The following is a 461373-nucleotide window of genomic DNA, read 5'->3' on the forward strand; positions in this document are numbered from 1 at the left end:
TGCTGATTCTGGTCGGCGTGCTGATTGCTAAAGGGACAATGAATTTCGCGCTGACCGTTTGTGTACTGACCACCGCCGCCAGCCTTGGCTGCTGGGTCAGCTACATCCAGGGACGATGGCTGGGTAATACGGTCACCGTGCAGAAATGGCTGTCGCATTTGCCCGCGCAGTATCACCAGCGCGCCCACCAGATGTTTCACCGCCACGGACTTTCCGCGCTGTTGGTTGGTCGCTTTATTGCCTTTGTCCGCACGCTACTGCCCACTATTGCGGGGCTTTCCGGCCTGAGCAATGCCCGTTTCCAGTTTTTTAACTGGATGAGCGCACTGCTTTGGGTGCTGATTCTGACCGTCATCGGTTACGCACTGGGTAAAACCCCTATTTTCCTCAAATACGAAGATCAGATGATGTTTTGTCTGATGCTACTACCCCTGGTATTACTGGTATTCGGCCTGTTTGGCTCGCTGTATGTTCTGTGGCGAAAAAAACAGTCGACGAATGAGAAAGGAAACTCATGATGCCTGGATTTATGAAGTTATCCACGCGCACGTTGCGGCTTATTCCTCTGGTCGCACTGGCCACCCTTGCGCTGCTGGCGCTGGCATTTATGCCCGCTTTGTTCCGCAGTGAAAGTGCCTTACAAATCCGCGCTTCTCGCCAGGGGATCAGCCTGCCCGATGGGTTTTACGTCTACCAGACGCTGAGCGCTCAGGGCATACATATTAAAAGTATTACGCCGGAGCAAAATTCTCTGGTGATAAAATTTGACTCATTAGAGCAAAGTGATGCGGCCGAAAAAGTGCTGCGCAAGCTGCTGCCTCATGGCTTTGATATTGCGCGCCAGGAAAACCACGGCGCATCAAACTGGATAAACCGCATCAGCCTTAGCCCTCAGTCTGTTGGCTAACAGTGATTTGCCAGCCCTTCCTTAAGGCGGGGCTATCTCTAAGAATATTCTCTCTTTTTGAGCTTTCTCTGTTTTCTGTCTATGCTTCATAAGCAGTAAAAAGCTTCACACCCGTTCCAGGATTACGATATCTCTAACCTGATATCCACGCAAAGGAAGGTCACGATCACCATGAAACATCAGATTATTTTCGGCATCAGTCTGCTTACCCTGGCTACTTTCGCTCAGGCAGACACGCTCTGTCAGCAGAAAGAACGCGCTATTCAGCACGAAATCGATATTGCACAGAAGCACGACAATCAACGTCGGGTGAACGGCCTGGAGCGGGCGTTAACCGAAACACGTGCTAACTGCAGCGATGCAGGACTGAAAGAAGCGCATCAGGAAAAGATTAAAGAGCACGAGAAAAAAGTGACCGAGCGGGAACAAGAACTCAAGCAGGAAAAAGCGGAAGGTAACGACCGCGACAAAATTGCCAAACGCGAAAAGAAACTGGCTGAAGCCCAACAAGAGCTGAAGGAAGTGCAGGCTGCGCCGTATTAAGGCTAAAAGCTGCCAACGTCATTAAAACTAAATTTAAGGAGTTTTCAATGTCTAAAGACACCACATCAGAACATCTGCGCGCCGAGCTGAAAAACCTGGCTGATACCCTGGAAGAAGTGTTAACCACTTCCGGTGAGAAATCGAAAACCGAGCTGGATAAACTGCGCAGCAAAGCGCAAAGCGCGCTGAAAGATACCCGCGCGCGCCTGGGTGACTCCGGTGACCGCATTGCCCAGACCACCCGTGAAGCGGCCGATCGTGCCGACGTCTATGTACGCGACAATCCGTGGACCAGCGTCGGTATTGGCGCCGCCGTTGGCGTGGTACTGGGCGTTCTGCTGACCCGTCGTTAATATGGCAGAGCATCAGCAAAGCCACGGCCCCGGCAAAGGGGTCATTAATATCGGGCAACGCATTGTCACTACCCTGGTCGGGATGGTGGAAACGCGTGTCCGGCTGGCAGTGGTGGAGCTGGAAGCTGAAAAAGCCAACCTGATTCAAATGCTGTTGATGGTTGGCCTGACGATGCTGTTCACTGCCTTCGGACTGATGAGCCTGATGGTGCTGATTATCTGGGCAGTCGATGCTCAGTATCGTTTGATGGCGATTGCGATTACCACCGGTGTATTGTTCGCGCTGGCGCTGATTTTTGGCCTGTGGACACTGGCGAAATCGCGCCGTTCTACGCTACTGAGCGCCACCCGCAAGGAGCTGTCGGAAGACCGCAAGCTGCTGGAGGATGAGTAAATGAGCCGTAAGCTCGATTTACGCAAAGCGGAACTGTTACGCGAAATCCAGCAACAACGGCTGGATCTCAGTGCCGGGCGTAAAGCCTGGCTGGACACAACCGCACGCTACGATCACGGTTTTCTGGCGCTTCTCAGCGCCAAACGCTGGCTGACCGTTGGCAGCGGTGTGATGGCTATCTGGTCCGTGCGTAATCCGCGCTTTATGGGCCGCTGGGCCAGACGCGGATTGGGCGCCTGGAGCACCTGGCGCATGGTGCGTAATTATCTGCCTCGCCGTTAATCTTCTGCATGATAAAGCCGCATTGACTTGCGGCTTAAACAACCCCCAGATTTCTTGAACATCTTCGACAGATTATCTCGCTTACAATGTTTTCCTTACCCGACTATTATCTCCAGCAACGAACGGCACTGAGCGCTTAAGACGCGTCAGGCCTGAGTAAAATACGGTCGGGCCAGCTTGCACGACCACAAATTCTTGTTTGGGGTTAATCATGAAAAAATTAGAAGATACCGGTGTTGTTATTGCTCGCATCCTGATGGCCGCGCTGTTCGTTGTCGCAGGCTGGGGTAAACTGACCAACTACGAAGGTACGCAGCAGTTTATGGCGTCAATGGGTATTCCGGCCCTCTTCGTGCCACTGACCGTACTGCTCGAATTCGGCGGCGGTCTGGCAATTATGTTCGGTTTCTTCACCCGTACCACCGCGCTGATTACCGCCATCTTTACCGTGCTGACCGCTATCCTGGCGCACAGTAACTTTGCTGTAGATGGTTCAACCATGTTCTTGAAAAATATCAGCATTGCAGGTGGTTTCCTGCTGCTGGCTATCACCGGCCCGGGTGCTCTGAGCATTGACCGTCTGCTGGGTAAAAAGTGGTAAGTTAGCTATACTGATTTATCGGGGGGTGAGGATCATATCCTCGCCCCTTTTCATTTTAAGGACAGGAGAACAGAACATGGGACAACTGATTGAGGGAGTCTGGCACGATCAGTGGTATGACACTAAAGCCACAGGAGGCCGTTTTAAACGCTCCGAATCGGCTTTTCGCAACTGGGTCACCGCCGACGGTGAAGCCGGTCCGAGTGGCAAAGCGGGTTTTCGCGCTGAGGCGGGCCGCTATCATCTGTATGTTTCTCTTGCCTGTCCCTGGGCACACCGCACGCTCATTATGCGCCAGCTGAAAGGGCTTGAGGAGATGATTACCGTCTCTGTTGTGCATCCCCTGATGCTGGAAAACGGCTGGACCTTTGATGAAGATTTCCCTGCTGCTACCGGCGACAGCCTGTATCAGAACGAATATCTTTATCAACTCTACCTGCATGCCGATCCGCAGTACAGCGGCCGTGTGACCGTTCCGGTGCTGTGGGATAAGCATCAGCACACGATTGTCAGTAACGAATCTGCCGATATTATCCGTATGCTGAACAGTGCGTTTGACGGTGTGGGCGCGCGCGCCGGGGATTATTATCCGCAGGATCTGCATGAAGAGATTAATGCGTTGAACGGCTGGATCTATGACACGGTGAACAACGGCGTCTATAAGTCAGGGTTTGCCACCAGTCAGGCAGCCTATGATGAAGCGGTCACCGCGCTGTTCTCCTCACTTGACCGTCTTGAGTCACTGCTGGGCAAGCATCGCTACCTGAGTGGTGAACGACTCACCGAAGCTGATATCCGCCTGTGGACCACGCTGGTGCGTTTTGATCCGGTGTATGTCACCCACTTCAAGTGCGATCGCCATCGCATCAGTGATTACCTGAACCTGAACGGTTTTCTGCGCGACCTCTGGCAGACACCCGGTCTGGCTGAGACAGTCAACCTCGAGCATATTCGCCATCATTACTACTGCAGCCACAAGACCATCAATCCCAGCGGCGTGATCTCGCTGGGTCCTGCATTCGACTGGGATCAGCCTCATGGCCGTGACCGACATTTCGGCTGATCTTTAGCATCCAGGGCGGATTTTCACTCGCCCTGGAAGTTCCGCACCCTTTATTGATCTGGCACAAATTCCCGCGTTGAGGGCTTACGTATCTTTACTGACGTAAACACCTAAAACGAAATCAATACGGGGATGGAGCCATGATCAAATCTGTCGCAATCTGCCTTGCCGTTGTTATGCTCTGCTACGTGGCCTTTGTCGGTCATTTTTATTATCAGACTTTCTCAACTTTCAGCAGCATTGAGCATTCTCAGGAAATGAATGCCGCCCAGTAGTCTGCTATCGGTTCTGCGGGTGGTTTATCCCAGGCGTTTCGCCAGAAGTTTTGGGATCTCCCGCAGGCACCAGGCCTTTGCTTCGCCCATGCTGTCGCGCCGCCAGGCCATAATGATATCCACTTCACGAGTATATTCCGGGCTGACCACGCGCAGCCGTCCTTCCGCGATGTCTTTTTCCACCATCGGATACGGCATGGTGCCGATACCTAAGCCCGCCAGCAACGCGCGGTGCTTATCTTCAATGGTGCTGACCGTCAGGCGCTGCTGTTTGTCGAGCAGGGTCACCGTTAATACCGGACGCTCACGGGCGGTATCCGCCACCGCAATGCCGCGATATTTTACGCGCGTGGTTTCCGAAAGCGGTTCGGGTTCCAGATGGATCGGGTGTTCCGGGCTGGCCACATAGACGCTCATCAGCGTGTAGAGTTTGCGGGTGTTGATCTCGGACGAGGCGCGGAAATGCATATCCGGGGCAATCACAATATCGGCTCGCCCCTGTTCCAGACGCTCCCATGCACCGGCAAGCACTTCGGTCATCAGCGACACCTGAGTGTTGGCTTTATCGGCCAGCTTCCCGACCAGCGGAAACAACAACTCAGTGGAGACCAGCGCTTCGGTGGCAATCGTCAGGTGGGTTTCCCAGCCACGCGCCAACGCTTCCGCATCCGTCGTCAGCTTGTCGGCTGCCTCGAGTAGCACACGACCCCGCTCCAGCAGCATTCGTCCGACATTGGTAAATTTGGTGCGGTGGCCAGAACGGTCAAACAGCACAACATCCAGTTCTTCTTCCAGCTTCTGCATGGTGTAGCTCAGAGCGGAGGGCACACGGCCCAACTCATCCGCTGCAGCAGCAAAGCTACCACGACGATCGATAGCATCCATTACCCGCAGTGCTTCCAGCGTCAGAGCGCGATCTTTAGCCATAGTGATTCTCTGTCAGGAAATTTGAATATTGCCAGCAGATTAACTGGCTAACAATCCGGCGTCCAGAAACTTACCATAACAGGATAATAAACGGCCGGGATCTCTCCGGCCGATAAGGAGAACGCTATGATAACCAGTCGAACCGCTCAACAGTGTGGCAAAGCCGATTACGGCTGGCTGCAGGCGCGCTATACCTTCTCCTTTGGTCACTATTTTGATCCCAAACTGCTTGGCTACGCATCATTGCGCGTACTCAATCAGGAAGTGCTGGCACCAGGGGCTTCCTTCCAACCCAGAACCTATCCGAAGGTCGATGTGCTGAACCTGATTTTGCACGGTGCAGCAGAGTATCGTGACAGCGAGGGAAATCACGTGCAGGCGCAGGCCGGGGAAGCCTTATTGCTGGCCACGCAGCCCGGTGTGAGCTATTCAGAACATAATCTCAGTAAAGAGCACAGCCTGACGCGTATGCAACTGTGGCTGGATGCCTGCCCACAGCGGGAAAACGCGTCAGTGCAACGGATGCCGGTGTCTGAACATCAGCGTTATACGCTGCTGGCCTCACCGGATGGCAGCGCAGGCAGCCTGCAGCTGCGCCAGCAGGTGTGGATCCATCAGGTGGTGCTGGAACCCGGGGAGAGCTACAGCCTGCCGCTGAACGGCACGCGCGCCTACCTGCAATCGATTCACGGATCGCTGGAGGCTATGGCGCATTCACAGCAGCAGGAGGCACTGACCTGCGGTGACGGTGCGTTCCTGCACGAAGAACAGAGCGTGACGCTGACGGCAAAAACGCCATTGCGGGCGCTGGTTATCGATCTACCGGTATAATCTCGTCCCGATCGCTGCACTCTGCTGGTTCGGCGCCCTCCTGGTGCTCTGACAACGTGACCACTGCCCGTCGGCAGTCAGGGTCGAGCAGCAAACGTGTCGCATCGGGTCTGGAGTAGTGACCTGCCGGGTCATAAAGGAATTTACACATCGTTATGGATGAGAGATCAACGCGGGCAAACAGCAAACCTTCCTCATCTTTTGCCAGCGGTGACGTCAGCAGCCGGCCGTCTGGCCCGTAAATTCTGGCATAGCCGCCTCCCGGTAGCAGTACCTTGCGCATATCGTTATTGACGCAGTAGTGTTCCACTTCTTGCACAGATACCACCGCACAGGCGAATAACAGGTAGCATTGCCCTTCCGCAGCATAACCCTGGGAGACAGCCGTATTCACTTCCCCACTTAGCGAATAGAACCCGTTAATCGAGAAAGCAGGCCAGGCCGCGATATGAATTTGTTCATTTTGTGCATGAAGAGCATAACAGCTAAGTGGCTGAAGATGTTCTCCGCAGCAAAGCTCACCGATATTGCCAAGTGCAGTGCGGTGAACTTTCAGGTCGCTACCATCGCCTTCACCAAATAGTAAGCGCTCAACCGAAGTCGGTTTAAGTTTTCGTCTGACCTCAATGGTATTACCCTGATCATCAATTAACGCCTGAGAAATATAGAGCGTTGCACTCTCTTTCTCACTAAAACTAAAGGAAAGGTAGATATTATGTTCTCGTGCCGCCTGCTGTAAGCGTTGAAACTGGGGAGAGTCTGTCGATATTGACTGCCGATGATAAGCCGTAATAAACGGCGCCATGTAGGGAATATCACCTATCCAGAGGAACCAGGGATAACCGGGAAAATAAAGTTCCGGGAATGCAATCAGCCTTGCCTCCTGACGCGCTGCATCAGCTATCAGGCCTAATGCTTTATCGACCGATGCATCTACATTCATATATACCGGAGATGCCTGCACCACTGCTACACTGTAGCTATCTTCATTCGTTTTCATTGCCATCATTCCTTTATATAAAAATAACATCAGGATTAATCAACCCTGAGTACTCCCTATAAAACCTTGTGACGATAAATCAAAATAATGAATATGGAGATACATTAGATGCGGGTTGATTTTTTAATTTCGCGCAAAAGTAAAACCTGGAAACGTAATAAAAAATCATTCTTAATGCAGATTATTATTATCTGAAACGTGACAAAAACCTTGCCACATCTGAGGTTCGTCCCTGTACCTCAGATGTACTGTGAGAGCGTGTCAGCAATCAAAGAACCAGTAGCCCTGATTCACCAGCGCGGTGAGCTCAGCGACAAAAGCCGGATTGTGCAGCGCTTCACCCAGCTCGTTTTTACCAAGCACGGTGTGGCGGCACAGAACATCAGCGGCTTGCGCATCGGCCGTCTCCAGCCGTTCGCTATTAATAAAGAAATGCTCACCCACTTGCAGCACCCTTAACCCACTCAGGCGGGTCAGCACGTCACCGCTTAGCAGAGCCTCAGCAATTTCATCCGGTTCATAAGCGGGCTCGGCGGACGCGATATCCAGCTCGTGACGCGGCGTGGTGGCGAAACGGCCAAACCACTGCTTAAAGTCTGCGGGCTGATTGATCACCTCGATCATCATCGCGCGCAAACGATCCAGCTCATACTCTTCTACCCGCCCAGGATGTTCGCGGCAGGTTAAATCAGCATCGCTGTAATGCTCACCACCGAGATCGTTTTCCAGCGCATAGTCCGCAAAGCTGCTGATGAGATCGCGGCCATTAGGCCCGCGGAAACCGACAGAATAATTCAGTGCGGTTTCGAAGGTGAAACCGTCGTGTGGGAAGCCCGGTGGGATATACAGAATGTCACCTGGTGCCAGCTCGTGATCGATGATTGGCGTGAAAGGCTCCACATGTAACAGCGCAGGGTGTGGGCAGAACTGCTTCAGCGGCAGTTTATCCCCAACACGCCAGCGGCGGCGGCCCATTCCCTGGATGATAAAGACATCGTACTGATCGATATGTGGCCCGACACCGCCCCCCGGTACGGAATAAGAGATCATCAGATCGTCTAAACGCCAGTCCGGCAATACGCGGAACGGACGCACCAGCTCGGCTGCCGGTGCGTGCCAGTGGTTAACCGCCTGCGCCAGCAGCGACCAACCGGTTTCACCCAGACCATCAAAGTGTTCAAAAGGCCCGTTGCTGGCCTGCCACTGCCCATCGCTATAACTAACGAGGCGGCTGTCGACTTCCGCCTCCATCGCCAGGCCGGCCAGTTCATCTGGCGTAATCGGATCGACAAAGTTTGGAAACGCATTTTTTAAAACAACAGGGTGTTTTTGCCAGTATTTTTCTAAAAATTCGGGCCAGTTTAGATTGAGCTGATAAGCCATAGGTCGCACCAGTGAGAGACAAAACGGCACTGATTATAAAGAGGCAGACAGTCAGGCTGCCTTGTCATGCGTCAAGGGCCGGCAGAGTAATGGGCTCCGGGCGTGATATCACAGGGGGCGTAAAAGCAAAAACCCCGCCGAAGCGGGGTTTTCCCTGAAGGGTTCGAAGCTGACCGGTAAGTCAGGAACGTATCCCAATACATCAGGCATCTGCGGCGCTGTTGTTTGTCATGTATCACACACTGTATCTCATTTTGTATCCCTGATAAATCCCTCCCCGCATTAGCCAATCACACCTGGATTGACGTGCCGATCACCATTGCGGAACATGACGACAATTATATTTATGCCACGCTGGCACCATCGAGTAACCTACTTGATTGACAGGCCTGGGGGAGGAAGTTCCTCCAACTCCCCCCCCCTCCGGCGCGAAGACTTTAGAGATACTCCCACCCTGTACACAGCCAGCGGCGCAAATATCACAGTCGCATTCTCAGCAAGGCCTAACGGATTTCCTCCGCTCGCAAGAGCTACGCTGAATCTTTCATAAATATCTGTAGGGTGCCGTTGATGGGAGATGCTTATAGGTATGGATGGATGCAGATAATGTGGATGAAAATGACGCGATAAATGTAGGATTGAGCATTTATAACGCAGTTCGCTACAGCTACGCTCTGTCATTTTCAGTTCCAAGCGGCTATCTCTTCACTGTCGGATTGACGATGGCCTTACGTACAGGCCGACGAACGTCAAGGATATGCGTTGCGGACATTTCGGCGGTTCCGACATACAACTCCATATGCAATGATTATGAATTTTTTAACATATCGATATATTCATAAACCTCACGTTGGTACATCATTTTTCTAAACGCTGGAACCCAACAATGAAGGCCATCATATCCCACATCATGATTCTGGTATAACAAAGGGAAGCATTCATAATCCCCACTCTGGACAGGTTCAGCAGCAGCATCAATTAGCCACCACTTACGCGCTGGTAAGCTGGGAAGAAGATTGGCTGTTACCGAATTAACGAAGAGGAGCAGATCGTAGCAATCCCAGCCATCCATCACTTTTTGAAGACTGGATACATAGTTTGGCTGAGTTCGTTCCTGATGCGACAAATCAACCAATATCCACCGATTAGTGGCGGTGGGATCATATCTGTTTACAACCAGATAGAAGGTGATCTTTCCGACAGTAGATGTTGACAGGGTGGTACAGTGGGCCAAGATTCTTGACGCTTCCATCTTATAGTTCCTTCTTTATATGAAATGACACAAACCCAGCGAGGAGGGTGTTTAATTTATCTGTCCAGATATATTGGGATTCTACGCCTGAAATAAAAGGCTTGCCGTACAATCATCTCCAATCTGCCCTCTATTGTAAGAGTTAAGTCTCCTCGTTAAAACGATGCTACGGCATTGGTATCACCAATCGTTCGTTTTGTGATACCAGGAAACACCGTGTAAAACTGGGATCAATAAAATAGCATATTGACATAATGATACCAATCATGAATTATGATACCGTTTTTGATACCAGATGAGGGGAAGTTATGAGCCGTACTTTTGCATATTGCCGCGTTTCGACCAGTGAGCAGACAACCGAAAACCAGATTGTAGCAATTCGCCAGGCAGGCTATGACATCCTTGATAGTCGCGTGATATCGGAAACGATATCTGGTGGCGTTCAGGCAATGAAGCGTAAAGGCTTTGCCGATATGGTCACCCATAAACTGGAGGAAGGCGATCAGCTGGTAGTGTTGAAGCTGGACAGGTTGGGGCGCGATAACATCGATGTGCAGCAAACTATAGCGATGCTGTTAGCCAAGGGTATTGGTGTAGTGTCATTGGATCTGCCAGTACGTAATCTTACCAGTGCGGAAGGTAAGTTGATGCTGCACATGTTTTCTGCTTTCGCTGAGTTCGAAAAGTCTCGCATCGTTGAGCGTACTAAGGAAGGTTTGGCTCGGGCTAAGACAGAGGGTAAGAAGTTGGGCCGTCCTGCTGCAGTAGATACCTTCAAGCGCGTGCAGGAAGTTAAAGCAAAGGGGCTGAGCCAGTCTAAAGCAGCGCTTGAATTGGGATTGAGCCTGCCAACAATCAAGCGTAACTGGAACATCAAAGAAGCCATAACAACGGCATTAGCCCAGAGTTGAACTGACAGTGTTCGCGGATGAGGTGTAGCCAGATTGGACATCCGTATTCCGACCAAGAAGCAGAAGTAACATGTACTCAGGATTACAATGCATGAAATGCAAGCATGATGTACATTATATGACATAACTTACACAGCACATCTGTTTAAAGGAGTTGTCTAATGTCGCATGTCAGTATTAATGATTTCAAACTTCTAAACTTAAAATGTCAGAAATACTTTGATCTTTTCAGCAAAACAAATGCAATGAATCAGTCAGTGCAAGAGGGGAAATTGCAACAAAGATTCGGGTTTTATCTTTTTATGCTTGAGTCTCTTTGTAACGAAAAAGACATCGACAGAATCAGCGATTATATAACTGATACGGAATACAATTCTTATTTACACGGTGAACGTTACGACGATCATGGCATTGATGCTATTTTCATTGATGATGAACATAAAGAAATAAAATTATTTAACTTCAAGTTTAGGGAGAAGTTCAAGCCTGAGCAGAAGCAAAGTTTCAATGATGCGTTTATCTCGACAAAACTTGTCAATTGTATAATGAACGACAGCACACACGGATTGGAAGGAAAACTTAGGGAGTATGTTCAAGCAATAAACGAATTACTGAACGGTAATGATGTTTGGAAGCTTTCGTTATATATGATCAGCAATGAAGCCTTCGCAATAGAACATGATGAAAGTACCATTCAGCAGTTGAAAAGTTTTTATGATATGGAAGTTTTATCCGTCTGTTTACCTCATATTACAAGCATGATGTCCATACGCCCGGAACCTATTAACGCTGAGTTAATCATCGACAATGATGCGCTAATGTCTTACTCAGAAAGTACAATATCAACATCGAAATCGTATGTAGTGAGATTGAACACTGCTGATGTAATAAGAATGACATGCCGTAATGTAGACCTTCGACTTGATCATAATTGTGAAAACATAGATGCATTATCTGAGCAAAAAATCGACTTCGGCGTTCTATTTGATAACGTCCGAGGGTTAGTCCAACGCTCACGATATAATAGTGCTATAGCTAAAACCCTACGTGAAGAACCGGGTAAGTTTTTCATGTATAACAATGGATTAACTATTGTTGCTGATGATATCAAAGCGCTTCCAGTAAACGGAAACAGAAAAGTAAGAATTAGTCTAACAGGCATTCAGGTTCTAAATGGAGGTCAGACACTTAGAACCCTGCATAACTTTAACGCAGCGGATAAAAATAACATAAGTGAATACATATCAAAAAGTGAAGTTCTTGTGCGTATATTTAATGCTTCAAGCAGCGAAACCGCCAATAAAATTGCTGAATATACTAACAGCCAGAATTCCATTTCAAATGTAGATTTAAAATCGTTAAGCACACTGCAAATTCAAATTGAGCAATTGTTAGATGAGCATGGCATTGTCTATTCCAGAAAAAATGGAGATACAGGAATAGATGATAGGAAAGATTATCGATTTAAGATTAGCATGGAACAGTTTGGTCAGATACTTTTTGCTCTCCAAGGCTCACCTGAAAAATCATCAAATCAAAAGCAGCATATTTTTGGAAAGTATTACGATGAGATTTTTGATGATAAAAACTTCAACTTCTCACAATCTCCAGAGATAGTTGAAATATACTTCAACATCAAAAAAGCTTATGCATCATCTACTGAAAGCATCCAGAAAATAGAACAAAAAATATTTTACATACTCTACATCAATAAATTCAAGACTGAATGGACATATGAACAGTGCATCAATGTACTTGAAGAGACATTACAGACTTTCGATTCTGCTGGTGCGAATCTAACTGATGCAAGGAAAATGATTCAAGTTCGTTTCAGAGATTATTTAAATTCTATATTGAACTCAGAATTCGAACCGTAAACGCCATGTTTTGATGGGTTCTTAAAGAGCCCATAAAACTTCCAAGGAAAATTTAATACTCTTTTATTCTTACACGACCCAATTTCAAAAATATCGCCTATCAGTCAGGGAAACTCTCAACACAGTAACTTTTCCACATTGAGTTTGAATTAATATTCGCAAGCCATTTCTGCAAACCCCCTCTAAGATCCTATCGTCTCGCCAGTCTACGAATTTTTAAAATTACATACTGTTATCCATGATTTATTTTGAGAATAAGTCGCGTCTTTTTGATCGCTGTGGGCCTTGCTATGGCTGCGGTCGTTAAATCTGTACTGAGAATATGCCCCTGAAATATTTCTGTGAGGGTAAGACTGATCCGTTGGAGCCGAACCTTGCTTAGCGATATGGCATTTGCATCTTATGGCGTCCCATACTTACACCATCACATCATGCACATCATGGTGACTTCGTTGCTAAGTAACCCTCCACCAGCAAGCGTCTGTACCTCCGCCAAGAAGAGTATTGCTCTTTAGGGCCTGCACACGGCTCAACGCTTGGCCCACGGCTGTCTCTGTTGCTTACTGACGTGCGCCACGGTAACTGACCTGCCCCTGTAAGTATCCCGGCAAAACGGCCCATTCACTTTTAGAGATCTTCCGACATACTGATTATGTCACCTGTGGAGATAGCTATGCGTAAGATCCGATTCACTGAACACCAGATTATCGCCGTTCTGAAGTCCGTCGAAGCCGGACGAACCGTCAAAGATGTCTGCCGTGAGGCCGCGATATCTGAAGCCAGCTATTACAACTGGAAGGCCAAGTATGGCGGGATGGAAGCGGCCGATATTAAAAAGATCAAAGATCTGGAAGACGAGAACCGGCGGCTCAAACAGATGTTTGCCGATCTCAGTCTGGAATGCCGGGCGTTGAAAGATGTTATCGAAAAAAAGCTTTAAAACCAGCGATAAAGCGTGAACTCGTCCGCTATCTGACGGCGCATTTTGCCATGAGTTTACGCCAGGCCTGCAGGACGTTATCGCTGAGCAGGACGGTATATTTTTATCAGCCTGATACCCGGCGTGATGAACCGGTGATCCAGGCGCTGACTGAACTGGCAGAACGCTATCCGCGCTACGGTTTTAAGAAGCTTTTTCAGGTGCTTCGCAGGCACGGTAATGCCTGGAACCATAAACGCGTTCACCGGATTTACTGCCTGCTGAAACTGAATTTTCGTCGTAAGGGTAAACAACGTCTGCCGGTGCGCAACCCGACCCCGCTGGCAACACCGCAAGCGTTAAACCAGAGCTGGTCGATTGATTTTATGCACGATGCACTCGTCTGCGGCAGACGCTTTCGAACCTTCAACGTGGTGGATGATTTTAACCGTGAGGTGCTGGCGATAGAAATCGACCTGAATATTCCAGCTCAGCGTGTCGTCCGGGTACTGGACAGGGTAGTAGCAAACCGCGGATATCCTCTGAAGATGCGGATGGATAACGGGCCAGAACTGGTCTCACTGGCACTGGCGCAGTGGGCGGAAGAACACGGGGTGATGCTGGACTTTATCAAACCGGGTAAGCCGACCCAGAATGCCTTTATCGAACGGTTTAACCGGACGTACCGGACAGAAATACTGGATTTTTACCTGTTCAGAACCCTGAATGAAGCACGGGAAATTACAGAGCGCTGGCTGGCTGAATATAACAGTGAGCGACCTCATGAATCCCTGAATAACCTGACGCCGGAAGAATACAGATTGATGGCCGAAAACACGGAAATCTCAAAAAGTGCGTGGAACTAAAACGGGTGTGCTTACACCCCCAGGATTAGATACAACGCTCACTTAGTAATGTCGGAACCTTCATTTTCAGAATTACCCTTTCTCCAGCCCGCCGCAAATTCAGACGGCGTCTGATAATTCAGCGTGGAGTGCGGGCGGCACTCGTTATAATCCTGACGCCATTCACTGATGGTTTTCCTGGCATGGCTGACGTCGCTGAACCAGTGTTCATTCAGGCATTCATCGCGAAAGCGCCCGTTAAAACTCTCAATAAATCCGTTCTGTGTCGGCTTGCCGGGCTGGATAAGCCGCAGCTCCACGCCATGCTCAAAGGCCCATTGATCGAGCGCGCGGCAGGTAAACTCCGGACCCTGATCGGTTCTTATCGCAGCCGGATAGCCGCGAAGCAGCGCAATGCTGTCCAGAATACGCGTGACCTGAACGCCTGAAATCCCGAATGCAACGGTGACCGTCAGGCACTCCTTCGTGAAGTCATCCACGCAGGTCAGGCACTTGATCCTGCGACCGGTGGCCAGCGCATCCATGACAAAATCCATCGACCAGGTCAGATTCGGCGCCGCCGGGCGGAGCAGCGGCAGACGTTCTGTCGCCAGCCCTTTGCGACGTCGTCTGCGTTTTACCCCCAGGCCACTGAGATGATAAAGCCGGTACACGCGCTTGTGATTAACATGAAGCCCTTCCCGGCGCAGCAGCTGCCAGATGCGGCGGTAGCCAAAACGCCTGCGCTCCAGTGCCAGTTCGGTGATGCGTCCGGTTAAATGCGCATCCGACGCGGGACGCTGCGCTTCGTAGCGGCAGGTCGACAGGGACAACCCTGTGAGCCTGCAGGCACGACGTTGCGACAGACCGGTCGCATCACATATCAACACCACGGCTTCCCGCTTCTGGTCTGTCGTCAGAACTTTCGGCCCAGGGCCACCTGAAGCGCCTCCTTATCCAGCATGGCTTCGGCCAGCAGCTTCTTGAGTCGGGCGTTCTCTTCCTCAAGCGACTTCAGGCGCTTAACCTCAGGCACCTCCATACCACCATACTTTTTACGCCAGGTGTAAAAGGTGGCGTCGGAAATGGCATGCTTACGGCAGAGTTCGCGGGCAGAAATCCCGGCTTCAGCCTCGCGGAGAATACTGATGATCTGTTGGTCGGAAAAACGCTTCTTCATGGGGATGTCCTCATGTGGCTTATGAAGACATTACTAACATCGGGGTGTACTAATCAACGGGGAGCAGGTCACGGCATCCGTTTTGCTGTCCTCAATCATGATATAATGCCGCTGGCTGTCGTCATCGAAGCGAATATCCGATACCGTCAGTTTCGATATCTCAGCACGTCTGGCACCTGTGTATGACAGTAATAAGAACACCCATTTCTTCCAGTCTTCAAGTGTCGTGAAATGCTCAACCAGCTTTCGCATCTCTGTACGGCTATAATTGCCGTAGCTCTTGCTTTGAGCTTCGTATCTGACATTGAGTGTTGGAGACGATTCCAATATTCCCATTTCCATTGTTAAATAACTGGAAAAGAGTCCTTGGCAAAGTTTCAGATAATCGCTAACTGTTTTGTTCGATATGAGATCGTCATCAGGAATTTCGTCCAGATCGAGACATTGCTGGATCGTCATTTTGTTGTATGGCTTCTTATTCTGACGTGGCAGTCCTTCAACTACTTCGAGCAAATTTTTAATATCGCGTCGGTTAATATCTGTAACTAATGTATCAGCTCCCAACACCGCTTTAATCACCTCGAAATATTTTTCATTACCCTGTCGGATCTGCGGCTTCCAGTCGGATTTAAACCTGACAAACCCCTCCCACGCCTGAGAGAGCGAAATGGCGGGTAACAATGGTTCATGGGGTTTCTCTGCTGGAATGGAGGCATATTCTCGGTCTGGCCGCATAGAACTCACGATCTGACGATAATCAGAATTGCGGCTCTCCATAAAGGCTAAGTGTGCATCGCAATAATGTCTCCAGAGAAGATCATACTCTGAGGCCAAATAATCTATTTCATCCTCCATACCCGTAAGATCAAACTGGCTGCCAAGTTGTTCAATAACTGAATCTATCGATATCGGTTCAACATTTTGTTTGAAGGTTCCATCGAGCAGTTGACCGAAATCAAATGCATTACGTTTTTCATGGGCTAATGAACCTGATTGTCGCAGGGTGCTACGTACTGTTAAGGGGATTTTTTGGGCTGCGCTATAAAATCCTGTCTGAATGCTAAGCAAATAGTCATCAATGTCTTTTTGTTCTAACCGCTTCATTTTCTGCACGATATCCAATAGTTGGGCTGGCTCCATCCTCGCCGATTTAACGAGAGAAATGAATATTGAAAGTCGAGAAGAAATGAATTTTGCTCTGCTGGCGGAATCGCAGCTCAGAGAAACACGAAAGAAACGCCCTGCTGGTAATCTGAAATGAAGGCTGTAGCGGTTGCCACGCTTGAGGATATTGGGGATGGAACAACCGTTGGTGTGCCTCTTCTGTATCACAGTCTGTGTCACATTTTAACCTTTAAAGGCCTGAGACACACCAACGTATTGTTTTTGAATGAGTTGAAGCTGACCGGTAAGCCGCTTTCCTGTCATAGAGAGTGTCGTGGACAGTCATTCATCTCGCCGTTGAGCGCTCTAAAAGCAAAAACCCCGCCTAAGCGGGGTTTTTCCTGAATGGTTCGAAGCTGACCGGTAAGCCGGGTTCTGTCGTGGACAGTCATTCATCTAGGCCAGCAATCGCTCACTGGCTCAAGCAGCCTACCCGGGTTCAGTACGGGCCGTACCTGGTGAACCCCTATTTGGCCTTGCTCCGGGTGGAGTTTACCGTGCCACGAACTGTTGCCAGCCGCGCGGTGCGCTCTTACCGCACCCTTTCACCCTTACCTGATCCCACTTGCGTGGGCCATCGGCGGTTTGCTCTCTGTTGCACTGGTCGTGGGCTTGCGCCCCCCAGGCGTTACCTGGCACCCTGCCCTATGGAGCCCGGACTTTCCTCCCCTCTGTCTGTCTCCCCCGAAGGAGGACGGCAACAAAGCGGCGACTGTCTGGTCAGCTTCGGCGCGCAGTGTATAGGGTTTTCTACGGCTTGTCACTCACCCTGCTGCTCCAGCGCATGCTTATAAAGTGCATTTTTCTTCACACCGTGGATTTCGGCGGTAAGTGCAGCGGCTTTCTTCAGCGGTAATTCGGCCTGGAGCAGCGCCAGGGTACGCAGCGCTTCCACTGGCAATGCCTCTTCAACCGCGTGATAACCTTCAACAATCAGCACCATCTCCCCTTTACGGCGGTTTTCGTCTTCCAGCACCCACGCCAGCAGTTCACCCACTGGCGCGCCAAAGATCGACTCCCAGGTTTTGGTAATTTCGCGGGCCAGCACGACATAGCGATCCGGGCCCAGCACGGTGACCATATCTTGCAGGCTGTCCAACAGGCGATGCGTGGACTCGTAGAAAATAATGGTCCGCGGTTCCTGCTCGAGCGCACGTAACGTGTCACAGCGCCCTTTACTTTTCGCTGGCAGAAACCCTTCGTAGCAAAAACGGTCAGACGGTAATCCCGCAGCGCTTAACGCGGTGATCGCTGCACAGGCACCGGGTAACGGCACCACGCGGATGCCCGACTCACGGCACAAACGCACCAGGTGATAGCCGGGATCATTAATTAACGGCGTGCCAGCATCGGAAACTAACGCTATGCTTTGACCTTCGCGCAGCTTCTCCAGCAACACCTCGGCCTTCTGCTGTTCATTATGATCATGCAATGCGAAGAGCCGCGCATTGATGGCGAAATGTTGTAGCAACAGCCCGGTATGACGTGTATCTTCCGCAGCGATCAGATCGACGCTCGCAAGCACCTTTAGTGCCCGCTGGGTGATATCGCCCAGGTTACCGATGGGTGTTGGAACGATATAGAGCGTGCTGGCAGAAATATCTGCCCGATCGTGTTGTTTCATTGTTTGATCCGAATTGCCGATTTAATATTGAGCATCTTGAAAAAAACATCACTGGATACAGTATGCTTCCTTCGAAAGTAGTTCACTGCAAAGCAGTACGCACCATGCCGCTGCTGCTGGCCGCCCTGATTTTTGCCGGTTGTACCGGCCAGGCTCCGCAAACGCCTCAGGCGAATGTACAGGGGGCCGCCACGGGCACCTCTGACTATTATCTGCAGCAGGTGCAGCAAAGCTCAGATGATAACAAGGTTGACTGGCAATTACTTGCAATCAGAGCGTTGTTGAACGAAGGGAAGGTTCCTCAGGCCAACGATCAGCTGACGCAAATCCCTCAGAATCTGAACGCGATCCGGCGTCAGGAGCTGTTGCTGCTTCAGGCACAGCTGAGTGTGGCACAGCAAAACCTGCCTGATGCGACTGAGAAACTGAAGCAGATTGATACCAGCGCCCTGTCGCAGGATCAGCAGGTGCGTTACTTCCAGTTGCAGATTGCCGCCAGCCAGGGTCGCCCTTCGCTGGATGTGCTGCGCGCCTGGATTGCTCAGGAACCGCTACTGACAAATCCGGCCGACAAACAGAAGAATATCGATGCCACCTGGCAAACACTGACGCAAATGACGCCAGATCAGATGAACAATCTGGCCATCAACGCCAATGAAAATGTGTTGCAAGGCTGGTTAGATCTGCTCGGCGTGTACCGTGCGAACGCCAGCGACCCGGATATGCTGAAAGCAGGTATCAGTGACTGGCAAACGCGTTATCCTTATAATCCTGCGGCCAAAATGCTGCCAACGGCGCTGATGCAGGTACAGAACTTCCAGCCAGCGTCCACCGGTAAAATCGCCCTGCTGCTGCCACTCAGTGGCCAGGCACAAGTGTTTGCTAACGCCATTCAGAAAGGGTTTAACGACGCGAAAAATGGCGTGCTGGCTCAGGGCAGTGCCCCAGCGGTTGCCGCTCCGGTGCAGGCTCCTGAAGCAGTGCAGGCCACACCGGATGCGGTGGTCAGCCCGTCTGCCGACGCAACCGCGGCCCAGCCTGCTGACGTTCAACCGCAATCGGCCCCGGCCAACAGCGTAGAAACAGCCGCACCGTCAAGCAGCACTCAGATTCAGGTGTATGACACCAGCACCCAGCCCATCGAACAGATCCTCACCCAGGCGAAGAATGATGGCGCAACGCTGGTAGTCGGTCCGCTGCTGAAAAATCACGTTGAACAGCTGGCTAACAGCCAGACATCACTGAACGTTTTGGCCCTGAATGAGCCAGAGTCCGTCCAGAACCGTCCGAATCTTTGCTATTTTGCGCTTTCTCCTGAAGACGAAGCCCGTGATGCCGCGCATCATATGTGGGACCAGGGCAAACGTACCCCGCTGCTGCTGGTACCACGCAGCTCGTTAGGGGACCGCGTGAACAAATCCTTTGCTGCCGAGTGGCAGAAACTGGGCGGTGGCACGGTATTGCAGCAGCAGTTTGGTTCAAAAACAGAACTGAAACAGGGTATTAACAGTGGCGCAGGTATCCGCTTGAGCGGCACGCCGATCACCGTACAGCCTGCGGCAGCAACGGGTATAACCATTGGTGGCCTGAACATCCCGGCACCGATGACCGATGCCCAGGTCAGCAACAGCAACGGCAGTGTGGATTCAGTGTATATTGTCGCCACTCAGGATGAGCTGACGCTGATTAAGCCGATGATCTCCATGCGTGTGAGCAGCCGTGATAATGTGGGTCTGTATGCCAGTTCGCGCAGCTATCAGGCAGGTGCAGGCCCGGACTATCGTCTGGAGCTGGACGGCTTACAGTTTAGTGATATCCCGCTTCTGTCTGGTGCGAATCCAGCACTGATGCAGCAGGCGGCGAAGTCGTTTAACAATGATTATTCACTGGTTCGTCTGTATGCGATGGGCATTGATGCCTGGACGTTGGCGAATCATTTCAACGAGATGCGCTCACTGCCAGGTTTCCAGATCAAAGGTGATACTGGCAATCTGAGTGCAAATCAGGACTGCGTCATTAACAGGAAGTTAGTGTGGAGCCAGTATCGTCAGGGTCAAATCGTCCCGGCCAACTGAGTCGACAACAGCAGGGGGCGGCCAGTGAACGTCAGGCCCGCCACCTGCTGCAAACATCAGGTTTGCGTTTTGTCGCTGCGAATGTGCGTTACCGTGCAGGCGAAATCGACCTGATTATGCGCGATAAGCAGGTGTGGGTTTTTGTTGAAGTGCGCTATCGTCGCAACGACCGTTTTGGCGGCGCAGCAGCCAGTATTACGCGCAGTAAACAGCAAAAGCTGTTGCGCGCCGCCGCGCTGTGGCTCAACAGTCGTGGACAGAGCTTCGACACGACGGACTGTCGTTTTGATGTGGTCGCGATCACCGGCGAACAGGTAGAATGGTTACCTGATGCATTTACAGCAGAATAAGAGCCTGTTTTAAAAGGCTAAACTAACCAGGTGAATGACGTGCTGGAAAGAATTAAAGTCTGTTTTACCGAAAGTATTCAAACGCAAATCGCAGCGGCAGAAGCGCTGCCGGATGCCATAGCACGCGCGGCGATGACCATGGTGCAGTCGCTGCTGAATGGCAACAAAATCCTGAGCTGTGGCAACGGAACCTCCAGCGCCAATGCCCAGCATTTTGCTGCCAGCATGATCAACCGTTTTGAAACTGAGCGTCCGAGCCTGCCTGCCATCGCCCTTAGCGCTGATAATGTGCTGCTGACAGCGATTGGTAATGATCGCCTGCACGAAGAGATTTATGCGAAGCAGGTGCGCGCGTTGGGCCACGCTGGTGATATTTTGTTGGCCATATCAACCCGCGGCAACAGCCGTGATATTGTCAAAGCCGTAGAGGCAGCGGTCACGCGTGATATGACGATTATTGCGCTGACCGGCTACGACGGCGGTGAACTCGCCGGTCTGCTGGGACCACAGGATGTGGAGATTCGTATCCCCTCGCATCGCAGCGCGAGAATTCAGGAAATGCATATGTTAACCGTGAATTGTCTGTGCGATTTAATAGATAACACTTTGTTTCCCCACCAGGATGTTTAAAGGAGCTTAAATGAAGGCATTATCTGCATGTGCAGTTATCCTTACCGCGTTGATGTTACAGGGCTGTGTGGCTGCGGTTGTCGGCACTGCGGCGGTCGCCACGAAAGGTGCAACCGATCCCCGTTCCGTAGGAACTCAGGTGGATGATGGCACCTTAGAACTTCGTGTGACCAACGCGTTATCCAAAGACGAACAGATTAAACAAAACACCCACATCGTTGCCACCGCCTATCAGGGCAAAGTGCTGCTGACGGGTCAGGCACCGAGCAGCGACCTGGCATCACGCGCGAAACAGATCGCCGTCGGTGTTGATGGTGCAACCGAGGTGTATAACGAGATCCGCACCGGTAGCAAGGTGAGCTTTGGCACGGCATCTTCAGATACCTGGATCACCACCAAAGTGCGCTCCCAGTTGCTGGGTAGCGATCAGGTGAAATCCTCAAACGTGAAAGTGACTACCGAGAACGGCGAAGTGTTCCTGCTGGGTCTGGTGACCGATTCGGAAGCAAAAGCGGCAGCAGATATCGCCAGCCGGGTGAGCGGCGTGACCCACGTCACCACCGCGTTTACAATTCTGAAATAAGCATGCTGGAAAGGGTCAGGCATGCCTGACCCCTACTAAACAGTAATCCGCGTTGGTATTCTTAATGGTCGCCACAAAACCAGCACCATCCGCGTTGATATTCGTAGGGGGCGCCACAAAACCAGCACCATCCGCGTTGGTATTCGTAGAGGTCGCCACAAAACCAGTACCATCAGCGTTGGTATTCGTAGAGGTCGCCACAAGGCCTGCGCCATCCACGTTGATATTCGTAGGGGGCGGGCATGCCCGACCCGCTCCCACCGCATTACAACCTGCTTAAGCAGTCCATCGCTACCGCTTTAAAACTGGCAAAGTCTTTGCTATCCCGAAGTCGTGTCATCGCCCGCTCGCGCATAAAAGTCACAAACAGGTCGTAAATGGCCATCGCCTCTTCATACTCTGTTTTGCTGATCGCCAGCAGGAAAATCACGTAGGCGGTTTCATCGCCCCAGGCAATGCCCTCAGGTGCAAGCACCGTGTAGACGCAGGTTTTCTTCGCCAGCAATCCAAGCGAGTGCGGCAACGCAATCCCCTCACCCAGCATGGTGCTGACAATCGCCTCACGTTCCTCCACCGAAGGGTAAAACGCTTCATCCACCCTCCCTTCTTCTTCCAGCCGATCGCATAGCTGGCGGAACAACGCAGAACGATCCATCGGGCGATCGAGAATCAGGAAGTGGCTGGCATCAAAGAAACGCTCCAGCATATAAGGCCGGGTGCGATCGAGCAGCACCAGCTTGCCGATCTGCTCAAGCTGATAATCGGTAGGAAACGGTGACATCACCACCACCGGCTTATCTTTATCACTAAGACGTACTGTGGAGATCACAAAGTCTTCCTCCACGTTCTCTTTCAGTTCGTATTCACGCAGAGAGAGGATGTTACTCACAACAATTTGTGGATATTTCCGCAGCAGCATGGCTTCGATCATGCGCACGGTGGAGTTGCCAGTATCGCACACCAGCAAGATCTGCGGATGGCGCTGATAGCCCACGTTGTAGTGGCGCTCCAGCCCGACACCAATATGCAGCACCAGGAAACCGATCTCATTTTCACTGATGGTGTAAGGCGAGTATTTACCCCAGCTGGAGACCGCCGCCAGCGTCACATCCCAGGCCATCGGATAGTGCTGTTTGATATTTGATAGCAACGGGTTAGGGATCTGGATCTGGTAACGCACGCGGGTGATCATCGTTTTAATGTGCGTCAGCAGGTCGGCATGGAGCTGCGGATCGTTTTGCAGGTTAAAATTGTAATGCGTGTTGATGTAGCTGAGGATGTAGTCCACCAGCGAGTCGCCGTCATCCGGGCTGATCACGCTGGCCACGCTGTCCTCTACCCGGCGGGCAGCGATATTTACCCGCAGGTAAGCCTCTTCCGCCGGAGAGATGGCTTTACCCGTCATCGGCCTCATCAGGTTCACGATATGGCGCGCCGCGTCACGTACGTCATCATCAACATCCTCCGCCGTGAAATCGGTCAGCGGATAGCCTTCGCCAATGCGACGCACCGCCACGGCACAGTAAAGGCGCAGATAAAACTCCCCCTCATCGGTCAGACGGATCGTAAAGCGCGACAGGCACTGTTGCAGCAGCGGTTGCAGTGTATCAAGCATACCGCGGTTCAACGCCTCCAGCCTTAACAGCGGGCTGTCGATGTCTTCCTGTGCAATCTGATACAGCAGGTCCGTGAGGCAGGTGCGCATCGCTACCTCTGTCCCGAACAGCTTCATGCCGTAGCGTGGCTTGGTTTCAATCGCCAACTGATAGCGCGCCAGCCACTCCCTGACTTCAGCCATATCACTTTGCAACGTGGTGCGGCTGACAAACCACTCGTCTGCCAGGTCTTCCAGTTTCAGGGAAAACGCCGACGTGAGAAAGCGGGTAAGCAGGTAGTGCACGCGTTCCGACGACGTGCGCGGGACGCGCAGATGGGAAGGTGACTGCTGTAGCAACGCAGTATAACGCGGCAGATCCTCAATTTTCAGCCGATAACCCGCACCACGATTCAGCACCAGGCTGGCACCGTGATCGGCCAGCAGTTCATTGAGGACATGAATATCGGTACGCACCGTGCGTGTCGAGACAGCGAAACGTCGCGCCAGCTCATCCTGCGGCAGCGTTTCGTTTTGCAGCAAATCAAACAACTGAGCCAGTCGTTGGTTAGGGAATCTCACGGGGGCACCACTTTTAAGCTGATCACCAAAAGGAAAATTAACTTATTTTTCGACGAAAAAATAGCACACCCCGGAACAGGCCGGGGTGTCAGGACGAGATTAATCCACTAACTTTTTGGTTAATGCCAGCAGTGTTGCCACATCTTCCGGGCGGGTCAGCCCGGAGGGGCTATCAATAATGGAGCTGTAGATATGCGGAATAATTTTGCTGACGCCTGCATCCAGCGCGACGCGCAAAATCGTCTCATAGTTGTCCAGATCAATACCGCCTGTCGGTTCCAGCCAGAAATCCTGGTCTGCACAGGCTTCTGCCACTGCTTTAAACTCGTCGATAGCTTTCAGTCCGCCCATCGGGAAAAACTTCACTGAGCTTCCGCCCATATCCTTCAGCATAGCAATCGCGGAGGCGACCGGGATGATTCCGTCTACCCTCTGTGAACTCAGTGGCCCGGTAGAGATTTTCACTTTTCCGGGTTGGCCGGTTGGCGACACTACGGCGTTCACCACGGTCTGCGACTGTCCCAGCAGCGCGCGGGTAGTGCCAACGCCGGTAAAGACTTGATTAACATGCTGTGGCTGCACCTCAGCGGAGATGGCGCTCACCATCAGCGACTGATTCGGATCGCCCGCGCCCAGCCCAACGGACAGCGCATTATCGATCAGTGCGGCATACTCACGCATGTCCGCCACGGCGGTCGCGACATCAAGATAGTTTTTCGACAACACGCCTACCAGTACATAGCCTTCGGCCGCCAGCCAGATATCACGGGCGTTCTGTTTTGATCCGGCCAGTACATTCAGGCATACCCGGTCACGGTAAAATTTTGGTGTTAGCGTCATGCGCGTTTCTCCCTGGTTAACAGCGTCTGAATACAGACAAAAATGGTGTGCAGCTGATCCGCAGACACGCTGCGCACGTCTACTTCAACAATCCCTTCGTTGGCTTTGTAGCCACGGAAATAGATGGCGATATCGCCGGTTTTAAGTGCCTGGACCACTTCGCCCGTAGTACGCCCGATAGTCGCTTCGTCAAAATGAATCTCAGCACGGGCAATATCACGCCCGGCCGCATCCCACACCACGCGAGCCTGAATTCCGGACAGCTGATTCAGGTTGTCGATAAATGGCGTCATTTTTTCTACCATCTGCGCCCCTGTTACTTTCTCCAGACGCTGGAAATTTTCAATCGCCTGAGTCAGTCCCAGGATGCCCTCTTTGCCGACTTTCATCGCGCGACCAATGCCCTGCGACTGACGTTTTACCCATTCGACGTACTGCGTTTTTCCTGTTACCAGCCCGCTGGTAGGCCCTTCAATCGCTTTGGCGCCGCTGTAGATCACCAGGTCTGCCCCCAGTGCGTAATATGCCTGCAAGTCTTCTTCGGCAGCAGCATCCACGATCAGTGGAACGCCGTGTTTCCGGGCCACTACCGCCGCCTGTTCGACGCTGAGATGGCTTTTCTGCACGCTGTGGTGCGATTTGATGTAGAGAATGGCGGCTGTTTGCGGCGTGATGGCCGCCGAGAGCTGTTCAGGCGAACATTCGTTGGCGTAGCCTGCTTCCACAAGGCGGCCACCTCCCAGTGTGACCATCGTGCCCACGGGCGCGCCGAAGTTCACGTTATGGCCCTTTGGCAGCACGATGTCATGCGGCACGGTCAGCGGCGCGGCATGGAGGTTTTCCAACAGCCAGTCGTTATCTTTCACGATCACCGCCGCCACAGATTGCGCAATACCCGCTGACGCGCAGGAGACCACAACTGCCGCTTCACAACCCAACAGGCCGGCAATGTAAGCACCGGTTTTGTTGACCAGATCTTTCATTTCGAAGTAGTGCTTCAGACCATAATTTACCGTCTCCACCACATCCGCGCTCGGGGTCGACACACCGAGAATGGTCATGCGGCCAGAGGCGTTAATCACCTGCTTTAAGCCATATTTTTCATACACTGAAATCATCACGTTTTTTCCCTTCGTTAGTCACGAATGCCTGCCCGCTCACCACAGCAGCCAGCGGCACCAGGTGTGTTTCGCCAGACAGGGTTTGTCCGTCAGAATCACTGAACAGGCAGGTTTCCTGTTTCACGTCAAAAATGGTCAGATCGGCATCCAGTCCCGGCACCAGAAGTCCTTTTCCATTGAGCCGCAGCCCATCGGCGGCATGGCAGGTGACACAATCAATTACCTGTGTCAGCGTCATACCGATGTTTAAGAATTTGGACATCACATGCGCGAGGGAATACACCGGACCGTTAAGGCGGTTGCGGCAGTAGATATCCGAGCTGATGGTGTGCGGTAAAATGCCCTGGCCGATGGCGACCTGTGCCACCTCAAAACTGAAGCTGGCAGAGCCATGCCCAACATCCAGCCGCACACCGCGCTGCAACGCACGGGTAATCGACGCGCGAAGCTGCCCTTCCGCCGTAAGAATACGATTCGGTTTGCCGTTATAGCAGTGGGTAATCATGTCGCCGGAGGTCAACAAATCGGCGATATCATCGAGGTTCGGCGGGTTGTTACCGATATGGACCATGAGCGGCAGTTGGCCGTTCTCCTGCTGCATCGCTTTGGCACGTTCCAGCGGCTTGATACCATTTTGTTCCACCACACTGCTGCTGATACGGGCTTTCAAACCCAGGATAAAACCCGGCAGACGCTGTACCGCTGCGCGTACCGCAGGCCCGTCAATACGCGCCATATCCGCCAGTTCATTCTGCGTCAGAATGCCACTACGGGCGATGTTGAGCAGCGCATAAACACGGGTGCTGGCGCTGCGGGTGAGTTGATAGAAATCATCGATATCATCTGCGCCGGTACTGCCCGCATCCACCACCGTCGTGACGCCCGTGTCCACACCAATGCGATCGGCTTCATCATGGTAAATCGGCGATTTTGGGTAGCAGTGAACGTGCGAGTCAATCCAGCCCGCACTCAGCCAGTAACGCCCGGCAAAATCCCACTCACGTTTCGCCGGACCTGCGACCAGGCCAACGGCTGCAATTTTGCCGTCGTGAATGGCGACATCACTGAGGGTGCCATCGCTGAGACGGCCCCGCCGAATAATCAGATCAAACATGCAGACTCCTCAGCGTGGCGACATCCCGCCGCCACGCGGGTTAGTTACAGCGCGACCGGGAAGATCGCTCCCAGCGCCATCGCCCCCAGGATTGCGCCACCGGTAATCGGCTTGTTCCACAGGTAGAACAGCAACGATCCCACCAGCGCACCCAGCCCAATGGGAATCGATGCCGCCATCGCAGACAAGATAATTAACGGACCGAGGAAGCGGCCAGAGGTGTTGCCCGCGCCCATCATCACGTCAGCGCCGTAGGTCGAGTCGCTGTTGTTGATGGTAAATTTACGCGCGAGAATAATCAGGTATCCCACTGCCAGGCCCAGCGCCAGGCCGGTTACCAGCGAGGCGGCAAAGTTTGCTACCGGGAAGATAAACCCGGCCCCCAGCAGCAGCGCAGGCACGCCCAGGCCGATCCCGGTCTGGATCGCGCCACCAATATCGAGGATCCCCACCAGCGATCCTTCAATAATGCGTGCAAACAGGAAGCTGGCACCGAAGGCCGCTACCGCACCGTAAACGCCAGTTTCCATTCCCGCACGCAGCATGGAGACGAAGGCCACTTCGTTGAAAGCACCCAGCCCGTAGACGTAATACATATGCGTACCGGCGAACACACCAGAAGAGAGCAGCCCGACAAAGATCGGAAACGACCAGTCGGCATACCAGAAACCACTTTTTGTATTTTCCATTACCATCGTCCTCTTATTTACCGCTCAGGGAGTTGTGGATCATATCCAGCCAGCCAGGCACACCCAGATGGAAGGACTCCAGCAGCTTCATATCAAAGCCGCGGAAGAACCCGCTTAGCACGAACAGCAGGACGATGGCCATCATCATCACCTTGGTCACACGGTTCCAGCCCGCTTCTTCAACCCCTTTGCCAATCAGGATGCCCAGTACCAGGCCCGGTACCGCATTCCCCATGATTAGCTGCGCCAGTCCACCAAAAATGGTGGCCCAGAAACCGGACTTTTTACCGGCATCAATGGCCGCCAGCCAGAAGATCACGGGCATGACCGTATTGACCAGCAGGTTAGCCGCAGGTACCAGCACCTTCACTGCCGTCACCTGCAAGGCTGCCGGTACTGCTGACGCCGTTGAGTTCAGGAACGCCACCACGATCATGCCGATGATGCCGCAGGCGATCGCCATTTTCTTCGGGTTGTGCAGGGTGTCTGCCACGTTGCGGTTCTTGACCATCAGTGCCGCGGCCCCCCAGTTAGGGATAATGCGGTGGTCAACGTCCTGAGTAAAAGAACCCGCCGCCACAGACGATGCCCAGGCATTAAAGAAGAAGCCGAGGCCGAAAGAGAAGTGGGAGGCAGGATCGCCCTCACAGGAGTTCAGTTCGCCCAATGTACGAAAAGCGCCCATGCCCTGTGTGGTCGGGGCATGAAACATGCGTGCTGCGCCTGCGCCCACACCAACACCGACAAGTCCGCCGATAATCAATGACTTAAATAAGATAATGAGGAACATCGGTCTTTCCTTTTGTTATAACCCCTTCGCCTCAGGCGGTAGACGGACTACCGCATCTGAATGCGTGGAGGTGTATGCGCCCTGATGTTTTTTTAGTGGGAAACGATGAAATCCACGTTGTCTGTATCCACCACCACCACGTTGACGGTGATCTCCAGATCGACGCTGTAGAGCCGCCGTTCACGCGCCAGAAAGAAGAACAGAAACTTTTCCGTTTTGGTGCGAACACTGGCCTGCAGCACCTTCACATCCACCGGCTCAATACGCAGAAGAATTTTGCTGGTGGATTTCAGTACTGTGTTTTGTACCCGGCTAAGGGCATCGGCAAAGGCTTTTCCTTTGCTGTCGCCCTTACCGCTAACGCTCACCGTGGTGGTGAATTGCTCTTTCATCAGCCGTGCTTCTTCTGCCACGCCAGCACCAGACGCTCACCCAACTCTTCTTTATCCATAAAGCCGAAGCCGAGTACCGTGGCACCTTCGTTGATGGCGGTCACACCTTCATCAATGGAGCGCATTCCATGCTTAGCTTTGTAGCCATATTTATTCTGAGCAGTGATGGCACCCGCGCCGCCGCTGCCACAGAAGGAGATGCCGAAAGTGGCGTTTTCCGCCTTCATGACATCACCCAACTTCATGTCTGCCGCAACACCCGGTACTACAATCGCTTTGCCGCCGGCTTTTTCGATTCCGGCAGCGACTTTCTGGCCTTTACCTAAACGGTCGCCAATCACGACGATAATTTGAGACATGTTGTATTCCTTATTGGTTGCAACGGGCGGGGCATGCCCCGCCCCTACGGATTGTCGTAGGGGTCGGCATGTCCGACCCCAGGTTTATTCGTTTTCTTTGGCTACTTCGAAATGAACGGAGAGTAGCCAGGCCTCTTCTTTCGGCAGGTTACCGAACAAATCAACAACCTGCTGTGCCAGCGTCATTGACTCTGGCGAGATATCCTCAAACAGTTCTTCTTCCACTTCTGGCAGCGCTTCTCCGGTGAGAGAACGCAGTGCCATCGCACGCACATGGGAGGTGAGCATCTGCTGCTGAACAGGATTAGGTTGAATATTTCGGGCGGCAAAAAGTTCGGTAATTTGTGTCATCACCCGCGCAGCCAGCGACTGAATTTCATTATCCTGTTCTGTTACCGCGTTCACTGGCGCTATTCCATTACTCACGTTCGTCCCCTCTTAATTAACGATGGGAATAAATTACCTCTACGTTACCTTTCTGTGTAGAACGACTTTTTCCACATTGAAACGGAAATAAACAGATGACGCCGGATTGATGTCGCAAAAACGTTGAAACGTGCACGAACACCGTTAAATTGAGATGTGAATCACAAAAAACAGCGTTACCTGCTTAATAAACGCAGGCAAAGGGATATATACGGGGAAAAACATATCAATAATCACAGAAATAAAAGTAAAACTTATGACGAAATACCAGGCGGAGAATAAAAAAGATAACACCCGCGCCTCCCTACCACATAAATTTTTATGTTCCCGGGATTTGCGGGTTTACCAGTTTTTCGCAACTCAATTATCAGGGTATTAATAATCGAAAATATTATAGATCACTTTTCATGGTGAAAACTCTCGCGTTTATCTGCCTGACAAGGGAAGTCAGAGAAAGATTCTGAACAAGAAAAAATCGCGAGATATTCTCATTATCTACAGTGTTTTCACTCAGCTATTTTACGAAAAAAGGCGATGGGTTTATTCATCGCCTCTCAGGTTCAAGCTAAACGTTTTTGATCAGGGTTGTGTGATCAACGAAACTTCTTATGACCGGCATCTCGGGTAGCGGAGAATGTCTTCGCTTCTTCCTTTGCGCCTGCCAGATCACCGCCGTTTGCCAGTTTCAGACTGGTATCAATCTGGCCAATCAGTGTGTCCAGTTCTGCACGATAATCTTTCATTCCAGCACTGTCGGCCGCCTGGCCTTTTAACTTATCCGGCGTCTGAGTTTTCGCATTCTCAGCGGCAGCACGCATATCGGTTAATGCTCTGACCATTTCCGCCTTATCATCGGTCTTTTGTACCGTGCGATAAGCGCCTTTCAGGATATCCATATCGCCTTCCAGGTCCTGTGCCATCACCGAGGCACTTAACATCAGGGTCGTACTCAACATTGCAATCAATAACTTACGCATCTCAGATCCTATTTTTTATAAATGGGTATCATTCAGGCATTAAAAAAGGCGGCTGTTTTCACAGCCGCCTTTTCAGCATACGCGTAAATCTGTAAATTACTGCCCTGCGATCTTCATTTCTGGTAACAGAACGGATCCACACTGGATATTGCTACGCGTTTCAATGTCGCTACCGATGCTGACCATATTGCGCCACATGTCTTTCAGGTTACCGGCAATGGTAATTTCACTGACCGGATACTGGATCACGCCATTTTCCACCCAGAAACCCGATGCTCCGCGAGAGTAATCCCCCGTGATACCACTCACGCCCTGCCCCATCAGCTCGGTCACCAACAGCCCGGTGCCGAGCTGTTTTAGCATTGCGTCGAAGCTGTGGCCCTGTCCGGCGATGCGCCAGTTATGAATACCACCAGCATGTCCGGTACTTTGCAGCCCCAGTTTGCGGGCGGAGTAGCTGGTCAGCAGCCAGTTCTGCAACACACCCTCTTTGATAATGTCGCGGCGCTGGGTACGGATACCTTCGCTATCAAACGGCGTAGAGGCCAGGCCTTTCAGCAGATGTGGATGTTCTTCAATGGTCAGCCACTCCGGCAGGATTTGCTCACCCAGGGAATCAAGCAGGAACGTCGATTTACGATAAACACTGCCACCGCTGATCGCGCCTACCAGATGACCGAATAAGCCTGTTGCGACTTCGGCAGCAAACATCACCGGCGCTTTCATTGTCGACAGCTTGCGTGGAGAAAGACGTGACAGGGTGCGACGGGCACACTCTTCGCCCACGGCTTCCGGTGACTTCAGGTCTTCAATGGCACGACCAATGGTGTAAGCGTAATCGCGCTCCATATCCCCGTTTTCTTCCGCGATCACACAGCTGGAAAGCGAATGGCGGCTGGAGCAATAGCCCTGCAGCATCCCGTGGCTGTTACCGAACACTTTAATCCCGACGTGGCTGTTAAAGCTGCCGCCTTCGGTGTTGGTAATACGCTTATCTGCTTTCAGTGAGGCCTGCTCGGCGCGAGCCGCCAGTTCGATAGCGCGATCGGCATCGATCTCAGCAGGGTGAAACAGATCGAGATCCGGCGCATCAAAGGCCAGTAGCTCACGGTCGGCCACACCCGCGTAAGGATCGGGAGAGGTGTAGCGGGCAATGTCCAGCGCGGCCTGCACGGTGCGCTTTATCGCGTCCGGGCTGAGGTCAGTTGAAGAGGCGCTGCCTTTACGATTCTGATGATAAACAGTGATGCCCAGGGCACCATCGCTGTTGAATTCAACATTTTCCACTTCGCCATAGCGCGTACTCACGCTGATGCCGGTGGTTTTGGTTACCGCGACTTCTGCTCCGTCGCTGCTGGCCTTTGCCAGTTCGAGTGCTGTCGCTATCGCCTGTTCCAGGGTTTTACGCTGTTCTGCAACTTGGGAGAGTAATTTCATCGACCTGCCATATAATTAATAGTGCGATTTTTCGGTGGCTTACCGCGCTGGCATAACCACACCAGGGTGATAAGGCTTCATTTGAGTCTAACAGACTCAGAGAACAATTTCGCAGTAGCCTCGTAACCTGATAGCATTAGCCTCTTTTTCAGGAGCCGTACCAATGACCAAGCAGCCCGACGACTGGCTCGATGATGTACCAGATAACGAAGAAGAAGAAGATGATGAGATTATCTGGGTCAGTAAAAGTGAGATTAAACGTGATGCCGAGGAGCTAAAACGCCTTGGCGCTGAACTGGTGGAACTGGGGAAAAACTCCCTGGACAAAATCCCACTGGATGAAGATCTGCGTGCCGCCATTGAACTGGCACAGAAGATTAAGAAAGAAGGCCGCCGCCGCCAGATGCAGCTGATCGGTAAAATGCTGCGTTCACGTGATGAAGAGCCGATCCGTACGGCACTGGATAAGCTGAAGAACCGCCACAACCAGCAGGTCGCACTGTTCCATAAACTGGAAGTGCTGCGTGACCGTCTGGTGGAGCAAGGTGATGATGCGGTGCCAGAGGTGCTGAACCTCTATCCTCATGCCGACCGCCAGCAGCTGCGTGCGATGATCCGTAACGCGCAGAAAGAGAAAGCGACCAACAAACCGCCGAAAGCTTATCGCCAGATCTTCCAGTATCTGCGTGAGCTGGCCGAAGCGTCGTAACGTATTGCTGTGAGTATCAGGTCGGGCGTGCCCGACCCCTACGCAAAGGCATAGGCATGCCCACCACAGGCGCGTAGGGCGAGGCATGCCTCGCCCAATGCATATTACGCCAATCGATCTAACAATTTCTGATGAATCCCACCAAAACCGCCATTACTCATGACCAGGATGGTATCGCCCGGCTGGGCCTTTTTGGCGATCATTTCTATCAGTGTATCGAGATCCGCACTCCACTGCGCCGGCTGAATGCAGGCCTCGGCCACTTCGGCAACCTGCCACGGAATGTGGTGCGGCTGATAAAGGAACACTTCATCAGCACGCCCCAGCGCCGGGGCTAAATCGTCCTTGCTGATGCCCATTTTCATGGTATTCGAACGGGGTTCCAGCACCGCCAGAATGCGCGCAGTGCCGCCGACTTTGCCGCGCAGCGCCGCCAGCGTAGCGAGGATAGCCGTTGGGTGATGGGCAAAGTCATCGTAGACCTTAATGCCGTTACTCTCTCCACGCAGCTCCAGACGACGGCGGGCATTGATAAAGTCATTCAGCGCACGCCCCGCATCTTCGGGCTTCACGCCAACATGACGTGCAGCGGCAATGGCCATCATGCCGTTATGCATGTTGTGCTCCCCCACCAGCGACCAGTTCACTTCTGCCACGCGCTCGCCGTCCAGCAGCACTTCCCAGTGTGAGGCATCCGTAGAGAGTTTCTTCGCCTGCCAGTGGCCGGTGTCGCCCACGGTTTCCTGTTCACTCCAGCAGCCCATCGCGATCACCTGTTTCAGGTTAGCATCATGCTCTGGCAGGATAATTTTTCCCTGGCCTGGCACGATGCGGACCAGATGATGAAACTGTTTCTGAATAGCACGCAGATCGTCAAAAATATCGGCATGATCGAACTCGAGGTTGTTCAGAATCAGGGTACGCGGGCAGTAATGAACAAACTTCGAGCGCTTATCGAAGAACGCGCAGTCGTACTCATCCGCCTCAATCACAAAGAATGGGCTTTTTCCTAAATTCGCGGAAACATCAAAATTTCCAGGCACCCCACCGATGACAAAACCGGGTTCATAGCCGCAGGCCTGTAAAATCCACGCTGCCATGCCCGCTGTGGTGGTTTTTCCGTGGGTTCCGGCGACCGCAATCACCCAGCGGTCGCGCAGGACGAAGTCATGCAGCCACTGTGGGCCAGAGAGATAAGGAATATTGCGCTCCAGCACCGCTTCCACACAGGGATTACCGCGGGTCATCGCGTTACCGATGATCACCAGGTCCGGTGCAGGATCGAGCTGAGAAGCATCATAACCCTGAATTAAATCAATACCCTGCTTCTCCAACAACGTGCTCATTGGCGGGTAAACGTTAGCATCAGAGCCGGTCACTTCATGGCCGAGCGCGCGGGCCAGCATCGCCAGTCCACCCATAAAGGTGCCGCAGATACCGAGGATATGAATACGCATAAAAGGTCCGTTTCGTAAAATGTTCGGCCTTAGTGTAACGCCCCCATCGTGCGGAAGAAACGGATTTGCCCTATGTTCTTTAGCGTTCAATCGGCTAAACTGCGTACGCATACGTTGGCAGTTTGTGAATCAAGCTGCTACTCAACCGCAGATTCAGGGATTGTGTTATGAAAACGTTAGGCGAATTTATCGTCGAGAAGCAACACGACTTTCCGCACGCAACAGGTGAACTGACCGCTTTGATCTCCGCGATCAAACTGGGCGCTAAGATTATCCACCGCGATATTAACAAAGCAGGCCTGGTCGATATTCTGGGTGCCAGCGGCGCTGAAAATATTCAGGGCGAAGAACAGATGAAGCTCGATCTGTTTGCCAATGAAAAACTCAAAGCCGCACTGAAGGCCCGTGGCATTGTTGCAGGTATCGCGTCAGAAGAAGAAGATGAGTTCGTGATCTTCGAAGGCGCGGAAAACGGCAAGTACGTGGTACTGATGGATCCTCTCGACGGCTCCTCAAATATTGATGTCAACGTTTCTGTCGGCACCATTTTCTCAATTTACCGCCGTCTCACCCCTCCGGGTACGCCGGTGACCGAAGAAGACTTCCTGCAGCCTGGCAGCCAGCAGGTTGCCGCGGGTTACGTCGTTTATGGCTCCTCTACCATGCTGGTTTATACCACCGGCTGTGGCGTACATGCCTTTACCTACGACCCGTCACTGGGCGTGTTCTGCCTGAGCGCGGAACGTATGACCTTCCCGGAAAAGGGCTACACCTATTCCATCAACGAAGGTAACTACATCCGCTTCCCGCAGGGTGTGAAGAAATACCTGAAATTCTGTCAGGAAGAGGATGTCGCGACCCAACGTCCTTATACCTCACGCTACATCGGCTCGCTGGTGGCAGATTTCCACCGTAACCTGCTGAAAGGCGGTATCTACCTCTACCCAAGCACCGCCAGCCACCCGAAAGGCAAGCTGCGCCTGCTGTATGAGTGCAATCCAATGGCGTTTCTGGCGGAACAGGCTGGCGGTAAAGCCTCTGACGGCAAAAACCGTATTCTGGACCTGGTGCCAGAAAGCCTGCATGAACGTTCGCCGTTCTTCGTCGGCAATGACCATATGGTCGATGATACCGAACGTTTCCTGCGCGAGTTCCCGGATAACTAATCGGTAAAGTTTAACGATTCCGACTGACCAAAGCGTAGGGGCGGACCTTCTTTTTCGGGTCCGCCCTTTCTTTTGGGGAAACGACCAGAAAAACGGCCACCCCCAACGATTTATGCCGCCTGAGTGACCTTAAATACCGCCATGGTTTGCACCAGCTGCTGGGACTGCTCTTCCAGCGACTGCGTTGCGGCGGCCGCTTCTTCCACCAGCGCGGCATTCTGCTGCGCGACTTCATCCATCTGCGTCACCGCCTGGTTCACCTGTTCAATACCGCGACTCTGTTCCTGCGAAGCGCTGGAGATCTCTTTCATCAACGTGGTGACTCGCATCACTTCCGTCGAGATTTCATCCATGGTTTCACCCGCTTTGGTCGCCATATCAGAACCTTCGTTGACGCGAATCTGCGACTCACTAATCAGCGTACGGATTTCCTTCGCCGCCGTTGCACTGCGCTGGGCCAGGTTACGTACCTCGGTGGCGACAACGGCAAAACCGCGTCCCTGCTCACCCGCGCGTGCCGCTTCAACAGAAGCGTTCAGCGCCAGGATATTCGTCTGGAAGGCGATGCCATCAATCACACCGAGAATGTCGCCAATACGCTGCGAGCTGTTAGAGATTTCCCCCATTTTCTCCATCACGTAACACACTACTTCTGCCCCGCGATCGGCGGTATCAGAAACAGCACGCGCCAGCAGATGTGCCTGTTGGGCGTTATCTGCATTCTGCTTCACCGTGGCGGTTAACTGCTCCATGCTCGCCGCCGTCTGTTCCAGCGATGCCGCAGACTCTTCAGTTCGCTGGGAGAGATTGAGGTTGCCCGAGGCGAGTTCGCGGCTGCCGATATCGATTTGCAGACTGGCATCGCGCACCAGACCAACCGAATGCTGTAGCGACTGCTGCATCGTTCCCAGTGCGGCATTTAATCGGCCCAACTCGTTGTCACCGCTTTCCGGCACGGGCTGCGTCAGATCGCCACCCGCCACATGCTCAAGATGCCTGATAGCCTGATCCAGCGGCTTCAGGAGCAGTATGCGCAAAATCATCCATGCCAGCGCCACCAGCAGCAGTGTCAGCGCGCCGCTCACCAGAATCAGAACGGTCATCATGGTTTGGTTACGCGCGGCCTGCGCCATCTGTGTTGCGCTGACGTCGTCGGCATAAGCACCAAAAGCCGATACTGCGCCAGAGAATTTGCCTGCAAGGTCGGAGAGGTTTCCTTCCAGAACGCTGTAGTAATCATCCACGCTCTGTTTTTGCAGCGCCGCCATCATTGGCGTGATGCCATTAACCAGGTAATCTTCATGGGTTGCCACTACGGCTTCCGCCAGAATTCTGCCGTGTTCAGTGACGGTTCCGGCATCAATGAATCGTTTCAGCTCCTGCTGCGATAAAACCACGTAACTGGCGGAACGTGTGGCTATTTTTTCCGCTTCGTCCGGCAGGCCGATTTCCATTTTACGTATGGCCAGCGCCGCGGTGGCGCGGGTGCGCAATAGGTTGCCGTTACTCATATACAGTGCGTTCAACTCTATGCCCTGAATGCGGTTGATCACATCCAGTGAGCGATTGCCCTTTTGAATCGCGATAATGCCCATGACACTCACCACTAAAAGCAGCAGCGTCATCATGGCAAGCAGCGCCAATAAACCCGTACGTATTGAGATTCTCTTAAGCATGATCATTTCCCGATAGTGTTAAGCCTGGTCATTCCTGGTCCCTAAATCGACCATGTTATCGGCAATAACATTACCCAGCTTTAACCATAATAAAGATTAAATTGATCCAGCACAGGGAACCCGTAAGCGTGAATTAAGGGCGCTTCAACGCTTTTATTGTGGACAAACGTCAGAAGGGAAATGACCCTGAAGGAAAATACAGACGATGATGGATTAGATCCATGTAAAACCAGAGAAATGATTTAACAATGATGAATAAACCAAATTAATCCCCTGACAGCCCTCATCTTGTTCAGTGGCGAAAAGAGACTCCAGGCAAGTGTCATGTCATCGCACTAAGAAAATCACAGATTGTAGAATTTTTAGCAAAACAGACATTTGCTATGCTGCACGGGAAATAACCACATACACACCAAGGGATTTGTATGTTTGATAATGATACTAAGGGCGGCAGTCTGCGCCTGATGACATTGGGCGAGATTAATATGGCGAAGGAAATTTTTCGCGACACGATCATCTACCCGAAAGTGTGGATCCATAAAGGCAGTTACTTGCCTTTTGGTCTGCAACTCAAGCGAGTCTCTATGTCACCCAATGGAGAAATGTACTTTCGAGATGAATACAGCCCTGATTTTTCTAAAGCCGATATAAGAAGGCAGCATACTTTTATCCATGAACTGTCACACGTATGGCAGTACCAGCACGGCATGAAGGTCAAATTACGGGGCCTGGTCAGCTGGATGGCAAAGTATGAATATGCTTTAGACAGCTGGCCACTTAGCACTTACGGTATGGAGCAGCAGGCACAGATTATTGCAGATTATTATCTACTTACGCAGTTCAATGGCCGTGCTTACTGGAAAACAAACAGGGGTTGTACTAACAGTGATGATTTATCCGATGATGAGTTACTAAAACAGTATAAATAGACGCTGCGAGCCTTTCCGTGGAGCCTGTGATGACAATAAAAAAAGTGCTGTTTCCCGCCCTGATTGCCTCGCTTCTTACCGGCTGCGGGTGGATGGGCCATTACAGCCCCCCCAATGAGCTCGGACAGGTGTCCCTGACAAATGCCGGAGTGTGTTTCCAGATTAAAAATGCCAGCGACTATTATGCTCATTATCTGGTTATCAGAGAGAGTCGTGCACCGGAGATGTCTGGCTTCAACAGAGAATTCCCCGCTTTAAAAATTGCTAATGATCAGCTCTGCATTCCTGAAACGTATTACAAGTTCCCGAACTCAGGTGCCAGGCGGGTTGATATCGCTTTACGCTCACCCACTAAGAAGATGAGACGCCGTTATATTGTCTCTGAATTCAACATGGTCAACGGTGAGCCACACCCCTTTGCACCGAGTGAATACTCCATACCCCAGCCCGACGTGGAGGATTAGCCATCATCGTGAACCGGGCATCGCATAGCGCAGCATTTCACTGTCATTGATGCCCCGGCACGGAGCAATCTGAAAGGCGGAAAAAGGAAGGTACTTTGAAGATGACCTGGCTATAATACCCGGCACTCAACCTAAGATGATTGAAGGAATTCATAATGAGCTTGAACCTGGTACCAGCGGGTAAAGACCTGCCAGATGATATCTATGTCGTAATCGAGATCCCGGCAAATGCCTCTCCAATCAAATACGAAGTCGACAAAGAGACTGGCGCACTGTTCGTTGACCGTTTCATGGCGACAGCGATGTTCTATCCGTGCAACTACGGTTATATCAACCACACCCTGTCCCTGGATGGCGACCCGGTTGACGTCCTGGTGCCAACACCGTACCCGTTACAGCCTGGCTCTGTGATCCGCTGCCGTCCGGTTGGCGTGCTGAAAATGACCGACGAATCTGGCGAAGATGCCAAAGTTGTTGCGGTTCCACACAGCAAACTGAGCAAAGAGTACGAGCACATTCAGGATGTGAACGACCTGCCAGAGCTGCTGCGCGGCCAGATCACCCACTTCTTCGAGCAGTATAAAGCGCTGGAAAAAGGCAAATGGGTTAAGGTTGACGGCTGGGAAGGCGTTGAAGCGGCTAAAGCAGAAATCGTCTCTTCCTTCGAGCGTGCTGCGAAGAAATAATCTTCGGTACGACCCGCGCCAGTGAATGCTCTCCACCACTGACGCCGAAAAACACCGCCACGGCGGTGTTTTTTTATCCCGCTTCTCCGCTATTCGATAATCGATACCGTAATGTCGTTACCCGGTCGGTAATCATCCTGAAGTGCAAAGAGCTGGTCCGTGAAGACAGGATGCACCGTCACCACAAAGTTTAAATGACGGCCCGCGTCCACAATCTCAATCTCGCTCCCTGGCAGCAATGCGCCTGCCTGTCGGCTAACGTCACTCTTTTGCCCCGCGACTGAAGAGATGTCACGGTAAGCGGTCGCACGATCGTCCAGCATCAGCGCAGAAATTCCTGCCTCAAGTACGCCGTCACGACCAAAAGCGAACTGCCGCTGACTGCCGCTGCTGTCACTGAAAGCCAGACGAATTTTCCGGGGTTCATCGCACTCCACCCTGAATATGGCTGCACGCGACGTCAGTTGGTGCTTCCCATCCGGGCCTCGTGTGACCTGGGTATTTATCTGGCCATAATCCAGCATCCCCGCGCCCGTACTGATGCGGCATTCAGCCTGTACCCACCCTGAACACAACAGCAGACTGGCGGCGAGCAGGCACACCCTTTGACGGCGGTGAGGTTGCGAATGTTTCCTACAGTCCATTTTCCGTTCCTTCATGTGTTTCCCGTTGAAAGCTGGCGATGCAGCAGAGAAATTAACCTTGATGCTCCAGCGGTTGTATAAACAAACCCGCGACATAGCCATATTTTGACAGGCTCTGGATTTGGATCTGCTTGCTGTTTTTCAGAGCAGCAGCATCCTGGCCCTTAACGGTCAGCGTTTCGCCGGGAAGAATATAGCTTTTACTCAGTATGATATTTTTCATCGTGGGCAGCAGCACGACGGTCTGCGACAGTCGCACCACGTAACGGCTGGGGTTAACGATAGTCAACACGCCGCTTGTTTCCGAAAATTTTAATGCTTCCCAGGGGTCGGACTTCATTGGCAGACCGGCAGGATGAATAACGATCGGGAGGTCCTGCCGGAGGCTTAAGCCCACCGTATTTTTGCCGGTCAGCGCTTGTACCGGGATCCCTTCCAGGATCACCCGCTTCATATGCTCTGTCTTGAGCGGCCCCAGGCTATGCAGTAAGAAGCGTAGCCGCTGAGTCTGACCCGCCGCCAGCCGGGTCACCGGCTGGGTCACCAGCAGCTGAGGCTGAGGATCGTCTGGCAGGCTGTAGACCTTCACATACAGCAACGCCTCGTGATTTGCGGTATTGGTGACGTTCAGGCTCCCGCCCTCTGCCTCTTCGTTGATCATTAACATGGAGGTTTCCGGCTTCATCACCGCTGCGGCGGGCAGTGCAATAAAAAGTATCAGCAGGCCAAACGCAGCGCAGTGACGGGCGCATAAAACCCCAAATCGTCTAAAAATAACCATCATAGATACACAATATCGAAGGTTGCGCTGCCTGCCATCGTCACTTCCCTTCCCAGTTTGAGGGTATCAAGAGGGACGATCCAGGGGGTGACATTCATGTCAAAAACTACATTTTTTGCCGGGATCGGCACGCGCAGCATATCAGAGGTAAAGGACACCAGCTCTTCTCCCTGATACGTCCACAGCACGCTTGCCTTTACCTCTGTCCAGCTTTTGCCTTCATCGGCCGAGATGGTAAGTTTCTGCATGGGATGTCCATCCACCATGGACCTGTCCGCCGGGGTATGGATGCGGTAAGCGCCAATGCTTATTCCCGCGTCGGTAGCCCCCAGGCTGAAATTGGTCTCCGCAGCCTTTCCGTCAATCTTCGCTTCCCCGGTTTTTTCAGCGATATCTTTGGCCCGCACGGCAAACAGCGTGGGCGTTTCACAACTGATATTCAGCTTGATATTTTTCGTCGTCAGCGCGGTGGATTTGGAGGGTGAGAGGCTGGCAGCGCTGATCTGCTGCCAGTCGAGTATGCCCCCGCCATCAAAGCGAATATCGCAGGAGGCAGGCTGAATAGTGCCACGTATCTGCAACGTGGCCTGGGTACTGGCGGGCACCGCAGTGCTGAGCACCATGCCCGTCAGCAGCGTGATACCGGAAAGGATCCTTTTCAGTTCCATTGCGCAATTCCTTTATAAGACGCGTGTTATGCAGCGCTAGCGGCGCAGGCTAAATGCACACACCGCTAATTTTCTGATAGGGACCGCCATCCTCTGGCTGGTCTTCCAACCGATAGGTGAAGCTGCAACGCTTATCGCTCCCGGCCACATCAATCAGCAGCGTCGCTTCCTCCGCTGAGTTATTCAGATAGACCAGCCCATTATCGATAGCTATCGTGAGTAGCGTGCCCTGCTCATCCATCACTTTACTGCCACGCGGTAACGCCGTGCCATCGCTCAGGGTAAGGTCCAGCAGTACCCGCCGACTGGTCAACACGGTGTAGCTAATGCGCTTCACGCTTCCCCGCGCGAGTGTGAAGGAGTGGTGGCCATTATTAACATCCGATTTTTTCGGCAGTGTTTCCGTATCCAGGTCAAGGCTTGCAGGCCGCCACGCGGGAAGCTGCGGAGCCAGTGCCAGACCTCGCCAGTCCGTCCAGACTGTCCCCCCCGGCGTGCTGATCGCCACGTTTGCCAGCCTTTCGTTCATGGCGATCATGCCAAAGGTCTGCCCAACGGGGATCGGAGAGAACAGCACATTTTTACCGACCATGGCGACGCTACCGCTACCGCTTACGGAGTAGTTGTCGGAATGACTGCCGCTGCGTCCTGCTGAAGCAGAAAGAGTGGTGTAATGCAGGTTGGCGTTGAGGCCCCCCTGCACGGACTGGCTATGCTGCTTTAAATCCCGTTCTGTAGACAGGTTGTAACCCACGTCACGGTTAACAGGACCGCTGATCTCACTGCCCAGCTGACTGCGGTTGTCCGAGCTACGGTAATAGGTGTTGCTGTAGTGCCGGCCCAAAGGAAAATTGGCGTTAACCGATAACAGCTTGTCCGACCTGCGCGTTCCCTTACTGTGTGAAAAATTCACCGACAGCATCACTTTTTTAATTTTCGCGCCCCAGCCCAGCGTATTGTAACGGGTTGACGCCATCCCCTGATTAAAGCGGCTCTCAGCATGACTTATAGAGAAAATTCCCATCCCTGGGGTCACCCAGTTGGCTGACAAGCTGTACTGGGTGTTATCTTTTTGGAAATAATCCGTTCCTGACTGACTGGCCTGATTGATAGAGGCAAACGCGGGTGTATTTTTACTGACGCTGGCGCTGACCGAAAATGCTTCGAAAATGCGATAATCTGCCGAGAACGTGAACCTTGCACTGCGTGCGCCGTGATAACGGTCGTTCGCTGCCGTGATCTGCGCGGCAAGCTGTAACCCCTGCGAGACACTGTGCCCAAGTGACAAGGCTACGGACTGGTATTTATCCGACAGCAGCAGGCCCGTTTGCGCCAGTAAGCGGCTAAAAGGCTTCCAGTTACGGTTCATGGTTAAAATAGCTGGCGTACCTTCACCCTGCCCGTGAATAGAGCGCAGCTTACCCGCGGCCAGAGAAATACCCTGCCTCCCGGAGGGGCTAACGTTCATCATTCGGTTCGCTGGTACGGTAAAATGCTGCTGCTGGCCGTTAGTTTCTAACACACTAACGTCCAGATCGCTGTTGAGGTTATTCAACGGGATACGATCTAAACGAAAAGGCCCCGCGGGTACCAGCGTGTTGTAGATCAACATGCCGTACTGGCGAACTTCCACCCGCGCCTGAGGCGTGCTGGCAATACCCTCAACGATCCCCTGAACTTCATCATCCTGCTGGAACCCCTCATCCGGGATAATCTGCATACCTGTGATCTCGCCGAGCTCAAACAGCGTATTACTGACGCCAATTTGTCCGACCAGGAGGCGTTTCTGCCAGCGTTCAAAGGATCGTTCAGCATACATTGAACTGATATCGGCACTGAGGGCTCCTTCCTGAAGATTAAACTGCTGCCAGCTGCGCACCATCCAGTTGGAAACATTAAAACCATCTTCCAGCGTCAGATAGCTATAACGGCTTTCATTTCCACGAAAACGGTTCAGGGAAGTGAAATAATTATAATTGAGCAACGCTCCCACGCCTCCCTTTTCACCACTTATCACCGCCTGTGAGGACAGCAATGCCTTGTCCGGCACCACTAGACTGGCGGCAAGATTTTGTGGTTCAAATCGGATGCTGATAGCAGGGTCACGTTGCGCCCAGTCAAAGCAGCCGGTACTCGCCAGAGCCTCGTCCCCGGGCAGTGTTAAGCCCAGTTGGTGAAATAATTCAGGCGTAAAGCACAGCCCGCCATCCTGATTAAATACCACGTTAAAGGCACCCCGGAACTCCCCGTTAACGCTGATATCAACCAGCGCAGGCCCGGCTGGAAAACGCGCCTGGTTATCAAGCAGGTTCAGTAACGTGGGGTCAATTCCTCTGGCCCTAAGGATTTGTTCAGTGACGGACTCGCCGGAAGCGTGCGCTTCGGTGAATTTGGCGGTGTGTTGCGCTTTTTGTAACAGCTGAGGACGTTCGGTTTCTTCCTGCGCACAGAGATAAGTCGGTGCCAGGGCGCCAGCCGCTGCAAGGAGAGCACAATGGCAGTAGGCGTTTAAGGTAAAGCGCTCAGAACCAGACACGGGTTAAATCTCGTGGCTAAGGGGCAGTTCAGCGTGACCAACTTTATATCCATACGAAGAAACAGCATCAATACGAATTTTATTGGTTCTCGCCAACGCCAATACATCAGAAAATGCCACAGGTACGGTTTCCCCCGGCAGGATATAACTCTTATTCAGGTTCACTTTTTGATTGCCTGGCAATAAGGTGAAGGACGGTGCCATCCTGACAACCCAGGCCCCGGGGTTGCGGACCGTCAACTTTCCCTCCTTAACCGTCCATTGCAACTCTTTCCAGGCGTCATTATTTGCCGCCAGCCTGGTAGGATGGATAATCACCGGAAGATTCTGCCGCAGACTGATTGAAACGCCCTTATTTTCGACGTTGCTAATCGGAATACCTTCGAACGTCACACGCTTCATATGTTCAGTGGTTAACGGACGGTCACTGGTTAACACAAAACGTACCCGTTGAGTCTGGCCCGCCGCCACGCGCATTACCGGTTGGGTGACGATCAGTTGAGGAAATTTATCATCGGGCAGGTCAATGACCTTCACGTAGAGTAAGGCGTCCTTATCATCGGTATTGGTGACGTTAATACTGCCCCCGCCCGCATCCTCCTGGATGAGCACCATCGAGGTACTTGGCTGCATGATCGCGCTGGCAGGAAAGATTATCACCAGAGGCATGATCGATAGGAATAAGCGAAAAAATTGAATCAGCATAGTATTCATCCGTGAATCTACGTTACAAGAAAACCACCGACATCATGCCCTGACTGATAAAAAGGAGAGCACAACGCCGGTGGAAACTTCAATTACATATAAATAACTTCAAACGTGGTGCTGCCCTGCAGGTCAATGCCACCCGCCAGGTTCTGCCCGGTAAGAGGACCCACTGATGGTTCAATTTCCAAAGCAAATACTTTACTTTTCGCTTTTGTACGCGGGTAGTCTGTCATGCCTGAAGTGGTGCTCATGTCCAGCGCGGCAGTAATATCGCCACTCTGTTTAGCATTAATAAAGTATGCGGATTGTTTATTAGGATTTTCCCAATCCCAACCACCGTCTTTATAGGTGATAAACGCTGTCGCTTTATCTTTACCAGCAGTACTTCCATTAACCAACGCTTTAATGGTATAGACGGCAGCTGCTACGCGATCATCACTACCTGATGAGAAATTAAAGTAGTTTTTTGCCAGTGATGGTTTAGTGCCCGTTGGCAGCTGACCTGCGCGATTATCCATTGCCCGAACAGCGAACGACATTTCGGCCAGACAGTTCACACTCAGGGTCACTTGTTTCGCGGGTAAATCAGTAAAGGCGGTGGAACTCAGAGATGAGGTGTTTATATTCTTCCACTCCAGATTAGTGGTAGGCAGTGAAATGTCACAACCGTTCGGCAGGATATTTCCTGCCATCTCCAGCGTTGCACTTCCAGCCGCCAGCGCCTGCCCTGAAGCAATGCCGCCAGCGATCAATACGGCAAGAGTTGTAATCTTTTTCATTTAATAATCCTTTATATAATAATCATTTAGGTCAATGCTCAGCCCGATACTGGCAGACATGACCGTCTTTACAAACAATGGCAAAAAAATTTTTGCCACGTTCATTCTTTGAATGTTCCGTTTCCTGAAAATGAAAATGGAAAGACATTAAAAATGGTTTATTAACTCATTATTATCACTTAAATACGTCGATTAGCGCTCATAATAACGCAACCCACTAACACTTAAAAAAACAATAAAACAATAAAACAATAAAACAATAAAACAAAAATTAAGGGAGCGGATGGTAAACAAAAAAAACCGAAATGACAATAATATAACTACGAAAACCAACTAAACAAACGATTAATCCACACCAGGGGCTGAGTGCAGGAATAAAAACTACAAAGACACCGTCCCCCCTTAAAAAGAAAAAAGAATCAATCCTAAATAAATAAGATATTACTTAGGATATGCACACCGATTACTTCTTATAAGTGAACACGTAATGACCGACGAGAAGGGTTAACCGCTGGGATTTAAACAGCCTGTTTTTCGTCATAAAAAATCAAAGCCGCCTTCTAAATAAGAAGGCGGCTTGTATAGTGTGAACCACAGAAAAATCGATAACTACTCCGCGTCTCTCAGCAGCCAGTCGCCGCTGGTGATACGCTTTTTGCCAGTGACGGCACGCTGATAAACGTACAGCCAGGCACTACCGTAAGGGGTTTTTAACAGCTCACGCTTGTATTCACCGCCTTTGGTTCTGAGCGCATCCAGTTCGCCCAGTGTTGATGCATCAATCCGGTAAACCTCACAATAGACCTGCCCTTCACCCGCCACGACTCCCGGGTAATGACCAAGATTGTAAAGTGCGTAGCCGTCGATCTGATGATCGCCCAGCCACTGCCCGTTCGTCATCCAGTGACTGTTACCTTGCTTACGCCGCAGGCTACCATAGACAATTATTCGCATTGCTAGAACTCAAACTGATAGAGCACATCCAGTGCCTGATCAATACCAGACACCGCTTCCAAATAGAGTTTGGGCATCAGGCGGTAACGCAGCGTTAACGTCGCCAGTGAATCAAATATGCCAACACCGTATTTTACCTGTAGACCCGGCAGCACATAGCCGCTGACCTGCACTTGCTGGCTGTCGCCAACCCCTGCAGTATCCAGCGCCAGATTACTGACACCAAAAGTCTCACCGATTTTACCCACAACCTGACCACTTTGTGCAACCCCCAATCCTACCAGAGCTGAAGTTAATGCATCACTGTCGCTGCCGGTGGCCCCTAATCCCTGCCCACGCAGCAGATAAGAGAGGGCTTCCTGCTGTGATTTCGCCGGGTCGGAGAAGATTTCTACCTTAGGCTCATCTGCCAGTCCGGTCACTCGCACCCCGGCCGTTACGTCGTCTTCGGTGGCTTCCGGGTTACGAATCGCCTCAATGTTCACATACGGCTGGTCCGGTGGGCCGGAGAATTGCAGCTCACCTTTACGGACGATCAGGTCCTGACCGTAGGCATGGAAGCGACCAGAAGGGATATTGATCTGGCCATTCAGTCCCAGGCCCCGTTTATCCTGCGCCAGTTTCAGATCGCCGTTCAGTTTCGCTTTCAGACCAAAGGCACTCAGACGCACATCGTTGCCAACGTGGATAACAAGATTACTGTTGATCGGAATGCCGCTGGTTTTCGGTGCAACAGGTTTCAGATCTTTATCCAGCAACACCTCATCAGAGGAGACGCCCACGGCACTTTCTGGCACTTCCTGCACGGTGATGCGCGCCCAGGGGATATCCACGCGGCCATCCAGATTAAACAGGTCCGGCGTGGCTTCAAATACCAGATCCGGTGACACGTCCATCCGCACCATCGGCGGCACAGTCACACGCACTTTATCGCCCTTCGCCGCAATGCGCGCACGCCAGGCATCGAGCTGATTCCAGTCGGCATCGCCGTTAAGCGCAATTTGCCCCTGAGAAGTCTGAATCACGCCTTCGAGCGTCGAACTCATGCCATTAAACGCCATTGTCAGGTTAGCGGTGGTGAGGTCAACCGGCATAAAGCTGCCATCCACGTCAACGCCTCGCAGCCCAAGCTGGCCAAAGACCTGCGGTTTTTGCAGATTACCGCCCAGGCGCAGGTTACTGTTCAGCACCCCGGTGATTTTCTCCCCCTTCATCAGTGCCGGGTTGAGCATCGCCAGTGACAGGCTGGTGATATTGACGTTACCGGACAGGGTGCGCCGCCCCTCGGGATCGGCAATCTGTACATTGCCATCCAACTGACCATTATTGGCAATGCGGATCAGCCAGTCGAGCTGAGCGCGACCGTTTGTCAGGGCCGCATTCAGGTTCAGCGTGCTGAAGGCGACAGGCAGCGTATTACCCTGTACATCCTGTTCCACTTTCACGCCATTCCCTTTCAGGGACACGCGTCCCGTCGGTAGCGCGCCATCGGCAGTCCAGGCAACATCGGCATCGCCGCTGAACACCCCGGTAAGCTGCGTGGCTTCTGGCATAAAGGGTTTGATCATCGCCAGGTTAAAACGATTAAGCACCACGCGCGCATGGCCTGATGGCCCGGCTTCAATCGTCGTGGGTACGCACAACTCGGCATTAGGATTCTGCCAGCAGTGTGCGCCGATACTGACGGTCTGTTTCGCATTGAGGTAATCCAGCGCGATGGCGCGCGTTAAGCGCCATTCCCCCACCGGGGTGTCAAAGCGGGTGTTATTCAGGTTCCCCTTCCAGCGTTGTTCAGCTCGGTCGAAGCTACCGCTGAGCGCTAACTGGCCGGAAACCGGTTCGCCCTGCACGTTCAGCTTAAGCTGATGCTGTTTTTCCGTGCCGCTGGCATCCAGCGTCAGCAGATTCACCGCCAGCGCGTCCTGCTTCAGTTGTTCAACACGCAGTTTCAGTTTGCCCTGAATCTGTTCACCTGAACTGACGTCCCCTTCCAGTTTGATACGGCCAATGCGCATCGCCTGCCAGCGCAGCCCGGTGGCGGTCAGGTCGGCCAGCAGCTGTGGCGTTGTCAGGTCTCCACGGGCACGGATTGTCCCTTTGGCAACCCCGCCAAGGCCCGGCAGGGCATTATCCAGATGCTGCGCATCAATATCGGCATCCAGGTTCAGCTTATCGCCCAGCGATCCTTTCAGATTGACGTTGTTACGCCCCAGCACCAGCTTAATACCGGGAATATCCCACTGATTGTAGCTGTTGCCGTACAGTGTTCCGTCAGCACTGACCGCGTTATTACGTACGTTACCCTTGAGCTTCAGCTCCGGCACACGCATCTGCCAGCTACCGCCGTACAGGCTGCCCCGCGTGGTGATTTTACCGTCCAGCTTCGCCGGCCAGTCCGGATACTGTTTTGCCGTATTAATCCCGGATAGCGTCAACTCACTGCGCCAGCTGATGGCTTTACTCCAGTCCACCAGTGCTGTCAGGTCGGTATTCCCCTGCAAGGCAGCCAGTCGCAGCTTGTCCAGCGAGAACTGCTCGACGTTCCCTTTGCCATTCAGCGTCAGTGTGGCAGGTGGAATGCCCTGCCCCTGGAGTGCCGCTTTCAGGGACATCACGTAGTCAGTGGCTTTGCCTTTAAAGCTGAAGTTGAAATTATCGGCCTGATACTGCGCCTGTCCATCCAGCGGCCAGCGCAGTTGCGGACTGTGCAGCGTCATATTGAGCGGTAAACCCGCTTCGGCAAGTTGTGTATCGGCATCCAGTTGCGCGCGAACCGGCCCGGAGAGATTCAGCCCCAGAGTCAGCGTATCGCGCAGGCCCCCACCCAGCGTCATTTTGATCTTCTCACCTTTGATCGGATCGACGTTAAGCTGGCTGTAGAGGGTGAAGTTGACCGGCCAGTTACCGCTCAGTGTCGCCTGGCCCTGGGCATTCAGCTGGCCCTGCGGCGAGTCGACATCCAGCGCCAGCAGCTGTAGCTGGTTATTTTCGGTTTTCGCTTTCAGTAGCAGTCGCTCTACCGCAATATCGGTATCGCCCGTGATGCGCAGCTGCTCACCGAGCACTTCCTGCACGTCCACATCCAGCGGCAACGTAAACGCGGGCAGGTCAGGCAGCAAAGGTTTATCAAACATCGCTTTCAGCGTTTCACCCAGCGGCGCTTCATTGACGGCAGGCTGCTGAACTTTCGGTTGTACAACCTGTTCATTGGCGACGTTCACAGCTTTCGGCAGCGCAATCAACAGTCCCTGAATATGGGTCGGAGTCAGCGTCATTGCACGGCCCTGCCAGTGCAGCCCGCTGGTGAAATCTGCCAGCGAAATGGCGGTGTCGTCGATTTTAAGGTTGATGTTATGCAGGGCCAGCCTGCTGAGTGTGAGCGGGTACGGCGTGCTGATATCCCCCGCGCTGCTCTCTTCTTCTACTGGCGGATTCGCCGGAGGGGGCATCTTTTTGCTGTCCACCACCACGCTAACGTCCTTCAGAGAGAGATCGTTAACGCAGAGCGCGCTCTGTTTCAGGCAGCCCAGGCGCAGAGCCAGATGAAACTCACCGGCATTGACCGTTACGCCCGGCATCTCATACTTCACGCCGCTCAGGGTCAAATCACGCCAGCCGCCTTTCACCTGCTGGATATCCAGCCCCGGCACCCAGCGCGCGGCACCGTTCAGCACCAGATGCAGGCCAGTGGTGGTGCCGAGTAAGAAGGCAACGCCGCCAAACAGCAGCACAATAAAAATCAGAATGCCAATCAGGCCCTTTTTCCACCACTTCATAGTTCAGGCCCCAACCCAATGTAAAACTGAATATCCCGATCGTTTTGATCACCAATCGGGCGGGCAATGTCCACTTTGATCGGCCCGACCGGCGACTGCCAGCGCACGCCAAAACCCGCACCGGTTTTGAAATTACTCTGCTTGATGTCGTTAACCGCTTCACCCGAATCAACAAACACCGCCCCCCACCATTTACCCGTGACGTTGTACTGGTACTCCAGCGAACCGGTGGCAAGTTTTGATGCCCCGGTCAGCTTGCCTTCATCATCACGTGGGGAGATGCCTTTGTATTTGTAGCCACGAATACTGCGGTCACCCCCGGCGAAGAAGCGCAGGTCCGGCGGGACTTTTTCGAAATCATTGGTTTCAATCCAGCCAAGATTGCCACGCACGACAAAGCGGTGTTTATCCTGCAATGTGCGGATCCAGACGTTCTGAGCCTGAATCACGGCGAAGTCGATATCCGATCCCCAGGTGGTATCAGAGACATCCAGCGAGTAACGCTGTGAATCACCCCAGGTCGGCATCAGACCACCCCGTGATCGGGTACGGTTAACGCTGACGCCCGGGTAAATCAGCATCGTGGTGTTGGTCACGCTGCCCTGGGTAAAGTGGTCGAGACTCCAGCGCAGGTTGACGGCACGCTGCCAGCCGCTGGAACTGTCCCAGTAGCGTGAGGCTGCGAGCGTAGTGGAGTCTGCTTTGGTATCGTTAAGATCGGTGCGTTTCAGCCCCCCCTGCAACAGGTAATACTGCTCCAGCGGGCTTTTACGCAATGGCATTTTATAGCTGAAATCTAACTGCTGCTCCGGCGCAGAGATGTTCGCGCTGGTGCTGAAACTGTGCCCCCGATCATTTACCCAGGGCTTTTTCCATGTTGCTTTGACGCGCGGGCCGACGTCCGTCGAGTAACCAACGCCGGTTTCAATGGTGTTCTCGGTGCGCGGCGAAACGACGCCATGCAGCGGCAGCATCTTGCTCTCGCGTCCTTTGTCAAATTCAGGAGCAACGACAACCGAGTTAAACCATCCGGTTGCGGACAAACGTCGGTTAAGTTCGGCTAAATCACGCGAATTGTAGTAATCGCCCTTTTTAAATGGCACGAGGTTTTGCAGGTAGTCGTCGCGGATCTGCGAACCTTCGAAGCTGACCTCGCCAAAGCGGTAACGCTGGCCACTGTCATAATCGAGATCCCAGAATGCCTCACGCCGTTCAACGGAGACGCCCAGCTGGCTTTTGCGGTAATCACCGTCAAAGTAGCCTTTACGCAGCGCCATGTTGCTCAGGGAGCTTTTAAACTTATCGTAGTCACTGTGATTAAGCACGGTGCCCAGTTTGGGTTTACCGTCCCGCACCAGCTTTTGGTAGTCTTCATCCGTTCGGGCACCGCCACGCAGGATCACCGTTTCTCCGGCAATCTTCACCGGTTCACCTGGCGTAACTTTCGCCAGTAACACCTGCCGTTTTCCGCCAGCAGGCGGTGGCTGCAGTTCGAAATCGATCTGCGGTTCGTAGTACCCCAGCGCCTTCAGCCCCTCTTTCACCGCATCGCTGACGCGTGCACGAAAGCGACCGTCAGAGGTGACTTCGTCATTGGTAATGGTGGACAAACGCGCCCTGACGTTCTTCTGTAATTCCCCGGATAACCCTGTGACCTGCAAACGAACATTCGCAGCCTGAGTAACAGGCGCGACGATCAGCAGACAAGACATGCAATACACATGAATTCGTGGCACGCTTACTCCCGTTTTTATTGCCAGCCCGCAATCCACTGGGCTTACTCTGGTAAAAATAGTTCGCGAATGGTTCAGTTCAAAGGTAATGCATGCGCATCACCTTACTTATTATTTACGCGCGATCAACCCGAACCTAAGGCAAATTTTGTGCAACGTCACGCTACGTTACAACACAGATCGCGATTAGCCGTAAAAGGAGTGTAACGTGGTATCAGTATCAGACAAGTCTCAACCCATTTCCTGCTCCGGGATACCTGCTCACTCAGAACATCGTTGCCGCAATTGTAAGCGCTCGATGCCACAGCTATAATCTCCCCACAGACTGCTCCGCGGCCTGATTACCCTTCTGCTCCGGCACCAGCCGAACCGCAGACATTTTTGGCACGGATAGCCCTGAATCGCTGCACTCCCTGATGTGATGATCGCAGGATAAACTGACTGCGCGCTGCCCAGGCCAAAAATGACAAGTGATTAACCCGGCCTTCTTTGTCTGCGCGATTGTGTTCCAGATTGCCCACAGAGACGAGCCAACTAATGGATGTTTTATGTTAGACAGCTTTCTTGTCATCATGCTGCTGATTGCGATCAGCTCGTTTTTCTCTCTTTCAGAAATCTCGCTGGCGGCTGCCCGCAAAATTAAACTGAAGCTACTGGCCGACGAAGGCAATATCAACGCACAACGCGTACTGAAGATGCAGGAAACGCCTGGCATGTTCTTTACTGTGGTGCAGATTGGCCTGAATGCCGTGGCGATCCTCGGGGGTATTGTCGGTGATTCCGCGTTTTCCCCGGCCTTCCGAACGCTGTTCGAACGTGTGACAACGCCGGAAATGGCTGAGAGCATCAGCTTTGTCTGTTCTTTCACGCTGGTCACCAGCCTGTTTATCCTGTTTGCCGATCTGTTCCCCAAGCGTCTGGGCATGATCGCGCCGGAAACCATGGCGCTCAAAATCATCAACCCGATGCGCTTCTGTCTGTTCCTGTTCCGCCCGCTGGTGTGGTTCTTTAACGGTGGGGCTAACATCCTTTTCCGCCTGTTCAAAATCCCGCTGGTGCGTAAGGACGACATCACCTCTGACGATATCTATGCGGTAGTCGAAGCCGGTGCGCTGGCCGGGGTGCTGCGTAAGCAAGAGCATGAGTTGATTGAAAACGTCTTTGAGCTGGAATCGCGTACCGTGCCCTCTTCAATGACATCACGTGAGAACGTGGTGTGGTTCGACCTGCACGAAGATGAAAGCAGCCTGAAAGAAAAGATTGCCCGCCATCCGCACTCGAAGTTCCTGGTCTGTAATGAAGATATTGACCATATCGTCGGCTATGTTGACTCGAAAGAGCTGTTGCTGCGCGTACTGGGTAATCAGAGCATGACGTTGAACAGCGGCCTGCAAATCCGTTCGGCACTGATCGTGCCGGATACGCTGACGCTGTCAGAAGCGCTGGAGAGCTTTAAAGCCGCCGGGGAAGACTTCGCAGTGATCATGAACGAGTATGCGCTGGTGGTGGGCATTATCACCCTTAACGACGTGATGACGACGTTGATGGGCGATCTGGTCGGTCAGGGAATGGAAGAGCAGATTGTCGCGCGTGATGAGAACTCATGGCTGGTTGAGGGCGGTACGCCTATTGATGACGTTATGCGCGTGTTGCATATCGACGAATTCCCGCAGTCAGGTAATTACGAGACTATCGGTGGCTTTATGATGTTTATGCTGCGTAAGATCCCAAAACGCACCGACTTCGTGAAGTTCCATGGCTTTAAGTTTGAAGTGGTGGATATCGACAGTTACCGCATTGACCAGCTGCTGGTGACGCGTATTGATGCGCGACCGACAGCACCCGTACTGCCGAAAGATCCGGAAGAACTCGTTTCGTAAGCGGTGGCAAGACACAAAAAAGGCGCTTTCAGCGCCTTTTTTGTCAGTTAAATTCGGTCTGTAATCTGAGGACCTGTCGGTTAACTTCCGACATCACGCTGTAATGCTGCTTATCTTTGACGCGCGGGATAAGGATCTTGCCTTTATCAAACTCAAACGCGCCGACATCTTTGATATACAGCCGCCCACGGAACAGCGTTTTTACGTATTTAGCGACCTGTAGTGGGTTATATCGCTGGAAGATCTTCATTCTTGTTCAACTCCTGAAGAGTAACTACGCCTCGTCGTTACCAATCTCGGCAGGAACCTGTGAAACGCAAAGTGCCTGTACTATAGAACATCGTTTGCTTCCAATGTTCCTAAAATTGAATTTTTTTACTGTGTTTACACATCATGACAGAACTCTCTGTTACCTGACCGTACACACACAGTATAAACCTTCAATTCGCAGGGATTTGTGCGGTGTGTTGCAAAGATGTTATCCCGATGCGACAGCAGCATCATCCACGCATATTATTTCAGTAGGATGACTTACTGATCAGACCACTACATTCACAGGAGCGACTATGACAGGAATCCGTATTTTCACTGCGCTGCTTTGCCTGCTACTGCCTTTCACCACGGCGGCGCACAACCTTCATGTCGGCGAGCGCGTAGCTGCAGTGGGCGTTGCAGATAAAGGCGAGTTGCTGTTCAAAGAAGAGAAGTTTAGCTACAAAAACTGGAACAGCGCACAACTGGCCGGAAAAGTGCGGGTGATCCAACATATTGCCGGGCGATCTTCAGCAAAAGAACAAAATGCCGCGCTGATAGAAGCGATTAAGGCCGCCAAATTCCCGCATGACCACTACCAGACCACCACCATTGTGAATACTGACGATGCGATCCCCGGCACCGGGATGTTTGTGCGCAGCAGCATTGAAAGCAATAAACAGCAGTTCCCCTGGTCACAGTTTATCGTCGACAGCAATGGCGCAGTGCATCAGGCCTGGCAACTGGCGGGCGGCGGGTCAGCCATTGTCGTGCTGGATAAAGATGCGCGGGTACGCTTTGTTAAAGAAGGTGCGCTGACCCAGGATGAAGTAAAAACGGTGACAGGGCTGTTAAGAGAGTTGTTACATTAGCGCCGTGACATTCGAAAGCCTCTAAAGGGGCCGACCTTTTTTCCGATCGGCCTTTCTTTCAGCATCCCGTGAATCAATAGATCGATACCCGGAAGCCCGGATTTAAGAAGGATTCACGCGGGGTGTAATCCAGCGTTTTACCCTGCCAGTCCGTCACATGAGCACCTGCTGCCAGCGCGACGGCGTGTCCTGCGCCGGTGTCCCAGATATTGGTCGGTCCAAAGCGTGGATAGAGTTGCGCCTGCCCTTCCGCCACCAGGCAGAATTTTAACGATGACCCAATTGCCGTGGTCTGGTGCTCACCCATTTGTGCCAGATACTCTTTCAACTCGTCATCAGATTTAGCATGAGAGCGGCTGATGACCACCAGCGGCGGACGCGCATCCTGCACATGAATCTGCACCCTTTTAGCCCCCTCTTCTTTCCAGGCTTTGCCGCCCTCAGCAGAATACATCACCTTCAGCACCGGCGCGTACACCACGCCCAGCACCGGTTTACCCTGCTGGATCAGGGCGATATTGACCGTGAACTCACCGTTACGTTTGATAAATTCTTTGGTGCCATCCAGCGGATCAACCAGCCAGTATTGCTGCCAGTGCTGACGCACATCCCAACCTGCCGGATCTTCTTCTGACAGTACGGGGATATCCGGCGTCAGCGCCGCCAGTCCGGCGACAATCACTTTGTGTGCGGCAATATCCGCCGCGGTGACTGGTGAGTCATCCGATTTATGCGCCACATCCAGCGGGGCCTCGCCATCATAGACCCGCATAATGGCATCGCCTGCTTCACGCGCCATCTGGCAAATTTTTTCTAACACTGTCCACCTCCTGATTGCCTGACGTTATCACGGCCACCGCTGTGTAAACCTAAACGCTTCTCTATTGAGAATAGCAGTTCACTCTGTGAGTCGTTATACCGTGGGTTACGCACTGGGTTAGCCATTTGTTTTCAACAGCATAACGTACCTGCTGTGAGGTAACACGCTTTCCTGCCATTTTCGACCAGATTGCCCCGCGTCAGGGGCTGTACTGCACCACATGCCCTCCGGAGGGCTAAATACGCGATCGTCATCACAATTTCCTGTCATGACACGACACAATTTCACACTATTCTGAGAGGGTTACGAAAGTTTAATCCAGAACATAAAGGGAAAAGACATGTTCAAGACTTGCCTCACGCTGACGGCTCTACTGGTCAGCCATGCGCTGACGGCCGCCACGGTTGATTTTCGCCTTATGGAAACAACCGACCTGCACAGTAATATGATGGATTTCGATTATTACAAAGACCAGCCGACTGAAAAATACGGTCTGGTCCGTACCGCCTCACTGATTTCCAGCGCACGCCAGCAGGTGACCAATAGCGTACTGGTCGATAACGGCGATGTGATTCAGGGCAGTCCGCTGGGGGACTATATCGCAGCCAAAGGTCTGAAGGACGGCGATGTCCATCCGGTGTATAAAGCGATGAATACCCTCGATTACAGCGTCGGAAATCTGGGGAATCATGAGTTTAACTACGGCCTCGACTACCTGAAAAAGGCCATTCACGGCGCGCGCTTCCCTTATATCAATGCCAATGTCATCGACGTCAAAAGCGGGAAGCCGCTGTTTACCCCTTATCTGATTAAATCCGTTGATGTCCGCGACCGTGACGGCAAAACGCATACCCTGAAGGTCGGCTATATCGGCTTTGTGCCACCGCAGATTATGACCTGGGATAAAACTAATCTGACGGGCAAAGTGACCGTTGACGATATCACAGCAACGGCGAAGAAATGGGTGCCGCAAATGCGCAAGGAGGGAGCGGATATTGTTGTTGCGATCCCTCACTCCGGGCTCTCCAGCGAACCTTATCACGCACTGGCTGAAAACTCGGTTTACTACTTAAGCCAGGTGCCGGGCATTGATGCCATTATGTTTGGTCACGCGCACGCCGTGTTCCCCAGTGCAGACTTTGCCAATATCAAAGGTGCAGACATCTCCCGGGGAACGCTGAACGGCATTCCAGCCGTGATGCCTGGCATGTGGGGCGATCACCTGGGCGTGGTCGATCTGGTACTGAACAATGACGCTGGCCGCTGGCAGGTGAGCAGCGCACGTGCTGAAGCGCGTCCGGTTTATGACAAAGTCGCGAAGCAGTCTCTGGCCCCCGAAGATCCAGCGCTGGTCAGCGTGCTGGCGGCCGATCATGCTGCCACACGGGAATTTGTCAGCCAGCCCATCGGCAAATCAGCGGATGTAATGGCCAGCTATTTGTCGCTGGTACAAGACGATCCGACCGTCCAGATCGTCAATAACGCGCAGCGCGCCTATACCGAACACTTTATTCAGGGCGATCCTGACCTGGCGCATCTGCCGGTACTGGCCGCCGCTGCGCCGTTTAAAGCCGGAGGCCGTAAAAACGATCCGGCCAGCTATGTCGAAGTGGATAAAGGACAACTCACGTTCCGTAATGCCGCCGATCTCTATCTTTATCCGAATACGCTGGTGGTGGTGAAAGCGACCGGGGAACAGGTGAAACAGTGGCTGGAGTGCTCTGCCGGGCAGTTCAATCAGATTGATGTTCATAGCAGCAAACCGCAGTCACTGATCAACTGGGATTTCCGCACCTATAACTTTGATGTGATTGATGGGGTGGACTACCAGATTGACGTTACGCAGCCTGCACGCTATGACGCTGAGTGCGGCTTGATCAATAACCAGGCCTCACGCATTCGCCATCTGACGTTTAACGGTAAACCGATCGACCCGAAGGCAACCTTCCTGATCGCCACCAATAACTATCGTGCTTATGGCGGGAAATTTGCCGGAACCGGGGATAAACAGATTGCTTTCGCTTCGCCGGATGAGAACCGGGCGGTGCTGGCGGCCTATATTGGTGCGCAAACAAAGGAACAGGGAGAAGTGAAACCCCAGGCTGATAATAACTGGCGACTGGCACCGATTCACAGCAGCACGCCGCTGGATATTCGGTTTGAAACGGCACCGGGAGAAAAAGCCGCTGCGTTTATTCGCAGCCATGGGCAATATCCGATGAAGCAGGTGGGAACGGATGAGATTGGTTTTGCGGTGTATCAGTTAAAACCGTAACAACGAGGCACGCCCGACGCATGTCAGTGACGGGCGTGCCGCAGGACTTACAGAATTTCCAGCAGTTCCACTTCAAACACCAGGGTGCTGAATGGTGGGATGGATGCACCCGCTCCGCGCTCGCCGTAAGCGAGGTTGTGAGGGATCACCAGTTCCCATTTGGAACCCACTGGCATCAGAGTCAGTGCTTCGATCCAGCCAGGGATCACGCCACTTACCGGGAACTCAGCCGGTTCGCCACGCTGTACGGAGCTGTCGAACACGCTGCCGTCGATCAGTTTACCGGTGTAGTGTACGCGTACACGGTCCTGACGGGATGGGATTGCGCCCTCGCCCTGAGTCAGAACGCTGAACTGTAAACCGGTCTCGGTGCTGCTGACGCCTTCACGCTGCGCGTTATCTTCCAGGAACTTCTGACCTTCAACTGCCATGGCCTTCTGACGCTCCTGACGGACCGCTTCAGCGCGCTCGTGAACTTCACGCAGGGCACGGTGAACCACATCAACAGGAACGGACGGGGCATTCCCTTCCAGCGCATCGCGCAGACCTGCCAGCAGTGCTTCCGGCAGCAGACCCTGCAAACCAGATTCCTGCAACTGTTGACCGACCTGTAAACCGATACCGTAACTTGCTTGCGCTTCAACGCTGTCAAAAGAAGGGGTTGTCATGGATTTTCCTTTCATCATTGATAAAACCGAAGACGAAGCATAACAGCGCAGACAACAGGCGTAAAATCCCATCTTCCACTGGTGACTTTTCCCCGGGAAACAGAAACAATACCGCTATCACAATTCAGCACCACTGTGGCTCTTAAGCCTATACTTTACGCTTACCCAGGATTGATATCCTGAGCATGAAGGGTTTCGGTTCAGCACATGTATTCAGAGGTTTAAATGGGCCAGATTGCCCGCAGGCGAAGGAAAAAGCCGCTTTTTGTTGCCAGAGTTAAGCAATGGCTGATGAAAAGCTTACCGATAGCGCGAGGTTCGCGTCAGGAGGAAGAGGCCATGCCTAATGCATCGCTCACATCACGCTTACCATTATGGTTCAACCGTCTCTGGCACCTGCCAGACCAGATTCGCTGGATGGACCCGCTGCCACCGCATCATCGGCGCGGGATTATTGCCGCTGTACTGGTGATCCTGCTGGCCTTCCTGTGGCCCGCACCGTCGCCACACCGAGCCGTGACGCCGATGCAGAGTGGCTCGTCCGCCACCGAGGTGCCTTTACAGGCTGAAATCACGGATGCGCCACCTCCCACGCCTGCTACGCCGCAGCAGGATGATCAGGGAACCTGGGGTGAATACACTATTGCTCCCGGTCAGACGCTGGCGCAGTTGTTCCGCGACAATAATCTGCCCGTCAATGATGTGTTTGCGATGGCGCAGGTAGAAGGCAATGACAAACCCCTCAGCACCTTACATGCGGGGCAGACGGTGAAAATCCGCCAGAATGCGCAGGCGATAGTGACGGGATTAACGCTGGAAGGGGCGAATGGCGAGATACTGTTTACCCGACAACCCGACGGGACGTTCTTAAAAGCAAACTAATTAAGTTAAGGCTGCCTGTGGATTTGGCGTTATTGTTGCAGCCCGTTTTGGCACGGACAGCGTGCAACAACCGGAGCGTACACGCAGTACGTGAGGATTGTGAGCACTGCCCGGGCCAAAAATGGCAAATAAAATAGCCAAATTTCAGGCCATACAAACAAAAACGCCGCCCCGAGGGGCGGCGTTCTTTCATGCGATACTAAGGCCGATTAAGCTTCAGCAACGATGTTTACAGTCAGTTTAGCGAAGACTTCGCTGTGAACCTGGAAGTCCACTTCGTGCTCACCGGTAGTACGCAGAACGCCGTTCGGCAGACGAACTTCGCTCTTAGCCACTTCAACGCCAGCCGCAGTTACTGCGTCAGCGATGTCACGGGTACCGATGGAACCGAACAGTTTACCTTCGTCGCCTGCTTTAGACGCGATGGTAACGGTGCCCAGTGCATTGATTTTCTCAGCACGTGCATTAGCTGCAGACAGAACGTCAGCCAGTTTGGCTTCCAGTTCTGCACGGCGTACTTCGAAGAATTCAACGTTTTTCTTAGTAGCAGGAACAGCTTTGCCCTGTGGTACCAGGAAGTTACGAGCGTAGCCCGCTTTAACGTTAACCTGATCACCCAGGCTGCCCAGGTTTGCTACTTTATCAAGCAGAATAACTTGCATTACCTTATCCTCTTAAAGTCGTTAATGGACAGTTGCCGTTACTGATGACGATCAGTGTACGGCAGCAGGGACAGGTAACGCGCGCGCTTGATAGCACGAGCCAGCTGACGCTGGTATTTTGCGCGAGTACCGGTGATACGGCTCGGTACGATCTTACCGCTTTCAGTGACATAATTTTTCAGCGTTGCGATATCTTTATAATCGATCTCTTGAACGCCTTCCGCTGTGAAACGGCAGAACTTGCGACGACGGAAATAACGTGCCATTTGGCTAGTCTCCAGAATCTATCAATTCAATCTGCTCGGCATGCAGTACGAGTTTGTTCAGGCCGTTGCGCCCTTGATGGCTGCAAATAAAACCCTGAACAGTTAGCTGCGTGCCGACCGTTATACTTTGAGTAATCGCCTGATGGGCTTTGCCGCTGATAATCACCGGCATACGGCACCAGGCTTGCCGGTTAAAACCGGCTTCCACCTGCTCTGAACGATGCTCAAGCACGAACTGGCAGTGTGGAATTCCTGACGGGCTGACTTTTCGCATTGGCGTCTTGCACACAGTGCCAGACAGCGTCAGTCGGTTAGCCGTCACGGAAATTACTCTTCAGAATCCCCAGCATCTGCATCATCAGAGGTTTCATTAGCAAAATCTTCGCGACGATCACGACGCTCATCTTTCGCTTTAACCATCGGAGATGCTTCAGTTACCGCGTGCTTAACGCGCATAACCATGCTGCGGATAACGGCGTCGTTGAAGCGGAAGTTAGTTTCCAGCTCATCGATCGCTTCCTGCGGAGCTTCAACGTTCAGCAGAACGTAGTGGGCTTTGTGCAGTTTGTTGATCGGGTAAGCCAGCTGACGACGGCCCCAGTCTTCCAGGCGGTGGATCGTACCTTCTGCACCAGTGATGGTTGCAGAGTAACGCTCGATCATGCCAGGAACCTGTTCGCTTTGGTCAGGGTGAACCATAAATACGATTTCGTAATGACGCATCGAATTTGCTCCTTACGGATTATTCAGCCTCCTGTCGGGGTCAACCGCGGCCCATGGAAGCAAGGAACGTTATAAGCCGTGACCAAATAGTGCCGGGTCACAACCTGAGAATGCGGCTGAAAAATTGACGCGTAATCATACTTGCGGGGAGGGGATAACACAAGGTAAAGATTGGTGTTCAGCAGGGTATTTCGGGGGAACCAGAAAAGAAGGCCCCGCCCTACGGTTGGGGGCGGTCTTTTTCTTCGCGCATCCCCAAAAATTACAAATGATGTTTAAAAAATGCCGTCATGGCGGTCAACGCAGGCGGTGTGATGCGGTGTCCAATGCCTTTTTCCGTCAGGAAGGTCAGATTCGCGTTCTGCCCGCTTTCACGGAGTGCTTTCTCCAGCCTGACGCTTTCAGCGGCGGGAACTACATCATCCGCCTCGCCGTGCCACACCAGCAGAGGCCGGTTAGCCAGTTTATCGAGCTGATGGCTGACCTCATATTCCGCCAGCGGCGCCAGTCGTTCAGCCAGTGTTTTGCGCTCATCCGGGCTACGCGCAACAAACGGCGGAAACAGTGTCTGTGCCAGTTGGCTGAAATAGCCTGATCCCATCATACAGGCCGCGCTGCGCAGCTGTGGGTAGCGAGCCAGTGCGCCCAGCACGGTCATCCCGCCCATCGACGCTCCGGCGACCGCCAGCCGTGCGCCATCCACGAGTTTCTGTTCACGCAGCGCTCGTTCAATATCCGGTAATTCGTCAATATTGCTGCGCAGGATCTCCCAGAAGTGAGTCACTCGTCGCTCATCGTCACCGTTGTAACGCGCCCCGTGCATATCCGCATCGGGCAGAATGGCACGGAAACCCGCCTGCGCCAGCGCTACAGCAAAGTAGGAATAGACCTCTTTTGACGAGGTGTAGCCATGATAGAACAGCACCGTGGGGAGCGGTTCGTGCATTTTTCCTGCCGGACAGGCATGTAAACATTCGATATTGGCGAAAATTTCTGTGTTGACTTCAATCATTACATCTCCTTGTCAAATTCATCACGGCACGCTCTTTTTTCAGGAACATAGCGCCGCTTTAGGGATTAACAGTAAAAGAGCACTAATGTGATATATCTCACAATAAACTACGCCGAATTCCCACTGAGTTTATAGGGTAAATTTTACCCATCCCCTGCCGTTAACTCGTGTAAGACCCTAACGATTTAAGGCATAACGATGAAACGTCTCTCTCTCAAGACATGGAGTCTGGGCGTAAAACTTTCGGTACTGACCTCGCTGACCGTGGCAGTGCTGTTTATTATTTTAACCCTGACCCTGAGCCACAATGCAGCAAAACAAGTCCATACCCTGACACTGGCCGATATGGATAACCAGGTGGATGGCATCGGCGATATGGCCAGCATGTTTAACACCACCCTGGCTGAAGAAGTCAGCAACTACACCGGATTATTCCAGAGCTTCCTGCCGAAGCGCTTTTCGCTGGATGAATCACAGCACATCGCAGTCGGTGAACAGCAGACACCCACTCTGCGTGCCGGGCTGCGCACCCTGAACCTTGATCAGGTACTGGTAGATGATTTCCAGGAACGTACTGGTGCCATCGCCACCATTTTCGTCCGTACCCAGGACGACGAATTTATCCGCATCTCCACCTCCTTGCGTAAAGAGGATGGTGAACGTGCTATCGGCACCCGGCTTGACCATAGCAGCCCCGCCTGGCAACCGATACAGAAAGGCGAGATTTTTCGCGGTGTCGCCCTGCTGTTTGGCAAGCGCTACATCACCCAGTACCAGCCGGTACGTGATGACGCTGGCCGGGTGATTGCCATCCTGTTTGTCGGTGTAGATATCACGAAACAGTATGCAGTCATCCGCCAAAAAGTGCTGGCGAAGCATCTCGGCGACAGTGGATTTTTTTACGTGCTAAACCGTGCACCGGGGAAACTGAATGGCCACTATCTGTTCCACTCTTCCCTTGAAGGTAAAATGCCGGATCTGCCGCAGGAGGCCCGGCAGCAGCTGTTAAGCCAGCCTCGAGGAACACTGGAAACCACTGACGATAACGGGAAGGAGCGAATCCTCGCCTGGCAATATTTACCGGAGTGGAATTGGGTCGTGGTAGGTGACGTTGACAAGGCCAGCCTGCTGGCACCTGTTCAACAGACACGGAATCTGTTTCTGCTGATCGGTGCCGCATTGGTGGGGCTGTTTGCCGTGCTGTTCGTCTGGATCACTCGCCGCTGGCTGAGCCAGCCACTCCAACAGGTGATCACACTGGCGCGAGAGTATGCGGCCGGTAATTTACTGGCGACATTGAGCACCCGCCGCCAGGACGAAGTGGGACAGTTGATCGTGGCGATTAACGGCATCGGCGACGGGCTGGAGCGCGTTGTCGCTCAGGTACGTCACGCTGCCGATGAGATCGCCAGCGGAACCGAAGCTATTGTGACCAGCAGCAGTAACATCAGCGAGCAGATTACCCGCCAGGCCAGCAGCGTTGAGGAAACGTCCGCGAGTATGGAGCAGCTTGGCGCCACGGTGGAACAGAACGCCGGGAATGTCACTCAGGCACTGCGCCTGGTTGGTGAAGCAGCCGAGGCAGTTAGCAAAGGCTCAGCCACCGTTGGCCAGTCGGTAGTCACCATGTCCGATATCAAGACGGCATCACAGGGCATTGCAGATATCACCCAGGTGATCGAGTCGATTGCTTTCCAGACCAATATTCTCGCCCTGAATGCAGCGGTAGAAGCGGCGCGTGCCGGAGAAAACGGGAAAGGCTTCGCGGTGGTCGCTGCCGAAGTACGGGCATTGGCACAACGCAGTGCACATGCGGCCAAAGAGATTGACCATCTGATTGCCGACTCATTGCGTAAAGTGGTGCAGGGGCACGACCTGTCTGAACAAACCCGCCAGGCGATGGATAACATTACCGGGCGCATTGATCAGGTGAAGGCATTAATGAGTGAGATTAACGTGGCCTCACACGAGCAATCGACTGGCATCGGTCATGTTAATATTGCGATGGCACAGATTGGTCAGGCCACGCATCAGAACAGCGAACTGGTGATACATTCTGAGCAGACCGCGCAGGAGCTTAGCCGTAAGGGACATCACCTTAACGAACTGGTACAGGTGTTTAACGTCAAGTCATAAACTGGCGTACACTGATTGTCGGTATCTTGTTGAGATGATGACGATGCGTCTGATAACCGCTTTGCTGTTTGCCCTGTTGTTAAGCGGCTGTAGCGTGCTGAAAAGTACGCCGCAGCCTCCCCCGCCGCCTGGCGCACAGGCGGTAGAGATCAACCGTGCGCAAAGTGCCGCTTTGCCACGCCTCGGTAGTGCCAGCGTGACCGTGCGGGGATCGCCGGATGATGCCGTGCGGGCACTGGCAGCGAAAGCCAATGCCGCCGGCGCACGTTACTATCAAGTGCTGCTGGTCAATGAGACGGTGGCACCGGGTCTGTGGTACGCCAGTGCGATTTTCTATGGGGCAGGTATAACTGACAGTGGCGTGAAGTAATCGGGGAATATCAGAGAATATCGGGGCGCGAACACGCCCCGGACAGTTATTTCGCGCTGCGCTGACGCACCGCTTCAAACAGGCAAACACCTGTGGCAACCGAGACGTTGAGCGAAGAGACGCTGCCCGCCATCGGAATGCTAATCAACTCATCACAGTGCTCACGCGTCAGACGACGCATGCCTTCCCCTTCTGCACCCATCACCAGCGCCATTGGGCCAGTCATTTTGCTCTGGTACAGCGTATGGTCAGCTTCACCTGCGGTGCCCACAATCCACACATTTGCTTCCTGCAACACACGCATGGTGCGCGCCAGGTTGGTGACTCGGATCAGCGGGATATGTTCTGCCGCGCCGCTGGCGACTTTTTTCGCCGTGGCATTCAGCTGGGCTGAACGGTCTTTTGGCAGAATGATCGCATGCACACCTGCTGCATCCGCGCTGCGCATGCAGGCGCCGAGGTTATGCGGGTCGGTCACGCCATCAAGGATCAGCAGGAACGGACTGTCCAGACTGGCCAGCAGATCCGGCAGATCGCCTTCCTGATATTGACGCCCTGGTTTCACACGGGCAATGATCCCTTGGTGAACAGCGCCTTCTGATTTGCTATCCAGTACCTGCTTGCTCGCGACCTGAATAACGATGCCCTGCGCTTCCAGCGCTTTAACCAGCGTCTGCAACCGGCGATCGTCACGCCCTTTCAGGATAAACACTTCCTGGAAACGCTGTGGATCGCTGTCGAGCAGCGCCTGTACGGCGTGGATACCAAAAACAATTTCACTCATTTCATTGACTCAGTAGTTCGTTATTTGCGCGTGTGCGGGTCAGGCATGCCTGACCCCTACGCTGTAGGGGCGACGCACGCGTCGCCCGGATGCGGTTATGCGCCGTCGGTTTTCTTCGCCCGCTTCGCACGAGTGGCAGCACCGATTTTACGGGTTTTATCCGATGGCTTACGCGGTTTTTTCTCTTTCGCGGCGGCGGGAGCAGCACCGTCAGCGGCTTTGGCCGGACGGAAAGCGCTGTCCGGCTCAAAGTTGGCCCCTTTGCGCGGTGCACGACGGCGGTTGCCGCTGTTCTTCGGTGCCGCACGTTTTTCGCGTTCGCGTTCGGTTTTCCCTTCGCCACGCGGTTTACGGCTGCTTGAGATCAGGGCGAAGTCGATCTTACGTTCGTCCATATGCACCGCATCAACACGCACTTCTACCGTGTCGCCGAGGCGATAGGTACGGCCGCCGGATTCACCGATCAGACGCTGACCTATCGCATCAAAGCGATAGTAGTCATTATCCAGGGTAGACACATGAACCAGACCGTCGATAAACAGGTCAGTCAGACGTACAAAGAAGCCAAACCCGGTCACGCTGGAGATCACGCCAGTAAAGGTTTCCCCGACCTGATCCTGCATAAAGTCACACTTCAGCCAGTCCGCAACATCACGGGTCGCTTCATCCGCGCGGCGCTCTGTCAGCGAACAGTGCTGGCCCAGTTGCAGCATCTGCGGCATCTCGTAGTGGAATCCGCCCGTTGGGGTGGTATTGCCCTGCAAGGTGCCTGCTTCTTTCGCCAGCAGATACTTGATGGCACGGTGTAACAGCAGATCAGGGTAACGACGAATAGGCGACGTAAAGTGCGCATAGGACGCCAGCGCCAGGCCAAAGTGGCCACGGTTTTCCGGGTCATAAACCGCCTGCTTCATCGAACGCAGCAGCATGGTTTGCAGCATCTCGTGATCCTGACGACCTGCGATCTGGCTCAGCAGCGCTGAGTAATCGACCGGCTGCGGCTTATCGCCACCCGGCAGCGTCAGGCCCAGTTCATTCAGCACGGAACGGAAGCTCTTGATGCTTTCATCGCCTGGACGGTCGTGATCGCGGAACAGCGCTGGCTCGTTGTTTTTCTCAACGTAACGCGCCGAGGCAATGTTCGCTAAGATCATGCACTCTTCAATCAGCTTGTGCGCATCGTTACGAGAAACCTGCTCCACGCGTTCAATACGACGATCGGCATTGAAGATAAATTTCGCTTCATCGGTTTCAAACGAGATACCGCCACGCTGTTCACGCGACTTTTCCAGCGCCAGGTACATGCGGTGCAGCTCTTCAAGGTCTTTTACCAGCGGCTCATACTGCTGGCGCAGTTCCTGATGCCCCTGGAGGATGTTCCACACTTTGTTGTACGTCAGACGCGCGAAGGAGTTCATCACCGCTTCGTAGTGCTTATAGCCGGTCAGCTTACCGGTGGAGGAGATGGTCATCTCGCACACCATACACAGACGGTCCACTTCCGGGTTCAGGGAACACAGGCCGTTGGACAGCACTTCCGGCAGCATTGGCACCACCTGAGACGGGAAGTACACCGAAGTACCACGGTTAACCGCTTCATCGTCCAGCGGGGTGCCAGGACGCACGTAGTAGCTCACGTCGGCGATCGCTACCCACAGACGCCAGCCGCCGCCGCGTTTACGTTCACAGAAAACGGCGTCATCAAAGTCACGTGCGTCTTCGCCATCGATGGTCACCAGCGGCAGATCGCGCAGATCAACGCGGCCCTGTTTGGCATCTTCCGGCACTTCTTCGCTCAGATGAGCAATCTGTTTTTCCAGCGCTTCCGGCCATTCATGCGGAATATCATGGGTGCGCAGCGCCATATCGACGGCCATGCTGGTGCCCATATTGTCGCCGAGCACTTCAACGACTTTACCCACGGCTTTGCTACGACGGGTGGGACGCTGAGTCAGCTCCACCACCACCACAAAGCCCATGCGAGCACCCATCAGCTCTTCAGCCGGGATCAGGATGTCGAAGCTCAGACGGCTGTCATCCGGCACCACAAAACCTACACCGGAGTCAGTGAAGTAGCGGCCAACAATTTGGGCGTTACGCGGTTCAACCACGCGAACCACGCGTGCTTCGCGGCGACCTTTACGGTCAGCGCCCATGGCCTGCGCGAGGATCATGTCCCCGTGCATGCACATTTTCATCTGTTCGGCAGAGAGATAAAGGTCATCTTTGCTGCCTTCAATGCGTAAGAAGCCGAAGCCATCGCGGTGACCGATGACTTTACCTTTTAACAGGTCCAGGCGTTCCGGCAGCGCGTAGCACTGGCGGCGGGTAAACACTAACTGCCCGTCACGCTCCATGGCGCGCAGGCGGCGACGCAGCGCTTCAGTCTGCTCTTCTCCGCTTATCGCTAATTCTTCTGCCAGCTCTTCACGGCTGGCCGGTTTTTCACGTTTGTCCAGGTGGGCAAGAATGAACTCGCGGCTTGGAATAGGGTTTTCGTACTTTTCAGCTTCTCGTTCCTGAAAGGGATCGTGTGACATCGAGGTTCCTCCGTTGTCAGCTGCTCAGTGAAGGTCTTTCACTCAGCAAAATTTGGTAGAGCGGATTGTTGTTTTCAACCAGGTCGGCCAGGGTGTATTGATCAAGCTCGTGCAGAAAACTCTGTACGGCATCATGCAGCGCTTTTTTCAGGCGGCAGGCTGAGGTGATGTGACAAAAGTCACTGTGACAGTTCACCAACTGCAGGGGTTCCAGCGCGCGTACCACCTGACCAATCACAATATCTTCGGCGGGTTTACCCAAACGGATACCGCCATTTTTGCCACGCACTGCTGCAATGTACCCGGCACGACTAAGGTGATTGATAATTTTGACCATATGATTACGTGACACACCGTAGGTGTCAGTCACCTCACTGATACTGGTCATCTGGCCTGCGGGTAGCGAAGCGAGATAGATCAGCGCACGTAAACCGTAATCGGTGAAACTGGTTAGCTGCACGGTAACCTCAGAGATACAACCGCATATGAAGTTGTGATCCGCTCAAGAATTTGTATGGTTAACAATGATAATAAACCAGCCACGGCTAGCCGGGCCATTTTATTTAAGGTGAGAACGGCAGAAGGGAACGGCAGGAAACCGGTACTAAATAAAAGCTGGCCGGGCAATGCCCGGCCTGAAACGGAATTATGCGTCAAACGGGTCGCGCAGAATCATGGTTTCGCTACGATCCGGGCCGGTAGAAATAATATCAATCGGCACTCCGGTTACGTCTTCAACGCGCTTGATGTAGTCAAGCGCTGCCTGCGGCAGACCTTCCAGCGTTTTCACACCAAACGTCGTCTCCGACCAGCCTGGCATGGTTTCATAGATGGGCTCAATGCCTTCCCAACCCTCTGCTGCCAGCGGGGTGGTAGTGACTTCGCGGCCATCTGGCATACGGTAAGCAACACAGATTTTCACTTCTTTCAGGCCATCCAGCACGTCCAGTTTGGTCATGCAGAAGCCAGAAAGGGAGTTGATCTGAACCGCACGGCGCACGGCAACCGCATCCAGCCAGCCAGTACGACGACGACGCCCCGTTGTGGCACCGAACTCGTTCCCCTGCTTGCACAGGAACTCGCCGGTTTCGTCAAACAGTTCAGTCGGGAACGGGCCAGCACCCACACGAGTGGAGTACGCTTTCACGATACCCAGCACATAGTCAACGTAACGTGGACCAATGCCTGAACCCGTTGCTACGCCACCTGCGGTGGTGTTAGACGAGGTTACATACGGATAAGTACCGTGGTCAATATCCAGCAATGTGCCCTGCGCGCCTTCGAACATGATCAGATCGCCACGCTTACGCGCACCGTCCAGCAGTTCGGAAACGTCAACCACCATGCCAGTCAGGATATCGGCAATCGCCAGGGTATCCGCCAGCACTTTGTCGTAGTCTACCGCTTCAACTTTGTAGTAGTTCACCAGCTGGAAGTTATGGAATTCCATGACTTCTTTCAGCTTTGCAGCGAAGGTTTCTTTGTTGAAGAGGTCGCCAACACGCAGACCACGGCGAGCCACTTTATCTTCATAAGCCGGGCCGATACCACGACCGGTGGTGCCGATGGCTTTCGCGCCGCGCGCTTTTTCGCGAGCAACGTCCAGCGCCACATGATACTCAAGGATCAGTGGGCAGGCTTCAGAAATGAACAGACGCTCGCGTACCGGGAAGCCGCGATCTTCCAGACCTTTCATCTCTTTCATCAGCGCAGCAGGAGACAGCACAACACCGTTGCCGATGATGCTGGTGACGTTCTCACGCAGGATGCCAGATGGAATTAAGTGGAGGACGGTTTTCTCACCGTTGATGACTAGCGTATGGCCAGCGTTATGGCCTCCCTGGTAGCGCACAACGTATTTTGCACGTTCTGTCAGGAGGTCAACTATCTTACCTTTACCTTCGTCACCCCATTGGGTGCCCAGTACGACGACGTTCTTACCCATTTTTCAAAATCACCGATTGCTTAAAAAAGGATTCTACCATCGTCATTTCCCTCTTTCAGCAGTTTTAGCATACGATTGCGTACTTTTTTACCAGTTAGCACTTTGTGCGGCGGGATTACAGTACGCGACACACTTAACCACCATTACCCCGGCTCACCATGTAGTAGATCACCGCACCGGCAACCACCAGACCACCCCCGACTCGCCGCAGCAGGCCATCCGGCATCCGCGCCATGGTGATGATCATCCGCCGCCAGAGGCGCGGATACAGCATCGGGCCTAATCCCTCAAATACCAGCACTAACCCCAGCGCCATCCACACTGTTGCGTTCATGTTATTCACTCACTGTCTTTGCCATTAAAAGAAACATAAAAAAAGGGCCGGAATTTCCGGCCCTTAGAGTGCACTATCAGCGGATTAGCGCGTCGTGGTAGACGGGCTCTTCATAAAGCGGAAGAAGTCGCTATCCGGGCTGAGCACCATGACGTCCTGATTGCTCTTGAAGCTATTTTCGTAAGCACGCAGGCTGCGGATAAACGCATAGAAGTCTGGGTCCTGGCTGAATGCATTCGCAAACAGTTTCGCCACTTCCGCATCGCCTTCACCCTGAGTAATCAGAGCCTGACGGCGCGCTTCAGCCAGTGTACGTTCAACTTCATAATCTGCCTGAGCTCTGACCTTCGCGGCTTCTTCTGCACCCTGAGCACGCTGGCTACGGGCAACAGATTCACGCTCGGCACGCATACGTGCATAGATAGCGTCAGACACTTCCGTTGGCAGGTTAATCTGCTTGATGCGCACATCAACCACCTGGATACCCAACGCCGCCATACTGTTCGGGTTGATAGCCGGTTCGTTGCTGTTCGTCTCGCTTTCAACGCGTTTCGCTACAGATGCAATCGCATCATCGGCGGCTGGCGTTGCCACTTCATCATCCTGGCCTGCACTACCGGTGTTCAGCGCATCACGTACATCAGTCGTCAGACGGCCACGAGAGTCAGTCACGATGTCTTTGACATCCAGACGACCAATCTCAGAACGCAGACGGTCACTGAACTTACGTTTCAGCAGCACTTCGGCCTGAGAGACATCACCACCGCCGGTGGCGAGGTAGTAACGGCTAAAGTCGCTGACACGCCATTTGATGTAGGAATCAACGATCAGGTCTTTCTTCTCTTTAGTGACGAAGCGATCGGCCTGGTTGTCCATCGTCTGAATACGCGCATCAAGTGACTTCACAGATTCCAGGAACGGGATCTTGAAGTGCAGGCCTGGCGCGTAGACCAGAGGTTTATTTTCAGAATCGCGCAGTACTTTACCGAAGCGCATCACAATGCCACGCTGGCCTTCCTGCACAACAAACAGTGACGCGTACAGCACCACCAGCACAACAATCAATAGTACGATTAATGGCTTACGCATCGCTTACTCTCTCCCTTCGCGCTGGGTATCGTTACGCTGAGCATTCACCCGGCGCTGATCCATAATGTCGTCCGGACTGAACGACGAACTGCCGCTGGCGCGCTCGTTACTGCCTGATGCCGGTGGCAGACGCAGCAGACCGCCGCTTCCATCCTGACCACTGGCAGATGCACCGCCCTGGCCACGCATCAGCTGATCCAGTGGCAATACCATCAGATTGCTGCCTTTATCGTTAACCAGCACCTTGCGGGTATGGCCCAGCACGCGCTCCATGGTTTCGATATACAGACGTTCACGGGTAATCTGCGGTGCCGCTTTGTACTCCGGCAGAATACGCGCGAAGCTGTCGACTTCACCCTGCGCTTCCAGTGTGACACGAGATTTGTAGGCACGAGCCTGTTCCAGAATCCCCTGTGCATCACCACGTGCACGTGGCAGTTTGTCATTAGCGTAAGCTTCCGCTTCACGAACAGCCTGCTCACGGTTTTCACGTGCAGCAATCGCATCATCGAAGGAGGCTTTCACATCTTCCGGCGGACGCGCTGTCTGGAAGTTGACGTCCAGAAGGGTAATACCCATATCGTACGGACGCACAGTTTCTTCCAGCTCACGCTGGGTTTCGCTACGCACCACGGTACGGCCTTCGGTCAGAATACGGTCCATGGTTGAACGACCGATAACGCCACGCAGGGCGCTGTCGGTTGCCTGACGCAGGCTGTCATCAGCGCTGGTCACAGCAAACAGATAACGTTCCGGGTTGGTCACGCGGTACTGCACGTTCATCTCAACGCGCACAACGTTTTCATCAGAGGTCAGCATGGTGCCGGAAGCCGACAGCTCACGCACCGCCTCCACGTTCACCGCACGCACCTGATCAACGAAGGTCGGTTTCCAGTTCAGACCCGGCTCGACCAGATGACTGAACTTCCCGAAGCGTGTTACCACGCCGCGCTCGGCCTCTTTGATGGTATAGAAGCCGCTGGCAGCCCAGATAACCACTGCTGCTACCGCCACGATACCGACCAGACGTCCGGCATTGCCGGGTTTGCGCTGGCCACTGCCGTTGCCGTCACCGCCTTTTTTACCACCGCCCAGGCCACCGAGCTTATTGCTCAGCTTACGGAAGATATCATCTAAATCAGGAGGCCCCTTATCGCGCCCTCCTTTATTTCCCCCAGAGTTGCCGCCTTGGTTATTGCTGCTTCCCCACGGGTCGCGGTCCTGTCCGTTATTCCCGGGCTGATTCCACGCCATGTTTATACTCCATTAATTGTGTGTGCGGTGGTATCCCAGGCCGGGATACACGTGTCAGGCAACATCAGTTAAACAATATAATCGACCAGCGAGGGTTCCTGTTTACACAGGCGACGCCAGTCAACGATTGGCATGCGCACATGTAACCCTACGCTACCATCGTCTTCATTCCACTCTTTCTCTATCGCCTGCAACTGGTAAAAGCGGCTACGTAACCGCCCAGCTGCTGGCGGCAGGCGTAAATCATACTGCGCGATTTCACCGGCCAGGCGCTCAGTCAGCGCCTGGAATAACAGTGGAATTCCTTCCCCCGTCTGGGCTGAAAGCCAGACACGGATGGGCAGGTTTTCTTCATCACGGTCGATACGCGGAACAAAATCATCCAGCATATCGATTTTATTCATCACCAGCAGGCTGGGGATTTCATCGGATTCAATTTCTTCCAACACCACGTTGACCGCTTCGATGTTGTCATCAAGCCGGGCATCCGCTGCATCAATCACGTGCAGCAACAGCGTCGCCTCACGGGTTTCCTGCAACGTGGCTTTAAAAGCCGCCACCAGATCATGGGGCAGATGGCGAATAAAACCCACGGTATCGGCCAGTACCACTTCGCCCACATCAACCACATCAACACGACGTAACGTCGGGTCGAGGGTGGCAAACAGTTGGTCAGCCACATACACCTCGGAGGTGGTCAGGCGGTTGAATAATGTGGACTTACCGGCGTTGGTGTATCCCACCAGCGAAACGGTTGGGACATCGGCCTTGTTACGGGCCTGCCTGCCCTGCTCGCGCTGCTTAGAGACGCGTTCAAGACGGGAAAGAATCAGCGTAATACGGTTACGCAGTAAACGACGGTCGGTTTCTAACTGGGTTTCACCCGGGCCGCGTAGACCAATACCGCCTTTCTGGCGTTCAAGGTGCGTCCAACCGCGAACCAGTCGCGTGGCAAGGTGACGCAGCTGCGCCAGCTCAACCTGCAATTTACCTTCATGGGTTCGGGCGCGTTGGGCGAAGATATCCAGGATCAGTCCGGTGCGGTCAATGACGCGGCACTCACACAGGGCTTCCAGGTTTCGCTCCTGTGCCGGACTCAAGGCGTGATCGAACAGCACCACGGAGGCACCGCTCTCTTTTACCGCATCGGCAATTTCTACAGCCTTTCCTTCACCGACAAAATATTTGGGGTGTGGCGCCTTGCGGCTGCCTGTAACGACACGCAGCGCTTCTACGCCAGCAGAAGACACCAGAGTTTCAAACTCCTGTAAATCTTCTGTATCTCTGTCTTGCGAGAAATAGATGTGCACCAGTACGGCCTGCTCACCGGCATCATAACGGTCAAACAAACTGAAAACCTCTCGATACTTTGTTAAACCTGCTGCGCGTTGGCCATACTGCGTCAAAACCAGATTCAAAATGCGCGTTCAGCTCACTAAACGGCGTTTTTTGCATGGATTCACTTAATGTCTTAAGCGCAATAAGGAAGCCAGGCGATAGATTCGTTGCCATAAAAATATTGCCAGGACGGGGAACCGGGATTATAAGACTCCCCGTCTTGGAGGGACAGCCACGCTACTTATTCAGCGTCATCACTGTCTTGCTGAGGCTGAGAAGCTGCCCCCTGGTTACTTCCGCTATGATGATAGTTGCTGCTTCCGCCACCTGCATTGTTGCTATGGTGGGAGACCGGACGGGACGGAACAACGGTAGAGATCGCGTGCTTGTACACCATCTGGCTAACCGTGTTTTTCAAAAGAATAACAAATTGATCAAACGACTCGATCTGGCCCTGAAGTTTGATGCCATTTACCAAATAAATCGAAACCGGAACACGTTCGCGACGCAGTGCGTTCAAGAACGGATCTTGCAATGATTGCCCCTTAGCCATTCTATCTTTTCCTTATATGCTTGTTGTTTGTAACTTAAGAACCATAAGGTTCGAAATACGACGTAAAAAATTTGCGCAAGATAATGCACCAATTGTACACAATCACCCAGGCTTCGCACTAAGAACCTGTAACACTCGGTGGTAAGCAGCATCAGGCTGTTCGCTGTCAAGCCAGTGAACTTCCTTCCAGCCGCGTAACCAGGTCATCTGTCGTTTCGCCAACTGCCGGGTTGCGCAAATTCCCCGATAAACCATGTCATCGTAATCAATTTCACCGGATAAAAATGACCACATCTGGCGATAACCAACACAACGAATGGAAGGCATGTCCGTATGCAAATCACCTCGGGCAAAAAGCGCCCGAGCTTCCGCTTCAAATCCTGACGCCAGCATCTGATGATACCGCTGCTCAATACGCTGATGAATCAGTTCACGGCTCGCCGGTGCGATAGCAAACTGTGAGACATCATATGGCAGGGGATCGCCCGACGTTTTTGTCAGTTCCGTTAAAGTTTTACCCGAAATAAAAAAAACTTCCAGTGCTCGCGAGAGTCTCTGGGGATCATTCGGATGAATACGACTTCCAGCAACGGGATCTACATCACATAACTGGCGATGAAGGGCTTCCCAGCCTTCTTCGTTCGCCATCTGCTCAATACGCTGACGTACCTCTGGATCGGCCGAGGGCAACGGCGATAATCCTTCCAGTAACGCCTTGTAATAGAGCATGGTGCCTCCAACAAGCAACGGAATATTTCCCCGCCGGGTAATTTCCGCCATTTCGGCCAGTGCATCGCGCCGAAATTCTGCGGCCGAATAGGCCTCAGACGGATCGCGTATGTCCAGCAAATGATGGGGCGCGAGCGCAAGTTCTTCTGCGGATGGCTTGGCGGTACCAATATCCATCCCGCGGTAGATCAGCGCTGAATCAACACTAATCAGCTCTACCGGTAACGCCTGACGCAATGCAATTGCCAGAGAGGTTTTACCGGAGGCCGTAGGCCCCATCAAAAATATTGCCTTAGGCAGGCCAGCCATGGATTGTTCACTCATGCTTCAGGGCGTTCATCGCCGATTCAATATCGATGTATTGCAATAATCCAGAAGGTGGCGACTTCACTAACTGCGGGCAAAGTCGTTCGACTTCAGCCAGCAAGGTAATCGCCTGCGAGTGATTCCAGTGCTGATGTTCAGAAACCGACTGGCGCGCTAACCACTGCGCCGTCTGGCTCGCTGAAGCATCTTGCTGCCGGGCCAGATACCCTAACATTTCTGGAATCAAGTTTTGTAAATTTTGTTGGCGTAATGGTAAAGGCACGGCGCGTAACATCACATGATGAGCGTCAAACAGCAGGTCAATGCCCATCTCGCTCAATAAGGCAGCATTTCGGTTACCTGCCTCGCGCTCTGCCTTCTCCAGCTTCAATCGGACCGGAATCAATAGCGGCTGAGGTTTCAACCCCTCGCTACCGGGCTCCAGCTGTGTCTGTTTCAACCAGCGCTCTGCCACTGCCAGCGCGATTAATGCCACACCCGATGTTCCGTCAACCAGCGCATACTGTTCACGTACTACCGTCAGCACTCGCCCAAAGCTGTGCACATGCCCGCTCAACGGTGCCGGTTTGTCTTCTTTTGCGGCGACCGCCACGGGGCGCGGCTCTTCACTGCGTGCCGGGGTGTTCAATAGTTGCTGATAGACGGCACCTTCACGTTTCTGATACTGCGGCTCCTGCCGCTGCCAGCTATTGCCGCCGCTCCCGGTATTTCCCGCCGGGGCAGCACGCGGTAGCGTCGCCGGCGCAGGTTCAGCAAAATGATTCCCCCCTGCCGCCTGGCGGTTTTCCGGCTGCCAACGTTCGGCAGAGGCAGAGGACATTTCAGGCAGTGTTTCAGCACCGGTTTCCTGTAATACACTCACCACGCCTTGATAAATAAAGTCATGCACCAGGCGCGACTGATGAAAACGCACCTCATGCTTCGCCGGATGTACGTTGACATCCACCTGATGCGGGTCAATTTCCAGATACAGGACATAAGCAGGCTGATGCTGCTCCCCCAGTTTGTCCTGATAGGCCTGACGGATAGCGTGATTGATCAAACGGTCACGCATCATGCGGCCGTTAACATAGCAATATTGTAATTCCGTCAGCGCTTTTGACCCCACCGGGTCAGCCACCCAACCGCGTAAACTCAGATCGCCGTGCTGCCATTCAATGGCAAGGGCGTGAGTCATAAAAGCGGTGCCGCAGATGGCCGCCACACGGCGCTCACGCTGCGTACTATCACTGACGCCGCGATACTGACGCACCAGCTTTCCGTTGTGGGTGAGGGAGATCGCCACATCAAAGCGTGCCAGCGCGATACGCCGGATCACTTCATCAATGTGGGTAAATTCGGTTTTTTCGGTGCGCATGAATTTGCGGCGCGCCGGGGTGTTATAGAACAAATCCAGCACTTCCAGCGTGGTGCCTACCGGGTGCGCCGCCGGTTTGACGGTCACCGCCTGATCGCGCCCTTCGGCATAGGCTTGCCAGGCTTCGCTCTGCGCTTCCGTTCGCGATGTCAGGATCAGACGCGACACCGAGCTGATACTGGCCAGCGCCTCGCCACGAAATCCGAGGCTGATAATCGCCTCAAGATCGTCCAGCGTCGTGATCTTACTGGTGGCGTGGCGCGCCAGTGCCATCGCCAGCTCATCTTTAGTAATGCCGCAACCGTTATCACGAATGCGGATCAGCTTTGCGCCGCCTTTTTCGATATCGATATCAATGCGCGTTGCGCCCGCATCCAGACTATTTTCCACCAGCTCTTTCACCACCGATGCCGGGCGTTCAACGACTTCACCAGCGGCAATCTGATTAGCAAGTTGTGGCGGTAATACCTGAATGGGCATGATTTATCCTTAGAAAAGGGCCAGGCATGCCTGCCCCCTGGGGAGGGGCGAGGTATGCCCCGCACGAGATTATGACGCCGGAATTTTTAATGTCTGGCCAAGCATCACATTCTGAGACTTCATCTTATTCGCCTGCTGGATAGCCTGCGGGCTAACGCCATATTTCGCCGCAATCGCCGTCAGCGAATCGCCACGGACCACTTTATGCAGGGCCGGCTTTTTGCTTTTTGCCACACTGGCGATGGCGGCCGTTTTACTGCCTGCTGGCACTTTCAGACGCTGTCCCACCCACACCACATCTTTTTTCAGGGTGTTCATGGAGCGCAGTGTCGACATGCTGACACCGTAGCTGGCGGCGATACCGGATAACGTTTCACCGCGTTTCACCACATGGCGCTGCGTTGCGCCAGTGTATTCGGTCGCTGTTGGTGCCGGGTTAGCCTCGACTTCAACCGCCGTTGCGGCTTGCAACGGTCGGTTTTCCTCCTTTGGGATCGATTGTAGCGGGTGCGCCAGGAAGTAGTTGCGCAGGCCTTTATAAATCGACTCGGCAATCTTCTGCTGGTAAGCGCTACTGCCAAGCAGTCGCTCCTCCGAAGGGTTACTGATAAAGCCGGTTTCCACCAGCAGAGAAGGAATATCCGGCGAGCGCAATACGCCCAGGCTGGCATGTTCCGGCCGGCGTTTGTGCAGTGCGCCTACGCGTTGCAACTGCGCAATCACTTTCACTGCCACATCGTAGCCGACACGCTGCGAATGGCCGAACTGTAAGTCCAGCACTGCCTGGCTCAGGTAGGGATCGGCCTGGCTGTTGGCTAACAGGTCACCTGCCCCCCCCAACAGTTCTGATTGCTTCTCATGCTGCTCCAGCCAGCCTGCCATTTCACTATTGGCACGACGGTTCGACAGCACCCAGACCGATGCCCCGGATGCTGAGCGGTTAGGTGCGGCGTCAGCATGAATAGAAACCAGCATATTCGCATTCTGTTTACGCGCCACATCCGAACGCCCCATCACGGAGATGAAGTAGTCGCCGTCGCGGGTCATCACCCCTTTAAACATCGGGTCGGCATTGAGCAGCTCTTTCAGCTTACGCGCAATCGCAATGGTGACGTTTTTCTCTTTCAAGCCACCGCCGCCAATGGCACCGGGGTCCTGACCACCGTGACCGGCATCGATCGCCACAATCACCGTATCGTTGCTACTGGCCGCGCTGCGCGGGCGTGCGACCTGATTGCCGCTGCTGACCGACGTCACCGGATTAGCATCAAACGGGCTTTTCCCAGGCTGACTGGCTGGACGTGAACGGGAGACACTGCTGACTGGCGCATTGGGGCTGGCGGTTTGTGCGGCAGGCTGCGTACCTGTAATGGTAAACACCACGTTGTAATTATTGCCGTTACGCTGGGTGACCGCACGCGTTTTCCCACGCTGGGTGAGCTCAAAGACAAGCCGGATACTCTGGCTGTCTTTCGCCGTACTGGAACGAATGCGTTTGACAATATTTTCACCGCTGAAATTCAGCGGCAGCCCTTGAACAATCCCGCTCTGGCGAATATCCAGCACCACCCGGTCCGGGTTATGCAGCGGGAAAAAGGCATAGACGGGCTGACCGGCAAAGCTCAGGGTCACTTCCGCCTGGTTACTGCCGTTCGAGACTTTAATATCCGATAAATTTGCCGCCAGTGAGCTAAATGAACAGCAGAACAGCGCCAGCAGACACCAGGCTTTCAATCGCAACATCATGCGCCACCCTGCTCAGCGGTCATCCGCGCCAGCATCACTTCACCCGCAGGCGAGCAGGCACGCAATAAGGCTTCGCGCGCATGCCCCTGATAACTGAGGTGCAGTTCCAGATCCGGCTCGGGCAGAACACCCGCGCCCTGCTGCGGCCATTCGACCAGACACAAGCTGTCAGGGCCAAAGTAATCACGAATTCCCATAAACTCCAGTTCTTCCGGGTCAGACAAGCGGTACAGATCGAAATGATAAACCCGGCGATCCGGCAGGACATAGGGCTCAACCAGTGTGTAGGTAGGGCTTTTCACATTGCCCTGATGGCCGAGTGCCTGCAAGAATCCGCGGCTGAAAGTGGTTTTACCCGCCCCCAGATCGCCATAGAGATAGAGGGTCGCCGCGCCATCACAGGCGCGGGCCAGGCGGGCACCCAATGCGAGGGTTGCTGCCTCATCGGGCAACGCAATTACACAGGTCATCATTCTTTAGTATTCGAGATCTCAGGATTGACAAACAGATACAGCTCGGAGAACAAATCGGTGGCTAACATTCCGCGTGTACCGCGACGTTGCGCCACTGCGTCTGCCGCCGCTCCGTGCACTACGCATCCTGCGCAGGCGGCATCGTACAGTGAGAGCTTTTGCCCTGCCAGGCTGCCGATGATACCAGATAACACATCTCCCATTCCCCCGCTGGCCATACCGGCGTTGCCGACATCAGCAATCGCCAGTTCGCCCTGCTCGCTGGCGATGAGCGTCCCGGCACCTTTCAGTACCACAACGCCACCATAACGCTTTTGCAGACGCCGTACAGCCAGTAAGCGGTCACTCTCAATATCGCTAACTTTAGTGTTCAAGAGCCTTGCGGCTTCGCCGGGATGCGGCGTAATAACCCGATTTTGACGTTTATCGGGGCTGATTGCCAGCAGGTTAAGCGCATCGGCGTCCCAAAGCATCGTTTTCTGAGTATTTTCTACCTTTTTCAAGGCTTTCTTACCCCATTCACCCTGGCCAAGACCGGGGCCAATCACAATGACATCAGCCCATTCCAGGTCTGCATCCAGCGTCTCTGCCGTCATCTCCTGCACCATCAGCTCGGGCCGTGCAGTCAACAGCGGGCCAACATTCTCAATGTGAGTAAGCACTCGCACCAGCCCTGACCCCGAACGTAATGCGGCCTCAGCCGTCATTCGAATGGCCCCGGCAGTGCCATGATCGCCCCCGATAACCAGCAGTCGCCCGTGATCCCCTTTGTGCGAGGTGGGACGACGAGGCGGCAGCCAGGCGGCCAGATGATGAGCATCGTAACGCGCGATGGGCGCAGACCGGGTCTGCAACCACGCATCAAGATTCAGACTGTGGCAATGTAGCTGACCGACATGGTCACGCGCCTTACCCGTTAGCAAACCTGGTTTTAGCCCCACAAATGTCAGCGTGTGTTGGGCATCTATTACCACTCCGGGCACTGTCCCGTTAGCAGCCACTAACCCGGAAGGAATATCCAGAGAGAAAACCGGCGCAGTATGGTGGTTTGCCTGCTCAATAAGACGGTCACAGGGAAAAGCAGGAGGGCGATTGAGACCGGTACCCAGCAGGGCATCAACAATGACATCTGTCTTTTCTGGCCATGCAAACGAGACATCGTGGATCACGCCTCCGGCCGCAAGCCAGTTTTCACGTGCCTGACGAGCTTCCTCCGGCAGCGCGCTGTCACTCTCCACCGCAATCAGCGTCACCTCCACACCGGCCGCCTGCGCCAGGCGCGCCACCACAAAACCGTCACCACCGTTGTTACCCGGTCCACACAGAATCACCCAGCGTTGCGCATGCGGCCACTGCTGGCGTAGCAGACTGAAGGCAGCCTCCCCCGCTCGCTGCATCAATTCAAACAGGGTGATACCCAGACTGTCCGCCCCCTCGCGCTCCAGCCCGGCTATCGCCTCCACAGGCCAGACAGAATAGGGTAAACTAACCGGGTCATTTTGCTGGTTCAGGTTATTCATGTCGCATCCTCTCGATTTCCATCAACTCGCTCTGGATATTAAACAGTGGGGGCTTGACCTCGGCTTTCAGCAGGTGGGTATCTGTGATACCGACTTAACGCTGGAAGAGCCGCGTCTTCAGGCCTGGCTGGATAAACAATATCACGGAGAAATGGACTGGATGGCGCGTCATGGCATGATGCGCGCCCGTCCCCATGAACTGCTTCCCGGCACGTTACGGGTGATCAGCGTGCGGATGAATTATCTGCCCGCAAAAGCCGCTTTTGCCAGTACGCTAAAAAATCCCCGCCTCGGTTATGTCAGCCGTTATGCCCTTGGCCGCGATTACCACAAAGTATTACGTAATCGACTGAAAAAGCTTGGCGATATGATCCGCGAACACTGCAGCGAGGCTCAGTTCCGGCCCTTTGTCGATTCAGCCCCGCTGCTGGAACGCCCCCTGGCCGCCAAAGCGGGCCTGGGTTGGACAGGCAAACATTCGCTGATCCTCAATCGTGAAGCGGGTTCGTGGTTTTTCCTTGGTGAATTACTGATCGACCTGCCGTTACCGGTAGATGAACCGGTAGAAGAAAACTGCGGGCGCTGTGTTGCGTGCATCACCACCTGCCCAACGGGCGCGATTGTCGAACCCTATACCGTTGATGCCCGCCGCTGTATCTCCTACCTCACGATTGAGTTAGAAGGCGCGATCCCGGAAGAGTTTCGTCCATTAATCGGAAATCGTATTTATGGTTGTGATGACTGCCAGCTGATCTGTCCGTGGAACCGTTACGGCCAGCTCACCGATGAAGATGATTTCAGCCCGCGCGCGGTGTTACACGCCCCACCGTTGATCGAACTTTTTGCCTGGGATGAAACGAAATTTCTGCGTATCACGGAGGGATCGGCTATCCGACGCATTGGTCATCTGCGCTGGTTGCGTAATATTGCGGTAGCACTGGGCAATGCTCCCTGGGATGAAAAGCATCTGGCGGCGTTGGAAACACGACGTGGCGAAAACAGCATGCTGGATGAGCATATCGACTGGGCTATTGGCTGCCAGTTAGCACGACGTGAAGAAAACAGGGTTGACGTTCAGAGCAACCAGCAAAAACGTCTGGTGCGCGTCATTGAAAAGGGTTTACCGCGTGATGCTTAATTGCACAACATGCTGAATATTACCCACGCGAAATCTTTTCCACATGCTGTGAATAAAAATAAAAAGTCGTTGTCATTCAACCGTCACAGAAACCACAAGTGATCCAGATAACAATTTGAAATATTCACAATAATAGATAAAACAGCAAGTTACGCATTACAGCTAATTAGCGGCTGTTTTTTCGCGTGCGAAGATCAACAACATAGGCTGTGGATAAGTCTGTTTAAAACATTTTTGGCCCATGTAAAAACGGGCTACCGCACTGCGCTTAGCGCTGTGGATAATTTGGAAGGCAATTGAGAAAGATTTTTATTTGGAGCGGGAAACGAGACTCGAACTCGCGACCCCGACCTTGGCAAGGTCGTGCTCTACCAACTGAGCTATTCCCGCTTAGGAGTACTGCTGAATTTCTGCGCTAAACATCTTATAACTACTTGATTGTTTTAGCTTTTAACTCTTCCTTCCGGAGGAGAGGTCGCTATTATGGACCCGTTTGCTGATGCTGGCAAGACTTGCGTGAAAAAAATTTAATGCCGATCGTGGCCTGTACAATTTTCGCACATAAGTACCCTGCACGGCGGCATTCGCTGACCACTGCAGGAAAGGCATGGCTTATCTTCAGGCATAAAAAAAGAGCCTTTCGGCTCTTTTTCTACAGGTTGTAGACGATACATCTTGTCTACAATCAAAATTTTGGAGCGGGAAACGAGACTCGAACTCGCGACCCCGACCTTGGCAAGGTCGTGCTCTACCAACTGAGCTATTCCCGCTTGGGTGGTGCTTTACTGCTTTAAAAATTGGAGCGGGAAACGAGACTCGAACTCGCGACCCCGACCTTGGCAAGGTCGTGCTCTACCAACTGAGCTATTCCCGCTCTGGGTAACGATGAAAATTCTTCACCGGTACGGGGTGCGCATTATACGAGAATTCTCTCTCCTCGCAACCCTGCCACTAACATTTTTTGTTTTTTTTCTTCCGACTGCCGATTAAAACGTCATTGCGCTGATTTAATCGGCATTTTTGAGCCATTTATCGGGGTTTCCCCCTTTTTCATCCAGATCGTTAAAACATCACAGCTGAATGAAATGCTCGCGGTAATAGGCCAGTTCTGCCACGGACTCGCGGATATCGTCCATTGCCTGGTGGGTGCCCTGCTTTTTGAACCCTGGCAGGATCTCCGGTTTCCAGCGACGCGCCAGCTCTTTCAGCGTGCTGACATCCAGGTAACGATAGTGGAAGTAGGCTTCCAGTTCCGGCATATATTTGAACAGGAAGCGGCGATCCTGGCCAATGCTGTTGCCACAGATCGGAGAACTGTTGATGGGCACCCACTCTTTCAGGAACGCAATCGTGGCCTGCACGGCGGCTTCTTCATCGTACTGACTGGCTTTAACACGCTCGACCAGGCCGCTGTTGGTGTGCGTGCGCACATTCCACTCGTCCATTAACGCCAGTTGGGCATCGGACTGGTGGACAGCAAGTACCGGCCCTTCCGCCAGGATATTCAGATCGGCATCGGTCACCAGTGTGGCGATCTCAATAATACGGTCCTGCTCCGGGTCCAGCCCGGTCATTTCAAGGTCAATCCAAATCAGGTTGTTGGCATTGGCAGTCATAGTACGTCTCACAATGTATACTCGAATGATGCAGAGTATAGGGCTGCAGGGTTAAGTAGCGTGTATGATAGTCCTTTTGCCCTGTCAGGGCGAAATATGCAAAACCGGTGTGAGGAACAGTGACTAAAAACAAACTATCCAAGGGTCAGCAACGTCGCGTAAGTGCCAACCACGATCGTCGCCTGAAGCAGCGTGCCGATAAACCTGAGCCAGATGACAATCTGTTCGGTGAAGTTCGCGATGGCGTGGTGATCAGCCGTTTTGGTATGCATGCTGATGTGGAAGATGCGGATGGTTCCGTTCACCGTTGTAACATCCGCCGCACCATTCGTTCGCTGGTGACCGGTGACCGTGTGCGCTGGCGTCCAGGCGTTGAAGGCGGTGCCACCGTTAAAGGTATTGTTGAAGCCGTTCATGAACGTACCTCGGTACTGACCCGTCCTGATTTCTATGACGGCGTGAAGCCCATTGCGGCCAACATCAATCAGATTGTGGTGGTCTCGGCTATTTTGCCGGAACTGTCGCTGAACATCATTGACCGCTATCTGGTGGCCTGTGAGACGCTGGGCGTTGAGCCATTGCTGGTACTGAATAAAACCGATTTGCTGGATGATGAAGGCCGTGCCTTTGTTGATGAGCAAATGGATATCTATCGTCATATTGGCTACAACGTGCTGATGGTATCCAGCCATCGTAAAGAGGGGCTGGTTGAACTGGAGCAGGCACTGACCGATCGTATCAGCATCTTCGCCGGGCAGTCTGGCGTGGGGAAATCCAGCCTGCTGAACGCTCTGCTGGGGCTGGAACTGAGCCATGCTGAGATCCTCACCAATGACGTCTCAGATAACTCAGGCCTGGGTCAGCACACCACCACCGCCTCCCGTCTCTATCACTTCCCGCAAGGCGGTGATGTGATTGACTCCCCAGGCGTACGTGAATTTGGTTTGTGGCATCTGGAGCCGGAACAAATCACGCAAGGATTTGTCGAATTCCGTGACTATCTGGGTGGATGCAAATTCCGTGACTGTAAACATGACAACGATCCCGGCTGCGCGATTCGCGAAGCGGTGGATAAAGGTGAGATCAACGAATCGCGTTTCGTTAACTATCACCTGATTCTGGAAACCATGTCTGAAGTGCAGGGTAAAACCCGTCGCTTCACCACGGACAAAAACTGATTGCACCTGCCCGCGTGGCGTGAACCACCTGCAGCCGCCCTGAGAGTCAGGCAATAGCCTAAACCTCCGGGCGCTGCTACAATCCGCCCCCTTTTATTTTAAAGCGCTATACCCGTCTGATTTGAGCCAGGAGGCTAACGTGTTAGATCGTATTAAACTCGGCCTGAATAACTTACTGCCTAAAAAAGCCCTGACTGAACTGGCCGGCTGGGGTGCCAGCAAGCGCGGTGGATGGCTGACCAAAGCAGTGATTGATGCTTTTGTCTGGTACTACAAAGTGGATATGAAAGAGGCGCAGAAGCCTGATACCGCCAGCTATCGCACCTTTAACGACTTTTTCGTCCGCCCGCTGCGTGACGATGCGCGTCCGATTGAAACGGACCCGAACCTGCTGATCCTGCCTGCAGATGGTGCTATCAGCCAGCTCGGCCATATTGAAGGTGAGCAGATTTTCCAGGCCAAAGGCCATACCTATTCGCTGGAAGCACTGCTGGCAGGCAACGCCGCGATGACCGATATGTTCCGTGATGGCGAGTTTGTCACCACGTACCTCGCACCGCGTGACTACCACCGTGTCCATATGCCGTGTAATGGTATCCTGCGTGAAATGATCTACGTTCCGGGCGATCTCTACTCCGTGAACCCACTGACCGCGCAGAACATTCCCAACCTGTTTGCGCGTAATGAACGCGTCATCTGTCTGTTTGATACTGAATTTGGACCAATGGCGCAGATTCTGGTGGGTGCAACCATCGTGGGCAGTATTGAAACCGTATGGTCCGGCACCGTTACGCCACCCCGTGAAGGAGTGATCAAACGCTGGAGCTGGCCAGGTGCCGATGCCGAAGGTTCTGTCGTGCTGTTGAAAGGCCAGGAAATGGGCCGTTTCAAACTGGGATCTACCGTCATCAACCTGTTCGCACCAGGCAAAGTGAAGCTGGCTGAAAGCCTGGCGGCAGAAAGTAAAACCCGTCTTGGCGCCACGCTGGCCATCGCACTGCAGAAAGAAAGTGCGGAAGACGTCCTCCACCATCCATAGCGAATTGCCATGTCACGTCTGATTCTCACTTTTTTATTAGGCTGGAGCTTACTCCAGCCGGTTTATGCCGCCAGCGCACCGGATGCATCGCTGATCAAACAGCAGCTGGAAGAGGCGAAGTCAGACAAGACGTCGGCGAATCAGACGGCTATCGTCGATGCCCTGCAATCCACGCTAACCTGGCTGGACGAGCGTCAAAACTCGCTCAACCTCACGCAGGATTACCAGCAGGTCATTGACGATTTTCCTAAACTTTCCCGCGAGTTACGTCAGCAGGTCGTCACGCTGACGGACAGCAGTAAGCCCCTGCGCAGCAACATGAGTGCCGCTGACCTTGATCAGGAGATCTTACAGGTCAGCAGCCAGCTGCTGGAAGAGGGCCGCCAGGTGCAGCAGGAGCAGGATCGCGCGCGCGAAATCAGCGATTCACTTTCCCAGTTACCGCAGCAACAAACAGAAGCCCGCCGGGCGTTGAATGAGATCGAACGGCGTTTACAGGGGCAACCCGCCCCGACCACACCGCTGGGCCAGGCACAGCTGGCACAGCGTCAGGCTGAGTCTGCGGCACAAAAAGCCCGGGTCGATGAACTCGAACTGGCACAGTTATCGGCTAACAATCGCCAGGAACTGGCGCGTATGCGCGCCGAAGTCCATCAGCGTAAAGCCGCCAGCCTGGATGCTTACCTACAGGATTTACGTAATCAGCTGAACAGCCTGCGCCAGCGTGAAGCTGAAATGGCGCTGGCCCGCACCGAACAGCTGGCAGAAAACAGCGGTGATATGCCCAAAGGCATCACCGAACAGTTCCGCGTTAACCGTGAACTGTCCAGCGCACTGAATCAGCAGGCGCAGCGTATGGATCTGGTGGCGTCGCAGCAGCGCACCGCCGCCAATCAGACCATCCAGGTTCGTCAGGCACTGAGCACCATCCGTGAACAGTCGCAATGGCTGGGCGTATCCAATGTGCTGGGCGAAGCGCTGCGTGCGCAGGTGGCTCGTCTGCCAGATATGCCAAAACCTCAGCAGCTGGATAACGAAATGGCCCAGCTGCGCGTCCAGCGTCTCTATTATGAAGACCTGCTGGAACGTCAGAAATCGCTGCTTCAGCTGCGCCAGGATGACAACAGCAATCTGACCGCAGAACAGCGACGCATTCTGGATGCGCAGCTGAAAACCCAACGCGAACTGCTCACCTCCCTGCTCTCCGGCTGCGATAACCTGATCCTTGGCGTGACCAAGCTAAAAGTCGGTAACAGCCAGCTGGTGGATGCGCTAAATGAAGTGAAAGAAGCCACGCACCGCTATCTGTTCTGGACGGCCGATGTCAGCCCGGTGGACTTCAGCTACCCGCTTGATCTGGCGCGCGACCTGCACCGTCTGCTGTCGCTGGATACCCTGGGCCAGCTGGGTGGCGCAATGGTGATGATGGTCACCAGCCGCGAAACCGTGCTGCCTCTGCTGGGCGCGATGCTGCTGGTCGGCTTCAGTATCAGCTCGCGCCGCCATTTCCGTAAATTCCTTGAACGCGCCTCCAGCAAGGTCGGCAAAGTCACCCAGGATCATTTCAGCCTGACACTGCGTACCGTGTTCTGGTCGATTCTGGTGGCGTTACCGCTGCCGGTGCTGTGGGCGGCACTGGGTTACGGTTTACAGCATGCCTGGCCCTATCCTATCGCCATCGCCATCGGTGACGGCGTGACCGCCAGCGTACCGCTGCTGTGGGCCTTTATGGTCAGTAATACGTTTGCCCGCCCGCAGGGTCTGTTTATCCTCCATTTCCGCTGGCCACAAACCCGCGTGGCACGCGCTATGCGTTTCTACACGCTGTGCATCGGCCTGGTCGTGCCGCTGATGATGATGCTGATCGCCTTCGATAATCTCGAAGATCGTCAATTCTCAGCCACCCTCGGGCGCCTGTGTTTTATCCTGATCTGTGGCGCGTTAAGCCTGGTGACCGTCAGCCTGAAGCGTGCCGGTATCCCGCTTCACCTCGACAAAGAGGGCAACGGTGAGAACTTTATTAATAACGTGCTGTGGAACGCGATGATCGCCATTCCGATGATGGCGGCACTGGCCTCATGCATCGGTTATCTGGCCACCGCGCAGGCCCTGCTGGCACGTCTGGAAACCTCGGTGGCCATCTGGTTACTGCTGCTGGTGATTTACCATATTATTCGCCGCTGGATGCTGATCCAGCGGCGACGCATCGCTTTTGATCGCGCCCGTCAGCGCCGTGCTGAAATCCTTGCTCAGCGTGCACGCGGCGAAGAAGAAGTGGCGGCACAACAGACCGCCGTCGATAGCGTGGATGTGGAAGAGCCGGTCATTGACCTTGATGCCATCAGCGCACAGTCATTACGCCTGGTACGCTCAATCCTGACGCTGATTGCGCTGGTCTCCGTCATTGTGCTCTGGTCAGAGATTCACTCCGCCTTTGGTTTCCTGGAAAATATCCGCTTGTGGGATGTCAGCACCACCGTTCAGGGCGTCGAAAGCCTGCAACCGATCACGCTCGGATCGGTGATGATCGCAGTCCTGGTGCTGATCATTACCACCCAGTTGGTGCGCAATATGCCTGCCCTGCTGGAGCTGGCGCTGCTGCAACACCTTAGCCTGACGCCAGGGACCGGTTATGCGATCACCACCCTGACGAAATATCTGCTGATTCTGATTGGCGGCCTGGCGGGGTTCTCGCTGATTGGTATCGACTGGTCGAAATTACAGTGGCTGGTCGCCGGTTTAACCGTGGGGCTGGGCTTTGGGCTGCAGGAGATCTTCGCCAATTTTATCTCTGGTCTGATCATCCTGTTTGAGAAACCGATCCGCATCGGGGATACCGTCACGATCCGCGAACTCACCGGCAGCATCACGCGGATTAACACCCGTGCCACGACGATTACGGACTGGGATCGCAAAGAAATTATCGTGCCGAATAAGGCCTTTATCACTGAACAGTTTATCAACTGGTCGCTGTCGGACTCCGTCACCCGCGTAGTGCTGACGATCCCGGCACCGGCTGAAGCCAACAGCGAAGAAGTGACCAACGTCCTGCTGACGGCTGCACAGCGTTGCAGCTACGTGCTGGATACACCGCAGCCGGAAGCGTTCCTGGTGGATTTACAGCAGGGTATTCAGCTGTTTGAGCTGCGCATTCACGCGGCAGAAATGGGGCACCGTATGCCGCTGCGCCATGAGCTGCATCAGTTGATCCTGCGTGGCTATCAGGAACACGGGCTGGAAATGCCGTTCCCACCGTTCCAGGTTCGTATGGAAACTATTGGGCGTAAAACCCCGGCCAGCAACGGCGCACCAGCGGCAAGAAACTACAAATCGGGCGGGTTATAAGAATCTGAACCACGGGGCGATCGGAAAAAATAATCGCCCCCGACACCCAAGGGCTGACCTTGTTTTTCGGTCAGCCCGTTTCACCCCGCCGAGGAATTAACAACGGTCGACGGTGAACGCGATCACATCACTGAGCTGCTCTGCTTTCAGTGCCAGCATCACAATACGATCAACCCCTAATGCCACACCGGAACACTCCGGCATACCGTGCGCCAGCGCATCCAACAGGTGGGTATCAATCGGCTGCACGGGCAGACCCGCAGCCGCACGCTTACGGTTATCCTGCTCAAAACGCAGACGCTGTTCACGGCTGTCGGTCAGTTCACGGAAACCATTCGCCAGCTCAATACCTTTGAAATAGACCTCGAAACGCTCGGCCACGCGATGATCTTCCGTACTGATCTCTGCCAGCGCCGCCTGACTGGCCGGAAAGTGATAGACGAACGCCGGTTTCTCTTTACCGATTTCAGGTTCCACACCCAGCATAAACAACAGTTGAAGCAGCGTATCGCGATCTTCTTCACGATGGGCGAGATCGCCAGCGCCCAGTTTTTCAGCCGCTTCGCGCAACTGCGCTTTGTCAGCAGACAGCGGGTCAATCTCCAGATGACGAATAAACGCCTGCTGGTAGGAAAGCGTCTCGGCCGGAGCACACTCCAGCACCTGTTGCAGCAGATCGTCCACCTCGTTCATCAGGCGGTACATATCGTAGTGCGGGCGATACCATTCCAGCATAGTAAATTCGGGATTATGGTGGCGCCCCATCTCTTCATTACGGAAACTGCGACACAGCTGGAAAATCGGCCCGCTGCCTGCGGCCAGCAGACGCTTCATATGGTATTCAGGGCTGGTCATCAGATAAAGATCGATACCGGCAGCGGCACCTGGGCCAACAAACCGGGTCTGGAATGGGAACAGATGCACATCGGTCACCGTCGCCTGGCTCATGGCCGGGGTCTCCACTTCCAGTACGCCACGATCGGCAAAGAAACGCCGGATTTCAGCCATGATCGCCGCACGCTTTAATAAATTGGCGATAGATGCACTTGGCTGCCAGCTAGCCGAATCGCTCATCTTTTTTACTCCAAAGTCAGTAGGGGCAAGAAGTCTACCTGTCCGGGCCGCAACACACAATTCTACGTCGAAAAAACCAGCAACACGCTTTCCACAAAAAGTGAAGGGTTTTTATCACTTACCCGCCGAAATGCCCGAACACATCAAATTGGCGCCATTTTAACCCCCTTATACTGGGCCGCGACTGTCGGGTAGAGCCACCCGCTTTGCCTCTGGAAAAATCTCAAACACAAAATACCCACCATGGTTCGCGTGGCAGAAAAACAGGCAACACACATGTTGCGCGACGTATGCAGGGTATAAGGGAGAAAATTGTGCAAACCCTGAATGCCGATTTAGTCATTGTTGGTGCTGGTGGAGCCGGGCTGCGTGCTGCGATTGCCGCCGCAGAAGCCAACCCGCGATTGAAGATTGCTCTGATCTCCAAAGTCTATCCGATGCGCAGCCACACTGTGGCCGCCGAAGGCGGTGCCGCCGCCGTCACTCAAGAGCAGGACAGTTTCGATTCTCATTTTCACGATACCGTTGCCGGGGGCGACTGGCTGTGCGAACAACCCGTGGTGGACTACTTTGTTCAGCACTGCCCGCAGGAAATGGCGCAAATGGAGCAGTGGGGCTGCCCGTGGAGCCGCAAAGAAGATGGCTCCATCAACGTCCGTCGTTTTGGCGGAATGAAGATTGAACGCACCTGGTTTGCCGCCGATAAAACCGGCTTCCATATGCTGCACACCCTGTTTCAAACCTCGCTGAAATACCCGCAAATCCAACGGCTTGATGAGCATTTCGTCCTCGACCTGCTGGTGGACGATGGCGTGGCGCACGGTCTGGTCGCGATCAACATGATGGAAGGCACGCTGCTGGAAGTACGCGCACAGTCAGTGATCCTCGCGACCGGCGGCGCGGGCCGCGTCTATCGCTACAACACCAATGGCGGCATTGTCACCGGCGATGGTATGGGCATGGCGTTTCGCCACGGCGTCCCACTGCGCGATATGGAGTTTGTTCAGTACCATCCCACCGGCCTGCCGGGTTCCGGCATTCTGATGACGGAAGGCTGCCGTGGTGAGGGCGGTATTCTGGTCAATAAAGACGGTTACCGTTACCTGCAGGATTACGGCATGGGGCCGGAAACTCCACTCGGGGAGCCAAAAAACAAATATATGGAGCTAGGCCCGCGCGACAAGGTTTCCCAGGCTTTCTGGCACGAATGGCGTGCAGGGCGCACCATCGCCACACCACGCGGGGATGTCGTCTATCTCGATCTGCGCCACCTCGGTGAGAAAAAACTGCGCGAACGTCTGCCGTTTATCTGCGAACTGAGCAAAGCCTATGTCGGCGTGGACCCGATTACGGCTCCGATCCCGGTGCGTCCGACCGCGCACTACACCATGGGCGGCATTGAAACCAACGCCGAGTGTGAAACGCGTATCCAGGGTCTGTTTGCCGTGGGTGAATGTTCCTCCGTTGGACTGCACGGGGCGAACCGCCTCGGCTCTAACTCGCTAGCAGAACTGGTGGTGTTTGGGCGCCTGGCGGGCGAGCAAGCCGCACAGCGCGCTTCCCAGCCACATCCGGTGCGGGATGCCGCACTCAGCGCTCAGCGCAACGACATTGAAAAACGACTGCACGGGTTGGTGAATCAGCAGGGCAGCGAAAATGCGGCCACGCTGCGTGATGAAATGGGCATGGCGATGGAAGAAGGCTGCGGCATCTACCGCACCACGGAGCTGATGCAAAAAACCATCGATAAGCTGGCGGAGCTGAAGCAGCGTTTTTCTAACCTGCGTGTGACCGACACCTCCAGCGTGTTCAATACCGAACTGCTGTACGCCGTTGAACTGGCCCACGGGCTGGATGTGGCGGAGTGTATGGCGCATTCAGCCATTCAACGTAAAGAGTCTCGCGGCGCACACCAGCGGCTGGATGAAGGCTGCACCACACGCGACGACGAACACTTCCTGGCGCATACCCTGACCTTCTTCAACCCGCAGGGAGCGCCTTCGGTCGCTTACGATCCGGTGACCATTACCCATCTGCCGCCTGCTGCGCGCGTGTATGGCGCGGCCTCTGAGGGCAGCACCCACAAGGAGCCTGGTCATGAGTGAGAGCAAAAGCCGTCAAATCAACATTATGCGCTACAACCCAGAGACAGACCGCGTCCCGCGTAACGAGATTTTTGACGTTCCCTGGGATGAAACCACCTCGCTGCTTGATGCCCTCGGCTATATCAAAGACAACCTGGCTTTTGATCTGTCGTATCGCTGGTCATGTCGTATGGCGATTTGTGGTTCTTGCGGGATGATGGTGAATGGTGTCCCCAAACTGGCGTGCAAAACCTTCCTGCGCGATTACCCGGCCGGCGTCAAAGTAGAACCACTGGCAAACTTCCCGATCGAACGCGATCTGGTGGTGGATATGACTCACTTTATGGAAAGTCTGGAGGCGATTAAGCCCTGGGTGATTGGTAACCCGCGGGAGGCCAGCGAAGGCCCGGGCCTGCAAACCCCGGCGCAGATGGCGAAATATCATCAGTTTTCCGGCTGTATTAACTGCGGTCTGTGCTATGCCGCCTGCCCACAGTTTGGCCTGAACCCTGAATTTATTGGCCCTGCGGCGATCACCCTCGCCCACCGCTATAACCTCGACAGCCGTGACCGGGGTAAAGCACAGCGTATGCCGCAGCTTAACGGCATTAATGGCGTCTGGAGCTGTACCTTTGTCGGCTTCTGCTCCGAAGTGTGCCCAAAACACGTCGACCCGGCGGCGGCTATCCAGCAGGGCAAAGTGGAGAGCAGTAAAGACTTCCTGATCGCCACCCTGAAACCCCATTAAGGAGGCTGTAAATGACCTCGAAACGTAATGCGTATATCCGTCCTATGTCAGGAAGCTGGTGGCAGTCGCTGCCGTTCTACCGTCTGTATATGCTGCGCGAAGGCACCGCCATTCCCGCGCTGTGGTTCAGTATTGAGCTGATTATCGGCCTGTTTGCTTTGAAGATGGGGCAGGAAAGCTGGGAAGGTTTTGTCACCTTCCTGCAGAACCCCATCGTCCTGCTACTGAATCTGGTGGCACTCGTCGCCGCCTTGCATCACAGCAAAACCTGGTTTGACCTGGCCCCAAAAGCACAAATTATTATCGTTAAAGGGGAGAAGCTACCGCCGGAACCGATCATTAAAGGGCTATGGATCGTGATGATTATTTTAAGCGGCGTTGTACTGGCCGTGTCGCTGCTGGCTTAAGGAGTGATAATGAACACACAACCGCAACGTTCTGATGAGCCCATCTTCTGGGGCCTGTTTGGTGCCGGGGGCATGTGGGCTGCATTGGTCAGCCCGGTGATCGTTCTGCTGATCGGCTTGTTGCTGCCGCTAGGCTGGGCACCGGCAGAGACGTTCAGCTATGAGCGGGTTCTGGGATTTGCTCAGTCACTGCCTGGCCGAGTCATCCTGCTGCTGGTGATTGTGATGCCGCTGTGGTGCGCACTGCACCGCCTGCACCATAGCCTGCATGACCTGAAACTGCATATCCCTGCCAGCAAGTTGCTGTGCTACGGGATTGCCTCGCTGTTAAGCGTAGTAGCATTAATTGGCGTGATCGCCGTGTAAATCTATACTCAAGCCATTCGATCATTAAGGAATGGCTTATTTATATGTCGCTATGGAAAATGTTCACCGCAGGTGCCGGGGCGCTGCTCTCGGTTGCCTGCTCTACCACCCCGCCGCAAGGCGTTACCCCCATTTCTGGATTCAATGCCGAACGCTATCTTGGAAGCTGGTATGAGATTGCGCGCCTGGACCACCGTTTTGAACGCGGCCTGGAGCAGGTGACGGCAACCTACAGCAAACGCGACGATGGCGGGCTGAAAGTGGTTAACCGTGGCTTTAATACGCGCAAACAGCGCTGGCAGGAGAGTGTAGGTAAAGCGTATTTTACCGGCCCTTCTGATCTGGCCGCACTCAAAGTGTCATTCTTCGGACCGTTTTATGGCGGCTATAACGTGATTGCGCTGGATAACGATTACCAGCACGCGCTGGTGTGCGGGCCGAATCGGGACTATCTGTGGATTTTATCGCGGACGCCGCAGCTGGAAGACGGGGTAAAAACAGAGTTACTGGCTAAAGCACGCGGAGCAGGCTTTGCCGTGGATAAACTGATTTGGGTTAATCAGCGCTAACAAAGCTATCGCCGGTGCACCGCACCGGCCTTTCACACAGATTAATTCGTGCTTTTCTGAATTGCCTTACCACCCGCCTCAACATCTTCACCCACGCCGCGCGTGGTATTACAGGCAGAGAGTACGGAAGAGAGCACCAGAACAGAAAGAAGGGCAACAATACTTTTCTTCATAGCAATTTCCTTTTAATTAGAGATAAAGCACAGCGATGTAAGCATAGCTGTAATTTATGCGCTTGCCTGTATGGCAAAGCAAAAAGGGAATTTTTCAGACCAGAAGACGTTATTTATTGGCTGCATCGGTAATGGCACCGCCGAGATGCTGCACATCTTCGCCAAAGCCGTGGAAGGTATTACAGGCGCTGAGCGCGCAGGTCATCAACAATGCAACAGCTATGAATTTCAACATATACTTAAACTCACATCGTCAAGGATAAGGGCCTGACGGGCAGGCCCTCACTGGTTCGGGCTTATTTTACGCGTGAAACGTATTCGCCAGAACGGGTATCAACTTTGATCACTTCGCCAATCTGCACGAACAGTGGCACTTTCACTACCGCACCGGTAGACAGTGTCGCTGGCTTGCCGCCAGTCCCTGCGGTATCACCTTTCAGGCCCGGATCAGTATCCGTGATTTCCAGCTCAACGAAATTCGGTGGTAACACCTGGATCGGTTTGCCGTTCCACAGGGTCACGATACACTCAGCGTTGTCGAGCAGCCATTTTGCTGCATCGCCCACGGTTTTCTCTTCAACAGGATGCTGCTCGAAGCTTTCCGGGTGCATGAAGTGGTAGAACTCGCCGTCGTTGTACAGGTAGTTCAGGTTAGTATCTACTACATCAGCGCCTTCAGCGGAGTCGGTAGATTTAAAAGTTTTCTCAACACGCGTTCCGGTCAACAGACGACGCATTTTTACGCGTGCGAATGCCTGGCCTTTACCCGGCTTAACAAACTCGCTTGATTCGATGGCATAAGGCTCGCCTTCGAACATGATTTTAAGACCGGGACGGAAATCGTTGCTAGAATAAGTCGCCATAAAGGCCCTCTACAATTTATTACTGGTACTTAGCCAAAAAAATGGCACACATTGTAACCCTAAATACCCCTGTGCGAGAAGAATGGTTGCATCAACTTGCCGATGTAATCACTGATCCGAATGAATTACTGCAACTTTTAGCGTTGCAGCATCACCCTGATCTGGTTTCAGGCCATGACGCACGGCGTCTTTTCGCCCTGCGCGTCCCCCGGGCCTTTGCTGCACGCATGCGCAAAGGCGATCCGCAGGATCCTCTGCTGCTACAGGTTATTACCTCGCAGCAGGAGTTCGTTGATGCACCGGGTTACAGTACCGATCCGCTGGATGAGCAGAGCAGTGTGGTGCCGGGTCTGTTACATAAATATCGTAATCGTGCGTTATTGCTGGTCAAAGGCGGCTGTGCCGTCAATTGCCGTTACTGTTTTCGCCGCCATTTTCCGTACTCTGATAACCAGGGCAATAAACGCAACTGGCAGCAAGCCCTGGAGTATATCCGACAACAGCCAGAACTGGATGAGATTATTTTCTCCGGCGGCGATCCGCTGATGGCAAAGGATCACGAGCTGGACTGGCTGATCGCAGAACTGGAACAAATTCCACATATTAAGCGCCTGCGCATCCACAGCCGTCTGCCGGTGGTGATCCCTAAACGCATCACCGAAGCGCTGTGCCAACGGCTTGCACAGTCACGCCTGCAAACGCTGATGGTCACCCATATCAACCACGCGCAAGAGATCGACGACGACCTGCGCCATGGTATGCGTATGCTAAAACGTGCGGGTGTGACGCTGCTGAATCAGAGCGTGCTGCTACGGGGCATTAACGATGATGCCACCACGCTGGCCGCACTGAGCAATGCGCTGTTTGATGCCGGGATACTTCCTTATTACCTGCATGTGCTGGATAAGGTGCAAGGCGCAGCGCATTTCTACGTTGATGACCAGCGCGCACGCGCCATTGTGCGTGAACTGTTAGGTAAGGTTTCGGGTTATATGGTACCGAAACTGGCGCGGGAGATTGGGGGTGAGCCGAGCAAAACACCGCTCGATTTACAGTTACGTCAGGAATAGATGCGGCGGCATTGCAGCAATAAAAAAGGGTGCGCTTAAAGCCACCCTTTTTTATTCATCGTCAGAATGCCCATCAGGCCATAACGATCACGAGCACTTATACACCTGACCACTCATTTTGCTGTCGAGCGGTGCAAAGTTAGACCAGATGTTCTGGGTTGGGCTGGTGGCACCATAAATGACGTTACCGCCCATCTCTGCCGCACGATTACGCAGATCGTTGGCTGCGCCGCGCAGTGAACTGCCTTCGCCACCAGAACCTGAGAACCAGTTACTTTGCGCGCCGGTCACGTTGCCCAGCAACTGGCAGCTACTGGCCGGTTGTTGATCGGTAAAGGTGACACGTTCGCCCGCAGAACTCAGCGTGTTAGAAGAACTACAGCCTGCCAGCAGCAGGGCCGCCACAGAGAGCCCCAGCAAGTTAATCCGCATTATAATCCCCATTTATTATCATCAGAATCAGGCCCGGGCGTAACGGAAATCAATACGATCTCCCATCCATCCTTGCCCCATAACCCTATAACCAGGTTAGCTTTGCGCCATTACTTATACTATTTTCCCCCAAAAAAGAAAAACCCCCTGTCAAAGACAGAGGGTTTTTACTCACGCGAGGCGGGGGATTACATCATTCCGCCCATGCCGCCCATACCACCCATGCCGCCTGCGCCTAAATCAGGCGCATCGCCTTTAGGCAGATCAGTCACCATACATTCGGTAGTGATCATCAGGCCAGCAACAGAAGCCGCGTACTGCAGAGCAGAACGGGTCACTTTGGTTGGGTCCAGGATGCCGAAGTCGATCATGTCGCCGTATTCTTCGGTCTGCGCGTTGTAACCGTAGTTACCTTCGCCTGCTTTCACGTTGTTAGTCACAACAGATGGCTCTTCACCGGCGTTAGCAACGATCTGACGCAGTGGGGATTCCATTGCGCGCAGCGCAACTTTGATACCCACGTTCTGGTCTTCGTTCTGGCCACGCAGTTCAGACAGTTTAGACGCCACGCGTACCAGTGCAACACCACCACCAGCAACCACGCCTTCTTCTACTGCTGCACGGGTAGCGTGCAGAGCATCTTCAACGCGTGCTTTCTTCTCTTTCATTTCAACTTCAGTCGCTGCGCCCACTTTCAGAACGGCAACGCCGCCTGCCAGTTTCGCGACACGTTCCTGCAGTTTTTCACGATCGTAATCAGAAGTTGCTTCTTCGATCTGCTGACGGATCTGAGTCACACGGCCGTTGATCGCCACTTCTTCACCGGTACCATCAATGATGATAGTGGTGTCTTTGTTGATCACAACGCGTTTCGCCTGGCCCATATCTTCCAGACCTGCTTTTTCCAGTTCCATACCGATCTCTTCTGAGATTACGGTACCACCGGTCAGAACAGCGATGTCCTGCAGCATGGCTTTACGACGGTCGCCGAAACCAGGAGCTTTAACCGCAGCCACTTTCACGATGCCGCGCATGGTGTTCACCACCAGCGTTGCCAGCGCTTCGCCTTCAACATCTTCAGCGATGATCAGCAGTGGTTTACCGGCTTTCGCAACGGCTTCCAGCACTGGCAGCATTTCACGGATGTTGGAGATTTTTTTGTCAGCCAGCAGGATGAATGGAGATTCCAGCTCAACTGCGCCAGTTTCTGGCTTGTTGATGAAGTAAGGGGACAGGTAGCCACGGTCAAACTGCATACCTTCAACCACGTCCAGCTCGTCTTGCAGACCGGTGCCTTCTTCAACAGTGATCACGCCTTCTTTGCCCACTTTTTCCATCGCCTGAGCAATTAACTGGCCCACGGTTTCATCGGAGTTAGCAGAGATGGTACCGACCTGAGCAATCGCTTTAGAGTCAGAGCAAGGCACAGACAGTTTTTTCAGCTCTTCAACCGCGGCGATAACCGCCTGGTCGATGCCGCGCTTCAGATCCATCGGGTTCATACCCGCAGCGACGGCTTTCAGGCCTTCGGTGATGATGGACTGTGCCAGTACGGTAGCAGTGGTGGTACCGTCACCCGCAGCGTCGTTAGCTTTGGAAGCGACTTCTTTCACCATCTGAGCGCCCATGTTTTCGAACTTGTCTTCCAGCTCGATTTCACGCGCAACAGAAACACCATCTTTTGTGATGGTCGGTGCACCAAAAGATTTATCCAGAACCACGTTACGGCCTTTCGGGCCCAGGGTAACTTTTACTGCATCTGCCAGTACGTTCACACCGCGCAGCATTTTTACGCGCGCGTCATTACCGAATTTTACGTCTTTAGCTGCCATTTTATCTTTTTCCTTAAATTCGTTACGTTCAGTGAATTACGCGTTAATTACGCTTCAACAATCGCCAGAATGTCGTTTTCTGAGATGATCAGAACTTCTTCGTTGTCGATTTTTTCAGTTTTCGCGCCGTAGCCTTCGCTGAAGATGACCACATCACCTACTTTCACGTCCAATGGCTTCACTTCGCCATTTTCCAGGATGCGACCGTTGCCAACAGCCAGGATTTCGCCACGAGTAGATTTACCCGCCGCAGAACCGGTCAGCACGATGCCACCTGCAGATTTGGATTCAACTTCTTTACGCTTGACGATAACACGATCGTGCAATGGACGAATTTTCATTGTTAGCTCTCCTTTGAGAAGTCCAATCAGTTTTGGGATGAAAGCCGGGCTGCATTGGCTACCGGCCTCGTGACGGAAGAGATGCGGCCGCCGAGGAGGCCTTTCAAGGGCCAGAAGTAATTTTTTTTGTTAACTGCCTCTTTAGGTGTTTTTTTGTACATCCTGTTCGGCAGGCAAAAAAAACGGCGCCCCGTCAGGAAAGCGCCGTGATTGACGGGCAAAACATTAACGCCTGTCGTCGTTGCGGTCATGCTCAATCAGATTCGATTCTTTACGCTCGTATTCACCATCAACGGTAAACCCGCTATCAGGCGCAGCGCCCCCACCGCCCCAGACTTTCAGATGCGGCATCAGCTTCAGCGTCAGATGCTTTTGTACCGGAGGCAACAGCAGCAGCAGACCAATGAAGTCAGTAAAGAAGCCTGGCAGTAACAGCAGGAAACCCGCCAGCACCAGCGAGACACTCTTGATCATCTCTGCCGCCGGGCTTTCGCCCGCATTCAGCTTCTGCTGCATCAGCATAAAGTTTTTCATCCCCTGGTTTTTCACCAGAGAAATGCCAATGCAGGAAGTGAAGATCACCAGTAGCATGGTCATCAACACGCCCATCACATGGGCAACCTGAATGAAGAGAGAAATCTCGATCCATACCAGGGCAAATATTACTAAGAACGGTAACCAGCGCACCGTATTCTCCTGTATCAATGGCCCCCCTGCAGAGTGCACGGCGGCATAAAATGGCGATCGTAGTGACCGATAGTATAGAAGGTGGGAGCGAGGACCCCCTTTTTCAACGGGAAATGTTGAAATAGATGCGACACCTTTCATTGTGAGTACGATCACATATCATTGAAACTGTTTGATATGGCAGGCAGTTTAAGTGATCTGGCTTCAGGCTTTTGCATCACGACAGAATATGATCGTGCTCGGTGTGACGCAAACAGATAAAATCTTGCGGCAGCCGTTCTCCGGCCCGATATTCTCTGGATGTCGACCGCAGAAACAGGCACTTAAATTGTGATGATTTTACCGGTATTCCTTTAAAGAAGGTTCTCATGACTAATAACATTCGTATCGAAGAAGACCTGTTAGGTATGCGTGAAGTCCCCGCGGATGCTTACTACGGTGTTCATACTCTGCGTGCGATTGAAAACTTCTATATCAGCAACAACAAAATCAGTGACATCCCTGAATTTGTACGCGGTATGGTCATGGTTAAAAAAGCGGCGGCGCTGGCGAATAAAGAGCTACAAACTATCCCGCGCAACGTGGCAAACACCATTATCAGTGCCTGTGATGAAGTGCTGAACAACGGCCGGTGTATGGATCAGTTCCCGATCGACGTTTACCAGGGGGGGGCGGGCACCTCGGTAAACATGAACACCAACGAAGTGCTTGCCAATATTGGCCTCGAGCTGATGGGGCATCAGAAAGGGGAGTATCAGTACCTCAATCCGAATGACCACGTAAACAAATGCCAGTCCACCAACGATGCCTACCCAACCGGGTTCCGCATCGCGGTTTACAGCTCCATTTTGAAACTGCTGGACGCTATCGGCCAGCTGAGTGAAGGCTTCCAGCGGAAAGCGGTGGAATTTAACACCATCCTGAAAATGGGCCGTACCCAGCTTCAGGATGCCGTGCCGATGACACTTGGCCAGGAATTCCATGCCTTTAACGTGCTGCTGAATGAAGAGATCCGCAGCATTCTGCGCACCGCCGAACTGCTGCTGGAAGTCAACCTGGGCGCGACCGCCATTGGTACTCGTCTGAATACACCGGACGGCTATCAACAGCTGGCCGTACAGAAGCTGGCAGAAGTCAGCGGCCTGGCCTGCGTGCCGGCAGAAGACCTGATCGAAGCCACCTCCGACTGCGGTGCCTACGTGATGGTGCACAGTTCGCTGAAACGCCTGGCGGTTAAGCTGTCGAAAATCTGTAATGACCTGCGTCTGCTCTCCTCCGGCCCACGCGCTGGCCTGAACGAAATTAACCTGCCGGAATTGCAGGCGGGCTCTTCAATTATGCCTGCCAAGGTTAACCCGGTCGTCCCTGAGGTCGTCAATCAGGTGTGCTTCAAGGTCATCGGCAACGATATTACGGTGACGATGGCTTCTGAAGCGGGCCAGCTCCAGCTGAACGTGATGGAACCGGTCATCGGCCAGGCGATGTTTGAGTCCATTCATATTTTGACCAACGCCTGCTACAACCTGCTGGAAAAATGCGTCGATGGCATTACCGCCAACAAAGCGGTGTGCGAAGCCTACGTGTTTAATTCCATCGGTATTGTCACCTACCTCAACCCGTATATCGGCCACCATAATGGCGATATCGTCGGCAAGATCTGCGCCGAAACCGGTAAGAGCGTGCGGGAAGTGGTACTGGAGCGAGGTTTACTGACCGAAAGCGAGCTGGATGATATTTTCTCTACGCAGAACCTGATGTTCCCGGTGTACAAAGCAAAACGCTATACCGATGAAAACGAACAATAACAGACCGGATATCTAACTTTTTAAGGCACGTTGTTCACCCGAACACCGTGCCTTTTTACTTTTCACAGCACACAAAATTTTAACGGTTTATTAGCAAAAAAATTAAGGAACACCCTATGTTATTACCTGAGCTTATCGTCGTCTTTGCCGCGATCTATCTGGGAAGCCGGCTGGGAGGGATCGGCATCGGCTTTGCCGGAGGTCTCGGGGTGCTGATTCTCACCCTGGGATTTCAAATCAAACCGGGTGCCATCCCGTTCGACGTTATCGAAATCATTATGGGCGTTATTGCCGCTATCGCCGCGATGCAGGTTGCCGGCGGGATGGATTATCTGGTCAATCTGGCCGAGCGGCTGTTGCGTAAACATCCGCGCTATATCACCCTGCTGGCACCGCTGGTGACTTATGTGATGACCCTGCTGGCGGGGACCGGGCACACCGCGTTCTCCACGCTGCCGGTGATTGCCGAGGTGGCCAAAGAACAGGGCATACGCCCTTCCCGTCCGCTGTCGATTGCCGTGGTCTCTTCGCAGATTGCCATCACCGCCTCGCCAATTTCAGCGGCCGTGGTGTTTATGGCGGGCATCCTCGAACCCAAAGGCATCAGCTACCTGATGCTGCTGGCGGTTGCGATCCCCTCCACGATGGCGGCTATCTTTATCGCTGCGCTGCTCACCAACTTCCTTGGTAAAGAGCTGAAGGATGATCCGGTATATCAGGCCCGGCTGGCAAAAGGCGAAGTGGCCCTGCGTGGGGCCAGCAAGTTTAAAGAAAAACCGGGAGCCAGGCGCTCAGTACTGTTGCTGCTGGTCGGCATTGTCGCCGTGGTACTGTACGCCACCGCGATCAGCGATGCGGTTGGCCTGATTCAAAACCCGGTGCTGCCGCGTAATGAAGCCATCGTGGTGTTTATGTTGACCGTTGCCGCGCTGATCTGCTTAACCTGCAAGATTGATACCGGTGAAATTCTCAGTGCCAGCACCTTTAAATCCGGCATGAGTGCCTGCGTCTGCGTACTCGGCGTTGCCTGGCTGGGGGATACGTTTGTCAAAGCCCACATCGGCGATATCCAGCAGGTGGCAGGTGAGTTGCTGCACGATTATCCATGGATGCTGGCTGTGATCCTGTTCTTTGCCTCAACGCTGCTTTACTCGCAGGCGGCAACCACCAAAGCGCTGATGCCGGCAGCCCTGATGCTGGGTGTTTCCCCGGTCACTGCGGTGGCATCATTTGCGGCGGTATCCGCTCTCTTTGTGCTGCCGACCTACCCTACGCTGCTGGCCGCGGTGGAAATGGACGATACCGGCTCCACGCGTATCGGCCGTTTTGTGTTTAACCACTCGTTCCTGATCCCTGGCACGCTGGCCATTGTGCTGTCGGTGGCGTTTGGTTTCCTGTTGGGTGGCATTATTCTCTAATCTCTCCCCGGGCCGATCGGAAAAAATGATCGGCCCCTGGATCCTGTAGAGGCCGACCTGCCCGACCCCGGCCCCCCGAAACTCACGGTGCCATGCTATCATCTCCCTTTGCCGTCCGGCCGGTCCCACATGGAGAGAGCAAGACCCGTTATGACTCAGCGACTTATCCCCTTTATTTTCCTGCTGTTTGCCAGCCTGTTCAGCGTGAACGCCAGCGCGTCGCTGTTCGGCCACAACAACAACAGCCAGTTTGTGACGGTCAATCAGGCCTTCGCTTTTGATTTCACACAAAAAAACGACATTCTCACCCTCAACTGGCAGATCAAACCGGGCTACTACCTGTATCGCCAGCAGATAAATATCAGCGTGCAGGGCGCGACGCTCGCCGAGTGGAGTCTGCCCGCAGGCAAACCGCATGAAGACGAGTTCTATGGCAAAACGGAAATTTATCCGGACAGCCTGACGCTGCCTTTCACCCTCAGGCAAGCCGCTGCAGGCGCGCAAATGACGGTGGTCTATCAGGGGTGTGCCGCAGCGGGATTTTGTTATCCGCCGGAGACACGCACCGTGCCGCTGGATGCAGTGGCGGCGCATAGCACGCCGGAAGCCACACCGGTACCTGCCACTGCCTCAGAGACGTCCGGCAGCAACAGCTTGCCCTTCTCACCGCTGTGGGCACTGCTGATCGGCATTGGCGTAGCGTTCACGCCCTGCGTACTGCCGATGTATCCGTTAATCTCGGGGATTATCCTCGGCGGCAATCGCCGCTACAGTCTGGCTCGCCTGTTTGCGCTGGCGATGGTCTATGTACAGGGCATGGCGCTGACCTACACCCTGATGGGCATTGTCGTGGCGGCCGCCGGGCTACGCTTCCAGGCCGCGCTTCAGGCACCCGCCGTGCTGATCGGACTTTCTGTGCTGTTTATTCTGCTGGCCTTGTCGATGTTTGGCCTGTTCACCCTGCAACTCCCCTCTTCATTGCAGACCCGTCTGACGCTGTGGAGTAACCGTCAGCAGGGCGGCTCACTGCCGGGCGTCTTCCTGATGGGTGCGCTGGCCGGGCTGATTTGCTCGCCCTGCACCACTGCCCCGCTGAGCGCTATCCTGCTGTACATCGCTCAGAGTGGCAATATGCTGGCCGGTGCCGGAACGCTGTATCTGTATGCGCTGGGTATGGGTCTGCCGCTGGTCGCCATTACGCTGTTCGGCAACCGCCTGCTGCCGAAAAGTGGCCCGTGGATGCAGACGGTAAAAGAGGGTTTTGGCTTTGTGATCCTGGCTCTCCCGGTCTTCCTGCTGGAGCGGGTGGTCGGCGACACCTGGGGATTGCGCCTCTGGAGCCTGCTGGCCGTCGCCTTCTTCGGATGGGCGTTTATCAGCAGCCTGAAAAGCCAGCGTGGCTGGCTGCGCGTGCTGCAAATTCTGCTGTTAGGCATCATGTTGATTGTTGCCCGTCCCTTGCAAGATTGGGCGTTTGGCAGTGCTGCCCAGCAGGAAGCGGGCCCACAGTTAACGTTTACCCGCATCAGTAGCGTTGAGCAGCTCAATCAACGGCTAACAAGCAATGCGGGCGGCAACCTCACGATGCTCGACCTGTATGCCGACTGGTGCGTGGCCTGCAAAGAATTTGAGAAATACACTTTCAGCGATCCGCAAGTGCAGGCGGCCTTTGGCCACATGCAGTTATTGCAGGCAGATGTCACTGCCAGTAACGCCAGCGACAGCGCCCTGCTGAACCATCTGAATGTCCTGGGCTTGCCCACCCTGCTTTTCTTTGATGCACAGGGCCATGAAATCCCGGGCTCACGCGTGACCGGGTTTATGAAACCGGCGGCGTTTCGGGCGCATTTGCAGAAACTGGCACAGTAAACGACACTAGATTTTGATAAAGCTAAACGAGGAGAAGGACGTGCAGCGTGAACAGGTACTGGAACAGGCTCTTGGCATCCTTGAGCTGAACGGACTCGCCGCCACCACTTCTCTTGCCATGATGGCGGAAGAATTGGGATGCAGCGAACAAGAACTTCAGCGCTTCTGGCCGGATCGCGATGCGTTGCTGTATGACGCGCTACGCTATCACGGGCAGCAGATTGAAGTCTGGCGACGTAAGCTGCTGCTGGATGACAGCCTCAGCCCGCAGAAAAAACTGATGGCCCGTTATCAGGTGCTGGCAGAAGCCGTCAATAATCAACGCTATCCCGGCTGTCTGTTTATTGCCGCCTGTAGTTTCTACCCGCAACCGGACCATCCGATCCACGAAATTGCGGAACTGCAAAAACAGGCATCCTGGCAATATACTCATGCCCTGTTGAGCGAGCTGGAAACCGATAATCCTGAGCTGGTGGCACATCAGATGGAGTTGATTCTGGAGGGCTGTCTGTCCCGTCTGCTGGTGAAGCGCAAGGTGCAGGAAGTGGAAAACGCCCGCCGCCTGGCAGAAGACGTACTGACCATTGCTTTGTGCCGCAAAAATGGGGCGTTAAGCTAAAGCACTTTGCCGTATCAGGGTAAAAAGCAGGCAGTCGGCAGGATTTTACGACTTTTTTATGACAAAGCCGTTGACGCCGAACGGCCTTTACGGTTTAATGCGCCCCGTTGCCCGGATAGCTCAGTCGGTAGAGCAGGGGATTGAAAATCCCCGTGTCCTTGGTTCGATTCCGAGTCCGGGCACCATATTTAGAAGAACCCGCCTGTGGCGGGTTTTTTGCTTTCTGCGCTACGGACTCTCCATCGAACTGCGTTCGATTACTCGTCTCATCCATGAGACTCGCCCCTCCGGGGCTGGCGCTGAAGCGCCATGCAAAAACGCTCCCGGCGTTTTTGTCCGAGTCCGGGCACCCTATTTAGAAGAACCCGCCTGTGGCGGGTTTTTTGCTTTCTGGGTTACAGACTCTCTTTTCCTTTTTCCTGACTCAGCAAGAAGTAACGCTTCTGCAACTGCTCCAACGCCATTTCCGTCTGCCGTTTCTGTATATCAGAAGAGCTGACCGAGTAAAGACGCAGCTGTTCTTCAACCGGGATCGATCGGTTAAACGCCTGCCTTGCGGTGTATATCACCGACTTCAGTTCGCTGACCGTAATGTATTTCCCGCGCTCGCTGTCGAGCGTATTCAGCTTCGCACTCAGTTGCTGCAACTGCGACATGCCCTTATGCCAGCCGCTCATCACATCTTCGGGTAACGCTGCCGCATTGAGCTGCTGTTGCCATTTCAGTACCAGCTGTTTCGCCACCTCATCTTCAGGCTTGAATGACTGCAACTGGTTGATTAACCCCTGGCCGTAGGATAAAGACCAGTCAGGGCTGTAGCCCTCTACCCGCTCCAGCTGCTGCTGCGTTTGCTCAACAAAGTTTTCCGCCAGTTGAGGCTGACTCTGAAGCAAAGCCTGACGCTGAGCGGGCGATAACGGGGTAGCAAGAGGCATAACGGACGCTTCCAACTGCAACAACAGCGGAGCCGGAGGAAATACCTTATCCCAGCCCAGCTGTACCGCGCTGCCCAGCACAAGCATGACGCACATCCCCGCCGCAAAGGGCTTCCAGGGCATATTGTTAAACGGTATCTGCATCGCTGCCTTAGACTGCGCCACATAGACCCATCTCACGGGTTCCTCAGTTTCCTTCGGTGATTCTGCAACCGGCTCGGGTAACACCACGTCCAGCTTAGCCACCGTACTACTGGTCCCCTTCGCCAGAGGAGTTCCGCCGACTGACGTACTGTTTTTTCCCGCCACGTCACTGTTTTCCAACCGAATGGCAATGCTGTGCATCAACGTGGCCAGTACATCAAACTGACTCAGCTGTTTTAATTCCCGCCTATCCAATACTTCATTCAGACGCGCGAGCAGATGCTCGGCCTGGTACAACTGACTGAGGTTAAGATCGCTGTAGCTAATCGGAAGCGTGCGCATCAGTTGCTGGATACGTCGGCTCAGGCTACTGAGGATGTCCACCCGCGCGTGTCCCTGCTTAGGCCACAGCGTTTCCCACTTATGGCTAATCAGGGCCTCGAGGATCGCCAGGCCTTCGTTCAACCCGGATAACCCGGCAAGTTGCATGCGAACCTGGGTATACCAGGCGGCTGTCTGTAATTCCACACCGTTGCGTTCAAACAGTGCCAGGCACAATTTTTGTACCCGAGTCCAGTCCACGTCCGGCCGTGCAGAATGAGCGAACTTACTCATTTCATCGTTCAGGGAAATATAGTCCGGCAGCATAGTCGGGTCACCGCCGGTTTTCAAATAACGTTCAGATAATGGGTTCATAGTGGGCTTCTGAGTTGAGAAAATGTATTTATCTATTTAAGAAAGTTCAAAAAAATTATCGTGTTAAATAAGAACAATCAGACAAGCGCACCACAATAACTGCATGCACTTCCTTCCTCAAAAATAATAATATTTTTTGAACCACTTATTGATATACAATCGGAAACCCTTACTAAGAAAATAGTCATCGCTACATATTCTGACAGTGTTCTGGGAAACAGGCTCACGAAAACTCCTTTTATAAGTTAAATCCTATCATTCCATTAAATATCCCAAAAAATACCCCATCGATTATTCATAACAGGGTTTTAATATCAAGATATTGTGTCATAAGATGACGGATCAGCACCAAAACCTGGGGCATGAGTGCCCTTTTGGCTGTGTTAAACAGAGAGATTAACGGCAGGAGGAACAGATATGAGACGTTGCAAGATTAGGCAGTGAGGAATTGCACGATAGCCACAATAAGCATCAGGCCGACACCTATCACCATTATCCAGCACAGCGCGTAAAAAGGATGATTGTTGCCGTGTCTTGCAATCAAACGCAGCTCGTCAGTCGAAAAAAACCGTAATGAGCGTCGAAAGACGATGAGATAGGCAATACAGTAAAGCAGCCACAAGAATGGCGTCAGCCGGGCCAGATCGCGCCCGCCAGTCAAAAATAAACATAATGGGATAACAAAGAAGAAGATGGCGGCCAGGTTATCCCGACGTTTCAGTTTCTCCCTCCACCGGGCATCGTTCTCTTTAACGGTTTTCTTACTGGGTAACATTGTTACTCTCCTCCTTTGGAACCATTTACCTTCACTTTATTAACGTATCTGCCTTGATCCAGGCAACAAGGGGAGAGCCTTTTGCATTGATGTAACCCACATTCACCCATTGATTATCAGGTGAACGTTGTATGATTTTTATTTCATCCCCCGCCACCAAATAGGCCTTAGATTGACTGTGTTCATCTGCACGGGTGAATAATAAGGCTTTGGACTCTATCGATGCGGCCACCGTCAGGCTATTTACGTAATGGGCTATCTGGCTGCGAACGGCCTTTGCCGATAATTTATTTAATGTAGCCAGTTGCTGGTAGTCATTAATATTACCTTTCCCCGGCACGTCACAACGCATAATATTCATTACCCGGGCATTTTCCATCAGGGCGAAATCCCCTTTCGACTCACGCAGCGTAGGGCGCATTGCGGTAAAGTTAAACGTGTCTGCGTTGGGTTTTTCTGAACTGGCGAGGATATCTTTGCCGCCGACCCACGTGTAACCACACGCCTCACCGCTCCAGTCACTGGTGATACAGCCATTCTTCATATCAACCACACTGCAATAGGCGCGGTCGCTCCAGGTCACCGTACCATCTTCCTGCCACAACTCCCCACCAGAGATGCTGTTGACGATCAGATAACGCCCGGTGGGGGACACCTGGGAAGAACCGTCTTCAGTGTAATAACGGTCCTCCTGGCTGAGGTCTGCCTGCATATTTTTAGTAGAGAAGACGATTTTCCCCCATGTGGTGGCATCGTAATGCTCCCCTTTTTTCGCCTGAGAAAAGGTTAATACGCCCCCTTCAGGAGAGGTAATCATCACCCCGGCATGACTTATTCCAGAAATTAAAAGAGAGAACACAAAACAACTCACATAACGATGCTTCATCATCCACTGACCTTGAATGAGTAAAAAAGGAGGGAGGAAGATACCACTCTTATGATGCGCTTACACGATTGCCCGGAGATGAATCGCAACATGTTCATGAAGGCAGCTATCATCGTAATGACTCCTTTTTTGTTTTCCACCTTCGGACGATCACCTCCCCGCGTTATTGACCGCTTTACTTTAAATGTTCTACTATTTGGCCGCTTCGGAATCTTCTTATAACAATATCCTTACAGAGTCTGAATGCGCTTTCGCATCATATTTAACTACCCGTTACTAATAGAATTAACCCTGTAAATCACACGATCCAGGCATATCGTCGCCTTAAATACGTAACAGGCAGGTAACGTTCTAACTAAAGACAAATTTTTATATTGCCGTAGAGAGCTGCACATAAAAACACTACGGCTTGTAGGCGTTATTTCGCGATAAAAATTTAATTTTTCGGAAGTTATTGCATAGTCACGCGCAATGATAATAATTGTCGTTATCTTTAACATTCTCATTGGCATTTGAACCTATGTTTAACACCAAGCCCTGCCTGCTCTCTGTGCTGATTGCCAGCACCTGTGCCACCTTCGCTCACGCCGCCACCCCCTCTGACGAAAAAACGCTGGTGGTCAGCGCGTCAGATTCAGGTGCTGCATCCCTGCCCGCTTACACCAACAGCGCCACCAAGTCGGCGGTGCCGGAAAGTAAAACGCCGCAGGTGATTAACACCGTGGGCAGCAAAGAGATTGCCGCACGTCACGCCAACTCACTGAATGAAATTCTGCGCTATGCCCCGGGCGTCTCCACAGAAACCCGTGGTGCCACCTCGTACATGAGCGAATATAAAATTCGTGGTTTTGCGGTAGATAACTCGTTCTATGACGGCCTGCAGCTGCCGTATAACGTCACCGGAAATACCAAAGCCAATATTGACCCGCTTCTGATCGACCATGTTGATATTCTGAAAGGCCCGGCCTCAGTGCTGTACGGCAATGGTTCACCGGGCGGTCTGGTGAATATCCAGAGTAAGAAGCCGCAGAAAGAGCAGAAAACCGAGGTCGGCTTTAACAGCGGCAGCCGGAAACTGCGCGAAGGCTATATCGACAGCACCGGGGCGATTGCCGACAGCGACTGGAGCTACCGCTTTATCGGTAAAGCCAGCGCCGGCGATGACCAGCCGCGCACCACCAAATCCGAAAACTATCTGGTGGCACCGTCCCTGACATGGCAACCCTCGGACAAAACCCGCCTGACATTTGATGCGCAGTACCAGGATATCCCCAGCCTGACGCCGTCGGATACAATGCCGCTGGCCGCGCTGAAAGCCTTAGATTCCTCACACCGCGCCTACGCGGGCGATCGCTGGAGCGGCTTTAAACAGCGCCAGTGGATGCTGGGTTACAGCTTTGAACATGAGTTCGATAACGGCTGGGCCGTCGCCCAGAAGGCACGCTACTTTGACGTCGACACGCATCAGCAAAGCATCTACGCGACCGGCATCACCGATCCAGCGGTCAGCAACACGCAACTGGGTCGTTTTGCCTATACCACTGATGAAGATCTGAAAAGTTTCAACATCGACAACCAGGTGACGAAGCAGTGGGATCTGGGCGACTGGAAACACTACCTGCTGGCGGGTGTGGACTATCAGCGCATGGATTCCCACTTCCACTATAAATATGCTTCTGCCGCCTCACCGGGTATTGATATCAGCAACCCGGATTACAATCAGGTCAATGAGTCGGCGCTGGGCCTGAACACCGCGCAGCTTAACCGCCTGAGTTTTAATCAAACCGGCTACTACTTCCAGGATCAGGTCGAATACGGCAACCTGAGCCTGATCGCCGGACTGCGTTACGACGACTACCGCTCAACCAATACCGATTATTTTGCCAATAACACCAAAACCTGGGTTGATCAGCACCGCCTGACCAAACGCCTCGGCGCGCTCTACACCTTTGATAACGGGATTGCGCCGTTTATCAGCTATTCCGAAGGCTTCAAACCGGTTTCACCCACGGGCAACCTGACCACCGCCAAACCGACCACCAGCCGTCAGCTGGAAGGCGGGGTGAAATACCTGCTGGCCGATTACGCCACCACGGTGACCGCCTCGGTATTTAATATTCGCCAGAAAAATGTGCTGACGTCGAATTCCAACGTGCCAGCAGTCTATCGCCAGACCGGGGAAGTGGAGTCAAAAGGCGCAGAGCTGTCGGTGATCAGTCGTCCGACCGAGAATATTAATATCATCGCCAACTACGCCTACACCCACGCGCTGAATACGGAAGATGATAAATATCAGGGTAAACGCCCGACTCAGGTGGCGGAGAACACCTTCAACCTGTGGGGTGACTACACCGTCGACAGCGGTGCAGTACGCGGCCTGACCGTCGGTGCCGGGGCGCGTTATGTCGGCCCAATGGAAATTTCACTGGCGAACGATCAGGGGAAACTGGGCGGCACCACGCTGTGGGATATGGCCGTGTCTTACAATATGGCGGCGGTGTCTCCGCAGCTGGCCGGGGTGACGCTGAAAGCCAGCGCGCAGAACCTGACCAACAAAGAGACCTTCACCTGCTACGACACCAACAACTGCTGGATCGGTCGTGACCGCACCTGGCAGGCAGGCGTCAGCTACAGCTTCTGATCCCGCGCTCTACAGGCACTCTCCTGGCGGGAGTGCCTTTTTTATTTAGCGCACCGGGTGCTGCGTCCCCGACAGGACCGGCATCGCTTCGCGCATCATCGCCAGAAACATCCGCAATCGTGCCGGATAGTAACGGGCATGCGGATAGACCAGATACACCGGCAACGCAGCGGCCTGCCACTGTGGAGCCAGATGCAGCAAGTCCCCACGGGCAATATCCTCCTGTACCACCCATGACGATGCAATACCCACCCCCATTCCTGCCAGTACGGCATTGCGCAGCGCATACAGACTGTCGGTCAGCAGACGTGGCCGGATATCAAAACGCTGGTTCTCCCCACTCGGAAGCTGCGTCAGCGACACGCTGTGACGGTAAAAAGTGCTGAGCGCCAGCCAGGGCAGATCCTGCAACTGTTGCGGATGCCGGGGCAGCTCCCCCGAAGGCAGCAGCGACGGCGCCCCAATCACGATTCGCGGCACTTCGGCCACCAGCAGGGCCACCACCGAGGGTTCCGTCACCGGACCGACGTGCACCGCACAATCAATCCCTTCGGCAATAAAGTCCGGGTGCCGATCACTGAGCATCCACTCGACGGTCATCTGCGGATAGCGTTGTAAGTAGCGCTGCAAAGGCCCAATCATCTGGTCCTGGCCAAAGGCATGCGGGGCCAGCACACGCAGCACGCCCTGCGGCTCTTCCGTTACGCCGCGCAGATCGTCCTCAATGCCCTGCCAGCTTTCCAGCAACGTTCTGGCATGGGCGTAACAGCGTTCGCCATCTTCCGTCAGCTTCATCACGTGCGTGGTACGCTGCAATAGCTTCAGCCCCAGCAGTTTTTCCAGGGTTTGCAGGCGGCGGCTGACGGTGGGCTGGCTGGTCCCCAGACGTGCCGCCGCCGCCGACAGATTGCCGGATTCCACAATGCGCACAAAGGTCTGCATCAGTTCTATACGGTCAACGCCGGGAAATTGAGATGTGTTCATACGCTCATCGTATAACAGTTCTACCAGGCAGGCGACTACCCTCTAACGCACTGGCGCATAATAATAGCGCCAACTTCACTGACACACAGGCTGTTCACCATGTCGACTCACACCGCTTCTTTACCGCAGCCACTCTCCGGCCCCACCGTGCTGATGCTGGCCAGCGGCGCTGGCTTTAGCGTGGCATCCATCTACTACAGCCAGCCGATGCTGGAAATCTTATCGCGCCAGCTTCATGCCAGCGTCACCACCAGCGGCCTGGTGCCGACGTTGACGCAAATGGGTTATGCCCTCGGCATCCTGCTGCTGGCGCCACTGGGGGATCGCCACGATCGCCGCACCATTATCACTCTCAAAGGTATGTTGCTGACGCTGGCCCTGCTGCTCAGCGCCGCCGCCGGCAATATGATGGTGCTGCTGGCCGCCAGCCTGGCGATTGGCATCACCGCGACAATGGCACAAGATATCGTTCCGGCCTCTGCCAGCCTGTCGCCGGAGGCACAGCGCGGTAAAACGGTGGGCACGGTGATGACCGGGCTGCTGCTTGGCATTTTGCTGTCCAGAGTGGTGAGCGGGCTGGTGGCGCAGTACTTCGGCTGGCGCGTCATGTTTGTGCTCGCCGCCCTGCTGGTGCTGATGATTACCCTGGTGCTGTGGCGTCGCCTGCCGCATATCGCCCCCAGCACCTCGCTGGGTTACCCGGCGCTGTTGGCATCAATGCGCCACCTGTGGATGCACCACGGTGAGCTGCGCCGCGCCACGCTGGCGCAGGGGTTGCTCTCTGTCGGTTTCAGCGCGTTCTGGTCGACACTGGCGGTGATGCTGCACAGCCGTTATGGCCTGGGCAGCGCCACGGCAGGGGCGTTTGGCCTGGCGGGTGCCGCAGGCGCAATGGCGGCACCGCTGGCGGGAATGATGGCCGACCGCCGCGGCCCGGCGCTGGTTACGCAGTTCAGCACTGCCCTCGCCACGCTCTCTTTTGCTGCCCTGTTTTTACTGCCGCTGCTGCCGGTTTCCGCCCAGCTGGCGCTGATTGTTATCTCGGCTATCGGCTTTGATTTTGGCGTGCAGGCGACGCTGGTTTCCCATCAGACGCTGATCTTCGGGCTGGAACCCGCCGCCCGCAGCCGCCTGAATGCGCTGATGTTTACCGGGGTATTTATCGGTATGGCGGTCGGTTCGGCGCTGGGCAGTCTGTTGCTGGAAAAGGCGGGCTGGCCGGGCGTGGTCGCCCTGCTGACACTGGCCGGAGCGGGCAGTTTTATCGTGCGGATGAATGTCCGCCGCCTGATGAAGTCTGCCCATAAAACAAGACAAGCATAAATCCGTAATGGCTGACCCTGAGTTTCGGTCAGCCAGTATTGCTGACCTGGACCCTGGTACAAACCCTCAGCACGGGTCGATCGGAAAAAATGATCGACCCGTGCGGCTGTTACTCAGCGAGTTTTTTGTAGAAGTCATCCCACTGCTGACGGTACACATCAAGCTGCTTGAGCCCGCTCTCTATAGAGGATTGCGCCATCTTGTCAGGATTCGGCGTGTTGTTAATCACATCGGCAAAGGCACTGAACGCAGCCTCCATATTTTTACTGAGTGTTGTCGCCGCCATCATCGCCACCAGTTCAAGCTGCGGTCGGGCGGTGCCGCTCTTCACCTGCTCAAGATAGTCACGCGCATCAGCCTGCATCGCACGGGTGCCGTACTGGTTAGCCACATCCAGCATCCCCTGTGCCGACAGGAGCGTTCGCTCTTCGCGAAAGGCAATCTTGTCATCAATCATCGCATCAACAATATCGGTTGCCTGCTGTTGGTTATCGGGTGAGACATATTTCTCCACCAGCTTATGCAGCTTGGCCTGGGTTAACGTCAGGGCCATCGCCTCCGAGGTGTCTGAATTATCGTACTGATTACGCCCCACCTGACCATCCGTTATCACCTGATGCAGCGCGGCGGCAAAGCTGTCCATGCTGGCCTGGGTAGGGTCAGCGGTCATCTTCAGCAGTGGGCTGAAGGTGCGGGCATCCCAGTTGGTTTGCGGATCGTTAAACAACGCATACCCCAGATTTATCGACGGGGTCTGGTTGGCTGATTTACTGGCCAGCAGGTCCTTAACCTGGTGTTCCTGCTGTTCCAGTTGCTCTGCCGTTAAGGGTTCGGTGGAAACCTGCGCCAGTCGTGCTCTGCCTTCCGGCGAGATCACCACCATGCTGGCAGGCAAGGTTTTTCCGGTAATGCTCTCGGTTTGAGAAGAGGTTGCTGCTTCCACTGCGGTTGTGGCGATGTACCCTCTTGCCACGCTGTCGGTCACTCCACTGATAACGCCCATAATGCCCTCTACGGTTTTTTCTTCGGTAGAGCAATTAATCGGCAATATGTAAGAATTCTTTACCAAATAACGTCAGAACCCTGACATTCAGCAGGTCATTTATGACAGCGTCAGGCTACCGTAGGCCGATGACCAGTCGTGGTCAAAACGCTGCAGTGCGCTGTCCACCGCCGGATCAAGCAGGAACAGTTCCGCCACATCCGGATCGACGGTGATCGCCTGACACCCGGCGAGCATACAGTCCAGCACCTGGCGCGGCGTACGGAAGCTGGCGGCCAGCACTTTGCTCTGTGGGCAGTGGAGGCCCAGCAAGGTTTGCAGCTCCCTGACCAGCGCAATGCCGTCGCCGCCCTGCGCATCAATACGGTTAACATAGGGAGCAATGTAGCTGGCCCCGGCCAGCGCCGCGTAAAAGCCCTGCCCGGCTCCGTATACTGCCGTGCCCAGCGTCGGGATATTCTGCTGCGTCAGTAATTTAATTGCGGTCAGGCCCTGGTGGGTTACTGGCACCTTTACCACCAGCGACGGCACGATTTCGCGCAACTGTAACGCCTCATCCACCATGGCAGATGCCTCATGCGCAATCACCTGAGCGAACAGCGTGCTGTCGGCAGGCAGAATCGTCACCAGCTCCTGCAACACGCTGCTGAGCGGGCGCTTACTGCGAGCGACAATACTGGGATTGGTGGTCACACCCTTTATCGGCAGCACTGCTGCCAGGCGCTTTACCACTGCCAAATCTGCCGTATCTAAATAGAATTCCATCACATCCTCCGGGAGACCACGCTGAGAAGTTTCATATGAAACTATTTTTGCTTTCGCAGTACGATAAATGAAATATTCCCGATGAAATTTGATCGCCGTCACGCTTATCAAGGCAGAAGAAAACAATAAAAAACCAAAACAAACATTTTTAAAACAGTTAGTTAGATACTGATGGTTGTGGTGTATTGCGATTGGTGAAAGTGACCTTTCACCAGGCGGGAAATAACGTAACAAAGCAGCGCGAATATGAAAGCGCTATCAGGCCTTCAGCACCCTCACCCCCTGTTGCACGAGGGCGTTTTCAAAGTTTAGCAGCAGCCCGGCGTCAGTGATCACCGTATCGATATCGCTGTGCTTCGCCACGTTATACGGGAACAACTTGCCGAACTTGCCCGATTCGGCAATCACGTAATTCTGCACCCGCTTCTCTATCGCCAGCCGGATGTTTTCAGCGCGCATAATGTCACGCCCCGTAAAGCCATAATCCGGGTTGTAGCCATCAATACCGATAAACACCTTGTTGAAATTGATGTTGTTGATACACAGGTGGGTCAGCGGCCCGACCAGGCATTCGCTGCGCTTTTGCAGCACCCCGCCTATCAACACCACATCCTGATGGCAGTTTTTCAGCTCGTTAGCGACATAAACACAAGGGGTTACCACCGTGACATCCAGGCCTGAACGGCCAATCTCCCGGGCAAAATGTGCATTGCTGCTACCGGCTTCAATAAACAGCGTGTCCCCTTCTGACAATAGCGCCAGCGCCCGCTTTGCCATGGCTTCTTTGGTGGAAAAGTTACTGCTGACACGCTCAGAGAGATCGTTAAGTGACACCGCATAACCGTGAGCACGGCTGAGATAATGCAGGCTTTCCAGTTCAGCCAGGTCTTTGCGGATCGTCACGCCAGAGACACCGTTAATCTGCGCCAGCTCATTAATGCTGACCTTTCCCTTCTCTTCCACCCGATCGAGAATACGCCGGTGACGCTGTTTCATAGGGACCCTCTCCGTCTGTGATTACTTTCATCAGTAACCCTTTCCTTTCATATTATGTAAGCAGCGTGCGGATCACAATCTGATGCCCGTCGAAAATCACTGCCTCTTTTCGAGGTAGGTTTTTCCCCTTACAGGTACTTTCATCGCTAACAGCATCCAGTAACAGTACAAAAAGCACCAGACAGGGGATAAATAACCCAATAACGGCTCAGCCTCAGCAAGCACACAAATAAAAGGGGAACGCACGGAAAAAAGCTGCCTCTTTTTACCTTCAGTCTTTCCACCGATGATAAGGCAGTATTTTACCTTTTTTACTCAGGGGACCCGATGATTAAAATGATTGCTGTGGATATGGACGGCACCTTCCTCGATGACAACAAAACCTACAACAAAGCGCGATTTTTAGCGCAATACCAGCAACTGAAAAAGCAGAACATCAAGTTTGTGGTCGCCAGCGGCAACCAGTATTACCAGCTCATCAGCTTCTTCCCGGAAATACGGGATGAGATCGCTTTTGTCTCCGAAAACGGTGCCAATATTGTCGACTGTGGTAAGACCTTGTTCTGTGGCGAGTTAAGTGAAGCGCATCTGGAAAAAGTGCTGGCGGTGCTGGCCAGGCTGCCTTACGCCCATACCGTGGTCTGCGGGCCGCGCAGCGCCTATATGCTCAACAGCGCACCCGAATCACTGGTAACACTGATGTCGCAGCACTATCACCGCCTGGAACTGCGCGATGATTTCAGCGCGCTCAATGACACCATCTTCAAGTTCTCACTGAATCTGGCCGATGAAAAAATCCCGGAACTGATGGCACATATCGGCCATGCGCTCGATGGCATCGTCACACCGGTTTCCAGCGGCTTCGGGTTTGTTGACCTGATCATTCCTGGCATCCACAAAGCGCACGGATTGGCGCTACTGCAACGTCAGTGGCAGATTGCCGACAATGAAGTGGTGGCCGTCGGTGACAGCGGTAACGATATTGAGATGGTGGCACACGCCGGTTATGGCTTTGCGATGGCGAATGCGCAACCCGCCGTGAAGCAGGTAGCGCAATATGACACCGAGAGTAACAACCATGAAGGCGCGCTGAATGTGATTGAACGGGTGTTAAGCGGTCAGGTCGGTTAAACGCAGGGGGCGCCCCCTGAGAGATCCCAGAAATGTTTTCTGGCTGAATGCACAGCACACGGGCTGGGGCCAGTTTGAGCACGCCGGATCGGCAAAAGACGCATCCCTGCGGGCCTCGGCACGCGGCGTCCTGCCGCGTGACGTCCGGCTTACCTCAAACTGGCCCCATCCCCTAAACATTCGTTCCCGCTGTGGGTTTTAAAAACAGCCACGCAAATGCCAGCAGGTGAAGGAGGAAGGGCTGATTGCAGCAGGCTGCCGGCCAGGGAAGGCCGGCCGCCAGGCCACAGGGACGTGTTTATGCCGGTGCAGCAAGCAGCCCTTCCTCCGGGAACCGGTTAACAGGCTGCCCGCAATAACGCCCTGGTCATTTTTCTCGGGAGCACTCAGGGGGCTGACCGAAACAGAGGGTCAGGCCCTACAGGAACAGGCGATCGAGGGAATCCTGCTGTACTTGCTGATACAGCGTAAACTCATCGAGCACCTGAGCCCCCAGCGCCTGCTCAAACGCCGCCTGGCTGGGGTTACCGCTGCTGATACTGCTCGTGTCGCTCCCCAGATTCGACTGAAAAATCCCGGCCGCACTGACCGGTAGAAAATCTTCGTAGATAATCGGTTCGGCAATCACCGCACCCCGGGCAATCTGGCTCTCCAGATCGTCACCCGGTAATGCGGCTATTTCCGGATGACGACGATAACGGTAAAAAGCCAGCTGCTGCTGACGCAACTGGTCAGCATCATCCGGGAAGGCAGTAAATACCGCGCTTAAATGACGCTGATGACTGTCGTTATCCCCGTGTTTTTCCGCTGAGGCTTCACGCAGCAGGCGATCATACAGCTCGCGACCCTTGCGCGTCAGCGCCACGCCGCGCTGCTCAATTTCCCCAAAACGGGCAGTATGCGTGCCCGCCGTCTGGTCGGTAAAATCAATCGCTTCATTCAGCGCTTTAAAACTGGTCTGCCGCAGCAGGATCGGACAATGTCGTGCAGGCGGGCCTTCGATGGTCTCTTTCGGCGTGATGCCATATTCCGGCATCAGCTGCTGTACAAGGTCGATATCCAGCGTGCGCGGCGTCAGATGGTTGATATGCGGCCCACGGAAACACACCACATCGGCGATCAGACGATGCTGTGCCAGCAACGTGTTATAGGTACGGAGGTCGACCGAAGCCTGATGATGCCAGCGGAAAGTTTCCAGCGCTTCCTGGACAAATTCGTCCGCCTGCGCATCGTCCAGACCGCCCTGCTGCTGCCATCGCGTCAGCAATTCGCGTAGCCGCGACGTGAAGATATCGCGCCGGGCCAGAATCTCACTCACCTGCTGGCGCAACGCCGGATCCTCAATCAACTCCAGCCGCAGCAGTGAGGTAAACACGCGAAACGGATTGATTTGCAGTGCCTCTTCCGTCACCGGGCGAAACGCGGTGGAGTGCACCGGCACCCCGGCCGCCGTAAGATCGTAATACCCCACCGCCGACATCCCCATCACGGCAAACAGCTGTCGCAGCGTGGTCAGCTCCTGCGCCGTCCCCACGCGAATGGCGCCGTGGCGTTCCACGCTCAGGCGATTCACCTCTTGGGGCCACTGATCTGCATTCAATGCGCCTGGATGCTGCGCCAATGCCTGCTGATTCACCTCGCGCACCAGCTGCAACAGCGTGCCATATTGAGGAACTTCCTTTTGATACATCGCCGACATCGCTTTGGAAAAGCGGTCACGAATACGGTCTGCGCTGATAACTCTGTGACTCATTGCGGCTCTCCTGAGTGTCCTGTTCACCATCCCACAGGAAGGATAGCGATGGCTCCGGTGGCTAAGTGTTAGTTTCATCACAGATTGTAGACAGAGAATGAAAATGTCATTGCAGCCGCAGCCATAATTGAGACAAAATCTTCTTATTACGAAATATTTCATACCGTATTTCGTTAACAAACACTCTGGATTGTTACTGTTTGCCCGCTAACGGGCTGGCAGGCAAAACCTGAAGCGTTTTTCTTCTTGCTGAAAAAGCGGAAAGAAAAGCTATTCAGGTTTTTTTTTGCCTTCAGAAAAGTTGGCAGCAAGAAAATATAAGAGGAATGGTATTCATAAAAGAAAAAAATAAAAACAAATCGTTGATTTAAAGAGTGTTGTCTGCTTTCGCACCCACTCTCAATTTTATGCCCGTTAGCGGTACGACTGGCAGGGATTCCGCATGCCTTTTATTTATCATGCAACACCTGGGAAACTAAAAAAATGAAAAAACACTCATTAAAAATAATAGCCGTTCTTATTACTTCTGCACTGTTTCCAAACCATGTTCTTGCCGCTAAATTAACGCTGGAACAGCGTCTGGAATTACTGGAAAAAGAGTTACAGCGAACCCAAACGGAATTCAGCGAATATAAAGCACAGCATGAGCAGCCCGCTATGGCTAAACGTGCGGCGCCCGCCAGCACGCCGAATGCCGCCCCTGTCGCGGTCAGCGCCAGCTCTACGGTTGACGTCGCCAGCACCTCTGCGGGTGGCGAAAGTAGCCAGCCAGTCACTCTGAAAGACATCAGCCAGTATGTGAAAGATGATATCGGCTTCACCTACTCCGGCTACCTGCGCAGCGGCTGGGCAACCGGCAACAACGGCTCCCCACAGTCCTATGCTATCGGCTCCGTCGGGCGCTTTGGTAATGAGCACAGCGGCTGGTTTGACTTACTGCTGAAACAGCGCGTGTATAACCAGAATGGAAAAACCGCCGAAGCCATTGTCAAACTGGATGGTAACGTCAGCCAGCAGTATGGTTCCGGCTGGTTTGGCGATAACACCGGCAATGAAAACCTGCTGCAGTTCTCCGATATCTACCTGACCACCAAAGGTTTCCTGCCGTTTGCGCCCGAAGCTGACTTCTGGGTGGGTAAACATACCCTACCGGTCTATGAAATCCAGATGCTCGACTGGAAAAGCGTGCGCACCGACGTCGGCGGCGGCGTAGGTATTGAAAACCTGGCGGCCGGACCGGGCAAGGTTGATCTGTCACTGACCCGTGAAGATATCGACGTTTACTCGCGCGATCTCGCCAATAAGACGCAAATGAATACCAACTCTGTCGAGGTCCGCTACAAAGATCTGCCACTGTGGGATAGCGCAACGCTGACCATGATGGGTAAATATTCGATGGCGAATAAAACCGACGAGCAGAAAAACAATGAAGACAGCAACAGCTTCTATACGCTGAAAGACGCATGGCTGGCCACCGCCATCGTGCGCCAGCAGCTCTACAACAAAGGCTTTAACGACTTCAGCCTGCAGGCCGGTAACAACTCATTCGCCAGCAGCTTCGCCAATTACAACGGTGCAAGCTCCAATGTCAGCTATAACGGCTACTATTATGGCGACCACACTAACGGCACCGCGTTCCGCGCCATCTCCCAGGGTGAAATGTACCTGAGCGATAAGATCATTATGGCGAATGCGCTGGTCTACTCACGCGGTAACGATGTCTACAGCTACGAAAGTGGTTCACACAGCGATTTCGAAAGCCTGCGTACCGTGGTGCGCCCGGCCTGGATCTGGGACAGCTACAATCAGACCGGTGTGGAACTGAGCTGGTTTACTCAGACCAACAAAACGCAGTCAGGTGAGAATCTGAAAGAATCTGGCTATAAAACGACGCTGTATCACGCGCTGAAAGTCGATACCAGCATCCTGAACTCACGCCCGGAGATCCGTTTCTACGGTACGTATCTGCATGTACTGGATAATGAGCTGTCAAATTACAGCTTCCAGGACAGCAAAAACGATCAGTTCACGCTGGGCGTTCAGGCGGAAGTCTGGTGGTAATCTGCCCCTGATTTTCTTAACCGATAAGGAAGTAACTGATGAAGAAGTCTGCCGTTGCACTGCTGCTCGCAGGCCTGGTTCTGGGGGCATCGCTCCCGGCCTTTTCCGCGACGCTGCCCGCTGATTTCCCTGTATTCCCGCCGCAGGATCGGGCGGTGAATCAGTACGTGACTCAGGTGAATGCTGACCACAGCATCACCTTCCGGTTGTTCGCACCGCAGGCGCAAAAAGTCTCGGTGTTTACCGGGGCCACGCCGGATAGCTATGTCTCGCATCCGATGGTGAAGGACGCCAGCGGGGTCTGGAGTTTCCGCTCAGCGGTGCAGGCACCGAATCTGTATGAGTACTTCTTCAGTGTTGATGGTTTCCGCAGTATCGATACCGGTACGGCGTATGCCAAACCCCAGCGCCAGGTGAACACCAGCCTGATCCTGGTGCCGGGCAGCATTCTCGACGTGCGCAATGTGCCTCATGGCGAACTGCGAACGCTGACTTATCACTCACCCCAGCTGAAGCGCGAGCGTCAGGTCGCGGTCTGGACACCGCCGGGTTACGACGGAAAAGGCGCCCCGCTACCGGTGCTCTATTTCTATCACGGCTTTGGTGACAGTCTGCGCTCGGCCATCGATCAGGGCCGCGTGCCAGAAATGATGGATAACCTGCTGGCAGAGGGAAAAATCAAACCGATGCTGGTGGTGATCCCGGATACCGAAACGGATACCGCCACCACCACGCCGGAAGCGTACGTGCCGCAGGAGCGCCGTAAGCTGTTTTACCCGCTGAATGCGGCGGCGGCTGACCGTGAACTGATCCACGATATTATCCCGCTGATAAACCAGCGCTTTAATGTCCGTCATGATGCGAACGGACGCGCACTGGCGGGCCTGTCGCAGGGAGGATATCAGGCGCTGGTGTCGGGTCTCAGTCATCTGGACAGTTTCAGTGCGCTGGCGACTCTCAGCGGTGTGAGCACTACCACTGTTCCGAATGACAAGGTGGCGGCACAGCTGGAAAAACCGGATCAGATTAACCGTCAGTTGAAAAACTTTACCGTTGTGGTTGGCGAGAATGACACCATTACCGGTAAAGATATCGCCGGGCTAAAGCAGACGTTGGAAGAGAAAGGCGTGAAGTTCGATTATCACGCCTGGCCGAAGCTGGGGCACGAAATGGATGTCTGGCGACCGGCCTACGCGGAGTTTGTCCAGAAACTGTTCCGTTAAGCGCAAAAACCGCTGATACCGGGAGAGAAAATCTACGCTAAAAAATCGGGCGGGCCGTTTAAGGCCTGCCCGACAGACTCATCGCCTGCGCAAACGTAACAGGCCGAACACCACCAGCAGCAACACTATCACGCCGCCAGCCATCAGCCAGTTCACGTAACGGATGATAAACGGGGGGTCCCCACCGCCGCGCAGATTATGCACATCCTCTGCCGTTAACGGGCTCACAATCCCCGCGAACTGGTCGCGTACATAGCGGCTGACAGCGGCAATCTGCGCATCATTCATTTGGCTGGCAAAGCCTGGCATAGCCACATCGGCATCGCTGCCATGGCGATGAATGCCCTCCACAATGGTCATCACGACATTGCCCGGAGATGCGGCGGATACTGCGCTGTTTTGCCTGAGCGAAGGATAGAAGTTATCGGGTGTTCCCTTGCCTTCGCGACCGTGGCAGCTAGCACAGGCGCTACTGTATAACTCGGCACCATCGGTGGTTGAGCTGTTCGCCAGCGATGCCTGATCGCCCTGACCTTTTATCACCAGATTAATGTCCTGTGGTAATGGCCTGGTACTGTCCACCGCCTGCGCGCTTTGGATCGCGGGAACCTGCTTAATCCAGGCGGCAATCGCCTGCAGATCGTCATCCGGCATAGAACTGAAGCTCTGCTCAACCGTTTCAGCCATCGGCCCGGCCGCCTGCCCTTTCCCGGCCACATGGCCCGTTTTCAGGTAGGTGACAATGTCGCTCTGACTCCAGTCCGCCAACCCCGAAGGATCGGAGGTGATATTCGGTGCATACCAGCCGCCCAGCGGACTGCCAGCAAGATAGCGGCTCTGGTCTTCTGCCATGGCCATATTTCGCGGCGTATGACAGGTGCTGCAATGCGCCAGCACGTCCACCAGATAGCGCCCACGGTTGAGTTTATCCGACAGCTCCGCCTGCTTTTCACCCTGTTGAGTATTGAGGTAAAGAAGATTCCAGCCCCACATCAGCTGGCGAAGATTAAACGGGAAACTGAGCGCGGTTTGTTCCTCAGGCGCCCGATCGACAGGTTTAACACCCTGCATAAAATAGAGATACAGGGCGTGAATATCGTCGTCAGTCATCCCCTGAAAGGCAGTGTAAGGCATGGCGGGATACAGGTAACTTCCGTCGGCAGCCTGACCTTTTCGCAACGCGTCAGCAAACTGTTGCTCAGTGTAGCCGCCAATACCGAACTGTCTGGACGGCGTAATATTGCTGGCAATAATACGTCCCATCGGGGAATCAATGGCATAGCCACCGGCAAAAGGCGCACCATTTTTGGTGGCCTGACGGTGACAGGCAGCGCAGTCAGCGGCGATGGCAATCGTTTTACCGCGCTCAATCATCACCTCGTCAGAGGCCACTGCCTGCCAGGAACCCGCCAGCAGCAGAACGTACATCAAGATTTTCATGATCAGATCTCTCGCTCAATGATGTCAGCGGCGCGAAGACTTAATGCCACGCCGGTGAGCGTCGGATTAATCACGCCTGAAGCCGGAATGACCCCTGTCGTGGCGAGAAACAGGTTGCTGTGATCCCACGTCCGACACTCATGGTTGACCACGGAGTCACGAGAGCTGTCTCCCATAATCACCGTGCCCATCAGGTGATCGCGGTTTTGCCATCCCGTATTGTCCTCAACAACGTCGCCCCCCATCAGGCTAGCGAAACGGCGGTAATCGTTATCCACCACCGCCTTCGCCGCTTTGACATAATCATCCACTTCGTAGTGCACCGTCAGCATCGGGATCCCCAACGCATCTTTACGCGTCGTGCTGGCACGAACCGTGTTCGTCTCATGCGGTAAAATTTCAAACACCGTAGAAATATCTACCCAGCGTGCAGCCTGATGGCGGATCTGTTCATCCAGCATTTTGCCAATGACACCTTTGGCAATCAGCCGCTGCGCGACGGCCATATTCGGCACGTTGTTTGATATGGCATGCTTGATAGCCGAGTGATTTTTGCGAAAGTCTCCATCGCGGTTGTTAAAAATACCGCCCTGCTGAACCGCGCCACGACCGGGCCATAGCGGTTCATCTGCCAGAAACTGCATCCCCATTCCGGTGTGATCCATCAGATTACGCCCTACCTGATCGGAACTGTTGGCCACATCCGAGATCAGCAAAAGTTTTGCCGTTTCCAGACCATGTGCCGCCACCACGAAATATTTTGCCGTTAAGCGGGTATCTAACCCTTTTGAACTGCGCACATGTACGGCGACAATTTTGTCATCAGCGCCTTTTTCCAGTTTCCAGGCGGTGGCATCCGTCATCAGCTTCGCTCCTGCCTCTTCTGCATGGCGGGCATGAGTATCACCGCTGTACATGGCCCCAATGGGACAAACAGGCATGCAGTTGTTGTTACCACTGCATGCGGGGCGGGCATCATAGGGCCGCGTGGCGCGGGCATTGGGCTCATGAATGAAGTGGTATCCGGCAGGAGAGAGACGGCTTTTCAGACGCTGAAAAAGATAGGTTTCCCCCTCTGGTTCCATAGGATAAGGCTGCGAACGCGGAGGGAAGGCCGCTCCCCCCTGGCCGCTCTGATCATCTGTATCGCTGCCGCATACCCCCAGCGCCTCCTCCGCTTTTTGGTACCAGGGTTCAAGTGCGTCATAGTCCATTGGCCAGTCACGCCCAACGCCATACAGGGTTTTTAATTTCATATCGTTCGGCAGATAGCGCCAACAGGCAGCAGCCCAGTGCCAGGTGGTTCCCCCCACCAGTTTCAGCATTCCAGGGCGGAAATCGAATGAACCCGTGTTCTCAATATATTGTTCATCGTAAGAGTGATGAGCCCAGGGTTCATTAGGGTAAGGCGAGTTATAATTGCCTTTTTTCGACGAGTTACGGAAATTTTCAACGATTTTCCACCGTGGAATACGTTCACCGGCCTCCAGGATAATGACCGATTTTCCCTTTAGGGCGAGATGCGTAGCGGCATTACTGCCCAGCGCACCGGAACCGATGACAATGACATCGGCATCATAATGTTGATTCATAGGGGATGCTCACATAAAGAAAAGAGTTAGTCGTTGGCGATCGTGGCCGGCGGCTGGGTCCAGTAATTAGTCTTACCGCGCGAATAAGTGGGTATAACGGTGGCATCCAGGGTGGGGACATACATTAGCGCATCGGTATAGGTTACAAAGCGGGTGTTATCCACCGCACGCAGTGGCACGGGCGTACCGGTAAACCCGAGGTACCAGGCGGAGATGATTTTCTTGATCGTTGCCCCGGTACTCCCCTGCATCAGAGAATGGCCGTTGAGCTGGTCAGCGTGAGTGATGGCGGCCGCCTGACAACCAGACCAAAGCCGTTGCAGTTGCTGAGGAAAATCGCCGTCCTCCGCGTTCAGGCAGTAAAGCGCACGCTGTGCCACCAGCGGACTCAGGTGCGAACGTGCGGTAACAAGTAATGAGGTGTGATAAAACGCAGCACTGTCACTGCCTGCGGCGGGAACGGCCGCCCAGGACAGGGTGGGCCTGAGCACCGCAAACCCCAACAAGGCGGCACCGCTACCTAAAAGCTTCCTTCGTGTTAACATTTGTCACTCTCCATTTGGACAACTGTGATTATCATCACACCATTCGAATGGACTTGTATATGGCATGTAAAAGCGCCAGATAGTTAAGCTGGCGTAACGAATTTGGATTTTTTACCGCTGTGGATTAATACAGTTTCAGTCGGTGAAAATACGTCGTAGTCAGGAGATTAAAATGACACAGCCGCGTATCGGCGTCGGAGTATTACTCTTCCGTGATGGCAAAGTATTATTAGGTAAACGTCTGGGAAGCCACGGCGCAGGCGAATGGGCAACGCCTGGAGGTCATCTGGAGTTTGGGGAAACGCCACAGCAATGCGCGCAGCGAGAAGTGGCTGAAGAAACCGGACTTTCTCTGGGGGAATGTGTTCAGGGGCCCTTCACTAATACCATTTTCTGTTCAGAGCAGAAACATTACGTCACGCTTTTTATGCTCGCCTGGCATGCCAGCGGCACACCCGAACGCTGTGAACCGCACAAATGTGAAGGCTGGCAGTGGTTCGATAAGACGGCGCTACCGCAGCCGCTGTTCGCCCCACTGCAATCTTTGCTGGATCAAAGTGATCTTCTCGATCTCAGTCAGGAAACGCGCTGATTTAGTGGGTGATATGCGCCGCCAGCCAGTCTGCATCCAGCAGGCGTGCGGCGGCCGCGTCGAGATAGAGCGTGCAGTTGGCATGGCGCTGCAATACAGAAGCAGGCAACGCTTCCACGGGGGGCTCCATCAGCATCCGCCGGACTATCTTGGCTTTATTCTCACCGTTGATCAGCACCCTGATATGCCTCGCCTGCATAATAGTGTGAATGCCAAAGCTCAGGTAGCTGTCGGGAACATTTTCCTCCGATCCCACTTCCTGCACTAAAGCCGCCATCAGTACACCGTGGCAGCGATCGACCTCAATTTCACGCGTCAGCGTGTCGAACGGCGTGCCCGGCAGGTTCGCGGCAATATGTCCATCCTGCCCCACCCCCAGCAGCAGCAGATCCAGCCCGCCGTCAGCGGCAATCGCGGCATCCTGCTGCGCAACGTTGGCCAGGGTTAACGGATGGATGCGTTGTGGCGGGATGCCCGCCGGGGTCAGCAGATGTCGGTCAATATGCTGATAAATCACCCCTGGCTGCTGCTCACGACCGCGCAGCGGAACATCATCCTGCAGATAATAGTGCACCTGCTGTCCGGCGTTTTCTGCCTGTAACCGTGCGACCAGATGCTGATACAGCCGCAGCGGCGATGAACCGCCTGTCGGGGCGAAATTACAACGTCCTCCCTGATTCAGCTCAGTAAAAATATCTGCCGCGGCCTGCTGGCTCAGGGCTTCATGATCGTCGAATAACCGTATTTTCATTTTTTCATTCCCTTGTTACGGACCGGATGACAATAAGATGAATGCTTCTGATAACCACTGCAACAATAATAACTAAAGGGATAATTCTCTTGGGTTTTTATCGCTAAAAAGTCCGAGAAATCAGTAGTAGAGCGCGCAACGGCATCGTACAGTGAATAACCTGCTTTTCTGCCAACGAGACCCTGATGAATCCTCTTGCTTCCCTGCTTAACCTGAGTGCTCACCCGATTACCGATGCCGGTTACACAGCAACATGCCAGCAGCAGCTGGCTGCCAGCGGCGCGCTGGTACTGCGAGGTTTTTTAACCCCTGCCGCGCTGGCCGCAATCAAGCAGGAAGGGGACGATAACCAGCATCTGGCGTTTTATGCCAGCAGCCAGCATAACGTCTATTTGCAGAAACCGGACGATGCCTTTGCCGCCGATCACCCGCGTAACCGCCAGGTGGTTTCCTCGAAAGGCTGTATTACCGATGAAGAGATCCCGGCGGCCTCGGCCCTGCGTACGTTGTACGACTCGGACGCGTTCAAGGCGTTTCTATGCGGCGTGCTGCAAGAGCAACAGTTGTTCCCGTATGCCGACAACCTGTCGTCGATTAACCTGCACTATGCACATGCCGGGCAGGAGCTGGGCTGGCACTTTGACAACTCCTCCTTCGCTATCACACTGCTGATTCAGAAACCCGAAGCGGGCGGCGTATTTGAATACGTAAGCCATCTGCGTAATGCGGAAGCCGGAGAGATGAACTACAGCGGTGTGGGTGCCGTGCTGGACGGTGAGCATCCGGTAGAGAAACTGGCCATTGAGCCGGGGGATCTGGTGCTGTTCAGGGGGCGGAATGCCCTGCACCGCGTGACGCCAACGGAAGGAGATACGACACGTATGCTGGTGGTGCTGGCGTACAATGCCCAGCCGGATGTGTCGTTGTCAGAAAGCGCCCGCATGACCTTCTACGGGCGCCTGTGATCTCACTGCTGTAATGCTTCCCAGCCGCGCTGGAAAATCTGTCGGGTGCGCAGTGCAACCAGCGCCCGCCAGTCCGGATCGGCCGGGTAAAACCCTTCAAACAGCTGCTGTTTCACCTGTAATGCCTGCTCGCTGTCCAGGTCACCGTACAGATGCAGCCAGTGGTCGTCGCGCACGCGACGGTGCATATCACGACCGTCGTAAGTTCCGCACTCCACCACCAGTTGAAGCAGTTCCGTCTCCGGCAGCTGATCCAGCATAAACTGTGACAAATAACCGGTGGCTGTGGCGGTCACGCCGGTGTCACTCTCCCCACTGTCCCCGGTGATGATCACCGTCAGCCACTCGCCAAACAGACGTTTCGCTTCATCGAGCGCCGGGTAAGGGCGCTGCGCAATCGCCAGCAGCATGGGATGGCCGTAAGCCCCGGCCCCGGTATGCAGATCGAAGCTGATAATACGCCGTGCCATTTGCAGATGATTGGCGATAATCTGCCGCAGGATCTGCTGAGACCAGCTGGCCTCGCTGCCGCCGTAAAAGATGCCGTCAGCAAACTGATACTGCCCGGCTTCCACAATACGTTTTACGCCACCCCAGCCGATCTCCGCGCACTTCAGTGCCATCTGCACATCGGCTGCCGCACGCTCTGATCCGTCCAGGTCACGGCAGGTATAAATACTGTGCAGCGCCGGGTACGCCGGATTGGTCGGTACCGCTCCCGAGAAGTCGATAAAGTTACGGTTCAGGTCGGCGTTGTCTTCATTCACCCGCCGCAGCCAGGCGGTACCCCACGGATTGATCAGATGCACCAGCACCAGCGCGACATCCTGCGGCAGGGTGCTGCCATCCAGCGCTTCCAGCCAGGCGATCTGGCTGTCGGAGCCGTAATACCCTTCCACGCCGTGGGTGCCAGAAACCACCAGCATCACCTGCGGGGCATCCGCGCGGCCAATCACCGCCACATCGGTCGACAGCGGCTCGCCCTGCGGGCCGCTCAGCGGGTGTGGGTAGCAGGTAACAGCGCCTCCCAGCGCCCCCACTGCTGCCAGAAAGCGTGCGCGCTGCTGGCGAAAGTCAGGCAGTGTCGTTAACGTCATCGCTTACTCCGGGCGGTGATAAACATCAAAGCTGAAATACTGCTTCGCCAGACGATCGTAGGTGCCATTTTTGTGCAGTTCAGCCATCGCTTCATTAATTTTGGCAATGCGCGCACCGTCATCTTTACGCAAGCCGATCCCGACACCTTCACCGAAGTATTTTGGGTCATACAGCGGTTTCCCGGCGATATGATACTCCGCACCCTGCGGCGTTTTCAGGAAGCCGGACTCAGCCGCTGCTGCACTGGTGAAAGTGGCATCAAGACGCCCTGACGCCAGGTCCGGATAAATTTCCGACTGGTTTGGATAGCTCACCACCTGAACACCCTGGCTGCCCCAGACGCTTTTCGCAAAGCCTTCCTGCGTGGTGCCCTGCGCCACGCCAACGGTCTTGCCTTTCAGCGATGCCAGTTCCGGCATCAGCTTGCTGTCTTTACGTGTCAGCAACGCGCTCGGGGTGTTATAGAGCATGTCGGTGAACGCCACCTGCTCACGACGTTTTTCAGTCATCGCCATGGCTGACAGGATGGCATCAAACTTGCGCGCCTGTAACGCCGGGATAATGCCGTCATAACCGGTCTGTACCCAGACACATTTCACTTTCATCTGCTGGCAGATGGCGTTACCCATATCTATATCAAATCCCTGCAGCGATCCGTCAGCAGCCTTGGATTCAAAGGGGGGGAACGTCGGGTCAACGCCAAAACGCAGCTCTTCTGCGGCCAGGGCAGAAGCACTAAACCCCGCCAGCAAAGCCAGCGCGGTCAGGGTCAGTTTTTTCATTTCAGGATCTCCGGGATCATCATGCGGGTTATCCCCAAGTAATAGCATGATTTTTCATGGAGAAATAAGGCTTTTGTCTTATGGCAGGCGGGGGTTAATAAGCCAGTTTTATAATACGAGGTGTTGTCGGGTAAACGTCGATGAGGGTGGCCGGGCGGCCACCCTCTGATCTCAGCTGCGTGGGTACAACTCAAGCAGACGGCGCGTCACACCGTTAGTCCAGCCGAAGCCGTCCTGCAACGGGTATTCACCACCGCCACCGAGCAGCGCGGCATCACCGCTGATGTTGTATTTCTCCACCAGCTTGTGATGCTGCTGCCAGGTGGTATCGACGGTCGTCAGCCAACGGGTGGCAATCTCCTTCGCCAGCTCTTCTTCGCCATAACTGCTGAAGCCTTTTACCGCCAGCCACTGCATGGGTGCCCAGCCGTTCGGGCTGTCCCACTGCTCACCGGTCACTTCCATGCTGCACAGCATACCGCCCGGTGCCAGCAGATAGTCACGCACCGCTTTCGCCGTACGCGTGGCCTGCTCATAGCTGGACATTCCCACATACACCGGGGTGACCGCCGCGGCGGAGAACGCGGCTTTCTCCCCTTCACGCCAGTTGTAATCCCGGTACAGGCCGGTTTCCTCTTCCCACAGATACTTATCTACGACCTCACGGCGACGCAGCGCCAGCTGCTGGTAGCGGTCTGCGGTCTCCTGCTCGCCTTTGCTGGCCGACAATCGGGCGATGGTGGTTTCCAGCTTGTAGAGGAACGCATTCAGGTCGATCGGCACAATACTGGTGGTCTGGATGCTTTCCAGACGGCCTGGCTCAGCCAGCCAGCGCGAGGTAAAGTCCCAACCGGATGCCGCACCGGCACGCAGGTCACGGTACACCTCGCTGGACGGACGCGATGACTGGCGTGCCGTTTCCACGTCTTCCAGCCAGGATTCGTCACGCGGCGTATCACGGTCATCCCAGTAACGGTTCAGCACCGAACCATCGGGCAGCATCACCACGTGGCGATACGCCTGATTCGGGGAGAGATCGTCCTGGCCATCCATCCAGAACGCATACTCGCTTTTCAACTGCGGCAGGTAATGCTGTGCTTCATGGATATCATTCTTTTCGAACAACTCCACCATCATGGCAAACACCGGCGGCTGCGAACGGCTGAGGTAATAAGTACGGTTACCGTTAGGAATATGGCCGTATTTATCAATCATCCACGCAAAGTTGTCGGCCATGTTATGCATCAGATCGCCACGCCCGGCGGCGGCAAAGCCCAGCATGCTGAAATAGGAGTCCCAGTAGTAGGTTTCACCAAATCGCCCACCCGGCACCACATAGGGTTTGGGCAGCGGCAGCAGCGATGAAAACTCGCAATGCTTTTCCGGCTGGCGGGTTAATACCGGCCACAGCGCATCAATATGTTGTTCGATGCTGTTTTCCGGGTCGGAAACATAGCGGCTGTCATGGACACGTGGCAGCTCGAAATTTTCCAGCACGAATTCCAGCAGGTTAAAATCATCCCGCTCACGCGCCATATAATAACGAAAGAGAATACGTTCCGGTTCAAACCTTGGCGCACAGTCAGCAAAGGTTTTACTGTCGGAAAAAATACGCGACATCTGCACCACTTCGAACAGCTCCTGATAGCGGTCTGAAGGGGTGAGAATATCGGACGCGGGTAGCCCACGGATCGGCTCCGGCTGAGGCTCGACCGCGGAATCAGGCCCAGCCTCATAATCATCGTACCAGGCTTCATATTCAGTAGGGTTATTGTCAATCATCGCTTCATTTTGGTTGAAAGTGATAAGAACCTCCTGATGCCTAAATATTATGGCAAAGTCGCTGGTGGATTAAGGAAGTTATTATAGTACCGCAGTCTCAACGCGCAACCCGATGTTTCCATTACTCTTAATGAACAGATATTTCAAAAAATAAACGAAAGGGAAAATAAGCCAAATTCATTGACAATAAAAATGAAAATTGCCGTTTTCCCTTCATTTCTGACTGCCTATTTATTTTTTAAAATAGTGTTCATTAATCGCGAAATTACAGCAGCTTAACGACGCTGGTGGCAAAAAAAGGCAAAAATGATTTCTCTGGCGTTTTTAACAGTATTCTTCAACGCTTACAGAAGATTAGCGTATTTTTCCGCTTACCCATGATGTGTGGCTGTGCCTGTTGAGCCCGCGCTGCAATGTTACGGGCTTGTAAAAGTTAAGTATGGGGGCATTTTTTGTCTAATTCAGACAATACCCAGAGAGAGCCCTGATGGAAAATGCTTTATCCACGGTGACTGCACACGCTCGCACGCACGCAGTGGATAGATCGGCTGGAGGCCGTTGCGGTGTTTATCCCACTCAACGGCCGCTTGCGCCTGAAACTCGCTGGTCGAGGGAGCATGTACTGAATCGCTGGCAGGCCTCGTTACAGGAATATTTCCCGACTGTGATTTACTTCTCATTGCCGGGAAAATAAACTATTGCACCTTCGTAATTTGACGAAAAGAACAGACCCGGCGCCCTCAGGCTGAGGGTGATAACCAGAAAGGATTATGTAATGACGCTTCAACTCTGGCTGGCGTATACCGGTGTGATTGCCGCACTGATTGCCATCCCCGGCCCTTCGGCCCTGATCAGCATGACCCACGGACTGCGCTACGGCCGTAAACAGGCACTGGCAACGGTGACGGGCGGCGTGCTGGCCGCCATGATGCTGATGACCGCCTCTGCGCTGGGGCTGGGTGCCATCCTGGCGGCATCTACCACCGCCTTTACCGTGCTGAAAGTGGTCGGTGCCGCGTATCTGATCTGGCTGGGCATTGCGGCCTGGCGTGATAACAGCGAGCCTGCTGCGGTGAATGCCGTGGAGCTGGAAGAGGCACCGGGCGCATTACGCCTGTTCCGCAAAGGCTTTATGGTCGGTATCAGTAACCCGAAAGATCTGCTGTTCTTCGCGGCACTGTTCCCGAACTTTGTTGATGCCAGCCAGCCACATGCTGCGCAGTTTGCTACTCTGGCCATCACCTGGGCGGTGCTGGATCTTAGCATTATGTTCAGCTATGCCTGCGCCGGACGCCGCCTGTCAGGGGTGTTCTCCAATGCACGTCGTCTGCGCATCCTCAACCGTTCTACCGGCAGCCTGTTTGTCTTTGCCGGTGGCGCGCTGGCGATTTCAGCGAAATAATCCCTTCTGCTTTACGGCCGAGCCTGCAATGCGGGTTCGCCGCTTACCCCTGCCCTGGCAGGTATCCCTGTTTGACTTTTTCGACAGGGTTAACCGTGCGCGACTTCACCTTTCCTAATACCCGATATATCGCGTCAGGCAGAAAAAATGATAATATAGTCTAAGGATGATAGTAAACAGGGAGATTTATATGTCGTCAGTTGAAAGGATATCTAATCAAATTATTGCATCACTAAAAAGTAGTAGCCAAAATTTATACTGGAAGTACACAACCACTTTAGGTAATACAATTATTAATTTTTCAAAAGATATTGGTTATCTGACATATGAATTTTTGGACACAGATAATAGATGGGCTAATCGTAGTGAAACAATAAGATTAATCAGTCGCCTTAGATATGGAGTATCCAACGATGACTTAAGAAAGTTAGTAGTAATAATTATTTCAGAGCATACCAGGAATATCAAGAAAAGTGCTCTTGAGAGCTTAACTGAAAAAGTAGCAAAATTAACAGGTAAATATTTCATTACTCATGTGTTGATGCAAGATATTGCATCCCTATTTACAACTAAGATCATAGCAAAAATAGCCTTCAACTCATCGTTATCTCTTGCAGCTACCTTAGGAGGACTAAGATCCCGTTCTATTTATGGTTCCAGAGAACTAAGTAAAAAATCATCCTATATCTACTTAATGTTGAAGAGAGACAGAGATTTAGATCTTTTATATTTCATGATAAGTGAGTTCTTAGATCCGTTTGTCGACGCCATAAGGCTGAGAGAAACAGATCCAGAGGGATTTAACAAAGTATTTATCAATGTTATTAATGGGTTATCAAGGAAATAACAATCACCTATTTGTTTTGTGGGTTGCCTTTAGCGAAAAATAAAAGCACCCCATACTAAAAAGCAATATCACTAAGTGACCAGCAAGATTTCCTGAGTTGACGCCATACAACCCACCAGCGTCAACTATTTCTTTGACCACAAAAGATAAACTTATTAATGTTGCTATTGACAGAATTAAAAACACTGATGAAAATAACATTAAAACATAATGTAATATCAAGTTGAGATTCATTCTCTTTTAACTCCTGTTGTAAAAATGATAGTAAAATAAATTTTAATGCATACAATCACAGGTTGACAACATATTTCACGATCGACTACAGCAATAAGGCCTGCACACGCTGAATACGCCCACTGGCGCGCGCATAGGCAAACAACCCGCCCGCATCAATGATATTCGCCAGCTCCCCCACCGGATCAATCGCCAGCTGTTCGCCCGTTGCCAGCACGGTCACCGTCTGACTGCGGGTATCAATACTCACCCGGTCGCCAGTTTGCAACTGCTGATACAGCGCTGCGGTGGTCGCCACGGGCAGCAGCTCCCCGGTCGCAACACAGTTGCGGAAAAAGATGCGCGCATAAGACCGGGCAATGACTGCCTGCACTCCGGCGGCACCCAGCGCCATCACGGCATGCTCACGCGAGGAACCGCAGCCAAAGTTTTTCCCCGCCACAATAATCGGATAAGCCGAGCGCCCATTCTGCACATCGATAAACGGTAGTGCACCTTCCGGCAGACCACACATCGCCAGTGAGGCCAGCTGCGCATAGCCCTCCGGCGTCGAAGGATTCACTTTGAGATACTCGGCGGTCAGAATCTGGTCGGTATCAATATTGTCACCCAGCACGTATACCGCGCCGCTTATGATCGATTCCATGCTTACACTCCGAATTCAACAGGGTTGGTGATCATGCCGGTCACCGCCGCCGCCGCTACGGCATAAGGGGAGGCCAGATAGATAGTGGCACGCTTGTTCCCCATGCGGCCAACAAAGTTACGGTTGGTGGTGGAGATCACTGAAATCGGCTGATGCACGCGACCAAAGGTATCGGCCGGGCCGCCGCAACAGGCCGCGCAGCCCGCTTCTGACGACAGCTGCACGCCGGCATCGGTGAGGATCTGATACACCGACTGCCCCGCAATTTGCGTGGTGATCAGGCGATGAAACACCTCTTTAGTGGCCGGAACGGCAAAGGTCGGGATCGACACTTTACGCCCCTTCATCACCTGCGCAGCAGCGATAAAGTCCGCCAGCTTGCCGCCCGTACAGGAACCAATATAAGCCTGAGAGATGGCGACATTTTTCAGCGTATCAATCGACACCACGTTATCCGGTGAGTGAGGTTTTGCCACCAGCGGCTGCATGGACGTCACATCGAACTCGACCACCCGGCTATAGTCCGCATCCGCATCGGCCGTCACTATACTAAAGGGGATATCGGTGCGTTCCGCCAGATAAGCGAGCGTGGCTGCGTTCGGCACCATAATGCCGTTCTTCCCACCACACTCCACCACCATATTGCACATCGTCATACGCTCTTCCACCGACAAGGCATCAATGACACTGCCGCCGAACTCAATCGCTTCATAGGTTGCCCCTTCCACCGTCAGCTCAGCCAGCAGCGCCAGGATCAGGTCTTTTGCCTGCACATGCGCCGGCAGCGTGCCGTGATAGTTAACCCGGATGGTGGTGGGCACTTTCAGTGGGATTTCGCCGGTCCCCAGCGCATAGGCCGCATCGGTGATCCCCAGCCCGACAGCAAAACAGCCAAAAGCCCCGGCGGTGACCGTATGGGAATCGGTGCCGAGTAACACCTCGCCGGGCCGGGTATGCCCGCCTTCGGCCAGGCCAATATGGCAAACGCCCTTATACTGTGGCGTGCCGACATCGTAGAAGTATTTAATCTTCTGCTCCTGAGCGAACTCGCGCATCACACGAATATTGTGATTAGCCTGCGGGTCAGCCGAATAAACAAAGTGATCCGGGATCAGAATAAAACGGTCGGCATCCCATATTTTCGCCTGTTCACCAAATTCTTTTTTAAATACGCTGGCGACACCCGGCGTACAGGGATCGTGCGACATTAATATATCCACTTTTGCCCAGACTATTTCTCCAGGCGTAACGGTTTCCCGCCCGCTGGCACGAGCGAGTATTTTCTGACTGATTGTCTGCCCCATGCTATTTATCTCTGCGTGATATTTCGGCCATTGAAAGTAAATAAATTTTAATCACCTTACCGCTTTTCTCTGCGCGGTAAACGAGGAATATGCTAATATCCTCTATTGTTTCCGCCTCAGAACAATCCGGGATATTAATGAGCGATTTTGAAAACCTGCACGGGATGATTATTTTTGCCAAGGTGGTGGAAACGTTAAGCTATACCGAAGCTGCGAAAGCGCTGGGGCTGGCAAAATCCTCGGTGAGTAAAGAGATCTCGTCGCTGGAAGTGCGCCTCGGGGCAAAACTGTTGCAACGCACCACCCGGCGGATTCAGGTCACCGAAGTCGGGATGACGTACTATCACTACTGTTACCGCATCCTGCATGAGGTGAAAAGCGCCGATCTGTTTATTCGGCAGTTCCACGAAGAGCCAACCGGCAGCCTGCGCGTGGTGGCCCCGGTCACCTTTGGCTGTCAGTGTATTGTCCCGGCGCTGAACAGTTTTGTTGCCAGCAATATCCACGTCAGTGTCGATCTCGACCTGACCGATCGCGCGGTCAATCTGGAGGATGATGGCTGTGATATCGCCATTGCCATCACGCGCGAATTACCCGACCACCGCCATTATCGTCCGCTGATGGACATCGCCTGGGGGCTGTATGCCGCCCCAGATTACCTGAAAAATATCGAGCCTATCGCCAGCCCGGACGATCTGCCGCGCCATGACTTTATTCTGTTTCGCGGCCCGGCCCACACGATTTCATTACCGTTCCGTAAAGAAAAGCAGAAGAAAGACATTGAAGTCCGCAGTCGTTTTCGCGCCAATAACAGCATCGCTTTATTAAACTCAGCCGTGGCACAAACCGGCATCGCCTATCTGCCTAATTATATTGCACAGGAAGCGGTTTCCCGTGGGGAACTGGTGCAGTTATTACCCGACTGGGAAATGGATATTTATAAGTCATACGTTCTGGTGAAAAGTGATAATTTTATTTCACCGCGCGTGAGACTGTTTATTGAGGATTTGCAGAAGGCGTTACATCAATAAAAAAACCTTGCGGGTTTTTTATTATTTAAGCTGGGTGTTTTTGGGCCTGACACCAAATACTGAAGCCCTTTGTACCTTGAGGCTACTATTGGTAGTCACATACCGGCTATTAACGATCTTGAGATCACCAGTAGCCAATTTATCTTTGATGTCACGTCCTGCGGCAGCTTGCAAACGTTGCGCCATCTCATGAAAAAGGCGATCCGTTGATACATTATGCAATGTGGTAACTTTGAGTTGTGACGACATAACCTCTTCCTCCTGCTTCAACATCTGTGTATGCCTCCCATCCTTCCAGTCGACTAAATATTTTGCTTTTTGGATGGCCTTCAAGACCGAGCGCTCGCGAGTAGATTACTGCTAAATCTGTAGCGCGTTGATGCTCAAGGTCAGCTGCGGCGGTAAAGATATAGGCACCTGCATTGCAAATAGTATAATGGTCATAAATTATACTTGCAACGTTGAGCAGCACCCTGCCGCTGGCGAGTCCACGATGCCGAACATGTCTGTAACCTGTTGGTTCTTCGGTGGCAGGATCAAGTGAGTCAAAGACCACTGCCCAGACCCCATTTGCAGGAAACGTAAATCCTGGGCAGGCATGAAGAAGGTCAATGCCTTTTGAAGCCAGGTCATGAGGCGACATTATCTGCTCAAAGCCAACACCATATAATTCCCCACAAAGTAGAAAATTACGATAAATCATACCATTGCCGTACTTGTCTTCAAATGGCGGCTGCCATTGAAATTTGTTATTCACTTAGCATCTCCCTATGCATAAAGTGATTTATATTCAATGAGTTAAAATAATAATCAGGTATGACGGGAAAATTACCCTAAATAATTGGCGTTATAGCAAGGCGGCGAATGTGTTAATCCCCGGGAGCTTACTGGAGTAAGTGACCGGGGTGAACACATGAAGCCAACGCTACTGTAGCGTCAAGTATGACGGGTAAATTACCCTAAATAATTGGCGTTATAGCAAGGCGGCGAATGCGTGAATCCCCGGGAGCTTACTGGAGTAAGTGACCGGGGTGAGCACATGAAGCCAACGCCGCTGTAGCGTCAAGTATGACGGGTAAAATTAATAATAGTTGCCGTGACGGTAATCCCAGGTAGTAAAGATGTCAGACATGATCGACATAATCTTATCCACATCCAGACCTTTACGGATCAGCACCGGGCATGGCGTGATGTTACGCTCGCCTTTCTGCTCTGGCACCAGTTTGCCGTTATCGTCAACCATCGCCACCATCACGCCCTGCTCGTAACGGGTCTTCTCAGACTCGTTTGGCTGGATGGATTTCACGTAGTCGTTGGCAGCAATAATCAGGTCTGCATGCGCTTCGATGCGCTCGCCAATGCCTTCTACCAGGCCACGGTTTCCTTTACCTGATGGGTTCGCGGAGCTGGCGAAGGAGAATTTACCGTGGTTTTCCCACAGCTCTTTCGCCAGATTCTCGCCAGGTACGCCAAACTTAATCACAAAGCAGCTGGTCTGGCGGCGGTCCATCATCAGCTCTTTAGAACCGTCATCCGGGATACGTGCCACCGCTTCTTCTTTCCACGGCAGGATGCAGCCCAGCAGAACATCCTGGTCCCAGTGCTGCTGATACAGTGCTTCGATTTCAGGGTTTAACTGGGCCAGTTCTTTCAGCTGTTCCAGAGAACCACACAGCACCACGCCTGGCTTGTTACGGTTACGCTGCTTGGCGTCAAACTTGCGCTCCAGACCTTTGGCATCAGACGTCATGATGATGTAGCCCACTTTGGTCGGGCAGACGATCATGCCGCCGTTAGCAGACAGGATCTTCACGGCTTCCGGCTGTAAGCCACCATTCCAGTTAACCACTTTATCGTTCATAACAGCACCTTTGCGTTCAGATTCGGTTCAAATTAAGTGGGTAATCACCCGTTGAAACCATCCTGCCACAGCCAGTTTTTAGCGCAACAATAAACATCAAAAAGCCATGATTGTTTCCCGGAGGAAACAACCGTTGCCTGTCAGCGTGGGATTAACTGCTCTGCTTTCAGCCGGTCAAACAGCTCAAAGAAGGCTTCGCGCGTTGGCTGATACCCATTGAACCCGGCTTTGCGGCTTTTGCTGACGTCGGTAAACACTTCCATCGGGCGACCGAGATCGGCATCGGTATGCCACCAGGAGGCCAGCTTGGTGACGTCGCTCTCTTTCAGGTTGTGCTGTTGGGCAATCTCCTGCCACTGCTGAGCGGCGTCGTTCATACGTCCTTCCAGCGGCTGCTCGCCGTTGAATGGCGCGGCTTCAAGACCAAAGTATCCGGCGATTTCGCCCCACATCCACTGCCAGCGGAACACATCACCGTTGACCACATTGTAGTCCTGGTTTTGCGCCGAAGGCGTGGTGGCGGCCCAAATCAGCTGGTCGGCCAGCAGGCGGGCATCCGTCATATCGCTAACGCCCTGCCACTGCGCCTGTGAACCCGGGAAGACAAACGGCTGACCGCTCGCTTTACACAACGTGGCGTACACCGCCAGCGTCTGCCCCATATTCATGGCATTACCCACCGCGAAACCAATCACCGTATGCGGGCGATGAACGCTCCAGGTGCAGCCATATTTTTCTGCGGCGGCAAAGACTTCATCTTCCTGCGCGTAGTAGAAGTTCTCTACCGGCTGACGTCCCTGCTCCTCACGGAACGGGGTCACCGGCACACTGCCTTTACCGTAGGCATCAAACGGACCCAGGTAGTGCTTCAGCCCGGTGATCAGCGCCACATGGCCCCCTTTCAGGGTGTCGCCCAGTGCATCCAGGACATGACGCACCATGCCACCGTTGACGCGGATATTCTCTTTCTCATTTTCCTGACGTGCCCAGGCGCTGAAGAACACCTTATCGACCACCACCTCTTTCAGTGCGGCCTGGACGGATGCGCTGTCCGTCAAATCGGCGGTCAGCGAAGTGACCCCGGCGGTGACCGGCGTGCGGCCGCGTGATAACCCATAAACCTGCCAACCCTGCGCCAGAAGGCGTTCTGCCAGGGCACTTCCGGTGACGCCGCTGACGCCGACAATCAAAGCTCGTTGTTGCATAATTTCTCTCCTGTTCAGTAATGCCTCCAGCTTAATAGAGAATTAAATTCTCATCTCAGGTATAAATTCACAGTATTCATGAACAGGAGGAACGAATGGCCTCATCTGAAGATCGCCTGAAAGGCATCACCGCCTTTGTTGCCACGGTGGAGAGCGGCAGTTTTACCGCCGCCGCCGAACGGCTGCATCTGACCAGTTCTGCCGTAAGTAAAAGCGTGGCACGGCTGGAAGCGCGCCTCGGTTCACGGCTGTTTGAGCGCACCACCCGCAGCCTGGCACTGACCGATGCCGGGCAGGCCTATTACGACACCTGTACCCGCGTGCTGGGGGAGCTGAGCGAAGCCGAATCGGTGCTGGCGGCTCAGCGTACCATTCCTGTGGGCCGTCTGCGCGTTGCCGTCCCCCATACCTTTGGCCGGCTGCATGTCATGCCGCTGCTCAATCACTTCTGCCAGCAGCACCCGGACATGCAGCTTAACCTGTCGTTCTCGGACCGTTTTGTTGACTTGTTTGAAGAGGGCGTGGATGTCGCGGTACGCATCGGCGGGCCAGGCAGTTATCCCCCTTCGCTGGCGGTGCGTTATCTCGGCTGCGAGCAGTTGATCTTTTGCGCCTCGCCTGACTATCTGGCGCAGCACGGTACACCGCAGTCGTTAGAGGCGCTGGAGCAGCACCGGGCGATTGTGTATGACCGCATCGACGGCAGTACCAGCCCGTGGCATGTCACCTCGCCGGATGGCCGCATTACCACACGCACCGTGCCACACCGGATGGCGCTGGGGGATGGCGAAGCGCAGCGTTCAGCAGTGATGGCCGGGCTGGGCGTGGCACAGATGGCGACCTGGCTGATGGAAGAACAACTGGCACGCGGTGAGCTGGTGGGATTCCTGCCGGAACTGGCGGTGCCGGGCTTGCCGCTGTATGTGGTGTGGCCACGCAGAAAGCAGCTCACGCCGAAGGTCGATGCGCTGCTGAGTGCACTGGCGACGTTGAGGATTGGATAACCAGGGATGGCCTGGGCCGCTGCGAATGCAGCGGTCACCCTGTGATATTCAACGTAAGAACATTTACGCATCGCACTATCATTATTTATCTTTTTTAACGCGGCCCTTTTCTAAACTGAATATTTTTTTCCAGTCAGCCAGGAACAGAATATAAAAAATGAAAAATAGCACAGCAGAATATCGAATAATGCTGTCATCCCATGCGGCGTAATTAAAAAACCGATAGAGTGACCCGGCACCAAACCTGGCAATACCAAACTGGCAGCTCCCCACTATCAAAACAATCACCAGGTTAAGCAACTTTTTGCGCCGTAAGGTAAAAATTTTTTCTGAGCTAAGCAGATAAAGTGGGATCATCAATAATAGTGAAACTAATTCATATCCTATTATGACTAACCATGAGCTATCCGTTATGACCACATCCCTGTACATTTAATTCTCTCCTGATGATGGATAAACACTTTGCAATGTATTTATGTCTCCTATTATCTCAGCAACAAGAGGAACAGGTCCTAAATCTTTCCAGCCACGAATAAAATCTGTATTTATATGTCTAAAAAGGCGAAATGAATCAGATTTTGGGATGTTTCTCACCAAACCATATCCAGACAGACCAATATCAACGACACTATAAACAACATCAGCCTGAGCTTTACTGTATCCCAACCCCTTAGCAAGTTCCCGGTAGGCTTGTCGGATGCAACCCTGTTTATTTTTCCGATATAAAAGATAATATCCATTTTCATAGACATTATTGAATCCATGTGCAGCTAACGATGCCCCATAAGCAGCACAAAGCCCTCCCATTGACGCAGCACAAATCCCAGTCCCACCAAAAAACTGAACACCGCCGCTAACAAAACCAACTTGTTTAAGGACCAGCACAATTCTTCTATTGTGCACTTCTTTTTTCACTGCTGCATACTGCACCATTCTTCCGGCCATCAACTGAAATTCCTGATTTCGCAAATTATCAGTCTCTTCATTCAATGTTTTTATAGCACCACTCAGTGACATACACTGAATATCTACTTCACGTGTAATATGAGAGATAAAATTTTTTATCTCATAAAAAAAAGCGCACGGGCATATCCTGTTGGAAGATAAGTCAGTGCTGTTATATTGCTGACTTTATTTAATTGCTGAACCGCACTGTTAAAATCCTCTTTACTAGCCGTTCTTGAAAACATCACTTTCTCCTTGTTATGTTTTTAAACCCATACACTTTACCATGATATTTGTTGAGTTCTGGGTTGACGATCAGCTTTTCAGAATCGGGACTGACTATCTGGTCCGGCACGGCCTGCCGTTGTATGTCGTGTGGCAGCGCAGATCCTGCCACTAGTGCACACCATCAACACGGATCGATCGGAAACGATAATCGACCCCGACGAGGGATTGCCATAGCATGGCAGTGTTAAAACCACAGCGGCACAATTTTTTGTGCCCACATTACCCGTTTAATTACCCGTGAAAACCCAATTCAGCAGAGATCGCTTTCGCGGTGGCTACCACAGGAGCCATCAGCTTTTTCACCCCAATCTGCTGGAGTTTCGCCGTCGGCAGGGACACGGATACCGCATACGGCACCCGCTGCTGAATATCAAACACCGGAGCGGCAATACAGGAGACGCCCAGCTCGTTCTCTTCGCGGTCCATCGCCGTCTGCTGCTGGCGAATATTTTTCAGCTCTTCCAGCATTTCCGGCAGCGTGATGATGGTGTTTTTTGTCAGGGGCTGAATGGTGTCCTGATGGCTCTGCCAGTAGTGCGCCGGATACTCTTCGCTGCCCCAGGCCATAAAGATTTTGCCCATCGCCGAACAGTACAACGGCATATGCTGGCCGATATAAGCACGGGTACGCATCATTCCGGTGGTCGGCTCCAGCTTATAAATCAGGATCACATGATCATCTTCCCGACTGGAGAAATTCACCGTTTCCCCTACCTCAAGATTGAGTTTTTCCAGATGCGGCGCCGCCACGTGGATCACATTGAGCGATGAAAGTGCCTTCTGCCCGACAGAGATAAATTTGGTGGTCAACCGGTAGCTGCCCGGCGACGGTGCCTGTGTCACATAGCCGCTGCTGTGCAGCCCCTGCAACAGTCGGTGCACGGTACTTTTGTTCATCCCGGAGAGTTCCGAGAGATGGGCCAGCGGGCAACCGTTAGGGTAGTTGCTTAAGAGTTCAATCAACTGAAGGCCACGAAACAGGCTCTGCGTCCCCAGCGGCTTGTCTTTCTTATCATCCTTCACGCTATCCGCTTTTACGCTCATCCACGCTTCCTCTAAGTTTCCCGCGCCCCGTCCGGGGAGTTGCCAGATGGTAACCCATGCATCCCGTACTGTGAATATGGAACGACGTTTCAGTGCATTTTCTGAGGGACAAATCTGCCAAAAAACGCCCATCCAGAAGTGAGCTATTCATCACAATTCCACAACATTAAAAACAACCCATTGTTTTTAAACAACAAATAAAACCGTCACATCTTTGCTTTCCGTTCCAACAGAGAATAGTATTTTTGAAACTTGATTTCGCATATTGAAATATTGCGGTGTTTTTTCTTGCTGTCGCCGCTGTTGATGCTCACCAGGAGTTGCAGGAGGCTGTAATGCAGCATACACCCGGTACACCGGTTCTTACGCTGAGCCATATCACCAAACGGTTCGGTGGCAATATTGCCGTCAACGATGTCAGTCTGGAGGTTTTCCCCGGTGAAGTGGTCGCCCTGTTGGGGGAAAACGGTGCCGGAAAATCCACCCTGATCAAAGTGCTGGCGGGCGTCTATGGTCGTGACAGCGGTGATATCCGCTTTCAAAACGCCAGTATCGCCTCTGCCGCCAGTTTAAAAACGGCCCGCCAGCAACCCATCGCCTTTATCCATCAGGATCTCGGGCTGATTGAGTGGATGACGGTGGCCGAAAATATGGCACTGGTGATGGGGTTTACCCGTCGTCTGGGGTTGATTGACTGGCGAGCGGTGCGCGAACGTTCACGTGCTGCGCTGGATGAAGTCGGCATCGCTCTGGACCCGGACGCCCGCGTGTTTGAGCTGTCGCGCACTGAGAAATCCCTGCTGGCGATTGCCCGCGCCGTGGCGGTCAATGCCGAAGTGCTGGTGCTGGATGAACCCACCGCCTCATTGCCCGCCAACGATGTGCGCCATCTGTTCAGCGTGATCAACCGCCTGAAAAGTAAAAAAGTCGGGATGATTTACGTCACCCACCGCCTGGATGAAGTGATTGAGATTGCCGACCGCGTCTGCGTGATGCGCGACGGCAAACGCGTGGCGGGCGGCATGACGGCGCAATATACCCTGCGCAACCTCGTCGAAATGATCGTCGGGGAAGCCATCGACGGCGATCAGCGCGAAGCGCTGCCTGAAGGGCAACCTCCAGTGCTGACGCTCAACCAGCTGCGCATTGATGAGGTCGGCCCGGTGTCCTTCAGCCTGCAACCCGGTGAAATGCTGGCACTGGCCGGGCTGCGCGGTGCCGGACAGGAAGAAATTGGCCGCCTGCTGTTCGGCCTGCGCCAGCGCAGCGGTGGCACCATGACGTTTCGCGATAAAGACTATCACGCCCAGTCACCACAGCAGGCCATGGCCGCGGGTGTCTCACTGGTGGCGGGCGACCGCACCGGAGAAAGCCTGGTGATGTCGATGAGCGTGCGTGAAAACCTGTTTCTTAACCCCTGTGCCAGCGGCCACCCGCTGCTGTCACGTTACGGTCGCCGGGCTGAAATCGGCGCCAGCTGGTGGAAAGTGCAGTTATTCGATGTGCGTCCGAAAGACGTCAACCTGGATATCAGCGCCCTCTCCGGCGGTAACCAGCAAAAAGTCGTCATGGCACGCTGGATGCACCTCAATGCCCCGCTGCTGATCCTCGAAGACCCCACCGCAGGCGTCGATGTCGGCGCACGCGAAGAGATCTATCACCTGCTGAACAAAGCGCTGGCCGACGGCATTGCGGTGCTGGTGATTTCCAATGACTTTGAAGAGATCGCCCATATCTGCAACCGCGCACTGGTGTTTAACCGTGGTCAGGTGGTCGGCGAACTGAAAAATGACCAGGTCACGTTTGCCAACCTGCTCGAACTGGCTTCGGCCAGTCACGAAACCCCTGTCGCCACCGTCTGAATTGTCAACGCCACCCTTCGACGGTGGCAGGAGAAGCTGTTATGTCCAAAACATCCGTGAAATCGACCGCGCTGGAACAGCGGGTCAGCCTTGGCGAGCATGGTGCCGCTGCATGGTCGATGCAAATCGTCACCCGCTACGGTCTGCTACTGCTGTGCATCCTGCTTACTCTGCTGTTTTCCGTGCTCTCGCCGTCATTCGCCAGCATGCTGACGTTGCAGGCGATCCTCGCCAGTAAAGCCAAAATCGCCCTGCTGGCACTGGCGGCCACCATCCCGATGATTGTCGGCAAAATCGACCTTAACGTCGGCTTTGGTATTGTGCTGTGGCATATCCTCGCCATCACCTTACAGGTGGAATATGGCTTCTCCTGGCAGATGGCGGTGCTGACCGTGCTGGCGATTTCCGCGCTCTACGGGCTGCTGAACGGCATTCTGGTAGCGCTGGCCGATATCGACAGCTTCGTTGCCACCCTCGGTTCCGGCACCGTGCTGTATGCCGTGGCACTGTGGCACTCCGGCGGCCGCCAGATTGTCGGCGATCTGCCGGATGCCTTCACCGCCCTGCACCATACCGAAATCTTCGGTATTCCGGTGGGTGCCTTCTACGTGCTGGCGGTAGCCATCATCCTGTGGCTGATCACCGAACACACCCCGCTCGGACGCTGCATGTATGCCGTCGGCGGCAACCCTGCTGCGGCACGGCTCAACGGCATTGCCGTCAACAAATTTACTATCGGTGCCTTTATCGCCTCCAGCGTACTGACCGGGTTTAGCGGGGTGCTGATCGCGGCTGAACAGGGTGTCGGCCAGGCCAGCGTGGGTATGGATTACCTGCTGCCCGCCCTGGTGGGCGCGTTCCTCGGCAGCACCACCATCCGTCCGGGCCGCGTCAACGTCTGGGGCACCGTGGTGGGGATTGCTATCCTGGCGATCGGCATCGCCGGTATCCAGCAGTTCGGCGGCGATTTCTGGGTAGAGCCGCTGTTTAACGGTGCCACTTTACTGCTCTCCATTACCCTCGCCGGTTACGCCCAGCGCCGCCGGATGCTGAACCAAAAGGCCGTGGTGCGCAGTCAAAGCACCCCGGCTACCACTCCTGACAATAACCAGAAAACCATCACTCCAGGGAGTACCCTATGAAACGCCATCTTCTTGCTCTGACCCTTGGCACCCTGCTGGCAGGTTCGCTGCCCGCCTGGGCCGACAGCTACCTCGATCAGGCCACCGCCGCCATTACTAAAGCCACGGCCAGCGTCACCGAGTGGGACGGCCCGACCACCGGGCCTGTCCTGCAAAAGAATAAGAAGGTGATTTTTATCGCCTCGGATATGAAAAATGGCGGCGTACAGGGCGTGCAGCAGGGGCTGAGTGAAGCCGCCGCTGCCGCAGGCTGGAAGCTGGAAACCCTCGACGGTGGCGGCTCGGTAAAAGACCAGTTGGCCGCGCTGAACCAGGCCATTGCTCAGCGCCCGGACGGCATCGTGATTGGCGGCTGGAATCCGAACGTTGCCAAAATTCCGCTGAAAAAAGCCCTTCAGCAAAAAATCGTGCTGATGGCCTGGCACGCGGAACCTCAGCCAGGGCCGATTGCTAAATACGGTGTGGTCGCCAACATCACTTCTGACTCCAACGAAGTGGCCCGCCTCGCCGCGCAGTATGCGGTGGTACAGTCCGGCGGCAAGGCACAGGTGCTGATCTTCACCGATTCGCTCTACCAAATCGCACTGGATAAGGCCAATGCGATGAAGCAGGAAATTGAGAAGTGCAGCGGCTGTAAAGTGGTGGAGTTTATCGATACGCCGCTGGCCGACACCGCCAACCGCATGCCCTCCATGACCTTCAGTCTGTTGCAGAAGTACGGCGATAAGTTCCAGTACGCGCTGGCAATCAACGATCTCTACTTTGACTTTATGGCCCCCGCGCTGAAAACCGCCGGTAAAGGCGGTAAAAATGCGCCGTTTAATATCTCCGCCGGGGACGGCTCAATCTCTGCCTTCCAGCGTATCCGCAGCGGTGACAGCCAGATCGGCACCGTGGCCGAGCCGCTGAAACTGCACGGCTGGCAGCTGCTGGATGAGTTTAACCGTGCCTTTGCCGGGCAGCCGCCGTCAGGTTACGTCACCCCCGCGCACCTGATCACCAAAGAAAATATTGGCAGTGACGGCGGTCCGCAGAACCATTACGACCCGCAGAACGACTATCAGGGACACTACAAAACCATCTGGGGCGTGAAGTAACGGAGGCGTTATGCAGACCGATAATCTCAGGCTGGAAACGCTCTGCTCCCCGGCGATATGGGCAGAGGGACCGGTGTGGCTGCCAGAGCAGGACGCCGTGGTGTTCAGCGATGTGAAAGGCAACCGCATGTTCCGCTGGCAGCGTAGCGGTGAGGTGAGTCTCTGGCGCTCACCCTCGCATTATGCCAACGGTAACGCCCGCGATAATGAGGGCCGGGTGGTCAGCTGCGAGCATGGCCGCCGTGCTATCAGCCGTACCGAGCATGATGGCAGCGTCACACTGCTGGTGGAGAAGGTCGAGGGTAAACGCTTTAACTCGCCGAACGATGTGGTGGTGCGATCCGACGGAACGATCTGGTTCACCGATCCCCCTTACGGCATCGTCAGTGACGACGAGGGTTATCACGCGCACAGCCAGGTGATCGGCTGTTACCTCTACTGCTTCGACCCGGCCAGCGGACAACTGACTATCGCCGCCAGCGATCTGCAACGCCCCAACGGGCTGGCCTTTTCGCCCGACGAGCGTCTGTTGTATGTGGCGGATATGTCCATCGTCGACTTCCCGACGCTGGGCCGCCGTCAGCTGCGGGTCTATCCGGTCGAGGGACGGGAGCTGGGAGCTGGGCGGCAGTTTGCCGAGGTCGCCCCCGGTTTCCCGGATGGCTTCTGCGTGGATAACCGCGGCAACCTTTATTGCAGCTGCGCCGATGGGGTGATTATTTTCGACAGCCTGGGCCAGACGCGGGGCAAGATCCCCGTGCCGGAACGGGTGTCGAACTGCACCCTCGGCGGCCCGGACGGTAACGAGCTGTATATCACTGCGACCACCTCGCTGTACCGGGTGATCATCGGTTAACGGCCGGGCGAGGCATGCCTCGCCCCTACGGTGACGGGGATCGGTTCGGGCCGGGCGAGGCATGCCTCGCCCCTGGGGTGACGGGATCGGTTCGGGCCGGGCGAGGCGTGCCTCGCCCCTGGGGTGACGGGGATCGGTTCGGGATGGGCGAGGCGTGCCTCGCCCCTGGGGTGACGGTGCCGTCGGTTTTTTAATATGTAGGGGTCAGGCATGCCTGACCCGGTTTCCCCACGCCTCAATTTCACCCAATGTGTTGGCGATCACATAACCCAACACTATTTTTATCTCACTGTTTTATAAAGATTAAATTCCACTCCGTTTCTTTGACTTGTTCCCACCAGGCGCATAGGATTTATTTGGAACGATATTCCACATATTGAAATAAAGCCACCTCCGGGGAGAAACAGCAGTATGAGAATCAGCTATCAGCAGTTGAAACAAGAGTTCCTGCGGGTGTTACTGGCACGCGGCGTGGCGGCAGATAAAGCCGAAAGCTGCGCCACCCTGTTCGCCGACACCAGCGAGAACGGCGTTTACTCCCACGGGGTGAATCGTTTCCCCCGCTTTATCCAGCAGCTGGATGCCGGGCACATCGTGCCGCAGGCCGAAGCGGAAAAAATCCTCTCGCTGGGCGCTATCGAACAGTGGGATGCCCACCGCGCCATCGGTAACCTCACCGCCCAAAGCATGATGGATCGCGCCATTGCGCTGGCCGACGACCACGGTATTGGGCTGGTGGCGCTGCGTAATGCCAACCACTGGATGCGCGGCGGCAGCTACGGCTGGCAGGCAGCGGAAAAAGGCTATATCGGGGTCTGCTGGACCAACTCCATCGCGGTGATGCCGCCGTGGGGGGCAAAAAACTGCGCCATCGGTACCAACCCGCTGATCGTCGCCGTGCCGGGTGAACCGATCACCATGGTCGATATGTCGATGTCGATGTTCTCCTACGGCATGCTGGAAGTGAATCGCCTGGCGGGCAAAACGCTGCCGGTCGACGGCGGTTTTGACAATGACGGGGAATACACCCGCGATCCCGCCACGATTGAAGAAAATCGCCGCATTTTACCCATGGGTTACTGGAAAGGCTCCGCCCTGTCCATCGTACTGGATATGGTCGCCACCCTGCTCTCCAACGGTGCCTCCGTCACGGAAGTCACCGAAGACAACGGCGACGAATTCGGTATCTCCCAGGTGTTTATCGCCATTGACGTTGACCGTCTGATCGACGGCGCCACCCGCGACAGCAAGCTGGCACGCATCCGCGAGTCCATCACCGGAGCCGAGCGCGCCGATAGCCAGCAGGCCATCCGTCTGCCTGGCCATAAATTCCCCGGTATCCGTGCTGAGAACCAGCGCCTCGGCATTCCGGTGGATGAACGCGTCTGGGCACGCATCCAGGCAATGTAAGGGAGGAAACCGCATGATTTTTGGCCATATCAACAACACCGATGCCCACCACTATCCGCCGACGATTGCACACGCCATCGACTGGTTAGCCCGCCACGATCTGGCCAGCATGGCAGCCGGGCGCTATCAGGACGATCACACCGGCTGGCAGATACAGGTGCTGGATCTGCACACCGCTCCGCACGGCGATAACTACCCTGAGGCGCACCGCCGTTTTATCGATGTGCAGTACCTGGTGTCCGGTAATGAGCTGATGGGCGTGGCAACGGAGAAGTGTGAACCCGCTATCCACCAGCCCTATGACGACGAACGCGACATCATCTTTTACCAGGATGCCCCACATGAAACCCTGGTGCTGATGCAGCCAGGCCATTTTGCGGTGTTCTTCCCGCAGGATATTCACCGTCCGAACTGTGCGGTGAATGCTCCCGAAGCCATTCGCAAGGTGGTGGTGAAGATCCCCACGGCCGATCTCGCTGACTAAAAGAGGATCACTATGAGCCTGACTTCCACATCGATCTCACGCGAAGGGATCCCTTCGCTGCGCTGGCTGCGGATCATTCCACCGATCCTGATCACCTGCATTATTTCCTATATGGACCGGGTCAATATCGCCTTCGCCATGCCCGGCGGGATGGACGCCGACCTCGGCATCAGCGCCTCGATGGCCGGGCTGGCTGGGGGGATCTTCTTTATCGGTTACCTGTTCTTGCAGGTGCCCGGCGGAAAGCTGGCGGTCTACGGCAACGGTAAACGCTTTATTGGCTGGTCGCTGCTGGCCTGGGCGGTGATCTCTCTGCTGACCGGGCTGGCGACGAATCAGTATCAACTGCTGGCGCTGCGCTTTGCGCTGGGGGTTTCCGAAGGTGGGATGTTGCCGGTGGTGCTGACCATGATCGGCAACTGGTTCCCCGATGCCGAACGCGGCCGTGCCAACGCAATTGTGATCATGTTTGTGCCGATCGCCGGGATCCTCACCGCCCCACTTTCCGGCTGGATCATTACCGCCTGGGACTGGCGCATGCTGTTCTTTGTGGAAGGCGTGCTGTCGCTGTTTGTCATGGGGCTGTGGCATTTCACCATCAGCAACCGCCCGCAAGAGGCGAAGTGGATCTCGCCCGCTGAAAAACAGTATCTGATCAAAACCCTGCACGACGAACAGCTGCTGATCAAAGGCAAAAACACCCGTAAAGCCTCGCTACGCCAGGTAATGAAAGAGCCGGTGATGTGGCGACTGATCATGGTGAATTTCTTCTACCAGACCGGGATCTACGGTTACACGCTGTGGCTACCCACCATCCTGAAAGGGCTGACCAACGGTAACCTGGAGCAGGTCGGTTTTCTGGCGATCCTTCCCTATGTCGGGGCGATCTTCGGTATGTTCCTGTTCTCATCGCTGTCCGATGCTACCGGGCGGCGCAAGCTGTTCGTCGCCCTGCCGCTGGCCGGGTTTGCCCTCTGCATGGCGCTGTCAGTCCTGCTGAAATCTCATATCTGGTGGTCGTACGCCGCGCTGTGCGGCTGCGGGTTCTTTATTCAGTCGGCAGCAGGGGTGTTCTGGAGTATCCCTCCCCGCCTGTTTAATGCCGAAGTGGCAGGCGGTGCGCGCGGCGTGATTAACGCGCTGGGTAACCTCGGCGGCTTCTGTGGTCCTTATATGGTCGGCGTGCTGATTGTCGCTTACAGCAAAGATGCCGGGGTTTACAGCCTGGCAATCTCACTGACGATTGCCTCGCTGCTGGCGCTGACGCTGCCTGCGCGTTGCGATGCACAAAACAGGGAGGCAGCATGAACTACTGGTTAGGGCTGGACTGCGGCGGCACCTTCATTAAGGCCGGATTGTATGACGCTGAAGGGCGTGAACGCGCGGTGGCACGGCAGACTCTGCCAGTGCTGGTGCCGGAGCCGGGGCGTGCAGAACGCGATATGCCGCTGCTGTGGCAGCAGGCTGCCCGCGTGATTGCTGAGGTGCTGCAAAACAGCGGGCTGGAGGCTGCTCAGGTGGCAGGCGTGGGCATTTCCGCGCAGGGTAAGGGGCTGTTTTTGCTGGATAAACAGCAGAAACCGCTGGGCAACGGCATCCTCTCGTCCGATCGCCGGGCGCTGGCGCTGGTGCAACAGTGGCAGCGCGAAGGGATGCCGCAGACGCTCTACCCGCTGACGCGGCAAACGCTGTGGACCGGGCACCCGGTGTCGCTGCTGCGCTGGTTAAAAGAGCATGAGCCGCAGCGCTATGCGGCCATTGGCAGCGTGCTGATGGCCCATGACTATCTGCGCTATTGCCTGACCGGAAAACTGGCCTGCGAAGAGACCAATATTTCTGAATCCAATCTCTACGATATGGAGAAAGGTGACTGGTCTGCCGCCCTGGCGGACACCCTCGGCCTCGGCGATATTCTGCCTGCCCTGCCTCCAATTGTCGGCCCGACCGCCATCGCCGGAGAGGTGACAGCGGAAGCCGCAGCATTGTGCGGGCTGCGTGCAGGTACGCCTGTGGTCGGCGGGTTGTTTGATGTGGTGTCTGCCGCGCTGTGCGCCGGGCTGCATGACGATACCCGACTGAACGCGGTGATGGGCACCTGGTCGGTCACCAGCGGCATTACCGACCGCATCAGCGATGAAAGTGGCCATCCGTTCGTGTACGGGCGCTACGCCATTGAGGGGCAGTACATCATTCACGAAGCCAGCCCGACCTCGGCGGCCAATCTGGAGTGGTTCTGCCAGCAGTGGGGGATTGACGACTATGCACAGCTGAATCAGTGGGTCGCCGCTCTGCCCCCGGCACAAAGCTCGCTGTTGTTCCTGCCGTTCCTTTACGGCTGCAACGCCGGGGCCGACCTGCACGGCAGCTTCTTTGGTTTGCAGGCAGGCCATCAGCGCGGCCACCTGGTGCAGGCGATCTACGAGGGCGTGGTGTTCTCGCACCTCACCCATCTCAACCGCATTCTTACCCGCTTCCCGCAGGTCAGCGCCCTGCGCCTGAGCGGCGGGCCAACGCGTTCCGCTGAGTGGATGCAGATGTTTGCCGATGCCAGCGGGCTGCCCGTCGAGATCCCACAGATTGAAGAAAGCGGCTGCCTGGGGGCGGCGCTGGCGGCGATGACGGGTACCGGAGCCTGGACCTCCCTGCAACAGGCGCAGCAGGCGCTGGCACCCGTCATCATCAGCTATCAGCCGGACGCACAACGTCATGTGTTGTATCAGAAAAAATACCAGCGTTATCAGCAGCTACTCACGGCGCTGATCGCCGCACAAGGAGTCACACCATGAGTCATTCACGGGTTCCCCAGCTGCAGCTGGCGCTCGATCACACCCAGCTGGATGCCGCGCTGGAGACGGCGCAGCGCCTGCATCAGCAGGTCGATATCGTGGAAGCGGGCACCATTCTCTGCTTCAGCGCCGGAATTGACGCCGTACGCCAGCTGCGCCAGCAGCTACCGGGGAAAACGCTGGTGGCCGATTTTAAAGTGGCGGATGCCGGGGCCACGCTGGCAAAACTGGCGTTTGAAGCCGGGGCCAACTGGATGACGGTGATCTGTGCGGCACCGCTGGCGACCTTTGCCAGCGCGCTGGAGGTGGCGCATCAGCACCAGGGCGATATCCAGATTGAGCTGTTCGGCCACTGGACGATGGAAGAGGCTAAGCGCTGGCGTGAACTGGGGCTGACGCAGGCCATCTACCATCGTGGGCGCGACGCCCAGGCCAGCGGCCAGCAGTGGAGCCCGCAGGATCTGGACGCGATGAAAGCGCTCTCCGACCTGGGTTTTGCCCTGTCGGTCACCGGGGGGATCACCCCGGACGAGTTGCCGCAGTTTAAACAAATTGATGTGAAAGCCTTTATCGTCGGCCGGGCGCTCAGCGAAAGTGCCGACGGGCTGGCCACCGCCGCCGAGTTTCATCAGGCGATTGCCAACATCTGGGGACACTAACCATGCGCCAACACCCGCTGGGAATTTATGAAAAAGCCCTGCCTTCTCATCTGAGTTGGCCGGAACGCCTTGCCCTGGCGAAAGCCTGCGGCTTCGACTTCGTCGAGATGTCGGTGGATGAAACCGACCTGCGCCTGTCGCGCTTTCAGTGGAGCAAGGAGCAGCGCCTGTCGCTGGTCAACGCGATGATGGAAACCGGGGTGACCATTCCCTCGATGTGCCTGTCCGGTCATCGCCGTTTTCCGTTCGGCAGCCGCGACCCGGCCATCCGTGAGCAGGCCTATAAGCTGATGGAGCAGGCGATCCAGCTGGCAAAAGACGTCGGCATCCGCACCATCCAGCTGGCGGGCTACGACGTCTACTACGAACCGCACGATGAAGGCACGGTGGCACGCTTTGCCGAAGGGCTGGCGTGGGCGGTGGATCGCGCCGCGGCGGCGCAGGTGATGCTGGCCGTCGAAATCATGGATACCGAATTTATGAACGCCATCAGCAAATGGAAACACTGGGATAAGCAGCAGGCCTCGCCGTGGTTCACCGTCTACCCTGATGTCGGCAACCTGACGGCCTGGGGCAACGACGTCGCCGCCGAACTGGCGCTGGGCATTGACCGCATTGCCGCTATCCATTTGAAGGATACCCAGCCCGTCACCGCGAGTTCGCCGGGGCAGTTTCGTGACGTGCCGTTTGGCGAGGGTTGCGTCGATTTTGTCGGCGTGTTCCGCACGCTGAAGCAGCTTAACTATCGTGGCGCATTCCTGATTGAGATGTGGACAGAAAAAGCCGAGGAGCCGGTGGCCGAGATCGTGCAGGCCCGGCGCTGGATTGAACAAAAAATGCAGGAAGGAGGCTTACAATGAGCTTATCAACGCTGAAACAGCAGGTTTTCGAGGCCAATCTGGCGCTGCCGCGCCACCATCTGGTGACCTTTACCTGGGGCAACGTCAGCGCCATTGACCGCAGCAGCGGGTTGGTGGCGATCAAGCCTTCCGGCGTGGAGTATGACGGCATGACCGTTGACGATATTGTGGTGGTGGAGCTGGAAAGCGGCCGCACGGTGGAAGGCAGCAAGAAGCCCTCTTCCGATACCGCCACCCACCTGGCGCTGTACCGGGCGTTTGCTGATATCGGCGGCATCGTGCACACCCATTCGCGCCATGCCACCATCTGGGCGCAGGCCGGGCTGGATCTGCCTGCCTGGGGCACCACCCACGCGGATTATTTCTACGGCACCATTCCCTGCACGCGCCTGATGACGCCACAGGAGATCGCTGAGGATTACGAACACAACACCGGTGAAGTGATTATCGATACGTTCCGCTCACGCGACATCAGCCCGACGGCGATCCCGGCGGTGCTGGTCAACGCCCACGGGCCGTTCGCCTGGGGTAGTAACGCGGATAACGCCGTACATAACGCGGTGGTGCTGGAAGAGATTGCCTATATGGGAATTTTCTCGCGTCAGCTGACGCCGGGGATGCGTGATATGCAGCAGGTGCTGCTGGATAAACATTATTTGCGTAAGCACGGGGCGGGGGCGTATTACGGGCAATAATGGCCTGCAATGGGCAGACCGGTAGTCCAGGGCGAGGCGTGCCTCGCCCCTACGAGTTCCTGTCGTCCAGGTCGAAGCGTGCCTCGCCCCTACGAGTTCCTGTCGTCCAGAGCGAGGCGTGCCTCGCCCCTACGAGTTCCTGTCGTCCAGGGCGAGGCGTGCCTCGCCCCTACGAAAGCATGATGTGTCGCTCAGCCCGTTACGGCGTCAACTTCTCTACATCAACATTCCCCTGCTGATGCACCACGGCCTCATCCTTACGCACCTTCGCCACATCACCGGCCGACACCGCAGACGTTGCGGTATTGCCCCAGCTGGTGCGGACAAAGTTCACCACATCGGCGACCTGCTGGTCGTTCAGACGCCAGCCAAACGCCGGCATGGTGATGGTGGTCGGTGCATCTTTCATGCCCGGCAGCTGTGCGCCACTCAGCACGATATGGATCAGCGATGTGGGATCTTCGGCCAGCACCACCGGATTCCCGCGCAGTTCCGGGAAGAAGCGTTTATAGCCGCTGCCATCGGTCTTATGACAGGCCGCGCAGCTGTCGACATATACCGACGCCCCGGTCTTGCTGTCATCGCCCTTCCACAGCGCTTTCGCAACGGTGTCATCCGGTGTGAAGCCCACCTGATTCGGATCTTTCGCGCCCAGCGACTTCAGATAGCGAGCAATCGCCGTCGCATCCTCTGGCGTCAGGTGTTGCAGGCTGTGCTGCACGACATCGGTCATGCCGCCGAACACCGCCGTATGATCGTTGCGCCCCATACGCAGGAACTGCACCAGATCATCTTCGCTCCAGCGGCCCAGGCCATCACGCCCGTCACCTCTGAGATTGCTCGCCGTCCAGCCGTCAATCGGTGCATTGCTGCCGGAAAGGAAGTCGCTGCCCTCATCATTGTTCAGCGCTTTTTCCTGCATGGTAATACTACGCGGCGTGTGGCAGGCACCACAGTGGCCCAGCCCTTCCACCAGATACTGGCCGCGCGCCAGCACCGCATCCTGCCCTTTGATCGGCTGGAACGCCTTCACATCCGGGGCAAATATTCCACGCCAGATCGCCAGCGGCCAGCGCATCGACAGCGGCCACGGAATGTCGCTCTCCTGATTCGCCTGTGCCACCGGCTTTACGCCGTGCATAAAGTAAGCGTACAGCGCCTGCATATCGTCGTCGCTGACCACCGCATAAGAGGGATACGGCATCGCCGGGTACAGCGTATCACCGTTTTTCGCCACGCCATGACGTACCGCTTTCTGGAAATCGTCGTAGCTGTAACCCCCAATCCCACTCTGCTTATCCGGGGTGATATTGGTGGAGTAAATCGTGCCGATCGGCGTTGCCATCGGCAGCCCACCCGCGAACGGCTCGCCGCCCGCTTTGGTGTGGCAGGCCACGCAGTCCCCGGCACGGGCGAGGTAATCACCGCGTTGAATCAGGGCATCGTTGTTGTCGTCTGCCAGTGCGCTAAACGCCACCATGCCCGGCAACAGGGCAATAAGAAGTAACTTTTTCATCTGCTTATCCTTATGCCTGCACCAGTGGACCCGGGTTTTTCAGGTACTGTTCGCGAATCGCTTTCGCCGACCAGTAGGTCAGCGCTGCCACCATGCCCGTCGGGTTGTAGCCCAGACCCTGCGGGAACGCCGAGGCACCGGGAACAAACACGTTCGGGACATCCCAGCTCTGGAGATAGCGGTTAATGGCACTGGTTTTCGGATCTTCACCCATGATCGCGCCACCGTTCATATGGGTGGTTTGATACACGGTGGTATCGAAGTGGGTTCCCGCCGCTTTCGGCGCACCACTGATCAGCTTAGGATTCATCGCTTCTGCAATCTTGTGCATCCGGCCATGCATAAACTGTGACATCTTGATGTCGTTGTCCTGCCAGTCAAAGGTCATACGCAGCAACGGCTGGCCGTGCACATCCTTGTAGTTCGGATCAAGATCGAGGTAGTTATTGCGATAAGACTGATGTGCACCGTGGGCATCCATCGACACGTGGTGGGTATAGTGATCCGCCACCGCCGCCTTCCACTTGCTGCCCCAGTTCGGCGTGCCCGGAGGCGTTGGCAGGCCAGAAATCGGCTTCACGCCCGCCTGGTTAACCCACATTGGTGAACCGCCGACAAAGCCATATTTGGCATGGTCAAAGTTATCCGCATTGAAGTCATCCACGCCGACCCCCGCGCCACCGGCACCGATAAAGTTATTGGTGAAGACGTCTTTATCGAAGAACGCCTTAATGGTGGAGATGTTCTGGTAGGCAAAGTTGCGCCCGACGGTGCCTTCGTTAGTCACCGGATCGTACGGCTTGCCGATGCCGGACAGCAGCATCAGATGCACGTTATGGAACTGGAAGGCGGAGAGGATCACCAGATCCGCGGGTTGAACGTTCTCACGCCCCAGACCATCCACATAGGTCACCCCTGTGGCATGTTTCTTATCGTCGGTCAGATTCACACGCAACACATAGGCATTGTTGCGCAGCTCAAACTTCGGCTCCTGGCGCAGCGCAGGCAGGATATTCACGTTCGGTGAGGCTTTGGAATACATGTAGCAGGCATAACCGCTGCAATAGCCGCAGAAGTTGCACGGCCCCATCTGCGCACCGTAAGTATTGGTATAAGGGCCAGAGGTATTGGCCGAGGGCAGATCGTAAGGATGGTAGCCAATGCTTTCTGCCGCTTGGGCGAACAGCTGCGCGGAGTAAGTGCGCTTCTGCGCAGGCAGCGGGAAATCAGCAGAACGGTCCGGGGCAAACGGGTTACCTTTGCCGCCCTGGCCAACCACTTTGCCCTTCACACTCCACGCCGAACCGGACGTGCCAAACACGCGTTCGGCCTGATCGAAGAACGGTTCCAGTTCATCGTACGTGACGCCGAAATCCTGAATGGTCATGCCATCCGGGATAAAGCTTTTGCCATAGCGCTCTTCATAGTGGCTGCGCATGCGCAGTTCCATCGGGTCGACGCGGAAATGCACGCCGGACCAGTGCAGACCTGCGCCGCCGGTGCCGGTGCCGGGCAAAAAGGCCGCCAACTGACGGTACGGCTGGGCAGTCTGCGCAGCATTATGACGAATGGTGACAGTGCTTTTTGACAGATCCTGGAACAGCTTTTTACGGATGTTATAGGTCAGTTCGTCAATCACCTGCGGATAGGCGCCATCAGGGTAAGTATCACGATGCGGGCCGCGCTCCAGCGCCACCACGTTCAGACCGGCTTCGGTCAGCTCTTTCGCCATAATCGCCCCGGCCCAGCCGAAACCAACGATCACTGCATCCACTTTTTTCTGTTCGTTTGCCATGGTTATGCTCTTTCCCCGCGAATTGATACCGGCGGCAGCGTGTAGCGCTCGCCGCGTTCCACCCAGTCCATAAAGTCGGCGCGTGCGCCTGGGAAGTTAATCAGCTGCCAGCCGACCAGGCCCTGATTACCACCGTGGATCGGGTCGCTGAAGAAGCCTTCGCGGGTGTTTTGTAATAGGAAGGAGAAGAAGGTTTTGGCCGGGACCTGGGGCAGTTCAACGCTGCCCGCTTCCAGCGCCTGTAACAGCGCATCCTGCTGCTCGCCGCTCAACTGCGCGAACACGTTGCCGTGCTGCTGTTTCGCCAGCGCATCGGCATCGGCCAGGCCAAGACGGTAGATCTCACGCGGCGTCAGCGGCAGCTGATAGCCCAGCGCTTTATCGGCATCCGGGTGGAACGGTCCCTGCATATACCAGTTGCTGCCCGTGGCGTACGGGGTGTTCATCTGGCGGTCAATGTACTCGGGAACACCCGCTTCCAGCGCTCCGGGGCCACGCTCATCTGCCGGGATCAGTCGTGCGGCCGCCGCCTGAAGGAAAGCGTACTCTTCCGGGGTAAACCAGGTGGGCTGATAGTCGCGTGCTTTATGTGGCCCGGTGGCGGCGGCTTCTTTCGCCACCGCAGGAGCGACGGCGGCCAGTGACCCCAGCCCTGCGGTGCCAATCGCCATCGCCGGGGCGAGGGTAATGGTTTTCAGCAGAAAATCCCTGCGTGTACTGCCTGTTTTTTGCTCTGACATGACATTGCCTTCTCAAACGCTCGCATCGGCGATCGTAAAAATGGGGGTCGGATGATTTCTTAGTCACATGTAGTGTAGGGGTATTCTACTGTCCCGGCGGTTTAGGCTGTTATTGTTACCGGTAACAACACTCCCTACTTTAACAGTAATACGCACAAGGTGTGAGGGGATAGAAACAAAAAGGCACAATTTCATTAACAAATTACGTAGCAGGCAGAGGGCGAGGCATGCCTCGCCCCTACGGAGAATGACGTTGTGAACAGGGTTATGCCGGGCGTGGCGTGCCTCGCCCCTACGGAGAATGACGTTGTGGACAGGGTTATGCCGGGCGAGGCATGCCTCGCCCCTACAGGGGAAGTCGTTGTGGACAGGGTTATGCCGGGCGGGAATGACGTTGTGAACAGGATGATGTAGGGGTCGGGCATGCCCGACCCGGGGAGGTTAAAACTCTTGCAGGCGGCTTTCCGACGGCTGTGGTCGGCCAAAGTAGTACCCCTGGAACAGGGTACAACCTTCTGCTTTCAGGCGTTCAAACTGCTCGTTGCTTTCCACACCTTCCGCCGTGATCTGAATATCCAAACTGCGGCTCATGCCGGTGATAGCACGGATAATCGCCAGTGCTTCACGACTGTCATGCATATCGTTAATAAACGACTTGTCGATTTTGATTTTGTCGAACGGGAACGATCGCAGATAGCTGAGCGATGAATAGCCGGTACCAAAGTCATCCAGCGCAATACGCACGCCTAAGGCCTTCAGCTTCTGCAAGATATGGATATTCACCAGGGTGTTATCCAGCAGTACGGATTCGGTGATCTCCACTTCCAGCCGATGCGGTGCCAGACCGGAGTCCTTCAGCGCGGCTTCCACTACCGAGACCAGCGCGCTGTTTTTAAACTGCAATGGTGACAGGTTTACCGCCACGCTTTGCTCACCCGGCCAGGTGGCGGCCTCACGGCAGGCCTCATACAGGGCATAGGCTCCCAGGCTGTGGATCAGCCCGGTCTCTTCGGCAATCGGGATAAAGTCCATCGGCATAATCATGCCTCTTTCCGGATGATGCCAGCGCATCAGCGCTTCATAGCCGATGATCTCGCGGTGCAGGTTGTTCGTGATCGGCTGGTAATAGAGCCTGAGCTGGCGGCAGGTGATGGCCTCACGCAGGTCGCTTTCAATCACCCGGCGCTTCTGCGCCATATCACTCATGGCCGCCGTAAAGTGCTCAAAGCGGTTACGGCCGTTACGCTTGGCTTCGTACAGCGCCATATCCGCACAGCGCAGCAGTTCATCCGGCGTGGTCATGCCGCTGTCGGCAATCGCAATCCCCACACTCAGCCCGACGGAGAGATTGTGCCCATCCACGCTGAACGGCGGACGAATGGTATCAATCAGACGGCTGGCGACCACTTCGGCTTCCTGCTGATGCGTCAGCCCTGGCAACACAATCGAGAACTCGTCGCCACCGCTGCGTGCCAGCGTGTCCTGCTCGCGCAATACTGCGCGCAGCCGCACCGCCACCGAACGCAGCAGATCATCACCCACCTGATGACCCAGCGCATCGTTAACGTTTTTAAAATTATCCAGATCAAGCCCTAGCGTTGCCGTCTTGCGCCGCGCATCACGGTCTTCACGCAGCGCCTCGGTCAGGCGCTGGCTGAACAGAACGCGGTTGGGCAGGCTGGTGAGGTTATCGTGATGCGCCATATGGTGAATACGGGCATCCGCAGCGCGCTGATCGGTTACATCATCCGCGATCAGCAGCACATAGTTATGGTGCTCATCGTTACCACGAATGATCGATGCGCTGCCGTTGATAATACGGTCACCGCCCGGCGTGGTCAGCAGCCGCTCGTTGCGCTGCATCCCCTCTTTACGCTGTGCGGTATCAGAGAGTTGCATAAAGTACTCCCCCATCTCTGCCGTCATACAGTCCGGCGCACGTTTGCCGATAAAGTCCCGCTGCGTGCCGCCCAGCAGTTTTTCTGCCTTGCTGTTGATCAACAGGATCTCGCGAGAAACTACATCTTCAACGATGACGCAGGAGGGGATGTTAGCAATGATGGTATCGAGAAATTTTGACAGTGAGGCCATTTTTTCACTGTTCTGCTCGGCCAGATCTTTCGAGCGCAGGATCTGCTGTTCGTACTCACGAACTTCGGTGCAGTCGCGGGTGATCTTGGCAAAGCCTATCAGCTGATCGTCATCATTACGGATCGCGTCGATCACCACATGGGCCCAGAAGGCGCTGCCATCTTTGCGATAACGCCAACCATAATCTTCGAAACGCCCGCTGGTGGCGGCTATTTTCAAATTGGTATCTGGCAGTTGCAGCAGGCGATCCTGAGCGCTGTAGAAGCAGGAGAAGTGCTTACCGACGATTTCTTCCGAGGTGTAGCCTTTGGCACGGCGTGCACCGGTATTCCAGTTCATCACCATGCCACGCGGGTCCAGCATATAGATGGCGTAATCTTTCACCCCTTCCACCAACACGCGGAATGTCTGCTCACGTTCGGTTTGTTCGCGCTGCATACGGCGCTGCTCGGTACAGTCGCGGGTAATTTTGGCGTAGCCAAGCAGCTTACCGTCATCGTCATGTACTGCATCAATAACCACGTGTGCCCAGAACGCGCTACCGTCTTTACGGTAACGCCAGCCCTGCTCTTCAAAACGCCCGGTGCGATAGGCCGTTTTCAGATTCTGTTCCGGCAATTTATTCAACCGATCCTGCGAACTGTAGAAACAGGAGAAGTGCTTACCGATGATCTCTTCAGCGGTATAGCCTTTAGAACGGCGGGCCCCGGCATTCCAGTTCACCACCAGGCCTTCCGCATCCAGCATGTAAATGGCGTAGTCGGTGACGCCTTCCACCAGCAGGCGGAAACGTTGTTCATGTGCACGCTGCTCGCTCAGCAGCCGTTGCTGTTCAGTGCAATCGCGGGTGATTTTGGCGAAACCGATTAACTCGCCACTCTCGCTGCGGATGGCATCAATGACCACATGAGCCCAGAAGGCGCTGCCATCTTTGCGATAGCGCCAGCCCTCCGTCTCATAGCGGCCACTCTCACGCGCGGTTCGCAACCCAAATTCCGGCAGGCCTTTTTGGCGATCTTCATAGCTGTAAAAGCAGCTAAAGTGCTTCCCGACGATCTCGGCAGGCAGGTAACCTTTGGCACGCTGTGCCCCCGGATTCCAGTTGGCGACGGTACCATCAGGCGTGAGCATATAGATCGCATAATCGACCACGCTTTGTACCAGCAGTCGGTACATAACATCTGAGTTTTCATTCATTATTAATTTCGCCTGGGCGCTGATGGTCATTTTCCCCTCTGAGGAAAACACTGTCAGCGCTGCAATACGCCGTTCGCTGGCGTAAAATATACCGCCCCCGCCCCCCGTAGGCAGCAGGATTCTTGTCTTTCAGTGTGCTCAATCCACACGGGTATAAACCGAAAACATCAGCCAATTCAAGCTAATTCAATCTATTGATAGCAGTTCATTGATCGTTATCGGCTTTGATTAAAAAACATTCAGCATTAATTTTCAGGCGACCACGCTATATAACGTGAATTTAAAGGTAAATTTGTTGTTTCTCTTCCAGAAAATAAAGATTACGGGGCAATTAACGGCATAAATAACCAAAGGAAATAAAGTATTTTCGTCACGGACATTAATAGATACAACCGTAACGAGATTACTCACAGGCAATCGCGGTATAACCACCAGACATTGACAGCGGAGTGCCTATGTTTAAATCCTTTTTCCCCAGGCCAGGGCTGTTTTTCAGCAGCGTAGTGATCTGGAGCCTGCTGGCCGTTTTGTTCTGGTTTGGCTATGCCGACAGCAAGTTCGCTCACCTGATGATCCATTTGACATGGATTCCCCCCGGCACGTTGCCCAACAACGCACTGCGTTTCATCTCCCCCGGCGAACTGGGTTTCTACAGCTATTACCTGCTGGTCACGCTGCTGTTTGCCGGAGGCTGGTTTGTTTTCAGCCCCCACCCCTGGCAGCGCTGGTCCATCCTCGGCAGTGCGCTGATTATCTTTGTCACCTGGTTTTCCGTGCAGGTGGGCGTGGCGATCAACAGCTGGTATGAGCCGTTCTATGACCTGATACAAAAGGCCATGGCACACCCGAACACTATTCAGATCTCGGCGTTTTATACCCAGATAAACGGCTTTCTCAGTATCGCGTTTATTGCCGTGGTGATTGATGTGCTGAATTTGTTTTTTATCAGCCACTTCGTGTTCCGCTGGCGCACCGCGATGAACAGTTACTACATGGAATACTGGCCGCGCCTGCGCCATATAGAAGGGGCCGCCCAGCGCGTGCAGGAAGACACCATGCGTTTCGCGTCCACGCTGGAGGATATGGGCGTCAGGTTGATTGATGCGGTGATGACGTTGATCGCCTTTTTACCGGTGCTGGTGGCGCTGTCAGTGCATGTGAAAAACGTGCCGATCCTGGGCCAGATTCCCTATGCGCTGGTGATAGCTGCGGTAGTCTGGTCACTGTTCGGCACCGGGCTACTGGCGGTAGTGGGGATTAAGCTGCCGGGGCTGTCGTTTCGTAATCAGCGGGTGGAAGCCGCTTACCGTAAAGAGCTGGTGTACGGTGAGGATGACGCGCAGCGCGCCAGCCCTCCGCTGGTACGCGATCTGTTCAGCCACGTACGTAAAAACTATTTTCGACTCTACTTTCACTATCTCTACTTCAATATCGCCCGCATTTTTTATCTGCAACTGGATGCGCTATTCAGCATCTTTGTGCTGTTTCCCTCGATCATCACTGGGGCGATCACCCTTGGCCTGCTGACGCAGATCACCAATGTGTTCGATCAAGTGCGCAACGCGTTCCAGTATCTGATCAATGCCTGGACTACTTTGGTGGAGCTGATGTCGATCTACAAGCGTCTGCGCAGCTTCGAGCGCGCACTGGATTAAGGAGGGCGGGCTGACCGAAGAAGAAGGTCAGCCCGCGAAGATTAGCCTGCCAGCGCGGCAAACACTTTTTCTACCGCACAGGCTCCCGGATCTTTCACCCCGTCCAGGCTCTCCTGGTTGAGGTAAGAGGAGCGTCCGGCACGTGCGCTGCGCATGGTGCTGGTGCTGTCGGCCCCCTTTTTAGCCGCCGTGGCCGCTGCAGTCAGACCGTCGCCGTTAAGCAGTGCAGCAAAGGCAGGCTGTAAGGCATCAATCATCGTGCGATCCCCGACCTGCGCCCCGCCGTAGTGCTGCATACGCTCCAGACCGGCGGTGAATGCCTGTGCCAGCGATGCGCCCTGGGCGAGCTGCTGTCCGGCGGCGGTAAACATGATCGACATCAGCACCCCACTGGAGCCGCCCATCACCGTGGCCAGCTTCTCACCCACCACCGTCAGCAGCGCCTCTGGCTGATTCAGCGGTAATTCCCCGGCTTCGCTCGCCTCCAGAACGCTACGCGCGCCGGCTGCAAAAGTTGACCCGGTATCACCGTCACCCACCTTCGCATCCAACTGATTCAGCTCACTTTCCAGCCCGATCAGTGTCTGACAAATCGTCGTGACGATGGACGCTGTCGCCGGGTTGTCTGAAGGGGTAAAAGACTGTAGCGAGTCGGCCAGTTTGGCCGGGATCTCCGCCAGCGTTGCAGGCGCGATAGCCGGGCTCCAGCCGCTGACTTCCACCGGTGCCAGCAGCGCGGTTTCCAGCGAGGGATCAAGCTGCATCACTGAGAGTGAAAAGCCTTTCATATCCAGCGCACTGACCAGCGTGGCGGGGCCAACCAGCAGCTTAACCTGCTTGCCCAGCGCCGAATGAAGCGTCTCACGCACCAACACCGCCATTTCCAGCGCCGAGAAGCCGCCCAGATTGTTCACCAGCAGGGCGAGCGGTCGATCAGTCTTTTTCGCCGTCAGCTGTTGCACCAGTTCAGCGACGATCTCGCGGCTGTTCTGTGTTTTTAACGTCGAGGCCCCCGGTTCGCCGTGGATCCCCATCCCCAGTTCGCTGCACCCTTCCGGTACGCGGTGATCGTCACGCGCTTCGCCCGGCACATGGCAGGTGGTGAAAGCCAGCCCGATGGAGGCAGTAGCGTCACAGGCCTGCTGCGCCAGCGCGGCCACCTCCGTCAGCGACTGGCCCTGTTCGGCGGCATAGCCCGCCACTTTATGCACCAGCGCGGTCCCGGCGATACCGCGCGGCTGCGGGTTATCCGGCAGCGCAATGTCGTCGCGCACCATCACCATTTCCACCTGGTAGCCCATGCCACGGGCCTTTTCTGCCGCCAGCCCGAAGTTAAGACGATCGCCAGTGTAGTTTTTGACGATCAGCAGACAGCCCGCCTCCCCGGTCACATTGATAATGGCGTGCAGAACGGCATCTACGCTGGGGGAAGCGAAGATATCGCCGCACACCGCTGCCGTCAGCATCCCTTTACCCACAAAGCCAATATGAGCAGGTTCATGACCCGAACCGCCGCCGGAGATCAGCGCAACGCGTGACTTGTCCCAGTCATTGCGCACGACCACACGCATCTGGGAGCCCAGCGCCAGGCGGCCAAGATTATGATGGGGAGTACTGAGCAGTACCCCTTCAATTGCGTCGTTCACCACCTGCTGTTTCTGATTCATGAAAAACTGACTCATTGCGCACTCCTTGTTAAATGAAGAATATTAATTACCCTTTCAACTAATAAACAATACCCTACGTTAAGAGAGATAGCCCGGGGATATTTACCTGTTCCCGCCAAAGATTAAAACCAGGTTCACATACAACGTTTCACCATATAAAGATGCCATTAAAAATAAGCACACAATTAATTGATAACACTCACCTTTAATTCCCTGTTAATATTTTAATACATATTTAACACAAAGGTGATATGACAATGAAACTTCAGTATCAATCACACTTTGCTATTAAATGTAATGCATTCCACAGACATTGCGTATATAACTGTCCTCGGCTAACCACAACATAACAATACGCCGTTTAGCCAATGATATAAAAATCCAATGAGGTGCCGCGCGGCAGGCCATCAAACACAATTACAGGCAAATCACTGCCCGCATCACATCTCAGCAGTCACGCCAACACCAGGGCGTCAAAAGGAGCAGGCTTAATCCCCTGCTCCTTTTTTTTCATCGTTGATTGTCACTTTTTCATCCGCTGTTGTCAGTTTTGCGCCAGCCAGCCAGCGCATTTTCACCGCAGAATAGTCACTCACCCAACAAGGAGCCTGACTATGCTGCACCAACCTGCCGACAAATATCACGCCTTTCCTCCCGTCACACTGACCGATCGCCAGTGGCCTGCCCGCACGCTGACCGCCGCCCCGCGCTGGCTCTCTACCGACCTGCGTGATGGCAATCAGTCACTGGCCGAGCCAATGGATGGCGCACGTAAAAAAGCGTTCTGGCAGTTGCTGATACAGTGTGGTTTCAAAGAGATCGAAGTGGCGTTTCCTTCAGCGTCACAGACCGACTTCAATTTCGTTCGTGAACTGATCGAAGAGCGGATGATCCCGGATGATGTGACGATCCAGGTTCTGACCCAGGCAAGAGCCGATCTGATCGATCGCACGTTTGTCTCTCTGGAAGGGGCAAAGCAGGCCTGCGTGCATTTGTACAATGCCACCGCACCGGTGTTTCGCCGCCTGGTGTTTCGCCAGAGCCGTGAGCAGATTATCGAACTGGCCGTGAACGCCACACGTCTGATCCGACAACGCTGTGAGGAGCAGACGCAGACGCACTGGACCTTTGAATACTCACCGGAAACCTTCTGCTTCACCGAGGCCGATTTTGCACTGGAAATCTGTGAAGCGGTGGCCGCCGTCTGGCAGCCCTGTGCACAGCGGCCGATGATCATCAACTTGCCTGCCACGGTGGAGGTCAGCACACCTAACGTGTATGCCGACCAGATCGAATACTTCTGCCGTCACTTTTCTCAGCGCCCGCAGGTGTGTATCAGCGTGCATCCGCATAACGATCGCGGCACCGGGATTGCCGCCGCAGAGCTGGCACTGCTGGCCGGGGCCGATCGGGTTGAAGGCTGCCTGTTTGGTAACGGCGAACGCACGGGGAATGTGGATCTGGTGACGATGGCACTGAACTTCTATACCCAGGGCATTCATCCGCAGCTCGACTTCAGCCAGATGAAACAGGTGGTCGATGTGGTGGAGCAGTGCAACCAACTGCCGGTGCATCCGCGCCATCCCTACGCCGGGGAACTGGTGTTTACGGCCTTTTCAGGCTCCCATCAGGATGCGATTAAAAAGGGCTTTGCAGCCCGTCAGCAGCAGGAGCGCTGGGAAGTGCCTTACCTGCCACTCGACCCGGCGGATATTGGCTGTAGTTACGAAGCGGTGATCCGCGTCAACAGTCAGTCCGGGAAAAGTGGGGCGGCATGGATGATCGAGCAGAATCATGGACTGGCTCTGCCACGCGCCCTGCAACAGGACTTCAGTCAGCAGGTGCAGCAGGTTGCCGATCGGGAAAGCCGTGAAATGACTCAGGCCGCCATCTGGCAGCTGTTTCGCCGGGTATACGGTCTGGAAGCGACACATTTACAGCTGGGTGAGTACCGCAGCGAAAGCGACAGCCAGGGGCAGTTGCGTTTCGACGCGGGCATTCAGCAGGGCGACAAACATTACAGCATCAGCGGGCGGGGGAACGGCCTGCTGTCAGCGGCAGCCGATGCGCTGCGCCAGGCGCTGGATGTCTCCTTTACCATTCAGGATTATCATGAACATACGCTCGGCCAGCGCAGTGACAGCCGCTCCGTCACCTATCTGCGCTGCATCTTCCCTGGCAACCGCAGTGCCTGGGGCGTGGGCATTGACAGCGATGTATCGCGAGCCTCGTTGCAGGCGCTGCTGAATGCCGTGGCGCAGGATCAGCTGGGCGGGAAGTAGTCGCTGGGAGCAACGCCGAGGATACGGCGGAACATGGCGCTGAAAGCGCTCTGGCTCTCATAACCCAGCTCCAGTGATACCGTCAGCACCGAGTCGCCCCGAGCCAGGCGCGTCAGGGCTTCCATCAGGCGGGCGCGCCGCACCCAGTCGCTGAATTGCAACCCCGTCTCCTGATGAAAATGCCGCGCCAGCGTACGGCTGCTGACATTAATGCGTTGGGCGCTGTTTTCCAGCGTCCAGCGCTCGCCCGGTGCCGCCCTCAGCGCCTGGCAAAGCCCGACCAGGGCTGCACTCTGCGGTTCCGGCAGGTTGAAAGGCAGCACGCTCATCACCCGAATTTCATCAAGGATCAGTTCATAAATACGTTCAGCGCGGCTGGCGGGAGCATAATGTTCAGGCAGGTCGAGAGCGCTAACAATCAACTCGCGCAGCAGGGGCGACACCTGCACCACCTGGCAACTGGCAGGCAGATCGGCGCGCGCCAGGGGGTCGATAAACAACGTGCGTGCCGCAACGTCTCCGGTCATCTGCAACGCATGTTTCACCCCGGCAGGCAGCCAGACACCGCGCCCCGGCGGTACAACCCAGTGCCCGAGCGGCGTCTCAATCCGTACCACGCCCGTCAGCGTATGTACCAGTTGCGCGCAGTTGTGATGATGCAATGGCTCAACGTCGCCATGTTGATAGTCGTGTGCATAGGGGATCAGCGGGCGGTGGGCAAAGGAGAAATCGACGGTAGCTGACATGGGAGTCTCACAGGTTAACGGAGAGTCAGCATAACAAATGTTAAGCGGGTCGGGCATGCCCGACCCCTACAGATTTTCCCTGATGGGTTAACGGAACACGCTGATAGCTTCGACCAGACGCGTAGCCTGCCGCGTCATACGCCCGGAAGCCTGTGCGCCCTCTTCCACTTTTGCCGCATTCTGATGAGTAATGTTATCCAGATCTTCCACCGCCAGGCTGATCTCGCCGATGGCCGTGGACTGTTCGGCGGTTGCCGCGCTGATCTGCGCGATCAACGACGTTACGTTCTGCACCTGAGACACAATACTTTCCATCGTTTTCCCCGCTTCATTGACATGCAACGTGCCGGATTTCACTTTGTCAGCGCTGCTCTCCACCAGCATTTTGATCTCACTGGCGGCCTTGGCGCTGCGCTGGGCCAGGCTGCGCACTTCCCCGGCGACCACGGCAAAACCTTTACCCTGCTCACCGGCGCGAGCGGCTTCCACCGCAGCATTCAGCGCCAGAATATTGGTCTGGAAAGCAATGCCGTCAATCACACTGGTGATGTTGGCAATTTTCTTCGAACTGTCGGTGATCTCCGCCATCATCTTGACCATATCGTTCATCGCTTCACCGCCCTGTACAGCGGCGCTGCTGGTGCTGATCGACAGGCTTTTCACTTCGGCTGCGGTTTCGGTATTGCTCTTCACCGTGGCCGTCATTTCATTCATGGTGGCCGCGGTTTGCTGGACGTTGGCGGCGGCCTGTTCGGTGCGGCGGCTCAGTTCGCTGTTACCCTGCGCAATCGAGTCACTGGCGCTCAGCACATTAATTGCCTGGCCGCTGACATCATCCACTAACCAGCGGAACATCAGCCCAAGCTGACCTATAGCTCGCAGTGTGGTGCCGACCTCATCAACCCGGTCTATCTGCTCCACTTTATGATCGGCCCCGGTGGCCACGCGCAGCGCCTGCTGGCAAACGCGTTCAATCGGTCGTGAAATCTGCTGCTCCAGCCAGGCTGACGCCAGCAGCAACAGCACCGCCATGCCCGCAGCAAAAATACCCAGCGCAGCATGACTCAGCCCGAGTGCCCAGACGCCCAGCGTCGCCAGCGGCAGCAGCGTCAGCAACGCGCTGCGAATACGCCAGCGCAGCGGCAGGGTTTTAAAGACGGATCGCCAGGCCATCAGACCGGTACGAACAATCAGCCCTTTATGGAAGCACTTTCCTTTCGCCCGTCCGGTACGGAAATCCTGGTACAAACGCTCGGTGTCACGGATCTCCTGCTGGCTCGGTTTGGTGCGCACCGACATATAGCCCTGTACGTTGCCGTTACGTACCACCGGAATGGCATTGGCACGTACCCAATAATGGTCACCATCTTTGCGGCGGTTTTTCACCAGTGCGGTCCAGGGTTCCCCCTTTTTCAGCGTCGCCCACATATCGGCAAAGGCTTCCGGCGGCATATCCGGATGACGCACCATATTATGGGGCTGGCCGTTAATCTCTTCCGGCGTAAAACCACTCACCTCCATAAAGGCATCGTTGGCATAAGTGATATGGCTGTTGGTATCGGTGGTCGACATGAGTGTGGCATCATCGCCAAACGCATATTCTTGCTGTGTAACGGGCAAATTATTGCGCATGAGTTAAATCCTTGAATGGATCAACGGGAGTTGGACCAGGAAAAATTAGTAACGTTTTTTTATATTTTCGGCGCGAAATAGGGGATCTTTAGCAGGGTTTTTATAAATTTCGTGATCCGGGCGACAAAGCTTGTAACATCGACGCACGGAAGCTGACCCACAAAAAATCACGGCCTGGAAACAACAAAAAACCATGATTTTAGTAAGTCATTATTCTTCAGGGAAAATTTATGATATTGCCAATGCATCTTTACCAGGCGGATAGGTGATGCAGGGGAATGCCCACAGATACCCCAGATAAAATGATAGCGATAAAGGAAGAAGTGCGCAGGGAGAGCTTATTCGGGCTGGCGATCAGGGCCACCAGCCCGTGGAGTTATCAGACTGAAGTCTGCGTTTTTAGCTGCGCTTCATAGGCTACGGCCTGTTTGGCATCAAACTGATCTTCCCACTTGGCAATCACCAGCACCGCCAGCGCATTACCCACCACGTTCAGCGCCGTACGCGCCATATCGAGGATACGGTCAACACCGGCAATAAACGCCAGCCCTTCCAGCGGAATACCCACGCTTCCTAGCGTTGCCAACAGCACCACAAAGGACACGCCCGGCACGCCCGCAATACCTTTCGACGTCACCATCAGCGTCAGCACCAGCACGATTTCCTGCCCCAGGGAGAGGTCAATGCCGTACAGCTGGGCAATAAAGATTGCCGCAATGCTCTGATAGAGGGTGGAGCCGTCAAGATTAAACGAGTAGCCCGTCGGTACCACAAAGCTGGTGATCGACTTAGGTGCACCGTAGGCTTCCATCTTCTCCATGATACGCGGCAGCACGGTTTCCGAACTGGCGGTAGAGTAAGAGAGGATCAGCTCATCTTTCAGGATGCGTATTAACGTTGTAATACGCAGCTTACAGAAGCGCGCCACCGCACCCAGTACCACCAGTGCGAAGAACAGGATCGCCACATACACCAGTATCACCAGCTTAGCCAGCGGCCACAGTGAAGCGAAACCGAAGTTTGCAACGGTGACGGAGATCAGCGCAAACACCCCAATCGGCGCATAGCGCATGATCATATTGGTGACTTTGAACATCGCTTCTGAGGTCGAACGGAACACTTTCACCAGCGGGTCACGGTGTTCAGACGGCAGCGAAGAGAGGCCCAGGCCGAACAGCACCGAGAAGAAGATAATGGGCAGCATGTCGCCTTTCGCAATCGCCGCAAAAATATTCTGCGGGATCAGCGACAGGATAGTGGTTACCAGACTGTGTGGCTGCCCCTGAACCTGCGCCGTTGTGGCTTCATACTTAGAGATGTCCACCGTTGCCAGCGTCGACATATCAATGCCGGAGCCGGGTTGAAACACGTTCGCCAGAGTAATTCCTGTCACAATGGCAATGGTGGTAATCACTTCGAAATAGACGATGGTTTTCACACCAATACGTCCGAGTTTTTTAGCATCACCGACACCGGCAATGCCGACAATCAGTGTAGAAATCACAATCGGTACAACGATCATTTTGATCAGATGGATAAAGATATCACCGGCAGGACTGAGAACGTTGGTGACTAACCATTCACGATTTTCTGGCTGATTATGCAATATCGCCCCAGCGGCGATCCCCAGCACCAGCGCAATCAATATTTGCCAGGCAAGGCTGAACTTTACGGCTTTCATAACGCGTCATTTCCTTAACAAAACCTGCTTTCCGCGTGGTGCATGCGGAGTGAATAACACTCAAAGGAGGCTGACCGGGATCGGGCAATTCGCAGGTAGTGGATAGTTGAAACCTGATTGACAGGCGCGTAATCAGTACCATTTTCAACGGACTAAATGCAACCCTGCGAGAGATGTGGCTACTTTACTATCTATTAACAGGATAAAGCGCTACCGTTAACATGAAGAAATAAGTCTTTGTAATAATTATAAATATTCAGAATAGAAACAGCATAGCTATGCATAACCCTGCCATTCCCCGCAGAAACAAAATGGTCTATATGCGCTTTTTTTGCACGACATGTCGTTCGCATCTCAACGATTCTTACGGTAAATGAATATCTTTAGAGCAGGCAGTTCCCCCGATTCCATTACATTCTGTTATGACGTGATCTGCCGCGCAAAAAGAAAACAAAGCCAAACCAGCGTCTTCACTTAACCTTTGATTGACATATTATTAACAATCTTCAAGGAGGCCAGCTATGAGCCAATCACATACCTACCCGGTTCCCGCGAACATTGCGGAAAATACCCAGATCAATGCTCAGCAGTACGCGTCAATGTATCAGCAGTCGGTACAGGACCCCGATGCGTTTTGGGGTGAACAAGGCAAAATCCTCGACTGGATTAAACCTTACACGTTGGTGAAGAACACCTCCTTTGCTCCCGGCAATGTCTCTATCCGCTGGTTTGAGGACGGCACGCTAAACCTGGCGGCCAACTGCCTTGACCGCCATCTGCAAACGCGTGGCGACCATCCGGCAATCATCTGGGAAGGCGATGACAGCAGTGAAAGCAAGACGATCACCTATCGCGAGCTGCACCAGGACGTCTGCCGCTTTGCTAACACCTTAAAAGCGCTGGGCATCAACAAAGGCGATGTCGTGGCTATCTATATGCCGATGGTGCCGGAAGCCGCCGTTGCCATGCTGGCCTGCGCACGTATTGGCGCTGTGCATTCGGTGATCTTCGGTGGATTCTCGCCAGAAGCGGTCGCCGGACGCATTATCGACTGTAACGCCCGGCTGGTGATCACCGCCGATGAGGGCGTACGTGCCGGGCGAACTATCCCACTGAAGAAAAACGTGGATGATGCCCTGAACAATCCCAACGTCACCAGCGTGGGGAACGTGGTGGTGTTTCGCCGTACCGGTAAAGAGGTTGGCTGGAACAGCGATCGCGACCTGTGGTGGCACGAGCTGGCGAACAACGCCAGCACCCATCACGAGCCGGAAGAGGTGGCTGCAGAAGACCCGCTGTTTATCCTTTATACCTCCGGTTCGACCGGAAAGCCGAAAGGCGTGCTGCACACCACGGGCGGCTACCTGGTGTATGCCGCCGCCACCTTTAAGTATGTGTTTGACTACCAGGCGGATGATATCTACTGGTGTACCGCCGATGTCGGCTGGGTGACCGGCCACAGCTACCTGCTGTATGGCCCACTGGCCTGCGGTGCCACCACGCTGATGTTTGAAGGCGTGCCGAACTGGCCAAAACCGAGCCGTATGGCGGAAGTGGTCGACAAGCATAAGGTGACGATCCTGTATACTGCCCCGACCGCCGTGCGTGCGTTGATGGCCGAAGGGGATAAAGCGATTGAAGGGACCGATCGTTCGAGCCTGCGCATCCTCGGGTCCGTTGGTGAGCCGATCAACCCGGAAGCCTGGGAGTGGTTCCACAAAAAAATCGGCAATGGCCGCTGCCCGATCGTGGATACCTGGTGGCAGACGGAAACCGGCGGTTTTATGATCACCCCGCTGCCGGGCGCGACTGCACTGAAACCGGGGTCGGCCTCCAACCCGTTCTTTGGCGTGCAGCCTGCACTGGTGGATAACGAAGGCAATGCGCTGGAGGGGGCCACTGAAGGCAACCTGGTGATCGTCGACTCCTGGCCGGGCCAGGCGCGTACGCTGTATGGCGATCACGAACGCTTCGAGCAGACCTATTTTTCCACCTTTAAAAATCAGTATTTTAGCGGTGACGGCGCACGTCGTGATGAGGATGGCTATTACTGGATCACCGGGCGCGTGGATGACGTGCTGAACGTCTCCGGCCATCGCCTGGGGACGGCAGAAATCGAATCTGCACTGGTGTCTCATCCCTTAATCGCCGAAGCGGCGGTGGTAGGTATTCCGCATGGTCTGAAAGGTCAGGCCATTTATGCCTATATCACCCTGAATCATGGCGAAGAACCTTCACCCGAGCTGTATACCGAAGTGCGCAATTGGGTACGTAAAGAGATTGGCCCGATTGCCACCCCGGATGTATTGCACTGGACAGATTCATTACCGAAAACCCGTTCCGGTAAAATAATGCGTCGTATCCTGCGCAAAATTGCTGCCGGTGATACCAGTAATCTCGGTGATACCTCTACTCTGGCCGATCCTGGCGTAGTGGAGAAATTACTCGAAGAGAAACAGTCCATTAAAATGCCATAACCCACAGGGGCCACCGTGCCCCTGCTTTTCATATTGACATCATAAACCTGCCGCAGAGCAGATCTGATTGCTTCACGTCTTAATATTGTCCGTACCAGGATATAAAAAAAATATATTCCCCCGATCTTGACGTTAATGCTTCAAGGATCAAAGGAATAACCCTGTCTCTGGAGATATTACAATGAGCAATGTCCTCTACGAAAGAATAGAACGAAGTGCGAAATTTAAAGAGCTGGTGAGAAAACGCCAGAGCTTTGCCACCCTGCTGTCCGTGATTATGTTAGTGCTGTATGTCGGGTTTATTTTGCTGATTGCTTTTGCCCCTGGCTGGCTCGGTACGCCGCTTTATGAAGGGACCAACGTGACGCGCGGTATTCCGATTGGCGTGGGCTTAATTGTGATTTCTTTTCTGCTGACCGGAGTTTACGTCTGGCGTGCTAATGGCGAGTTTGACCGTCTGACCCGCGAACTGCTGAATGAGGTGAAAGGATGAAATCACGCCATCTGTTCTTTGCGCTGGCGGCACTGTTGCCGTGTGGTGTACTGGCCGCCGATGCTATCAGCGGCGCGGTAGAGCGCCAGCCGACTAACGTCGAAGCGATTATCATGTTCCTGATTTTCGTCGCTTTTACGCTGGGGATCACTTACTGGGCCTCCAAACGCACCCGTTCACGCAGCGACTACTACACGGCAGGCGGCAATATCACCGGCTTCCAGAACGGTCTGGCGATGGCCGGGGACTTTATGTCTGCCGCCTCATTCCTCGGAATTTCCGCGCTGGTGTACACCTCCGGTTATGACGGGCTGATTTACTCGCTTGGTTTCCTGGTGGGCTGGCCGATCATTCTGTTCCTGATTGCCGAACGCCTGCGTAACCTCGGCCGCTATACCTTTGCAGATGTGGCCTCTTATCGTCTTAAGCAGAAGCCCATCCGCACCCTCTCCGCCTGCGGTTCTCTGGTGGTGGTGGCGCTGTATCTGATTGCGCAAATGGTGGGGGCAGGCAAGCTTATCCAGCTGCTGTTTGGCCTGGACTACCATGTGGCAGTGGTGTTGGTCGGGATCCTGATGGTGATGTACGTGCTGTTTGGCGGCATGCTGGCCACTACCTGGGTGCAGATTATTAAAGCCGTGCTGCTGCTGTTCGGCGCCAGCTTTATGGCGATTATGGTGATGAAAACCGTTGGCTTCAGCTTCAATACGCTGTTTACCGAAGCGATGAAGGTGCACCCGAAAGGCATCGCCATTATGAGCCCCGGCGGGCTGGTGCATGACCCGATATCGGCGCTGTCACTCGGACTGGGCCTGATGTTTGGTACCGCCGGGTTGCCGCATATTTTGATGCGCTTCTTTACCGTAAGCGATGCGCGTGAAGCACGTAAGAGCGTGTTCTGGGCCACCGGCTTTATGGGTTATTTCTACTTCCTGACCTTTATTATCGGGTTTGGTGCCATTCTGCTGGTCGGGGCTAATCCGGCGTTTAAGGATGCGACCGGGGCACTGATTGGCGGCAATAATATGGCGGCGGTGCATTTGGCCGACGCGGTGGGCGGCAGTCTGTTCTTAGGCTTTATCTCTGCTGTGGCCTTCGCCACCATTCTGGCGGTGGTCGCGGGTCTGACGCTGGCCGGCGCCTCGGCGGTGTCACACGATTTGTATGCAAGCGTGTTCCGTAAGGGCCAGGCGAGCGAACGTGATGAGCTGCGGGTGTCGAAGATCACCGTGGTGCTGCTGGGGATTGTGGCGATCCTGCTGGGCATTATGTTTGAGAAACAGAATATTGCGTTTATGGTCGGGCTGGCGTTCTCGATTGCGGCCAGCTGTAACTTCCCGATTATTTTGCTGTCGATGTACTGGTCGAAACTGACCACGCGCGGGGCAATGATTGGCGGTTGGCTGGGTCTGCTGACGGCGGTGCTGCTGATGATCCTCGGCCCGACGGTGTGGGTGCAGGTGCTGGGACATGCCAAAGCCGTGTTCCCGTATGAGTATCCGGCGCTGTTCTCCATGCTGGCAGCATTTATCGGTACGTGGCTGTTCTCGGTGACCGACAACTCGGCATCGGGTGCGGAAGAGCGTCAACGCTTCCAGGCGCAGTTTGTGCGATCGCAAACAGGTGTCGGCATTGAGGGTGGGAAAGGGCATTAACACGGAACCCGTACGGGCGAGGCACGCCTCGCCTATGTCAAACGGGTCGGGCATGCCCGCCCCCTACGGGTATATATACCATCACCATAGGAGCGAGGCGCGCCTCGCCTAAGTCAAACGGGTCGGGCATGCCCGACCCCTACGGGTATATGTACCATCACCGTAGGGGCGAGACACGCCTCGCCTGTGTCAAACGGATCGGGCATGCCCGATCCCTACGGGTATATGTACCATCGCCGTAGGAGCGAGGCACGCCTCGCCTGTGTCAAACGGATCGGGCATGCCCGACCCCTACGGGTATATGTATCATCACCGTAGGGGCGAGGCACGCCTCGTCCGTATCAAACAGGGTGGCAGGGCGTTAGAAGTGCAGTGCGGCGCCCACGTATGGACCATCAGCAACGACATTATCTTTACGGCCATCTTTGCCGTTCAGCGTCATATACTTGTAACCCACGCTCACATCCACCAGAGAGATTGGCTGGAAGCTCACGCCTGCAGATGCTTCCTGGTAGTTATCGATGTGGCTGGAAAACGAATCAGGAGAGTAGAAATACTCACCGTACACGTTAAACATTTTGGTCACAGGCACTTTCACGCCGCCACCAATGGCAATCGCGTAGCCATCTTTCGTGTCTTTCGGGTTAGTCGACAGCGCTTTAACGGTCGGAGACAGGAACACATCGCCAATCGCGACGTTGTAACCCAGACCCAGGCTCTCTACATTGCCATCATGATCGCTGCGCAGCCAGTCACCGGAAAGCGCAAAACCAGGGGTTGTTGTCCCCAGGCCAACGTGAACATCAGTGTAATCCTTACCCACACTCACGCCACCTTCGATAGCCTGAGCAGAGCCTGCCAGCGCCAGCAGCGCCAGTGCGCCGGTTGTCATTGCCACTCTTTTCATTTTATTCTCCTGATTAATTTTTACTCACGCCATGATGCGGCGGGCTTGCAGAGTAAACCAACCGCCCCTGAAATTATATGAGAAACAAACTAATCACGTTGAATTTGAGTAACCTTACAAACGCACTGAATCCAGTCCTGTTAGCCAACCGCCCACATGACATGCCCGATAGCAGGCGCTATCACCACGGTAACGACACCGGATAACATCATCACTAAGCTTGAAACCACGCCCTCCTGCTGACCCAGCTCATACGCGCGTGCCGTCCCGGCGCCGTGAGATGCCGCACCGAATCCGGCCCCTCGCGCCAGGCCTTGTTTGATGGCCAGACGCAGGAACAACAGGTCACCCACCGCCATGCCAAACACCCCGGTGATCACCACAAACAACGCCACCAGATCCGGCTGCCCGCCCAGCTGTTTCGCTGCCGCAAGCGCAAACGGCGTGGTGATGGAACGCACTGCCAGGCTGCGCTGAATGCTCTCCGGCAACGCCAGCATCTGCGCCAGCCACACCGAACTGCATACCGCTACCGCCGTGGCGGTGATCACCCCGGCACTGAGCGACATCCAGTGACGACGAATGATCGCCATGTTCTCATACACCGGTACAGCAAACGCCAGTGTGGCCGGGCCAAGCAGCCACAAGAGCCAGCGGCTTTCACTGATGTAGTCCTGCCAGGAGATATGGGCCACCACCAGCAGCGCCACCAGCACCATCGGTGTCATCACCAGGGGCATAAGCAGCAGGCGGTGCCAGCGGCGATACAGCCGTTTATTGCAGAAGTAGACGGCCAGTGTGGCCAACAGACATAACACGCTGAGGATAAAATCATTCATCGCCCTTCCCCTGTTTACGCGCCGCCAGCCACAGCTCGAAGCGATACACGCGATCCACCACCAGCGAGGTGGCGCCCAGCACCAGCAGCGTACTGACACCAATCACCAGCAGAATTCGCCAGCCCTCAAGGCGCAACAGATCGCCATAGTTAACCACCGCGACAACGGCCGGAACAAAGAACAACAGCATTTCAGCCAGCAACCAGCTGGCACCGGCTTTGACCCACCCCAGCGGCATTACGCGCAGCATAATCATCGACAACAGCAACAACATCCCAACGATGTTGGCGGGAAGGGGTAAATGCAGCCAGCTCACCAGCTGTTCTGAGATTAAAAACAGCCCGACATAAAGCGCCACCTGTAGCGGAACCTGAACCCGATGCAGCCAGGCAGAACCCTGTGGACGAAGTGCCAATGCCATGCTGTTTTCCCCTTTGTGAATGTTTTTATAGGAAAGAGTATAAAGCGGTAACAAAGGGTGAAAAAAATGACTTAATATTATCCCAACTATGCCAGACAGGAATGATTATGGACGTTCGCGCCCTGCGCTACTTTGTGGAAGTGGTTCGTCAGCAAAGCTTCACCCGTGCTGCCGAACAGCTCTACGTCACACAGCCGACCATTAGCAAGATGTTGCGCCAGCTGGAGGATGAGCTGGGCTGCACCTTATTGATCCGTGAGGGGCGTAAACTGCATCTGACGGATACCGGGCAGGCGGTGTACCAGCGCGGCGTGACTATCCTGCAAGAGTTTAAACAGCTGGAAGCGGAGATCAGCGATATCAACGAGCTGAAAACCGGCGAGCTGCGCCTGGGTATTCCCCCGATGGTGGGGATGCAAATTGCGGGTTCGATCTCCGCATTTCGTCAGCGTTATCCGGGCGTGGAGCTGAAAATATCTGAGTTTGGCGGCCTGACCGTGCAGCAGGCCGTGCTGTCCGGCAGTCTGGATATTGCCATGACCGCCCTGCCGGTCGCTGATGATTTGCCGCTGAATTCGCTGTCACTGATGAGCCACCCGCTGTGCGTGCTGGTGCCCCGTACCGAGGCCTGGTTGCGCCGCAGCCATATGCCGATCAGTGAGCTGGCCGGGCACCCGATCCTGATCTATAACGAAGAATTTTCCCTTAATCGCCAGCTGATGCGGGCGTTTCAGGCCAGTGGTTTTACTCCGCAGATTGCGGTGCGCAGCGGGCAGTGGGATTTTCTGGCCGCGATGGTGCAGGCGGGTATGGGCGTGGCGATTCTGCCGGAGCCTATCTGTCAGCGTCTGGATAAAAGCCAGCTTCTGTGGCTGCCGCTGGAGTCGGATCTGGTGTGGAATCTGGGATTAATCTGGCGCGAGGGGAGCTATCTGTCGCGCAGCGCACAGGCATGGATTACCTGCTGTCGCGAGTTCTGGCCGGGCGAAACACCGCGCATTTCATTGTAAACCCGCCGGGCGAGGCATGCCTCGCCCCTACACGCAATTTACAATGCCGGATTATCGCAGGAGCCGGACATGTCCGCCCACCAAAAACACACGAAATAGACACCGTCGGATTATCGTAGGGGTCGGGCATGCCCGCCCACCAAAACCACACGAAATAGACAATGTCGGATTATCGTAGGGGTCGGGCATGCCCGACCCACCAAAACCACACGAAATAGACACCGCGGATTATCGCAGGGACCGGGCATGCCCGGCCCACCAAAACCACACGAAATAGACAATGTCGGATTATCGTAGGGGACCGGGCATGCCCGGCCCACCAAAACCACACGAAATAGACACCGCGGATTATCGTAGGGGTCGGGCATGCCCGCCCACCAAAACCACACGAAATAGACACCGCGGATTATCGTAGGGGTCGGGCATGCCCGCCCACCAAAAACACACGAAATAGACACCGTCGGATTATCGTAGGGGTCGGGCATGCCCGCCCACCAAAACCACACGAAATAGACAATGTCGGATTATCGTAGGGGTCGGGCATGCCCGACCCACCAAAACCACACGAAATAGACACCGTCGGATTATCGTAGGGGTCGGGCATGCCCGCCCACCAAAACCACACGAAATAGACACCGTCGGATTATCGTAGGGGTCGGGCATGCCCGACCCACAAACGCACGGGACCGCCGATGCGCAGTTATTCCTCTTTCTCGATCAACAGCGTTTCCAGCAGGTCGAGATCGTGCAACAGCTTCTGCATCGTCTCATTACTGATTTGCTGCGTGGCTCGCAGGTGATACAACTCCGCGCGCTCAGAACGCAGAGCGCTCAGACGGAAACGTCGCTCAAGGTTTTCGGCAAACAGCGCACGTTCCATATCCTCTTTGCCATCCACACGACGACGCAGATTGCCCATCACCCTTGAACTGACTTCTTTCAACAGCTCGGGGTCGATGTTCTCTTCCGTGTCGACCATCAGACGTTCTTCCATCTTATGCAGACTGTCGATGGCAACACTCGCCATCGTCGCACGCGCCATCTGTAGCTCACGGCGGTGGCCCGCTTTATCGATCCCTTCAACGCCTCGCAGCAGCAGCGGCAGCATGACCACCCCCACCAACAGCGAGAACAGGATCACCCCGGTCGCCAGGAACACCAGCTCATAACGCGCCGGGAAATCATTTCCGTTACTCAGCAACAGCGGAATCGACAACACACCGGCCAGGGTAATCGCGCCGCGTACCCCGGCGAAGGAAGCAATCAGCAGCTCACGCGTCGAGTAGCTGGAAAACTCCATCGGACGTTTTTTTAACGCCGTACGGCTGATAAAGCGCATGGTCCACAGCCAGCCAAAACGCACGACCATCAACGCCATATAGATCAGCACCACCGAGGCAAACAGCACCCACAGCTCAACATTCGGGTCAGCATCCGCCTGACGCACGGAGATTTCCAGAATGCCTGGCAGTTGCAGGCCCAGCATCAGGAAGACCATGCCGTTAAACACGAATTCCAGCATCTGCCAGACGCTGTTAGCACGCAGGCGCATAGCCAGCGGCGCCTGACGGATAATCCCGGAGCGTGAAATGGTCATCCCGGCGGCAACCGCCGCAAGAATGCCGGACACACCGATATGTTCGGCAATCAGATAAGACGCAAACGGCAGCAGCAGCAGCAGCACGGTCTGCGTGGCCGGATCATCGCCACTCCAGCGGCTGAACAGGCGCAGTGATTTACCGTATAACCAGCAGATCGCGATACCTGCCAGCAGGCCACCTATCGCCACTTTGGCGAATTCCAGCGATGCCCCGGACACGGTAAACACCATCGTGCCCATCGCCACGGCGACGGCGAACTTCAGCGACACCAGGCCGGATGCGTCGTTCATCAACGCTTCGCCTTGCAGTATCCCCATAATTTTTTTCGGAATGCGCCCCTCGCCGACAATACCGGAGAGCGCCACGGCATCGGTCGGTGACAACACGGCCGCCAGTGCAAAGGCAGACAGCAGCGGAATACCCGGCACCAGCCAGTAAATCAGGTAGCCAATCCCGACAACGGTAATCAGCACCAGCACCAGCGCCAGGCCAAGGATCTCGCGCCCGTGGCGCAGAAACTCACTGGTCGGGGTTTTCCAGCCGTCAGCAAACAGCAGCGGTGGGATAAACAGCACTAAAAACAGCTCCGGATCAAAATCGACATGCAGACCAAACGTTGGCCAGGCGAGCAACGCGCCCATAGCGATTTGCACCAGAGGCAAAGGAATTTGAAAGGGAATAATACGCGCGGCGACGCCTGACAGCGACACAACCAGCGTCAAAATGAGAATGGTAAAGAAAATTTCCATGCGATCCTTTTTATACGTCTTCCGATAGGCTTTAAACACAGGCAGACATTGATAGCGAATACCCTGGTAGATAGTAAAGCAAATTAGGGAGACGATGAAAAACAGGATGTGCGTTAGGAAGGGAAAATCAGTGTCATCTTAAGGTGGGGCCAGCGATCCCGGCCCCGAAACAGAATTATATCGCCCAACCGCAGGCATAGAAAGCGACCAGCGCTACCGCAATAAGCACGGTGCCCACATTCAGCTTGCGCCATTCACCGGCAAAGATGCGGCCAATCACCAGTGAACCGAAACCGAGCATAATACCGGTAACGATGTTACAGGTCAGAACGATAAAGACGGCTGCCAGCAGGCCAGACATTGCATCAACAAAATCACTGAAATCGATTTTGGACACGTTGCTTAACATCAGCAGGCCGACATACATCAGCGCAGGTGCGGTGGCATAACCCGGAACCAGGTACGCCAGCGGCGACAGGAACAGGATCATCAGGAACAGCACACCGACCACGATGGCTGTCAGACCCGTTTTACCGCCTGCTGCCGTTCCGGCTGCCGACTCAATGTAAACGGCTGCCGGGGCCGCACCGACCAGACCTGAGAAAATGCTGCTCAGTGAGTCCGTCGTCAGGGCCTTGCCGCCATTGATAATCTGGTTGTCTTTATCCAGCAGGTTCGCCTGCCCGGCGACTGCACGGATGGTGCCGGTGGCATCAAATACCGCCGTCATCACCAGCGCCAGCACGCTTGGCAGCACCGCCGGTTTTAATGCCCCAAGGATATCCAGGCTAAACACCAGCGAGTTACCCTGCGCATCGCTCAGGCTTGGCATCGCGAACAACCCCTGATAGGTCACCGCCGGGTCGAAGATCAGGCCAAGCACCGAGATGGCAATAATCGTCAGCAGGATGCCACCAGGCACACGCAGCTTCTCCAGACCAAAAATCACCGCCAGCCCGACCAGCGTCATCACCACCGGGAAAGAGGGGAAGTGACCCAACGCAACCGGCAGGCCAGGCCCCGGGTTTTTCACCACCAGGCCCACACCGTCAGCGGCAATCAGCAGCAGGAACAGGCCGATGCCCACGCCCGTGCCGTGCGCCACGCCCATCGGCAGGTTACGCAATATCCAAGCTCGAATGCCGGTTGCAGAGATCAGGGTAAACAGGACGCCCATCAGGAACACCGCACCCAGCGCAACCGGTACGCTGATCTGCTGGCCCAGCACCAGGCTAAAGGCGGTGAATGCCGTCAGCGAGATCGCGCAGCCAATCGCCAGCGGCAGATTGGCCCACAACCCCATCAGCAGTGAACCAAAACCGGCCACCAGGCAGGTCGCCACAAAGACCGCCGTCGGCGGGAAACCTGCTTTGCCCAGCATCGAGGGCACCACAATCACGGAATAGACCATCGCCAGGAAGGTCGTAAGACCGGCCAGGATTTCCTGACGGACGCTACTACCGCGCGCAGAAATTTTGAACCAGGCGTCTAAAGAGCCGCTGGCCGGTTGAGAAGGAGCTGACATCGTAATCCCCTGAGATTTCTTATGAGTTATCGCTGCGTGGTACCCCTGTTTCCCAGCGGTAGTCGACGTTTGCATCCCTGGCGCAATATACGCGGTACAAAAACCTCAGGGCGAGGCGCAGACCGGATAAAGGCAAACGTTTACTATTCCACGCAAAAAACCGCCTAATTGCTGTGCTGATACTCGATATCATTCGCGTCGCAGGCGGGCAACGCCAACGCATCTGCGGCTTGAAGTATGACGAGTATTCCTGCGCAAACGATTATCCTGTGTTTAATGGTGCATTTTCAACACTTCTTCACGCATAAATTTGCATAATTATTGATTTGCACACACGTCTGCTATCAACGCTTATGAGGGTAACGGCAGTGCCGTGCGCACTCTAATAGCGCTTTCTTATGACGGCCTGCCGACGGTTGCGAGTTGAAACGTTTGTCACTCAAGAAAAGAAAAGCATTCAGTCGAGACGGACCTCACCGCCCTGTTGTAGCGCACGCTGCCAGGCAGCACGGCTTTGCACCTTCTGCAACCAGGCCTGAATCGCCGGGCTGTCGGCCGCGCCACCGCGCGCGGTGAGCGCCTGCAGCGGAAAACTCATCTGCACATCCGCAATACTGAAGCGGCTACCGGCGAACCATTCATTTTGGGCAAGATGCTGTTCGATGAACTGGCGATGGGTGGTGATCTGCGGGTCGAGGTAGCCCTTCTGAACCCCTTGACCAAAGGCGCTGCCGATGGGACGTAACAGCCAGGGCACCGGGGCTTTGCCCATCCGGCTAAAAATCAGTTTCATTACCAGCAGCGGCATCAGTGACCCTTCCGCATAGTGCAGCCAGTAGCGCGACTGAATCACCTCTTCTTCATCGAAAAGTTTCAGCAGACCTTCAGCGTCATACTGCGCTTCCAGATACTCCAGGATCGCGCCGGATTCGGCCACCACACGATTGCCATCGGTAATTACCGGAGATTTACCTAGCGGATGGACTTTTTTCAGGGCCTCAGGTGCCAGCATGCTCGCTTCACGCTGATAACGTTTGATCTGATAGGGCACGTTCAACTCTTCCAGCAACCACAGCACGCGCTGCGATCGCGAATTATTCAGATGGTGTACGGTGATCATATTCGCTCCTTAAAGCCTGAGTATAGTCAAACGCTCTTCACATCCAACAGTATCGCCCCAGTGCCCTGCTCGCTCAGGCGGTCGTTCGGGTTACGCAGCGGGCAGTCTTCCATCGACAAACAACCACAGCCGATGCAGCCGTCCAGATCGTCGCGCAGGTGCGTCAACGTTTCAATGCGTCTGTCCAGTTCGTCACGCCACTGTTGCGACAGCACCGCCCACTCTTTTGTCGTCATGCGCTTGCCCGGGGAATACTGCATCAGGCTGTCGCTGATAGTCGCAAGTGGGATGCCGATACGCTGGGCAATCTTGATCACCGCCACACGCCTCAGCACATCACGCGTGTAGCGCCGTTGATTTCCGGGGTTGCGGAAACTACTGATTAATCCTTTGCTTTCATAGAAATGCAGCGTCGAAACCGCCACACCGCAACGCTGTGCCACATCGCCGGGGGTCAGCTCGCGCTTGTTGGGATTACTGATACTTTTTTTCATTTAGCGCTTTACCTCAAGTTAACTTGAGGAATTATACTCAGCCTCCATTGAGATCGCGACCTATTGACGCAGAGACCTGGGAGAAAAAGTGTATGCATGACGACATCATCAGCACCCTGACTGACTGGATCGACAACAATCTGGAAAAGACTCTGTCGATTGATGAAGTGGCGGCAAAATCAGGCTATTCGAAGTGGCATTTGCAGCGTATGTTCCGTTCCGTGACGAAACAGACGCTGGGCGGATACATTCGTGAACGCCGTCTGACGCTGGCCGCCGAAGCGCTGCGTCTGACGCAACGTCCGGTATTTGATATTGCCATGCAGTACGGTTATGACTCCCAGCAGACGTTTTCACGCGTGTTTCGCCGCCAGTTTTCACAGACACCGACCGCCTATCGTCACACCATGCGCCATGCATCCCTGAAGCGCAGCAGCTGGGCATTCGACTGTAGCGACTATGCCACCAGCAGCTTCAGCCAGCGGGTCAGTGAAAAATCCTGCCCGACTTGCAGCTAACGCGGCTAATGACGACCCGTTGCCACCGCCACCTGCGGTGGCAAGCCGGGTATTTCCTGCCCCCAGTAAGACGGTGATAAGTACCAGCCGCCACCCAGCTCCTTAATGTGATACATCGCCGCATCGGCTTGCGCAATCAGTGCCTCCGGCGAGCGGTGGTTTTTTGCCAACGCCACACCCACGCTTAACGACTGCACCACCTGCGCACCTTCCGGCAGCGCGATAGGCGGCTGCATGGCTTCAATAATATCGCGCGCTACCTGAGCCACCTGCTCCTCCCGTTCGACCGTCGATAACACCACAGCAAACTCATCACCGCCCAGGCGTGCCACCAGATCGCCTTTACGCAGGCGCTCACGCAGACGCTGGGCTGTGACCATCAGCACATGATCGCCGGCGGCGTGACCGTAGCGGTCATTCACCTGCTTAAAACGATCACCGTCGATAAACAGCACGCTGACCTGCTGGCAGGTTTGCGGGTCGTCCAGCAGCCTCTGCAGCTGTTGTTCAAAGGCTTTGCGATTGGGCAGCCCGGTCAACGCGTCATGCAGCGTCTGGTGTGTCAGCGAGTCATTCTCACTGGTCAGATGTCGCTGCCACTGGTCCAGCTCATCGAGCAGGCTGTTGAAATCACCGCTCAGTTTATCCAGCTCGGCAATCGAGGAAGATGGTACGCGCAGGGAGAAAGCACGCCGTTTGCGCACATCATGCGCGACCGAGGCAATATTTTGCAGCCCCTGTAAAATGCCGGCGTGCATCCGCCGCGCCAGGTAGATCGCCAGAATAGCGGTAATCAACAGACTGCCACCGAGCCACAGCAGCGCCTGCCCCAGATAATGCAGCACGCGTGAGGCATCACCGCTGATCCACACCCGGCCGACCTCCTGATGGTTATGCATAACGGGGGCACTGACCGGCTTCGGGAAAAGCCAGCGAGCCACGATGGCACCGATGCCGTGGGGATCTTCGCCGCCCGGTGCCTGCCATTGGGCCAGCAGCTGCTGGTCAGCGCGATAAACGCGCCCGACCGCAAACTCCGTACGCGTCCCCATCTCACGCAGAATACTCTCTGCGCTTGCCGCATCGTTCTGGATCACCGCTGTCTGGGCGCTGTAACTGACGCTGGCTGCAACCAGCTGGATATTGTTTTCCGCATAGTTGCGTAGCACATACATTGACAGTGCAGAAAGCGATAACCCGCTGAACAGCAGCGACACCACAATAATCACCAGATGAATGCGTTGAAATGACTGGCGCATGGTCGGTAATTCACGCGCCACATTCACCGCCTCGTTTTGCCTGATCTTCATGCTTACTCCCCCTCCGCCGTTCAGCGGATAACGTGCCCGGCATCCACGCGGGTAACTTGCCCGTCACGATCGCGGTTGATGTGAAAGACCCGAAAGCCAGGAGTGACCAATAGACGACACGCAGGCTCCTTTATTATTTTCTGCTTCTTGCAGAGGCATTATTAGTTAAGATATTTTTTTGGCATGATTTACGGGAATAGAAAACCCGCCCTGGATTAATTCAGGGAAATAATAAACAGGGAGAAATGTTTGGCAAAATCCTACAGATCATCGATAGTCCGTACAACTTCAAATAGCGTAAGATTCATCTTAAACCGTTTAATCTGACTTGAGATTAATACAAATCACAGTGAAAAAATGGAATCAACTACATGATATAAAACGATTTTAACTTAACAACCCTTTCATTAAACACAGAAAAAACGAGCGATCACGGAACATAATAATACGCAATTAGAATCACCTTATCTTTAAGTTAAATTAGATATTCAATGGCACAAAAGGACAGAAACAACATTATTTCCATGGCATGGAAATAATATTTTGCATACGGATTAATCTGTATTTTCTGACGTCAGCGATAATATAGTTATCACCTGCCCTATCGGCGAGTCAGTGTAAACTCACCTGGATTGACCGAAAAAAACTACCATACCAGGTATGAATTTTGTTCAGTTTTGAAAAACGGGTGATATAATGTGACCGCCGTCACACTTCCATGACCAAAGTGTCAGACCGGAAAGGAGCAAGCCTGGCAGCTCCCGTTCCGTCCGGGTGATGTTGCATCCCGTTTGTCAGGACCGATCACCCCGGAGTTTTCACTATGGCTACGATTACCACCAGCGTTATTCTCATGAGATGGGAGCTGCTCAGTGCAGTGATGATGTTCCTTGCCAGCACCTTCAACGTGCAGTGCCGTAAAGCCAGCCGCAACGTGATGGCGTTCGCATTTACCGGTATTGGTATCGGTATGTCATGCTGGTTTGTCACCGGGTTGCTGGGCATTACGTTGAGCATGGATAATCTGCAAAACTTCTGGACGATAACCAAGGACGTGTTTGTCGAAGTGATGAGCCGCACACCTCCCGACTGGCCGATGCCGTAAGCGACATCTGCCCGGTGAGCTGACCTGACTCGCCGGGCAGAAGATTATTTGTCACTTTTTATATCTTTTTTAGCACCGCCGAGGTCGGCAAAGGGACATCGCTGGACGCTTTGACTTCCGGCAACACTGCCGTTTTACGATCCTGCAACCACATATCCCCCATGATCTGATTCAGACCATTTTCCAGTCCGGTCACCATACCTGCGCCTGGCGTAAACGTCAGCTCACCGAAGTAGATGTGCCCTTCATGGATGTACCAGTCAACACGCACATAGTCGAAATCCGTTGCCAGCTTCTTACTCAGTTCCAGCGCACGTTCCAGCGTATCGCTGTCTGCACTGATATCAAAACCGGTATCCCGGATTTTATAAAAGCTCTGCTTCAGGTTGTTGACGTAGAAGCTCATTGACAACGCAGCACTGCCCACCCGGTTGTAAATCACCTGCAATACGTACTCGAAGTTGCCATCTTTCTTATTGAACATATGAAACTTGTAGTCAACGGCGGCAAACTTGCCATCCCCAACGTACTGTTCAACCAGAATGCAGGGCTTAATGTAGCGGTAGTGGATCTCGCGCGCATGGTGCGAGAAGTCCTTATGCAGCCACTCATCACAGCGCTTGATCAGCAGCTGTTTCTGGATGCAGTCGGGTTCTTCCAGCACAATTTCCACCATGCCTGAGCCGTGATTAGGTTTGATTACCGTGTTTTTCAGGCTCGGCAAGCTCAGTAACGAAATCGGGTCATCGGTCTGATGAATCAGCGGAATCAGGTAATCTTCGCCGATGGTGTCAGCAATATATTCCCTGACCAGTAATTTATCTGACAAATTGGCATAGCGCACATGGTCACCAGTGACATATTTACGATACAGAATCTTCTCATTGAATAACTTAGGTTCCCGGATATTGGGAATACGTTTGAATTTCTGAAAGTAATAAATTTTATCCTGGTAAGACCAAGGCATTTTTTTGAGCAGGTAAACAAAACCCTTTCTCAACTCTGCTTTGAGCTTCAACATGATTTACCTCATCTGTAGGTTTTGTAGTTGAGTGAGGAAAGCTGTATTTTAAGAATGACGCCATTCTTAAAGAAATAATTCATTATCGTCAGGGACAGGAGTTCGGTGATAAACACGCTCCAGGCTGCGCCTGTTAATCCCCAGGAATGGATAAAGAAGTAAGATGTTGCCAGACCAATAACGACCAGCAGAATCACTTTCACCAGTAAGTAATTGAAACCACCCTCTTTCACCATGTAGCGATACGCTACGGTCCCCATTGCCGAAAAGCAGGTTGCTAACGACAACAACGTAATGAGGTTTCCCGATTGTGTGTAATCTTGCCCATACAGGCTGTTAATGATCCTGTCACCAAATAGCGTGACAACGGAGAGCATCAAAAGTGAAACTGCCATAACATAGCCATTAAGCCGTGAAGCCAGTTTTACTGCCACATCCGCACGTTCCCTGAAAATTTCAGAGAAACAGGATGTAATGATCGCCACCGGAATAAAAATCCATGAGGCGGAAATGGTGTTCGCTGCGGTAAACAGGCCAAGGTCCTGGGCCGAACTCACCCCAATAAGAAAGAACTGTGCGGTCTTCACCTGAACGGCGATAAAGACGCTGGAAATCGCCAGCGGCAGCCCCGCATGCAGTAAATAACGCAGATAATTCTTACGCTTATGTCGCGGCGGTGGGCTGATAGTGTTGGTCTGATAAAAGCGACTGCGCTTAATCAGGTAGGGTACCAGCGTGACGGCGACAATGGACAGGGACAACCACAGCGGGCTGAGCTTGCACCAGGCAACAGTAAAACTGATGGCAAAACTCAATATCATGCCGGTGGCATTCGCAACCGTATTCATTCGCGATTCAAGACGGGCGTTATTGTAAACGCTAAAAATATCCTGGGTCACAAACATGGCGGAAAGAAATGATGCCATGGCAAACACAATAAAGTTCTCGCGCATCGTTAGCCACACGTAGAGCAATACGGGCAATGACAGCGCCAGTAATAATGTCAGGCGCAATGATTTTGCCACCGCCATCAGGCGCATTCCTTTTGGCGTGCTTTTACTGATGCTTTTAAAAAGAATTGTTTCTGTGCCAAAAATGGCAATAGTCTGAATAATTGAAAACAGTGAGGCAGAAAATGCTATTTGCCCGAATATAACCGGGCCGAAAGATTTAGCCACATAAGAGGTGACAAAAATTACACCAAAAACCGACACCACTTTCTCGGACATCATCCAGGCGGCATTAGACATCACACTGTATTTCATCGAAGCATCCTTTGTGTTTCCAACCAGCTAAAACCTCAAACCAACACATCCGTGTCCACAACTGATTCAATAACGCACAGTAGACCCCTGGCGAGAACGCAGAAAAAGAAAATAATATTGTCCAGGCATAGTTGTGCCTTTTATTTTTAAGAGACTGTTTTTTAACCTGAACAGACAATCCTGCCTGCATTTATGGTTTAATCTGGCCTTATTTTAAGTGTGATCTAATTCACATGTCCTTTTGACCGGGATTAAAGTTAGCACACTTTTTTTACCTTTCCCGTTGGAGTTATCCTAATTACAACGTGGCCTTGAACTGGCATGAGACGAATCTATATCAAAAAAACCAATATCGAAAGCTATCAAAACCCTTTTGAAATAAAATAGGAGAAATCCCATGATGTTATTTCTTCATAATCCCTTAACTTAAAGCTTGCCATTCCAATCGCGTACTTTGAAACACTGCGCTAATATCAGTACAAAACAGATCCATTGATTAATGCAGTCATTCTCATCCCATTATTGTTAAGAAAGGTAATAGCATTCATGAGAAAGTCACGATATACCGAAGAGCAAATCACCAGCGCCATTAAAGCTTCTGAAAATGGTATCAAGGTGAAAGAAATCTGTGACGAACTGGGCATTTCTGAAGCAACTTTCTACAGTTGGAAAAAGAAATACGCCGGATTGTCCTCAGAAGAAGGAAGGAAAATCAAAGAATTAGAAGAGAAGGTCCACCATATGGAACGTGAGCTCCAGTCGCTGTCATCAGACAAAGAGATGCTACAAAGCGTGCTGAAAAACTTTTTCACCACGAATGACAAACGGCAAGCCGTTAATTTCTTACAGGATACGTTCGACATTGGAACGCGCCGTAGCTGTCGTCTGCTGGATATCAGCCGCAGTGTTTACCATTATCCCTACAATCTTGAAAATCAGTAATTGCTCACCGGCGGTCAAAGTCAGGTGTAATAGTACCAAAATAAAATATTCTCAACGCTTATTGAAAAGTTCAGATCGATTTTTTGATGCGGAATTTGACTGATGAGTTAATTGTCATCCCGCTCTATTATTTGGCTGTAACTTATCCAGGCACCAGCTAAAATCTCAATAGCATCAAGGCTTTCAATGCGCGTTTATCTTTGCAGGCAAAGATAAACGCGCCTTAAGTTAATGCGTCTTTTGTAAAAATCTCCCTCAAGAATTGAGAAAAATCGTTAGCCTCGGTGATCATTCTCTTTTTTATAATGGCTTCTCATTCTCATCGATCACTAATGAATAGCCGGAGAGTGCTGGATTGCGACACCCGCGCTCAGCGCGCCACAAAGCGCAATAAGTCAGAAGCAGCGCAGATGTTCATACGGTAAACAGATTAAACTCATTTATCTTTTATCAGAATACCCCTCCCCCTGTGACCGTTGAATGATGCTTCAACTTATCATTAGCGCCTCTTTCTCTTTCGTCTCACTGTCATAATCGACGATTTTTTATTCACATTATTCGAGTTAATACTGGTCTGAACTGGGAAAAGTCGTCTCAAAAATGGAGGTTTTTGCATTGAGTAGGGGGGGTTTACTGTACAAAAAAAAGCGATATGTGGATTAGCGATAATTCTCATAGCCGAACAATCCCTGCTTATGGCAGGCAATCCGCTGAGTTGATGATAAATAAAGCAGGGTGGATGAGCGTTAAAAGGTGATATTGCTCACATTATTGCGATGAAATGACGAAATGTCGGGCCAGCCGGGGCCCTGACCCGCACCTGACTGAAGATGCTCGCTATCAGTCAGGCTGCCCGCGTTTTTATCCACGAATTTTCAATGGCTTTACGACCGCTTCTGGCTTGATACGCATAGCACTGACGACCCCCACCATCAGGCACAAGATGCCACATAGCGTCAGCAGTGGCGGCCATGACTGGCGCAACAGGAAGGTGTAAGCCAGCCCGGCGAGGATTTCAAACACAATCAGCGGACCCACTAAGACTGTGGGTAAGCGCTGGCTCGCTTCATTCCAGCACAGCGTCCCCAGCCAGGAGCAGAACAGCGCAATCGCCAGCATCAGCGCAATAAAGACCGCCGGGCGCGGGCCAAACGGGAGCGCAAACGAAACATCGCTAACATGCAGTTGCCCCATGACCAGCAAATACCCGACCAGCGCCAGCGGCAGCGTCACCAGCCCCTGCGCAGTGGCCCAGGTGGCAGGACGAATCGCATGCTGGCGTAGCCAGCGGGCATTGCGCAGCGGATACCATGTCCAGCACACCACCGCAGTAAAGGCCAGCGCCATTCCACTCAGATAGCGCCACATGTCCACCGGATGCGTGGCGCCCGTCAGTTCCGCCACATTCACGCACACCAGCCCGACGACGATCAATAACAGGGCCGGAAATAACTTACCCCAGCGCAGATGCCCTTCATCGCCGCCGTAAAACAGATTGGCACTGACCGAGATCACCACTGGCAACGTACCGATAATCATGGTCGATATCGGTGCGCCAGTACGCTGGATCGCTGTTGCCAGACAAGCGTAATAGAGCAGGTTGCCGACCAGCGTCAGTTTGAAAGCCTCCCGCCAGTCACGGCGGGTCAGCGCCGCCAGACGATGGCGATCCTGCCAGGCCAGCGGCAGCGCAATCAGACCAAAGGCCAGATAGCGGCCCATCGACTGCAGCGTCCCAGGATACTCAGGCACCAGCAGCGGCCCGACAAAAATCAGCCCCCACATCAACCCGGCGCTCAGTGCAAATAAAATACCCGATAACATCGTCTACTCCAGACAGAGAAAACACCATTATGGGAAAAACGGAGGTCAGGAGATTGTAGCAAATTGCGGTCAGCGCAACGCGGCACGTACCTGTTTCTGATAGCGCGACGGCGTGATGCCATAGCGCCCGGCAAAACTGCGCGTCAGATGCGCCTGGTCGGTCAGCCCCACAGCCGCGGCCACCTCTGCCGCAGGCAGCCCGGCCCTCAGCAGCTGGCTGGCCTGATACAACCGGAACGCCATCAGCATCTGGTGCGGGGTCACATGATAGTGCGCTTTGAACTGCCGCTGGAAATGGTAAGGGCTGAGAGACACCAGCGCCGCCAGCGTGTCCAGGGTAATACGTTCGCTGAAATGGGCACGCAGATAGTCGCGCACCTGATCGAAACGGTGGCGGGGTTCAGCCGCTAAGGGCCGCGCAATGCGGGCATGAGGACGCAACAGATCGCACAGCGTGAGCAGCAGGCCATCCGTCGTCAGCGGATCGTCGGTCTGCCACAGGTTTTCCAGCAACCGTGAGAGCTGTGCTGCGCGCTGCGGATCATGGCAGACCGCCTGCTCAAACCACCAGCCCGTTTCCCCGGTTAAGGCAGCAAGGCGCTGAGGTTCAATATAGATCATGCGGTATTGCCATCCGCCCTCCGTGGCGGATTCCCCCGTGTGTAACTCATCGGGATTCATCAAGACCAGCGAGTCAACGGGCGCCACATGCTGCACCCCGCGATAACGGAAACGCTCGGCACCCCGATCGATAGTCCCGATGCCGAACGCTTCATGCGTGTGAGGTTCAAACGCGTAGCGGGTGATATGGGCGCGATACAGTTCGACGCCCTGCTGCCCGGAAAGATGGCGGAAGCTGGCACGATCCTGCTCATAGCTGAACTGCTCAGGAACCCCTTCCACAGCCGACTCCGTTAAGAAAATGATGAGGGTGCCAGCTTACGATCTTTACCCGCAGCGATCCAGATGCCTTAGATCAGGCCTTCGGCTTTCAGTGCTCGCTGTACCGCAGGGCGTGCTGCCACGCGGCCTGCAAACGCCTGCAGCTCAGGCCAGCTGTCGAGCGAGAAGCCCACCACTTTGCTCCAGCTCAGCACGGTAAACAGATAACCATCTGCCACGGTGAACTGCTCACCCTGGAGCCAGGTTTTCCCGGCCAGTGCAGAAGAGAGCCAGTCGAGGCGTTTATTGAGTGTCGCCACGGTCGCCTGCTTCCAGTCAGGGGTCTGGGCCGGGTTAAACAACGCACCCATTGGCTTATGCAGTTCCGTTGAGATAAAGCTCAGCCACTCAAGCACTTTGTAACGTTCCGCGGTACCCGCCGCCGGGATCAGGCCTGCTTCCGGTTTCAGGTCGGCCACATACTGCGCAATCACCGTACCTTCTGTCAGCAGGCTGCCATCATCCAGCAGCAGTGCAGGAATGTAGCCTTTGCTGTTAATGGTCGTGAAGTCAGCGCCGGTTTCGGTTTTTTTCGTTTTAAGATCAACCTTTTCCAGCGTGAACGTTGCCCCAACTTCTTCAAGCGCGATATGCGGGGAGAGCGAGCAGGCACCTGGGGTATAGAACAATTTCATCAGACTTATTCCTTGTTGATTAGAGAGCGTCAGAGTACGCGAGCCAGTCTACGCCGCCTTTAGCGGTTGATGCCACGCATGCACACAAATCCTGAAGATTAAACGCAAGCCAAACGGCCGCATGGTTGCCTGAAGCATTCCACAGGCATTGACTTACCATTGATTATCGCCGTGGTTGAATACGTTTTTCTTACACCAGGTCGGATAACACATCATGTCAGAAACGTTGACGCTTACGCGCCCGGAGAACGGGTTATCGCTGTTCCAGCACCTGCTTAACGGCAGAATGCTCCCAGGCCCGATCTGGCACAGTACCGCCTGGCGGACCAAATTTTTACTGCGCTCACTGGCCTTTCCTCTGGCCACTCTCCAGCACATGCAGCAGATTGCCACCCTGCCCGTGATGCAGGATGCGCTGCATCTGCAGCCGACCTTGCCCAATAAGATCCACCGGCCTTATCTGCACCTCGGTCTGTCTGCGGGCCAGCGGGTGCAGGTACTGAGCCAGCACTACCGTTTTGTGCAACAGATCCCTTCCCAGGCATTACGCCATGCCATGCTCTCATCACACCCCACCACACTGGCCAGCTTCAGTGGCAAAGAGGGCGAGCATTTTCAGCTCACGCTGACCTGTAATGGCCGCTGCGAGCGTGAGGGTGAAGTGAATATGATGCTGCATGGCGATGGGACGCTGCTGGCGATACTGACGTTCGTCATCGTTGAACGTGACAGCCTGCCGGTGCTGTTGATCGGGGGAATACAGGGCGCACACAGCGATACGCCCCATACGCTGATCCGCTCAGCAACCAAATCCTGTTATGGGCTATTCCCGAAACGTGTCCTGCTGGAAGGGGTATCACTGCTGGCACGGGGCATGGGTATCAGCGCCATTCAGGCCGTCAGCGATCGCGGCCATACGTATCGCAGCCTGCGTTATCGCTTTAAAAAGAAGGCCGTGTTTGTCGCCAGTTATGATGAGTTCTGGCAGTCACTGGATGGCGTGCCACTTTGCCGTCGCCTCTGGCAACTGCCGCTGGCGTTCAGCCAGAAAACGATGGAAGAGATCCCCAGTAAAAAACGTGCGGAGTATCGCCGCCGCTATGGGCTAATGGAGAGCCTCAACGAGCAGTTTATGCGCCTGCACTGAGTGGGATCAGGGGGCAGAAGGGGCTTCCTGTTCAACGTCATCAATCTTCCAACCATCGTGATCCTGCACCAGCGTGACCAGCAGATGCTGCTGGTCAGCAGGGTCACGCCCGAGGGTGACATCGCCGGAAGCCCGGTTACCGTTTAGCGTAAATCGGCTGACGCTGACATTGTTGACCCAGCTGTCGCTGTAGTCTTGATCCTGGAGAAAATAATCATCGTCCATACCGTCCGGGCTTTTGATCAGCAGATTGATTTTTTTCAGCAGCCGCTCAGTAACATACTCATTTAATAACGGGTCGTGTTCATCAATCGGGCTTTCTTCTTTGTTCAGCGCCGCCAGATACCAGCTGTAAAAGGCCAGGCTGGTGCTCTGGGGATCGTCGTTATGCGCTGCCGCCGCTGCCTGAAAAGCAACGAAAGACACCACCAGCATCAGCAACCACTTTTTCATGCAAACCATCCCGGATAACACCGCTATTCATTTCTGCCACCTGTACGCCGACAGGGCGCCAGTGATTGTATTGAATTTATCCGGCTAAGCCAGCGTCTTCCCCCACACTTTGCCTGCTTTTTTAGTAACTGTTTATCGCAGTGATACGTTTGCACTCAGCCTGCTACACAGGCAGGCTGAGTGCAGCATTGTCATGCCCAGTGCTTCTTCTTACTTGTTTTGCCAATACCCGGGTTGCAGGTGTTGGTCGGGTCGAGCTGATGGAAGTGATGCTGATGCTCGTCGGAGGCGTGGTAAAGATGGCCAATATTGTGCTCGGCCGGGTATTTTGCCCCGCGCTGATCCAGATACGCCAGCACCGCCGCTTTAAACTGCGCGCCATCGACGCCAGGTTTCAAAATGTAGTCCTGGTGATTGACCAGACAGAAGAAGTGGCCACAGCAGGAGTCTTCCAGTACCTGAGCCTGCAACTCTGGCGGCAGGCGGATCAGCCACTGATCGTCATTACGGCGCAACGCCACATCAAAGGCAATCAGCCTGTCGTCGGTATTGATGCCAGCATAGTCACAGTAGAACACCGTGCAGGCCCCCACGCCAAAACGCACCAGGAAGGCATCCTTCTGTTCCTCTTCAGTACAGTGGAACCATTCCCCATTGCGCGTGGCGAAGAATGCGGTCAGCAGGCGACTCATCGACGCAACTTCATCATGGGCCAGTTTTATCATCAGATGATGTTCATAGCGGCGATGATACGAGAGCAGACGCGGTGCCACGGTAGAAGGCGTGATGCGGTTACCCCACTGGATCAGCCGATCGAGGGTGTTATGCGGCAGTAGCCGGAGTTTTCTCAACCGCGCATCCCAGCGTGCTTTTTTTGCCATCAGCCCCGGCAGCGCTGCGGGCCCGAGGCGCTTAATCGACAGGAACATATGACGCGCATAGCGCAGGGTCAGCCGGAAAGCGTTGCGGTGGATATACTCAGCCTGAATCGGCAGCGTCTCAAGATTTTCAATCAGATAGCGACGCAGATCGAGCAGCACCTGCTCATCGTTGGTGCCAATATAGAAGGTGTCTTCCTGCGGGGTAGCGTCGAAGGTGGCAAGGCGCACGGCAAAGACGATCACTTTTCCGGCGCAGCCCGCGCTGTCATGCAGATAGTGCGGATTGCCATTAAAACGCGTCGGGGTGGTGGCATCCACATCTTTGATCACCGTCGCGTAGTCATCGGCCCAGATTTTTCCTTCCCAGTCCGGGGCGGTGCCGGTGGTGTACTCGCCTGCTTCCAGTCGGGTGATCATCTCTTCCGGGGTCTTCCCCAGCTCGATGCCCAGATGGTTGATCAGATGCAGCTGCCCGTCGTCGCTAATCTGCGCAAACAGGGACTTTTCGGTAAACGCCGGGCCGCGTTGTAACAGCGATCCCCCAGAGTTATTACAGATGCCACCGACCACCGATGCGCCGATACAGGAGGAACCGATCACGGAATGCGGTTCTTTGTTCCATGGTTTCAGGCTGGTTTCCAGCTCGGTCAGCGTGCTGCCGGGGAACGCGATAATCTGCTGTGCGTTATCGATCACCTGCACGCCCTTGATTTTGCGGGTGCTGACAATCACCACCGGGCGGTCATAGTCATCACCGTGCGGCGTGGAGCCACCGGTCACCCCGGTGTTAGAAGCCTGCATCAGGATGATGATGTCATTTTGCTGGCACACCTTGAGCACCTGCCACAGTTGTAGCAGCGTTTCCGGCAGCACAACGGCCAGCGCATCACCCTGGCCCACGCGGAAGCCTTTGCAGTAATACGCTTTTTGATAACTGTCGGTGATCAGATTGTCCGGGCCGACCTGGTCGCCCAGTTGTTGCAGGATCAGAGTGTGTTGCATGTTATGACTGCCTCTCCATAGCGCATTTTTTTAGCAGCGGGGATTGTACCTGAGGGGTCCGAGTCTGGGCCAGCATGAAAGGGTGAAATTCTGTCATGCTGGGATGTCCGCCCCATATCGTCGCTCAAAAGCATACAAAACGATTTTGTCCACAACGAAGAATTTTTTACTCCCCTTCCTCGCGCCCTTTGATGAATAAATAGTTAGTTTTTTTCTGGCTGATAGGAAAAACCATTCTATGCAATTCTTATGCGCTATTTATGCATACAGAAAACTTTTCCCCTGTTTTTCAGAAACTTGAATGTGATCAAAAAGTGAATAATTACGGACTTTGATGTGTTGACTTTGTTACAACGCAGCGCGAGCATGTGGACCACTTTCCGAATCCATCAGAACGTAACTCCCTGATAATACTATGGGGAAGGGGTGGTTTTGCCTGCGACTCATCAATGTTGAGAGGATGCGATGTCTGACCAAATGGATACACAGCAAAACCTGCATCGCGGCCTCAGTTCGCGCCATATCCAGCTGATCTCGCTGGGCGGCGCAATTGGCACCGGGTTGTTTATGGGGGCAGGCAAAACCATCGCGGTCTCCGGCACCTCGATCCTGATCACCTATGTGGTGGTGGGCTTCTTTATGTATATGGTGATGCGCGCGATGGGTGAGCTGCTGCTCACCCGGCTGGATTACCGTTCATTTGCCGATTTTGTTTCCGACTACCTCGGCCCGAAGGCCAGCTTCTTCCTTGGCTGGTCTTACTGGCTCAGCTGGGTGGTGACCTGCATTGCCGACGTGGTGGTGTGCGGCGGGTATATGCAGTTCTGGCTGCCCGAGCTGTCGCCGTGGATCCCGGCGCTGCTGACCCTGGGGCTGCTGTGTCTGTTTAATTTGCTGTCGGTGAAGATGTTTGGCGAGGCCGAGTTCTGGTTTGCGATTATTAAGGTGATCGCCATTATCGCGCTGATTGTTACCGGCATCTGGATGATTGGCAGCGGCTGGACATCGCCGGATGGCGTCACCGCCTCACTGCATAATCTCAGCGACCCGGCGGTGTTTATGCCGCACGGAATCGTGGGCTTCTTTGCCGGTTTTCAGATCGCGATTTTCTCTTATACCGGCATTGAGCTGTTGGGCACCATGAGTGCCGAAACTAAGTCGCCGGAGAAGGTGTTGCCGAAAGCCATCCGGGCAATCCCGCTGCGCATTATTATCTTCTATGTGCTGTCGATGGTGGTGATCATCGCCGTCACCTCCTGGCAGCATATCTCACCGGATACCAGCCCGTTCGTTACGCTGTTTGCTAAAGCCGGGCTGCCTGCTGCCGCGGCTGTGATTAACTTTGTGGCGCTGACGTCGGCGATGTCTTCCGCCAACAGCGGCGTCTATTCCAGCACGCGTATGCTGTACGGCCTGTCAGTGGAGCAGCACGCCCACTGGCAGTTCCGCATTCTGTCGCGCACCACGCGCATTCCGGTTCGCAGCCTGCTGTTCTCCTGCTTCTGTATGTTAAGCGGCACGCTGCTGCTGTTCCTGGTGCCCAACGTGATGACGCTGTTCACCGTGGTGTCCACGCTGGCAGCGATACTGGTGATTTATACCTGGGGGATGATTCTGGTGGCGTACCTGGTGTACCGCAAACGCTGCCCGGAACTGCACCAGCAGTCGACGTTTAAGATGCCTGCAGGCGTTCTGATGAGCTGGATCACGCTGCTGTTCTTTCTGTTTTCACTGGTGGTCATGGTGTTTGACCGCGATACGCTAATGGCGCTGTGTGCGATGCCGCTGTGGTTTATTTTGCTGGCGTGGGTCTGGCGGGTGAAGCAACGGCGGGAACAGACAGCACTGGCATAAGGGTTATGCAGGGGCAGGATTCGGGGCGACCGCAAAAAGGGTCACCCCTACCAGGGACGGGACGTTACAACACGCCCTGTGCCAGCATCGCATCGGCCACTTTTACAAACCCGGCGATATTCGCGCCGTGCACGTAGTGGGTCTGCTTCCCTTCCCCGCCGTGCTCAACGCAGGCGTGGTGGATATCCAGCATGATATGTTGCAGACGAATGTCCACCTTCTCGGCTTTCCAGCTCAGACGCGCTGCGTTCTGTGCCATCTCCAGACCGGAAGTTGCCACACCGCCGGCATTCGCCGCTTTCCCTGGGGCAAACAACACACCCGCATCCAGGAACGCATCGGTCGCCTGAATCGTGGTCGGCATATTGGCGCCTTCGGCCACGGCTTTCACGCCATTAGCAATCAGCTGACGCGCCGCAGGCAGATCCAGCTCGTTCTGTGTAGCACAAGGTAAGGCGATATCTACCGGTACGCTCCACGGCTGCTGCCCGGCGAGGTAAACCAGCTGACGTTCGCGCGCATAGTCTTCCACGCTGCCGTAACGCACGTTTTTGATTTCAGCCAGATGTGCCAGCTTCTCAGGGGTAAACCCGGCTTCATCCACTACCGTGCCGCGAGAGTCAGACGCCGTCAGCACGCGTGCGCCCAGCTCCATCGCTTTTTCAATGGCGTACTGCGCCACGTTGCCCGCACCGGACACCGAGACCGTGCTGCCTTCAAAGCCCAGACCATGACGTTTTAACATCGCATCGGTGAAGTACACCAGACCGTAGCCGGTGGCTTCCGGGCGGATCAGGCTGCCGCCAAACGACAGACCTTTACCGGTAAACACGCAGGCCGTGTTGTTCGACAGCTTCTTCATCATCCCGGACATAAAGGCCACTTCACGGCCACCCACGCCGATATCGCCCGCAGGCACATCGGTATCCGGACCAAGGTGACGATACAGTTCGGTCATCAGCGCCTGGCAGAAACGCATGACTTCCGCGTTGCTTTTCCCTTTCGGATTGAAGTCAGAGCCGCCTTTCCCGCCGCCCATCGGCAACGTGGTCAGCGCATTTTTAAACGTCTGCTCAAACCCAAGGAATTTCAGGATCGACAGGTTGACTGACGGATGGAAACGCATTCCGCCTTTATACGGGCCAATCGAAGAACTGAACTGCACGCGCCATGCGCGATTCACCTGTACCTGACCTTTGTCATCCGTCCAGGCCACGCGGAACTGGATCACACGTTCCGGTTCCACCAGGCGTTCCAGCAGGCTCTGTTCCTGATATTGCGGGTTACGTTCCAGGAATGGCCACAGTGAGGTGAATACTTCGCGTACGGCTTGCAGGTATTCAGGCTGGTGCGGATCGCGCTGCTGAACGGAGGTGAGAAACGACTCCAGAGAGTGAAAAGCTGTCATGACGAATTCCTTGTGCGTAATGGTCTGACCCTGATGTTGTTATTGTTAGGGTAATCAGAGAGATGATGTTATGTCTCAGCGACTATATCATTGGCTTTGCGCTGTACAACAAAAAACTTATGACCTGCAAAACACAGGGTAATGAGGCCAATAAGGCGCCAGGCAGCGAAAACACTGAACGGAAGCGCAAAACCACGACGAACAGCCATAAGAAAAAGTTATTACAGGCCCGCATTTCATCAACGTTGATGATTAGAAGCGGTCAGAAGAGAGCAACGGAGAACAAAATAACCTGCTAAAACAGAAAATGAATATGACACTTTTATTACAACCATCAATCTCCGGCTATTTCCCCCGCAGTTTTATGTTTTATTTCACGAGCGCCGTCATTATTTATGTATAAATGTAAACTTAAGAAATGTGAGTTGCCTCATCGTAATCAGCTGTGATTCCATCGACCCTCCAGAAATTGTGCTCTGACGACCTGAGAAATAATGATGAACCATGATAATGATAATATTCAGGGAAAGCCGATCGCATTGTTACTGATTAATGAACATTCCCGGAATGGCAAAGCCAATAAACAGCAGGTGTTATCCCTGCTCAGCGCAGAGGGAATTCAGGTGGTTGAACCTGAAGCCAGCGACCGTCGCGACAGCAGCGAGATCATCCTCGACTACGCTGACCGCATCGATTTGGTGATTGTTGGCGGGGGCGATGGCAGCCTGAACGCTGCCGCGAAAGGGCTGATGCGCAGCGGCCTGCCGCTGGGTGTGTTGCCACTCGGCACCGCCAATGATTTCGCCCGCACCATCGGCATCACCAACGATTTGGCTCAGGCCGTGAAGGTGATCGCTGCCGGGCACCAGCGCCCTATCGACCTGGGTGAAGTGAACGGACACCTGTTTTTTAACGTCTCCAGCATCGGGTTTTCCGCCACGCTGGCCCACCATTTGACCGCTGAATCGAAGAAGCGCTGGGGGACTTTTGGCTACGCGCTGGCGGCCTTTAAACTGCTGAAACAGAGCCGCCCGTTCAGCGCCACGCTGGAGCATGACGGCATCACCGAGAAGGTCAAAACCGTGCAGGTTTCCGTGGGTAACGGCCGCTTTTACGGCGGCGGCATGACGGTGGAACAGAGTGCGGCACCTGACGATGGTCGCCTGGATGTTTACAGCCTGGAAGTGGCGCACTGGTGGGAGATGATCGCCCTGCTGCCCGCGCTGCGGCGCGGCACACACGGGCGCTGGCGTAAAGTGCGTACGCTATCCACCACCGCCATGACGCTCAGTACGCGGCGCCCTCATGATATTAACGCCGACGGTGAACTGATTGGGCAGACGCCTGCCCGGTTTGCCATCAAGGCACATGCCATTACTGTTTTTTCTCCGTCGCAAGCGACGTCGGTTTAATAAGGGTTATTTCTATGAACAAATTTGGCATTCTCGCATTAACCGCCATGATCACCTTAATTTCAGCCTGTGATGATGCAACCAAAGAAAATATTAAAGAAGAAGCCGATAAGCGCACAAGTAGCCTGGTGGAATCGGCACAAACGCAGTGGGATGAAACCCGTAAACAGGCAACGGATCTGGCCGATGCAAAAGTGGCGGAACTAAACGCTGCGCAGCCATTAGAAGAGGCGAAGAAAAAAATGAATGAGCTGGGTGAGATGAAGCTGTCTGACTTTATTTCGGGCGGCGGGGAAGAGAAAGAAGGTGAGGAAGCGGAGTCAGAGAATAACTGATTCTTGTCATCCTCTGAATTTCCTTCGCAATTTTACTTTGACGATACAGTGGTTTTTCACTGCTGCTTTGGTGGGTTAGGCCCCACCTTCTCGCCGCTCACCTGGGCACCGTGCAGCGTGGCGTCCCGCCCGCTGGTGATGCTCAGGTTGTTACCCGCGTTCACCGTGGTTTCGCTGTGCGTGGCCCCGTTGCCCGTCTCGCTGCCGCGCCCCTTGTTGACGCTGGCGTTGAGCGACAGCCCGTTGGCACCCTGACCAAAGTTTATCCCGCCGCCGACCGAGGCGCCTTGGCTCTCGTTCTTCCCGTCCAGGCTCTGCGTGTTCTCCGCCGAGACCAGGTTAACGTCCTAAATAACAAGAAATTAAACCGTGATCCATATCCGGGATTCACGTACTTTTGAACCCGTTCCTGTCACACATAAGGGGACTGGCTGGCAGAGGCGGGGTTTGCAACCGGCACGCCGGTTAACGTGCGGGTGATGAACGGTTCTCTGGTGCTGACGGCGGAAGTACCGCCACCGGAGCCGGAGGTGATACAGACCCTGCGCCAGCTCTGCCCGAAGCTCTCAGCCCGTAAACAGCGGGAACTGATGGACGTGATTCAGGTCATGGCGAAGCCGCAGAAGCGGGGCGCTGGCTGACTGTTAAAGCAAAAAACCCAGCCGCTTAGGGCTGGGATTATTTAATTATAAATTGTCAGATCTTAGCCCAACGCGAAAACTCTCTGATGGAAATAACGGCTGTATTATGATTTCATCGTTATAAATAAATAACTTTGGTGACAATGCTGTAACATCATAAACATTTTCCGCTATCAGCCTAATATTTGTCCTGAATAGTGGTATTTCTGCATCATCTGCTAAGACAAAGACGTCGTGTTTTTTTACTAAATTTGCGTTTAACAAATTATATAAATCATCATGATCACTATATTTCATCCCATCCCACAAAACTCCTCCGGCGGCAAGGGGATAATTATAAAGCATATCGATGGCCTTTCTTTCTTCGGCACCAATAACTATATTAAAATCAACAGCCAACGCTTCTTTGCATTCGTCAAATAAAGTCATTACCCCTACCTATTTAGCTGTTTCAATATAGTTTCAAAAGCTTTTTCATTACCTTCAAAAGGTATGACGGTTTTTACTGCTGTACCAGGGGCTTTACCTTTTGAGTAATCCCACATATTAATATGCGTCCCTTTCTCTGGATCATAATCCACACGCCAGCCTACCTTGCCATCGCTGGATTGACGACCAATAACCTTTCCATTACCAGCACTCACTTCCAATCGGCCAATAACAGGCTTTGAATCAGCCCCTAAATCACCAACCATATTTATGGCTTTATTTCTAGCAGTTTCCCAATTCTTTTCAGCTTTAAGTACCGTTTAAATACGGTTCCCGACTCCAGGGACTTTCTTACCTGGCAGCATAATACCTGCCAGCATCCCGCCTGTGGCTTCCAGCGCTGCCTGATTTTTCCCGGCCAGGTCGCTCATCGCTTTAGTGCAATAGCTATCACCCGCAGCACATGAAGCCAGCGCCATTGCTGCATCAGCAGCATAGTCCGCAGAACCTAATGCTGCATCACCGGTATCCGCAAGGGCATTGATAATGCCGTTCGCGATGGAAGACGTTGTACCTTCACCCAGCTTATCCCTGACCTGCTCTTTCCAGTGTTCAGCACTTTGCTTCACAGACTCCCGGGCTTTGTCACCGGCCAGTGAGTTATTCTCCACATAGCGAAACCGCAGAAGCGGGGTGCTGGCTGACTGTTAATGTTAAAATCCCGGCGCGGTGGCCGGGATTTGTGCTTTATCGCTTAGGATAATTGTAGTGCTCAGGAACCTGATAATTTTCTGGTATGTCAGGCCAACCATCTATCCTGATTAATAACGTTGCATCTTCTGCAATAGCATCAAAAAAACTAGATAAACTCATCGCGTGAGTTCTAATCTCTAAGAGAAAAGCTTTCATTGTAACTTCGTCATTACACCTACAAGCCTCTGAAAATAGACTAGTTTTAGATTGCAGAAGAGTTAACTGCTTGATTAGTTGACTCTCAAGAGAAGCATTATAATCAACAGCCATATCATCAATATCAACTGGTCCTGTTAATTTCTGGCTCAGTATCAATGGAAAGTTTTTCTTTATTTCATCAAGGAATGCGTAAGTTATCATTTTGGTAACTTCCTTCCATCTGCGATGGCTTTATCTATTTTTACTCGATTGTAAGAACCGTCAAGATTCAGAACGGCTTTGATATTCCTGTTTTTATCAAAAACTTCAATGTGGTTTTTGTGCATGCCATCCAGATAATATTTATCACCTTTAACTATATACCCTCCGACTTCACCTTTAGCTTGATACACACTTTGCCCATCGTACATCTGGCTGGTTTTCTGCGTTTTACCCTTCATTTGACTACCAAAACCTGGCTGCCTGAAGAACTCACCCATATTCCCAACAGCGCCCTGATTAGGCTGATGAGGCTGTTTATTAGCCTTACCCACAACGCCCAGTGCAGCCAGCGCCTTACCACCACCAACCGCAGCACCCAGCCCTATCGCTTCTACCGCTTCCTTACCGTTCAGCGCGACTTTGACGTAGTCCGGCATCGCCTGGTAAATCGCTCTGGCGTTGTCTTCATTCTCTGCCAGCACAAACCGATCAAGCTGTGCCAGGTCGTCACTGCTCAGGGCGGAGAACAGCGGCAGACGTTTCAGGCTGTTCGCAATATCAGAACCCGCAGCGGCTTCTGGCAATGCACCATTGGCACAGAATGGATTGCCGGAACAGCCTTCCGCTACCGCCTCTTCACGGTTCTTCTTGCTGACCTCCGCGTATTTCTCGTAGATATCCTTTTTGTTTGCACCGGTTTTATCCGCTTCCTCAAGCTCTTTATGCAGATTAAACACATCTTTTGAGCTGAGGAAGCTATTATCCACCGCATCGTGATCACCACCCAGGACACTCGCGAACTGTGGGGTTTCATCAAGGGCTTAAGCGTGGTGCCGATTAACCGCAGGAAGGTGGCGCAGTGGCTGAAGGAATTCCCGGGAGCGTTGCACAGCACCTGCGACGTGCCAAAGTTTAAGCGCAACAGCGGTTATCATGCACGGGAGTTGAAATAGTACAGGGAAGATCCCGCCTGATAAGGGCGGGATTCCGTTCAGTGATTAAGACTATTATAGAAGTCTAAAATACTTTTTATATCAGTGCTCCATTCCGATATTTTCATTCCATCTTCATCATGGGTAGTACGTTTTTCGATAAATTCGTTGATCTTGTCAGGAGTGAAATTATTACATTCATCCAAAAAAATAATATTATTTTGAATGTGAGCTGCGTCATCTTCAAAATAGACAACCCATGCAAAAACAAAATTCATTAACTTAGGTTCATACATTGAGACGGCTAACGCAGCATGATTTTTATTTTCCAACCCTTCCTTGAGTGATTTTAACCAGCTTTTTTTATAATCCTCTAAATTCCAATAGGTTAAAGGGATATTCATTGACTCTTTGAATCCGTCAATGACTATCGATGCAGGTAAAACGGACTCACCTTCTATAGTGGTCGGCATCTCTTCGGGAAATATACCAAACATAAACTAGTCCTTAATCTTGTTAAGTTCGCTATCATAAGTACCAATTCTCTTACCTTTGCTGTTGAATAACTTCCAGCCATTGGACACATTATGACTATCAACATCAGGGGTAATATAATTTTTTCCGTTGTAAAAAACGGGCTGACCATGCGAATCAAACGGTGCTTTCTGTGGCGGTATTCTCCGATCATAACCTAAATCACCAGCAGCCTTCTGTGCTTCTTTCCCCTTGAGAGCCAGATAAACGAGATCATCTTTACTCGGCCCATCAGGGATCGGAGTGACGATAGTACTTCCACCCGTATCTGGCGCGCCATCGCTGTTACCTGTATGCGTAGCTCCGTTCTGATCGCGCTGGTCTGGCGTGGTAAATGACGTATCCTTTTCACCCTGATGGCCCGGATTGACCAGCTTGCCGCCAGTCAGATCATCCTTAACCGGGATGGTTACATTATTACTTCCTGAACCTTCCGGATGTCGCTGACTTTGAGCAGAAACTATCGCCATCAGCACGCAGGCATCGTTCGCAAGGCATCCGGCGCTCAGTCCATCTTTCACCGCTTTTGTCAGTGCCAGCGCCGCCTGGTCGTTCACGTTGCCCTTGCCAGCCTCAGCCATCGCCGCCGAGTTCAGCGTCTGCTGCGCCAGCATCTGTGACAGCATGCCCACACCGGCCATATTATTGCTGATTTCGTTCTGGCCTGCCTGCGCTCCGGCTATGGCGTCCGCCGTACTGCCTCCGGCCAGACCGCCTGCCAGACCCGCCGCCAGGCTTCCCAGCGCAACCAGCGTTTGCTTTTGATCTTCATTCAACTGACTGACCGGCACGTCACCATACAGTGACTGTTTGATAGCTTCACCCATCAGGGCCGTCGTGGCCGCTCCCGCCGCGCCTGCTGCTGCCGAGTTGCCCTGCGCGGCGGCTATCACTCCCGCTACCGCAGCATGTGCCATTATCCGGCTGGCTTCGTTCGGAGCCGTCTGCTTGATAATTTCCGCTATGTAGGGTGCTGAGGCTCCTGCAATAGCCGCTTTCAGATCCCCGCCCGCCAGGCCCTGCACCGCCGCCGTCGCCGCCTGCAACCCCTGCTGGATGGCGCTGCCCGTGCCCCATTTCTGCTGGGCGGTTTTGTAGCCCGCCGTTTCCGTCAGCGCCTTGTCATAAGCCGCACGCTCTTCCTTCGTCGCTTTATCACCTGGCTGGCGGATGCCCTGTTTTTCAAGCTCTGCCCTGCCCGCCCTCGTCGCCTCTATCTGCCCCTGCGTCCGCGCGATGTCCGCCGCCTGGCTCCCGATTTCTCCTATCAGCTGCGCCTCCTTCAGCCGCCGCTGCTCCTTCTCCTTGTCAAATATCGGGCTCAGCGTCTGGTTCGCGTGCTCCACGTCCCGGCTCAGACCCTCCACGTCCTGCCGCTGGGTCGCCGCGTCACGGATGATTATCGTGCCCTCGCTCACCGCCGCCTTCGTCGTCGAACTGTCGCTCCCGCTGCCGTTCATTCCCGCCAGCAGGCCGTTGGCCATGTTCCCCACAAACTGACCGGCCACGCTACCGCCCGAGCTGATGCCCACGCTCTGGTGCTCAACCTGGTACTCAGCCCTGTTCTCAATGTTGCTGAAGCCCAGCGTGCCGGTATCCAGCCTGTTCTTATCCGACGTGGCCGTCGAGCCGATAACCGCCCCGTCCAGCTGGGTATGTTTACCCACGGTGATATCATAGCCGCCGCTGCCCGCAAACACCCCGGTCTGCTCCTGCACCGACTGCCAGCTGCTGTGCATTTTATCCCGGCTGGCGTTAACCGACCCGCTGCCCCCGCTGAAGCTGATGCTGCCCCCGGCGCTCACGCTCTGCTGCTTCGAGTCGTAATAGTCTTCATCCTGCTGGCTGCTCAGCGTCAGGTCACGCCCCACGTCCATCACCACCTTCTCGCCGCTCACCTGGGCACCGTGCAGCGTGGCGTCCCGCCCGCTGGTGATGCTCAGGTTGTTACCCGCGTTCACCGTGGTTTCGCTGTGCGTGGCCCCGTTGCCCGTCTCGCTGCCGCGCCCCTTGTTGACGCTGGCGTTGAGCGACAGCCCGTTGGCACCCTGACCAAAGTTTATCCCGATGCCGACCGACGCGCCGTGGCTCTCGTTCTTCCCGTCCAGGCTCTGCGTGTTCTCCGCCGAGACCAGGTTAACGTCACGCGCTGCGTTCAGGCTTACGTCCTTTCCGGCCTGTAGCTGGCTGCCCGCGATGCTGATATCGCCGCTGTCCGGCCCTTTGCCTTTGCCGGTGGCGGTTATGGTCAGGTTGTCGCCCGCCGTCAGGCTGCTGCCCTGCGACTGGCTGCTTTTCGTGGTCGTCTCGCTTTTCGACGACTGGCTGCCGTAAGAAAGGTTAACCCCCACCACGCTGCCTTCGGAGCCACCCGCTTCGGCCAGGCTGTAGGCCTGCGCCCCCTGCACCCCGGACAGCACCGCTTTCGTTCCCTGGAGTGCCTGCAGGCGTCCGTCGCCCTCTTTCCTTGCCTGCTGCGCGGTGCTGACCGCGGTATTCAGCGCGCTGCCCACCGCCCCGGAGAGGGCCAGGGTGAAGCCACTCTGCTTCGATTCGAAGGTTTCAGTACTGGTGCGTTTATCGTAGCCCGGATCTATCTGCACGCTGTCGCCGGTGATAGCAATATCTTTGCCCGCCACCACATCGGCACCGCCGATATGCGCCCGGTTGCCTGCGGTGATGCTGACATTGCCCTGGCTGCTGCCCACGGTGCTGACGCTCTGGCTCTGCGTGGTGCCGTTCTCATCTATCTGATGACGTGTTGACTGGCTGCCAATGGTAAAGCCGATACCGCCGCTGCCCAGCAGTCCTTTCTTTTTCTTCTCTTCCAGAAGATAGTGCGATTCCGTCTCCGTAGCCGCGACGATATCCACATTGTTGCCGGCGGCAAGAGTGACATCGTTATCAGCAGCGATGGCCGATCCCACTACCGCCAGGTCGCGTCCGGCAGTGATGCTGACGCTTTCCCCGCTGAGCAGCGAGCCCTGTTCAAGCGTTGAACGGTCGTCTTTGACCGTACGGGTGGTTTTTTTCGACAGGAACTTTTTCCTCACACTCCTCTCTTCCGAGAACTGCGATTCGCGGTCGGTGGCGCTGTTAATCACCACGTCCCGTTTCGCCTGCAGCGCAATCGCGCCTTCCTCGCTGTGCAGGGTGCTGCCCGCGACTGCAATATCGCCTTCACGAGCGATTACCGTCACGCCTTTCTCGCCGCTGAAGGTGCTGCCGATGCCACTGTCGCGCACCGTCTCCATCTCACGCTGGATTTTGGTTTTGCCTTCGCGTTTCTTTTCGCTGTCCTGGTCGATGACAACCTGGCGCGCTTCTTTGATGATCACATCCTGCGCGCTCACGCCGATGCTACCTTTCTCGCTGTCCACCTGCGCGCCTTCCACCCGCAGGTTTTTACCGGCCACCAGCGTCACGCCCTGGTCACCGCTCAGGGTGCTGAGCAACAGACGATCTTCCTGACGGGTGTTACGCACCGATGAGGTACTGCTGTTCGCTTTCAGGTGGGTGGTATTGGTGGTGGTTTCTGCCAGCAGTTTTATCTCACCGCCCGCCTGCAGCTGGGTGGTGCCGCCCGCTTTCACCTGGCTGCCCTGCAGAGTCAAGTCCTGCCCGGCATTCAGGTTAAGGTTGCCCCCGGCATTCAGCGAACTGCCCAGCGCCTGCTGCCATTCACCGCTCACCTGTGCCTTACGTGAGCCGACGTCTTCCATACCGGCGCGTGTCCGGTTACCCATCGCCCCGGAAATCACCTCAAGGCTGGCGGTGTGGCTGCTGCGGGCCGCACCAATCTCCAGGCTGTTTTGCGCACTCAGGCTGAGGTTCTGTGTGGCATCCAGCTTCGCCCCCTGCAGTTTCACATCGGTGCCGCTCAGGCTGATGTCACTGGCGCTCATCGAAGCCTGGCGCAGGGCATCCTGAAGGTTGGTGCTTAAGGTCAGGTGAGTGGCCTGTACGTTAATACTGTCAGCACGAATATCGCCGCCCTGGTGCAGGAACTGGTCGGCATCAATCTTCAGCGCCTGGTCAGCCACAAGGTTCCCGGCATTGCTGAGGCTGTTGGCCGAGAGTTGCAGGTTGCCACCGGCGATCAGCGCCCCGTCACCGGACAGGCGCACGGTATTGTTGGCCAGATAGACTTTAGGCACCCAGACCGTCTGCGGGCCTTCTGCGCTATCGACCGTTTCACTCACCAGCCAGACGATGTCCTGTTGTAACGCGGCTATCTGTGCTGGCGTCAGCGCCACGCCAGGCACCAGGTGGAAGTCCTGTGCCACTTTGCTGCCGTTGTTCATCAGGTTCTGATACTGCGCCATGGCATCGTCTCCCTTCTCCGACGGCCGTCCGGTCAGCGCCAGCATCTGCTCACGGACCAGACGCTGCTCGTAGAAGCCATCGCCCAGGCGCTTGATCACCAGCGCCGGATCGTATCCCACCCGGTCGAGCAGGTAATCACTGCTGATAAACTTGCTGCGGCTGGTAAAGCGCTCGTCGGTCACCACCAGGAAAGGGCTGCCTTTAGCGGTATCCTGGCGGAACAGGCCGTTATTGGGAATGGAGGTCGCCACACGATCGAGCTGCTGTTGATTCGCCAGCGCCAGTTCACCTGGCGTCAGCGGCTGGGTGCCGTCCTCGTTGGCCGTCAGCGGGTTACGTTCCCACTCTTCGCGCCCGGCTTGCGCTGCTTTCTCCGCCGCTGCCACGCTGCTGATTTGCGCCTGATTGACTGTGACGTTCTCAATGCTGGCGCCCTGGATCGTCACCGAGCCATTGCCCGTCATAATGGCATCAATGGTGGTCAGCGCGGTGGTCTCATCGCGATTGAAGGTGGGATACCAGTGGTTAGTGTCACGATCGTAGTGGTCGACGATATGTTCCTGGCGGCGTTCGTTAACCGAATAGCCTTTATTGACGATATTTTTCGCGCCTGCAACATTCAGATCCCCGTTCGCGCTGAGGGTGCTGGCATCATTAAGCAGCTGCCCGGCCACACGCAGCACCATATTGCCGCCCGCCAGAATATGCGCACCGACACCCGCAGACACCAGTTTGTCACGGGTTACCGTGCCAGTGACCGTACGCTCACGCAGGTTGTTGTAATCGCTGACGTACGGTGCATCGGCAATATCAAGATGTTTGTTCGGATCCCACTGTTCCAGCCGTCCCTGGTCGTGTTCTCGCCAGACGGTGTTTTGATACGGTGTTGGCACCGTATTCTGGCGATAGCCACGCGTTTCATAGAACGTCATGGCATAGCTGCCATCCGCATTCGGCTTCAGGGCCAGGTAGTTGACCCACAGATTCGTCATCACCCCTTGACTGTTTTTCACCCGCACCTGGGCGCGTTTGGACCCGGCATCGATAGCCAGCAAGGTGCCGTAGCGATTGCTGGCAGCAGCCGCGTCATCCTTAAAGGTGAGCCGCTGGGTGGTTGGCGTCATGGTGTTTTTGTTGCGACCCACATCTGAACCATATGAGCGCCAGTAATAGTTGTAGCGATGCCAGCTGTAGTCACTGCTGGCCGCATTACGGGCGATATTCAACCCTTCGCGCAGGTTGTTCAGGCGTTTGGCCTCCACCGTCACATCACCGTCCGCTTCAATGCTGCTGGCGCGATTTTCAATCAGATCATCACTGCCCAGGAAGAGGCTGCCGCTGCTGTAGAGCAGGCCGCCATCGCGGTTCGTCAGGCGTTCCCCGCTATGCAGATCCAGACGGTCGGTCGCCGCGATTACCGCAGCATTACCGTGGTTGTCGATCACCCGGCCACGCACGGTGATGTTATCGCCGATCAGGGTCGCCGGGTTGTCCAGCGTATACACGTTCAGCGTCATGCTGTCGGCTTCCAGTCGCCCACGGTTAAGCAGCAGGCCGGTCGTCAGGTGCAGCGTTTTACCGACCAGCGATCCCTGATTCGTGAAATCCTGGCTGTTAACGATCAGGCCGCCAGGCAGTAGCCAATCCGTCAGGTTGGTCAGCACGCCCGCCACGGAAAGCGTAACAGTGCCGTTGCTGCTGAGGGTGTCGCCCGCACGGTGAGTGTAATCCTGGCGGACCGCGAGATTCAGATCCTGCTGGCTGAGCAGCGTACCGCCCTGGTTGTTGAGAGTGTGGGTCTGAACGCTTAATGTTGCGCCGCTTTGCACCACGCCGCCCTGATTGATCAGATCGAGCGCGGGAACTCCGGCACTGCGTGCGCCCGGATTGCCGCCCTGGATCGTCAGCGCCTGATTCGCCACAACACGTCCCTGGCGGTTATCCAGCGTCTCCAGCAGTGAAAGGGTGAGCGTTCCTGCACTCTGTACGCTCCCGGCGCGGTTATCCAGCGTACGGGCCGTCACATCGGTGTCCGTGGTGCCCAGCAGCAGCCCGCCGTCACGGTTATTCAACCGATCCGCCTGTACGGTCAGCGCCTGCTGGCTGCTGATTTTTCCCTGATCCTGATTATTCAACTGCGTCGTATGCACGTCCAGCGCCCGCGTTGCAACCAGCTGGCCGCCCTGGTTGTTGACCTCATTGGCCTCAATCGCCAGTGCATCGCCGCTATGAAGCTTGCCCTGCTGATTATTCAACGTGGCAACATGGTACACACCCTTGCTATAGCTGATCAGCGTGCCGTCCGGGTTATCCAGCTGCTGCGCGGTCAGTTCCAGCCCTGCGCCGCTGCTGAACAGCCCCTGGCGGTTATTAATGTGGTTGGCCACAATGCGCTGATCGTCGCTGCTCCTCACCGTGCCGCCCTGATTGTCCAGCGCGTTATTCACCGTCAGATCAAGCTGCTGGTCGCTGAAGATCAGGCCACCGCGGTTGCCCAGGCCGCCCTCGACCACCAGCGTCAGATTACCGTTGCTACCCAGAGCGCCATGGGTGTTATCCAGCAAACCGCTGACCTGCCAGTGCTGCGCCGTGTCGTTGAGTGCCACCAGCCGTCCATTCTGGTTGGTCAGCGTAGCGCTGGTCAGGCTCAACTGCCGGGCTTCAATGCTGCCATCGGTATTATCCAGCTGGCCAGAAAGGGCAAAACGGCTTTCCCCTTCTCCGGTCTGCGACCAGATGCCACGCTGTACGGAGAGACTATCCGCGTTAATATCCCAGCGGCCCGCGCTCACCTGCGCCTGCTGCGCCGCAACGCTCCCTGCGGTGTTAACGATCAGCTCGGCGCTGTCCACTTTGGCATTTTTTAATGCTACGCCTGCCGCCTGCGCACGGATGTCGGCACGGCGGGCAGCCAGCGTACTCTGGCTGAGATCAACCCGTTGCCCGCTGACCTTCACGTCCTTTTTGCTCAACAGCTTGCCGCTGGCCTGGATCTCGCCCTGGCTGGTCAGCGTAAGATCCGCATCCTGCGTCAGGACACTGTTCGCATCACTGCCTGCCAGCAGGTTACCGTTGCTGGTTATACCGCGTTTTGCTTTCAGTGTGACGTCGCCCGCCGCTGCCAGAGTGCCGGACTGTTTCACATCACCTTCGCGGCTGTCGACGGACAGCGTGCCACCGCTGTGCAGTTTGCCGTGGTGTTCAATGCTGTCCCGGGCCGCCAGCTGAATATCCCCGCCCGCTTCGGTCACCGCCTCCTGTTTGCCAGACTGCCAGGTGAGTTTACCTTCGCTGCTCACTGTCAGCGTTTTCTCAGCCTGAATGTGCCCGCCCTGGTTGCGCACGCCGACGCCCGCTTCCGTCCCGATCATGCGAATATGACCGCTGTACATGCCGCCCATCTGTCCCATGTCGATCGCCAGTTCAGGCGCCTTGCCGTCGGTGGCCAGCGCACTCACCGTTTTCGCGTCTGCGCTGATGCGGTTCCGGCCTGCGACCACGTTGAGCCCCTGTTTCGCCCACACGCCCGCATTCACGTCGACTGCACGCGCCAGCACGTCAACGTATTCCGTATCATGCCGGGCATCGCCATTCAGCCCGCCGCCTTCAATACGCACGGTGCCGCGCTCCACCTGATAACCCGCCAGGCTGCCATCGGCGTTCAACTGAGTTTTACCGGTCGTCAGCGTCATGCGCCCGGCGTTGATGGTGCCGCAGCCATTGCAGACGATCCCCGCCGGGTTGGCGACAATGACCTGCGCACGCCCGCCTGCGACTTCAAGGAAGCCGCGCAGTTCGCTGGGGTTGCTGCTGTTCACTTCGTTAAGAATCACCCGCGCCGGGGCTGAATTCAGCTTAAGATTCGGGTTACCCTGGATCATCCCCGCCAGTTGGGTCGAGGTCATCGACGCGGAGTTATTGAGGATCGCCCCGCGTTTATCAACGTCAAACTGGCGGTACTGGTTATGCGATACCCCGGAGCGGTTCGGCGCGGCGATGTTCACCTGTGGCAGTCCGTTCTGCGTGGCGATCACCTGCGGACGCTGGCCCGCAGGTGCCGAGCCGTCGGCAACAATCCCGGCGGCGATCGTCGGCGCGGCAAACAGTGACAGGCCGAGCATCCAGACCACCCGACGTACCGTCACCCACAGACGCGGCGCGCCGATGCCACGGCTCTGGCCGGGCTCACTGCTGCAACTGCGGGCCAGTTCGGACACCACGCGCAGCTCCCCGTGAGTGCGGCTGAAGATAAGGCGATAGCAATGTTTGTTCATAGAAGTCGTCCCTGACAGAGCACTGTCCGTTCACGTCATAGTGCAGCCGCCGCGAGGGCGGATGGCCGCGTTAAATGTCCAGGTTGAGGCTGAAACCTGCCGTCGCACCTGAAGTATGGAATTGTTCGGGTTTTTGCAGCGGTACCCCGGCAAACAGGTCGTAGCTGAGGTGGCTCAATACAGCACCGCGCACGCCGATGGCGCTCCCTGCCAGCTGGTGCCCGGCCAGATAACGGGTACCGGGGCCGTCAACTCGACCGTAGTCCAGCGCGGCATACAGCTCATGGCCGCGTGACAGCACATTCCACGCCAGCTCATTACGCCATATCACCCCTTTCTCACCCGACAGGATCTGCTCACCGTCAAAACCGCGTACCGAGTAACGCCCCGCAATTGCTATGCGATCCTGTGGCGTCAGCGGGTTGGCGCTCCACTGGCCGCGTACGCTGGTGACATAACGCCAGGGTTCGCTGCCCAGGGTAAAGGGTTGGTTCAGGCTGATATCGGCCATGGCAATGCCGGTACGGGCGCTGCCGCTCTGGGTATCCTCTTCGGGTGCCCGCAGCGCATTGAAAGCGCCGGTGCCACGCCGCCAGTTGAGGTTGGCATCCAGCGTGGCGTTGCCAAGATAACTGCGCTGATTCAGCCCCAACTCCCAACCCGCCGTACGGCGGCGCTGCTGTTCGATCTCGACGTCCTCCACTGCGTTAGAGGAGTTTCTGCGCCAGAGGCGCATATTGAGGGTGGTTTTATGCAACTGATTGCGGAACAGCAGGCGCGAGAGCGTCAACTGTACGTTGTCGCTCTTGCCGCTGTAGCTCAACACCTCGTTGACGTTGGCGATATTCTGGTGGTAGGTGTAATTGTTGTAGTTGGCGGCCAGCCCCCAGTAGCCCACAGGCACCGAGTAGTTCAGCGTATGCGAGCGGTTGCCAAAGGGGCCGTGCTGAAACAGATCTTTGCCAATGTTGGCATAGAACAGATCGTTTTGTGCAAAAGGTGCATCCACCGCCAGCGTGGCGGAACCGAGGTAGCGCCCGGTGCTTTTTGAACCGCTGTCGTCCAGCCCCAGGCTGAGGCGAACCGGGCGGCCCTCTTTCCAGTTCACCCGCAGGTCGCTGGTGCCATCCTGCTCACCGGGCAGGATGCTGATATCGGCAGTGGCGCTGGGCACCCGCCGGAAGTTTTCCAACCCCTGCTCAATATCGCGCAGATTCAGCACATCTCCTGAGGATGCCGGTACAGCATTCCACATACGTGCACGCCATGAGACCGGCTCTTCAAACTGCACGCGACCGATGCGTCCGGGCTGGAGCGTCAATGTCAGCACACCTTGGGTCAAATCCTGTTCCTGGGCCATCACCCGGGTGGTGACAAAGCCTTTTGCCAGGATGGCATTCTGCACCTTGTTGATCACCAGCATAATGCCCTGCCCGCCCAGACAACGGCCTTTGGCCCCCTCAGCCGCGTCCAGCGCCCACTGAAAACGGGGTGCGAGATCGCCCTGCAGACGCAGGGAGTGGATCATGAAGCAGGGTTTTTCGTCAACAGGATAGTCAGGGGTCACCGCATCGGGGCGTGCCAGACGGACATCACTGTCCGGCGCATTTTGCTGCTGGAGTGCACGCTCTCGCGCCTGCTGGCGCAGTTGCTCCTGGGCATCCAGCGTTGCGCCCGTACGGGTATCGTTATCAGGGAGTGCTGCCGCGAAGGCGATGGGTGTAGCGGTAATTGCCGCACTCATAAGTAAAGATGTAGCAAATCCCTGCTGAAAGAAACGCAAAAATAAAGTCATGCTAATGTAAGTCCATTTTAAAGGCATGTAACACAATGTAATTTTCGTGCATTATCCATTCAATAAAATGAAAATCAAGCAGGAATGTATCCGTTTTTTATTATTCACACGAAAACGCTTCTGTCTGGATAAGTTAAAATGACTTACCGTTAAAGGTTCAGCTAATTAATAATACAAATGGGTTACTTATATATTTTAGAATTTGGGATAAGTCATTTGAATTAACGGAAAAACCGCGTTCTTAGAAGAGTTATTCAGTAAGAATGCGCAGAGCGACACATCACCCTGCACCTTTATGGTTCACATCCGTCATTAAAGACGCACTCCCTGCTCAATTCGTGCACAAAAGCACCCTAAAAAGCACAACATCGGTGCATAAGACGTGTTGCATGCATAGCCTGTGAGTCGAGCGTAAAAATAATTAGTCTTATTTTTCATTATGTTGAGCATATCGCTCCTTAATAAGCGCTGCCACTGGCCCGGGAATTGCTAATTACCCTGCAACAAATATCAATACGCTGGGGAGCATACATGGATCACAATCAGTCAGAAGGTCAGCTGCACAGGGGATTGAAAAATCGCCATATTCAGCTGATTGCTTTGGGTGGCGCAATCGGTACAGGGCTGTTTCTCGGTATTGCGCAAACCATCAAAATGGCAGGTCCGTCGGTTCTGCTGGGCTATGCGATTGCCGGCATGATTGCCTTCTTTATTATGCGCCAGCTCGGCGAGATGGTGGTTCACGAACCGGTTGCAGGCTCGTTCAGTCATTTTGCCAACACCTACTGGGGCAGCTTTGCCGGTTTCGTCTCCGGCTGGAATTACTGGGTGCTTTACGTGCTGGTCAGTATGGCTGAGCTCACCGCTGTCGGGATTTACGTTCAGTACTGGTGGCCGGACATTCCGACCTGGGTTTCTGCCGGGGTGTTCTTTGTTGCGATCAACCTCATCAACATGACCAGCGTGAAAATCTACGGTGAGGTGGAGTTCTGGTTTTCCATCATCAAAGTCGCGGCGATTGTCGGCATGATAGGCTTTGGCGCCTGGCTGCTTGCCAGCGGTCATGGCGGCCCTGAGGCCAGCGTCGCTAACCTGTGGCAGTACGGCGGGTTTTTCCCTAACGGAATCAGTGGGCTGGTGATGGCGATGGCCGTGATCATGTTCTCTTTCGGTGGGCTTGAGCTGATAGGCATTACCGCCGCCGAAGCCGATGATCCTCAGAAAAGTATTCCGAAGGCTACCAATCAGGTGATTTATCGCATCCTGCTGTTCTATGTGGGGGCGCTGGCGGTGCTGCTGTCACTCTATCCGTGGCAGAAAGTGGTCGAAGGCGGGAGTCCGTTCGTTCTTATTTTCCACGCACTCGACAGCAATCTGGTCGCGACGCTGCTGAATGCCGTGGTGCTGTCTGCTGCGCTGTCCGTTTATAACAGCTGCGTGTTCAGCAACAGCCGTATGCTGTTTGGTTTGGCGAAACAGGGTAACGCTCCGGCGTCATTATTAAAGATTAATCGTCGCGGTATTCCTTTCAACGCCCTTAGCGTTTCGGCGCTGGTGACCGCCCTTTGCGTACTGCTTAATTACCTGATGCCGGGCAAAGCCTTCGAGCTGCTGATGTCACTGGTGGTTTCTGCGCTGGTGATCAACTGGGCGATGATCAGTATCACCCATCTGAAATTCCGCAGCGCCATGCGAGTTGCCGGGCAGAAAACCCGCTTCGCCAGCCTGGGCTATCCCCTGACCAATATTCTGTGCCTGCTGTTCCTGGCCGGTATTCTGGTGATTATGTTTATGACGCCGGGCATCGCGATTTCCGTCTGGCTGATCCCCGTCTGGCTGCTGGTGCTGACCGTGAGCTATCAGTTAAGAAAAAAGAAAAACACCGCGCATGTGGGTACGATTGTTGAAACCAATAACCTCTGAGATAGACCGATGAAATGATAACCGAGGCATCTGAAGCTACGGGCATAAAAAAAGAGGCCATCAGGCCTCTTTTTTTGTGCTTTAAACAACATACATTCCGTATTTAGAAAGGAATGTCGTCGTCAAAGTCCATTGGGGGTTCATTGTTGGCAGGCGCACTGTTCTGCTGTGGTGCCTGCTGCGGGCGAGACTGCTGCGCGCCGCCGCTGAACTGGTTGCCGCCCTGTGCGCCGCCCTGTGGCTGCTGTGGCTGGCCCCAACCGTTGTTGCTGCCGCCGCCCTGACCGCCACCTGCTGGTGCGCCGCCGCCCTGAGCACGACCGCCCAGCATCTGCATGGTGCCGCCAACGTTAACCACGACTTCGGTGGTGTACTTCTCAACGCCAGCCTGGTCAGTCCATTTACGGGTCTGCAGTGCGCCTTCGATATAAACCTGAGAACCCTTACGCAGGTATTCACCCGCCACTTCGGCCAGTTTGCCGAACAGCACAACACGGTGCCACTCAGTCTTCTCTTTGGTTTCACCGGTTTGCTTGTCACGCCAGCTTTCGGAGGTGGCCAGAGTAATGTTGGCAACGGCACCGCCATTTGGCATGTAGCGAACTTCCGGGTCCTGACCCAGATTTCCGACTAAAATTACTTTGTTTACGCCTCTGCTGGCCATGTTGCTGTCTCCGGTTAAATGTTCTGACTTAAGTCTAAGCGCAAAATTCTATCATGGCATACCCCCAGATCCTACATTTAGGAGATGCCTCGAAAAACACCGCTGTTCGTTGCAGTATTACATCGCTCTGTATGGCATTCTACGCCAAAACACTGGTTATCCATTCAGGTTTTTTTGTGCCATACTAACGCGTTTCTTTCTGGCCGTGCCGGGCAGGCATGGTGAGGTTTGTGCTAATCCGGGAATTGTGAATGGATAAGATCGAAGTACGGGGTGCCCGCACCCACAATTTGAAAAACATTAACCTGACCATCCCGCGCGACAAACTGATCGTCGTTACGGGCCTTTCAGGCTCTGGCAAGTCCTCGCTGGCGTTTGATACGCTGTACGCAGAAGGGCAACGCCGCTATGTCGAGTCGCTATCGGCCTATGCGCGCCAGTTCCTTTCCTTGATGGAAAAACCAGACGTCGACCATATCGAAGGGCTGTCACCGGCGATTTCGATTGAACAAAAATCGACCTCGCACAACCCGCGTTCCACCGTCGGCACCATCACCGAAATTCATGACTATCTGCGCCTGCTGTTTGCTCGCGTGGGTGAGCCTCGTTGCCCGGACCACGATGTCACGCTGGCAGCACAAACCGTCAGTCAGATGGTGGATAATGTGCTGGCGCAGCCTGAAGGCCGCCGTCTGATGCTGCTGGCACCGATCGTGAAAGATCGTAAGGGTGAACACACCAAAACGCTGGAAAACCTGGCAAGCCAGGGCTACATCCGTGCGCGTATCGACGGTGAAGTCTGCGATCTGTCCGATCCGCCGAAGCTGGAACTGCAGAAGAAACACACCATTGAAGTGGTGGTTGACCGCTTTAAGGTGCGTGACGATCTGGCCCAGCGCCTGGCAGAGTCGTTTGAAACTGCGCTCGAACTGTCCGGTGGTAGTGCGGTCGTCGCGGATATGGATGACACCAGCGCCGAAGAACTGCTGTTCTCAGCCAACTTTGCCTGCCCGATTTGTGGCTACAGTATGAATGAGTTGGAACCGCGCCTGTTCTCCTTCAACAACCCGGCCGGGGCTTGCCCGACCTGTGACGGGCTGGGCGTTCAGCAGTATTTTGATCCTGACCGCGTGGTGCAGAACCCTGAGCTGTCACTGGCGGGTGGTGCCATTCGCGGCTGGGATCGCCGTAACTTCTACTATTTCCAGATGCTGCGCTCGCTGGCTGAGCATCTGGAATTTGATATCGAAGCGCCGTTCAGCTCGCTCAGCGACTACAACCGCAAAGTGATCCTGTACGGCTCAGGCAAAGAGAACATCGAATTTAAGTACGTCAACGACCGGGGCGATACCTCGGTGCGCCGCCATCCGTTCGAAGGCGTACTGCACAATATGGAACGCCGCTATAAAGAGACGGAATCGTCCGCGGTGCGCGAAGAACTGGCGAAATATATCAGCAACCGCTCCTGTACCAGCTGCGGCGGTACACGTCTGCGTCGTGAAGCACGCCACGTCTTCCTGGAGAACACCACGCTACCGACCATCTCAGATATGAGCATCGGCCATGCGATGGAGTTTTTCCAGAATATGAAACTCAGCGGCCAGCGCGCGCAAATCGCTGAGAAAGTGCTGAAAGAGATTGGCGACCGCCTGAAGTTCCTGGTGAACGTTGGCCTGAACTATCTGTCGATGTCGCGTTCGGCGGAAACCCTCTCCGGCGGTGAAGCGCAGCGTATCCGTCTTGCCAGCCAGATCGGTGCGGGCCTGGTGGGCGTGATGTACGTGCTGGATGAGCCCTCTATCGGCTTGCATCAGCGTGACAACGAACGTCTGCTGGAAACCCTGGTGCATCTGCGCAATCTGGGCAATACCGTGATTGTGGTTGAGCACGATGAAGATGCCATTCGCGCGGCCGACCATGTGATTGATATCGGCCCCGGTGCCGGGGTGCATGGCGGACAGATCGTCGCAGAAGGGACGGTGGATGACATCATGGCGGTGGAGTCGTCCCTGACCGGGCAGTACCTCAGCGGCAAGCGTGGCATCGCCATCCCGCAACAGCGCGTTAAGGGCGATCCGGCGAAGGTGCTGAAGCTGACCGGCGCCAGCGGTAACAACCTGAAGGACGTCACACTGACACTGCCTGTCGGGCTGTTTACCTGCGTGACCGGCGTGTCCGGCTCCGGGAAATCGACGCTGATCAACGATACTCTGTTCCCGATTGCCCAGCGCCAGTTGAACGGCGCCACTATTGCCGAAGCTGCACCGTACCGTGATATCTCTGGGATGGAGCATTTCGATAAGGTGATCGACATCGATCAAAGCCCTATCGGGCGTACGCCGCGTTCAAACCCGGCCACCTATACCGGGATCTTCACCCCAGTGCGTGAACTGTTTGCCGGGGTGCCGGAGTCACGTACACGCGGCTATACGCCGGGGCGCTTCAGCTTTAACGTGCGCGGTGGGCGCTGTGAAGCCTGTCAGGGTGATGGCGTGATCAAGGTGGAGATGCACTTCCTGCCGGATATCTACGTGCCCTGTGACCAGTGCAAAGGCAAACGCTATAACCGCGAAACACTGGAAGTGAAATACAAGGGTAAGAGCATTCACGAAGTGCTGGAGATGACCATTGAAGAAGCCCGTGAGTTCTTCGATGCCGTTCCTGCGCTGGCGCGTAAGCTGCAAACCCTGATGGATGTCGGCTTGTCCTATATTCGTCTCGGGCAGTCGGCCACCACGCTCTCCGGTGGTGAAGCGCAGCGCGTGAAGCTGGCGCGTGAGCTGTCGAAACGCGGCACAGGTCAGACGCTGTACATCCTTGATGAACCCACCACCGGCCTGCACTTTGCCGATATAGAGCAACTGCTGGAAGTGCTGCACCAGCTGCGCGACCAGGGCAACACCATCGTGGTGATTGAGCACAACCTTGATGTGATCAAAACCGCTGACTGGATTGTTGACCTCGGGCCGGAAGGCGGCAGCGGTGGCGGCGAGATCCTCGTGTCCGGTACGCCGGAAACAGTGGCAGAGTGCGAACGTTCGCACACCGCGCGCTTCCTGAAGCCGCTGTTACAGCGTTAATTATTTGGGCGAGGCATCGGACAATGCATCGGGCGAGGCGTGCCTCGCCCCTACGATTACGATTACGATTACGATTACGATTACGATTACGATTACGATTACGGTTTTACGGTTTTACGGTTGTACGGTTGTACGGTTGTACGGTTTTCGTAGGGGTCGGGCATGCCCGACCCGCTATCACGAACGGTATTTTTCTCCGTGGTTTGCTGCATTTTTCTTACAATCGCCACACAATCTTGCAGAAACAGGCAAGACTTAGCGAGTTTTGGATATACCCCCTTCACCATTATCTGACTATGCTTAACCTTCATCATTTTGCGGAGAAGGTGACGCTATTCCACTGCCTGCTCCCACCCTCACGGCCACTGCGCCACATCATCAATAACTGGAGAGACCAATGAATATTACGCATGCTTATGCCGCCCAGGACGCGAAATCGAAACTGGCTCCGTTTGAGTTTCAGCCACGCGAACTGCGTGAACATGATGTGCAGATCGAGGTGTTGTTCTGCGGCGTTTGCCACTCTGACCTACACCAGGCACGCAATGAATGGCGCAACACCATTTTCCCGGTCGTGCCAGGCCATGAGATTGTGGGTCGCGTGACGGCAGTCGGCGCACACGGCCATAAATACAAGGTGGGCGATCTGGTTGGCGTGGGCTGTATGGTCGACAGTTGTCGTACCTGTGACAGCTGTAAAGAGGACCTGGAGCAGTACTGCGAAGAGGGCTTTGTCGGCACCTATAACGGCGAAGACCGCATCAACGGCGATATCACCTTTGGGGGTTACTCCACCCAAGTGGTAGTGCATGAAGACTTCGTACTGCGCGTGCCTGAAAACCTCGACCCGGCCGGTGCCGCGCCACTGCTGTGTGCCGGGATCACCACCTTCTCGCCACTGCACCACTGGGGCGTGGGCCCGGGTAAAAAAGTCGGTATCGTAGGCCTGGGCGGCCTCGGCCATATGGGCGTAAAAATTGCGCATGCCATGGGCGCGCACGTCGTACTGTTCACCACCTCGCCATCTAAAATTGAAGACGGTAAGCGCCTGGGCGCAGATGAAGTCGTGATCTCGAAAGATGCCGACCAGATGGCGCAACATGCCAACAGTTTTGACTTCATTCTTAACACGGTTGCTGCACAGCACGATCTGAACCCGTTTATCACCCTGCTGCGCCGCGATGGCACCATGACGCTGGTCGGTGCGCCGGAACATGATCATCCGTCACCGCAGGTGTTTAATCTGATCTTTAAACGCCGCAGCATTGCGGGTTCACTGATTGGCGGGATTAAAGAGACTCAGGAGATGCTGGATTTCTGCGGTAAGCACAACATCACCTCCGATATTGAGATGATCAATATTAATCAGATCAACGAAGCCTATGAGCGTATGCTGAAAAGCGATGTGAAGTACCGTTTCGTGATTGATATCGATACATTGCGCGCGTAACCAGAAGACAAAGCGGGCGGCCCTGTTCAGGGCCGCCCGCTTAATGTTGACGATTAGAAATTGTATTTCACGCCAACCATTGCGGCATTATCGTTGTAACCCGCATCGCCCATCTGCACGCCAATGTTCCCCCACAGATTCAGACGTGGGTTCACTTTCCCTTCCAGCCCGACTTTCACTTCGGCCAGGTTGGTTGCGCCATTCTGGCTGACGCGAACATCATCCATTTTGGTCGCAAAGTTGCGTGTGTTATGCAGCCAGTTTACCTGAAGGAAAGGCTGAAACTCTCGCTGCTTATTGTTATCAACAGCACTGTGACCTTTCAGATAGGTTTTCACCCCCAGACGCGTCAGCAGGTTGCCGTCGCCCTCACCTTTCACCTTCGTGCCATTCGCTTCCTCAACGTTATTTGCCTTTACACCCATCCACACAACCTGGGCCTGAGGTTGAATAAACCATTCATTGAGTGATCCCTGGCTACCCGAGAACTGGCCGAGTTTCCAGGTGTAGCCGCCTTCCAGTGAGGCTGAAACCCCATGGGATTTATAGGTTTCGGTCGCCAGGTTTTCACCTTTAACGTCGTTATCAAACCAGCCATACTGCAGCCAGGTATCCAGGTGCGCACCGGTATGGTTTTCAGCATTGGCATACCAGGTCGCATAACCGCCCACGCTGTAACCATTAACGGAACCTTTTGAACGGTAACCGCTGTGCTGGTTTCGGGTGGTGTTGTGGTTGTCGCCATAGCCAGCCATAACGCCAACATGCCAGCGGTCTAGCCCATCCGTACTCCAGCGGGCAACATCGCCACCGATCTGCGCCACATAGCGATTGCTCTGGGTTTTCAACTGTCCGCTGCCATCGTGCCAAGAATTATGTCCGCCAACCTGGCGTAACCACATGCTGGTGACTTCTTTCTGGCCCGTTAGCGCATCAATGAACTGTGTTTCACCCAACCGGTCATGCAGGGTCAGAAGGAACAGGGTGTTTGCTGCTGCCAGGTTAGCCGTGTAGCTTCCGCCTTCAGGGCGAATAACAGAGGGCTGTCGGGGGTTTTCGTTGTTACCTGCGTTCGGATCAACAGGAGACAACTGGCTCGTCAGATACCAGTTTTCGCCTTTCTGCTCGAGATCGTAATCATAAGCACCGGCGACGATACGATCAGCTTTCTCAAAGGTCCCTGTCGACGTACCTCCCACCTCAACCACTTCAATACCTTCAACGGTCTGCGCGCCCTTGCCGCCAAGGTTATTAATCGCAACGTGGGTTGTGCCTGCCAGTACATCCCCACCAACAATTAGCTTATTGGTCTGTGAGCTGTCATCACCCAATACGCTGTTCATCACCAGCAATCCACCGTCACCCGCGTAGTCTCCCGTTACCCTCAATGTGTCAAACTTGCTCTGATCGGAGAAGGTAATCGTACCGTTATTGGTCAGCAGCCCGACATCAGATTCGTTATTCATGTTCCATTCACTGCTGGCATCGATCGACAGCGAGGTCGTTTTGGTCACGGCGCCATTGAGCACAGATGCGGATGACAAATCGACCGCCACGGTATTGCCGATATCACTCACCGTAATATCGCCATTTAAGGTGCTGCCAACGGCATTGAAAGTGACGTTACTGTAGGCATTGTTGGCTTCATTATGTGTCACGGTTAATACCTGCTCATTGCCACCGGTCAGCACGGAGTTTTTCACATTTATCACCGCGCTGGCGGTATCAAACTCAATAGCCTGAGCTTTCAGGGCATCAATAGTGACCGTATCCAGCGAAATAGAACTGTCTCCCGCCCCCAAACCGCCGACATACATCCCACTCGCCTGCTCACCTGTGGTGGAAATATCGCTGTTACGAATATCCAGCGTACTTCCGCTGCTCGATATGCCGTAACTCTGCTTACCAATGGTTTTAATCTGCACATCATCAGCAGTGATTGCTGCGCCTTCGCCAGCCTCAACGGCTGAAGATGAATCACCATACGTGTCAATGGTACTTCTCAGCAGCACACCTTCGGCATCCTGTTGGACATCCAGCGCCACAGAAGCTTCACCACGGGTGGTGATCACCAGATTCTCACCCCGAATGTGATCTTCCGTGTAAAGAGCGTTGCTGCCATCTCCCAGGGTTTCAATCGCGCTGTTAGTCAGAGTCACTGTTCCGTTTTCTGCTTTAACGCCCATGGAGACATCACCTTTGGTGGTGATAGTCACATCATTCAAGGTAGCCGAGGGGTCTAAACCATAGATCCACACGGCAGAGCTTTCCTCCCCTTCGGTTGAAAAACTTCCACCATCGGCGATGACGCTGGCCTCTGAAGTCACCTCTAACGCATAGTTATTCGTGCCCTGAGTACTGGCCGAAACATCATTCAGGGCGAGCGCGCCCGAGGAGGTACTTATCGCGGTGCCTCTGGCAGTGCTAACCGTACCCGTATTAATCTTCGCAGTGGTCCCTTTGAACACCAGCCCCTTCGCAGAATTCTGGCCGGTAATCTGCAGGTTGTTCAATACGGCCTCAGCGCCAGCGCCCAGCATCAGCCCGGTGCTGCCACTACCCGACACGTTGACAATTAAGTCTTGCGCATTAAATTTACCGTTTTGAACCGACACCCCCGAACTTCTCGCCCCCGTACTGTTGAGCGTGACACCGTTTGCCGTCAGATCTCCGCCTTTCGTCACTGCAAGGATGTTTTTACTGAGGGAATCGTTCGAATAGATGTTATTTTCAATGAGGCGCTCCTCATTATTGGTCACCAGAATCTCTGTATCTTCCGCCCAAACAGACATGCAGGGAGCAAAAATTAAAGGCACGACACACATTGGAGTTTTCAGTAAATTCCCAACATTCCATTTTTTATTCAAATCAATATCCATTATCAATTCCTTTTAAACTAACCGTTAAAAATATAAAATTGCATTGCACCATGCCTTGTATAACAGGCATTGTTATGAAGGCCTTTGTGGTTTACTGCTGCCAACCTGGAATTCGCGTTACACTAATATGTATTAATCTATTAGGGTGAAAAATTGAGAGTTTTAAATAGGCTAACTCCCTTTGCTGTAAGTTTTAACCGCGGTGTTTTATCATATCCATCGTAAAAATGATGTAGGCATTTTTTTGATTTTTTCTTTGAAAGGAATAAGTGACGAACACTGACAACATAAAACCATTACAATCAAAAAGCTAACGAAAAACCACAGACAATAAATATAAAAAAACCAATGACTTTCTTCCTTGCTAAGGTAATTTAACAAGGATAATGGATATTTAATTTGAGATATCTACTTAAATAAAAAATAGCAATACATTAAACTTCGATAATTTGAGTCTGTCTGTCATTCAATATAACGTTGATTTAGCGTAAGCAGACATATTCAGTACAGCAGGATAACGACCAGCACGCACCAGGCGTTCTGGCCGTTTCACCTTTATTTCTGCACCTGCTGATAAGACGCATCCACCAGGTAGTAAATTTGTGAATCTTTCAGTGATCCGTCCAGCAACACGGCGTTCCAGTGTGAGGGATTCAGATGCTCGCAGGGCTGCACATCACTGTGCTGCTCTCGAATAAGATCGGCCAAGGCAGGGGTGCTTTTCAGCGCCACCGCAGGACGTCCACCCACATCGTAGAGCATGGCAAACAGCACTCCTTTGGCTTTGATCTGTGTAGCCTGCCACTCATCGTGTTCACTTTGCTCTGCACCGTTTTTCGCCATGCAGTATGACAACAGCTCAGATATCTTCATGCTTAATCATCCCCCTGTAGGGTTGCCACGATACGTCGGGCACCACCGCAAATCCGGTGTTCACCCAGGTAAATTCCCTGCCATGTCCCCAGCATCAGCCGACCACGGCTGATCGGCAGCAACAGTGAGGTGCCCAGCAGCGAGGACTTAATATGGGCAGGCATATCATCCGCACCTTCATAGTCGTGCTGGTAGGGCGCATTGTCCGGCACCGAACGCAGAAAATGTTGCTCCATATCGGTTCTCACCGTGGGATCGCAGTTTTCGTTCAGCGTCAGGGAAGCAGATGTATGCTGCAACAGCAGATGCAGCAGCCCGGTCTGCACATCACTTAATCGACGTAGTTCACCGAGGATCTCATCCGTTATCAGATGAAAGCCACGCGGTTTTTCGTTCAGAGTGAGCGTTTGCTGATACCACATAGTAGGACTCCTTAACGCAATAGATGCGTTAAGTGTGCAGCAAGTGGCGAAAAGGTAAACCTGAAAAGTGAAAAAGCAGGAATAGCTGGCCGGGAGAGTCCCGGCCAGAAATGATTACATAACAGCAGCCATCGCTTCCGCAACCTGACGCACATTGTTGTGGTTCAGGCCAGCGATGCAGATACGTCCGCTGGCAATCAGGTACACGCCAAACTCATTACGCAGGCGGTCGACCTGTGCTGCGCTCAGGCCGGTGTAGCTGAACATGCCGCGCTGCTTCAGCAAGTAGTCAAAGTTTTTACCCGGGACGGCGAGGGTAAGCCCTTCCACCAGCGCCTGACGCATTTCCAGAATACGCACGCGCATCGCTTCTACTTCTGCCAGCCAGCTGGCTTTCAGCTCAGGGTTATTGAGCACGCAGGAGACGACCTGCGCACCAAAGTTTGGTGGGCTGGAGTAGTTACGGCGCACAGTCGCTTTGAGCTGGCCAAGCACACGAGCGGCTTCATCCGCATCATCACAGACGATGGACAGGCCGCCAACGCGTTCGCCATACAGGGAGAAGATTTTAGAGAATGAGTTACTGACCAGCGCAGGCAGGCCCGCCGCGGCGATAGCGCGGATAGCATAGGCATCGTCTTCCATGCCAGCACCGAAGCCCTGATAGGCGATATCCAGGAACGGGATCAGCTCGCGTGCTTTCAGCACAGCGGTCACTTCATCCCACTGTGCGTTGGTCAGATCAGCCCCGGTTGGGTTATGGCAGCACGGATGCAGCAGCACGATGCTCTGGGCAGGCAACGTGTTCAGTTTTTCCAGCAATGCGGCGAACTTCACGCCATTGCTTTCATTGTCATACCACGGGTATGTATTGACCGTGAACCCGGCACCCGCAAAGATAGCAATGTGGTTTTCCCAGGTCGGATCGCTGACCCAGACCTGTGAATTCGGGAAGTAGTATTTCAGGAAGTCAGCACCGACTTTCAGCGCACCCGATCCCCCCAGTGTCTGAATGGTGGCGATACGCCCCGCTTTCAGTACCGGATGCTCTGCGCCAAACAGCAGTGGCGCAACCGCACTGCGGTAAGGCGGCAAACCTTCCATCGGCAGATAGAGAGAGGCGCTTTGTGGCTGTGCATTCAGCAGGGCTTCCGCCGCAGCAACCGCCTTCATCTGTGGGATCACACCCTGTGCATCGTAATACAGGCCGATGCTCAGGTTCACCTTGTGCGCGCGGTTGTCCTGTTTGAACGTTTCCATCAGGGAGAGAATCGGATCGCCAGCGTAGGCATCAACGTTTTGAAACACGGTGCAAGTCTCCATTAAATAATCAGTCATGTCCTGCAACGCCACGGCGGGCGTTGCGGTAAATTCAGGCAGGGCTAAACGTAATAGCGGCCAGGGCGGTGGTTCATGGCAATAATCAGATTCAGCACTACCGCACCGGCAATAGAGGCCGCCAGCATCTCGCGCGACACCACAAACAGCGAGGCCAGCACCACGCAGGTATCCACCCCCATTTGCAGTTTTCCGGCACGAATACCGTAACGGTCCTGCAACCACAACGCCAGAATATTGATCCCACCCAGGCTGGCCTTATGGCGAAATAACACTATAAACCCAATCCCCATGACCACGTTACCGAACAGTGTCGCATAAAAGGGATCCAGCGCGGAAAAATGGATGAATAACGGGTGCAGGTGGCTAAATGCAGAGACCAGCGCCACGGCAGAGAAGGTTTTCACGGTGAAAGCCCAGCCCATGCGCTTCACGGCCAGCCAGTAAAACGGGATGTTGATCAGGAAAAATGCCAGCCCAAAGGAGGTTTTGCTCAGGTAGCTGATTAGAAAGGCGATACCGGCAGTACTTCCGGTCAGCGCCCCGGCCTGTTTCAACAGCGTGACACCAAAAGAAACCATCAGCGTACCCAGCATGATAGCCAGCACATCTTCCAGCAGCGTATGGGGGATTTTTACAGGTTGTTGCACGACGTTATCCATCGGATTGATTCTCTGGTGATTATTGCTTTATTGATTGCCCAATATGTAGCAAAAATCGCACCAATCCGGCGGCCCTTGAAGCCTCCGGATGGTGCCAGCGAATTAACCCATTGAATACAAGGCGCTTTATTGCTCGTTTTTGTGCATGAAATCGGCATTCATCCATCACATCACGCACTAAAATTCATTTTATCGCACACATCTCGCATTAATGTTCGATTTTATGCACAACCATGGTGCGCGATATGCACTGTTTTAGCGCAGCTGTATCTCACTCACCGACATCAGCCCATTCTCTTTCAGCCGGTTCAGGACCACTGACGTCTTCACATGCGAAACGCTTTGATGTCCTGCCACCAACTGGCTAATCAGCGCACTCAGCCCGGCGAGATCGGCCACCGCCACTTTTAGCAGATAATCAGCGTCACCCGTGGTTTTATAGGCATCCACGATAGCCGACTGCTCGGATACCATGCGGTGAAAACTCTCAACGTACTCTGTCGTATGGCTGATCAGCCGCACTTCAATCAGGCCGATCATCCCCAGGCCGACGGCATCCGGGGACAACCGCGCGTGATAGCCAAGGATCAATCCAGCCTGTTCCAGGTTAATACGGCGGCGTGAGCACTGTGAGGCGGACAGCTTCACAATATCGCTCAATTCCTGGTTAGTCAGGCGACCATTCGCTTCCAGTAAAGTCAGTATCTTAAGGTCAAAATCATCAATCTGGGTCATCGTTCATCCGTGCTGGTGTCTGGGTACTGCTGACAGACAGATAACCGCATTCATTGCGGTGTTGTCCAACACTATTTTGGATGACAGGCGTTGAAAGCGGGTCGGGCATGCCCGACCCCTACAAGCGTCGAAAGCGAGGGATAAATCGCAGGGGGTTGGGCAGGCAGGCCCACCAAGATCGGGGGGGATGTTGTATCGCGTCGGAAGCGAAGGATAAATCGTAGGGGCCAGGCATGCCTGGCCCAAAAGATTACTCATCGTCGTACTGCGGACCCGCATAGTTGTCGAAGCGCGACCACTGACCGTTAAAGGTCAGGCGCACAGTCCCGATGGGGCCGTTACGCTGCTTACCGATGATGATCTCAGCAATGCCTTTATGCTCGCTGTTTTCTTCATAAACCTCATCACGGTAGATAAACATGATCAAGTCGGCATCCTGCTCGATGGAGCCGGATTCACGCAGGTCGGAGTTAATCGGGCGTTTATTACTGCGCTGCTCCAGGGAGCGGTTAAGCTGCGACAGCGCCACAACCGGCACCTGTAACTCTTTCGCCAGCGCCTTAAGCGAACGTGAGATTTCAGCGATCTCCAGCGTACGGTTATCGGACAGTGCCGGTACGCGCATCAATTGCAGGTAGTCGATCATGATCAGACTTAAGCCGCCGTGCTCACGGAAAATACGGCGCGCACGCGAACGAACATCGGTCGGGGTCAGGCCGGAAGAATCATCAATGTACATGTTCTTCTTCTCCATCATGATCCCCATAGTGCTGGAGATCCGCGCCCAATCCTCATCATCAAGCTGACCGGTACGAATACGGGTCTGGTCAACGCGGGACATCGACGCCAGCATACGCATCATGATCTGTTCGCCGGGCATCTCCAGGCTGAAGATCAGCACTGGTTTATCCTGTTCCATCGCTGCGTTTTCACACAGGTTCATGGCAAAGGTGGTTTTACCCATCGACGGACGGGCCGCGACGATAATCAGGTCAGAACGCTGAAGCCCGGCGGTTTTCTTATTCAGATCGCCGTAGCCCGTATCCACCCCGGTCACCCCATTTTGCGGTGTCTGATAGAGGGCCTCGATACGCTCGATCGTTGATTCAAGGATCTGATCAACACTCTTCGGCCCTTCATCTTTATTGGCACGGCTTTCGGCGATCTGGAACACGCGGGTTTCCGCCAGATCGAGCAGATCTTCACTGGTGCGCCCCTGAGGGTCATAACCGGCATCCGCGATTTCGTTAGCAACGGAGATCATCTCACGCACAACGGCACGTTCACGGACGATATCCGCATAAGCGCCGATATTTGCTGCACTTGGCGTATTTTTTGATAATTCAGCGAGGTAGGCAAAACCGCCGACCATGCTCAGTTCACCTTTGGTTTCCATCGATTCAGAAAGGGTAATCAGATCGATCGGTTTACCCAGTTCCAGCAGGCGCTGCATCTCCGCGAAGATCATCCGGTGCGGGCGGCTAAAGAAGTCCTTTGCCACCACGCGCTCGGCAACGTTATCCCAGCGTTCGTTATCCAGCATTAAACCGCCCAACACCGACTGTTCAGCTTCCAGCGAGTGCGGGGGCAGCTTGAGACCTTCCATCTGGCGGTCACGCGGCTCGCGGTTTTCGAAGGATTTGTTGGTGGGTTTATTTCCTGCCATAGTGATGCGATACCAAAAATCTTGTGGGGGGACGCGCAAGTATACCCGTTTGCATGACTGACGTCCTCCCCCACATTACCGCGAAATCCACAGGAGTGAACATGGCGAAACGTATACAAATCAGCCAGCACGGCGCACCCGAAGTGATGCAGCTGGTGAGCTTTGATCCAGCCAATCCGGCCCCCGGTGAGGTGCAGGTTGAGAACAAAGCCATCGGCATCAATTACATCGATACCTATGTGCGCAGCGGCCTTTACCCTGCCCCACTTCCTGCCGGGCTGGGAACAGAAGCCGCCGGGATTGTCACTCGTGTTGGCGCTGGCGTCAGTGCCCTGAAACCAGGTGACCGCGTGGTTTATGCACAGTCGTCTCTGGGTGCCTACAGCGAAGTGCACAACGTGCCGGTCGATAAAGTGGCACCGCTGCCGGATGCTATCTCCTTTGAACAGGGCGCGGCATCCTTCCTTAAAGGCCTGACGGTGCATTATTTGCTGCGCCAGACCTATGTGGTGCAGCCGGATGAGGTGTTTCTGTTCCATGCCGCTGCTGGCGGTGTCGGGCTGATTGCCTGCCAGTGGGCTAAGGCGCTCGGGGCACATCTGATCGGCACGGTAGGCTCGGCGGAGAAAGCCGCGCTGGCGAAACGTGCGGGCGCCTGGGAAACCATTAACTATCGGGAAGAGGATATTGCCGCGCGCGTCAGCGAGCTGACCCATGGCAAAAAGCTGCGTGTGGTGTATGACTCGGTAGGGAAAGATACCTGGGAAGCCTCACTGGACTGCCTGCAGCGTCGTGGCCTGATGGTCAGCTTTGGCAACTCATCGGGCCCGGTGACGGGTGTGAATCTCGGTATCCTCAATCAGAAAGGATCACTGTATGTTACCCGACCATCACTCAATAGTTATGTCACCACGCGTGAAGCGCTACTTCAGGCCAGCAATGAGCTGTTCTCGCTGATCGCAAGCAATGCGATTAAGGTGGATGTGCCAGACACGCAGAAGTTTGCGCTGGCCGATGCAGAGCGGGCACATCAGATACTGGAAGGTCGTGGTACACAGGGATCGAGCTTATTAATACCGTGATTTCTGGCGTACTGCACAAATAATCAGGGCCTCCCGAAGGAGGCCCTTTTTTCTTTCTTTTTATAGTTCGCACTGAGTGTAGGGTCAGCGGCGATGAATACGTTTTGATTCAGTGAAACCATCCTGGCAGAATTCATAAGTAAAAAATATGTTTAATTGCGAAATGGTGCTTAGCAATTTTCTATGATGTGATCTAACCCGCATTAACAGGCCAAAGGCCTCAGGCAACTCATTGATATTATCGAGATAACCAGGGTTTATCCTTCACAGAGGGTTTCCGAAAAGCCCGATATAACCAGACTCCAATCACCGCCAGCAGTAACCATGGCAACAATTTAATAACAACAGCGAACAATCCGCCAACGACCATCACCACGGTAGCCACCAGCAGCGCCGCAATGATGCCCAATAACGAAATACCGGTCAGCAACAGCATCATAAAAAAGCCGATGACAAACAGGATCTCTAACATGTCGATGTGCTCCAGAATAAGGGACTCTGAAGAGACTATTACAAGAAGCGTGCCAGTACGGCGAGGATTTTAAGGTATTGATCTATAAGGAAGGGGCTCACCAGGGCCGTAACAACCCTGGTGAATTTCATCAAAGCTTAGTGAATATTTAACGATGTTATACGTTGGCAGGCACTTTATCCGCAACCAGTAGCAAGGCTTTTTCCACCACATCAACACCGGCACCCGCTTTATGGGCATTCTCACTCAGGTAACGACGCCACTGACGCGCACCAGGAATGCCCTGGAACAGTCCCAGCATATGGCGGGTCACGTGGCCAAGGTAAGTACCGTTCGCCAGCTCGCGCTCGATATACGGGTACATCGCACGCACCACTGCAACAGGATCAACCATCGGCACGGTGCTGCCGAAGATCATCTGGTCTACCTGCGCCAACAGTCCCGGGTTCTGATAGGCTTCGCGCCCCATCATCACCCCGTCCAGATGCTGTAAATGAGTGCGGGCTTCTTCCAGCGACTTGACGCCGCCGTTAAGCGATAGCGTAAGCTGCGGGAAATCACGCTTCAGCTGGTAAACGCGTTCATAGTCGAGCGGTGGAATTTCACGGTTCTCTTTCGGGCTGAGGCCAGAGAGCCAGGCTTTGCGGGCGTGAATAATAAATGTCTCGCATCCCCCCTGCTCTGCAACGCGCTGAATGAAATCACAGAGGAATTCGTAGCTGTCCTGATCGTCGATGCCAATTCGGGTTTTCACGGTAACCGGAATAGAGACCACATCGCGCATCGCTTTGATGCAATCCGCCACCAGTTGGGCCTCACCCATCAGGCAGGCACCGAAGCGGCCATTCTGCACACGGTCAGACGGGCAGCCCACATTGAGGTTGACCTCATTGTAGCCACGCTCTTCTGCCAGTTTTGCACACTGTGCCAGTGCTGCCGGATCGCTGCCGCCCAGTTGCAGCGCCACGGGCTGCTCTTCAGAACTCCAGGCCAGGTAATCGCCTTTGCCGTGGATAATCGCCCCGGTAGTCACCATTTCGGTGTACAGCAACGTCTGACGCGTCAACTGACGATGAAAGTAACGACAGTGGCGATCGGTCCAGTCGAGCATCGGGGCAATGGAAAAGCGATGTGCAGGGAAATTATCGGTCATGAAAAGCGTTAACTCTGTATCAGAAAGGGAGTGTCGATATTGTGCGCAATCATAGCACGGCGGGCCGCGAGGATACAGGATCAGGGAAAGGTGATTGCCAGCAGCCGTGAGGTGACTGCTGGGAAAAATCAGAAATAACGTTCCGCTTCAAAGCGCAGTGACTTGAATGAATTATTAAGTTATTCAATATCAGCTAAAGTCATAACGGTTTAAAATCTTTTCAACTGCAGGGTCATTTTCATATTTTATTTTTAATTTTTCTTTCTGCTCTTTCGCTTTACCGCAATAATTATCAACAGATTTTTCAATTTCCACCTGCCGTTCTTTAGGGAGGTTACTATCCCATTCTCCCGACATATGGATGCAGTTATCAGCATTATCGGTAAATGCTTTGATATCCCTGGATGGCGCAGTCGTGATGTTAGACGCACACCCACTGATTACCAGACACAACAAAACCATTCCATTCATTACCCGCATTGTTATCTTCCCTGTATTTTCCCCTATGAGTTTACTCAGTCTGCCAGTATTGGAGAAAACCATCCAGGGTATGTCTGTTCGATTGAGTGAGCAAAGATGAATATCAGGAAAAGTGCGAGGAAAAACCAGTAAGGGTGAGGACAACCCCTTAGGGTTGCCCTCCTAAAGACCATCCGGACTATCAGAAAGTGAAGTTCAACTGGGCAACGGCGCCCCAGGTATTGTCTTTCCCCACCATCCCGGCAAGGTCCAGATGTACTTTGTTAAACGGTGACAGGCCAAAACCGCCCGTGAAGACATCAGTGTCATTGGACTTCACATCAGCACGGTAACCGGCGCGCAGTTGCAGCCAGTCCAGTAAACGATACTCCGCACCCACGGCAGCATACTGGCTGTCCTGTTGCGTTTTAAAGCGCTTAGTCGGGGTCAGGTCCACATCCAGTGCCGTTGTCAGGCGCTCGGTATGGTATGCCACGCCGGAGGTGACCAGCGGACGGATTTGATAGGTATCCTTGTAGCCGCTGACCTCTTTGGTATCAATATCACGTGAGATCAGGTTCTGCGCGCTCAGGCCCAGCGTCCAGTTTTCACCGAGGTCGGTTGAGGCGCCCGCATCCAGGTTAAACCCGGTGTTGGTATTTTTATAATTGCCGTTGGTGAAGTCTGACTTGTCATAGCTGTATACCGAGGCGCTGTAGTTATACAGCGTGGTTTTTTGCAGCTTTGGCGTGATGCCCAGCGACACCGGCTGACCACCGAAATCGAACTCATGCGCGACGGCGATCCCCATATCGTAAACCACCGCTGCACGTCCCAGTCCGGCAGAAGTCAGGCTGTTCAGTCCCGCCGTCGTCGGAATGTTAGTGCCATCGGCAATACCTTGCAGATAATCGATGTCGCTTTGCGTGACATCGGTTACCACGGAAGCCGTACCGTAAGCTTTGGTGACAAACGCGAAAGGCAGAACCTCATTCGGAACCGTCACTGCAAATGCAGCACCGGCATTTGCCCATGCCTTCTGCCCTTTGATCTCGCGCAGACGATCGGCTAGATCACCGGCAGCCGACTGGGCGCGGGGGATATCCGTGGGGAAGACGAAGTTATTCGCCAGGTCTTTGTAACTGTCGACAGCATTGGTCAGGTCATCCACCTTATCGACCAGTTTTCCTTTGTCGCTGATCTGCGCACCGACGGCTGGCAGGATAATACTGACGCTGTCTTCCGGTTTTGCTTTGGTCATCAGCGCCGGGTTCGCCAGCACCGCCGAACCGTAGCTGGAAGAGGCAACCCCCACCCCGCCCATCGCATCATTGCGGGCATCGAAATAGTTACCGGCGGCAAGCGCACTCAGCGGAGTAAACAACAGAGCGGGTAATACCACTGGTGCGGAAAAACCGATTAATTTATTGAATTTATTTGCCATTGACCCCAAACCCACCATAAAAAAATGAAAAAGCGAATGCGCAAAGACACGCATAACCGAATGCCTGAATAATGAACATAAAGGCACCATTTCATTGCTGTGAATTGAGAGAAGATGAGTGGGCTTATCAGGTCATTGCCATTTTATTAATCTGTTATCACGCTAACAGTTGAACGTTTTGCATCTGTTTATTTCAGTACCAAACGCACACAGCCCTTTGCAAAAGGTAGTCATGAACCTTAAGCCCTGCAAATCAGATTAACGATACTGCATTAAAAAATAATGGCCCTGGTGCACTCAAAACAATGATTAAATTTTTTTTACCTTCTGCACTTATCAGCAATACCAGTAAAGGGTTGAGTCTGTGCACGTGACAGAGGGCCGCCTGAAGGTGAACTCGGCGTTTTGTTGCAGACGTGATAAAATAACATCCTGATATGGCCTGAGGGGGAACAATGAATATGACCAGTGCTGAAAAAATCCTGTCGCAGGCGGAAGTTATCTGTCAGCAACGCAGCGTGCGACTCACGCCGCAGCGTCTTGAAGTTCTGCGTTTGATGAGTGAGCAGAATGGGGCCATCAGCGCCTACGATCTGCTGGACTTACTGCGTGCCTCTGAACCTCAGGCAAAGCCTCCTACCATCTACCGTGCGCTGGACTTCCTGCTGGAGCAGGGCTTTATCCATCGCGTGGAGTCCACCAACAGCTATGTGGTTTGTCATCACTTTGAAGAACCGTCACACACCTCAGCCATGCTGATTTGTGACCGCTGCGGTTCAGTGGCCGAGCAGCATGCTAATGGCGTGGAAGATATTTTGAAATCGCTGGCCCTGAAGTCCGGTTTTACCCTGGGACATAGCGTGATTGAGGCGCATGGTTTCTGTGAAAAATGCGGGGAGATTGAAGCCTGCACACATCAGGATGCGTGCCAGCACGATCATAGTGTGCAGAGTAAAAAACGCGGGCGTTAGTCAAATTTTGTGAGGGAGGAGAAAGAGGTGAGTGGCACTGTCCTTGTGCCTGGGTAGGAGCATCGTCCTGAAAGGGTCCGCTGTTTTTACCAGCGGTGGTTGTTACGGGTTTCCCAATCACTCAGCTCTTTTTCGGCCTGATCTTTCTGATAGCCGTAGCGTTCCTGAATTTTACCCACCAACTGATCGCGTTTACCTTCAACGACCGTCAAGTCATCATCGGTCAGCTTACCCCATTGTTCTTTCACTTTACCTTTAAACTGTTTCCAGTTACCGCCGGCTTCGTCTTTATTCATAATGTGATTCCTCTACCTTGGGTTAAAACAGCTTTAATGCCTCAAAAACCAACTGTTAAACCAGACAATCATCTGGTTATTTGCCTGAGACAAAGATAATTGTAGTAGAGAAACCACGCACTGGCCGTTAACCCGCTGGCAAAAGCGGTAGAAATCACTAAAAACACCTAGAATTCAGTGAACTAGCGAAGCGGCGCGTTACGTAACCAAATGTGTCACTGCGCGAACCAGGTTCCCTTACGCCAGTGACGACGCCAGATGACCCACAGGGAGACACCGCGCAGCAGCAGGAACAACGTGACTGCCAGCCACAGACCATGATTACCCAGCCACGGCACGCTAAACAGCGCCAAACCAAAGCCCAGTGCTGCGACGGCCATACTGTTGCGCATCTCACTGGCGCGGGTGGCACCGATAAACATCCCATCCAGCAAATAACAGCCCACACCCGCTAATGGCATCAGCACCTGCCACCATAAATACCGATCGGCAAGCTGGCGAAGCGGTTCCAGAGACGTCAGCAGCGCGATAATTTGCTCACCAAACAGGGCATAAAATAGAGAAAACCCTGCTGCGACTAGTAACGACTGCCGACAGGCAGCATGCCAGACGCTGAGTAACTGCTTACTGTCGCGCGCGCCATAGGCTTCTCCAGAACAGGCCTCAACCGCATAGGCGAAGCCATCCAGTGCATAGGCGGTAAAGGTGAGGAACATCAGCAATACCGCGTTGACCGCCACCACATCATTCCCCAGACGGGCACCAAAGATAGTCAGCGACGCAAAGCAGATTTGCAACAACAGAGAACGCAGCATGATGTCGCGATTTAAGCGCAGCAGGCGCCCCACATCACCGCGCCAGGCACTCAGCATCAACCTTACTGACAGACCACGCAGTTTCATCACCCGCCATACCAGCAGCAGACCAACAATAAAACTGACATATTCAGCTATTGCGGTAGCCGCTGCCGCGCCCTGTACACCCCACTTCAGGCCAATAACAAACCACAGATCCAGCAGGATATTGACCAGATTACCCACCACCAGCAGGATCACAGGGGCACGCGCATACTGCACCCCAAGGAGCCAGCCAAGCAGCACGAGATTGGCCAACGTTGCGGGAGCACTGAGCCAGCGCACCTGCATAAACAGTGCCGCCTGGTGCAGAACGTCTTCGCTGCCACCGGTCAGGCCCAGAGCAAAGTGAGTGATGGGTGTTTTTAGCAGGATAAACAGCAGGCCGGCCAGCAGAGCGAGCAGCAGCGGCTGCATCAATGCACGTGCCAGTGCGGATTTATCACTGGCTCCAAATGCCTGGGCAGTCAGCCCGGTGGTGCTCATGCGTAGAAACAGTAGCAGCATAAACAGGAAGCTGGTTACGGTCGTGCCGATCGCCACCCCACCAAGATACGTCGGGCTATCAAGATGGCCGATCACGGCGGTATCGACCAGACCAAGCAGTGGCACGGTAATATTAGAAAGGATCATCGGCAGCGCCAGCCGCCAGAGGCTTTTATCCGCAGAGGTGAGCAGTTTCATCAGAACCCATCAGAGCTAAAGCGATTACAGATGATAATACGCGCCACAGAAGCAGCGCGCAGGATTTAGCGGGGAGTAACGATTACAGCCAGTTGCCGTTGCGAATAACGCCGACAGCAAGACCTTCAATAGTCAGCGTTTGCTGACGCAGGTCGACAATGATAGGTTTGAAGTCCGGGTTTTCTGGTAAAAGTTGCACCGTATTACCCTGCCTTTTCAGGCGTTTCACTGTCACTTCGTCATCAATGCGCGCAACCACAACCTGCCCATTACGCACATCTTCAGTTTTATGTACCGCTAACAGATCGCCGTCCATAATACCGATGTCTTTCATCGACATCCCACTGACGCGCAACAGAAAATCAGCGCCAGGCTTGAACAGGTCAGGGTCAACTTTGTAGTGCCCTTCAATGTGCTGCTCTGCCAACAGTGGCTCACCGGCGGCAACCCGGCCAATCAGTGGAAGACCGTCTTCTTCTTCCATCATCAGGCGAATACCGCGGGAAGCACCAGAAACGATCTCAATCACGCCTTTACGGGCTAAGGCCTTCAGGTGTTCTTCAGCCGCATTCGGGGAACGGAAACCAAGTTGCGCAGCGATCTCTGCGCGCGTCGGCGGCATACCAGTTTGATTAATGTGGTCGCGAATCAGGTCATAAACCTGCTGCTGCCTCGCCGTTAGTGCTTTCATTCCGCCCCCTGGTTGTTTATACAGTCGACTGTGAGTATATACAGGTATTTAGACATTGAAAACCTAAAGTTGGGCGAAATGCAGTTTGTGGCGATTTTTGGAAAACTCATCGCAAATGTGGCACTAACAGCATGATCCAAACAAAAATTGCCAGCAAGATAGTCAACAGCACGGCCGCAGAACCCATATCTTTGGCCCGGCCTGCAAGGGGGTGTATTTCACTGCCGATACGGTCGACGACCGCTTCGATGGCACTGTTGAGTATTTCGACAATGATGACCAGCATGACCGAGCCAATCAGCAGCACACGGGTAATGGCATCTACGTCCAGCCAGCAGGCAATGATAATCGCAATGATCGCCGCGACGGCTTCCTGACGAAAAGCGGCTTCATGCTGCCACGCGCTGCGGATGCCTTTCCACGAATACCCGGCTGCTTTTATGATTCGCGTCAGTCCGGTGACATTATTTGCCATAATCAGGGAACCCTTTGAGAAGTTTAACGTCAATGAGTGGAACTACAGGTTTTTTAACACCACAGATTCTGTTGGCGCTTTCTGGTATGCTTGCGGCGCTTTGCTAACAAGAGGCTTCATGTTGTCTATGTCAGGTTGGCGTAAATTATATTATAACTTATTGAATCTTCCAGTAAAACTACTGGTAAAAAGTAAAGCAATTCCGGCTGAGCCGGTTGCCGAACTCGGGCTTGATACGTCGCGCCCTATTATGTATGTGCTGCCTTATGATTCAAAGGCCGATCTCCTTGCACTGCGTGAGCAGTGTCGCAAACAAGACCTGCCCGATCCTCTGGAACTTCTGGAGATCGACGGTACGGTATTGCCACGCCATGTGTTTATTCATGATGGCCCGCGCTTGTTCCCGTACTTTGTTCCGAATCTTGAGTCGGTCAAGCTGTTCCACGATTATCTCGATCTGCACCGCAATCATCCCGATCTGGATGTGCAAATGGTGCCGGTATCAGTGATGTTTGGTCGTGCGCCGGGCCGTGAGGTACAGGGTGACGAACAGCCGCATCTGCGCATGTTGAATGGTATCCAGAAATTCTTTGCCGTCATCTGGCTGGGACGTGACAGTTTTGTGCGCTTCTCACCGATGGTATCGCTGCGCCATATGGCCACCGAGCACGGTACAGATAAAATCATCGCGCAGAAGCTGGCCCGTGTGGCGCGTATGCACTTTGCCCGCCAGCGTTTAGCGGCTGTGGGGCCGCGTCTGCCTGTGCGCCAGGACTTGTTCAACAAGCTGTTGCAGTCTAAAGCGATCGCTAAAGCGGTTGAAGACGAAGCACGCAGCAAAAAAATCTCCCATGAAAAAGCCCAGCAGAATGCCGTTGAGCTGATGGAAGAGATCGCAGCTGACTTCTCTTACGAAGCGATTCGTCTGACCGACCGTATCATGGGTTGGACCTGGAGCAAGCTGTATCAGGGGATTAACGTTAACGGCGGTGAGCGCGTGCGCCAGCTGGCACAGGACGGACATGAAATTGTCTACGTGCCCTGCCATCGCAGCCATATGGACTACCTGCTGCTCTCCTATGTGCTGTATCACCAGGGTCTGGTGCCGCCGCATATTGCAGCCGGGATCAACCTGAACTTCTGGCCAGCGGGCCCGATTTTCCGTCGCCTGGGCGCTTTCTTTATTCGTCGTACCTTCAAGGGCAATAAGCTCTACTCCACGGTGTTCCGTGAATACCTTGGTGAGCTGTTCACCCGTGGCTATTCCGTCGAATACTTCGTGGAAGGCGGCCGTTCACGTACAGGCCGCCTGCTGGATCCGAAAACCGGCACCCTGTCGATGACGATTCAGGCGATGCTGCGTGGAGGTAACCGCCCTATTACGCTGGTACCGATTTACATCGGTTACGAACACGTGATGGAAGTGGGAACTTACGCCAAAGAGCTGCGCGGTGCGACCAAAGAGAAAGAAGGCTTTATGTCGATGGTGCGCGGGCTGCGTAAGCTGCGTAATCTCGGTCAGGGCTATGTGAACTTTGGTGAGCCGCTGCCGCTGGTCGCGTATCTGAATCAGCAGGTACCAGAGTGGCGTGAGGCTATCGATCCTATTGAAGCCCAGCGTCCAGCCTGGTTAACCCCGGCCGTGAACGACATCGCGCAGAAAGTCATGGTGCGGATTAACAATGCAGGGGCAGCCAATGCCATGAACCTGTGTGTGACTGCGCTGCTGGCATCACGCCAGCGTTCGATGACCCGCGAGCAGCTGACCGAACAGCTCGACTGTTATGTGCAACTGCTGCGCAATGTGCCGTACTCGCCTGATTCCACCGTGCCGGATATGACGCCAGAGGCACTGCTGGAACATGCGCTGAGCATGAACAAATTCGAGCTGGAGCAGGATAGCATCGGCGAGATCGTGGTACTGCCGCGTGAGCAGGCCGTGCTGATGACCTACTATCGCAACAACATTCATCACATGCTGGTGATGCCGTCGCTGATTGCCGCCATTCTGATGCAGCACCGTGAAATCACCCGCGCCGAGCTTCTGCGCCAGGTCACGGTGATCTACCCAATGCTGAAGAGTGAGCTTTTCCTGCGCTGGAGCACCGATGAACTGGGCCAGGTACTCGACTCACTGGTGGCTGAAATGGCCCGTCAGGGGCTGTTGATTGCTGAAGAGAGTAGTCTGCGTCTGAGTGCCGGTCGTTTCCGCACCCTGCAACTGCTGGCTGCCGGCGTGCGCGAAACCCTGCAACGTTACTCGATTACCTTCTCTATCCTCAGCGCGAAACCCGCAATTAACCGTGGCACGCTGGAAAAAGAGAGCCGTACCATGGCACAGCGTCTGTCCGTGCTGCATGGTATTAACGCGCCGGAGTTCTTCGACAAAGCGGTGTTTACATCGCTGGTGTTAACGCTGCGTGATGAAGGCTATATCAGCGATTCCGGTGATGCTCAGGTTGAGCAGACACAGCAGGTTTATCAACTGCTGGCAGAGCTGATAACTCAGGATGTGAGAATGACCATTGAGAGTGCCGTAGAGCACGATTGATGTCAGTGTGGTGGGCCGATCGAAACAGATGATCGGCCCCTACGCGTTTTATCCGATCCCCAGTACCACGCCAACGAACAGCACCAACCCTACCCAGTTATTATTCAGGAAGGCCTGGAAACAGCGATCGCGCTGACGTCCGGCAATCAGCTTCTGCTGATGGACAAAAAACACACCCGCCACCAGCACCGCCCAATAGAATACGCCGCTGAGATGCAGTTGCCAGCCCACCAGCGTCATCAGGCCAAGCGTTGCCAGCTGTAACAGCCCCACAATCAGCTTATCGAAACGTCCAAACAGAATGGCGGTGGATTTCACGCCGATTTTCAAATCATCATCACGATCAACCATCGCATAAAGCGTGTCGTACGCCACCGTCCAGCAAATATTCGCCAGGAACAGCAGCCAGCAGGTTAAGGGGACCGTTTCACTTACCGCCGCCCAGCCCATCGGAATAGCCCAGCCAAACGCCGCCCCGAGCACCACCTGCGGCAGATGCGTGTAACGTTTCATAAACGGATAGAGCCAGGCCAACCCCAACCCACCAAGCGACAGCCAGATGGTCATGTTATTCATGGTCAGCACCAGCCCAAAGGAAACCAGTACCAGCCCGGCGAACAGCAGTTTTGCCTCTAGCGTGGTCACCGCACCGCTGGGGAGCGGGCGCTCCCGGGTACGCTTCACAAAACCATCGATTTTGCGGTCAGCAAAATCATTGACCACACAACCTGCTGCACGCATAAAAAATACGCCCAGCACAAAGACCAGCAGCACGTTGAGCGGCGGGATGCTCATGCCAGCCAGCCAGAGCGCCCAAAGCGTTGGCCACAGCAGCAGCAACGAACCAATCGGTTTATCAATACGCATCAGACGGCTATAGGCCGAAAGCTTACTCATTTGCAGACTTCTCTCCACGCTACTGTCCCCCTTCTGCCGCCACGCTGGCATAGAGCGGGGAAGCGGGTAAAAACAGTTCGGTCAATAATAGCGGCTTGCCCGATAAACGCAGGCGTGAACGCCGCCCCCACAGTTCAGCACTGTGGCCGACATCAATAAAATCACGCGTTAAGGTAGACGTGGCAAACAGGTAACGACCCAGAGGGACGGTGCCCAGCTGTTGCAGCTTCTGCTCCGGGCCGTTCAGGGTCGACTCCGGGACCAGCGTGCGCGCCACCAGCCAGGGAACCCCGTCACCGCACAGTTCGATTTCCCGCAACCAGTAACGTGGTTCTGTTGGCAGCAGGGCGATATCCTCTGCTGCGTCCTGGGCACTGACAAATCCTTCACGCAGCAGGTTAACCGTCACCTGTTGGCAGTGACGCTCAAAACGACGGGTCATGGAATCGACTTCCAGCAGCCAGTCCAGCAGGGGGGCGGTTAACAGGGGTGATGAATCTGGTAGCCAGTTGATCGCGCGCAATAGCGACAGCGCGTTCTCAGCCATAACACTTCTCCGCAAAATCTTCGATGCGTCAGTGTAACGCAGACCCTGGCGGCAAACCTATCAAAGCTCGGCAAAAAGCCACGATTTTGTGGCTGGTTTGGCGAGTTATTCCCGCTTCAGGCGGTTGCTGTTCGCCAGCCAAAGGGTGATAACCAGGATGAGAATGGCAATGGCGTAGGCCAGGGTATCGAACGGGTTTTTATGGTCGACGATAATCAGACGAATGATCGCCGTGATCCCGATGTAGACAAAGTAGCGCAGCGGGAAGTGATAGCCTGACTGAAAATACTTAATGATCAGTGCGATAAACTCAAAATAGAGGAAGTAGATCACGATACCTTCGATCAGCAGATAAGACGATGTCTGCTCTCCGGTATTCAGCAGCACGTTACCAAGATGGATGGTCTCTTTACCAAGAAAGATGATCAGAATACAGGCCAGCACGATCAGGCCTGTGTTTAATACCATTTGCAGGGCAAAGGCCAGCCGGGTGGCGGGCGTGTTACGTTCCTGGGACGTCATGGTGTGCCTCAAAGTCATTGTTATCCGTCGTGAATGCCGACGGATAACAATATGCTTGAGCGTGATGCAGATCACAACATTTCGATGATGGATAACGCATGCATTGTACTGGCTGCGGGCCGGGCGTGCCCGACCCGTACATTTCGTAGGGGCCAGGCATGCCTGGCCCGGCGGTTAACGGTAATTGCGGTCGCGATCGGTTGTCATATCGTACAGCTGGTATTTACGGCCCAGCATCTGGCCGCCATCACGCGTCAGCGGCGTCCAGTTGACCTGCGCACGACCACGGGTTGGTGAAACGCTAAAGACATCCATCGGTACGGAGATGTAGAAGCCTTTGGTGAAATCGCCTTCGCCATACTCTTCTGCTGAGACGTTGGTTTTCGTGGCGTAAGCGCCCACGATAATCCCGCTGTCAAAGCGTTTCGAAACGTCAACGGTAACCCCTTTGTCTTCAGCCAGATATTGCCCGACGCTGGCTTTCACCAGAACATTACGCATGAACCACGGCTGCCAGTATCCGGTAATATTGCCCACCTTCGCCGAATAGTCGTTGAACTTCATCATATTGTCCCAGTCACGCTGTTTGACGTAGTTCGCATCCACGCCAATCGCCCAGCTGGAATCCAGTGGGCGGTACAATACTTCGCCCCCCGCTCCGCCGTACATGGTTTCCAGATACCCGCCATACACCTGACCATAGAAGCCGTTGCCGAGTTCACGCATGTAGTTGGCCTGCAGGTTATTCACGTAAACGTTATTTTCAACGTAGTCGCGAATATGGGTACGTACGCGGGGAAGCGTGGAGTCTGCCGGTGCGCCGTTGTAGTTGAACTTGTCATAATTATTGGCAAGGTTGCCGAACAGGCTGCCATCGACCAGCAAATGATCCGTCAGCCAGAAGCTGGCATTCGCCATCACGCCCAGCTGATACAGGTAGAAGCTTTCCGGGCCACCGACTGACTGATTGAGCACGGGCGACAAACTGTAGTTCAGGCGATCGCCATCGATAAAGAAGCCCTGTTCGGTGCGCCCCGGGTCAACCGGATTGACACGTTGCTGCTGTAGCGTCTCTTCACGCCCCAGCGGGTATCCCGCCAGCTGACGTTGCAGACTTGCCACATTAGTCTCCGTCGTCACCTGCGGCATATGGCTGCGCGTCTGCATCACCTTCAGGGTATCAATCCCCTCTGGCAGGTGGTTCACCATGATGATGTTGGCGCGATCAACGCCGCGGGTGGTATCGCGATATTTCGCCTGCTCACCGCTCACGTATAGCGTGCTGCCTTCTACCTGAATACTTGGTGCATTCAGCCCGGCGTTGTATTTCAGATCGGTCAACTGATTGGCCGTCACCGTTGGATCGAGGAAGCGCTCCTGCGGCTGCGGGTTATATTCCGGTTTCGGCGTATCACGCTGGGTCTGATGCAGATCGTTGAAGTTAGTGCGCAGGGTGAAGCCTGCCATAAAGGTGTTGCCACGCTCGTAGCTGACGTTCACATCTGCCCAGTCTGTAATGCGATAGATCGCCCCGACGTTAAACTTGCTCTTCTGCTCGAGACGACCGGCGAAATCATCCTGATAGTCGTTACCTTCGTACTCCATTTTCAGGCGCAGCGGCTGCCACGGCGTCTGATATTCAATCCCGCCGAAGATAGCGGTCGGCCCTTTGAACATATCGCTACCGCTGACGGAACCGGCGGTGCCGCTACCCTCGGTGCGGTAGCAATATTTTTCACTGGCGGAGCAGAACGGATTTTTCACCGTGCCGCTGTTACCGATATAGCCCCAGCCCATACCGAGGGTGAAATCAAATGGCCCCCAGGCTTTGGTGGCAACCAGATATTCACTGTCAAACAGGCCCGTACCGCCGAGATCACGTGTCCCCACGGAGACTTCCGGTAGCCAGAAGCCCTCTTCCCACAGGCGCAGTTTGAGGTCGAAGGCTTTGTCTTTGTAGGTTTGATCTCCCGAGAAGCTCGACACCGCACTGTACTCACGCGTTTTCACATCGGTGTAGCGGATGGTCGCTTCCAGCCACGGGAACAGCTGCACCGAGGAGGAGTAGAAGTGATACTGATCGTTATAACGATAGTTAAGGCTGAACTCGCCCTCTTTGGCCATACGCGCAGTCGGTACCTGCATCAGGCCGACGCCACCGAAGTCAGACTGTGACGGGCCAATCGGGTCCGGATAACCGGCAGCCTGAACCTGACAGGCACAGGCGACAGAGAGTGACAGCAGGCTGAGAAGATAACGTTTTTTCATCAGTCAGGGATCCGGTGCGTCAGAACAGAAACGATCTGCTGGTTAAGATCGGCATAGGCGCTCGGCAGCGTCCAGGAAGAGAAGCCCACAAACAGGATGCTGCCCGGCTGCGGCTCATAGTGACGACGGTTCCAGTACGCCACCGGCACTTCTGTCACCTCGCCTGCCGGAGAGATCACCTGCGCGTTGTTGCGTTCACCGCCTTCCCTTCGCGGGTGCGCATCAAGATACTCAACCACAGATCGTCCTGCTGCCCACGGTGTTTTTCCAGCATTTTCCACCACGCCAGCCAGCGTAATGGAAGTGGGTTCTGCCAGGGTATAGAGGCTGTATTCCCCTTCCAGCGTGCGGTTAGCCTGCGGTCGTAAACGCACCCAGTCCGGGTCCAGATTCACGATCTGACGCCCTGTGACTTTCATTCCGGCAATCTGCTGACGGACGTTTTCCACCACGGCGGCCTGTTCACCGTCACCGTCACTTTTGAGTTCATCGCGCCATGCCTGCAAGCGTGTCAGCAGCTGCTGTTGCTGCTGTACCGCCACGGCCGTCGCCAGTTTTTCGCCGATCACCGTTCCCGGCCACCAGGTTTTCTGCGTCAGTGCCGGGTTGGTCACCAGTTGCGCCAGATTGGCCGCTCCGCTGATCACTACCGGTTGTGTCTGTCCAGGGTAAAAGACATTGACCCGACCATCGGCCTGGGCGTGCAGCGACAGTGATGCCACTATCCCTGCGAGAATAAGGGTTATTTTTTTCATGATTTCGCAGGCTTCAGGATGGTGGATTCAACAGGGATATAGTCTGCCCCCAGCATTTGCAGTGACTGGCGCACCTGCCCGGTGGAGATATCCACCCAGAAGGTATTACGCCAGGATTCGCCACTTTCCGCTATCGACACCTCTTCCTGCCAGACGCGGCATGCCACCGACTGACCCGCCAGTTGCAGTACTTCATCCTTCTGGCGCGAGAAGTGGGAAACCGCCGTGCCCGCCTCCGGCTTGCCGCCCTCGGTCCAGCGCAGGGTGCGGGTCCAGCTCGCGCCATCGGTGAGATGCAGGGCATCTCGCAGCGGATCGTTATCCAGGTTACTGACACCGTTGAGGTTATCTGCCAGGCCGAGCGTTTTCACCAGACGACCATGCTGAGTGACCACCATGGCTTTATCGCGGGTGATCCACTTTTGCTGACCATTTTCGTTGAAGCCCAGTACCACAAAGATTTGCTGGCCGCCGTTGACGCGCAGATACATGCTGGCGTAAGGCATCGTGTCGATTTGTTCGTTAGTCATCTGGATGTCGTCGACGCCAAGAAAAGCCAGCTTGACGGTTTCACCCAATCCTTTTTGCGTTTGTGTACAGGCCTGAAGCAGCAGGCAGAGCAGCAGAAGTGGTAGGTTTCGCAACTGTGTGTGTCCCTGAGCAAAGTAGAACAAGGCTGAAAATAACCACACAAATGTGTGGTTATGATTAATTTTTGAACTTAGCGGGTTGTACTTGTGGTGGTGGTGGTCGTTGTTCCGGTATTAGAACCATTTCCACCGCTGCTTGCTGCCAGCACCACGCCAGCCAGTGCGCCAACAGCGCCAATACCAACAGCGGTGGTGACACCGGTTGACATCGCACCTGCTTCAGCACCAGCAGCCGCACCCGTTTCAACCTCTGGCGCACCAGTGGCTTCAACGGCGGCAAACGCGCCTGTTGCACTCGCTAAGTACACTATGGCTGCAGTAGCCCATATGACTTTTTTCATCACACTTTCCCTTCATTAAATGAATGGATGCCCGGGCCTGGATGGCACCTGGCGACTCCAGTATGGGGAATTAATTTCCAGAAAGCAGCGCATCGGGCGAGGTGTCGAAGCAAGAGATACAGCGATGATAAAAGACTGAAAATGTGGTGTATTAAGATATTTTTGCCTGCCATAGACATTTAAACAGCGGTTAATACCAACACTCACTTTATTATCGATATGAAAAGTTGAAAAAGGCATACAGCGAGGAGAATAATGACGTAGCGGTAGTAATTGACGAAATATCGACAGAAAAACGATAAAAATCAATTAAATAACAAATTAGTTCTTAACATTTATTAGGTTTTAACGAGCGTTTATTTAAGAATTATCTGTCTCAAATTGGTACGGTTTACGTGATTTTTAGGATTATGCCCACCCTCCTTACGGCCACTTTATTCATCTTTGGGGTGAAAAATAGCCGTGTAATCAGAGTGCCTACAGGCTGCCAACGCCTGTACGCGGCTGTTAAGAGAAAGGGCGCGCTGTCAACCAGGTCCAGTCATTTCCAGAAAATAAAAAACCCCCAGAAACTGGGGGCCGCATAGAGCATCGCAGGGGTCAGAAACGCCTGCCCTGGGCGAGGCGTGCCTCGCCCAGGCGGGTAGATTAACGCCAGGATTTATAGCGATTAATCAGACCATTCGTCGAGCTGTCATGACTGCTGAGCGGTTCGCCACTCGCCAGTTCTGGCAGGATGCGGTTAGCCAGCTGTTTGCCCAGCTCCACGCCCCACTGATCGAAGGTGAAGATGTTGAGGATCACGCCCTGGGTGAAGATTTTGTGCTCATACAGTGCAATCAGCGCACCGAGGCTGTACGGGGTGATATCACGCAGCAGGATGGAGTTGGTTGGACGGTTGCCTTCAAACACTTTGTACGGCACCACGTGCTCAACGGCTTTCGCGTCCAGGCCGGCATCCGCGAACTCTTTTTCCACAACATCACGTGCTTTACCAAACGCCAGAGCTTCCGTCTGAGCAAAGAAGTTAGACAGCAGCTTACTGTGGTGATCGCCCAGTTTGTTATGCGATACCGCTGGCGCGATAAAGTCGCATGGCACCAGCTTGGTACCCTGGTGGATCAACTGGTAGAACGCGTGCTGACCATTGGTGCCTGGCTCGCCCCAGATAATCGGGCCAGTCTGGTAAGAGACCGGGTTACCGGCACGGTCCACATATTTGCCGTTAGACTCCATGTTGCCCTGCTGGAAGTAAGCAGCAAAGCGATGCATATACTGATCGTAAGGCAGGATCGCTTCGGTTTCTGCGCCGAAGAAGTTGTTGTACCAGATGCCGATCAGCGCCAGCAGAACCGGCAGGTTTTTCTCTTCCGGGGTATCCGCAAAATGGCGATCCATGGCGTGGGCACCGTCCAGCAGCTTTTCGAAGTTGTCGAAACCGATAGAGAGGATGATCGACAAACCAATCGCTGACCACAGAGAATAACGACCCCCTACCCAATCCCAGAACTCGAACATGTTAGCGGTGTCGATACCGAACTCTGCCACCGCTTTACCGTTGGTCGACAGCGCGGCAAAGTGCTTCGCCACATCCTCCTGATGACCCGAGGTCAGGAACCAGTCACGCGCGCTGTGGGCGTTGGTCATGGTTTCCTGCGTGGTGAAGGTTTTTGACGCCACCAGGAACAGGGTGGTTTCCGGGCTCAGTGTTTTCAGCGTTTCAGCAATATGGGTGCCATCAACGTTAGAAACGAAGTGCATATTCAGATGATTTTTATACGGACGCAGCGCTTCGGTGACCATAAACGGCCCAAGATCCGAACCGCCGATACCGATGTTCACCACGTCAGTGATCGGTTTCCCGGTAAAGCCTTTCCACTCACCGCCGATGATGCGCTCAGAGAAACCTTTCATCTTCTCCAGCACTGCGTTCACTTCCGGCATCACATCTTTACCGTCGACGACGATTGGCGTGTTGCTACGGTTACGCAGCGCCACGTGCAGTACGGCACGATCTTCAGTACGGTTGATTTTCTCACCGGAGAACATGGATTTGATCGCGCCCTGCAGATCGGTCTCTTTAGCCAGCGCCTGCAGTTTTTCCAGGGTTTCGCTGGTGATGCGGTTTTTGGAGAAATCCACCAGCATCTGATCGTCGAACGTGGCAGAGAAGGCAGCAAACCGGTTGGCATCTTTGGCGAACAGGTCAGCAATTTGCACATCTTTCATTTGTTCAAAATGCTGAAGCAGCGCCTGCCAGGCAGCGGTTTGTGTCGGATTGATATTTTTCATAGCAACACACTCTTTTTATTTAAGAACTGTCATTCAGACCGGACGATATATTACCTGTTACGGGCGTTCGGCTCCCCTCTTCCTGCAACAGGTTACAGCTATCATCCCGCCACGATTTTGTCTCCGCCAGTGCGAATGATTCGCATGGAGGGTTTCAGTATGACTATTCATACCCTTTTACGAGAAAAAATTATAGCCCGGACCGTGCTTATAAGAATTGACGCTTATGGTCTAAACGATGATTTTTGATCCAAAAGTGATTAGCACGAGTGATACCTTCCCGGGTATAACGAAAATGAATAATCATTAGCCGACAAGCGTTGACAGCCGCGCCATAACCCGATATTTCTATGCGCAACTTACGCAATGTGTAAGCCAGAAGAGGCGCGTCGCCCAGGCAGTGTATTGGAGGAACCGAATCCTTTGATAATGCATGATGGGGAGCGACGCCGAGGTATCAACCACGCGGAGTGGGGCGTATCGACCGCAGGGGCTGAATCCTCTGGGTTGTCACCAGCAACGTCCGGTAGTCGGGCGGCGAGGTGGGGCGCTTCTGGGTGACTCGTAGCCTTCATTCTACGTCCTCCCCTGTTGTGCTCCTTCCCTTGTGCCAAGCTGATGGAATAAATCCTGACACGAAGGTAGTCATCGTAATGTCTCAAAATCTGATCGTGGCGAAATTTGGCGGCACCAGTGTGGCCGACTTTACCGCTATGAACCGCAGCGCTGATGTGGTGCTGTCCAATCCCGATGTGCGTCTGGTTGTCTTATCCGCCTCTGCGGGTGTGACCAATCTGCTGGTTGCGCTGGCTGAAGGCCAGCAGCCAAAACAGCGTGCTTCCCTGCTCGACGACATTCGCCGTATTCAGTACGCGATCATTGACGCACTGGATCAACCGACGGTCATCCGTGACGAAATCGACCGCATGCTGGACAACATCAGTATGCTGTCCGAAGCGGCAGCACTGTCGCCCTCTACCGCCCTGACCGATGAACTGGTCAGCCACGGTGAACTGATGTCCACCCTGCTGTTTGTTGAGATCCTGCGCCAGCGTCAGGTCGCCGCAGAGTGGTTCGATGTGCGTAAAGTGATGCGCACTAACGACCGCTTTGGCCGCGCAGAACCAAACGTCACGCTGCTGAACGAACTGGTTAACACCCAGCTGAAATCCCGCACTGACGAAGCGCTGGTGGTGACACAGGGCTTTATCGGGAGTGAAGCACAGGGCCGCACCACCACGCTAGGCCGTGGCGGCAGTGACTATACGGCTGCCCTGCTGGGTGAAGCGCTGCATGCCAGCCGCATTGATATCTGGACTGACGTGCCGGGTATCTACACCACCGATCCGCGCGTGGTGCATACTGCCCATCGTATCGATGAGATCACCTTCGAAGAAGCTGCTGAAATGGCGACATTTGGCGCGAAAGTGCTGCATCCGGCGACGCTGTTGCCTGCGGTCCGCAGTGATATTCCGGTGTTTGTCGGTTCCAGCAAAGATCCGTCAGCCGGTGGCACCATGGTGTGCAATAAAACCGAGAACCCGCCGCTGTTCCGCGCCCTTGCGTTGCGCCGTAAACAGACGCTGCTGACGCTGCACAGCCTGAATATGCTGCATGCGCGCGGGTTCCTTGCCGAAGTCTTCAACATTCTGGCGCGTCACAATATCTCCGTTGACCTGATCACCACCTCTGAAGTGAGCGTGGCGCTGACGCTGGATACCACCGGTTCAACCTCGACCGGAGAAAGCCTGCTGACACAGGCGTTGCTGACGGAACTCTCCTCCCTGTGCCGGGTAGAAGTGGAAGAGAATCTCGCGCTGGTTGCGATTATCGGCAACAAACTTTCTCAGGCCTGTGGCGTGGGCAAAGAAGTGTTTGGCGTGCTGGAGCCGTTCAATCTGCGCATGATCTGTTACGGTGCCAGCAGCTACAATCTCTGCTTCCTTGTCCCTGGACAGGATGCAGAGAAAATTGTCCAAACGCTGCACCGCAACCTGTTTGAATGATGATGAAACCGGGCCTTGCCCGGTTTTTTCGTCGGCGGCAGAAGAAGTATGCTGTGCTGCCTGAACCCCACTCCGGTGGGGTTTTCTGCTTTATATCCGCCGGAACTCGCTGACTTTTCACCCCATTTTTAATGCTATGATCTTCGACGTCTTATCCTTCGGGATGAGCGTTGTTTTGCTATGGCAATTTGGCATCATCTGCATACTCGCTGAAAGAAAAAATGCGATTCTAAAAAGGAAGTCTCTCTATGCTCGCCACTGTTACCCGACTGTTTCCTCTCTGGGCAGTCCTGCTCTCTGTTGCCGCGTATTACACGCCCACGACCTTCACCGGCATGGGACCTTATGTGCCTTACCTGCTGATGCTGATTATGTTCGGTATGGGTGTGACGCTAAACGTCGGCGATTTCAAACGGGTACTGACCCGCCCGGCACCGGTGATTGCCGGTACCTTCCTGCACTATCTGGTGATGCCACTGGCAGCCTGGGGCCTGGCAAAGCTGTTCCATATGCCGCCTGACCTGGCAGCAGGTATGATTCTGGTGGGCAGCGTGGCCAGCGGGACCGCCTCTAACGTGATGATCTATCTGGCCAAGGGCGATGTTGCCCTGTCCGTAACCATCTCCTCCGTGTCGGCGCTGGTGGGGGTCTTCGCTACGCCGCTGCTGACTAAATTCTATGTCGATACCCATATTCAGGTGGATGTGGTGGGCATGCTGCTGAGTATTGTGAAAATTGTCGTCGTGCCGATCAGCCTCGGCCTGGTGATCCACCACACCATGAACGGCCTGGTGAAACGCGTAGAGCCTTACCTGCCTGCATTTTCCATGGTCTGCATTCTGTTGATCATCAGTGCGGTGGTGGCAGGCAGCCAGGGCTTTATCGGTTCAGTGGGGCTGATGGTGATTGTCGCTGTGATCCTGCATAACGCCATTGGTCTGCTGGGCGGCTACTGGGGCGGCAAGCTGTTTGGCTTCGACGAATCCACCTGCCGCACGCTGGCGCTGGAAGTGGGCATGCAGAACTCAGGTCTGGCCGCGGCGCTGGGGAAAATGTACTTTTCCCCACTGGCAGCATTGCCAGGCGCGCTGTTCTCCGTGTGGCATAACCTGTCCGGGTCACTGCTGGCGGGTTACTGGTCTGGCAAAGCGATTAAGAAAAAATAACCTGCTGTTGGGGTTTGTTTTAACATTCGTAGAGGGTCAGGCGTGCCTGGCCCCTACACCTTCCTGACTCTGCTACTTTCCTCATCATCTCTGTCATCATCCGCCTGCTCCAGCACGCTGTATGCCACCGCGCAGAACAGAGAGTTAAGGCGCTTCATATCCCCCAGTAACCCCAGATGCAGCGAACTGGTTTCGATGCTCTGAACATTATGCTGATGCAGACGATCAACATGAGCATGCGAGTAGCGACGGTTGGTGATGCGAAAACGGTGCTTGGAACGACGCAGGCGTTTCGCACTGGTCATGTCGCGGGATAAAAATACCGACAGGCTCAGGCGCAGGTTGTTGGTCAGCAGCTCTAACTGAGCATCCAGCTCCTGTAAACCTTCCACCGAGAATGCGCGCCGCGCGGCCAGTGATTTATCGGCCACATCGCCACTCATCCGTTCAAGAATATCTCCGGCCTGCTCCAGGTTCAGGGCCATCTCAATAATTTCTGCCCAGCGCCGTGAATCCTCTTCCGGCAGGTCTTCTTTTGGCATCTGTGCCAGATAGAGTTTGATGGCGGTGTACAACACATCGACATCATCATCCAACTTGCGAATTTCGCGATCTTCCCGCAGTTCACCGTGCACAACTTTGCTAAAGGTCGCCAGCATTTGTTCCATCACATCCCCCATTCGCAGGGTTTCACGTGAGGCATTAGCCAGCGCCAGCGCAGGCGTATCCAGTGAGCCGGGATCAAGATGGCGTGGCTTCAGACGCAGGTCGGTTTCCGGCTCCTCACGGATCAGCCGACGACACAGCGCAGCCATCGGTTCGGCAAAGGGCACCATGACAACGCAGCGGATCAGGTTGTAAAACACATGGAAGAAAATCACTAACTCTTCGTCGTTGACCGGCAATTTCTCCAGCCATCCCGCCAGCGGCTCAATAAACGGCAGCACCAGCAGCGAGCCGATAAATTTAAACAGCAGGCTGCCGAGCGCCACCCGTTTGCCGGAAGCGTTCGACGCGCTGTTATTCAGCATCGCCAGCAGCCCACTGCCGAGGTTAGCCCCAACCACCAGACAGAGGGCGACTTTGAAGGAGATCACCCCGGTGGCCGTCAGCGTGGCGGTCAGCAGAACGGCCGCGAGGCTGGAATAGCTGATAATCGCGAACAGCGCACCGATCAGTGAATCAAGCATCACATCACCGGTCAGTGATGAGAACAGCACTTTTACCCCGGCGGCCTGGGTGATCGGCGTGGCAGCAGCAACAATCAGCTGTAAGGCCAGAAGAATTAACCCCAGCCCGATGCTGGCACGCCCTATCTGCCCCGCACGGGTCTGTTTGCGGCCAAGGAAAAACACCACGCCAAAGAAGATAAACAACGGCGACAGCCAGGAGAGATCAAACGTGAGGATACGCGCCATCAGCGCCGTACCGACATCCGCACCGAGGATGATCACCAGCGCAGGTGTCAGCCCCACCAGCTCCTGGGCGACAAATGACGTCACCAGCATGGTGGTGGCATTGCTGCTCTGCACCAGGGCGGTAACACCAATGCCCGCCAGAAACGCCATCGGTTTTTTTGCCACGCTGCGGCTGAGTACCCGCCGCAGATCGGCACCGTAGACGCGCATAATGCCGGTACGCACGATGTGCGTCCCCCACACCAGCAACGCCACGGCAGAAAGAAGATTAAGCAGGGTTAACACAGATATCGACCTCATCACTCAGAAAGACTGACTATGCACAGCAGTAACAAGATCCGCTGTGCTGATAGTGTTAGTTTAGCCGATGATTACCTTATCAATTCTCAATGAAGAGCAATGAACACGTTTTTAATCAGCGTCATATCCCAGATTAGGCGCTAACCAGCGTTCAACGTCGGTGACCGACATCCCTTTACGCCGGGCGTAGTCTTCAATCTGGTCACGCTGTAGCTGGGCCACGGCAAAGTATTTACTCTCCGGATGGCTGAAGTACCAGCCGGACACCGCCGCCCCCGGCCACATGGCGAAGGACTCCGTCAGTTTCATTCCGGTGTGGGATTCCACATCGAGCAGTTCCCAGATGGTGGCTTTCTCCGTGTGCTCCGGGCAGGCAGGGTAGCCAGGCGCAGGACGGATCCCCTGGTAGTTTTCCCGAATCAACTCGTCGTTGCTGAGGTTTTCCGTGGCGGCAAAGCCCCATATCACTTTACGCACCCGCTCATGCAGATATTCGGCAAAACCTTCCGCCAGGCGATCTGACAATGCTTTGACCAGGATTTTGTTGTAGTCGTCGTGCTGTGCATCCCAGGCGTCTGCCAGGGCATCTTCTTCGAGGCCTGCGGTGACGGCAAATGCGCCCAGATAGTCGGCTTTACCGCTCGACTTCGGCGCGACAAAATCGGCGAGACAATAGTTAGCAAAGCCCTTTTTTTCGGTCTGCTGGCGTAAGTGATGACTCACTTGCAAAATTTCAGTACGCGATTCGTCGCTGTAAATTTCGATATCATCCCCGACGCGGTTCGCCGGGAAAATGCCCACTACACCGCGCGGATTGAGTGAACCGTCGCGGCTTAGCTGATCCAGCATCGCGTTGGCATCGGCGAACAGCCGTTTGGCTTCTTCACCGACCACCTCATCTTCCAGAATGCGCGGATATTTGCCGGCCAGCGACCAGGTCATAAAGAATGGCGTCCAGTCGATATAGTTGCGCAGCGTTTCGATGTTAGCACTCACTTCGCTCACACCCAGCCTGTGTGCTCTCGGTGGTGTGTAATTCTCCCAGTCGAAGGAAAAATCGTTGTCACGTGCCACCTGTAAAGTCACCGGCGGCGTACGCGGTTTTTTACGGGCATGCTGAATACGTACGGTGTCGTACTCTTTGCGGGTGCGGGTGACAAAGTCATCGTACTGGGTAGCAGACAGCAGCGCAGAGACCACGCCCACGGTGCGCGAGGCGTTCTGCACATATACCGTCGGGCCGCTGTAATTCTGTTCGATTTTTACCGCAGTGTGCGCTTTAGACGTGGTAGCCCCACCAATCAACAGCGGTATTGTAAAGCCCTGGCGCTCCATCTCTTTCGCCACGTTGACCATCTCGTCCAGTGACGGGGTGATCAGGCCAGACAGGCCGATAATATCGGCGTTGTGTTCGCGGGCGGTTTTCAGGATCTTATCGCTGGGCACCATCACGCCCAGGTCAATGATTTCGTAATTATTACACTGCAACACCACGCCAACGATATTTTTGCCGATATCGTGCACATCGCCTTTTACCGTCGCCAGAACGATTTTACCGTTGGTGCTGCCCTTCTCTTTGCTGGCTTCAATATAGGGTTCCAGCCAGGCCACCGCCTGTTTCATCACACGCGCTGATTTCACCACCTGTGGCAGAAACATTTTACCCTCGCCAAACAGGTCACCGACGACGTTCATACCGGCCATCAGTGGCCCTTCAATCACTTCGATCGGACGGGCGGCCAACAGGCGTGCGGCTTCCGTATCGACTTCAATAAATTCGGTAATCCCTTTAACCAGCGAGTATTCCAGGCGTTTTGCCACGTCCCAGCTGCGCCATTCGGCCTGCGGTTTGGTGCTGTCATCATCGGCTTTGCTGCCACGATATTTCTCTGCCAGCTCCAGTAGACGTTCGGTGCCGTCGTCGCGACGGTTTTGCACCACGTCCTCTACCGCATCACGCAGGTCGGCAGGCAGGTCGTCATAGATTGCCAGCTGCCCGGCATTCACGATCCCCATATCCATGCCGTTACGGATAGCGTGGTAGAGGAAGACCGCGTGAATCGCTTCACGCACCGGGTCGTTACCCCGGAAGGAGAACGACACGTTGGACACCCCGCCCGAAATCATCGCATGCGGCAGTTCGCGTTTGATGTCTTCACAGGCGCCGATAAAGTCCATCGCGTAGTTGTTGTGCTCTTCAATGCCGGTGGCGACCGCGAAGATATTCGGGTCAAAAATAATATCTTCCGGCGGGAAGCCGACCTCTTCCGTCAGCAGCTTGTAGGCGCGGCGGCAGATCTCGATTTTACGCGCACGGGTATCCGCCTGGCCCACTTCATCAAAGGCCATCACCACCATTGCCGCACCGTAACGCCGCACCAGGCGGGCATGACGCAGGAACTGATCGACGCCCTCTTTCATGGAGATCGAGTTAACGATGCCCTTGCCCTGGATACATTGCAGACCTTTCTCGATCACCTCCCATTTCGAGGAGTCGATCATAATGGGCACACGCGCAATATCCGGTTCCCCGGCAATCAGGTTGAGAAAACGCACCATCGCTGCTTCAGCGTCGAGCATCCCCTCATCCATATTAATATCAATAATCTGTGCGCCGCTTTGCACCTGTTGCAAAGCCACTTCCAGCGCTTCGTTATACTTTTCTTCTTTGATCAGTCGTTTAAATTTCGCCGAGCCGGTGACGTTAGTCCGTTCCCCCACGTTGACAAACAGGCTTTCTGCGCTGATGTTCAGCGGCTCCAGCCCGGCAAGGCGGCAGGCAACGGGCAGCGTTGGTAGCGGACGCGGGGCAACGCCCTCAACCGCTTTCGCCATCGCCGCGATATGCTCTGGCGTGGTACCGCAGCAGCCGCCGACAATGTTCAGGAAGCCGGCCTGCGCCCATTCACCAATCTGTTCGGCCATGATCTGCGCATCCAGATCGTATTCACCAAAAGCGTTGGGTAACCCGGCATTCGGGTGTGCGGTGACATACCCTTCGGCAATACGCGCCAGCTCCGCTACGTACTGACGTAACTCGTCTGGACCAAGAGCACAGTTCAGGCCAAAGGAGAGCGGTTCCGCGTGGCGCAGTGAGTTATAGAAGGCTTCCGTCGTCTGGCCAGAGAGCGTTCGGCCTGAAGCATCGGTGATGGTACCGGAGATCATCAGCGGCAGCTCAACCCCCAGCGCTTCAAATTCCTCTTTAACGGCAAAGATCGCCGCTTTGGCATTCAGGGTATCGAACACCGTTTCAATCATGATGATGTCAGCGCCCCCCTCCACCAGCGCGCGGGTGGATTCGCGGTAAGCTTCCACCAGCTGGTTAAAGGTGACATTACGAAATGCGGGATCGTTGACATCAGGAGAAATGGAGCAGGTGCGGTTAGTGGGCCCTAACACACCTGCGACATAGCGTGGACGATCCGGGGTGCGTGCCGTCCACTCGTCGGCACAGGCCCGCGCCAGTTTCGCGGCGACGTAGTTGATCTCGGCCGACAAGGATTCCATCTGGTAATCGGCCATCGCGATGGTGGTGGAGTTGAAGGTGTTAGTTTCGAGGATATCTGCACCTGCGGCGAGGTAGCCGTTGTGGATTTCGCTAATCATCTCGGGTTTCGTCAGCACCAGCAGATCGTTGTTGCCTTTGAGATCGCTCGGCCAGTCGGCAAAACGCGCACCGCGAAAATCCTCTTCTTCCAGTCTGTAGCTCTGGATCATGGTTCCCATGCCGCCATCCAGCAGCATAATGCGTTTTTTCAACTGCTGATGCAGCGCTTCAATCCGGTTACTCACCACTCTTCCCCTTCAGCATCTCACCCAGGCACCACTGCCAGCACGTCATACTGGCACAACTTTTGTGCCGGTAACAGTGATGCCAGGTGAGACATTTTCAGTCTGATGACAAATGCAGAAGCAGCTTGAAGTATGACGGTAAGTACCCTAAATAATTCGAGTTGCTTCAAGGCGGCCAACGAATGACAAATTGGCCAACGGCCATTTTGAACAGCGTTTACGCTTGCCCGTAGGGTGAGCTTCATAAAATGAAGCTCATAATCCCGATGAGCTTACTGGAGTAAGTGATTCGGGTGAGTGAGAGCAGCCAACGCAGAAGCAGCTTGAAGTATGACGGGTATAGAACGAAAATGATTTCCATAATGCGCAAAAAGGAGTCAGGTATGGTCACCCCCGTCGTCGTGAAACGCGGCAAGAAGCCGCGTGCCGCCGCTGCATCTACTGCTGCGCCTGCCGGGCAGGTTCAGTCGTTAACCCGTGGTCTGAAGCTGCTGGAATTTATTGCTGAGTCCCACGGTAATGTGGCGCTCACTGAACTGGCACAGCAGGCCGGGTTACCTAACTCCACCACACATCGCTTGTTGACCACTATGCAGCAACAGGGATTTGTGCGGCAGGTCGGGGATTTAGGGCTGTGGACTATTGGGGCGCACGCGTTTGTGGTCGGCAGTAGCTTTTTGCAAAGCCGTAACCTGCTGGCACTGGTCCATCCGATGCTACGCACACTGATGGAGGCCTCCGGCGAAACGGTGAATCTGGCGGTGTTAGACATCAGCGATCACCAGGCGGTGATTATCGATCAGGTGCAATGCACTCAGCTAATGCGCATGTCAGCGCCGATTGGCGGCAAACTGCCGATGCACGCCTCCGGTGCAGGTAAGGCATTTCTCGCCAACCTTGATGATAAGCAGGTGAGCGAACTACTGCATCGTCAGGGGCTACATCACTACACGCCGAAAACGTTGATGTCACCACACAGCCTGAAAGAGAATCTTGCGCAGGTACGCAAGGCCGGTTATTCGTTTGATGATGAAGAACACGCGCTGGGTCTGCGTTGCATTGCCGCCTGCATCTACGACGAACACCGCGAACCTTTCGCAGCGATTTCCATCTCCGGCCCGATCTCACGCATTACCGACGACCGTGTTACCGAAATCGGTGCACTGGTGATCAAAGCGGCGAAAGAGATCACCTGTGAATACGGCGGATCGCGCTAACCTGCCGTTTGCAGTGAACGATAACGCTGACTGAAGCGCTGGCGGCGGCGGTAGGCGAACACATCTTCAATGTGACCCGCGCGGATACGCTGCTGTAGCCCGCGCCAGAAGTCGGCGTGAAACAGCTCCGCGTGCATTTCATCAAACAGTGTGGCGATGGCCGGATCGGCGCACAGGTAGTGACGAAACTCTTCCGGAAACACGTCTTCTGGCGACACGCTGTACCAGGGCTCGTGGCTTAATTCATCTTCCGGGTAGCGTGCGGCGGGGATATCGCGGAAGTTCACTTCAGTCATATAGCTGATTTCATCGTAGTCATAGAACACCACCCGCCCGTGACGGGTGACGCCAAAATTTTTATACAGCATATCGCCAGGGAAGATATTGGCCGCCGCCAGCTGCTTCACCGCATTTCCGTACTCTTCTATCGCCTCTCGTCGTTGCTGCGCACTGGCCTGCTCCAGCCACAGGTTAAGCGGGGTCATACGCCGTTCCATATACAGATGGCTGATGGTCAGCATCTCCCCGTTCCGTTGCAATTTCTCCGGCACCTCTTGCTCCAGCAGCGCCAGCAGCGCCGGGCTGATGCGCTTCTCTTCGATAGCAAAATTTTCGAATTCCTGGGTATCCGCCATTCTGCCCACGCGGTCATGCTCTTTGACCAGCTGATAGCACTGACGCACCCGCTCTGGCGTCACCTCTTTCTGCGGCGCAAAGCGATCTTTAATCACTTTAAATACCCGATCAAAGCCCGGCAGGGTAAACACCAGCATCACCAGCCCTGGTACGCCGGGCGCCACGACAAACTGCTCGGTTGTTGCGGTCATATAGTGGAGATATTCGCGATACGTTTCGGTTTTGCCATGCTTCTGGCAGCCAATCGCCATATAGAGTTCAGCCGTGGTTTTGCCCGGCAGGATCTCACGCAGCCATTCAACCAGCGCTGCAGGCAACGGGGCATACACCATAAAGTAGGAGCGGGCGAAGCCAAAGACGATGCTGGCCTCACGGTTGCGCGTCAGGCAGGTATCAATAAACAATGTGCCTTCGTCACTGCGGTGAATCGGCAGCAGGAAGGCGCAGACTCCTGAAGGCGTGCGCAGTTTGGCAACCAGCCAGGCAGCCTTATTCCGGTAAAACAGTTCATTGGCGACCTGTAAATTCGCCTGTTGCAGCTCACTGGCGCTAAAGTTTTCCCGCAGATGCGCAATGATATACTGGATATCTCGCGCCATATCCTGCCAAGGCAGGCGCAACGGCAGATCGTGCAGTAAACGGCTCAGCAAAGGCTGCCAGCCATCGGCCGCACTGAAGTTTTTTGCCAGTGGGCGTGGAATGGTGCGAAATCGCTGCTCTGGTTGTGAACTGAAGATAAACAGTCGTTCCGGCGTCAGAGCCTGGTGGCTGAACAGACGGCAGTAGACGGAATTAAAGAAGCTTTCGGCTATTTCAAAACGCGGGTAGTCCGGCAGCAAATCGGTGTAGATGGCCTTTACCCGTTGCAAAAAATCACGGTCTTCCGACTGCGAGGCGGTAATACAGCGCAGCTGTTCTACCACCAGACCCACATGGTGATCGTAGAGATGGATACGCGCTTTCATCGCCAGTTGCACCGCCTGCCAGTCGGCCTGTTCAAAACGCTGTTGCGCCCCGCCAGTGACTTCCAGAAAACGTCCATACTGCGCGTCAAATCCCTGCAGGATGGTGCGGGCAATCAGGGTTTCCAGTATCGGCATGATTCACCTCAGGCGTCAGCATGAAGAAGGGACGGGCATGCCCGTCCCCTACAGAAGTCTGTGGAGGTCGGACAGGCCCAGAATAGGTGTCGGGTCGGACATGCCCGAGATACGTGTCGGGTCGGACATATCCGGGATACGTGTCGGGTCGGACATGCCCGGGATACGTGTCGGGTCGGACATGCCCGGGATACGTGTCGGGTCGGACATGCCCCGGATACGTGTAGGGGTAGGGCATGCCCGACCCAGGATCAGAACTGTTCTTCTTCCGTCGATCCCGTCAGTGCCGTCACCGATGACACCCCGCCCTGGATGATGGTGGTGACATGATCAAAGTATCCCGTTCCGACCTCCTGCTGATGCGAGGAGAAGGTGTAGCCCTGTTTAATCGCGGCAAACTCCGGCTGCTGTACTTTCTCTACATAGTGGCGCATGCCTTCCCCCTGTGCGTAAGCCTGTGCGAGGTCGAACATGTTGAACCACATGCTGTGGATGCCCGCCAGGGTAATGAACTGGTATTTGTAGCCCATCTCTGACAGCGCCTGCTGGAAGCGGGCAATGGTGTTGTCGTCGAGGTTCTTCTTCCAGTTAAATGACGGCGAGCAGTTATAGGCCAGCAGTTTACCGGGGAAGCGCGCGTGAATGGCTTCGGCAAAGCGCCGCGCCTGCTCAAGATCTGGCTTTGAGGTTTCACACCAGATCACATCAGCATAAGGTGCGTACGCCAGACCCCGGCTGATCGCCTGCTCAATACCGGCATGGGTGCGGAAGAAACCTTCCGGTGTGCGTTCTCCGCTAATAAATTCACGGTCATAATCATCGCAGTCGGAGGTGATCAGGTCTGCTGCATCCGCATCCGTGCGGGCAATCAACACCGTAGGCACGCCCATCACATCAGCCGCCAGACGTGCAGCCACCAGTTTCTGAATCGCTTCCTGAGTCGGCACCAGCACTTTGCCGCCCATATGGCCGCACTTCTTCACTGATGCCAGCTGGTCTTCAAAGTGCACGCCCGCTGCGCCGGCCTGAATCATCGACTTCATCAGTTCAAAGGCATTGAGTACGCCGCCAAATCCGGCTTCCGCATCGGCCACGATCGGCAGGAAATAGTCCACATAGCGCGGATCGCCAGGCTCAATATTCGATGACCACTGAATCTGATCGGCACGCTGGAAGGTGTTATTGATGCGTTCCACCACCGACGGGACGGAGTTAGCCGGATACAGCGACTGGTCCGGGTACATGCTGGCGGCGAGGTTAGCATCGGCCGCCACCTGCCAGCCGGAGAGGTAGATCGCCTCAATCCCCGCTTTCGCCTGTTGCAGTGCCTGCCCGCCCGTCAGTGCGCCCAGGCTATTGATATAACCTTTCTTTGCGCCGCCATTAAGCAGCGCCCAGAGTTTTTCTGCTCCATTTTGGGCCAGCGTACAGACCGGGTTAACCGAGCCACGCAGTTTGACCACCTCTTCAGCGCTGTACGGACGGGTGATGCCATCCCAGCGTGCATCGCGCCAGGATTGTTCTGTCTGCTGAATCTGTTGGGTACGAGAAGTCATGATGGAGCTCCTTGTCAGGGTTCAGGGAAGTAAGCGGTAGCCCGGCAGAGTCAGAAACTCAACCAGTTCGGATTCAGTGGTAATGCGTTCCATCAGTGAAGCGGCCTCATCGAAGCGCCCTTCGTGATAGCGTAAGTCACCCAGCTCTTGCCGGATCACCTGCAACTCTTCTGTCAGCATCTTGCGGAACAGGGCTTCAGTGACCACTTCACCGCTTTGCAGCGTTTTGCGGTGATGAATCCATTGCCAGATTGAGGTACGTGAGATTTCAGCGGTGGCGGCATCTTCCATCAGTCCATAGATAGGCACGCAGCCGTTGCCGTTGATCCAGGCTTCGATGTACTGCACAGCCACCCGAATATTGGCGCGCATACCCTCTTCAGTACGCTCACCCGCACAGGGGGCCAGCAACTGTTCTGCGGTGATGTCTGCATCCTGTTCACGCATCACCTGGAGTTGGTTTGGACGTTCACCCAGCACCTGGTCAAAAATGGTCATCACCGTATCGGCCAGACCGGGGTGAGCAATCCAGGTGCCATCGTGACCGTTAGCCGCTTCACGCTGTTTGTCGGCCTGTACTTTGTCCAGCACCCACCGATTGCGCTCTGCGTCTTTGCTGGGAATAAACGCTGCCATTCCCCCCATCGCGAACGCGCCGCGCCGGTGACAGGTTTTGATCAGCAGGCGTGAATACGCATCCAGGAAACCCTGATCCATCGTCACGGACTGGCGATCGGGTAAAACACGATCGGGATGATTTTTCAGGGTTTTGATGTAGCTGAAGATGTAATCCCAGCGGCCGCAGTTCAGGCCAACAATATGATCGCGCAGGTGCCAGAGGATCTCGTCCATCTGGAAAACGGCCGGTAAGGTTTCGATCAGCAAGGTCGCTTTGATCGTCCCACGCGGGAGATCGAAACGATCTTCGGTGTAGCTGAACACATCACTCCACCAGGCCGCTTCCTGATACGACTGGGTTTTCGGCAGATAGAAGTAAGGCCCGCTTCCCTTTGCCAGCAGCGCATTCACGTTGTGGAAAAAGTAGAGCGCAAAATCAAACAGGCTGCCCGGGATCGGCTCATCGCGCCATGTGACATGCTTTTCAGGCAGGTGCAGGCCGCGAACACGGCAGATCAGTACTGCCGGATCGGGCTTCAGCTGATAGATCTTCCCGGCCTCATTGGTGTAGCTGATGGTGCCGTTGATCGCATCGCGCAGATTGATCTGTCCGGCGATCACTTTGTCCCATGCAGGGGCCAACGAGTCTTCAAAGTCAGCCATAAACACATTCACGTTAGCATTGAGCGCATTGATGACCATCTTGCGCTCTACCGGGCCGGTGATCTCGACTCTGCGGTTCTGCAAATCTGCTGGAATACCGCGGATTGTCCACTCGCCATTTTTAATGGAATCCATTTCCGAAATAAAACATGGGATCTCTCCCCCATCAATCCGGCACTGTATCCGTGCACGTTCTGATAGCAGTGCCTGGCGGCGCGGCGTGAACTTCACCACCAGATCGCTAAGAAAATCGACGGCTTCATCGGTGAGAATCTGCTGTTCATCCTCACCAAATGCGCGCTGGAAGGCCAGTTCCCTGCTAATTACCTGCTGTGTCATCTGTTTGCTCCTGTCATCGATGCTACCGGGTATGCAATGTGTTACCCGGCGATCTTCTTTGAACAATCTTTGAACTGCAGGATCAAAATAGCATCAGTTAAATTTCAAAATCAAAAACTATTTCCATTTTAAACTCAATATGAACTCAATGAATTGATTTATATGTAATTAAAATTACAAATCAACAGGAAGTTGTTTTCACAGAATAATGAGATCGCGATCGGGTGACTGGATTCAGCAAAATGAGAGAGGGGGGAGTGGGCGGTGTTTAAGGTGGATCGATGATCCACCTGGTAACAGAACAGGGGGAGTGTTTACTCGAGTGTTGGGTTCATATGACGCAGATCGAACGGTGTGATCTGGTATACGTAGTAGTTCAGCCAGTTGGAGAACAGCAGGTTACCGTGACTACGCCAGCTGGCACGCGGTGGCAATGCCGGGTTGTCATTCGGGAAGTAGTTAAAGGGCACTTCCGGATTCAGGCCCGCATCAAAATCACGGTGGAATTCACCGGACAGCGTCAGTGCATCATATTCAGGATGGCCGGTGACAAAGGCCAGGCGTTTGTCTTTGCTGGCAAACAGATATGCACCGGTCTGGTCCGACTCAGCAAAAATTTCCAGGTCAGTATAGTCACGCAGTAGCTGAGTGGGGAAGTCAGCATAACGTGAATGTGGCGCCAGGAAGGTATCGTCAAAGCCGCGTGTTAACAGTGCGTGAGGATGTAAGATTTGATGCTCAAACACACCTGATAATTTGTTTTCGCGGGTCTGTTTTGGAATGCCATACAGAATATTCAGTGCCGCCTGTACCGCCCAACAGACAAATAACGTGGAAGTCACGTGCTCTTTTGCCCAGTGCAAAACCTTCTGGATTTGCGGCCAGTACGCGACATCGCAGAAGTCGACCAGCCCGAGCGGGGCACCTGTCACGATCAGTCCATCGTAGTTATCATTCTGAATGTCTTCGAAATTACAGTAGAAGTTATTCAGATGTTCCGATGGCGTATTGCGTGACTCGCGGCTGTCGATGCGCAGTAGCTGGATGTCGATCTGCAGCGGGGAGTTAGAAAGCAGACGCAAAAATTGGTTTTCAGTTTCGATCTTCTTTGGCATCAAATTCAGTACCAGCACTTTCAGCGGGCGAATATTCTGCGTGCTGGCACGCGTGGACGTCATAACAAAGACGTTCTCGTCGCGCAAAAAACTTACGGCTGGTAATTCATCGGGTACCCTGATCGGCATGACCTGCTTCCTCACTACATACGCTTATACGTTTAGACATCCAGACAGCCAAAGATAACGTGCCTCTGCACGAATGTCGAGTACTCATCCGATTATTGAAAATGTTTCATCTCATTGCTCAGTATAGAGTAACGATCGACTCATTAGTGGTGAGGAAACAGGCAATGCAGAGGAGGATTGCTTCGATTCAGCAACTATTAACGTTCTGATTTTGTTCTAAATAGGGGACATACATGGCAATGATTAAATCGCAGACGAAAAAAACCCCGGCCTTTCGGTCGGGGTTCTTTCTTCGTTTGATGCCTGGCAGTTCCCTACTCTCGCATGGGGAGACCCCACACTACCATCGGCGCTACGGCGTTTCACTTCTGAGTTCGGCATGGGGTCAGGTGGGACCACCGCGCTAAAGCCGCCAGGCAAATTCTTTGTGCTCTGTCCTGTGTCTTTTGTGCTCTGACTGCGTTGCCTGCGCTCGTAAGCTCAGTCACATACTTATGTATGCTCCTTCCCTCACTTCACTGGCCGCCTTGTCACAGCGCAAAATCCTTCGGACTTAATTCCGGTAACAAGCTGAAAATCTCTTTTGCGTCTCTCTAACGCCACCAGAACGCTTCTGGCGTTGTAAGGTTAAGCCTCACGGGTCATTAGTACCGGTTAGCTCAACGCATCGCTGCGCTTACACACCCGGCCTATCAACGTCGTAGTCTTCAACGTCCCTTCAGGGGTCTCAAGGACCCAGGGAGAATTCATCTCGAGGCAAGTTTCGCGCTTAGATGCTTTCAGCGCTTATCTTTTCCGCACTTAGCTACCGGGCAATGCCATTGGCATGACAACCCGAACACCAGTGGTGCGTTCACTCCGGTCCTCTCGTACTAGGAGCAACCCCTCTCAATTCTCCAGCGCCCACGGCAGATAGGGACCGAACTGTCTCACGACGTTCTAAACCCAGCTCGCGTACCACTTTAAACGGCGAACAGCCGTACCCTTGGGACCTACTTCAGCCCCAGGATGTGATGAGCCGACATCGAGGTGCCAAACACCGCCGTCGATATGAACTCTTGGGCGGTATCAGCCTGTTATCCCCGGAGTACCTTTTATCCGTTGAGCGATGGCCCTTCCATTCAGAACCACCGGATCACTATGACCTGCTTTCGCACCTGCTCGAGCCGTCACTCTCGCAGTCAAGCTAGCTTATGCCATTGCACTAACCTCACGATGTCCGACCGTGATTAGCTAACCTTCGTGCTCCTCCGTTACTCTTTAGGAGGAGACCGCCCCAGTCAAACTACCCACCAGACACTGTCCCCACGCCGGATCACGGCGCCAGGTTAGAACATCAAACGTTAAAGGGTGGTATTTCAAGGTTGGCTCCACGCAGACTGGCGTCCACGCTTCAAAGCCTCCCACCTATCCTACACATCAAGGCTCAATGTTCAGTGTCAAGCTGTAGTAAAGGTTCACGGGGTCTTTCCGTCTTGCCGCGGGTACACTGCATCTTCACAGCGAGTTCAATTTCACTGAGTCTCGGGTGGAGACAGCCTGGCCATCATTACGCCATTCGTGCAGGTCGGAACTTACCCGACAAGGAATTTCGCTACCTTAGGACCGTTATAGTTACGGCCGCCGTTTACCGGGGCTTCGATCAAGAGCTTCTCCTTGCGGATAACCCCATCAATTAACCTTCCGGCACCGGGCAGGCGTCACACCGTATACGTCCACTTTCGTGTTTGCACAGTGCTGTGTTTTTAATAAACAGTTGCAGCCAGCTGGTATCTTCGACTGCCTTCAGCTCCAGGAGCAAGTCCCTTCACCTACCGACAGCGTGCCTTCTCCCGAAGTTACGGCACCATTTTGCCTAGTTCCTTCACCCGAGTTCTCTCAAGCGCCTTGGTATTCTCTACCTGACCACCTGTGTCGGTTTGGGGTACGATTCAATGTTACCTGATGCTTAGAGGCTTTTCCTGGAAGCAGGGCATTTGTTACTTCAGCACCGTAGTGCCTCGTCATCACGCCTCAGCCTTAAAGAGTTCCGGATTTGCCTGGAACTCAAGCCTACACGCTTAAACCGGGACAACCGTCGCCCGGCTAACATAGCCTTCTCCGTCCCCCCTTCGCAGTAACACCGAGTACAGGAATATTAACCTGTTTCCCATCGACTACGCCTTTCGGCCTCGCCTTAGGGGTCGACTCACCCTGCCCCGATTAACGTTGGACAGGAACCCTTGGTCTTCCGGCGAGCGGGCTTTTCACCCGCTTTATCGTTACTTATGTCAGCATTCGCACTTCTGATACCTCCAGCAAACCTCACAGTTCACCTTCGACGGCTTACAGAACGCTCCCCTACCCAACAATACTTGCGTATCGCTGCCGCAGCTTCGGTGCATGGTTTAGCCCCGTTACATCTTCCGCGCAGGCCGACTCGACCAGTGAGCTATTACGCTTTCTTTAAATGATGGCTGCTTCTAAGCCAACATCCTGGCTGTCTGTGCCTTCCCACATCGTTTCCCACTTAACCATGACTTTGGGACCTTAGCTGGCGGTCTGGGTTGTTTCCCTCTTCACGACGGACGTTAGCACCCGCCGTGTGTCTCCCGTGATAACATTCTTCGGTATTCGCAGTTTGCATCGGGTTGGTAAGCCGGGATGGCCCCCTAGCCGAAACAGTGCTCTACCCCCGAAGATGAGTTCACGAGGCGCTACCTAAATAGCTTTCGGGGAGAACCAGCTATCTCCCGGTTTGATTGGCCTTTCACCCCCAGCCACAAGTCATCCGCTAATTTTTCAACATTAGTCGGTTCGGTCCTCCAGTTAGTGTTACCCAACCTTCAACCTGCCCATGGCTAGATCACCGGGTTTCGGGTCTATACCCTGCAACTTAACGCCCAGTTAAGACTCGGTTTCCCTGCGGCTCCCCTATACGGTTAACCTTGCTACAGAATATAAGTCGCTGACCCATTATACAAAAGGTACGCAGTCACCTAACAAGTAGGCTCCCACTGCTTGTACGTACACGGTTTCAGGTTCTGTTTCACTCCCCTCGCCGGGGTTCTTTTCGCCTTTCCCTCACGGTACTGGTTCACTATCGGTCAGTCAGGAGTATTTAGCCTTGGAGGATGGTCCCCCCATATTCAGACAGGATGTCACGTGTCCCGCCCTACTCATCGAACTCACAGTAGGTGCATTTTTGTGTACGGGAGTATCACCCTGTACCCTGCGACTTTCCAGACGCTTCCACTAATGCACAAACTGATTCAGGTTCTGGGCTGTTCCCCGTTCGCTCGCCGCTACTGGGGGAATCTCGGTTGATTTCTTTTCCTCGGGGTACTTAGATGTTTCAGTTCCCCCGGTTCGCCTCATGCCACTATGTATTCATGACATGATAGTGTGTCGAAACACACTGGGTTTCCCCATTCGGGTATCGTCGGTTGTTGCGGTTCATATCACCTTACCGACGCTTATCGCAGATTAGCACGCCCTTCATCGCCTCTGACTGCCTAGGCATCCACCGTGTACGCTTAGTCGCTTAACCTCACAACCCACAAGCGTCCCGAAGAACACATTGCTGTTGTAAGCATTTGAGAGACTCGAACATATCGTTAATTTCATTCTTATTACGGAGAATGAAAACGACATGTCGTTTCAATTTTCAGCTTGTTCCGGATTGTTAAAGAGCAAATATCTCAAACGTGACTCGCCTTACGGCATAATCAGTTTTGAGATACTGGGTGATAACGACTTTCACTTCGTTACCGGTATGGCGTCCCCAAGGGGATTCGAACCCCTGTTACAGCCGTGAAAGGGCAGTGTCCTGGGCCTCTAGACGATGGGGACTCTGGTGTGACTTTTGCTCATTTCTTCTATCAGACAATCTGTGTGGACACTACGCGGGAAGGTATCTTCAGGTAAGGAGGTGATCCAACCGCAGGTTCCCCTACGGTTACCTTGTTACGACTTCACCCCAGTCATGAATCACAAAGTGGTAAGCGCCCTCCCGAAGGTTAAGCTACCTACTTCTTTTGCAACCCACTCCCATGGTGTGACGGGCGGTGTGTACAAGGCCCGGGAACGTATTCACCGTAGCATTCTGATCTACGATTACTAGCGATTCCGACTTCACGGAGTCGAGTTGCAGACTCCGATCCGGACTACGACGCACTTTATGAGGTCCGCTTGCTCTCGCGAGGTCGCTTCTCTTTGTATGCGCCATTGTAGCACGTGTGTAGCCCTGGCCGTAAGGGCCATGATGACTTGACGTCATCCCCACCTTCCTCCGGTTTATCACCGGCAGTCTCCTTTGAGTTCCCGACATTACTCGCTGGCAACAAAGGATAAGGGTTGCGCTCGTTGCGGGACTTAACCCAACATTTCACAACACGAGCTGACGACAGCCATGCAGCACCTGTCTCACGGTTCCCGAAGGCACTAAGGCATCTCTGCCGAATTCCGTGGATGTCAAGGCCAGGTAAGGTTCTTCGCGTTGCATCGAATTAAACCACATGCTCCACCGCTTGTGCGGGCCCCCGTCAATTCATTTGAGTTTTAACCTTGCGGCCGTACTCCCCAGGCGGTCGACTTAACGCGTTAGCTCCGGAAGCCACGCCTCAAGGGCACAACCTCCAAGTCGACATCGTTTACGGCGTGGACTACCAGGGTATCTAATCCTGTTTGCTCCCCACGCTTTCGCACCTGAGCGTCAGTCTTTGTCCAGGGGGCCGCCTTCGCCACCGGTATTCCTCCAGATCTCTACGCATTTCACCGCTACACCTGGAATTCTACCCCCCTCTACAAGACTCTAGTCTGCCAGTTTCGAATGCAGTTCCCAGGTTGAGCCCGGGGATTTCACATCCGACTTGACAGACCGCCTGCGTGCGCTTTACGCCCAGTAATTCCGATTAACGCTTGCACCCTCCGTATTACCGCGGCTGCTGGCACGGAGTTAGCCGGTGCTTCTTCTGCGGGTAACGTCAATCGACGAAGCTATTAACCTCATCGCCTTCCTCCCCACTGAAAGTACTTTACAACCCGAAGGCCTTCTTCATACACGCGGCATGGCTGCATCAGGCTTGCGCCCATTGTGCAATATTCCCCACTGCTGCCTCCCGTAGGAGTCTGGACCGTGTCTCAGTTCCAGTGTGGCTGGTCATCCTCTCAGACCAGCTAGGGATCGTCGCCTAGGTGAGCCATTACCCCACCTACTAGCTAATCCCACCTGGGCACATCCGATGGTGTGAGGCCCGAAGGTCCCCCACTTTGGTCCGAAGACGTTATGCGGTATTAGCTACCGTTTCCAGTAGTTATCCCCCTCCATCGGGCAGTTTCCCAGGCATTACTCACCCGTCCGCCACTCGTCACCCAAGGAGCAAGCTCCCCTGTGCTACCGTTCGACTTGCATGTGTTAGGCCTGCCGCCAGCGTTCAATCTGAGCCATGATCAAACTCTTCAATTAAAAGTTCGATTTGCTGCAACAAGTGCAGCGATGCTCAAGTGTAAAACGTCATAATGAATTTCATTATGTGTTCACTCTTAAGACTTGATATTTTTTTGTCACCCGGAGGTGACTGATATCAATCCTGCGAGTGCCCACACAGATTGTCTGATAAATTGTTAAAGAGCGGTGCAATCAGTGCCGAAGCTTCCTGTTGCGAGGTGGCGTATATTACGCTTTCCTCCTTCGGAGTCAACTTCTTTTTGAGAAGTTTTTTCCGGCGGTTCAGATGCTTCCTGAACCTCCTGAGCCGCTGGCCGTAAGCCGTTGTGCCGTCTCAGTGGTTGCGCATTATAGGCAGTTCTCGACGGGTGACAAGGGCTAATTTGCGATAATTTGACTGTTTGCTGCAATCCCCAGCAAAACCCCTGCTTATACCCGCTTATGCACAAACTTATCCACATTCGTCGTATGACCACAATTTTGACGAGCATCGCGCAATCGTTTTCGCTACAATGCCCGCGCGTAACGGAAGCCCCTTCAGGGGCGTTACATGAACCTTACTCTCTGTTTTCTTCCTATATAGAAGAAAGAGAAAGTCTAAGCTTCATATAACGCTCTTTATATGCGATCCAAAGCCAAGGGATAAATCATGCAACAACGTCGTCCTATACGCCGCGCGCTGCTCAGCGTGTCTGATAAAGCCGGTATCCTCGAATTCGCTCAGGCGCTTTCTCAACGTGGCGTCGAGCTGCTCTCCACTGGCGGCACTGCACGCATGCTGGCAGATGCCGGCCTGCCTGTTACTGAAGTGTCTGACTACACCGGTTTCCCGGAAATGATGGATGGACGCGTCAAAACGCTGCACCCGAAAGTGCATGGTGGCATTTTAGGACGCCGCGGTCAGGATGATGCCATCATGGCTGAACACAGCATCTCACCGATTGATATGGTCGTCGTTAACCTCTATCCATTTGCCGAAACCGTTGCCCGTGAAGGTTGTTCGCTGGAAGATGCGGTTGAGAACATCGATATCGGTGGCCCAACCATGGTGCGCTCCGCCGCCAAGAACCACAAAGACGTGGCGATTGTGGTCAAGAGCAGTGACTATCAGGCCATCGTTGCCGAACTGGATGCCAACGATAACTCCCTGACGCTGTCCACACGTTTCGATCTGGCGATTAAAGCCTTCGAACACACCGCCGCCTATGACAGCATGATCGCCAACTACTTCGGTAGCCTGGTTCCTGCTTATCACGGTGACTCCACTGAACCTTCCGGTCGCTTCCCTCGGACTCTTAATCTGAACTTCATTAAGAAGCAGGATATGCGTTACGGTGAGAACAGCCATCAGGATGCTGCCTTCTATATAGAAGAGAATGTTAGCGAGGCTTCTGTCGCAACAGCACAGCAGGTCCAGGGCAAGGCACTCTCTTATAACAACATCGCCGATACCGATGCGGCGCTGGAGTGTGTGAAAGAGTTTGACCAGCCAGCCTGCGTCATCGTCAAGCATGCTAACCCCTGTGGCGTAGCAGTTGGCGGTTCAATTCTTGATGCCTACGAGCGCGCCTACAAAACTGACCCTACGTCTGCTTTCGGCGGCATTATTGCTTTCAACCGCGAGCTGGACGAAACCACTGCGCAGGCCATTATCAGCCGCCAGTTCGTTGAAGTGATTATCGCCCCTTCTGCGACTGAAGCCGCACTGAAAGTGACTGCCGCGAAACAGAACGTGCGTGTACTGACGTGCGGCCAGTGGCAGCAGCGTCACGCCGGTCTGGACTTCAAACGTGTTAACGGTGGCTTGTTAGTACAGGATCGTGACCTCGGAATGGTAAACGAAAGCCAGCTGCGCGTGGTTAGCCAGCGTCAGCCTACCGAGCAGGAACTGCGTGATGCGCTGTTCTGCTGGAAAGTGGCGAAGTTCGTCAAGTCCAACGCCATCGTCTATGCACGTGACAATATGACCATCGGCATAGGCGCTGGCCAGATGAGCCGCGTTTACTCCGCCAAAATTGCCGGTATCAAAGCCGCCGATGAAGGTCTGGAAGTCAACGGCTCGTCTATGGCCTCCGATGCATTCTTCCCGTTCCGCGATGGGATCGATGCCGCTGCTGCGGTTGGCATCACCTGCGTGATCCAACCGGGTGGATCGATTCGTGATGATGAAGTGATCGCTGCCGCTGACGAACACGGCATTGCGATGATCTTCACCGACATGCGCCACTTCCGCCATTAATTACGGAGCTTCAGATGAAAATTTTAGTGATTGGTAATGGCGGCCGCGAACATGCGCTGGCCTGGAAAGCCGCTCAGTCTCCACTGGCTGATACCGTTTTTGTTGCTCCTGGTAATGCGGGCACCGCGCTGGAGCCTGCGTTACAAAACGTGGCGATCAGCCCGACAGATATTCCTGCCCTGCTGGCTTTTGCCCGCGATGAGAAGATCGATCTGACTATCGTTGGCCCGGAAGCACCGCTGGTCATCGGCGTAGTAGATGCGTTTCGCGCAGCCGGCCTGAAGATCTTTGGCCCAACCCAGGCCGCTGCACAGCTGGAAGGATCTAAAGCGTTCACGAAGGACTTCCTGGCACGCCACAAGATCCCAACCGGCGAATACCAGAACTTTACCGAGGTGGAGCCTGCTCTGGCTTACGTTCGTCTGAAAGGCGCACCGATTGTCATCAAGGCCGATGGTCTGGCGGCAGGTAAAGGTGTGATTGTGGCCATGACGTTGCAGGAAGCCGAAGACGCCATTCAGGATATGCTGGCAGGCAACGCTTTTGGCGATGCGGGTCATCGTATTGTGGTGGAAGAGTTCCTCGACGGCGAAGAAGCCAGCTTTATCGTGATGGTCGATGGCGAGAACGTGCTGCCAATGGCCACCAGCCAGGATCATAAACGCGTTGGTGATGGTGATACCGGGCCGAATACCGGTGGCATGGGCGCTTACTCTCCAGCCCCCGTGGTCACAGATGAAATCCACCAGCGTGTGATGGACGAAGTGATCTGGCCAACCGTACGCGGAATGGCGGGTGAAGGGAATGTTTATACCGGCTTCCTGTATGCAGGCCTGATGATCGATAAAAGTGGTCAGCCGAAAGTGATCGAATTCAACTGCCGCTTTGGCGATCCAGAAACTCAACCGATCATGCTGCGTCTGCAATCCGATCTGGTCGATCTTTGCCTGGCGGCCGTTAATGGCAAACTGAATGAAAAAGATTCAGTCTGGGATCCCCGTCCATCACTGGGTGTGGTGCTGGCCGCTGGCGGCTACCCGGGAGATTACGTTAACGGTGAGCAGATCCATGGCCTGCCTCTGGAAGAAGTGGTGGATGGCAAAGTGTTCCATGCTGGCACCACACTGCAGGACGAGCTGGTCGTGACCAATGGTGGCCGCGTTCTCTGCGTTACTGCGTTGGGCGAAGACGTTGCTGCTGCACAGAAACGTGCTTATGAGCTTGCCAAACCGATCTCATGGAAAGGGAGCTTCTGCCGTAAAGATATCGGTTACCGCGCGATAGACCGTAAATAACGCATCGAAGCGGATCGTCGATCCGCTTTGACCGATTCAGCATCAAGGCGATCAACGATCGCCTTTTTTTATGCTTAAAATCCCTCTTCTTTCGGTTCCGTCTTGCAGAAGTCACTGGCAGACACCAACAGCAGCTGCGTGCCTGCCGGAGCCTCCAGCCAGGCGATACTCACAGGGCCGGACGTGTCTCGCTGCTGACGAGCGATACGACCCAGCTCAGTCTGATCCAGCTCAGGTCGCACTATTTTCCCCTGACAGGTGGTGATTGTGCCATCCTGTTGCCAGCTACCCTGCCTGAGCAATACATTCCCTGAGAGCAAATCATCACTGATTTTTAGCATCCGCTGGGCATCAAACTGATACAGCGCAATCTCATCCGCAGAGAGGGCTTCGCGCCGCCCGGACAACTGGCGTTGCATAAAGCTCAGGCTGCCGTCCTGGTCAAAGCGCAGCGTCACATCGTCAGGCTTATCACCGATAACATGACGTTCTACCGAAACCAACTTGCCCTGCTGCCAGAGATAGTCGCTGGTTTCCGTAGCGGCGCCATTAAACGGGGTATATACCGTCATCAGATGTGAAACCTGCTCGTGCTGGTTCTTACGCCAGATGCGCACCGTACCCCGATCGGCAAGATAGCCGCTGGCGGTAAAGTCCGGCAGATCAGAATGCGAACTACAGCCTGCTAACAGAATTAGCATGCCAAGAGAGAGTCGTTGGACTACAGAAGTCAGTTTCATGCGAAAAGAGTATCACAACAGCGCTAAAGCAGAAGAAACCGTTAGCGGGTAAACGGAGGTTTGTCGAGATATGGCGGAGGAGCAGCAGGCAGTGAAAGGATACGGAATGATCCACGCAGGGAGAGAGATAAACAAAAGGGGCGAATTCGCCCCCCTGTTTAAACTCTTCACCGTCAGACGATTACTTAACAGCGTCTTTCAGTGCTTTACCAGATACAAATGCCGGTACGTTTGCAGCGGCAATTTTGATCTCATTACCAGTCTGCGGGTTGCGGCCAGTACGCTCAGCACGGTGGTTAACTTTAAAGGTACCAAAACCAACCAGTTGTACAGCATCACCGTCTTTCAGAGACTCAGTAATCGCAGCCAGGGTGGATTCCAGAGCAGCTTTAGCCTGGGTCTTAGACAGGTCCGCTTTGTCCGCAATTACATCAATCAGTTGAGTCTTGTTCATAAGTTATCCTTACAGTGTATTTATCGCTTGCTAAGCATCAAGTGCGAGGGAAAAACCAGATTCTGGCACTCTCCTGCATACACGCACCGATAGCCACATTTTTCAGCCCCCCAAATGTAGACCAGACTGGGGGCGAATGTGAAGCCCAAAGGCGCTACAAATCAGGCCTGAAGTCACGTTTTGTCGCCTTACTGCTGAAAATTTATACCGATGTTACTAATACCGGATTCACGCAGGTCGGATCGTAACCCTTTTATCAGCTCCAGGTCCCTGTCCTCGCAGGCGGCGAGCAGGCGGAATATCTCCCACTGGATGTCCCATTCCTCTTCAACGGCAGGATTCACCTTCAGCTCTTCTTCGGTCATTTCGCGACCTGCCTGGGTCATTTCCAGCATCGCCACCGTCGTAATTGACGTCTCGCTCACGGCAATAGCATGGACCAGCGTTTCACCGCTCAAACGAGAATGCAGCAACTCGCTGAGCGCCACACAGGCATCAATTGCCGGGTAAACGCCATACAGATCGTAGTCGTCGGCTGAAGGGATCGCTTCTTCCAGTTTTTCCAGCTGGCTGTCAAAGTTCACTTTCGCGTCTTTCACCACCAGGGTTTCCCATAAAAGATCGAGAATACGGCGGTAAAGCTGGCCATCACCAAAACCGGTTTGCTGGCAAAATGCACGGTAGTTGGGCACCATGCGTTCACACAGACAAGCCATAAAAGTAACGTGCTGCCAGCTTTCCAGCTTTTCCAGCCGCAGATGAATCGGGTTACGTAACATATCGGGATCTCAGAATTAATGCACTTGCCGCAGTGTACCTGAAAAGCCACAGGGCAGCACGGTTAACCCCGGGACAGCGCGGTAAAAGCCGTGCGGCGCGAGGCAACAGCATCCGCCCAGCGCGTAGGCTCAGGCAGACGATAGCCCTGCAAACAACGCTGCACCCAGTCAAGTGCAGTTGCATGGCTTACGCGGTGTCCGGGAGAGATAAACAGAGGATTACAGCGAGCCTTGCTGCGCAGCACAAAGCCCAGCAACTCATCGTGGTCCATCAGAGGCTGGCAACTGCCCGGTTCTGCTGCCGGAGGTTCAAATTTTCCACACAGGCGTTTTTTCGCCACGCCAATCGTAGGGACGTCGACCAGCAGGCCAAAGTGGCTGGCCACGCCAAGACGACGGGGATGAGCCACTCCGTGTCCATCAACGAATAACAGGTCGGGATGATTGGACAGTTGTTTCCACGCCGCTTGCAGAGCAGGTGTTTCACGAAATGACAGGAAACCGGGAATATAGGGCATCGTCGTAGCAACACGCGCCACCTGATGCTCAATAACCTGAAGTGAGGGATATTCCAGAATCACCAGGGCGGCGCGTGTCACCGCACCACTCTGTTCAAACCCCACATCTGCGCCACCAATCAGGCGGGGAGGCATTACATCAAAGTCATCCTGACATCTCACGTCCGCTGCACGCTGACGCTGCTCGTCACGTAATGCTGCAATATCCATATTTTCCCCTAACTGATTACTCCTGGTGGTAAGGACGTGAGAGCTTGTGCACTGCCTCGACGAACACACCGGCGTTTTCTGGTGGTACATCCTGATGAATACCGTGGCCAAGGTTGAACACATGCCCTTCGCCCTGACCAAAGCCCTCAAGAATGCCCGCCACTTCCTGCTCAATACGCTCAGGAGCGGCATACAACATCGATGGGTCCATATTGCCCTGCAACGCGACCTTATGGCCCACACGGCGACGTGCGTCGGCAATATCCGTTGTCCAGTCAAGGCCCAGCGCATCACAACCTGTTGCGGCCATCGCTTCCAGCCATTGCCCGCCACCTTTAGTAAACAAGGTAACGGGTACACGGCGCCCCTCATTTTCATGCAGCAAACCATCAACGATTTTGTGCATGTAGTGGAGCGAAAACTCCAGGTAGTCGCGTCCGGTCAATACGCCGCCCCAGGTGTCAAAAATCATCACTGACTGGGCACCTGCGCGGATCTGAGCATTGAGATACAGCGTGACACTGTCGGCCAGCTTATCCAGCATCAGATGCAGCGTTTTCGGCTCGGCGTACATCATCTTTTTCAGTTTGGTAAACGCTTTGCTGCTGCCGCCTTCCACCATATAGGTTGCCAGCGTCCACGGGCTGCCAGAAAACCCGATCAGCGGCACGTCGCCGTTGAGGTTTTTGCGGATGGTACGTACCGCATTCATCACATAACCCAGCTCCTGCTCCGGGTCAGGAACAGGCAATTTTTCAACGTCAGCGCGGCAGGTGACAGGAGAGGAAAAACGTGGGCCTTCACCTGCTTCAAAATACAGTCCCAGTCCCATCGCATCGGGAATGGTCAGGATATCGGAGAACAGGATCGCCGCATCCAGCGCATAACGCCGCAGAGGTTGCAGCGTAACTTCACAGGCCAGTTCCGCGTTTTTACACAGCGACATAAAGTCACCGGCTACAGCGCGAGTTGCTTTGTACTCCGGCAGATAACGTCCGGCCTGACGCATCATCCATACCGGGGTAACATCCACTGGCTGGCGCAGCAATGCGCGCAGATATCGATCGTTCTTCAGTTCACTCATCACGAGACTCTCTCACCATACAGGCTGCTAGTGTAACATTTATTGGAATTGACGATGATCGACCACTCGAAAAATTGAGCTAACCAGGCACACCCGCCCCTGAATGCATCGTGAACAACGACAGGGGAAAGATGAAATTTAGCGAAATAACAACAGCTTTCCCTTACTTTTAATTGCCAGCCGCCACATTTCTTCCTGGTGAACTATCGATTTTTCCCTGCGTGTTTTCAACAGCGATAAGAGAAGGTGAACTGTCGCCCATAGTGACCATCCGTTTTTTTTCTTTCTTCTCCACCGGCAACTGTGGCTCTTCAATCTGATGAGAATTTCCTATAAATACCCCACCTTTCTCAATGGAGAACTCGGTGGCGAACACTTCACCTTCAATCCTGCCACGCGACATAATAACAACCGTCCTGGCATAACAGCTTCCTTTCAGCAGACCATTGACCACCAGCTTAACGGACTTTACTGTTCCGACAACCTGACCTTCCTTACCAATCTGCGTCATTTTCTGGCTGGTCAGGTCCCCTTCAACAACACCATTGATTGAAATATTGTTTTCGTTGGTCATTTCGCCCCGTAATACAGTACCAATAGAGATCACTGTTTCTTTCGTATTACTGTCATCATACGAAGGAGCAAGGGGTGATACATTTTGTTCCAGCTTGACCTGTGAAGATAAATTCTCATTTGACTGAGGCTCTGCCTTGCGATTGAAATTAAACACGTTTTTAATCGTCCTTTTATTGTATAGAAAGGGGATAGCTAGCAGCATAATCAGGCACACCATAACACCCAGAGAAATTAATAAGGTCGTTCTTATTGATAGCGCAAAGGCAAGTATACTTATGCTCCAGCAAGACCAGATTCCCCACAGATAACATTGTTTTTTCGTCTCAGACATTGTATTCACTCACAACGTACGGAACCTCATGCACAAGACTCAGCCGCTGACGTCATCATTAAGCTGAGGACGTGATCGCGTCATCGTTAACCAGAAAGTCATTTCTGGAAAGCAGCACCGAATTAAATAAATGTGAATAGAAGAAAACACCAGTAAAATTAACGGGTGGAATATCACTTTTTAAGCATTTTTAATGAAACCACTCTTTATTATGATAAGCGGCGCAGTTTATGGCATGGAATGATATTTGAATTCACTGCAAATATAAAGTCGTGTTTGTTTATATTATTTAAATAAAGCAATAACTCTCCTGACTCAAAAAATGAACCAGGAGAATATATCGCTAAAAAATCTTTATCAGAAAAAAACATTAAAAACAGTATTATTCGGCTTCTGCGCGACATATTGCGACAGTGTCTTCAATCAGCCTGCGAGCCACCGTTCCTGCTGGAGGTAACTGCGGCAACGCATCGTAACGATACCACCCCGCAGACAGCAGTTCTTTTGGATCAATATTGATATCACCGCCAGCATAGTCGGCCATAAACGCCATCATCAGTGACTGGGGGAAAGGCCAGGGTTGAGAAGAGACATAGCGCAGATTCTTCACACGGATGCTGCTTTCTTCCATCACTTCACGTGCTACCGTTTGCTCAAGGGTTTCGCCCACCTCGACAAAGCCAGCCAGTACCGTGAAAATCCCGTTACGATGCCGCGTATGCTGCGCCAGCAAAATCTCTTCGCCCCGGCGGATCGCCACGATAATGCAAGGTGCAATTTGCGGATAGTAACGCTGCCGGCAATGCCCGCAGAGACACGCCCATTCGGTTTTGCTGGGGTGCATTTCATGGCCACAGTAGCCACACCAACGGTGTGAACGATAGAATTCTGATAACTGAATACCGCGTCCGGCAAGTTGGAACAGGCCCGTATCTTGATCGAGCAACTGGCGTAGCGATCCCATATCCTGAGGATACGTACCGCGGATCAGCCACACTTTCTCGCCCTGCCACTCTCCAATCGGCGCCCCTGATCGCCCTGTCAGGCCCAATGAGCCCGCATCACCATGCGGCAGCTCACCTTTTGGTAACCAAATTTTATGTTCCTGGCTGACAAGCCACCAGCCAGCGTCTACGCTTAAAATTTCCTGTTCCACCATTTTGCTCATCATCCTCAGCTTAAAGACTGGATTGAGGTCAGACGTTAAAATATAACATTCACGGAGTTGAACATGCTTAACCAGTTAGAAGTCCTCACCGCGCGCGTCGGCGGATGCAGTGAGCTGGTAGACTTCTGCCTGCGCTCCCGCAAGCAGTTGCTGGTTACCTATTACCAAATGGCTGGCATTAAGCCTAACAAGGAAACGCTGACGACGCTCGATGAAAACGCGCTGGATACATTCTGCCAGCATCTGGTGGACTACCTTTCCACCGGTCATTTCACCGTCTACGAACGTTTTATCAAGGAACTGGAAGGGACCGAGCAACTGGCGAAAGCGTCGTTAATCTACCCCTCTTTAAAAGCCAATACCGATCAGATAATGGAGATTTATGATTCGCATCTGGAAACAGCCATCGATGATGATAACTGCGTTGAATTTCAGCGGGCATTATCGGTAGTCGGTGAAGCGCTGGAGGCTCGATTTACGTTGGAGGATAAATTCATCAAGCTGGCTTTAGAAAAAAATGATGATAATCAAAGCGCTACCAACTCGTGCTCGCTTGCTCGCCCTGCCTGATTCGTTATCAGAATGTGAATTTCTTGTAGTTTCCAAAAAGCCCCTTTATGCTTGAGGGGTAAGGGCGAGGCATGCCTCACCCTTACGTTGACTGAAAAACCAGTCGATATCTTGTCGGAGTGCCCCAGGGCTGAGACCGTTAATTCGGGATCCGCGGAACCTGATCAGGTTAGTACCTGCGAAGGGAACAAGAGTAAATCAGCTATTACGGTGTGATACCGTATTTTGTCACATCGTTCTCATTACTCCCGCCTCCAGGCAAGCAAACTTCCGAATTATTATCAGGAACTTGCTATGTCTACCGTTGAAAAACCTTTCATTGAGAAAAAAACCAGCCGCCGGGAACAGCGTGCAGAAGCACAGCAGTTTATCGACTCCCTGCAGGGCACTGCCTTCCCCAATTCAAAACGCATTTACCTGACCGGCTCGCAGCCGGATATCCGTGTGCCGATGCGCGAAATTCAACTGAGCCCGACCACCGTGGGCGGTAGCAAAGACGAACCGCTGCTGGAAGCGAATGAACCGATACCGGTCTACGATACAGCGGGTCCCTACGGCGATCCGGCGGCGGCGATTGATGTTCACAAAGGGCTAAATCCGCTGCGCAGCACCTGGATCATCAAACGGGGTGATACCGAACAGATCGCTGAACTTAGCTCTACCTACACCCAGCAACGCCTCGAAGATGAAGGGCTGGATCATCTGCGTTTTGATAATTTGCCACGTCCGCGCCGGGCGCTGGAAGGCCGCTGTGTCACTCAGATGCACTATGCCCGGCTGGGCATGATCACCCCGGAAATGGAATTTATCGCTCTCCGTGAAAATATGGGGCGAGAACGCATTCGCGGCGAGGTGCTGCTGCAACAGCATCCTGGTCACAGCTTTGGTGCACAGTTGCCTGAAAATATCACTGCTGAGTTCGTTCGCCAGGAGGTTGCTGCAGGACGCGCGATTATCCCGGCCAATATTAATCACCCGGAATCGGAGCCGATGATTATCGGTCGCAACTTTCTGGTGAAAATTAACGCCAATATCGGCAATTCCGCGGTCAGCTCTTCCATCGAAGAAGAGGTGGAAAAACTGGTGTGGTCAGCCCGCTGGGGGGCAGATACGGTGATGGACCTTTCCACCGGGCGTTATATTCACGAAACCCGCGAGTGGATCCTGCGTAACAGCCCGGTGCCGATTGGCACGGTGCCCATCTATCAGGCGCTGGAAAAAGTGAACGGTGTGGCAGAGGACCTCAACTGGGAAATTTTCCGCGACACACTGCTGGAACAAGCTGAACAGGGCGTTGATTACTTTACTATTCATGCGGGTGTGCTGCTGCGCTATGTACCGATGACCGCCAAACGCCTGACCGGTATCGTTTCGCGCGGCGGCTCAATTATGGCGAAATGGTGCCTGTCTCACCATAAAGAGAGTTTCCTCTATCAGCATTTCCGCGACATCTGTGAAATCTGCGCCGCCTACGATGTTTCGCTGTCGCTGGGCGATGGCCTGCGCCCGGGTTCCATTCAGGATGCCAACGATGAAGCACAGTTCGCAGAATTACGCACGTTGGGCGAACTGACCAAAATTGCCTGGGAATATGACGTCCAGGTGATGATTGAAGGCCCTGGGCATGTGCCCATGCAGATGATTCGCGTCAATATGACGGAACAGCTTGAGCACTGTCACGAAGCCCCGTTTTATACGCTGGGGCCCCTGACGACAGATATTGCTCCGGGTTATGACCACTTCACTTCCGGTATTGGCGCCGCCATGATCGGCTGGTTTGGCTGCGCGATGTTATGTTACGTGACACCCAAAGAACACCTCGGCCTGCCGAACAAAGAGGATGTCAAACAGGGATTGATTACCTATAAAATCGCAGCCCATGCCGCCGACCTGGCGAAAGGCCATCCCGGAGCACAGATTCGTGATAACGCCATGTCGAAAGCGCGTTTCGAATTCCGCTGGGAAGATCAGTTTAATCTCGCCCTCGATCCGCACACTGCCCGTGCATATCACGATGAAACCCTGCCGCAGGAATCCGGCAAAGTGGCACACTTCTGCTCAATGTGTGGACCCAAATTCTGTTCAATGAAGATCACCCAGGAAGTGCGTGAATACGCCGCACGTCAGGAGGCCGAAGCACGGCCGATCGAAATAGGTATGGCACAGATGTCTGACGAGTTTCGTCACCGTGGCAGTGAACTGTATCATCGCGCCGACCCCCTGAAATCAGAGGAACAAATATGAGTCGTGGAGCTTTTCCCCCAACCAATGCCAGATTGGGTCTTTATCCGGTGGTCGATACGGTGGAGTGGATTGAACGCCTGCTTGGTGCGGGAGTACGTACACTGCAGCTGCGCATTAAAGACTGTGCAGAGCATGAAGTGGAGCAGCAGATTGTTGATGCGATTGCCCTGGGTAAACGCTATCAGGCTCGCCTGTTTATCAATGACTACTGGCGTTTAGCGGTAAAACATCAGGCTTACGGCATCCATCTGGGTCAGGAAGATCTGGATGTTGCCGATCTGGATGCCATTCATGTTGCCGGACTGCGCCTCGGTCTTTCAACCCATGACGATGCCGAACTGGATCGCGCGCTGGCCGAAAAGCCTTCCTATATTGCCCTGGGCCACGTATTTCCAACCCAGACAAAAGCCATGCCCTCTGACCCGCAGGGACTGGAAGAGTTAACGCGCCACATAAAGCGACTGAAGGGGATCTCTACCGTGGCTATCGGTGGGATCAGTCTGGAACGCGTTCCCCAAGTGCTGGCCACCGGGGTGGGCAGTGTTGCTGTGGTGAGCGCGATTACACAAGCCAGCGACTGGCGTGCGGCGACGCATCAGCTACTGAACCTGGTCGAGCCACAGAACACCCCACATTCCTGACATCATTATAAATATCGGTAAAAAACGTTCGGGCAGGTGCTCGGCACGTTCGAGGCTCAGGGCGCGTTTCGCAATAAAATGCAATCTGCTGCAACACGGAAAAACAGGGCTGAAGACATTACGCAGCCTTGTTTATTCACGCTTTTATCGGGAAATGCAGCCGCTATAGTGGCCGTGCGGGGGGCAATCCTGCCATCCGCCAGGGTCAGTAGTTTTCCTTCTCACTGACCCTGCCTTCACCCTCTTCTTGTACCTGCGAGGATACCGGAGCACAGGCCAGCACTGCCCGCTCTACCGCCGCCCCCAACACCTCCAGAGCACGTTCGGTTTTATCGGTAAACGACTGCGCATAGCTGAGGCGCAGGCAGTTGCGGTATTTACCTGATGCTGAGAACAGCGACCCGACAGCAATCTGAATATGGGAAGCACGTAGATCCTGGTTCAGGCGCAGCGCATCAAAAGGTTCTGGCAGTTCGACCCAAATAAGAAATCCTCCCTGAGGACGAGTCACACAGATCCCACAGGGAAAGTGATGCCGCACCCGCCGGGTGAACGTCTCCAGGCTGCGCTGATAGTAACTGCGCATACGCCGCAGATGAGGCTGGTAATACCCCTGGCGAATAAAAGCGGCGACCGCCATCTGTGTCTGAGTGGCCGTTGAACCCGTGCTGATATATTTCATATGCAAAACACGATCAAAATAACGCCCCGGCACCACCCACCCCACCCGCAGGCCGGGTGCCAGCGTTTTAGAAAATGAGCTGCACAGCAGAACACGACCATCCATATCCAGCGACTTGATGGTGACCGGACGAGGATAGTCAAAAGCGAGTTCACCATAAACATCATCTTCAATGATCGCGGCATCAAAGCGCTGCGCCAGCGTCAGCAATGCCTGCTTACGCTGCGTTGGCATCACAAACCCCAGCGGGTTATTGCAGTTTGGCACCACCACCACGGCATTAATCGGCCATTGCTCAAACGCCAGCTCTAGTGCTTCCAGACTGATGCCGGTAACGGAATCCGTAGGAATTTCGATAGCGCGGATCCCAAAACCGCGCAGGGTTTGCATGGTGCCGTGAAAGGCTGGTGACTCCACGGCAATAATATCCCCCGGCTGGCATACCGCTCTGATCGATACCGACAGCGCTTCATGGCAACCCGTGGTAATCACAATGTCGTCGGCGGTGACCTGGCAGCCGCTGTCGATCATCAGGCGCGCGACCTGTTCACGCAGTTCCGGCACACCATACAGATTATCGTAACTCAACAGCCTTGGGTCCTGCTGCTGCCCAAGGCGACTGATAATTTTCCACAGCGGCTTGAGCGTAGGAGAATCAATATTCGGCATACCGCTTCCGAGCTGAAGCATATCGTCATCCAGCCGGGCATTGAGCAGATCCATCACCGCATCCCACTGGGTGATCTCCACCGGGCGCTGAACCGGGCGAGTGATCGGCGGCAGCGGCGGTGCCGCCTTGCGTGGGGTGACAAAGTAGCCGGATCTGGACTGTGGCGTAATCAGCTGTTTCTCTTCAAGCAGATAGTAAGCCTGCTGAACCGTGCTGATGCTGACGCCATGTTCGCCACTGAGTGAACGTACGGATGGCAATCGCTCGCCGGCCTGATACAACCCTTGCTCAATACGTTGAGCCAGCAGTTCTGCCAGCCGCTGATAACGTGTCATCGTATCCTCCACTCCCACTCTATTTTGGAAAAACCAGTACAGATAGCGGTAATAATCACCATTCAGTCACACTATCTCGCAATCTGTATGTCAATAAAAGGTGTTTTTTGCATCTGTATCATAAAGGTATTTATCGACAAAATAGTCGTCATACCCAAGGTGATGAGGAGGCAGTGATGGAATTTGATGAGAACAGAGCAGCGAAGCCATTTAGCTGGACGCTGATTAACGCAATCTTTCTTATGCCTTATCATCGCTGGCAGGCAAGACGCATACGTTCCTGCACCCGCAAGATTCTGTCGCGTCTGAGTGATGCGCAACTTAAGGATATCGGACTGACCTGTGAGGATGTCCGCAACTTATAGTGATGTGGCCTGGGTCGAAGGATGTACCCGAGGGCAACGCGGCCGTCCTGCTGCGTTGCCCCTTTTTTATGGCGATGTGGTTATCAGTTACCGCGATAGGTAGAGTAACCGTACTGACTCAGCAGCAGAGGAATGTGGTAGTGGCTGTCACTGTTCTCCACATGAAAGATCACCGGGATCTCCGGGAAGAAAGTCGGCTGCTTTTGCTGTTTGTAGTAATCACCGGTTTTGAAGACCACTTTGTAGTCACCCGCAGCCATCGTTTTCCCAGCCGGATAGAGTGCCGGGATACGTCCGTTTTTATCCGTGACGCCAGAAGCCAGTTTCACCCACCCCTGCTTTTGCTGCTGTTCGAGTTCAACCGTCACACCGGAGGTCGGTACACCAGTCTGCAGGTTAAGCACGTGCACGCTCAGCGGATTCTTCATCCCTTCATCACCGGCAGCCAGTACAGGCAGAGAAGCACTGACCAGGCTGGTCAGTACCAGGGCTTTAACAATCTTCATGTCGGACTCCTTAGTATTAATGTCGGCATGAAGATAGCAGTCGTCGCCTTTAGCGACGACTTTAGCGCCAAATATGTGAAATTTCCCAGAAGCTTAGGGGAAAAGAGGAAGTCAGAATGCTTCCTCTTAAAGAGGGATTATTCAGTTCCTGCCGTCGCCCAAACGGATGGCCAGTCTCCTGGCTCGCCGCCATTGCAGCTCTGCTGATTGTTATAGTGTGTCAGATGGAATGTCTTACCATCATATTTCCAACCGCCATTATCTCCACAGTCAGCAATACCGCGCCCGCGCCCGGAATAATACAGCTCACCCGTTTGCGGATCGTAGCTTGCTTCAGTAAACCAGCTCATCACCCTGGGTTTGCCGTCTTCATCATTTCCGGGTAATGGCAGAGTCAGCTGCTTTGAGTCCTGGGGATTATTGCGCTCACTGATAAACAGCATACTGGAAGACTGATAAGCTCCCAGACCACAATTGACCAGCACCAGAGCCTGCTTGTCATTCAGTGGCTGCGCTTCACTGCGCTCACGTGCTTCTTTGTCCGGCTCACAGCTCTCTTTCGCCAGCAGTTTGCTGTTAGCCTCAATCGCACCGTCGATTAACGCAGCGGCGTTGGTCAAAGGAATGACTCTGGGCACTGGGAAGTTCAGCACCGCCGGGACAGGCCGTGCCGGCACCATCGAAGGTTCATTATTCCCCACTTTCAGCAGCGCGGTCTGATTCCCTAATCGCCCCTGTCGTTCATCCACCAGCAGCAGTGCCGCATTGAGCCCGCCGAGGGAGGCAGCTTCAGAATCGGGTGTACCGGGTGTGAGCGCAATGGTCAGAGCATTTTTAGTGGCCTGAACCCACTGCTGTACATCAGCCAGTTTTTCACTGCCGCCCGCGCTATAGTCATCACTGATTTTTGACGGTGAAATCTCAATGTTGGAATGCCAGGGTTTGCCATCCAGCCAGATCCCTGTCGGTTTCTGATCGCCCCATTGCTGAAAATTGAGGGAAGGCTGAGACTCTGCACCAGCCTTACGCTTGATGATAATCCGCAATACCTCATCGGTATTGCGCACCTCACAGTCATTGAGATTGTTGCAAGTCACCTGCCAGTTTTTAAACGTCTTTTGCACCGGGGCATTAGCCCACTCTTCTGCCTGAGCGCCTGCGCTTAATCCCAGCAGTGCCAGCGCCATCACAACCTTATTATTTTGCATTTTTTATCCATGTGATTTTGTTTAGTCGAAAAAAAACCCCGCCGAAGCGAGGTTTTTTATTATGCCACAGGCCGTTGACGATTAATCGTCATTACCGCCCAGGTTTCCTGCGTTAAGCAGTTCAGCCAGGCTGGCAGAGGCTTCATCGGCAGTCACTACTGGCACGATTGGCGCTTCGCCCGCGGCTTTACGACGCATACGATCCTGATGATACGCGTAACCGGTACCGGCTGGAATCAGACGGCCAACGATAACGTTCTCTTTCAGGCCGCGCAGTTCGTCGCGTTTGCCCGCAACGGCTGCTTCGGTCAGTACGCGCGTGGTTTCCTGGAACGAAGCCGCAGAGATAAACGACTCGGTTGCCAGGGAAGCTTTGGTGATACCCAGCAGATCGCGTGCAAATGTTGCAGAGATCTTGCCGTTAGCTTCCAGTTCGCGGTTAGCGATCTTAACGCGTGAGAACTCAACCTGCTCGCCGTCGAGGAAGTCAGTGCTTCCCGCGCTTGAGATGGTTGCTTTACGCAGCATCTGACGAACGATGACTTCGATGTGCTTATCGTTAATCTTAACGCCTTGCAGACGGTAAACTTCCTGCACTTCGTTAGTGATATAACGGGTCACCGCATGCACGCCACGCAGACGCAGAATGTCATGTGGAGATTCTGGGCCATCGGAAACCACGTCACCGCGCTCTACGCGTTCACCTTCGAACACGTTCAGCTGACGCCATTTCGGAATCATCTCTTCGTAATGATCGCTACCGTCGATCGGCGTGATCACCAGACGACGCTTCCCTTTGGTTTCTTTACCGAAGGAAATGATGCCGCTGATCTCAGCCAGGATTGCCGGCTCTTTCGGACGACGGGCTTCGAACAGGTCAGCAACGCGTGGCAGACCACCGGTGATATCCTTGGTACCGCCAGATTCCTGAGGTACACGCGCCAGGGTGTCACCAGAACTGATCTTGATGCCATCTTCCAACTGGACGATTGCTTTACCCGGTAAGAAGTACTGGGCAGGCATATCAGAGCCAGGGATCATGACGTCATTGCCGTTAGCATCAACGATTTTCAGCGCTGGACGCAGATCTTTACCACCGGCAGTACGTTCAGCACTGTCCAGAATCACCAGAGAAGAAAGACCGGTCAGGTCGTCCGTCTGGCGGGTAATGGTCTGACCGTCAATCATGTCAGTGAAGCGAATGAAACCGCTCACTTCGGTGATGACCGGCATGGTGTGTGGATCCCAGTTTGCTACGGTCTCGCCCGCTGCAACCTGCTCGCCGTCACCTTTCGCCATGGTTGAACCGTAAGGAACTTTATAGCTCTCTTTGGTACGACCAAATTCGTCGATCATTTTCAGTTCAACGTTACGCGAGGTGATCACCAGCTTGCCAGCGGAGTTCGTTACCGACTTGGCGTTGATCAGTTTCAGCGTACCTTTGTTCTTCACCTGAATGCTGGATTCAGCAGCCGCACGAGATGCCGCACCACCGATGTGGAACGTACGCATCGTCAGCTGTGTACCCGGCTCACCGATGGACTGTGCTGCGATAACGCCGATGGCCTCACCTTTGTTGATGATGTGACCACGTGCCAGGTCGCGACCATAGCAGTGAGCACACACACCGAAGTCAGTTTCGCAGCTTACTACGGAACGCACTTTCAGGCTGTCAACAGAGTGTTCTTCCAACAGGTCACACTGCTGTTCGTGCAGCAGAGTGTTACGCGGCAGCAGGATGTCAGCAGTACCTGGCTTGATCACGTCTTCTGCGGTCACACGACCCAGTACACGCTCACGCAGCGGCTCTTTAACATCACCACCTTCGATGACCGGAGTCATCATGATACCTTCGCGTGTACCACAGTCATCTTCAGTCACAACCAGATCCTGCGCGACGTCAACCAGACGACGAGTCAGATAACCGGAGTTAGCTGTTTTCAGTGCGGTATCCGCAAGACCTTTACGCGCACCGTGCGTGGAGATGAAGTACTGGAGTACGTTCAGACCTTCACGGAAGTTCGCGGTGATCGGCGTTTCGATGATGGAGCCATCTGGCTTAGCCATCAGACCACGCATACCGGCCAGCTGACGAATCTGCGCTGCAGAACCACGAGCACCGGAGTCGGCCATCATAAAGATGCTGTTGAAGGAAACCTGACGCTCTTCCACGCCATCGCGGTTGATCACGAGTTCGGTAGAGAGGTTTTCCATCATCGCTTTAGCAACGCGTTCGTTGGCCGCAGCCCAAATATCGATCACTTTGTTATAGCGTTCGCCAGCGGTAACCAGACCAGACTGGAACTGCTGCTGAATCTCAGCCACTTCCGCTTCCGCTTCGGTGATGATTTCCACTTTCTTAGCCGGGATAACCATGTCGTCGATGCCCACAGACGCGCCTGAGCGTGCTGCATAGGCAAAGCCGGTGTACATGGTCTGGTCAGCAAAGATAACCGTTGGTTTCAGACCCAGGATGCGGTAACAGGTGTTCAGCATCTTGGAGATCGCTTTTTTACCCAACGCCTGGTTGACGATAGAGTAAGGCAGACCTTTTGGTACGATCATCCACAGGATCGCACGACCAATGGTGGTGTCGATGATGCTGGTTTTAGCAACCCACTCATCCTGCTCGTTTTTCTCGTGTTCGGTGATACGCACCTTAACGCGAGCGTGCAGAGACGCATGGCCAGAGCGGTAAACACGCTCAGCTTCTTTCGGGCCAGTCAGCACCATGCCTTCGCCTTTGGCGTTAACACAATCGCGGGTCATGTAGTACAGACCCAGTACAACGTCCTGAGAAGGAACGATGATTGGCTCGCCGTTCGCAGGTGACAGGATGTTGTTGGTAGACATCATCAGCGCACGCGCTTCCAGCTGAGCTTCCAGCGTCAGCGGTACGTGTACTGCCATCTGGTCACCATCGAAGTCGGCGTTGTATGCCGCACAGACCAGCGGGTGAAGCTGAATCGCTTTACCTTCGATCAGTACTGGCTCAAACGCCTGGATGCCCAGACGGTGCAGAGTTGGTGCACGGTTCAGCAGGACCGGGTGTTCGCGGATCACTTCATCCAGGATATCCCAGACGACGGATTCTTCGCGCTCAACCATTTTCTTAGCGGCTTTGATGGTGGTAGCAAGACCACGCAGTTCCAGCTTGCCGTAGATAAACGGTTTGAACAGCTCCAGTGCCATTTTCTTCGGCAGACCACACTGATGCAGACGCAGGTATGGACCTACAGTGATAACCGAACGACCAGAGTAGTCGACACGTTTACCCAGCAAGTTCTGACGGAAACGACCCTGCTTACCTTTGATCATATCGGCCAAAGATTTCAGAGGACGTTTGTTAGAACCGGTGATCGCACGACCGCGACGGCCGTTATCCAGCAACGCATCGACCGCTTCCTGCAACATACGTTTTTCGTTACGTACGATGATATCTGGCGCAGCCAGATCCAGCAGGCGTTTCAGACGGTTGTTACGGTTAATCACGCGACGATACAGATCGTTCAGATCCGACGTAGCGAAACGACCGCCGTCCAGCGGTACCAGAGGACGCAGGTCCGGTGGCAGAACAGGCAGCACGGTCAGGATCATCCATTCTGGTTTGTTACCAGACTGTACGAACGCTTCCAGCAGCTTGATGCGCTTGGTCAGTTTTTTACGCTTGGTTTCGGAGTTCGTTTCGTTCAACTCTTCACGCAGAGTTTCACACTCTTGTTCCAGGTCCATGTTTTTCAACAGAGCCTGGATCGCTTCCGCACCCATTTTAGCGTCGAATTCGTCACCAAACTCTTCCAGCGCGTCGAGATACTGCTCTTCAGTCAGGATCTGGCGCTTTTCGAGGTTGGTCATGCCGCCTTCAATCACTACGTAAGATTCGAAGTAAAGAACACGTTCGATATCACGCAGTGGCATATCCAGCAGTAAACCGATGCGCGAAGGCAGCGATTTCAGGAACCAGATGTGCGCAGTAGGCGAAGCCAGCTCAATGTGGCCCATGCGCTCACGGCGAACTTTGGTCTGTGTAACTTCAACGCCACACTTCTCACAGATCACACCGCGATGTTTCAAGCGCTTGTACTTACCGCACAGGCACTCGTAGTCTTTTACTGGCCCGAAAATACGCGCACAGAAAAGCCCGTCACGTTCAGGTTTGAACGTACGGTAGTTGATGGTTTCCGGCTTTTTAACTTCGCCAAAAGACCATGAACGGATCATATCTGGCGATGCCAGAGCGATCTTGATCGCATCAAACTCTTCGGTCTTAGTTTGCGCTTTCAGAAACTTAAGTAAGTCTTTCACGGATTAGCTCCCGTCGGAGTGAGACTTCTCAGAGACGCCCGGAGTGACCCGGGCGCCCTGTAACCAGTACAGCAGATGCGAGTTATTACTCGTCTTCCAGCTCGATGTTAATACCCAGCGAGCGGATCTCTTTCAACAGTACGTTGAAGGATTCCGGCATGCCCGGTTCCATCTGATGATTGCCGTCAACGATGTTTTTATACATCTTGGTACGGCCGTTCACGTCATCAGACTTCACGGTCAGCATTTCCTGCAGGGTATAAGCGGCACCGTATGCTTCCAGTGCCCATACTTCCATCTCACCGAAGCGCTGACCACCGAACTGCGCCTTACCACCCAGCGGCTGCTGAGTAACGAGGCTGTAAGAACCGGTAGAACGCGCATGCATTTTGTCATCAACCAGGTGGTTCAGCTTCAGCATGTACATGTAGCCAACGGTAACCTGACGTTCGAACTGCTCACCGGTACGACCATCAAACAGCGTAATCTGACCAGAAGAAGGCAGGCCGCCGAGCTGTAACAGCTCTTTGATTTCGCTTTCTTTCGCGCCGTCAAACACCGGTGTTGCGATTGGCATACCTTTTTTCAGGTTCTCTGCCAGACGCAGCACTTCGTCGTCGGTGAACGTGTTCAGGTCAACTTTCTGGCGCAAATCGCTGCCCAGATCGTAAGCACGCTGAATAAACTCACGCAGCTTGGACACTTCTTCCTGCTTCTTAAGCATAGCGTTAATTTTCTCGCCAATGCCCTTCGCAGCCATACCCAGGTGGGTTTCAAGAATCTGACCAATGTTCATACGTGATGGAACGCCCAGCGGGTTCAGAACGATGTCGACCGGCGTACCGAACTCATCGTATGGCATATCTTCGATCGGGTTGATCTTGGAGATAACACCTTTGTTCCCGTGACGACCTGCCATTTTGTCACCAGGCTGGATCTGACGTTTAACGGCCAGATACACTTTAACGATTTTCAGCACGCCAGGTGCCAGGTCATCGCCCTGAGTGATTTTGCGGCGCTTAGCTTCAAGTTTTTTCTCAAACTCGTGCTTCAGCTCGTCGTACTGCTCGGCCAACTGTTCCAGCTGGTTTTGCTTTTCTTCGTCGGTCAGGCCCAGTTCCAGCCAGCGCTCGCGTGGCAGCTTGTCCAGTTTTTCCGCTTCAACACCGCCAGCAACCAGCAGGTAGTTAATACGGCTGAACAGGCCAGCTTCGAGGATTTGCAGTTCTTCAGACAGGTCTTTCTTCGCCTGCTTCAGCTGCATCTCTTCGATTTCCAGCGCACGTTTGTCTTTTTCCACGCCATCGCGGGTGAAGACCTGAACGTCGATGATGGTGCCAGACACGCCGTTTGGTACACGCAGAGAAGAATCTTTAACGTCAGACGCTTTCTCACCGAAGATTGCACGCAGCAGTTTCTCTTCTGGCGTCAGCTGGGTTTCACCTTTCGGCGTTACCTTACCAACCAGAATGTCACCGCCAGTCACTTCCGCACCGATGTACACGATACCGGACTCATCCAGTTTAGAGAGCGCAGCTTCACCCACGTTAGGGATGTCGGCAGTGATCTCTTCTGGCCCCAGCTTGGTGTCGCGAGACACACATGCCAGTTCCTGGATGTGGATAGTGGTGAAGCGATCTTCCTGTACCACACGCTCGGAGACTAAGATGGAGTCTTCGAAGTTATAGCCGTTCCACGGCATGAACGCGACGCGCATGTTCTGACCCAGTGCCAATTCACCGAGGTCGGTTGAAGGACCATCAGCCAGCACATCACCACGTTCAATTGGTTCACCCAGGTTCACGCAAGGCATCTGGTTGATGCAGGTGTTCTGGTTAGAACGGGTGTATTTGGTCAGGTTGTAAATGTCGATACCGGCTTCGCCAGAATGCATTTCGTCTTCGTTAACTTTAATAACGATACGTGATGCATCCACGTACTGAACCGTACCACCACGTTTCGCTACGGCAGTAACACCGGAGTCGACCGCTACCGCGCGTTCCATACCAGTACCAACCAGCGGCTTATCAGCACGCAGAGTTGGAACCGCCTGACGTTGCATGTTTGCACCCATCAATGCGCGGTTGGCGTCATCGTGCTCCAGGAACGGGATCAGTGACGCACCGACGGAAACCACCTGCTGGGTGGAAACGTCCATGTAGTCAACCTGGTCACGGTTGAAGAGGCTCGATTCGCCTTTGCTACGGCAGGTCACCAGATCGTCTACGAAGTGACCTTCGTCGTCGAGGTTGGTGTTCGCCTGAGCGATAACGTAGTTACCCTCTTCAATAGCAGAGAGGTAATGAATTTCGTCGGTCACCACGCCTTCGCGAACGCGACGGTATGGGGTTTCCAGGAAACCATACTCATTGGTCTGTGCATAAACAGACAAGGAGTTGATCAGACCGATGTTTGGACCTTCCGGCGTTTCGATTGGACATACGCGACCGTAGTGAGTCGGGTGTACGTCTCGAACTTCGAAGCCTGCACGCTCACGCGTCAGACCGCCCGGGCCCAGTGCAGAAATACGACGCTTATGCGTGATCTCTGACAACGGGTTGTTCTGGTCCATAAACTGTGACAGCTGGCTGGAACCGAAGAACTCTTTCACTGCCGCTGAAATTGGCTTGGCGTTGATCATGTCCTGTGGCATCAGGGTATCCAGATCGCCCAGGGACAGACGCTCTTTCACCGCACGCTCTACGCGCACGAGGCCAACACGGAACTGGTTTTCAGCCATTTCGCCGACGGAACGGATACGACGGTTGCCGAGGTGGTCGATATCATCCACTTCGCCAATACCGTTACGGATACCGATGAGCTTCTTCATCACCTGAATGATGTCGTCTTTGCTCAGGATACCGGAACCTTCGATCTCGTCACGCAGCAGAGAACGGTTGAACTTCATACGGCCAACCGCAGACAAATCGTAGCGGTCTTCAGAGAAGAACAGGTTCTCGAACAGGTTTTCAGCCGCTTCACGCGTTGGTGGCTCACCAGGACGCATCATGCGGTAGATCTCAACCAGAGCGCTAAGGCGATCGCTGGTTGGGTCGACACGTACAGTCTCAGACATGTACGCACCGTGATCCAGGTCGTTGGTGAACAGTGTTTCGATGCGCTTGTGACCGGACTGGCTCAGTTTCGCCAGCAGATCCAGTGACAACTCCATGTTCGCCGCGATCAGCAGTTCACCAGTGCTCTCATCGATGTAGTCTTTAGCGACGACTTTACCGGCAATGTACTCAACCGGAACTTCGATGTGTGCAATGGCATCTTTCTCAAGCTGGCGAATATGGCGCGCAGTAATACGGCGACCTTTTTCGACGTAAACGGTGCCGTTCGATTCAATATCGAATGACGCAGTTTCACCACGCAGGCGCTCTGGGACCAGCTCCATCTGCAGCTTGTTGTCGCGAATTTCGTACACTACTTTTTCGAAGAACAGATCCAGGATCTGCTGAGTAGTATAATTCAGCGCACGCAGAATGATGGTCGCAGGCAGTTTACGGCGACGGTCAATACGGACGAACAGGTTGTCTTTCGGGTCGAACTCGAAGTCCAACCATGAACCGCGGTAAGGGATAATACGTGCGTTATACAGCACTTTACCCGATGAGTGGGTTTTACCCTTATCGCTGTCGAAGAAGACACCAGGACTACGGTGGAGCTGAGAAACGATAACACGCTCAGTACCGTTGATCACAAAGGTACCGTTATCGGTCATGAGTGGAATTTCACCCATGTAAACTTCTTGTTCTTTGATGTCTTTAACGGTGCCTTCCGGCGCTTCGCGCTCGTAGATCACCAGGCGCAGTTTTACGCGCAGAGGTGCAGAGTACGTGACACCACGAATCTGACACTCTTTAACATCAAATACAGGTTCGCCTAAACGGTAGCTGACGTACTGCAGCTCAGAATTACCGCTATAGCTTTGGATTGGGAATACGGAACGGAATGCTGCTTCCAGACCATATTGACCTTCCGGATCTTGCTCGATGAACTTCTGAAACGAGTCAAGCTGGATAGAAAGGAGATATGGAATGTCCAGAACTTGTGGACGCTTTCCAAAATCCTTACGAATACGTTTTTTCTCGGTATAGGAGTAAACCATAGGGTTCCTCAGCTCGCTGAAATGTAGAACCTCGCTGTCCATCCAGGAGGACAGTTCATGCAACGCTGTTTTGTGTTGTTCGAAAAGCAGAGTGCTTTCCGTAATACCTCTTTCTATCACGCTTAAATCATTTCGCTGCAAGTGTCTGAGCAGGGAACCCAGTCAGGAATGCAGTATATTAAGTCGTCGATAGAGAAAGATATTAAGCTAATCAATGACTAAACAGTGTGAAATATCATTGACGCTGTAGAGCGCAAAAAGGCTGGTGACCAAAAAGTCACCAGCCATCAGCCTAAAAGACTAGGCTGCAACCTGAAAGGTTGGCTTATTTAACTTCAACTTCTGCGCCAGCTTCTTCCAGTGCTTTCTTCAGTGCTTCTGCGTCGTCTTTGCTGATGCCTTCTTTCAGGGCAGCAGGTGCAGACTCAACCAGATCTTTAGCTTCTTTCAGGCCCAGACCAGTTGCGCCACGTACTGCTTTGATCACGGCAACTTTGTTAGCGCCGATAGCTTTCAGTACAACGTCGAACTCGGTTTTTTCTTCTACAGCTTCAGCAGCAGCAGCAGGACCTGCAACAGCAGCAGCAGCTGACACGCCGAATTTCTCTTCCATAGCGGAGATCAGTTCAACGATTTCCATTACAGACAGAGCTGCAACGCCTTCAATGATTTGGTCTTTAGTGATTGACATTTCGTGTTCCTAAATTCAGAAAGTAATTTATACGTAAGCAAGTGAACGGAAAAGAAAGGCTGGCTGATTAAGCAGCAGCAGCTTCTTTCTGATCGCGTACAGCAGCCAGAGTGCGAACCAGTTTGCCAGCAGAGGCTTCTTTCATGGTTGCCATCAGGCGTGCGATTGCTTCATCGTAGGTAGGCAGAGTTGCCAGGCGGTCGATCTGAGCCGCACTGATCAGCTCGCCTTCAAAGGCTGCAGCTTTAACCTCGAATTTTGCATTCGCTTTCGCGAACTCTTTGAACAGACGAGCAGCAGCGCCCGGGTGTTCCATAGAGTATGCAATCAAGGTAGGACCGGTAAACGTGTCTTTCAGGCACTCAAACTGAGTACCTTCAACGACGCGGCGCAGCAAGGTGTTACGAACAACACGCATGTAAACGCCAGCTGCACGTCCTGCTTTACGCAGTTCGGTCATTTTATCTACGGTAACGCCACGAGAATCCGCAACTACCGCAGACAGCGCGCCTTTGGCTACTTCGCTGACTTCAGCAACAATCGCTTGTTTGTCTTGAAGATTTAAGGCCATTAGCTTGTGCTCCTGGATTTTTGGCCGGGGATGGATTTCCCCGGAACTCACTTCGCCTGAACAGTGTTGCCACAGACAGGCGCTAAATCACGGTGAGCAGAATCCAGCAAAGACTATAAAAATATTCTTTTGGTTCTGTCACCGTCTACGCAGGAGATTAAGTTTCTTACGAAACACCTGCGGTCTTGGACGGAGGCCTGGATAAGGCCAGGCTCCAACCTAAAAATTCTTGGAATATGTCGCCACTAATGGCTCAATTCCGGGTTCTGTATATTTACAGAACAACGGGCGTAAGATTCTAGATGAATAATTCGCCCGCGTAAAGCACAAGATTAGCTTGCAGCAGCGTTCAGGCCAGCCTGATCAACTGCAACGCCTGCACCCATAGTGGTGGACAGGCTAACTTTCTTGATGAAAACGCCTTTCGCCTGAGATGGTTTTGCTTTTTTCAGCGCAACCAGCAGGTGTTCCAGGTTTTCTTTCAGTTTTTCAGAATCGAAATCAACCTTACCGATAGTGGTATGGATGATACCGTTCTTGTCGTTACGGTAACGAACCTGCCCTGCTTTAGCATTTTTCACTGCTTCAGCAACGTTAGGAGTTACAGTACCAACTTTCGGGTTTGGCATCAGACCGCGTGGGCCCAGAACCTGACCCAACTGGCCAACAACGCGCATTGCATCAGGAGATGCGATAACAACGTCGAAGTTCATTTCGCCTTTTTTGATCTGGTCAGCCAGATCTTCCATACCTACCAGCTCAGCGCCGGCTGCTTTAGCAGCTTCAGCGTTTGCGCCCTGGGCAAATACGGCAACGCGAACAGAACGGCCAGTACCGTGTGGCAGTACAGTTGCACCGCGAACGTTCTGGTCAGATTTACGAGCATCAATGCCCAGGTTTACAGCTACGTCAACGCTTTCTACGAACTTAGCAGTAGCCAGTTCCTTCAGCAGAGCAACAGCTTCGTTGATGTCATACTGTTTAGTTGAATCAACTTTGTCACGGATCACGCGCATGCGCTTGGTCAGCTTAGCCATTTCTTAGTCCTCTACTACCAGGCCCATGGAACGAGCAGTACCTTCGATGGAGCGAGTCATCGCTTCCAGGTCAGCACCAGTCATGTCCGCAGCTTTGGTTTCTGCGATTTCACGTACCTGAGCACGCGATACTTTACCTACTTTGTCTTTGTTCGGCTTGCCAGAACCAGACTTAATACCAGCCGCTTTCTTCAGCAGTACTGCTGCAGGAGGGGTTTTGGTAACGAAGGTGAAAGAACGGTCAGAGTAAACGGTGATCACAACTGGCGTTGGAAGACCTTTCTCCAGGGATTCTGTTTTGGCGTTGAACGCTTTACAGAACTCCATGATGTTAACGCCCTGCTGGCCCAGTGCCGGACCTACCGGTGGACTTGGGTTTGCCATACCAGCTGCAACCTGCAACTTAACGTAGGCTTGTACTTTCTTAGCCATGATAATTCCTCTATTGGGTGATAACGCTCCTGAAGGAGCTCCCCGTGATTAATATTCACACGCTGAGAACAGCGCATAAAAACAAAAGGCGCGAAATTGTAGTGCAATTTCACGCCTCTCGCAACCACTAGATCACAGTGATTGTGTATTTTTCATGCGCCCCGCAACAAAAGCAGGGGCGTCTTTAAGAAAGGTAATTAACCCTTCTCAACCTGACCGAAGTCCAGCTCAACCGGTGTTGCACGGCCAAAGATGGATACAGAAACTTTCAGGCGGCTTTTCTCATAGTCGACTTCTTCCACCACGCCATTAAAGTCAGCAAATGGACCATCGCTTACGCGCACCATTTCACCTGGCTCAAACATAGTTTTCGGACGTGGTTTATCACCCGCTTGCTGCAAGCGGTTCATGATAGCATCAACTTCTTTGTCGCTAATCGGCGCCGGGCGGTCAGAGGTACCACCAATGAAGCCCATAACACGCGGCACGCTGCGCACCAGGTGCCAGCTGGCATCATTCATCACCATTTGGACCAGCACGTAACCTGGGAAGAACTTGCGCTCGCTTTTACGACGCTGGCCACCACGGATCTCAACCACTTCTTCGGTTGGAACCATGACATCGCCAAACAGCTCTTCCATGTTGTGTAACTTGATATGCTCGCGCAGCGATTGTGCTACACGGCCTTCAAAACCGGAAAACGCCTGAACGACGTACCAGCGCTTTTTTGGAGCTTCAGACATCTCAGAACCTCAGGCCAGTGATAAACGATACCAGACGAACCAGAATTCCATCCAGTCCCCACAAAATCAGTGACATCACGGCAGTTACCGCGGCAACGATTAACGTGGTGTGCAACGTTTCCTGACGAGTAGGCCAGATGACCTTACGAACTTCAGTGCGCGCTTCACGGGCAAAAGCCAACGTTGCTTTACCTTTGGTGGTCCACAGAGCAATGCCAGCTGCTGCTACCATCAGGACCACGACAGCAAGGGCGCGCAGAGGTAATGTTACATCGCGATAATAGGAGTTACCGGCGACAGCGGCGACCAAAAGCACCACGACACCTAACCACTTCAATACTTCCAGGCCGCGCCCGTTTCCTTGAGCTTCGGTATTAGCACTCATAAACCAACCTGCCACAATAAATCAGAAACACTTTTGCCTCGTCAGACGAGGCAACCGAACCGAATGATGCTGTTAGGCGTAACTCGGCATATCCTTTAATTCCAAGCCGTAGCTTGAAAACTATTGGCTTTAACGCCGTGCTACAGAGCCTGCCTCAGCAATGATTATGGTCGAAAAAATCACTGATGAGTCAGGTTCTATGTTACAGCGTGCAAAAAGGGCATCAAATGATGCCCTTTTCCTGTGCGTTGCGTCAAATATTATCAGCGATTAAGCGATAACTTTAGCAACAACACCCGCGCCAACAGTACGACCACCTTCACGGATTGCGAAACGCAGACCGTCGTCCATTGCGATTGGGTGGATCAGGGTAACAACCATCTGAATGTTGTCGCCTGGCATAACCATCTCAACGCCTTCTGGCAGTTCGATGGTACCGGTCACGTCAGTTGTACGGAAGTAGAACTGTGGACGGTAGCCTTTGAAGAACGGAGTATGACGGCCGCCTTCATCCTTGGACAGGATGTACACTTCAGATTCGAACTTGGTGTGTGGCTTGATTGAACCTGGCTTAGCCAGAACCTGTCCACGCTGGATATCTTCGCGCTTGATACCACGCAGCAGGATACCACAGTTCTCACCCGCACGGCCTTCGTCCAGCAGCTTACGGAACATTTCAACGCCGGTACAAGTTGATTTCACGGTATCTTTGATACCAACGATCTCAACTTCTTCACCCACTTTAACAATACCGCGCTCTACACGACCGGTAACAACAGTACCACGGCCGGAGATGGAGAATACGTCTTCGATTGGCAGCAGGAATGGCTTATCAATCGCACGCTCTGGTTCTGGGATGTAGTTATCCAGGTGACCAGCCAGTTCGATGATCTTAGCTTCCCACTCAGCGTCACCCTGCAGTGCTTTCAGTGCAGAACCACGAACAACCGGAATGTCGTCGCCAGGGAAATCGTAAGCAGACAGCAGCTCACGCACTTCCATTTCAACCAGCTCCAGCAGCTCTTCGTCGTCAACCATGTCGCATTTGTTCATGAATACGATCATGAATGGAACGCCAACCTGGCGACCCAGCAGGATGTGCTCACGGGTCTGAGGCATTGGGCCGTCAGTTGCAGCAACAACCAGAATCGCGCCGTCCATCTGAGCAGCACCGGTGATCATGTTTTTCACATAGTCGGCGTGGCCTGGGCAGTCAACGTGCGCGTAGTGGCGAGTTGGGGTGTCATATTCAACGTGAGAAGTGTTGATGGTGATACCACGTGCTTTTTCTTCTGGTGCGTTATCGATCTGGTCGAACGCACGAGCAGAACCGCCGTAGGTTTTAGCCAGAACGGTGGTGATAGCAGCAGTCAGGGTAGTTTTGCCGTGGTCAACGTGGCCGATAGTACCAACGTTGACGTGCGGTTTGGAACGTTCAAATTTTTCTTTAGACATCGCTTGTCCCTCTAAGACACGGATTAATCGGTGATATCACCACATCAACCAGGCATTGCCTGAATCGTTGAATTTTAATGCACAGAGAAGAAGCAGGGAGGGAGATTTGAAAGTGGTGCTGATACCCAGAGTCGAACTGGGGACCTCACCCTTACCAAGGGTGCGCTCTACCAACTGAGCCATATCAGCACGGCTTGGAGCGGGCAGCGGGAATCGAACCCGCATCATCAGCTTGGAAGGCTGAGGTAATAGCCATTATACGATGCCCGCATCCTGGAACTCGGCTACCTGTTCTGTCTGTAGCTTTTGAACAACTCAGAAAAGATTTCCTTGTTGCTCAGCCATCACGCGTTTGCCTGATGACTTTGACTGTGCTTGAGCTCAGTCTGAAATCGTGATGAACAACCTATGGAGGTTGCCATCTTTCCGGTTGAGTCTTTTATCTCTCTTCCGGTTTCAACTCCTGAACACTGAGTCGAAATGGTGGTGGGGGAAGGATTCGAACCTTCGAAGTCGATGACGGCAGATTTACAGTCTGCTCCCTTTGGCCGCTCGGGAACCCCACCTGGGGTATTTCGTTACTTGATGGTGCCGGCTACCGGAATCGAACTGGTGACCTACTGATTACAAGTCAGTTGCTCTACCAACTGAGCTAAGCCGGCATCAAGTGGTGCGCATTCTAGGAAGACCTGAGGGAGGATGCAACAAAAAAATTGCGATAATTGTTCTTATGCTCACTATTTGTGCAAATCCTCTCAAATTAGCGAATTTACATACAAACTTCGTTTAAAGAAACACCAACCCTCTCTCCCCCTTAGCAGCAGGGGAACTCAGTGTATGAGGCTAAAATATCAAACCAATACGCTTAAATGTGCAAAACTTCGCCTTCCACACAAAATGGGGTATCGCTTTTGCGCTTAATCAGGTTGGCTTTCAATTGCCAGAGAAAAATATCATTAATGCGGGTGCGGCTGCGTTTGCATCTGTGCGTTATCTTTTTTCCTTCTTCTTCATGCCTGTCTGGTGGTAACCTCCGACAATTGTTTTATGAAATTTCCCTCAGTACGTAAGCCTGTAAACAACCGGAACATGTTGTCATTAATGGGCTAACGTATTGAAGGGTAAAAAATTGCTGGCAGAAGCACGCATATGAGAAAAAAAGACGCCTTGTTAACGACACCTTATCTGCATTTCAATCGTGGTCAGTGGGCTGCGCTGCGTAATTCGGTGCCAATGACGCTATCCGAAGATGAAATTGCACGTCTTAAAGGCATTAACGAAGATCTCTCCATGGAAGAAGTGGCAGAGATTTATTTGCCGTTGTCTCGTCTGTTGAATTTCTATATTAGCTCTAATTTACGACGTCAGGCGGTACTTGAGCAGTTTCTCGGGACCAATGGCCAAAAAATCCCTTATATCATCAGTATTGCGGGCAGCGTTGCAGTCGGTAAGAGCACTACAGCACGTGTATTGCAGGCGCTACTCAGTCGCTGGCCAGAGCACCGCCGAGTCGAACTAATTACGACTGATGGCTTCCTGCACCCGAATGCGGTGCTAAAAGAACGTGGTTTGATGAAGAAGAAGGGCTTCCCGCTCTCTTACGATATGCACCGTTTGGTCAACTTTGTCTCCGATCTTAAGTCGGGTGCCTCGCAGGTTACCGCTCCGGTCTATTCACATCTGATTTATGATGTGATTCCTGAGGGCGACAAAATTGTGCAGCAACCGGATATTTTGATACTTGAAGGTTTGAACGTGTTGCAGAGTGGCATGGACTATCCACACGACCCTCATCACGTCTTCGTTTCAGATTTTGTGGATTTTTCAATTTATGTCGATGCGCCAGAAGCACTTCTGGAACAGTGGTATATCAACCGTTTTCTGAAATTCCGTCAGGGTGCTTTTACCGATCCAGACTCTTATTTCCACCATTATGCGCAACTGCCAGAAGAAGAGGCGGTAGGGATTGCAACCCAACTGTGGAAAGAGATTAATTATTTGAATTTAAAAGAAAACATCATGCCAACGCGTGAACGAGCAAGTCTGATTATGACGAAAAGCAGCGATCATGCTGTCGATCTCGTCAGATTAAGAAAGTAACGAAGAGGGGGCGCAGTGAACTGCCCCCCCTCTGGTTTAATTCTGCGGTCGCAACGAAATCTCACCGCCAACCCAGGATTTTCTGACGCCATCCTGTTCCAGAATTAACCCCCCTTGCTGGTCAATCCCTCTGGCCGTTCCGAAGATCTCCCGATCACCAATCAGCAGTTTCACCGGACGGTCAATGAAGTTGTCTAAAAGTGCCCAGCGCTGCACGAAGGGTGCCAACCCCTCCTGTTCAAACTCCGCCAGTGCCGTTCGCATTTTATTTACTATCAGTGCTGAGAGTGCATTACGGTCGACATTAACATCCGCTTCCTGGAGATTAATCCAGCCCTGATTAATCACATCAGCACCTGGCGCACGCATGGCCAGATTAATACCGGCTCCAATCACGATCTGTGCAGCATCTCCTGTTTTACCCGTCAGTTCAACGAGGATGCCTGCCAGTTTACGATCATCAAGATAGATATCATTAGGCCATTTAACGCGAATACCTGGTGCTCCCTGTTCCTGTAATGCCTCTGCCAGCACGATGCCAATGACAAGGCTCAACCCCATCGCAGCAGCAGGACCTTGTTCAAGGCGCCAGTACATCGACAAATAGAGGTTCGCACCAAAGGGAGAAAACCACTGGCGTCCGCGCCTTCCACGTCCTGCCTGCTGATACTCAGCAACACACGCATCACCGGACTGTAGAGAGTCCATACGGTCAAGCAAATACTGATTAGTTGAATCTATCACCGGGATAACGGCCAGACGTCCCTGCTCAAGCTGGGCATTAATGACCTCTTCATTCAGCAGCTGCATCGGAGATGAGAGGCTATAGCCCTTGCCGGTAACAGTGAAGACATCAATACCCCATTCTTTCAGCGTCTGAATATGTTTATTAATAGCAGCACGGCTCATACCTAAATGCTCACCGAGATGCTCACCGGAATGAAACTCACCGTCGGCCAGAATACTCACCAGTTTTAAAGGCACGGTGTTATCTTTCATGCGATAACCTCCACAGCGTCTGTTTCACCCTGAGCGGCAATAAAGCGGACTTCCGGCTCCAACCACACATTAAATTTTTCTGCCACGCGCTGGCGCACGGTACGGGCCAAATCGACAATATCCTGCCCGCTGGCATCTTCAGCATTAATCAATACCAGTGCCTGTTGTTGATGCACCGCAGCGCCGCCAAGGCGGAATCCTTTCAGAGCACATTGATCGATCAGCCAGCCAGCGGCTAGCTTCACGGTTCCGCCCTCCTGGGGATACTGTGGAATATCCGGGTACTTTATTTGCAGTGCCGCAGCAAGATCTGCGCTTACCAGCGGATTTTTGAAGAAGCTCCCTGCATTTCCTGTCACTTTAGGATCAGGCAGCTTACTACGACGCATATGGCAAACGGCATCAAAAACCTGCTGTGGGGTCACCGTTACAGGATCAAGATTGCGCAGGTCGCCATAGCTAAGCACCGGTTTCCAGTGTTTCGCCAGGCGTAACCCTACTGCAACGATGGCATACCCTTCAGCGTAGCGATGTTTGAATACACTGTCGCGATAGCCAAACTGACACTCAGAAGCGCTCAGCCGCTGGCAAATGCCATCACCAAGGCTGACGATGTCCACATACTCACACACCTGATCCAGTTCGACACCATAAGCGCCAATATTTTGAATAGGTGCGGAGCCCGCACATCCGGGAATCAACGCCAGGTTTTCTAAACCAGCCAGATTCTGTTTCAGCGTAGTTTCCACCAATTGATGCCAGTTCTCTCCGGCACCCACGTGAAGACACCACGCATCACTCGTTTCTTCAACGTTGATGCCTTTGATACGGTTAATGATCACCTGACCGGAGAAATCTTCCAGAAACAGCACGTTACTGCCTTCACCCAACAGCAATACAGGCTCATTTTGTTGGGTGCTCTGCTGCCAGCACCGGCAAAGTTCTTCAACGCTATTGGCCACGCTGATATGACTGGCATAAGCGTTAAGACCGAAGGTATTCCAGGATTTTAATGAATGTTGCTGGCGGGACATAATACGGCCTTCACAGAGTTAACTGTCAGATAGTGTACCCGATCCACCTTTGGAGGGTTGAGGATTTTCAGGTCATGAACAGGGATGTCTATCGATTCTGATTAACAGAATTTAAGGAATAGAGCTGGAAATATGCACGAACAAGGACGGGAAAATAGAGATAAACGACAAAAATACAGCAAAGATGGATGATGAAAAGACAAATTTGGTGTTGAAACGGTCAAAATCTGACCTTTTATAGCTAAACAGCAGACGAAAAAAAACCCCGGCCTTTCGGTCGGGGTTCTTTCTTCGTTTGATGCCTGGCAGTTCCCTACTCTCGCATGGGGAGACCCCACACTACCATCGGCGCTACGGCGTTTCACTTCTGAGTTCGGCATGGGGTCAGGTGGGACCACCGCGCTAAAGCCGCCAGGCAAATTCTTTGTGCTCTGTCCTGTGTCTTTTGTGCTCTGACTGCGTTGCCTGCGCTCGTAAGCTCAGTCACATACTTATGTATGCTCCTTCCCTCACTTCACTGGCCGCCTTGTCACAGCGCAAAATCCTTCGGACTTAATTCCGGTAACAAGCTGAAAATCTCTTTTGCGTCTCTCTAACGCCACCAGAACGCTTCTGGCGTTGTAAGGTTAAGCCTCACGGGTCATTAGTACCGGTTAGCTCAACGCATCGCTGCGCTTACACACCCGGCCTATCAACGTCGTAGTCTTCAACGTCCCTTCAGGGGTCTCAAGGACCCAGGGAGAATTCATCTCGAGGCAAGTTTCGCGCTTAGATGCTTTCAGCGCTTATCTTTTCCGCACTTAGCTACCGGGCAATGCCATTGGCATGACAACCCGAACACCAGTGGTGCGTTCACTCCGGTCCTCTCGTACTAGGAGCAACCCCTCTCAATTCTCCAGCGCCCACGGCAGATAGGGACCGAACTGTCTCACGACGTTCTAAACCCAGCTCGCGTACCACTTTAAACGGCGAACAGCCGTACCCTTGGGACCTACTTCAGCCCCAGGATGTGATGAGCCGACATCGAGGTGCCAAACACCGCCGTCGATATGAACTCTTGGGCGGTATCAGCCTGTTATCCCCGGAGTACCTTTTATCCGTTGAGCGATGGCCCTTCCATTCAGAACCACCGGATCACTATGACCTGCTTTCGCACCTGCTCGAGCCGTCACTCTCGCAGTCAAGCTAGCTTATGCCATTGCACTAACCTCACGATGTCCGACCGTGATTAGCTAACCTTCGTGCTCCTCCGTTACTCTTTAGGAGGAGACCGCCCCAGTCAAACTACCCACCAGACACTGTCCCCACGCCGGATCACGGCGCCAGGTTAGAACATCAAACGTTAAAGGGTGGTATTTCAAGGTTGGCTCCACGCAGACTGGCGTCCACGCTTCAAAGCCTCCCACCTATCCTACACATCAAGGCTCAATGTTCAGTGTCAAGCTGTAGTAAAGGTTCACGGGGTCTTTCCGTCTTGCCGCGGGTACACTGCATCTTCACAGCGAGTTCAATTTCACTGAGTCTCGGGTGGAGACAGCCTGGCCATCATTACGCCATTCGTGCAGGTCGGAACTTACCCGACAAGGAATTTCGCTACCTTAGGACCGTTATAGTTACGGCCGCCGTTTACCGGGGCTTCGATCAAGAGCTTCTCCTTGCGGATAACCCCATCAATTAACCTTCCGGCACCGGGCAGGCGTCACACCGTATACGTCCACTTTCGTGTTTGCACAGTGCTGTGTTTTTAATAAACAGTTGCAGCCAGCTGGTATCTTCGACTGCCTTCAGCTCCAGGAGCAAGTCCCTTCACCTACCGACAGCGTGCCTTCTCCCGAAGTTACGGCACCATTTTGCCTAGTTCCTTCACCCGAGTTCTCTCAAGCGCCTTGGTATTCTCTACCTGACCACCTGTGTCGGTTTGGGGTACGATTCAATGTTACCTGATGCTTAGAGGCTTTTCCTGGAAGCAGGGCATTTGTTACTTCAGCACCGTAGTGCCTCGTCATCACGCCTCAGCCTTAAAGAGTTCCGGATTTGCCTGGAACTCAAGCCTACACGCTTAAACCGGGACAACCGTCGCCCGGCTAACATAGCCTTCTCCGTCCCCCCTTCGCAGTAACACCGAGTACAGGAATATTAACCTGTTTCCCATCGACTACGCCTTTCGGCCTCGCCTTAGGGGTCGACTCACCCTGCCCCGATTAACGTTGGACAGGAACCCTTGGTCTTCCGGCGAGCGGGCTTTTCACCCGCTTTATCGTTACTTATGTCAGCATTCGCACTTCTGATACCTCCAGCAAACCTCACAGTTCACCTTCGACGGCTTACAGAACGCTCCCCTACCCAACAATACTTGCGTATCGCTGCCGCAGCTTCGGTGCATGGTTTAGCCCCGTTACATCTTCCGCGCAGGCCGACTCGACCAGTGAGCTATTACGCTTTCTTTAAATGATGGCTGCTTCTAAGCCAACATCCTGGCTGTCTGTGCCTTCCCACATCGTTTCCCACTTAACCATGACTTTGGGACCTTAGCTGGCGGTCTGGGTTGTTTCCCTCTTCACGACGGACGTTAGCACCCGCCGTGTGTCTCCCGTGATAACATTCTTCGGTATTCGCAGTTTGCATCGGGTTGGTAAGCCGGGATGGCCCCCTAGCCGAAACAGTGCTCTACCCCCGAAGATGAGTTCACGAGGCGCTACCTAAATAGCTTTCGGGGAGAACCAGCTATCTCCCGGTTTGATTGGCCTTTCACCCCCAGCCACAAGTCATCCGCTAATTTTTCAACATTAGTCGGTTCGGTCCTCCAGTTAGTGTTACCCAACCTTCAACCTGCCCATGGCTAGATCACCGGGTTTCGGGTCTATACCCTGCAACTTAACGCCCAGTTAAGACTCGGTTTCCCTGCGGCTCCCCTATACGGTTAACCTTGCTACAGAATATAAGTCGCTGACCCATTATACAAAAGGTACGCAGTCACCTAACAAGTAGGCTCCCACTGCTTGTACGTACACGGTTTCAGGTTCTGTTTCACTCCCCTCGCCGGGGTTCTTTTCGCCTTTCCCTCACGGTACTGGTTCACTATCGGTCAGTCAGGAGTATTTAGCCTTGGAGGATGGTCCCCCCATATTCAGACAGGATGTCACGTGTCCCGCCCTACTCATCGAACTCACAGTAGGTGCATTTTTGTGTACGGGAGTATCACCCTGTACCCTGCGACTTTCCAGACGCTTCCACTAATGCACAAACTGATTCAGGTTCTGGGCTGTTCCCCGTTCGCTCGCCGCTACTGGGGGAATCTCGGTTGATTTCTTTTCCTCGGGGTACTTAGATGTTTCAGTTCCCCCGGTTCGCCTCATGCCACTATGTATTCATGACATGATAGTGTGTCGAAACACACTGGGTTTCCCCATTCGGGTATCGTCGGTTGTTGCGGTTCATATCACCTTACCGACGCTTATCGCAGATTAGCACGCCCTTCATCGCCTCTGACTGCCTAGGCATCCACCGTGTACGCTTAGTCGCTTAACCTCACAACCCACAAGCGTCCCGAAGAACACATTGCTGTTGTAAGCATTTGAGAGACTCGAACATATCGTTAATTTCATTCTTATTACGGAGAATGAAAACGACATGTCGTTTCAATTTTCAGCTTGTTCCGGATTGTTAAAGAGCATAATACTTCGCAGCATACTGTTATCCAGCACACTCTGAAGTATTTTATTTAGAAAAACAGTATGGTGGAGCTAAGCGGGATCGAACCGCTGACCTCCTGCGTGCAAGGCAGGCGCTCTCCCAGCTGAGCTATAGCCCCATACAGTCTTACAGAAACCTTTTACTACCATTACATTCCAGCGAAGAAATGTAATTTGTGCTCAGGCAAGGCATGCAGGAGGGAAGTTTACTTTGGTAAACGACCGAATGCATAACGCCGCATGAGTGCAAATTTGGTAGGCCTGAGTGGACTTGAACCACCGACCTCACCCTTATCAGGGGTGCGCTCTAACCACCTGAGCTACAAGCCTGTAGAGGTTTTTCTGCTCGTTACTTTTTCATCAGACAATCTGTGTGGACACTACGCGGGAAGGTATCTTCAGGTAAGGAGGTGATCCAACCGCAGGTTCCCCTACGGTTACCTTGTTACGACTTCACCCCAGTCATGAATCACAAAGTGGTAAGCGCCCTCCCGAAGGTTAAGCTACCTACTTCTTTTGCAACCCACTCCCATGGTGTGACGGGCGGTGTGTACAAGGCCCGGGAACGTATTCACCGTAGCATTCTGATCTACGATTACTAGCGATTCCGACTTCACGGAGTCGAGTTGCAGACTCCGATCCGGACTACGACGCACTTTATGAGGTCCGCTTGCTCTCGCGAGGTCGCTTCTCTTTGTATGCGCCATTGTAGCACGTGTGTAGCCCTGGCCGTAAGGGCCATGATGACTTGACGTCATCCCCACCTTCCTCCGGTTTATCACCGGCAGTCTCCTTTGAGTTCCCGACATTACTCGCTGGCAACAAAGGATAAGGGTTGCGCTCGTTGCGGGACTTAACCCAACATTTCACAACACGAGCTGACGACAGCCATGCAGCACCTGTCTCACGGTTCCCGAAGGCACTAAGGCATCTCTGCCGAATTCCGTGGATGTCAAGGCCAGGTAAGGTTCTTCGCGTTGCATCGAATTAAACCACATGCTCCACCGCTTGTGCGGGCCCCCGTCAATTCATTTGAGTTTTAACCTTGCGGCCGTACTCCCCAGGCGGTCGACTTAACGCGTTAGCTCCGGAAGCCACGCCTCAAGGGCACAACCTCCAAGTCGACATCGTTTACGGCGTGGACTACCAGGGTATCTAATCCTGTTTGCTCCCCACGCTTTCGCACCTGAGCGTCAGTCTTTGTCCAGGGGGCCGCCTTCGCCACCGGTATTCCTCCAGATCTCTACGCATTTCACCGCTACACCTGGAATTCTACCCCCCTCTACAAGACTCTAGTCTGCCAGTTTCGAATGCAGTTCCCAGGTTGAGCCCGGGGATTTCACATCCGACTTGACAGACCGCCTGCGTGCGCTTTACGCCCAGTAATTCCGATTAACGCTTGCACCCTCCGTATTACCGCGGCTGCTGGCACGGAGTTAGCCGGTGCTTCTTCTGCGGGTAACGTCAATCGACGAAGCTATTAACCTCATCGCCTTCCTCCCCACTGAAAGTACTTTACAACCCGAAGGCCTTCTTCATACACGCGGCATGGCTGCATCAGGCTTGCGCCCATTGTGCAATATTCCCCACTGCTGCCTCCCGTAGGAGTCTGGACCGTGTCTCAGTTCCAGTGTGGCTGGTCATCCTCTCAGACCAGCTAGGGATCGTCGCCTAGGTGAGCCATTACCCCACCTACTAGCTAATCCCACCTGGGCACATCCGATGGTGTGAGGCCCGAAGGTCCCCCACTTTGGTCCGAAGACGTTATGCGGTATTAGCTACCGTTTCCAGTAGTTATCCCCCTCCATCGGGCAGTTTCCCAGGCATTACTCACCCGTCCGCCACTCGTCACCCAAGGAGCAAGCTCCCCTGTGCTACCGTTCGACTTGCATGTGTTAGGCCTGCCGCCAGCGTTCAATCTGAGCCATGATCAAACTCTTCAATTAAAAGTTCGATTTGCTGCAACAAGTGCAGCGATGCTCAAGTGTAAAACGTCATAATGAATTTCATTATGTGTTCACTCTTAAGACTTGATATTTTTTTGTCACCCGGAGGTGACTGATATCAATCCTGCGAGTGCCCACACAGATTGTCTGATAAATTGTTAAAGAGCGGTGCAATCAGTGCCGAAGCTTCCTGTTGCGAGGTGGCGTATATTACGCTTTCCTCCTTCGGAGTCAACTTCTTTTTGAGAAGTTTTTTCCGGCGGTTCAGATGCTTCCTGAACCTCCTGAGCCGCTGGCCGTAAGCCGTTGTGCCGTCTCAGTGGTTGCGCATTATAGGCAGTTTCCGACGAGTGACAAGTGTTTATTGCAATAAAATGACTGAGCGCGTTATTTTTCAGCGAAGCGCGTTTTTTTACTGCGATTTGTTCGGTAATTCAGCAAATTCATGGGCAAAACGGGCCACTTGTTGCCAGTCGGTATACTCCACTTCTTTACTGGCATCGGTTTCTCCCTTTGTCATACGCATAATCAACTGGATCATGATGCGATCGAAGAAACTGTAGCGCGGATACCGCAGCGCGCCCGCAAAGACAGCACAGCAGTCAGGCTCCCACGGCGACTGAATCAAAAACTTTCGAGTATAAGCATTGGTCTGCGGTGTACGCTTCTCAGGCTTACGTGCCGTCAGGTTTACCGAGAAAAAACCACTTGAACGCTGCTGCAGTGCATTAAGGTGTGTTTTCACAAATTTGGCCACCGCTGGATGGAAGTGACCATAACGAATAGAAGCACCAATCAACACCCGATCGTACTGCGCCCAGTCAATCTCGTTAATAAGCTGGATGTTGAACACATCACACTCCCGAACCTCCTTTAGCTGGTTAGCTATATAGAAGGCAATCTCGCGGGTCTGCCCATCACGGCTGGAAAACAGGATTAACGCTTTCATTATTCCACTCTCACTTATTCACGCCAGAATGTCGGCGTAAACAGAACTAATAAGGTGAAGACTTCAAGACGCCCGAACAGCATCGTCAAAATCAGTATCCATTTGGCGGTATCATTCATTGAGGTAAAGTTGTCCGCCACCACACCAAGGCCCGGGCCAAGATTATTCAGCGTTGCTGCCACCGCCGCAAATGCAGAGAAGTCATCAACACCAGTAGCGATGATCGCCAGCATGCTGAGGATGAATACTAATGCATAGGCAGAGAAGAACCCCCACACCGCTTCAAGAATGCGTTCAGGCAGCGCACGGCTACCCAATTTAATGGTGTATACCGCATTAGGGTGTACCAGCCTTTTCAGTTCTCGCGACCCTTGCTTAAACAACAGCAGAATACGGATCACCTTCAGGCCACCGCCCGTCGAACCCGCACAGCCACCAATAAAAGCAGAACAGAGTAACAATACGGGTAAAAAGAGAGGCCAGCGCGCAATGCTGTCCGTCGTGAAACCTGCGGTGGTTGCCATCGATACCACCTGGAAGAAAGCCTGATTAATGGTCTGCATTCCTGTCTGATAGACATTATGAAACCACAGCACCAGAGTACAGATAATCACCAGTGTAATCTGTACGCCGATAAACATACGAAATTCAGGGTCACGCCAGTACACGCGTAAGTTTCGCCCGCTCAGTAACGAGAAGTGCAGGCCGTAGTTACAGCCAGAAATCAGCAGGAAGACGGCGATGATGGTATTAATAGTCGGACTATTAAAGTAGCCAATGCTGGCATCATGGGTAGAGAACCCCCCAATGGCGATAGTTGAGAAACTGTGCCCAATGGCATCAAACAACGACATACCCGCCATCCACAGCGACACTGCACAGGCAATCGTCAGCAGCACATAAATCAGCCAGAGCGTTTTCGCTGTTTCAGCAATACGCGGCCGCATTTTATTGTCTTTCAACGGGCCAGGCATTTCGGCACGGTAGAGCTGCATTCCCCCCACCCCAAGAATAGGCAGGATCGCTACGGCGAGTACGATGATCCCCATCCCCCCCAGCCACTGCAGCATCTGGCGATAAAACAAAATCGCCTTCGGCAATGCATCCAGCCCCACCAACGTGGTGGCTCCGGTGGTCGTCAGAGCGGAGAACGATTCGAAAAAGGCATCGGTCAGCGACAGATTAGGCTGCTCTGCGAAGATAAAGGGCATAGCACCCACACTACCCAGCACCGTCCAGAACAATACGACGATCAGAAACCCTTCCCGTGGCTTCAGCTCGCTCTTCTTTTTACGGTTGGGCCACCACAGTAACGTCCCAATCATCAGCGCCATGAAAAACGTCTGAGTGAATGCTCGCCCTGCCCCATCGCGGTAAATTAACGCCACCAGCCCGGGCACAATCATGGTGCCTGAGAACAAAATGACCAGTAAACCCACTATGCGGGTAATGGCGCGAAAATGCATTCTGCCGTTCCTTTCCTGACATGAAGTGTTATGTGAGCGAGGCTAAGTGCAAAGCGCCCCGGCTAAAGTCTGACAGATTTTGCCTGAAGCCCGCCACCTGCGCATGAGGCAGAGCCAGGTGAAGAGTAATGTTCTGTTGGAACTCAGTATGAATCAGCTGGCCATCAAAGCGTGCGACCATCCGTTCAATATCACCCAGTTGGGCATAATCGCAAATCAGGCTGAACTGCATCATGGGAACCTTGACCTTGCGGGGCAGTAATCGCAACGCCTGCTGCACGCCACCGCCATAGGCCTTGACCAGCCCCCCCGTTCCCAGCTGGATGCCGCCATAATAACGCACAACCACCGCCGTAATTTCGCCAATATTGTTACCCATTAACTGGGCCAGCATCGGTTTTCCGGCGGTACCGGACGGCTCCCCGTCGTCGGAGAATCCCAACTGTTGCGAATCATCGGGTGCCCCGGCAACGAACGCCCAGCAGTGATGCCGGGCCGTTGGGTGCTGCTGCTTGATCTGCTGTACGAATCCCCGCGCCGCCTCCACACCTTCGGTATGTGCCAGTAGCGTGATAAAGCGGCTTTTCTTGATCTCTTCGCTAAAGCTGAATAGTTCAGCCGGGATATCGTAAGCGTCCATCAGGCCAGATGCAGATCGCGAGTCATATTTTCTACGCCGTTGGTATGAATCACGACATTATCTTCAATACGAATACCGCCGTAAGGCTTCAGCGCATCAATTTTCGCCCAGTCAAAATGCTGGCTGAACTTACCGGCACGCCACGGCGCCAGCAGCGAGTCGATAAAGTAGATGCCCGGTTCAATCGTCAGCACCATTCCAGGCTCCAGCATGCGGGTACAACGCAGGTAAGGATACTGCGCAGGGGCGGCCAGATGTGTCCCCTGGTCATCCTGCATAAAACCTGCAACGTCATGCACCTGTAAGCCCAGCGGATGGCCGATGCCATGAGGCATAAAGGGCCCCGTAAGATCCTCTTTCACCATGGCTTCCGCGCTGATGCCATTCACCAGTTGGTGTTTCAACAACAGACTGGCGATACGGTAATGCATCTGCTGATGGTATTCGGTATAGCGCACGCCCGCTTTCATCGTGGCAATCAACGCCAGCTCTTCAGCGTTCATATCCCGGATCAACTGCGCATAGTCGCTCTTCTCATTAGTCGCATAGCTGCGGGTCAGGTCTGCCGCGTAGCCGTTATACTCGGCACCTGCATCGATCAGGAAACTGCGGCGCTGTTCAGGGAGCTGATGTTCGAGTTTAGTGTAGTGCAGCACCGCTGCATGTTCGTTAAGGGCAATGATATTGCCATAAGGAACATCGGTATCGCGGTGGCCGGTCGCGCTGAGATAGGCGACATTAATGTCGAACTCGCTCATACCCGACAGAAACGCTTCTTTCGCCGCACGATGACCGGTCACGGCTGTTTTCTGCGCCTGACGCAGGCAGTGCAGCTCATAACCCGTTTTATAAGCACGGTGATAATGCAGGAAGTCGATCACGCCCTGAGGATTAATCGCTTCGGCACTGAATCCAAGCTGAGTCGCTCGTGCAGGCACCGGGCCAATGTAGGCCACATTCTGGCGCTGCACAGGCAACTGCTGACCAATGTCATCCGCGCTTTTCAGGCCGACGATGTCAATTTCGCTCGTCCAAAAACTGTGCGGTAAAGGCTCAACGTTGTGCCAGTAATCAACAGGGGAATAGAACCACAGTTTCGGTTTGTTCACACCGTCGATCCACAGCCAGCAGTTTGGCACCTGAGTGACCGGCACCCAGGCTTTGAACTGAGGATTAACCTTAAAGGGATACGTGTGATCGTCGAGAAATACCGTCAGTAATTCCCCGGAATGAATCAGCATGGCATCAAGATTGTGCCGCGCCAGTACCTGCTGTGCGCGCTGCTGTAACGTTTTAACATGCTGCTGATAAAGCGTAACCAGTGACTCCATCTTCCTGTCTCCGTTATTACGAAATTGTCGGCATCTTACCACAGCCAGCAGGGGTATGGCGTTTTGCCGCAGTTGTGATCTTGTTTGCAAATCGACAACGTATCGTTTGCAAATAAGCAACACCAATCCCACACTCACGATCATCTGGTATGACCAGATCCCCTTATCGCGGCACAGGAGACACACATGCTCTACCAAGGCGAAACCCTATCCCTCGACTGGCTGGAAGACGGCATAGCCGAACTGGTTTTTGATGCGCCCGGCTCGGTGAACAAGCTGGATACACAGACGGTTGCCAGCCTCGGTGAAGCTATCTCGGTGCTGGAACAGCAACCCACCCTGCGCGGCGTTCTACTAACCTCGCGCAAAACGGCCTTTATCGTCGGTGCCGATATCACGGAATTCCTCTCACTGTTTATCGCCCCGGAAGAAAAACTGACAGCATGGCTGGGCTTTGCTAATAGCATCTTTAATCGGCTGGAAGATTTGCCTGTCCCCACCGTTTCGGCCATCCGTGGTTATGCATTGGGTGGCGGATGCGAATGCGTGCTGGCAACGGATTTCCGTATCGCGACTGCCGATACCCGCATTGGCCTGCCGGAAACGAAGCTTGGCATCATGCCAGGTTTCGGCGGTTCCGTGCGCCTGCCACGTCTGCTGGGAGCTGACAGTGCGCTGGAGATTATTGCCGCAGGTAAAGATATTGATGGCGCTCAGGCGCTGAAAGTGGGTCTGGTAGATGCTGTCGTGGCTGCGGATAAACTGGATGCCGCCGCATTATCCGTGTTGAAAGAAGCTATCTCCGGCCGACAGCCGTGGCGGGAACGCCGCCAGTGCAAGCTGGAAGCGCTAAAACTGAATAAAATCGAAGCCGCAATGAGTTTCACCACGGCCAAAGCTATGGTGATGCAAACCGCCGGGAAACACTATCCGGCCCCACTGACCGCCGTGAAAACCATTGAAGCCGCCGCACGTCTGGGACGTGATGAAGCACTGAAACTGGAAACGGCTGCGTTTGTTCCCCTGGCACGATCGAATGAAGCCCGTGCCCTGGTCGGGATTTTCCTTAACGATCAGGCGGTGAAAGCCAAAGCGAAGAAACTGACCCGCGACGTCGAAACGCCAAAACAGGCCGCCGTGCTGGGTGCCGGCATCATGGGCGGCGGCATCGCTTATCAGTCCGCCTGGAAAGGCGTGCCGGTTATCATGAAAGATATCAGCGACACATCGCTGACGCTGGGGATGAATGAAGCCGCAAAACTGCTGAATAAGCAGCTGGTACGCGGCAAGATTGATGGTCTGACGCTCGCAGGAGTCATCAGCACCATTCAACCCACGCTTCACTATACGGGGTTCGATCGGGTTGATGTGGTAGTAGAAGCGGTAGTAGAAAATCCGCAGGTGAAAGCGGCCGTACTGGCCGAAACAGAAAGTCACATTCGCCCGGATACGATTCTGGCATCGAACACCTCGACCATTCCCATCAGCCAGCTTGCTAAAGCACTCACCCGCCCGGAAAATTTCTGCGGTATGCACTTCTTCAACCCGGTGCCCCGTATGCCACTCGTTGAGGTTATCCGGGGAGAAAAAACCGCTGAAAGCACCATCGCCAAAGTGGTGGCCTGGGCCAGCAAAATGGGCAAGACACCGATTGTCGTCAATGACTGTCCAGGATTCTTTGTGAACCGCGTGCTGTTCCCCTACTTCGCTGGCTTCAGTCTGCTGCTGCGCGACGGCGCCGACTTCCGTCAGGTTGATAAGGTGATGGAAAAACAGTTCGGCTGGCCAATGGGCCCCTCGTGGCTGCTGGATGTGGTAGGCATCGATACAGCGCATCATGCGCAACGCGTTATGGCAGAGGGCTTCCCGCAACGTATGAAGAAAGAGTACCGGGATGCCATCGATATCCTGTTTGAAGCAAAACGCTACGGCCAGAAAAACCAGCAAGGATTCTGGCGCTGGGAAACCGACAATAAAGGTAAAGCGAAAAAGGTGACGGATGCCGAAACCGATCGTTTGTTGCAGAGCGTGTGCCAGCCTAAACGCGTGTTCAGCGATGAGGAAATTATCGCGCGCATGATGATCCCCATGATTAACGAAGTGGTTCGCTGTCTGGAAGAAGGCATTATTGCCAGTCCGGCGGAAGCCGATATGGCGCTGGTGTACGGCCTTGGCTTCCCACCGTTCCACGGCGGCGCGTTCCGCTATCTGGACACCCTTGGCAGCGATCAGTTTGTTGCTCAGGCTGAACCGCTCACTGTACTCGGTCCGCTTTATCATCTGCCGGACGGGTTACGGGATAAGGCAGCGCAGGGCGGAAGCTGGTATCCGCTGGCGGTTCCCCTGAATGATCTCTCTTTGAAAACGGCGTGAGGAAATCAAAATGGAAAAAGTTGTGATCGTTGATGCCATTCGCACGCCAATGGGACGTTCGAAAGGTGGCGCATTTCGCCATGTACGTGCCGAAGACCTTTCAGCTCATCTGATGCGTAGCCTGCTCAGCCGCAATTCTGCGCTGGACGCCGCGTTGCTGGATGACATCTATTGGGGTTGCGTTCAGCAGACGCTGGAACAGGGATTTAATATTGCGCGTAATGCGGCTCTGCTGGCGGAAATCCCTCATAGCGTGCCCGCGACCACCGTCAACCGCCTGTGTGGCTCGTCGATGCAGGCACTGCACGATGCCGCACGCGCCATTATGGTGGGCGATGCCCGCGCCTGCCTGATTGGCGGCGTAGAACACATGGGTCACGTACCGATGAATCACGGCGTCGACTTCCATCCCGGGCTGAGCCGCAATGTCGCGAAAGCGGCGGGAATGATGGGCCTGACGGCTGAAATGCTGGCAAAAATTCACGGTATCAGTCGTGAGATGCAGGATCAGTTTGCAGCGCGATCCCATCAGCGCGCCTGGGCAGCAACGGAAGCCGGGCATTTCGCCAGTGAAATTGTGTCTGTATCCGGGCATGACGCCGATGGTGTATTAAAACGCTATGACACCGATGAAGTTATTCGCCCGGATACCACCGTGGAAAATCTGGCAGCATTGCGCCCGGCATTTGATCCAGTGAACGGTACCGTGACGGCGGGCAGCAGTTCAGCACTCTCCGACGGCGCAGCCGCCATGCTGGTGATGAGCGAGTCACTCGCACGGGAGTCTGGCCTCACACCGCGAGCCCGGATCCGCGCAATGGCCGTTGTCGGCTGTGACCCGTCAATTATGGGGTACGGTCCTGTTCCGGCATCACAGCTGGCGCTGAAACGTGCCGGGCTGAACGCCAGCGATATCGGTGTGTTTGAATTGAATGAAGCCTTTGCGGCACAAACCCTGCCCTGTATTAAGGATCTGGGGTTAATGGATCAGCTCGACGAGAAGGTGAATCTGAATGGCGGCGCGATTGCATTAGGCCACCCACTGGGATGCTCAGGAGCGCGTATCAGCACCACACTGCTTAATCTGATGGAACGACGGGATGCGCAATTTGGCCTTGCCACCATGTGCATCGGGTTGGGACAGGGGATCGCAACGGTGTTCGAACGCGTTTAGCTTTCAACACGGGTAAAAACAAGGGGCAGCCAGGCTGCCCCTTACTATCAGATAAAGGCAAAAGCATCGCCAAACATGCGCGATTCCTGTGCACCACGTTCAGCACAGAAGCGTTCACGGGCGATTTTAGCCATCTCAAAACGACCAGCTATGTAGATATCGTGATCGGCAAGAGAGCCATAATCCTGCATGACAGCGGTCAGAACGGTGCCATTACGGCCGGTAAAGCCCTCTTCAGGTTGCTCGACCACCGGAATAACGCTCAGGTTCGGGTGCTTAATCGCCAGGGCGTTCAGTTCATCCAGATCGTACAGGTGTTTCAGCTCGCGCCCACCCCAGTAGATCGCAATATGGCGATCCGGCTGCTGCGACAATGCTGTCAGCAAAATGGAACGCGCATAGGAGAAACCTGTGCCGCCAGCAATCAATACCAGCGGACGTTCGCCCTCTTGTAGCCATGCATCACCATGAGGAATATCAACGGTGATCTGACGCTGCTGTTGGATACGTTCCATTACGGCCATCGCATAGAGGTTCAGCTCAGAGGCACCAATATGCAGCTCAATAATGTCTTTTTCCATCGGCGTTGATGCCAGTGAGAACGGACGTTTGTCGTTTTCATCCATCACCACCATCAAATACTGACCCGCCTGGAAGCTAAAATCAGCTTCAGGGATCATTCGTACGCGGTACACGGTATCGGTAATAGCCTCTACTGAGGTCACTTTACAGCTTAAGGTTGTCATGCGTTCCCTCTGTCGGGTCGTCATTATCATTTGACCGCCAGCGCTTCATCGCGCTGGTGTATCACTCAAGATGCCTAACTCATCCCAGATCGCATCAATACGTGCAGTAACGGCAGGGTCCTTACGGATTGGCGTACCCCACTCGCGCTGGGTTTCACCCGGCCATTTATTGGTCGCATCAAGCCCCATTTTTGACCCCAGACCCGAAACAGGCGAGGCAAAATCGAGGTAGTCGATCGGTGTATTTTCAATCAGCACGGTATCACGGGCCGGATCCATACGCGTGGTGATCGCCCATATGACATCATTCCAGTCTCGGGCATTAATGTCATCATCGCAGACGATAACAAATTTGGTATACATAAACTGACGCAAGAAAGACCAGACACCCATCATGACGCGTTTGGCGTGTCCGGCATACTGTTTCTTAATCGTCACCACGGCAAGACGGTATGAACACCCTTCCGGTGGTAAATAGAAATCCACAATCTCCGGAAACTGTTTTTGCAGGATCGGCACAAACACTTCATTCAGCGCGACACCCAGTACCGCAGGTTCATCCGGCGGACGCCCGGTAAAGGTAGAATGATAAATCGCATCACGGCGCTGCGTAATATGCGTGATGGTGAACACCGGGAAGTTATCCACTTCATTATAGTAACCAGTGTGGTCACCGTATGGACCTTCCGGTGCCATTTCACCCGGTTCAATGTACCCCTCCAACACAATTTCTGCACTGGCAGGGACTTCCAGATCGTTGGAAACGCACTTAACCACTTCGGTTTTCGTGCCGCGTAACAGCCCGGCAAAAGCATATTCCGACAGAGTATCCGGCACTGGCGTGACGGCCGCGAGAATGGTGGCCGGATCGGCACCCAGCGCAACAGAGACGGGAAAACGTTCGCCCGGATGCTGCTGGCACCAATCCTGGAAATCCAGTGCGCCGCCACGGTGTGAGAGCCAACGCATGATCAGTTTGTTTTTACCAATCACCTGCTGACGATAGATGCCTAAATTCTGGCGTTCTTTCAGCGGGCCGCGCGTCACGGTCAGACCCCAGGTCACCAGCGGTGCTGCGTCGTCTGGCCAGCATTTCATCACCGGAATACGGCTGAGATCGACATCATCGCCCTGCCAAATTTGTTCCTGGCAAGGTGCACTGCGCAGCCGTTTGGTCGGCATGTTCAGGACCTGCTTCCACTGCGGCATTTTATCGAAGAAGTCGCGGAAACCACGCGGCGGCTCAGGCTCCTTAAGGAAGGCCAGCAGGCGGCCAACGTCACGCAGTGCTTTAACATCCTCCTGGCCCATGCCCAGCGCCACGCGGTCCGGGGTACCAAAGAGATTGCAAAGGACTGGCATGCTGTAACCTTTCGGGTTTTCAAACAGCAGAGCAGGACCACCGGCACGCAGTGTGCGATCGGCAATTTCAGTCATTTCCAGATCGGGATCGATCTCATGTTTGATGCGTTTTAATTCCCCACGCTGTTCAAGCAGAGAAAGGAAGTCGCGTAAGTCGTGGTATTTCATGACTTTCCATCAGTACGGTCAGTGAGTCGGCCATTATAGTGCCGATCCATCGCTCAGGGTAAATTTTGTTGCAACGTTTAGCCTCTTGCGCACGGCAAAACACAGCGGACTCGCTTATTAGAATAAGGCTGATCTGCCGTGCATAATAAGGATACGACACAGGTGTAAGGCGACAAGTTGATTCGATAATAACGGCGAATTCAGCGTTATCGTATGACGGAGTACCCTGTGAGCCAGGGGGATGAAACAGACTGATGCCGCCAATCTCGCTATATCTCTCAGAGCGATTTTGCTATTCTTATCGGACAGATAATTGGAAAGTGATGTTATGGAATCCTGGTATTTACTTTACTGCAAACGAGGTCAGTTACTGCGCGCAAAAGAACACCTTGAGCGCCAGGCCGTGCATTGCCTCAGCCCGATGATTGCTTTAGAGAAAACAGTGCGCGGTAAACGTACCCAGGTGAATGAACCGTTATTCCCTAATTATCTGTTTATTGAGTTCGATCCTGAATCCATTCACACCACAACCATCAGCGCAACGCGTGGGGTCAGCCATTTTGTCCGTTTTGGTAACCAGCCCGCCACCGTCCCGCTGGATGTGATTGTCGCGTTGCAAAGCCCTATCGAAACCGTCGTAGAAAGTGAGCTGCCGCAGCCAGGCGATACGGTAATTATTACCGAGGGTGCATTTGAAGGGTTGCAGGCGATATTCACTGAACCTGACGGTGAAGCCCGATCTATGCTGCTACTGAACCTGTTAAATAAACAGGTGGTACGCAGTGTGGGCAACCGCCAGTTTCAGAAGCTGTAATACGCATCATTCAGAGGCAAAAATAGCCCCAGGGCGTCTCACAGACCAAACAGTTTTCGTGCGTTTAACGCCGTTTGCTCTGCCAGTTCACCCGCATCTTCCCCACGCAGTAGTGCCACCTGTTGAACAATATGCGGTAAAAAACAGGGTTCATTGCGGCGCGATGCCGGACGTGGGTGCATATCACGCGGGAGCAACCAGGGCGCATCCGTTTCCAGCAACAGACGTTCTGCCGGGATCAACGGCATCAACTCGCGCAGCGCCTGTCCTCTTCGCTCATCGCACACCCATCCGGTAATTCCGATAGATAATCCCACTGCCAGACAGGCTTCCAGCTCTTCACGTGTCCCGGTAAAGCAGTGCAATACAGCCGCTGGTAGCTTAGGTAACCACGGCGTCAGGATCGCAATAAACCGCTCATGGGCTTCCCGGCAGTGCAGAAACACAGGCAGTGATAATTCGGCGGCCAAAGCGAGCTGGGCTTCAAAGGCGTAAGCCTGCTGTTCCGGTTCAGAAAAGTTACGGTTAAAATCGAGGCCACACTCCCCAATAGCGACAACCCGCTCGTTTTCTGCCAGTCGACGCAGCGTAGCCGCCGTTTCTCCCGACCACTCGCTGGCATGATGGGGATGAACGCCAGCGGTTGACCAGCAATACTTCGGATGCTGCTGTGCAAGGCTGCAAGCCTGCTGACTTTCCAGCGCATTGGTGCCCGTAATCAACATGCCGGTGACACCCGCTTCACGCGCACGTTTAACGACTTTTTCGCGATCTTTCGCGAACTGCGTGCTGGTCAGGTTTACACCAATATCAAACATAGTCTCTTCCATACAGTAACCGCCCTGACGGGCGGTTAATTTATTCAGATTGTTCTGCCGGTGGCAGCCGTTCGCGCATCGTTACTCCGATTCCGCGTCCTGTACTTCGTCTTCATCATCTCGACGGTTTTTACCCACGTAGAAGCGGGAAACAAAAACACCGACTTCAAACAGGCAGTACATCGGAATGGCCAGCAACGTCTGGGAGAAGATATCCGGCGGCGTCAGTAACATGCCCACGACAAATGCACCTACCAGCACATACGGGCGCTTCGCACGCAAATCTTCTGGCGTTGTTACCCCGGTCCAGCACAGCAGAACGATAGCAATCGGTACTTCGAACGACACACCAAATGCCATAAATAACGTCATCACAAAATCGAGATAGTTATTAATGTCGGTGGCAATCGTCACTCCCTGGGGCGCGGTCTTGGCAAAGAAACTAAACGCCAGCGGGAAGACAATAAAGTAGGCGAAAGCCATCCCCAGGTAGAATAGGAATGAACTGGAAAACAGCAGGGGCATAACCAGCCTGCGTTCATGGCGATACAACGCGGGCGCCACAAAAGCCCACACCTGGTAGAGGATAACCGGCACTGACAGGAACAAAGAGACAATGATTGTCAGCTTAATCGGTGCCAGAAAAGGAGAGGCGACATCCGTAGCGATCATACTGGCCCCGGCGGGCAATTGCTTGATCAATGGCGCCGAGACAAGTTGATAAATATCGTTGGAAAAATACACCAGGCACAGAAAAATGGCCAGAACAGCAATAATGCTGTTCAACAGGCGCTTACGTAGCTCAATCAGATGACTGATAAGCGGTTGGGTATCATCAACAGCCATATTTAACGTTCATCGCCTGGTTGTAGGGGTGGCACGGGTGCACGCGGAGCGGAAGACGCTGGCGGCTGTTTCGATTCAGATGGCATTGACGAGGCAGATTGCGTCACCGTGACAGGTGCCTGTGCAGGCGCACTTGCCTGGTGATCCGCTGCCGCTGGCGTGGCACCATCATGCGATTCTTGCGGATCTTTCACCAACGGATTATGGATAGTATGAGCTTCGTCATCCGCTTTTTCATTTTCGCCCAAGTAGGAGCGCTTCATTGAATCAGCCGTCTGTTTCAGCTCATCGACCGTCGCTTTCAGTTCAGGGGAGAGACTGTCTTTGCTGGCCTGTTCAATTTTTTTCAGGCCGTCCTGCAGTTCCTGAATTTTCAGTTCCTGGGCCAGCTCATTCTGAACGCTGGTTGCCAGAGAACGCATTGCGCGAATCCAGCCCATCACCGTTCTGACTGCAACAGGTAAACGCTGCGGACCCAATACCACCAGGCCAATAACGAATACCAGTACCAGTTCACCAAAGCCTATGTCGAACACGGATTACACCTTGTCGTTCTTGACGTCTTCTTTCTTCGCTTCAGTCTGCTGCGGTTCAGCCAGTTTGGCATTGAAGTCAGCATCATCATGAGCATGGTTTTTTTCTTTGTCGTCTTCATCGCTCATGGCTTTTTTAAAGCCTTTGATCGACGAACCGAGGTCAGAACCCAGTGAGCGCAGTTTTTTGGTGCCAAACAACAGAATCACCAGTACCGCGATGATCAACAAGTGTGGAAGTGTAATACCCATGATTACCTCTGATAACAATAAGTGATGCGGATTTCGAGTATATAACAGCTTATGTCTTACTTACGATGCGCAAACCTTGCCCCTTGCGCAATAAACTGCCTATTTACCTTTCATGACAATCAGTTTGTTCTGCGCCAGCCAACCAGCCAGGCAACCACGCCTGCGGCCATCAGCCCGGCAGAGAACATATCCCATTCAGGACGTGACAGCAGGATTGCCGTCCCACTCAGCAACAATGTAGCACCGACGCCAAACAGATAGCGCGACTGATGCTGCTTTGCACGCTCTCCTTTCAGATCGTTTGCCAGGCGATCGACACTGTGCCGCAAATGCTTATGCTGACGCAGGCTGTCATAAAATAGCTCTGGCAGCTCAGGCAATTTTTCTGCCCAGAACGGCGCTTTTTCTTTCAACGCACGCACAATGGCAGGAATCCCTACCTGGTCTTTAATCCAGTCTTCCAGGAAAGGCTTGGCCGTTTTCCACAAATCCAGCTGTGGATAGAGCTGGCGACCCACCCCTTCAACGTACAGCAAGGTTTTTTGCAGCAGAACCAGCTGAGGCTGCACTTCCATATTAAAGCGACGTGCCGTGTTGAACAGGTTAAGTAGCACATGTCCGAACGAAATTTCGGCCAGCGGTTTCTCAAAAATCGGTTCGCACACTGTGCGAATGGCGAATTCGAAATCTTCCACATTGGTATCGGGCGGCACCCAGCCGGAATCCACGTGCAGCTCGGCCACCTTACGGTAGTCGCGATTAAAGAAGGCAATGAAATTCTCTGCCAGATAGCGTTTATCTTCTTTGTTCAGAGAGCCAACAATACCGCAGTCAATGCCAATATATTGCGGATCTTCCGGATGTTCATAGCTGACGAAGATGTTACCGGGGTGCATATCCGCATGGAAAAAGCTGTCACGGAACACCTGGGTAAAGAAAACCTGTACGCCACGCTCGGCCAGCAGCTTCATGTTGACGCCATGCTGCTCCAGCGTCACCACATCGGAGATGGGAATACCGTAAATACGCTCCATCACCATCATATTTTCACTGCAGTAATCTGAAAAGACTTCCGGTATGTACAGCATCTTGCTGCTATCAAAGTTACGTCGCAGCTGGATAGCATTGGCGGCTTCGCGCAGCAGGTTCAGCTCGTCGAGCAGTGTTTTTTCATAGTCCGCCACCACTTCGCGTGGACGCAGACGGCGACCATCAGGTAACAAACGCGGCACCCAGCGCGCCAGGCGGTAAATCAATCGCATATCCGCTTTAATCACCGGCAAAATGTCCGGGCGGATCACCTTGATCACCACTTCACGGCCGTTCTCTTTCAGGGTTGCAGTATGTACCTGGGCGATAGAGGCAGAAGCCAGCGGGACAATATTGAAATCATCGAACTGGGTGTCGATAGGCGCACCCAGCGACTGTTCGATCAGTTTAAGCGCTTTAGCCCCATCAAATGGCGCGACGCGATCCTGCAACATCGCTAGCTGATCAGCGATCAACGGCGGAAACAGGTCCCGACGGGTCGACATCATTTGCCCAAACTTAATCCACACCGGCCCTAACTGCTCCAGAGACAAGCGTAAACGCTCGCCCAATGGCTTGTCTTTATGGCGGTTAGGCATCCAGAACAGGCATTTACGCCCCAGCCGTAACGGCAGAGTCAGGCGCATTTTCGGGATCAGTTCATCAAGACCGTAGCTGAGGAACACACGAATAATCAGATAGAGACGACGCAGTTCACCGAAGGTCATTTGACCTCCAGCTGGCTAAGGCGAGCATCTAACGCATCCAGCGAACGGGACAGCGCATCCACTTCTTCAGCAAACCACACCAGCTCAAGCGAACCCGGTGCCAGACGCCACTCTTCCGTCACCGTTTGTGACAGATAACTCTGTTTACGCTGCACATCACGGCGGACCGCGTTGAAACCACGTCGCGCGAACTGCGTGATGCCCTGGGCGGCGATATCACCGATCCAGGGCGCAAGATACTCTGCCGGGTCCAGTTCTGCCAGGTCCAGCAGGGCCGAAAACTGCTGCACAACCTGAAGGTCACCTTCAACTTCCAGCTCACCGCTGCGAATAAGTGTCGTCAGTTGCTGCCGATCACGCAGTTTTGACAGCGTGGCAAAGCGCGTCTTCACCGTACAATCCGGTGTATCACTCCATTCGCCAATCACGTCCACCTGCTGTTCACTGAAAATGAAGATAATCGGCTGCTTGAGCTCGGCCAGCACGATCGCCAGGCTGCGACCATTGAGACGTTGACGCGCCGCCTTAAGGCCACGATCGCGGTACAGCAAATGGTTAAGTGCGGTCTCCAGACTGGCGGTTAATAGCGGCGTTAATGTCATTCGTTTCCCTGCTTAAAACTTAAATCCGCGGTGCAAGGCAACAATGCCGCCCGTCAGATTGTGATACGTGGTGTTTTCAAAGCCAACGTCATTCATCATCTGTTTCAGAGTGTCCTGATCGGGATGCATACGGATGGACTCTGCCAGATAGCGATAGCTGCCTGCGTCTTTCGCGACCATTTCACCAATGCGCGGCAAAATATGGAATGAATAGGCATCGTACGCTTTGCTCAACGGTGCGAACTGCGGCTTGGAAAACTCCAGTACCAGCAAACGCCCACCCGGCTTCAGCACACGGAACATGGACGCCAGCGCTTTTTCTTTTTCAGTCACATTACGCAGACCGAAAGCGATAGTGATGCAGTCAAAATAGTTATCAGGAAACGGCAGTGCTTCGGCGTTGGCCTGCACATAATTCACGTTGCCGATAATGCCTTTATTGCGCAGCTTTTCACGGCCCACTTTCAGCATTGAGCTGTTGATATCGGCCAGCACGACTTCACCGGTTTCACCCACCAGGCGCGAGAATTTCGCCGTGAGGTCACCCGTGCCACCCGCCAGATCGAGAACGCGTTGCCCACGGCGCACGCCGCTGGAATCAATGGTAAAACGCTTCCAGATGCGGTGAATGCCGAATGACATCAGGTCATTCATCAGATCATATTTGGCCGCAACGGAATGGAAAACATCAGCAACCATATCGGCCTTTTCGTCTTTCGCAACGGTGCGGTAGCCGAAGTGGGTTGTGTCCTTTGATTCATCTGCCATTTGTTTTGCCTGCTCTACAATCAAATATTTGCCAAGTGTACCAGAGTCACGCAGGCCAGGCACTGGCCGCACGCTTATTCATTGATACGGCGTGATACTGCATCCGGCGAATATTCCGCCTTTTCTACAGGCGGCATATCATCATCGTCATCCACATCGTCATCAGCTTCTGGTAATGCCTGTTCCACCAGCCTTGGGTTAATCGGACGCTTCACTTCAACCCCCATCTGGCGGAACCCTTCTGTCTGAGCAATCAGATTGCCCCGACCTTCGGACAATTTTTTCATTGCCTGTCGATAGCTATCCTGAGCCTTATCAAGGTTCTGGCCGATGGCACTCATATCATCGACAAAAAGACGCATTTTGTCATAGAGCCGGGCGGCACGATCGGCAATACGCTGGGCGTGACGACTCTGGTGCTCATAGCGCCACAGATTATTGATGGTGCGCAGCGCCACCAGCAAGGTGGTCGGGCTGACCAGCATGATGTTCTGGTTCAACGCCTCGTTGATCAGCTCTGGCTGTCTGTCGATGGCCAGCAGGAAAGCGGGTTCCACCGGGATAAACATCAACACATAATCCAGCGAGCGTAAACCCGGTAATTGTTGGTAATCTTTTCGGCTTAGCAGGCGTAAGTGCCCACGGATCGCAGCGATATGCTCAGTGATTGCCAGTTCACGCGCTGCGTCATCATCACCGTTAAAATAGCGCTCATAGGCCACCAGCGTCATTTTGGCGTCAATCACCACATCCTTGCCCTGCGGCAGGCGTACGATCACGTCAGGCTGCATTCGCCCATTTTGCTCAAGCTGGATGTTAACCTGCGTTTCGTATTCATGGCCTTCACGCAAACCGGAAGCTTCCAGCACCCGGCTGAGGATCACTTCTCCCCAGTTACCCTGCGTTTTGTTATCTCCCTTGAGCGCCTTGGTCAGGTTGATCGCTTCCTGGGCCATCTGCGCATTCAGCTGTTGCAGGTTCCGTATTTCATGCGCGAGGGTGTGCCGTTCACGCGCCTCCTGGCCAAATCCTTCCTGAACCTGGCGGCGAAAGCCCTCAAGCTGTTCCCGCAGCGGCGTAATCAGGCCATGCAGGCTCTGACGATTTTGTTCATCCACCCGGCGGCCACTGTTTTCAAAGATGCGGTTCGCCAGATTTTCAAACTGCGCGTTAAGGCGCTGCTCACTGTTCACCAGCAGCCGCTGCTTCTCTTCCGCCGCCATGCGCGTCTCTTCCAGGCGGATGGTAACTTCGCGCAGTTCAGCCTCCTGCGAGGCATTGATCTCCAGCTGATTGCGCAGCTCACGATTGAGCTGCTCAGTTTCACCACGCCAGTGATCAAGCTGGTGCAGCTTCTCTCCGGCCGCTGCCAGTGAACCGTGCAGCTGACGCAATTCCTGCTCATTCTGTTTTTGCGTCAGGAGCTGGGCATCCAGCTGCTGCTGCTGACGCTGGCGTTCAGATTCCGCCAGTTCCACCGACTGCTGAAGCAAACGCCGCTCAGTTTCGCCGTTGGCCAGCTGCTGCTGGCTGCGGATCCCGGCGATTAACCAGCCCGCCAGCAACCCAACCAGACCAATACCGGCACCATATACGATTGTTGCATCCACCCTGCTTCTCCTGCTGAAACCCTGACAGGGGAAAAATAGAGGTGCACTGTATGAATGTCCAGATAAAAAGCAGTGAACGGGCAGCTTAGGGAGGGAATATCGAGGAGGATCTGAATTTTTTCACGGCGGGAAAAGGCATTGCAGGCCGTGCGTGAGCACGGCCAGAAGAAAAACGATTAGATCAGACGGCGGGCAGCCTCAACCACAATCTTCACCGCATCGCTCTCGGTGCGTTTCATGGTTTCTGCATCCGGGATTTCCTGCTGGGTGCGGTTGACGATAACCCCTGCCACCATCCCGGCACGCAGCCCCTGGCTGGCACACATGGTGAGCAGCGTGGCAGATTCCATTTCGTAGTTCAGTACGCCCATCTGCTGCCACTCTTTCATCGAGTTCTGGAAGCGGCTGACCACCCGTCCGGAGAAGGTGTCATAACGCTCCTGGCCCGGATAGAAGGTGTCTGACGAGGCGGTAATGCCAATATGGGTGGTCGCACCAGCCGCTTTAGCCGCGTCGACCAGCGCCGTGGTGCAGGTAAAGTCCGCCACAGCCGGGAACTCCAGCGGAGCAAAGTGCAGGCTGGCGCCATCAAGACGCACAGACCCCGTGGTCACCAGCACGTCACCGACGTTGATATCAGGCTGGATCGCGCCGGTGGTTCCCACGCGCAGGAAAGTACGTACTCCAAGCTGAGCCAGTTCTTCCACGGCAATCGAGGTGGACGGGCCACCAATACCTGTTGAGCAGACAATCACGGGTTTACCGGATAACTCGGCACGCCAGGTGGTGAATTCACGATGCGATGCCAGATGAACCGGATTGTCCATCAGGGCGGCAATTTTCTTCACGCGCTCCGGGTCGCCCGGCACGATGGCCAGTGTGGCGCCCTGAAGATCGGCTTTCGTTAAGCCAAGATGGAAAACGTCAGACTGTGCCATTTCAAACTCCTTTCACGGGAAGAGGGATAGTTAACGGGATGCTACTGTAAGGAAATCCGGCGAACATTTATGTGATTAACATCGATAATACAAATGAAAATTGCATTGATTACATTGTAAAAAGTGATGGATGTCACATTATTAAATCCGATCATGGCACTTTCACACATCCGGGCCTGTGGTTCAGGGCTATCTGGTGATAGAGATAGCCCGTAGTGAAACCTGATCCCATCGCATTACGGGCTATAGTTAAACCCTGAATGCCGATCGTACTTGTGCATGCACGGAGAGGATAATGAAAACCGACGATAACACGACGCAAGAATCGAGCAATAAAGGGTTTGCACCCGCAACAGGTCCTGCCGCAGCCACCACGATTATCACTGACAGTACCGATATTATTTCAGGTGAGACGTCCATTCCTACTCAGGGTGAGAACATGCCGGCTTTCCATGCGAAACCGCGCCATGCCGAAGGGCTGTTGCCGGTAGTGCTGGTGGTCCAGGAGATCTTTGGCGTACATGAACATATCCGGGATATTTGTCGTCGTCTGGCCAGTGAAGGCTATCTGGCGGTGGCGCCAGAACTCTATTTCCGCCAGGGTGATCCTGCGGATTACACCGACATCTCCACCCTGTTCAATGACCTCGTCAGCAAGGTCCCGGACAGCCAGGTACTGGCCGATCTCGACCACGTGGCAAACTGGGCGTCCCGTCATGGCGGGGATATGCGCAACATGGCTGCCACCGGTTTTTGCTGGGGCGGACGTATCACCTGGCTGTATGCCGCGCACAATCCGCAGCTAAAAGCCGCGGTCGCCTGGTATGGCAAGCTGGTGGGTGAAAAAACCATGAAGCAGCAGAAGCATCCGGTAGATATTGCCGTGGATCTGAATTCGCCGGTCCTGGGCCTTTACGGCGGCAAAGATGACGGCATCCCGCTGGAGAGCGTGGAGACCATGCGCCAGGCGCTGCGTGCGGCGAATGCTGACGCTGAGATTATCGTTTACCCCGATGCCGGGCACGCCTTTAATGCGGATTATCGTCCCAGCTATCACGCGGAGTCTGCTCAGGATGGCTGGCAACGGATGCTGGCATGGTTTAAACAGCATGGCGTGGCGCCAAAAGCATAAAAAAGGGGCGCCTCTTGGCGCCCATTTATGATCAGCAACAACATCGTCATCAGGCTTTTTGCGTGCTGCGCAGGTTCTGGGCCGCTTTCACCATGTTTGCCAGCGCCTGACGGGTTTCTGTCCAGCCACGCGTTTTCAGACCACAATCCGGGTTAACCCACAGACGTTCTGTCGGGATACGCTGTGCCGCTTTCAGCAACAGCGCTTCCATCCACTCCACGCTCGGAACGTTTGGCGAGTGAATATCGTAAACGCCGGGACCGATTTCATTCGGGTAGTCAAACTCTTCAAACGACTCCAGCAGTTCCATATCCGAACGTGAGGTTTCGATGGTGATCACATCGGCATCCAGTGCAGCGATCGAATCCATGATGTCGTTGAACTCGCAGTAACACATGTGGGTGTGAATCTGAGTGTCATCCTGCGCCACGGCGGCGTTTAAACGGAAGGCATCCACAGCCCACTTCAGATAGGCAGCCCAGTCGGAGCGATGCAGCGGTAAACCTTCGCGCAGTGCAGGTTCGTCAATCTGGATGATACCGATACCGGCTTTTTCCAGATCTTCCACTTCGTCACGCAGTGCCAGGGCAATCTGTTTTGCGATGGTTTCGCGAGACACATCTTCACGCGGGAATGACCAGCACAGGATAGTCACCGGGCCGGTCAGCATGCCTTTGACCGGCTTGTCGGTCAGAGACTGCGCATACTTCGCCCACTCAACGGTAATGGCTTGCGGGCGGCTGACGTCACCGATAATCACCGGCGGTTTCACACAGCGCGAACCGTAGCTCTGTACCCAGCCATTCTGCGTAAAGATAAAGCCATCCAGGTTTTCACCGAAATATTCCACCATGTCATTACGTTCCGCTTCGCCGTGCACCAGCACATCCAGACCTAAACGCTCTTGCTCAGCAATGGCCTGCTTAATATGTTCAGCGATGCCGGTACGATAGTGACTGCCGTCCAGACGCCCCTGCTTGAAATCAAGGCGCAGGCCGCGAATCTCGGTGGTTTGCGGGAAGGAACCGATAGTGGTGGTAGGCCAGGCAGGCAGTTGGAAACGCTCACGTTGCGCTTCAGCACGCACCAGGTAGCTGCTGTTACGCTGGCTGTCTTTGGCAGTAATCCCGGCCAGACGCTCACCAACGGCCGCATTGTGAACACGGGTGGAGTTTTTACGGGCGTGAACGGGCGCGCTCCAGGCCTCCAGTGATGCCGAGTCGTTGTTGTTCAGCGCATTGCTCAGCAGTGACAGTTCAGCACACTTTTGCAGCGCAAAGGCGAACCAACTTTTTACTTCATCATCCAGACGGGTTTCCACGCTCAGGTCGATCGGGCTGTGCAGCAGTGAGCAGGAAGAACCGATCCACAGCTGTTTACGGGCAGCGCTCAGCGGTTGCAGCCGCTCAAACCAGCGACTCAGATCCGCACGCCAGACGTTACGACCATTAATCACCCCGACTGACAGCAACCAGCTTGCTGGTACTTTGCTGTTGAGCGCAGAGATATCATCGTTACCGTGGACCAGGTCCACATGCAGCCCCTGAACCGGCAGTGCCGTAATGGTGTCAATGTTCTGGCCGATACTGTCGAAATAGGTGGTCAGCAGCAGCTTGCTGTGCCCCTGCAATGCAGCATAGGCGGGTTTGAAAGCAGCTAACCACTCGGCAGGCAGTTCCAGCGCCAGCGCGGGCTCGTCAATCTGCACCCATTCGATATCGCGTTTAGCCAGTTCGGCCAGCACCTGCTGGTAAACCGGCAGGATGTCTTTCAACAGGCTCAGGCGATCAAACTGATCCCCTTTCACTTTGCCCAGCCAAAGATAAGTTACCGGGCCCAGTAAGACAGGTTTAATTTTGTGGCCCAGCGCCAGCGCTTCGTCGACTTCATCCAGCAGTTGGGTCCAGGTCAGTTTGAACTGCTGACCCTGAACAAATTCAGGCACCATGTAGTGATAGTTGGTGTTAAACCATTTGGTCATTTCTGCGGCGGCGGCGGGTTCACCGGTCGGAGCGCGGCCACGACCAAGACGGAACAACGTATCGAGGTCAACTGAGCCCTCTTTATTCTGGTGGCGCGCGGGTACGTTACCCAGCATCAGGCTGGTGGTCAGCACGTGATCGTACCAGGCGAAGTCACCGACCGGCAGCAGATTCACACCTGCGTCTTTCTGCTGTTGCCAGTGGCGTGCACGAAGTTCACGGCCAGTCGTCAGCAGATCGTCCTGGCTGGTGGTGCCCGCCCAGTAGCTTTCCTGCGCTTTTTTCAGTTCGCGACGCAGACCAACGCGGGGAAATCCGAGAATGTGGTTCAGAATAGTCATCAGTTGTGCCTCGTTAAATTGTTCTTTACCGGGACCATCAAAATTGGCTGATGTCAGTGTGCACACAGCCAGCGCGCAAGAACCGGAGCGTACTGAAGTACGTGAGGATTCTGAGCACTGCCCGGGATGTAAAATGACAAGTAAACTCATCAGCGAATCATTTAGACGTCCAGATGTTTACACCGCTATATTGTGCAGGTACTGTATCAACCACAAGCGCAAAATATTCACTGTCGATGTGAAGGACTCTCATGATCGAACTTAAACACCTGCGGACGCTGCAAGCGTTGCGAACGACAGGTTCACTGGCGGCGGCGGCGGCCCAGCTTCATCAAACGCAGTCAGCGTTATCTCATCAGTTCAGCGACCTGGAGCAACGTCTGGGGTTCCGGCTGTTTGTACGTAAAAGCCAGCCGCTGCGTTTCACGCCACAGGGAGAAATTTTGCTGCAACTGGCGGAACAGGTGCTGCCGCAAATCCAGCAGGCATTGCAGGCCTGCCATGAACCGCACCAGACCACATTGCGCATCGCTATTGAATGCCACAGTTGTATTCAGTGGCTGACCCCGGCGCTGAACAATTTCCGCAAGAGCTGGCCGCAGGTGGTGATGGATTTCAAATCGGGGATGACATTTGACCCGCAGCCCGCCCTGCAACAGGGAGAGCTGGATGTGGTACTGACCTCCGATATTCTGCCGCGCAGTGGGCTGTTTTATTCACCTATGTTTGATTTCGAAGTCCGCCTGGTGCTGGCACCGGATCATCCCCTGGCGCAAAAGGCGCATATTTCACCGGAAGACCTGGCCAGTGAGGTGCTGATGATTTATCCGGTTCAGCGCCAACGCCTGGATATCTGGCGTCATTTCTTACAGCCGGCCGATGTCAGCCCAACGTTGAAAAGCGTAGACAACACGCTACTGCTGATTCAGATGGTGTCTGCACAGATGGGGATTGCTGCGCTGCCACACTGGGTAGTGGAGAGTTTTGAGCATCAGGGACTGGTGGTAACGAAAACGCTGGGAGAGGGCCTTTGGAGCCGCCTGTATGCGGCAGTGCGCGACGGTGAACAGCGTCAGCCTGTGATCGAAGCCTTTATTCGTTCCGCCCGCCAGCACGCCTGCGATCATCTGCCTCGGGTTCGTGATGCATCCCGTCCTGGCGTGCCACATCCTTCCATCAGCCATCCTTAGCATGCACGGCAGCCAGTCGACTACTGGCGTTACACGCTGACCCGCGCTCGTGACTCAGGGCAGCGCACGCCGCTAACGCAGATGCACCCTGAGGGACGACGAGTTATACTGCACTCACTGCAATTGTTTCACTACAGAGAGTCCCTATGACCAATAACGATGTCCTGCGCAGCGTGCGTTACATGCTGAATTTAAGCGATGCTAAAGTTGTGAGCATTCTGGCGCTGGCAGAGAGCGAAGTAACAGAAGCCGAAGTGCACAGCTTCCTGAAAAAAGAGGATGAAGCCGGCTATCGCCCCTGCCCTGATGTCATCATGGGTTACTTTCTGAATGGTTTGATTTTTGAACGCCGTGGCAAAAGTGAAGACGCACCTGCGCCTTCTATCGAACGCAAGATGACCAATAACATCCTGATGAAGAAGCTGCGTGTTGCCTTCGACCTGAAAACCACCGACATTCTGGAACTACTGAAAAGTGCCGATTTTGCGGTAGGACAGTCAGAAATTGGGGCGATCTTCCGTAAACCTGGGCATAAAAATTACCGCGAATGCGGCGATCAAATTCTGCGTAACTTCCTCAAAGGCCTGACGATGAAAATCCGTCCGGTGAAGAAAGCCTAAGCGATTGACTGACTGATTAACGCCATCTGCTGGCGTTAATCTTTGTTCTTCTGCCAGATTAAAACCTTCCTTTTAGAACAAAATCACTCACCAAACGAAACCCACAGCCTTTATCTGGGTTTGCATATGTGACTATCCTCACACTTTATAGTTTCATTATGAAAATAAAACACCGATTTGTGATGTAGATATAGCCATCTCGTCATAAAACTGTAACATTTGCGCCATTCTTCACAGTCAGTTGTTCTGATTACGACTACGCTATGCGCGAAATGGAACATTTATTCCTGTTTTAACAGGATCCTGTTCCTCTACTCTGCGCATTCGAAGCCGGATGTCAGTCTTTCGAGCCATGGGAGGCCAAAATGTTACGTTTTTTCAAACCTGCTGCACATCAGCCCCGCGTTGATGACAGCCGCGTTGACCCGTTATACCGCAAGCTACGCTGGCAGATCTTTCTGGGGATATTCTTCGGTTATGCTGCCTACTACCTGGTGCGTAAGAACTTTGCCCTCGCGATGCCCTACCTGGTTGAACAGGGTTTCTCACGTGGTGACCTCGGCTTTGCGCTCTCCGGCATCTCTATCGCCTACGGTTTCTCAAAATTCATTATGGGGTCGGTCTCTGACCGCTCCAACCCGCGCGTCTTCTTACCTGCTGGCCTGATACTTGCCGCGGCAGTCATGTTGTTTATGGGCTTTGTCCCCTGGGCAACGTCCAGCATCATGGTGATGTTTGTACTGCTGTTCCTGTGTGGATGGTTCCAGGGGATGGGCTGGCCGCCGTGCGGTCGTACAATGGTGCACTGGTGGTCACAGAAAGAGCGCGGCGGCATTGTTTCCGTCTGGAACTGTGCGCATAACGTCGGTGGTGGTATCCCTCCACTGCTGTTCCTGCTCGGTATGGCCTGGTTTAACGACTGGAAAGCGGCGCTGTATATGCCTGCTTTTGGTGCCATTGTTATCGCCATCATTGCTTTTGCGCTGATGCGTGATACCCCGCAGTCTTGCGGCCTGCCGCCGATTGAGGAGTACAAAAACGACTATCCACCGAACTATGATGAGAAACATGAAGATGAGCTAACGGCTAAGCAGATCTTTATGCAGTACATCCTGCCGAACAAACTGCTGTGGTATATCGCGCTGGCTAACGTGTTTGTTTACCTGCTGCGTTACGGCATCCTCGACTGGTCACCGACCTACCTGAAAGAAGTGAAACACTTCACGCTGGATAAATCATCGTGGGCTTACTTCTTCTACGAGTACGCCGGTATCCCGGGTACGCTGCTGTGCGGCTGGATGTCGGATAAAGTCTTTAAAGGTAACCGTGGTGCAACAGGCGTGTTCTTTATGGTGTTGGTGACCATTGCCACCGTTGTGTACTGGATGAACCCGGCCGGTAATCCTGGTGTGGATATGGCCTGTATGATGATTATTGGCTTCCTGATTTATGGCCCGGTGATGCTGATTGGTCTGCATGCCCTGGAGCTGGCACCGAAGAAAGCGGCGGGTACCGCAGCAGGCTTTACCGGTCTGTTTGGCTACCTCGGTGGGTCCGTTGCCGCCAGTGCTATCGTCGGCTATACCGTTGATTACTTCGGCTGGGATGGCGGCTTTATCATTATGATCGGCGGCTGTGTGCTGGCGGTGATCCTGCTGACGATGACGATGTTCAGCGAGAAGAAACACAAACAGGGCCTGAACTCACTCTGATTGAAGGGAACATTATGTTGAAAAACGTTATCGCTACCTTACTTCTCACCACCTCTCTCGCGGCGACAGCCGCGAGTTCTTCGCCTGTCGTGATTGCGCATCGTGGGGCCAGCGGTTATCTGCCGGAGCACAGCCTGCCGGCAAAAGCGATGGCCTATGCTCAGGGAGCGGATTACCTTGAGCAGGATCTGGTGATGACCAAAGACGATCATCTGGTGGTGCTGCATGACCATTATCTGGATCGGGTGACGGATGTTGCCACGCGTTTCCCCCATCGCGCACGGGCTGACGGACGTTATTACGCCATCGACTTTACCCTTGCCGAGATCAAGAGCCTGGCGTTTACCGAAGGCTTTACGCTTGAAAACGGCAAAAAGGTGCAGACCTTCCCAGACCGCTTCCCGATGGGGAAATCTGATTTCCGTGTTCATACCTTTGAGGAAGAACTGGAGTTTATTCAGGGCCTGAACCACTCCACCGGCAAAGACATCGGGATTTATACCGAAATTAAAGCCCCGTGGTTCCACCGCAAAGAAGGCAAGGATATTTCAGCCAAAGTGCTGGATGTCCTTAAGCAGTATGGTTACAGCAGTAAGACCGATAAGGTTTATGTGCAGTGCTTTGACTATAACGAAGTGAAGCGCATCAAGACCGAGCTGGAACCTCAGCGGGGAATGAATCTGAAGCTGGTGCAGCTGATCGCCTATACCAAATGGGATGAAACTCAGGAGCAGCGCGACGGTAAGTGGGTGAACTACGATTACGATTGGATGTTTGCGCCGGGTGCGATGAAAACCATCGCCCAATACGCCGACGGTATCGGCCCGGATTACCATATGCTGGTGGCGCCAGGCGCAAAAACCGGCAATGTGCCGCTGAACGATATAGTGAAAGAGGCACACCAGAATCATCTGGTGGTGCATCCGTACACGGTACGCGCCGATCAGCTACCGCCTTATGTCAGCAACGTCGATCAGCTGTACGACCTGCTGTACAACAAAGCGGAGGTTGATGGTCTGTTTACTGATTTCCCGGATAAAGCCGTTCGTTTCTTAGGTCGATAACTATCGGATGACTAAAGGGCCGATCGAACAGTTGATCGGCCCTGCAGACTTACACGTGATACAGCTGACGCAGGAAGTTCGGCACGGCCTGATCGGCATTCGACCCGATCACTTCCAGCTCCGGTAAGATATCTTTCAGGCGCTGATGAGAGTTGCTCATGATGCAGCCTTTGCCCGCCATACTCAGCATCTCTTTATCATTCATACCGTCACCAAAGGCAATGCACTCCTGTAACGAGAAGCCCAGTGATTTTGATACCGCATCCAGCGCGTGCCCTTTCGACACACCGCCCGCCATCACTTCCAGGCAGGTTGGCAGCGAGAAGCTGACGTTAACCCGATCACCCCAGCGCGCAATCAGCGCCAACTCCAGTGGGACCAGCAGTTCCGGGATGGCGCAGGTGAAGAACACCTTGCTGATGCCGTCGGTCGACAGCTGGCCCGGCTCATAGATCTGATAGTTGAAGTCAGACTCGCGGAAGAAATCCATCTCTTCAGGACGGTGGCGGTTCAGGAACCACTCTTCATCCCGATACACGTTGGTGTAGATATCAGGGTTGGCGTGCTGCATGGCGAACAGTTCAAGCGCGATATCTTCATCCAGGTTGTGACTGAAAACCAGCTCACCGGCGGTGTTATGCACCCGCGCCCCATTTGAGGTGATCATGTAAGCATCGATGCCCAGGCTGTCACGCATCTGCGCCACGTCGATGTAATGGCGGCCCGTTGCAAAGACAAAATGGATGCCTTTACGTGTCAGCAACTGTAACGTTTCGCGGGCATAAGGGGAAAGCGTGTGGTCCGGTGACAGCAGCGTGCCATCCAGATCTGAAGCAACAATACGGTACATAACACCTCTGATTAATATTTCTGGCGGGCTGTCAGTACCCACCGGCAAAGTCATTCTGTCCACTCAGCAGTGGCGGGAAAAAAAGGCCAGGATGGCCTCCAGCGCTTCGCTGCGCATGCTGTCTTTCTCAAACAGGATCTCGTGGCGGGCACCGTCGATAATCATCGGCTTACTCCCTTCGCAGGGCTGGCCGGCGGCCACCATCGTCTGGCAAAACAGATCCTGAGCGCGGTTATCCACCACTTTATCGTCAGCGGCCTGGAGCAGCAGCAGCGGCGTCGATATCTTCGCCGCCTGGCTTAAAATACTGTGCCCGGCGCGTACCCCTTCTCTCACCCAGTGATAAGTGGGGCCACCCACACGCAGGCCCGGATCGTCGGCATAAAAACGCAGGTTACGGCGATAGCGTTCACGGCTGTGCGTCAGTTCGTTAATGGCGAACGGGCGCGCATGCCATTTTCCGGTCCCCAGAGCATAACCCTCGCGTACCGTCGGATATTTTTCCGCCCAGTTAAGGATAGAGTTGGCCATCCATAACGGCATCGGCAGGAAGATGCCAAACATCGGCGATGCCAGCGCCACTGCATCAAACGCCGCAGGCTGGCGAGCCAGCATCAGCGCCAGTATCGCCCCGCCCATCGAATGGGCCAGTGCATAACGGCGGCGATAGTGACGTGTGACAATCTCTTTCAAATACAGGGTTTCGAGGTCGTCGACATAATCTTCGAATTCAACCACATGGCCACGGTGAGAATCCTGCAATAACCGCCCGGATCGTCCCTGCCCGCGATGATCGATAATGATGACATCATAACCGCTATGGAACAGGTCATAGGCCAGCTCCGGGTATTTCACATAGCTTTCAATGCGCCCCGGGCACAGCAGTATCACCTTATCGTGTTGCGGTGAGATGAAACGGACGTAGCGGATCGGGACGTTTTCAACACCGAAAAACTCATCCTCTTCACGCAATTTCCAGAAATCCAGCAACGGGCCTGTAGCAAATGCCGCAAAGGCTTTTTCCCGCGTCGTCCAGTTGTGTTTACGATGTTCCATCAGGCTCATTTCCAGAAAGGACTCTCCCTTAAAAAAGGGGCAGGGTTCCCCGTAGCGCCGCATTCAACAATAACGTATTGTGTCACAAATGAGCGTTTTTCGGGAGTTTTACGCATGACCATCGAGTGGTGGCTGACCTATCTGTTAACAACCAGCATCTTAAGTCTGTCGCCAGGTTCTGGCGCAATCAATACCATGAGCACCGGTATCAGCCACGGTTATCGCGGTGCGGTCGCCTCAATCTCCGGCCTTCAGGTTGGGCTGTCGCTGCATATTGTGCTGGTCGGCATTGGGCTGGGTGCGCTGTTTTCCCAGTCGTTACTGGCCTTTGAAATTCTTAAATGGGCCGGGGCGGGCTACCTGGTCTGGCTGGGTATTCAACAGTGGCGATCGGCCGGGGCGATCGATCTGAATGCGGTTGCCAAAGCGATGCCGCGTCGTAGGCTGTTTAAACGCGCCGTGCTGGTGAATCTGACCAATCCAAAAAGTATTGTGTTCTTGGCTGCCCTCTTCCCGCAGTTCATTCTGCCGCATCAGCCGCAGGCGATGCAGTATCTGGTCCTGGGCGTCACGACCGTAGTGGTGGATATTATCGTGATGATTGGCTATGCCACGCTGGCCACACGCATCTCCGCGTGGATCAAAGGACCGCATCAGATGAAATTGCTAAACCGGATTTTTGGGGGCTTGTTTATTGCGGTAGGTGCACTGCTGGCCTCGGCACGAAGAATCGCCTAACAGAACCCGGGTCGGGCATGCCCGACCCCTACAAAAACTGTCGCGGCCGATAATTTATCGATCGGCCCACATCAAACATTACTCGTCGTCGTCACCGTCGACATGCTCTTTGATCATCACCATAAACGGCCTGCCAAAACGCTCCAGCTTCTTATGCCCGACGCCATTCACACTCAACATCTCGGATGCTGTCAGCGGCATTTGCTCCGCCATTTCAATCAGCGTTGCATCGTTAAACACCACATATGGCGGAACATTGGCTTCATCGGCGATGGATTTACGCAGCTTGCGTAGTTTGGCAAACAGCTTGCGGTCATAACTTCCGCCATAGGATTTCTGGCTGCTGTTACGCGGTTTAATACTCACCAGGCGAGGAACCGCCAGCATCAGCGGCACTTCACCACGTAAGGTGGGGCGTGCGGCTTCCGTCAGCTGTAATGCTGAGTGCATGGCGATGTTTTGCGTCACCAGCCCAAGGTGAATCAACTGGCGTAACACGCTGGTCCAGTGCTCATGGCTCTGCTCACGGCCGATGCCATACACCGGTAATTTGTCGTGCTGCATATCGCGGATGCGCTGGTTATTGGCGCCGCGCAGGATCTCGACGATATACCCCATCCCGAAACGCTGCCCAACGCGATAAATACAGGAGAGTGCTTTTTGCGCCTCGACCAGGCCATCATAACGGCGCGGTGGATCAAGGCAGATATCGCAGTTGTCGCAAGGCTGCTGACGCCCCTCACCAAAATAGTTCAGCAAGACCAGACGACGGCAGGTCTGCGCTTCGGCAAACGCACCCATCGCATTCAGCTTATGGCGTTCAATATCCTGTAGCGGCCCCGGTGTTTTCTCTTCCAGACACTTACGCAACCAGGCCATATCGGCCGGATCATACAGCAGCAGCGCCTCGGCTGGCAGGCCATCACGCCCCGCACGCCCGGTTTCCTGATAGTAGGATTCGATATTGCGCGGGATATCAAAGTGCACCACAAAACGCACGTTGGGTTTGTTAATGCCCATACCAAAAGCCACGGTCGCCACCACGATTTGCAGGTCATCGCGCTGGAAGGCTTCCTGCACATGAGCACGGTGTGCGTTATCCATGCCCGCATGATAGGCGCCAACGCTCAGGCCACGGCTTTGCAGACGGGCTGCGGTGTCTTCCACTTTGGCCCGGCTGTTACAGTAAATGATGCCGCACTTGCCGCGCTGATCCTGCACATAGCGCAGCAGCTGTTCGGTAGGTTTGAATTTTTCCACCAGCGTATAGCGGATATTGGGGCGGTCAAAGCTACTGACCTGGATGAGCGGGTCATCAAGCTGCAGCAGACGGGCAATGTCGTTACGCGTGGTTTCATCGGCGGTGGCGGTCAGCGCCATCACCGGGACATCCGGCAGGCGATGACGTAGCTGGCCCAGCGCACCGTATTCCGGGCGGAAGTCGTGGCCCCACTGGGAAATACAGTGGGCTTCATCCACCGCCAGCATCGCCGGATTCCAGTGCGTCAGCTGCTCGAGGAAGTTGTCCATCATCAGACGTTCAGGGGCAATGTACAGTAGACGGATGCGACCGGTACGGCAGCCTGCCATCACTTCCTGCTGCTCTTCACGGTTCTGCGTCGAATTGAGGCAGGCCGCCGCAACGCCGTTTGCCAGCAGTTGGTCCACCTGGTCTTTCATCAACGAGATCAACGGCGACACCACCAGCGTCAGCCCCTCACGCACCAGCGCAGGGATCTGATAACAGAGTGATTTTCCGCCGCCGGTTGGCATAACGACCAGACAGTCACGCCCGTTGAGCGACTCCTGAATGATGGTTTGTTGCCCCGGACGAAACTGCTGATAGCCGAAGGTATCGCGTAATACCTGCTCTGCCAGCGTTTCTTTATTGATGACTGCTGCCGTAGACACGTTGTCCCCACATCTGAAATAACAAGAATTCTGGCCGGGTTGATTGCTCAACCCGGTCACGACGACCTTAGAACAGGTCGTTGAGCGTCACGCCCACACCGACGCGCGTTTGACGGTGGTTATAGTCGATTAACGACTCGCCATAACCACTAAACACCTGCGTATAGAAACGCACATGATCGGTCATCGGGTAGCTCCAGCCCAGTTCAGCGCCGCCGTAGCCGCTGTTCCAGTTGTAGTTGCTCCTCACACTGAAGATGCTCTCGCCCCACTGGTAGCCCACCGTCAGGCGATAATAACCCATGTACTTAGTGATATCCGGGTTATCGTCATTATTTTCACTTTCTGGAAGACGGTACCAGGGTTTGACCTCAACCATCCAGTTGCCGTTTTCTGCCATCAGTCGGGCATAGACACGGTTCCAGCTACGCGATGTCGGATCGGATCGGCCGTTAGACTCATGATTCAGGCCCGTTTCCACATCGCGTAACGTCCAGCCAGCGAAAGAGTAATCCGTGGCCCAGCCAAGAAAGATCTGCGGCTGATAGTTGGTTTCACGAAACGGTGAAGAGGCACCACGATTAGATAACTGCCACCAGGACCGTTGAGTATAGGACGCCGCCAGCACCGAGTTATCGCCGAGAATGCCACGCCATAACGGGAAGGCCAGGCTTAACTGGAACTTCACTTCATCATGTTTGGCTTTATTTCCCCAGTCGTAAGACTCGATCGCTTCCTTGTTAATATTACTGGTAGCTGTATAAAGCAGATAGTTGTTTTCGTAAGGAAAAAGGATAAACGGGTTATCGTGCTTCTCCAGCAAGTTGGCAATAATGCTGCCGCGAACCGCAGGCTGATCGTGAACATCTTTTACGGTAGCGGTCTGTGCCAGCACCAACGTCGGAAACAGAATTGCTGATGCCAGCAATCCTTTCAGCAGAGCCATAGGGTTCTCCCAGAGAGGCGGATAAGTGAATAAAAAGCACGCCATTCTACACAGAAACATCCAGGGGGATTAGTGCTCATTTCCGAAAGTGGAAAGCACCTTCAACGAAGCATATTATACACACTCCGTTAACCTGATTTTTCATTCAGATCGCATTACAGGAAGACCCGCTAATGTCAGCAGTACCTATGGATCAGGCTGCCGCTCGCCGCCTGATTGGCGAAATTTTTGTCTACCATATGCCGTTCAACCGCGCACTGGGGCTGGAGCTGGACCGACTGGAGTCGGATTACGCAGAGATAAGCCTGGCGAATCAGACCATGCTGGTCGGTAACTCTGCTCAGAGAATATTGCACGGTGGCGTGATCGCTTCCGTACTGGATGTCGCTGCCGGTCTGGTGTGCGTCACCAGCGCGCTGACACGCCAGGAAAGCATCACTGAAGAGGAGTTACGCCAGCGCCTGTCGCGCATGGGAACCATCGACCTGCGGGTGGATTATCTGCGTCCCGGCCGTGGTGAACGCTTTACGGCCAGCAGCAGTCTGTTACGTGGTGGTAATAAAGTGTCGGTTGCCAGGGTCGAGTTACACAACGATGTCGGTGTTCATATTGCCAGCGCCACTGCTACCTATCTGATCGGTTAACTTCATGAATCCACAGCACACTCGCCAGGGCATTTTCTTTGCTCTGGGCGCTTATTTTATCTGGGGCATTGCTCCGGTTTACTTCAAGCTCATCCAGCAAGTTGCCCCCGGGGAAATTATGACCCACCGGGTGATCTGGTCATTTTTCTTTATGCTGGTGCTGCTCACCGCCAGCCGACACTGGCGCAATGTCCGTACGGTTATCCAGCACCCCAAAAAGGTGCTGCTGCTGGCGCTCTCCGCCGTCGTGATTTGCGGTAACTGGCTGCTGTATATCTGGGCGGTGAATAATCACCATTTGCTGGAGGCCAGTCTGGGTTACTTTATTAACCCGTTGCTGAACGTTCTGGTGGGGATGGTGTTTCTCGGGGAACGCTTTCGGCGCCTGCAATGGCTGGCAGTGGCACTCGCGGCCTGCGGCGTACTGATACAGGTGTGGCAGTTTGGTTCCGTGCCGGTGATCGCTCTCAGTCTCGCCATCAGCTTTTCATTCTATGGCTTGCTGCGTAAAAAAATAGCCGTTGATGCCCAAAGCGGAATGCTGATTGAAACCAGCTGGCTGTTAATCCCTGCGGCAATCTATCTGTTCGCGATAGCCGACAGCCCCACCAGCCATCTGGGAAGCAACCCACTGAGCCTCAACTTGATGCTGGCCGCTGCCGGGGTGATCACCACGGTTCCGCTGATGCTGTTTACTGCCGCTTGCACACGTTTGAAACTGTCCACCGTCGGCTTTTTCCAGTATCTGGCACCCACGCTGATGTTCCTGCTAGCCGTATTATTTTACGGAGAGCAAATGACACCCGATAAAGTCGTGACCTTTGGCTTTATCTGGACAGCGCTGGCGCTCTTTATTGCCGATGCTCTGTTGGCATTACGCCGATCGTCGGCCGTATAGCGCGATAAGCAGAAATAAAAAAATCGCCTCTCAGGCGATTTTTTTTATCGAGCGGCTTACAGCCAGTTCTTACGCTTAAAGTAGGCGTAAGGTGCCAGACCGGCGAGGATCATCAGGCTAATCGCCCCTGGATAGCCAAAGCTCCATTTCAGCTCAGGCATAAACTCGAAGTTCATCCCGTAGCTGGAGGCCACCAGGGTAGGCGGCAGGAAGACCACCGATACCACCGAGAAGATCTTGATGATGCGGTTCTGTTCGATGTTGATAAAGCCCATCGCCGCCTGCATCAGGAAGTTAACTTTCTGGAACAGGGATTCATTGTGCGGCAGCAGGGATTCGATATCGCGCAGGATCTCGCGAGCCTGCTCCAGCTGATTGCCTGGCAGACGCGCCTTACGTACCAGGAAGTTAAGTGCACGCTGGGTATCCATCAGACACAGGCGCACCTTCCAGCCGATATCTTCCAGCTCTGCCAGCGTCGACAGTGCTTCATCAAACGCATCGCCCTGCTGTCCTTCCATAATCACGCGGCTCAGTTTTTCCAGATCGCTGTAGATATTCTCGATCTCATCCGCCAGCTGTTCGATTTTTGTCTCAAACAGATCGAGCAGCAGCTCGTAAGCATTTCCGTCGCTCAGAACCTGATTACGGGCACGCATACGGTAAAGACGAAACGCCGGGAGTTCACGTTCGCGCAGGGTATACAGGCGCCCTTCACGAATGGTGAAGGCCACCGTCGAGTTACCCGCGTGATCGTCAGCATCTTCATAGAAGAAAAATGAGTGAATATGCAGACCATCTTCATCTTCGAAGAAACGTGCGGAGGCTTCGATATCTTCCAGTTCAGGGCGGGTCGCAAGGCTCTGGCCCAGTTCGGTTTGTACCCGATCTCGTTCAGCTTCTTCCGGTTCGATCAAATCGACCCAGACGGAACCGATCAGCTCGTCCCTGGCATCAGCATCATCCAGTTCAAGGCGGGTCAGACGGTTTTGGTCGAGTTTAAATGCGCTCAACATTAGCTGTACTCCCAATTCACAGTAACAAAATGGGACAGAGCGCTTGAACACGGGAAACAGATGTTTCAGTCAGCGAGCAAAACTGACTCAGAGCGACGGGACATGCGGTCGCCAACAACCACGAAGGCTATCGGCAAAAGAGGATAGCCTTAGGAGTTGTACCTGAAATGCAGGTCAGTGAGCCAGTATGTACTGGGTGTGTCCAAGGCGAATGTCCTCTTAGGGTAATGGTGGGCGCATGTTACGCTGAGACTAAAAAGGCGTCAAGCGGGGCCATGCGCCCTTCTGGGCGTCACATCGCTTCCAGTTTGGCATAAGCAGCCACCAGCCACTTAATGCCCTGTCCCTGGAACGCCACCTGGAGTCGGCTATGCTCGCCACTGCCTTCCAGATTAACGATAGTCCCTTCGCCAAACTTGGCATGATGCACCCGCTGGCCGAGGGCGAAACCACTGTCATTTTTCGCGATCGGCGTCCCCATGCGCTGATGGTTGGCAGGGCGGCTGACGCTGGCACGCAGACGAACCTCCTCCACGCACTCTTCAGGCAACTCTCCGATAAAGCGCGATGGGCGGTGATACACTTCCTTACCATAAAGCCGTCGGGTTTCGGCATAGGTCAGGGTCAGTTTCTGCATCGCACGCGTCACACCAACGTAGGCCAGGCGACGTTCTTCTTCCAGGCGGCCACCTTCATCCAGCGACATCTGGCTGGGGAACATGCCCTCTTCCATGCCGACAATAAACACCTGCATAAACTCCAGCCCTTTGGCGGAGTGCAGGGTCATTAACTGCACGGCATCCTGCCACTTGTCGGCCTGCCCTTCACCGGCCTCAAGAGCGGCATGGGAGAGAAACGCCTGCAGCGGCATCAGGTCCTGGTCTTCATCCTGATAGCTGTACTGTCGTGTGGCATTAACCAGCTCCTCAAGGTTTTCGATACGTGCCTGGCCCTTCTCGCCTTTTTCCTGCTCATACATCAGCCACAAACCGGAATCTTTGATCACCCGGTCCGTCTGCACATGCAGCGGCATCTCAGCGGTTTCCTGCGCCAGTGAATCGACCAGTTCGGTAAAGCGCTGTAAGGCCGATGCGGCACGCCCGGCCAGCGCTTTTTCCTGCAACAGGACGCGCGTGGTTTGCCACAGCGTGAGCTGACGTTCACGTGACGTCTGGCGGATGACATCCAGCGTCCGGTCGCCTATGCCTCGGGTCGGCGTGTTGATCACGCGCTCAAAGGCGGCATCGTCATTACGGTTGGAGATCAAACGCAGATAGGCCAGCGCATCCTTGATTTCCTGGCGCTCGAAGAAGCGCATACCGCCATAGATCCGGTACGGCATACTGGTTTGCAACAGCGCTTCTTCCAGCACGCGCGACTGGGCGTTACTGCGATAGAGGATCGCGCAGTCATTCAGCGCGCCGCCATTCTCCATCCACACCTTAATGCGGTTGACCACAAAGCGCGCTTCATCGAGTTCATTGAAGGCACAGTAAACCGCAATTTGCTCGCCATCGCTGTCTTCGGTCCACAGCTCTTTACCCAGGCGGCCACTGTTATTAGCAATCAGGGTATTCGCTGCTTTCAGAATATTGTTGGTCGAGCGGTAGTTTTGCTCAAGACGGATGGTTTCCGCACCGGGGAAATCTTTGAGGAAGCGCTGGATGTTTTCCACCTGCGCGCCACGCCAGCCATAGATAGACTGATCGTCATCCCCCACGATGATCACTTTACCGGTGTCACCCGCCAGCATACGGATCCACGCATACTGGATGTTGTTGGTATCCTGGAATTCGTCCACCAGGATATTGGTAAACCGTTCGCGGTAGTGATTGAGGATATGCGGTTTGTTCAGCCACAGCTCATGAGCACGCAGCAGCAGCTCGGCAAAGTCCACCAGACCGGCGCGATCGCAGGCTTCCTGATAGGCCTGGTAAATACGCAGCCAGGTCTGTTCAATCGGGTTACCGTAACTTTCGATATGTTTCGGACGCAGCCCTTCGTCTTTTTTGCCATTGATGTACCACATCCCCTGACGGGCAGGCCACTGCTTCTCATCCAGATTCATCGCTTTGATCAGGCGCTTCAGCAGACGCAGCTGATCTTCACTGTCGAGGATTTGGAAGTCCTGCGGCAGGTTGGCATCGAGATGGTGCGCGCGCAGCAGACGGTGCGCCAGCCCGTGAAACGTCCCGATCCACATACCGCCCTGGCTGGTACCGATGAGCTGTTCGATACGGTGGCGCATCTCGGCCGCCGCTTTGTTGGTGAAGGTCACCGCCATAATCGAATAGGGAGAGCAGTTTTCCACTGCCATCAGCCAGGCAATGCGATGCACCAGCACGCGGGTTTTACCACTGCCCGCACCCGCCAGCACCAGCAGGTTGCTGCGCGGCGCGGCAACGGCTTCGCGTTGTTTGTCATTCAAGCTGTCGAGCAGTTCAGAAACGTCCATAGGCACCGTCGGGGATCGGGGGCAGCATCAGGCCGCCCACTGGATATTTAACCAGCTTATTATATCAGCGCGGTCAGCGATGCCAACCGGGAAATTTCCAGCGTGGGAAGCAGGCGGGTGTCGTTAATATGCATCAGGTTGCCTTCGCGCAGGTTAATCCAGCATGACTGCATGCCGTAACGGATAGCCCCGGCGACATCCGTGGTGAGATCGTCACCCACATGCAGGATATTTTCAGCAGACAGATTTAACCGCTCTGCCGCCAGCTGATACATATCATGGAAAGGTTTAGCGCGGCCATCCGGCCCGGCACGCAGGGTAAACTGGAAGTACTTATCCAGGCCACAAAGGTGGGGTTCCGCATTGCCGTTAGTGATCGCCACCAGCGGGATGCGCTGAGCCAGAGCCGCGAGCGTAGCGTGCGTCTCTTCAGGCATCTCAATCTCGCTGCGCCAGCGGGCAAAGACGGCCATGACGTCATGTGACCCCCTCAGCGCCTGCGTTGACGGCAGCCCCACATCCAGCATCACCTGCTCGACAGCGCGGCGACGCCACTCGCTGACATCATGATAAATGTCAGGCTCGGCGGCCAGCAGGCGGTCACGCACCTGCTGATACTGTGACACGCTGTAGTCCTTCAGCGCGGGATGATACGCCTGAAGCGCGCTGTGAGATTCCCGCGTGGTGCGCAGGATCACCGGGTGGTTGTCATACAGCGTGTCATCAAGATCGAAGGTCATTGCCGCAACAGGGCGTAAAGGCCGGTAAAAGTGCATCAGGATTTTCCTCGTTTCGCACGGGGATGGGCAGCATCGTAAACCGACGCCAGGTGTTGAAAGTCGAGATGGGTATAGATTTGCGTGGTAGTCAGGTTGGCATGCCCGAGCAGCTCCTGCACGGCACGCAAATCACCACTGGATTCCAGCATATGCGTTGCAAATGAATGACGTAGTTTATGCGGATGAACATGGCTGGACAGCCCCTGTTTAACGCCCCACTCAGCAAAACGCTTTTGTACGTTACGCGCTGAAATGCGCTTGCCCTGCTTCGACAGGAATAACGCAGTGTCCTCTGGTGCAAACAGCTCACGCATCACCATCCAGTGCTCAACCCAATGGACGGCGGTCCGGCCAATCGGCAGACGGCGCTCTTTGCTGCCTTTACCGATCACCCACACTTCACCGGAAGCGAGGTCAAGATGACTCAGGTCAATACCCACCAGTTCGGACAAACGCAAGCCGGCACCGTACATCACCTCCAGCATCGCGCGATCGCGAACGGCCAGCGGGTCATTGAGGTCAATGTCCAGCAGCTTGTCGACTTCATCGACATCAATATTTTTGGGAAGATGCCGTGCAGCGCGCGGCGTGGCAACGCCTTTCGCCGGGTTAGCGTTGATGACGCCCTGGCTGATCAGCCAGTCGAGGAAGCTACGTAATGCGGAAAGCCTCAGCGCCAGGCTCGCGGGCTTCAGCCCGCTGCGACTGCTGCGGGCCGCCAGTGAGCGCACCAGGGCAGCATCCAGCCGTGGCCAGTCACTCACGTTCAGTTCATCCAGCAGGGCTATGACAGCACTGAGCTGGCGCTGATAGCTCTCCTGAGTGAGAGGACTGAGCTGACGCTCCACTTTCAGATAACGCAGGAAGCCCTCTACGGCTGGCAGCAGGGGCGACTCGCTATTCACGCGCGTTCTATCCAGCGTGACAGCAGCTGGGGCAACATCAGCGACAGATGCTGTAACAACACCGTACCCATGCCCGACTGGTAATGCTGATTGTCGCGGCTGCTGAAGATCAGTACGCCGAGGTCACCCTCTTCACCCAGCAGCGACATCGCGACCGAACCAATGGCTTTTGCCTGTGGCAACAGTAACAGTAACTCCGGGCCATTAAGACTACCAAGATAGTGATTCTGTTTACCCAAACGCTGAATGCGTACAGATTCAAATGCCTGACGCGGCAGCGCCAGCTGCGTAAAGTCGGAAGGGGCACCGATGCGCCATTTCTCAGCGAACAGCCGAATATTTGCCCCCGCAAGGCCAAATTCACGCGCCCAGCGATGGAGGCGGTTAAGCATGTCATGCAGACTGGTGGCCGAGGCGAGACGCCCCTGCAGGGCGAACAGCCGATCAAATAGCTGCTGATTTGCGCTGGCCTGCTCCATCAACAGCGTAATGTCTTCTTCCAGCTGGTGAATATGATTGCGCTGACGCGCCAGCTGCCACTCCACCAGCGAGACGGTGCCGCGGATTGGATGCGGCACGATCATCTGTTCAACCTGGCGGGCATTGCGGATAAAGAAGTCTGGATTTTGCATCAGGAACTCACTGACCGTACGATCGTCTAGTAAGATTTCGCCAGCGTCCTGTTGTTCCCCGACATTTTTCATAAATGAATAAACCCGTCATATACGTGAGTGGCAGGACCGGTCATATACAGGGGATGCCCCGGACCTTTCCATGCGATATTGAGCGTGCCGCCAGGCAGGTCAACCCGCACTTTTTCCGCCAGCAACGTCTGCTGTATCCCGATCGCGACGGCGGCGCATGCACCGCTGCCACAGGCCTGGGTTTCACCCGCGCCGCGTTCATACACGCGCAGACGGATATGTTCACGGCTAACCACTTCCATAAAGCCAACGTTGACCCGCTCAGGAAAACGTTCGTGGCTTTCCAGCACCGGCCCCAGTGTTTCCACCGTGGCAGTTTTTACACTCTCAACCTGTAAGACACAGTGTGGGTTACCCATCGATACGACACCACACATCACAGTTTGCTCAGCCGCGCGCATCAGGTAGATGTTTTCCGCTTTGTTGGCACGGAAAGGTACCTGCTGTGGTTCGAAATTGGGTTCGCCCATGTTCACGCACACCAGTTCATCTTGGTTAACGCTTAACACCATGCGGCCGGTTTGGGTGCTGACGCGGATATCATTTTTATTGGTCAACCCTTTCAGGCGAACGAAACGGGCAAAACAGCGTGCACCGTTGCCACACTGTGCCACTTCGCTACCGTCGGCATTAAAAATACGATAATGGAAATCAAGATCGGGATCGTAAGGCGGCTCGACGATCAGTAGCTGATCAAAGCCGATCCCCAGATGACGGTCGGCCAGGCGACGGATCAGTTCGGGTGAAAAATAGACATTTTGCGTGACGGCATCAACCACCATAAAGTCGTTGCCTAGGCCGTGCATTTTTGAGAACTGCATTTTCTGCTCCGCCGGGTGCGTCATAGTTTACTGAGCCGGTTGCGCACTCTGTCCGCGGGTCGTGGCAGGCGTCTGCCCTGACGTGGCGGATGGCGTCGTTGGGGTAGTCTGCTGAACCTGTGGTTTAGCTGGCTCATCTTTGGGGAAATAGAGCGGGCCTTTCAGGCCACATCCCGTAAGGCTGACCACAGCCAGTACCAGAGCCAGCGGGAATCGTATTTTCTTCATTCTTGTTCTGCTCGTTAAAGATACCTTTTGCCGTCTATCATCGCAGGTGAAGTTCGAAAAGCAACAGGAAAAGCGCAATCCCTGGTGCCGTATTCACCATCAGGAGCATCAGGGGCACAGCGGTAAAAGAGGGAACAGAACAGACGGCCAGAGAAAGGATGCCAGCGAAACACCGCCCACGGCCGCAAGCGGTTTCTCTTTAACCGTTACGCTTTAGTGGCAATAGTAAAGGTCAGCACATCGCTGTAGTCGCCCTTTTTAATGCCCTTCGGTGCAAAGGTGCGGAAAATGGGCATAAAACAGGTTTTCCCGCCTTCCAATAACGGCAGCGCGGATAAAGAGGTGTTAGGCAGATCAATTTTACTGCTTCCGCTATCCAGCGTCAGCTGGTAAGGAATACTCTGCGTATTATCCTGCAGGCCTTTCAACTGATACTGGTTATTTACCATACCGTTCTGATTACTGGCATTAATAATAAACTGCTTATTGGCAACGCCAGAGTCAGTATACCGCAGGCACAACTGGTCACTGCTGGCGCTAAAAGGAATCACCTGCTCCCCGTTTTTTATTTCACCGAGATCCCAGTCGGGAGCAGTGACAGTTATAATCGGATCGGGTTTTGGTGGATTTGTAGGAGTTGATATTGATTTGCACGTCCCCTCACCACCCAGGGTAATATAGGTGCCAGTATTATCGGCCATGTCTGTTCCATACATGCGATTACCAGCGCGAATAAAGACTGCAGGCCACGCTGATAGTCCGCCAGAATTAAAGGTGATAGAAGCATAAAGGCTAATCTGGAGTCCATAACCCCAGTAACCACCGCTGCCGTACAGCATCACATAGCCTCCTTCACCCACATATTTCAAATTACCGGGATATCCTCCAAGTGAGAAAGAATTGGGTATAACGCTAACTGGTACTCCGTCCGCTGTGTAATTGTAGAGCAGGAACCCACGCGATACAATCGGCGTTAGGATATCACTATAGTAAATATTAACGCTAACCGTGCTTGTGCCGTCACCATTATCAATCATTCTGCAATCAGAATACCTAAATGCAACTTTTCCATAATCTAGCGCATAACCATTCATCGACAGACTTAGAAGTAACATCCCCGAAAACCAACCTACAATTCTTTTCATTGCTCATTCCTTACTCACATCTTTTTCTATCTACAAACTAGTGGCTGAGGGGGGCTGATACCTTTATTAAACAGTAACCGATATCAATTTCTGCTTACATCAGTTCCTGTCCCCTCAGATTTGAGTAGCAATAGTAAAGGTCAGCACGTCACTGTAATCACCCTTTTTAATGCCCTTCGGTGCAAAGGTGCGGAAGGTAGGCATATGCGGTTACGAGTGTCTTACTATATGCAACATTCATCGACAGGCTCAAAAATAGAAAAACCCAAAATCCTGGGCTCATCATTTTTCTTAAGATTTGCATAGCACTTTTCCATCGATTTCCAGGCGATTACCGGTTATGACTTTCGGTGTCCCCGGATAAATATTAAAATCATCCATCCGCTGACCATCCACTTTACTATTTTTCGCCTGATAGCGCGTGTTGCCGGTTGCTGTCAGCGTGATGGCGTTAGCACGGCAGGCGGCACGAATACTGCTGGTCTGCTTGTCGGGCAGCTGCCGCACGAGTGCACTGAAGCTCAGGTTAACCGCTATCCCGGCGGCAGAGTTTGCCCGGCCGCTGCCGGATATCTCGATGGCCGGCTTCACGTCCAGCCGGTAAACGGTTTCCTGGGTGACGGCAGCCAGCGATTTAAGATTAATCGTTTTCGACTGGCCGCGCGCCAGGGACAGTTTGAACGGATAGGCATAGAGCTGCGGGTTACGGGCCAGCCCTATTGGCTCAAGCTTTTCCTGTTCATACGGCACGCCGGGGTTGACCAGTCTGGAAAGCGAGACCGTCACATATTCAACATGGTCACTTTTATTAATAATGGTTACCTGCGGGGCATCCTCTTTCCCGGCAATCTCAATCATTTTCGGCATCAGATCAATCACCGCGCTGGCGGGAAAACCTGCGAGCAATATCCCTATACCCAGAACGTGTTTAAGCATTATTTCACCACGGGTTCAAAGGTGAGCGACAGCACGCCGCTGTAAGTACCCGTCACCGATTTAAAGTTACCGGCAGGCGGATAGCCTGAAATATTCAGTAAATAATGGCCGATACTGTCTTCACCGTCGCTCGATGCCGGTGGATTAGTCAACATGACGTTATCCGCCACCTTCAACAGCAGCGGCCTCTCACCTATCAAGCCGAGCTTTACCGTCATATCCCGGAACAGTAACTCGGGTTTAGCCTGATTTTGTAATATCAACGGAGCATCCAGATGTACCTGAAAGGTGCCGCTTGTAGAGGTAATACGCAGCGGTGCGTCAACCGAATAGGGGGAGTCAAAAGCCCCGAGCTGTTCCATTTTCAACTCCTGATCGTACCAGCCACCGTTTTCATCGGTGACAAACAAATTGTCTTCTTTGACCACATGCCCGCTGATTTTACTGGTTATTTTACCCTTCAGGATCACCGCACCCTGGCTCAGACCCGGGAGCAGGCAAAATAACAGTAGTGCTATTTTTAGTATGGATACCATTACGGTCCCTCTGCGTTATAGGTTAGCAGATGCTGCACCCAGTTGATAAACCACGACGCCATAGCCGATGCTGACCGATAGCGGTACCTGTGTATTATCACTGGTCACGCCCTGCACGCTGATATGTTCACGCGGGCGAAAAGTCACGCGCCAGATTTTGCGCTGCTCAGGCTTACGGAGTTCCTTAACACTGATCTCCCGCTGTTGCTGCGGCCCCAGTACCAGACGCATCGGACTGATCAGTAGCGATGGTGAGGCCACTTCGCCCACCGGACTCCGGACTTCCGGGTTTGTCAGAGGCGTTTGTACCAGCTCCTGAGTGATATCCAGATACAACGGCGAGTCACCGATATTTTTCACCGTCAGCTTGCCCGTGCGATCGGGCCCACCTAAGGTCATTTCGCTGTGTGAAATGCGTAGTACACCCGCTGCCTGCGACACAGGGGTCAGCAGGCATAAACCGAGTACCACACTCACCAGCAAGCGCATCACGGACAGCTCACCGTCGTCGGCTCATCGTTAACATTCATGACGATCTTACTGGCATTAAACTTCTGTGGTACGCCCGGGAACAAACCGACAGCGGCCGGAGGCGTTTTTTGTGCCGGGGTGAACTTCATGTCCGACAAACGTACACGCACATTTCCACTGTTGGTCAGGGTGATTTGTTTGCCTTCGCAGCGATATGTCCAGCTGCTTTTCTGATTACGTGGTGCTGGCATATGTCGCACCAGCACGCCATACCCAATGGCGACCGTCATTGGTGCGCTGATTTTATCCTGCGGCGCATTTTCTACCTGAAGCGAATGTACCGGGGTGATATACAGGCGGTACACACCTTCCTGCACGGGCTCTTCCAGTGATGTCAGGCGGATATCGCGGCTCTGGTTCGGCCCCAGCGTCAGCTTTTCTGGCGTTGCCAGCACGGCCGGATGGGGCAGGTCGCGCATCATGACTTTCTTTTCAGGATACATACCCGGATTCATCACTTTATCCAGTCTTACAGACAGATAGAGCGGTGCATCACCGACGTTACGCACCTTGATCATTTGCGGATGCGCATTAAACAGGCGTGTACTGGCCGGAAGTACCATCAGTTCTCCGTCAGCGAGTGCTGAGGGTGTCGAAAACAGTAACCCACCTGCCATCGCCGGTATCGCCAACATGGTCAGCAATAATTTTTTATACATAGATACTCTCACTCGTTAAAATTTAAGGCCGTAGCGGCAGACACTGATAATCATTGCCTTTAGGCTTGGTCAAATCGCAGCGGAAACTGCCCTGCTTACCATCGACCGTCACCTGTTGCAGCACACCTTTACTGGCAATAGAGAACAGACCGTTCTGATAAACGTTATCCCCGGTTTCAGAAATGACGCCGCTGACGGGTTGCCCCTGCACTGTTTTCATAAAGCCGTTGTACAACAGGTTAATATCTACCGTGGCTTTGGCGTTGTAGACCTGTCCAGGGTGCGAACGCACAATATTGGCCGGTATTTCAATGTTCATATCCATATCATTGCTGCGGGTCATAACCTGTGCAAACGGGATATCCGTATATTGTTTCAGCGGAACAGCGTAGCGATGACCACCGGCAACCGGTGCCCCTTCCACACTAAAGCCATAATCCAGGGCTTCTATTTTTGGTGTCTCCAGTATCATTGCTGCACCGCTGTAGCTGTAATTGCCCAGTGCAATGCCCTGAGAATTCGCCGCCACCATGCCACGATAGTTAAAATCTGCATTGGTACTGTTTTTATCATGGCCAACGTTAATTGACGCATCGCCACGCGTACCGGAACGGTTGGCATACATATTGACATTGGTATCATTGCCAATGCGGTTAACCGTGGTGCCGGCGGTCGTTTTACCGAAGTCGTCGTCGTAGCTTTTACGGTAATCGCCACTCAGCTGCGTTTGCCCGCCAGAGCGCGCTGCGCTGAAACTGGCCTGTGAGTTATTCAGCGTCCAGCTGGTATTCAGATAGACACCATAATTCCCTGCTGACTGCTGGTAACCGCCCTTTTGTACGCCCAGGGCAAAGTTGGCCCACAGTCCGTTCGGACGATAGTTCCAGCGCACCTCTGCCTGCTGTTGTTCGCTGTTCGAGAAGCGCCGATAGCTGTAACTTAACATCGCGCCTTTCAGCAGATAGCTGTAAGTAAGGCTGGTACTGCTGGATCCTGCGTAAAAATGCGATACCTGATTGTTCTGATAACGACTGAGGGAGAGCGTGCCTAATTTATCGCTACTGGCATTTATACTGACGTAGCCCCCGGTTTTCTTTTCGCCGCTCAACAGCCCTAACGTCGGTACAACCTTAAACAGTCCCGCCACCATTGTGCGGGTCAGGTTAAGTTCTGCTGCCCACTTACCGCGCCCACCCCGTATTACGGAGGTATTCATAAAGAACCAGCGCATATCCTGGCTCCAGGAGGCCTGCAGCATCGACAGGTTACTTTGCGTTTCGCGGCCAGCGGTCAGGCTCCAGGCATTCTGTCCGCTGCCAAAGTTAACGTTATTAACTTCGCGTTCTTCTTTTTTTATCAGCCGGCCGTTATGGTCAACCAGTCTGATCTCCAGTGGGTAATAACCACCAGGTAGATCGGAAAAATCGATCTCATTTCGCCCCAGGACTGCCGGGCGCTTAAGCAACATACGGCCGTTACGATAAAACTCGTAGTTACCTTCCGAGGTGGCATACAGCACCAGTGACCCCTTGTTCGGGTTACTTAACAGGTGAGTTTGACTTCCCACGGTGAAAAACTGGTTAAAACCGCTGGTCAGCAGCGTACTGATCGAACCGGATGAGTAATCAACGCTATTTTGTTTACCCGTTCGAACATAGATGTCAGCGAAATTTTTCTGCATATACCAGGATGAAACACCCTGCGTATCAGTGCTCTGATTCTCTCTTTCTGTACGGCTGGCATACCAACTAAGAAAACCAAAGGACTGAGAGGGCAGCCCAAGCCAGGCATTGCCGTTAATGTTCATTGCACGATAACTCTCAGAGGAGGCGCGCAGGTCAACCGACTGATTATGAACCAGACCAAAATTTGTGGCCGGCACAATATAATCACTGTTTGCATCACGAATGGTTATGGTGCGTTTAACTTTATCAACAGAGACGCGATAACCTTCCAGCGTTAAATCACAGCCGTTATGACATTGTTGATAATCAAATTTTTCAAATATCTTTAGCAGCGTGGAAATATCTTTAGCATTGACACCGTTCGCTAAATACTTTTTCCTGTTAAACGTTAATTTCCCATCCTGTCGGGAAATGCTAATAAAGTCAGGAAGTGTATTACCGTTAAAGGTTGCTAAATAACGCGCATCCCCCTCTAAATCTGCCGCACTGAATCCAGCGGGTACATTATAAGAAATCTTCATTTGGGCAAATAGAACCGGAGAGTTCATTGCAAAAAAAAGACAAAGCCATCCCTGATAATGAAAGCTGATTTTTTTTTGGTGAGTCATATCCATATTCCTCTACCAGGATGTTTATGCAAAAAAAACCCCGGCTTAACCGGGGTTAAACTAAGCTATCATTTACTCTGAAGCAGTTGATGGCTCAAAAAGCATAACCAGGTCACCGCTGTAGCTACCATTCAGGCTTGGTTTACCCGCACCAGGGGTGGCTGGTGCATCAACCTTGACGGTCAGATTGTATACACCGTCATAGCCGTCATCAGTTTTCACTACCTGGGTCACTTTCTGTGCCGCGCCCGTTTTCAATTCCAGATCGCCCTGACCGCTACCAAAAGTCACTTTTGGATTCAGCATTTCATAATTCGGGCCAGCCAGTTTCAGGTCCTGAGAAAGAGAAATATTAAAATCAGCATTCTTGGTCCATACGCGAACAGGCAGAACTTTAGAGAAACTCTTCTGTTTGTAGTCAGTCGCTTCCAGCTCTTCGGTGTTGTACCAGGAAGAACCATCTGGTTTGGACACAAACATCCCATCATTAATCTGCGCAGTCAGCGTGATTTTTTTGGAAACAGAATCAGCGGTGGTCGCAGCGTGAGCAGCCCCAGCGATAAAAAGAGTCATTGCCATTGCCAGTGCAATATTGCTGAGTTTCATAAAATTCATCCATAATATATTTAACTAAGTCACCTTCATGATGACCATCCCCCCAAGGTGTAAAGCACCTTGCCTGTAATATAAATTACAGGCAAAGCGCCTATCACTTGTTAATAGGATGAGATGTAGTTTACATGTCAAAATTGATGGATGCATTATGACAAACCCCGCCACATAAAAACAAATAAATGAGCAATATAAATATATATACGATGAAAAACATCGCGAAAATTTAAAAAAACAGAATAGCGACTATTAATATCGCACATTACCAATTTTAACAAACAATGTGTCGCACAATAAAATAAATCAATTAATAACAAGTTGATAGATTACAAACATAAGATGCTTAAATTAAATATCATGATAGGTGGAAATAAAATAAAGCACGACAAATCATAGCATTACGAAATAATACGCAGGGGGAGGTGGCGGCATGGAGTGAAAAATGATCAACAATACTACGGGGACTCAATCATCGCGAAGGGGATCGGCAGCATAAAAATCTATCGCATCTTAGTGCATCTGATAGCGTCGTGCGTTCTCTTCGCTGGCGCTATCATTCGGTACGGCAGCACAGAGCTGCGTCAGAGTCTGACTGCGAAACGGAATCACCTGGAAGCGCTCTTCCACCTTCACAATCTGATAGAACTGCGGCAGGTTGAAGTTGATGAAACTGGAACCGTAGGTGAATCGATCGTGTGAGGACGAGTAGAAGCGGCTGACATCACGCACCAGCTCCTCTTTACTGCCTTCACAATGGTGATACACCTCAACGCGGTTTGTTTCGTCAAGGATATAGATATTGAAGCCGTGATCGTCCAGGGTATCTTCAAAGAAGAACTGAATGATGCCTTCACTGGCATAGCCATTCACCACGGCAGGCAGGCGTACCTGATCCGTTTCCACCTTAAGCGACAGGCCGTGCAGTTTATTATTGGAAATGGCACCGTAGAATTCGACCGCATTTTCCAGCTTTTGTACCGAAACACTGAGGCGCTCAAAGAACAGCCCCCATGTCTGTCCCGCTACACGTACGGCTTTGAATCGGCCTGGCTCCTGACGAGTGCTGGAAAGGCGCAGTTCAATGCATTCAGACACCAACTGCTGCACACGGGTACGAATCAATCCGCGCAAGTGCTGGCTATAGCAGAACACTTCCACAGAATCTGGCGGTGAGGCGTCCTGGTGCATTTTGCCCAGAATGGTTTTCAACGCTTCAATCATTGCCTGCTCGCCGTTGAAATGCAGCGTACGCACTTCATTCCACGAGTTGCGGTACAGCAGATCGACACTGCCAACCAGGCACTGCTGCTGCTGACCAAAACTGAACACATCCAGCTTACGGAAGTCGAAATGCACCACCTGATTGCGGAATGCCGCCGTCGGGTCATATTCAAGATTGACGATAATCGCCAGATGACGGATCTCGCACGGGCTGTAAAGAGCTTTAGGCGTAGGCGAAGGCAGACGCAACGGGAAGTGATGCGAAACATCGGACACCAGTTCCTGCAAACGGGCCAGATCGCAGATCTCGTTGCCTTTAATATGCAGCCGCGTTTTGCTGGTCAGCAGGCCGTTAAACCATGCCCATGCCACCAGCTTGTTAAGGTAGCGATTATATTCCAGCGGCTGATGGCTGATAATCGAACTCATGTCTGGTGACTGGTTATACAGATACCAGCCTGCACGGTTAGCGCGGCCGTTTGGCACATGAATAAAGGTCAGGTGTGATTCTGACAGGTCAGGGGAAATCTGCGGATTAAGCAGAGTGACTTTCCCTGGCAGAGCTTCAAAGGCCGCGTACAGCTTACGCGTCAGCACGCCAATATCCTGCGGGCTGGCGCTGACGCTTAAGTTGTTACGGCGCGCAAAACGAATCAGGTTGCGATAGCTCTGCATCATCGCATCCAGTAATTCATTATGGGCTTCTCGAACCTGGCTTATTTTCCAGTCGGCACGGCTGTCGAGCATCGCCAGGCGGGCATTATCCCAGCCCCACTCTTTAACCAGCTGGCCAAGAATTTCGCGGCGCCAGCCCGTGTCTTCTGCTGAAATCGACAGTTTTTCACAGACTTTGAGATAGAAGCAACGCCGCACCAGGTCAAGGCGAGCATGATCGTCAATACTGGTGAGGTAGTGAGTCACCCGCTCCAGCATCATGCAGTAGGGGTCGAGCCCATAAGAGACAATTTCACCGTCGTGCAGGCGTTGTTTAATATCCATCGCCAGCAGACGCGTGGCAGGGTATTCCCAGGAATAGGCCTCCAGCAGCAGCGTTTTGAGCACCGCCTTGTAGGGCGAATCGATGCTTTTATACAACTGCCACAGGCTGGCACCGAAATACTCTTCGGCCGACAGCGTACCCAGACCACCGAGGTCCAGCCATTCGTTAGGGGTTAACACGCCCTGTTGATACAACGACATAACATAGTCGTCGTAATGTTCTTCTTCTTCGCGTGGCACCATATTCCACAGAATACGTTTACCCGCCATGCGCACCGCCGTGCGATAGAACTCATCCAGCAACAGGATATGCTGAGTAGAGCCGCAGTCTTCACCACCGAGGCTGCCGCTTTCGTTGTGCCGGAAACGGTTTTCATCAATAAGGAAGAAACTCACCTCAACGCCCATGGCCGCACACCACTTTTGCAGCTGGGTGCATTTTTTCTGCAAGCTCAGGCGCTCGTCATTGTCCAGCCATGACTGATGGCAGACCCAGATATCGAGATCGGAGGTATCATTTTGACCGACGGATGAGGTACTGCCCATGGAGTAGACGCCGGTGATCGGCATTTCACCCTCGGGAGGGATCGCCGCGGCAGATCCGGATTTTCCTTCTAAATCATCCAGATAGAACTTTTGACTTTCATCAGGCGTATAAAAGCTGATGCCATGTGGAACGTTACCTTCGAAGTAACCCGGCATCAGCGGATGATGATAATGTAATAAGGTCGGCAGCAGACTGTAAACCTGTTGGAACGCAGGCCCCATGGCCGCCAGCGCACGATCAACGCGCAGCTGGTTAATGGCATCCAGTCTCTGTTTCAGTGTCTCAATGTAGAGGTACAAGACGTCTCGCCTGATTATCCCAGTGCCTATACCCTTATTGGACTAACAAGGGTATATAAAAGTTCGGTTTCCGAAATCTGCCGCTTGCTTTAAAAATAGTCGTGCAGATTATTGCTGGAAACGTGATCAATCTAACACCTGGCAGATTGACCGTAAAGAAAGTTGCGCTACTTAACAGTTTAGCACATTTTGCGACCAACCTGATGCAATACCTCCGTGTACCGCCGTTTAACTGACAGCATTCCCGGTTCAATGATAGGATAATCAGTGAACGATCAAAACGGTATCAAGCATGTTAGACAAAATTTTAAGAATTGCCACCCGACAAAGTCCACTCGCGCTATGGCAGGCAGAGTATGTTCAGCAACGTTTAATCGCCGCCCATCCAGGCCTGCGCGTTGAGCTGGTGCCTATGGTTACACGCGGGGATGTGATCCTCGATACTCCTCTGGCGAAAGTCGGCGGTAAAGGCCTGTTCGTTAAAGAACTGGAACAGGCCATGCTGTCCGATCGTGCCGACATCGCCGTGCATTCGATGAAAGACGTGCCGGTCGATTTTCCGCCGGGTCTGGGATTAACCACGATCTGCGAGCGTGAAGACCCGCATGATGCCTTTGTTTCTCATCATTATGCGTCTGTCGATGACTTACCGCAGGGCGCGATTGTCGGCACGTCCAGCCTGCGCCGCCAGTGTCAGATCAGTGCACGTCGCCCGGATCTGATTATCCGTTCGCTGCGCGGGAATGTTGGCACGCGCCTGGGCAAGCTGGATGCTGGTGAATATGATGCCATTATCCTTGCCGTGGCTGGGCTGAAACGTCTGGGCCTTGGCGATCGCATTCGTCAGATCATGCCGGCTGAAGAATCTCTTCCGGCGGTGGGTCAGGGCGCGGTGGGCATTGAATGCCGCCTCGATGATGTCTGGGTTATTGGGCTATTGTCTGCGCTGAATCACGACGACACCGCCTGCCGGGTTCGTGCAGAGCGTGCGATGAATACCCGACTGGAAGGGGGTTGCCAGGTGCCCATCGGCAGCTATGCGCTGCTGGAAGGCGATCAACTCTGGCTACGGGGGCTGGTCGGTGCGCCAGACGGAAGCCTGATGGTTCGCGGTGAACGTCGCGGCCCACGTACAGAAGCAGAAAAAATGGGTATTTCGCTGGCGGAGGAACTGCTGGATAACGGCGCGCGCGACATCCTTGCTGAGGTCTACCAGGGAAATCCCCCGGCATGACGATTCTGGTCACCCGCCCATCACCGGCTGCCGACGAGCTGGTCAGCCGTCTGCGCACGCGTGGTCAGGTGGCCTGGGCATTCCCGTTGATTGAGTTTACGCCGGGAACCCAGCTGGATACCCTGCCCGGGCGACTGCGATCGCTGGCGGCAGGCGATCTGGTCTTTATCTTGTCACAACACGCTATCCATTATGCCCAGCCCGCACTCTCTGCTACTGGAACAACATGGCCTGCCAACCTGAACTATTATGCTATAGGCCGCACGACAGCGCTGGCACTGCATGCGGTCAGCGGCCATAACGTTGTCTGGCCTCACGAGCAGGAAATCAGCGAAGTACTGATCCAGCTTCCGGCCCTGCAAGCGGTGGTCGGCAAACGCGCCCTTATTCTGCGCGGCAACGGTGGTCGGGAATTACTGGCAGAAACTTTGCTTGCCCGTGGCGCTCAGGTAGAGTTCATTGAGTGCTATCAGCGTTGTGAAAAGCCTTATCACGGAGCGGAAGAAGGCCGACGCTGGCGTAATTGCGGCATTGATACCCTGGTCGTGACCAGTGGTGAAATGCTGCAACAGCTTTACCAGCTGTTCCCCGATGTTGATCGGGATGAATGGCTCCTGCACTGCCGGCTGGTTGTCGTCAGTGAACGTTTGGCTACTCTGGCCCGGGAACTGGGCTGGGCGAACATTTGTGTCGCCGGGGGTGCCGATAATGACGCGCTATTGCGCGCGCTATACCTTTAAAAGGTCGTACGGATATTGCGCGAGCAATGAAACGTCAATGCTAAGGTATAAAACACACTTAAATATGGGATGAGCCATTATGACGGAACACAAAGATTCCTCCGCCATGGTTGAAGAGACTACCCCAGCGGTTGATAACTCAACATCTGAATCACAATCACCACGTAAAGTGAAAAACAGCGGTGTGGTGCTGGGTGCTGTCGCCATCGCGATTGCACTGGCTGTGGGTGCGGGTCTCTCTCTGTATGGAAACCATCAAATACAGCAGCAGGCCGCCGCCAGTCAGGCGCTCGCCTTACAGCTATCCGACCTGCAACAGTCAGCGCTCAGTGACAAAAAGTCACTGGAACAGCAGTTGGCAACGCAAACCAGCGCACTGGATACCGCCCGTCAGCAGCAGGCAGCCACCAGCCAACAGTTGGATGAGCTGAAACAAAAAGTCGCCACCATCTCAGGCAGCGATGCCCAGACATGGATGCTGGCGCAGGCTGATTACCTGGTCAAAATGGCCGGACGTAAGCTGTGGAGCGATCAGGACGTCACCACCGCCGCAGCGCTGCTGAAAAGTGCGGATGCCAGCCTGGCCGACATGAACGATCCGAGCCTGATCGATGCCCGCCGCGCGCTCACACATGACATCAGTACCCTGTCCGCTCTCAGCCAGGTCGACTACGATGGCGTGATCCTCAAATTAAACCAATTATCTAACGATGTTGATAATCTGCGCATCGCCGATAATGACAGTGATAATGAGCCAATGGATGCCGACAGCAATGAGCTTTCCTCTTCGCTGCGTGAATGGCGTCAGAATCTGGTCAAGAGCTGGCATAACTTTATGGACGATTTCATCACCATCCGTCGTCGTGACGCAACCGCAGAGCCACTGATGGCCCCGGATCAGGATATTTATTTACGTGAAAATATCCGTTCACGCCTGCTCATTGCGGCTCAGGCAGTACCGCGTCATCAAGATGAAATCTTCAAACAGTCTATCGACACGGTTTCCGCCTGGACACGTGCCTGGTTTGACAGCAACGATCCGAATACAAAAGCCTTCCTTAGCCAGTTGGATGAGCTGAGCCAGCAGAGCGTATCAATGGATGTTCCGGAAGCTCTGCAAAGTCAGCCACTGCTGGATAAATTGATGGAGACACGCGTGCGTAATCTGCTGGCACAGCCAGCCGCACCATCCGCTTCATCTCAGCAGCAGGGAGAATAATGATGTTGAAAGTACTTCTGCTGTTCCTGCTGCTAATCGCCGGTATTGTGCTGGGTCCCGTGATTGCGGGTCATCAGGGCTTTGTACTGATCCAGACCGACAACTGGGATATTAAAACCAGTGTGACTGCACTGGTGATCATGCTGATCCTGACGCTGATAGTGATTTTGGCTATCGAATGGCTGCTCCGCCGTCTCTTCCGTACGGGGGCGCGCACACGTGGCTGGTTTAGCGGCCGCAAACGCCGCAGTGCACATAAACATACCAATGCTGCGTTGATCAAACTGGCGGAGGGTGATTACCAGCAGGTTGAAAAACTGCTGTCACGTAATGCCGACCACGCTGAACAACCGATGGTTAACTATCTGCTGGCCGCCGAAGCTGCACAACAACGCGGTGACGAGATACGTGCCAATCAGCATCTGGAACGTGCTACCGAATTAAATAACGGTGACCCGCTGCCGGTAGAGATCACGCGTGTACGTATCCAACTGGCACGTAATGAAGATCACGCCGCACGCCACGGTATTGATCGTCTGCTGGAGATTGCGCCACGCCACCCTGAAGTCCTGCGTCTGGCTGAGCAGGCTTATTTGCGTACCCATGCCTGGGGTGCATTGCTGGATATTCTCCCTGCCATGGAGAAGATTCAGTTGGGTGATGAAGCACATCGCCTCGATTTGCAACAGCAGGCATGGCTGGGCCTGATGAGCCAGGCCATGGCCGATCAGGGCAGTGATGGTCTGAAGCGTTGGTGGCAGAACCAGAGCCGTAAAACACGCCATGATCCCGCTCTACAGGTGGCTATGGCAGACCATCTTATCGTCTGTAATGACCACGACACCGCACAGCAAATCGTGTTGGATGGCCTGAAGCGTCAGTACGATGAGCGCCTGGTATTATTGATGCCACGACTGAAAACCGGTAACCCGGAGCAGTTGGAGAAAGCGCTTCGTCAGCAGATCAAGCAGCATGGTGCAACACCGTTGTTGCACAGTACGCTGGGTCAACTGCTGATGCAGCACGGTGAATGGGAACAGGCTGCCGAGTCCTTCCGTGCAGCGCTGCAACAGCGCCCTGATGCTTTCGACTACGCCTGGCTGGCTGATACGCTGGATCGTCAGCACAAGCCGGAAGAAGCGGCCACCATGCGTCGTGATGGTTTACTGCTGACGCTGAAAAATAATTCTTAATCTGCATCTGCAAAAAGACATGAAAGATGACGTAGCGCGATGCCCTAAAGATTTCGTGTTGCAGAAAGGCGGCAACCGAGCGAGTCCCCGGGAGCTTACATCAGTAAGTGACCGGGGTGAGTAAGGACAGCCAACGCATCTGCGGCGCGAAAGATGACGGGCATCAGGGCAAAAAAAAACACCTGTCCGGGGACAGGTGCAAATTTTCAGGTCGGTTAAGACAACCGATTGGTACCTGACTCAACGTATTGCCCGATAGATCCAATAAGGCGTTAGCGATATTGGCTGGCTGGACAACAGGTACCGTAAAATGGCTCTGCGTCATTCCCAGGTTTATGAAGCATCTGCAAACATAAGAGGTGGAATGAGCATCTACGAGGGTATTCTTGCACAGCGCGTGCCAGAATAGAAATTCATTCGCCATGAATTTAATATCTCACTGATAGTTAACATATTAATTCATGGATAGCCGACTTTATTGCCCTTCTCTTATGTCACCTCAAACCGACACGATTGCCCGAGGTGCGTCTCCATTTGGAGACAGAGAACGCATACTTAGGTAAATATCTTATTAAACATTAGCTTATATGTCTCAATGCAGCGACAAAATGACACTATGTTCTTATGCTGCGTTCGACCAGTGCCATAATGACAGCGTACAGTTCATCCCGCGCCTGTTGTTCGGTGATTTCATGACGGGTGGATGCGTAAGCCACCGCTTCCGCAGCGCCCAGCATGGCCCACAAACCGGCGTTCGATAATGCTTTCCCCCCGGTGAAAGGCGTCAGCGTTTCGCGACACTTCTCGATAAAGGCCACTTCGTAGGCCCGCTTGATCTGCTCAAGCTCGGGTGAACCAACCAGCGCGGCAATAATGCCCGGTATCTCCCGCCCCTGTTTTTGAACACAATTCACATAAGATTCTGCCATCACCTGCGCCCTGGCCGACAAAGTGGCTTCACTTTGCGCTAATGCCGCATCAAACAGCGCATTTTGGCGGGCATCGAACTCCTGATAGAGCACCGCAAACAGGCCTGAACGTGTGCCGAAATGATCATACACCACGGGCTTAGTGACATCTGACTGCTCGGCCAGTCGGCCCAGCGTTAACGCCTCCGTTCCCTCAGTACGAATGAGCTGCCATGCCGCTTCAATGAGCTGCTGGTAACGCGCCTCACGCGATAAACGTCGCCGGGGCAGCGGTGAAGAGTTTTTGTCCGTTGACATGCTTATATACCAAAGGTAACTTACCAATAGTATATTAGCGTAACTTTTCTCAGTTCAACCTGCAAGCCGGAGGCTGCTCATGCATACCCTTATTGTCGTTTCTCATCCCGATCGCCAGTCATTGACACATCACGTCGCCAGACAACTCGCAGAGGGCATCGAGTCAACAGGCGGCAGCATTGAGATCGCCGATCTGGCCGCCGAAGGATTTGACCCGCGTTTTACCGCCGATGATGTCGCCGCCTTCCGCCAGCAGGGATTGGCCACAAAGGAAATCGTTGCAGAACACGCCAGGATTGACCGTGCGGATACTCTTGTACTGGTTTATCCGATTTACTGGTGGTCGATGCCTGCGCAGCTAAAAGGCTGGATTGACCGCGTATTTACTCAAGGCTGGGCTTATGACGCCGATGACGATGGCCGCCTGGTAAAAAAACTGCAGCGTCTTAAGGTGCATCTGGTCGCCATTGGCGCGGGCGATATGCGTACTTACGCACGCCACGGTTACTTTGCCGCCATGAGAACGCAGATCGATCACGGGATTTTCGATTTTTGTGGTGCAGAAGTGCTGACCTCTGAACTGTTGTTACAAATGCCCGGAGAAGCGCTGAGCGCTGAACTGCAAAATGTGAGCGAGCTGGGAAGGAAAATGGGGCAGGTGTAAACGCAATAAAAGACGAAAAAAAACCTGCTTTTTCAAGCAGGTTTCTTAAATTGGTAGCGAGTAGGATTACGGCTCTTCGAGCCGCCCTGCGGGCCGTTGCTGAAGCAACGTTGTCTCGCTTCGCTCGGCTCAAACCTCCTTCGGAGGTTCTCATCTTCATTATGTACAGACGAAAAAAAACCTGCTTTTTCAAGCAGGTTTCTTAAATTGGTCGGCGAGAGAGGATTACGGCTCTTCGAGCCGCCCTGCGGGCCGTTGCTGAAGCAACGTTGTCTCGCTTCGCTCGGCTCAAACCTCCTTCGGAGGTTCTCATCCTCATTATGTACAGACGAAAAAAAACCTGCTTTTTCAAGCAGGTTTCTTAAATTGGTCGGCGAGAGAGGATTCGAACCTCCGACCCACTGGTCCCAAACCAGTTGCGCTACCAAGCTGCGCTACTCGCCGAATACTTCTGTAATGCCACTACTTTTCTTTTTTTTATCGCTCAAAACTCTCAGGTTTTAAGCAAAAACCCCGCCACAGCAGGGTTTTCTAAATTGGTCGGCGAGAGAGGATTCGAACCTCCGACCCACTGGTCCCAAACCAGTTGCGCTACCAAGCTGCGCTACTCGCCGAATACTACGGCACTGCTTTACTGCTTTACTGCTTAGATTTTGTGGTGCGAAGAGAGGGACTTGAACCCTCACGTCCGTTAAGACACTAACACCTGAAGCTAGCGCGTCTACCAATTCCGCCACCTTCGCATACGACAAAATCTTGTACTTAAAGTCTGGGGTGGCTAATGGGACTCGAACCCACGACAACTGGAATCACAATCCAGGGCTCTACCAACTGAGCTATAGCCACCATACCTGACTTCTTTACTACTTCTTTCTACTACTGACTAACGCGGTAAATGTTACCACCGCCGCTCATATGCGCACAAAATAAATGGTACGCCCGACAGGATTCGAACCTGAGACCTCTGCCTCCGGAGGGCAGCGCTCTATCCAGCTGAGCTACGGGCGCGTAGCGCCGTTGCGGATGTGCATACTACGGAGGAGAGCCCTGACTGTCCAGTGCTTTTTTCACAAAAAAACGCGTTTGATTACGCTTTGTGCATTACGTCTAAAGTAGCAGCGTTTTTCGGCCTTTTCACCCGGTTAAATCGCACAAAAGGCCTTTCAGTGACAAAAATGACTTAATGATTAAAGATCGCCGCGCCAGTGATATTTGAGGTATTTCAGCAATCTGAGCTGACGTTTCAGGCGTGAAGGCTGTGAAATCAGGCGATACAGCCACTCAAGGCCCATTCGCTGCCATATCTTAGGCGCACGCTTCACCTGGCCGGTAAACACGTCGTAGGTGCCGCCCACGCCCATATACAGCGCATCCGGGTAGCTGGCTTTGCAGTCACGCATCAGAATCTCCTGCCGTGGTGACCCCATCGCCACCGTCACCAGTTTCGCGCCGCTCTCCCGGATGCGCGTAAAGAGTGCATCGCGCTGGTCCGGCGTGAAGAACCCATCCTGCGATCCGACAATGTTCACATTCCACTGGCGACGCAACTTATCGATGGTCTGCGCAAGAACCGGCGGTTTGCCTCCAATGAGAAAAACCGGCGTTCCCTCACGCCCGGCACGCTCCATCAGTGCTTCCCACAGATCGGCTCCGGCAATGCGCGATACCTGCGCCTGCGGATACTTCTTGCGGATAGAGCGCACGATGCTGATGCCATCGGCATATTTGTATTCTGCGGCATCAATCAACTGATACACCGCCGCATCGGCTTCTGCGGTCAGCACTTTCTCAGCGTTGATCGCTACCAGCGTGCCGGTTTTCAGCTCACCCTGTTGATTGAGGTAATCAACAAACTGCGCCATATCACTAAAGCCTGACAGCGTTATCCCGCGGATCCGATATTGCGGCACGGTTACAGAGACACTCATGGACATTCCTTCAAAACAAATCGCCTGGCAAGCGTTACGGTTGGGTCGACAGCGGACGAACCGGAACACGGGCACGGATTAAACCCGCGGTGTCCAGCAGCCAGTACAGCAGCTTCGCCACCACCACACAGAACGCGAAAATCACGCAGAAGAACACCACGCGCGAAACAAATGAATCCAGCCCTTCCCGTGCCAGCACGATCATGTTGAACACGGCACCAAAGCAGAAGCTTTGCAGAATCGCTGCTTTATAGCGATTCTGCTCCTGCTGGCCTTTTTCGTATAACCAGTCGAACCACTTAATAATCAGCCCAACGCCAACCGCCCCCAGCGGAATAAACAGCGCCCCGCCCATCACCACCAGCGAACCGATTAATGTGGGCGAGATGGCCAGCCCGGAGTGGTTATCCAGCACTTCCCACGTAAAGTAGTTCGCGCTGTTGAGCACAATGGAAGGACGGTCATGCCACAACCAACTGGGAATAAACACGTAGAAGTCACGCCAGATTGGTGCCAGCCCCTGGAAATCGATTTTGTCATAATTTTGCAGCAGCAGGCCGAGGTTCTCCCACGGCGAGAAGGTATCGCGGGTCAGATAGAGGAAGGTGTAAAACGCCTCCGCGCCGCTAACATCGAGGTTATAGCGCTTCAGCGCCAGCCAGAACATGCCGACAATCCCGCCAATCCCCGCCAGCACTAGCATCCACAGGGTAATCCAGCCACGAATAATGCCGATAAACAGGAACAGGGCAAAAGCAATAATGATGTTGGCGCGGGTGCCACCGACAATCATGTACGTCAGCAGCCCAAACGCTACGGTACTGACCAGAAACAGCAGCCAGCTCCGCTTGTCCTGCTTGAGGAAGTAGATCACCAACATCGCCGGAATAAAGAAGTAAAAGAAACGCTTCAACGCCACGCCGGAGACATCCGCCGAGAAAATCTGGCTGTAGCTGTGCAGCTTGAAGAGCAGGAAACCATTGTGCAGGAAGAACACACTGACGGTTCCCAGCGCTACCAGCGCCAGAATGCCCCAGGTCAGATGGGCTTCAATACGGTTAATCGTAAATACCTGACGAGGGGGTGCCCGATGCTTCGCCCGCAGCCGGGTTTTATAGCTGACGTAGTAAATAGCGTAGAAACAGCCCGCTGACAGTAACGCCTGGAGCAAATACTCCGGCGGCACCACGTCAACATCAAATCCAAACACCAACATGCAGGTCAGCGGGAAGCCGAAGAAGAACGTCAGCAGAAACAGCAGCGAGAAAAATACGTTGAAGTTGAAGCGCACACGACGAAACTCGCGCCAGGTCAGCGTGAGAATAAAACCACAGCAGCACAGATACACCACCAGCAGCCCGGCAAACTGTAATAACGTCATGCGGTGTCCCCTTCTACCCGACGCAGTGCCTGCTGCCAGCCGCTCAGGTAGCCCGGCTCGAAAAAGGCAATATGTGATTTATCCAGCAACATCATCTGACGCCGCGCCTCTTTCACTGTCGCTGCATCCAACGGATCGCCCTCAAACAACACCGGCACCTGTTGTTCTGCCAGATCCTGCCAGAACGGGTTCTTTCGGTTAAGCACAAAGGGCACATTGGCCTGCATCAACAGACACAGCGTACCGATACCCTGCTGGCGTTCAAAAATAAAATAGCCAAGGTGGCAACGGGCGATCAATTTCAGATAATCGCTGAACGCCAGCTTCTCGGTCAGGAGCTCAACGACACCCGGGGCAAACAACGCCGCGGCTGCGTCGCGCACACGCTGAATATACGCCTCGTTATTGGCGGGGTAGCCCAGCGGCACTTTCACTCGCACATTATCGCCAAACTGCTGATGGATGGACTGCAATGCCTGAATATGTCGGTTGCTGGCATCCCCTGAATTACCGAGCAGAAGGGTCAGCTGCCCCTGCGGCTCATCACTGCTTTGCACATTCTGTGCCAGCCGTGTCGGGAAATAGAGTAAAGAAGCCGGAACCTTCGGATGCCGCTGATGGAAGTGATTAATATCACCTCGGGTGGCAAACACCTGTGCCACACGTTTTTGTGCCTGACGCCGCAGCAGATAGAACAGCCGGAATTTCAGGCGGGTGGAATCTTCATACAGATCGGCCCCCCAGATATGCCAATAGATCTGAGAGCGCTTAAGCTGGCCGGACAACAGCGCCAGCCACAAGCGAGGATTGAACTGACCGTGGCAGAAAAAGCGCGTATCACGCTCACGGCGTCCGGTGGTAATCACAGCAGCAGCGAGCGCCGCTTTATTTGCAAAAACACGGATATTCAGCCGCGTAAAGGGCTGCGCCATCTCAGGCTGTGCGCTCACCAGCCAGAACTCGCGCGCGGCTGCCAGGGGCACCACGTCATGCAGCTGTTGATCAAAGAAGCTCAACACCGTCTGGTTATGATGAGGGATGTCTGAGCCTAAAAGGTGGATTACTCTGGTCATACTCGTCTACGGTAAATAATAAAAATGCCTGCACAGAGTGCAAAATAAGCGATATAGGTCGCCATATACGCCTGAGCCGCACCGGCTGCACCATGCAGCGGGATCAGCCAGCGGGAAAAGCCGGTGAGCAAGATAAACTGGCTCACTTCCGTCAGCACATAAAAACGCAGCGATGCCTTCGCGATGACCAGATAGCCAAAAACGTAGCAACCCACTTTGAGTACATCGCCCGTCAACTGCCAGACAAACAGATCGCGCATGGCCGCAAACTCACGGGAGAACAGCAGCCAGATAGCCACATCACGCAGTAACCAGACGGTTAAACTCACGGCGGCGACCACCGGCAGTACGAAACGCAGCGCCTTCAGAATTTCACGTGAAATCTCAGCCTTATGCTGCAGGCGTGACAAGGTGGGCAGCAGATACACGCTGAAAGACGCCGTGATAAATTGCAGGTAGGCATCCGAGATACTGCTGACGCCCTGCCACAACCCAACCTGTTCCCACCCCGCATGTTGTGCCAGCAGGTTACGCATCATCATCCACGCCACGGGCAACGTCACAGCGGTGATCAGTGCCATCAGCGTAAACTTACCCAGCAGAGCCACGAACTCCGGCTGCCAGCCGGGCAGCAGATAGCGCATTGGCAGATGCTCGCGACGCACCAGCAAAACCACTGCCGGCACCACCACCAGCGCAGGCACCATCGCCAGCCCGATCAGTGCACCGCTGTAACCTCCCAGCTTGTAGCAGACAAACCATGCAGCAACGCCGGTCAGGCTGCCGATAATCAGCGACCATGCATTACCTGCCGCATCACGAAAACCTTTCATGATCGCCAGCGCCAGATTAGCCCAGGCGATGCCCATTTGCAGGAAGGCCACGATACGGATTACCTGCTGATAGCGGTCATGACCAAACAGTGCATGACTGATGGGCGCGGCGAACAGCAGGAACACCAGCGCCAGCAGCAATGAGAATCCCAGCACCATTGACGATGCAGTGCCAGTAACGGCACGCAGCTGTTCAGGCTGCTGCTGATACTGCGCCACATACTTTGTGACGCCGTTAAAAATGCCGGCTCCGGCCAGTACGCCGAGCACGGTAATCAATTGACGAAAATTCCCCGCCTGTCCGACACCCGCCGGCCCGTAAGAGACCGCCAGCATTTTCACCACCAGCAAACCGGCGACAATTTTTACCAGCGTGGAGGCTGCCGTCCACACTGACGCTTTTGCCAGTGACATATCAGGAGAAATAGCTCAGTAAGGAGTTGATCACCGTTTTCTGATTATTATCAGAAAGGTTATAGAACAGCGGCAAACGCAGCAGGCGATCGCTCTCTGTCTGGGTGAAATGGTCTTCACCGTGGAAACGGCCAAAGCGCTGCCCCGCGGGTGAGCTGTGCAGCGGAATATAGTGGAACACCGCCAGGATTTCGGCCTCTTTCAGCCATGCAATCAGCGCGCTGCGGTCATCATGGTCACGCAGCTTCAGATAAAACATATGGGCATTGTGTTCACAGTCGGCGGGTATGCTAGCCAGCTCAATGCGCCCACGTGCGGCCAACGGCTGCAACGCATCGTGGTAGGTCTGCCACAGGCGCAAACGTTGCTGGTTAATGCGTTCCGCTGCCTCCAGCTGCGCCCAGAGATATGCTGCCTGCAAATCCGCCATTAGGTAGCTGGAGCCGATATCACGCCAGGTGTATTTATCCACCTGGCCGCGGAAAAACTGGCTGCGGTTGGTCCCTTTTTCACGAATGATTTCAGCACGCTCGACCAGGGACGCGTCGTTGACCAGCGTCGCACCGCCTTCACCACCCGCGGTATAGTTTTTAGTTTCGTGGAAGCTAAAGCAGCCGATATGACCGATGCTGCCCAGCGCCCGGCCTTTGTAAGTCGACATCACGCCCTGCGCAGCATCTTCCACCACCCACAGTTGGTGCTTTTTCGCCAGCGCCATAATGGTGTCCATCTCGCAGGCAACGCCCGCGTAATGTACAGGCACGATGGCTTTGGTTTTATCGGTGATCGCGGCTTCTATCAGGCACTCATCGATGTTCATGGTATCCGGACGCACATCGACAAACACAATCGTTGCACCGCGCAGCACGAAGGCGTTGGCCGTAGAGACAAACGTGTAGCTCGGCATGATCACTTCATCACCGGGCTGAATGTCGATCAGGATGGCCGCCATCTCCAGCGATGCGGTGCAGGAGGGGGTCAGCAGGACTTTGCGGCTGCCGAAGCGCTGCTCCATCCACTGTTGGCAGCGACGGGTAAAACCGCCGTCGCCGCAGAGTTTGCCGCTGCCCATTGCCGACTGCATATATTCAAGTTCAGTTCCCACCACCGGTGGCGCATTAAACGGAATCATGGCGTTTCCCTGTATAACCAGTAGGCGGTGCGTTCAATCACGCCACCGCAGCGAAGATAGAGTCGCAGCGCGGCAACATTGCCCAGTTGCGTTGCGACATGAAGCCGTGTCAGTCGGCGCGCGCGGCACCAGTCATTAGCTGCGTTCATCAGCCGCTGGCCAATGCCCAGCCCCTGCGCGGCTGGCACTACAGCCAGCAGGCCAATGCGTGCCGTGCCGTCTTCCAGCTCACGCAGCGACACAAAGCCCTGCATCGCGCCCTGCTCATCCACCGCCAGCAGGCACTGGTGATCAAAGGTGCCGCGTACGGCATTTTCCACCCACTGCGCATAAAAACGCCCGCTGTCGCCCGGCGCATACCAGGGCGCGCGAAAACGGCTGTAGATGAACGCTTCTTCAGCCACCTGCCGCAGCATGGGGATATGCTCAGAGCGGGCAATACGAATGCCCGTCGGGCGTTCAACAGGGGTGATACCCAGCACGCAGTCTGCTTCCCCTTCCACCAGGCGAAACCCCAACGCGCTCAGGGCATCCAGCTCTGAACTCTGTTGAGCCAGTACTTTGACCTGCACCAGCGTATAGCTGTCGAGTTGCGCGCTATCAAGCGGTGTATCACCGTGCAATTCAAGCAGGGCACTGTGACATCCAAAGAAGGCGTTTTCCCACGCCAGGGGTTTAAGCGTCGCTTTCACTAACGCCAGACACCTTTCGTATCAACAATCCATTGCTGGCTGACGGCTGTCGGATCAATGGCTTTAAAATCACGATGGTCCACCAGCATCACCAGCACATCGGCCTGTTGCAGCGCATCGTCCAACGTCATCAGCGTCACGCTGTCCTGCAATTTTGCCGGAAGTTGCTGCACGTTAGGCTCCACCACCAGCGTGGTGCCCTGATGCCAGTCGGCAATCATTTTGGTGACCTGTACCGCCGGGCTTTCCCGCAGATCATCAATATCGGGTTTAAACGCCAGACCAAAGCAGGCGATTTTCAGCTCGCTGGCGCGTTTGTTGTTGCTCATCAGGCAGTCGGCCACCTGGCGCTGAACCTGCTCCAGCACCCAGTGCGGCTTGCTGTCGTTGACTTCACGCGCGGTACGGATCAAACGTGCTTGTACCGGATTCTGTGCCACGATAAACCATGGATCGACCGCAATGCAGTGCCCGCCTACACCCGGTCCAGGTTGCAGAATATTGACACGCGGGTGGCGATTGGCCAGCCGGATCAACTCCCAGACGTTAATACCCTGATCGGCCGCGATCAGTGACAGCTCGTTCGCGAAGGCAATATTGACGTCGCGGAAGCTGTTTTCGGTTAATTTGCACATCTCAGCGGTGCGCGAGTTAGTCACAACGCACTCGCCTTCCAGGAAGATGTTGTACAGCTCGCAGGCGCGCTGTGAACAGCGTGGCGTCATACCACCAATCACACGGTCGTTTTTAAACAGTTCAACCATCACCTGGCCAGGTAACACACGCTCCGGGCAGTAGGCTACCTGGATATCCGCGTTTTCACCTGCCTGCTGTGGGAACGTCAGATCCGAGCGAGCCGCAGCCAACCATGCCGCCATCTGTTCGGTAGCGCCAACAGGTGAGGTCGATTCCAGGATCACCAGATCACCCTTTTTCAACACCGTGGCAATCGACACGGCCGCCGCCTGCACGTAAGCCATATCAGGCTGGTGCTCGCCTTTAAAGGGTGTCGGCACAGCAATCAGATAAGCATCGGCAGCCTGTGGCTGCATAGCTGCGCGTAACCACCCACCTTCAACGGCCGTTTTCACCACGCGATCGAGGTCCGGTTCGACAATGTGGATCTCGCCACGGTTGATGGTTTCGACCGCGTGCGCATTGATATCAATGCCGATCACCTGCTTCTGGCGCGAAGCAAAAGCGGCAGCGGTAGGCAGGCCGATGTAACCCAGACCGATCACTGAAATAGTATTGAAACTCATAATGTTATCCGATTATTTTTGAGAGCCTGCACAATGCGCTGGCAGGCCAGCCCGTCACCATACGGGTTATGGGCGCGGCTCATTGCATGCCACGCGTCCTCATCGGTGAACAGACGGGTCACTTCGCTGACGATCTTCGCGCCGTCTGTGCCCACCAGTTTGACGGTGCCTGCTGCCAGCGCCTCAGGGCGTTCGGTGGCATCACGCATCACCAGCACCGGTTTACCGAGCGATGGCGCTTCTTCCTGAATACCACCGGAATCCGTCAGGATCAGCCAGGCGCGATCCATCAGCCAGACAAAAGGCAGGTACTCCTGCGGTTCAATTAAAATAATATTATCTATACCGCGCAGAATGCGGTTTACCGGCTCGCTGACATTCGGGTTGAGATGCACGGGATAGACAATCTGCGTGTCGGGGTGCAGACGTGCAATTTCAGCCAGCGCGTTACAGATACGCTCAAAGCCGCCACCGAAACTTTCACGACGGTGGCCGGTGACCAGAATCAACTTTTTATCCGCGTCCAGGAACGGGTAGCGAGCTGCCAGGCTATTTCTCAGCGCATCGTCACTGAGTACGCGATCACGCACCCAGAACAGCGCATCAATCACGGTGTTGCCCGTCACGAAAATACGGGATGCGGGCAGATTTTCACGCAACAGATTCTGCTGTGAACTGGCGGTAGGGGTGAAGTGGTAGCTGGCAAGATGACCGGTCAGCGTACGGTTCGCTTCTTCTGGCCACGGCGACCAAAGATCACCCGTGCGCAGCCCCGCTTCCACGTGCCCCACCGGAATTCGGTGGTAAAACGCCGCGAGGCTGGCAGCCAGCGTAGTCGTGGTATCGCCGTGAACCAGCACCACATCTGGGGTGAAATCGGCAAATACCGTCTTCAAACCCTCCAGAATACGGCTGGTGATCTCGGTCAAACCCTGGCCTGGTTGCATGATATTAAGATCGTAATCCGGCACGATGGAAAACAGGTGCAATACCTGATCGAGCATTTCCCTATGCTGTGCGGTCACGCATAAGCGCGACTCAATGTCCTCATCCTGCGCCAGCGCATGCACCAGAGGTGCCATTTTTATCGCTTCGGGACGCGTGCCAAAAACCGTTAATACTTTCACCGTGACTCTCTTAATTCGAAATGGTTTAACAGCACTTATTCAGTGCCCTTAACGGCGAGAGCGGCGCACCAGCGCAGTCCCGGCACCCAGTAGCACGCCTACCGTGCCCCACATAATCATCAGTAATACACGGCGTGGGCTGTCACGTTTTACTGGCTCTTCCGGTGTGCGCAGATAACGCCAGGTCTGGAATGATTTTACCAACGTAGGACCGACATTCAGTGTCGCCTGCATAGCCCGGTTTTGATCGTACTCAAGATCGTAGGATGGGCCCGTTGCACGCAGATTTTCCAACCGCGCCTGCAACATTGGCCTGCCCAGCATGAACATTTCAGAGTCCGGTAATTGCTCGGAAGGGGTCTGTGTTTTTGCTTGTTCAAAGCCCTGCTGCTGCGCAATTTTCAGCGCCTGTCCGATGCTGTTGATCTGACGGTCGTAAATGGCTTTGGCAACCGCTTCCTGACGCTTAATCTGCGCCTTTAACTGAATACTGCGCGCAGCCCAGGCAGCGGCGAGTTCTTCATTGAGATGCGTGGTAGCACGGGCATTAGCAAAGGCAACATACTGGCGCAGCAGGGTATTCGCATCTGCTGCTGTTTCCGCGATCAACCTGACGGTATCGTTGATATTTTTCGCATTATCGGCGGGCTGGAACTGGATATTGGCAATCATTTCATCCAGTAAGGCGGCGTCTTCACCGGTCTTGCCGCTTTTACGCTGCTGGTAATAGCTGGACTGTAGCCAGAAGTCACGACGCGTATCCCAGGCAAAAAGCTGCATCATAAACTCCTGATACGCTTCATCCATCACCGTCGGCGGAGCCACGGTCAGGCTGCCAGCACGAATATCCAGATTATTGAGAAACTGCTGCTGGGAATAAAACCCGGACAACATATTCACCGTAGGACGATCCACAATCGCCGTGGTGCTCCACTTCGGCGTCACCAGCAACGAATAGATCCAGGCCAGCAGGGCAAAGAGCACACCACCCGCAATAATCCATAACTTACCGCGCCATAGCGTGCAGCAAAGGCCACGAATATCCAACTCGTTATCTGCAGCGTCAGGATAGGTCATACATCTGTTTCCTTGTCGTCAGGGCATAGGTCAGTCAGTAGGAGATTTGCTGTCATTATTGTTATTTCGCAGACGGCGTTTAAACCGTTTGATCATGCGCGCCACGCGCCACGCGCGTTTAATGCAGTAGCCGTAGAGCATAAAGGCCAGCAGAAACAGAACCAGCATCATCCACTCAGGGACAAATGAAAGGTACTCGCCCAGCACACCAACGATAGCCAGCAGGGCCGCAGCCGCGGTGATCAGGACAAACGCCTGACGCGAAGTAAAACCGGCGCGCATGATCAGATGGTGAATATGTTGGCGATCTGCGGAGAAGGGGCTCATCCCTTTGCTCAGACGGCGATACATAATGGCGACCATATCCATTAATGGAATCGCAATCAGCCAGAGCGCCGTCACTGGCGTGATGGGATGGTTCTGACCCTGGGTCGCTTCTAACAGGATCCAGATAATTGTGAAGCCAATAACCGTGCTGCCAGCATCGCCCATAAAGACTTTATAGCGGCGGCCAAACATTCCCAGATTCAACAGGATGTAGGGCACGATGGCTGCAATCATGATAAAGCACCACATGGCAAGGCTGCTCTGCCCGTCAAACTGGAGGATGACCCCCATCGCCAGGAACGTCACACAGGATAAACCGCCCAGCAGTCCGTCGATGCCGTCCACCATATTGAAGGCGTTGATCGCAGCCCAGACAGCAAACAGCGTCAGCACATAGCCGAACGGCCCTACCACCAGTTCCCATGGGCCAAAGATGTAGCCCAGGCTTAGCAGGTAAAGTTTAGCTTTCATCATCATGACAATGGCGACACCCGCCTGTACCACCGCGCGGAATTTCACACTAATGTCATAACGATCATCAAGCGCCCCCACCAGTACCAGGCACCCGGCACACGCCAGATATAGCACTGAGTGAGGTATGTAGAAATTCGTCAATGCAAAAGCAAAACAGCTGCCTGCAAACACAGAGATACCGCCTACCAGCGGAATAGCCCCCTGGTGACGTTTGCGATAATTGGGCTTGTCCACCAATCCAATTTTGTTAGCCGCTTTACGTGCAAAGAAAAGAAACACCAATGAAAATAAAAAAGTCAGGCCAAGTTCTGTACTCATATTGAGTAAATTCACATTATCCAGCTCTCTGCTAAGAATTGCACAATGTTATAAGCAATATTTGTGCCAATAACATCCCTTCAATTCTGAATTTTATTCACCGGGACAAGCATAATCAATATCCCCATTGATCAGTATCCCGTGCCGTTCTTTAGATTAATTCTCCCAGATCAGGATAGCCTATAGGCCAAAAACAAAAAACGCCACGACTATGCGTGGCGTTACCCGAGTTTTGTACTTAATTTGACGACTGCGGTATGGCCAGACGATCAGTTCGGCGTCTGCCCGCAGCCCAACGACCTGTTATGAACGTTTCATCATGTCGAAGAAATCATCATTGGTTTTCGTCATCGCCAGCTTGTTGATAAGGAATTCCATCGCGTCGATTTCGCCCATTGGGTGAATAATCTTGCGCAGGATCCACATCTTCTGCAGCTCTTCGGACGTGGTAAGCAACTCTTCTTTACGCGTACCGGAGCGATTGTAGTCAATAGCAGGGAACACACGTTTCTCGGCGATTTTACGCGCCAGATGCAGTTCCATGTTACCTGTACCTTTAAACTCTTCGTAGATCACTTCATCCATCTTCGAACCGGTATCAACCAGTGCGGTGGCGATGATGGTCAGGCTTCCGCCCTCTTCCACATTACGCGCAGCACCGAAGAAACGCTTCGGACGATGCAGGGCGTTGGCATCCACACCACCGGTCAGTACCTTGCCGGAAGCAGGAACCACGGTGTTGTAGGCACGCGCCAGACGGGTGATGGAGTCCAGCAAGATGATCACGTCTTTCTTGTGCTCAACCAGACGCTTGGCCTTTTCGATCACCATCTCAGCAACCTGAACGTGACGGGATGCAGGTTCATCGAAGGTTGAAGCGATAACTTCACCTTTAACCAGACGCTGCATCTCGGTCACTTCTTCCGGACGCTCGTCAATCAGCAACACCATCAGCACGCAGTCTGGGTGGTTGTAAGCAATGCTCTGCGCGATGTTCTGCAGCAGCATAGTTTTACCGGCTTTCGGAGGAGCCACGATCAGACCACGCTGACCACGACCGATCGGCGAAGCCAAATCCAGTACGCGAGCGGTCAAATCTTCGGTAGAACCGTTGCCACGTTCCATACGCAGACGAGAATTGGCATGCAGCGGCGTTAAGTTTTCAAACAGGATTTTATTACGGGCATTTTCCGGTTTGTCGTAGTTAACTTCATTAACTTTCAGCAGTGCAAAGTAACGTTCACCTTCTTTTGGCGGGCGAATCTTGCCAGAGATGGAGTCACCTGTGCGGAGGTTGAAGCGGCGGATTTGGCTGGGGGAAACGTAGATATCATCGGGACCGGCGAGGTAGGAGCTGTCTCCTGAGCGGAGGAAACCAAATCCATCCTGCAATATCTCGAGTACGCCGTCGCCGAAGATGTCTTCGCCACTTTTCGCGTGTTGCTTAAGGATGGCGAAGATAATGTCCTGTTTGCGCAAGCGCGCCAGGTTTTCCAGCCCCATATTTTCGCCGAGGGTAATCAGGTCAGAAACCGGCGTATTTTTTAATTCGGTAAGATTCATAATGGTGGGTTCTTAAACTCGGGGTAAAACATGAACTGTTTGTCGTGAATGGTATGGCGAAAGATCCATGCCTGTTTAATTGGTTCTTGGTTCCGAAGTCCACTCGATGATCACGTGCAGGAAAACGCAAATCTGAGACGAGGAGACGGTGAGGACAAGAAGCCGGAAATCAGTTGATACTAACCGTCAGATTGCTGAACGTCTGTAAGACTTTTGATGAATACTGTGTTCAACAAGGAGTAATTCTAAAGATTCAAACTACAAGGCAAGTGCGTAGTGCAGTAGATTTAACTTAGCATGCTTAATGCCGGGCGTCTAGCGGTCAGCGAAAAATTCAAACCGCAAGGCGCCGGCACGGCATGATTAGCCCAGGTTCGCGTTCAGGAACTCTTTGAGCTGGCCTTTAGACAGTGCGCCGACTTTCGTCGCGGCCACTTCGCCATTCTTAAACAACAGCAGGGTTGGGATGCCACGGATACCGTACTTAGGTGCGGTAGCAGGGTTTTCATCAATATTCAGTTTAGCAACGGTGAGCTTGCCATCAAACTCTTCGGCCACTTCGTCAAGAATAGGGGCAATCATTTTGCAAGGACCACACCATTCTGCCCAGAAGTCAACCAGCGTCAAACCTTCTGCTTTCAGAACGTCGGTTTCAAAGCTGTCATCGGTCAGGTGAACAATTTTATCGCTCATGTTTACTCCAGGAGATTATCTTTACCATGATGTTGCATTAAGCAGCATAAGGCTGAGTTTATTGTACTGCTTTTATTTCACCGGATAAGCTTTCGTAAAGCAATAGTAAGCTGATATTCTACCACACTATGAGCAAAACACACTTAACCGAACAGAAGTTTTCCGACTTCGCCCTGCACCCTCAGGTTATTGAAGCCCTTGAAACTAAAGGGTTTCATAATTGCACGCCTATCCAGGCGCTGGCATTACCGTTTACGCTCTCCGGGCGTGATGTAGCAGGTCAGGCGCAAACCGGTACCGGCAAAACGATGGCGTTTCTGACGTCAACGTTCCATCATCTTCTTTCTCACCCCGCACCGGAAGGTCGCCAGGTTAACCAACCGCGGGCGCTGATTCTGGCACCAACGCGCGAACTGGCGGTGCAGATTCATGCGGATGCAGAGCCTCTGGCGCAGGTAACCGGACTGAAGCTTGGTCTGGCTTACGGTGGCGATGGCTATGATAAGCAACTTAAAGTGCTCGAAAGCGGTGTCGATGTGTTAATCGCCACCACGGGTCGTTTAATCGATTACGCTAAACAGAATCACGTGAATTTAGGCGCCATCCAGGTGGTGGTACTCGACGAAGCTGACCGTATGTTCGACCTCGGCTTCATTAAAGATATCCGCTGGCTGTTCCGCCGCATGCCTGCCGCCAACCAGCGTCTGAATATGCTGTTCTCCGCAACATTGTCCTTCCGCGTGCGTGAGCTGGCGTTTGAGAACATGAACAACGCGGAATACGTTGAAGTCGAACCGGAGCAGAAAACCGGGCACCGTATTAAAGAAGAGCTGTTCTACCCTTCCAATGAAGAAAAAATGCGTCTGCTGCAAACGCTGCTGGAAGAAGAGTGGCCCGATCGCGCCATCATTTTCGCCAATACCAAGCACCGCTGTGAAGATGTCTGGGGCCACCTGGCTGCAGATGGTCACCGTGTTGGTTTGTTAACCGGCGATGTGGCACAGAAAAAACGCCTGCGTATCCTGGATGATTTCACCAAGGGTGATGTCGATATCCTCGTCGCGACGGATGTCGCTGCACGCGGCTTGCATATTCCTGCAGTGACCCACGTATTTAACTACGATTTGCCAGACGACTGCGAAGACTACGTTCACCGCATTGGTCGTACAGGTCGTGCAGGCGCCAATGGTCACTCTATCAGCCTCGCCTGTGAAGAGTACGCGCTGAACCTGCCAGGTATTGAAGAATACATCGGTCACAGCATTGCGGTCAGTCGCTATAACAGCGATGCGCTGATGAGCGAATTGCCACCACCAAAACGCTTAACACGTAACCGTTCTGGTAATGGCCCGCGCCGTGGTGGAAATAACAACCGCCGCAGTAGCGCACCGCGTAACCCTAACCGCAAACGTTCAGGTTAAGCCGCCATGCTGAGTGCATCATCACTCTATGCTGCGATCGATTTAGGATCGAACAGCTTTCATATGTTGGTGGTGCGCGAAGTGGCTGGCAGTATCCAGACCATTGCCCGCATCAAGCGCAAGGTGCGTCTTGCTGCTGGTCTCGATGCCGATAATCATCTTTCAGATGAGGCAATGGAACGAGGCTGGCAGTGTCTGCGGTTGTTTTCCGAGCAACTGCAGGACATCCCTCCCGAACAAATCCGCGTTGTGGCGACAGCCACGCTGCGTATTGCTGCCAATGCCGGTAGTTTCCTGGTCAAAGCCCAGGAAATCCTCGGTTGTCCGATCAATGTCATTAGCGGTGAAGATGAAGCACGCCTGATTTATCAAGGTGTTGCGCATACTACGGGTGGGTCGGACAAACGACTGGTCGTCGACATCGGTGGCGGCAGTACCGAGCTGGTCACCGGCAGAGGTTCACAGACGACGACGCTGTTTAGTCTGTCGATGGGCTGTGTCACCTGGCTTGAACGTTATTTTGCCGATCGTCATCTGGGTAAAGCGAATTTCGAACAGGCGGAACAAGCGGCGCGAGCCATGATCCGTCCGGTGGCTGATGCTTTACGCGAACAGGGCTGGCAGGTCTGCGTGGGCGCGTCCGGCACTGTACAAGCCCTGCAAGAAATTATGATGGCTCAGGGCATGGATGAGCGCATCACGCTCAGTAAACTTGAGCAACTGAAACAGCGCGCTATTCAGTGCGGCAAGCTGGAAGAGCTGGAGATTGAAGGGCTGACTCTTGAGCGCGCGTTAGTGTTCCCCAGCGGCCTGTCTATTCTGATTGCTATCTTTACCGAGCTGAATATCAACAGCATGACGCTGGCCGGTGGCGCGCTGCGCGAAGGTCTGGTGTATGGCATGCTGCATCTGCCAGTGGATCGTGATATCCGTAACCGCACGCTGCACAATATCCAGCGCCGTTTTGCGATTGACCCTGAGCAGGCAGAGCGTGTCCGCCAGCTGGCAGACAGTTTTGCCCGTCAGGTCAGCCAGGTGTGGAAGCTGGACGACCGCAGCCGGGAACTGCTGGAAAGTGCCTGTCTGATCCACGAGATTGGTCTGAGCGTCGATTTCCGTCAGGCACCACAGCATGCGGCTTATCTGGTACGCCACCTTGATTTACCAGGCTTTACGCCAGCGCAGAAAAAGCTACTGGCGACATTGCTGCAAAATCAGGTGAACGGTATCGATCTGGCGCTGTTAAGTCAGCAAAATGCCGTACCGCCACGTGTTGCCGAACGGATGTGCCGTCTGCTGCGATTAGCGATTATTTTCGCCAGCCGCAGGCGCGATGACATGCTGCCCGCCGTCCGTTTACTGGCGGATGATGATAATCTGACGTTGACGTTGCCGACAGGTTGGCTGGAAGCGCATCCTCTGCGTGCAGAGCTGCTGGAGCAGGAGGCACACTGGCAAAGCTATGTGCACTGGTCATTAGTCATCGTTTGAAATCTGCTGCGCCCGGTGTGATGCTGCGTTAATCCGGGTGCTATTTCTTTGCTTTTGCCAACTGCGCGCGGAGATTCGCCAGGTGGCTCTGGCCTTTCTGCATGCGCTCTTCCGCACTGACCACTTTACGCTCGCTTTCCCACTGTAAGTCATCCTGCGGCAACTCCAGCAGGAAACGACTGACTTCCGGGCGCACCAGCTCACCATACTGACGGCGTTCGCGGCACAGCGTAAAGGTCAGTTCTTTCTGCGCGCGCGTGATCCCTACATAAGCCAGACGGCGCTCCTCTTCGACGTTGTTCTCGTCAATACTGCTCTGATGCGGTAACAACCCTTCTTCCATACCCACCAGGAAAACGTAAGGGAACTCCAGGCCTTTAGAAGCGTGCAGCGTCATCAACTGGACCTGATCGGAATCTTCATCGCTTTCGCCACGTTCCATCATGTCACGCAGGGTGAAGCGCGTCACCACCTGGGTCAGCGTCATCGCTTCGTCAATATCACTGCCTTCCAGCATTTCCGTCATCCACTGGAACAAGGTATTGACGTTTTTCATGCGCATTTCAGCGGCTTTGGGGCTGGGCGACGTTTCAAAAAGCCAGCTCTCGTAATCAATACCCCGGATCAAATCACGAACCGCCGCTACAGGTTCACGTTCGGCCAGCCGGGCAATCTCCTGCAACCAGTGAGTAAAGCGCTGTAAAGATTCCAGCCCGCGGCCGCTCAGCGTCTGCTCCAGACCCATATCAAAACTGGCGCTGAACAAGCTCTTGTTACGCTGCATGGCCCAGTCGCCCAGCTTTTGCAGGGTGGCTGAACCAATTTCGCGCCGTGGCGTGTTCACAATACGCATAAACGCACTGTCATCGTCAGCATTGGTCAGCACGCGCAGGTAGGCGAGCAGATCTTTGATCTCCGGGCGTGAGAAGAATGAGGTACCACCAGAGATACGATACGGGATGCGGTTTTGCATCAGCATCTTTTCGAACACCCGCGACTGATGGTTACCACGATAGAGAATGGCGTAATCTTTGTAGCCGGTTTTGTTGATGAAGTGATGGGCAATCAACTCCCCGGTCACGCGTTCTGCTTCATGATCCTCATGGTTAGCCGTGATCACTTTTAGCTCGGCGCCATACCCCAGCTCAGAGAACAGGCGCTTTTCAAACACATGTGGGTTATTGGCGATCAGGATATTCGCGGCTTTCAGGATGCGTTCGGAAGAGCGGTAGTTCTGCTCCAGTTTAATCACCTGTAGCGCCGGGAAATCCTCCTGCAGCAGCACCAGGTTTTGTGGCCGTGCCCCGCGCCAGGAGTAGATTGACTGATCGTCGTCCCCTACCACGGTGAAGCGTGCCCGGTTACCCACTAACAGTTTAACCAGCTCATACTGACTGGTGTTGGTATCCTGATATTCATCCACCAGCAAATAGCGTATGCGTTGCTGCCAGCGCTCGCGAACCTCCAGATTACGCTGGAACAACAGCGTGGGCAGCAGGATCAGATCGTCGAAGTCCAGCACGTTGCACGATTTAAGGTGTCTGTCATACAGCGCATAGCAATGTGCAAAGAGCTTATCGCGTTCGGACAGCGCCCCCGCTGCCGCACGCGAGGGATCCATCAGATCGTTTTTCCAGTTCGAGATCGTTGAGACCAGCTGTTGCAGCAGGGTTTTATCATTTTCCAGCCACTCTTCCGTCAGATCTTTGAGTAATGCCAGCTGGTCCTGATCGTCAAACAGCGAAAATTTGGCTTTCATGCCCAGCGCAGCATATTCGCGCTTGATAATCTCCAGACCCAAGGTATGGAAGGTCGAAATCATCAGTCCGCGTGCTTCTTTACGGCCAAGGGTTTGTGCCACACGCTCTTTCATCTCACGCGACGCTTTATTGGTAAACGTCACTGCGGCGATATGGCGTGCCTGATAGCCACACTCGCGGATCAGATGGGCAATTTTGTTGGTGATCACGCGTGTTTTACCCGAACCGGCACCAGCCAGTACCAGACAAGGCCCGGTAACAAATTCGACGGCGTGTTGCTGACCAGGATTAAGACGCATAGATAAGTCACTCAATGAAATTGCAGAGGGAAGAAAATAACAGCGTGGTAGTATAGCCAGCCAAATCCCTATGACTCAAGGTAACATCATGGCAAAAATGGCAGCAGCACTGCACATTCTGGTAAAAGAAGAGAAACTGGCTCAGGATCTGTTAGCCCAGCTGGCAGAAGGTGCCGATTTTGAGAAGCTGGCAAAGAAACACTCGACCTGTCCGTCAGGTAAGAAAGGGGGCCATTTAGGCGAGTTCAAACAAGGTGCAATGGTGCCGGCGTTCGATAAAGTGGTGTTCTCCTGCCCACTGATCGAGCCACAGGGCCCGTTGCATACCCAGTTCGGTTACCACATCATTAAGGTGTTGTACCGTAACTAATGAAAAAAGCGCCGTCAGGCGCTTTTTTTTCGGGCAGATCGTCGATCCGCCCCTGGAGGTACTGCGCGTCATTAACCTGCGACAGCGATACGCTTCATATCGGTCATGTAGCCACGCAGTTTACGGCCTACCGTTTCGATGTCGTGGTTGCGGATGGCTTCGTTCACATCACGCAGCTGCGCATTATCAACGGTGGTCGCAGTGTTCACTGCTTTACCCAGATCGCCAGCCTGCAGAGTGGTCATGAACTCCTTCAGCAGCGGTACTGCTGCGTAAGAGAACAGGTAGTTACCGTATTCTGCGGTATCAGAGATAACCACGTTCATTTCATACAGACGCTTACGTGCGATGGTGTTCGCAATCAGCGGCAGCTCGTGCAGTGATTCGTAGTAAGCAGACTCTTCGATGATGCCAGCAGCCACCATGGTTTCGAATGCCAGCTCAACGCCCGCTTTCACCATGGCAATCATCACAACGCCCTGGTCGAAGTAATCCTGCTCGGCAATTTTACCTTCAAACTGTGCAGCGGTTTCGAAGGCGGTTTTACCGGTCTCTTCACGCCAGCCCAGCAGGTTTTTGTCGTCGTTCGCCCAGTCAGCCATCATGCCGGAAGAGAACTCACCGGAGATGATGTCATCCATGTGCTTCTGGAACAGCGGTGCCATGATGGTTTTCAGCTGTTCAGACAGTGCGAAAGCACGCAGTTTTGCCGGGTTAGACAGGCGATCCATCATCAGAGTGATACCACCCTGCTTCAGTGCTTCAGTGATGGTTTCCCAGCCGAACTGAATCAGTTTTTCTGCATAAGGTGCATCGGTGCCTTCAGCGACCAGTTTGTCGAAGCACAGCAGTGAACCAGCCTGCAACATACCACACAGGATAGTCTGCTCACCCATCAGGTCAGATTTCACTTCCGCAACAAAGGAAGACTCCAGCACACCCGCACGGTGGCCACCGGTCGCTGCTGCCCAGGCTTTAGCAATCGCCATGCCTTCGCCTTTCGGGTCATTTTCCGGGTGAACTGCGATCAGCGTCGGTACGCCGAAACCACGTTTGTACTCTTCACGGACTTCAGTACCCGGACATTTCGGCGCTACCATCACAACGGTGATGTCTTTACGTACCTGCTCACCCACTTCAACGATGTTGAAGCCATGAGAGTAGCCCAGTGCAGCACCGTCTTTCATCAGCGGCTGAACAGCCTGAACAACAGAAGTGTGCTGTTTGTCCGGCGTCAGGTTAACCACCAGGTCTGCCTGCGGGATCAGTTCTTCGTAAGTACCCACTTTGAAGCCGTTTTCGGTCGCTTTACGCCATGAAGCACGTTTCTCAGCAATCGCTTCAGCACGCAGAGCATAGGCAATATCCAGGCCAGAGTCGCGCATGTTCAAACCCTGGTTCAGGCCCTGAGCACCACAACCAACGATGACGACTTTTTTGCCTTTCAGGTAGCTGGCTTCATCAGCGAATTCTTCGCGAGCCATAAAGCGGCATTTACCTAATTGCGCCAGCTGGTTGCGCAGGTTCAAAGTGTTGAAATAGTTAGCCATGGGGTACTCCGTATGAGGTTGTGTTCGCATTATTGTTTGTTGTCGGGGTAGGTTATTTCCTTACCCTCAATAGACCTTATCATATGACAGGAAATGCGTTGCTGAAATTGATATATTAACAACGTGACATTGCATATTTTGCAACATAAGAATGAGGCCTGACTCTGATGGATTTGCGTGACCTGAAATTGTTTCTACATCTGGCTGAAAGCCGCCATTTCGGACGCAGTGCGCGGGCGATGCATGTCAGTCCTTCCACGCTCTCACGCCAAATCCAGCGATTGGAAGAAGACCTTGGCCAGACGTTATTCTTGCGTGATAACCGCACTGTCACCCTGACCGATGCCGGAGAGCGCCTGCGTCAGTTTGCCCAGCAGACGCTGCTACAGTACCAGCAGATGCGGCACGCGATGGGCCAGAACGGCCCGTCACTCAGCGGTGAGATGAAAATGTTCTGCTCGGTGACGGCCGCTTACAGCCATCTGCCACCCATTCTCGATCGCTTTCGTGCCGAGCATCCGCTGGTCGAAATCAAACTCACCACGGGCGATGCTGCCGACGCGGTGGAAAAAGTGCAGTCTAACGAAGTGGATATTGCCATCGCCGGACGGCCGGAAACGCTGCCCACCAGCATCGGTTTTACCCCGCTGGGGTTAATCCCGCTGGTGTTAATCGCCCCGGCACTGCCCTGTCCGGTACGGGCTCAGGCGACGCAACCGCAACCCGACTGGGCGCAAATTCCGTTTATTCTCCCCGCTCAGGGCCCTTCGCGGCGGCGTATTGATCTCTGGTTCCGTCATCGTCATATCGCCAATCCTCAGATTTATGCGACGGTGTCCGGTCATGAAGCGATTGTGTCAATGGTCGCGCTGGGCTGTGGTATTGCCCTGCTGCCGGATGTGGTGCTGGAGAACAGCCCGGAACCGATACGCAATCGTATTCTGGAACTGGAAGATGTGGAGATGGTGGCGCCGTTTGAGTTAGGCGTTTGCGTACAAAAAAAGCGGCTCAGTGAGCCGCTTATTGATGCTTTCTGGAAATTGCTTTAACCGGCCAGGAAGAAACGGAAAGCCGGGTTATGCGTTTCGTCGTGGAAGTCATAACCCAGTGCCGCCAGATGCTCTTCAAACTTCGGTTCACTGTCGCTCAGTTCAAACGCCGCCAGCACGCGGCCATAGTCCGTGCCGTGGCTGCGATAATGGAACAGCGAGATATTCCAGTGGGTACCCAGTGTTTGCAGGAAACGAAGCAGCGCACCGGGTGCCTCCGGGAATTCAAAGCTGAACAGCTTTTCACGTAATGGCTTTGACGGACGCCCGCCCACCATATAACGCACGTGCAGCTTCGCCATTTCGTCATCGGAGAGATCCACCACCTTGTAACCCCCTTCTGACAACAGCGTCAGAATCTCCTCACGCTCGGATAATCCGCGCGTCAGTCGTACACCGACGAAAATACAGGCATCGTCTGCGTTGGCGTAACGGTAGTTGAATTCGGTGACCGAGCGGCCACCCAGCAGCTGACAGAAACGCAGGAAACTGCCCTGTTGCTCTGGGATCGTCACCGCCAGCAGTGCTTCGCGTTGTTCCCCCAGTTCACAGCGCTCTGATACATAACGCAAACCGTGGAAATTAACGTTTGCACCGGACAGCACATGCGCCAGGCGTTCACCCTGGATCTGGTGCTGCTGGATGTACTTCTTCATGCCGGCCAGCGCCAGTGCGCCCGAAGGCTCCGCCACAGCACGCACATCGTCAAACAGGTCTTTCATCGCGGCACAGATCGCATCACTGTCGACGGTAATGATGTCGTCAAGATACTCCTGGCAAAGACGGAAGGTTTCGCTGCCGATCCGCTTCACCGCCACCCCTTCGGCAAACAGCCCTACGCGTGGCAGATCGACCGGATGCCCGGCATCCAGCGCGGCTTTCAGACAGGCTGAATCGGCCGCTTCCACCGCAATCACTTTGATCTGCGGCATCAGTTGTTTGATCAACACCGCAACACCTGCCGCCAGCCCGCCGCCGCCCACCGGCACGAACACACGATCCAGATGCGCATCCTGTTGCAGCAGTTCCATCGCCAGCGTGCCTTGCCCGGCGATCACCATCGGATGGTCGAACGGTGGCACGAAGGTGTAACCCTGCTGCTCAGACAGCTCAATGGCTTTGGCTTTGGCCTCGTCAAAGTTGGCCCCAAACAGATAAACCTCACCGCCAAACGCCCGCACAGCATCCACTTTGATATCGGCCGTTGCCACTGGCATCACAATCAGAGACTTAATCCCCAGCTTGCTGGATGACAGCGCCACACCCTGCGCGTGGTTGCCGGCAGATGCTGTAATCACACCACAGGCTTTCTGCTCTGCGTTCAGCCCGGCGATCATCGCATAGGCGCCGCGCAGCTTGAAACTGTGGACCGGCTGGCGATCTTCGCGTTTCACCAGAATCGTATTACCGAGACGCGCGGAGATCTTTTCCATCTTCTGCAACGGGGTCACCTGTGCAGCTTCGTACACCGGCGCACGCAGCACGGCCCGCAGATACTCTGCGCCCGTGGGCTGGTCGGATAGCGGTTGAGATTCAGCCATGTTGGTTAGCCCCCCAGCTTACTCTTGTCACGGACGGCACCTTTATCGGCGCTGGTTGCCAGAGTGGCATAAGCGCGCAGTGCGAAGGAAACCTGACGCTCACGGCCGTGTGGCGTATAGGCCTGATCGCCACGAGCATCCTCTTCCAGACGACGGGCAGCCAGTTCATTCTCTGGTACCGCCAGTTGGATGCCACGATTCGGGATATCAATGTCGATGATATCGCCATCTTTGACCAGCGCGATGGTCCCGCCGCTGGCCGCTTCCGGTGAGGCATGACCGATTGAGAGACCGGAGGTACCGCCAGAGAAACGCCCATCGGTGATCAACGCACAGGCTTTACCGAGACCCATGGATTTCAGATAGGTGGTTGGGTAGAGCATTTCCTGCATACCCGGCCCCCCTTTTGGTCCTTCGTAGCGGATCACCACAACGTCACCAGCAACCACTTTGCCGCCAAGAATGGCAGAAACAGCATCATCCTGGCTTTCATACACTTTTGCCGGACCACTGAACACCAGGCTGCCTTCATCCACACCGGCTGTTTTCACAATACAGCCGTTTTCAGCAATGTTGCCATACAGTACGGCCAGACCACCGTCCTGACTGAAGGCGAACTCGCGTGAACGAATACAGCCTTCCTGGCGATCGTCATCTAACGTGTCCCAGCGAGTGTCCTGCGAGAACGCCTGCGTGGTACGAATACCTGCCGGGCCAGCGCGGAACATCTTTTTCACGGCTTCATCTTTGGTCAGCATGATGTCGTACTGATCCAGCGTTTCACGCAGGCTCAGTCCGAGGATATTACGTACGCTGTTGTCCAGCAATCCGGCACGGTCCAGTTCACCAAGGATGCCCAGTACGCCACCGGCACGGTGTACGTCTTCCATATGGTATTTTTGGGTACTTGGTGCCACTTTGCACAGGTGTGGAACCAGGCGGGACAGACGGTCGATGTCAGAGATATCGAAATCGATTTCGCCTTCCTGTGCGGCAGCCAGCAGATGCAGAACGGTGTTGGTTGAGCCGCCCATAGCAATATCCAGCGTGATGGCGTTTTCGAACGCCGCTTTGCTGGCAATACTGCGTGGCAGTGCGGTTTCATCATCCTGCTCGTAGTAACGCTTGGTCAGCGCAACGATACGGCGGCCCGCATTCAGGAACAGCTCTTTACGGTCAGCGTGCGTTGCCAGTAGCGAGCCGTTGCCCGGCTGTGACAGACCCAGCGCTTCGGTCAGGCAGTTCATCGAGTTGGCGGTGAACATACCGGAACAGGAGCCGCAGGTCGGACAGGCAGAACGTTCAATCTGGTCGCTCTCCGCATCGCTGACGTTCGGGTTAGCGCCCTGAATCATCGCATCGACGAGATCGAGTTTAATAATTTTGTCGGACAGTTTGGTCTTACCGGCTTCCATCGGACCGCCGGAGACGAAGATCACCGGAATGTTCAGGCGCAGTGACGCCATCAACATTCCCGGGGTGATTTTGTCACAGTTGGAAATACAGACCATGGCGTCAGCGCAGTGCGCATTGACCATGTACTCCACGGAGTCCGCAATCAACTCACGTGACGGCAGAGAATAGAGCATCCCGCCGTGGCCCATGGCGATACCATCATCCACCGCAATGGTATTGAACTCTTTCGCCACGCCGCCAGAAGCTTCGATCTCTTCAGCAACCAGTTTCCCCAAATCGCGCAGATGAACGTGACCCGGCACGAACTGCGTGAAGGAGTTAACCACCGCAATGATCGGCTTACCGAAATCATCATCGGTCATTCCTGTGGCGCGCCACAGGGCACGGGCACCGGCCATATTACGGCCGTGGGTGGTGGTGGCGGAACGATACTTAGGCATGCTCTTTACTCCAGAAATCAGATAGTGCGCGGGCATCAAATGATGCCCGCGAAAAGTATTTTTTGTTATGGGTTAACCGGATCCAACCAGCCCCATTTGTCTTCCGTTTCGCCAGTGAACAGACCAAAGAATGCAGACTGAATACGCTCGGTCACCGGACCACGCTTGCCTTCGCCAACCTGAATACCGTCGACGCTGCGTACCGGGGTGATTTCCGCTGCGGTGCCTGACATGAACACTTCGTCAGCCAGATACAGAGATTCACGAGACAGCACCTGCTCACGGACTTCAATACCCATATCCTGCGCCAGTTTGATGATGGCGTCACGAGTAATCCCAGGCAGAGCGGAAGAGGTGAACGGCGGCGTGAACAGGATGCCGTCTTTGACTTCAAACAGGTTCTCACCTGCACCTTCAGAGATGTAGCCCTGAGTATCCAGCGCGATGCCTTCCTGGTAACCGTGGCGGCGTGCTTCGCTACCGACCAGCAGAGAAGAAAGGTAGTTACCACCGGCTTTCGCTGCGGTTGGCAGCGTGTTAGGCGCGACACGGTTCCATGAAGACACCATGGCATCAATACCCTGCTCCAGCGCTTCAGCACCCAGGTAGGCGCCCCATGGGAAGGCCGCGATGATCACATCCGTTTCGTAGCCGTCCGGCGGGTTAACACCCAGACCAACGTCACCCACGAAGACTAATGGACGAATATAGGCGCTTTTAAGGTTGTTCTTGCGCAGTGTGGCGCGGCAGGCTTCCATCAACTCATCAACACTCAGGCTGACAGGGAAACGGTAGATTTTTGCAGAATCGCGCAGGCGCTGCATATGTTCACGATGGCGGAAGACTACTGGTCCTTTATGCGAGTCATAGCAACGTACGCCTTCAAACACTGAAGTGCCGTAGTGCAGTGCATGGGACATCACGCTGACCTTTGCGTCTTCCCATTTTACCATCTCGCCGTTGAACCAGATAAAGTCTGCTTTCTTCGTCATTCTTGTTTCCTTGCGCGCTTATGCGCGGATTTGTTGTGTTGTTTGTTGTTGGATCTGAACGCATGCAACGTCCATCAATTTACTTAACTGCGTTGACAGTAAATCGACAGAGCGCTGGCTGGCAACGGTCATCTCAATATTAATATTGTCAGTATTGACCAGCGACGCCATGTTCATTGAGCACACCTGGAAGCCACGGTGACGAACGACGCGCAAAATGCGTTCCAGTATTTCCGGGCGAAAGCGTGCTTCTATAGACAATTGATGCTGTTTCATGAAGTCTTCTCCATCATATTTTCGTTGCTGGCGCCCGGTGGTACCAGAGGCCAAACGTTCTCATGCTCATCAATCGCGACGTGGAGCATGTATGGCCCTTCACTGTGCAGCAAAGCGTCTAATGCGGCGTCGACCTGATCTTTACGGGTAATGCGCTGGCCAGGAATGCCAAATGCACTGGCCAGGATGAGAAAATCGGGGTTATCTGAAAGATTCGTTTCGCTGTAACGCTCTTCGAAGAACAACTGCTGCCACTGGCGTACCATCCCCAGGCGTTGGTTATCCATCAAAACGATTTTTACCGGCAGCTGTTTACGCTTAACGGTGCCCAGCTCCTGGACATTCATCATAAAGGAGCCATCTCCCGAGACGCAGATGACGGTGTCATCTGGACGGGCAACCTGCGCACCCACGGCTGCGGGCAGGCCGAAGCCCATCGTGCCCAGACCGCTGGAGGTGATGAAATTCTCCGGACGGTTAAAACTCATATGCTGTGCAGCCCACATCTGGTGCTGGCCCACATCGGTAGTCACTACCGCACTTTGCGGTTTACGATCTGATAACTGTTTTAAAAACAGCGGAGCAAAAATCGCCTCGCCGGGATGATCATAGCGCCAGCCATGATCGGCTTTCAGCGCTTTCACTTCATCACGCCATGCGCTGATGGATACTGGCTGATACAAATCAGGCAACAGCTTATTAAGATCGCCCTGTAAGCCAACATGTGCACGGCGCAGTTTATGCAGCTCGGCAGGGTCAATATCCAGATGGATCACACTGGCATGCGGCGCGAAGGTGTTGAGTTTTCCGGTGACGCGGTCATCAAAGCGCGCCCCGACAGCGATCAGCAGGTCACACTGCTGCACAGCCAGGTTGGCCGCTTTGGTACCGTGCATGCCCAGCATACCCAGGTAGCATTCGTCATCAGCATCCGGTGTGCCCAGACCTTTCAACGTTGCGACAGTGGGAATTCCCGTTTCTTTCGCAAAAGCACGCAACGCATGTACAGCATCAGCCATACCCACGCCACCGCCCACATACAGAATCGGCTTCTTCGCCAGCGCCAGCAGATTACGCGCCTGCTGTAATTCCGCGTGAGGATGTGCCATTTCCTGTTCAACTGGCAGCAGATGGGCGGCTAGATCGCCGCTCGCTAACTGGATATCCTTAGGAATATCAACCAGTACTGGGCCAGGCCGACCTGATTTCGCAATGGCAAAAGCTTCGGCCATCACCACCGGCAGTTCATCAAGGGATTCAACGAGGAAGCTGTGTTTGGTGCAGGCCAGCGACAGGCCGAGAACATCAATTTCCTGGAAAGCATCCGTCCCCATCACGGCAGAAGAGACCTGCCCGGTAATGGCGACGATAGGAACAGAGTCCAGCATGGCATCTGCCAGCCCGGTGATCAGATTGGTGGCACCCGGCCCGGAAGTGGCGATACAGACGCCGACTTTACCGGTTGCACGAGCAAAGCCGATAGCGGCCATCGCTGCACCCTGCTCGTGGCGGCACAGTAGGTGTTCGACACCGCCGTCATAGAGCGCGTCATAGACCGGCATGATTGCACCACCCGGGTAGCCGAAAACTGTTTCGACTCCCTGTGCACGCAAAGCTTGAACCACCCACTGAGCACCATTCATAGTTATTCCCCCGCCTCTCGCTGGGAACAACAGCATTTTATGCTACTGTTCATATTCTGTTCCTCTGTCGTTGATACCTTGGCAAAAAAAAACCCCCGGACCTTTCGGTGCGGGGGTTCTTTCGAAATCAGGCTTGATTTTTAAGCCTTTCTTTCTCCGAGCGTAGCCCCGCACGGCGTGATAATAATCACGACGACGCTAATGACGACTAGGCTAATGACTCGTAGAAGGGCTTTCATTTGAATTCTTTTAGTTCGCTTGTTCGAAGTAATGCCTACAGAGTTATCACAGTTATCAGCATTAATTCAACTTTTTTCATCACTTTATTTTATGACGGCCGACGCAAATCCAGAAAAAACTATTGTTATTCAGTTAATAAGGAAAAATTGAATTTTTTTCATCACTCACGGCGCGTGACTGCTTTATTTCCACATATTGAGAATGTGCGTGGCAGATCGCACGAAGATGTCTTCCGCTGTCGACCTGATGAAATTCATTACAGCGCAGCATACAAATCCCTGATGTCATCCTCGTCAGAGGGAAATCGACAGTGCACTGTAGTGAATACAAGGAGTATCTATGTCGCTATCTGTTGCCAATACCCGTGCCGCATTGGGCATTCAGGCGCCGCTGGTGTCTGTTGAAGTTCACCTGAGTAATGGCCTGCCCGCTTTGTCACTGGTCGGTCTGCCCGAAACGACAGTTAAAGAAGCCCGGGACCGGGTGCGCAGCGCCATCATCAACAGCGGTTTCACCTTTCCGGCAAAACGCATTACCGTCAACCTTGCCCCCGCCGATCTCCCGAAAGAAGGCGGCAGGTATGACTTGCCTATCGCTATAGCCATCCTGGCAGCTTCAGAGCAGATTCCTGCGGCGAAACTTGCCGGGTATGAGTTCCTCGGTGAGTTAGCCCTCAACGGCGCGCTACGTGGCGTACAGGGCTCAATTCCTGCAGCCGTTGCGGCACTCAATGCAGGAAGGCAACTCATCCTCTCAGCGGATAACCAAAATGATGTTGGCCTTATCCAGCACGGGAAAAGTTTAATCGCCAGCCATCTTCTTGAGGTCTGTGCTTTCCTGCATGGCAGAACGCAGCTTGAAGAAGCCCAGAGCAACGACCTGGTCTGCCTGCCGCACGTTACAGGGGATTTAAACGAGATTATCGGCCAGCAGCAGGCCAAGCGCGCACTGGAGGTAACAGCAGCCGGTGGGCACAACCTGCTCTTAATTGGCCCACCCGGTACGGGGAAGACGATGCTCGCCTCACGGTTGAACGGTCTGATGCCGCCTCTAAGCGATCGTGAGGCCCTGGAGAGTGCCAGCGTAGCCAGTCTGCTAGGCCGTGGCGATTTGCACCGTCAGTGGCGCCAGAGGCCGTTTCGTTCGCCTCATCACAGTTCATCTCTGTATGCACTTGTCGGCGGTGGTTCACTGCCTAAGCCCGGTGAGATTTCCCTTGCCCACAACGGCATACTGTTTCTTGATGAGCTTCCGGAGTTTGAACGCCGCGCATTGGATGCACTGCGTGAACCGCTTGAGTCGGGCGAGATCAGTATTTCTCGGGCACGTGCCAAAATCACCTATCCGGCACGCTTTCAGCTGATCGCCGCAATGAACCCCAGCCCAACCGGGCATTATAGCGGCCCACATAATCGAAGTTCACCCCAGCAGACATTACGTTATCTCAGCCGTCTGTCTGGCCCTTTTCTCGATCGTTTTGATCTCTCTCTTGAAGTGCCGTTACTACCACCAGGGATGTTGAGTACACAACAGGGTAATGGAGAGTCCAGTCAGCAGGTGCGTGAACGTGTGCTGGCCGCACGGGAACGCCAGATCAATCGCTGCGGCAAAGTGAATGCGGTAATGAACAACAACGATATCAAGGCATGCTGTACACTTACGCCTGAGGATGCTCAATGGCTGGAGCAAGTGCTGAACCAACTGGGGCTGTCAGTGCGGGCATGGCAACGTTTGCTGAAGGTGGCACGTACGATTGCCGATCTGGCAGGGGAGAACGAGGTTAGCAGGGAGCATTTAACGGAAGCCGTTAGTTACCGAGGGATCGACCGCCTGCTGATTCATCTGCATAACAGCCTGCAGTAGGGAAATGAAAAAGGGGCCGAAGCCCCTTTTTCTTAATCGTCACTATCCGTGTAGTCTTCAACGCCTTCCATCTGCGGCTTACCGCCGGACAGGGTATGGAAACGTTTAGGACGTTTAATTCGGGTCATATATTTTGACCAGACTTTTTCTGCCTCGGTTTGCGGCTCACGCACGCCCCGGCACACCTCAATGAACAGACGCTCTTCTTCCGTACCTGGCTCACGTTTTGCCAGGTCCAGTTCGTTGAAAGCGTAACCATAACGCTCAAGAAGTTGGGCTTCTTTGATGGTGAAATCACCGTGACGGGAGAACCCGCGAGGGTAATGTTTGTTATCAAAAAAACGATTCGTTGTTGCGAAGCTTTCCGCCATTTTACACGCTCCTAACTCATTTATGGCCGTGCTATTTATGGCGCGGAGTATTAGATAGGCTTGACAGAGTGTAAAACAAAACATTTAAATCATAACGACAAATGTTTTTTAGGAGATGGATGTGGATACGGAATTACTGAAAACCTTTCTTGAAGTGAGCAGAACTCGCCACTTTGGACGTGCCGCAGAAGCACTCTATCTCACGCAATCTGCTGTAAGTTTTCGCATCAGACAGCTTGAAAATCAGCTGGGAGTGAACCTTTTTACCCGCCATCGTAATAACATCAGACTGACGTCTGCAGGGGAGCGTTTGCTGCCCTATGCAGAGAGCCTGATGAGCACATGGCTGATGGCTAAGAAAGAGGTAGCGCACACTCAGCAACATCACGAGCTGTCGATCGGGGCCAGTGCTTCTCTGTGGGAGGCTTATCTGACACCCTGGCTGCAAACGCTGTATGAGAACCGTGAGAGCTTACATCTGGAAGCACGTGTTGCGCAGCGTCATTTGCTGGTTAAACAGCTACATGAGAGACAACTTGACCTGCTTATTACGACCGAAGCCCCCAAAATGGATGAGCTGACCAGTCAGCAAATTGGCCATATTTCACTGACTCTTTTCCGGTCAAAAAAATCCGAGAAAAAGGAGAAATATGATTACATTAAGTTGGAATGGGGTGCTGATTTTCATCAACATGAAAGTTATCTTGCCGGCGCTGATGATGTTCCGGTACTAACAACAACCTCAGCACATTTGGCCAGGCAACTGCTGCATACCACTGGGGCCTGTGCATTTTTACCGGATGTGTGGGGGAAAGAGTACAGCGATCTGCTAGTCATCCCTGATACCGCTGTCGCATCCAGACCGCTGTATGCGGTATGGCTACAAAACAGCGATCAGCAGGCATATATCCGACAACTCATTAAGTCTCCGGTCAATATAAGAGCATAAAGCGTATAAATAACCATCGAATCGGACCGGCTTGCTGGTCCTTTTTTATGCTTTTAAGATGATTGCAGGGGTAACATGGCAGGAATTTTAGACAAAAAAAATCCTTTGCCGAAGCAAAGGATTGTTTTTATTTGGCAGGGGCGGAGAGATTCGAACTCGCGACACCCGGTTTTGGAGACCGGTGCTCTACCAACTGAGCTACGCCCCTAAATTATGCTTAACATTATGCCTGCTAAATTTAGCAGGCATAATTTTTAATAATTGGCGGAACGGACGGGGCTCGAACCCGCGACCCCCTGCGTGACAGGCAGGTATTCTAACCAACTGAACTACCGCTCCACCGGTCCTTACACTCACATCAGAAAACGTCTGATACAAGTTTGTTCCTGTTATTTTCCTTGTCAGGGGAAAAGGAACTAATTTGATGCCTGGCAGTTCCCTACTCTCGCATGGGGAGACCCCACACTACCATCGGCGCTACGGCGTTTCACTTCTGAGTTCGGCATGGGGTCAGGTGGGACCACCGCGCTAAAGCCGCCAGGCAAATTCTTTGTGCTCTGTCCTGTGTCTTTTGTGCTCTGACTGCGTTGCCTGCGCTCGTAAGCTCAGTCACATACTTATGTATGCTCCTTCCCTCACTTCACTGGCCGCCTTGTCACAGCGCAAAATCCTTCGGACTTAATTCCGGTAACAAGCTGAAAATCTCTTTTGCGTCTCTCTAACGCCACCAGAACGCTTCTGGCGTTGTAAGGTTAAGCCTCACGGGTCATTAGTACCGGTTAGCTCAACGCATCGCTGCGCTTACACACCCGGCCTATCAACGTCGTAGTCTTCAACGTCCCTTCAGGGGTCTCAAGGACCCAGGGAGAATTCATCTCGAGGCAAGTTTCGCGCTTAGATGCTTTCAGCGCTTATCTTTTCCGCACTTAGCTACCGGGCAATGCCATTGGCATGACAACCCGAACACCAGTGGTGCGTTCACTCCGGTCCTCTCGTACTAGGAGCAACCCCTCTCAATTCTCCAGCGCCCACGGCAGATAGGGACCGAACTGTCTCACGACGTTCTAAACCCAGCTCGCGTACCACTTTAAACGGCGAACAGCCGTACCCTTGGGACCTACTTCAGCCCCAGGATGTGATGAGCCGACATCGAGGTGCCAAACACCGCCGTCGATATGAACTCTTGGGCGGTATCAGCCTGTTATCCCCGGAGTACCTTTTATCCGTTGAGCGATGGCCCTTCCATTCAGAACCACCGGATCACTATGACCTGCTTTCGCACCTGCTCGAGCCGTCACTCTCGCAGTCAAGCTAGCTTATGCCATTGCACTAACCTCACGATGTCCGACCGTGATTAGCTAACCTTCGTGCTCCTCCGTTACTCTTTAGGAGGAGACCGCCCCAGTCAAACTACCCACCAGACACTGTCCCCACGCCGGATCACGGCGCCAGGTTAGAACATCAAACGTTAAAGGGTGGTATTTCAAGGTTGGCTCCACGCAGACTGGCGTCCACGCTTCAAAGCCTCCCACCTATCCTACACATCAAGGCTCAATGTTCAGTGTCAAGCTGTAGTAAAGGTTCACGGGGTCTTTCCGTCTTGCCGCGGGTACACTGCATCTTCACAGCGAGTTCAATTTCACTGAGTCTCGGGTGGAGACAGCCTGGCCATCATTACGCCATTCGTGCAGGTCGGAACTTACCCGACAAGGAATTTCGCTACCTTAGGACCGTTATAGTTACGGCCGCCGTTTACCGGGGCTTCGATCAAGAGCTTCTCCTTGCGGATAACCCCATCAATTAACCTTCCGGCACCGGGCAGGCGTCACACCGTATACGTCCACTTTCGTGTTTGCACAGTGCTGTGTTTTTAATAAACAGTTGCAGCCAGCTGGTATCTTCGACTGCCTTCAGCTCCAGGAGCAAGTCCCTTCACCTACCGACAGCGTGCCTTCTCCCGAAGTTACGGCACCATTTTGCCTAGTTCCTTCACCCGAGTTCTCTCAAGCGCCTTGGTATTCTCTACCTGACCACCTGTGTCGGTTTGGGGTACGATTCAATGTTACCTGATGCTTAGAGGCTTTTCCTGGAAGCAGGGCATTTGTTACTTCAGCACCGTAGTGCCTCGTCATCACGCCTCAGCCTTAAAGAGTTCCGGATTTGCCTGGAACTCAAGCCTACACGCTTAAACCGGGACAACCGTCGCCCGGCTAACATAGCCTTCTCCGTCCCCCCTTCGCAGTAACACCGAGTACAGGAATATTAACCTGTTTCCCATCGACTACGCCTTTCGGCCTCGCCTTAGGGGTCGACTCACCCTGCCCCGATTAACGTTGGACAGGAACCCTTGGTCTTCCGGCGAGCGGGCTTTTCACCCGCTTTATCGTTACTTATGTCAGCATTCGCACTTCTGATACCTCCAGCAAACCTCACAGTTCACCTTCGACGGCTTACAGAACGCTCCCCTACCCAACAATACTTGCGTATCGCTGCCGCAGCTTCGGTGCATGGTTTAGCCCCGTTACATCTTCCGCGCAGGCCGACTCGACCAGTGAGCTATTACGCTTTCTTTAAATGATGGCTGCTTCTAAGCCAACATCCTGGCTGTCTGTGCCTTCCCACATCGTTTCCCACTTAACCATGACTTTGGGACCTTAGCTGGCGGTCTGGGTTGTTTCCCTCTTCACGACGGACGTTAGCACCCGCCGTGTGTCTCCCGTGATAACATTCTTCGGTATTCGCAGTTTGCATCGGGTTGGTAAGCCGGGATGGCCCCCTAGCCGAAACAGTGCTCTACCCCCGAAGATGAGTTCACGAGGCGCTACCTAAATAGCTTTCGGGGAGAACCAGCTATCTCCCGGTTTGATTGGCCTTTCACCCCCAGCCACAAGTCATCCGCTAATTTTTCAACATTAGTCGGTTCGGTCCTCCAGTTAGTGTTACCCAACCTTCAACCTGCCCATGGCTAGATCACCGGGTTTCGGGTCTATACCCTGCAACTTAACGCCCAGTTAAGACTCGGTTTCCCTGCGGCTCCCCTATACGGTTAACCTTGCTACAGAATATAAGTCGCTGACCCATTATACAAAAGGTACGCAGTCACCTAACAAGTAGGCTCCCACTGCTTGTACGTACACGGTTTCAGGTTCTGTTTCACTCCCCTCGCCGGGGTTCTTTTCGCCTTTCCCTCACGGTACTGGTTCACTATCGGTCAGTCAGGAGTATTTAGCCTTGGAGGATGGTCCCCCCATATTCAGACAGGATGTCACGTGTCCCGCCCTACTCATCGAACTCACAGTAGGTGCATTTTTGTGTACGGGAGTATCACCCTGTACCCTGCGACTTTCCAGACGCTTCCACTAATGCACAAACTGATTCAGGTTCTGGGCTGTTCCCCGTTCGCTCGCCGCTACTGGGGGAATCTCGGTTGATTTCTTTTCCTCGGGGTACTTAGATGTTTCAGTTCCCCCGGTTCGCCTCATGCCACTATGTATTCATGACATGATAGTGTGTCGAAACACACTGGGTTTCCCCATTCGGGTATCGTCGGTTGTTGCGGTTCATATCACCTTACCGACGCTTATCGCAGATTAGCACGCCCTTCATCGCCTCTGACTGCCTAGGCATCCACCGTGTACGCTTAGTCGCTTAACCTCACAACCCACAAGCGTCCCGAAGAACACATTGCTGTTGTAAGCATTTGAGAGACTCGAACATATCGTTAATTTCATTCTTATTACGGAGAATGAAAACGACATGTCGTTTCAATTTTCAGCTTGTTCCGGATTGTTAAAGAGCAAATATCTCAAACGTGACTCGCCTTACGGCATAATCAGTTTTGAGATACTGGGTGATAACGACTTTCACTTCGTTACCGGTATGGCGTCCCCAAGGGGATTCGAACCCCTGTTACAGCCGTGAAAGGGCAGTGTCCTGGGCCTCTAGACGATGGGGACTCTGGTGTGACTTTTGCTCATTTCTTCTATCAGACAATCTGTGTGGACACTACGCGGGAAGGTATCTTCAGGTAAGGAGGTGATCCAACCGCAGGTTCCCCTACGGTTACCTTGTTACGACTTCACCCCAGTCATGAATCACAAAGTGGTAAGCGCCCTCCCGAAGGTTAAGCTACCTACTTCTTTTGCAACCCACTCCCATGGTGTGACGGGCGGTGTGTACAAGGCCCGGGAACGTATTCACCGTAGCATTCTGATCTACGATTACTAGCGATTCCGACTTCACGGAGTCGAGTTGCAGACTCCGATCCGGACTACGACGCACTTTATGAGGTCCGCTTGCTCTCGCGAGGTCGCTTCTCTTTGTATGCGCCATTGTAGCACGTGTGTAGCCCTGGCCGTAAGGGCCATGATGACTTGACGTCATCCCCACCTTCCTCCGGTTTATCACCGGCAGTCTCCTTTGAGTTCCCGACATTACTCGCTGGCAACAAAGGATAAGGGTTGCGCTCGTTGCGGGACTTAACCCAACATTTCACAACACGAGCTGACGACAGCCATGCAGCACCTGTCTCACGGTTCCCGAAGGCACTAAGGCATCTCTGCCGAATTCCGTGGATGTCAAGGCCAGGTAAGGTTCTTCGCGTTGCATCGAATTAAACCACATGCTCCACCGCTTGTGCGGGCCCCCGTCAATTCATTTGAGTTTTAACCTTGCGGCCGTACTCCCCAGGCGGTCGACTTAACGCGTTAGCTCCGGAAGCCACGCCTCAAGGGCACAACCTCCAAGTCGACATCGTTTACGGCGTGGACTACCAGGGTATCTAATCCTGTTTGCTCCCCACGCTTTCGCACCTGAGCGTCAGTCTTTGTCCAGGGGGCCGCCTTCGCCACCGGTATTCCTCCAGATCTCTACGCATTTCACCGCTACACCTGGAATTCTACCCCCCTCTACAAGACTCTAGTCTGCCAGTTTCGAATGCAGTTCCCAGGTTGAGCCCGGGGATTTCACATCCGACTTGACAGACCGCCTGCGTGCGCTTTACGCCCAGTAATTCCGATTAACGCTTGCACCCTCCGTATTACCGCGGCTGCTGGCACGGAGTTAGCCGGTGCTTCTTCTGCGGGTAACGTCAATCGACGAAGCTATTAACCTCATCGCCTTCCTCCCCACTGAAAGTACTTTACAACCCGAAGGCCTTCTTCATACACGCGGCATGGCTGCATCAGGCTTGCGCCCATTGTGCAATATTCCCCACTGCTGCCTCCCGTAGGAGTCTGGACCGTGTCTCAGTTCCAGTGTGGCTGGTCATCCTCTCAGACCAGCTAGGGATCGTCGCCTAGGTGAGCCATTACCCCACCTACTAGCTAATCCCACCTGGGCACATCCGATGGTGTGAGGCCCGAAGGTCCCCCACTTTGGTCCGAAGACGTTATGCGGTATTAGCTACCGTTTCCAGTAGTTATCCCCCTCCATCGGGCAGTTTCCCAGGCATTACTCACCCGTCCGCCACTCGTCACCCAAGGAGCAAGCTCCTCTGTGCTACCGTTCGACTTGCATGTGTTAGGCCTGCCGCCAGCGTTCAATCTGAGCCATGATCAAACTCTTCAATTAAAAGTTCGATTTGCTGCAACAAGTGCAGCGATGCTCAAGTGTAAAACGTCATAATGAATTTCATTATGTGTTCACTCTTAAGACTTGATATTTTTTTGTCACCCGGAGGTGACTGATATCAATCCTGCGAGTGCCCACACAGATTGTCTGATAAATTGTTAAAGAGCGGTGCAATCAGTGCCGAAGCTTCCTGTTGCGAGGTGGCGTATATTACGCTTTCCTCCTTCGGAGTCAACTTCTTTTTGAGAAGTTTTTCCGGCGCTATCAGTTACCTGACGCTCCTGACCCGGTGGCTTGTAAGCCGTTGTTCCGTGTCAGTGGAGGCGCAGTATAGGGATTTTCTGGAGAGTGACAAGGGCTAATTGCAAAAAACTTTCTGAGTGATGATTTTTTGCCCTAAAGTTCCCTAAAGCGCCAGTTTTTCGAGCTTTGCAAAGCCATATCGTTGTAAAACGGGCATTAATTGAACTGCCTGTTCAGTGATATCCATGCAGAACGCCATGTTCTCATCCTGAGAAAAAGCCTCAGGAGACTCATTTTCCAGCAACCACACCGTACGGCGGGCAATGGCAGCGCCAGAATCGATTAAACGAGTGCCTTCAGGCAGTACTTGCTGTAGCTCTTCACTGATAAGAGGGAAATGCGTGCAGCCAAGCACCACGGTATCGGGTGGCTCCTGCATCCGCAGCCAGGGTTGCAGAATACGTTTTACTTCTTCTATAGGAACAGGCTGACCATGCAGCTTAGCTTCTGCTAACTCCACCAGTTCCGCAGAGCCCAGCATCTCGGTTTTGCACTCACCACCAAAACGCGCCACCAGCTCTTTAGTATAAGGACGCTTTACTGTGCCACGCGTCGCCAGCAGACCAACCACGCCGTTACGGGTCAGACGTGCCGCTGGCTTAATCGCTGGCACAACACCGACAACAGGAAATTCAAAGCGTTCTCGCAGAGCAGGGAGCGTCACGGTGCTCGCCGAGTTACAGGCGATAACCACCAGCGCAAGAGGATAGAGCCGAGTGACCGCTTCCACGATGGTCACCACACGCTCGACGATAAACTCTTCCGACTTTTCGCCATAGGGGAAAGCAACGTTGTCGAAAGCATAGAGATAATGGAGATCCGGCAATAATTTGCGGATCTCATCATAGACAGAAAGCCCACCGACGCCGGAGTCAAAGACCAGCACGGTGGGGCGCGGTTTAGAAGGTGTAGCTGCCGCTGAGGTAGTATTCCCGTCCAGGGGTTTCATAGCCATACACTGTCTCGTAATCTTTATCGAACAGGTTGGCAATTCTACCACGAACAGTGAGATGGGATGTGATCGGATACGAAGCGGAGACATCGACCAGGCTGTAGCTCGGCATACGGCGCTGTGTAAACGCATACTGATTCGTATTATTATTATAGCTCTTACCAAAGTACTGATACGCCACATCCATATCAAAGCCAAACAGAGTCCAGTCAACCTGGTATTTCAGCTGCTGCTTAGAGCGGTGGGCCAGCACTTCATTATCCTGGTCACGACGTGGATCAAGATACTGCAGCGTCAGCCTGTGGCTGAACATGCCGGTATCCATATTCCCGGTCCACTCGACCCCTTTAATCGTTGCGGATTGCACATTGTAATAGGCACCCGTGAACGTACTGTCGTCATAAAAGTAATCGATCAGGTTATTGATTTTGTTCTCGTAGGCAGACAGACGCCAGTCAAGAGGACCACTCTGCCCCTCCAGCCCGACTTCCACCTGGTGTGACTTCTCCGCTTCAAGATTTGGATTAGCAGAGATGTACAAGCGGCTTTGACCGTACATTTGTCCCAGTGTAGGTGCCTGGAAACCCGTACCGTAAGAGAGCGTGACACGGTAATCCGGAATAAATTCCCAGCCAGCAGCCGCCTGCCAGGTCCCATTCCAGCCAAACTGGTTGTTATCATCACCTCTCACTGCGCCTTCAAGCGTCAGAGTATCAAAACGCTGTTGCGCGGTAAGGTAATAACCGGTGTTATTACGCTCATAGTCATCTGAGGCGTAACTATCCACGGAAGTCAGTTTTTGTTGCTGCCAGTCAATCCCCGCGCTCACGGTTCCCTGACCCACCAGGAAGCTGTTCCCCCACTGCACGTTACGCTGAGTCATATCGTCCAGGCTGGTGCCATTGTTATACAAACCCAACGTGCTGGCATAGTTGTAGTCTTTATACTGCTGGTAGCTGGCGTTTAGCTGAGAAGAGTAGATCCCCTGATTGAAAGTCAGTCCGGTTTCATAGGTATGATTATAAACTTGGCGTTTATCACCACCGTCCTGGTAACCCGCATCATAAGAGCTGTTATTACCGTAGCCATAGCCCCGCACGAACCCGCTGAAGTTTTCATTAAAGGTATGGCTAAGGCCAGCCCAGAAAGTCTTGCTACGGAAACCATCACGGTCGCTGTCTGTGCTATAGGTTGAATCAGGCTTGATGTTATAGCCATTGGTAGCCTGGAACGCCCCGGCCACCGTAACCAGCGTGCTGTCACCCACCTTCTGGCGTACTGCCCCATCATATTGCTGATAATGATTAGAACCCAGACCAACCTGGATCTCCCCACCCGGCCGATCGTCCTGGGTGATGATGTTTATCACCCCACCAATCGCATCTGCACCATAAACGGCAGATCTCGGGCCGCGGATCATCTCAATGCGCTGAATCAGAGAAAGTGGAATTTGACTAAAATCAGCAATCCCGGTAATACCGGATTTTGCCAGCGGGATACCATCGATCAGAACCAGCGTATGGCGGGCTTCAGCGCCACGAATATAGATATAGTTTGCCTGACCCATACCACCATTCTGAGCAACATCCACACCAGGCAGACGACGCATGACATCCATCAGAGATTTGGACTGCCAGCGTTCGATATCATCGCGGGTAACGATTTCAGTCGGTGCCAGTACCGTGTTCACAGGTTGCTGAAAACGATTCGCAGTCACAACCTGCGTTTCTTCTTTATTACTGTCCTGTGCAAAGCCGTTTTGCGCCCAGAGGGAAATTGCCGTAGCGCTAAACGCCAACAGCGTATTTTTTGTTGTAATCATGACCAAGCATCCAAAAAATGTGCAGGATGCCGCAGGCATACGATCGATAGCACGCGATGACCGTAAGAAATGCGACGTTAATCCGGCAGGTCTTCGGGCTCAGAATCGTTGGGTGGCAATGACTTCCCGTCAAAAGACAGTGTCTGCGTTACGCTATTGTCACGACATTCTATACCGCTGCGCGTCAGCTCCAGATTTACACTGGATTCCCTATTAACTCGTGGGAGGCCGGGGAACGCATTTTATGAACAAATGTGTTAGAAGTCCAGATATCCAGACATCCATAAAGGGTGAATCGTGGACAATACTGGACATGAGGTAAAGAATCCCTACAATCGCCCGGCTATCACTGCCACATACTCAGGAACGCCCATGACACCCGAACAACTGCCTGTTGAACACTATGACGACCAACTCACAGAGAAAGTGACACGACTGACATCCATGATGTCTGCGTTTAATGCTCCCAACGTCGAGGTCTTCCGTTCACCGGTCAGCCATTACCGGATGCGTGCAGAGTTCCGTATCTGGCATGACGGTGATGATCTGTACCATATTATTTTCGATCAGAAGACACATGACCGCATCCGGGTGGACAGCTTCCCCGCAGCCAGTGAGCTGATTAACCGCCTGATGCCCCGGCTGATCGATGCCGTGCGCGACCAGCGTGCACTGCGTTTTAAACTGTTCCAGATTGACTACCTGTCGACGGTCAGTGGGCAGGTCGTTGTCTCTATGCTCTATCATCGTAAGCTGGATGATGAATGGCAGCAGGCTGCCACGCTACTGCGTGATGCGCTGCGCGCTGAAGGTTTCGATCTGCACCTCATCGGCCGCGCGACTAAAACCAAAATCTGTCTGGATCAGGATTTCGTGGATGAGCGTCTGATGGTGGACGGGCGTGAGATGATCTATCGCCAGGTAGAAAACAGCTTTACGCAGCCAAATGCGGCAATGAATGTGAAGATGCTGGAATGGGCGCTGGATGCGACGCGCGATTGTCGCGGCGACCTGCTGGAACTGTACTGCGGCAATGGCAATTTCTCGCTGGCGCTGGCACGTAACTTCCGCCGCGTGCTGGCAACGGAAATCGCCAAACCGTCAGTCGCCTCTGCTCAGTACAATATCGCGGTAAACCAGATCGATAACGTCCAGATTATCCGTATGGCGGCAGAAGAGTTTACTCAGGCAATGAACGGAGAAAGAAGCTTCAGACGCCTGGAAGGCATCGATCTGACCAGCTACGAGTGTGAAACCATTTTCGTCGACCCTCCGCGCAGCGGCCTGGATGACGAAACGGTGAAGATGGTGCAGGCGTATCCACGTATCCTTTATATCTCCTGCAACCCGACAACGCTGTGCGAGAACCTCGCCACATTATCGGCTACTCATGAGATTACGCGTCTGGCCCTGTTCGACCAGTTCCCGTACACACACCATATGGAGTGCGGCGTTCTGCTGACTCGCCGCTAATCTGGCTCGGGCGATATCCATCGCCCGGCTTTCGCATTACACGCTGGAATGACGCGCGCGCCACTTAACAGCAATCCAGAACACCACCGCCACCATCAGAATGGTCGGCACAAAGTTTGAGCCAATCTCAGGATACTCCGCTCTGACAATCGCACTGTACAAGAGAATGCCCAACAGGAAGAATCCCGCAGCCAGCGAGGGCATACCGTCCGGCATGGCACGGTTAAGATAACGTTGATGCAGGCACCAGGCCGACAGACCCAATGCAATCAGAGGGAAAACAGAAAATGGCACCACTGCGCTGAACAGCACCGAAAACGAGCCGTTAATCGACAGCCCGGTAAGAAATGTTAACAGCAGAGTGCCTTTATCGCGGCCAGTCGCTAAATTCATGTCATCCCCTTGAATTTGTTCCAGTCGGCTAGGTTATTTGCCATGTAGGCCCTGACCAGGCCGCTTAGTCTTTTGCTTCCAGCGTCACCGCCAGCTTCTCCTGCTCACGTCGATACCAGTAATATGCCCCTTTCGAGATCATACGCAGTTGCAGTACCAGCCTTTCTTCCAACTGGCGTCGCTGATCGACATCAATATCCAGTGCTTCAGCACCGGCGTTAAACACGATAATGACCATCGCTTCTGCCTGCGCTTCGGTGAAGCTGCGCGGCATACGGTTCTCAACTTCCAGATAATCGGCCAGTTCGGCAATAAAGTGCTGAATTTCACGGGCAACAGCGGCACGAAATGCGGATGACGTGCCGGAGCGTTCACGCAGCAGTAACCGAAAGGCATTTGGGTTATTACCAATAAACTCCATAAAGGTAGAAACAGAAGTGCGGATGACACTGCCACCTTTGGCAATACGCTGACGCGCCTGGCGCATCAACTGTCGCAACATCAGACCACTTTCGTCCACCATGGTTAATCCCAATTCATCTACATCACGAAAGTGACGATAAAATGACGTTGGGGCAATCCCCGCCTCCCTGGCAACTTCCCGCAAACTGAGGCTGGCAAAACTACGTTCGGCACTGAGTTGACTGAATGCCGCTTCGATAAGTGAACGTCGTGTACGTTCTTTTTGCTGCGCTCTAACGCCCATTTTTGTGCCTGTTTAGCCTGCAAGTGGGCACTATAGCAAAAATTTCAGCGTACAGTGGGCCAAACTTTGTGAGCGGCTGTTAACCCTGTCATTTGGCATTTGATGGCAAAAAGCACGGTTAGAATTGGGAACTGAGGCGCGAGATGTTAGAATCTCGTTGTAAAATTGTATAAGAAAATAGGACGTATTGGTATGCAACAGTCTTATGATTACGACGCCATTGTCATTGGTTCCGGTCCTGGCGGTGAAGGTGCTGCGATGGGACTGGTGAAGCAAGGTGCACGTATTGCCGTCATCGAGCGCTACCACAATATTGGTGGCGGATGTACACACTGGGGAACAATCCCGTCGAAAGCGCTGCGTCACGCCGTCAGCCGCATTATCGAGTTCAACCAGAACCCACTGTATAGCGACCACACGCGTCTTCTCCGTTCTTCTTTCGCCGACATTCTGAATCACACCGAAAACGTTATCAGCCAGCAAACCCATATGCGCCAGGGTTTCTATGAGCGCAACCACTGTGAACTGTTCCAGGGGGATGCACGCTTTATCGATGCCAACACCATTGAAATCGAGAGCCACGATGGCAGCATTGAGCGCCTGACCGCAGGCAAGTTTGTCATCGCCTGCGGATCACGTCCTTACCATCCGCCGGATGTCGACTTTACCCACCCACGTGTTTATGACAGCGACTCCATCCTGAATCTGCACCATGAACCTGGTCATGTGATTATCTATGGCGCAGGGGTGATTGGCTGTGAGTATGCATCGATTTTCCGGGGTCTGTCCGTCAAAGTTGACCTGATCAATACCCGTGACCGTCTGCTGGCTTTCCTCGATCAGGAAATGTCTGACTCGCTGTCCTATCACTTCTGGAATAACGGCGTGGTCATACGCCACAACGAAGAGTTCGAGAAGATTGAAGGTGTGGCAGATGGTGTGATCATGCACCTGAAATCTGGAAAAAAACTCAAAGCAGACTGCCTGCTGTACGCCAACGGCCGCACCGGTAATACCGATGGGCTGGGGCTGGAAAATGTCGGACTGGAAGCGGATGGCCGCGGCCTGCTGAAGGTGAACAGTATGTATCAGACGGCGCAGCCGCATATCTATGCGGTAGGCGATGTCATCGGGTATCCGAGCCTCGCATCAGCCGCCTACGATCAAGGCCGCATTGCCGCTCAGGCGATGATCAAAGGCGAGGCCACCGCTCATCTGATCGAAGATATTCCTACAGGTATCTATACCATTCCGGAAATCAGCTCTGTCGGGAAAACCGAGCAGCAACTGACAGCAATGAAAGTGCCATATGAAGTGGGCCGTGCGCAGTTTAAACACCTGGCACGTGCGCAGATTGTTGGTATGAACGTTGGTAGTCTGAAAATTCTGTTCCACCGCGAAACCAAAGAGATCCTCGGTATTCACTGCTTCGGTGAACGTGCTGCGGAGATTATCCATATCGGCCAGGCGATTATGGAGCAGAAAAACGGTGGCAACACGATTGAGTACTTCGTGAATACCACCTTTAACTACCCCACCATGGCGGAAGCCTATCGGGTGGCGGCGCTTAACGGTTTAAACAGGCTGTTCTAAGCGGCCCATCACACCTCGCATATGCTCACGGATCGCCTCTGCCAGCTGTTCATAACGGCCACGCAGAGGTGAACCTGGGCGATACACCAGGGCGATAGTGCGCTGTGGTACCGGCTTATAGCAGGACAGATAACAGACGCCATCACGCACTCTTTCGTTCGGTACGGCCAGCGAAGGTAACAGTGTGATACCGCTGCCCGCCGCCACCATATTGCGCAGCGTTTCCAGACTGGTCGCACGGAAATGCGTATCTTCATCCGCCCCCGCCTGGAAGCAAAAGCCCATCGCCTGATCGCGCAGACAGTGACCATCTTCCAGCATCAGCAGTTTCTCCCCGGCCAGATCCGACATCGGAACACGATCGCGGTCGTGCCACGGGTGATCCGCATAGATCGCCAGTTTCATCGGCTCATCAAAGAGTGGGACTTCAATAAACGCTTCTGACTCTTTCACCAATGCCAGGATCGCACAGTCCAGCTTACCGCTGTCGAGTTGCGCCAGCAGTTGCTGCGTTTGTGCTTCGTGCAGATACATCTCCAGCTTAGGGAAGGTCTGATGAAGCGTAGGAATAATCTGCGGCAACAGATACGGGCCAACGGTCGGGATCAGCCCAATGTGCAGCGGGCCGGACATCGCCTCGCCTTGCTGGCTGGCCATCTCTTTCAGGACCTTGACCTCCCGCAGCACAGTCCGGGCCTGATCCACCAGCAGCAGACCTGCCTGAGTGAATAATACCTTGCGGCTGGTACGTTCCAGCAGCATCACCCCCAGCTCATCTTCCAGCTTGCGAATCTGGCCGCTTAACGTTGGCTGACTCACATGGCAGGCATCGGCTGCACGACGAAAATGGCGATGTTCTGCCAGCGAAACCAGATACTCCAGATCACGAATATTCATCTTATCCTCTTTTTCACGATAGCCCGTGACGATAGATAGCATAGCAACCAACGATTATCCCTATCAAGCCTGAATGATAATAATGTGCCGGTGCCAAAAAGGGGCACACCAAATTCAATCACCTTGAGGTCTTTTATGTTTGCAAGTCAGGAAGGTAAGTCCATCCCGCAGGTCACTTTTCACACACGTCAGGGCGACAGTTGGGTCGATGTCACTACTGATGAGCTGTTTAAAGACAAAACCGTGATCGTCTTTTCACTGCCGGGGGCTTTTACTCCTACCTGCTCCTCCAGCCACCTGCCGCGCTATAACGAACTCTCGGATGTGTTCAAAAAACATGGAGTGGACAGTATCCTGTGCGTCTCGGTTAACGATACTTTTGTGATGAATGCCTGGAAGGCCGATCAGAACGCCGGACACATTACCTTTATTCCTGACGGTAACGGTGAGTTCACCCGTGGCATGGAGATGCTGGTTGAGAAAGCCGATCTCGGCTTCGGTCCGCGTTCATGGCGTTACTCGATGCTGGTACGCAACGGTGTGGTAGAGAAGATGTTTGTAGAACCTAACAAGCCGGGCGACCCGTTTGAAGTGTCTGATGCAGACACCATGCTGCGCTACGTCGCACCAGAATTTAAAGTGCAGGAATCCGTTTCCCTGTTCACCAAACCAGGCTGTTCATTCTGCGCGAAAGCCAAACAGATGCTGTTAGATCGTGGAATTCAGTTCGAAGAGATCGTGCTGGGCCAGGATGCCACGACCGTCAGTTTGCGCGCCGTTACTGGCCGTGCCACTGTGCCGCAGGTGTTTATCGGTGGTCGCCATATTGGCGGAAGCGATGATTTAGAGCAGTTCTTTACGGCATAAACCGAACAGGGATGGGCATACCCATCCCCTATGTCATCCCAGGGGTCAGGCATACCTGACCCTATGCATGCCTGACACAAAAGGCATTACGCCAGACGCTGTTTCGCTTCAGTAATCGCTTTTGATACCTGATGCGGAGAGACACCGCCTTTCGCGTTACGCTTATCCAGGCAAGATTGCAGAGACAGGAACGGGTACACATCCTCTCCGATCACACTGCTGAACTTCTGTAAATCACCCAGCGTCAGCGCTTCCAGCGCCACACCCTGTTTAATCGCTTCGACCACGGTTTCACCTACAATATGGTGCGCTTCACGGAATGGCACGCCTTTCGCGACCAGATAATCCGCCAGCTCCGTCGAATTCGCGTAACCCTGCTCAGCGGCTTCCTGGCAACGTGGGCGTTTCACCTGAATACCATCCAGCACCAGTGCGGCCATATGCAGGCAGTCAGACCAGGTATCGAGCGCATCAAACAGCCCTTCTTTGTCTTCCTGCATATCTTTGTTATACGCCAGAGGCAGACCTTTCAGGGTCATGCTCATCGCGGTCAATGCGCCCTGTACGCGGCCGACTTTGCCACGGATCAGCTCCAGCGCATCCGGGTTTTTCTTCTGCGGCATCAGGGATGACCCCGAAGTGACCTTATCGGACAGCTCAACGAAACCGGATTCGCCGGTGTTGAAGAAGATCAGATCTTCCGCGAAACGCGACAGGTGAACCATGCCGATGGACGCATCAGACAGCAGTTCCAGCACATGGTCACGGTCAGACACGGTGTCCAGGCTGTTACGGGTCGCGGAGGCAAAACCTAACCAGCCTGCCAGTTGCTCACGGTCGATTTCGTACGCGGTTCCGGCCAGTGCGCCACAGCCCAACGGGCTGACGTCAAGACGCTTCAGCGTATCCTGCAGGCGGCTTTCATCGCGTGCCAGCATCTCAACGTAGGCCAGGCACCAATGTGCAAACGTCACCGGCTGGGCACGTTGCAGGTGGGTATAGCCCGGCATGACGGCGTCCTGATTGGCTTCCGCCGTCGCCACCAGCGCCTGCTGGAACTGGCGTGTGGCGATCAGCAGTTCGCTGACCTGCGCTTTACACCACAGTTTCAGATCGGTAGCGACCTGGTCATTACGGCTACGGCCAGTGTGGAGTTTTTTACCCAGCGCACCGACCTTGTCAATCAGTTTGCCTTCCACCCAGCTGTGAATATCTTCGGCATCGCTTTCCAGAATTTGCTGTGGGTTCGCGCGCACGTCTTCCAGCAGAACATTCAGCGCCACTTCCAGCTGCTGCTGTTCTTCTGTGGTTAATACATTGACCGTCACCAGCGCTTTGGACCAGGCAATGGAACCAGTGATGTCCTGCTCTGCCAGACGATAGTCGAAGCGCAGTGAGTCATTGAAGAGCTTGAAACGTTGATCTGCTGCCTGCGTAAACCGTCCACCCCAAAGTGCCATGATGCGTACTCCATTCAAATAATGTAATAAGGGCGGCACATGTGCCGCCCCTACGAATACCTGTAGGGACGAGTTGCCTCGCCCAAAAAATTACTTCTTCTCGTTCAGCGCACGGATGCGTGACGAGAGTGAGAACAGACGGATAAAGCCGCCAGCATGACGGTGATCGTATACTTCATCTTCACCGAAGGTCGCAAACTCTTCAGAGTACAGGCTGTTAGCAGATTTCTTCTGAATCGCGGTGACCTGGCCTTTATACAGTTGCAGAACCACTTCACCGTTCACTTCTTCTGCCAGGGCAGCGGCGGATGCCTGAATGGATTTACGCAGTGGCGCGAACCAACGACCATCGTAAACCACGTAGGACATTTCCAGGCCCAGCTGCTCGCGCCATTTGAAGCTGTCACGGTCCAGAACCAGCTGCTCAACCGCACGCAGCGCATTCACCATGATGGTGCCGCCCGGGGTTTCGTAACAGCCACGTGACTTGATGCCCACCAGGCGGTTTTCCACGATATCGATACGGCCAACACCGTGACGGGCACCGATAGCATTCAATTTGTCCAGGCAGCCGAACGGGCTTAACGCTTCACCGTTGACGGCAACTACGCGGCCTTTCTCAACGGCAACGGTCACCTGCTCCGGCTGGTCTGGTGCTTCCAGCGGATCCACGGTCCATACCCAGCAATCTTTGTTCGGTGCGTTCCACGGGCTTTCCAGCACGCCGCCTTCGGTCGAGATATGCCATGCGTTTTCATCACGGCTGTAGATTTTTTCCAGCGACGCGGTGGTCGGGATATTACGTTCTTTCAAGTAGTCCAGCAGGGCTTCACGGGAACGCAGGTTCCACTCGCGCCACGGTGCCACCACTTTCAGCTGCGGAGCCAGTGCGGTATAGGTGGTTTCGAAACGCACCTGGTCATTACCTTTACCGGTTGCGCCGTGGCACAGTGCATCTGCCCCCACTTTCAGTGCCAGCTCGACCTGAGCTTTAGCGATAATTGGGCGCGCCATTGACGTCCCCAGCAGGTAGGTGCCTTCATACAGGGCACCAGTCTGAAGCACCGGATACACGTACTCGCTGATGAACTCTTCCCGCAGGTCCACAACGTGGCATTCGGATGCACCGGATTGCAGCGCTTTCTGCTCTACACCTTCCAGATCGCCACGTTCCTGACCGATATCGGCCACGAATGCCACCACTTCACAGCCGCCGTAGTTCTCTTTCAGCCACGGAATAATGGCCGAAGTATCCAGACCGCCGGAGTAAGCCAGTACGATTTTCTTGATGCTTTTATCTTGCATTGTCTCTTCCTTCAATTTCCCATCATCTTTCACGCTGCAACTACGTTGGCTTCCTACACTCACCCCAGTCACTTAGTGAACTAAGCTCCCGGGGATTCATTCCGTCGCCGCCTTGCTGCAACCCGAAATTTTTCGGGAAAGGTTTATAATTAAGCGAGGATACGGGTGCCAATAGACACGCCGTTAAACAGGGCTGGCAGCTGTTCAGCATGGCGCCAGCTGGCAATATCTACCGGACGGCCCAGGGTACGGGCAGCGTCCAGTGCGGCATTCACCTTGACGATCATGCCGTCAGTGATCACGCCATCAGCAATCAGCTGTTCCGCTTTCTCCGCCGTCATCTCTTCAATGCGTTGTTTATTGGCATCGAGAATACCACTCACGTCAGAGAGCAGAATCAGGTCTGCACCCAGAGTGGCGGCCAGCGCCGTCGCGGCCTGATCGGCGTTAACGTTCATCAGCAGGCCATCCTGAGTAATACCTATCGAACTCACGACTGGCAGATAACCCGCCTCCAGCAGTGTGGCGATCAACCGTGGCGATCCCGGTGTTGCCAGGCCCACGTGCCCGAGTTCATCATCAAACTGCGCCACATTGACGCTGCCGCCGTCACCGAGGCACAGGCCAACGGCATCAATGCCATGTTTTTTCGACCAGGCCAGCAGGGTTTTGTTCGCCGTCCCGGCCAGTGCGCCGGTAATAATGTCAATCTGATCGGCGGGTGTCACGCGCAGGCCGTTTTTCTTCTTCACCGGCAGCGCAAGCTTAGTCATCAGCTCATCCACCAGGCAGCCACCACCGTGAACAATCAGCAGTGGGCGTTGGTGGGCAGCACGGTAGGTCACCAGGGCGTCAAACAGCCGCTCCAGCGCTTCTTCGCTGTCCAGCAACACACCACCCAACTTGATAATTAACGGATTTGTCATGAAAGTCACTCGCTCACTGTGAGTCATTGCGCTTCAGGGCTGCCAAAACGCCTGTTGAACTGCTACCGTGGAAGACAAATTTATCGGTTTCCATCCGGTCGTCGTTAATGTATTTTTATTCACTATTAATGCATGAATATTGATACTATCCTAACTCAAGGACTGTCAACAGTGAAGACAAAATTACCCCCTTTTATCGAGATTTACCGCCAGTTGATTGCTACGCCATCAATCAGTGCAACCGACAGTGCGCTCGATCAGAGTAATCAGACTTTAATCAATTTACTGGCCGGCTGGTTCCGCGATATTGGCTTCAGCGTGGAAGTCCAACCCGTTCCCGGTACGCGCAACAAATTCAATATGCTGGCGAAGAGCGGCCACGGCGCCGGCGGGCTGCTGCTGGCGGGTCATACCGATACCGTTCCCTTCGACGATGGCCGCTGGACGCGCGATCCCTTTACCCTGACCGAGCACGACAACAAACTGTACGGTCTGGGCACCGCCGATATGAAAGGCTTCTTCGCCTTCATTTTAGATACCCTGCGTGATATTGACGTTTCAACGCTGAAAAAACCGCTGTATATCCTCGCCACCGCTGACGAAGAAACCACGATGGCAGGCGCGAAGTTTTTCTCAGAAACCACCAGCCTGCGCCCGGACTGCGCCATTATCGGTGAACCCACCTCACTGAAACCGGTTCGCGCCCACAAAGGCCATCTCTCCAATGTGATTCGCATTCAGGGCCAGTCCGGCCACTCAAGCGATCCAGGACGCGGCGTCAACGCCATTGAGCTGATGCACGAGTCGATTACCCAACTGATGGAACTGCGTAATACGCTAAAAACGCGCTACCACCATGACGGATTCGCCATTCCCTATCCGACCATGAACTTTGGCCATATCAACGGTGGCGACGCTGCCAACCGTATCTGCGCCTGTTGTGAATTGCATATGGATATCCGCCCACTGCCAGGCCTGACGTTAAGCGACCTTGACGGTTTGCTGAATGAAGCGCTGGCACCCGTCAGTGCACGCTGGCCAGGCCGCCTGACCGTGGGTGAACTGCATCCCCCGATCCCGGGTTATGAGTGCCCGCGCGAGCATCAGCTGGTACAGGTCGTGGAGAAATTGCTGGGGACAGAAACGGAAGTAGTGAACTACTGTACCGAGGCGCCATTTATTCAGGAAATCTGCCCGACGCTGGTTTTAGGCCCAGGATCGATCGATCAGGCACACCAGCCGGATGAATTTATTGACACGGCATTTATCAAACCTACCCGGGAGTTAATCGCCCAGGTGGTGCATCATTTTTGCCATCACTGAGTAAAAAAGGGGGTAAATGACTGCCAAAACAGCCGTTTGCCACCGATTTCAATTATTCTGGTTGATAAGAATAACTTATCTCACTCCGTTGTAATTAAATTTCATAAATTCCCGCTATTTAGCGTCACGATGCGGCAAATTTAAGTCAATTGACGAATGGTTGCTAACGTGGCTAGATAAAAGGCTAAGTTATGCCCACAAGGGTTATTTATAGCCAAAATAGTTGAAGTTGCAGCAAGGCGGCAAAAGAGCGAGTCCCGATGAGCTTACATTAGTCAGTGATTCGGGTGAGTGAGAGCAGCCAACGTAGTTGCAGCTTCAAGTATGACGGATATTAAAGTTACAAATACAAGAAGGGTGTCAGGGGTCATATGAACGAACAATATTCCGCAATGCGAAGTAATGTCAGTATGCTCGGCAAACTGCTCGGGGATACGATTAAGGATGCACTGGGAGAGAACATCCTGGACCAGGTAGAAACCATCCGTAAGCTCTCTAAGTCATCACGTGCGGGAAATGATGCCCACCGTCAAGAGTTGCTGTCCACGCTGCAAAATCTGTCCAATGACGAACTGTTGCCGGTTGCCCGCGCTTTCAGCCAGTTCCTCAACCTGACCAACGTGGCCGAGCAGTACCACACCATTTCGCCAAAAGGCGAAGGTGCGAATCACCCGGAGCTCTTGGCAAAGACGTTTGAACGCCTGAAGCAGCAGCCGGACCTGACCGAAGCCGCCGTTCGTGAAGCTATTGAGTCCCTGTCGCTTGAACTTGTTCTGACCGCGCACCCGACTGAAATCACCCGCCGCACCTTGATCCATAAGCTGGTAGAAGTGAATACCTGCCTGCAACAGCTGGATCACAATGACCTGTCTGATTATGACCACGGCAAGATCATGCGCCGCCTGCGTCAGCTGGTTGCACAGGCCTGGCATACCGATGAAATTCGTAAATACCGCCCGACACCGGTCGATGAAGCTAAATGGGGCTTTGCGGTCGTCGAAAACAGCCTGTGGGAAGGTGTTCCTCACTTCCTGCGCGAGCTAAACGAACAGGTTGAAGCCGCTTTTGGTTACACCCTGCCGGTTGATTTTGTCCCCGTGAAATTTACCTCCTGGATGGGCGGCGACCGCGACGGCAACCCGAACGTCACGGCCGACATCACTCGCCATGTTTTACAACTGAGCCGCTGGAAAGCGACCGACCTGTTCCTGCGTGATATCGCCGTGCTGGTTTCTGAGCTGTCGATGTCTGAATGTACGCCAGAAGTCCGTGAGCTGTGTGGTAACCCGGAAGCCCTGGAACCTTACCGCGAGATCATGAAAAACCTCCGTGGCCAGCTGATGAGCACTCAGGCTTATCTCGAACGCCGCCTGAAGGGCGAGCGCTTACCACGCCCGGCCAATTTACTGATCTCCAACGACCAGCTGTGGGAACCACTGTACACCTGCTACCAGTCACTGCAGGCGTGTGGCATGGGCATCATCGCGAACGGTCAGCTTCTTGATACCCTGCGCCGCGTGAAGTGCTTTGGCGTTCCACTGGTGCGTATTGACCTGCGCCAGGAGAGTACCCGCCACACTGAAGCCATTGCAGAGATCACCCGTTACCTCGGTCTTGGCGACTATGAAAGCTGGTCAGAGGCCGACAAACAGGCCTTCCTGATCCGTGAACTGAATTCCAAGCGTCCGTTGATGCCGCGCCAGTGGGAACCCAGCGCCGACACCAAAGAAGTGCTGGATACCTGCCGCGTGGCCGCAGAAGTGCCTCAGGGTTCGATTGCTGCCTATGTGATCTCGATGGCGAAAACGCCGTCAGACGTGCTGGCGGTTCACCTGCTGCTGAAAGAAGCGGGCATTACTTACGCCATGCCGGTCGCACCGCTGTTTGAGACCCTCGATGACCTGAATAACGCCAACGACGTGATGAGCCAGCTGCTCAACATTGACTGGTATCGCGGCCTGATTCAGGGCAAACAGATGGTGATGATTGGCTATTCTGACTCCGCGAAAGATGCGGGCGTGATGGCAGCAAGCTGGGCACAATACCAGGCCCAGGATGCACTGATCAAAACCTGCGAGAAAGCGGGTATCACCCTGACGCTGTTCCATGGACGCGGTGGCTCAATCGGCCGTGGTGGTGCGCCAGCGCATGCGGCATTGCTGTCTCAGCCTCCGGGCAGCCTGAAAGGTGGCCTGCGTGTCACCGAACAGGGTGAGATGATCCGCTTCAAATACGGCCTGCCAGAAGTCACCATCAGCAGCCTGTCGCTGTACACCGGCGCGATCCTCGAAGCTAACCTGCTGCCACCACCGGAGCCGAAAGCAGAGTGGAACAGCATCATGGATCAGCTCTCTGATGTTTCCTGCAAAATGTATCGTGGCTATGTGCGTGAACACGCCGATTTCGTGCCGTACTTCCGCTCCGCCACACCGGAGCTGGAGCTGGCCAAATTACCCCTGGGTTCGCGTCCGGCTAAACGTCGTCCGACGGGGGGTGTCGAATCACTGCGCGCCATTCCGTGGATCTTCGCCTGGACGCAAAACCGCCTGATGCTGCCTGCCTGGTTAGGTGCCGGTGCCGCATTGCAGAAAGCGATGGAAGATGGTCATCAGGAAACGCTGGAGACCATGTGTCGTGACTGGCCCTTCTTCTCTACCCGCCTGGGGATGCTGGAAATGGTGTTCTCGAAAGCCGACCTGTGGCTGGCGGAGTACTACGATCAGCGCCTGGTCGAGAAGTCGCTGTGGGCACTGGGCAAACAGCTACGTGACCAGCTGGACTCCGATATTAAAGCGGTGCTGACCATCGCCAACGATTCCCATCTGATGGCCGACCAGCCGTGGATTGCCGAATCGATTGCGCTACGTAACGTCTACACTGACCCACTGAACGTATTGCAGGCCGAACTGTTACATCGTTCACGCCAGCAGGAAGCAGAAGGCGCAGAGCCGGATGCCCGCGTTGAGCAGGCACTGATGGTGACGATTGCCGGGGTGGCGGCAGGGATGCGTAATACCGGTTAATCTGGCCTCACGGGCCGATCGGAAAAAATGATCGGCCCCTACAGATGTTCGCCCGCCACGATCAAAAAAGGACGCTTTCGCGTCCTTTTTTGATCGTGGCGCCCCTCTCAGGCGATGATCTGCGCCCCCGGGCGTACGCCCAGCGTATGGCAAATGGCATAGCTCATTTCGGCACGGTTCAGCGTGTAGAAATGGAAATCTTTCACCCCTTCGCGGCTGAGGATCTTCACCATATCCATCGCGACATTGGCACCCACCATTTTGCGGGTTTCCGGGTCGTTATCCAGTCCTTCAAACATGCTGGTCATCCAGCCCGGTACGCGCACGTTAGTCATGGTGGCAAAGCGCTGCAACTGCTTAAAGTTCGACACCGGCAGAATACCCGGGACAATCTCAACATCAATACCGGTAGACACGCAACGGTCACGAAAACGCAGGTAACTTTCTACATCAAAGAAGAACTGAGTGATCGCGCGGTTCGCGCCGGCATCAATTTTACGTTTCAGGTTGATCAGGTCGGCCTGTGCGCTTTTCGCTTCCGGATGCACTTCCGGGTAGGCCGCGACAGAAATATCGAAATCACCCACTTCTTTCAGCAAGGCGACCAGGTCAGCCCCGTACATTTCCGGCTTGCCACCGCCCGGCGGCAGGTCACCGCGCAGCGCCACAATATGACGGATGCCGTTGTCCCAGTAATCCTGGGCAATGGCGCGCAGTTCATCGCGGGTAGCATCAACACAGGTCAGGTGCGGGGCGGCTTCCAGACCGGTACGGTCTTTAATGCCTTTGATAATGCTGTGGGTACGATCACGTTCACCGGAGTTGGCACCGTAAGTGACCGAAACGAATTTTGGCTTCAGGCTGCTAAGGCGATCGATTGAGCTCCACAGAGTGTCTTCCATTTCACTGGTACGCGGTGGAAAGAACTCAAAGGAAACGTTAATTTGCCCGCTGATTTCGGCAAGACTTTGGTTCAATGCTTCGCGCTGGTTTGCGTGGAAAAAACTCATACCCGTTACCTCATCGATCGCTGCTGAAGATGGTTCGCTACCTTGACCGTCTATCCGTTTAGACGTCCAGACATTCAAAATGACGGAAATTGGTTATTCAGTCAACAGATAAATGATGGCCAGGCGTGACAAATCCTCAACAAAGATGAGGGAAATTCATGAAGGTGGGATGTGGCGAAGGGGCCAGGCGTGCCTGGCCCAAATGAGGAGGAGATTACAGCAACTGTGCCAGGCGGTTGAGATCCGACTGAATGGCTCCGGCAGTGACATCGCGCCCTGCACCTGGCCCACGGATCACCAGGGGATTATCGCGATACCAGCGGCTTTCGATAGCGAACACGTTATCACACGGCAACAGCGCCGCCAGCGGATGATCGTCACGCACGGCTTCCACGCCAACACGCGCTTTGCCGTTGGCATCGAAACGTGCGACGTAGCGCAGTACCAGTCCCAGTTCCTGAGCGGCTTCAAAGCGCTGGACCATCTGGTCATTCAACTCATCGGCATTCTCAAAGAAGTCATCCACCGATCCCGACTGGTAGCTGGCGGGAACCAGCGACTCAACGCGTACCTGGTCAGGTTCAATATCGTAGCCCGCCTCACGCGCCAGAATCACCAGCTTACGCATCACATCCTGGCCGGAGAGGTCGACACGCGGATCGGGTTCAGTCAGACCCTGCTGCCACGCCTGATCCACCAGTTCGGTAAAGGGCACCGTGCCATCAAATTGCAGGAACAGCCACGAGAGCGTGCCGGAGAAGATACCGCTGATCGACAAAATGCTGTCACCGCTTTCACGCAGATCGCGCACCGTGTGGTTCACCGGCAACCCGGCACCGACCGTGGCGTTATACAACCAGTGGCGCCCGGTTTTCGCAAACGCATCGCGGATCTGGCGATAGCTATTGCTACTGGCCGCGCCTGCCACTTTGTTCGCACCAATCACGTGGAAACCGTAGCTGGCGAAATCTAAGTACTGCGCAGCCAGCGTTTCACTGGCGGTCACATCCAGCACCACCAGATCGTCAAACGGATGAGCGCGCATCCACAGGAACAACGACTCCTGGTCCTGCTCTACCGCTTCCTCTTCAAAGAAGGCCAGCGCGCGGCTGGCATCCAGCCCGTCGTAACTCAACAGACTGCGGCGGCTGTCCACCACTCCGGCAAGAATAAATTCAAACCCGGTGCGCGCAGAAAGGGTTTCCTGCTCACGGGCAAACAGCTCCAGCCAGCGGGAACCGATGTTGCCTTTGCCAAACAGCACCAGGCCTACCTGCTTCTCCGCACGGAACAGCGTCTGATGCAGGCCCCGGATAAGATGTTCCGTCGGCCCGACGCGCAGCACCGCCACCAGGCTGATGCCTTCCTGTGACTGGCAGATAAATTCCACCGGCTGATCTTTCATCTGCTGCCAGAAACGGTGACTGTGTAGCGGGTTACGGCAAACGCCTGCCCCCACCATCGCCACCATTGCCATGCCTTCACGCAGCTGCAAACGCCCCGGTAATCCGGCATCCTCCAGCAGAGTCAGGGCACTGTTTACCACTTCCGAGGTGTAGCACAGCTGTAACAGATTACGGTCAGGATGAACGCCGGTTGCCAGCGGACGAACCTGTGCACGCTTCAGTAGCTGATCGATCTCTTTATGCCGCGCAGCAAAATCATGCTGTGCAGGTACATGGAATTCAATCAGACAAACATCATCATGGCTGGTCACGATACGCGCCCCGGTGCCTGAAGCCAGCACGCGTTCAATACGTGTTGATCCCTGTTCTGGCTGATAGCTGCAACGCAGTTGCAGATCGATATCGCTGCCTGAAACCGGCTGAAGCGTACGCGTATGCAGGACCGGAGCCGCCAGACGTGCCAGCTCACTGGCTTCATCCAGACGCAGCAGCGGCAGCAAACACGCATCTTTCACTTTACGCGGGTCAGCACTGTACACGCCAGCCACGTCACTCCAGATGGTCACGCGTGTCACACCGGCCAGCGCACCGATCTGCGTTGCAGAATAGTCACTGCCGTTACGCCCCAACAGCACCGTTTCACCCGCATCATTTGCGCAGATAAAACCAGTGACCACCAAACGCTGTTCAGGACGCTGCGCCATCAACTGCTGTAACAGCGGCTGTGACTTCGCTTCATCCACCTGCGGCTGTGCGGCACGTTCGGCGCGTAAAAAATCGCGAGCATCCAGCCAGCCTGCGTGAATATCCCGCTGGTTCAGCACCGCTGACATCAGACGTGCCGACCAGATTTCACCGTGCCCCACGACTTGTGCATAAACTGCATCAGTGATTTTGTTATCCAGCAGGACGGCCAGTTTTTCGAGGTCATGAATAAACTCAGCAATCAGCGGTTCAGCGACATCCGACGGTAACAGACTGCTAATCAGCTCACTCTGATAACGGCGTAATGCCTGTTGCACCTGGTGCGCAGACAACCGATCATTCTGACTCAGCTTAAGCCAACTAATCAGCTGGTTAGTGGTACTGCCGGCTGCCGAGACCACCATCAGGTCACCCGGCTGGCTGTACTCTGCCATGATCCCGGCAACACGCAGGTAGCATTTGGCATCGGCCAGGCTACTGCCACCAAATTTATGTAACTGCCGCGAACTGTCTGCCCCTGCCACTGCTGAATAACTCATGCTTACCTCTTGGCCGCGATCCGGAATGCATTATCCAGATCGGCGATTAAATCTTCGTGATCTTCAATTCCCACCGAAATACGCAGCAGCGTCTCCGAAATCCCCGCTGCCGCACGCGCTTCAGCAGACATGCCCGCATGGGTCATGGTTGCGGTGTGGGAAATCAGGCTTTCGACGCCGCCCAGCGATTCCGCCAGTGTGAATAATTCCAACGCTTTCAGGAAACGACGCAGCGTTGCCTCATCACCGTTCAGCTCAAAACTTAGCATGGCGCCAAAGCCTTTTTGCTGACGTACCGCAAACTGATGTCCGGCATTTTCCGGCAGGGAAGGATGATACAGCTTTTTCACCAGCGGTTGTTGTTTCAGATAATCGACAATCGCCAGCGCATTACGCTGTGCCGCCGCCATACGCGGGGCCAGTGTACGCATGCCGCGCAACAGCAGGTAGCTGTCAAATGCGCCACCGGTCACACCAATATTGTTCGCCCACCAGGCCAGTTCAGTCACATGCTGCGGGTCTTTGGCAACAACAGCACCGGCCACCACATCGGAGTGACCGTTAAGGTATTTGGTACAGGAGTGAATCACCAGGTCAGCACCCAGCGCCAGCGGATTCTGTAAAGCCGGGCTGAGGAAGGTATTGTCCACCACGCTAATCGCGCCAGCTTCTGCCGCAGCCTGGGTGATCGACGCAATATCCACCACACGCAGCAGCGGGTTGCTCGGGCTTTCAATCAGTACCAGCTTGGGTTTCTCAGCCAGCGCCGCCTGTAAAGCAGCCTCATCGCCCTGGTCAACAAACTTCACGCGATACGCACCGCGTTTGCTCAGGCTATCGAACAGACGGTAACTGCCGCCGTAACAGTCATGCGGCGCCACCAGCAGGTCGCCGGGTTTCAGGAATACGGTACACACCAGATGGATGGCAGACATGCCCGTATTGGTCATCACTGCACCAGCGCCCCCTTCCAGCTCTGCCAGCGCACGTTGCACGACATCACGCGTCGGGTTGCCGCGACGTGAGTAGTCATGAGCGCGCGGCTCATTGAAGTCGGTAAAGTTATAGGTGCTGGAGAGATGAATCGGTGGGACAACGCAGCCATATTGCTCGTCATCATTCAAACCGCTACGTACTGCGATGGTTGCCTGTTTACGCGTCATGGTGCATAACTTCCTGCTGGTTAATAAGATAAGACTGATAGAGTAAACAGCAGCGAGATAGACGTCAATACATCTGGACATCTAAATGTCTTTGCGTATAGATTGAGCAATGCGTCAATAACCGTTAGAATTATGTCGATATACCCCAGAGAAAGTTGTGCCATCCCGGTGTGATAGCCATCGACTTCGGGCATAATTAGCCAAATTTCGGCAATTCTACATTTAATATGATTAAGGTAACTCATGGCTGAATGGAACGGCGAATATATCAGCCCTTACGCTGAGCACGGTAAAAAAAGCGAGCAGGTTAAAAAAATCACGGTATCCATTCCGTTGAAAGTATTAAAGATTTTGACCGATGAGCGCACACGCCGCCAGGTTAATAACTTGCGTCATGCCACCAACAGCGAACTGCTGTGCGAAGCATTTCTGCATGCATTTACCGGCCAGCCTCTGCCGGATGATGTTGACCTGCGCAAAGAACGCAGTGACGAAATTCCCGAGGAAGCAAAAGCGATCATGCGTGCAATGGGCGTCGATCCTGAGACCTGGGAATACTAAACCGTTCGGTTATCCGGTCAGGCACCTGATGTCACATCAGGGCCTGCCGGGTTACCCGATAGCCCCGCATATTACACACCGCCGCTTCCCGATAAGCAGGCATAAAAAAACCCAGCCAGAGGCTGGGTTTTTTTTACATCCGAAACGGTAACCGTTTCTTTCAGGGTGCTTATTTAGCGCCTGGGATGCTGAAACGCTTGTTGAAGCGATCCACACGGCCGCCGCTAGCAACATCACGCTGCTTACCGGTGTAGAACGGGTGGCAGTTGCCACACACGTCCAGGTTCAGGTCGTGACCCACGGTAGAGCGGGTTTTGATTTCATTACCGCAAGAACATTTAGCAGTAACTTCAGCGTAATTAGGGTGAATACCTTTTTTCATGGGAAAACCTCAGTTAAGGCCGTGTCGCTCTCCCGCGCCAGGATCACTCCTGCACCGGCACCACACGAAGATTAATATTTCAAGTGAAGTTGATACCAAAATGCCATACCAACGGCGGCGAACTATACAGAAATTAAACAGCCGCCGCAATCGGATCCGCACATTCCGGACGACACAGTGTACACTAACTGGCCCTGTTTTTCACCCGGATGAATCCATGCCCGTTGTTCAGGTCGCGCTACCCGTTCCGCTTGCCCGCAACTTTGATTATCTGTTGCCACCTCACCTCAGCCATGCCGTGGTCGGTGGGCGCGTCAGCGTGCCTTTTGGTAAGCGCAAGGCGATCGGCGTGGTTGTCGGCATTGTTGAACACAGCGATTTCCCCCTCGACCAGCTAAAAAGCGTGCATGAGGTGTTAGATAGCGACTCACTGTACCCCGCCTCCTTGTGGCGCATCCTGCTATGGGCTGCTGATTATTATCATTATCCACTGGGTGAAGTGCTGCTCCACGCCATGCCCGTGCTACTGCGTCAGGGCAAACCCGCCGAAGAAGCCCCTCTCTGGCAATGGCTGATGACAGAAGAAGGCAAAGCGACCGCACCGGAAAGCCTCAAACGTGCCCCAAAACAGCAGCAGGCACTGGCTGCGCTGCGACACAGCGGGCTGTATCGCCATGAAGTCAGCCAGCACGACATCACCGAGGCCACACTGCAAGCACTGCGGGCGAAAGGCCTGTGTGAGCTGCGCGCCCAGCCACGTGACCACCAGGACTGGCGGGAAAATTATACGGTGAAGGGCGAACGTCTACGGCTCAATACTGAACAAGCGACAGCCGTGGGAGCCATACGCAGTGCCGACGATCAGTTTTCTGCCTGGTTACTCGCGGGGATCACCGGATCGGGTAAAACTGAGGTTTATCTCAGCGTTCTGGAAAACATTCTGGCCAACGGCCGCCAGGTGCTGGTGCTGGTGCCAGAAATCGGTCTGACACCGCAAACCATCGCCCGCTTTCGTGAGCGCTTTAGCGCCCCGGTGGATGTGCTGCATTCCGGGCTGAACGACAGCGAACGCCTCGCCGTATGGCTGCGCGCGCGCAGTGGCGAAACAGCCATTGTGATTGGCACCCGCTCTTCCCTCTTCACGCCGTTTGCCCGTCTGGGCGCCATCATTATTGATGAAGAGCATGACAGCTCTTACAAACAGCAGGAAGGCTGGCGCTATCACGCACGCGATCTGGCGGTGTTTCGTGCCCGTCAGGAAAATATTCCGATCGTGATGGGCTCAGCGACCCCAGCGCTGGAAACCCTGCAAAACGTTCAGTCCGGTAAATATCGCCAGCTTAACCTCAGCAAACGCGCCGGAAATGCCACCAAAGCCATACAGCTGCTGGTCGACCTGAAAGGCGTCAAGCTTCAGGGTGGCCTGTCTCCGATGCTGATTAAGAAAATTGGCCAGCATCTTAAAGCCGATAACCAGGTGCTGTTGTTCCTCAACCGTCGTGGTTTCTCGCCAACGCTGCTGTGCCATGAATGCGGCTGGATTGCCGAATGCCAGCGCTGTGACCGTTACTACACCCTGCACCAGCATCAGCGCCAACTGCGCTGCCATCACTGTGACAGCCAGCGTCCGGTTCCCCATCAGTGCCCGCAGTGCGGTTCCACGCATCTGGTGCCGGTTGGGTTGGGAACCGAACAGCTCGAACACAATATTAGTGAGCTGTTCCCGGGCGTCCCCCTGACGCGTATCGACCGCGATACCACCAGCCGTAAAGGGGCGCTTGAGCAGCAACTGGCTGAGGTTCATCGCGGCGGGGCGCGCATTCTGGTCGGAACGCAAATGCTGGCGAAAGGCCACCATTTCCCGGATGTCACGCTAGTGTCACTACTGGACGTCGATGGCGCGCTGTTCTCGGCAGACTTTCGTTCGGCCGAGCGCTTTGCTCAGCTGTATACCCAGGTCGCGGGGCGAGCAGGCCGTGCCGGTAAACAGGGGGAAGTATTGTTGCAGACCCATCATCCGGAACATCCCCTGCTGCAAACCCTGATGCATCAGGGTTACGATGCCTTCGCCCACCAGGCACTCAGCGAGCGCAACAGCGTGTTCCTGCCACCGTTCACCAGCCACGCTCTGTTTCGTGCAGAGGATCACGACAACCAGCAGGCCAACCTCTTCCTGCAGCAGCTGCGCAATTTGCTCGAAGCCAGCCCACTTAACAGTGAATCATTCTGGGTCATGGGCCCGGTTCCGGCATTGCAGGCAAAACGCAGTGGCCGGTATCGCTGGCAGCTCCTGCTTCAACATCCTTCGCGCGCCGTCTTGCAGCGCCTGATTAAATCCAGCTTGCCCCTGATCTCAACACTGCCTCAGGCCCGTAAGGTGAAATGGACGTTAGATATCGACCCGACAGAAAGCTGACAACGTAATCGATTGCCTGCAAAGTTGCGCACTGGATCGAAAAAAGTCGCACAAGTCACAATTTTTATGCAAATTAAGTAACAGCCACCTCGCATATCTGTTAAGAATGCGGGGGCGTTCACCGCAAGCGACATGTTGAGTCGCCGGACAATACATCGTTATTAGTTGGTCAGGTCGGCTCAGGGGCTGGCGTGAGGAGAAAAGCGTTGGAGCAGAATCAAGACACATCCGTGGTGACCATGAAAAACGTGGCTGAAAAAGCCGGCGTATCAACGGCGACGGTTTCCCGCGCCCTGATGAATCCGGAAAAGGTCTCTGCTGCAACACGCTATAAGGTTGAACAGGCGGTGATCGCCGTCGGCTACTCCCCGCATTCAATGACGCGCAGCGCGCGACGCAGTGAATCACGGACCGTACTGGTGATTGTGCCCGATATCTGCGACCCATTTTTCAGTGAAATTATTCGTGGCATTGAAGTCGTGGCGGCGGCTGAAGGGTATCTGGTACTGATTGGCGACTGTGCTCACCAGAACCAACAGGAAAAATCCTTTCTTAATCTGATGCTGACCCGCCAGATCGACGGCATGGTGCTGCTTGGCTCCAATGTCCCTTTTGACACCGGAGTGGAAGAGCAACGTAATCTGCCGCCAATGGTGATGGCCAATGAGTTTTCACCGGAGCTGGAACTGCCAACGGTCCATATCGATAATCTGACGGCAGCCTTTGAAGCCGTTAACCACCTGCAAAAGCTCGGACATCGCCGCATTGCCTGCATCTCCGGCCCGGAAGAGATGCCGCTGTGCCAGTATCGCCTGCAGGGCTATATTCAGGCTCTGCGCCGTCACGGCATGGCGGTCGACCCGACCTATATCGTGCGGGGTGACTTCACCTTCGATGCCGGTTCGCAGGCGATGAAACATCTGATGACCCTGCCGAAACCGCCCGATGCCTTGTTCTGTCATAGCGATATCATCGCACTGGGTGCGATGTCACAGGCGAAGAATATGGGCCTGCGCGTACCAAAAGATCTGTCAATCATCGGCTTCGATGATATCGAACTGTCACGCTACAGCGATCCGCAATTAACCACCGTTGCCCAGCCGCGTTTCAACATAGGTCGCGAAGCGATGCTACTCTTGCTGGAGCAGTTGCAGGGCAGGATGGTCAGCAATGGTTCACGCCTGCTGGACTTCGAGCTGAAAATTCGCGGTAGCACCGCCCCCTCATTGCGCGACGAAGATTGATTTTCCCCAGATAGCGGGTAGCACTTGATGCCTGGTTTTGGGCAAAAATCAGCGGATTCTTAGTAAGATCGCTGCTGGTCAAACTTCCGGCCCTTCAGTAACATGGCGGGCTATCATCGGGTACACATTTTCACTCTTTTAGCCCGGCCTTACCTTCATCGATTATTAGCGGAACGATAGTGGCACAAAAAGATTATGTAGGCCGCGGGCGTTCGACAGGGACGCGTCGCAAAAAAACCAACAGTCGCAGCAAGAAGCGCAGCAGTGGATCCGGTGTATCAAAAATCATGATAGTGCTGGCGGTTGCCGTTCTGGTCACCTTTATCGGTGGCTTGTGGTTTATCGCGCATCATAAAAAAGAAGATACGCCAGTGATCCCCGACCATAAGGCGACCGGCAATGGTCTGCCACCCAAACCGGAAGAACGCTGGCGTTATATTAAAGAGCTGGAGAACCGTCAGCTTGGTGTTCCTACGCCAACAGAGCCCACGTCAGGGGGTGAAGCACATTCCCAGACCCAGTTAACCGATGAACAGCGTCAGCTCCTGGATCAGATGCAGGCCGATATGCGCCAGCAACCTACCCAGCTCAACGAAGTGCCGTGGAATGAACAGACGCCGGCGCAGCGCCAGCAGACCATTCAACGTCAGCAGCAGCAAAGCCAGCTTCAGCAGCAGTCGCGTATGCCGCAGCAGCAAACGCAGCCGCGCACGCAGCCACAGATTCAGACTCAGACACCGCGCCCGGCACCGATAACACCGGTCACCCGCGAACCTGTTCGCCAGCCGAAATCGGAAATTGCTGCACAGCCGAAAGTGGAAACCAAGCCAAAAGAAGCTGAAAAAGAGAGTGCTCAGCGCTGGATGGTGCAGTGTGGTTCCTTCAAAGGCACCGACCAGGCCGAGTCCATTCGTGCTCAGTTAGCCTTTGAAGGATTTGAAAGCAGGATCACGACCGGCGGTGGCTGGAATCGGGTTGTCATCGGCCCCTATAACAACCGCAGTGCGGCCGACAGCACCCTGAAACGCCTGCGTGGTTCCGGCCACTCAAATTGTATTCCTCTGTCAGTCGGGGGTTGAAACCCCTCAAACCCGCCCCATATCTGATTGCATCAGTACCCCGTACAAAACGTGCGGGGTCATCTTCCGACTGCAATAAGGGGTCTGCCCGTGACAACAATAGTAAGTGTACGACGCAACGGCCAGGTAGTGATTGGCGGTGATGGCCAGGCTACCCTCGGCAATACCGTGATGAAAGGCAACGTCAAAAAAGTGCGTCGTCTCTACAATGACAAAGTCATTGCGGGCTTTGCGGGCGGTACCGCCGATGCCTTCACTCTGTTTGAACTTTTTGAACGCAAACTGGAAATGCACCAGGGTCATCTGGTGAAAGCCGCCGTAGAACTGGCGAAAGACTGGCGCACCGACCGTATGCTGCGCAAGCTTGAAGCACTGCTGGCCGTGGCCGATGAAAATGCCTCGCTGATCATCACCGGTAACGGGGATGTCATCCAGCCAGAAAACGACTTAATTGCTATCGGTTCGGGCGGTCCCTACGCTCAGGCAGCAGCCCGTGCGCTGCTGGAAAACACCGATATCGGCGCACGCGACATCGTGGAAAAAGCGCTAGGTATTGCAGGTGATATCTGCATCTATACCAACCATAACCTCACCATCGAAGCATTACCGTCTAAAGCGTAAGGATCCTAATTTATGTCTGCTATGACTCCGCGCGAGATTGTCAGCGAACTGAACAGATTTATCATCGGCCAGGATGGCGCCAAACGTGCCGTCGCCATCGCGCTGCGTAACCGCTGGCGCCGTATGCAGCTGGACGAAGAGTTGCGTCATGAAGTGACGCCAAAAAACATTCTGATGATCGGCCCAACCGGGGTGGGTAAAACGGAAATTGCCCGCCGCCTGGCAAAACTGGCTAACGCCCCTTTCATCAAAGTCGAAGCGACCAAGTTCACCGAAGTGGGCTATGTGGGTAAAGAAGTGGATTCGATTATCCGCGATCTGACCGATTCTGCGATTAAAATGGTGCGCTCACAGGCGATTGAGAAATATCGCTACCGTGCCGAAGAAATGGCCGAAGAGCGCATTCTCGATGTGTTGATCCCACCGGCAAAAAATAACTGGGGCCAAAATGAAGCAGCACCTGAGCCTTCTGCTGCGCGTCAGTCCTTCCGTAAGAAGCTGCGCGAAGGCCAGCTGGATGACAAAGAGATCGAAATCGATCTGGCTGCCGTATCCGGTGGAGTAGAAATCATGGCACCTCCAGGCATGGAAGAGATGACCAGCCAGCTCCAGTCGATGTTCCAGAACCTCGGCGGCCAGAAGCAGAAACCTCGCAAGCTGAAGATTAAAGAGGCGATGAAACTGCTGGTGGAAGAAGAAGCCGCCAAGCTGGTGAACCCGGAAGAGCTGAAGCAGGAAGCGATCGATGCGGTTGAACAGCACGGTATCGTGTTTATCGATGAGATCGACAAAGTCTGTAAACGGGGTGAATCGTCCGGTCCTGACGTGTCTCGCGAAGGCGTACAGCGTGACCTGTTGCCGCTGGTCGAAGGCTGTACGGTGTCGACAAAACACGGCATGGTAAAAACTGACCACATCCTGTTTATCGCTTCCGGCGCATTCCAGGTGGCCAGCCCGTCAGACTTGATCCCTGAGTTGCAGGGCCGTCTGCCTATCCGCGTTGAACTTCAGGCGCTGACCACGCACGACTTTGAGCGTATCCTCACCGAACCAAGTGCCTCCATCACCGTGCAGTATAAAGCACTGATGAACACGGAAGGTGTGGAGATTAACTTTACCCCTGACGGCATCAGTAAGATTGCTGCGGCGGCATGGCAGGTGAATGAGACCGCTGAAAACATCGGTGCACGTCGTCTGCATACCGTCCTGGAGCGTCTGATGGAAGACATCTCCTACGACGCCAGCGACCTGAATGGCCAGTCGATTACCATTGATGCCGAATATGTAGGCAAACATCTCGACGAGCTGGTGGCTGACGAAGATCTCAGCCGCTTTATCCTGTAAGCAAACGGCTCGACACATCAGGAGGCTTCGGCCTCCTTTTTTTATATCCTGCACCAACTTGACCAGGATTAACTCCCGTTGTTAAAAAGCCGCTTACCATGACACCGATATCGTGCTGGCACTCGCCGCACTGGACCTGAAACGGATCGGAGGCGCAACCTGTCATGGATAATACTCAACTGGCTCCCCCACTCTCAATGCCCCAGGCCTGGTTGGAAAGCCTGCGTCTGCGCACACTGCCGCTGGCCTGTGCCTCGATCATTACCGGTAGCGCTCTGGCGTGGCATCAGGGGTATTTTGACCCCTCCATCGCCCTGCTGGCGCTGCTGACCACCACTCTGTTACAGATCCTCTCTAACCTGGCGAATGACTACGGCGATGCGCTGAAAGGCAGCGATACGCCGCAGCGTATCGGGCCGTTGCGTGGCATGCAGAAAGGGGTGATCACCAAAGAGCAGATGCGCATCGCGCTGATGCTGACCGTGGCCATCACCACCGGCTGTGGCCTGCTACTGATCCTGCGGGCCTGCCAGTCTCCCGCCGATATCCTCGGCTTTGTGGCGATGGGCGCGCTGGCGATAGTCGCAGCCATCGCTTATACCGTGGGGAAAAAACCTTATGGCTATCTTGGCCTTGGGGATCTGTCTGTGATGATCTTCTTTGGCTGGCTGGGGGTCATCGGCAGTAGCTATCTGCAAACACACCAGATTGATCTGCTGCTGCTGCTTCCCGCCAGTGGCTGTGGCCTGCTGGCGACCGCCGTACTGAACGTCAACAACCTGCGCGATATCGACAGCGACCGGCAGAATGGGAAATTTACGCTGGCAGTTCGCCTGGGTGCACATGGAGCACGCCGCTATCATGCCGTGCTATTAACCACCGCACTGGCCTGCTTTGCTCTCTACAGTGCGCTGGTCGGCCTGCGTCCGGTGGGTTGGTTATTCCTGCTCGCGGCACCTCTGTTGTGGCAGCAGGGACGTTTCATTTTGCGAGAAACCAGTGCACTGGCGATGCGACCCATGCTGGAAAAAACCGTTAAAGCAGCCCTGCTGATCAATATCCTGTTTGCCATCGGCTTAGTGTTCAGCTAAACGCGATGTGCTTGACCCATCGCAATTTTTAACAATTGATGATTTTGCCAACAGTGGCCTTTAAGCGATATACTTAGCCCTCCTGCGGCAAACAGACGAAACCCCTATGAAATACGATACTTCAGAACTGTGCGACATCTACCATGAAGATGTGAATGTCGTTGAACCGCTTTTCTCAAACTTTGGTGGTCGCACCTCGTTTGGTGGGCAAATCACCACGGTAAAATGTTTCGAAGATAACGGGCTGCTCTATGATTTGCTGGAGGAAAACGGCCGTGGTCGTGTTCTGCTGGTTGATGGTGGTGGTTCAGTACGCCGTGCGCTGGTGGACGCCGCGCTCGCAACGCTGGCTCAGCAAAATGAGTGGGAAGGCATTGTGGTGTATGGTTCTGTTCGCCAGGTGGATGATCTGGAAGAACTGGATATCGGCATTCAGGCCATCGCGGCTATTCCTGCCGGGGCTGCAGGTGAAGGCATTGGTGAAAGCGACGTGCGGGTGAACTTTGGTGGCGTCACGTTCTTCTCCGGCGATCATCTGTACGCAGACAACACGGGAATGATCCTGTCCGAAGACGCGCTCGACATCGAATAAAGACGAACATATAAAATGGGTGCCCCAGGGCACCCGTTTTCTGCTTGCTTCCTGCTTTTACGCCAGGTGCAGCATTACACCTCTTCCATTTTTCCCAGCAAAGCCCGCAGACGATCCTGCCAGACATGCTGCTCTTCTTTTAACTGCTGATTTTCACGCACCAGCGCATCACTGCTGCCTGCTGCCTGCTGAACCTGCTGGTTCAAATTACCGTTTTGTTCTTTAAGCTCTTCGATTTCCATCTGCAACAGCGTGATGGTATCAATCGCCTGCTGCACTTTCGCTTCCAGTTTCTCGAATACTTCAAATGACATGTCTATAACCTCTCCTAATCGCAGGGCGTTGATGATGCTAGCCGCAGGGGTGAGGAATGAACCGGCATTCCGCGGATAACAACGATTCTCCGATTGTAAGTAGAGCGACAGCTCAAGTCCAGCAGCGAACCCTTACAGGGCGTAGTCTGTAACAATTTTCAGTCTATACCTGGTCTCATTAACATCTTCCCCCTCCTGATGTAAGGTCAGCGTTAAATAATTGCGCATTTCACACGCGATCAAACGCGCACCAGGTCGTTTTTGGAAAGCAAAAAGACGCGAAAACGCTCATTTTTATGACACAGAACACAATTTTTGATTTCGCTATTTCTCGTTTATGCTCGTTAACGATAAATTCACAACAGCCCTACATAAGATTTGGGTGATTCACGGATGAAGCAAAACTAAGAAGCTAAACCATTAACCTCGCCTTCAGGAATTCATCATGAGTCAGACAACAAGTACACTTAAGGGGCAGTGCATCGCCGAGTTTCTCGGCACTGCCACGATCATCTTTTTCGGTGCTGGCTGCGTGGCCGCAATGAAAGTTGCCGGAGCCAGCTTCGGTCAATGGGAAATCAGTATTGTCTGGGGCCTGGCCGTTGCGATGGCCGTCTATCTTACCGCCGGTATTTCAGGCGCTCACCTGAACCCCGCCGTCAGCGTCGCTCTGTGGCTGTTCGCCAATTTCGAAGGCCGTAAAGTGCTGCCGTTTGCTATCGCTCAGGTAGCGGGTGCATTCTGCTCCGCCGCACTGGTGTACGGCCTGTATCACAATCTCTTCCTCGATTACGAACAGACACATCATATGATACGCGGCAGCGTTGAAAGTCTGGATCTCGCCGGTGTCTTCTCCACTTATCCAAATCCACTGATCAGTGTAGGTCAGGCATTCCTGGTTGAAATGGTTATTACCGCTATCATGATGGCATTGATTATGGCGCTGACCGATGACGGCAACGGCCTGCCGCGTGGCCCGATGGCACCGCTGCTGATTGGTTTACTGATCGCGACTATCGGTGCCGCAATGGGCCCACTGACCGGCTTTGCACTGAACCCGGCACGTGATTTCGGACCTAAGCTGTTCGCCTGGGTGGCTGGCTGGGGTAATGTTGCCTTCACCGGTGCCCGTGATATTCCGTATTTCCTTGTTCCGATCTTTGGCCCACTGATCGGTGCAAGCCTCGGTGCCTTTGGCTACCGCGCCCTGATTGCCAACAACCTTCCGGGTAAGGTTGTGGAGAAACAGGAAAAATCAGCACCGCGCGCTGCACAGCGTAAAGCGTAATCCTGCTCATTGCTTACACCATCAGGAATCTATTATGACCGTAGAAAAAAAATACATTGTCGCACTCGACCAGGGAACCACCAGCTCCCGCGCCGTGATTCTGGATCATGACTCCAATATCGTTGCGGTATCACAGCGTGAATTCCAGCAAATCTACCCGAAAGCGGGTTGGGTTGAGCATGACCCGATGGATATCTGGGCGTCACAGAGCTCCACCCTGGTCGAAGTCCTGGCACATGCGGACATTAACTCTGACGAGATTGCCGCGATTGGTATCACCAATCAGCGTGAAACCACCATTGTGTGGGACAAAGAAACCGGCAAGCCGATTTACAACGCCATCGTCTGGCAGGACCCGCGTACCGCCGACTACTGCTCGAAGCTGAAAAAAGAAGGCCTGGAAGAGTACATCCGTCATACCACGGGTCTGGTGATTAACCCGTACTTCTCCGGCACCAAAGTGAAGTGGATCCTCGACCACGTGGAAGGCTCCCGCGAGCGTGCACGCCGTGGCGAACTGCTGTTCGGCACCGTCGACTCCTGGCTGGTGTGGAAAATGACGCAGGGACGGGTTCATATCACCGACTACACCAACGCCTCCCGTACCATGATGTTCAATATTCACAAGCTGGAGTGGGATCAGCGCATGCTGGACATTCTCGATATCCCGCGTCAAATGTTGCCGGAAGTGAAATCCTCGTCAGAGGTTTACGGCCAGACTAACATCGGTGGTAAAGGCGGAACGCGTATTCCAATCGCCGGTATTGCGGGTGACCAGCAGGCGGCGCTGTATGGCCAGCTGTGCGTCCAGCCGGGTATGGCGAAAAATACCTATGGCACGGGCTGCTTTATGTTGATGAACACCGGTACAGAAGCGGTGACCTCAACACATGGCCTGCTGACCACCATCGCCTGCGGCCCACGTGGCGAAGTGAACTATGCGCTGGAAGGTGCGGTGTTTATCGGCGGTGCATCCATTCAGTGGCTGCGTGACGAAATGAAGCTGATCAGTGACTCTACTGACTCCGAATATTTCGCCACCAAAGTCAAAGACACCAACGGCGTGTATATGGTGCCTGCATTCACCGGTTTGGGTGCCCCCTACTGGGACCCGTATGCCCGAGGCGCTATCTTCGGCCTGACGCGTGGTGCCAATGCTAACCACATCATTCGCGCCACGCTGGAGTCCATTGCTTATCAGACGCGTGACGTGCTGGAAGCGATGCAGAACGATGCCAACACCCGTCTGCAATCACTGCGCGTTGACGGTGGTGCCGTGGCGAACAACTTCCTGATGCAGTTCCAGTCCGATATCCTCGGTGCGCGCGTTGAGCGTCCTGAAGTGCGTGAAGTGACTGCGCTGGGTTCTGCTTACCTTGCCGGTCTGGCAGTGGGCTTCTGGAAAGATCTGGATGAAGTGCGCGCCAAGTCCGTCATCGAGCGCGAATTCCGCCCAAGCATCGAAACCACCCAGCGCAACGTGCTGTACGCAGGATGGAAGAAAGCCGTCGCCCGTGCGCAGGCATGGGAAGACGCTGACGACAAGTAATCATCTCCTGCCCGTGGTCGCCTGACCACGGGTATCTCCCTTCCCCGCTCCGCTCCCTGTGATAAACTTCCCGCCTCATTAGTTTCCTTAAAGGCATGTCATGAAACGAGAACTGGCGATTGAATTTTCCCGCGTAACAGAAGCAGCGGCACTGGCTGGCTATAAGTGGCTGGGGCGTGGCGATAAAAATGCGGCAGACGGTGCAGCCGTACATGCAATGCGCATCATGCTCAACAAAGTGGATATCGACGGTCAGATCGTGATTGGCGAAGGGGAAATTGATGAAGCGCCGATGCTGTATATCGGCGAGAAAGTCGGGACAGGCAACGGTGATGCGGTGGATATTGCCGTCGATCCCATTGAAGGTACGCGCATGACCGCACTGGGGCAGGCCAATGCACTGGCGGTCATGGCCGTCGGGGACAAAGGCACCTTCCTGCACGCACCGGATATGTATATGGAGAAGCTGGTGGTCGGTCCTGGGGCTAAAGGCGCTATTGACCTTAACCTGCCGCTGGAAGAGAACCTGCAACGCGTTGCCCGTGCCCTGAATAAATCCCTGACAGAACTGACCGTGACCCTGCTGGCGAAACCACGCCACGATGCGGTGATTGCCAGCCTGCAACAGCTTGGCGTACGCGTATTTACGTTCCCGGACGGTGATGTTGCCGCGTCGATCCTGACCTGCATGCCGGACAGCGAAGTCGACGTGATGTACGGCATCGGTGGCGCACCGGAAGGCGTAGTCTCCGCAGCGGTGATCCGTGCGCTGGATGGCGATATGCAGGCTCGTCTGCTGGCACGTCATGACGTTAAGGGTGATACCCCTGAGAACCGTCAGTTGGGCGAACAGGAGCTGTCACGCTGTGCGGAAATGGGGATTGCTGCCGGACAGGTGCTGAAGCTGGAAGAGATGGCGCGCAACGACAACGTGGTTTTCTCCGCGACCGGCATTACCAGCGGCGACCTGTTAAAAGGCATCACCCGTCAGGGCAATATGGCGACCACTGAAACGCTGCTGATACGTGGTAAATCCCGCACCATCCGCCGTATTCAGTCGATCCATTACCTCGATCTGAAAGACGAAAGCCTGCACCCGTATATTTTGTGATCGTCTACCGTCTCAGTAGGTGTCAATGCGGGTCGGGCATGCCCGACCCCTACACGGCTTCTGAGACCCTAGGGGTCCCTACACGGCCTCTGAGACCGTAGGGGCGAGGCACGCCTCGCCCGGTACCAAAGCGGGTAAATGACAGCCTTACACCGCGTGCGGCTGTGGATGTTTTGACAGCGGCAGCCAGCACAGCAGGATCAGCAGCGCAGTGGCAAACATCAGCATCCCCAGGCTGAACTGACCGGTTTGCGGCAACAGCGCAGACAGCCACGCGACCAGCCCAGAACCAAGATTCTGTAATCCCCCCACCAGCGCTCCGGCGGTGCCCGCCATATACGGCCAGGGCTCCATTGCACCCGTCGTTGCCAGCGGAAACAGCATCCCGGCACCGAAAAAGAACAGCGATGCCGGCACAATCAGCGTCCACAGATTCATCACGCCCAGCCAGCCGGGGATCCACATCATCACGCCCGCCAGCAGGCAGCTGTTCACCGCATACCACATCACCGTGGTGAAGGGTTTCTCACTGCGCCCGGCAAACCAGGCACCAAAGAAGGCCGCAGGCAGGGGCAATATAAACAACACGCTGACGGCGAGGCTGCTCATACCCAGTACACCTCCCATCAGCACGCCACAGCTGGCCTCAAACACCGCAATCCCAGACAGCGCACCGATCAGAATCACCAGATAACGGACAAAACTGCTGTCGGCCAGCAGTGGACGGTAACGGGAGAACAGCGGGCGTGTCTGCTGTCCTGCGGGACGCGTTTCCGGCAGCCAACGCAGCATCACGCCAGCAACAATCAGGCACAACAGCAGTAAAAAAGCGAAACAAGCGCGCCAGCCAAACAGGTGTGTCAGCCCGGCACCAATCACGGGAGCAATCAACGGACTGACCAAAATTCCCATGTTAAGCAGGCTGTTGGCCTGACGCAGCGCACTACCGGCGTAGAGATCACGCGGCATTGTGCGCGCCATCACCCCGGCAACACCCGTGCCCATTCCCTGAATAGCAGCCCCCAGCACCAGGCCATTCAGACTGCCTGCCAACAGTGCGGTGAGCGATCCGGCAATAAACACCGCCATTCCCATCAGGATCACCGGGCGACGCCCGATACTGTCAGACAGCGGGCCGTAAAACAGCTGCGAGGCACCGTAAGCCATCAGATAGGCAGCCATCACCCGTTGTACCGCACCATCGCGTACATGGAAGACATCAGCAATGGTCGACATCGCCGGAACATAGATCGTCTGCGCCATCTGTCCCACCGCCAGCAATGCCATCAGCATCACCAGCAAATGGCCATTTTCTATTTTTTTCATTACGTTACGACTCTTCTAAAAAGCGGAAACTCACCCAACCAGCAAGGGTGGCCAGTCATACCGGCACAATGGCGCTGAAAATATCAGGAATGCGTAGCAAAGCGAGGGGGGCGCGGTAAATAACGCTGGCGCCACTGTCAGTAAAAGCAGGCGTGTCTGTAAAAAATTTTTTACGCTACGTTTAAATAGTGCTCATACTTTGTCGATATGAGCTTTCACCCGGGCCGTCGGGTGGAAAAAAAACCGATGGCTGGCGAAGATAGCCGCAGAGACGTCACTTATGTCGCAAGCGAATGAAGGAGTTTTTTATGGCCGTATGGGTCAACGCCCGCGTTAAACATGTCACCGACTGGACCGACAGTCTGTTCAGCCTGACGGTGACCGCTCCCATCGACCCGTTTACCGCCGGGCAATATGCCAAGTTGGCACTGGAAATTGACGGCGAACGTGTGGTGCGCGCCTATTCCTTTGTGAATGCGCCCAGCAATGAAAATCTGGAGTTCTACCTGGTCACCGTGCCGGAAGGGAAACTCAGCCCACGACTGCATGCGTTGAAACCCGGCGATGAAGTGATGATTACCCAGGATGCTCAGGGCTTCTTTGTACTGGATGAAATCCCTGAGTGTGAAACGCTGTGGATGCTGGCAACCGGCACCGCCATCGGGCCGTATCTGTCGATTTTACAGGAAGGAAAAGGGCTGGAGCGCTTCAAAAATATCGTACTGGTCCATGCCGCACGCTATGCACAAGATCTGAGTTATCTGCCAGTGATGCAGGCATTACAGCAGCGTTACGTTGGGAAACTCCAGATTCAAACCGTGGTCAGTCGCGAAGAGAGCCCGGGCTCACTGACGGGCAGAGTGCCCGCGCTGATAGAGAGTGGCCAGCTGGAAGCGGTGACCGGGCTGAGCATCGATGCCGAACACAGCCATGTCATGCTGTGTGGCAACCCGCAAATGGTGCGCGATACCCAGCAAGTTTTAAAAGAAACCCGCGGCATGCGTAAACATCTCAAGCGCAAACCCGGGCATATCACCAGCGAACATTACTGGTAATCCGGTGAGCGGCGGCGCAGATACACCACAGGCTGCGTCGCTTTGCCAAACCGGTTATCACCCGGTGTACCCGCAAAACCGCCCAGTTCAACCACCATACCGACCATGATCAATGTGGGAATAAAACGGCCCACCAGCCACTGCGCATCTGCCGGCAATATCGCCCAGTGCCCGGCCATCAGCATCCAGGCGACGATAAACAGCAGCGCCCACTGGCCGCCTTTGTTACGGTCGTGCAGTCGTTTTACCATGACAGCGCTGGTGGGCCACAGCAGGGCCACCACGCAGAAAGCTGCCGTCTGCGTATCCAACAGACCATTGCCTGCCAGCGTAAAGAGCAGCACCAGCATCAGCAGCCAGGCCACCTGCCAGATCCAGAAGTCGCGCCGTCCCAGGCGACCACGAAAAGAGAAACACCATTGCTGTAACGTCATTATTTTTATCTCAGAGTCCGGGTGCCCTTTGACTTTGCCGGTCATTGTCCGTTTTAATCTTGGGCTGAGTTTACTGGTTAGGGTCATTGAAATGAAGAACGCGATTTTGGCAGCAGTTGCACTGCTATCCGCAATGACGATCGCTGCGGCACACGCCGATCCGGACCCGCAGGATCGGATTGAGCATTTGCCTGGCGCGCCCTACTTACAGGCCGGCGCCCCCACCTTTGATATGACTATCGGCCAGTTTCGCGAAAAGTATAATGCTGCCAATAAAACGTTACCGTTAAGTGAATATCGCGCCATTGACAGCAGGAATGATAAAAGCAATCTGACGCGTGCTGCCAGCAAGATCAACGAAAATCTTTATTCGTCGACTGCACTGGAACAAGGCACGGGAAAAATCAAAACGTTGCAGATCACCTGGTTGCCCATTCCTGGCCCGGAACAGAAAGCCTCACGCGATAAAGCGCTGGCGTACATCGCGGCGCTGATTCATTACTTTGAACCGATGCTGAGTGAAGCCCAAAGCCAGAAACGTGCCGAGGCGCTGGTGACCAAAGGCAAAGGCTCTCGCTTTTACCAACAGACCGAAGGGGCACTGCGCTATATCGTGGCCGATAACGGCGATAAAGGATTAACCTTTGCGGTGGAACCGTTGAAACTGGCCTTGAGCACACCCTGAGACGACAGGCCCAAAGGATGACGAAAAGCAAAGCCTTTCCGATGTTTGATCTCTATACTGTCTGGCAGACAATGCTGCCTGCTGGCAGCTTTAATACTCTCTAAGCGTGGAGGATACAATGCGACATCCATTAGTTATGGGTAACTGGAAACTGAACGGCAACAAACACATGGTCAACGAGCTGATCGCCGGTCTGCGTACCGAGTTGAGCGGTGTTGATGGTTGTGGTGTGGCGATTGCTCCGCCTGTTATGTATCTGGATCAGGCGAAACATGCCATTTCCGGTAGCCATATCGCACTGGGTGCGCAGAACGTTGACGTTAACCTGTCTGGCGCTTTCACCGGTGAAGTCTCTGCCGACATGCTGAAAGATCTGGGCGCGCAATACATCATCATCGGCCACTCTGAGCGTCGTACTTATCACGCTGAGAGCGATGAGCTGATCGCGAAAAAATTCGCTGTGCTGAAAGCAGCCGGTCTGATCCCTGTACTGTGCATCGGCGAAACTGATGCAGAAAACGAAGCGGGCAAAACCGAAGAAGTGTGCGCACGTCAGATCGATGCCGTGCTGAACACCCTGGGCGCTGACGCGTTCAACGGCGTGGTTGTCGCTTACGAACCTGTATGGGCTATCGGTACCGGCAAATCTGCCACTCCGGCTCAGGCTCAGGCCGTTCACAAATTCATTCGTGACCATATTGCGAAGAAAGATGCTGCGGTGGCCGCTCAGGTCATCATCCAGTACGGCGGTTCTGTGAACGATAAAAATGCGGCAGAGCTGTTTGCTCAGCCAGACATCGACGGTGCCCTCGTGGGCGGCGCATCACTGAAAGCGGATGCTTTCGCGGTGATCGTTAAAGCTGCCGCTGCAGCGAAAAAAGCCTGATGATGCCTCCTGCCCCTCCCCGGGGCAGGATTTAACCGAATGTGCCAACCAGCATTTTCAGCCGTTGCGCACACGCCTCAAACCCTTCATGTGGCATATTCGTCACACTCAGCACCAGCCCATAACGACGACGCCCCTCATCCTGATACCACACCGACAGCGGTGTTGGCGCCATGCCAAACGCCAGTGCTTCATGCGCGATGCGCGTATCCTGGCATCCCTCCGGCAGCGCAATGATCACCGCCAGTGCCGCACGCGTTGCCTGCGGGAACAGCGGTTGCAGTGCTGCCAGCAGCGCCACCAGCCGTTCGTTGTACAGCCGCTTCATCCGGCGTAAATGACGCATAAAGTGGCCTTCATGCAGAAATTCAGCCACCGCGTTGTGCAGCACAAAGGACGAGGCGGGTGCCAGCAGCGCAGCTGCCTCAGCAAAATGTGCCGCCTGTGATGCCGGAACAACCAGATAACCCAGACGCAGCGACGGGCTGAGGTTTTTACTGAAAGTACCAATATGCAGCACGCGCCCCTCATCCAGCGCAGCCAGTGCCGGGGCCGCCCGCCCTTCCAACTGCAACTCACCGAGATAGTCATCTTCAATAATCCAGCTTGCCTGGCGTTCCGCCCACGCCAGCAGCGCCGCTCGCCGTTCCAACGACAGCGTCATACCTAACGGGGCCTGCTGACCCGGCGTAACCAACACCGCAGCGGCATCTGCCGCCAGCCGTATTCCTTCCGCCACGCACAGTCCTTGCTCATCCACGGCAACGGGAACGGCTTCGACACCGGCAAGCGTTAGCGCTTTACGGGCCAGCAGATAACCGGGGTCTTCTGTCCATACCGACTTGCCACGCAAACCCAGCGCCAGGCAGATCAGCCCCAGCGCCCCGGCATAACCATTGGTGATCATCACCTGCGAAGCCTGACAACGTATGCCGCGAGCCATCGACAGATAGCTGACCAGTTGTTCCCGCAGTGCCAGGCTGCCGCGCGGATCGGAATAGCCGATCGGTTTACTCACCATTTCCCGGGCATGACGCGTGAGAATGCGCGACCAGACCTTGGCAGGAAAGGCATCGTTGGCAGGCACGCCCATCTGAAACGTCAGCGGCGGACGATCGAAAGCGTGGATAACCGCCGCCAGCGGTGCCATCACTGCCGTATCCGACAGCAGATTTTTTCCCGGTGAGTGGTGAACCTCGCTCACCCAGGTGCCCGCCGATCCTTTCGTCACCAGCCGCTGACTGTCGACCAGCATGTCATACGCTGCGCGTACCGTGCCACGTGCCACACCAAGCTGTGCGGCCAGATCGCGGCAGGAGGGGACGCGCGATCCGGGCTTCAGACGCCCTTCATCAATCGCCTGCGTGATCCCCTGACGGATCTGCTCACTCAGCGAGTGGCCCGTATCGCGCCGCAGCAGAATATCGGGAACGGATGGACCATTATTTTTATGAATTCCTGGCACTTTTAGCTGCCCATAAAACAGATGAGAATAGCGCCCTACCCAGATAAAAGGACAAGGCAATGAGCGAACGTATCAACTTCTACACCACTTCACCCGCGGGTATGAAAGCACTGGCAGGTGTCTCAGGCTATGTCACGCAAAGCGGTTTGCCACACGATATTATTGAGCTGGCCTTCCTGCGCGTCTCTGAGATCAACGGCTGTGCTTACTGTATCGACATGCACACCAAAGCGTTACATAAAGCGGGACTGCCCTGGGACAAAATTGTGCTCACCAAAGTCTGGCGCGAAGCGGGTAACTGGTTCTCCCCACGTGAACAGGCGGCGCTGGCCTGGGCAGAATCATTGACGCTGATTGCACAGACCCACGCGCCGGACGCGGTTTTTGCTCAGGTGCAAGCGGAATTTAGTGACAAAGAGATCACCGACCTCACGATCACCATTGGTTTAATGAATGCTTACAACCGACTGGCGATCGCCCTGCGTAAATTGCCGGACAGTGCTCCTCGCTCTTAACTTCATTCTGTTCAAATAGTTACCCCTCATTATCCTGTGGGATATCCTTCGCCCTGGCGGGCCGTTCAACGGCCCGTATCAATGTTGCTTATTTTTTAACGCTCATCATTCTCATTTTTAATCTTTAAACACTTTTTTAATTACCCCGTAACAATGCTATATTTCTGACGCTTTTGAACAGCGATTAAACACTTTGAATTCATGTGGATTTTCGCTGTCAGCAATCCAGAAAGGGCGAAGCAGTCAGACGGGTTCCAGAAGGCCTGCCACTGCTTCTCTACTTAACATGTTGATTTCCTTCAACACGGAGATGTCGTCTCATGCGCAAACTGGCAGTAGAGAAGCACGTCGATGTATTACTGATCGGGGGTGGCGTGATGAGCGCAACACTCGGTACCTACCTGCAAGAGCTGGAGCCAGAATGGCGCATCAGCATGGTAGAGCGTCTGGATGGTGTAGCCGAAGAGAGCTCAAACGGCTGGAATAATGCCGGTACCGGCCATTCCGCTCTGATGGAGCTGAACTACACCCCAGAGAACGCAGACGGTTCTGTCGATATCAAAAAAGCGGTGGAAATTAACGAAGCCTTCCAGGTTTCCCGTCGTTTCTGGGCACACCAGGTGCAGCGTAATGTCCTGCGCGATCCCCGCAGCTTTGTCACCAGCGTCTCGCATATGAGTTTCGTCTGGGGCGAAGAGAACGTCGATTTCCTGAAGAAGCGCTTTACCGCCTTGCAACAGAGCACTCTGTTTCGCGGGATGGAGTTCTCTGAAGACCCGGATCAGATTAAAGAGTGGGTGCCACTGGTGATGGAAGGTCGTGACAGCGCGCAGAAAGTCGCGGCGACCCGTATTCCGACCGGAACCGATGTGAATTTCGGTGAAATCACCCGCCAGCTGGTGGCATCGCTACAGCAGAGCAAAAACTTTGAACGTCAGACCAGCCATGAAGTGCGTGCGATTAAACGCAATGACGATGGCACCTGGAGCGTCACCGTATCCGACCTGAAGAATAACGATGAGAAAACAATCATCAGGGCGAAATACGTGTTTATCGGCGCCGGTGGGGCAGCGCTGACGCTGTTGCAGGAGTCCGGTATTCCGGAAGCGAAAAACTATGCCGGCTTCCCGGTCGGTGGTGAGTTCCTCGTGACCGATAACCCGGAAGTGGTGAAGCGTCATCAGTCTAAGGTGTATGGCAAAGCGTCGGTGGGTGCCCCGCCGATGTCTGTACCGCATCTTGACTCCCGCACGCTGGATGGCAAGCAGGTGCTGTTGTTCGGGCCGTTCGCCACGTTCTCCACCAAGTTCCTGAAACAGGGTTCACTGTGGGATATGTTCGGTTCCATCACGCCATCCAACCTGATGCCGATGGTACGCGTTGGCCTGGATAACTTTGACCTGGTGAAATATCTGGTCGGTCAGGTGATGCTGAACGAAGATGACCGCATCAACGCCGTACGCGAATACTTCCCGGACGCCCAAAAAGCCGACTGGCGCCTGGTGAAAGCTGGCCAGCGCGTGCAGATCATTCAGAAGGATGCCAACAAAGGCGGCGTGCTGAAGCTGGGGACGGAAGTGGTCACCTCACAGGATGGCACGATTTCGGCACTGCTGGGTGCCTCTCCGGGCGCCTCTACGGCGGCACCGATCATGCTGGACCTGATGAGCAAAGTGTTCAAAGACCAGATGGCATCGCCGGAATGGCAGAGCAAGCTGAAGGCGATCATTCCTTTCTACGGTCAGAAACTGAATGGCAATGTGGCAGCCACCGAGCGTGAGCTGGCCGAAACCAGCCGTATTCTGCAGCTGGATTACACGCCAATGAATCCGGCCGCGAATGACGAACCCGTTGTTGCAGTGGATTCCGTGGTCGGCAAGTAATCTGTGTAGGGGTCAGGCATGCCTGCCCCTCTTCTCCGCTGATTATGACAGCTGGAATGCCTCCACCAGCATCCACACCGTGGTGACCAGCAATGACAGCGCCATCACGCCGTTAAACAGCTGAAGTTTCCACGCCACCTGCAGATGTTTTCCCAGCCGATCGCCCATCATTGCCCAGATCAGAATGCACGGCAGGTTCAGCGCCATAAAACTCAGCATCACCGTCAGAATCGTACTGTTCACGGTGTACATCAGCGCCACGTTGATCGCCATCAGCCAGGCTTTAGGATTCACGGCCTGGAACAATGCCCCACCGACAAACGTCATTGGCCGCGCTTTCTCACGTAACTCCGGCGCACCAGAGCGGAAGATCTTCCACGACAGCCACAGCAGGTAGGTACAGCCGAGCAGAGTCAACGGCAGACGTATCGCGCCCATCCATTGCAGTAATACCTCAAGCATCGCCCCCGCAAGCGCCGTCTGTAATCCGCAGCCGACCATAATGCCGCTGACCATCGGCAGTGTACGGCGTATGCCAAAGTTCACGCCTGACGTGGCCAGCATCAGATTGTTCGGGCCTGGGGTGATCGACATCACCGTGACGTAGCTGATAAAAGAGGGATCAAGCATGATTTCTGTCCTGCATTCCAAGTGAGAGCCTCAGTGTAATCAGCCGTCAGCAATGGTAACAGATGCAGAAACCCGCTATTGTTATGAGTACAATACGTCAAACATAGTCACTGTACCCACAGGTTGAGGAGCACATTGTGTCCATCGTCGAACCGCCGATCACGTTGTACCATCAGCTGGCAGAAACGCTGGCGGAGGCCATCCATCAGGGCACCTTTATGCCCGGCAGCCGCCTGCCCGCGATTCGCCGCTGTGCCAGCAACCATCAGGTCAGCGTCAACACCGTGCTCACCGCCTATGGCATCCTGGAAGATCGCGGGCTGATTGAAGCTCGCCCGCAGTCAGGGTACTACGTGCGCGACACGCTGCCTTCGCTGGCCCGGCCCTCTTTTCAGCGCACCAGCGTACGTTCCCCCAGCAGCGAAAAACTCGATCTGATTGATGCAGTGTTCGCCGCACAGAACCACAGTGACTACACCAATATCTCGCTGGCCTGTCCCCAGAGCGGGGATTTTTTCCCGACAGGGAAAATCAGCCGCATTATTGCCTCGCTTCTGCGCAGGGAGCCCGAACTCATTGGCCGCTATGCGCTCCCCCCCGGCAGTCTGCGTCTGAGACGTGAAATCGCACGCCGCTCAATGGAACTGGGCATCACCCTTAGCGCAGAAGACATCACCCTGACGCATGGCTGTATGGAAGCGCTGCAACTCGGGCTGCGTGCCGTCACACAGCCTGGCGACTGCGTCGGCGTGGAAACACCCACCTATTTCTATCTGTTCCCGCTGCTGGCCAGCCTCGGTCTGAAAGTGGTGGAAATCCCAACGGACCCACAGTACGGGTTGTCGCTGGATGCGCTGGAGCTGTTGTTACAGGAAAAACGTATCCAGGCGCTGATCGCCATGCCAAATGCGCAGAACCCGTTAGGCAGTAGCATGACGCTGGATGGCAAAAAACGGCTGGCGCGGCTGGTCAATCACTATCAGGTGCCGCTGCTGGAAGACGGGCTGTACACTGAACTGCAATTCTGCTGGCCGCTGACGCCCGCAGTAAAAGCCTTCGATGATGGCGGCTGGGTGATGTACTGCACCAGTTTTACCAAAACGGTTGCCCCCGACTTCCACCTTGGCTGGATTGCCGCCGGGCGTTTCAGCCAGCAGCTGGCGCGGCTGAAAGCCGTCTCTTCACTGGCAGAGTCTCGCCTGCTGTCGGAAGCGCTGGGGCATTTTCTCGAGTCAGGTGGCTACGACCATCATCTGCGCTCACTGCGCCGTCGTTACGCCGCGCAGCTGGAAGAGGCCCGCGGTATTATCGCCCGCCATTTTCCTCAGGGAACGCGGGCCACGCGCCCGAGCGGTGGCTTTGTCTTCTGGGTTGAGCTGCCGGGTAACGTCGATAGCGTGGAACTGTTCCATCGTCTGTTGCAGGAGAAGATTTGCCTGACGCCGGGTGCGCTCTACACCCTCTCCGAACGCTGCAACAATGCACTGCGCCTCTCCTGCTGTTATCCCTTTGACGAACGCTATACCTGGGCGCTGAAACGCACGGGCGCGCTGGCGTGTGAAATGAGTGGCATTGCGGCGGGGATGTAACGGCGTGGTGTGACGCCACTGCGGGTCGACCGCAAAAAAGTCGACCCGGACGGGTTATGGCGTGCCGTTACGGCCCCAGGTGGCATAACCCTTACGCGCCGTCAGGCGCTCATAGTAGGCACGCACCGCAGGCAGATTAGCGTGATCGAGCGGTGTCTCATACCAACGGTTCACGGACAGGCCTATCGGAATATCAGCCAGTGAGAATGTCTGCCCGGCCACATACGCACCCGTGCGCTCCAGCTGCTGGTTGAGAATCCCCATCGTGTAAGCCCAGCCTTTTGATGCGGCAGCCAGCAGACGCGGGTCCTGATGCGCCGGTGAGTGACGCACCAGTGACATAAAGGCATAGCGCCAGGCAGTATTCAGTTCCGTCGCCTGCCAGTCAATCCACTGATCGACACGGGCACGGGCCTGTGGTGCCGTGGGATACAGCGCTTCGCCACCGTAAGCGTTCGCCAGATAGCGAATGATGGTGTTTGACTCCCAGAGAATAAACTCACCGTCCTGAATCACCGGGATCAACGCATTGGGGTTCATCGCCTTAAATTCTGCCTCCTGCGGTGACTTAAAACCATCGCCCCACTCTTCGCGGTGAAAATCGATCTCCAGCTCATCGCACAGCCAAAGCACTTTTCTGACATTGATAGATGAGGCACGTCCCAGTATTTTCAGCATAAAATCATCACTTTTTTAACCACTGTGGTTTATTAATACCCATAATAGTCGGTACTGACAGCCGCCAGGCGGATCGTCAACCAACGGAACCTTCACGCTGACAGGAAGAGCTATGACGCAATTACGCCCTTTTAAACAGGTCGATGTATTTACTTCCACCCCGTACAACGGCAACCCGCTTGCGGTAATTATGGATGCCAGTGGTCTGAGTGATGAGCAGATGCAGTCAATCGCCCGCTGGACCAACCTGTCGGAAACTACGTTTGTCCTGCCCCCCACCGATCCGACGGCCGACTATCGGGTGCGTATTTTCACCCCGGATACCGAATTCCCGTTTGCAGGCCATCCCACGCTGGGCACGGCACATGCGCTACTGGAGGCGGGCATCACACTTCACCACCCTGGCCAGATTGTGCAGGAGTGTGGGCTGGGACTGGTGCGGGTCAAAATTAGTGACGACGGCGCGCTGGCTTTTGCTGCCCCGGAAGCGATCCTCACGCCCTTCAGCGATGCGCCAATCAGCAGCGCGCTCAACAGCGACCACCTGGAAACAGAACTGCCCGTGATGATTGCCGATATGGGGATTCGCTGGCTGCTGGTGCCCATGACGTCAGCCAATGCCGTACTGGCGCTGAAGCCAGACGTGGTGGAGTTTTCTCGCTTGGTGCAGAAAGCCCGGGTCGATGGCGTGATGCCGTTTGGCCCCTTGCCCGGTGGGCAAGAGCAATACGAAGTGCGCGGCCTGCTGATTGAGCAGGGCTCGCTAACCGAAGACCCGGTCACCGGCAGCGCCAACGCGTGCCTGGCGCGTTACTTCCAGGCACGTGGCGTCGAGTTGGATTACCGTGTACGCCAGGGAAGCGCGATGCAGCGGGCCGGGCGCCTCAGCGTGCGCTATGCGGCTGACGGCATCTGGATTGGCGGTCAGACCGTCACCGTGATTGACGGCTCGGTCCGGGTATAATCCTTTCCCCGTAGAGGCGGACCTTCTGTTTCGGTCCGCCTGCCCCCTGAATTACAGGAACATTCCGCCCGAAGCCTCGATACGCTGGCCGTTCACCCAGCGGCACTCTTCGCTGAACAACGCGGCAACCGCATGGCCGATATCATCTGGCAGCCCAACGCGTCCCAGCGCAGTCTGTGAGGCGACAAACGCATTCATTGCCGCATCATCACGGACTTTTCCGCCACCGAAGTCCGTTTCAATCGCGCCAGGTGCCAGAATATTTACCGCAATACCGCGCACGCCCAGTTCTTTGGCCTGATAACGCGTCAGCACCTCCATTGCCCCTTTCACCGCCGCATAAGCGCTGGAGCCCGGCAGGCTGAAGCGTGCCAGACCGCTGGAGACATTCAGGATGCGCCCACCGTCAGCCATCAGCGGCAACAGGATCTGCGTCAGGAAAAACGGCCCCTTAAAATGGACATTCACCAGATGATCAAACTGCGCTTCCGTGGTGTCAGTGAAAGGGACGTACAAACCCGTACCGGCATTGTTTAATAAATAATCAAAGGTTTCACGCTGCCATACCGTTTTGAGCTGTTGGGCAACCTCAGCGGCAAATGCGCTGAAGCTCTGGCTGTCCGCCACATCCAGCGGAAGTGCCACCGCACGGGCCCCGAGCGCCTGAATGCGGGCCACAACGGCTTCCGCTTCCTGCTGCTGGCTACGGTACGTCAAAATCACATCAACGCCCTTTGCGGCGAGTTTCAGGGCTGCATTCTGGCCTAAACCACGGCTTCCGCCGGTAATCAGTGCTATTTTCTGGCTCATTTTTTTCTCCAGGGAGTGGGCTGTGGACAAAAAAGAGGATATTACCTGCCAGCTGAACTATAAATGTCTTCAAATACGCTTCACTGTTCCATTAATAACAACAATGAGCTCAGCAATGGATAAAATTCACGCAATGCAGGTGTTTGTCAGAGTGGCGGAAATGCAGAGTTTTACCAAAGCAGCGGAGAGCCTGGGCCTGCCAAAGGGTAGCCTGTCGCGCCAGATCCTGGCGCTGGAAAACAGTCTCGGTTCACGTCTGCTGCACCGTACCACACGCCGGGTGCAGCTGACTCAGGATGGGCAGGTTTACTTCGAGCGCTGCCGTGATGTGCTGGCCACGCTGGATGAGATGGACTCGCTGTTTCAGCACGACCCCGCGACCCTGAGCGGACGACTGCGGGTCGATATGCCGGTAAGCCTGGCCAGTAACTACCTGATCCCGCTGCTGCCGGATTTTTTACAACATTACCCGGGAATTGAGCTGGAGCTGAGCAGCAGCGATCGGCGAGTGGATGTGATTCGCGAGGGCTTCGACTGCGTAGTGCGCGTTGGCGTACTGGAGGATTCCGGGCTGATTGCGCGTCAGCTCGGCCATCTACCGTTGATCAACTGTGCCAGCCCGGGCTATCTGGCGCGCTTTGGCACACCGCATACGCTGGAAGCCCTCTCTCAACATGCCCTGGTGCATTACAGCCAGCATCTGGGGAGCCAGCCTGAAGGGTTTGAATATTACGATGGGAAAACGGCCCGGCTGATTAAGACCGGCGGCGTGATGACTGTCAACAGTACTGAAACTTACCGCGCCGCCTGTATCGCCGGCCTGGGGATTATCCAGGTCCCACGGGCAGGGGTATTGCAGGCGTTGAAAGAGAAAAAACTGGTCGAAATCCTGCCACAGTTCCCGGCACGCGCCATGCCCGTCTCCCTGCTCTACCCCCACCGCCGTAACCTGGCACGCAGGGTGCGAGTGTTTATTGAATGGCTCAGTCAGGCCCTTACGCGTTACGTCACCTGACCAGCAGGCTATAATTAGCGGCAGTCTTACCGTCAAACCAGGATAAAGAAGGATTCATGGCAGAGAAACCACAACGTACGACCCGACCCGAAGAGCAGTCCGCAGAGAAGCCGCTTATCAACCTGAAAACCGGCAATCATACGGTAGATAAATCCCTGACGCGGGTATCGCGACTGGTTGAGTGGTTCCGTGCTATTCCAGCAGTGGCGCATTTTATCCGCGCCGGTGAGCGCTTTAACGATCGTCTTGGCAGCCAGTTTGGCGCTGCGATCACCTACTTCTCTTTTCTCTCACTGATCCCGATCCTGATGGTCTCTTTCGCCGGCGTCGGTTTTGTGCTGGCTTCTAACCCTGATCTGCTCGCCAGGTTGATCAATACGATCGTGAGTAATATCAGCGATCCATCACTGGCCGCCACGCTAAAGAGCACGGTGAACACCGCTATTCAGCAACGAACCACCGTTGGCCTGACGGGCCTGCTGGTGGCACTGTATTCCGGGATTAGCTGGATGGGCAATCTGCGCGAAGCGATACGCGCTCAGTCACGCGATGTTTGGGAGCGTACGCCGCAGGATCAGGAAAAAATCTGGTTTAAATATTCGCGCGATTTTATTTCGCTGACCGGACTGGTGCTGGCACTGATTATCACACTATCACTGACGTCGATTGCCGGTGCAGCACAGGCCGCTATCGTACGTGCCCTGGGGCTGGAGGGGATTGAATGGCTGCGACCGGCCATGACGTTGATTGCCCTGTCGATTTCCATTTTCGCTAACTATTTGCTGTTTCTATGGATTTTTTGGATCCTGCCGCGCCATAAGCCGCGTAAAAAAGCCCTGTTTCGTGGCACATTGCTGGCCGCAATAGGGTTTGAAGTGATTAAATTTATTATGACGCTGACGCTACCGAAACTGGCCTCTTCGCCATCCGGTGCGGCCTTTGGGTCGGTGTTAGGACTGATGGCATTCTTCTATTTCTTTGCACGCCTGACGCTGTTCTGCGCGGCATGGATTGCCACCGCCCGTTATAAAAATGATCCGGAACCGGTGCAAAAAAACGAAGCGGTATAGTGTCAAAAGGAGCCGATTTTACCGGCTCCTCTCAAAACTCACTACCCGATGTCGAGTTCAATAATGCGCAGCGATGGTCCTGTAATTCCTCAGCAGAGGCGCGATTAAGCAGCAGCAGATTACGCTTCACCACCATCAACACTCGTCTGCCATCACCCAAAGCGGCAATGGCAATACCATAACTGCCCATGTTTTCACGCGCACCTGGCAACTCATTTGCCATACGAATAAACGGGCTGGTGCGTTTAAACTCATCACGACTGATCACTCTGACCAGATACTCATGGCTGCCAAGACGCTGGCTTTGCCAGCGATCATTCAGCCGCGTACTGAGCGCATCTAACTGGTGACGAATATCCGGGCGCAGGCAAGAGATATGAATGTGTAACTGATTTTGGGTACGTCCCCAGCGCGAATTAACCGCCAGTGAATAAATCCGATCATCTATAACCGCACCGCGTTTCTCTTCCATAAAATGACGTGCACGCCAGGCTTCCGCCAGATAATTAGGCGTAGAGGGATTAAGTAAACTCGGGCTCTCCACTCCCGTTATTTTCGCTACCAGCATCAGCAAAAATTGCAGCGCACCGTTCCTGTCTTTTAATACCACATACCCGTCCTGAATATTGACCTGACGGCAGGGGGACG

385 protein-coding genes, 19 tRNA genes, 9 rRNA genes, 3 other RNA genes, 4 pseudogenes and 3 riboswitches (2 of these 423 running past the window's edge) are annotated in these 461373 nt (G+C 53.9%); of the genes and pseudogenes, 144 read left to right on the forward strand and 276 right to left on the reverse strand.

The window, feature by feature from the left end; translation table 11 throughout:
- The 9 genes from LJN55_RS20430 to LJN55_RS23950 all read left to right on the forward strand — a co-directional run.
- Window positions 1-518 carry the 3' portion of a DedA family protein gene (locus LJN55_RS20430; RefSeq protein ID WP_133842498.1) on the forward strand. 157 nt of this gene lie to the left of the window's left edge, so 518 of the gene's 675 nt are visible here — the last part of the coding sequence; its start codon lies beyond the left edge, outside the window; the stop codon is at window positions 516-518.
- A complete protein-coding gene (gene mzrA / locus LJN55_RS20435) occupies window positions 518-907 on the forward strand; it encodes an EnvZ/OmpR regulon moderator MzrA (protein ID WP_133842740.1) in 390 nt (129 codons plus the stop codon). The genes LJN55_RS20430 and mzrA overlap by 1 nt, the downstream gene beginning before the upstream one ends.
- Window positions 908-1078: 171 nt before the next feature.
- Window positions 1079-1450, forward strand: a complete 372-nt coding sequence (locus LJN55_RS20440; RefSeq protein WP_133842499.1) for a DUF1090 domain-containing protein — start codon at window positions 1079-1081, stop codon at window positions 1448-1450.
- A 47-nt stretch (window positions 1451-1497) separates the two neighbouring features.
- Window positions 1498-1803 (forward strand): DUF883 family protein, encoded by a 306-nt coding sequence (locus LJN55_RS20445; protein WP_133842500.1) that lies wholly within the window; start codon window positions 1498-1500, stop codon window positions 1801-1803.
- A gap of 1 nt (window position 1804) precedes the next feature.
- Entirely contained in the window at window positions 1805-2197 is a 393-nt protein-coding gene (locus LJN55_RS20450) for a phage holin family protein (protein WP_133842501.1), read from the forward strand.
- The gene (locus LJN55_RS20455; RefSeq protein ID WP_133842502.1) at window positions 2198-2479 is read left to right on the forward strand and encodes a YqjK-like family protein; all 282 of its coding nucleotides are present in this window, start codon (window positions 2198-2200) and stop codon (window positions 2477-2479) included. It abuts the gene before it with no gap.
- 211 nt (window positions 2480-2690) lie between these two features.
- The gene (locus LJN55_RS20460) at window positions 2691-3080 is read left to right on the forward strand and encodes a DoxX family protein (protein ID WP_133842503.1); all 390 of its coding nucleotides are present in this window, start codon (window positions 2691-2693) and stop codon (window positions 3078-3080) included.
- Window positions 3081-3156: 76 nt separating this feature from the next.
- Window positions 3157-4143: a glutathione S-transferase family protein gene (locus LJN55_RS20465; RefSeq protein ID WP_133842504.1), complete on the forward strand. Its 987-nt coding sequence runs from the start codon at window positions 3157-3159 to the stop codon at window positions 4141-4143.
- A 140-nt stretch (window positions 4144-4283) separates the two neighbouring features.
- Window positions 4284-4418: a hypothetical protein gene (locus tag LJN55_RS23950; protein ID WP_265105975.1), complete on the forward strand. Its 135-nt coding sequence runs from the start codon at window positions 4284-4286 to the stop codon at window positions 4416-4418.
- A 24-nt stretch (window positions 4419-4442) separates the two neighbouring features.
- Here the strand turns inward: LJN55_RS23950 and LJN55_RS20470 are convergent, their stop codons facing one another.
- Window positions 4443-5345 (reverse strand): LysR family transcriptional regulator, encoded by a 903-nt coding sequence (locus LJN55_RS20470; RefSeq protein WP_200641820.1) that lies wholly within the window; start codon window positions 5343-5345, stop codon window positions 4443-4445.
- A gap of 126 nt (window positions 5346-5471) precedes the next feature.
- Between LJN55_RS20470 and LJN55_RS20475 the strand changes: the two genes are divergently transcribed.
- Entirely contained in the window at window positions 5472-6176 is a 705-nt protein-coding gene (locus tag LJN55_RS20475; RefSeq protein ID WP_200641821.1) for a pirin family protein, read from the forward strand.
- Here LJN55_RS20475 and LJN55_RS20480 read toward each other — a convergent pair.
- The 3 genes from LJN55_RS20480 to LJN55_RS20490 all read right to left on the reverse strand — a co-directional run bounded on the left by LJN55_RS20480 (window position 6157) and on the right by LJN55_RS20490 (window position 9811).
- Window positions 6157-7206, reverse strand: coding sequence for a carbon-nitrogen hydrolase family protein (locus LJN55_RS20480; protein ID WP_227535160.1), 1050 nt, complete (start codon window positions 7204-7206; stop codon window positions 6157-6159). The genes LJN55_RS20475 and LJN55_RS20480 overlap by 20 nt on opposite strands.
- Before the next feature lie 231 nt (window positions 7207-7437).
- On the reverse strand, window positions 7438-8559 hold the full coding sequence (locus LJN55_RS20485; RefSeq protein WP_227535161.1) for a ribosomal protein uL16 3-hydroxylase: 1122 nt from the start codon (window positions 8557-8559) through the stop codon (window positions 7438-7440).
- 808 nt (window positions 8560-9367) lie between these two features.
- On the reverse strand, window positions 9368-9811 hold the full coding sequence (locus LJN55_RS20490) for a hypothetical protein (protein WP_227535162.1): 444 nt from the start codon (window positions 9809-9811) through the stop codon (window positions 9368-9370).
- A gap of 308 nt (window positions 9812-10119) precedes the next feature.
- Here LJN55_RS20490 and LJN55_RS20495 point away from each other — a divergent pair, with 308 nt between their 5' ends.
- The 3 genes from LJN55_RS20495 to LJN55_RS20505 all read left to right on the forward strand — a co-directional run bounded on the left by LJN55_RS20495 (window position 10120) and on the right by LJN55_RS20505 (window position 14384).
- The gene (locus LJN55_RS20495) at window positions 10120-10722 is read left to right on the forward strand and encodes a recombinase family protein (RefSeq protein ID WP_154192787.1); all 603 of its coding nucleotides are present in this window, start codon (window positions 10120-10122) and stop codon (window positions 10720-10722) included.
- A 161-nt stretch (window positions 10723-10883) separates the two neighbouring features.
- Window positions 10884-12599: an AIPR family protein gene (locus LJN55_RS20500; RefSeq protein WP_227535163.1), complete on the forward strand. Its 1716-nt coding sequence runs from the start codon at window positions 10884-10886 to the stop codon at window positions 12597-12599.
- Between the two features lie 673 nt (window positions 12600-13272).
- A protein-coding gene (locus LJN55_RS20505) for an IS3 family transposase (RefSeq protein ID WP_227535164.1) occupies window positions 13273-14384 on the forward strand; the annotation gives its coding sequence in 2 pieces (ribosomal slippage) (window positions 13273-13534 and window positions 13534-14384; 1113 coding nt in all).
- 38 nt (window positions 14385-14422) lie between these two features.
- On the opposite strand, the gene LJN55_RS20510 is transcribed toward LJN55_RS20505, so the two are convergent.
- The 4 genes from LJN55_RS20510 to rsmI all read right to left on the reverse strand — a co-directional run bounded on the left by LJN55_RS20510 (window position 14423) and on the right by rsmI (window position 18331).
- A protein-coding gene (locus LJN55_RS20510) for an IS3 family transposase (protein ID WP_227535165.1) occupies window positions 14423-15543 on the reverse strand; the annotation gives its coding sequence in 2 pieces (ribosomal slippage) (window positions 14423-15285 and window positions 15285-15543; 1122 coding nt in all).
- A 33-nt stretch (window positions 15544-15576) separates the two neighbouring features.
- Complete coding sequence (locus LJN55_RS20515; protein WP_227535166.1) at window positions 15577-16887, reverse strand: site-specific integrase; 1311 nt, start codon at window positions 16885-16887, stop codon at window positions 15577-15579.
- Between the two features lie 168 nt (window positions 16888-17055).
- An RNA gene (gene rnpB / locus LJN55_RS20520) (RNase P RNA component class A) lies at window positions 17056-17435 on the reverse strand.
- Window positions 17436-17467: 32 nt separating this feature from the next.
- Window positions 17468-18331: a 16S rRNA (cytidine(1402)-2'-O)-methyltransferase gene (rsmI, locus tag LJN55_RS20525; RefSeq protein WP_227535167.1), complete on the reverse strand. Its 864-nt coding sequence runs from the start codon at window positions 18329-18331 to the stop codon at window positions 17468-17470.
- A 62-nt stretch (window positions 18332-18393) separates the two neighbouring features.
- On the opposite strand from rsmI, the gene LJN55_RS20530 reads away from it, so the two are divergent.
- The 4 genes from LJN55_RS20530 to dolP are packed head-to-tail and all read left to right on the forward strand — an operon-like array spanning window position 18394 to window position 21969.
- The gene (locus tag LJN55_RS20530) at window positions 18394-20406 is read left to right on the forward strand and encodes a penicillin-binding protein activator (protein WP_227535168.1); all 2013 of its coding nucleotides are present in this window, start codon (window positions 18394-18396) and stop codon (window positions 20404-20406) included.
- The gene (locus tag LJN55_RS20535; protein ID WP_133842510.1) at window positions 20364-20756 is read left to right on the forward strand and encodes a YraN family protein; all 393 of its coding nucleotides are present in this window, start codon (window positions 20364-20366) and stop codon (window positions 20754-20756) included. Before LJN55_RS20530 ends, LJN55_RS20535 begins: the two co-directional genes overlap by 43 nt.
- A 39-nt stretch (window positions 20757-20795) precedes the next feature.
- A complete protein-coding gene (diaA, locus tag LJN55_RS20540) occupies window positions 20796-21386 on the forward strand; it encodes a DnaA initiator-associating protein DiaA (RefSeq protein WP_133842511.1) in 591 nt (196 codons plus the stop codon).
- A gap of 10 nt (window positions 21387-21396) precedes the next feature.
- Window positions 21397-21969: a division/outer membrane stress-associated lipid-binding lipoprotein gene (dolP, locus tag LJN55_RS20545; RefSeq protein WP_133842512.1), complete on the forward strand. Its 573-nt coding sequence runs from the start codon at window positions 21397-21399 to the stop codon at window positions 21967-21969.
- Window positions 21970-22234: 265 nt separating this feature from the next.
- On the opposite strand, the gene LJN55_RS20550 is transcribed toward dolP, so the two are convergent.
- From LJN55_RS20550 to pmbA, 11 genes are all read right to left on the reverse strand, one after another.
- On the reverse strand, window positions 22235-24145 hold the full coding sequence (locus LJN55_RS20550) for a BglG family transcription antiterminator (RefSeq protein WP_200641827.1): 1911 nt from the start codon (window positions 24143-24145) through the stop codon (window positions 22235-22237).
- 99 nt (window positions 24146-24244) lie between these two features.
- The gene (gene dagF, locus LJN55_RS20555) at window positions 24245-24985 is read right to left on the reverse strand and encodes a 2-dehydro-3-deoxy-phosphogluconate aldolase (RefSeq protein WP_227535169.1); all 741 of its coding nucleotides are present in this window, start codon (window positions 24983-24985) and stop codon (window positions 24245-24247) included.
- Window positions 24982-26103 (reverse strand): DgaE family pyridoxal phosphate-dependent ammonia lyase, encoded by a 1122-nt coding sequence (locus tag LJN55_RS20560; protein WP_227536421.1) that lies wholly within the window; start codon window positions 26101-26103, stop codon window positions 24982-24984. The genes dagF and LJN55_RS20560 overlap by 4 nt, the downstream gene beginning before the upstream one ends.
- Window positions 26087-27220, reverse strand: a complete 1134-nt coding sequence (locus tag LJN55_RS20565) for an amidohydrolase/deacetylase family metallohydrolase (RefSeq protein ID WP_227535170.1) — start codon at window positions 27218-27220, stop codon at window positions 26087-26089. Before LJN55_RS20565 ends, LJN55_RS20560 begins: the two co-directional genes overlap by 17 nt.
- Before the next feature lie 44 nt (window positions 27221-27264).
- Complete coding sequence (locus tag LJN55_RS20570) at window positions 27265-27915, reverse strand: DUF4310 family protein (protein WP_133842516.1); 651 nt, start codon at window positions 27913-27915, stop codon at window positions 27265-27267.
- A 7-nt stretch (window positions 27916-27922) separates the two neighbouring features.
- A complete protein-coding gene (locus LJN55_RS20575; RefSeq protein ID WP_133842517.1) occupies window positions 27923-28699 on the reverse strand; it encodes a DUF4311 domain-containing protein in 777 nt (258 codons plus the stop codon).
- 92 nt (window positions 28700-28791) lie between these two features.
- Window positions 28792-29091, reverse strand: a complete 300-nt coding sequence (locus tag LJN55_RS20580) for a DUF4312 family protein (protein WP_133842518.1) — start codon at window positions 29089-29091, stop codon at window positions 28792-28794.
- The gene (locus LJN55_RS20585) at window positions 29091-29450 is read right to left on the reverse strand and encodes an SFCGS family glycine-rich protein (RefSeq protein WP_133842519.1); all 360 of its coding nucleotides are present in this window, start codon (window positions 29448-29450) and stop codon (window positions 29091-29093) included. Before LJN55_RS20585 ends, LJN55_RS20580 begins: the two co-directional genes overlap by 1 nt.
- Before the next feature lie 84 nt (window positions 29451-29534).
- Window positions 29535-29801: a glycine dehydrogenase gene (locus LJN55_RS20590; protein ID WP_238337038.1), complete on the reverse strand. Its 267-nt coding sequence runs from the start codon at window positions 29799-29801 to the stop codon at window positions 29535-29537.
- A gap of 668 nt (window positions 29802-30469) precedes the next feature.
- A complete protein-coding gene (gene cybC, locus LJN55_RS20595; protein ID WP_133842521.1) occupies window positions 30470-30853 on the reverse strand; it encodes a cytochrome b562 in 384 nt (127 codons plus the stop codon).
- Between the two features lie 96 nt (window positions 30854-30949).
- Window positions 30950-32290: a metalloprotease PmbA gene (pmbA, locus tag LJN55_RS20600; RefSeq protein ID WP_159336811.1), complete on the reverse strand. Its 1341-nt coding sequence runs from the start codon at window positions 32288-32290 to the stop codon at window positions 30950-30952.
- A gap of 163 nt (window positions 32291-32453) precedes the next feature.
- Here pmbA and yjgA point away from each other — a divergent pair, with 163 nt between their 5' ends.
- Window positions 32454-32999, forward strand: coding sequence for a ribosome biogenesis factor YjgA (gene yjgA / locus LJN55_RS20605; protein WP_133842523.1), 546 nt, complete (start codon window positions 32454-32456; stop codon window positions 32997-32999).
- Between the two features lie 104 nt (window positions 33000-33103).
- Here yjgA and mpl read toward each other — a convergent pair whose 3' ends face one another.
- On the reverse strand, window positions 33104-34456 hold the full coding sequence (gene mpl, locus LJN55_RS20610; protein WP_159336810.1) for a UDP-N-acetylmuramate:L-alanyl-gamma-D-glutamyl-meso-diaminopimelate ligase: 1353 nt from the start codon (window positions 34454-34456) through the stop codon (window positions 33104-33106).
- A gap of 167 nt (window positions 34457-34623) precedes the next feature.
- On the opposite strand from mpl, the gene fbp reads away from it, so the two are divergent.
- Entirely contained in the window at window positions 34624-35622 is a 999-nt protein-coding gene (fbp, locus tag LJN55_RS20615) for a class 1 fructose-bisphosphatase (RefSeq protein WP_133842525.1), read from the forward strand.
- Window positions 35623-35732: 110 nt separating this feature from the next.
- On the opposite strand, the gene LJN55_RS20620 is transcribed toward fbp, so the two are convergent.
- A complete protein-coding gene (locus tag LJN55_RS20620) occupies window positions 35733-37298 on the reverse strand; it encodes a methyl-accepting chemotaxis protein (protein WP_133842526.1) in 1566 nt (521 codons plus the stop codon).
- Between the two features lie 425 nt (window positions 37299-37723).
- On the opposite strand from LJN55_RS20620, the gene LJN55_RS20625 reads away from it, so the two are divergent.
- The 3 genes from LJN55_RS20625 to ppa all read left to right on the forward strand — a co-directional run bounded on the left by LJN55_RS20625 (window position 37724) and on the right by ppa (window position 39377).
- A complete protein-coding gene (locus tag LJN55_RS20625; RefSeq protein WP_227535171.1) occupies window positions 37724-38227 on the forward strand; it encodes a type IV secretion protein Rhs in 504 nt (167 codons plus the stop codon).
- A gap of 29 nt (window positions 38228-38256) precedes the next feature.
- Window positions 38257-38691, forward strand: coding sequence for a putative T6SS immunity periplasmic lipoprotein (locus LJN55_RS20630; RefSeq protein WP_133842528.1), 435 nt, complete (start codon window positions 38257-38259; stop codon window positions 38689-38691).
- A 155-nt stretch (window positions 38692-38846) separates the two neighbouring features.
- Window positions 38847-39377 carry an inorganic diphosphatase gene (ppa, locus tag LJN55_RS20635; RefSeq protein WP_133842529.1) on the forward strand — a complete coding sequence of 177 codons (531 nt, stop codon included), beginning with the start codon at window positions 38847-38849 and terminating at the stop codon, window positions 39375-39377.
- An 89-nt stretch (window positions 39378-39466) separates the two neighbouring features.
- Here ppa and LJN55_RS20640 read toward each other — a convergent pair whose 3' ends face one another.
- The 9 genes from LJN55_RS20640 to tamA all read right to left on the reverse strand — a co-directional run bounded on the left by LJN55_RS20640 (window position 39467) and on the right by tamA (window position 51935).
- The gene (locus LJN55_RS20640) at window positions 39467-40021 is read right to left on the reverse strand and encodes a DUF1120 domain-containing protein (protein WP_227535172.1); all 555 of its coding nucleotides are present in this window, start codon (window positions 40019-40021) and stop codon (window positions 39467-39469) included.
- 52 nt (window positions 40022-40073) lie between these two features.
- The gene (locus LJN55_RS20645; protein ID WP_227535173.1) at window positions 40074-40805 is read right to left on the reverse strand and encodes a fimbria/pilus chaperone family protein; all 732 of its coding nucleotides are present in this window, start codon (window positions 40803-40805) and stop codon (window positions 40074-40076) included.
- A complete protein-coding gene (locus tag LJN55_RS20650; RefSeq protein WP_227535174.1) occupies window positions 40802-41470 on the reverse strand; it encodes a DUF1120 domain-containing protein in 669 nt (222 codons plus the stop codon). Before LJN55_RS20650 ends, LJN55_RS20645 begins: the two co-directional genes overlap by 4 nt.
- Before the next feature lie 49 nt (window positions 41471-41519).
- Complete coding sequence (locus LJN55_RS20655) at window positions 41520-44006, reverse strand: fimbria/pilus outer membrane usher protein (RefSeq protein WP_227535175.1); 2487 nt, start codon at window positions 44004-44006, stop codon at window positions 41520-41522.
- Between the two features lie 3 nt (window positions 44007-44009).
- A complete protein-coding gene (locus LJN55_RS20660; protein WP_227535176.1) occupies window positions 44010-44711 on the reverse strand; it encodes a fimbria/pilus chaperone family protein in 702 nt (233 codons plus the stop codon).
- Window positions 44712-44803: 92 nt separating this feature from the next.
- Complete coding sequence (locus tag LJN55_RS20665) at window positions 44804-45493, reverse strand: DUF1120 domain-containing protein (protein ID WP_227535177.1); 690 nt, start codon at window positions 45491-45493, stop codon at window positions 44804-44806.
- A 609-nt stretch (window positions 45494-46102) separates the two neighbouring features.
- Window positions 46103-46447 carry a gamma-glutamylcyclotransferase family protein gene (locus LJN55_RS20670; protein ID WP_133842536.1) on the reverse strand — a complete coding sequence of 115 codons (345 nt, stop codon included), beginning with the start codon at window positions 46445-46447 and terminating at the stop codon, window positions 46103-46105.
- A gap of 2 nt (window positions 46448-46449) precedes the next feature.
- Window positions 46450-50223: an autotransporter assembly complex protein TamB gene (gene tamB / locus LJN55_RS20675; RefSeq protein ID WP_227535178.1), complete on the reverse strand. Its 3774-nt coding sequence runs from the start codon at window positions 50221-50223 to the stop codon at window positions 46450-46452.
- Window positions 50220-51935, reverse strand: coding sequence for an autotransporter assembly complex protein TamA (gene tamA / locus LJN55_RS20680; RefSeq protein WP_171149281.1), 1716 nt, complete (start codon window positions 51933-51935; stop codon window positions 50220-50222). The genes tamB and tamA overlap by 4 nt, the downstream gene beginning before the upstream one ends.
- Before the next feature lie 569 nt (window positions 51936-52504).
- Between tamA and LJN55_RS20685 the strand changes: the two genes are divergently transcribed.
- Window positions 52505-53836, forward strand: coding sequence for a hemolysin family protein (locus LJN55_RS20685; RefSeq protein WP_133842539.1), 1332 nt, complete (start codon window positions 52505-52507; stop codon window positions 53834-53836).
- Window positions 53837-53879: 43 nt separating this feature from the next.
- Here the strand turns inward: LJN55_RS20685 and LJN55_RS20690 are convergent, their stop codons facing one another.
- Window positions 53880-54086 carry a DUF1107 domain-containing protein gene (locus LJN55_RS20690; protein ID WP_133842540.1) on the reverse strand — a complete coding sequence of 69 codons (207 nt, stop codon included), beginning with the start codon at window positions 54084-54086 and terminating at the stop codon, window positions 53880-53882.
- Window positions 54087-54402: 316 nt separating this feature from the next.
- Between LJN55_RS20690 and LJN55_RS20695 the strand changes: the two genes are divergently transcribed.
- Window positions 54403-54960, forward strand: a complete 558-nt coding sequence (locus LJN55_RS20695; protein ID WP_167864329.1) for a YtfJ family protein — start codon at window positions 54403-54405, stop codon at window positions 54958-54960.
- Between the two features lie 73 nt (window positions 54961-55033).
- On the opposite strand, the gene cysQ is transcribed toward LJN55_RS20695, so the two are convergent.
- Window positions 55034-55780, reverse strand: coding sequence for a 3'(2'),5'-bisphosphate nucleotidase CysQ (cysQ, locus tag LJN55_RS20700; protein WP_200641848.1), 747 nt, complete (start codon window positions 55778-55780; stop codon window positions 55034-55036).
- Between the two features lie 340 nt (window positions 55781-56120).
- Between cysQ and LJN55_RS20705 the strand changes: the two genes are divergently transcribed.
- Window positions 56121-58055, forward strand: coding sequence for a bifunctional 2',3'-cyclic-nucleotide 2'-phosphodiesterase/3'-nucleotidase (locus tag LJN55_RS20705; RefSeq protein ID WP_227535179.1), 1935 nt, complete (start codon window positions 56121-56123; stop codon window positions 58053-58055).
- 47 nt (window positions 58056-58102) lie between these two features.
- Here LJN55_RS20705 and fklB read toward each other — a convergent pair whose 3' ends face one another.
- Window positions 58103-58723: an FKBP-type peptidyl-prolyl cis-trans isomerase gene (gene fklB / locus LJN55_RS20710; RefSeq protein ID WP_133842544.1), complete on the reverse strand. Its 621-nt coding sequence runs from the start codon at window positions 58721-58723 to the stop codon at window positions 58103-58105.
- 225 nt (window positions 58724-58948) lie between these two features.
- On the opposite strand from fklB, the gene LJN55_RS20715 reads away from it, so the two are divergent.
- Window positions 58949-59605 carry an OapA family protein gene (locus LJN55_RS20715; RefSeq protein WP_407647763.1) on the forward strand — a complete coding sequence of 219 codons (657 nt, stop codon included), beginning with the start codon at window positions 58949-58951 and terminating at the stop codon, window positions 59603-59605.
- Window positions 59606-59814: 209 nt separating this feature from the next.
- Here the strand turns inward: LJN55_RS20715 and rplI are convergent, their stop codons facing one another.
- From rplI to yjfP, 5 genes are all read right to left on the reverse strand, one after another.
- Window positions 59815-60267: a 50S ribosomal protein L9 gene (gene rplI, locus LJN55_RS20720; protein ID WP_133842546.1), complete on the reverse strand. Its 453-nt coding sequence runs from the start codon at window positions 60265-60267 to the stop codon at window positions 59815-59817.
- Window positions 60268-60305: 38 nt separating this feature from the next.
- Complete coding sequence (gene rpsR, locus LJN55_RS20725; protein WP_062745644.1) at window positions 60306-60533, reverse strand: 30S ribosomal protein S18; 228 nt, start codon at window positions 60531-60533, stop codon at window positions 60306-60308.
- A 4-nt stretch (window positions 60534-60537) separates the two neighbouring features.
- Window positions 60538-60855, reverse strand: coding sequence for a primosomal replication protein N (gene priB, locus LJN55_RS20730; RefSeq protein WP_159336799.1), 318 nt, complete (start codon window positions 60853-60855; stop codon window positions 60538-60540).
- A 5-nt stretch (window positions 60856-60860) separates the two neighbouring features.
- Window positions 60861-61256, reverse strand: a complete 396-nt coding sequence (gene rpsF / locus LJN55_RS20735; RefSeq protein ID WP_034891402.1) for a 30S ribosomal protein S6 — start codon at window positions 61254-61256, stop codon at window positions 60861-60863.
- Window positions 61257-61518: 262 nt separating this feature from the next.
- Entirely contained in the window at window positions 61519-62268 is a 750-nt protein-coding gene (gene yjfP, locus LJN55_RS20740; protein WP_227535180.1) for an esterase, read from the reverse strand.
- A gap of 198 nt (window positions 62269-62466) precedes the next feature.
- On the opposite strand from yjfP, the gene LJN55_RS20745 reads away from it, so the two are divergent.
- Both LJN55_RS20745 and bsmA read left to right on the forward strand, forming a co-directional pair.
- Window positions 62467-64404: a methyl-accepting chemotaxis protein gene (locus LJN55_RS20745; protein ID WP_133842549.1), complete on the forward strand. Its 1938-nt coding sequence runs from the start codon at window positions 62467-62469 to the stop codon at window positions 64402-64404.
- A gap of 43 nt (window positions 64405-64447) precedes the next feature.
- On the forward strand, window positions 64448-64774 hold the full coding sequence (gene bsmA / locus LJN55_RS20750) for a biofilm peroxide resistance protein BsmA (protein WP_133842550.1): 327 nt from the start codon (window positions 64448-64450) through the stop codon (window positions 64772-64774).
- A gap of 46 nt (window positions 64775-64820) precedes the next feature.
- Here bsmA and rlmB read toward each other — a convergent pair whose 3' ends face one another.
- The 14 genes from rlmB to nnr form a co-directional block, all read right to left on the reverse strand.
- On the reverse strand, window positions 64821-65558 hold the full coding sequence (gene rlmB / locus LJN55_RS20755; protein WP_062745656.1) for a 23S rRNA (guanosine(2251)-2'-O)-methyltransferase RlmB: 738 nt from the start codon (window positions 65556-65558) through the stop codon (window positions 64821-64823).
- A gap of 95 nt (window positions 65559-65653) precedes the next feature.
- Complete coding sequence (gene rnr / locus LJN55_RS20760; RefSeq protein ID WP_133842551.1) at window positions 65654-68098, reverse strand: ribonuclease R; 2445 nt, start codon at window positions 68096-68098, stop codon at window positions 65654-65656.
- Between the two features lie 16 nt (window positions 68099-68114).
- Entirely contained in the window at window positions 68115-68558 is a 444-nt protein-coding gene (gene nsrR, locus LJN55_RS20765) for a nitric oxide-sensing transcriptional repressor NsrR (protein WP_133842552.1), read from the reverse strand.
- A 186-nt stretch (window positions 68559-68744) separates the two neighbouring features.
- Window positions 68745-70043, reverse strand: coding sequence for an adenylosuccinate synthase (locus LJN55_RS20770; RefSeq protein ID WP_133842553.1), 1299 nt, complete (start codon window positions 70041-70043; stop codon window positions 68745-68747).
- Between the two features lie 133 nt (window positions 70044-70176).
- Window positions 70177-70377, reverse strand: a complete 201-nt coding sequence (locus LJN55_RS20775) for a DUF2065 domain-containing protein (protein WP_133842554.1) — start codon at window positions 70375-70377, stop codon at window positions 70177-70179.
- A gap of 84 nt (window positions 70378-70461) precedes the next feature.
- The gene (hflC, locus tag LJN55_RS20780) at window positions 70462-71466 is read right to left on the reverse strand and encodes a protease modulator HflC (RefSeq protein WP_227535181.1); all 1005 of its coding nucleotides are present in this window, start codon (window positions 71464-71466) and stop codon (window positions 70462-70464) included.
- A gap of 3 nt (window positions 71467-71469) precedes the next feature.
- A complete protein-coding gene (gene hflK, locus LJN55_RS20785) occupies window positions 71470-72720 on the reverse strand; it encodes an FtsH protease activity modulator HflK (protein ID WP_133842556.1) in 1251 nt (416 codons plus the stop codon).
- 68 nt (window positions 72721-72788) lie between these two features.
- A complete protein-coding gene (gene hflX / locus LJN55_RS20790; RefSeq protein ID WP_133842557.1) occupies window positions 72789-74069 on the reverse strand; it encodes a ribosome rescue GTPase HflX in 1281 nt (426 codons plus the stop codon).
- A 230-nt stretch (window positions 74070-74299) separates the two neighbouring features.
- Complete coding sequence (hfq, locus tag LJN55_RS20795; RefSeq protein WP_062745674.1) at window positions 74300-74611, reverse strand: RNA chaperone Hfq; 312 nt, start codon at window positions 74609-74611, stop codon at window positions 74300-74302.
- A 102-nt stretch (window positions 74612-74713) separates the two neighbouring features.
- Window positions 74714-75664 carry a tRNA (adenosine(37)-N6)-dimethylallyltransferase MiaA gene (gene miaA, locus LJN55_RS20800; protein ID WP_133842558.1) on the reverse strand — a complete coding sequence of 317 codons (951 nt, stop codon included), beginning with the start codon at window positions 75662-75664 and terminating at the stop codon, window positions 74714-74716.
- A complete protein-coding gene (gene mutL / locus LJN55_RS20805) occupies window positions 75657-77504 on the reverse strand; it encodes a DNA mismatch repair endonuclease MutL (RefSeq protein WP_227535182.1) in 1848 nt (615 codons plus the stop codon). The genes miaA and mutL overlap by 8 nt, the downstream gene beginning before the upstream one ends.
- Before the next feature lie 69 nt (window positions 77505-77573).
- Window positions 77574-79250: an N-acetylmuramoyl-L-alanine amidase AmiB gene (amiB, locus tag LJN55_RS20810; protein WP_227535183.1), complete on the reverse strand. Its 1677-nt coding sequence runs from the start codon at window positions 79248-79250 to the stop codon at window positions 77574-77576.
- Window positions 79247-79723: a tRNA (adenosine(37)-N6)-threonylcarbamoyltransferase complex ATPase subunit type 1 TsaE gene (tsaE, locus tag LJN55_RS20815; RefSeq protein ID WP_133842561.1), complete on the reverse strand. Its 477-nt coding sequence runs from the start codon at window positions 79721-79723 to the stop codon at window positions 79247-79249. Before tsaE ends, amiB begins: the two co-directional genes overlap by 4 nt.
- Window positions 79720-81243, reverse strand: a complete 1524-nt coding sequence (nnr, locus tag LJN55_RS20820) for a bifunctional ADP-dependent NAD(P)H-hydrate dehydratase/NAD(P)H-hydrate epimerase (RefSeq protein WP_227535184.1) — start codon at window positions 81241-81243, stop codon at window positions 79720-79722. Before nnr ends, tsaE begins: the two co-directional genes overlap by 4 nt.
- Between nnr and queG the strand changes: the two genes are divergently transcribed.
- The gene (gene queG, locus LJN55_RS20825) at window positions 81242-82381 is read left to right on the forward strand and encodes a tRNA epoxyqueuosine(34) reductase QueG (protein ID WP_227535185.1); all 1140 of its coding nucleotides are present in this window, start codon (window positions 81242-81244) and stop codon (window positions 82379-82381) included. The two genes, nnr and queG, sit on opposite strands and share 2 nt — an antisense overlap.
- 314 nt (window positions 82382-82695) lie before the next feature.
- On the opposite strand, the gene LJN55_RS20830 is transcribed toward queG, so the two are convergent.
- The 4 genes from LJN55_RS20830 to orn form a co-directional block, all read right to left on the reverse strand.
- Window positions 82696-82771 (reverse strand) — tRNA-Gly (locus LJN55_RS20830).
- A gap of 304 nt (window positions 82772-83075) precedes the next feature.
- Window positions 83076-83151 (reverse strand) — tRNA-Gly (locus LJN55_RS20835).
- Between the two features lie 28 nt (window positions 83152-83179).
- Window positions 83180-83255, reverse strand: a tRNA-Gly gene (locus LJN55_RS20840).
- Between the two features lie 196 nt (window positions 83256-83451).
- The gene (orn, locus tag LJN55_RS20845; RefSeq protein WP_133842744.1) at window positions 83452-83997 is read right to left on the reverse strand and encodes an oligoribonuclease; all 546 of its coding nucleotides are present in this window, start codon (window positions 83995-83997) and stop codon (window positions 83452-83454) included.
- 119 nt (window positions 83998-84116) lie between these two features.
- Here orn and rsgA point away from each other — a divergent pair, with 119 nt between their 5' ends.
- The 3 genes from rsgA (at window position 84117) to mscM (ending at window position 89559) form a co-directional block, all read left to right on the forward strand.
- The gene (gene rsgA, locus LJN55_RS20850) at window positions 84117-85175 is read left to right on the forward strand and encodes a small ribosomal subunit biogenesis GTPase RsgA (RefSeq protein ID WP_133842564.1); all 1059 of its coding nucleotides are present in this window, start codon (window positions 84117-84119) and stop codon (window positions 85173-85175) included.
- A 139-nt stretch (window positions 85176-85314) separates the two neighbouring features.
- Window positions 85315-86214 (forward strand): archaetidylserine decarboxylase, encoded by a 900-nt coding sequence (asd, locus tag LJN55_RS20855; protein ID WP_133842565.1) that lies wholly within the window; start codon window positions 85315-85317, stop codon window positions 86212-86214.
- Between the two features lie 9 nt (window positions 86215-86223).
- On the forward strand, window positions 86224-89559 hold the full coding sequence (mscM, locus tag LJN55_RS20860; RefSeq protein ID WP_227535186.1) for a miniconductance mechanosensitive channel MscM: 3336 nt from the start codon (window positions 86224-86226) through the stop codon (window positions 89557-89559).
- A 96-nt stretch (window positions 89560-89655) separates the two neighbouring features.
- Here mscM and epmA read toward each other — a convergent pair whose 3' ends face one another.
- Entirely contained in the window at window positions 89656-90633 is a 978-nt protein-coding gene (gene epmA, locus LJN55_RS20865) for an elongation factor P--(R)-beta-lysine ligase (RefSeq protein WP_133842567.1), read from the reverse strand.
- Window positions 90634-90947: 314 nt separating this feature from the next.
- Here epmA and frdA point away from each other — a divergent pair, with 314 nt between their 5' ends.
- Genes frdA through LJN55_RS20890 form a run of 5 tightly spaced genes read left to right on the forward strand, consistent with a single transcriptional unit; the run spans window position 90948 to window position 94807 of the window.
- Window positions 90948-92738 carry a fumarate reductase (quinol) flavoprotein subunit gene (gene frdA / locus LJN55_RS20870; RefSeq protein WP_167864320.1) on the forward strand — a complete coding sequence of 597 codons (1791 nt, stop codon included), beginning with the start codon at window positions 90948-90950 and terminating at the stop codon, window positions 92736-92738.
- Complete coding sequence (locus LJN55_RS20875; protein ID WP_227535187.1) at window positions 92731-93465, forward strand: succinate dehydrogenase/fumarate reductase iron-sulfur subunit; 735 nt, start codon at window positions 92731-92733, stop codon at window positions 93463-93465. Before frdA ends, LJN55_RS20875 begins: the two co-directional genes overlap by 8 nt.
- An 11-nt stretch (window positions 93466-93476) precedes the next feature.
- Complete coding sequence (gene frdC, locus LJN55_RS20880) at window positions 93477-93872, forward strand: fumarate reductase subunit FrdC (protein ID WP_159336790.1); 396 nt, start codon at window positions 93477-93479, stop codon at window positions 93870-93872.
- Window positions 93873-93881: 9 nt separating this feature from the next.
- Window positions 93882-94238: a fumarate reductase subunit FrdD gene (frdD, locus tag LJN55_RS20885; RefSeq protein WP_407647764.1), complete on the forward strand. Its 357-nt coding sequence runs from the start codon at window positions 93882-93884 to the stop codon at window positions 94236-94238.
- A gap of 44 nt (window positions 94239-94282) precedes the next feature.
- On the forward strand, window positions 94283-94807 hold the full coding sequence (locus tag LJN55_RS20890) for a lipocalin family protein (protein ID WP_133842571.1): 525 nt from the start codon (window positions 94283-94285) through the stop codon (window positions 94805-94807).
- A 41-nt stretch (window positions 94808-94848) separates the two neighbouring features.
- On the opposite strand, the gene LJN55_RS20895 is transcribed toward LJN55_RS20890, so the two are convergent.
- The 3 genes from LJN55_RS20895 to efp form a co-directional block, all read right to left on the reverse strand.
- Window positions 94849-94980, reverse strand: coding sequence for an entericidin A/B family lipoprotein (locus LJN55_RS20895; protein ID WP_133842572.1), 132 nt, complete (start codon window positions 94978-94980; stop codon window positions 94849-94851).
- Window positions 94981-95089: 109 nt separating this feature from the next.
- Window positions 95090-95215: an entericidin A/B family lipoprotein gene (locus LJN55_RS20900; RefSeq protein ID WP_133842573.1), complete on the reverse strand. Its 126-nt coding sequence runs from the start codon at window positions 95213-95215 to the stop codon at window positions 95090-95092.
- A 61-nt stretch (window positions 95216-95276) separates the two neighbouring features.
- A complete protein-coding gene (gene efp / locus LJN55_RS20905; RefSeq protein ID WP_133842574.1) occupies window positions 95277-95843 on the reverse strand; it encodes an elongation factor P in 567 nt (188 codons plus the stop codon).
- A 41-nt stretch (window positions 95844-95884) separates the two neighbouring features.
- Here efp and epmB point away from each other — a divergent pair, with 41 nt between their 5' ends.
- A complete protein-coding gene (epmB, locus tag LJN55_RS20910; RefSeq protein WP_227535188.1) occupies window positions 95885-96913 on the forward strand; it encodes an EF-P beta-lysylation protein EpmB in 1029 nt (342 codons plus the stop codon).
- An 87-nt stretch (window positions 96914-97000) separates the two neighbouring features.
- On the opposite strand, the gene LJN55_RS20915 is transcribed toward epmB, so the two are convergent.
- From LJN55_RS20915 to LJN55_RS20930, 4 genes are all read right to left on the reverse strand, one after another.
- Window positions 97001-97345, reverse strand: a complete 345-nt coding sequence (locus tag LJN55_RS20915) for a DUF4156 domain-containing protein (protein ID WP_227535189.1) — start codon at window positions 97343-97345, stop codon at window positions 97001-97003.
- A gap of 188 nt (window positions 97346-97533) precedes the next feature.
- Complete coding sequence (gene groL / locus LJN55_RS20920) at window positions 97534-99177, reverse strand: chaperonin GroEL (protein WP_133842581.1); 1644 nt, start codon at window positions 99175-99177, stop codon at window positions 97534-97536.
- A gap of 47 nt (window positions 99178-99224) precedes the next feature.
- On the reverse strand, window positions 99225-99518 hold the full coding sequence (locus LJN55_RS20925; protein WP_133842582.1) for a co-chaperone GroES: 294 nt from the start codon (window positions 99516-99518) through the stop codon (window positions 99225-99227).
- A gap of 225 nt (window positions 99519-99743) precedes the next feature.
- Window positions 99744-100205: an FxsA family protein gene (locus tag LJN55_RS20930; RefSeq protein WP_133842583.1), complete on the reverse strand. Its 462-nt coding sequence runs from the start codon at window positions 100203-100205 to the stop codon at window positions 99744-99746.
- A gap of 368 nt (window positions 100206-100573) precedes the next feature.
- Here LJN55_RS20930 and aspA point away from each other — a divergent pair, with 368 nt between their 5' ends.
- The 5 genes from aspA to LJN55_RS20955 all read left to right on the forward strand — a co-directional run bounded on the left by aspA (window position 100574) and on the right by LJN55_RS20955 (window position 106101).
- Window positions 100574-102010: an aspartate ammonia-lyase gene (gene aspA, locus LJN55_RS20935; RefSeq protein ID WP_133842584.1), complete on the forward strand. Its 1437-nt coding sequence runs from the start codon at window positions 100574-100576 to the stop codon at window positions 102008-102010.
- Between the two features lie 116 nt (window positions 102011-102126).
- Window positions 102127-103428 (forward strand): anaerobic C4-dicarboxylate transporter, encoded by a 1302-nt coding sequence (locus tag LJN55_RS20940; protein ID WP_167864317.1) that lies wholly within the window; start codon window positions 102127-102129, stop codon window positions 103426-103428.
- A gap of 150 nt (window positions 103429-103578) precedes the next feature.
- On the forward strand, window positions 103579-105297 hold the full coding sequence (locus LJN55_RS20945; RefSeq protein ID WP_227535190.1) for a protein-disulfide reductase DsbD: 1719 nt from the start codon (window positions 103579-103581) through the stop codon (window positions 105295-105297).
- A gap of 40 nt (window positions 105298-105337) precedes the next feature.
- Window positions 105338-105916, forward strand: coding sequence for a division control transcriptional repressor DicD (gene dicD, locus LJN55_RS20950; RefSeq protein ID WP_133842587.1), 579 nt, complete (start codon window positions 105338-105340; stop codon window positions 105914-105916).
- A gap of 109 nt (window positions 105917-106025) precedes the next feature.
- Window positions 106026-106101: transfer RNA gene (locus LJN55_RS20955), tRNA-Phe, on the forward strand.
- Between the two features lie 210 nt (window positions 106102-106311).
- Here LJN55_RS20955 and LJN55_RS20960 read toward each other — a convergent pair.
- The 3 genes from LJN55_RS20960 to LJN55_RS20970 all read right to left on the reverse strand — a co-directional run bounded on the left by LJN55_RS20960 (window position 106312) and on the right by LJN55_RS20970 (window position 109355).
- Window positions 106312-107691, reverse strand: a complete 1380-nt coding sequence (locus LJN55_RS20960; protein ID WP_227535191.1) for a VasL domain-containing protein — start codon at window positions 107689-107691, stop codon at window positions 106312-106314.
- Between the two features lie 433 nt (window positions 107692-108124).
- Window positions 108125-108466 (reverse strand): hypothetical protein, encoded by a 342-nt coding sequence (locus LJN55_RS20965; RefSeq protein WP_227535192.1) that lies wholly within the window; start codon window positions 108464-108466, stop codon window positions 108125-108127.
- A gap of 31 nt (window positions 108467-108497) precedes the next feature.
- Window positions 108498-109355 carry a hypothetical protein gene (locus tag LJN55_RS20970; RefSeq protein WP_227535193.1) on the reverse strand — a complete coding sequence of 286 codons (858 nt, stop codon included), beginning with the start codon at window positions 109353-109355 and terminating at the stop codon, window positions 108498-108500.
- A 517-nt stretch (window positions 109356-109872) separates the two neighbouring features.
- Here LJN55_RS20970 and LJN55_RS20975 point away from each other — a divergent pair.
- A complete protein-coding gene (locus LJN55_RS20975; protein ID WP_227535194.1) occupies window positions 109873-111993 on the forward strand; it encodes a TonB-dependent siderophore receptor in 2121 nt (706 codons plus the stop codon).
- A gap of 45 nt (window positions 111994-112038) precedes the next feature.
- On the opposite strand, the gene LJN55_RS20980 is transcribed toward LJN55_RS20975, so the two are convergent.
- Window positions 112039-112977 carry a LysR family transcriptional regulator gene (locus LJN55_RS20980; protein WP_227535196.1) on the reverse strand — a complete coding sequence of 313 codons (939 nt, stop codon included), beginning with the start codon at window positions 112975-112977 and terminating at the stop codon, window positions 112039-112041.
- 99 nt (window positions 112978-113076) lie between these two features.
- On the opposite strand from LJN55_RS20980, the gene LJN55_RS20985 reads away from it, so the two are divergent.
- Window positions 113077-114300: an MFS transporter gene (locus LJN55_RS20985; protein ID WP_227535197.1), complete on the forward strand. Its 1224-nt coding sequence runs from the start codon at window positions 113077-113079 to the stop codon at window positions 114298-114300.
- Between the two features lie 109 nt (window positions 114301-114409).
- Here the strand turns inward: LJN55_RS20985 and LJN55_RS20990 are convergent, their stop codons facing one another.
- The 3 genes from LJN55_RS20990 to LJN55_RS21000 all read right to left on the reverse strand — a co-directional run bounded on the left by LJN55_RS20990 (window position 114410) and on the right by LJN55_RS21000 (window position 117064).
- The gene (locus tag LJN55_RS20990; protein WP_227535199.1) at window positions 114410-115348 is read right to left on the reverse strand and encodes a hypothetical protein; all 939 of its coding nucleotides are present in this window, start codon (window positions 115346-115348) and stop codon (window positions 114410-114412) included.
- Between the two features lie 54 nt (window positions 115349-115402).
- Window positions 115403-116068 carry a fructose-6-phosphate aldolase gene (gene fsa, locus LJN55_RS20995; RefSeq protein ID WP_227535201.1) on the reverse strand — a complete coding sequence of 222 codons (666 nt, stop codon included), beginning with the start codon at window positions 116066-116068 and terminating at the stop codon, window positions 115403-115405.
- A 258-nt stretch (window positions 116069-116326) separates the two neighbouring features.
- Window positions 116327-117064, reverse strand: coding sequence for a DeoR/GlpR family DNA-binding transcription regulator (locus tag LJN55_RS21000; RefSeq protein ID WP_133842593.1), 738 nt, complete (start codon window positions 117062-117064; stop codon window positions 116327-116329).
- Window positions 117065-117391: 327 nt separating this feature from the next.
- On the opposite strand from LJN55_RS21000, the gene LJN55_RS21005 reads away from it, so the two are divergent.
- The gene (locus LJN55_RS21005; RefSeq protein WP_227535203.1) at window positions 117392-118195 is read left to right on the forward strand and encodes a Cof-type HAD-IIB family hydrolase; all 804 of its coding nucleotides are present in this window, start codon (window positions 117392-117394) and stop codon (window positions 118193-118195) included.
- A 418-nt stretch (window positions 118196-118613) separates the two neighbouring features.
- Here the strand turns inward: LJN55_RS21005 and hglS are convergent, their stop codons facing one another.
- Window positions 118614-119948, reverse strand: a complete 1335-nt coding sequence (gene hglS, locus LJN55_RS21010) for a 2-oxoadipate dioxygenase/decarboxylase HglS (RefSeq protein WP_227535205.1) — start codon at window positions 119946-119948, stop codon at window positions 118614-118616.
- Window positions 119949-120431: 483 nt separating this feature from the next.
- On the opposite strand from hglS, the gene LJN55_RS21015 reads away from it, so the two are divergent.
- Window positions 120432-122009, forward strand: a complete 1578-nt coding sequence (locus tag LJN55_RS21015) for a carbohydrate porin (RefSeq protein ID WP_227535206.1) — start codon at window positions 120432-120434, stop codon at window positions 122007-122009.
- 38 nt (window positions 122010-122047) lie between these two features.
- Window positions 122048-123232 carry an alpha/beta hydrolase-fold protein gene (locus LJN55_RS21020; protein ID WP_227535207.1) on the forward strand — a complete coding sequence of 395 codons (1185 nt, stop codon included), beginning with the start codon at window positions 122048-122050 and terminating at the stop codon, window positions 123230-123232.
- 78 nt (window positions 123233-123310) lie between these two features.
- On the opposite strand, the gene LJN55_RS21025 is transcribed toward LJN55_RS21020, so the two are convergent.
- From LJN55_RS21025 to LJN55_RS21035, 3 genes are read right to left on the reverse strand one after another with little or no spacing between them, the layout of a single operon-like run.
- Window positions 123311-124672, reverse strand: a complete 1362-nt coding sequence (locus LJN55_RS21025) for a c-type cytochrome (protein WP_227535209.1) — start codon at window positions 124670-124672, stop codon at window positions 123311-123313.
- A gap of 2 nt (window positions 124673-124674) precedes the next feature.
- Window positions 124675-126264: a GMC family oxidoreductase gene (locus tag LJN55_RS21030; protein ID WP_159336774.1), complete on the reverse strand. Its 1590-nt coding sequence runs from the start codon at window positions 126262-126264 to the stop codon at window positions 124675-124677.
- A gap of 26 nt (window positions 126265-126290) precedes the next feature.
- The gene (locus tag LJN55_RS21035; protein WP_227535210.1) at window positions 126291-126809 is read right to left on the reverse strand and encodes a sorbitol dehydrogenase family protein; all 519 of its coding nucleotides are present in this window, start codon (window positions 126807-126809) and stop codon (window positions 126291-126293) included.
- A gap of 172 nt (window positions 126810-126981) precedes the next feature.
- Here LJN55_RS21035 and LJN55_RS21040 point away from each other — a divergent pair, with 172 nt between their 5' ends.
- Entirely contained in the window at window positions 126982-127401 is a 420-nt protein-coding gene (locus tag LJN55_RS21040) for a nucleotide triphosphate diphosphatase NUDT15 (protein ID WP_227535211.1), read from the forward strand.
- Window position 127402: 1 nt separating this feature from the next.
- Here LJN55_RS21040 and LJN55_RS21045 read toward each other — a convergent pair whose 3' ends face one another.
- On the reverse strand, window positions 127403-128152 hold the full coding sequence (locus tag LJN55_RS21045; protein ID WP_227535212.1) for a 6-phosphogluconolactonase: 750 nt from the start codon (window positions 128150-128152) through the stop codon (window positions 127403-127405).
- Between the two features lie 185 nt (window positions 128153-128337).
- Between LJN55_RS21045 and LJN55_RS21050 the strand changes: the two genes are divergently transcribed.
- On the forward strand, window positions 128338-129117 hold the full coding sequence (locus tag LJN55_RS21050; RefSeq protein ID WP_159336770.1) for a HalD/BesD family halogenase: 780 nt from the start codon (window positions 128338-128340) through the stop codon (window positions 129115-129117).
- 2 nt (window positions 129118-129119) lie between these two features.
- Here LJN55_RS21050 and LJN55_RS21055 read toward each other — a convergent pair whose 3' ends face one another.
- The 3 genes from LJN55_RS21055 to treF all read right to left on the reverse strand — a co-directional run bounded on the left by LJN55_RS21055 (window position 129120) and on the right by treF (window position 132779).
- Window positions 129120-130214 carry a DUF2817 domain-containing protein gene (locus LJN55_RS21055; protein WP_227535214.1) on the reverse strand — a complete coding sequence of 365 codons (1095 nt, stop codon included), beginning with the start codon at window positions 130212-130214 and terminating at the stop codon, window positions 129120-129122.
- Between the two features lie 3 nt (window positions 130215-130217).
- Window positions 130218-130997, reverse strand: coding sequence for an ABC transporter substrate-binding protein (locus tag LJN55_RS21060; protein WP_133842602.1), 780 nt, complete (start codon window positions 130995-130997; stop codon window positions 130218-130220).
- Between the two features lie 171 nt (window positions 130998-131168).
- Window positions 131169-132779: an alpha,alpha-trehalase TreF gene (gene treF, locus LJN55_RS21065; protein WP_133842603.1), complete on the reverse strand. Its 1611-nt coding sequence runs from the start codon at window positions 132777-132779 to the stop codon at window positions 131169-131171.
- 775 nt (window positions 132780-133554) lie between these two features.
- Between treF and LJN55_RS21070 the strand changes: the two genes are divergently transcribed.
- Both LJN55_RS21070 and LJN55_RS21075 read left to right on the forward strand, forming a co-directional pair.
- Complete coding sequence (locus LJN55_RS21070) at window positions 133555-134181, forward strand: LysE family translocator (protein ID WP_133842604.1); 627 nt, start codon at window positions 133555-133557, stop codon at window positions 134179-134181.
- 190 nt (window positions 134182-134371) lie between these two features.
- Window positions 134372-135028: a hypothetical protein gene (locus tag LJN55_RS21075; protein ID WP_227535215.1), complete on the forward strand. Its 657-nt coding sequence runs from the start codon at window positions 134372-134374 to the stop codon at window positions 135026-135028.
- 319 nt (window positions 135029-135347) lie between these two features.
- Here LJN55_RS21075 and LJN55_RS21080 read toward each other — a convergent pair whose 3' ends face one another.
- A complete protein-coding gene (locus LJN55_RS21080) occupies window positions 135348-135908 on the reverse strand; it encodes a LeuD/DmdB family oxidoreductase small subunit (RefSeq protein ID WP_227535217.1) in 561 nt (186 codons plus the stop codon).
- Window positions 135909-135910: 2 nt separating this feature from the next.
- Window positions 135911-137212 (reverse strand): 3-isopropylmalate dehydratase large subunit, encoded by a 1302-nt coding sequence (locus tag LJN55_RS21085; protein WP_227535219.1) that lies wholly within the window; start codon window positions 137210-137212, stop codon window positions 135911-135913.
- 137 nt (window positions 137213-137349) lie between these two features.
- Here LJN55_RS21085 and LJN55_RS21090 point away from each other — a divergent pair, with 137 nt between their 5' ends.
- Window positions 137350-138243 carry a LysR family transcriptional regulator gene (locus LJN55_RS21090; protein WP_227535220.1) on the forward strand — a complete coding sequence of 298 codons (894 nt, stop codon included), beginning with the start codon at window positions 137350-137352 and terminating at the stop codon, window positions 138241-138243.
- A 21-nt stretch (window positions 138244-138264) separates the two neighbouring features.
- Here the strand turns inward: LJN55_RS21090 and LJN55_RS21095 are convergent, their stop codons facing one another.
- The 4 genes from LJN55_RS21095 to LJN55_RS21110 all read right to left on the reverse strand — a co-directional run bounded on the left by LJN55_RS21095 (window position 138265) and on the right by LJN55_RS21110 (window position 141309).
- A complete protein-coding gene (locus LJN55_RS21095; protein ID WP_227535221.1) occupies window positions 138265-138492 on the reverse strand; it encodes a hypothetical protein in 228 nt (75 codons plus the stop codon).
- Window positions 138458-139000, reverse strand: a complete 543-nt coding sequence (locus tag LJN55_RS21100; protein ID WP_227535222.1) for a hypothetical protein — start codon at window positions 138998-139000, stop codon at window positions 138458-138460. The genes LJN55_RS21095 and LJN55_RS21100 overlap by 35 nt, the downstream gene beginning before the upstream one ends.
- 324 nt (window positions 139001-139324) lie before the next feature.
- Window positions 139325-140104, reverse strand: a complete 780-nt coding sequence (locus LJN55_RS21105; RefSeq protein ID WP_133842608.1) for an L-threonylcarbamoyladenylate synthase — start codon at window positions 140102-140104, stop codon at window positions 139325-139327.
- A gap of 140 nt (window positions 140105-140244) precedes the next feature.
- Entirely contained in the window at window positions 140245-141309 is a 1065-nt protein-coding gene (locus tag LJN55_RS21110) for an SDR family oxidoreductase (RefSeq protein WP_133842609.1), read from the reverse strand.
- A 95-nt stretch (window positions 141310-141404) separates the two neighbouring features.
- Here LJN55_RS21110 and LJN55_RS21115 point away from each other — a divergent pair, with 95 nt between their 5' ends.
- Entirely contained in the window at window positions 141405-142313 is a 909-nt protein-coding gene (locus tag LJN55_RS21115; RefSeq protein WP_227535223.1) for a LysR family transcriptional regulator, read from the forward strand.
- A gap of 81 nt (window positions 142314-142394) precedes the next feature.
- Here LJN55_RS21115 and LJN55_RS21120 read toward each other — a convergent pair whose 3' ends face one another.
- From LJN55_RS21120 to LJN55_RS21130, 4 genes are all read right to left on the reverse strand, one after another.
- Window positions 142395-142745 carry a hypothetical protein gene (locus LJN55_RS21120; RefSeq protein ID WP_227535224.1) on the reverse strand — a complete coding sequence of 117 codons (351 nt, stop codon included), beginning with the start codon at window positions 142743-142745 and terminating at the stop codon, window positions 142395-142397.
- On the reverse strand, window positions 142746-143330 hold the full coding sequence (locus LJN55_RS21125) for a DUF4225 domain-containing protein (RefSeq protein ID WP_227535225.1): 585 nt from the start codon (window positions 143328-143330) through the stop codon (window positions 142746-142748).
- A 44-nt stretch (window positions 143331-143374) separates the two neighbouring features.
- Window positions 143375-143503: a hypothetical protein gene (locus tag LJN55_RS23955; protein ID WP_265105981.1), complete on the reverse strand. Its 129-nt coding sequence runs from the start codon at window positions 143501-143503 to the stop codon at window positions 143375-143377.
- 274 nt (window positions 143504-143777) lie between these two features.
- Window positions 143778-144590, reverse strand: a complete 813-nt coding sequence (locus LJN55_RS21130) for an IclR family transcriptional regulator (RefSeq protein ID WP_212813367.1) — start codon at window positions 144588-144590, stop codon at window positions 143778-143780.
- Between the two features lie 335 nt (window positions 144591-144925).
- Between LJN55_RS21130 and LJN55_RS21135 the strand changes: the two genes are divergently transcribed.
- From LJN55_RS21135 to araD, 12 genes and pseudogenes are all read left to right on the forward strand, one after another.
- Entirely contained in the window at window positions 144926-146452 is a 1527-nt protein-coding gene (locus LJN55_RS21135; RefSeq protein ID WP_133842612.1) for a sugar ABC transporter ATP-binding protein, read from the forward strand.
- Window positions 146453-146493: 41 nt separating this feature from the next.
- Window positions 146494-147594 (forward strand): ABC transporter permease, encoded by a 1101-nt coding sequence (locus tag LJN55_RS21140; protein ID WP_133842613.1) that lies wholly within the window; start codon window positions 146494-146496, stop codon window positions 147592-147594.
- Window positions 147591-148691 (forward strand): ABC transporter substrate-binding protein, encoded by a 1101-nt coding sequence (locus LJN55_RS21145; protein WP_133842614.1) that lies wholly within the window; start codon window positions 147591-147593, stop codon window positions 148689-148691. The genes LJN55_RS21140 and LJN55_RS21145 overlap by 4 nt, the downstream gene beginning before the upstream one ends.
- Before the next feature lie 10 nt (window positions 148692-148701).
- A complete protein-coding gene (locus LJN55_RS21150; RefSeq protein WP_167864304.1) occupies window positions 148702-149547 on the forward strand; it encodes an SMP-30/gluconolactonase/LRE family protein in 846 nt (281 codons plus the stop codon).
- A 411-nt stretch (window positions 149548-149958) separates the two neighbouring features.
- Window positions 149959-150957, forward strand: a complete 999-nt coding sequence (gene yiaK, locus LJN55_RS21155) for a 3-dehydro-L-gulonate 2-dehydrogenase (protein WP_227535227.1) — start codon at window positions 149959-149961, stop codon at window positions 150955-150957.
- Between the two features lie 13 nt (window positions 150958-150970).
- On the forward strand, window positions 150971-151441 hold the full coding sequence (locus LJN55_RS21160) for a YhcH/YjgK/YiaL family protein (RefSeq protein ID WP_133842617.1): 471 nt from the start codon (window positions 150971-150973) through the stop codon (window positions 151439-151441).
- A 12-nt stretch (window positions 151442-151453) separates the two neighbouring features.
- Window positions 151454-152749: an MFS transporter gene (locus LJN55_RS21165; protein ID WP_133842618.1), complete on the forward strand. Its 1296-nt coding sequence runs from the start codon at window positions 151454-151456 to the stop codon at window positions 152747-152749.
- A pseudogene (locus tag LJN55_RS24090) lies at window positions 152746-153432 on the forward strand (FGGY family carbohydrate kinase); the annotation flags it as partial. The gene LJN55_RS21165 and the pseudogene LJN55_RS24090, both read left to right, overlap by 4 nt.
- A 96-nt stretch (window positions 153433-153528) precedes the next feature.
- The gene (locus LJN55_RS24095) at window positions 153529-154227 is read left to right on the forward strand and encodes an FGGY-family carbohydrate kinase (protein WP_407647814.1); all 699 of its coding nucleotides are present in this window, start codon (window positions 153529-153531) and stop codon (window positions 154225-154227) included.
- Complete coding sequence (ulaD, locus tag LJN55_RS21175) at window positions 154224-154886, forward strand: 3-keto-L-gulonate-6-phosphate decarboxylase UlaD (protein ID WP_159336764.1); 663 nt, start codon at window positions 154224-154226, stop codon at window positions 154884-154886. Before LJN55_RS24095 ends, ulaD begins: the two co-directional genes overlap by 4 nt.
- A 2-nt stretch (window positions 154887-154888) precedes the next feature.
- On the forward strand, window positions 154889-155746 hold the full coding sequence (locus LJN55_RS21180) for an L-ribulose-5-phosphate 3-epimerase (RefSeq protein WP_227535230.1): 858 nt from the start codon (window positions 154889-154891) through the stop codon (window positions 155744-155746).
- Window positions 155743-156441 carry an L-ribulose-5-phosphate 4-epimerase gene (araD, locus tag LJN55_RS21185; RefSeq protein ID WP_171149298.1) on the forward strand — a complete coding sequence of 233 codons (699 nt, stop codon included), beginning with the start codon at window positions 155743-155745 and terminating at the stop codon, window positions 156439-156441. The genes LJN55_RS21180 and araD overlap by 4 nt, the downstream gene beginning before the upstream one ends.
- Window positions 156442-156640: 199 nt before the next feature.
- Here the strand turns inward: araD and LJN55_RS21190 are convergent, their stop codons facing one another.
- The 4 genes from LJN55_RS21190 to LJN55_RS21205 all read right to left on the reverse strand — a co-directional run bounded on the left by LJN55_RS21190 (window position 156641) and on the right by LJN55_RS21205 (window position 163780).
- A complete protein-coding gene (locus LJN55_RS21190; RefSeq protein WP_227535231.1) occupies window positions 156641-157957 on the reverse strand; it encodes a cytochrome c in 1317 nt (438 codons plus the stop codon).
- 10 nt (window positions 157958-157967) lie between these two features.
- Window positions 157968-159752, reverse strand: a complete 1785-nt coding sequence (locus LJN55_RS21195) for a GMC family oxidoreductase (protein WP_167864302.1) — start codon at window positions 159750-159752, stop codon at window positions 157968-157970.
- A 2-nt stretch (window positions 159753-159754) separates the two neighbouring features.
- Complete coding sequence (locus tag LJN55_RS21200) at window positions 159755-160492, reverse strand: gluconate 2-dehydrogenase subunit 3 family protein (RefSeq protein ID WP_227535232.1); 738 nt, start codon at window positions 160490-160492, stop codon at window positions 159755-159757.
- 441 nt (window positions 160493-160933) lie between these two features.
- Window positions 160934-163780 carry a sensor domain-containing protein gene (locus tag LJN55_RS21205; RefSeq protein WP_159336762.1) on the reverse strand — a complete coding sequence of 949 codons (2847 nt, stop codon included), beginning with the start codon at window positions 163778-163780 and terminating at the stop codon, window positions 160934-160936.
- 455 nt (window positions 163781-164235) lie between these two features.
- On the opposite strand from LJN55_RS21205, the gene sbmA reads away from it, so the two are divergent.
- Complete coding sequence (gene sbmA, locus LJN55_RS21210) at window positions 164236-165435, forward strand: peptide antibiotic transporter SbmA (RefSeq protein ID WP_227535233.1); 1200 nt, start codon at window positions 164236-164238, stop codon at window positions 165433-165435.
- A gap of 41 nt (window positions 165436-165476) precedes the next feature.
- Here sbmA and LJN55_RS21215 read toward each other — a convergent pair whose 3' ends face one another.
- Window positions 165477-167117, reverse strand: a complete 1641-nt coding sequence (locus LJN55_RS21215; RefSeq protein WP_227535234.1) for a dihydroxyacetone kinase subunit DhaK — start codon at window positions 167115-167117, stop codon at window positions 165477-165479.
- Window positions 167118-167716: 599 nt separating this feature from the next.
- Here LJN55_RS21215 and leuA point away from each other — a divergent pair.
- The gene (gene leuA, locus LJN55_RS21220; protein ID WP_167864300.1) at window positions 167717-169384 is read left to right on the forward strand and encodes a 2-isopropylmalate synthase; all 1668 of its coding nucleotides are present in this window, start codon (window positions 167717-167719) and stop codon (window positions 169382-169384) included.
- On the opposite strand, the gene LJN55_RS21225 is transcribed toward leuA, so the two are convergent.
- The 3 genes from LJN55_RS21225 to gltP all read right to left on the reverse strand — a co-directional run bounded on the left by LJN55_RS21225 (window position 169366) and on the right by gltP (window position 173443).
- Entirely contained in the window at window positions 169366-170130 is a 765-nt protein-coding gene (locus LJN55_RS21225; protein ID WP_133842630.1) for an AraC family transcriptional regulator, read from the reverse strand. The two genes, leuA and LJN55_RS21225, sit on opposite strands and share 19 nt — an antisense overlap.
- An 87-nt stretch (window positions 170131-170217) precedes the next feature.
- On the reverse strand, window positions 170218-171762 hold the full coding sequence (locus tag LJN55_RS21230; protein ID WP_227535235.1) for a methyl-accepting chemotaxis protein: 1545 nt from the start codon (window positions 171760-171762) through the stop codon (window positions 170218-170220).
- Between the two features lie 379 nt (window positions 171763-172141).
- Window positions 172142-173443 carry a glutamate/aspartate:proton symporter GltP gene (gene gltP / locus LJN55_RS21235; protein WP_133842632.1) on the reverse strand — a complete coding sequence of 434 codons (1302 nt, stop codon included), beginning with the start codon at window positions 173441-173443 and terminating at the stop codon, window positions 172142-172144.
- A gap of 521 nt (window positions 173444-173964) precedes the next feature.
- On the opposite strand from gltP, the gene acs reads away from it, so the two are divergent.
- The 3 genes from acs (at window position 173965) to actP (ending at window position 178068) form a co-directional block, all read left to right on the forward strand.
- Complete coding sequence (gene acs / locus LJN55_RS21240; RefSeq protein ID WP_133842633.1) at window positions 173965-175920, forward strand: acetate--CoA ligase; 1956 nt, start codon at window positions 173965-173967, stop codon at window positions 175918-175920.
- Between the two features lie 181 nt (window positions 175921-176101).
- Complete coding sequence (locus LJN55_RS21245; protein WP_133842634.1) at window positions 176102-176413, forward strand: DUF485 domain-containing protein; 312 nt, start codon at window positions 176102-176104, stop codon at window positions 176411-176413.
- Complete coding sequence (gene actP, locus LJN55_RS21250; protein ID WP_133842635.1) at window positions 176410-178068, forward strand: cation/acetate symporter ActP; 1659 nt, start codon at window positions 176410-176412, stop codon at window positions 178066-178068. The genes LJN55_RS21245 and actP overlap by 4 nt, the downstream gene beginning before the upstream one ends.
- Window positions 178069-178429: 361 nt before the next feature.
- Here actP and LJN55_RS21255 read toward each other — a convergent pair whose 3' ends face one another.
- From LJN55_RS21255 to LJN55_RS21265, 3 genes are all read right to left on the reverse strand, one after another.
- Complete coding sequence (locus LJN55_RS21255; RefSeq protein ID WP_133842636.1) at window positions 178430-178975, reverse strand: YfaZ family outer membrane protein; 546 nt, start codon at window positions 178973-178975, stop codon at window positions 178430-178432.
- A gap of 140 nt (window positions 178976-179115) precedes the next feature.
- On the reverse strand, window positions 179116-179814 hold the full coding sequence (locus LJN55_RS21260) for an LrgB family protein (RefSeq protein ID WP_133842637.1): 699 nt from the start codon (window positions 179812-179814) through the stop codon (window positions 179116-179118).
- On the reverse strand, window positions 179807-180235 hold the full coding sequence (locus LJN55_RS21265; RefSeq protein WP_171149305.1) for a CidA/LrgA family protein: 429 nt from the start codon (window positions 180233-180235) through the stop codon (window positions 179807-179809). Before LJN55_RS21265 ends, LJN55_RS21260 begins: the two co-directional genes overlap by 8 nt.
- Before the next feature lie 107 nt (window positions 180236-180342).
- Between LJN55_RS21265 and LJN55_RS21270 the strand changes: the two genes are divergently transcribed.
- On the forward strand, window positions 180343-181245 hold the full coding sequence (locus LJN55_RS21270) for a LysR family transcriptional regulator (protein ID WP_133842639.1): 903 nt from the start codon (window positions 180343-180345) through the stop codon (window positions 181243-181245).
- Between the two features lie 700 nt (window positions 181246-181945).
- On the opposite strand, the gene LJN55_RS21275 is transcribed toward LJN55_RS21270, so the two are convergent.
- The 4 genes from LJN55_RS21275 to soxR all read right to left on the reverse strand — a co-directional run bounded on the left by LJN55_RS21275 (window position 181946) and on the right by soxR (window position 186734).
- Window positions 181946-183595 (reverse strand): Na+/H+ antiporter, encoded by a 1650-nt coding sequence (locus tag LJN55_RS21275; protein WP_133842640.1) that lies wholly within the window; start codon window positions 183593-183595, stop codon window positions 181946-181948.
- A gap of 175 nt (window positions 183596-183770) precedes the next feature.
- Window positions 183771-185120 carry an NCS2 family permease gene (locus tag LJN55_RS21280; RefSeq protein ID WP_133842641.1) on the reverse strand — a complete coding sequence of 450 codons (1350 nt, stop codon included), beginning with the start codon at window positions 185118-185120 and terminating at the stop codon, window positions 183771-183773.
- Window positions 185121-185577: 457 nt separating this feature from the next.
- The gene (locus LJN55_RS21285) at window positions 185578-186240 is read right to left on the reverse strand and encodes a glutathione S-transferase family protein (protein WP_159336758.1); all 663 of its coding nucleotides are present in this window, start codon (window positions 186238-186240) and stop codon (window positions 185578-185580) included.
- A gap of 26 nt (window positions 186241-186266) precedes the next feature.
- Window positions 186267-186734: a redox-sensitive transcriptional activator SoxR gene (gene soxR, locus LJN55_RS21290; protein WP_200643825.1), complete on the reverse strand. Its 468-nt coding sequence runs from the start codon at window positions 186732-186734 to the stop codon at window positions 186267-186269.
- 92 nt (window positions 186735-186826) lie between these two features.
- On the opposite strand from soxR, the gene soxS reads away from it, so the two are divergent.
- A complete protein-coding gene (gene soxS, locus LJN55_RS21295; RefSeq protein WP_200643826.1) occupies window positions 186827-187252 on the forward strand; it encodes a superoxide response transcriptional regulator SoxS in 426 nt (141 codons plus the stop codon).
- Between the two features lie 5 nt (window positions 187253-187257).
- Here the strand turns inward: soxS and LJN55_RS21300 are convergent, their stop codons facing one another.
- A complete protein-coding gene (locus LJN55_RS21300; protein ID WP_227535236.1) occupies window positions 187258-188562 on the reverse strand; it encodes a diguanylate cyclase domain-containing protein in 1305 nt (434 codons plus the stop codon).
- Window positions 188563-189385: 823 nt separating this feature from the next.
- On the opposite strand from LJN55_RS21300, the gene LJN55_RS21305 reads away from it, so the two are divergent.
- Entirely contained in the window at window positions 189386-189667 is a 282-nt protein-coding gene (locus tag LJN55_RS21305; protein WP_200643828.1) for a YjcB family protein, read from the forward strand.
- Window positions 189668-189725: 58 nt separating this feature from the next.
- Here LJN55_RS21305 and LJN55_RS21310 read toward each other — a convergent pair whose 3' ends face one another.
- Both LJN55_RS21310 and LJN55_RS21315 read right to left on the reverse strand, forming a co-directional pair.
- Window positions 189726-190688, reverse strand: a complete 963-nt coding sequence (locus LJN55_RS21310; RefSeq protein WP_227535237.1) for an ATP-grasp fold amidoligase family protein — start codon at window positions 190686-190688, stop codon at window positions 189726-189728.
- A gap of 8 nt (window positions 190689-190696) precedes the next feature.
- Window positions 190697-191953, reverse strand: coding sequence for an MATE family efflux transporter (locus LJN55_RS21315; RefSeq protein ID WP_200643830.1), 1257 nt, complete (start codon window positions 191951-191953; stop codon window positions 190697-190699).
- A gap of 546 nt (window positions 191954-192499) precedes the next feature.
- On the opposite strand from LJN55_RS21315, the gene LJN55_RS21320 reads away from it, so the two are divergent.
- Window positions 192500-192895 carry a transposase gene (locus LJN55_RS21320; RefSeq protein ID WP_133842654.1) on the forward strand — a complete coding sequence of 132 codons (396 nt, stop codon included), beginning with the start codon at window positions 192500-192502 and terminating at the stop codon, window positions 192893-192895.
- Between the two features lie 861 nt (window positions 192896-193756).
- Here the strand turns inward: LJN55_RS21320 and LJN55_RS21325 are convergent.
- The 3 genes from LJN55_RS21325 to gstA form a co-directional block, all read right to left on the reverse strand.
- Window positions 193757-194719, reverse strand: a complete 963-nt coding sequence (locus tag LJN55_RS21325) for a DMT family transporter (RefSeq protein WP_227535238.1) — start codon at window positions 194717-194719, stop codon at window positions 193757-193759.
- A gap of 69 nt (window positions 194720-194788) precedes the next feature.
- Window positions 194789-195622, reverse strand: a complete 834-nt coding sequence (locus LJN55_RS21330) for an AraC family transcriptional regulator (RefSeq protein ID WP_227535240.1) — start codon at window positions 195620-195622, stop codon at window positions 194789-194791.
- Window positions 195623-195690: 68 nt separating this feature from the next.
- On the reverse strand, window positions 195691-196296 hold the full coding sequence (gene gstA / locus LJN55_RS21335; protein WP_227535241.1) for a glutathione transferase GstA: 606 nt from the start codon (window positions 196294-196296) through the stop codon (window positions 195691-195693).
- A gap of 214 nt (window positions 196297-196510) precedes the next feature.
- Here gstA and LJN55_RS21340 point away from each other — a divergent pair, with 214 nt between their 5' ends.
- Entirely contained in the window at window positions 196511-197443 is a 933-nt protein-coding gene (locus tag LJN55_RS21340; RefSeq protein ID WP_227535242.1) for a VirK/YbjX family protein, read from the forward strand.
- A gap of 6 nt (window positions 197444-197449) precedes the next feature.
- Here LJN55_RS21340 and LJN55_RS21345 read toward each other — a convergent pair whose 3' ends face one another.
- Both LJN55_RS21345 and dld read right to left on the reverse strand, forming a co-directional pair.
- Entirely contained in the window at window positions 197450-197896 is a 447-nt protein-coding gene (locus LJN55_RS21345) for a DUF3828 domain-containing protein (RefSeq protein ID WP_200643835.1), read from the reverse strand.
- Window positions 197897-198087: 191 nt separating this feature from the next.
- Window positions 198088-199779: a D-lactate dehydrogenase gene (gene dld, locus LJN55_RS21350; protein WP_227535243.1), complete on the reverse strand. Its 1692-nt coding sequence runs from the start codon at window positions 199777-199779 to the stop codon at window positions 198088-198090.
- A 465-nt stretch (window positions 199780-200244) separates the two neighbouring features.
- Here dld and LJN55_RS21355 point away from each other — a divergent pair, with 465 nt between their 5' ends.
- Window positions 200245-201633 carry an amino acid permease gene (locus LJN55_RS21355; protein ID WP_200643837.1) on the forward strand — a complete coding sequence of 463 codons (1389 nt, stop codon included), beginning with the start codon at window positions 200245-200247 and terminating at the stop codon, window positions 201631-201633.
- Window positions 201634-201697: 64 nt separating this feature from the next.
- On the opposite strand, the gene gdhA is transcribed toward LJN55_RS21355, so the two are convergent.
- Window positions 201698-203041 carry an NADP-specific glutamate dehydrogenase gene (gene gdhA / locus LJN55_RS21360; RefSeq protein ID WP_133842670.1) on the reverse strand — a complete coding sequence of 448 codons (1344 nt, stop codon included), beginning with the start codon at window positions 203039-203041 and terminating at the stop codon, window positions 201698-201700.
- Between the two features lie 497 nt (window positions 203042-203538).
- Here gdhA and LJN55_RS21365 point away from each other — a divergent pair, with 497 nt between their 5' ends.
- On the forward strand, window positions 203539-204453 hold the full coding sequence (locus LJN55_RS21365; protein ID WP_133842754.1) for a lipid kinase: 915 nt from the start codon (window positions 203539-203541) through the stop codon (window positions 204451-204453).
- Window positions 204454-204467: 14 nt separating this feature from the next.
- Window positions 204468-204788, forward strand: coding sequence for a hypothetical protein (locus tag LJN55_RS21370; protein WP_133842672.1), 321 nt, complete (start codon window positions 204468-204470; stop codon window positions 204786-204788).
- 83 nt (window positions 204789-204871) lie between these two features.
- Here LJN55_RS21370 and LJN55_RS21375 read toward each other — a convergent pair.
- A pseudogene (locus LJN55_RS21375) lies at window positions 204872-205135 on the reverse strand (hemagglutinin repeat-containing protein); the annotation flags it as partial.
- 132 nt (window positions 205136-205267) lie between these two features.
- On the opposite strand from LJN55_RS21375, the gene LJN55_RS21380 reads away from it, so the two are divergent.
- Window positions 205268-205429 (forward strand): SymE family type I addiction module toxin, encoded by a 162-nt coding sequence (locus LJN55_RS21380; RefSeq protein ID WP_265105982.1) that lies wholly within the window; start codon window positions 205268-205270, stop codon window positions 205427-205429.
- A 45-nt stretch (window positions 205430-205474) separates the two neighbouring features.
- Here LJN55_RS21380 and LJN55_RS21385 read toward each other — a convergent pair whose 3' ends face one another.
- From LJN55_RS21385 to LJN55_RS21405, 4 genes and pseudogenes are all read right to left on the reverse strand, one after another.
- Window positions 205475-205858 (reverse strand): CDI toxin immunity protein, encoded by a 384-nt coding sequence (locus LJN55_RS21385; RefSeq protein ID WP_212813390.1) that lies wholly within the window; start codon window positions 205856-205858, stop codon window positions 205475-205477.
- A gap of 5 nt (window positions 205859-205863) precedes the next feature.
- Window positions 205864-206316: pseudogene (locus LJN55_RS24100) on the reverse strand (hypothetical protein); the annotation flags it as partial.
- A gap of 289 nt (window positions 206317-206605) precedes the next feature.
- Window positions 206606-206971, reverse strand: a complete 366-nt coding sequence (locus tag LJN55_RS21400) for a hypothetical protein (protein ID WP_133842690.1) — start codon at window positions 206969-206971, stop codon at window positions 206606-206608.
- On the reverse strand, window positions 206968-207738 hold the full coding sequence (locus LJN55_RS21405; protein WP_227535246.1) for a hypothetical protein: 771 nt from the start codon (window positions 207736-207738) through the stop codon (window positions 206968-206970). The genes LJN55_RS21400 and LJN55_RS21405 overlap by 4 nt, the downstream gene beginning before the upstream one ends.
- A 3-nt stretch (window positions 207739-207741) precedes the next feature.
- Here LJN55_RS21405 and LJN55_RS21410 point away from each other — a divergent pair.
- A pseudogene (locus LJN55_RS21410) lies at window positions 207742-207924 on the forward strand (hypothetical protein); the annotation flags it as partial.
- 38 nt (window positions 207925-207962) lie between these two features.
- Here the strand turns inward: LJN55_RS21410 and LJN55_RS21415 are convergent.
- From LJN55_RS21415 to LJN55_RS21425, 3 genes are all read right to left on the reverse strand, one after another.
- Entirely contained in the window at window positions 207963-208400 is a 438-nt protein-coding gene (locus LJN55_RS21415) for a hypothetical protein (protein ID WP_133842692.1), read from the reverse strand.
- Window positions 208401-208403: 3 nt separating this feature from the next.
- Window positions 208404-217037, reverse strand: a complete 8634-nt coding sequence (locus tag LJN55_RS21420; protein WP_227535247.1) for a hemagglutinin repeat-containing protein — start codon at window positions 217035-217037, stop codon at window positions 208404-208406.
- Window positions 217038-217107: 70 nt separating this feature from the next.
- Window positions 217108-218832, reverse strand: coding sequence for a ShlB/FhaC/HecB family hemolysin secretion/activation protein (locus tag LJN55_RS21425; RefSeq protein ID WP_227535248.1), 1725 nt, complete (start codon window positions 218830-218832; stop codon window positions 217108-217110).
- 531 nt (window positions 218833-219363) lie between these two features.
- On the opposite strand from LJN55_RS21425, the gene LJN55_RS21430 reads away from it, so the two are divergent.
- Window positions 219364-220755, forward strand: coding sequence for an amino acid permease (locus tag LJN55_RS21430; RefSeq protein WP_167864290.1), 1392 nt, complete (start codon window positions 219364-219366; stop codon window positions 220753-220755).
- 103 nt (window positions 220756-220858) lie between these two features.
- On the opposite strand, the gene ssb1 is transcribed toward LJN55_RS21430, so the two are convergent.
- Window positions 220859-221419, reverse strand: coding sequence for a single-stranded DNA-binding protein SSB1 (ssb1, locus tag LJN55_RS21435; RefSeq protein WP_159336743.1), 561 nt, complete (start codon window positions 221417-221419; stop codon window positions 220859-220861).
- 251 nt (window positions 221420-221670) lie between these two features.
- Here ssb1 and uvrA point away from each other — a divergent pair, with 251 nt between their 5' ends.
- Both uvrA and LJN55_RS21445 read left to right on the forward strand, forming a co-directional pair.
- A complete protein-coding gene (uvrA, locus tag LJN55_RS21440) occupies window positions 221671-224499 on the forward strand; it encodes an excinuclease ABC subunit UvrA (protein WP_159336742.1) in 2829 nt (942 codons plus the stop codon).
- Between the two features lie 397 nt (window positions 224500-224896).
- On the forward strand, window positions 224897-225949 hold the full coding sequence (locus LJN55_RS21445) for an NAD(P)-dependent alcohol dehydrogenase (protein ID WP_133846974.1): 1053 nt from the start codon (window positions 224897-224899) through the stop codon (window positions 225947-225949).
- Between the two features lie 53 nt (window positions 225950-226002).
- Here the strand turns inward: LJN55_RS21445 and LJN55_RS21450 are convergent, their stop codons facing one another.
- The 7 genes from LJN55_RS21450 to dnaB all read right to left on the reverse strand — a co-directional run bounded on the left by LJN55_RS21450 (window position 226003) and on the right by dnaB (window position 234524).
- Window positions 226003-228828 carry an autotransporter outer membrane beta-barrel domain-containing protein gene (locus tag LJN55_RS21450; RefSeq protein ID WP_407647765.1) on the reverse strand — a complete coding sequence of 942 codons (2826 nt, stop codon included), beginning with the start codon at window positions 228826-228828 and terminating at the stop codon, window positions 226003-226005.
- A 555-nt stretch (window positions 228829-229383) separates the two neighbouring features.
- On the reverse strand, window positions 229384-229701 hold the full coding sequence (locus tag LJN55_RS21455) for an MmcQ/YjbR family DNA-binding protein (protein ID WP_133846972.1): 318 nt from the start codon (window positions 229699-229701) through the stop codon (window positions 229384-229386).
- Window positions 229702-229703: 2 nt separating this feature from the next.
- Complete coding sequence (locus LJN55_RS21460) at window positions 229704-230123, reverse strand: secondary thiamine-phosphate synthase enzyme YjbQ (RefSeq protein ID WP_227535250.1); 420 nt, start codon at window positions 230121-230123, stop codon at window positions 229704-229706.
- 114 nt (window positions 230124-230237) lie between these two features.
- Window positions 230238-231431, reverse strand: a complete 1194-nt coding sequence (locus tag LJN55_RS21465) for an amino acid aminotransferase (RefSeq protein WP_227535251.1) — start codon at window positions 231429-231431, stop codon at window positions 230238-230240.
- A 74-nt stretch (window positions 231432-231505) separates the two neighbouring features.
- On the reverse strand, window positions 231506-232123 hold the full coding sequence (locus LJN55_RS21470) for a YitT family protein (protein ID WP_227535253.1): 618 nt from the start codon (window positions 232121-232123) through the stop codon (window positions 231506-231508).
- Window positions 232124-232378: 255 nt separating this feature from the next.
- Entirely contained in the window at window positions 232379-232858 is a 480-nt protein-coding gene (locus LJN55_RS21475; RefSeq protein ID WP_227535255.1) for an Lrp/AsnC family transcriptional regulator, read from the reverse strand.
- Between the two features lie 250 nt (window positions 232859-233108).
- A complete protein-coding gene (gene dnaB, locus LJN55_RS21480; protein ID WP_133846968.1) occupies window positions 233109-234524 on the reverse strand; it encodes a replicative DNA helicase in 1416 nt (471 codons plus the stop codon).
- A gap of 101 nt (window positions 234525-234625) precedes the next feature.
- Here dnaB and LJN55_RS21485 point away from each other — a divergent pair, with 101 nt between their 5' ends.
- Window positions 234626-235606 carry a quinone oxidoreductase gene (locus LJN55_RS21485; protein WP_227535257.1) on the forward strand — a complete coding sequence of 327 codons (981 nt, stop codon included), beginning with the start codon at window positions 234626-234628 and terminating at the stop codon, window positions 235604-235606.
- Window positions 235607-235844: 238 nt separating this feature from the next.
- On the opposite strand, the gene pspG is transcribed toward LJN55_RS21485, so the two are convergent.
- From pspG to LJN55_RS21505, 4 genes are all read right to left on the reverse strand, one after another.
- Window positions 235845-236078 (reverse strand): envelope stress response protein PspG, encoded by a 234-nt coding sequence (gene pspG / locus LJN55_RS21490; RefSeq protein WP_227535259.1) that lies wholly within the window; start codon window positions 236076-236078, stop codon window positions 235845-235847.
- A gap of 157 nt (window positions 236079-236235) precedes the next feature.
- The gene (dusA, locus tag LJN55_RS21495) at window positions 236236-237231 is read right to left on the reverse strand and encodes a tRNA dihydrouridine(20/20a) synthase DusA (protein WP_159336738.1); all 996 of its coding nucleotides are present in this window, start codon (window positions 237229-237231) and stop codon (window positions 236236-236238) included.
- 189 nt (window positions 237232-237420) lie between these two features.
- Window positions 237421-237711, reverse strand: a complete 291-nt coding sequence (locus tag LJN55_RS21500) for a hypothetical protein (protein ID WP_227535261.1) — start codon at window positions 237709-237711, stop codon at window positions 237421-237423.
- A 181-nt stretch (window positions 237712-237892) separates the two neighbouring features.
- Entirely contained in the window at window positions 237893-239134 is a 1242-nt protein-coding gene (locus LJN55_RS21505; RefSeq protein WP_133846963.1) for a conjugal transfer protein TraF, read from the reverse strand.
- A 461-nt stretch (window positions 239135-239595) separates the two neighbouring features.
- Between LJN55_RS21505 and zur the strand changes: the two genes are divergently transcribed.
- On the forward strand, window positions 239596-240105 hold the full coding sequence (zur, locus tag LJN55_RS21510; RefSeq protein WP_133846982.1) for a zinc uptake transcriptional repressor Zur: 510 nt from the start codon (window positions 239596-239598) through the stop codon (window positions 240103-240105).
- An 86-nt stretch (window positions 240106-240191) separates the two neighbouring features.
- Here the strand turns inward: zur and LJN55_RS21515 are convergent, their stop codons facing one another.
- From LJN55_RS21515 to LJN55_RS21530, 4 genes are all read right to left on the reverse strand, one after another.
- On the reverse strand, window positions 240192-240401 hold the full coding sequence (locus tag LJN55_RS21515) for a CsbD family protein (RefSeq protein WP_133846962.1): 210 nt from the start codon (window positions 240399-240401) through the stop codon (window positions 240192-240194).
- A 215-nt stretch (window positions 240402-240616) separates the two neighbouring features.
- A complete protein-coding gene (gene dinF / locus LJN55_RS21520) occupies window positions 240617-241939 on the reverse strand; it encodes an MATE family efflux transporter DinF (RefSeq protein WP_133846961.1) in 1323 nt (440 codons plus the stop codon).
- A gap of 82 nt (window positions 241940-242021) precedes the next feature.
- Window positions 242022-242630 carry a transcriptional repressor LexA gene (gene lexA / locus LJN55_RS21525; protein ID WP_062748337.1) on the reverse strand — a complete coding sequence of 203 codons (609 nt, stop codon included), beginning with the start codon at window positions 242628-242630 and terminating at the stop codon, window positions 242022-242024.
- A gap of 106 nt (window positions 242631-242736) precedes the next feature.
- Window positions 242737-243105, reverse strand: a complete 369-nt coding sequence (locus tag LJN55_RS21530; protein ID WP_133846960.1) for a diacylglycerol kinase — start codon at window positions 243103-243105, stop codon at window positions 242737-242739.
- Between the two features lie 127 nt (window positions 243106-243232).
- Here LJN55_RS21530 and plsB point away from each other — a divergent pair, with 127 nt between their 5' ends.
- Entirely contained in the window at window positions 243233-245656 is a 2424-nt protein-coding gene (plsB, locus tag LJN55_RS21535) for a glycerol-3-phosphate 1-O-acyltransferase PlsB (RefSeq protein ID WP_227536426.1), read from the forward strand.
- A gap of 48 nt (window positions 245657-245704) precedes the next feature.
- Here plsB and ubiA read toward each other — a convergent pair whose 3' ends face one another.
- The 8 genes from ubiA to pgi all read right to left on the reverse strand — a co-directional run bounded on the left by ubiA (window position 245705) and on the right by pgi (window position 253928).
- Entirely contained in the window at window positions 245705-246553 is an 849-nt protein-coding gene (ubiA, locus tag LJN55_RS21540; RefSeq protein ID WP_192933176.1) for a 4-hydroxybenzoate octaprenyltransferase, read from the reverse strand.
- A gap of 19 nt (window positions 246554-246572) precedes the next feature.
- Window positions 246573-247100: a chorismate lyase gene (gene ubiC / locus LJN55_RS21545; protein ID WP_159336736.1), complete on the reverse strand. Its 528-nt coding sequence runs from the start codon at window positions 247098-247100 to the stop codon at window positions 246573-246575.
- A 105-nt stretch (window positions 247101-247205) separates the two neighbouring features.
- A complete protein-coding gene (gene psiE, locus LJN55_RS21550) occupies window positions 247206-247622 on the reverse strand; it encodes a phosphate-starvation-inducible protein PsiE (protein ID WP_062748345.1) in 417 nt (138 codons plus the stop codon).
- 174 nt (window positions 247623-247796) lie between these two features.
- A complete protein-coding gene (locus tag LJN55_RS21555; RefSeq protein ID WP_227535264.1) occupies window positions 247797-249890 on the reverse strand; it encodes a YjbH domain-containing protein in 2094 nt (697 codons plus the stop codon).
- Window positions 249890-250645: a capsule biosynthesis GfcC D2 domain-containing protein gene (locus LJN55_RS21560; RefSeq protein WP_159336735.1), complete on the reverse strand. Its 756-nt coding sequence runs from the start codon at window positions 250643-250645 to the stop codon at window positions 249890-249892. The genes LJN55_RS21555 and LJN55_RS21560 overlap by 1 nt, the downstream gene beginning before the upstream one ends.
- Complete coding sequence (locus tag LJN55_RS21565) at window positions 250642-251289, reverse strand: YjbF family lipoprotein (protein WP_133846955.1); 648 nt, start codon at window positions 251287-251289, stop codon at window positions 250642-250644. The genes LJN55_RS21560 and LJN55_RS21565 overlap by 4 nt, the downstream gene beginning before the upstream one ends.
- 77 nt (window positions 251290-251366) lie before the next feature.
- Window positions 251367-251636 (reverse strand): exopolysaccharide production protein YjbE, encoded by a 270-nt coding sequence (gene yjbE, locus LJN55_RS21570; RefSeq protein WP_133846954.1) that lies wholly within the window; start codon window positions 251634-251636, stop codon window positions 251367-251369.
- A 648-nt stretch (window positions 251637-252284) separates the two neighbouring features.
- The gene (gene pgi / locus LJN55_RS21575) at window positions 252285-253928 is read right to left on the reverse strand and encodes a glucose-6-phosphate isomerase (RefSeq protein ID WP_227535265.1); all 1644 of its coding nucleotides are present in this window, start codon (window positions 253926-253928) and stop codon (window positions 252285-252287) included.
- A 371-nt stretch (window positions 253929-254299) separates the two neighbouring features.
- Window positions 254300-254489, forward strand: a riboswitch (Lysine riboswitch).
- Window positions 254490-254581: 92 nt separating this feature from the next.
- On the opposite strand from pgi, the gene lysC reads away from it, so the two are divergent.
- Both lysC and panS read left to right on the forward strand, forming a co-directional pair.
- Window positions 254582-255934: a lysine-sensitive aspartokinase 3 gene (gene lysC / locus LJN55_RS21580; protein WP_159336734.1), complete on the forward strand. Its 1353-nt coding sequence runs from the start codon at window positions 254582-254584 to the stop codon at window positions 255932-255934.
- A 248-nt stretch (window positions 255935-256182) separates the two neighbouring features.
- Window positions 256183-257100 (forward strand): ketopantoate/pantoate/pantothenate transporter PanS, encoded by a 918-nt coding sequence (gene panS, locus LJN55_RS21585; RefSeq protein WP_133846951.1) that lies wholly within the window; start codon window positions 256183-256185, stop codon window positions 257098-257100.
- A gap of 53 nt (window positions 257101-257153) precedes the next feature.
- On the opposite strand, the gene LJN55_RS21590 is transcribed toward panS, so the two are convergent.
- Both LJN55_RS21590 and metH read right to left on the reverse strand, forming a co-directional pair.
- Window positions 257154-258803 carry a Na/Pi cotransporter family protein gene (locus LJN55_RS21590; RefSeq protein ID WP_133846950.1) on the reverse strand — a complete coding sequence of 550 codons (1650 nt, stop codon included), beginning with the start codon at window positions 258801-258803 and terminating at the stop codon, window positions 257154-257156.
- Window positions 258804-258929: 126 nt separating this feature from the next.
- Complete coding sequence (gene metH, locus LJN55_RS21595; protein ID WP_407647815.1) at window positions 258930-262565, reverse strand: methionine synthase; 3636 nt, start codon at window positions 262563-262565, stop codon at window positions 258930-258932.
- 431 nt (window positions 262566-262996) lie between these two features.
- Between metH and iclR the strand changes: the two genes are divergently transcribed.
- Complete coding sequence (gene iclR, locus LJN55_RS21600) at window positions 262997-263830, forward strand: glyoxylate bypass operon transcriptional repressor IclR (RefSeq protein WP_227535267.1); 834 nt, start codon at window positions 262997-262999, stop codon at window positions 263828-263830.
- On the opposite strand, the gene aceK is transcribed toward iclR, so the two are convergent.
- The 8 genes from aceK to LJN55_RS21640 all read right to left on the reverse strand — a co-directional run bounded on the left by aceK (window position 263827) and on the right by LJN55_RS21640 (window position 275432).
- Window positions 263827-265566 carry a bifunctional isocitrate dehydrogenase kinase/phosphatase gene (gene aceK, locus LJN55_RS21605; RefSeq protein WP_159336732.1) on the reverse strand — a complete coding sequence of 580 codons (1740 nt, stop codon included), beginning with the start codon at window positions 265564-265566 and terminating at the stop codon, window positions 263827-263829. The two genes, iclR and aceK, sit on opposite strands and share 4 nt — an antisense overlap.
- A gap of 251 nt (window positions 265567-265817) precedes the next feature.
- Window positions 265818-267122, reverse strand: a complete 1305-nt coding sequence (gene aceA, locus LJN55_RS21610; RefSeq protein ID WP_133846946.1) for an isocitrate lyase — start codon at window positions 267120-267122, stop codon at window positions 265818-265820.
- 21 nt (window positions 267123-267143) lie between these two features.
- A complete protein-coding gene (gene aceB / locus LJN55_RS21615; RefSeq protein WP_227535268.1) occupies window positions 267144-268742 on the reverse strand; it encodes a malate synthase A in 1599 nt (532 codons plus the stop codon).
- A 314-nt stretch (window positions 268743-269056) separates the two neighbouring features.
- The gene (gene metA / locus LJN55_RS21620) at window positions 269057-269986 is read right to left on the reverse strand and encodes a homoserine O-acetyltransferase MetA (RefSeq protein WP_133846944.1); all 930 of its coding nucleotides are present in this window, start codon (window positions 269984-269986) and stop codon (window positions 269057-269059) included.
- 301 nt (window positions 269987-270287) lie between these two features.
- Window positions 270288-270403 (reverse strand): 5S ribosomal RNA (gene rrf, locus LJN55_RS21625).
- Between the two features lie 206 nt (window positions 270404-270609).
- A 23S ribosomal RNA gene (locus LJN55_RS21630) occupies window positions 270610-273515 on the reverse strand.
- Window positions 273516-273741: 226 nt separating this feature from the next.
- Window positions 273742-273817 (reverse strand) — tRNA-Glu (locus LJN55_RS21635).
- 72 nt (window positions 273818-273889) lie between these two features.
- Window positions 273890-275432: ribosomal RNA gene (locus LJN55_RS21640) — 16S ribosomal RNA — on the reverse strand.
- Together the 16S, 23S and 5S rRNA genes with 1 tRNA gene alongside form the textbook arrangement of a ribosomal RNA operon.
- Window positions 275433-276063: 631 nt before the next feature.
- Here LJN55_RS21640 and purH point away from each other — a divergent pair.
- Together purH and purD are read left to right on the forward strand one after the other, a co-directional pair.
- Window positions 276064-277653: a bifunctional phosphoribosylaminoimidazolecarboxamide formyltransferase/IMP cyclohydrolase gene (gene purH / locus LJN55_RS21645; protein WP_171149970.1), complete on the forward strand. Its 1590-nt coding sequence runs from the start codon at window positions 276064-276066 to the stop codon at window positions 277651-277653.
- A 14-nt stretch (window positions 277654-277667) separates the two neighbouring features.
- Window positions 277668-278948, forward strand: a complete 1281-nt coding sequence (purD, locus tag LJN55_RS21650; RefSeq protein ID WP_227535269.1) for a phosphoribosylamine--glycine ligase — start codon at window positions 277668-277670, stop codon at window positions 278946-278948.
- A 74-nt stretch (window positions 278949-279022) separates the two neighbouring features.
- Here the strand turns inward: purD and LJN55_RS21655 are convergent, their stop codons facing one another.
- The 7 genes from LJN55_RS21655 to nudC form a co-directional block, all read right to left on the reverse strand.
- Window positions 279023-279649, reverse strand: coding sequence for a DUF1481 domain-containing protein (locus tag LJN55_RS21655; RefSeq protein ID WP_407647766.1), 627 nt, complete (start codon window positions 279647-279649; stop codon window positions 279023-279025).
- 220 nt (window positions 279650-279869) lie between these two features.
- Entirely contained in the window at window positions 279870-280142 is a 273-nt protein-coding gene (gene hupA, locus LJN55_RS21660) for a nucleoid-associated protein HU-alpha (protein ID WP_133846987.1), read from the reverse strand.
- Window positions 280143-280330: 188 nt separating this feature from the next.
- On the reverse strand, window positions 280331-280921 hold the full coding sequence (locus LJN55_RS21665; protein WP_133846988.1) for a YjaG family protein: 591 nt from the start codon (window positions 280919-280921) through the stop codon (window positions 280331-280333).
- Window positions 280922-280983: 62 nt separating this feature from the next.
- The gene (gene nfi, locus LJN55_RS21670; RefSeq protein WP_159338611.1) at window positions 280984-281649 is read right to left on the reverse strand and encodes a deoxyribonuclease V; all 666 of its coding nucleotides are present in this window, start codon (window positions 281647-281649) and stop codon (window positions 280984-280986) included.
- A 16-nt stretch (window positions 281650-281665) separates the two neighbouring features.
- Window positions 281666-282733: a uroporphyrinogen decarboxylase gene (gene hemE / locus LJN55_RS21675; protein ID WP_133846990.1), complete on the reverse strand. Its 1068-nt coding sequence runs from the start codon at window positions 282731-282733 to the stop codon at window positions 281666-281668.
- Window positions 282734-282902: 169 nt separating this feature from the next.
- Window positions 282903-283640: a bactofilin family protein gene (locus LJN55_RS21680; RefSeq protein ID WP_133846991.1), complete on the reverse strand. Its 738-nt coding sequence runs from the start codon at window positions 283638-283640 to the stop codon at window positions 282903-282905.
- Window positions 283641-284022: 382 nt separating this feature from the next.
- Window positions 284023-284796: an NAD(+) diphosphatase gene (nudC, locus tag LJN55_RS21685; protein ID WP_227536427.1), complete on the reverse strand. Its 774-nt coding sequence runs from the start codon at window positions 284794-284796 to the stop codon at window positions 284023-284025.
- A gap of 75 nt (window positions 284797-284871) precedes the next feature.
- Here nudC and rsd point away from each other — a divergent pair, with 75 nt between their 5' ends.
- The 3 genes from rsd (at window position 284872) to thiE (ending at window position 288263) form a co-directional block, all read left to right on the forward strand.
- Window positions 284872-285378 (forward strand): sigma D regulator, encoded by a 507-nt coding sequence (rsd, locus tag LJN55_RS21690; protein ID WP_227535271.1) that lies wholly within the window; start codon window positions 284872-284874, stop codon window positions 285376-285378.
- A gap of 105 nt (window positions 285379-285483) precedes the next feature.
- Window positions 285484-285582, forward strand: a riboswitch (TPP riboswitch).
- Between the two features lie 90 nt (window positions 285583-285672).
- Window positions 285673-287622, forward strand: coding sequence for a phosphomethylpyrimidine synthase ThiC (gene thiC / locus LJN55_RS21695; RefSeq protein WP_227535272.1), 1950 nt, complete (start codon window positions 285673-285675; stop codon window positions 287620-287622).
- Complete coding sequence (gene thiE / locus LJN55_RS21700; RefSeq protein WP_227535273.1) at window positions 287619-288263, forward strand: thiamine phosphate synthase; 645 nt, start codon at window positions 287619-287621, stop codon at window positions 288261-288263. Before thiC ends, thiE begins: the two co-directional genes overlap by 4 nt.
- 205 nt (window positions 288264-288468) lie before the next feature.
- Here thiE and LJN55_RS21705 read toward each other — a convergent pair whose 3' ends face one another.
- Entirely contained in the window at window positions 288469-289950 is a 1482-nt protein-coding gene (locus tag LJN55_RS21705) for an aminotransferase-like domain-containing protein (protein WP_227535274.1), read from the reverse strand.
- A gap of 176 nt (window positions 289951-290126) precedes the next feature.
- On the opposite strand from LJN55_RS21705, the gene LJN55_RS21710 reads away from it, so the two are divergent.
- A complete protein-coding gene (locus LJN55_RS21710) occupies window positions 290127-290315 on the forward strand; it encodes a DUF1127 domain-containing protein (protein WP_167864937.1) in 189 nt (62 codons plus the stop codon).
- An 83-nt stretch (window positions 290316-290398) separates the two neighbouring features.
- On the opposite strand, the gene uraH is transcribed toward LJN55_RS21710, so the two are convergent.
- The 15 genes from uraH to LJN55_RS21785 all read right to left on the reverse strand — a co-directional run bounded on the left by uraH (window position 290399) and on the right by LJN55_RS21785 (window position 306424).
- Window positions 290399-290821 (reverse strand): hydroxyisourate hydrolase, encoded by a 423-nt coding sequence (uraH, locus tag LJN55_RS21715; RefSeq protein WP_133846997.1) that lies wholly within the window; start codon window positions 290819-290821, stop codon window positions 290399-290401.
- A gap of 137 nt (window positions 290822-290958) precedes the next feature.
- Window positions 290959-292029: a DUF1176 domain-containing protein gene (locus tag LJN55_RS21720; protein WP_133846998.1), complete on the reverse strand. Its 1071-nt coding sequence runs from the start codon at window positions 292027-292029 to the stop codon at window positions 290959-290961.
- Between the two features lie 81 nt (window positions 292030-292110).
- Window positions 292111-296334, reverse strand: coding sequence for a DNA-directed RNA polymerase subunit beta' (gene rpoC / locus LJN55_RS21725; protein WP_133846999.1), 4224 nt, complete (start codon window positions 296332-296334; stop codon window positions 292111-292113).
- A gap of 85 nt (window positions 296335-296419) precedes the next feature.
- Window positions 296420-300448, reverse strand: coding sequence for a DNA-directed RNA polymerase subunit beta (gene rpoB / locus LJN55_RS21730; RefSeq protein WP_133847000.1), 4029 nt, complete (start codon window positions 300446-300448; stop codon window positions 296420-296422).
- 325 nt (window positions 300449-300773) lie between these two features.
- Window positions 300774-301139: a 50S ribosomal protein L7/L12 gene (gene rplL, locus LJN55_RS21735; protein WP_048914311.1), complete on the reverse strand. Its 366-nt coding sequence runs from the start codon at window positions 301137-301139 to the stop codon at window positions 300774-300776.
- A gap of 67 nt (window positions 301140-301206) precedes the next feature.
- A complete protein-coding gene (gene rplJ / locus LJN55_RS21740) occupies window positions 301207-301710 on the reverse strand; it encodes a 50S ribosomal protein L10 (protein ID WP_133847001.1) in 504 nt (167 codons plus the stop codon).
- Between the two features lie 332 nt (window positions 301711-302042).
- Window positions 302043-302747 (reverse strand): 50S ribosomal protein L1, encoded by a 705-nt coding sequence (rplA, locus tag LJN55_RS21745; protein ID WP_227535276.1) that lies wholly within the window; start codon window positions 302745-302747, stop codon window positions 302043-302045.
- A gap of 3 nt (window positions 302748-302750) precedes the next feature.
- Window positions 302751-303179 (reverse strand): 50S ribosomal protein L11, encoded by a 429-nt coding sequence (gene rplK / locus LJN55_RS21750; protein ID WP_062749165.1) that lies wholly within the window; start codon window positions 303177-303179, stop codon window positions 302751-302753.
- Window positions 303180-303376: 197 nt separating this feature from the next.
- A complete protein-coding gene (nusG, locus tag LJN55_RS21755) occupies window positions 303377-303922 on the reverse strand; it encodes a transcription termination/antitermination protein NusG (RefSeq protein WP_062749168.1) in 546 nt (181 codons plus the stop codon).
- Between the two features lies 1 nt (window position 303923).
- Entirely contained in the window at window positions 303924-304307 is a 384-nt protein-coding gene (gene secE / locus LJN55_RS21760; RefSeq protein ID WP_133847003.1) for a preprotein translocase subunit SecE, read from the reverse strand.
- A 270-nt stretch (window positions 304308-304577) separates the two neighbouring features.
- Complete coding sequence (tuf, locus tag LJN55_RS21765) at window positions 304578-305762, reverse strand: elongation factor Tu (protein WP_118664988.1); 1185 nt, start codon at window positions 305760-305762, stop codon at window positions 304578-304580.
- A gap of 113 nt (window positions 305763-305875) precedes the next feature.
- Window positions 305876-305951, reverse strand: a tRNA-Thr gene (locus LJN55_RS21770).
- 6 nt (window positions 305952-305957) lie between these two features.
- Window positions 305958-306032 (reverse strand) — tRNA-Gly (locus tag LJN55_RS21775).
- A gap of 211 nt (window positions 306033-306243) precedes the next feature.
- A tRNA-Tyr gene (locus tag LJN55_RS21780) sits at window positions 306244-306328 on the reverse strand.
- 20 nt (window positions 306329-306348) lie between these two features.
- Window positions 306349-306424, reverse strand: a tRNA-Thr gene (locus LJN55_RS21785).
- Between the two features lie 487 nt (window positions 306425-306911).
- Here LJN55_RS21785 and coaA point away from each other — a divergent pair.
- Complete coding sequence (gene coaA / locus LJN55_RS21790) at window positions 306912-307862, forward strand: type I pantothenate kinase (protein WP_133847034.1); 951 nt, start codon at window positions 306912-306914, stop codon at window positions 307860-307862.
- A gap of 36 nt (window positions 307863-307898) precedes the next feature.
- Here coaA and birA read toward each other — a convergent pair whose 3' ends face one another.
- From birA to pepQ, 11 genes are all read right to left on the reverse strand, one after another.
- Window positions 307899-308861, reverse strand: a complete 963-nt coding sequence (gene birA, locus LJN55_RS21795) for a bifunctional biotin--[acetyl-CoA-carboxylase] ligase/biotin operon repressor BirA (protein ID WP_133847033.1) — start codon at window positions 308859-308861, stop codon at window positions 307899-307901.
- Window positions 308858-309895 carry a UDP-N-acetylmuramate dehydrogenase gene (murB, locus tag LJN55_RS21800; protein WP_227535277.1) on the reverse strand — a complete coding sequence of 346 codons (1038 nt, stop codon included), beginning with the start codon at window positions 309893-309895 and terminating at the stop codon, window positions 308858-308860. The genes birA and murB overlap by 4 nt, the downstream gene beginning before the upstream one ends.
- Window positions 309896-310195: 300 nt before the next feature.
- Window positions 310196-310311: ribosomal RNA gene (gene rrf, locus LJN55_RS21805) — 5S ribosomal RNA — on the reverse strand.
- 206 nt (window positions 310312-310517) lie between these two features.
- Window positions 310518-313423, reverse strand: a 23S ribosomal RNA gene (locus LJN55_RS21810).
- Window positions 313424-313630: 207 nt separating this feature from the next.
- Window positions 313631-313706 (reverse strand) — tRNA-Ala (locus LJN55_RS21815).
- 134 nt (window positions 313707-313840) lie between these two features.
- Window positions 313841-313917, reverse strand: a tRNA-Ile gene (locus LJN55_RS21820).
- Between the two features lie 73 nt (window positions 313918-313990).
- Window positions 313991-315533 (reverse strand): 16S ribosomal RNA (locus LJN55_RS21825).
- 412 nt (window positions 315534-315945) lie between these two features.
- Window positions 315946-316482 (reverse strand): menaquinone-dependent protoporphyrinogen IX dehydrogenase, encoded by a 537-nt coding sequence (hemG, locus tag LJN55_RS21830; protein ID WP_159338551.1) that lies wholly within the window; start codon window positions 316480-316482, stop codon window positions 315946-315948.
- A 14-nt stretch (window positions 316483-316496) separates the two neighbouring features.
- The gene (gene trkH, locus LJN55_RS21835) at window positions 316497-317948 is read right to left on the reverse strand and encodes a Trk system potassium transporter TrkH (protein ID WP_133846812.1); all 1452 of its coding nucleotides are present in this window, start codon (window positions 317946-317948) and stop codon (window positions 316497-316499) included.
- Between the two features lie 28 nt (window positions 317949-317976).
- Window positions 317977-318588 carry an IMPACT family protein gene (locus LJN55_RS21840; RefSeq protein WP_133846813.1) on the reverse strand — a complete coding sequence of 204 codons (612 nt, stop codon included), beginning with the start codon at window positions 318586-318588 and terminating at the stop codon, window positions 317977-317979.
- Window positions 318588-319919, reverse strand: a complete 1332-nt coding sequence (gene pepQ / locus LJN55_RS21845; RefSeq protein ID WP_227535278.1) for a Xaa-Pro dipeptidase — start codon at window positions 319917-319919, stop codon at window positions 318588-318590. The genes LJN55_RS21840 and pepQ overlap by 1 nt, the downstream gene beginning before the upstream one ends.
- 186 nt (window positions 319920-320105) lie before the next feature.
- On the opposite strand from pepQ, the gene fadB reads away from it, so the two are divergent.
- Together fadB and fadA are read left to right on the forward strand one after the other, a co-directional pair.
- Window positions 320106-322292 (forward strand): fatty acid oxidation complex subunit alpha FadB, encoded by a 2187-nt coding sequence (fadB, locus tag LJN55_RS21850; RefSeq protein ID WP_133846815.1) that lies wholly within the window; start codon window positions 320106-320108, stop codon window positions 322290-322292.
- 10 nt (window positions 322293-322302) lie between these two features.
- Window positions 322303-323466, forward strand: coding sequence for an acetyl-CoA C-acyltransferase FadA (gene fadA / locus LJN55_RS21855; RefSeq protein ID WP_133846816.1), 1164 nt, complete (start codon window positions 322303-322305; stop codon window positions 323464-323466).
- A gap of 47 nt (window positions 323467-323513) precedes the next feature.
- Here fadA and fre read toward each other — a convergent pair whose 3' ends face one another.
- Together fre and ubiD are read right to left on the reverse strand one after the other, a co-directional pair.
- Window positions 323514-324212 carry an NAD(P)H-flavin reductase gene (gene fre / locus LJN55_RS21860; protein ID WP_133846817.1) on the reverse strand — a complete coding sequence of 233 codons (699 nt, stop codon included), beginning with the start codon at window positions 324210-324212 and terminating at the stop codon, window positions 323514-323516.
- A 45-nt stretch (window positions 324213-324257) separates the two neighbouring features.
- The gene (gene ubiD / locus LJN55_RS21865) at window positions 324258-325742 is read right to left on the reverse strand and encodes a 4-hydroxy-3-polyprenylbenzoate decarboxylase (protein ID WP_133846818.1); all 1485 of its coding nucleotides are present in this window, start codon (window positions 325740-325742) and stop codon (window positions 324258-324260) included.
- A gap of 328 nt (window positions 325743-326070) precedes the next feature.
- Between ubiD and rfaH the strand changes: the two genes are divergently transcribed.
- Entirely contained in the window at window positions 326071-326556 is a 486-nt protein-coding gene (gene rfaH, locus LJN55_RS21870; protein ID WP_159338548.1) for a transcription/translation regulatory transformer protein RfaH, read from the forward strand.
- 38 nt (window positions 326557-326594) lie between these two features.
- Here the strand turns inward: rfaH and tatD are convergent, their stop codons facing one another.
- The 9 genes from tatD to udp form a co-directional block, all read right to left on the reverse strand.
- The gene (gene tatD / locus LJN55_RS21875) at window positions 326595-327374 is read right to left on the reverse strand and encodes a 3'-5' ssDNA/RNA exonuclease TatD (protein WP_133846820.1); all 780 of its coding nucleotides are present in this window, start codon (window positions 327372-327374) and stop codon (window positions 326595-326597) included.
- An 81-nt stretch (window positions 327375-327455) separates the two neighbouring features.
- Window positions 327456-328220, reverse strand: a complete 765-nt coding sequence (tatC, locus tag LJN55_RS21880; RefSeq protein WP_133846821.1) for a Sec-independent protein translocase subunit TatC — start codon at window positions 328218-328220, stop codon at window positions 327456-327458.
- A gap of 2 nt (window positions 328221-328222) precedes the next feature.
- Complete coding sequence (gene tatB, locus LJN55_RS21885; protein ID WP_133846822.1) at window positions 328223-328756, reverse strand: Sec-independent protein translocase protein TatB; 534 nt, start codon at window positions 328754-328756, stop codon at window positions 328223-328225.
- A 3-nt stretch (window positions 328757-328759) separates the two neighbouring features.
- A complete protein-coding gene (gene tatA, locus LJN55_RS21890; protein ID WP_133846885.1) occupies window positions 328760-329008 on the reverse strand; it encodes a twin-arginine translocase TatA/TatE family subunit in 249 nt (82 codons plus the stop codon).
- 116 nt (window positions 329009-329124) lie between these two features.
- Window positions 329125-330762 carry a ubiquinone biosynthesis regulatory protein kinase UbiB gene (gene ubiB, locus LJN55_RS21895; protein WP_133846823.1) on the reverse strand — a complete coding sequence of 546 codons (1638 nt, stop codon included), beginning with the start codon at window positions 330760-330762 and terminating at the stop codon, window positions 329125-329127.
- Window positions 330759-331364, reverse strand: a complete 606-nt coding sequence (gene ubiJ, locus LJN55_RS21900) for a ubiquinone biosynthesis protein UbiJ (protein ID WP_159338547.1) — start codon at window positions 331362-331364, stop codon at window positions 330759-330761. Before ubiJ ends, ubiB begins: the two co-directional genes overlap by 4 nt.
- Window positions 331365-331376: 12 nt before the next feature.
- Complete coding sequence (ubiE, locus tag LJN55_RS21905) at window positions 331377-332132, reverse strand: bifunctional demethylmenaquinone methyltransferase/2-methoxy-6-polyprenyl-1,4-benzoquinol methylase UbiE (protein WP_133846825.1); 756 nt, start codon at window positions 332130-332132, stop codon at window positions 331377-331379.
- Window positions 332133-332206: 74 nt separating this feature from the next.
- Window positions 332207-333742, reverse strand: coding sequence for a DNA recombination protein RmuC (gene rmuC, locus LJN55_RS21910; RefSeq protein ID WP_133846826.1), 1536 nt, complete (start codon window positions 333740-333742; stop codon window positions 332207-332209).
- Window positions 333743-333918: 176 nt separating this feature from the next.
- The gene (gene udp / locus LJN55_RS21915; RefSeq protein ID WP_133846827.1) at window positions 333919-334680 is read right to left on the reverse strand and encodes a uridine phosphorylase; all 762 of its coding nucleotides are present in this window, start codon (window positions 334678-334680) and stop codon (window positions 333919-333921) included.
- Between the two features lie 295 nt (window positions 334681-334975).
- On the opposite strand from udp, the gene LJN55_RS21920 reads away from it, so the two are divergent.
- Complete coding sequence (locus LJN55_RS21920; protein ID WP_133846828.1) at window positions 334976-335812, forward strand: dienelactone hydrolase family protein; 837 nt, start codon at window positions 334976-334978, stop codon at window positions 335810-335812.
- Window positions 335813-335861: 49 nt separating this feature from the next.
- Here the strand turns inward: LJN55_RS21920 and metE are convergent, their stop codons facing one another.
- Window positions 335862-338135, reverse strand: coding sequence for a 5-methyltetrahydropteroyltriglutamate--homocysteine S-methyltransferase (metE, locus tag LJN55_RS21925; protein WP_227535280.1), 2274 nt, complete (start codon window positions 338133-338135; stop codon window positions 335862-335864).
- A gap of 251 nt (window positions 338136-338386) precedes the next feature.
- On the opposite strand from metE, the gene metR reads away from it, so the two are divergent.
- From metR to glpQ, 4 genes are all read left to right on the forward strand, one after another.
- Window positions 338387-339325, forward strand: coding sequence for an HTH-type transcriptional regulator MetR (gene metR / locus LJN55_RS21930; protein WP_227535281.1), 939 nt, complete (start codon window positions 338387-338389; stop codon window positions 339323-339325).
- Window positions 339326-339471: 146 nt separating this feature from the next.
- Window positions 339472-339945: a YehS family protein gene (locus LJN55_RS21935; protein WP_133846831.1), complete on the forward strand. Its 474-nt coding sequence runs from the start codon at window positions 339472-339474 to the stop codon at window positions 339943-339945.
- 365 nt (window positions 339946-340310) lie between these two features.
- Window positions 340311-341657: a glycerol-3-phosphate transporter gene (gene glpT / locus LJN55_RS21940; RefSeq protein ID WP_133846832.1), complete on the forward strand. Its 1347-nt coding sequence runs from the start codon at window positions 340311-340313 to the stop codon at window positions 341655-341657.
- Between the two features lie 14 nt (window positions 341658-341671).
- The gene (gene glpQ / locus LJN55_RS21945) at window positions 341672-342721 is read left to right on the forward strand and encodes a glycerophosphodiester phosphodiesterase (protein WP_227535283.1); all 1050 of its coding nucleotides are present in this window, start codon (window positions 341672-341674) and stop codon (window positions 342719-342721) included.
- Window positions 342722-342770: 49 nt separating this feature from the next.
- Here the strand turns inward: glpQ and yigL are convergent, their stop codons facing one another.
- Both yigL and pldB read right to left on the reverse strand, forming a co-directional pair.
- Window positions 342771-343571 (reverse strand): sugar/pyridoxal phosphate phosphatase YigL, encoded by an 801-nt coding sequence (gene yigL / locus LJN55_RS21950; RefSeq protein WP_133846834.1) that lies wholly within the window; start codon window positions 343569-343571, stop codon window positions 342771-342773.
- A gap of 63 nt (window positions 343572-343634) precedes the next feature.
- Window positions 343635-344627, reverse strand: a complete 993-nt coding sequence (gene pldB / locus LJN55_RS21955) for a lysophospholipase L2 (protein WP_227535284.1) — start codon at window positions 344625-344627, stop codon at window positions 343635-343637.
- Between the two features lie 114 nt (window positions 344628-344741).
- Here pldB and rhtB point away from each other — a divergent pair, with 114 nt between their 5' ends.
- The gene (gene rhtB / locus LJN55_RS21960; RefSeq protein WP_133846836.1) at window positions 344742-345365 is read left to right on the forward strand and encodes a homoserine/homoserine lactone efflux protein; all 624 of its coding nucleotides are present in this window, start codon (window positions 344742-344744) and stop codon (window positions 345363-345365) included.
- Between the two features lie 78 nt (window positions 345366-345443).
- On the opposite strand, the gene recQ is transcribed toward rhtB, so the two are convergent.
- Entirely contained in the window at window positions 345444-347276 is a 1833-nt protein-coding gene (gene recQ, locus LJN55_RS21965) for an ATP-dependent DNA helicase RecQ (protein WP_227535285.1), read from the reverse strand.
- 67 nt (window positions 347277-347343) lie between these two features.
- Window positions 347344-348222 carry a phospholipase A gene (gene pldA, locus LJN55_RS21970; protein ID WP_227535286.1) on the reverse strand — a complete coding sequence of 293 codons (879 nt, stop codon included), beginning with the start codon at window positions 348220-348222 and terminating at the stop codon, window positions 347344-347346.
- Between the two features lie 173 nt (window positions 348223-348395).
- On the opposite strand from pldA, the gene LJN55_RS21975 reads away from it, so the two are divergent.
- Window positions 348396-348866 (forward strand): thioesterase family protein, encoded by a 471-nt coding sequence (locus LJN55_RS21975; protein WP_227535287.1) that lies wholly within the window; start codon window positions 348396-348398, stop codon window positions 348864-348866.
- 4 nt (window positions 348867-348870) lie between these two features.
- Entirely contained in the window at window positions 348871-349764 is an 894-nt protein-coding gene (gene rarD, locus LJN55_RS21980) for an EamA family transporter RarD (RefSeq protein WP_227535288.1), read from the forward strand.
- 56 nt (window positions 349765-349820) lie between these two features.
- Here the strand turns inward: rarD and corA are convergent, their stop codons facing one another.
- The 16 genes from corA to LJN55_RS22055 all read right to left on the reverse strand — a co-directional run bounded on the left by corA (window position 349821) and on the right by LJN55_RS22055 (window position 366450).
- Complete coding sequence (corA, locus tag LJN55_RS21985; protein ID WP_133846841.1) at window positions 349821-350780, reverse strand: magnesium/cobalt transporter CorA; 960 nt, start codon at window positions 350778-350780, stop codon at window positions 349821-349823.
- Between the two features lie 149 nt (window positions 350781-350929).
- Window positions 350930-350986, reverse strand: coding sequence for a YsgD/CorL family protein (ysgD, locus tag LJN55_RS24105; RefSeq protein WP_374760164.1), 57 nt, complete (start codon window positions 350984-350986; stop codon window positions 350930-350932).
- 86 nt (window positions 350987-351072) lie between these two features.
- The gene (uvrD, locus tag LJN55_RS21990) at window positions 351073-353235 is read right to left on the reverse strand and encodes a DNA helicase II (RefSeq protein ID WP_171149787.1); all 2163 of its coding nucleotides are present in this window, start codon (window positions 353233-353235) and stop codon (window positions 351073-351075) included.
- 59 nt (window positions 353236-353294) lie between these two features.
- On the reverse strand, window positions 353295-354011 hold the full coding sequence (gene yigB, locus LJN55_RS21995; RefSeq protein WP_159338542.1) for a 5-amino-6-(5-phospho-D-ribitylamino)uracil phosphatase YigB: 717 nt from the start codon (window positions 354009-354011) through the stop codon (window positions 353295-353297).
- Entirely contained in the window at window positions 354011-354919 is a 909-nt protein-coding gene (gene xerC / locus LJN55_RS22000) for a tyrosine recombinase XerC (protein WP_133846844.1), read from the reverse strand. The genes yigB and xerC overlap by 1 nt, the downstream gene beginning before the upstream one ends.
- Window positions 354916-355623, reverse strand: coding sequence for a DUF484 domain-containing protein (locus LJN55_RS22005; RefSeq protein ID WP_133846845.1), 708 nt, complete (start codon window positions 355621-355623; stop codon window positions 354916-354918). The genes xerC and LJN55_RS22005 overlap by 4 nt, the downstream gene beginning before the upstream one ends.
- Window positions 355620-356444, reverse strand: a complete 825-nt coding sequence (gene dapF, locus LJN55_RS22010; RefSeq protein WP_167864781.1) for a diaminopimelate epimerase — start codon at window positions 356442-356444, stop codon at window positions 355620-355622. The genes LJN55_RS22005 and dapF overlap by 4 nt, the downstream gene beginning before the upstream one ends.
- 27 nt (window positions 356445-356471) lie before the next feature.
- Window positions 356472-356672 carry an LPS translocon maturation chaperone LptM gene (lptM, locus tag LJN55_RS22015; RefSeq protein ID WP_227535290.1) on the reverse strand — a complete coding sequence of 67 codons (201 nt, stop codon included), beginning with the start codon at window positions 356670-356672 and terminating at the stop codon, window positions 356472-356474.
- Between the two features lie 206 nt (window positions 356673-356878).
- Window positions 356879-357817: a hypothetical protein gene (locus LJN55_RS22020; protein ID WP_227535292.1), complete on the reverse strand. Its 939-nt coding sequence runs from the start codon at window positions 357815-357817 to the stop codon at window positions 356879-356881.
- A gap of 291 nt (window positions 357818-358108) precedes the next feature.
- Window positions 358109-358753 (reverse strand): hypothetical protein, encoded by a 645-nt coding sequence (locus LJN55_RS22025; protein ID WP_227535293.1) that lies wholly within the window; start codon window positions 358751-358753, stop codon window positions 358109-358111.
- Window positions 358753-359289, reverse strand: coding sequence for a hypothetical protein (locus LJN55_RS22030; RefSeq protein ID WP_227535295.1), 537 nt, complete (start codon window positions 359287-359289; stop codon window positions 358753-358755). Before LJN55_RS22030 ends, LJN55_RS22025 begins: the two co-directional genes overlap by 1 nt.
- A gap of 15 nt (window positions 359290-359304) precedes the next feature.
- Window positions 359305-359781, reverse strand: a complete 477-nt coding sequence (locus LJN55_RS22035) for a hypothetical protein (protein WP_227535296.1) — start codon at window positions 359779-359781, stop codon at window positions 359305-359307.
- Window positions 359778-360479, reverse strand: coding sequence for a hypothetical protein (locus tag LJN55_RS22040; RefSeq protein ID WP_227535297.1), 702 nt, complete (start codon window positions 360477-360479; stop codon window positions 359778-359780). Before LJN55_RS22040 ends, LJN55_RS22035 begins: the two co-directional genes overlap by 4 nt.
- Before the next feature lie 22 nt (window positions 360480-360501).
- Window positions 360502-362685 (reverse strand): TcfC E-set like domain-containing protein, encoded by a 2184-nt coding sequence (locus LJN55_RS22045; RefSeq protein ID WP_227535299.1) that lies wholly within the window; start codon window positions 362683-362685, stop codon window positions 360502-360504.
- Window positions 362686-362844: 159 nt separating this feature from the next.
- Window positions 362845-363378: a CS1 type fimbrial major subunit gene (locus LJN55_RS22050; RefSeq protein WP_227535300.1), complete on the reverse strand. Its 534-nt coding sequence runs from the start codon at window positions 363376-363378 to the stop codon at window positions 362845-362847.
- Between the two features lie 516 nt (window positions 363379-363894).
- Window positions 363895-366450 carry a class I adenylate cyclase gene (locus LJN55_RS22055; protein ID WP_133846855.1) on the reverse strand — a complete coding sequence of 852 codons (2556 nt, stop codon included), beginning with the start codon at window positions 366448-366450 and terminating at the stop codon, window positions 363895-363897.
- A gap of 292 nt (window positions 366451-366742) precedes the next feature.
- Between LJN55_RS22055 and hemC the strand changes: the two genes are divergently transcribed.
- From hemC to hemY, 4 genes are all read left to right on the forward strand, one after another.
- On the forward strand, window positions 366743-367684 hold the full coding sequence (hemC, locus tag LJN55_RS22060) for a hydroxymethylbilane synthase (RefSeq protein WP_227535301.1): 942 nt from the start codon (window positions 366743-366745) through the stop codon (window positions 367682-367684).
- On the forward strand, window positions 367681-368424 hold the full coding sequence (gene hemD / locus LJN55_RS22065) for a uroporphyrinogen-III synthase (protein ID WP_133846857.1): 744 nt from the start codon (window positions 367681-367683) through the stop codon (window positions 368422-368424). Before hemC ends, hemD begins: the two co-directional genes overlap by 4 nt.
- A 79-nt stretch (window positions 368425-368503) precedes the next feature.
- On the forward strand, window positions 368504-369643 hold the full coding sequence (hemX, locus tag LJN55_RS22070; RefSeq protein WP_133846858.1) for a uroporphyrinogen-III C-methyltransferase: 1140 nt from the start codon (window positions 368504-368506) through the stop codon (window positions 369641-369643).
- 2 nt (window positions 369644-369645) lie between these two features.
- The gene (gene hemY / locus LJN55_RS22075; protein ID WP_167864840.1) at window positions 369646-370836 is read left to right on the forward strand and encodes a protoheme IX biogenesis protein HemY; all 1191 of its coding nucleotides are present in this window, start codon (window positions 369646-369648) and stop codon (window positions 370834-370836) included.
- A gap of 614 nt (window positions 370837-371450) precedes the next feature.
- Here the strand turns inward: hemY and LJN55_RS22080 are convergent.
- Window positions 371451-372062 (reverse strand): TetR/AcrR family transcriptional regulator, encoded by a 612-nt coding sequence (locus LJN55_RS22080; protein WP_227535304.1) that lies wholly within the window; start codon window positions 372060-372062, stop codon window positions 371451-371453.
- Between the two features lie 79 nt (window positions 372063-372141).
- Here LJN55_RS22080 and LJN55_RS22085 point away from each other — a divergent pair, with 79 nt between their 5' ends.
- A complete protein-coding gene (locus LJN55_RS22085) occupies window positions 372142-372726 on the forward strand; it encodes an NAD(P)H-dependent oxidoreductase (protein WP_227535305.1) in 585 nt (194 codons plus the stop codon).
- Window positions 372727-372777: 51 nt separating this feature from the next.
- Here the strand turns inward: LJN55_RS22085 and LJN55_RS22090 are convergent.
- The 19 genes from LJN55_RS22090 to trxA all read right to left on the reverse strand — a co-directional run bounded on the left by LJN55_RS22090 (window position 372778) and on the right by trxA (window position 387020).
- Window positions 372778-372898: non-coding RNA, RtT sRNA (locus LJN55_RS22090), on the reverse strand.
- A 36-nt stretch (window positions 372899-372934) separates the two neighbouring features.
- A non-coding RNA gene (locus LJN55_RS22095) (RtT sRNA) lies at window positions 372935-373060 on the reverse strand.
- Between the two features lie 33 nt (window positions 373061-373093).
- Window positions 373094-373170, reverse strand: a tRNA-Pro gene (locus LJN55_RS22100).
- 93 nt (window positions 373171-373263) lie between these two features.
- Window positions 373264-373340 (reverse strand) — tRNA-Pro (locus tag LJN55_RS22105).
- A 42-nt stretch (window positions 373341-373382) separates the two neighbouring features.
- Window positions 373383-373469: transfer RNA gene (locus LJN55_RS22110), tRNA-Leu, on the reverse strand.
- 27 nt (window positions 373470-373496) lie between these two features.
- Window positions 373497-373572, reverse strand: a tRNA-His gene (locus LJN55_RS22115).
- Between the two features lie 85 nt (window positions 373573-373657).
- Window positions 373658-373734: transfer RNA gene (locus LJN55_RS22120), tRNA-Arg, on the reverse strand.
- Between the two features lie 179 nt (window positions 373735-373913).
- Window positions 373914-374654, reverse strand: coding sequence for a lipopolysaccharide N-acetylmannosaminouronosyltransferase (gene wecG / locus LJN55_RS22125; RefSeq protein ID WP_133846861.1), 741 nt, complete (start codon window positions 374652-374654; stop codon window positions 373914-373916).
- A 34-nt stretch (window positions 374655-374688) separates the two neighbouring features.
- Window positions 374689-376035: an ECA oligosaccharide polymerase gene (gene wzyE, locus LJN55_RS22130; protein ID WP_133846862.1), complete on the reverse strand. Its 1347-nt coding sequence runs from the start codon at window positions 376033-376035 to the stop codon at window positions 374689-374691.
- Window positions 376032-377108 carry a TDP-N-acetylfucosamine:lipid II N-acetylfucosaminyltransferase gene (locus tag LJN55_RS22135; protein WP_227535306.1) on the reverse strand — a complete coding sequence of 359 codons (1077 nt, stop codon included), beginning with the start codon at window positions 377106-377108 and terminating at the stop codon, window positions 376032-376034. Before LJN55_RS22135 ends, wzyE begins: the two co-directional genes overlap by 4 nt.
- Window positions 377105-378355 (reverse strand): lipid III flippase WzxE, encoded by a 1251-nt coding sequence (gene wzxE / locus LJN55_RS22140; protein ID WP_227535308.1) that lies wholly within the window; start codon window positions 378353-378355, stop codon window positions 377105-377107. Before wzxE ends, LJN55_RS22135 begins: the two co-directional genes overlap by 4 nt.
- Before the next feature lies 1 nt (window position 378356).
- Window positions 378357-379487 carry a dTDP-4-amino-4,6-dideoxygalactose transaminase gene (rffA, locus tag LJN55_RS22145; protein WP_133846865.1) on the reverse strand — a complete coding sequence of 377 codons (1131 nt, stop codon included), beginning with the start codon at window positions 379485-379487 and terminating at the stop codon, window positions 378357-378359.
- Entirely contained in the window at window positions 379484-380179 is a 696-nt protein-coding gene (gene rffC, locus LJN55_RS22150; RefSeq protein ID WP_159338530.1) for a dTDP-4-amino-4,6-dideoxy-D-galactose acyltransferase, read from the reverse strand. The genes rffA and rffC overlap by 4 nt, the downstream gene beginning before the upstream one ends.
- On the reverse strand, window positions 380179-381441 hold the full coding sequence (gene wecC, locus LJN55_RS22155; RefSeq protein WP_133846867.1) for a UDP-N-acetyl-D-mannosamine dehydrogenase: 1263 nt from the start codon (window positions 381439-381441) through the stop codon (window positions 380179-380181). The genes rffC and wecC overlap by 1 nt, the downstream gene beginning before the upstream one ends.
- Window positions 381438-382568 (reverse strand): non-hydrolyzing UDP-N-acetylglucosamine 2-epimerase, encoded by a 1131-nt coding sequence (gene wecB, locus LJN55_RS22160; protein WP_227535310.1) that lies wholly within the window; start codon window positions 382566-382568, stop codon window positions 381438-381440. The genes wecC and wecB overlap by 4 nt, the downstream gene beginning before the upstream one ends.
- A 48-nt stretch (window positions 382569-382616) precedes the next feature.
- The gene (gene wzzE, locus LJN55_RS22165; RefSeq protein WP_133846869.1) at window positions 382617-383645 is read right to left on the reverse strand and encodes an ECA polysaccharide chain length modulation protein; all 1029 of its coding nucleotides are present in this window, start codon (window positions 383643-383645) and stop codon (window positions 382617-382619) included.
- 30 nt (window positions 383646-383675) lie between these two features.
- Window positions 383676-384779 carry a UDP-N-acetylglucosamine--undecaprenyl-phosphate N-acetylglucosaminephosphotransferase gene (wecA, locus tag LJN55_RS22170; protein ID WP_133846870.1) on the reverse strand — a complete coding sequence of 368 codons (1104 nt, stop codon included), beginning with the start codon at window positions 384777-384779 and terminating at the stop codon, window positions 383676-383678.
- Window positions 384780-385067: 288 nt separating this feature from the next.
- Window positions 385068-386327, reverse strand: a complete 1260-nt coding sequence (rho, locus tag LJN55_RS22175; protein ID WP_056234711.1) for a transcription termination factor Rho — start codon at window positions 386325-386327, stop codon at window positions 385068-385070.
- A gap of 363 nt (window positions 386328-386690) precedes the next feature.
- A complete protein-coding gene (trxA, locus tag LJN55_RS22180; protein WP_133846871.1) occupies window positions 386691-387020 on the reverse strand; it encodes a thioredoxin TrxA in 330 nt (109 codons plus the stop codon).
- Window positions 387021-387148: 128 nt separating this feature from the next.
- Between trxA and rhlB the strand changes: the two genes are divergently transcribed.
- Entirely contained in the window at window positions 387149-388441 is a 1293-nt protein-coding gene (gene rhlB, locus LJN55_RS22185; RefSeq protein ID WP_133846872.1) for an ATP-dependent RNA helicase RhlB, read from the forward strand.
- A 6-nt stretch (window positions 388442-388447) separates the two neighbouring features.
- Entirely contained in the window at window positions 388448-389932 is a 1485-nt protein-coding gene (gene gppA, locus LJN55_RS22190) for a guanosine-5'-triphosphate,3'-diphosphate diphosphatase (RefSeq protein ID WP_133846873.1), read from the forward strand.
- 40 nt (window positions 389933-389972) lie between these two features.
- Here gppA and rep read toward each other — a convergent pair whose 3' ends face one another.
- On the reverse strand, window positions 389973-391991 hold the full coding sequence (gene rep / locus LJN55_RS22195) for a DNA helicase Rep (RefSeq protein ID WP_133846874.1): 2019 nt from the start codon (window positions 391989-391991) through the stop codon (window positions 389973-389975).
- Between the two features lie 88 nt (window positions 391992-392079).
- On the opposite strand from rep, the gene ppiC reads away from it, so the two are divergent.
- Window positions 392080-392361 carry a peptidylprolyl isomerase PpiC gene (gene ppiC / locus LJN55_RS22200; protein ID WP_133846875.1) on the forward strand — a complete coding sequence of 94 codons (282 nt, stop codon included), beginning with the start codon at window positions 392080-392082 and terminating at the stop codon, window positions 392359-392361.
- Window positions 392362-392432: 71 nt separating this feature from the next.
- On the opposite strand, the gene ilvC is transcribed toward ppiC, so the two are convergent.
- Complete coding sequence (gene ilvC / locus LJN55_RS22205; protein WP_133846876.1) at window positions 392433-393911, reverse strand: ketol-acid reductoisomerase; 1479 nt, start codon at window positions 393909-393911, stop codon at window positions 392433-392435.
- A 167-nt stretch (window positions 393912-394078) separates the two neighbouring features.
- Here ilvC and ilvY point away from each other — a divergent pair, with 167 nt between their 5' ends.
- A complete protein-coding gene (ilvY, locus tag LJN55_RS22210) occupies window positions 394079-394960 on the forward strand; it encodes an HTH-type transcriptional activator IlvY (RefSeq protein ID WP_133846877.1) in 882 nt (293 codons plus the stop codon).
- Here ilvY and ilvA read toward each other — a convergent pair.
- From ilvA to ilvL, 6 genes are all read right to left on the reverse strand, one after another.
- A complete protein-coding gene (gene ilvA, locus LJN55_RS22215; RefSeq protein ID WP_133846878.1) occupies window positions 394957-396501 on the reverse strand; it encodes a threonine ammonia-lyase, biosynthetic in 1545 nt (514 codons plus the stop codon). The two genes, ilvY and ilvA, sit on opposite strands and share 4 nt — an antisense overlap.
- Window positions 396502-396506: 5 nt before the next feature.
- Window positions 396507-398357: a dihydroxy-acid dehydratase gene (ilvD, locus tag LJN55_RS22220; protein WP_133846879.1), complete on the reverse strand. Its 1851-nt coding sequence runs from the start codon at window positions 398355-398357 to the stop codon at window positions 396507-396509.
- Window positions 398358-398422: 65 nt separating this feature from the next.
- Complete coding sequence (locus tag LJN55_RS22225; RefSeq protein ID WP_133846880.1) at window positions 398423-399349, reverse strand: branched-chain amino acid transaminase; 927 nt, start codon at window positions 399347-399349, stop codon at window positions 398423-398425.
- 18 nt (window positions 399350-399367) lie between these two features.
- Window positions 399368-399625: an acetolactate synthase 2 small subunit gene (ilvM, locus tag LJN55_RS22230; RefSeq protein ID WP_133846881.1), complete on the reverse strand. Its 258-nt coding sequence runs from the start codon at window positions 399623-399625 to the stop codon at window positions 399368-399370.
- Complete coding sequence (gene ilvG, locus LJN55_RS22235; protein ID WP_227535311.1) at window positions 399622-401268, reverse strand: acetolactate synthase 2 catalytic subunit; 1647 nt, start codon at window positions 401266-401268, stop codon at window positions 399622-399624. Before ilvG ends, ilvM begins: the two co-directional genes overlap by 4 nt.
- Before the next feature lie 140 nt (window positions 401269-401408).
- Window positions 401409-401507 (reverse strand): ilv operon leader peptide, encoded by a 99-nt coding sequence (gene ilvL / locus LJN55_RS22240; protein ID WP_105595116.1) that lies wholly within the window; start codon window positions 401505-401507, stop codon window positions 401409-401411.
- Window positions 401508-401847: 340 nt separating this feature from the next.
- On the opposite strand from ilvL, the gene LJN55_RS22245 reads away from it, so the two are divergent.
- Window positions 401848-403371: a YifB family Mg chelatase-like AAA ATPase gene (locus tag LJN55_RS22245; protein ID WP_227535313.1), complete on the forward strand. Its 1524-nt coding sequence runs from the start codon at window positions 401848-401850 to the stop codon at window positions 403369-403371.
- Between the two features lie 32 nt (window positions 403372-403403).
- Here the strand turns inward: LJN55_RS22245 and LJN55_RS22250 are convergent, their stop codons facing one another.
- A complete protein-coding gene (locus LJN55_RS22250) occupies window positions 403404-403742 on the reverse strand; it encodes a DUF413 domain-containing protein (RefSeq protein WP_062749119.1) in 339 nt (112 codons plus the stop codon).
- A gap of 121 nt (window positions 403743-403863) precedes the next feature.
- Here LJN55_RS22250 and hdfR point away from each other — a divergent pair, with 121 nt between their 5' ends.
- Window positions 403864-404691 (forward strand): HTH-type transcriptional regulator HdfR, encoded by an 828-nt coding sequence (gene hdfR, locus LJN55_RS22255; RefSeq protein ID WP_133846884.1) that lies wholly within the window; start codon window positions 403864-403866, stop codon window positions 404689-404691.
- A gap of 132 nt (window positions 404692-404823) precedes the next feature.
- Here hdfR and LJN55_RS22260 read toward each other — a convergent pair.
- The 8 genes from LJN55_RS22260 to btuB form a co-directional block, all read right to left on the reverse strand.
- A tRNA-Trp gene (locus tag LJN55_RS22260) sits at window positions 404824-404899 on the reverse strand.
- Window positions 404900-404953: 54 nt separating this feature from the next.
- Window positions 404954-405030 (reverse strand) — tRNA-Asp (locus LJN55_RS22265).
- Window positions 405031-405117: 87 nt separating this feature from the next.
- A 5S ribosomal RNA gene (gene rrf, locus LJN55_RS22270) occupies window positions 405118-405233 on the reverse strand.
- A 206-nt stretch (window positions 405234-405439) separates the two neighbouring features.
- Window positions 405440-408345, reverse strand: a 23S ribosomal RNA gene (locus LJN55_RS22275).
- A 226-nt stretch (window positions 408346-408571) separates the two neighbouring features.
- Window positions 408572-408647: transfer RNA gene (locus tag LJN55_RS22280), tRNA-Glu, on the reverse strand.
- Between the two features lie 72 nt (window positions 408648-408719).
- Window positions 408720-410262, reverse strand: a 16S ribosomal RNA gene (locus LJN55_RS22285).
- Between the two features lie 406 nt (window positions 410263-410668).
- Window positions 410669-411520 carry a glutamate racemase gene (gene murI / locus LJN55_RS22290; protein ID WP_133846334.1) on the reverse strand — a complete coding sequence of 284 codons (852 nt, stop codon included), beginning with the start codon at window positions 411518-411520 and terminating at the stop codon, window positions 410669-410671.
- Window positions 411465-413339 (reverse strand): TonB-dependent vitamin B12 receptor BtuB, encoded by a 1875-nt coding sequence (gene btuB, locus LJN55_RS22295; protein ID WP_227535316.1) that lies wholly within the window; start codon window positions 413337-413339, stop codon window positions 411465-411467. The genes murI and btuB overlap by 56 nt, the downstream gene beginning before the upstream one ends.
- A gap of 67 nt (window positions 413340-413406) precedes the next feature.
- A riboswitch (cobalamin riboswitch) is annotated at window positions 413407-413586 on the reverse strand.
- A 125-nt stretch (window positions 413587-413711) separates the two neighbouring features.
- Here btuB and trmA point away from each other — a divergent pair.
- Window positions 413712-414812 (forward strand): tRNA (uridine(54)-C5)-methyltransferase TrmA, encoded by a 1101-nt coding sequence (gene trmA, locus LJN55_RS22300; protein ID WP_133846336.1) that lies wholly within the window; start codon window positions 413712-413714, stop codon window positions 414810-414812.
- Window positions 414813-414848: 36 nt separating this feature from the next.
- Here trmA and LJN55_RS22305 read toward each other — a convergent pair whose 3' ends face one another.
- Entirely contained in the window at window positions 414849-415205 is a 357-nt protein-coding gene (locus LJN55_RS22305; protein WP_133846337.1) for a YijD family membrane protein, read from the reverse strand.
- 64 nt (window positions 415206-415269) lie between these two features.
- On the reverse strand, window positions 415270-415911 hold the full coding sequence (gene fabR, locus LJN55_RS22310; RefSeq protein WP_133846338.1) for an HTH-type transcriptional repressor FabR: 642 nt from the start codon (window positions 415909-415911) through the stop codon (window positions 415270-415272).
- Between the two features lie 192 nt (window positions 415912-416103).
- Here fabR and sthA point away from each other — a divergent pair, with 192 nt between their 5' ends.
- Window positions 416104-417504 (forward strand): Si-specific NAD(P)(+) transhydrogenase, encoded by a 1401-nt coding sequence (gene sthA, locus LJN55_RS22315; protein ID WP_133846339.1) that lies wholly within the window; start codon window positions 416104-416106, stop codon window positions 417502-417504.
- On the opposite strand, the gene oxyR is transcribed toward sthA, so the two are convergent.
- On the reverse strand, window positions 417487-418401 hold the full coding sequence (oxyR, locus tag LJN55_RS22320) for a DNA-binding transcriptional regulator OxyR (protein WP_133846340.1): 915 nt from the start codon (window positions 418399-418401) through the stop codon (window positions 417487-417489). The two genes, sthA and oxyR, sit on opposite strands and share 18 nt — an antisense overlap.
- A 135-nt stretch (window positions 418402-418536) precedes the next feature.
- On the opposite strand from oxyR, the gene LJN55_RS22325 reads away from it, so the two are divergent.
- Window positions 418537-419268, forward strand: a complete 732-nt coding sequence (locus LJN55_RS22325) for a glutathione peroxidase (RefSeq protein ID WP_133846341.1) — start codon at window positions 418537-418539, stop codon at window positions 419266-419268.
- An 86-nt stretch (window positions 419269-419354) separates the two neighbouring features.
- On the opposite strand, the gene argH is transcribed toward LJN55_RS22325, so the two are convergent.
- The 3 genes from argH to argB form a co-directional block, all read right to left on the reverse strand.
- Complete coding sequence (gene argH, locus LJN55_RS22330; RefSeq protein WP_133846342.1) at window positions 419355-420728, reverse strand: argininosuccinate lyase; 1374 nt, start codon at window positions 420726-420728, stop codon at window positions 419355-419357.
- A 90-nt stretch (window positions 420729-420818) separates the two neighbouring features.
- Window positions 420819-422033: an argininosuccinate synthase gene (locus LJN55_RS22335; RefSeq protein ID WP_133846343.1), complete on the reverse strand. Its 1215-nt coding sequence runs from the start codon at window positions 422031-422033 to the stop codon at window positions 420819-420821.
- Between the two features lie 149 nt (window positions 422034-422182).
- A complete protein-coding gene (gene argB, locus LJN55_RS22340) occupies window positions 422183-422959 on the reverse strand; it encodes an acetylglutamate kinase (RefSeq protein ID WP_200643382.1) in 777 nt (258 codons plus the stop codon).
- A gap of 171 nt (window positions 422960-423130) precedes the next feature.
- Here argB and argE point away from each other — a divergent pair, with 171 nt between their 5' ends.
- Together argE and ppc are read left to right on the forward strand one after the other, a co-directional pair.
- Entirely contained in the window at window positions 423131-424282 is a 1152-nt protein-coding gene (argE, locus tag LJN55_RS22345) for an acetylornithine deacetylase (RefSeq protein ID WP_133846345.1), read from the forward strand.
- A gap of 371 nt (window positions 424283-424653) precedes the next feature.
- Window positions 424654-427305 (forward strand): phosphoenolpyruvate carboxylase, encoded by a 2652-nt coding sequence (gene ppc, locus LJN55_RS22350; RefSeq protein WP_227535319.1) that lies wholly within the window; start codon window positions 424654-424656, stop codon window positions 427303-427305.
- Between the two features lie 107 nt (window positions 427306-427412).
- On the opposite strand, the gene metF is transcribed toward ppc, so the two are convergent.
- From metF to metB, 3 genes are all read right to left on the reverse strand, one after another.
- Window positions 427413-428315: a methylenetetrahydrofolate reductase gene (gene metF, locus LJN55_RS22355; RefSeq protein ID WP_133846347.1), complete on the reverse strand. Its 903-nt coding sequence runs from the start codon at window positions 428313-428315 to the stop codon at window positions 427413-427415.
- A gap of 214 nt (window positions 428316-428529) precedes the next feature.
- Window positions 428530-430965, reverse strand: a complete 2436-nt coding sequence (locus LJN55_RS22360; RefSeq protein WP_133846348.1) for a bifunctional aspartate kinase/homoserine dehydrogenase II — start codon at window positions 430963-430965, stop codon at window positions 428530-428532.
- A 2-nt stretch (window positions 430966-430967) separates the two neighbouring features.
- Entirely contained in the window at window positions 430968-432128 is a 1161-nt protein-coding gene (gene metB, locus LJN55_RS22365; RefSeq protein ID WP_133846349.1) for a cystathionine gamma-synthase, read from the reverse strand.
- Between the two features lie 243 nt (window positions 432129-432371).
- On the opposite strand from metB, the gene metJ reads away from it, so the two are divergent.
- Entirely contained in the window at window positions 432372-432689 is a 318-nt protein-coding gene (gene metJ / locus LJN55_RS22370; protein ID WP_133846350.1) for a met regulon transcriptional regulator MetJ, read from the forward strand.
- Window positions 432690-432858: 169 nt separating this feature from the next.
- On the opposite strand, the gene rpmE is transcribed toward metJ, so the two are convergent.
- Window positions 432859-433071, reverse strand: coding sequence for a 50S ribosomal protein L31 (rpmE, locus tag LJN55_RS22375; RefSeq protein ID WP_133846351.1), 213 nt, complete (start codon window positions 433069-433071; stop codon window positions 432859-432861).
- A gap of 217 nt (window positions 433072-433288) precedes the next feature.
- On the opposite strand from rpmE, the gene priA reads away from it, so the two are divergent.
- The 7 genes from priA (at window position 433289) to rraA (ending at window position 441458) form a co-directional block, all read left to right on the forward strand.
- The gene (priA, locus tag LJN55_RS22380) at window positions 433289-435487 is read left to right on the forward strand and encodes a primosomal protein N' (RefSeq protein ID WP_227535321.1); all 2199 of its coding nucleotides are present in this window, start codon (window positions 433289-433291) and stop codon (window positions 435485-435487) included.
- Window positions 435488-435693: 206 nt separating this feature from the next.
- On the forward strand, window positions 435694-436731 hold the full coding sequence (cytR, locus tag LJN55_RS22385; protein WP_227535322.1) for a DNA-binding transcriptional regulator CytR: 1038 nt from the start codon (window positions 435694-435696) through the stop codon (window positions 436729-436731).
- A 179-nt stretch (window positions 436732-436910) separates the two neighbouring features.
- Window positions 436911-437810 (forward strand): cell division protein FtsN, encoded by a 900-nt coding sequence (gene ftsN, locus LJN55_RS22390; RefSeq protein WP_227535323.1) that lies wholly within the window; start codon window positions 436911-436913, stop codon window positions 437808-437810.
- Between the two features lie 90 nt (window positions 437811-437900).
- Entirely contained in the window at window positions 437901-438431 is a 531-nt protein-coding gene (gene hslV / locus LJN55_RS22395) for an ATP-dependent protease subunit HslV (protein WP_133846355.1), read from the forward strand.
- Between the two features lie 12 nt (window positions 438432-438443).
- A complete protein-coding gene (hslU, locus tag LJN55_RS22400) occupies window positions 438444-439775 on the forward strand; it encodes an HslU--HslV peptidase ATPase subunit (RefSeq protein WP_167864836.1) in 1332 nt (443 codons plus the stop codon).
- 164 nt (window positions 439776-439939) lie between these two features.
- Window positions 439940-440866 carry a 1,4-dihydroxy-2-naphthoate polyprenyltransferase gene (locus tag LJN55_RS22405; RefSeq protein ID WP_227535324.1) on the forward strand — a complete coding sequence of 309 codons (927 nt, stop codon included), beginning with the start codon at window positions 439940-439942 and terminating at the stop codon, window positions 440864-440866.
- A 106-nt stretch (window positions 440867-440972) separates the two neighbouring features.
- The gene (gene rraA / locus LJN55_RS22410; protein ID WP_133846358.1) at window positions 440973-441458 is read left to right on the forward strand and encodes a ribonuclease E activity regulator RraA; all 486 of its coding nucleotides are present in this window, start codon (window positions 440973-440975) and stop codon (window positions 441456-441458) included.
- Window positions 441459-441532: 74 nt separating this feature from the next.
- Here the strand turns inward: rraA and zapB are convergent, their stop codons facing one another.
- Window positions 441533-441772 (reverse strand): cell division protein ZapB, encoded by a 240-nt coding sequence (zapB, locus tag LJN55_RS22415; protein ID WP_133846359.1) that lies wholly within the window; start codon window positions 441770-441772, stop codon window positions 441533-441535.
- Window positions 441773-442217: 445 nt separating this feature from the next.
- Here zapB and LJN55_RS22420 point away from each other — a divergent pair, with 445 nt between their 5' ends.
- From LJN55_RS22420 to glpX, 3 genes are all read left to right on the forward strand, one after another.
- Entirely contained in the window at window positions 442218-443060 is an 843-nt protein-coding gene (locus tag LJN55_RS22420) for an MIP/aquaporin family protein (protein WP_227535325.1), read from the forward strand.
- 34 nt (window positions 443061-443094) lie between these two features.
- Complete coding sequence (gene glpK / locus LJN55_RS22425) at window positions 443095-444609, forward strand: glycerol kinase GlpK (protein WP_227535326.1); 1515 nt, start codon at window positions 443095-443097, stop codon at window positions 444607-444609.
- Between the two features lie 100 nt (window positions 444610-444709).
- Window positions 444710-445720: a class II fructose-bisphosphatase gene (glpX, locus tag LJN55_RS22430; protein ID WP_133846362.1), complete on the forward strand. Its 1011-nt coding sequence runs from the start codon at window positions 444710-444712 to the stop codon at window positions 445718-445720.
- 147 nt (window positions 445721-445867) lie between these two features.
- On the opposite strand, the gene emrD is transcribed toward glpX, so the two are convergent.
- Entirely contained in the window at window positions 445868-447046 is a 1179-nt protein-coding gene (emrD, locus tag LJN55_RS22435; protein ID WP_133846363.1) for a multidrug efflux MFS transporter EmrD, read from the reverse strand.
- 308 nt (window positions 447047-447354) lie between these two features.
- Between emrD and fpr the strand changes: the two genes are divergently transcribed.
- The gene (fpr, locus tag LJN55_RS22440; protein WP_227535328.1) at window positions 447355-448101 is read left to right on the forward strand and encodes a ferredoxin--NADP(+) reductase; all 747 of its coding nucleotides are present in this window, start codon (window positions 447355-447357) and stop codon (window positions 448099-448101) included.
- Here the strand turns inward: fpr and LJN55_RS22445 are convergent.
- Complete coding sequence (locus LJN55_RS22445; RefSeq protein ID WP_133846365.1) at window positions 448092-448535, reverse strand: DUF805 domain-containing protein; 444 nt, start codon at window positions 448533-448535, stop codon at window positions 448092-448094. The genes fpr and LJN55_RS22445 overlap by 10 nt on opposite strands.
- A gap of 91 nt (window positions 448536-448626) precedes the next feature.
- Here LJN55_RS22445 and LJN55_RS22450 point away from each other — a divergent pair, with 91 nt between their 5' ends.
- Both LJN55_RS22450 and tpiA read left to right on the forward strand, forming a co-directional pair.
- Complete coding sequence (locus LJN55_RS22450) at window positions 448627-449220, forward strand: YiiQ family protein (RefSeq protein WP_227535330.1); 594 nt, start codon at window positions 448627-448629, stop codon at window positions 449218-449220.
- A 118-nt stretch (window positions 449221-449338) separates the two neighbouring features.
- Entirely contained in the window at window positions 449339-450106 is a 768-nt protein-coding gene (gene tpiA, locus LJN55_RS22455) for a triose-phosphate isomerase (protein WP_133846367.1), read from the forward strand.
- A 31-nt stretch (window positions 450107-450137) separates the two neighbouring features.
- On the opposite strand, the gene pdxR is transcribed toward tpiA, so the two are convergent.
- Entirely contained in the window at window positions 450138-451571 is a 1434-nt protein-coding gene (gene pdxR / locus LJN55_RS22460; protein WP_227535332.1) for a MocR-like pyridoxine biosynthesis transcription factor PdxR, read from the reverse strand.
- A 59-nt stretch (window positions 451572-451630) separates the two neighbouring features.
- On the opposite strand from pdxR, the gene LJN55_RS22465 reads away from it, so the two are divergent.
- Entirely contained in the window at window positions 451631-452086 is a 456-nt protein-coding gene (locus LJN55_RS22465) for a carboxymuconolactone decarboxylase family protein (protein ID WP_159338326.1), read from the forward strand.
- A 320-nt stretch (window positions 452087-452406) separates the two neighbouring features.
- A complete protein-coding gene (gene mqo, locus LJN55_RS22470; protein WP_227535334.1) occupies window positions 452407-453969 on the forward strand; it encodes a malate dehydrogenase (quinone) in 1563 nt (520 codons plus the stop codon).
- A gap of 42 nt (window positions 453970-454011) precedes the next feature.
- On the opposite strand, the gene LJN55_RS22475 is transcribed toward mqo, so the two are convergent.
- The gene (locus tag LJN55_RS22475; RefSeq protein WP_227535336.1) at window positions 454012-454599 is read right to left on the reverse strand and encodes a LysE family translocator; all 588 of its coding nucleotides are present in this window, start codon (window positions 454597-454599) and stop codon (window positions 454012-454014) included.
- A gap of 137 nt (window positions 454600-454736) precedes the next feature.
- On the opposite strand from LJN55_RS22475, the gene LJN55_RS22480 reads away from it, so the two are divergent.
- Window positions 454737-456188, forward strand: a complete 1452-nt coding sequence (locus LJN55_RS22480) for an aminotransferase-like domain-containing protein (protein WP_133846372.1) — start codon at window positions 454737-454739, stop codon at window positions 456186-456188.
- Window positions 456189-456242: 54 nt separating this feature from the next.
- Here LJN55_RS22480 and LJN55_RS22485 read toward each other — a convergent pair whose 3' ends face one another.
- Window positions 456243-456866 (reverse strand): glutathione S-transferase family protein, encoded by a 624-nt coding sequence (locus LJN55_RS22485; protein WP_133846373.1) that lies wholly within the window; start codon window positions 456864-456866, stop codon window positions 456243-456245.
- Between the two features lie 112 nt (window positions 456867-456978).
- On the opposite strand from LJN55_RS22485, the gene LJN55_RS22490 reads away from it, so the two are divergent.
- Window positions 456979-457830 carry a PhzF family phenazine biosynthesis protein gene (locus tag LJN55_RS22490; protein ID WP_227535338.1) on the forward strand — a complete coding sequence of 284 codons (852 nt, stop codon included), beginning with the start codon at window positions 456979-456981 and terminating at the stop codon, window positions 457828-457830.
- A 51-nt stretch (window positions 457831-457881) separates the two neighbouring features.
- On the opposite strand, the gene LJN55_RS22495 is transcribed toward LJN55_RS22490, so the two are convergent.
- The gene (locus tag LJN55_RS22495) at window positions 457882-458640 is read right to left on the reverse strand and encodes an SDR family NAD(P)-dependent oxidoreductase (protein WP_133846375.1); all 759 of its coding nucleotides are present in this window, start codon (window positions 458638-458640) and stop codon (window positions 457882-457884) included.
- A 115-nt stretch (window positions 458641-458755) separates the two neighbouring features.
- On the opposite strand from LJN55_RS22495, the gene LJN55_RS22500 reads away from it, so the two are divergent.
- Window positions 458756-459655: a LysR family transcriptional regulator gene (locus LJN55_RS22500; RefSeq protein ID WP_227535339.1), complete on the forward strand. Its 900-nt coding sequence runs from the start codon at window positions 458756-458758 to the stop codon at window positions 459653-459655.
- A gap of 56 nt (window positions 459656-459711) precedes the next feature.
- On the forward strand, window positions 459712-460725 hold the full coding sequence (gene yhjD, locus LJN55_RS22505; RefSeq protein ID WP_133846377.1) for an inner membrane protein YhjD: 1014 nt from the start codon (window positions 459712-459714) through the stop codon (window positions 460723-460725).
- Between the two features lie 31 nt (window positions 460726-460756).
- On the opposite strand, the gene LJN55_RS22510 is transcribed toward yhjD, so the two are convergent.
- Window positions 460757-461373, reverse strand: partial view of a CDP-diacylglycerol diphosphatase gene (locus LJN55_RS22510; RefSeq protein WP_227535340.1) — the 3' portion only. Its footprint extends 160 nt past the window's final position; the window shows 617 of its 777 coding nt (coding positions 161-777); the start codon falls outside the window, past its right edge — the gene reads right to left on this strand; the stop codon is at window positions 460757-460759.

Source organism: Erwinia rhapontici (genome assembly GCF_020683125.1).
GTDB lineage: Bacteria > Pseudomonadota > Gammaproteobacteria > Enterobacterales > Enterobacteriaceae > Erwinia > Erwinia rhapontici.

Bases quoted from the DNA above. Each gene is read 5' to 3' on its own strand.
- fklB (WP_133842544.1), bottom strand. From the start codon at position 58,723: ATGACAACCCCTTCTTTTGACAGCGTTGAAGCGCAAGCAAGTTACGGT.
- LJN55_RS21425 (WP_227535248.1), bottom strand. From the start codon at position 218,832: ATGACTTTATTTTTGCGTTTCTTTCAGCAGGGATTTGCTACATCTTTA.
- LJN55_RS21705 (WP_227535274.1), bottom strand. From the start codon at position 289,950: ATGACACGTTATCAGCGGCTGGCAGAACTGCTGGCTCAACGTATTGAG.
- rraA (WP_133846358.1), top strand. From the start codon at position 440,973: ATGAAATACGATACTTCAGAACTGTGCGACATCTACCATGAAGATGTG.
- LJN55_RS21380 (WP_265105982.1), top strand. From the start codon at position 205,268: ATGAACGGTTCTCTGGTGCTGACGGCGGAAGTACCGCCACCGGAGCCG.
- yjfP (WP_227535180.1), bottom strand. From the start codon at position 62,268: ATGATTGAAGTCAACACAGAAATTTTCGCCAATATCGAATGTTTACAT.
- LJN55_RS21280 (WP_133842641.1), bottom strand. From the start codon at position 185,120: ATGTCAGCTCCTTCTCAACCGGCCAGCGGCTCTTTAGACGCCTGGTTC.
- btuB (WP_227535316.1), bottom strand. From the start codon at position 413,339: ATGATTACAACAAAAAATACGCTGTTGGCGTTTAGCGCTACGGCAATT.
- LJN55_RS20945 (WP_227535190.1), top strand. From the start codon at position 103,579: ATGACTCAGCGACTTATCCCCTTTATTTTCCTGCTGTTTGCCAGCCTG.
- LJN55_RS21320 (WP_133842654.1), top strand. From the start codon at position 192,500: ATGAGAAAGTCACGATATACCGAAGAGCAAATCACCAGCGCCATTAAA.
- hupA (WP_133846987.1), bottom strand. From the start codon at position 280,142: ATGAACAAGACTCAACTGATTGATGTAATTGCGGACAAAGCGGACCTG.
- emrD (WP_133846363.1), bottom strand. From the start codon at position 447,046: ATGAAAAAAATAGAAAATGGCCATTTGCTGGTGATGCTGATGGCATTG.
- LJN55_RS21555 (WP_227535264.1), bottom strand. From the start codon at position 249,890: ATGAAAAAACGTTATCTTCTCAGCCTGCTGTCACTCTCTGTCGCCTGT.
- trkH (WP_133846812.1), bottom strand. From the start codon at position 317,948: ATGCATTTTCGCGCCATTACCCGCATAGTGGGTTTACTGGTCATTTTG.
- rsd (WP_227535271.1), top strand. From the start codon at position 284,872: ATGCTTAACCAGTTAGAAGTCCTCACCGCGCGCGTCGGCGGATGCAGT.
- LJN55_RS20470 (WP_200641820.1), bottom strand. From the start codon at position 5,345: ATGGCTAAAGATCGCGCTCTGACGCTGGAAGCACTGCGGGTAATGGAT.
- fabR (WP_133846338.1), bottom strand. From the start codon at position 415,911: ATGGGCGTTAGAGCGCAGCAAAAAGAACGTACACGACGTTCACTTATC.
- LJN55_RS21445 (WP_133846974.1), top strand. From the start codon at position 224,897: ATGAATATTACGCATGCTTATGCCGCCCAGGACGCGAAATCGAAACTG.
- glpT (WP_133846832.1), top strand. From the start codon at position 340,311: ATGTTACGTTTTTTCAAACCTGCTGCACATCAGCCCCGCGTTGATGAC.
- tpiA (WP_133846367.1), top strand. From the start codon at position 449,339: ATGCGACATCCATTAGTTATGGGTAACTGGAAACTGAACGGCAACAAA.
- LJN55_RS20465 (WP_133842504.1), top strand. From the start codon at position 3,157: ATGGGACAACTGATTGAGGGAGTCTGGCACGATCAGTGGTATGACACT.
- LJN55_RS21485 (WP_227535257.1), top strand. From the start codon at position 234,626: ATGGCGAAACGTATACAAATCAGCCAGCACGGCGCACCCGAAGTGATG.
- LJN55_RS21150 (WP_167864304.1), top strand. From the start codon at position 148,702: ATGCAGACCGATAATCTCAGGCTGGAAACGCTCTGCTCCCCGGCGATA.
- priA (WP_227535321.1), top strand. From the start codon at position 433,289: ATGCCCGTTGTTCAGGTCGCGCTACCCGTTCCGCTTGCCCGCAACTTT.
- LJN55_RS21655 (WP_407647766.1), bottom strand. From the start codon at position 279,649: ATGCTAATTCTGTTAGCAGGCTGTAGTTCGCATTCTGATCTGCCGGAC.
- LJN55_RS22475 (WP_227535336.1), bottom strand. From the start codon at position 454,599: ATGCTTGATCCCTCTTTTATCAGCTACGTCACGGTGATGTCGATCACC.
- mpl (WP_159336810.1), bottom strand. From the start codon at position 34,456: ATGCGTATTCATATCCTCGGTATCTGCGGCACCTTTATGGGTGGACTG.
- LJN55_RS21015 (WP_227535206.1), top strand. From the start codon at position 120,432: ATGAAAAAACACTCATTAAAAATAATAGCCGTTCTTATTACTTCTGCA.
- pgi (WP_227535265.1), bottom strand. From the start codon at position 253,928: ATGAAAAATATCAATCCGACACAAACCGCTGCCTGGCAGGCGCTGCTT.
- ssb1 (WP_159336743.1), bottom strand. From the start codon at position 221,419: ATGGCCAGCAGAGGCGTAAACAAAGTAATTTTAGTCGGAAATCTGGGT.
- LJN55_RS21300 (WP_227535236.1), bottom strand. From the start codon at position 188,562: ATGAAGATCAGGCAAAACGAGGCGGTGAATGTGGCGCGTGAATTACCG.
- ilvD (WP_133846879.1), bottom strand. From the start codon at position 398,357: ATGCCTAAGTATCGTTCCGCCACCACCACCCACGGCCGTAATATGGCC.
- ppiC (WP_133846875.1), top strand. From the start codon at position 392,080: ATGGCAAAAATGGCAGCAGCACTGCACATTCTGGTAAAAGAAGAGAAA.
- ubiA (WP_192933176.1), bottom strand. From the start codon at position 246,553: ATGAGTAAGCTTTCGGCCTATAGCCGTCTGATGCGTATTGATAAACCG.
- ppa (WP_133842529.1), top strand. From the start codon at position 38,847: ATGAGCTTGAACCTGGTACCAGCGGGTAAAGACCTGCCAGATGATATC.
- tatD (WP_133846820.1), bottom strand. From the start codon at position 327,374: ATGTTTGATATTGGTGTAAACCTGACCAGCACGCAGTTCGCGAAAGAT.
- epmA (WP_133842567.1), bottom strand. From the start codon at position 90,633: ATGAGCGATTCGGCTAGCTGGCAGCCAAGTGCATCTATCGCCAATTTA.
- LJN55_RS21385 (WP_212813390.1), bottom strand. From the start codon at position 205,858: ATGACTTTATTTGACGAATGCAAAGAAGCGTTGGCTGTTGATTTTAAT.
- trxA (WP_133846871.1), bottom strand. From the start codon at position 387,020: ATGAGCGATAAAATTGTTCACCTGACCGATGACAGCTTTGAAACCGAC.
- birA (WP_133847033.1), bottom strand. From the start codon at position 308,861: ATGAAAGATAACACCGTGCCTTTAAAACTGGTGAGTATTCTGGCCGAC.
- LJN55_RS22445 (WP_133846365.1), bottom strand. From the start codon at position 448,535: ATGACGTTACAGCAATGGTGTTTCTCTTTTCGTGGTCGCCTGGGACGG.
- LJN55_RS21515 (WP_133846962.1), bottom strand. From the start codon at position 240,401: ATGAATAAAGACGAAGCCGGCGGTAACTGGAAACAGTTTAAAGGTAAA.
- leuA (WP_167864300.1), top strand. From the start codon at position 167,717: ATGCTGCACCAACCTGCCGACAAATATCACGCCTTTCCTCCCGTCACA.
- LJN55_RS21840 (WP_133846813.1), bottom strand. From the start codon at position 318,588: ATGGACGCTTACGATATCCCGGCTGAACTATTCAGCTTTAGCGAAGAG.
- LJN55_RS21560 (WP_159336735.1), bottom strand. From the start codon at position 250,645: ATGAAAAAAATAACCCTTATTCTCGCAGGGATAGTGGCATCACTGTCG.
- coaA (WP_133847034.1), top strand. From the start codon at position 306,912: ATGAGAAAAAAAGACGCCTTGTTAACGACACCTTATCTGCATTTCAAT.
- yigB (WP_159338542.1), bottom strand. From the start codon at position 354,011: ATGCACTTTTACCGGCCTTTACGCCCTGTTGCGGCAATGACCTTCGAT.
- rplK (WP_062749165.1), bottom strand. From the start codon at position 303,179: ATGGCTAAGAAAGTACAAGCCTACGTTAAGTTGCAGGTTGCAGCTGGT.
- lexA (WP_062748337.1), bottom strand. From the start codon at position 242,630: ATGAAAGCACTAACGGCGAGGCAGCAGCAGGTTTATGACCTGATTCGC.
- trmA (WP_133846336.1), top strand. From the start codon at position 413,712: ATGACACCCGAACAACTGCCTGTTGAACACTATGACGACCAACTCACA.
- LJN55_RS21035 (WP_227535210.1), bottom strand. From the start codon at position 126,809: ATGTTAACACGAAGGAAGCTTTTAGGTAGCGGTGCCGCCTTGTTGGGG.
- dinF (WP_133846961.1), bottom strand. From the start codon at position 241,939: ATGAAACTGCTCACCTCTGCGGATAAAAGCCTCTGGCGGCTGGCGCTG.
- hemD (WP_133846857.1), top strand. From the start codon at position 367,681: ATGACGATTCTGGTCACCCGCCCATCACCGGCTGCCGACGAGCTGGTC.
- dapF (WP_167864781.1), bottom strand. From the start codon at position 356,444: ATGCAGTTCTCAAAAATGCACGGCCTAGGCAACGACTTTATGGTGGTT.
- LJN55_RS22080 (WP_227535304.1), bottom strand. From the start codon at position 372,062: ATGTCAACGGACAAAAACTCTTCACCGCTGCCCCGGCGACGTTTATCG.
- LJN55_RS21200 (WP_227535232.1), bottom strand. From the start codon at position 160,492: ATGTCAGAGCAAAAAACAGGCAGTACACGCAGGGATTTTCTGCTGAAA.
- LJN55_RS21270 (WP_133842639.1), top strand. From the start codon at position 180,343: ATGGACGTTCGCGCCCTGCGCTACTTTGTGGAAGTGGTTCGTCAGCAA.
- LJN55_RS22360 (WP_133846348.1), bottom strand. From the start codon at position 430,965: ATGAGTTATTCAGCAGTGGCAGGGGCAGACAGTTCGCGGCAGTTACAT.
- LJN55_RS21070 (WP_133842604.1), top strand. From the start codon at position 133,555: ATGACGCTTCAACTCTGGCTGGCGTATACCGGTGTGATTGCCGCACTG.
- dnaB (WP_133846968.1), bottom strand. From the start codon at position 234,524: ATGGCAGGAAATAAACCCACCAACAAATCCTTCGAAAACCGCGAGCCG.
- rplJ (WP_133847001.1), bottom strand. From the start codon at position 301,710: ATGGCCTTAAATCTTCAAGACAAACAAGCGATTGTTGCTGAAGTCAGC.
- fadB (WP_133846815.1), top strand. From the start codon at position 320,106: ATGCTCTACCAAGGCGAAACCCTATCCCTCGACTGGCTGGAAGACGGC.
- pspG (WP_227535259.1), bottom strand. From the start codon at position 236,078: ATGTTAGAGATCCTGTTTGTCATCGGCTTTTTTATGATGCTGTTGCTG.
- rpmE (WP_133846351.1), bottom strand. From the start codon at position 433,071: ATGAAAAAAGGTATTCACCCTAATTACGCTGAAGTTACTGCTAAATGT.
- LJN55_RS20690 (WP_133842540.1), bottom strand. From the start codon at position 54,086: ATGAAGATCTTCCAGCGATATAACCCACTACAGGTCGCTAAATACGTA.
- LJN55_RS24095 (WP_407647814.1), top strand. From the start codon at position 153,529: ATGGGCACCTGGTCGGTCACCAGCGGCATTACCGACCGCATCAGCGAT.
- yigL (WP_133846834.1), bottom strand. From the start codon at position 343,571: ATGTACCGTATTGTTGCTTCAGATCTGGATGGCACGCTGCTGTCACCG.
- cybC (WP_133842521.1), bottom strand. From the start codon at position 30,853: ATGCGTAAGTTATTGATTGCAATGTTGAGTACGACCCTGATGTTAAGT.
- tsaE (WP_133842561.1), bottom strand. From the start codon at position 79,723: ATGATGACCTGTGTAATTGCGTTGCCCGATGAGGCAGCAACCCTCGCA.
- acs (WP_133842633.1), top strand. From the start codon at position 173,965: ATGAGCCAATCACATACCTACCCGGTTCCCGCGAACATTGCGGAAAAT.
- queG (WP_227535185.1), top strand. From the start codon at position 81,242: ATGTCGCATCCTCTCGATTTCCATCAACTCGCTCTGGATATTAAACAG.
- rplI (WP_133842546.1), bottom strand. From the start codon at position 60,267: ATGCAAGTTATTCTGCTTGATAAAGTAGCAAACCTGGGCAGCCTGGGT.
- LJN55_RS20490 (WP_227535162.1), bottom strand. From the start codon at position 9,811: ATGGAAGCGTCAAGAATCTTGGCCCACTGTACCACCCTGTCAACATCT.
- LJN55_RS20585 (WP_133842519.1), bottom strand. From the start codon at position 29,450: ATGTCTCAAATTATCGTCGTGATTGGCGACCGTTTAGGTAAAGGCCAG.
- rffA (WP_133846865.1), bottom strand. From the start codon at position 379,487: ATGATTCCGTTTAATGCGCCACCGGTGGTGGGAACTGAACTTGAATAT.
- dolP (WP_133842512.1), top strand. From the start codon at position 21,397: ATGAAGGCATTATCTGCATGTGCAGTTATCCTTACCGCGTTGATGTTA.
- corA (WP_133846841.1), bottom strand. From the start codon at position 350,780: ATGTTGAGCGCATTTAAACTCGACCAAAACCGTCTGACCCGCCTTGAA.
- soxR (WP_200643825.1), bottom strand. From the start codon at position 186,734: ATGAAAAAAAGTATCAGTAATCCCAACAAGCGCGAGCTGACCCCCGGC.
- hemG (WP_159338551.1), bottom strand. From the start codon at position 316,482: ATGAAAGCGTTAATCCTGTTTTCCAGCCGTGATGGGCAGACCCGCGAG.
- LJN55_RS21180 (WP_227535230.1), top strand. From the start codon at position 154,889: ATGCGCCAACACCCGCTGGGAATTTATGAAAAAGCCCTGCCTTCTCAT.
- LJN55_RS20685 (WP_133842539.1), top strand. From the start codon at position 52,505: ATGTTAGACAGCTTTCTTGTCATCATGCTGCTGATTGCGATCAGCTCG.
- hslU (WP_167864836.1), top strand. From the start codon at position 438,444: ATGTCTGCTATGACTCCGCGCGAGATTGTCAGCGAACTGAACAGATTT.
- LJN55_RS20480 (WP_227535160.1), bottom strand. From the start codon at position 7,206: ATGTTATTTTTATATAAAGGAATGATGGCAATGAAAACGAATGAAGAT.
- fre (WP_133846817.1), bottom strand. From the start codon at position 324,212: ATGACAACCTTAAGCTGTAAAGTGACCTCAGTAGAGGCTATTACCGAT.
- LJN55_RS20445 (WP_133842500.1), top strand. From the start codon at position 1,498: ATGTCTAAAGACACCACATCAGAACATCTGCGCGCCGAGCTGAAAAAC.
- LJN55_RS21205 (WP_159336762.1), bottom strand. From the start codon at position 163,780: ATGAATGAAAACTCAGATGTTATGTACCGACTGCTGGTACAAAGCGTG.
- LJN55_RS21165 (WP_133842618.1), top strand. From the start codon at position 151,454: ATGAGCCTGACTTCCACATCGATCTCACGCGAAGGGATCCCTTCGCTG.
- LJN55_RS21500 (WP_227535261.1), bottom strand. From the start codon at position 237,711: ATGCGGGTAATGAATGGAATGGTTTTGTTGTGTCTGGTAATCAGTGGG.
- LJN55_RS21110 (WP_133842609.1), bottom strand. From the start codon at position 141,309: ATGCAACAACGAGCTTTGATTGTCGGCGTCAGCGGCGTCACCGGAAGT.
- yjgA (WP_133842523.1), top strand. From the start codon at position 32,454: ATGACCAAGCAGCCCGACGACTGGCTCGATGATGTACCAGATAACGAA.
- LJN55_RS21020 (WP_227535207.1), top strand. From the start codon at position 122,048: ATGAAGAAGTCTGCCGTTGCACTGCTGCTCGCAGGCCTGGTTCTGGGG.
- LJN55_RS21285 (WP_159336758.1), bottom strand. From the start codon at position 186,240: ATGATCACCGTACACCATCTGAATAATTCGCGATCGCAGCGCGTGCTG.
- fsa (WP_227535201.1), bottom strand. From the start codon at position 116,068: ATGGAATTCTATTTAGATACGGCAGATTTGGCAGTGGTAAAGCGCCTG.
- LJN55_RS20640 (WP_227535172.1), bottom strand. From the start codon at position 40,021: ATGGACTGTAGGAAACATTCGCAACCTCACCGCCGTCAAAGGGTGTGC.
- zapB (WP_133846359.1), bottom strand. From the start codon at position 441,772: ATGTCATTTGAAGTATTCGAGAAACTGGAAGCGAAAGTGCAGCAGGCG.
- LJN55_RS21140 (WP_133842613.1), top strand. From the start codon at position 146,494: ATGTCCAAAACATCCGTGAAATCGACCGCGCTGGAACAGCGGGTCAGC.
- LJN55_RS22420 (WP_227535325.1), top strand. From the start codon at position 442,218: ATGAGTCAGACAACAAGTACACTTAAGGGGCAGTGCATCGCCGAGTTT.
- metF (WP_133846347.1), bottom strand. From the start codon at position 428,315: ATGAGTTTTTTCCACGCAAACCAGCGCGAAGCATTGAACCAAAGTCTT.
- thiC (WP_227535272.1), top strand. From the start codon at position 285,673: ATGTCTACCGTTGAAAAACCTTTCATTGAGAAAAAAACCAGCCGCCGG.
- LJN55_RS20570 (WP_133842516.1), bottom strand. From the start codon at position 27,915: ATGGTAATGGAAAATACAAAAAGTGGTTTCTGGTATGCCGACTGGTCG.
- hglS (WP_227535205.1), bottom strand. From the start codon at position 119,948: ATGAGTCACAGAGTTATCAGCGCAGACCGTATTCGTGACCGCTTTTCC.
- treF (WP_133842603.1), bottom strand. From the start codon at position 132,779: ATGATTGACAATAACCCTACTGAATATGAAGCCTGGTACGATGATTAT.
- LJN55_RS20580 (WP_133842518.1), bottom strand. From the start codon at position 29,091: ATGAAAGAGCAATTCACCACCACGGTGAGCGTTAGCGGTAAGGGCGAC.
- LJN55_RS21215 (WP_227535234.1), bottom strand. From the start codon at position 167,117: ATGAGTCAGTTTTTCATGAATCAGAAACAGCAGGTGGTGAACGACGCA.
- metB (WP_133846349.1), bottom strand. From the start codon at position 432,128: ATGACGCGTAAACAGGCAACCATCGCAGTACGTAGCGGTTTGAATGAT.
- gltP (WP_133842632.1), bottom strand. From the start codon at position 173,443: ATGAAAGCCGTAAAGTTCAGCCTTGCCTGGCAAATATTGATTGCGCTG.
- rpoB (WP_133847000.1), bottom strand. From the start codon at position 300,448: ATGGTTTACTCCTATACCGAGAAAAAACGTATTCGTAAGGATTTTGGA.
- LJN55_RS20900 (WP_133842573.1), bottom strand. From the start codon at position 95,215: ATGTTGAAATTCATAGCTGTTGCATTGTTGATGACCTGCGCGCTCAGC.
- pmbA (WP_159336811.1), bottom strand. From the start codon at position 32,290: ATGAAATTACTCTCCCAAGTTGCAGAACAGCGTAAAACCCTGGAACAG.
- udp (WP_133846827.1), bottom strand. From the start codon at position 334,680: ATGGCACAGTCTGACGTTTTCCATCTTGGCTTAACGAAAGCCGATCTT.
- sbmA (WP_227535233.1), top strand. From the start codon at position 164,236: ATGTTTAAATCCTTTTTCCCCAGGCCAGGGCTGTTTTTCAGCAGCGTA.
- LJN55_RS21310 (WP_227535237.1), bottom strand. From the start codon at position 190,688: ATGTTGAAGCTCAAAGCAGAGTTGAGAAAGGGTTTTGTTTACCTGCTC.
- glpK (WP_227535326.1), top strand. From the start codon at position 443,095: ATGACCGTAGAAAAAAAATACATTGTCGCACTCGACCAGGGAACCACC.
- nfi (WP_159338611.1), bottom strand. From the start codon at position 281,649: ATGGATATTGCAGCATTACGTGACGAGCAGCGTCAGCGTGCAGCGGAC.
- LJN55_RS20485 (WP_227535161.1), bottom strand. From the start codon at position 8,559: ATGGCTTATCAGCTCAATCTAAACTGGCCCGAATTTTTAGAAAAATAC.
- LJN55_RS21060 (WP_133842602.1), bottom strand. From the start codon at position 130,997: ATGAAAAAACTGACCCTGACCGCGCTGGCTTTGCTGGCGGGGTTTAGT.
- metR (WP_227535281.1), top strand. From the start codon at position 338,387: ATGATCGAACTTAAACACCTGCGGACGCTGCAAGCGTTGCGAACGACA.
- glpX (WP_133846362.1), top strand. From the start codon at position 444,710: ATGAAACGAGAACTGGCGATTGAATTTTCCCGCGTAACAGAAGCAGCG.
- LJN55_RS21505 (WP_133846963.1), bottom strand. From the start codon at position 239,134: ATGGCAAATAAATTCAATAAATTAATCGGTTTTTCCGCACCAGTGGTA.
- hfq (WP_062745674.1), bottom strand. From the start codon at position 74,611: ATGGCTAAGGGGCAATCATTGCAAGATCCGTTCTTGAACGCACTGCGT.
- LJN55_RS20960 (WP_227535191.1), bottom strand. From the start codon at position 107,691: ATGAACCCATTATCTGAACGTTATTTGAAAACCGGCGGTGACCCGACT.
- LJN55_RS22040 (WP_227535297.1), bottom strand. From the start codon at position 360,479: ATGTATAAAAAATTATTGCTGACCATGTTGGCGATACCGGCGATGGCA.
- LJN55_RS20965 (WP_227535192.1), bottom strand. From the start codon at position 108,466: ATGTTACCCAGTAAGAAAACCGTTAAAGAGAACGATGCCCGGTGGAGG.
- LJN55_RS20565 (WP_227535170.1), bottom strand. From the start codon at position 27,220: ATGTTTGATCTGATTATTCGGCGGGGCCGTCTCAGCGATGGCACCCTC.
- wecG (WP_133846861.1), bottom strand. From the start codon at position 374,654: ATGAGTGTCTCTGTAACCGTGCCGCAATATCGGATCCGCGGGATAACG.
- LJN55_RS20985 (WP_227535197.1), top strand. From the start codon at position 113,077: ATGTCGACTCACACCGCTTCTTTACCGCAGCCACTCTCCGGCCCCACC.
- LJN55_RS20575 (WP_133842517.1), bottom strand. From the start codon at position 28,699: ATGTTCCTCATTATCTTATTTAAGTCATTGATTATCGGCGGACTTGTC.
- LJN55_RS21325 (WP_227535238.1), bottom strand. From the start codon at position 194,719: ATGTTATCGGGTATTTTATTTGCACTGAGCGCCGGGTTGATGTGGGGG.
- LJN55_RS21160 (WP_133842617.1), top strand. From the start codon at position 150,971: ATGATTTTTGGCCATATCAACAACACCGATGCCCACCACTATCCGCCG.
- rsmI (WP_227535167.1), bottom strand. From the start codon at position 18,331: ATGAAACAACACGATCGGGCAGATATTTCTGCCAGCACGCTCTATATC.
- LJN55_RS22485 (WP_133846373.1), bottom strand. From the start codon at position 456,866: ATGCTGAAAATACTGGGACGTGCCTCATCTATCAATGTCAGAAAAGTG.
- ilvY (WP_133846877.1), top strand. From the start codon at position 394,079: ATGGATTTGCGTGACCTGAAATTGTTTCTACATCTGGCTGAAAGCCGC.
- LJN55_RS20670 (WP_133842536.1), bottom strand. From the start codon at position 46,447: ATGCGAATAATTGTCTATGGTAGCCTGCGGCGTAAGCAAGGTAACAGT.
- LJN55_RS20775 (WP_133842554.1), bottom strand. From the start codon at position 70,377: ATGAACGCAACAGTGTGGATGGCGCTGGGGTTAGTGCTGGTATTTGAG.
- rpsF (WP_034891402.1), bottom strand. From the start codon at position 61,256: ATGCGTCATTACGAAATCGTATTTATGGTTCACCCTGACCAAAGCGAA.
- metH (WP_407647815.1), bottom strand. From the start codon at position 262,565: ATGCTGCTGGATGGCGGCATGGGAACCATGATCCAGAGCTACAGACTG.
- LJN55_RS21470 (WP_227535253.1), bottom strand. From the start codon at position 232,123: ATGGATAACGTCGTGCAACAACCTGTAAAAATCCCCCATACGCTGCTG.
- ppc (WP_227535319.1), top strand. From the start codon at position 424,654: ATGAACGAACAATATTCCGCAATGCGAAGTAATGTCAGTATGCTCGGC.
- LJN55_RS21005 (WP_227535203.1), top strand. From the start codon at position 117,392: ATGATTAAAATGATTGCTGTGGATATGGACGGCACCTTCCTCGATGAC.
- ilvC (WP_133846876.1), bottom strand. From the start codon at position 393,911: ATGGCTAACTATTTCAACACTTTGAACCTGCGCAACCAGCTGGCGCAA.
- LJN55_RS21315 (WP_200643830.1), bottom strand. From the start codon at position 191,953: ATGAAATACAGTGTGATGTCTAATGCCGCCTGGATGATGTCCGAGAAA.
- rarD (WP_227535288.1), top strand. From the start codon at position 348,871: ATGAATCCACAGCACACTCGCCAGGGCATTTTCTTTGCTCTGGGCGCT.
- LJN55_RS20530 (WP_227535168.1), top strand. From the start codon at position 18,394: ATGCTTCCTTCGAAAGTAGTTCACTGCAAAGCAGTACGCACCATGCCG.
- gppA (WP_133846873.1), top strand. From the start codon at position 388,448: ATGCTGAGTGCATCATCACTCTATGCTGCGATCGATTTAGGATCGAAC.
- rho (WP_056234711.1), bottom strand. From the start codon at position 386,327: ATGAATCTTACCGAATTAAAAAATACGCCGGTTTCTGACCTGATTACC.
- actP (WP_133842635.1), top strand. From the start codon at position 176,410: ATGAAATCACGCCATCTGTTCTTTGCGCTGGCGGCACTGTTGCCGTGT.
- gdhA (WP_133842670.1), bottom strand. From the start codon at position 203,041: ATGACAGCTTTTCACTCTCTGGAGTCGTTTCTCACCTCCGTTCAGCAG.
- LJN55_RS22250 (WP_062749119.1), bottom strand. From the start codon at position 403,742: ATGGCGGAAAGCTTCGCAACAACGAATCGTTTTTTTGATAACAAACAT.
- LJN55_RS21935 (WP_133846831.1), top strand. From the start codon at position 339,472: ATGACCAATAACGATGTCCTGCGCAGCGTGCGTTACATGCTGAATTTA.
- aceA (WP_133846946.1), bottom strand. From the start codon at position 267,122: ATGACTTCTCGTACCCAACAGATTCAGCAGACAGAACAATCCTGGCGC.
- LJN55_RS21475 (WP_227535255.1), bottom strand. From the start codon at position 232,858: ATGACCCAGATTGATGATTTTGACCTTAAGATACTGACTTTACTGGAA.
- mscM (WP_227535186.1), top strand. From the start codon at position 86,224: ATGTCACGTCTGATTCTCACTTTTTTATTAGGCTGGAGCTTACTCCAG.
- LJN55_RS21460 (WP_227535250.1), bottom strand. From the start codon at position 230,123: ATGTGGTATCAGCAAACGCTCACTCTGAACGAAAAACCGCGTGGCTTT.
- uvrA (WP_159336742.1), top strand. From the start codon at position 221,671: ATGGATAAGATCGAAGTACGGGGTGCCCGCACCCACAATTTGAAAAAC.
- LJN55_RS22135 (WP_227535306.1), bottom strand. From the start codon at position 377,108: ATGACCAGAGTAATCCACCTTTTAGGCTCAGACATCCCTCATCATAAC.
- LJN55_RS20450 (WP_133842501.1), top strand. From the start codon at position 1,805: ATGGCAGAGCATCAGCAAAGCCACGGCCCCGGCAAAGGGGTCATTAAT.
- LJN55_RS22050 (WP_227535300.1), bottom strand. From the start codon at position 363,378: ATGAAACTCAGCAATATTGCACTGGCAATGGCAATGACTCTTTTTATC.
- lptM (WP_227535290.1), bottom strand. From the start codon at position 356,672: ATGAAGAAAATACGATTCCCGCTGGCTCTGGTACTGGCTGTGGTCAGC.
- LJN55_RS21045 (WP_227535212.1), bottom strand. From the start codon at position 128,152: ATGAAAATACGGTTATTCGACGATCATGAAGCCCTGAGCCAGCAGGCC.
- hemY (WP_167864840.1), top strand. From the start codon at position 369,646: ATGTTGAAAGTACTTCTGCTGTTCCTGCTGCTAATCGCCGGTATTGTG.
- rlmB (WP_062745656.1), bottom strand. From the start codon at position 65,558: ATGAGTGAAATTGTTTTTGGTATCCACGCCGTACAGGCGCTGCTCGAC.
- LJN55_RS21075 (WP_227535215.1), top strand. From the start codon at position 134,372: ATGTCGTCAGTTGAAAGGATATCTAATCAAATTATTGCATCACTAAAA.
- LJN55_RS22225 (WP_133846880.1), bottom strand. From the start codon at position 399,349: ATGACGAAGAAAGCAGACTTTATCTGGTTCAACGGCGAGATGGTAAAA.
- nusG (WP_062749168.1), bottom strand. From the start codon at position 303,922: ATGTCTGAAGCTCCAAAAAAGCGCTGGTACGTCGTTCAGGCGTTTTCC.
- hemE (WP_133846990.1), bottom strand. From the start codon at position 282,733: ATGAGTGAACTGAAGAACGATCGATATCTGCGCGCATTGCTGCGCCAG.
- LJN55_RS21720 (WP_133846998.1), bottom strand. From the start codon at position 292,029: ATGCAAAATAATAAGGTTGTGATGGCGCTGGCACTGCTGGGATTAAGC.
- murB (WP_227535277.1), bottom strand. From the start codon at position 309,895: ATGTCCCGCCAGCAACATTCATTAAAATCCTGGAATACCTTCGGTCTT.
- tamA (WP_171149281.1), bottom strand. From the start codon at position 51,935: ATGTCTTGTCTGCTGATCGTCGCGCCTGTTACTCAGGCTGCGAATGTT.
- frdC (WP_159336790.1), top strand. From the start codon at position 93,477: ATGACCTCGAAACGTAATGCGTATATCCGTCCTATGTCAGGAAGCTGG.
- ilvA (WP_133846878.1), bottom strand. From the start codon at position 396,501: ATGGCTGAATCTCAACCGCTATCCGACCAGCCCACGGGCGCAGAGTAT.
- rplL (WP_048914311.1), bottom strand. From the start codon at position 301,139: ATGTCAATCACTAAAGACCAAATCATTGAAGGCGTTGCAGCTCTGTCT.
- amiB (WP_227535183.1), bottom strand. From the start codon at position 79,250: ATGATGTTGCGATTGAAAGCCTGGTGTCTGCTGGCGCTGTTCTGCTGT.
- zur (WP_133846982.1), top strand. From the start codon at position 239,596: ATGACCAGTGCTGAAAAAATCCTGTCGCAGGCGGAAGTTATCTGTCAG.
- LJN55_RS20715 (WP_407647763.1), top strand. From the start codon at position 58,949: ATGGGCCAGATTGCCCGCAGGCGAAGGAAAAAGCCGCTTTTTGTTGCC.
- ubiE (WP_133846825.1), bottom strand. From the start codon at position 332,132: ATGGCAGATGAATCAAAGGACACAACCCACTTCGGCTACCGCACCGTT.
- aceK (WP_159336732.1), bottom strand. From the start codon at position 265,566: ATGCCGATACTGGAAACCCTGATTGCCCGCACCATCCTGCAGGGATTT.
- wecC (WP_133846867.1), bottom strand. From the start codon at position 381,441: ATGAGTTTCAATACTATTTCAGTGATCGGTCTGGGTTACATCGGCCTG.
- LJN55_RS21455 (WP_133846972.1), bottom strand. From the start codon at position 229,701: ATGAAGATATCTGAGCTGTTGTCATACTGCATGGCGAAAAACGGTGCA.
- LJN55_RS21145 (WP_133842614.1), top strand. From the start codon at position 147,591: ATGAAACGCCATCTTCTTGCTCTGACCCTTGGCACCCTGCTGGCAGGT.
- fpr (WP_227535328.1), top strand. From the start codon at position 447,355: ATGGCCGTATGGGTCAACGCCCGCGTTAAACATGTCACCGACTGGACC.
- nnr (WP_227535184.1), bottom strand. From the start codon at position 81,243: ATGAATAACCTGAACCAGCAAAATGACCCGGTTAGTTTACCCTATTCT.
- araD (WP_171149298.1), top strand. From the start codon at position 155,743: ATGAGCTTATCAACGCTGAAACAGCAGGTTTTCGAGGCCAATCTGGCG.
- LJN55_RS22045 (WP_227535299.1), bottom strand. From the start codon at position 362,685: ATGAAGATTTCTTATAATGTACCCGCTGGATTCAGTGCGGCAGATTTA.
- ubiB (WP_133846823.1), bottom strand. From the start codon at position 330,762: ATGACCTTCGGTGAACTGCGTCGTCTCTATCTGATTATTCGTGTGTTC.
- murI (WP_133846334.1), bottom strand. From the start codon at position 411,520: ATGGCTATGAAACCCCTGGACGGGAATACTACCTCAGCGGCAGCTACA.
- purD (WP_227535269.1), top strand. From the start codon at position 277,668: ATGAAAATTTTAGTGATTGGTAATGGCGGCCGCGAACATGCGCTGGCC.
- LJN55_RS21400 (WP_133842690.1), bottom strand. From the start codon at position 206,971: ATGATAACTTACGCATTCCTTGATGAAATAAAGAAAAACTTTCCATTG.
- yjbE (WP_133846954.1), bottom strand. From the start codon at position 251,636: ATGAAAAAAGTCATATGGGCTACTGCAGCCATAGTGTACTTAGCGAGT.
- yiaK (WP_227535227.1), top strand. From the start codon at position 149,959: ATGAGAATCAGCTATCAGCAGTTGAAACAAGAGTTCCTGCGGGTGTTA.
- tuf (WP_118664988.1), bottom strand. From the start codon at position 305,762: ATGTCTAAAGAAAAATTTGAACGTTCCAAACCGCACGTCAACGTTGGT.
- LJN55_RS21340 (WP_227535242.1), top strand. From the start codon at position 196,511: ATGTCAGAAACGTTGACGCTTACGCGCCCGGAGAACGGGTTATCGCTG.
- mzrA (WP_133842740.1), top strand. From the start codon at position 518: ATGCCTGGATTTATGAAGTTATCCACGCGCACGTTGCGGCTTATTCCT.
- LJN55_RS21040 (WP_227535211.1), top strand. From the start codon at position 126,982: ATGACACAGCCGCGTATCGGCGTCGGAGTATTACTCTTCCGTGATGGC.
- LJN55_RS21195 (WP_167864302.1), bottom strand. From the start codon at position 159,752: ATGGCAAACGAACAGAAAAAAGTGGATGCAGTGATCGTTGGTTTCGGC.
- LJN55_RS21355 (WP_200643837.1), top strand. From the start codon at position 200,245: ATGTCTGACCAAATGGATACACAGCAAAACCTGCATCGCGGCCTCAGT.
- soxS (WP_200643826.1), top strand. From the start codon at position 186,827: ATGCATGACGACATCATCAGCACCCTGACTGACTGGATCGACAACAAT.
- hflK (WP_133842556.1), bottom strand. From the start codon at position 72,720: ATGGCGTGGAATCAGCCCGGGAATAACGGACAGGACCGCGACCCGTGG.
- plsB (WP_227536426.1), top strand. From the start codon at position 243,233: ATGTCAGGTTGGCGTAAATTATATTATAACTTATTGAATCTTCCAGTA.
- rhlB (WP_133846872.1), top strand. From the start codon at position 387,149: ATGAGCAAAACACACTTAACCGAACAGAAGTTTTCCGACTTCGCCCTG.
- LJN55_RS21450 (WP_407647765.1), bottom strand. From the start codon at position 228,828: ATGGATATTGATTTGAATAAAAAATGGAATGTTGGGAATTTACTGAAA.
- LJN55_RS20560 (WP_227536421.1), bottom strand. From the start codon at position 26,103: ATGATTTCAGTGTATGAAAAATATGGCTTAAAGCAGGTGATTAACGCC.
- LJN55_RS22305 (WP_133846337.1), bottom strand. From the start codon at position 415,205: ATGAATTTAGCGACTGGCCGCGATAAAGGCACTCTGCTGTTAACATTT.
- LJN55_RS21055 (WP_227535214.1), bottom strand. From the start codon at position 130,214: ATGACGTTAACGACACTGCCTGACTTTCGCCAGCAGCGCGCACGCTTT.
- LJN55_RS21370 (WP_133842672.1), top strand. From the start codon at position 204,468: ATGAACAAATTTGGCATTCTCGCATTAACCGCCATGATCACCTTAATT.
- LJN55_RS22020 (WP_227535292.1), bottom strand. From the start codon at position 357,817: ATGAAAAGAATTGTAGGTTGGTTTTCGGGGATGTTACTTCTAAGTCTG.
- LJN55_RS22245 (WP_227535313.1), top strand. From the start codon at position 401,848: ATGTCGCTATCTGTTGCCAATACCCGTGCCGCATTGGGCATTCAGGCG.
- rplA (WP_227535276.1), bottom strand. From the start codon at position 302,747: ATGGCTAAGCTGACCAAGCGCATGCGCGTGATCCGTGACAAAGTTGAT.
- LJN55_RS21230 (WP_227535235.1), bottom strand. From the start codon at position 171,762: ATGCGCAATAATTTGCCCGTTACACAGCAAGAATATGCGTTTGGCGAT.
- ilvG (WP_227535311.1), bottom strand. From the start codon at position 401,268: ATGAATGGTGCTCAGTGGGTGGTTCAAGCTTTGCGTGCACAGGGAGTC.
- LJN55_RS22030 (WP_227535295.1), bottom strand. From the start codon at position 359,289: ATGGTATCCATACTAAAAATAGCACTACTGTTATTTTGCCTGCTCCCG.
- ilvL (WP_105595116.1), bottom strand. From the start codon at position 401,507: ATGAAAGCCCTTCTACGAGTCATTAGCCTAGTCGTCATTAGCGTCGTC.
- hflC (WP_227535181.1), bottom strand. From the start codon at position 71,466: ATGCGTAAGCCATTAATCGTACTATTGATTGTTGTGCTGGTGGTGCTG.
- LJN55_RS21975 (WP_227535287.1), top strand. From the start codon at position 348,396: ATGTCAGCAGTACCTATGGATCAGGCTGCCGCTCGCCGCCTGATTGGC.
- hemC (WP_227535301.1), top strand. From the start codon at position 366,743: ATGTTAGACAAAATTTTAAGAATTGCCACCCGACAAAGTCCACTCGCG.
- aceB (WP_227535268.1), bottom strand. From the start codon at position 268,742: ATGACACAGCAGGTAATTAGCAGGGAACTGGCCTTCCAGCGCGCATTT.
- LJN55_RS22085 (WP_227535305.1), top strand. From the start codon at position 372,142: ATGCATACCCTTATTGTCGTTTCTCATCCCGATCGCCAGTCATTGACA.
- LJN55_RS21000 (WP_133842593.1), bottom strand. From the start codon at position 117,064: ATGAAACAGCGTCACCGGCGTATTCTCGATCGGGTGGAAGAGAAGGGA.
- LJN55_RS20475 (WP_200641821.1), top strand. From the start codon at position 5,472: ATGATAACCAGTCGAACCGCTCAACAGTGTGGCAAAGCCGATTACGGC.
- LJN55_RS22335 (WP_133846343.1), bottom strand. From the start codon at position 422,033: ATGCAAGATAAAAGCATCAAGAAAATCGTACTGGCTTACTCCGGCGGT.
- pldB (WP_227535284.1), bottom strand. From the start codon at position 344,627: ATGGAACATCGTAAACACAACTGGACGACGCGGGAAAAAGCCTTTGCG.
- LJN55_RS20620 (WP_133842526.1), bottom strand. From the start codon at position 37,298: ATGCTTAAGAGAATCTCAATACGTACGGGTTTATTGGCGCTGCTTGCC.
- efp (WP_133842574.1), bottom strand. From the start codon at position 95,843: ATGGCGACTTATTCTAGCAACGATTTCCGTCCCGGTCTTAAAATCATG.
- bsmA (WP_133842550.1), top strand. From the start codon at position 64,448: ATGCGTCTGATAACCGCTTTGCTGTTTGCCCTGTTGTTAAGCGGCTGT.
- LJN55_RS21135 (WP_133842612.1), top strand. From the start codon at position 144,926: ATGCAGCATACACCCGGTACACCGGTTCTTACGCTGAGCCATATCACC.
- LJN55_RS20660 (WP_227535176.1), bottom strand. From the start codon at position 44,711: ATGCTGATTCAATTTTTTCGCTTATTCCTATCGATCATGCCTCTGGTG.
- sthA (WP_133846339.1), top strand. From the start codon at position 416,104: ATGCAACAGTCTTATGATTACGACGCCATTGTCATTGGTTCCGGTCCT.
- rhtB (WP_133846836.1), top strand. From the start codon at position 344,742: ATGACCATCGAGTGGTGGCTGACCTATCTGTTAACAACCAGCATCTTA.
- LJN55_RS22500 (WP_227535339.1), top strand. From the start codon at position 458,756: ATGGATAAAATTCACGCAATGCAGGTGTTTGTCAGAGTGGCGGAAATG.
- LJN55_RS21025 (WP_227535209.1), bottom strand. From the start codon at position 124,672: ATGAAAATCTTGATGTACGTTCTGCTGCTGGCGGGTTCCTGGCAGGCA.
- LJN55_RS21085 (WP_227535219.1), bottom strand. From the start codon at position 137,212: ATGGGGCAGACAATCAGTCAGAAAATACTCGCTCGTGCCAGCGGGCGG.
- rnr (WP_133842551.1), bottom strand. From the start codon at position 68,098: ATGTCACACGATCCCTTTCAGGAACGAGAAGCTGAAAAGTACGAAAAC.
- LJN55_RS21120 (WP_227535224.1), bottom strand. From the start codon at position 142,745: ATGTACAGGGATGTGGTCATAACGGATAGCTCATGGTTAGTCATAATA.
- ubiJ (WP_159338547.1), bottom strand. From the start codon at position 331,364: ATGACATTAACGCCGCTATTAACCGCCAGTCTGGAGACCGCACTTAAC.
- LJN55_RS21050 (WP_159336770.1), top strand. From the start codon at position 128,338: ATGAATCCTCTTGCTTCCCTGCTTAACCTGAGTGCTCACCCGATTACC.
- thiE (WP_227535273.1), top strand. From the start codon at position 287,619: ATGAGTCGTGGAGCTTTTCCCCCAACCAATGCCAGATTGGGTCTTTAT.
- LJN55_RS20895 (WP_133842572.1), bottom strand. From the start codon at position 94,980: ATGAAGAAAAGTATTGTTGCCCTTCTTTCTGTTCTGGTGCTCTCTTCC.
- LJN55_RS21415 (WP_133842692.1), bottom strand. From the start codon at position 208,400: ATGTTTGGTATATTTCCCGAAGAGATGCCGACCACTATAGAAGGTGAG.
- secE (WP_133847003.1), bottom strand. From the start codon at position 304,307: ATGAGTGCTAATACCGAAGCTCAAGGAAACGGGCGCGGCCTGGAAGTA.
- metA (WP_133846944.1), bottom strand. From the start codon at position 269,986: ATGCCGATCAGGGTACCCGATGAATTACCAGCCGTAAGTTTTTTGCGC.
- LJN55_RS21105 (WP_133842608.1), bottom strand. From the start codon at position 140,104: ATGAACGATAAAGTGGTTAACTGGAATGGTGGCTTACAGCCGGAAGCC.
- argB (WP_200643382.1), bottom strand. From the start codon at position 422,959: ATGACAAATCCGTTAATTATCAAGTTGGGTGGTGTGTTGCTGGACAGC.
- LJN55_RS21710 (WP_167864937.1), top strand. From the start codon at position 290,127: ATGGAATTTGATGAGAACAGAGCAGCGAAGCCATTTAGCTGGACGCTG.
- LJN55_RS21030 (WP_159336774.1), bottom strand. From the start codon at position 126,264: ATGAATCAACATTATGATGCCGATGTCATTGTCATCGGTTCCGGTGCG.
- ulaD (WP_159336764.1), top strand. From the start codon at position 154,224: ATGAGTCATTCACGGGTTCCCCAGCTGCAGCTGGCGCTCGATCACACC.
- LJN55_RS21275 (WP_133842640.1), bottom strand. From the start codon at position 183,595: ATGGAAATTTTCTTTACCATTCTCATTTTGACGCTGGTTGTGTCGCTG.
- wzxE (WP_227535308.1), bottom strand. From the start codon at position 378,355: ATGTCACTGGCAAAAGCGTCAGTGTGGACGGCAGCCTCCACGCTGGTA.
- LJN55_RS21130 (WP_212813367.1), bottom strand. From the start codon at position 144,590: ATGAGCGTAAAAGCGGATAGCGTGAAGGATGATAAGAAAGACAAGCCG.
- LJN55_RS20630 (WP_133842528.1), top strand. From the start codon at position 38,257: ATGACAATAAAAAAAGTGCTGTTTCCCGCCCTGATTGCCTCGCTTCTT.
- LJN55_RS20925 (WP_133842582.1), bottom strand. From the start codon at position 99,518: ATGAAAATTCGTCCATTGCACGATCGTGTTATCGTCAAGCGTAAAGAA.
- fbp (WP_133842525.1), top strand. From the start codon at position 34,624: ATGAAAACGTTAGGCGAATTTATCGTCGAGAAGCAACACGACTTTCCG.
- LJN55_RS21225 (WP_133842630.1), bottom strand. From the start codon at position 170,130: ATGTCAGCTACCGTCGATTTCTCCTTTGCCCACCGCCCGCTGATCCCC.
- LJN55_RS20980 (WP_227535196.1), bottom strand. From the start codon at position 112,977: ATGAACACATCTCAATTTCCCGGCGTTGACCGTATAGAACTGATGCAG.
- pldA (WP_227535286.1), bottom strand. From the start codon at position 348,222: ATGGCTCTGCTGAAAGGATTGCTGGCATCAGCAATTCTGTTTCCGACG.
- glpQ (WP_227535283.1), top strand. From the start codon at position 341,672: ATGTTGAAAAACGTTATCGCTACCTTACTTCTCACCACCTCTCTCGCG.
- wzzE (WP_133846869.1), bottom strand. From the start codon at position 383,645: ATGACCTATCCTGACGCTGCAGATAACGAGTTGGATATTCGTGGCCTT.
- LJN55_RS21305 (WP_200643828.1), top strand. From the start codon at position 189,386: ATGGCTACGATTACCACCAGCGTTATTCTCATGAGATGGGAGCTGCTC.
- LJN55_RS21420 (WP_227535247.1), bottom strand. From the start codon at position 217,037: ATGAACAAACATTGCTATCGCCTTATCTTCAGCCGCACTCACGGGGAG.
- LJN55_RS23955 (WP_265105981.1), bottom strand. From the start codon at position 143,503: ATGTTTTCAAGAACGGCTAGTAAAGAGGATTTTAACAGTGCGGTTCAG.
- yhjD (WP_133846377.1), top strand. From the start codon at position 459,712: ATGGCAGAGAAACCACAACGTACGACCCGACCCGAAGAGCAGTCCGCA.
- LJN55_RS21665 (WP_133846988.1), bottom strand. From the start codon at position 280,921: ATGTTACGTAACCCGATTCATCTGCGGCTGGAAAAGCTGGAAAGCTGG.
- LJN55_RS21430 (WP_167864290.1), top strand. From the start codon at position 219,364: ATGGATCACAATCAGTCAGAAGGTCAGCTGCACAGGGGATTGAAAAAT.
- rep (WP_133846874.1), bottom strand. From the start codon at position 391,991: ATGCGTCTTAATCCTGGTCAGCAACACGCCGTCGAATTTGTTACCGGG.
- aspA (WP_133842584.1), top strand. From the start codon at position 100,574: ATGACTAATAACATTCGTATCGAAGAAGACCTGTTAGGTATGCGTGAA.
- gstA (WP_227535241.1), bottom strand. From the start codon at position 196,296: ATGAAATTGTTCTATACCCCAGGTGCCTGCTCGCTCTCCCCGCATATC.
- tatC (WP_133846821.1), bottom strand. From the start codon at position 328,220: ATGGCTGTTGATGATACCCAACCGCTTATCAGTCATCTGATTGAGCTA.
- LJN55_RS22005 (WP_133846845.1), bottom strand. From the start codon at position 355,623: ATGAAAAATGTCGGGGAACAACAGGACGCTGGCGAAATCTTACTAGAC.
- iclR (WP_227535267.1), top strand. From the start codon at position 262,997: ATGGTCACCCCCGTCGTCGTGAAACGCGGCAAGAAGCCGCGTGCCGCC.
- LJN55_RS22450 (WP_227535330.1), top strand. From the start codon at position 448,627: ATGAAGAACGCGATTTTGGCAGCAGTTGCACTGCTATCCGCAATGACG.
- LJN55_RS21090 (WP_227535220.1), top strand. From the start codon at position 137,350: ATGAGCGATTTTGAAAACCTGCACGGGATGATTATTTTTGCCAAGGTG.
- LJN55_RS21530 (WP_133846960.1), bottom strand. From the start codon at position 243,105: ATGGCAAATAATGTCACCGGACTGACGCGAATCATAAAAGCAGCCGGG.
- LJN55_RS20915 (WP_227535189.1), bottom strand. From the start codon at position 97,345: ATGCGGATTAACTTGCTGGGGCTCTCTGTGGCGGCCCTGCTGCTGGCA.
- LJN55_RS20455 (WP_133842502.1), top strand. From the start codon at position 2,198: ATGAGCCGTAAGCTCGATTTACGCAAAGCGGAACTGTTACGCGAAATC.
- rpsR (WP_062745644.1), bottom strand. From the start codon at position 60,533: ATGGCACGTTATTTCCGTCGTCGCAAGTTCTGCCGTTTCACAGCGGAA.
- mqo (WP_227535334.1), top strand. From the start codon at position 452,407: ATGCGCAAACTGGCAGTAGAGAAGCACGTCGATGTATTACTGATCGGG.
- tamB (WP_227535178.1), bottom strand. From the start codon at position 50,223: ATGAAGTGGTGGAAAAAGGGCCTGATTGGCATTCTGATTTTTATTGTG.
- orn (WP_133842744.1), bottom strand. From the start codon at position 83,997: ATGACTGCCAATGCCAACAACCTGATTTGGATTGACCTTGAAATGACC.
- LJN55_RS20645 (WP_227535173.1), bottom strand. From the start codon at position 40,805: ATGATGGTTATTTTTAGACGATTTGGGGTTTTATGCGCCCGTCACTGC.
- dagF (WP_227535169.1), bottom strand. From the start codon at position 24,985: ATGACGCTAACACCAAAATTTTACCGTGACCGGGTATGCCTGAATGTA.
- LJN55_RS21265 (WP_171149305.1), bottom strand. From the start codon at position 180,235: ATGGCATTGGCACTTCGTCCACAGGGTTCTGCCTGGCTGCATCGGGTT.
- LJN55_RS22465 (WP_159338326.1), top strand. From the start codon at position 451,631: ATGAGCGAACGTATCAACTTCTACACCACTTCACCCGCGGGTATGAAA.
- groL (WP_133842581.1), bottom strand. From the start codon at position 99,177: ATGGCAGCTAAAGACGTAAAATTCGGTAATGACGCGCGCGTAAAAATG.
- uraH (WP_133846997.1), bottom strand. From the start codon at position 290,821: ATGAAGATTGTTAAAGCCCTGGTACTGACCAGCCTGGTCAGTGCTTCT.
- LJN55_RS21345 (WP_200643835.1), bottom strand. From the start codon at position 197,896: ATGAAAAAGTGGTTGCTGATGCTGGTGGTGTCTTTCGTTGCTTTTCAG.
- LJN55_RS20970 (WP_227535193.1), bottom strand. From the start codon at position 109,355: ATGATGAAGCATCGTTATGTGAGTTGTTTTGTGTTCTCTCTTTTAATT.
- ubiD (WP_133846818.1), bottom strand. From the start codon at position 325,742: ATGAAATACCACGACTTACGCGACTTCCTTTCTCTGCTTGAACAGCGT.
- epmB (WP_227535188.1), top strand. From the start codon at position 95,885: ATGGCACACATTGTAACCCTAAATACCCCTGTGCGAGAAGAATGGTTG.
- purH (WP_171149970.1), top strand. From the start codon at position 276,064: ATGCAACAACGTCGTCCTATACGCCGCGCGCTGCTCAGCGTGTCTGAT.
- rfaH (WP_159338548.1), top strand. From the start codon at position 326,071: ATGGAATCCTGGTATTTACTTTACTGCAAACGAGGTCAGTTACTGCGC.
- LJN55_RS21115 (WP_227535223.1), top strand. From the start codon at position 141,405: ATGGCCTCATCTGAAGATCGCCTGAAAGGCATCACCGCCTTTGTTGCC.
- argH (WP_133846342.1), bottom strand. From the start codon at position 420,728: ATGGCACTTTGGGGTGGACGGTTTACGCAGGCAGCAGATCAACGTTTC.
- uvrD (WP_171149787.1), bottom strand. From the start codon at position 353,235: ATGGACGTTTCTGAACTGCTCGACAGCTTGAATGACAAACAACGCGAA.
- panS (WP_133846951.1), top strand. From the start codon at position 256,183: ATGCTCGCCACTGTTACCCGACTGTTTCCTCTCTGGGCAGTCCTGCTC.
- LJN55_RS20590 (WP_238337038.1), bottom strand. From the start codon at position 29,801: ATGACACAAATTACCGAACTTTTTGCCGCCCGAAATATTCAACCTAAT.
- LJN55_RS21920 (WP_133846828.1), top strand. From the start codon at position 334,976: ATGAAAACCGACGATAACACGACGCAAGAATCGAGCAATAAAGGGTTT.
- LJN55_RS23950 (WP_265105975.1), top strand. From the start codon at position 4,284: ATGATCAAATCTGTCGCAATCTGCCTTGCCGTTGTTATGCTCTGCTAC.
- LJN55_RS20975 (WP_227535194.1), top strand. From the start codon at position 109,873: ATGTTTAACACCAAGCCCTGCCTGCTCTCTGTGCTGATTGCCAGCACC.
- mutL (WP_227535182.1), bottom strand. From the start codon at position 77,504: ATGCCCATTCAGGTATTACCGCCACAACTTGCTAATCAGATTGCCGCT.
- LJN55_RS22325 (WP_133846341.1), top strand. From the start codon at position 418,537: ATGTTTGCAAGTCAGGAAGGTAAGTCCATCCCGCAGGTCACTTTTCAC.
- LJN55_RS22025 (WP_227535293.1), bottom strand. From the start codon at position 358,753: ATGCTTAAACACGTTCTGGGTATAGGGATATTGCTCGCAGGTTTTCCC.
- oxyR (WP_133846340.1), bottom strand. From the start codon at position 418,401: ATGAATATTCGTGATCTGGAGTATCTGGTTTCGCTGGCAGAACATCGC.
- LJN55_RS21255 (WP_133842636.1), bottom strand. From the start codon at position 178,975: ATGAAAAGAGTGGCAATGACAACCGGCGCACTGGCGCTGCTGGCGCTG.
- LJN55_RS20705 (WP_227535179.1), top strand. From the start codon at position 56,121: ATGTTCAAGACTTGCCTCACGCTGACGGCTCTACTGGTCAGCCATGCG.
- LJN55_RS22490 (WP_227535338.1), top strand. From the start codon at position 456,979: ATGACGCAATTACGCCCTTTTAAACAGGTCGATGTATTTACTTCCACC.
- psiE (WP_062748345.1), bottom strand. From the start codon at position 247,622: ATGACGTCCCAGGAACGTAACACGCCCGCCACCCGGCTGGCCTTTGCC.
- LJN55_RS21245 (WP_133842634.1), top strand. From the start codon at position 176,102: ATGAGCAATGTCCTCTACGAAAGAATAGAACGAAGTGCGAAATTTAAA.
- dusA (WP_159336738.1), bottom strand. From the start codon at position 237,231: ATGACCGATAATTTCCCTGCACATCGCTTTTCCATTGCCCCGATGCTC.
- LJN55_RS22405 (WP_227535324.1), top strand. From the start codon at position 439,940: ATGGATAATACTCAACTGGCTCCCCCACTCTCAATGCCCCAGGCCTGG.
- dld (WP_227535243.1), bottom strand. From the start codon at position 199,779: ATGCAACACACTCTGATCCTGCAACAACTGGGCGACCAGGTCGGCCCG.
- LJN55_RS20695 (WP_167864329.1), top strand. From the start codon at position 54,403: ATGACAGGAATCCGTATTTTCACTGCGCTGCTTTGCCTGCTACTGCCT.
- frdD (WP_407647764.1), top strand. From the start codon at position 93,882: ATGAACACACAACCGCAACGTTCTGATGAGCCCATCTTCTGGGGCCTG.
- hemX (WP_133846858.1), top strand. From the start codon at position 368,504: ATGACGGAACACAAAGATTCCTCCGCCATGGTTGAAGAGACTACCCCA.
- LJN55_RS20665 (WP_227535177.1), bottom strand. From the start codon at position 45,493: ATGAAAAAGATTACAACTCTTGCCGTATTGATCGCTGGCGGCATTGCT.
- LJN55_RS20440 (WP_133842499.1), top strand. From the start codon at position 1,079: ATGAAACATCAGATTATTTTCGGCATCAGTCTGCTTACCCTGGCTACT.
- LJN55_RS21365 (WP_133842754.1), top strand. From the start codon at position 203,539: ATGAACCATGATAATGATAATATTCAGGGAAAGCCGATCGCATTGTTA.
- LJN55_RS21260 (WP_133842637.1), bottom strand. From the start codon at position 179,814: ATGAATGATTTTATCCTCAGCGTGTTATGTCTGTTGGCCACACTGGCC.
- LJN55_RS21080 (WP_227535217.1), bottom strand. From the start codon at position 135,908: ATGGAATCGATCATAAGCGGCGCGGTATACGTGCTGGGTGACAATATT.
- ubiC (WP_159336736.1), bottom strand. From the start codon at position 247,100: ATGGCTGAGAACGCGCTGTCGCTATTGCGCGCGATCAACTGGCTACCA.
- LJN55_RS20495 (WP_154192787.1), top strand. From the start codon at position 10,120: ATGAGCCGTACTTTTGCATATTGCCGCGTTTCGACCAGTGAGCAGACA.
- metJ (WP_133846350.1), top strand. From the start codon at position 432,372: ATGGCTGAATGGAACGGCGAATATATCAGCCCTTACGCTGAGCACGGT.
- fadA (WP_133846816.1), top strand. From the start codon at position 322,303: ATGGAAAAAGTTGTGATCGTTGATGCCATTCGCACGCCAATGGGACGT.
- LJN55_RS20500 (WP_227535163.1), top strand. From the start codon at position 10,884: ATGTCGCATGTCAGTATTAATGATTTCAAACTTCTAAACTTAAAATGT.
- LJN55_RS20745 (WP_133842549.1), top strand. From the start codon at position 62,467: ATGAAACGTCTCTCTCTCAAGACATGGAGTCTGGGCGTAAAACTTTCG.
- wzyE (WP_133846862.1), bottom strand. From the start codon at position 376,035: ATGACGTTATTACAGTTTGCCGGGCTGCTGGTGGTGTATCTGTGCTGC.
- lysC (WP_159336734.1), top strand. From the start codon at position 254,582: ATGTCTCAAAATCTGATCGTGGCGAAATTTGGCGGCACCAGTGTGGCC.
- LJN55_RS20460 (WP_133842503.1), top strand. From the start codon at position 2,691: ATGAAAAAATTAGAAGATACCGGTGTTGTTATTGCTCGCATCCTGATG.
- LJN55_RS21125 (WP_227535225.1), bottom strand. From the start codon at position 143,330: ATGTCACTGAGTGGTGCTATAAAAACATTGAATGAAGAGACTGATAAT.
- LJN55_RS21190 (WP_227535231.1), bottom strand. From the start codon at position 157,957: ATGAAAAAGTTACTTCTTATTGCCCTGTTGCCGGGCATGGTGGCGTTT.
- metE (WP_227535280.1), bottom strand. From the start codon at position 338,135: ATGACTATTCTGAACCACATTCTCGGATTTCCCCGCGTTGGTCTGCGT.
- miaA (WP_133842558.1), bottom strand. From the start codon at position 75,664: ATGAGTGAACAATCCATGGCTGGCCTGCCTAAGGCAATATTTTTGATG.
- LJN55_RS20890 (WP_133842571.1), top strand. From the start codon at position 94,283: ATGTCGCTATGGAAAATGTTCACCGCAGGTGCCGGGGCGCTGCTCTCG.
- LJN55_RS21095 (WP_227535221.1), bottom strand. From the start codon at position 138,492: ATGTCGTCACAACTCAAAGTTACCACATTGCATAATGTATCAACGGAT.
- LJN55_RS20940 (WP_167864317.1), top strand. From the start codon at position 102,127: ATGTTATTACCTGAGCTTATCGTCGTCTTTGCCGCGATCTATCTGGGA.
- LJN55_RS20770 (WP_133842553.1), bottom strand. From the start codon at position 70,043: ATGGGTAAGAACGTCGTCGTACTGGGCACCCAATGGGGTGACGAAGGT.
- LJN55_RS22495 (WP_133846375.1), bottom strand. From the start codon at position 458,640: ATGAGCCAGAAAATAGCACTGATTACCGGCGGAAGCCGTGGTTTAGGC.
- pepQ (WP_227535278.1), bottom strand. From the start codon at position 319,919: ATGGAGTCACTGGTTACGCTTTATCAGCAGCATGTTAAAACGTTACAG.
- LJN55_RS20875 (WP_227535187.1), top strand. From the start codon at position 92,731: ATGAGTGAGAGCAAAAGCCGTCAAATCAACATTATGCGCTACAACCCA.
- LJN55_RS21680 (WP_133846991.1), bottom strand. From the start codon at position 283,640: ATGTCTGAGACGAAAAAACAATGTTATCTGTGGGGAATCTGGTCTTGC.
- ilvM (WP_133846881.1), bottom strand. From the start codon at position 399,625: ATGAAACAGCATCAATTGTCTATAGAAGCACGCTTTCGCCCGGAAATA.
- LJN55_RS20625 (WP_227535171.1), top strand. From the start codon at position 37,724: ATGTTTGATAATGATACTAAGGGCGGCAGTCTGCGCCTGATGACATTG.
- LJN55_RS20650 (WP_227535174.1), bottom strand. From the start codon at position 41,470: ATGGAACTGAAAAGGATCCTTTCCGGTATCACGCTGCTGACGGGCATG.